The sequence below is a fragment of the Rhizobium sp. CECT 9324 genome (assembly GCF_918741265.1).
In the GTDB taxonomy this organism is placed as follows: domain Bacteria; phylum Pseudomonadota; class Alphaproteobacteria; order Rhizobiales; family Rhizobiaceae; genus Allorhizobium.
In genome coordinates this window covers 774,462-1,225,003 of sequence record NZ_CAKKMZ010000001.1, presented here as the reverse complement: position 1 = coordinate 1,225,003, position 450,542 = coordinate 774,462, and the positions used below count along the sequence as shown (strand labels likewise).

The following is a 450,542-nucleotide window of genomic DNA, read 5'->3' as shown; positions in this document are numbered from 1 at the left end:
CTAACCTGGCGATCGTCCCCTGCTTGCATTAGCGATGAATGCCGAGATGACGCTCATTGCGCCATGCGGACTGCCGCCTGCAGCTGGTTCATCGCGATGAAGAACGGCGCTGCAGGCATAGACATCCTGCCGGGAGTATCAAGCCGCCCTTGCGGCCACGGCGCGACCGCCGCGCTCTGCCTCGATGCGGAATTGCTGCAGCAAATCGCGCAGCGCGTCGGTCTGGCCCGACAGGTCCTGCGTTGCGGCTGTGGCTTCCTCGACCATGGCGGCGTTCTGCTGGGTCATCTGGTCCATGCGCGATACCGCACCATTGACCTCCTGCAGGGCGCCGGACTGTTCGCGGCTGGTTTCGGCGATCTTTTCGACATGTTCGCTGATGGCGGAAATCTGGCTGCCGATGCGCGCCAGGACCTCACCGGTCTGCTGCACATGGGTGGCACCGATTGCGACTTCCTGAGCCGAACGATTGATCAGCCCCTTGATTTCCTTGGCGGCACCGGCCGAACGCTGGGCCAGTTCACGCACTTCCTGGGCGACGACGGCAAAACCCTTGCCGGCTTCGCCAGCACGGGCGGCTTCGACGCCGGCATTTAGCGCCAGAAGGTTGGTCTGGAAGGCAATCTCGTCGATCACGCCGATGATGCTGGAGATCTGGCCCGAAGCTTCCTCGATCCGGCCCATGGCCGAAATCGCACTGCCGACAACAACTGCTGATTCATCGGCATTCTTCTTGGCATCGCGCACCACGCCATTGACGCGCTCGGCACGCTCTGAGGCAGACCTGACGGCGACGGTAATCTCGTCGACGGCAGCCGCCGTCTCCTCGAGCGAAGCCGCCTGCTGTTCGGTGCGGCGGGCAAGATCGACGGCGGATTGCGCCATCTGCCGTCCGTTGTTCTGGATCATGTCCACATTGCCGGCGATCTGGCGCATGGTGTCGCGCAGGCGGGCCAGCGACAGATTAAAATCGGTGCGCAGCGTTTCGAGGCGACCGTGGAAGCGGTCCTCGATCTCGAAGGAAATGTCGCCATTGGCGAGGCGTTCCAGCGCTTGGGCAAGCTTGGTCACGGCATGATCGATCTCGGCATCCAGCGCCTGCTTGTCGGCATCGTTGCGGCGGCGCTCGGCTTCGGCTTGCTGTTGTTCAAGCTGACGTTCCGTCTCCATCTCGATCTTGGTGTGGGCGTTGGACTTGAACACACCCAAGGCACGCGCCATCGCGCCAATTTCATCGCCGCGCTTGTCGCCGATGATGCCGGCGTCCAGGTCGCCTTCTGCAAGACGCTGCATGGTGGCCGTGATGCGCGCGATCGGTCTCTGCAGAGTCAGCACTAGTGCGACGCCGCCGAAGATGGCGACAACGACGCCGGCCACCATGGTCGAGATCGACAGGCGGTTGGCTTCCTGGCTTTCCGTGCCCGCCACATCCTTCTGCAGATCGGCAAAGGCAGTCAGCGACGCCCAGATCGTATCCATGGTCTTGCTGGCTTCGGCATAACTTGCGATGCGGTCGGCGCTGGATTTGACCAGCGCCTCGCTATCGGTTGTCAGGCCCGCCAGGTGCGGGGTGATTGCAGCGGCAAGGCTCTCGTAAAATGCCTTGTCGGCGATGCTGCCGCCGAGTACGGCAAGATTGTCGCTGACCAGTTTGATCTGGCGCAGCAGCGGATCGCGGGCCTTGTCATCCTTGGCCATCAGGAAGGCGGCAGTGATCAGGCGCAGATCATAGACATCGGCAATCAGCATGCGGCTGCCCGACAGGATGTCGGCCGCCTGCACCGCGCTGGTTTCGACCGCAGCAAAGCGGCTGACGGCGAGCGCATTCTTCTCCGCGGCACTGGCGCGCAAGATGGCCTCATAGCCACGGAATTTCGCCATGACCGGCCCGATGGCACGACCCGCCTCCAGGCTCGTATCACCCGTGGCAAGCTTTTCCTTCAATTCGGCAATGGTTGCCTGCAGCGTCTTGCCCAGGTCCTTGTGCTGCGGCGGCAATGCTGTCGCAATCTTGCGCTGGGTCTTGACGAGTTCGGGCAGCGCCTTCTGCAAAACCGGGAACTGCGCTTCCGGCAGGCCGGCGGAGAAATACTCCTTGGTGAGCGTGGCCATGAAATTGGCGGCAGCGGTCAGGCGATCGGCCTCGCGCAGTGCGCTCTTCGCATCGTTTTCACCCGAGACCACCGCGCGCTGCAATTTCTGCGCTTCGTCGGAGACACGGATCTGCTGGGCCATCAGGCTTTTCAGATGTTCATTGATGCCGGTTGCGAGCTGAACTTCTGCCTGGTGCAATTGCCACAGGCTGTCGATCTTCTGGTTGATCGCACCGGTACCGGCAATCGCTTCGTCGAGGAAGTTGCGGCCGACACCATCCGCACCGATTTCCGTGACGTTGACCTGCAGCGTAGCCTGCTGGGCCGACAGTTCGGCAAGAACGGCCGCGCGCGTTTCCTCCGATGTTTCGCTGAGGAAGCGGGCCATGGTTGCGTTGACGTTTCTGAAGCCATTGAGCGACCGCATGGTGCCGTTCGAGATCTCCATGCGCTGCTGCAACATGCCGGAGGCATAAAGGCCCATCAGCCCGACGGCCGTGATCGACAGCACAAATGGCAGGACGAAGGCCATGACCTTGGTCGATATGGAAAAACGCGACAAAATACGATCGATCAACTGGTGTCCTCCAAGCAATTGCGACGCTTGCGCGCCGACTCCTCCCTGCCTGCAATCCATCGCTGCACAGCACATCCCAGCGCGCAGCGATTTTTCGGCAAGTCTCCCACGATGAGCGTGCAACAAAAGTATCAAGACGAAGTTAAATGAGGATCTGCCGCTGATGCAGCCGCGCGCGCATGTTTGCGGGCCACAGCTGCGCAGATGCACCAGTGGGACCGCATGTCTCGATATCGGCAAAAAGCGGTCGAGATCCGGCGCCCGCGCAGGACCATCCCACCCGGGCCGAACCTTATCTTGCTGGAGACGTGATCAGTGGATCAGACAGATGGCAAGCGCTGCGAGCGCGCTTGCTGCGTAGGCGCTGAGAATGGCGATATGGAGCAGCCTGTCGCGGTCGGCATTTTGCGTGCGGGCAATGGCAATGGCGCGGGGCTTGCGGTCATGTCTGTTCATCAGCGCTGTCCTCATAGTAGGCCACTCGTCAGGAAGCATGCCTCTTCAGGCTCGCCGGCCCGACCTCATGTCACGGATCCCAGAGGGGGCACCGCACCGGCATTCGTTCAGGATGGCGGACGCATGTTAACAAGTGCTGAATTATCAGGCGAAGCTTGCGCGGACCGTTGGAAAAGACCGCGTGGCGGCCACCGGCCGATTGAAGTGCGGTCAGAGGCTCTCGCCGGCGGCAAATCCGGACGCCCAGGCCCATTGGAAATTGTAGCCGCCGAGCCAGCCGGTCACATCGACACACTCGCCGATGAAATAGAGACCGGGTACGGTCTTGGCCATCATCGTCCGGCTATCGAGATGGCGGGTATCGACGCCGCCGAGCGTCACTTCCGCAGTCCGATAGCCTTCCGATCCGGCAGGCTTGATCACCCAGCGCCGGAGATGCTGCTCGACCGATGCCAGCGCCTTGTCGGTCTGGTCGGCCAGCGGCCTGTCGAGCTTGAGGCTGTCTGCGATGTATTGCGCCAAGCGCTTCGGCAGGTGCTGGGCAAGCACGGTCTGGACCGCCTGGCGGCCGTTTTCACGTTTGGCCTTTTTCAGTCCTTCGAGCACCGCCACATCCGGCTCGAGCGACAGGATGATCTCGTCGCCCTCGCGCCAGTAGCTGGAGATCTGCAGGATGGCGGGGCCCGAGAGACCGCGATGGGTAAACAGCATGGCCTCGCGAAAGCCGGTCTTGCCATGACGGACTTCGGCATCGACGGCGACGCCGGCGAGTTCGGCCAGATCGGCGAGCAGGTTCGGCTCCAGCGTCAGCGGCACCAAAGCCGGCCTTGTCTCGGTGACGGTCAGGCCGAACTGCTCGGCAATGCGATAGGCAAAGCCGGTCGCGCCCATTTTCGGGATCGACTTGCCGCCGCAGGCGACAATCAGCGACCTGGCCGCAATCGTGCCTTCGGATGTCTGCAGGCGAAAGCCGTCGATGCCGTGTTCGACCGTGTCGATCGTCGTCGAGAGCTTCAGGTCGACATGGGCGGCCCGCATCTCTTCCAGCAGCATGCGGATGATGTCCTTGGCACTGTCGTCGCAGAATAACTGGCCCAGGGTCTTTTCGTGCCAGGCGATCCCATGGCGATCGACCAAGGCGATGAAGTCCTGCGGCGTATAGCGGGCCAGCGCCGACTTGGCGAAATGCGGGTTTTCCGAGAGATAGTTCTTCGGCCCGGCATGACTATTGGTGAAATTGCAGCGGCCGCCGCCGGAGATGCGGATCTTTTCGCCCGGCGCCTTTGCGTGGTCGAGGATCACGACGGAGCGGCCGCGCCTGCCGGCTGTCATTGCCGCCATCATGCCGGCCGCGCCTGCGCCAAGGATGGCGACCTCATACTGCTTGGCCATGCCCGGCTCCCGATCCGCGTTCATCGCCTGTCTTTTCGATCGGGCCGTCAAAGTCAACGGTCCCCCCTCGCCAATTGGCAAAGTCTGGTTATGATGGTTCCATCAAACAACCCGAACCGGTGAGACATGCCTCCTAAAAAGACAATGCTGAGACCCCAAGGCGCGGCAAAGAAAAAGGCGAGCATCCCCCCGGACCCCAGATCGATGCGTGGCGTGAGCACCTGGAAGGAAGCGGCCGGCTGGCTGCGTGCGCGCGGCATCGAGGATATCGAATGCATCACGCCCGACCTTGCCGGCGTGCCGCGCGGCAAGATGATGCCTTCCTCCAAGTTCACCTCGAACACGTCTCTGGCCCTGCCATCGGCACTCTATCGCCATACGATTTCCGGCGAATATCCGGAAGAGACGGGCAACTTCCGCTATGAGCCCCGCGACAGCGACCTGAAGCTGGTGCCCGACCTCTCGACGCTTTCCGTCGTTCCATGGGAGACCGATCCGACCGCGCAGGTGATCTGCGACATCGTCGGCTCGACCGGCGAGGACGTGCCCTATACGCCGCGCAACGTGCTGAAAAACGTGGTGCGCATGTATGCGGACCGCGGCTGGAAACCGGTCGTGGCACCGGAAATCGAATTCTATCTCGTTGCCACCAATGACGACCCGGACTATCCGCTGCATCCGCCGAAGGGCCGCTCCGGTCGCGCCATCGTCAGCGGCCAGGGCTATTCGATCGCCGGCATCAACGAATTCGACGAACTGATCGACGATATCTATCACTTCTCGGAAAAGCAGGGTCTGGAGATCGACACGCTGATCCACGAAGAGGGTCCGGCGCAGCTCGAAATCAACCTGCGCCACGGCGATCCGATCGAGCTTGCCGACCAGGTTTTCCTGTTCAAGCGCACGATCCGCGAAGCTGCCCTCAAGCACGGCATCTATGCGACGTTCATGGCCAAGCCGATGCAGGGCCAGGCCGGATCGGCGATGCATATCCACCAATCGGTGGTCGATATCGAGACCGGCAAGAACGTCTTTTCCAATCCCGACGGCTCACCGTCGAAGGAATTCTTCCACTTCATCGGCGGCATGCAGAGCTTCGTGCCCAAGGCGCTGGTGATGATGGCGCCTTATGTGAACTCCTATCGCCGCCTGACGCCCGACATGTCGGCGCCGGTCAACAATGCCTGGGGTTATGACAACCGCACCACGGCCTTCCGCGTTCCGGTGTCCGATGCTGCTGCCCGGCGTATTGAAAACCGCCTGCCCGGCTCCGACTGCAATCCTTATCTGGCGCTCGCCGCCTCGCTCGGCTGCGGTCTGCTCGGCATCCTGAAAGAAGTCGAACCGACGGCTGCATCGGAAGGCACCGCCAACGAGGGTTCGGTCGATCTGCCGCGCGGCCTGCTGGAGGCGGTGTCGCAGCTGGAATCGGACGATGCCCTGGCAGAAGTCCTGAGCGCCGAGTTCATCGGGCTCTATGCCGGCGTCAAGCGTGGCGAGTTCGAGACCTTCATGCAAGTGATCAGCCCGTGGGAACGCGAATTCCTTCTCCTGAACGTCTGAGGAGCGCGTTTCATGGCATGGCAAAGTCCTATCGCACCCGGCCTGTCCTGGTACCAGGCGAGTGCCGGGGAGCGGCCGGAATATCCGACGCTTGACGGCTCGGTCAGCGCAGACGTCGCCATTGTCGGCGGCGGCTATACAGGGCTGCAGGCGGCCTATCATCTGGCGACGCGCGGCGTCTCGGTCGTGCTGATCGAAGGCCATCGCTTCGGCGACGGCGCATCGGGCCGCAATGGTGGCCAGCTCGGCACCGGCCAGCGCGCATGGCCGGACGAACTGGAGGAAGAGCTCGGCTACGAACGCTCCAAGGCGCTGTTCGACATGGCGGAAAACGCCAAGCAGCATCTGCTCGGCTTTGCCGACACCCATGGCATCGACATGGAATACATGCCGGGGCAGATGAATGTGTCGCACAAGAAAAGCTACGGCGACGACTATCGGCGCTCCGCCGAGATCCTGGCGACCCGCTACAACTATCCGCATGTCAGCTTCATGGACCAGGCCGAGACCGCCGAACGGCTGGGATCGCAACGCTATTTCTGCGGCGTGCGCGACACCGGCACCGGCCATATCCATCCGCTCAAGCTGTTGATCGGGCTGGCGCGCGTGGCGGCAGGATCCGGGGCGCGCATCCACGAAATGACACCGGCCACGGCGATCCGCCAGAATGGCGGCAAGACGCTGATCGATACGCCCCGCGGCACGATTACCGCCGACAAGGTGCTGATCGCGACCAATGCCTATATCGGCAATCTGGAACCGGTGACGGCAGCCCGGGTGATGCCGATCCGTTCGTTCATCGGCGCGACCGTGCCGCTCGACAAGTTCCCGGATGTGATCCCCGGCTCGGAAGCCGTCGCCGACAGCCGTTTCGTCGTGCGCTATTTTCGCAAGAGCCAGGACGGGCGCCTGCTGTTCGGCGGCCGCGAGGCCTATACGTCGGACAGCCCGCGTGACATTTCCACCCATATCCGGCGCCAGATCGCCGAGATCTACCCGTCTCTCAAGGATATCGAGATGACCCATGCCTGGGGCGGCTCGGTCGGCATCACGCTGCCGCGCAAGCCCTTTGCCCGCGAGGTCATGCCGGGCGTCACGTCGATCGGCGGATTTTCCGGCCATGGCGTGATGTTGTCAAACTATTCAGGCAAGATGTACGCCGATTCGATTGCCGGAAATTCGAGTGAACTGGACCTGCTCAAGCAACTCAAGATCCCGCCCTTCCCCGGTGGTGCACGGCTCAGAAGCCCGCTTCTGTTCCTGGCGCTGACTTGGTATGCGCTGCGGGACAGGTTCTGAAATCCGGCTGCGGCATTGCGCTGCAGCAGAGATTTTCATTCGGGCTCTGGCTTTTTTAAATCGATTAGATTACAAACCTAGCCACGAATTTCGAGTGAGAGACGCCGTATGAGCAGCCAGATCATCCCCGTTGAACCTTTTGACTATGTCGTCTTCGGCGGCACCGGCGACCTTGCCGAACGAAAGCTGTTGCCGGCGCTCTATCATCGCCAGCTGGCCGGCCAGTTGACCGAGCCGACCCGGATCATCGGGGCCTCGCGCACGGCCATGACCGACGACGAATATCGTCAGTACACGCTCGCCGCGTTGAAGGAACATCTGAAGGCTGAGGAACTCGACGAGGCTGAGCTGGCTAAATTTCTCGCTCGTATCTTCTATGTCGCGGTCGATGCCAAGTCCGATCAGGGCTGGAGCCAGCTGAAGACCCTGCTCGACACCGGCAAGGATATCGTTCGCGCCTTTTACCTCGCCGTGTCGCCATCGATCTTTGGCGATATTGCCGACAAGATCCGCGATCACAAGCTGATCACCAAATCGACCCGGATCGTGGTTGAAAAGCCGATCGGTCGCGACCTCGCCTCCGCCCAGGCGCTGAATGACACGGTCGGCAAGGTGTTCAAGGAAGAGCAGATCTTCCGTATCGACCACTATCTCGGCAAGGAAACCGTGCAGAACCTGATGGCGCTGCGTTTTGCCAACGCGCTCTACGAGCCGCTGTGGAACTCCGCCCATATCGATCACGTGCAGATCACGGTCGCCGAATCCGTCGGCCTGGAAGGTCGCGTCACCTATTACGACAAGGCCGGCGCGCTGCGCGACATGGTGCAGAACCATATCCTGCAGCTGCTCTGCCTCGTGGCCATGGAAGCTCCCTCCTCGCTCGACGCCGAAGCGGTGCGCGACGAGAAGCTGAAGGTTCTGCGCTCGCTGAAGCCGATCACCGGCGCCAATGTCGAGAAGCAGACGGTGCGCGGCCAGTACCGCGCCGGCGCGTCTGCCGGCGGCGCCGTCAACGGCTATCAGGAAGAACTGGGTGCCGCCTCCGACACGGAAACCTTCGTGGCGATCAAGACAGAGATCAACAACTGGCGCTGGGCCGGCGTACCGTTCTACCTGCGCACCGGCAAACGTCTTGCCAACCGCATGTCGGAAATCGTCATCGCCTTCAAGCCGATCCCGCATTCGATCTTCGGCGAAAGCGCCGGTCGCATCGAAGCCAACAAGCTGGTCATTCGCCTGCAGCCGGACGAAGGCGTCAAGCAGTGGCTGATGATCAAGGATCCGGGTCCGGGCGGCATGCGCCTGCGCCACGTATCGCTCGACATGAGCTTTGCCCAGGCTTTCGAAGTGCGCAATCCCGACGCCTATGAACGCCTGCTGATGGACGTCATCCGTTCGAACCAGACGCTGTTCATGCGCCGCGACGAAGTCGAGGCGGCGTGGAACTGGGTCGATCCGATCCTGAAAGCCTGGGAAGAAATCGGCCAGAAGGCGCAGGGCTATACGTCCGGCACCTGGGGTCCAAGCCAGGCCATCGCGCTGATCGAGCGCGACGGTCGCACCTGGCACGAAAACGACTAAGGCCGGGGATCGCGATGGCGCATCACATGCATACATTCGAGACCGGAGCGGCGCTGGCGGAGGCATTGGCCACGCGCGTTACCTCGGCGCTGGCCGCAGCGATTGCAGCCAAGGGAGAGGCGACGCTCGCCGTTTCCGGCGGCTCGACACCGAAGGCCTTTTTCGAGGCTCTGTCAGCGTGCAAGCTCGACTGGTCGAAGGTCAAGATCACCCTGGTCGACGAACGCTTCGTGCCGGCAGACAATGCACGGTCGAACCATCTTCTGGTCTCGACACATCTGCTGAAGAATGAAGCGGCATCGGCCGAATTCGTGCCGCTCTATCGTCCGGAAGCAACGATCGAGGAAGCGGCCACGACGGCATCCGGGATCGTTCCCGGGATGACCGAGCCTTTCGACGTTGCCATTCTCGGCATGGGGACTGACGGGCACACCGCCTCGTTCTTCCCGGGTGGCGATCATCTGGCGGCGGCGCTCGACCTTTCCAAGCCGCGCCGGGTGATGACCATGGAAGCGCCGGGCGCCGGCGAGGCACGGCTGACGCTGTCGTTCTCAGCGCTGCAGGATGCGGGCCTTCTGGTCGTGCATATCGAAGGCGCTGAAAAGAAAACCGTGCTGGACAAGGCATTGTCCGGCACCGACGAGGGCGACATGCCGATCCGGGCCGTTCTTGAACGGGCCCAGACGACACCCGACATCTATTGGGCGCCCTGAGAGGCTTGCCCTGCCCTGCCGGTTGAGGAGACCGGCAGGGGCCCTATAACGACAAGACGATGACCGTTCGGGCCTGTCGAGGCCCCCGCACGATGCGTGCCCAAGGCGCTCGTGCCCAGTTGAGGAGCAACATCCGATGAGTGCAGATCGCCGTATCGAAGCCATTACCAAGCGCATTGTCGAACGGTCGAAACCGACCCGCGAGCTCTATCTGGAGCGCACACGCCGCGCGATCACCAAGGGCGTGCACCGCTCGACACTGTCGTGCGGCAACCTCGCGCATGGCTTTGCCGTCTGTTCCCCCGGGGACAAGGCGGCGCTTGCCGGCGACATCGTCCCCAATCTCGGCATCATCACGTCCTATAATGACATGCTGTCGGCGCATCAGCCGTTCGAGACCTATCCGGCGCAGATCCGCAAGGCGGCCGCCGAAGTCGGCGGCGTGGCCCAGGTAGCCGGCGGCGTGCCGGCCATGTGCGATGGCGTGACCCAGGGGCAGCCCGGCATGGAACTGTCGCTGTTTTCGCGCGACGCGATCGCCATGTCCGCCGGCATCGGCCTCAGCCACAACATGTTCGATTCCACCGTCTATCTCGGCGTCTGCGACAAGATCGTACCCGGCCTGATGATCGCGGCACTCACCTTCGGCCATCTGCCGGCGGTCTTCGTGCCGGCCGGTCCGATGACCACCGGCCTGCCGAACGACGAGAAGTCGCGTATCCGCCAGCTCTATGCCGAAGGCAAGGTCGGCCGCGAGGAACTGCTGGAAGCCGAATCCAAGTCCTATCATGGCCCCGGCACCTGCACCTTCTACGGCACCGCCAATTCCAACCAGATGCTGATGGAGATCATGGGCTTCCACCTGCCCGGCGCTTCCTTCATCAATCCGGGCACGCCGCTGCGCGACGCGCTGACCCGGGAAGCGACGAAGCGGGCGCTGGCGATCACCGCGCTCGGCAACGAGTTCACGCCGGCCGGCGAGATGATCGACGAGCGTTCGATCGTCAATGGCGTGGTCGGCCTGCACGCGACCGGCGGCTCGACCAATCACACGATGCATCTGCTCGCCATGGCGCGGGCGGGCGGCATCAAGCTGACCTGGGAAGACATTTCCGAGCTTTCCGACATCGTGCCGCTGCTCGCCCGCGTCTATCCGAACGGGCTTGCCGACGTGAACCATTTCCACGCTGCCGGCGGCATGGGTTTCCTGATCAAGCAATTGCTGAAGGCGGGCTTTGTGCATGACGATGTGCGCACGGTCTATGGCCAGGGCCTCACCGCCTATGCCATTGATCCGAAACTGGCCGAAGACGGCACCGTCAGGCGCGAACCTTCGGCGGAACAGAGTGCCGACCCGAAGGTGCTGACGACGTTCGACAAGCCTTTCCAGTCCAACGGCGGGCTGAAGATGCTGACCGGCTCGCTCGGCAAGGCGGTGATCAAGATCTCCGCCGTCAAGCCGGAGCGCCATGTCATCGAGGCCCCGGCGATCGTGTTCAACGACCAGCAGGAACTGCAGGAGGCTTTCAAGGCCGGCAAGCTCGAGCGCGATTTCATCGCGGTCGTGCGCTTCCAGGGACCGCGCGCCAACGGAATGCCGGAACTGCACCGCCTGACCCCGCCGCTCGGCGTGCTGCAGGATCGCGGCTTCAAGGTGGCACTGGTCACCGATGGCCGCATGTCGGGCGCATCGGGCAAGGTGCCGGCAGCCATCCATGTGACACCGGAAGCCGTCGATGGCGGCCCGATTGCCAAGATCAAGGACGGCGACATCATTCGTCTCGACGCGATCGCCGGCACATTGGAAGTGCTGGTGAATGCCGGCGAGTTTGCCGCCCGCGAAGCGGCGACGGCCAATCTGGACGAGAATGAATACGGCATGGGCCGCGAGCTGTTTGCCAGCTTCCGCCGCATTGCCGGTCCGGCCGACCAGGGCGCCAGCGTCCTGTTTTAATCCCGGCCTGCGCACCACACCCAGAGCAACGAGCCATCAGACCCCTGACGACGGGGCATGATGGCTCGTGCATGACTGCGACTTTTGTCGGATGCACCATCCGAGGCGCACAGATTTAACGAATTCGAAACTGCTAATTTTATATGTTTTTCAGGAGAAAGCGACGAATCAAAACATACATAACGATAGAAACAGATGTGATGTCGTTCTGCCGCTTGTCTACTTTCACGCAGTCTCGCTGCGTGAAGGATCATCAAAGGCTCTCTGGCAAAGAAGGACCAGGAACACATGTTTGGAAAGTCGCAGAACACTCGCTCACAGCTCGAATCGCTCGAGGTGATTACCGCCAACATCATGATCGCCGACGAGAACCTCAATATCCGCTACATGAATGCGGCCGTAAAGGATCTCCTGCGCGAGGCGGAAAGCGATCTGAAGAAGGAATTGCCGCGCTTCGAATTCAGCAAGCTCATCGGCAGCAATATCGACATCTTCCACAAGAACCCCTCCCATCAGCGCAATATGCTGGCGAGCCTGAATGCGCAGCACAAGGCGACGATCTGGGTCGGTCAGCGCGCCTTCGACCTGATCGTCACGCCGCTGAAGGACGGCTCGAAGAGGACCGGCTTCGTCGTGGAATGGGCGAATGCCAAGGAGCGACTTCAGAACATCGACTTCCAGAACCAGATCGCAGCCATCAGCCGCGTTCAGGCGATCATCGAATTCACGCCCGAGGGTGAGATCGTCTCGGCCAACGACAATTTCCTCAACGCCCTCGGCTACCGTATCGATGAGATCCGCGGCAAACATCACAGCATGCTGGTCGATGCCGACTACAGTCGCACCAACGACTATCAGGAATTCTGGAAGCAGCTTCGTGCCGGCAAATATCAGGCTGCAGAGTTCACACGTTTCGGCAAAGGCGGCAAGAAGGTCGTCATCAATGCCTCCTACAATCCGATCCTCGATGATCGCGGCCGGGTGACCAAGGTCGTCAAATTCGCGACCGACGTTACCGAGCGCGTACTGGCCGTCGACACGATCGGCGAGTCGCTGCGCAAAATGGCCGGTGGCGATGTCAGCTTCACGCTTGACAGGGCCTTCGCGCCAGATTTCGAGCCGCTGCGCACCAATCTAAACGAAGCTTTGAACCAGCTCGGCTCGACGCTCGGCGCCGTGGCGAAATCGACCGACCAGATCGACAGTGGTACCCGCGAAATCAGCCACAGCGCCCAGGATCTTTCCAAGCGGACCGAACAGCAGGCAGCATCACTCGAAGAGACGGCTGCAGCCCTCGACCAGATCACGGTGAACGTCAACAATGCCTCCAAGCGTGCCGATGAGGCGCGACACTCAACACAGATGGCCGATACGAGTGCGACCCGCTCCGGCCAGATCGTCGCGGAGGCCGTTGGCGCCATGGCGCGGATCGAGCAATCGTCGAACCAGATCTCCAACATCATTGGGGTTATCGACGAGATTGCCTTCCAGACCAACCTGCTGGCGCTCAACGCCGGTGTCGAGGCGGCGCGCGCCGGGGAGGCCGGCAAGGGTTTCGCCGTCGTCGCCCAGGAAGTGCGCGAATTGGCCCAGCGTTCCGCCCAAGCGGCAAAGGAGATCAAGGAACTGATCCGCAATTCGTCCGAAGAGGTGAAGAACGGTGTCAAGCTCGTCAGCGAAACCGGGGAAGCCCTGAAGACCATTCAGGAGAATATCGTCTCGGTCAACGACCACATGCAGGCGATCGCGAGCTCGGCACGCGAACAGGCAACAGGGCTTTCCGAAGTCAACTCTGCCGTCAACCAGATGGATCAAGTGACCCAGCAGAACGCCGCCATGGTCGAGGAATCGAATGCGGCCAGCGCCACGCTTGCCCATGAAACGGAACGTCTGCGGCAGTTCATCGCCCGCTTCTCGCTCGGCCATCACTATGCCGGCAACACTGCCAAAGGCTCAGGTACCCCCGTCAGACATGTGTCTTCAGCTTCGTCCGGACCACGTCCGGCAGCGCGACCGATGGCAACCCACGGCAATGCGGCCCTGAAGCAGGATGACTGGCAGGAATTCTGATCGCCTCGCCCGACCCCGATCAATAAAAAGGCCGGCTGTCTCAGCCGGCCTTATTTGTTCAGATCCTGGGCACCTTGGCGAAGCCCTTGCCGAGGATCGGGCCTGTCGGCCTGCCCGTCGGCGAGCCCCCCAGCGGCTCGACGGTGATCTCGTAAAGCTGCTCTTCCTGAGGTCCCGGCAGGCCGGGTCCATCTATCATGACGGTTCGCCAGCCATCCAGAACGCCGAGCGAGACCGGACCCATGTCCTTCGACGGCAGCGTCCAGACCTGCAGTGAGCGATCGTCCGGCACATCGACGTCAACCAGCGGCGTGACCCTGGCAGCATCATTGCCGAAATCCTCGATCATCACCACCGGCTGGCCGGCATCGTTCATCAGGATGGCGATCACCTGCGGATCAGGACGGTTGCTCAGGGTATAGGCGAGGCCGGCGATGAGGAGGACCGCGGCTGCGGTCGCCGACAATGCCATGCGTCTCCAGCGGCCGAGTGCACCGATTGCATTGTCATTCGCCGGTTGGACGGGAGGCTCCGCGGCGCGTCCGCTCTGTTCCATCTGCGCGGTCACCGGCAATTGCTCCGGCGTTCGCAACTGGCCTTCTATGCGCGCCCAGAGATCGGGGGACAGGCTTGATGGCTCGCCAGCCAGATCGAGTTCGACGAAGCGGTCGCGGGCGAGACCGACGGCCCTTTGCAAAGCCGCATCGCCTTCCATCGCCGTTTCGAAAACGGCACGATCGGTGTCATCCATCAGGCCGAGCACATAGGCGTCGGCGCGTTCATCGATGTTCAACGGCTCGGTCATGCCATGCACTCCCGCAATGCCAGAAGCGAGCGGCGGATCCAGGCCTTTGCGGTTCCGAGCGGCAGTTTCAGCCGGCCGGCGATCTCGCCATGACTATAGCCCGAGACATAAGCCATCAGGACGGTCTTGCGGCGCAAGGCATCGAGGCGCGACAGGCAGGCGCGCAGGCGGCTCGACTGGTCGAGATCGTCGAACAGATCGGCAAACAGGCCATCCTGCGCCTCGTCCTGCAGCCGTTCCAAGCTTTCCGTATCGGTCAGTTCTTCGCGCCGTCCGTCGCGGATGGCATTGAGCGACCGGCTCCTGACCACGGCATAAAGCCAGCCACGGGCGGATCCACGTTCCGGGCTGTACTGCCCAGCCTTCTGCCAGATCTGCAGGAAGGCTTCCTGCACGATCTCCTCGGCCAGATCGTGGCGGCGCAGGATGCGCTCGGCAATCGTGACCATACGCGCAGCTTCGCTGTGATAAATCACGGCAAGTCCCTTGCGGTCCCCGGCGGCACAGGCCTTCAGCGCCGCTTCCAGCCGCTGTTGCGGATCCTCCATCCGAACTCCTTCTTGTCGTCTCGTCAAAGCGTAGCGGCGCGGCAGGCGATTGCAAGGCCTGTTGCCTACGCCATGATGCCGACGATCCGTATCCCCGATCAATCGCATGTGTTCATCCCTTCTACGCATGAGACACGGCAGCAGACGATTTGGATGCAGAAAAAAATTCGAATTCACTGCATCCAAACTGCATCGCCCCGGTGTCTATGGTTCAGGAGGCGCCATTCCGGCGTGTTCCGGATCAATTCATTCGGGAGAAGACCATGAAGACCTTGAGCATCCTCACCCTGACCGCCGCCACCGCACTGACCGCATTTTCGGCGCATGCCGCCCCTGCCCTCGGCCTTGCCGGCGACAAGACACTCGTGATGTTCGACACCGACAAGCCGGATGCCACCAAGACGATGGACGTGACGGGTGTGACGAAACTGGTCGGCCTCGACTTTCGCCCAGGCACCAAGACCATTGTCGGCGTGACGGCAGACAGCGTCATCGTGACGATCGATCCTGCGACCGGCGCGGCCACTGAAGTTGCCAAGATGGACAAGCCGCTGACAATCGGCGATGCGCCGGTCGTGGTCAACTTCAACCCCGCCGCCGACCGCCTGCGCTACATGACCGGCACCACGAACTATCGGGTTCATCCGGACACCGGTGCGGTCACCGTCGACGGCAATCTCGCCTTTGAAGAGGGCGACATGCACAAGGGCGAAGCCCCGAACACGGTGGCGGCTGCCTATACCAATTCGATGGGCAAGCCTGAAAAGACGGCGATGTACAATATCGATGCGACGATCGGCGCGCTGATCCAGCAGACCAAGCCGAATGACGGCACGCTGAAGGCGATCGGCAAGCTGGGCATCGAAGGCATGCCGAAGACCTATGCCTTCGACATTCAGGCAACCGGAGAAGGCAAGAACACCGCCTGGCTGGTCGCCGACAATAGCCTCTACACGGTCAATCTGGAAACAGGCGCCGCCACCAAGGCCGGTATGCTTGCCGGGGTCGATATGCCGGTGCGCGCGATCACCGTGATGCCGGCGATGTAAAACCGGACACAGCAATCCCTCGCCCTGCTGGGGGGGCGAGGGTCAGGGTGAGGGGCACGAGTTCAGCGCGTCCCGAGTTCGACGCTTGTCCCTCACCCGCCTCCCCTTTGCGATTGACCCTTCTCCCCGATGCGGGAGAAGGGTCTTTGCATTGGTTCAGCCGCGGATGAAGCCCAGGACATCGGCATTGAACTTGTCTGCCTGTGTCTGGGCCAGACCATGCTGACCACCTTCATAGACCTTGAAGGTCGAACCCTTGACCAGCTTGGCGGCCTTTTCAGCTGTTGCCTTGATCGGCACGATCTGGTCGTCGTCGCCGTGGATGATCAGGGTCGGCTTGTCGATCGCCTTCAGGTCGTCGGTATAGTCGACTTCCGAGAATTCCCGGATGCAATCGTACTGGCCCTTGATGCCACCGGCGAGACCCTGCAGGCGGAAGCTTTCGCGGAAGCCTTCATTGACGGTGACACCCTCGCGGTTGAAGCCGTAGAAGGGCAGCGTCAGGTCATAGTAGAACTGCGACCGGTTGTTTGCCGTGCCGGCGCGGATGCTGTCGAACACTTCCATCGGCACGCCTTCCGGATTGGCTTCCGTCTTCAGCATCAGCGGCGGAACGGCGCCGACCAGGACAACCTTGGCGACACGGGCCGAGCCGTGGCGACCGATATAGTGGGCCACTTCGCCGCCGCCGGTCGAATGACCGATCATGACGATGTCCTTGAGGTCGAGCTTCTCGATCAGTTCGGCCAGATCATCGGCATACTGGTCCATGTTGTTGCCATTCCAGGGCTGGTCGGAACGACCGTGGCCGCGGCGATCATGGGCGATGACCCGGTAACCCTGCAGGCCGAAATACAGCATCTGCGCATCCCAGGCGTCCGACGACAGCGGCCAGCCATGCGAGAAGAGGACAGGCTGGCCGTCTCTGGAGCCCCAGTCCTTGTAGAAGATATTCGTGCCGTCCTTGGTGGTGATGCTGCTCATGATCAAATCTCCTGGGTTGCTAGAGGCGAATGAAGGGGTTGCGAATGCCGGGGCATTCACCAAAGCGAGGGCTGCGAATGCCGTTCCGGCCACCAGCGCGTCCCTGCGGGTCAGCGAGAGTGCAGTTGAATTTCGGTCCGACATTGGGCTCTCCTGTTTAATTGTGTGCGATTTGTTTGTGCGCAGTAGATATCGCGCAGATTCGCACCGCTGTCAATTGCCATCAATTAAATAGTGCACAATTTTTCTTACCGGCTGGATGCCGCATGGCAGCGCGACAACCAGCACTGTGCCATGCCCTCACTCGCCATCAGGCTTGCCACCAACAAAAATGCCCCCGACCGGAATGGTCGAGGGCATGGATGGTCTGGACGAAGGCGGAAAAAACTAGAGCATCGCCATGTATTTCGGCAGTTCTCGCATGCTCGGAACGACAACCAGTGTCTTCACATTGCCGCGCTTGAAAGCGTTGAGGAAGCGATTGTAGTCCTCGAACACGACACAGCCGGAACTGTCGCCGCGTCGGCGCAGCAGGTAGGTATGGGTCAAGAAGCCGTCGCGATTGTACATTCTGGAATCGCCGACCGGGGTCATGCGGATCGCCTCGATGCCGTGGAAGCGGGATTCACGCATGCGCAGGCTGTAGACATTCGGCGGGGTCGGCCCCTGGTTCTTCATATGGACAAATTTCGGCTTGTCGCGCATGTGGCCGCGTCCGGAATGGGCCTCGAGCTTTTCACCGTTCGGCATGTGAACGACGGCTTCGTCGATGACATAGACCGCGATGCGGCTGCCGGCACCCGGGAGTTTTGATTTGCGGCTGAACAGACCACCGGCACCATCATCGGTGGTGATTGGGTTGTCCGGCTTGGCATAGGCCAGCATGCTGGCCAGCGTTTTCGTCTTTTTCGGCTTCGGCGGCGCGGCCGGCGTTTCGGTGGTCAAAGGCTCGACCAGCACAGCCTTGGGCTTCGGCTTGGAGCCCGGCATCGGACCGTCATCCGGCAGGGCATCGTGGTCCATGTCCGGTTCGGACAGCAATTCGACGAAAGGTTCCTCGCGCGGATCGGCCTCGGCAACAACTTCAGAGGCCGTCGACGGGGCGGCATAACCGAGCGCCATTGTCGCCGCTGTGCTGGCTGCCACGGGAATGGAGGCGGTCATCACCGGATCCACGTCGTCTGCGGCGGTACGACGCTCATGCGCGGCCGTGGCAAGACCAGCCTGCTGGCGGGTCGCTTCCGCCTCGACCAGCGCGTCCCGCAGGACAGCCATGGCCTGCGGATCGGTGAAGCTCTCGATCCGGGCAAGCAGCAGACGATCGGATTTGTCGATTTCGGCGAGCCGCATGGCGGCGGGCAACATCAGCAGGCCGAGATGATCGGTCGCGGCGATCGCTTCGGCAAAACGGGCGCGCATCTTTTCGAGCGCGGCATGCTGCATGCTGGCCGTGGTGATCGGGCGTGGGGCCAAAGGCTGGGCAAGCGCCAGTGTCGGTCGCGGCAGCGAATGGCCAGAAAGGGTCGGCGCTTCGACGGCCGAACTAGACAGGCCCTTGACGATTGCAAGAGTGGCCATGGCCCAGAAGCCGCAAGCAAGACCAATGCCCATGATGGTCGGCATGCTGGAGCCGCGCTTCTTGGTGCGCGACTTCGTCTTTACAACGGCAGACACATTGCCACCGGACACAAACTTGGTCGAGGACGCCATACTGATACTCGCTACCGGACTCACATGGCATCAATACGGCGATGCCAACACTCTTACAGGCCCGACAGATCGGAGATCCCGTTCTGTCGGATGCCCTAAAGAATGAAGAAGTTTGGTAACCAAGAGGTTTACGCGTCGATAATTCTTGTCACATGGCGGGATGAAATCAGCTTCCTCCCGCCATCGGTACCGGCATACCTCACTATGCCGAAGCCGCCCCGTCGGCAAAACGTCAGACGGAGCGCGTCAGGCCACCGTCGACCTTGATGTTCTGGCCGGTGATGTATCCCGCGCCGGAAGAGGCCAGGAAGGCAACCGTTGCAGCCACTTCCTCGCTGGTACCATATCGTTTCATCGGCACCCCGTCGCGGCGCTCTTCGGTCGCCGGCAAACTGTCGATCCAGCCTGGAAGCACGTTGTTCATCCGGATGTTTTCCGCCGCATAGGTATCGGCAAAGATCTTGGTGAAGGCGGCAAGCCCCGCACGGGCAACGGCCGAGGTCGGGAACATGGCGCTCGGCTCAAACGCCCAGGCTGTCGAGATGTTGATGATCACGCCCGATTTCTGCGCCTGCATGATCGGCGTGACCAACCGGGTCGGGCGGATGACATTCAGCAGATAGACATCGATGCCCTTGTGCCAGTCCTCGTCGGTGATTTCGAGGATCTGCGCGCGTGGACCGTGACCGGCGCTGTTAACCAAAACATCGACCCGGCCCCAGGTGGACATGGTGCTGTCGACCAGGCGCTTGAGGTCGTCGCTCGACTGGTTGGAGCCGGTGACGCCGATGCCGCCGAGCTCCTGCGCCAACGCCTCGCCCTTGCCGGACGACGACAGGATCGCAACCTTGAAACCGTCTGCGGCCAGCCGCCTTGCGGCGGCTGCTCCCATCCCGCTTCCACCCGCAGTAACGATGGCAACCTTCTGTTCGGACATGACTATCTCTCCCTTTGTCTGGCCGGGAGGATCATGAGCTTTGCACTGGATGTCCAGTCAGAAAAAATGAAGGCCGGTGCAGCTTGCGCCACACCGGCCTTCAATCACGAAATGGAATGCGAGCTTACCAGCTGCGTACGTCGAGCACGCGGTCCCTGTGGGCCGGATGGGTGGAGAAGACGAAGATGCGGTCGAGTTCCTTCTGGGTCAGCAGACGCAGGAAGCGGATCTCGGCGGTATTGTTGGAAAACGTCTTCAAGAGGATGCTGCCGATCTTGTTGATGCGTGCATCCGGAATATCGAAGTAGAATTGCTTGGGAAGATTGACCTGCGTGATCAGCGAAATGATCGCCCCGCTCATCGAGATCCGGACGACGTCGCAACGGCGCGCGGCCATATGCGTCATGCCGTTCTCGGTATATTCGAGACGTCCCGCGTTCATCGTGTCTTCCATGCGGTACCGGTTTTCCCGGTCGTACATGAAGGATTCTTCCTTTTTCAGAAAATGAGAGCTACCTGGCGCAGCCATTGTTCCTGTCCCTGTTTTTTGCCGTTCTTATGAGCAAAAAGCTAGCAGTGACAGTTTAACAGTCGGTATTTCCAAAGCCCCATTCCTGGGTGAATACAGGCCCTGTCGCAACTACGGCTAACAGGGCCTTACCAGTTTGATGGCAACATTTAGCCCTTATCGACGGTAGGCCTGGCCTGCTGCATCGAAAAGATGCAGCTTCGTCTTGTCGGCGGAGAAGCGCAGCTTCGTGCCCTTCTTCACATCAACGATACCCGGCAGCTTGACGACGATCGGTGCATCTTCGGCCGGACCCTGGACGTAGAGCATCGTCACTTCGCCGAGCGCCTCGACGATATCGACAAGTCCCTCGAAGAGATAATCGTCACCGGTGGCAATCGCGATGTCTTCCGGGCGAACGCCGAAGCTTGCGGCCTTGCCCTTTTCGGATGCCTCAGTCGCGATGTCGACGGCGACCGTGCTGCCATCCTTGAGCTTCAGGGTGGTCGTCGGTCCCGCTTCAACAATGGTGGCCGGCATGATGTTCATCGCCGGCGAGCCGATGAACTGGGCGACAAAAAGATTGGCCGGGCGCTCATAGAGTTCGAGCGGCGGGCCGACCTGCTCGATGCGGCCGGCCGACAACACGACGATCCGGTCGGCCAGCGTCATCGCCTCGACCTGATCATGGGTGACGTAGATCATCGTCGTGTCCGGCATGCTGTCGTTGAGCTTGGCGATCTCGATGCGGGTGGCGACACGCAGGGCCGCATCCAGGTTCGACAGCGGCTCGTCGAAGAGGAAGACCTTCGGGTCGCGGCAGATGGCACGGCCGATGGCGACGCGCTGGCGCTGGCCACCGGACAGGGCTTTCGGCAGGCGATCGAGATACGGTCCGAGCTGCAGGATGTCGCCCGCCGCGCGCACGCGTCGGTCGATCTCTTCCTTGCTCTCGCCGGCAATGCGCATGCCGAAGGCCATGTTGTCGTAGACGGTCATATGCGGGTAGAGCGCATAGGACTGGAAGACCATGGCGATGCCGCGCTTGGAGGGCGGGATATCGTTGACGCGCTGGCCGTCGATCAGCATTTCACCGCTGGTTATGTCCTCAAGGCCGGCAATCATGCGCAGAAGCGTTGATTTCCCGCAGCCCGACGGCCCGACAAAGACGATGAACTCGCCCTGCTTGATGTCGAGATCGATCCCGTGCAGAACCTTGACCTGCCCGTATGCCTTGCGAATGTCCTTGAGAACCAAGCCCGTCATTGTCTTCCTCCCCTTTTAGACATGACGCGCGAAATACGCGCCCCATGCCGGCAATTCTACGTGGTTGCCGTTCATCTCACTTGTGAAACCATGGTCTTCGAGCGCCACCCATTCGCCGGCCGGAAGCGCAATTGCGCTTGCTTGCGGGCTCATGTTGAACAGGCAGAGCAGCGTCTCGTTGCCGAAGGATCGTGTGTAGGCCAGCTGCGTTTCGCCGGCCGCGTGGAATTCGATATCGCCCTTGGCAAAGGCCGGGTGCTTGCGGCGGAAGGCCAGAAAGCGACGGTAATGTTCGAGAACCGTCTCCTCCTTGCCGATTTGCGTGTTCACAGAGCGCAGCACATGCTCCACCGGGATCGGCAACCAGGTCTTGGCGGCTGTCGAGAAACCGGCCTGGGCCGCATGATTGTCCCAGACCATCGGCGTGCGGCAGCCGTCGCGACCCTTGAATTCCGGCCAGAACTGGATGCCATAAGGATCCTGCAGGTCTTCGAAGGCAATGTCGGCCTCGGTCAGGCCAAGCTCTTCGCCCTGATAGATGCAGACCGAGCCGCGCTGGGTCAGCAACAGCGCCGACATCATCTTGGCATAGGTGTCGCGGTCGAGCACGTCAGCACCCCAGCGGCTGATGTGGCGAACGACGTCGTGGTTGGAGAATGCCCAGCAGGCCCAGCCTTCCGGGGCTGCGGCGGCAAAATTGATCTGCGTCTGCTTGACCACATCCGGCGTCAGCGGTTCCGGAGCCAGGAATTCGAAGGCGTAGCACATCTGCATCTTGTCATCGCCGGAGGTGTATTCGCCGACGATCTCGAGACCACGCTGGCTGTCGCCGACCTCGCCGACCGCGGCAATTGCCGGATATTCGTCGAGCAGCGCGCGGAAACGCTTGAGGAAGGCGATATTTTCCGGGCGGTTCTTGTCGTAGAGATGCTCCTGGAAATTATACGGGTTGACCGCCGGTGCCGTCGAGGCATTGCGGCGTTCCGGTGCCAGCGCCGGGTTGTCGCGCAGTTCCTTGTCGTGGAAGTAGAAATTGATCGTGTCGAGGCGGAAGCCATCGACGCCGCGCTCGAGCCAGAATCGGGTGGCCGCGAGCAGCGCGTCCTGGACTTCCGGATTGTGCAGGTTCATGTCCGGCTGCGAGGTCAGGAAGTTGTGCATGTAATATTGCATGCGGGTCGGATCCCACTGCCATGCGGAACCGCCGAAGATCGACAGCCAGTTGTTCGGCGGCGTTCCATCCGGTTTCGAATCCGACCAGACATACCAGTCCGACTTCGGATTGACGCGGCTCGAGCGGCTTTCGACAAACCACGGATGCTGATCCGACGAGTGCGACATGACGAGGTCGATCATGACGCGAATGCCCAGGCGATGGGCCTCGGCGATCAGTCCGTCGAAATCGGTAAGCGAGCCGAACATCGGATCGACGTCGACATAGTTCGACACGTCATAGCCGAAGTCCTTCATCGGCGAGGCGAAGAAGGGCGAGATCCAGATCGCATCGGCACCCAGTTCGGCAATGTGGTGCAGCCGCGCAGTGATGCCCTTGAGGTCACCGATGCCGTCGCCGTTGCTGTCCTGGTAGGAGCGCGGATAGATCTGGTAGATCACCGCGCCACGCCACCAGTCCTTGTCGGCGGTCAGCATCGATTGCGTCGTAGAGCTCATGTTCAGTCCTTGTTGCATGTCAGTGAAGAGATTGCGCGCTCAGCCACCCTTGACCGAGCCAGCGAGCAGACCCCGGACGAGGTAGCGCTGCAGGGCGAAGAAGACGCAGAGAGGAACAATGATGGTGATGAAGGCGGATGCCGTCAGGATCTCCCAATTGCCACCACGCGAGCCGAGCAGGTTGACGAGGCGACCGGTCAGAACCAGTTCGTTGTCGCCGGACCCGAGGAAGACCATGGCGATCAGCAGGTCGTTCCAGGTCCAGAGGAACTGGAAGATGGCAAACGAGGCCAGTGCCGGATAAGACAGCGGCAGGACGATCTTGATGAAGATCTCGAAATCGGAGGCGCCGTCGACACGGGCGGATTCCATGATCTCGCGCGGCAGGCCGGCGATATAGTTGCGCAGCAGATAGATGGCGAGCGGCAGGCCGAAGCCCATATGCGCCAGCCAGATGCCGACATAACCCTTGGCCGGGACGCCGAAGAAGGCGCCAACACCGTTATACATCTTGAGGAGCGGGATCAGCGACATCTGCAGCGGCACGACGAGCAGGCCGACGATGACCGCAAGCAGGATGGAGCGGCCCGGGAACTTCATCCAGGCCAGCGCATAAGCGGCAAAGGCCGCCACCAGGATCGGGATGATGGTGGAGGGAATGGCAACTGTGAGCGAATTGATGAAGGACTGGCCGATGCCTTCGGAATTGAGCACCGTCTGGTAGTTTTCCAGCGTGAAGCGCGGCGGCACGGCCGAGGTGAAGAAGATGCGGTCCCCGCGGGAGCCTTCAAACGCCTTGGGCGATTCCAGGCGGAAATCGCCGTTTTCCTGCAGCGTCAGCTTGCTGCCGTCATTGCGCTCGGCAACGGCGCCCGGTTCGAAATCGGCCGGCTTGTTGATGTTGACGCCGAAGGCGCTGACGGTTCCGCCCTTGCCGTCGAAGACATTGCCGGCAATGACGAACTGGCCGTTTTCCTCGACCTGGGCGCTGGCTGGCGGCGCCCGATAGATGGCGTTCTGGCTGGACGTGGTCAGCGCCGTCCACCAGCCGGAGGCAACGATCTGGTCCTTGTCGCGCAGGGACGAGATCAGCAGGCCGGCGGTCGGCAGGGTCCAGAGCGCGACCAGCAGCAGGACGGTGAGATTGACGACGATCGTCAGCGGCGAAAGCTTGGTGGCGTGCATCTCAGTGTCCTTCCATTTCCCGGCGGGCATTGCGGATGTTCCAGATCATGATCGGCACGACCATGATCATGATGACGACAGCGATGGCGGCACCCTTGCCGAAATCGCCGCCGCCGCGGAACATCCAGTCGAACATCAGGTTGGCGAGAACCTGTGTCTGCCATTGGCCGTTGGTCATCGCCAGAACGATGTCGAAGACCTTGAGGACGAGGATGGTGATGGTGGTCCAGACGACTGCGATCGTGTTCCAGATCTGCGGCACCTTGATCTTCATGAAGATCTGCCAGGGATTGGCGCCATCGATGATCGCGGCCTCGATGGTTTCCTCCGGAATGCCGCGCAGAGCGGCCGACAAGAGAACCATGGCGAAACCCGTCTGGATCCAGATCAGGATGACCATCAGGAAAATGTTGTTCCAGAACGGCAGCGCGATCCAGATCTGCGGATCGCCGCCAAAGGCAACGACGATGGCGTTCAGGATGCCGATCTGCTCGGAACCGGCGTCGCGGTAGTCATAGACGAATTTCCAGATGACCGAGGCGCCGACAAAGGAGATCGCCATCGGCATGAAGATCAGCGACTTGGCGATGTTGCCCCACCAGATACGGTCGGTCATGGCCGCGATGATCAGGCCGAACAGCGTCGCTGCGGCCGGCACGACAATCAGCCAGAGCAGATTGTTGTAGATCGACTGGCGGAATTCGCCATCCTGCAGCATCCAGCGGAAATTGGCGAGGCCGACATAGTTCTCGCCGGAGCGGTCGAGAAACGCATAGACCACCGAAGAAAACAGGGGATAGACCAGATAGACCGCCAATGAGATCAGGGCTGGCCCGAGAAACAGCCAGGGGCGGATCAGCGCCGCCTTGCGCAGGTTCTCGGATGCGCGGGTCGTGTCGGCGATGCGCGACGGAAAAATCATGTCGAGCAGCAGGTTGGACCCATAGAAGTAGCCTATGGCTGCCGCGACACCGATCACGATCGTCAACAATGCAAAGAATAGCTGTTCCACTTGCGTTCCCTCCCTTTACGGGGTCCTCCCTCGCCAAACATATGGCGCCGGACCGCAGGCATTTTTGTATCTGACGCCGGGCCCGTTTTCCACGAGCCCGGCGGTGCTCTCTCTCCGGAGAGACTTACTTCAGGGCGTCCCAGGCCTTCTGGATCTCGCCGGTCACATCTTCCGCCGACTTGCCACCGGAATAGTCCACCATGCCGGTCCAGAAGGCACCGGCGCCGATCTTGCCGGGCATCAGGTCGGAGCCGTCGAAGCGGAACGTGGTGGCATTCAGCAGAATGTCACCCTGCTTGGCCATCGGGGCATTGGCATAGGTTTCCTTGTTGGCACCCTTGAACGGGGTGAGGAAGCTCGACTGCGCCATCCAGGTCTCATGCGCGATCGGGGTCTTGAGGAACTCGATGAAGGCGCGGGCAGCCGGGCTGTCCTTGGCGATCATGGCAAGCGTACCGGCACCGAGGACCGGATTGCCGAGGTCGGCCTTGGATGCATAAGGCGGCATGTAGAAGAAGTCGGCATCTTCGCCGACAACCGTGCCCTCAGGGAAGAAGGACGGGATGAACGAAGCCTGATGGTGCAGGTAGCATTTCGGCGGCGCCCCGAAGAGACCCTTGGGGCTGTCGCGGAAGTCGGTCGAGGCCACGGCCTTGGCGCCACCATCGACAAATTTGTCATTGCGGGCGAAGAAGCCGAATTCCTCGATCGCGCCGATCACGGCCGGATCGTTGAACTTCACTTCGTTGGTGACCCACTTGTCGTAGACATCAGCGGTCTGCGTGCGCAACATCATGTCTTCCACCCAGTCGGTGGCCGGCCAGCCGGTCGCGCCGCCGGAGCCGAGCCCGATGCACCATGGGGTACCGCCGTCAGCCGCGATCTTTTCGGTCAGCGCCTTCAGATCTTCCATTGTCTTGGGAACTTCGTAGCCGGCGTCCTCGAAGTTTTCCGGCACATACCAGACCAGCGACTTCACGTCGATCTTATAGGGAAGCGCGTAGAGGGCGGCTGCGCCGTCCTTGCCCTTGTAGGTCGAGAGATCAACCCAGGACTGTCCGGCGGAATAATTCTCCAGGAGCCAGTTCTTCGTCTCGTCGCCGAGCGGCGTCAGGTGGCCCTTCGATGCAAGGTCGGCAATCAGGCCGGGCTGCGGCAGAATGGCGACGTTCGGCGGGCTGCCGGCCTGGGTGTCGATGACGATCTGCTGTTCGTAGTTTTCCGACGAGGAATACTGAACATCAACACCCGTGGCTTCTTCGAAATAGGCGAAGATGCTCTCGAACAGAGCCTGGTCTTCGCCGCGCCATGGGCCAAAGATCGTCAGCGTCTGACCCTTGAGATCATTGGCCTTCTTGAACTCTTCAAAGCTCGCCCAATTGAATTTCGCGTCCTCGCCCGGCTTGAACTTCAACTCGGCGGCGGACGTCATACCCGTGGTCAGCGCAGCGGCAGCGACCGTGATCAAAAACAGTTTCTTCATGTGATATACCTCCCATCACATATGGACGGCCAAACGTCCATTGGCTCGAAAGCCCCTTCCTCAAAGCGCTTTGGCCTACAAGTCATCCCACTCCGATCCCGTGGGAGTCAAGAGCTATCGTGAGATTGCCGTAAATAGTCGCATTGCACATCCTAAAATGGTGCAGTGCGCTCAAATATGGCAAGTTCACCCTTGTCGTCCGGGCAAAAACTGCGGCATAGTCGAAGCGCTTTGAGGCGCCGGCTTGAGGAGATGCTGGCGGCTCTTCGGCAATGGGAGAGGAATTGCCTGCCGTGAATCTGAAAGAACTGTCGCTCATGCTCGGCCTGTCGCAAACGACGATCAGCCGGGCCATCAACGGTTATCCCGAGGTGAACGAGGAAACGCGCCAGCGTGTGTTGAAGGCGGCCAAGGAGACCGGCTACAGACCCAACCGCGCCGCACAGCGCCTGGCCACGGGCAAGGCCGGCTCGATCGGCCTGATCATGCCCGTTTCGCCCGATCATGCCTCCGATATCCACTTTGCCGAGTTCCAGGGCGGTTTGGCCGAGGTGGCGATCGAACATGACTTTCACTTCGTCATCATGCCAGCGCGCGTCGAAGACGAACAGGAAGCGATCCGCTGGCTGGTGGCCAGCGGCAGCGTCGACGGCTACTATCTCGCCTATATGCGCGAAAACGATCCACGCATCGCCATGGCGCAATCCCTGTCCCTGCCGTTCATCGTGCATGGACGCTCTGGCGGGCGCGCCGAGGACTACGCCTATCTCGACGTCGACAACGAGGGCGCCTTCTACGATGCGGCACGTTTCCTGCTGCAGCTTGGCCACAGGCGTTTCGCGCTGCTGAACGGCCCGGCCGATCTGGACTTTGCGTTCCGTCGTAGACGGGGCACGGAAAAGGCTCTCGCCGAACACGGACTGATCCTGGATCCAGACCATATCCGCAACACCTTCATGGGCGATGAGCAGGGCTATCGCGGGATGAAGGAGATCCTGAGCGGGCCGCAGCGCCCGTCAGCCGTGCTCTGCGCCAGCACGGTGCTGGCGCTCGGTGCCGTCAGGGCACTCAATGAAGCTCGCCTGAAACTCGGCGTCGATGTATCGCTGATTGCCCATGACGACGAATTGCCGTTGCTGAAGCCGGAAAATTTCAGCGTCCCGCTGACAACGACACGTTCATCGCTGCGTCAGGCCGGCAAACGTGTTGCCGAGCGGCTGATTGCCATGATCCATACAGGCACAGACATGCAGAAGACGCAGCAGGAGCTGTGGAAGGTCGACCTGGTCGTCAGGTCATCGACGGGTCCGGCGCCGGCGAAAGACTGATCGCCGGTCGGCTCCCAGTTTAGAAGCTCGGGGCTACCTCGCCCGCTGCGCGATAGGCTGCAATCACAGTATTTGCCATCAGCATGGCAATGGTCATCGGACCGACACCGCCCGGAACAGGCGAGATCGCAGCAGCCACCGGCTTGCAATCAGCAAAGGCGACATCACCGACGAGACGGAACTTGCCCTCGCCGCGCTCAGGGGCCGCGACCCGATTGATGCCGACATCGATGATCGTCGCGCCCGGCTTGACCCAATCGGCCTTGACCATTTCCGGGCGGCCGACTGCAGCGACCAGGATATCGGCCTCGCGTGCCAAAGCCGGTAGGTCGCGGCTCTTCGAATGACCGATCGTCACCGTGGCATTGGCGGCCAGAAGAAGCTGGGCCATCGGCTTGCCGAACAGGTTGGAGCGGCCGATGACCAGTGCATTGAGGCCGGAGAGGTCATTGCCATGGACCTGGCGCACCAGGATCATTGCACCGGCCGGGGTGCAGGAGACGAGGCCAGTTTTCGTATCGCCGATCGCCAGCTTGCCGGCGTTGACGACATGCAGGCCATCGACATCCTTCTCAGGCAGGATCGACTGGATCACCGGATCGGAGTTCAGCGGCTTTGGCAGTGGGAGCTGGACAAGGATGCCATCGATGGAGGGATCGGCGTTGAGCGACGCCACAAGCGCCATCAGCTCGTCCTGAGATGTGGTTTCCGGCAACGTGTGCTGCACGGAATTGAAGCCGCATTGCTTGGCCATCTTGCTCTTGGCACCGACATAGGCGTGGCTTGCCGGATCGTTGCCGACAATCACCACGGCAAGGCCCGGCTTGCGGTGGCCACGCTTTTCGAGGGTTGCTGCTGCAGAGGTTACCGCCTCGACCACCGATGCGGCCGCTGCCTTTCCATCAATCACCGTCGTCACTGTCTCTCGCCCTCGCCTCACGTTTCGACAAGCTAGCGTCATCGACCCGGCGCCGTTTGCCTGTCTCCGTCCTATGCTGTCAAATTGCGGCATTTTGCAAGAGATGTGGCGGTGAGATGCGAGCACAACATGGAAAAGAGGAGTGGCAATCCGCATTGCCACTCCTCTCGTCATTCTTTGAATGCACCCAGATCAGGGTCGCTCAGTGGCCTGAACCGGCCGCCGGCTCCTCGGTCTTCTCGCCCTCGACGATCACTGTGGCGTCCAGCGGCCCGCGGCTATCACCATCGGCTGCCTTGCGCGCGACTTCCTTGGAAACGTAATCAAGCTGTTCGATCAGCACCTGGCTGACAAAGCCCTCTCCGAGATGGGCGTTCATGTCGGTCTTGATCTTTTCGCGGAAGACGGCGACATCAAATCCCTTGGTATTGGCAAGGTCGACCATCTTGTTGCCGATCAGCAGCGTGAACAGCTCGTCGGTCATCAGCTCGGTCATCGGCAGTTCGACGCCGGTGATCTTTGCCTTGTCCATCATGAATGAGACGCGGGTGAGGAAGTAGCCCGATACACCGCCATCGGTGATGACGGGAATGGTGATCGGCTCGCCTTTCACCAATTCAAGCGGCGCCTTCTGATCTTCCTCGCTGGGGCCAGCCGGAGCCGTCGCCAGGCTAATGGCGCCGTAGACGGCGCCCAGCGTGACGATACAGACCCACAAACCAACAGCCAGTAACTTTCCCATCAGAACTCGCTATGCAGAAGGAATTGTTCCTGAGAGTAAGTGCCATCGCCGTCGGCTTCGCGTACAGCGTTCTTGAGCAGATCGGCAACGGCCCGCACAGCGTTCATGTGCGCTTCGACGCGGCGCACGTTGAGCGCCAGCTTCTTCTTAAGCGAATGCATCTGCTCAACGTAGTTGACGGCGATCTCGCGCGGGTCGGTCTCTCTGAACAGCATGGTCAGTTCATAGAGGCAACGGCTCTTATGGGCATTGGACACTTTGAAATCGAAGTCGCGGTCTTTGCCGATGCGCTCGTTTTCATTGTCGATAATGCGTTCCAGACGCCCCAGAACCGTCTTTACACGGTACTCGCTCGAAACAACTTCCATGATGTCACCTCAAAACTATTCTAATTATTATTGTGCAGACTTGGATTCGGCCGAGGCGCCGAGCGTGCGCCTCTCAAGATCTGTCACCCAGCTCAAGGCCCGGCTTCGATCCGCTTCGTCCGTCTTGGCATTGGCGGTGTCCTGGCCGCGAGTGCGGGCAAGCGCTTCATCGTACATCTGCTGGGCGATGCCGATGCCACCGGAATCCGCAATCACCGAACCCATCTGTTCGGCCATCATGCTCTTCCACATCTCGCCGGCATTGCCCTTGCCGTAGACTTCTTCGCTATCGTCCGGCAGCATCGACTGGACGAAATTGGTCAGGTAGACCGCTTCGAAATCGCGATAGATCTTCGGCGGTTCGCTGCTCTCGGCCTTTTCCGTAGCGGCTGCGCGCGTATCGGCGGCGCTGGCCTTGTTCAGGATCTCGACGGCGTTTCCGAATCCAGCGCCCTTTTCGGCCAGGCTGGTTGCCAGGAAGTTCGCCCGGTTTGTCTTGAGCTTTTCCTGTGCTGCAGCAACTTGCGATGGATCAGCGGCGCGGACAACGTCCAGCACGAGATCGCTCGGAGGGGAAATGGCCACGGTGACATCCTCGATATGTGTTCGGGGCGATTATCACTCGTGAAGCTTGCTGGAGGCTGGTGTGGCGAACTGCAAATCGATCAGATCATAGATGGAATTGTCGTCGGCTTCGCGATCCTCGTGTTCGCGCGCCTCCTTCATGTTCTCTTCCAGACGATCGCCCTTGGCCCGTTCGCGCATGACCTTCATCTCCTGGACCTGTTGCAGACCGTGGAGTTGCTTGTCCGTGCTGGACAGCCGATCGAAACGATCGGCATAGTTCTGGGCAAACAGCCGATGCAGGGGCTCAAGAGAGCCGATGGCGTCCATCACGGCGTCCATCGACACCGAATTCTCCTCGATGCGCTTTGCCGTTGTGCTCAAGTCGCTTTCCGCCATGCGCTCCATGTGACGCTGCACGGCGACGAGGCGTTTCAGTTTTTCGGATTGCTTTTTCGGTCCCATTTCAGTGGTCCTCTGGCGCGACCTAGAAGTCGAAGATCATCGGGAAAGACTGGGCAAACTGCATGACCATCGCCGCGATGGAGAAATAGACCAGAAGCAGCCCGCCAATCAGCAGGTAAGGCGTGGAAATGTAGAAGATCGGGATCTGCGGGGCCAGCTTGTTGACCAGACCAACGCCCACGTTGAACATCAGACCGAAGATGATGAACGGGCTCGCCAGCCGCAGCATCAGCATGAATGTCTTGGACAGGGTGTCACTCAGCGTGATCAGCATCTTCTGGGTATCGGGAAAGCCGCCCAGCGGCATGACCGAATAGGATTCCACCAGAGCGCGGAAGACCACATGGTGGAAATCCAGCATGAACAGGAGCAGCAAGCCGCCAAAACTGATCAGATTGGTCAACTGGTTTTCGCTGGTGTCTTCGAGAACGTCGGCTGCACCCGGTGAGTTGAAGCCGATCGCCATCGAGGTGGCGGATCCGGCAAATTGCAGACCAAGCACGTAAAGCCTGGGGACCAGGCCATACATCGAGCCGATCAGCACTTCCGCGACAATCAGCTGGATATAGGTGTAGCCGCCGCCCGCGACGCGCGGATAGACCGTATCGAAAAGGATCGGCAGCAGCGCCAGGGATACCGATACGGAGAGGAACACCCGAATCGTCATCGAAATGCGTGCGGAGGAGAAACCCGGCAAGGTCATCATGCAGGCACCGATGCGGCAGAAGACCGCAAACAGTGCCAGAACGGTCCCTTCCGGGTCTGTTATCATGAAATGGAGCCCAGGATCTTAATCTCGATGCCCTTGGCCAATTCGACGTGAGACAGAACCGGCAGCGTGGCAAACAAGCGTTCGATGATCATGCGGACATAGGAGCGTGTTTCCGGCGAGGTGACAAGCACGAAAGGCAGGCCACGGTCCATAAAGTCGCGGATAACCTGGCTCGCCTGCTCGCTGAACTCTTCGAGGCTGCGCGGATCGATGTCGAATTCGACGACTTCGCCCTTGGCGTCGCGCTTGAGCGCCTGGTGGAAGACGAGGTCCCATTTGCTGCCGAGGCGCAGGACGCGCAGGACACCATTGTCGGTCAGGTCGCCGCAGAGCTGCTGGGCCATGCGCACCCGCACATGCTCGACGATCTGTTCGGTCTTGCGCACATGCGGCGCCAGTTCGGCCACGGCTTCGAGGATCAGGTGCAGGTTGCGGATCGAGACGCGTTCGGCGAGCAAAAGCTTCAGGACCGCCTGCAGGCCAGAATAGGACATGTGCGACGAGCAGATCTCGTCGGCCAGCTTCTTGTATTCCGGATCGAGGCGATCGATGAGGATCTTAACGTCCTTGTAGGACAGAAGCTGCGGCAGGTTGTTGCGGATGACTTCGCTGACATGGGTGAGCACGACCGAGACATTGTCGATCGGATGGAAGCCTTCGCGTTTCAGTTCTTCTGTAAAGGTTTCCAAGACGGAGACCGCCGGCATGCCGAAAGCGGGTTCGCGAATCTCGTCGCCGGGCACCTTCGGCTTGCGGCCAGATCCCGTCACGACGAGCACTTCACCGACGCGGAGCGCATTCGACGCAATCGTCGTGCCGTGGATGCGGATCTGATAGGACTTGTCCGGGATGGCGATGTCGTCGGTCACCTTGATTTCCGGCACGACGAAACCGTATTGGCTGGCGAACTTCTTGCGCATCTTGCCGACGCGGAACGCCAGTTCCTGATGGGCGCCGAGCAGGCGGGTCGAGACCAACTTGCCGAGCGCCAGTTCGATCTCGGCAGTCTTCAGGACCGACTTGACCGAATCCTTCTCGGCTTCCTTGTTCTGGATGACCTTCTTTTCTTCCTGGTCGCGCTTGACCTTGTTCTCAGCCTCGAGCTGGCGCGGGATGAACCAGGCACCGAATGCCATCAGACCGCCCAGCGCCATGAATGGGACCAGCGGCAGGCCGGGAACGAGCGCCAAGGCACACATCAGCGCCGCTGCGACCGACAAGGCGCGCGGGTAGCCGCTCAGCTGGTTGATGACCGCCTGGTCGGTCGAACCGGGCGTGCCGCCGCGCGAGACGAGCAGGCCGGCGGCCAGCGAAACGATCAGGGCGGGAACCTGCGAAACGATACCGTCGCCAACCGAGAGCTTGACGAAGACGTCGGCCGCTTCGCCGATTTCCATGCCGTGGCGGAAATAGCCGATGATGATGCCGCCGAAAACGTTGATGCCGGTGATGATCAGACCGGCAATCGCGTCACCGCGGACGAATTTCGAGGCACCGTCCATGGCGCCGAAGAAGGAGCTTTCCTGCTCCAACTCCTTGCGGCGATGCTGGGCTTCCTTCTCGTCGATGATGCCGGCGGACAGGTCGGCGTCGATCGACATCTGCTTGCCGGGGATGGCATCGAGGGTGAAACGCGCGCCGACTTCGGCGATACGCGTGGCACCCTTGGTGATGACGATGAAGTTGACCGTGATCAGGATCATGAAGACGATCAGACCGATGACGAAGTCACCGCCCATGACGAGCGTGGAGAAGCCTTCGATAACGCCGCCGGCCGCCCCGTGTCCCTCATGGCCATGCGACAGGATTACACGCGTCGTCGCGATATTGAGCGACAGGCGGATCATGGTCGCGATCAGCAGGATGGTCGGGAACGAGGAGAAGTCGAGCGGTCGCTGGATCCACAAGGACACCATCAGGATCAGCACCGAAAAGGCGATCGAGAAGGCCAGGCCCATGTCGATGAGGAATGGCGGTATCGGCAGGAAAAGAATGCCGAGGATGAGAACGATGCCAAGTGCAAACCCGATATCGCGCCCGTTCGGACTGACCTTCGGAATTACGAGAGCAGGAGGTTGCGCCATGTTCGTTCCATCTCTTCATGAGAAGTCACCCAGAAGCCAAGGCTTCGGGCAGTATCCCGATCAGCCATAGAGGGCGAAGCTTGCGCGAGGATGGCAACAGCACTGCCAGCGCGTCATGCGCACCGATCAGAAGCCCGACTGGACGCGGGAAAACACCATGTTGGCAAACAGGGAAATCTGCGCGCCGGCAAACGGCGCCGTAATACCGATGGTGATCAGGATCGCCAGGATTTTCGGCACGAAGGTCAGGGTCATTTCCTGAACCTGGGTCAGAGCCTGAACCAGTGCGATCAGCACGCCGACAATCATGCCGGCAGCAACGGCAGGCCCCGATGCCATCAGGATGGTCCAGATGGCGGCCTGCATAATGTCGAGCGCGTCAGCCTCATTCATGAGACGGGGTCCTTCCGGAGCGGCGAATCATGCCCTCCACTCCGGAAGGCTTAGCACTTTAGGTATCGGACGTCTCTGTATCGGTATCAGTATCCGGATCCGGATCCGCCGCAGGCGGCTCTCCAACGCGGACACCGACCGTAATCGGGATCTCGTCGCCATCGGTGGTTGTCGCCACCATCGTGTCGGAATAGACACGAACGGATTCAATCACGCCAGTCGTCTTCTCGTCGGCACTGGTGATGGTCTTGCCGATGTAATTCGAGGCGTTGGTCAGCGCGTTGCCGGTGATCAGGGTCTCGAGGTTCGAATTCGTCTGGATCGTCTGTTCGACCTGCGAGAAGGTGGCCAACTGCGAGATCTGCTCGCTGGCATCCATCGGATCCGTCGGGTCCTGGTTCTGCATCTGCGCGATCAGAAGCTTCAGAAAGCTTTCATAATCCAGCGATGCGGAGGCCGAGGCGCTGTCGGCAGAGTTGTTCGTCGTGGTCTTTGCGGTACTCGTGGTGGTGCCAACTGCATCTACCGCCATGGCGCAATCTCCTTGCGAATCTGCTCGATCGTGGCCGGGCTCATTTCATCGCTGGTCAAGATCCGGTCCTCGACCGCATAAAGCGAGCGGATCGCCTTCAGTGCATCGAAGGCTCGTCCGGACGAGACCATCGCATCGACGCGCTTGAGTTCGGCCAGAATTTCTTCGTTCTGGAAGCAGTTCAGCAGCATGATGATCGACTTGCGGAACATCGCCATCGACTGTTCGCGGCCTTCCGGATTGATCAACATCATCTGCGCGATGAAATAGAGCTGCCGCAGGGGCGTTGTGGCCTGGTCGGGCTGCAGGACGTGATTTTCCAGGAGGAAGGTCACGTCGTTGAGGAACTCCAGAGCAACCTTGCGGTCGACGCGAAGAACCGCTCCATTGATAAAGATCCGTTCGCCCGACTTGAGCGAAATGCGCAAAGTGCTCTTCATTTAAGTCCATCCCTGATGATGGTTGTCACGTCTATGATGCCCTGGAAATTGTCTGACTGGCGCTTCCGGATCCGGTCGCATTCCTTCAAAATCCAAATAGCGATGGAAATCAGATTGGCGCGAATTTCGACAGCAAGCTGATTTTCAGGGTGCTGGAGATCTTCAATGAAGCGGACCCAGACCCGTCGTGTGTAGTAAAGCGCTTCAATAGCCTCGCGCGAATAGCTGGCCTTCAGTGAAGCCGCCCGCAGCAAATCAATCGTCCGATCGAGGGCCTGACGCTCGCGATCTTTCGCGTCGGCCACCCCATCTTCCATGATTTCGGCGTATGAAAACTGGTACATTCATTTGCCCTTCAGTTTTACTCAGTCCCTTTGATCATCAAAGGTAGTTTACGAGACTCAGTGCCTGGATCTTTGCCGTCAGCGTGTAGGACGCTTCAACCATTGCCAGCAGGCTGTTGACTTTCGTCGATGCTTCGTAGGCATCGACCTCGATCTTGCTGGACAGGCTGGTCTCGATGATGTCGACCTGGATCTGCAAAGACGAATCCGCCTTCTCGATTCGGTTCTCCGAAAGGCCAAGCTCCGATCTGGTTTTGTTGATGCCGCTGATCGCCTTGCCGGTATAGTCAATGGCCGAATTGATCGCCACGGTGACCGCATCGGCGGGCGCACCCATGTTCATCAGTTCCTGGGTAATGACACCGGCGAGCGCGAAGTAGCGGAAGCCGTCTTCATTGGCAGATGCCGAGGTGTTCACCGTTTCGGACTGGGTGATCCGGCTTGTCATCACTTCATCGGAGGCACTGGACCAGTCTGTGGTCCAGTCGGCGCCGGAATACATCGGCTCCAGGACATTACCGATAAAGTCTTGCATGCTCGGCGCACCACCGGAGGCGACGATGGTCGCCGTGCCGGCCGTATCGGTTGGCGCAAAACCGAAATAGCTGGTGAAAGCATTGTCGAATGCCGCCTTGGCCGCCGAGGTTTCGTCGTACTTGGCGAGTGGCTGCACATCAGTATTGATGCCGGAAAACAGAAACTCGCCGTTGATCGAGGAATTGGCCATGTCGGACATGGTGTCGAGCGAGCTCTTGACGGTGCCGATCGTCGTGCCAATCGTGTCGGTATTGGTCGAACCCGAGATGGTGATCAACGACTGGTTCATTTCCTCGGCAGCCTTGGCAATCTGGTTCAAGGCTTCCTGAGAGGCCGATAGCCGCTGGGTCGCGATGCTGTTGTTGCTGAGGATCGAGGACAGGCGCAGGCTTTCGCGGTTGAGATCTACCACCGTCGACGTCTTGCTGCCCAGCTCGGCACCGATATCGGCGAAGTATCCGGTGCTGACCTCCTGCTGCGCCTGCAGAAGTTCGGTCTGCGCCTGCCGGATGGTCAAACGCATCGACGTCTGTATGGAGAGATTGGATACGTTTGAAGTCGACATTCAGGATTACCCCGCCATCTGCAGCACGGCTTCCAGCATCTCGTCAATTGTCGAGACAAGCTTGGCTGCAGCTTTGTAGGACTGCTCAACATCGAGCAGCAGAGAAAGTTCTTCGTCGAGGCTGACCGCCGTCTTCGACGAATATGTCTGGTAGGTGCGCTCATAAAGCGCGCTCTTGTTGTCTCCAGCCGAGGTGGCCGTCGAACGATATTCTTCAAGCCAGCCGATGGAGTCGCTGGCGAAAGACAGCAGGCTGCTCGTCGTGGTCAGATCGGCGTCCGCAGAGAATTCACGGTCGGCCGACATGGCGTCGACATAGGTGTTGATCAGGTCGGTGTAACCCGAAGCCCCGGCGGTGTTGTGGACATAGTCGGTGCCGTTGATGCCACCGTCGCGGATCAGCGTCGGATCACCGCCGGCATCGGATCGCACAGCGTCGTTGACCCTGATCTTCGCAGCCAGTCCAGGCTCCACTGTGCCGGATGTCAACGTCGTGCCACCAGACCAGGTAAACAGGCCCGGCGCGTCCGGCTGACCGCCCGAGGGATCGGTTTCGGCAAAGGCTTCGATCAGCCCGCGGGCAACCTCATCAAGCTGCACCTGGAACGTCGGTGCAATGACATCGCGCAGCTGAACCAGCGCGCTGAGAGTGCCCTGCCCGTCGGTATTGCCGCCAACACCGGCCCGCACCGGCGTACCGTCGATATAGATCGAATTCCCGGTAACCGATGCATCGTAATTGTATTTGCGGTCGAACGTGACTTCGCGCGGATCGGTCTCGAACAGCGTGGTGCCGTCCGACGTGTAGAGCACCATGTCGCTGTTGTCGCGCATGTTGATGCTGACACCGACGATGCCGGAAATCTCCTTGACCAGCGTGTCGCGCCGATCGAGGTAATCACTGGCTTCACCACCCGTCGCCGTCAGACGAACAACCGCGTCATTGACCGTCTTGAATTCAGCGAGAAGTTTGTTCAGGCTCTCGACCTGTTCGGCAATCTGGGCATCGGTATCGGCGCGCAGCTGCTGGGTCGACGCTGTTGCATTGTTCAGCGAATTGGCAACGTCGATCGCGTCGGTGACCACGGTGGATGCGAGTGCATATTCACCGGGGGCAGCCGCAAAGGACTGGAGGCTGCTCTGAAGATTGGCGAGATAGGTTGACGTCGACAGTTCGTAGTCGTTGCCACCCAGCGCGCTGGAGATTGTTTCGAGACCTTCCAGCAGGGTGCTTTGCGAGCTCTGCTGCGATGTCGCGCTGGAGAACTGGCGCAGCAGTGCCATCTGCTGCGACCGCTCATTTTGCACCATCGTCGCACCGTAAACGGTGGTGGTGACGACGGCCTGGCGCCTTACATAGTTCTCGTTTCCATCATTGGCGATGTTCGTCGTGAGCACGGAGGTCTGTTGCCCCGTGTTCCGGAAGATTCCCTGAGCAGTGCCAAGCGATGATGCAAGCGACATAAGGCTACCCTAACTTTTTCGGTCTATCTCTTCAGGTTGACCAGGACTTCCATCAATTCGGAGCCGGTCTGGAATACCTTGGAGTTTGCAGTGTAGTTGCGCTGGGACTCGATCATCGCGGTGAGCTCTTCAGCCACGTCGACGTTGGAGTCTTCCAGAGCGCCGGAGATGATGCTGCCGAAGCCGCTCGAGCCGGCATAGCCCATGACCACCACACCCGAGTCGTTGGACTGGGTGTAAAGGTTTCCGGCAACCGGATTGAGGTTGTCGGGGCTCTGAACGCTGGCGAGCGCCACGCGGAACGTGGGCACGAGGTCACCGTTTTCGTAGGCGACGGAAACCACACCGGTGTCGTCGATTTCGTAACCCTTCACCTTGGATGCGGCGTTACCGTCGACCTTACCATTCTGCACGGAGAACTCGGACGCCAGCTGCGTCGTACCAGCAGCGCTGAGCGTGATGGCAGGGATCGTGGCACCATCGATATCCGCAACAGGATCGAGCACAAACTCGGCCGGATCCGGATTAATCAAGTTGCCATCGCTGTCGAACTCCATTGCTGCACCGGCCAGAAGCACATCGCCGGTTTCAGGAATGACAGCATCGACCGTCCAGTTGTTGTCGCTGTCTTTCGTGTAGGTAAATTCGACAAGACGGCTCGTGCCCTGGCTGTCGAAGACCTTCAGCGAGGTCGTCTTGACGTAGCCATCGGCCTCGAAGTTCGGCAGATTGACCGAGAGCGCCCCACTCGTGGAGGCAACTGCGGAAATGCCGGAACCAGACAGGTTCACTTCTGTCAGGCCGTCAAAACCGTTGACGACGATCGTCGGATCGGCGGCAGAATCATATTCATAACCCATCAGCGTATAGCCGGCGGAGTTCTGCAAACTACCGTCGTCCTGCAAGGTGAACGCACCGGCGCGGGTCAGGTATTCGACGCCGTCTTCACCCGATACGATGAAGAAGCCGTCGCCATTGATAGCAAGGTCCGTGGAGGATGTGGTGTAGCTGAAGGTGCCCTGGCTGGAGATCGAATAACGGACGTCCGTTTCGACACCACCGGAATTGTACTGGCCTGCAGAGCTTGGCAAAATCATGGATGAAAATTGTGTCGACGACTTCTTGTAGCCGACAGTGCTGGAATTCGCGATGTTGTCGGCGACGGTGCCGAGGCGGTTCGCCTGGGCATTCATCCCGGACACGCCGGTTCGCATTGTTCCGTAAAGGCTCATATTAAAATCCTCGCTTCGGTAGTCAGTACGGAGACTAGGGGATGGGCCTTGCGTGAGGCTGTATGACAGTTCGGTGATCGGTCGAATTCATCCGATCAGCCGTCCCCACGCAGGGAACCGCATGCTGCCCGATCAGCTCCAGTCGATGCAGTAGCCAAGGAAGCGCTTGGAATCGACCGGGTCGAAATCGAGCTTCTTACGAAGCTTCTTGCGAAGCTTGGAGATGTGACTTTCGACGACGTTCTCTTCGACTTCCTCGTCGAAGATGCCGTAGATGGCGTTGAAGATCTGGGTCTTCGAAACGCGTCGTCCGCGATTTGCGACCAAGTATTCCAGGATGCGACGTTCGCGCCGCGGCAGAGGAAAGACATCGCCGGAAATTTCCGGATCGCGCCCATCGGAGAAGACCCGGATCGGACCGATTTCGGTAAAGTTGGAAATTGCCTTCAGACGCCGGCGAATGGCCGCCGCCCGTGCCAGGATCTCGCGAGGATGGACCGGCTTGCGCACGACGTCGTCGACGCCGCAATCAAACAGGGCCAAGGTCGCCTCCAGGGATGGCTGATCGCTGACTGCGATCACCGGCGCCTGGGTTCTATCCCGGATTGCCCGCGGCAGTTCCAAGGTGCTATCGCCCTGACCGAGCAGAAAAGCCTCAACTGCCGCAATGTCGGAATCAGCCGCCGTAGTGACCCATTCCCCGAATTCCGCCGGATCAAATCCGGTGGATGGAATACCTTCCCGTCCAAATAGAGAAGTGTACCCGTCTTTCACGAGCTCGCGCTCATCAACCACGACGATCATTCAGCCGCCTCCGAATCAGTGTGGTGTTTCGATGCACTATGGGTACGAATCGGGGGATTCAGGGACAACTGGCGAAAGTTAATGATAGATATTAATAATTGATTAACGAATTGGTGCCGATTTGATCTATATATAGTGGGTACAGCGACTTCTCTGCACTATTTTTTAGTGGAAAAGTTAACGCAAGCTTCGCACAAGCTCTTGCTTTGCCCCATTTGTCCGCAGTCTCGCCACAATTGGCAAATCGGCACTAGTGTGGCTGTCAAACAATCAAAGGTTGCTATGCACCACAAAATTGACGCGCGTTGGTCGTCCAGGTTCCATAGCCTGTGGCAACCAGATTGGCGATAACGCGACAGACATAGCGCTTTTGCGCCGGGTCATTGTTGGGCCCGGCGTGATATCGGGCGACTGCCATAGTCCAGGTTTCGTGGCGATTGTGCAGCTTGCTGAGAAAGCGGGCGGCATATTCGACGTTCTTCCGGGGGTCGAACATGGCTTGAACAGAGGTGAACTGGTCGCCGTGGAAGTGCTGGTTTATCTGCATGCAGCCCACGTCGATCAGCTTGGCCCCCTGTCCGCGCGCCGCCTGGAAAGCGCCGAGCGCCTCGCTCATGTCTTGCGAATAAATCGCCCGCCCCTCGACGTTCATCGCGTAAGGCTGCAGCGATCCCTTGCGCCCGGTCTCGGTCAGGCCAACGGAATAAAGGATGCCCTCAGGCACCCCATACTTCGCCGCAGCGGCGCTGATTTCACGCTCGCAGACGCCAGCGGTTGCCGCTGCACTAGATGTAAATGAGATCAGGACGAGCGCTGTCGTCGGCAATAGCCTGGTTGCCAGCTGGCTGAAGCGTCCTGTCATCCGTCATCCTCACCCTGTCACCCGATGCGTCGCCGCGTGTCTGCCGATCGCCGCCGGCTTGCCGCCCCGACTGATCCGAGGCCTGCTGGCCCGCCTGCCCGTTCTGCTGGCCATTGCCATTGTTCTGGCTGTCTGCGCTGCGTTCCGCGGGCGCGACCTGGATGTTGATCTGCACCTGGTCGATGGTCAGCCCCTGCGCGCGCAAGGCCTTCAGGATCTCGTCCTGATCCTTGGTCAGCTTCTGCAGCGCCGCATGGTTTTCGACGGTCAATTGAACCGAAAGCTCTTCGCCCGTCAGCTTCAGCGTCGCGGTGACGCTGCCAAGCTCGATCGGGCTCATCTGGATCTTCAGCGTGTTGACGACCTTGCCCTGGCTCGACTGCGTGGCAGCATTGGCCAGTTCCGAGCCGGGCGACATCGCGCTGACCCACTCGCTGTCGCCAACCATCGCCGCGGTAATCGAAGCGGCATTGTTGCTCGATACCGGCGCCAGGAAGCGGCGCGCATCGATGACGGTAACCGTTTCGACGGTCGTCGATGCGGGCTCATTGTCTTCCCGCACGGTCTGAGCGGCTTCGCTCCTCAGGGTTACGGGTTGGCCCTTGCCGTCGGCGCGCACAAAACGGAATGCCTGGTCACCAGCCTCGGTGCCGGTCTCAGCTCCGGCATCCTCGGTTGAGACGCCGAGGGCTGATACGGCATCGACGCCATGATCGCCATTGGTCTTGCCTTCTACCGCCTCATGGCCATCGGGCTGGCCCTTGATCTGCTCGGCAGCAGTTCCACTGGTCAGGAGCGACAGGACATCGCCGAGATCGGGGCTCTTGCCGTCCACCAGCGCGCCTTCGTCGGTCTTGACAACATCCGCATCCACGTCGGTGGTTTTCTCCCCGCTGGTGGCGGTGGGTTTCTGGCCTCCGGTCTGCGCTTGCGCTGCAAGCTGGCGCGGGTCGACGGAAGCAGTCTTGCCGTCGGTGGCGTCGTGCTCCTTCACCTTGCCTTTGATCTTGTCCTTGCCCTCGACAGGCACCTGCTCGGTCGCGGCGTTCTCCGCCTCCGCCGTCACGGGCTTCAGCAAACTCGCCTGAGTAAGGTCGATAATCGGACGCTTGGTTCTGCCGGTTTCCTCCGATGCGGCATCGGGATGCTCGCTGCCGGCATCTGGCTCACCGCTGACTCCGCTATCGTTTGCGTCGCCATGGTCCTGGCGCCCCGAACTGGACAACGCTTCGGAAAAGCCGCCGTCGCCGGATTTGTCAGATCGACCAGCCGACGCCGCATGCGAGGCCACTGTATCCGTCGTGGGGATCCTGGGGGCTGTATACGCGTCCAACATGGTCAGGGGCCTTCCTGCTTGAGGAGATCATCGATCGCATCCAGCTTGGTGCGTCCGGAATCAACAAAGGTACGAACCGCCGGATCGAGGTTGGCGGCATTGGTCTCGGCAGCTTCAGCGGAAACCGGTTGAGGCTGCGGCACGGAGGCAGGGGTCGGTGGCGCCGTCGGATCCTGCAAGTCTGAATCAGCATCGACTGAGGCCATCGCCCCTGTATCCGCATCAGTTGTATTAGCGTTGGCTTGCGTCAGGCTTTCACGCACAGGCTCGGGTTTGCGCAAGACTTCCTTTGCGACGGCTTCTGCTGCCCGGCGCAGCGCGAGATCCTTCGGCGAGAGCGATTCCGCCGGAATGTCCATGATTGCCTGCATGGCGTCATCGACTTTATCCGTTGAAAGATTGACAAGGCCGCCGTAGAGGTTCGCGAGCGCGTCGGCACCTTCAGCCGTTCCTGACAAGGCCCTCGCCTGATCTGCAGCCATCTTGGTCAGGTCCTTACGTCCAGCGATCGCGGCTTTACGGGCAATGCGTAGATAGACCTCACGGCGGCGATCATTGTCCATGTATCCAAGCGTCGCTTCGATATCTTCCTGCTTGATGACGTCATAATGCTCGACGACCAGTTGGACGAAGAGATCGGCAAACTGGCTGGCATAGGGAGAATAGAGATAACGCCGGGCATAGCGATTGGCGTAGCCTCCTGCCTTGTCGACAATCTTTGCGTCAACGGCAACCGCCAGCGATCGCCGCAGGGCGGCTTCCTCGACGATCGTGCCGGGTGCTGTCAGTCGGGCCCAGTCATAGAATTTGAGCGCCTCGACGGGATCGCGCGTGATCGTCACGTTGCCTGCAACCAAAGCCAGATACGGCGCCAGATCGGTATTGCGATATTCCTTGCTGATCTCGCCGAGAGACTTGGCAATCAGGGTGCCCTTGCCGCTCAGATACTTGCGCAGGCTATCGGCAATGCGGTTGTCGAAATTGCCGTTGATGTCACGCGCTACCAGGAATTCCAGCGTCGCCGGATTGCCACCGCTCATCGCGTAGATCAGGGCGGCATCGACATTGCGCGGATCATCGAAGATCACCTGATCGGCGCTGCGCAAGCGCTCGTCGATGGTTCCAAGCATGAAGCGCTGCATTTCGGCGGCCGAATGATCGCCCAGGACCACGGTGTCCTGGACGAACTGCAGCGAGCGCAGCATCTGGAAAGGCTGGATGGTATCCATGTCGTTGGCCCGTGCGGACGCATTTCCCAGACCGACAAGCGCGGCGAATGCCAGGACCGAGATGGATACCCTGCGGAGCATCATTATCCCTGCTCCGCCTGAATCAGGATTTCGATGCGCCGGTTGGCGTCGGCCAGCGGATCATCCGGGACCTGCAGTCGGCGATCGGCAAAGCCGGACACCTGCTGGACGCGATCTTCCGTCAGGCCGCCGCGCAAAAGCATGTAATAGGCGCTATGCGCACGCGCCATCGAGAGGCGCCAGTTGTCGTTCTCGCTGCCCTTGAACTGGCGGCCGTCGGTATGGCCGCGAATAATGATCGATCCCGGCCGGCCCTGCAGCAGCTTGCCGATCTTTTCCATCGCCAGCACCATCTCGCGCTGGGGCACCGCCGAGCCGACGCTGAACATCGGTTGGTCGCTCTGGTCGCTGATCGAGACCAGAAGGCCGCCTTCGGCCGGGGTGACAATGAGACCTTCGGCGAGTTTGCCGGACACGCCGCCGATCTCGGCTTCGATCTGCGCCTTCAGCGTATCGGCCGAGGCCTGCTGGACCGCGAGCTCGGCTTCTGCCGTCATCGCGGACTTGCCGTCCTTTGGCTGTTCTGTCTTGCCGTCTTCCGGCTTGGCTTCCTTGGCAATGTCCGGGGCAATGTCCGGCTGCATCTGGGGCTTTTGCCCGGGCACGACCAGGGCGATCTGCTGGTCCGGTTCCGTCGGGTCTGCCGGTTCCTGCGGTGGCTGGATCTCAGCGGTCTGCGGCTCGGCCGGCGTCGTTGCATCGGTCGGCTTGCCGACCGGCGTGATGGCCGTCTGGACCTGCTGCGTCCAGAAGTCGGGATCGAAGGGGTCGCGATAGGCCTCGCCGCCCTGAGCACCGGTCGACGGGCCGGAATCAGCCGCACCACCCTCGCCCTTGGCGCTGACATTGGCCTGCTGGCCGACTTCCTGGGCGATTTCGGCCAGAACGGAATAGGGGTTTTCGAAGAAATCAGCTTCAGAATAGTTGGCCTGGTCACCGGAGGTGGCCGTCTGGTCTTCACCAGTCGCAGCGGCTGCCCCGACGGTCTGCTCGTCGGCCTCGACTTTCGAGCGCTCCTGCTTCTGCTCGCCCTCGGCCTGATCGACGGGCTTCTTCAAACCTTTTTCGGTCGGCTTCTCATCCGACAGCTTGATCGGGTTGAAATAGCTGGCAACGGAGGCCTTGGTCTCTTCGTTTGCGGCGTTGACCAGCCACATGACGAGAAAGAATGCCATCATCGCCGTCATGAAGTCGGCATAGGCGATTTTCCAGGCACCACCATGGGCGCCATCGTGATCGCCGCCGCCATGGCGCTTGATGATGATGATCTCGTTCTTGCCGTGATGGTGATTTTCGTCGCTCATCCGATCACCTTCCTGAGGCTTGCCGTAAAGGCCGATATGCGCGTGACCAGCGCCGCCTCAGCAAACTCGGCGGAAAGATCGAGGTCATCCGCCTCGACATGATGCATAAGGCCGAGATGCTCCGGCATCTGGGCAGACAGCATTGCGAACAGCGCCTTGGGGCCGCGTAGCTCAATGACGCCCGCCTCGCCGGCACTGATTGCCGTTTTCAACAGATGCGCGAGATCGGCGACGGCCTTTTCTGCCACCGCATCGGAAAACAGCGGCGCAAGAGCCACGGCCACCTGATCGCTGATGGCAAGCGAAAGCTCGTTGATGATGGCAGGCAGCTTCTCCGAAAGAGCCTTGGTCAGTTCGTCGCGATGCCGGGCTTCCAGCTCGGCAATCGCCTGCGAATGGGCAACCTCCATTGCCTGGCGATCCACTTCCAAACGACTTTCGGCGGCCTTTTCGCCTGCCTCGTGCCCTTCGGCATAGGCCTCGCGGCGCTCTGCGTCGACATCGATCGGCTCAGGTTCCGGTAGGGCCGGGAAATCCATGTCGAACGGATCCGGCTCGGACACGTCAAAACGCGCCGACAGTGACGGCGCCGGCGCAGGGGGCGCGGAAAAATCCTTCAAAAGGCGGGTCAGCGGCATGCTCATCGGCGGTCGCCTCCATCGGCGAGGACGACCGGTCCGGATGAACGGTCACTGATCTCAAGCAGATTAAATTCCATAAATGTCCGAACGCGCAGCATCATCACTTCCAATGTCGAGATCACCTTCGGATCGAGCCGGTCGCGGGCGCATGTGTCCACGGGTGCTTTGGCCGAAGCTAGGGTTTCAAACTTGCGCGAGGATGAATGCGACGGACCGCGCCGGAATGATCGCGCGGTCCAAAAGGTGACTGCCGTATTGATGGCGGATCTGGCCATGCTGCGGAGGCTTGCGTTTACTCGCGGAACAGGGTGAGCAGCTTTTCTGCGCTGCTGTTGGCGATTGAAAGCGCCTGGATGCCAAGCTGCTGCTGGGTCTGCAGGGCTTTCAGACGGGTCGATTCCTCGTTCATGTCGGCATCGACCAGACGGCCGACACCCTTGTCGATCACGTCCATCAGGTTGGAGACGAAATTGTCCTGCATTTCGATGCGGCTGGTGATCGCGCCCAGCGTTGCGGCAGCGTCGGTCAACTGGCTGATCAGATCGTCGACGACGCTGATCATGTCATCCAACGTTTCCGTGTCGGTGTCATTGTCAATCTCGATCGGATCACCGGTCGGCGGCACGACGGAACCGACGTCGAGAAGATAATATTCGCGCGCCGTACCCGTCGGGTCCGGAACGAGGGTGTCGGCGTCAATCGCCTTGGTCAGGAAGCCGCGGCCTGCGTATTCGGTATCGATCAGGACGGAATCCGCGGTGTCGAAGTCCAGCGTCGTCACCTGAACGCTGCCGTCGGCGCCGCGCACAAAGGAGGAGACAACCTGTTTGGTGCCCAGTTCGTTGACATTCGTATTGTAGAGCCAGTTCTCACCGGAGAATGATGCCGACTGCGCCGCCGAAACCAGCTGGTTCTTCAGCTGTTTCATTTCTTCGTTGATCTTTTCCTTGTCGACGCCCGGCTCGCTTGCGGCGACCAGCTTGGCCTTGATCGACGACATGACTTCGATGACGTTGTCGAGCGCCGTGTAAGCGGTATCCACCGTGGCGGCACCCAGACCCAGCGCGTCCGAGACCGTCGACAATGCAGCATTGTCGGAGCGCATGGTGGTGGCAATCGACCAATAGCCGGCATTGTCCGAAGCTGTCTCGACCCGATAGCCCGAGGAAACGCGGCTTTGCGTCGTTTCCAGATTGGTATCGATCGATCGCAGAGTCTGCAGGGCCGCCATTGCGGCAGCGTTGGTCATGATGCTGGTCATTGAGGTGCCCTTAATCGTCAATCCAAAAGGCCGGAAGCATACCGGTGGCAACGGAGGGGCATCATGCAGACCAGCATTCCGCCGGTCCCCGCAACCATTAACAAATCGTTAACGGCGCCAGTTAACAAACGCATGCGCCATTTGGCAAGGTCGGAAATCTGCTTGGAGGGAAAACCGCATAAATCGGCCAGCTTCACGCAAGGCACGAAAAAACCGCACCCATTTCTGGGTGCGGTTCATACCGAATACATCCGACTTGTCAGCTCGGGACGAAGTCGCCCCTAGCCAAGGCGCCCTTACTGACGGAAGAGAGTCAGGATGCTTTCGGAAGCGGTGTTGGCAATCGACAGCGACTGGATGGCGAGCTGCTGCTGGGTCTGCAGGGCCTTCAGGCGGGTTGATTCCTCGTTCATGTCTGCGTCAACGAGACGACCGATACCGGAGTCGATCGAGTCGGTGAGCGTGCTCACGAAATCTTCCTGGAGTTCGATGCGCATGGAGATCGAGCCGAGTTCAGCGGCCGCGCTCGTCATGCTCTGCAAGGCACTTTCGATGAGATCCAGCGATTCCTGCATGTTCGCGGCCATGTCAGCCGGATCGAAGGCATTGAGATCGAGCGTATCAACGGACACATCGCCAACACCGGTAAATGCCGAGACGGTTCCAAGGATACCCGTTGTGTATTCGATATTGCCGGCACCGTCGCCGCCGAACAAAAGGTTGCCATCAGCGGCGTCGCTCAGCACGTATTCTGTCGTCTTGACCGTCACCGCGCCGCTGGAATCGCGGACAAATCCGGACACGACCGTCTTGGTGGCGGCATCGCCGGCAATCCAGTTTTCGCCACTGAAGCTTGCCGATTCGGAGATCGAACGGAGCTGCTCCTTGAGCTGGTCGATTTCTTCCTGGATCTTGGACTTGTCGACACCTTCTTCGGTTGCCGCCACGACCTTGGCCTTAATTTCCTTGACGACTTCGATGGCGCTTTCCATCGCGGCGTAGGACGTATCAACCTTGGCGCCGCCAAGGCCGAGTGCATCCTGCACAGCCGAGAGTGCCATATTGTCAGATCGCATGGTGGTGGCGATCGACCAGTAGGCGGCGTTGTCGGACGCCGTGCCGACACGGAGACCTGACGATACACGCGCCTGGGTGTCTTCCATGCTGGAATCAATAGTGCGAAGGGTCTGGAGTGCAGTCATAGCTGCATTGTTTGTCAAAATGCTGGTCACTTGCGCGTCCCCTAAAAATGGCTAGTTTCTGGGACATCCCGGTCCGTCCGGGAACGATGGCGTCGCCTAATGCAATTAACCACTTCTTCGTTTTGGTTAATCCATCGTTACTTGACCTTCATGTAAACCGGACATGGTTAATGCATGGTTAACGCAATTTGACGATGTAAAAAAAAGCCGCCCCGGAGGGCGGCTTTCCAAAATTGCGATCTTGCTGTTGACCGAAAGCCTAGGCTTAACGGAAGAGCGAGAGGATGACTTCCGAAGAAGAATTGGCGATCGAGAGCGACTGGATAGCCAGCTGCTGCTGCGTCTGAAGCGCCTTCAGGCGGGTCGATTCCTCATTCATGTCTGCGTCAACCAGACGGCCGATACCGCTATCGAGCGAGTCAGAGAGAGAACCGACAAAATCTTCCTGCAGTTCGATGCGGGTGGAGATCGAACCGAGTTCTGCAGCAGCGCTCGTCATGGAAGCCAGGGCTTCATCAACAAGCGTCAGAGCTTCGGCCATTTCCGTGCCGTCGAATGTGCTGATGTCGAGTTCGTATACGGATACGCCGATCGTCGCGCCGCCTGCAGTGCCGAGGACACCGGTCGTGTCGTCGATGCCGCCTGCGCCGTCGCCACCGAACAGCAGTGTGCCGTCAGCTGCAGCGTCGAGCGTGTAGGTGGTGGTCTTCACAGAAACCGCATTGTTGGCATCACGTACGAAGCCAGAAACGACGGTCACGTCGGCAGCGTCGCCGGCAATCCAGTTCTCGCCGCTGAATGCAGCGGATTCTGCGATCGACATCAGCTGTTCCTGCAGCTGCGAAATTTCTTCCTGAACCTTGGCCTTGTCGACGCCTTCTTCGGTCGCCGTTACCAGCTTGGCCTTGATTTCCTTCACGACGTCGATGGCGGCGTCCATACCGGCATAGGCAGTATCGACCTTGGAAGCGCCGAGGCCGAGGGCGTCGGAGACAGCCGAGAGGGCCATGTTGTCGGATTTCATGGTCGTTGCGATCGACCAGTAAGCTGCGTTGTCAGACGCTTCACCAACGCGTTCGCCGGAGGAAACGCGCGACTGGGTTTCTTCCATGCCGCTGCTGATGCTGCGCAGGGTGCTGAGTGCCGACATTGCGGCGACGTTCGTCAAAATGCTCGTCATAGGTGTGTGCCCCTTAATGGCTGAATAGGAAGGGCATTCCGGTATCACCGGTAGGTGCGCACAGCGTCATGCCTGCTAACCGGCTGAATTTAATTGGTTAGCTCGCCCCTTCGATGGGTTCAGATAAACCCATGTTGGTTAACGAAGGCCTAAGGGGATCCGCCAGCTCAATGGTTAGCGTAAAAAAAATGCAATCTTCGCGTGCACGCGCGCGTAACAAAAAATGCTTAATAAAACGAAAAGGCCGCGTCTGTTTCCAGACGCGACCTTCGCAGCCACTTACCCGGTTCAGCCTCCGGATGTTGAAGCTTTCCCTTCGCGCGCCTCTGGTCAGCCACCAAGGCATATCGGCGTCGGGATAGTCTAGCCGGCCCTTACGGGCCAGCTCGTTCTTGCGATTAACGGAAGAGCGACAGGATGTTCTGCGAGTCGCTGTTGGCGATCGACAGAGCCTGGATCGCCAGCTGCTGCTGGGTCTGCAGGGCCTTGAGGCGGGTCGATTCTTCGTTCATGTCGGCGTCGACGAGACGGCCGATGCCGGTTTCGATTGCGTCGGACAGCTTGTCAGCAAATTCAGACTGCAGATCGATGCGGCTGGACAGCGAGCCGAGCGTTGCGCCGGCGCTGACCATGCTTGTCAGAGCGGTTTCAACGTCGGTGAGCAGGTTGTCGAGCGTTGCAGAGTCGGTGTCGTTGTCGATTTCGAAGCCGACAATGCTCGACGACGAGGCAGTGCCGTTGGCACCCAGGATGCCGGTTGCTTCGTCGATAACGCCGGCGGCGTCAGCGCTGAACAGCATGTTGGTGTCGTCCAGCGTGATCGTGCTCGACTTGACCGTGACCGTGTTGTCGGCAGCGCGGACAAAGCCGGTGATGACAGTCACGTCGCCACCTTCATTCGCCAGCCAATTCTGGCCGTTGAACGAAGCGGATTCAGCGATCGAGGTCAGCTGATCCTGGAGCTGCGAGATTTCTTCCTGGATCTTTTCCTTGTCGACACCCTGTTCCTTGGCGGCGACGAGCTTTGCCTTGATTTCCGTCACGACGTCGATGGCGGCGTCCATACCGGCATAGGCAGTATCAACCTTGGCGGCACCGAGGCCGAGCGCGTCAGAGACGGCGCCGAGAGCCATGTTGTCGGACTTCATCGTCGTGGAGATCGACCAGTACGCAGCGTTGTCCGAAGCAGATGCAACGCTCTTGCCTGTGGAGATCGCGTTCTGGGTGGATTCCATGTTGGCGGAGATCGAACGCAGCGTCGAAAGTGCAGACATAGCGTTGGTGTTGGTCAGAATGCTGGCCATGTTATTTGTCCCTTAAAACAAGATACTAATGGGGACATACCGGACTGGAAATTACCGGCTACGACAGTTCGGCATCATGCCATTCGGTAGCGAATTTTTCGTCTACCAGACCCTTCGTGTGAGGACCAAACTGACCGTCAAATATTGCCAACAGCTTAACATATTAGGGACTGCTAAGCCCGGTTAAATCTATGGTAAACAGGGGAGTAAGCGAATTGGTAAAGATTTTATCGCGCGTCAGGCAAACGAGCGTACCAGGCTGCCAACCAGCAGGTTCCAACCATCGATCAAGACAAAAAACAGGATCTTGAACGGCAGCGAAATCGAGGTGGGCGGCAGCATCATCATGCCCATGGCCATGGTGATCGTGGCGACCACCATATCGATGACGAGGAAAGGCAGAACGATCAGAAACCCGATTTCGAAACCGCGGCGGATCTCCGACAGCATGAAGGCCGGAACGAGCACGCGGTAGTCGACCTTCTCGTCGGTCACCGTGCTCTGGCCGCGCTCGTTGGCGATGTCGACAAACAGCCGCAGATCCTTGTCGCGGGTATTGGCAGTCATGAATGTGCGGAAGGGTTCGGCGATCAAGGCCACGGCCTCGGCTTCGTTGATCTGGTTTGCCAGCAGCGGCTGGACGCCGGTGCGCCATGACTGATCCATGGTCGGCGCCATGACATAGAAGGTCATGAACAGAGCCATGCTGGTCAAGATCATGTTGGAGGGGGTTGTCGCAAGCCCCATGCCCGAGCGCAGGATCGAGAAGGCGATCAGGAAGCGCGGGAAGCTGGTGACCATGATCAGGATGCCAGGGGCAACCGACAGGACGGTCAGAAGGCCAAAAGTGCGGATAATCCATGCCGCCACCGATCCATCGATCGGCGTGTTGAAGATCTCCGTCGGAAACTGCTGCGCGTGAGCAAGTTCCGGCGCCATCATCATGACAGCGGCAATAAGCAAGAATCGAATCATTCGATGACAAACGTCCTGAACATCACCTTCGATACGCGCCCTTCGGAGCGAAGGTCAACACGCTCCTGGATGTCATCCTTGAGATATTGAAAGCCGCGCGGCCCTTCGACCTGCTGCAGCGAGACCGTTCTCAGATAGGCCATGATATCCTGATGCACATCCTCGGCAATCTTCACGTCGGGCGCACCGTTGAAAAGCAAGGCCAATTCCACCCGGATCCAGTTTTCGGACGGATAGGCCAGGTTGGTGGTGATTGCTTCCAGTTGAACGATGCCATTGGCTTCGGTGGCGATCTTGGGAAGCCCTTCTTCCTTCTTGGCCTCGCCATGGGCTGCCGGGGCAGCCTCAGCCGCCTTGGCCGCCTCCTCGGACAGCTTGACCTGCGGCGCCAGCATATTGCCGATGACCCAGCCACCGCCGCCGCCGACGGCGGTGAGCACGACCAGCGGCACCACCAGCATCATGAGGCCGGACTTCTTCTTGCCTGTCGGCTCTTCGCTTTGTTCCATCGGATCTGCCGTTCCTGCTCTGCCTTGCGTTCGCGCCGTCAGAACGGCGAGAACAGATCGACCACCTGCTGCCCGACGGGCGGCTGCTGCACTTCGGTCAGGCGGCCGCGGCCACCGTAGGAGATGCGAGCCTCGGCGATGCGCTCGTAGGAAATCGTGTTGTCGGCATCGACATCCTGCGGCCGCACGATACCCGCGACGTTGAGAATGCGAATCTCGTGGTTGACGCGCACTTCCTGCGAGCCGCTGATCAGGAGATTGCCGTTTTCGAGGATGCCGGTGACGACGGCTGCAACCAGCAGGGTCAACTTCTCCGAGCGTTCGGTCGAGCCCTTGCCCTGGGTGCTGGTATCAGAGCCTGAGCTCAGGTCTCCGGTGGTTGCCGGGATCTCGTTGCCGAACAGATCGACCGCCGTCGACCACGAGAGGCCGCTTGAATTGGTGCGGCTTCGATCGGTTTCGTTCTCGAACGATGCCTTGTCGTTGATCTGGATATTGACCGTCAGGATGTCGCCGACATTCAATGCGCGGGCATCCTTGAAAAGGGCAGACTGGCTGTCGCTCCACAGCGAATAACCGCTGGCGGTCGCCTGCGGCTGCTTGGGATACAGCGCCATCTGCGGCGTCTGGCTGAAGCGCAGGCCGGATCCGATCGGACTCATCGCCGGTGCGTTACCGATTTCCTTGACGGTCTGGCTCTGGCAGCCGGCAAGAAACAGAACAGCCAGCAATGCCGGTGAACGCTTGATCATGATGGATCCTTCGATGTAGTGGAATCACCGGCACTCGACATGATCGCGGCGACCTTGGCTGCCTTGTCCGGCTGCATTTCCGTCAGAATGAGGCTCGACTGGCGTGGCGGCAGCTTCATGATGATCGCGGCAGCGAGAATGACATCCGTTTCCTCAAGCTGCGGTGCCGCCGCATCCGGCGCCATTTTCTTGTAGATCTCGATCAACTGCCCTTCGGCCTGCTTCATGAACGCATTGCGGCGCCCCAACCAGTCCTCGTATTCGGCCCTCCGGGTCTCGAGCACGGCGATCCGGCTGTCGACATCGGCCTGAAGCTTTTCGAGTTCCTGCTTCTGCAGCAGGTAGCGCTGGTCACGAGCTGCATCGGCAATTCCGGTGCAGAACTGCTGGATCTCGGCGTCGCTCGGGTTGACGGCCTGTTGCTGGCCAACCGCATTGTCGGCAAAGGCCGGCAGACAGGCGATGGCACCAATGATCAAGCCATTGCGCAGGATCGGCGGCAGCGAGGGAAAATGCCTGGACTGTGTCATTGCAGGACAAGCTCCGCTTGCAGGGCGCCGGCGGACTTGATGCCCTGGAGTATGGCGATAATACCGTCAGGCTTGACGCCGATGCTGTTGAGGCCGCTGACAAGCGTCCTGAGATCGGGACCATCAACGATCACGACCTTGTCGCCGGTCTTCTGGGTTATGATATCGGTCTGTTCCTGAACTGCCGTTTCGCCGCGGGAAAACGGCTCGGGCTGGATGACCTGCGGCGTCTCGGTGACCTGAACCGTCAGGGTGCCGTAGCTCACCGCGACGCGCGAGACACGAACCTCGGCGCCGATGACGATCGTGCCCGTGCGCTCGTTGATCACGACCTTGGCCGGCGAGTCTGTCGCGACCACCAGATTTTCGACATCCGCCATCAGACGGGCGAGATCGGCCGTGCGTGGCTTCTGGACCACCACCTCCTGGCTGTCGCGCGCCTCGGCGATCGGAGCACCGTAATTGGCGGCGGCATAGGCGTTGATGGTATCGGCGATGCGCAGCGACGTGGTGAAGTCGGGATTGCGCAGCTGCAGCACCAGGTTGACCGAATCCTTGAACTTGGACGGCAATTCGCGCTCGATGATGGCGCCGCCCGGCACACGGCCTGAGGTGGTGATGCCTTCCTGTACCGACGCCGCGTCGCCTTGCGCGTTGAAGCCGGACACGATGACGGAGCCCTGGGCAACGGCATAGATCTGGCCGTCGGCGCCGGTGAGCGATGTCATGATCAGCGTACCGCCGCGCAGCGAAGTTGAATCGCCGAGTGAGCTGACATTGGCATCGATCCGACTGCCGGGGCTGGAAAACGGCGGCAGGTTGGCCGTGACCATGACGGCAGCAACGTTCTTGGCATTGGACTGGCCGCCCTGGGTGGAAATGCCCAAATTCTGCAACATGGCGCGCATCGACTGATCCGTGAACGGTGACGAACGCAGGCTGTCGCCGGTGCCCTGCAGGCCGACGATCAGACCATAGCCGATCAGCTGGTTGTCACGCCCGGACTGCAGCGATGCGATATCCTTGATGCGCGAATTCGCGGCCTGGAGCGGCTGAAGCGGCGCCAGAACCAGGGCCAACGCGCAAAGCGCAATCCGCGATGATGCAAACAGTTTCATTTCGCCATCACCTGTACTGTCCCATCGGCCATGACCGTGCCGGTGACGATCGCGCCGGAATCGATGTTGCGGACCTTGATCACCTCGCCGACCGTGGCATCGACCATGGGGGTGCCAGCGGCGCTGATCACCATGTTGCCAATGGCAAAGGTCAGCCGAATGCTGGCGCCGCGCTTGATGGCGAAGGCCTCCCGCAGGCCGCTGGTCGGAATGGTGCGGCCGGGCAGAAGCGTGCGCTTCGATACCATGCCGACGACTTCCGCCTTGGTGCGGGCATAGCCGCCGCTCAGGTTGGGATTGGTCACCTCGACTTCATTGACCTGCGCGGACGAGATGGTCTCGCCGGGATAAATAATCTGGGTGGGAACGACGGCGGTTCCCTGCGCGAGCGCTGCACAGGCGCCGAAGCCAATGACGGACGCTGCGGCGAGTGCCGCAGCCCGAATTGCATTCCCGATTTTCCGGCGAAACCTCATGTTTGCCTCCAGTTGCCTTACTTCAGGTTCTTGCTGACGATCTGAGCCATCTCGTCGGCGGTCTGAATGACCTTGGAATTCATCTCATAGGCACGCTGTGCCGAGATCATGTCTGTGATTTCCTTGACGGAATCGACGTTGGACGATTCCAGGTAACCCTGCTTGATATAGCCGAAGCCCGGATCTTCCGGGACGCCGACGATGGCTTCGCCCGAGGCTGCCGTCTCGGCCACAAGGTTGTCTCCGAGCGGCTTCAGGCCAGCTTCGTTGACAAAGTTTGCGATGGTCAGCTGGCCGAGGTCGGTATAGTCGGCATCGTTGCCGATACGCGCCTGGACCTGGCCTGTGCGGCTGATGACGACTTCGCTGGCATCCTGCGGAATGGTGATCTGCGGGGTAACGAGATAACCGTCGATGGTGACCAGCTGACCTTCGGCATTCATGTTGAACGCGCCAGAGCGGCTGTAGAGGGTCGTGCCATCGGGCGATTCGACCTGGAACCAGCCGCGGCCGACGAGCGACATATCGAGTTCGTTGCCGGTCTGGGTCAGTTCGCCCTGGGTATGAATGTTGCGGACTGCGGCCGTCTGCACGCCGAGACCGATATTGGCGCCTTCCGGCACGATCGCCTGGTTCGCACGGTTCGGCACGCCCTGGGCGCGCTCGGTCTGGTAGAGAAGATCGGTGAATTCAGCACGTGCCCGCTTGAAGCCGGTGGTGTTGATATTGGCGATGTTGTTGGCGATGACTTCCAGATTCGTCTGCTGGGCGTCCATACCTGTTGCTGCAATCGCAAGAGCTCTCATGTGTCCGTTCCCTGCTTACTAAATCTGCATCTTCGTGATTTCGAGATAGGCGCTGACAATCTTGTCGCGGAACGCGATCGCCGTCTGGAGCGACTGCTCGGCCGACATCACGGCATCCACCACTTCGCGGGTATTTGCCTTGCCGGTCAGGCCGTCGAAGGAGGCCTGTTCGGCTTTCTGCAGATTGCCGACCGCGTCGGTCGCCATGCTGTTGAGGGTCGAGAGAAACGTCTCGCCGGTCGACATGCCCGGCGTCAGGCCAGCCGTTGCGACCCCTTTGGTCGACAGGTCGAAGGTGGACAGTTCGGTGGTCAGGGAATCCAGACCCATCGACTTGGAAAATGCGCTTACGCCGGAAATGGAATCGATCATTGCGAAGCCTTCAGAAGTGAAATGGTCTGGCCAATCATGTCGCGCGTCTGCTTGATGGTCTGCAGATTGGCTTCATAGGTTCGGTTGGTTTCGCGCATGTCGCCCATTTCGATCAGGACATTGACATTGGGCATCTTGACGATGCCGCGCTCATCGGCGGCAGGATTACCCGGATCGTATTCCTCGATGAAATCGGACTTGTCGAAACCGAGCTTTTCAACTTCGATCAACTGAGCCCCGGACACCTTGTCGAGTTCGCTGCCGAAGGTAATGGTCTTGCGTCGGTAGGGATCGGCGCCGGGCGTATCGCCGGTCGAGCGCGCGTTGGCGATGTTTTCCGAGACGATGCGCATGCGGGTGGACTGGGCTTCCAGGCCGCTGCCCGCGATCTTCATCGCTGCCTTCAAGGGATCAATCATTAGCGTTTCACCGTCATCAACATCATGCGATGGAAGGAGCTCATCAGCGAGGTGTTCAGCTCATGCTGCCCCCTGATTTCGCCGGTTTTGGTCAATTCCTCAGAAATAGAAACGGAGTTGCCCGATTCCTGGATGCCGATCTCGTCGTTGAGCTCCGACTCCTCGATATCGATATTGTCGTCGCTGATATCATTCGACGCCATGTGACCGGGCTGGGTCACGGCCATGTGCTGAACCATCGCCGTGTTGTCCAGCACGGAGCTGAACGGGGTGATGTCCTTAGCCAGGTATTTGGGTGTGCTGGCATTGGCGATATTGCCTGCCACCACCTGCTGGCGCACCGAAAGCCATTCGGCCTGTCGGGAAGCCAGCTCGAACAACTGGATTGGGTTCATGGGCGTTACTCCGTCTTTTACCCCTCGGAGCCTAGGCCAGTAATCTTGCGTGGGACTTGCCCCGCCCAGATAAGTTTAGTTGTTCTGATATATATCGCCCTTGGAGGTCACGATGACCCATTTTCCGTCCCGCTGTTCGAGGGTGGCCACTCGGCTGTTGTCGGGCAGGATCGAGCCGACGCGGACCATGAACATGGTGCCGCCATCCTCGATCAGCGCACGCCCATTGGCGACATGCAGCAAACGGAAACCGCTCTGGCCGGGAAACGGCTGGGCCGCGGGCAGATCCATGCCCTGCGGACGCTCCTTGCCGAGCGTCGGTACCGTCGCGGTGACGATCTGATCGACAGCCGGGAGATTGTTGCCGTCTCCGCTGTTTTCATCATCGTTGTCGACCAGTGCCAGCGGCGACACGCTGAACACATTGCGGCCTGGTCCCTCGGGCAGATCACGAGTGCTCTGCCAGTCTGCGACGCGCACGCCGAATTTTTCCTCGTTGAAGAAGACATACCAGGGAAAGAAGGCGGCAGCGCAGGCCAGAGCCACGCCGGTGGCCGCAAGCATGCGGTCAACGGTCAAGACGCGCTTGCGGAGCACAGCAGGCCTGACGGGTGCTACGGGTTCATCGGCATCAAGGTCAGTCATCGTCATCCCCTCTGTCTCGCTCCGCCCTGCGCGCCGCTGGCCGCTGCTTTCAATGCACCTGCAAGATCCGCATAGGCATCGTTGGAGGCCTTGTCGCCGGGCGACTGTTTCAAAATTTCATAGATGACCGGCACCTGCTTGATCGCCATGTCGAGATCGGGATCACTGCCGTTGCGGTAGCCACCGATCAGGCGCAGGTCACGTGTTTCTTCGAAGCGGTGGATCAGCGCCTTCAGGCGCGATACCAGCTTTTCCTGTTCGCCCGTCCAGGCCTTGCGTGCCAATCGGGAAATCGAGGTCAGCGGATTGATCGGCGGATAGCGGCCTTCGTCGGCAAGACTGCGGTCGAGCACGATATGGCCGTCGAGAATACCGCGAACCGAGTCGGCGATTGGGTCATTGTGGTTGTCGCCGTCGACCAGAATCGAGATGATCGCGGTAATCGTGCCGGCACCTTCGGCGCCCGGCCCTGCGCGTTCCAGAAGACGCGGCAGTTCGGTGAAGACGGAGGCCGGGTAACCGCGGGCGATCGGCGGCTCGCCGGCCGCGGTCGCGACTTCGCGGATCGCGTGGGCAAAACGAGTGATGCTGTCGGCGATGAACAGGACATTCTCGCCCTTGTCGCGGAAATGTTCGGCAATGGTCATGGCGGTCAGCGGCGCCATCTTGCGCAACATCGGGCTTTCATCGCTGGTTGCGACCACAGCGATCGACTTCGCCATGTTGTCGCCGAGCGTATCCTCGATGAATTCGCGCACTTCACGGCCACGTTCACCGACCAGAGCAATGACAACCTTGTCGAAGGCATCGGCCCTGGCGAGCATCGACAACAGCGTGGATTTGCCGACACCGGAGCCGGCAAAGATGCCGAGACGCTGGCCGAGGCAGAGCGGCGAAAAGATGTCGACCGCCCGGACGCCGGTGCGAAACCCCTGGTCGACGCGCCTGCGGGTCATGGACGGCGGCGCCGTGGTGGAAATCGGCCGGCGCTCATGGCCGGGCGTCATGCCGGGTCCATTGTCGATCGGATCACCCAAGGCATTGATGGTGCGGCCGCACCAGCTGTCATCCGGCGCAATCCGGAAAGCACCCTTGCGGATCACCACGTCATGAATGCCGATCGGTTCACCCGGCTCGATCGGGCAGATATAGGCGATATCCGGCTCGACGCGAACGACTTCGCCAAGGTGCACGCCGGTGGCCGACCTGTGGGCGACAAATTCACCCAGCCGAACATGGCGCGACAAACCCGTCACCGTATAATGGCCAGCCGCAATCGTCCGGACATGGCCGCCATGCGTCACCGAATGCTCGGGCTTGGCATAGCGTGTTGCCAGTGCGGACAGCTGGCTGAGCTTGGGTGAAAAGACGAAGGCTTCATTCTCAGGCTGGGCCATAATATTCCAATCTCAGGATCAGGCGCCGCCGCCGAGAATCTTGATCGCTTCACTCATCGAGCTCTCGCTGCCGCTGATCAGCGCGCTGACGCTCTCGAAGGCGCGGTTGACCTGGATAAGCTGGGTCATTTCACCGATACCATTGACGTTCGAATTTTCGACATAACCCTGCATGATCGAGACTTCCGGATTGTCGACGACCGCCTGCGGCGCGTCCACGGTGGTCACGCCGCTGTTTTCATAACGCAGGAAGCCATTGCGCACGTCAGCGGTAAACACGCCGAGCTTCGCCACCTGGCGTCCGTCCTGCATGATGGCGCCATCGGCACCGACTTCCGGCGGTCCGCCGGCACGGTTGAGCTGGATCGGCGCGCCGCCAGCGTCGAGGACCGAGAACCCCTTGGTCGAGACCAGCTCGCCCGTGTCTTTCATGGTGAACCGACCGTCACGCGTCAAAACCTGGCCAATCGGCGTATCGATGGCAAACCAGGCATCGCCCTTGATGGCGAAGTCGAGAACATTGCCGGTCTGCGCCAACTCGCCGGTCTTGGTCGACAGATAGTCGTTGCCCTGCGACACGAAAGCGATCTTCGCATTCAAATCGTTGCCGGTCTTGCTCAACACCTCGTCGAACTTCACCTCGGTCGAGCGAAAGCCGACCGTGTTCACGTTGGCCATGTTGTCGGCGATGGTGGTCAGACGACGCTCAAGCGCGATCTGCGAGGATAGCGAGACGTAGATTCCGGATTGCATGTCATTTGCCTCCGAGCATCAGAGAAAAAAAGAACGCCATGGGCTCAACCTGACATGGGCCGAACCGGACACGAAAAGGGGCAGGCAATCTCCGGGCGCCGCCAAAATTCTCGTCCAGCGCCAGAGACTTGTCCGGCAGATGAGGCGCAATGCGCTCAGGTCGACCGGGAGGCTGGCTGGTCATATGAAAACGACAATCTCGACTGCGCGGACCACGGGATGCTTGCGTCCGTCAGCGCTCTTCTTGCGGCAAATGGCTTGTGCGAAGCTGTCTGGCTATCGGCCGCTGCAAAAATGGTCGCACACGGCGTGCCCTGCCCGTTTTGATTCAGCCTCACGCAAGGCACGGGCCGTATCGCTGAACCTGATAAATAACGTTCAGGTGCGGGCAAGGTACGGGCAAAATGAATATCATTATCGGATTTGTAATTACGATTGGCTGCGTGCTCGGCGGATTCATGGCCATGGGCGGCCACCTGGACGTTCTGGTGCAGCCGTTCGAGCTGGTGATCATCGGCGGCGCCGGCGTCGGCGGCTTCATTATGGCTAACCCGATGAAAGTGGTGAAGGATTCCGGCAAGGCGATCGGCGAGGCCTTCAAGCACGCCGTGCCGAAGGAACGCGCCTATCTCGACGTTCTGGGCGTTCTGTACTCGCTGATGCGCGACCTGCGCACCAAGTCGCGCAACGAGATCGAAGCCCATATCGACAATCCGGAAGAATCCAGCATCTTCACCGCAGCGCCCAACCTGCTGAAGAACAAGGAACTGACCTCCTTCATCTGCGACTATGTCCGCCTGATCATCATCGGCAACGCCCGTAGCCATGAAATCGAGGCGCTGATGGACGAAGAGATCAACACCATTCTCTATGACAAGATGAAGCCGTATCACGCCATCACCGCGATGGGCGACAGCTTCCCGGCCATCGGTATCGTTGCCGCGGTTCTCGGGGTTATCAAGGCGATGAGCAAGATCAACGAGTCGCCGGAAGTTCTCGGCGGCCTGATCGGCGCCGCACTGGTCGGCACCATGCTCGGCATCTTCCTGTCCTACTGCCTGTGCAACCCGATCATTTCGCAGATCAAGATGGTCCGCACCAAGCAGCACCGCCTGTACATCATCGTCAAGCAGACCCTGCTTGCCTACATGAACGGCTCGGTTCCGCAGGTGGCACTCGAATACGGCCGAAAGACAATCTCCTCCTATGAGCGCCCATCGATCGACGCTGTGGAGCAGGAAATGATGAACCCCGGCGGCGGCGGTGAAAGCAAGGCGGCGTGATCATGAGCGAACCAGACAGACAGAGCACATCCTTACCAGCCATGGACCGGGCGCTGCTTGCGCGTCTCACCGGCGGCCTGGGCGACACGAAATCGCTGCAGCGTCTCTGTGCCGACTTCGGCCATCTGTATATCGAGTTCCTGCCTGATGTGTTCCACAGCGAAACCGGGCTGAACATCGAGGTTCACTATAACGGCCTCGAAAGCGGGCTGATGAACGATCTTGTCGCCGATCTTGGCGACAATGTTGCACTGGTCGATACGCAGTTGCGCAACTGGTCGCCGAATTTCGTCATGGCCTGCGGCAACAGCTTCATCATCACGCTGATGGAGAACCTGCTGGGTGCTATTCCCGAGACGATACAGGAGCCGATTCAGAGGCCGCTGTCACAGATCGAGCTCGATCTGTCGACCATGGTGTTCGACAAGATCGGCAATGTGCTGCGCTCGGGCGTCAATGCCCAGGGCGGCTTCGAACCGTTGATCGAAAAAGCCCACAATGCCGAAGACCGGCCCAAGCCGGAAGACGACCACATCGACGAATATGCGGTCACGATCAAGATGGGCGTCACGCTTGGCACCGTCACGTCGGAGTTCTACCTGGTCGTCCCACAGAAGGCCCTTCTCAAAACGGTCGTCACCGTGCCGAAATCGATGAACCAGTCTTCACGCACGCGCAAGGAATGGCAGGAGCAGATTGGCGAGCAGGTTCGCCGCTCGCAGGTGACGCTGGAGGCCAGGATCCGCCTGGAAACACTGACACTCAACACCATTGCGCGGCTTGTTGCCGGCGATGTCATTCCCTTCCAGGACAAGGGCGATGTCATGGTCGATGTCAGCGCCAATGGCAAAGAGATGTATCGATGCGAATTCGGTCGTGCCGGCGACCGCTATACTGTGCGCGTCAAAGACAATGTGAGCAGCGAAGATGAAATTCTAAGACATTTGATGAGCTAGGCATTTTTGACCGGGGGCGACCCACGGCAGCTTGAGGCAAGTTTCAACAGGAATAATGAATCCATGGCTACGAAAAAGACCCCCAAGACGGAAGCAGACGCTCTGGCAATGCCGGGTTCCGATGCGGATTTCGACATGGCAGTCGATGACCTGCGCGGCGTCCTGAAAGCAGATGCCGAAGGCACGCTCCCCGACATCGGCTCCGATTTTGGCGTGGACCTCAACGATTTCGGCGGCTCCAGCGATCCGTTGGCCGCTTTCGAATCCGATTTCGGCGGATCGGCCGCGACCAGCGATCTGGGAACCGGAGATGCTTTCGGTACCGATGACGCCTTCGGCGACGACAGCTTCGGCGGTGATTCGTCTTTCGACAGCGCCCCTAGCAGCAGCCAGGCACCTGGCAGCGGCCTGAGCGCCAATATCGACCTGATCATGGACATCCCGATCGAAGTCCAGATCGTGCTCGGCTCCAGCCGCATGCAGGTTTCAGGGCTTATGAATCTCGAGGAAGGCGCCATTATCGCGCTCGACAAGAAGATCGGCGAGCCCGTCGAGATCATGGTGAACGGTCGGCGCATTGCGCGCGGCGAGATCACCGTGCTGGAAAATGACGACACCCGCTTCGGTGTAAAGCTGATCGAAGTGATGGCGACCAAGACATCCTGACCCCATGACCGGGCCAGAGAGGAAAGACCATGATGGACTTTGACGATTTTGGCGGCCCCTTAACCGGTAAACCGCTTTCCCAGGCCGACAAGGCAGCCGCCGTGCTGCTGGCCATGGGAAAGGGCGTGGCCGGCAAGCTGCTCAAATACTTCACCCAGGCGGAACTGCAGACGATCATCGCGTCGGCCCAGACGCTGCGCACCATTCCGCCGGATGAACTGACGGATCTGGTCAACGAATTCGAGGACCTGTTCACCGAAGGTGCAGGCCTCATGGACAATGCCAAGGCGATCGAGAGCATTCTCGAGGAAGGCCTGACGCCGGAAGAGGTCGATGGCCTTCTCGGCCGTCGCACGGCCTTCCAGGCCTATGAGGCATCGATCTGGGACCGCCTGCAGGATGCGGAGCCGGACTTCATCGCCAAGTTCCTCATGCGCGAACACCCGCAGACGGTTGCCTATATCCTGTCGATGTTGCCGTCATCCTTCGGTGCAAAGGTGCTGCTGAAACTGCCGGACAGCCGTCGCGCCGACATCATGAACCGTACCGTCAACCTGAAGAATGTCAGCCCGAAGGCGGCACAGATCATCGAAAACCGGGTCCATGACCTGATTGCCGAGATCGATGCAGACCGCAATTCGACAGGTTCGGCAAAGGTTGCCGAACTGATGAACGAGCTGGAAAAGACCGAAGTCGATACCTTGCTCACCTCGCTGGAATCGATCAGCAAGGAATCGGTCAACAAGGTTCGCCCGAAGATCTTCCTGTTCGAGGATCTGCTCGCCATGCCGCAGCGCAGCCGCGTCCTGCTGCTCAACGACATTTCCGCCGATATCCTCACGATGGCGCTTCGCGGCGCCAGCACCGAGATCAAGGAATGTGTGCTCGCATCGATCAGCCCGCGTTCACGCCGCATGATCGAATCGGACCTGCAATCCGGCACCACGGGGGTCAATCCCCGCGAGATCGCCATCGCCCGTCGCGCCGTCGCGCAGGAAGCGATTCGCCTCGCCAATGCCGGCCAGATCCAGCTCAAGGAGACGGAAGGCGAGAATCAGGCCGCCTGAGCCTGCGCCTCTGTTGAAAACCCGACTAATTGCCGCCCGCCGATTGAACCGCAATCGGCGGGCGGTTACGTTTTATCCGGGCGCGAGGAACGTAGCCTGCCGGCGGGCCTGAACGGCGCCGACTTCATCCAGCGAGCCCATGCGGCCCGCACCAGCCTGAAGGGCAACGGTCATGGCTGACGATGAAGACAAAGACAGCAAAACAGAAGACCCTACCGAGAAAAAGGTGCGCGACGCGCATGAGAAGGGCAACGTCCCGATATCACGCGAACTCGCGCTGTTTACCTCCACTCTGGGATTCTATTTCTACCTCGTCTTCTTCCTGCCTGGCGGAATTGGACGGCTTGGCGAAACGCTGAAAGATCTTTTCGATCGGCCTGACCAGTGGCGACTCGGCACGGCGACGGATGTGGTGTCGCTGTTTACCCATCTCGGCTGGGAAATCGGCGCGCTGCTTGCTCCGGCCTTCATCCTGTTCATGGTGCTCGGTGCCGGATCCAGCATTGTCCAGCATCTTCCCACATTCGTACTCGACCGAATCACGCCCCAGGCGAGCCGCATCTCGCTCGCAAAAGGCTGGACACGCATCTTCAGCGGTCCGGGCATGGTCGAATTCGGCAAGTCGCTGTTCAAGATCGTCATCGTCTCGGTGATCATGGTCTTTGCGCTGCGCAACGACTACTACGCGATGATCGATTCGATGTTCTCCGATCCTCAGACCATCTTCGTCAAATTCGCCGTCATCGTGAAAAAGATGCTGATCATCATCCTGCTCGCCACGGCATTGCTGGCGGCGGTCGACGTGTTCTGGACGCGGTACCACTGGTACGAGCAGCTGCGCATGAGCAAGCAGGAAATCAAGGACGAACACAAGCAATCCCAAGGTGACCCGGTGGTCAAGGCGCGCCAGCGCTCGATCGCCAGGGACCGCGCCCGCCGGCGCATGATTGCCAATGTGCCGCGCGCCACGCTGGTGATCACCAATCCGACGCATTTTGCCGTGGCGCTACGCTATGTGCGCGAGGAAAACGAAGCTCCGATCGTCGTCGCCAAGGGTCAGGATCTCGTTGCGCTGAAGATCCGAGAAATCGCCGGTGAGCACAATATCCCCATATTTGAAGATCCGCCCCTCGCCCGCTCCATGTTTGCGCAAGTCTCAGTGGATAGCGTGATCCCGTCGTTATTTTATAAGGCCGTCGCCGAACTCGTTCACCGAGTCTACGCGTCGAAGGCCCCCAAGAGACGGATCCGCTAGCCACTATGAAAAAGTGCTCTTACACCACCCAGCGTGAACGTATTGTGGCAGAAGCCATCAGCCCCGTCGCAAGTGAGATGCGCCTGCTCGACGCAGCCGATCTCATTTCGCTTTTACGCTTCGAACTTTACGGGAATATTGCAGATCTCGTTTCTTCGGCCGCGGAACTCTATTTTCATCCGGGCACCGTCAATTTCGGCTCTGGCGGCGAGTATCGGCTCGAATGGGGTGGTCCGCCGGAGATCGTCCTCGATCTCGAGATCAAGCCGCGCGATATTACGATCTATGCGCAGTTGACCCTGACCAACGAGACCGCAGGGCTCGAGATCAATCACATCGCGTTCCATGAAACGGCCGGCGACCCGGATGCGAACACACGCATGCTCGAGCAACGGCTGCGCGAAGCCCGCTTCGTCAAGGCACAGGCGACGCCGCTCTACGGCTGAAAGCTGCGGAAAAAATCAACGGCTCTAAGTGATATAGCCAAGGCGGATCGCCTTGGCGATTGCCTGTATGCGGTTGACCGAATCCAGCTTGATCGTCGCGGAGCCGAGATAGGCGTTGACGGTGTGGACAGACAGGCCCAGCCGTTCGGCAATCTCTTCACTGATACGTCCGTCGCCGGCGAGCTGCAGGCAGGCGATCTCGCGCTCGCTCAAAGTCTCCGATGTCATCGACTTGCGCTCATCGAGCGACAGGATATCGGTCATCACCTGATAGCATCGGCTGTGCACGGAAAGCACCAGCTCTCCCGGCAGATCGGCACCACCGGCTGTCGGAAACACGATGTAGCCGTTGCCCACGGCGCCCAGGCGCACCGGAAAGGCGATGCCGGAATATGGCAGGAGACGGGCATTCACCTGGGTGGTGAAGGGGGTAAAATCGGACGCTTCGATGAAGCTCGATTCGTCGTCCGCGCACCACATGAGCGGCAGGGTCGACGCCTCGATATGTCCGAGCAGAGTATCGCCATAGGCCGCCACGAAAGCCTCACGCCCGCTGCTCAGTCCTGAACTCCAGTTCTCGTATTCCGCATCGAGGCGACGCTTGTGCGGCAGGCTGGCGCCGGCGACACGGAAGGCGGCAAAGCCGCGGGCATTCAGCGAGCGCTGCAGCGCGACCAGCTTGGGAAAGATATCGGTGCGGGACGTAACAGGGCGCTGGCTAGACCAGGTCGCATCATCAAGAGTGGCACCGCCGGGTCTGTTTTGATGGCCCATTCCGCCCCCTTAGACGAGATTGTTTCTGACCGCATAGGCGATCGCTTCAGAACGTGTCTTGGTTGCCGTCTTGCGCATCACGCTGGTGATGTAGTTGTTGATCGTGTTGCGCGAGATGCCCAGGATCGTGGCTATCTCATCGCTGGTCTTGCCCTCGGCAATCCAGAAAAGGCATTCTAGCTCGCGCTCGGTCAGTTCGAAATCACGGTCGCTTTTCTGTCCCTTGCTGACCGACAGGCCGACAACATAGCCGATCAGCAGGCCCACTTCGCGCAATCGATCGGCCGAGAGAATGTAGTCCTGCGGAAAGAGCAGCATCAAGGCAAGGCGCGTGCGGCCGACATTCAGGGTGACCGAGCAATACTGGCGGCTGATGCCGTCCGGCACATGCGCGTCATCCGGCAGAAGATTGTATTTCGGCTGCAGAACCGACATGCATTTCTCAAGTTCGGTCGACTGCGAATATGTCGTGGCCAATTCGCTGTCCAGACGGCGGACCAGATCGAACGGCCAATCGGAGGCCACGACAAAATCGAGGCCGTCCTCCTGAACAAGGTCATAGCGGGCCAGGAGATAGTGCGAGACACCCAGATATTCGGTCAGCATGCGCAAGCAGTGGGCAAGATCACCAGCCTGCCCGGGCGCTGCGAGTCTGTGGATCAGGATTTCCCTCGAAGACGAGCCCTGCGGAGGCTCGGCATGTGCGGACGAGCGCACTCTGCTTCCTGATCCCTCCGTTGTCAGCTCGGCATCCATACAGTGTTGCCCCCTTCGAGGACGTGACATCCCAGCGAGAAGATACACAGGCGGTCATCACCGGCCGAAACCGACTCAACGCTTGCCTTCAACTCACGGACCTAACGAATCATGTTCATTTTAAAATATAAATAGTCAAAGATCACAACCAGTCGCGGTACATCCCCAATTAAAGAGAGGATCCCATTGCGGGCGCCGCGCTGTAATACTGCGACGCCGGGACCATAACGCAAAAAACCGCGCCTGTGGGCGCGGTTTGCGTTTGTGAGCCATTTTTCCTCAAGCTGCGTTGTCCACAGCCCATTTGCGGAGGATCTTGGCAGCGCGCTCCTCGGAGAGCTCCACCATGCGGGAGAGACGCCGCTCGGGGCCTTCCTTGACCCGACGGTTGAAGCCGCCATTCGGGTCGTCGTCGAGCGTGAGCAGGTCGTCGGTGCTGTCGAAGCCGAAGTCGGAACCGAAGCCGTCCATGAGCGAGCTGCCGGCACCCCCGCCGAGGGCGGGCGAGAAATCGGGCAGCTCGAGACCTGCCGCCTGCTCGCCGAGATCGCCGGTCAGGGCCGCCGCACCGCCACCACCGGCGCTGCGCACCATCGGACGGATGCCCATCCAGACGATCAGGAAGGCGACGGCGACGAACGCGAGCGAATTGATGATCCCGCCGACGTTGCGGCTGAGGATTTCCATGATGCCCGGTCCGCTGGCCGATTCCTCGAGCAGCTGGTTTTCGAGGAAGTCCATGGCGGTCAGCGTGACGACGTCGCCGCGGGCAGCATCAAGGCCGGAGGCCGAAGACACGATCTTCTGCATCTCGGCGAGATAGGCATCGATCTTCGCCTGGTCGACCGGTTCGCCGACCATCTTGGCAATGCGACCCTTGTTGACCACGACAGCCACCGAGATCTTCTCGAGCGTGTAGCTGTTGCGGACGGTGGCAACGGTCTTGCTGTTGATTTCGTAATTGGTCTGCTCTTCCTTCTTGTCCTGCTCGTCAGAGGATTCAGGACCGGCGCCGCCGCTTTCGGGGGCTGCCTGGGGAATGTTCTGCTCGACGGTCGCGGCCGTATCCGACTGGCGCTGCAGGGATTTCTGCGCTTCCTTGGTGACGCGCACCGAACGTTCGACGCGCGATTCCGGATCGTAGATCGTTTCCTGGATCTGCTGGCTGTCGGTGTTCAGCTGGGCCGTGACGCTGGAACGGAAATTGTCCATGCCGAGGAACGGCGCGAGCGCCTTGTCAATGTTCGATTCAATTTCCTGCTGAACCGACTGCACGACGCCGAGCGAGCGCGTTGCGGCGCCGCCTGTTTCGTCGCCGGATGCCAGAAGCTGGCCGGTCGAATCCAGAATCGTGACATCCTCGACGTCCAGACCCGGAACCGAGGATGCAACAAGATGGCGGATGGAGGCGGCGGATTTGCGGCCCGCATCGGAGGCCGCTCGAATCATGACGGATGCTGTCGGCTTCTGCTCGCCACGACGGAAATTGCCGACATCCGGCATGACGATATGCACGCGGGCAGCCGCGATGCCGCTGATCTGCTGGATGGTGCGTGCGACTTCACCCTCCAGAGCGCGGACACGCGTCACTTCCTGCATGAAGGAGGTGAGGCCCAGCGAGCCGACATTGTCGAAAAGCTCATAACCGGCATTGGCGCTGTTGGGCAGGCCGCGCTCGGCGAGCAGGAGACGGGCCTTGCTGGTCATGCCGACGGGAACACGAATGCTCGCGCCGTCGGTCCCGACTTCAAAGTTCAGCCCTGATTCGGCGAGCGCAATGCTGACCTGGTTCAGATCGACCGGTTCCAGGCCCACATAAAGCGTCTCGAAGGCCGGTTTGTTAACGTAAAGAGCACCAGCAATGATGATTGCGAATGAAACAAGGGCTACACCGCCCATGGCCAAAAGCTTCGTCTGGCCTAACGACCCGAAGTTTTTCAGCACCTGAAGTAATTGATTTAACAGATTCATTCTGTCTCGCACCATCATAAAGAAAGGTTTGAGGGCTTTTGCCCTTGGCGAGACCATAGAAAGCGAAACTTGTGCGAGAGTTTCGCGAGGCTGAAATGCCGAATTCATTTCGGCTTAGCCAGGAAAGAAGGATGCCTGACAAACAGGCGGCACGCTAGAAGAAGTCGAAGTCGCCAGCCGCCTTGCTCAGGGGTTGGGAATGGCCATGGCGCAAACCGGCACCCAGCGTCTTCTGCATTTCGGCAAGCTTGACGAGGCTGAGGGCCGTCGTCATGTCGATCATCCAGGCCGAGGGAATCGAACCGGTGATCGTATCGATGAATTCTGCCAGTCCACGCGTCTTCTGAACGGCGAGGTCGATGCCCTGCAGCACCTTGATGCTGTCAGAGGATTCCAGCACTTTCGAACCGCCCAGTTCCAAAAGTTGTGGCTCGACACGCTCGATCAGATAGGCAACGTCATGCAACTCGCTGACGATGCGCATGAGGATTTCCGGCAACGCTTCCTCGAGGCCCGCAACGTCGGCTTTGTTTTCGTTTTGCATCCGATTTCCAGTACTAGAAAAACTCGATTGAACTTTCCACCGGCTTCGACACAGGAGCCGGGCGCCTTTCCAGCGCAACCGTCTTTTGTGTTTCCGCGCCTGTGAGCGGATACTGTCTCGCGCGGCCGCTGATCGGCCAGAATTCCAGCTTGCGGCCGTGATCGCCCCCCGTGGAGGAACCGACAACCCTGATCCCTTCATCGCGCAGGAACTGGGTCGCAAAGGCTGCATTCTGCTCGCCGACATTGGAGAACGTCGCAATGGTCTTTGCGCCGCCGAAGATCTTGGCTTCCAACCGGTCCCTGCGGGCCCCCTTCTTCAGGAGGCCGTTGATCAGAAGCTCCATCAAATGGACCCCGTAGCGCGTGGCGTCACCACCGCCAGCACCGGGGACAGCAGAACCTGGAAGGAGGAAGTGGTTCATACCTCCAACTCCGGCATTCGGATCCCGAATACAGGCAGCCACGCACGAGCCGAGGATCGTCGACAAGACCACATTCGGGTCGTCGCTTACCTTCCACTCGCCCTGAATGATATGGACGCGTTTAGCTGCACTGTCCTCGACCATTTTATTTCAATGCTCCGAATACGGCTTCGATCGCTGCCTTCATCTTTTCGATGGTGAAAGGCTTGGCGAGAACGTTGTTGGCACCCAACTGAGCGGCCTTCTGCACCAGCGCACGGTCGCCCTGAGCGGTCAGGATGATGAAGGCTGCCTTCTTGGTGTTCGGATTGGTACGAACAGCCTGGAGAAGGCCAAGGCCATCCATGTTCGGCATGTTGAAGTCGGAGATGACCAGATGATGGGGCTGCTGCTCCATGACCTTCATTCCCTGTACACCGTCGCCGGCGGCCGTGATCTGCTTGAAGCCAAGCTGGGTCAGGGCATCCGACAGGAGGAGGCGGCTGGTGACCTGATCGTCGACGATCAGAACTTTGATTTTTTCGGCTATGGACATTATTCGATACCTTCTTTTCGGGCGGCAGTGAGTTTGAGGATCTCCTCCCCAATGGAACCAAGCGGCAGCTGATGTTCCACGGCGCCCAGTTCGTGGGCGACGCGGGGCATGCCATAGACCACGCAGGTCTTTTCGTTTTGACCGATGGTGCGGGCACCGGCGTGGCGCATCTTCAACAGGCCTGAGGCGCCATCGCGCCCCATCCCCGTCAGGATCACGCCAACGGCACTGCGTCCCGCGAGTTCGGCAACCGAATCAAACAGCACGTCGACGGATGGGCGGTGGCCATTGACCGGCGCACGTTCGACGAGGCGGCAGCACGGTGCCGAAGCGTTCGACACCTGCAGATGACGATCGCCGCCCGGAGCAAGATAGATCTTGCCGATTTCGAGCCTTGCACCGTCGGTTGCCTCCTCCACGACCGGGGCACAAAGCCTGTTCAGGCGTTCGGCAAAACTCTTGGTGAAGGTCGGCGGCATGTGCTGCGTGATGACCGTCGGCGGGCAATTGCGCGGAAACTTCTGCAGGACCGCGATCAGCGCCTCGACACCACCGGTCGAAGAGCCGATGGCGACGATCTTGCGACCAACGCGGAAATCGGCGACAGGGGCAGCCGCCAGCGGCTGCAGCTGTGGAGCCGGCGCATGACGGTGCTGCGAGCGGGCCGCGGCCTTGACCTTTTCCGCCAGCTCGCCGAACGGACGGGCGTCACCCGGGACGGGCTTTGCGACGCAATCGAAGGCGCCGATCTCAAGCGCCGCCAGCGTCGCTTCCGCACCGCGATGGGTCATGGTCGAGACCATGATGACCGGCATCGGACGCAGCTTCATGATTTTCTCGAGGAATTCGAGGCCATTCATGTTCGGCATCTCGATGTCGAGCGTCACGACATCCGGGTTCAACTGCTTGATGGCCGCGCGGGCCTCCATGGCGTCGCCGGCCTGGCCGACAACGCTGACATCCGGATCCTGGCTCAGCACAGCCGTGATCAGGCCGCGCATGGTCGGGCTGTCATCGACAACAAGAACGCGTGCGGGATTGCCCATTATTTGCGGCCTCCCTGCTTGCCGAGATAGCGATAGGTGGTGATGCCGATATTGTCGAAATCGTTCTTCGGATCGCCGGAGACACGCTCCGAATGGCCGATATAGAGGTGACCACCGACCGGCAGCAGCCCGGCGAAACGACCCCAGATCTTAACCTGGGTCGGCTCGTCGAAATAGATCACGACGTTGCGGCAGAAGATGACGTCGAAATTGCCCTTGAACGGCCACTGCGACATCAGGTTCAGCTCGTTGAAGGTGATGATGCGCTTCAGGCGGTCATCGACCTGGAACTTGCGGCGGCCGTTGATTTCGGTCTCCTTGAACCACTGCTTGCGCATGGCCGGAGAAACGGTTTCCAGCGCCTGCTCGTCATAGGCACCCTGACGGGCAATGGCGAGGATCTTGGGATCGATGTCGCTCGCCAGGATCTTGAAGTCATAGTCGGCGGCATTGGGAAATGCCTGAAGCACCGTCAGCGCGATCGAATACGGTTCCTGACCGTCCGAACTGGCCGCGGACCAGATGCGCACGCGACCACCGGCCTTGGCCCGGGCGATCAGTCCGGGAAGGACCTCGTCGCGCAGATGCTCGAAGTGGTGGTTCTCGCGGAAGAAGCGGGTGAAGTTCGTCGTCAGATGCGAGAGCATTTCGCGGCGTTCGCCAGCACCCTCTTGCGAGGCGACAAGCTGGCAATAGGCACGGAAGCCCGACAGGCCGAGATTGCGGATATGCTTGGACAATCGCGAATAGACCAGAGATGCCTTGGAATCATTCAGGGCAATACCGGCATCCGAATAGATCATCGCCGCGATCTCGTTCAGATCGCGACGGGTCAGCGGGTATTCGCCGCTGGCCAGGACCTCGTCGTCCGATTGCCTTGATGAACTCATTGCAAATGTCATGCAGCCTCGCTTTCGGCGTCGGTAAAGAGAGCACCAAGCTCGATCAAGCAGATCATCCGCTTGTCGATCGCGAGAATGCCGCGGGCATATTGGCGTTCGAGGTCGGAGGAGATCTCCGGCGTCGGTTGTATGTTGTCCTCAGTCACGGTCAGAATGTCGGAAACTGCCTCAACCAGCAGGCCGATCACTTTCGAGCGAACCTGCACCACGATGATCACATGGCGCGTACTGGGTTCGACCGGCTTCATGCCGAGGCGTCGGGACAGATCCATGATCGGCAGTACGGCGCCGCGCAGATTGATCACCCCCAGGACATGGCTGGGCGAATGTGGCAGCGGAGTCGCGGGGGTCCACCCGCGAATCTCGCGCACCGACATGATGTTCACGCAAAACTCCTGCTCGCCGATCCGAAAGGCGATGAGTTCACGATTTCCTTCTGCAAGGCTTCTGACCGCATACGACATGAGACTATCCTGCGACTGCTAGTGACATTTCCTGCTTGAGTGACTGGCCGCGCGAGGCGGCGACGACGGCATCCACGTCGAGGATCAGCGCCACACGTCCATCACCAAGGATGGTTGCTGCGGCAATGCCCGGAACATGGGTGTAGTTGGCTTCGAGCGACTTGATGACGACCTGGCGCTGACCCTGGATGGCATCGACCATCAGAGCGCGCTGTCCGCCGCCTTCCGATTCGACCAACAGTGCCACGCCTTCGACAGGATTGGCCTGGGTTCCGCGGAAGTTCAGGATCCGGCCGACATCCACCAGCGGGCAGAAGGAGTTGCGGATCGAGATCAGGCGCTGGTTGGCACCGAAGGAGTGGATGTTCTGCGCTTCCGGCTGCAGAGTTTCGACGATCGCCGTCAACGGGACGACGAGGGTCTGGCCGGCAACCGTGACGACCATACCGTCGAGAACGGCAAGCGTCAGCGGAAGGCTCATGGTGAAGGTCGAGCCAAGGCCCGGACGCGAGGTGATCGAGATACGGCCACCCAGTGCCTGGATCGAGCGCTTGACCACGTCCATGCCGACGCCGCGGCCGGAAATGTCGGAGATCTTGTCGGCGGTCGAGAAGCCGGGCGCGAAGATCAGGTTGTCGATCTCTTCGTCCGTCAGGTTGGCATCGGCCGCGATCAGTTCGTTATCGATCGCCTTCTGGCGGACACGCTCGCGGTTGATACCGGCACCGTCGTCGACCAGTTCGATGACGATACGGCCGGAGCGATGCTTCGCCGTCAGCTTGATCGTGCCTTCCGGCTCCTTGCCGGCGGCCGCACGCTTTTCGGGGCTCTCGATGCCGTGGTCGACGGCATTTCGGATCATGTGGGTCAAAGGCTCGGCGAGCTTGTCGATAACCGTCTTGTCGACTTCGGTGTTTTCACCTTCGGTGACGAGGCGGATCGACTTACCGACCATGTCGGCAACTTCGCGGACGATACGCGACATGCGCTGGAAGACCGGCTTCACCGGCTGCGCGCGGATCGCCATGACCGAATCCTGGATCTCGCGGGTGAGCTGCTGCAGCTCTTCGAGGCCCATGTTGACTGCGGACGTGCCGGTCGCATCGTTTTCAATGACGCTCTGGGAGAGCATCGCCTGGTTGATGACGAGCTCGCCGACCAGGTTGATCAGGCGGTCGACGCGGTCGAGATCGACGCGGATGGTCTGGCCGGCGGCGTTGTTGGCCTGGGCGGCGGCAGCAGCGGCAGCGGCTGCGGCGGCAGCCGCTGGCGATTCCTTCTTTTCCGCCTTGGCGGCGGCTAGCTTGCTGACCCGGGTCGCAGTTTCGGCAGCCTCGACAGCGGCGTTGACCGTTTCGGCAGCGACCATTTCCGGGCCGTCGTCGAGAGCCGACAGATCGAAGGGTACGGGGATCATCGGAAGCTCTTCGCCGGCTGGCTTGGCTTCCGCCTCGATCATCTTGATCTCGAGGTCACAGTCCCATTCGGCGAATTCGAACACGGTCCGAATGGCTTCTTCGCCCTTTTCCGGCTTGATCTGGATTTTCCAGGCGAAATAGGCTTCCTCGGGGTCCATATCATCGAGCGACGGCAGGCCGTCCATGATGCAATTGATGCTCATCTCGCCGACGCGCGAGAGATCGCGCAGCAGGAGAGCGGCTTCGTTGCCCTTGGAATACAGGTCGCGACGCGGCTTGAAGCTGACCTCGAAGGTCGACGGGGCGGCCGCTTCCTCTTCTTCTCCGAAACCATCGAAGGAGAAGGGAACAGGCTGGAAGCCATCGTCGGATGCAGCCGGTGCCTTGGCAACCGGGGCTGCAGGCGCCGGAGCCGAAGACGCTGCCGGCAGTTCGCCATGCGCCAGCGCCTCCAGTTCCTTAACCAGGCCGCTCGATCGGGATGCCTCGACGCTGCCGCCATCGCGGGCAGCATTGGTCAGGTCCGCCAGCACGTCGGCTGACTTGAGCATGACCTTCATCACTTCCGGGCCGGGTTCGAGCTTGTTGGAACGAACGCAATCAAGTGTCGTTTCAAAGACATGCGCAAAAGCTACCAGGTCGTCGAGACCGAAAGCACCTGCGCCGCCCTTGATCGAGTGAACCGCGCGGAACACGGCATTCACCGTCTCCGGGTCACGATCCCCGTCATTCATTTTCAGAAGACCGGATTCCAGTTCTGCAAGCTGCTCCTCGCATTCCTGGAAGAAGATCTCTTTGATTTCGTTCATATCCATAGGAGAAAATCCCGGCTTAGGCGGTTACACGCTCGATGGCATCGATCAGCTTGGTCGGATCGAACGGCTTGACGATCCATCCGGTTGCACCAGCCTGGCGCGCGCGGTTCTTCTTTTCCGCGTCGCTTTCCGTGGTCAGGACCAGGATCGGAATGGCGCGGTATTTCTCGTTCTTGCGAACGCCTTCGATAAAGCCGAAACCATCGAGACGCGGCATGTTGATGTCGGTGACGATGACGTCCGGATTGCAGTCTTCGAGGACTTCCAGACCTTCAATGCCGTCTTCGGCCTGAATGGTTTCAAAGCCGGCATTGTTGAGTGTGACCAGAAGCATGTTTCGGATGGTTCTGGAGTCATCCACGGTAAGCACTTTTTTCTTCATTGCCGGATCTCCTTAGCGAGCAGATGGTCGACGTTCACGCCAATCAGTTGAAGGGTCTTGAGAAAGGCCTCCGAGGCCTTCCCGAAAGAGAAGGGGTGCTTGTCAGCTTCCCAGGCCTTGGCCGCAGCCATGAGGACCTGGACACACTGTGCGCCGACGCGCTCGACGCCGGAGGCGTCGATGGTGAGCGGGGCACCGCGCAAGGAGAGGATGTTCGCCTTCAGATTGGACGCCTCGTTGAGGTCCAGCACTGCCGCGAGTTTCAAACTCTTCTGTTGGCCTTTCTTGACTGCCATCATTTCTTTCCTTGTTTCACGAAGCCGCAGCTATCGTGCCGGTCCAGCCGGTAACCGGTTGAGAAATTCCACTATTTGTTCGGACATTCGCCGCCTGAGCTTCCTGTGTAGCGCATGGTGGTAAACAATCCCCTCACCCTCCCAGCCCAGCGATCTGGACCGAAAAGCCGAAATCATCATCAAACGGTGCGTTGTCGAGGTTATCTCCGTCAGACGCGCGCGGACCGAGCAGCGAGGCGCTCACCGGCGAAGCGGCAAGACGCGGCGAGACCGGCTTTGACGGGCGGACCTGACGTTCGATATGGAATTCGCGGATCGTCTCGCCAAGTTCGAGGATGACCTTGTGCAGGTCGTCCGAGCTGTCGCTGGAGCGGCGGGCGAGATCGGCGGTTGAAGAGACATCGGCGCCGAGAGCGGCCACGATGCCGGAAAGGTCGGCGAGCCCGGTCGCCTGGGCATCCGTCTCGCTGGCGATTTCAGAAACGGTGCCGCTGATGCCGCCAACCTGCGTGACGATATCGGCAATGGCTCCTTGCGTCCTGGCGACCATGTCGACGCCGGCGACGACCTGGTTCTTGGTGGTCGCGACCAGTGTCTTGATTTCGCGCGCCGCATCGGCCGAGCGCTGGGCGAGTGCCCGCACTTCCTGGGCGACAACGGCAAAGCCGCGACCGCTGTCGCCGGCCCGAGCCGCCTCGATGCCGGCGTTGAGCGCCAGAAGATTGGTCTGGAAGGCAATTTCATCGATCGCACCGATGATATGGCCGATCTGCTCGGCGGAAGCCTCGATATCGGCCATGGCCGAAATCGCCTGGCCGACCACCTGGCCGCTGGCCTCGACCGACTGACGCGTGGCGGCCACCGAGGCTTCGGCCTTCTTCGTCTTGCCGGCGCTGCCGCGCACCTCGGATGTCAGGCTTTCCAGCGCACGGGACGCCTCGCCCAGCTGCTCGGACTGGGCATCGGCGCGCCCCGAACAGTCGCGTGCGGCAGCGACCATTGCATCGGTCGTGCCGCGGGCCTGCATCAACTTTTCCTCGGAAGACAGGAACGCGGTCTGGAGCTGTTCCAGCGCCTCATTCATGCGGCTTGCGAGGTCGCAATAGGCATCCGGTACATCCGCGCCGATGCGCACGGTCAGGTCGCGCTCCGCCAGGCCTTCGATAATGGGACCAAAAATCGCTTCAACCTCGGCACGATCGCGCTCGCGCTGGGCCGCCATGTCGCGGTGGTGCTTGACGCGCAGCTCGTTGAAACGCAGGGAAACGGCGATTTCGACATCGACCATGACCAGACGCACGAGCGCACCGGCAAGGTCGGTGACCTCGCGCTGGCGGCGGCGCGCCGAGGGCAGCAGACCGGAGCCGGCATTTTCGCTGATCACGGCCGTCAGCAGATGTTCGAGAACAACCGCGTGGCCGGCGATGTGCCACCGTGGGTCAAGGCCCATGCGGCTTTCGCTGTCGGAAAGAACCTTTACACGCTCGGCATAGAGCGCGTCGAAACGGGCATCCGTCAGCACATCCCAGTGCGAGGACAGGAGGTCATGGAAACGATCGTATTGACGCTCGCTGGAAAAGGCGCGCGACGCATCTGGAAATGTCTGGAGACGCTGGAAGAGATCGCGCAGCGCCGTCTTCACCTGCGGCGAGAGCAGGTGGCGGTTCTGGCGCAGCAATTCGCGGTGGCTGTCATCAAGGCCGGCAAAACGCAGGCGTTCGCCTAGGCTTCCCGCCTGCGCTCCCGTTGTCCGTTCCGTCGGATTGACCTGACTTGCCATAATGCCCGTATTGCTGCGATCTCGAACGAGATCGCCCCCTTCTGGGCAGGCCGATGGAGCGGGTGGCCGAAACGCGAATGCAAGGTGATGGAACCCCGTCTGGAGGTCCGTCCGCATTCATGGCGAGCCGTCTGTCGAACTGCCTGCATGATTTTTACAGACCGGGTCAAAACCGGTACGACGGGACGGCCTCATGCCCGAAGGAAACTTGGAAAAGTCCCACTCCGACGTGTCCAGCAATCATTATGGTTAATTCCTTGCCTGAAGGTTAATGAATGGTGCCCGCAGAACCGATTTCGCTAATATGCCAGCGAATTGCAGTGCGGCGCGTCGCGGTTGGGCAAATCCGTCGCGATCAGACGGTGCATCCGTCGCTCATGCCATCCGTCAGCAAAGCGACGCCCACCTGCGCCCATCTTGCGGGCGCGCAACTGTGAGCGGACCAGAGTGAACTGACGGTCAACGGTGTGACAGCGCCTGCTGCTCAAATCCCTGCTGAAGCCGGGAACCGATTGCCAACGATGGCGTTACTCTCATGTCTAATCTCGTCAATGAACGGACAGAGCGGAAGAACGGAGCGGCGTAGGCCAGCCGCTGGTGTCTTCCGCTGTTTTGGTCTTTTCCCGCGCCCTGCGGGACGGGTCTCAACGTCTGTTCGACATGACGGGAAAGCGGCGGAGAGCGGAGAGAACCATGCCCGACAGAGACGAATGGATTGCCCGCAGAGCTTATTCACACTGGGAAGCGGAGGGCCGTCCTGATGGCCGCGATGCAGATCACTGGCATGCGGCACTCATCGACTGGCAGATGTTACAAGACGCGGCGGATCGACTGAGCGACAACGCTGGGCGCCGCATCGCCGACGCCCGGACACCGATCTTGGCCCCGGCACAAGCGCTACCGGAACCGGGCGACCTTGCAAACGTCAAAGCACCGGCAAGATCCGGCAAGGTTCCGAAACGATGACGACGATGGGCGAAGCCGAGATCAGCGTCGCTTTCGGACGGGCGCAATTCGTTCAGCGCATGCGCGAACTGCAGCAGGCTGAAGGGCATTTCCGGCTCGCCATAGATGGCATCGCGCGCGTGCCGCTGCAGGTACTGGCCGTGGCATCGGAAATCTATCCACTGGTCAAGACGGGCGGTCTCGCCGATGTGACCGGCGCGCTTCCAAAGGCCTTGTCCCGCTTCGGCATCGAGACCCATACACTGGTTCCGGGTTATCCTTCCTTGCTGGCACTGGCGCGCCTGCATCCGCCGCTGATGGCGTTTGACGACTTGCTCGGTGAAGCCGCCATGCTGCGGCACCTTGAGATCGACGGGCTCAGCCTGTTCGTGCTTGATGCGCCGACACTCTTCGACCGTGAAGGCGGCCCCTATGTCGACCAGCACGGAACGGACCACCCGGACAACTGGAAACGCTTTGCCGTGCTGTCGCTCGCGGCGGCCGAGATCGCGGCTGGCGCCCTGCCCGGCTGGCGCCCCGATCTCGTGCATTGTCATGACTGGCAAGCGGCACTGACGCCGGTCTACATGCGTCATATCGGATCGACCGTGCCGGTGGTGCTCACCATCCACAACCTGGCCTTCCAGGGTCAATATTCATCGACCCTTCTGCCCTATATCGGCCTGCCGCCGGAGGCCTATTCCGTCGATGGGCTCGAATATTTCGGTGATATCAGCTATCTCAAGGGTGGCCTGATGATGGCCGATCACATCACGGCCGTCAGCCCGACCTATGCGCGCGAAATCCTGTCTCCGACCTTCGGCATGGGACTGGACGGCGTCCTCAACGCCAGGCTTGACCGGCTGCAGGGCATCGTCAACGGCATCGACAACGACGTCTGGAACCCGGCGACGGACAGCTATCTTCCATACCGCTATGACGCCAAGACGATCCGCAACAAGAAGCGCAACAAGGCGCTGCTGCTGGAGCGCTTTGGCCTCGAAGCTGGTGACGGCCCGCTGTTTTCAGCGGTGACCCGCCTGACCTGGCAGAAGGGCATGGACATGCTGGCGGAAGTCGCCGACGAGATCCTCTATCGCGGCGGTCGCCTGATCGTGCTTGGCCAGGGTGACCACGATATCGAGAACGCACTGAAATCCACTGCAGCGCGGTTTCCCGGCAGGATGGCCGTGTCGGTCGGCTATAACGAGCAGACGGCGCATCAAATTCATGGCGGTTCGGATGCGATCATCCAGCCCTCGCGTTTCGAGCCCTGCGGCCTGACGCAACTTTACGCGTTGCGCTACGGTTGTGTGCCGGTCGTATCGCGAACCGGCGGCCTGTCGGAGACGATCATAGATGCCAACGACGCGGCACTGACGGCGCGGGCGGCAACTGGCTTCCAGTTCCATCCCGTACGGCCGGAGGGGCTGCGTCATGCCTTGCGCCGCGCCGCTGATGCGTATGAGGATCGCCGCCAGTGGGCGCGGATGCAATTGCAGGCGATGCGTGCCGACTATTCCTGGGACCGTAGCGCCGAAAATTACGCCGACGTCTATGCGCGCCTGACGCGAGACCGCGCCCAGTCAGTCTTGTGATATATAGTTTCGGTAAGCAATTACTTACATTAACGACGCTGCACTAGATCCACGTCTCGCGCGGATGGTCGTCCTGCAGCGATTGCTCGCGAAGGGCAAGCGTTTGCTGAAGGGCAGCGATATCCTCGCTGTCTGCGACAACGGGCTCTTCTGCGATGGCTCTGAGAAAGGCCGGATCGATCGTGCCCCGTCCAAGCGCCAGCCGCAGGGCCTCGCGCTTCTGCCGCTCGGCGTCGAGCTGGGCCGACAATGCGAGGATCAGTCTGTCGCGCGGGTCGCTATGGCGGCGCCAGCGTGGCCTGCGGATTTGTTCAGACATCGTGCGGATCCCCTCTGCCCTGCTATTTCCAGCTCGCTGATGAAACTTTTGACCGCCTTCATTGTTCCCTGCATTGTGGCAGGCCACAGTTGATATCAAGGCAGAAAGGCCCAGAGAGATGCAAACCGACAATTCCATGATCGACGGACAAAGCATCGAGGGGCGATTGAACGCCCATCGCGAGATCCTGATCTGCCTGCTCACCTCGGCCTTGCTGCGACCTGACAGCACGCTCGAGTTGCTGCGCAGCCTGGAGGAGGAAGTATTGATCCGGGATGGTGCCGAAGATCCCGGCCTGACGCCATCGGCGGGGATCGCCAGGGCTGGCGAAAAAAGCGACGAAATCCGCCAGATCCTAGACGCCGCAAGGGCCCGGGCCGACGCACTCACCCGTCAGGCGCAAGCAGGGCGGTGATGGTGATAGAAAGTCAGGCCTTGCACGGCAACGGCCGACGGCTCAAGTCTTCGTACTGCTGACAAACGCCTCGAGCGGCGCCACCAGTGACCAGCGCAGGCCTTCTGGATTGAAGTCCATGCTGACCTTGCCGCCGAAGGCGCTTGCGGCATGCCGCTCGACCACGGTCGATCCGAAGCCGCGTCGACTGGGTTCGATGACGCGTGGGCCGTTCAGCTCCGTCCAGGTCACCTCCAGCATCGGTTGCTCGGATTGCGCATCCTGGATCGTCCATTCGACCGCAATTCGGCCCTCGAACACGGAAAGTGCGCCATATTTCACCGAATTGGTGGCGAGCTCATGGAAAACCAGGCCGAGGTTTTGGACGGCGTTGGCATTGGCCAGCAGGTCCGGTCCGCGGCGCGCGACGCGCTCAGTCGAACCGACAACGGTCATGAGTTGCAGCTCGACCAGTGTCGACAGGTGAATGCCACCCCATTGCTGCTTGGCCAGGGCCTCGATCGATTGCGCCAGGCCTGCAAGGCGTCCGCTGACCGCACGCTGGAACTCTTCGACGCTGTCGGTTCCACGGGCGAGCTGACGCATCATCGCCTGGACCAGCGACAGAATGTTCTTCGTCCGGTGCACCAGTTCCTGGAGGATGAAATGCGTGCGCTCCTCGGCCTGGGCTCGGTCGAATGACGCATTGGACAGCGCTATCGCCACCTGATTGGCCTCGACGATCTTGGTGCGCTCGGGCGAGACGATGTCGCCATGGCCAATGCGCTCGGCCATGGCGGCGATCTTGCGAATGGACGACCGCAACTGATGCGCCGCTGTCAGGACGACGCACAGGCTCAACGCCAGAAATACCATGCTGCCGATCAGCAGATTCTTCCAGATGGTGACGAAGGAACCCTGGACGCTGGATACCGGCCCCCAGATCGCAACGCGCCAGGGCCAGTCGGCAACCTTGGAATAACCGAGCAGATATTGCACGCCGTCCCGGTAGATGATGACGCTGTTGCTGGAGCCAAACATCAGATCCAGCGCGCTTTGGTCGAACTGTTCGCCGGACGGGCGGTTGTCGGGTCCGCTCGACACGATCACCCTGCCATCGCTGTCCAGCAGACCGGTGGTCCAGCCTGGAGGCAGGTTGTCCCGGGACAGCAGGCTGGCGAGGCTGGCCGCGTCCTGGGTGAGCACCACCGCGGCCGCACCGCTGGGGTCGCCTTGCGGCAGAGGCATGGTGAGATTGACCACCCAGCGCTTGCTGGTTGCACCATAAAACACTCTGGACAGTTCGGTTTTTCCCGACAGCATTGCCGATTGCAGCGAGCCGATGTTGGACATCTTCGGAAGGGCCGAACCAAAGGCGATCCGCGTGTTGAGAAGCTGTGCGCCGTCGGCCCTGACGAGCAGAACATACAGCGAGCTGCCTTTCAGGCTTTCCGCCACCCGGCGATGAAAGGCGGCCAGATTGCCTTGCTGCAGTTCGGCCGAGTTGCTGACGAGGGCGAGTGTCGTCTCCATATCGGAAATCTTGCGCTCGACATTGCCGCTCACCGTCTGCGCATCCTGCGCCGTCTCACGCTTCAGGGCCTGGAACTGGCCACGCTCGAGCTCAAGCAGCAGAAAGACCACGAATACGAGCAGGGGCAAGGTCGAAAGCGCCGCCATCATCGCCAGATAGGTGCCGATCGTTGCCGTCGGAAAAAGCCGCGCCAAGTATCTGGTCAACACCTTCATGATCCGAGTTTCTCCGCCGCCATACCCGGCAATCCGCTCCGTGGGCGATGCACGGGGACCAATTTAAATCGAAACAGAGCGAACCTTAAGCCGCGCACGGCGTTAGACCAGTTGAAGCAAGAAGGATCAATACGATGGTGTTCAAGCCGCAACGCTTTCACGACGACATACCAGTCGCCGAAATCGACCACCCCAGCGAGGCCAATCTTGAGATCGCGGTCGCCAAGGCACTTGCGATCACACAAGGGCTGGATGCCAGCGAGTTGACGGTCGTTTCCAGGGGGCGGGAAATTGTCCTTGCTGGCCACGTCGCATCGAGATCCGAAATCGATCGGGCCGTCGACGTCATCCTCTCCGTGCCCGGCGTCAGCAAAGTCACGGTTCAAGTTGCGAGCGACGAAGCGCTGTGACCTCCGGCGCCGCGTCCACGCACGAAACCACGGCAGCGCGAGCTGTCGTGGTTTTGTTTTCCGTAGATCGCGCCCAGACTGACCCTGCCTCACCCACATACCATCACGATCTAGACTTAGACTGCTATTTCCGACCGCCTACACCGGCTGACGTGCCGCGCTGTTCAAAAGCCTGAGACATCGCGCCGATTTCCAGCATACCGCCCTTCAGATCCTGCTGGCGGAAGATGAACGTCCGACGCTTGCCGGTCTGCCGTTCAGTATGGGCTTTAGCCGCTTCGACGGCCAGACGATAGCTTGGATAGGCGGCCGACTGTATGCCGTCGGACACGAATACCCAGCCGTTCGCCTGGGGAACAATATCACAATACACCTGGGCCATGGCAAACTCCTCCTCATGTCCTGCCGAAACGCGCGAGGGTGGCGCAGGGTTCCGACGCTGAGCGCATATTTTTCGATATTAAAACTGGATGCGACGATCGGTGGATACTGCGCGGTCTGCCCGCCTTCTCCGCGTCGTCATCGATGATCATCGGCTCGGACAACCCGTCTTGCCGAGACCCTCCGATCGGAACTGGCCGGAACTGGCGGGAACCAAAAGCGACCGTTGGGGATTGCCCCTTTGTCGCCCGTTCGGCCCAGCCAACAAACGACAGTCGCCATTGTCTCACCGGTCGTTGTCCGGCTTGCAATGGAAAGCACAGGAGAATGAGATGAACACCATGCGTGTCAACGCCATGTCGAAGCCGCCCGGTCCAGGCGACCTGCCGCCGGCAAAGCCCGTTCCCGGCCCCGCGCCGGGGTGGTTGCCCGACGTACCGGTTGAGGAACCGGAGCCGGATCTCTTGCCGGACGAATGGCCCAACCCCAATCCCGACGAGACCCGCAACCCGCCCGTGGTCGAGCCCGGCAGAGGCATATAGGGAGCAACGAAGGGCGCGCGACAGACACCGCGGCATGGCGATCGCCATGCCGCAATTGCTACAATCGGCTTCAGACCACGGCCCGATACCCGACGGCTATGCCGGCCGGCATTGGGGCCTCAACTTGCGCCGCGGCCCGACCAGCGGTGCCACAGTTCCTCGCTGCCATGGAAGACGTTGAGATCGATCTTTTCCTTGACCCCATGCGACAGGCCGGAGCCGGAATACTGCCAGAAGATCCACTTGCGGCCCGGATAGACCTTGGACGGATGCTGGGCGACAGCGCGCAGCCAGAAGGGATAATCGAGGAAGGCGTTGCGCAGGTTGTCCTTGTAGAAATCCGGTGCTGTGTAGATGACCGGTCGCTGGCCGTAGTGGCGCTCGAGCTTGTCCATGAAGACCTGCATCTTCTCACGCACCGTTTCCGGCGACAGGCGGCGCTTGCAGCTGGATTCACCATTGTATTCGACGTCGATCACCGGCGGCAGGGCATCGGGATCACGTGGCACGTTGCGGATGAACCAGTCCGCTTGCTCACCCGCGGTGCGGCACCAGTAGAAGAAGTGATAGGCGCCGCGTTTCAGGCCGGCATCGTCAGAGCGCTTCCAGTTCTTCTTGAACATCGGGTCGAGGTGATCGCCGCCGTCGGTGGCCTTGATATAGACGAAGTTCGCCCCCTGGCTGCGCAGCTTTGCCCAATCGATCTCGCCCTGCCAGCGCGACACGTCGACCCCATGGACAGGATAGTCACGCGGTTTGGTCTTGCCGAAATTGATCGGCTTGGCATCCTTGAAGCGGTGGCTGTAGATACGGGACCGCCCGGCGCTGCCACTTCGTGCGCGCGGCGCATCCTGCAGATCCTGCGGGATCGGCGGAACGACGGGTGCCAGCATGGCAACCGGCCGCTCGTTTGGCAGCGGCATGCCCGCGGTCATGCCGCTCGGCGTCATCGTGCTTGTCGCCATGGCGGCACCACCGGGGACCGGCCCGGCCCAGGCGAGCGCATCCTGATGGGGTTGACTGGTTTCGACGGCTGCCGGCGGCACGATCGACGCTGTGACATCCGACAGCGGCACAGGGCCCTGCTGCTGCGGCACAGCCGCTACGGCCGCAGCCTGAGGCAGCGGCCTCGAGCCGATGGTCAGGACGTCATCAGGCCCGGACGAGCGGCATCCGGCAAGGACAAGGCAGCCGATCAGGATCGACGAGACAAGCTTCAAACGCATGACACAGGTACTCAACACTCAAGGCCGGCAACCCCGAAAACCGGGCCTGCCGGGAACACGGACACCAATTGCTAACAGAGTTTTACCGGGAAATGCTGAATGCAATCTTTACGAAGTGGCAGGATGTTGCCCGCGGCCGGCGCGCACCGAGAGGCCGCGGCAACCCGGTTATGCGTGCAGCGCGGCCAAAAGCCAGGAAACTGCCCGGTCGCTGGCCACAGTCCTCCGTGCCTTGAGGGGCAGAAGAACATTGTATCGCCCTTCGGCCTTGGACGTTTGATCATCAAGGGCGACCAGGGTTCCGTCGTCAAGAAATGTCTGGACGAGCGTGCCCCAGCCCAGCGCTACACCTTGGCCGGTACGGGCCGCGAAGATCGTTTCGGTATAATGGCTGAACCGCAGCGACGGCTTGTGCGCAAACGATGCCCCGATTTGCCCCAGCCACTGCGACCAGGAAAACCACAAGGGATCGGAACTGTGCGTTTCGATAAACTCGTCTGACGGAGAAAGAGGTCCGGGCTGCCTTCGCCTGAGGTAATCCGGCGAACAGACGGGCGTGATGTAATCCTCTCTCGAAGCGATCACGGTGCCGTCGTTAAACGGCGGCACGCCATAACGAATGGCGATATTGATCTCGCCGCCGTCGAGATCGATCTTTTCGTCCTGGGATACCACCCGCACCTGGATACCCGGGTTCTGAGAGCGAAAGTCGGCCAGACGCGGAAGCAGCCAAAAAGACGAGAACGCGACCGTTGCCCCGATCGTGACAACGTCCTGACCGGTGGCTTTGATATTGTCGACCGTGTCGGCGATATTGGCGAAGCTTTGCGCCAGCGATGCGCCGAGGATCAAACAGGCCGGCGTCGGTTCAATGGCGCGATGCTTGCGCAGGAACATCGGCTGGCCCAGTTCCGCCTCAAGCAAGGCAATTTGCCTGCTGACGGCTGCCTGTGTGACGCCGAGTTCCGCCGCCGCTGCCGTGAAGCTCTTCCTGCGCAAAACAGCTTCCACCATGAGCAATGCCGTCAGCGATGGTAGTCGTCTTCGAAACTGCATGCTCGCCTAACTCATCCATAACTTTTCGTTATGCCAACGTAAGAATTAATGCCGTTGAACGGGCTGCATGGCAAGAGCACTCTCGCTGCAAAGCAAAGGGGATCTTCATGCTGAACACGTTTGCGTCTTCGATCTCGTCACTTCTGGACGCACGCGCCGACGGGCACGCACTGCCCGCGGGTCTTTATATTCGCTCGGACGTGTTCGATGCCGACATGGACGTGTTCTTCCGTCAGCACTGGATCTGTATCGGTCTGGAATGTGACGTGCCCGAGCCTGGGGATGCCGCCGTTGTCGACATCGGAAAAACCAGCCTCATCCTGTTGCGCGACGATGACGGCGAGATCCGCGTCATGCACAATGTCTGTCGCCACAGGGGGTCGCGCCTCCTTGATCCCGGCAAGACAATCGTTTCGAAACTGGTCTGTCCCTATCACACCTGGACCTACGAACTGAGCGGCGAGTTGAGCTATGCGCCACATATGGGCAAGAGCTTCGACAAGGAATGTCGCAGCTTGAAGTCGGTTGCCTTCAAATCCATCAGCGGCCTGATCTATGTCTGCCTCGCCGACAATCCACCGGAGGACATTGCCCACCTCACGCAGGCAACGGCTGAGCGCCTGGCCCCCTACGATATCCGCAATGCGAAAGTCGCTTTTGAATCGGACGTGATCGAGCACGGCAACTGGAAGCTGACGATCGAGAACAATCGGGAGTGTTATCACTGTTCGGCGAACCATCCCGAGCTATGCGTTTCTTTCGTCGACCTGGATTTCGGATTTGACCCCGAGACCCTCAGTCCGGAAGACAGAGCCCAGGCAGAGGAGCATCTTGCCCTCTATGCGGAGCGGACCCGCCAGTGGGAAGCGGACGGCTATCCTTCCGCCGCCGTCGAACGGCTTGCTGACTGCGAGACCAATTTCAGGACACAGCGGCTGATCATTTCCGGCGCGGGCGAATCCCAGACGCCCGATGCCACGGCCGCGTCGAATAAGCTCCTGGGAACGATGACGCGCAAGGATCTCGGCGATACCCACCTGTGGGGTATCAATAGCTGGAACCACTTCATGGGTGATCATGCGGTCGTGGCAATCGTCATCCCGCTTTCGGCCGACAAGACGCTGGTGCGCACCAAGTGGCTTGTCCACAAGGACGCGGTCGAGGGTGTAGACTACGATCTTGAGAAACTGACGAACGTCTGGCTGGCGACGACCGAACAGGACGCCGACTTGGTGGCGCGCTCCCATGCCGGCGTCGAGGACCCGGCCTATGTTCCGGGACCCTATTCTCCGTTTTCGGAAACCAACCTCGACAAATTCGCCACCTGGTACATCGATCGGATGCGCGCTCATGGATACTAAGAGCGCATTTCCGGCAATGAAACCCATCGAGAAAACCGAATTCTGGAACAGGGATCTGGACGAGGATCTCGTTTGCATCGACGTTCACCCGGAAACGCATGACGTGAAAACCTTCACGTTCGTTTCGACGCACGGCAAACGATTTGACTTCAAAGCCGGGCAGTATTTTCTCTTCGACCTCAAGGTGGACCAAGAGCCCGAAAGCCGCTGCTACAGCATCTCATCCTCGCCCCAGCGCACCAATGCGTTTTCCGTCACCGTGAAGCGCGTGCCGGGCGGAAAGATTTCCAACTGGTTTCACGACAATGTCGTGGCCGGCTTTGAAGTGAAGGGCAACGGCCCTCTCGGACATTTCATTCGACCGGACGCCAGGAAGCTTCTTCTTCTGTCGGGCGGGTCAGGCATCACCCCCGTGATGTCGATCGTGCGTGAACTCGCAGATACGTACGAGCCAATCGACGTCGTATTCATGCATGCGGCACGAAGCCCCAGGGATCTGATTTTTCGCGACGATCTTATTCGGCTCGCCACCCGGGAAAAAGGATTGCGTCTGCACTTCCTGCCAGAGATGACCGCGGGCGAAGCCCATTGGCCCGGTCTCACCGGACGCATCTCGCCAGACTACATGAAGCTGGCGGTGCCCGATCTTAGCGAGCGAACGGTGATGTGCTGCGGCCCGGCGCCGTTCATGGCGGCGGCGCGCGCAATCGTTGCAGAACTCGGGGTTCCTGCGTGCAACTACATCGAAGAAAGCTTTGACGCCGCCGTCATCGACGATATCGATCTCCCCGTTGCCCAAGAGGCCGCAACACGAATGTTTGCCGTGGACTTTGCCAAGCAAGGCCGCAAAATCGATGTTTCTGGCGAGCAGACCGTGCTGTCCTGTGCCAAAAAAGCGGGGGTGAAACTCCCCTCCTCCTGTTCAAACGGCGTGTGTGGCACGTGCAAGTCAAAACTGGTTTCCGGAACCGTCGACATGAACCACAATGGCGGGATACGCCAGCGTGAGATTGACGCCGGGCTGTTCCTGCCCTGTTGCTCCAAACCGCTGAGTGACCTCGTCATCGATCGATAAAGCCAGAACCATCCCTGCCACGCGTCATTGTACCGTTCACGCGATCTCCCCGGCACACGAGGTTCAGCGAAGCCCTGACGGGCTTCGCTTCAAGCCATGTCACATATCCTTGACGAGGCGCAGGGCGTCGTAGATTGCCGCATGCGTGTTGCGGGCGGCGACCGCGTCGCCAATCCGGAACAGCTGATAGGATCCCGCGGGATTGCGCTCGGTGGTTTGCGGCGCACCGGCCAGCAATGCGTCGTAGGAGACTTCCCCGAGGTTTTTCGAGCCGGGCTTCAGTTCGAAATAGAGGTCGTCCAGCGGAATGGTGCCGTGATTGACGACAATCTGGTCAAATGTCCGCTGCTTCGCCACGCCGCCGTAGTCGCTGCCGACATGGGCGACAATCTGGTTGCCGCTCTTTTCCGCCTCTACCAGCCGATAGGTCACGGTAAAGGTGACGTCGAGCTTCTGCAGCGAGCGCATATAGGGAACGAGGTTCATCGCCATGACTTCGGGCGCAAACGAGCGGTCGGGTGTCATGATCTCGACCTTTGCGCCGGTCTTGGCGATAAACTCCGCCGCCTGCAAACCGGCATGGTCACCGGCGTCATCGAAGACGAGTACGTTGGTGCCGGGTTTCACATCGCCTGAGATGATGTCCCAGGAGGAGACGACAAGCTCGTTGCCCTTCGACAGAACATCCGTATGCGGCAGTCCGCCGGTGGCAATGATGACCACATCCGGCGCTTCCGCCGCGATCATATCGGCATCCGCCCAGCTGTTGAAATGAAAGGTGACGCCGAGCTTTTCGCACTGGCTCATGCGCCAGTCGATGATGCTGATCATTTCGCGGCGGCGCTCGCTCTGGGCTGTGAGACGGATCTGGCCGCCCGGATTGTTGGCCGCTTCGAAGACCACGACGGCATGGCCGCGCTCGCCCGCGACGCGGGCGGCTTCCAGACCGGCCGGTCCTGCGCCGACGATGACCACCTTCTTGGCGATGTCGGCCTTGTCGATCTGATGCGGCATGGTCTGCTCGCGACCGGTTGCTGCATTGTGAATACAGAACGCCATGCCGCCTTGATAAATGCGGTCGAGACAGTAATTGGCGCCGACGCAGGGACGGATATCTTCCTCGCGCTTCTCGATGATCTTTCGGACGATATGCGGATCGGTCATATGGGCCCGCGTCATGCCAACCATATCGACCTTGCCGGAGGCAATGGCATAACGCGCCGTGGCCACGTCCGGAATCTTTGCCGCATGAAACGTCGGAAACTGCGTTGCGGCGCGGATCTCCCCGGCAAAATCCAGGTGCGGCGCGTTGGCCATACCCTGGATCGGAATGAGGTCGGTGAGACCCGGGTCCGTGTCGATGTGACCGCGGACAACATTGAGATAGTCGATCAGGCCGCTGTCGCGCAGGCGCCGTGAAATTTCAATGCCCTCGCCGGCCCCCGTACCGCCGGGAAGACATTCGTCGGCCGTGTAGCGAACGCCGAGGATGAAATCGTCGCCGACCCGCTGCCGCATCGCCTTGAACACGTCGAAACAGAAGCGCATGCGGTTGTCGAGATCACCGCCGTAGGGGCCGTCGAGCTCGTTGGTGAGTGGCGAGGTGAACTGGTCGATCAGGTGGCCGTAGGCTTCCAGCTCGACGCCGTCCATGCCGCCGGCCTTCATGCGCTCGGCGGCATCGGCAAAATCCTTGATGATGCGCTCGATGTCCCAATCTTCCAGCTTCTTGGGAAAGGCGCGGTGTGATGCTTCGCGTTGATGCGAGGGTGCGACGACCGGCAGCCAATCACCCTTGTCCCAGCGTGTACGCCGGCCCAGATGGGTCAACTGGATCATGATCGCCGCGCCCTCTTCGTGCACGGCGTCGGTCATTTCCTTAATCCAGGGAACGATCTCGTCCTTATAGGCGAGCAGATTGTTGAAGACGGGCGGACTGTCCTTAGACACCGCGGCAGAGCCTGCCGTCATGGTCAATGCCACGCCGCCCTTTGCCCGTTCGACCGTGTAGGCGCGGTAGCGCTCCTTCGGCATGCCATCTTCGGGGTAAGCCGGCTCATGCGACGTGACGATGATGCGGTTTCGAAGGGTCAGATGCTTCAGTTGATAGGGCTGAAGGAGGGGATCGTTCGACATGCGAAGGGCTCCTGTTTATGGCTTCACGCCACAGGCTAAGGGTGAATGTACATATGTGTCAACTTTAAAAACACTGTCGTACTATAACTCGACATAGATGTACCTTTTGCTTGAGTTGCCGCGTCAATTTTGTTAGGAGTTCGGCATGGAACAGGGAGCAAGTGACAGCGGTTGGCGTGGATCCCAGGAGGGCTGGCTCGAAGCCGCCCATGAACTGCTGCTTCTGTCCGGTGTCGATTCGGTGAAGATCCTGCCGCTTGCCAAGCGGCTCGGCCTTTCGCGGACGAGTTTCTACTGGTTTTTCAAGGACAGAGAAGAACTGCTGGACACGCTGGTCGCGCGCTGGAGGGACAAAAATACCGGCAATCTCGTGAAGCAGTCCGAGGCTTACGCCGAGTCACTGGCGGAGGCGATGTTGAATGTCTTCGACTGCTGGCTGAACAAGGATCTCTTCGATTCCCAGCTCGAATTCGCCATTCGCAGCTGGGCGCTCCAATCAGCCGAGATCAAGGTGGAGGTTGAGCTTGCCGACAAGGCGAGGATGGAAGCCCTGGGCCGGATGTTTGTCCGGTTTGGCTATGACGAGGCCGCAGCCGATGTTCGGGCCAGGACGACCTATCTCGTACAGATCGGTTACATCTCGATGCAGTCCACCGAGGACGTCGCGCTGCGCATGAAGCGAATTCCCGAATATATCGCGATCTATACCGGCCAAAACCCGCAACAAAGGGAACTCGATCGCTTTTATGCGCGGCACGGCTACAAAGGGGAGTAGGACGAGGTGGACGGTGGCAAGGACTTGCGCATCGGCGTGATCGGCGCCGCTGGCTGGCTCGGCGGCGCCCTTGTCGGTGCGGCGCTCGATGCCGGGATTGTGCACCCTCAAAACCTCGCACTCTCCTTTCGCAGCATGAAGCCTGAGCGTTTCCGGGAAGCGTTCTGGACAGACGACAATCAGACCCTCGCAGACCGTTCGGATGTTATCCTTGTCTGCGTCCGGCCGGGCGACTGGCGCACCCTCAAGGTCAATGCGAAAGGCAAGCTTCTCATTTCGGTCATGGCCGGCATCCCGCTGGGCGTGCTGCGTGATCATCATCAGACTGATCGCGTGGTCCGCTCTCTCCCCAATGCAGCCGCCGAAGTCGGCCGATCCTACACGCCCTGGGTTCCGACCGCGACGGTCAGTGAAGCAGACCGCGCCATTGTCCGCACCCTGTTCGGCGCCTGCGGCCTTCAGGACGAGCTGACATGTGAGAGTGATATCGACTATTTCACCGGACTTTCCGGCGCCGGTCCCGCGTTCCCGGCGCTCCTTGCCGATGCCATGATGCAGGACGCTGTTTCGCACGGCATTCCGGCCGAAATCGCCCGACGTTGCGTCAATGCCGTGATCGTCGGCGCCGGGCGCCTGCTGGAGAAGCGGGACGCCTGTCCGTCCGAAACGCTGAAAACATTCCTCGCATATCAGGGCACCACGGCAGCAGCGATCGAAGCCATGCGCGTGGCGGGCTTCGAAGCGTCGATCGCCCGCGGCCTGACAGCGGCATTCGCCGCTTCGGCCAAGTTGGGCGACGCTGGCTAGCGCGGGGAAGCGGGCTTCGTCGGCGTCGCTGCACGCGCGTTTTCATCCACGCTGGGGCGCTCGTTCGGACCTTTCGCGATCACTGTGGTGCCTCGCCCGGCCGGCATCGCGCAGACCGCGAAAAGCCACTTTCTGCATGCGACACCGGAAAACGCAGCAGACCCCTATGCCGCGGCGATCCTGCTCGATGCGAGGGTTTTGTTGCGACCCTCGGCTTTCGCCTGGAGCAGCGCCGCATCGGCCCGCGTGATCAGCGTTCCTGTCGAGCCTTCATTGGGAGATCCTGCCACGCCCAGCGACACGGTGACGATGCCCAGCATCTTGCCCGCATGCGAGAGTGCGGCGCTACTGACCTTCTGTCGCACGTTTTCCGCGACGGCAATCGCTTCGTCTTCCGTGCGGCCGGGAAGCAGAATTGTGAACTCCTCCCCGCCAAACCGGAACGCACGGCCATCGGGTTCGATCGTGTCGCGAAGGATCTGCCCGACATACTGCATGACCACGTCGCCGGCATCATGTCCAAATTCGTCGTTGAACCGCTTGAAGAAGTCGATGTCGATCATCAGGCAGGCAAGCATCTCGTTCGATGCCGCAGCCTGCGCCAGGGTCTCGTCAAGGAACCGGCGATTGAACAAACCGGTGAGAGGATCCCGGACGGACAATGCGATCAGCTTGTCGCGCAATTGAAGGTTTGCGATGGCCAGGCCGACGTTTTCGGCAATCAGTTCCAGATACAGACGTGACCGGTTTACGCCGGACCACTCCGCGCCGTCCCCCTCCAGGTACAAAAGGCCGATCATCTCGCCCTGGGCTGTCAGCGGGACGCAGAGCGTTGCCGCATTGCCGCCGTGCAGATGCTGGCACGGCACATCACTCTCGCCCGAACCGCTGGCATGCGGGCGGACCCTGCGCAGCCCCCAGCAGGCGGAGGCCGGAAATGTCTCGGACGCATCAACAGGCTCCAGCCATGCCGCCGCGCGCGCGAGCGTCGCCCTCATCTCGTCGAGGAAGTAGAGCCCACCCGCGATGCCGGGGAAGATCTGCGGCGCATAGCGGGCAACGACATCGGCGAGCTCAACCTGGTTCTGGCAGGCCTGCAGGCGATGCATCATCTGAAGGATCAGGTCCTTCGTGTCCTGGTCCGCCCTGCGCTCGGCATCAAGACGCTCCCGCTCGATGCCATTGATGCGAAAGATCTCGATGGCATCGTTCATGTCACCAATCTCGTCCCGCCGCCGGTCGACGGGGATTTCGACGGTGTAGTCCTGCCTTGCCAGTCTGCCGACCACGCCGACCATGCGCATCAAGGGCATCGTCACACGCCGCCGCAGGACGAAATACAACACGCCAGGAAAAGCGCGGCGGTCACGGCGAGCATGATCTTGGCGAGGAAGCTCCAGACGTCGCTGCGCGATCGTGATGTTTCCAATTGCGCTTGGGTCCGCGCGGCGATCAGGTCGCGAAAATGGAAAACCTCTGCGAGCAATGTTTCGTGGAGTCTTGCATGATCCGGCCCGAACACCAGGCGTTGCGCGTCACCCCTGTCGCCGTTCTGAAAGGTCTCGACCGCGGCGGTCTCGATCTTGGCCAGTTCCTCCACGACCTTGTCGATCTTTTCCAGCGCTTCGGCCTCGGCCGGCTTCAACCCCTGCGATACCAGCTTGAGCGCTGCGGCTTCCCGTCGCCGTTCCGATTTTTCCTCGGCGTGAAACGCCTGCAGGTTGCGCTCTTCGCCGCGCATTACATACAGCCTCGCCTCGTCGGTTCTCACCTCCGCGCCCAGGGCCAGTTCCTCCGCCAGGCTGTCCAGCACCAGATGCTCCTCGACAGCGGCACGTTCGTCAATCGCCGCAGACGACGACATGATGAAGGCCGTACCCGACAGAGCCGTCAGAACGACCGTAATGCCGTAGGCCCAGTTTGTGATGGTGCTTATTCTCATGCGCCCAGCATAGCAGTCTCTGCTTGAAGGATGCTTAAAGGGATCGATCGAGGAACGTCGACTGTCATCGGCCTCTGATGCCGGACGACGCCAGGGTCATGGGCCTGCTGCTGGCGGCCCTGCCCCGAAGCATTGCACGGCTAGTATTTGCGCCCTCGGCCCGAGCCCGATGTATGTCGCGATTCCTTGGCCGAGTCGGAAAAACCCGGAGGCTTGCTTTTCACCCAGGCGACAAATTTCTGCACGGCAGGGTCCTCAAGGATCGCCTCGATCGTGCAGAACGTCTTGGCGAGTTGAGAATCGGTGAATATCGCATGGATCTGATCGTGGCATACACGATGCAGGCGAACGGTCGTCTTGCCGCCCTTGCTCTTCGGGACGAGATGGTGCTTGTCCATCTGATCATCCGGGATCACGCGCTCGCAGATCGGGCAAAACACCGGCTCCGGCGTCTCGTCCTCTGCAACCAATTCCTGTCTGTGCTTGCGGGCCATCTGTACTTGTTCGATCTTTCTGTTTGCTGGCCTTGCGTCAAAATCGCTGTGACCAATCCATGCCAGTACCGATGCCGGGGAACGCGGCTCGGTGGTCCAGCAGCAATGCTCCCGGGCATCGACCGGGAGTGGTCCAATGGCCAATTCCGGTTTCGAAAACAGAAGCTACCGCTCTCGGGTCCCGGATACGGTTGAGAGTATCGATGCTTTGGCCATCCTCAGTCAACAGAGGCTTGCCCTAATTCTCCGGCAGTTTGCGTTGGTTTCCCGCGTCATACATCTGAATATCGCCGCGCATGCGACCGTGCCATCGATCGATGAAGGCCCGGGTAGCGTCGGCGTCAAGATGAGCACGGAGCGCCGATTGATCCGACCACCGTTCCGCAATGAGCAGGCGCCCGGTCTGCGGGTCGGCCACTGCAGCGTCGTAGGAAATATTTCCGGGACGCTGCCGCGTGGCGACCGCAAGCCCCTGAAGATCGATGAGAAATTGCGGAAGATCGGTGGGATCGACGTGCACGTATCCGGTTACGATGAGCATGGTGGTTCCATCCTGGGTTCGGGTTTGGGTTTGGCCCGGCCACCGACTTGATGTTGACCGGGACCCGGATGATCATTCTGCGATGAGAACCACCTTGCCCTGAACTCCGCCCCGGGAGGCGCGCTCATGGGCCGCCGACGCTTGCGCCAGCGGAAAGGTGCTGTCGATCGCAATGCGAAGGGTGCCATTGTCGAGCAATCGACCGGCCTCTGCCAGTTGCCGGCCGTTCGATCGAACCTGTGTCGAGGACACCACAATCCCGCGCCCGGCAGCGTCATCGTGAGCGACAAAGCCCAGGGGGTTGACCAGAAACAGCGCTCCGCCCGGCTTGATGATGCTCAAGAAGCGCTCCATGTTGGTGCCGCCGACGGCATCGATCACGAGGTCCATATCCTGCACGACCTCTTCGGCCGCCGCCCTGCCGTAGTCGATGAACTGATCCGCGCCCAGATCGCGCAGAAGCGCCTCGTGCCGTCCGGAAGCAACAGCGATCACACGCGCGCCTTTCCACTTCGCGACCTGAACTGCCAGGTGGCCGACGCCCCCTCCGGCTCCATTGACCAGCACCGTCCTGCCTTCAAGCGGGACCGGTGCATGGGGAAACGGCTGAAAAGGGTTCCTCTCGTCATGGCCAAGATCGACCAGAAACTGCCAGGCCGTCAGCAACGACATGGGTGCGCCCGCTGCCTGGACGTGGTCGATCCCTTGCGGCTTCAGGGCCAGATCCGATGCGGGGACGCTGACATAGTCGGCATAGGCGCTGCTGCCTTTCATCAGATCCTGCGGAAAGCGCACCATCGCATAGACCGCGTCACCGACACGGAAACCCGCTGCGCCCGTGCCGAGCGCGGCCACGACACCAGAAACATCTGTGCCCGGGATCAGGGGAAAGCTTGGATCAGGCCGCCATTCGGGCGGGAGCGCCCGATAGCCGTCACGCAGATAGAGATCCGGCGGATTGAGACCTGCCGCATGCACGCGGACAAGGACCTCGCCACGCGCCGCGACCGGTCGCGGCGCATCCCGATAGAGCAGGACCTCGGGGCCACCAAATTCCTGCAGCTGCACTGCCTTCATCATCTCCGTCATTCTCAACCTCGCTGTCGCCGTTTGTTGTCGACAGCAGATAGGACTTACCAACTAGGTTGATAATGCCGCGTGCGTTCGCTTTAATAGTGCCATGAAGGAACAAATTGGATTTGAACGGCTGACCGGCCTTATCGCGTTCGCCAAAGCGGGCTCTCTCGGCAGCTACACTGCCGCCGCCCGGGCGCTCTCCGTCTCGCCTTCGGCGATCAGTAAGAGCGTGCAGCGGCTTGAACAGCGGCTTGGTGTCTCGCTCTTCATGCGCACGACGCGCTCGCTGGCGCTGACCGCCGAGGGACGCGACCTGCATGAGCGGGCGCTGCGGCTGCTGCGGGATGCCGAGGAGATCGAGCAGGTGGCAAAGTCGGCACGTGCCGAGCCCGCCGGCACATTGCGGATCGCCACATCCTTGCCGATCGGGCTTCATGTGATCGCGCCAGCACTTGGTCCGTTTCGGCAGCTGCACCCGAAAGTGACGATCGATCTCAGGCTGAGCGATCATATGGTGGATCTCATCGAAGACGGCGTCGATCTGGCCGTTCGGATCGGCGACCTTGCGGACACGCGCCTTCTGTCGCGTCGACTGTCGCCCCATCGGCTCTGCTGCTATGCTTCCCCGGCGTATCTGGCCAAACACGGTAGCCCGCAACATCCCGATGAACTGGAGGCGCATGAAACGGTCAATCTGCGCTACCAGAACACCGGCCAGCTCTTCCGCTGGCCGTTCCATACAGGCGACCGTGACATCGAGATCCTGCCGTCCTCCGGCATCATCGTCGACGCAAGCGAGGCGGTGATCGCCTCGGTCGCTGCGGGCGCAGGCATCGGCATGCTCACGAGCTTCATGGCCGCCCCTCGGGTCGAACGCGGCGAACTGATCCCCGTCCTCTCCGATTTTGCCGTGGAGCGCCACAATATCACGGCGGTCTGGCCCGAAAGTCGCCGCACCAATCCTGCTGTCCGCGCCTTTTTGAAGGAGCTTGTCAGATTGTTCTAGTTTTCGACCAGCGCGATTGAAAAGGTTGGTCCAGAGACCCGCAGGACATCGATCGTTCCCGCACAAGCATGACCAAAGTGCATGCCAAGCATTTGATGTATTGAGTAATTGAATGGTTCTGGGCGCAGTTAACTGCGAAGCCGTCTCAGCCTTTAGTTCCCTGATATCGGGCGATTTACAGGGAAAACACGGCGACTGGGAGGCACTAAATGACCATTGAAATTCCCTTGGATTTTCTGGCTGGAAGTATCCTACCGCCGCCGACAATGAAACCTGCGACGGGACATGCCGCAAGCGAGATATCCAGAATTGCGCGAGCGGAAAGACAGCTTCATATCTGCGCAACCGGTCCATTGACCAATATCGCACTCGCCCTGCTCCTAGACCCTGAACTTTCGCAATTTGTGAGTGCAATCACCATCATGGGTGGGGCAGCTTTTTGCCCGGGCAACACGACGCCACTGGCTGAATTCAACTTTGCTGTCGATCCGCATGCCGCAGCCATCGTATTCGATAGCGGCATCCCGATCACTATGCTTGGCCTCGACTTGACCCGACAGGCCGTCGTGACCGAGGACATGATCTGCAAAGCCCAAGGAACCGGTACGGCCGCAGCGGACGAAGCGGCGCATCTTCTTAGCAACTATGGTGCCAAAGACCCCTGCCTGCATGACCCCAGCGCTATAGCCTGGATGCTCAGCCCCGAGATTTTCACTACAGTCGAAGGACGTGTATCCATCTGCACTGATAACGGTCCCGCAGCTGGCCAGGTTGTCGCCGCTATCAGTGATAGACATCTTGCTGGACGGAACCGCAACTGCACAATCGTGACCGGGGTAGATGCAGAAGCATTTCGTGAGCTTTTCCTGGACGCACTGCGTTAAGAAATTGCACGTTACTGACGAGGCCTAAACAGTTCGAGACGCTGACGGCCGATCGTGACAACCGCTATCTGATGATCGCCAGCACGATCGTGCATGCTCATCAGCAGGCGGCATACGGAAAAGGGGTGCCAAGGATCAGGCGCTGGGGCGTTGCCGAGGCGGAATGACCACCAGGATGCACATGCTGGCTGATGCCCTGGCGGAAACCAGGTCAGAAGTCCCGCACGCGGAAGAAACGAGCAGAAGCGGCAGACTGTCTCGATGCCGGTATGCCATGGTCCATACAACGCACGAAACTTTCCGCGGCGGGGATGGAGCCGCAAGTGGAAATGACCTAGGGGCAAACTGCCTGATAGGCGCGCTTGAAATAGACAAGCGCCTCCTGCCGGTCGCTGGCGCAGACATCGATGACCTGGCACATCAGGATGATATGGGTGCCAACTTCAACTGTCTCGGTCACCGTGCAGTCGAAGGAGACGAGTGCGTCCTCGAGCAGGGGTGCGCCGGACTTGCCGCAAGTCCAGCGGGCTGCCGCAAAACGATCGGCCATCGGCGTCTTGCCGCCGAATAGCGCCGACACCGCTTCATGGCCGGGCGCCAGGGCATTCACCGAGACGACCCTGTTTTCCAGCACGGCGGGTGCCGCCGAACTGTTGCGATTGAGGCAGACCAGCAAAGTCGGCGGATCATCGGTGACGCTGGTCACTGCCGTCGCGGTGAAGCCGGCAAGGCCGGCCGGACCATCGGAGGCAATGACATTCACGGCTGCAGCAAACGAGGCCATACCGTCGCGATAGGTTTCCCGCGTCACCGGCACTAGAACGGATCCGATCGCTGAAGGTTCGGCATGGGGTCTTGTCATCATCGTCATGGAATTCCTCCGTGTCGGGCTGCTTGCAGCAGAAGGGGACGGCGGGCACGGATGCCCGCCGTCGAGGCTCAGAATTCGCGCAATGTGTCGCGCAACAATTCGTGCTTGTAGCTGGTGCGGGCAAGGCCGCGCTTCTGCAGCGCCGGCACGAGGCCGTCTGCCACTTCCGCCAGATAACGGCGGCTGACGCGCAATACCGGCGTCGTGATCAGGAATCCGTCGCCGCCGACCTCCGCCATCACCTCGCCCATGCGCTCCGCCACCTGATCCGGCGTGCCGATCAGCTCGACGGAAGACACAAGGCCGCCACCGCCATCGACGACCAGTTCACGCAGCGTCTTGCCGCTTCCCCATTGCTGGAACTTGTCGAGCGTACCGGATTCACCATTGGTCACCAGTTTTTCCGGCAGAGGCTGGTCGAGTTCGAACTGGGCAAAGTCGATCTCTGTGATGGCCGACAGCGACGACAGGGTGTCGATGATGAAATGCTCGGACGACAGCTGGCGTTTGTATTTTTCCCGGGCCTCGAACTCTGTTTCGCCGAGCGTCGGCGTGATGCAGAACAGAACCTTGATCTCGTCGGGATCACGGCCGATCTTTTCCGCCCGCAGACGGATATCGTCTCGGAATGCCTTCATTTCCTTGACGCCAGAAGCAACCGAGATGATCGAATCCGCATGGCGGGCGGCAAAGTCACGGCCGCGCGGCGAGGCACCCGCCTGCACATAGAGCGGCTTCTGCTGCGGCGACGGCACCGTATTGAGCGGGCCGCGCACCTGGTAATGCTTGCCGGAATGGTCGATTGTGCGGACCTTGGACGGATCGACATAAATGCCGTTTTCGCGATCCAGCACAACGGCGTCGGCATCCCAGCTGGCAAATAGCTTGTTGACCACCTCGAGGTATTCGTCCGCCATCTCGTAGCGCGTCTCGCGCAGCGGCAGCTTGTCCATGTTGAAATTCTTCGCCGCCAGATCCTCGGCACTGGTGACAATGTTCCAGCCGAAGCGACCACGGGTCAGGCTGTCGATCGTCGAGCAAAGACGGGCGAGCAGGAAGGGCGGATAGGCCATGGTCGACATGGTGGCAACGACGCCGAGCCTGGATGTCGCCATGCCCATGGCGGTGGCAAGCGGCGCCGGATCATGCTTGGGCACCATCATCGCGTTCTTCAGGGCGATATCGCGCGAGCCGCCATAGGTCTGCGGCACCATCAGCTTGTCCTCGATCATGATATAATCGAAGCAGGCGCGTTCGAGGGTCTGGGCCATCTCGATATAGAAACGCCCATCCCACGGGCTCCCGCCCTGACCGAAGGGCTCGCGCCATTCGTCGGGGGTGAAATTCATGAACCAGGCGAGATGCATCGGTTTGGTCGCCATGGGGAACTCCTCTTGATCAGCGATATTGGTGCAGGGGGGTAACGGTCGCGCGGCTCAGCTCGAAGCGGGCCGAGTCGCGCACGATCCGGGGTTTGGCCTCGAAATCGGAAATGATGCCGGCGCCAAAACGCTCCGGCGCATGCGGATCCTTGCGGTGTTTGTCGATGGCGATGACGCGGGTGCCAAGCTCGAAGGCCTCGCCCATGTCATGGGTGACCATGACGATGGTCATCTGCCGCTCGTTCCACAATTCGCGGATCAGCACATGCATGCTCTTGCGCGTCACCGGATCGAGCGCCCCGAAGGGCTCGTCGAGCAGCAAAACCTTGGGCTGCATGATCAGCGCCTGGGCGATGGCGAGCCGCTGCTGCATGCCGCCGGACAATTGCTGCGGATATTTGCTCGCCGCGTCCTTCAGCCCAACGCGCTCGAGAAGCGCCATGGCCCGATCACGCAAGAGCTTGCGGCGCGCACCAAACAGGGTGCCGAGAAAGGCCGACCCCCGCCACTGCGGACCGAGCATGACATTGCCAAGCACGGTCTTGTGCGGAAACACCGAATAACGCTGGAAGACGACGCCGCGATCATCGGTCGGCTCACCGGCAATCGGCTGGCCGTCGAGCAGGATCTGCCCTCGGGTCGGCACCTCCTGGCTGAGCAGCAGCCGCAAAAGTGTGGTCTTGCCGACGCCACTCGGGCCGACGATGGACAAGAATTCGTGGTCCTTCAGCGTGAGGCTGACATTTTCGAGGATGATGGCATCGCCATATTCCTTCCAGACCTTGTCGATGACGATCTCGACCATGTCAGCCCTCCTTCAACACGGACCAGGGGAAGAGAAAGGCAGAGAGGCGGCGCAAGGCGAGATCAACGAGGAAGGCAAGTAGCGTGATCCAGATGACGTAGGGCAGGATGATATCCATCGCGAGATAGCGACGGACGAGGAAGATGCGGTAGCCGAGCCCGCCTTCCGCCGTGATCGCTTCTGCCGCGATGACGAAAAGCCAGGTGGCGCCGAGCGACAGGCGCACGGCATTGATCAGGCCCGGCAGGATCTGCGGCAACACGACATGGATCAGCATGTGCCAGGAAGAGCCGCCGAGCGTCTGGGCCTTGATGATCTGCTCGCGCGGCAGCGCCTCGACCCTCAGCACCACATCGCGCATCAGGAAGGGTGCCACTCCAAAGACGATCAGCACGATCTTGGAGACTTCCCCCAAGCCAAAGAGGATGAAAAGGATCGGCAACATGGCGAGCGGTGGCACGAGCGAGATCGCTGCCAGCACCGGATCGAAGGCGGCGCGCAGTTGCGGGATGAAGCCGATCGGGGCACCGAGCACGAGTCCGAGCAGAGCCGAGATCCCCAGGCCGACGAACAGACGCCAGAGGCTGAGATAGGTGTCGAACCAGAAGAGCAGCGCGCCACTGGCTCGGTCCTGCTCGAACATCATCCGGTTCATGGCGGAGACAAAGGAAGAAAGCGCCGGCATCAGCTTGTCGGTCGGATTGACCGCAAGCCGCGCCTCGGAGGCCAGCACATAGGCGAGCAGGATGAGAATGAATGGCAGGATGCCAAGGAAGAGGCGCTGGCCGCGGGAAGGAGGGTAGTTGATGATGCGTTTCATGAAACCGTCCCCCTTCCCTTCTGTTCTCGTTCAGAGCCCGCCTTCTGCGCCGAGTTTGGCGTAGGAGGCGTCGATGCGCAGTTTCACATTGGCGGGATCGCCCAGCACGGTGCCGTCGGCGAGTTGGATGCCGATAGCATCGACGGAGGTCGCCCCCTGGCCGAACAAGCCACGATCGAATGAGAATTTGCGAACATCGTCCATGATCGTGCCGGTCTTGGCGTCCGTCAGGAACGCATTGGCTTCCGCCGGGGTATAGAAGAAGAAGGTCGTATCGATCTGGGTCTTCAGGCCGGCCTGATCGGTTCCGAGCGCGCTTGCCATGTATTCGTTGACGGGCTTTGCCGTATCGCCCCCGGCCTTGATGGCGGCGAGCGCTTCATACCAGGCGCCGGTCAGCGCCTTGCCGAAGGCCGGGTTGTCCTTCAACACGTCCGTATTGCCGATGAACACGTCCATGATCTCGCCAGGGATCTGCGAGCTGTCGAACAACACCTTCGTTTCCGGTGAGCCTGATATCATGTCGGCCGTCATCGGCTTCCAGGCCGCGGCATTCTGGATATCGGTATTCGACAGATAGGCGGCGGCAATGTCTGCGTCGGAGATGTTGACGGTCTTGACCTCACCCACACCGCTCAAGCCGTTCATCACAAGCGCGCGGTTGAGAAGGTAGTGCGAGACGCTGTATTCGACGAGATAGACGTCCTTGCCCTTGAGATCGGCGACCGAGGCGGCCGATTTGGACATCAGCACGTCGTTGCCGTTGGAATAGTCGGTGATCAGGAAAATCGAGGTGTCCACCCCGCCTGCCGCCGGCATGGTCAGTGCATCCATGCCAGCGACGCCGACCGCGTCCAGGTCGCCGGAAATGAACTGGTTGATCGAGCCGACATAGTCGTTGACCGCCATCATCTCGATCTCGATGCCGTATTTGTCGGCCCATTTTTTGAGGATGCCGCTTTCCTTCATGTAGCCCATCGGCATGAAGCCGACATAGATGGAATAGCCGACCTTAAATGTGGTCTTGGGCGCCGCAAACGCGGATGTGGACAGCGTCACACATACGATCAGAAGCAGGAGGGCGGACTGAGCGAAGGCACGAAAAATACGTTTCATCGGCTTGTCTCCAGGACTTTTCTTTCTGAGGATTGCCAATAACTAAGCAAGTGTTTAATAAGCTCGCAAGCGCAAAAATGATAAAGATCAAATATTAGGCAAAGAAAATCAGAAGCTTAGATTGATGTTTGCTTTTTGGGCTAAGATTTTGCTGCAATGCACATTCGCTGACCAGCAATTCTGCCCTGAGCGCGCATCGCATTCGGTCGATAGGGAAACAGCACCGGCACTAAAGCCCGGCGGCGGTTGATCCGCAGAAGGAAATCAGGGAATGGAGGCCAAAGTTGCGCGGCAAAGACTGGACCCGGCAAAACGTGCCGAGCTGATCCTCGACGCGGCACTCGGCCTGTTCGGCACTTCGCATTTCAGCATCGTCACCATGCGCGACATCGCGGTTGCTTGCGACGTCAATGTCGCCCTGCTCTACCACTACTTCAAAAGCAAGGATCACCTGATCCAGAGCGTGCTTGCCCAGGCGATCGGTCAAATCATCTCCGATTTCGAAATGCGCCGCGCGCAGCCTAGCGATGATTTCCTCGGCGAGATCGGCATATGGTTCGAAACCCATGCCCTGATGGCGCCGACGATGATGACGCGCATGGTCAAGCTGATGGCCGACTATGCGGCGCAGACCAAGAAAGACCCGCAACTCGACGCCGTGGTGCAGAGCTTCTATCGCTTCGAGTCCGAACTGATCATCAGCACCCTGCAAGCCGGCATCGACAGCGGTCGTTATGCTGCGGTCGATACAATCAAGCTCGCCCGTATCGTCGGGCTGCATCTCGACGGTATTTTCCATGGCGCTGAAAGCCGCGGTGAAAACCGGATTGCCGCCGATATCGGCGATCTGCGCGACCTGCTGGAACAGCAGCTAAAGCGTTAAGACCGGCTGAAATCAGCCGTTGCCATCGATCCGCGAAAACGCGGCAAGAACCGTGCGTGTGGATCGGCATCCAACTTTGGCCCCGGTTACTTCCGCCCTAGGTCATTGAACTCACAGAAGAAGTATCTCGCTGGGTGGGGTCATTGCCTGACCGGGTCAGTTCTCAGTGGAAATCAACAATCCTATGTATGATTTGCCTCGAGCGCCGCTGTCCCACACCATAATCCTGCATGGCTCATGATCTGGAGAAGGACATTGAAATGGCAGCGAAAAGACACAGGACGGGAAAGATCGTCACGAAGCCCTCTAATGGAGCAATCCGCCTAGCTCAGTGAATAGAATTCACAAAATTCATAATAGGTGATAGATTTTCGCCGACGGTGATGGATTCTCACGAAGGGATCTAGATCAGGTGACCCAGTTTCGCGGGAGTACAGATGGGTGAATGGCCTACGCAGAGTGTGAATGACTTTCACGGGCGACCCTTGCCTGAGCGCGGCGAACCGGCGGGTTATGCTGCTATCATCGCCGCCTTCGACCTGATCTTGCCCGCACCATCCCGAATGGCCGCGATTGCGGAACGGCACCATCCGGTCTCGACAGAAGCGTGGCTGATGCAAACGCCGCGCTACCGCCCGGAACCGGAACTCCGCTCACATCTGGTTTTCGCATTCAGATACGAAGGCATTGACCTTCAGGTCTTGTCCGCTCTCTTCCAAATCGTTGCTCCTGAAGAGATCGAGGCCATCATACGCCTGACTCCGACCGGTGCCTTTGCCCGCCGCCTCTGGTTTCTGTACGAATGGCTGACAAGCCGACAGCTCAATCTTCCCGATCCTGGTAAAGTGCGGATGGTGCCGATCCTCGACCCGGACCAGCAATATTGTCTCACCGAGGGTGATCCGTCACCTCGACACAAGGTATTGAATAACCTTCCCGGCACACCTGCATTTTGTCCGCTAGTGTGGAAAACAGCAGACCTCTCCGCGTTCTCGCAACAGGCACTTGGGACGCAGGCGCGTGAGGCGATGGGGCGCGTTCGTCAGGATCTGGTCGCGCGCGTTGCTGCATTTATCCTGCTCAACGACTCAAAATCCTCATTTGCCATAGAAGGGGAACAACCGTCCGGGCAAAGAGCGGCGCGTTGGGGCCAGGCCATATCGCAGGCGGGTGTCCGACCGCTCAGTCTCGTAGAGCTCGACCGTCTTCAACGGATCGTCATCGGGGACGCCCGCTTCGTGCGCCTCGGCCTTCGTGATGAGGGTGGATTCGTCGGCGTCCATGACCGCGACACCAACATGCCTATTCCCGATCACGTCAGCGCCCGGCACGAGGATCTTGATAGCCTGGTCGGCGGACTGATTGCATTTTCGGAGCGCGCGACGCGGGGAACGATGGATCCGGTGGTGGCCGCAGCCTGCCTGGCATTTGGGTTTGTTTACATCCACCCGTATGTGGATGGGAATGGCCGCCTACACCGCTGGCTAATCCACCACGCGCTTGCCGCCGCATCCTACAGCCCACCAGGTCTCGTTTTCCCCGTCAGCGCAGTCATTCTGCGGAACATCGAACGCTACAGAGCCGTGCTGGAATCGAGGTCGGCGTCTCTCCTGCCGTTCATCGAATGGCGTCCGACGGCTGCTGGCAACATTGAGGTCCTGAACGACACCGCGCCATTCTACCGATACTTCGACGCCACGGCACATGCGGCCTTTCTCTACGAATGCGTCGAACAGACTGTGAAACACGACCTGCCGCAAGAACTTCGCTTCCTGCAAGCTTTTGATCTCTTCGCCGCGGGGCTTCAGGAGATCATCGATATGCCCATGGCCCAAGCCGAATTGCTGCACAAGTTTCTCAACCAGAATAACGGTCGCCTCTCACAGAGAGCGCGCACAAAGGAGTTTGCCGCTTTAGACGATACCGAGGTCGAGCAAATCGAGACGCTCTACGCTAACTCATTCGAGCAAAACGGTCGGTGATGCTGGCGGCACATCAAAATTGGATCTGCCGGAGAGCGTGTTTAGGTCGATGTCGCTAATGTAAATGTGCTGACTGTCCAAATTCAGCAGAATTCGCCCATCTTTCCGTTTCGCGTTCACCCACCACAGTCGTTGCAATCAATTGATTGCAAACACCTTTTCGCTTCCTGACCGGATCACAGCGAAATGGAAAATGATGTGCACGGTATCCCCCTCGAACTCCTGGCGGCTTGCGCCGTGTCAGCTTCTGGATTGGCTCTCAGGCCACAAATCCATGCCGTTCCCCAACCTCAACAATCTTGGCATCTGAAATCCTGGCCGAATCCTCACTGTCAGGGGTGATGTTGGCGAGCTTGCCGCCAAAGCCCAGGTTCTTTCCGCTCATGCCGCTGCCCTTGCATCGATGACAAGATTGACCAATTCCTCGGCTAGCCGGAACGCGTTATCCCGAGCTGCCGGCAAGCCATTGACGTCGCCGGGGTCAAGCTCATTCAGATCACGCTGACAGAAGAACATGGCCTTGTCTGAAGAAATCCATCTGCTCGCAAGACACAACCGCCGCATTCTTCGACGACACGGTGGATACATTTCTGGACAATTATGGGGTGTACATCAACAAGCGGAGCGTCTCTCTCCCGGCGGGACTGGATCTTCTGGAGGGGCTTTCCAGAGCGCTCAATGTGACAACGCCCCTTACCGTGAGTAAGTGACCCCACTCCTCCCACGGAGAAGATAGATTTGGTCCACGCGACAGGTCGTTTTGCTCTCTCCTAAATGCGTTCCATAGGAAACAAGTGTGCCGGTGGCACGCATACCCGACTGCCGCCAGAACTGTCGATGCCTGCGATAGACAACCCTCAGCTACGTCATAGTTGGTTGCAAAACAGCAGGCGCAGGCTCTGGTTGGTGAACTCTTTCAGCACCCCGGTGATAGGGCTTTCGGAAATGCCGCTCAAGCTTTGCTCCGATGGCAGATATCGTCCAGCAAAGCGCGAAATAAACGATCAGTATGGACCCGTAAATCAGATAGGCCGGGCTTCCCCCACGCGCGATTGTCGTCTGCTCAATCAAGATCTGCGCAGATCGCAGCAATTCGTTGACCCCGAGGACGGCGCCGAGTGAGCTCGCTTGCAGAAGACTGGTTACCAGACTGACATAAGGCGGCAAAATGATCGGCATCGCCTGGGGAACTATGACCAGAGCAAGCCCCTTCCAGCCGCGCAGTCCGAATGACGCTGCAGCCTCACGCTGACCGTGTGGCACCGAGAGTAGGCCGGCGCGAATGATATGCGCGCCGTTCGCCCCACCCCAGACCGACACGCTCAGCGCGCTGGACCAGAATGGATTGAGCGAAACCCCTGCATGCGGCAGCAGGAAGTATGTCATCAGCACCGTCACCATCAAAGGAATGTCACGAAGGCACTCGACCAGACCGTAGACCGGTCGTCTCAGCCAGGCGGATCTGGCAGAAAGGCCGGTCGCAAATATCACCGCAAAAAGCGTGCCACCTGCGATCATCACCAAGGAGAGAAGCAATGTGTTGAGAAGGCCGTCCAAAAGAAACGTTTTGAATTCCAGAAGCAGCATCGTTTATCTCCCGCCGAATGGTCGGCTGAGGCGTCTCTCAACCATGTAGCCGAGACCGGAGATGGTGAAGACGCAGATCAGATAGATAACGCATATCGACGCGAACATTTCGATTGCTCGAAAGTCGTATGCGATGCGGTCGACAGCAACAAAAGTCAGCTCCACCAGGCCAATTGCCTGCAGGTAAGCCGAATTCTTTACGGTTGCGACAATTGTGTTCATCGCGGATGGGAGCGCAGATCGCATGGCCAAAGGCAGTATGACAAACACCGAGTGCTGCCAGCGGCGCAGTCCGAGGGAGGCGGACGCATCATGCATTCCCCTGCCGACAGCCGCGAGCCCGGCGCGAAAGTTCTCGATTTGAAACGCACTCGCCCAGGTCGTCAGCGCAATGACGCCGGACCAGAAAATGCTGAAGCGCAAACCGAGGCTCGGAAGGCCGTAGAAAATGAAAAAAATCTGCACGAGGTAGGGTGTGCCGCGGATGAACTCGACATAGGCAGTCACAATGTATTCCAGCGGCTTGATTCCGCTTGTCCGGAGAACCGCGCCCAGCACCCCGATCAAACACGACAGCAGGATCGCCATTAGGCTGACGGTCAGCGTCATTTTGAGGCCAGACATAAGATCTGGCAGGGCCTCGAAAATATAGGTGAAATCCATGACCCTCATCCTGTTCCGAAATTGAGATGAACGTGAGGTCCTGGCAGCCAAGGCCGCCAGGACAGATCATTCATTTTACTGTGCGGCTGGCGGATCGGTTTCGAACGATGTCAGCATTTCTGCAGCGACGATAGGATCCGTGACAAAGGCCGGCACGGTCTTCGAGTAGAATTTCTCGTCCTTCAGTTTCTTCAGGACGGCGTTCACGAAGGCCTTCAGTTCTTCTTCACCCTTGCGGATTCCGACACCGTTGAAGCCCAGATCGACGGGCTCTTCCAGCGTCCGGAATTCGGGGTAGTTGGCAGCGAGTGTCGCGATGGTGATGGCATCGCCCACATATCCGTCGGCGCGTCCCTGCTGCAGGGCCTGCAGGTTGTCTGCATTGGTGTTGAGCTGCACGAACTCCAGGCTCGGAATGCGCTCTTTCAGCCATTTCAGCTGCGATCCACCCTTGATGATGAGCATCGACTTGCCGTCGAGATCGGCCAGTTTCTGCACCTTGCTGTCTTTGGGTACGATCACCCGGCTGCTGCCCCAGTAGTAGATGTCGGAATAGTCGATCACCTGTTCACGCGACGGCGTTTTGCCAAGCGTGGCGATGATAAGGTCGATCTTTCCGCCTGTAAGCGACGGAATGCGGGCATCGGTCGCCACGCAGCTCAGTTCGGCTTTGTCCGCAGCCCCGAAAGCGGCCACGCCTATCTGCTTTGCCAGCTCGATTTCGATGCCGGCTGGTTTTCCGTCGGTGCCGGAAGCGCCGAAGGGCGGAGAATCACATTTCACACCGATACGGATGACGCCGGCTTGCTTGATCGCCTCTGGCAGAGCCTGGGCGGCAACGGGCAGAGCTTGGAGCGAAAATGCGGCGAAAGCGATGGCTGTCAGGCGGAGCATGCTGATGGATTTGGTCATGGCTTTGTTCCCTTGGTTTCTATCTTCTTTGCCGAACGTTGACCGCCCGTCTGCTTCTTGCCGCAGAAACCTGCCTGCGGAGGCTCATCCGGCTAGTGCAGGATCTGATTGAGAAATGCTCTTGTCCTTCCCTCCTGCGGATTGCTGAAGAATTCCTCCGGAGGCGCCGTCTCGACGATGCGTCCGGCATCCATGAACACGACCCTGTCGGCGACCTGCCGTGCAAATCCCATTTCATGCGTCACGCACACCATCGTCATGCCGTCGCTGGCCAGCTGCGCCATCGTATCCAGAACCTCGCGGACGAGTTCCGGGTCGAGCGCCGATGTCGGCTCATCGAAAAGCATGATCTTGGGGTTCATGCAGAGAGAACGGGCAATGGCAGCGCGCTGCTGCTGTCCACCGGACAACTGACTTGGATAGAAATGGGCCTTGTCCGGGATTCGCACCCGCTCAAGATAGGCGAGTGCCACAGCCTCTGCGTCCTTGCGCGAGACGCCCTTCACCCAGCGCGGCGCAAGCGTGCAATTTTCAAGCACTGTCAGATGTGGGTACAGATTGAAGTTCTGGAACACCATTCCGACGTCCTGCCGGACGAGGTCGATGCTCTTTTTGTTGTCCGTCAATTCCGTGCCGTTGACGACGATCCGGCCCTTCTGGTGTTTCTCCAGATAGTTGATGCATCGGATCATCGTCGACTTGCCCGACCCCGAAGGTCCGCAGACGACCACCTTTTCACCGCGATTGACGGTCAGGTTGATGTCGTACAGGACCTGTAAGGTGGAGAACCACTTATCGACACTGGACAATTCTACGACGACTTCGGTCTGTGTCATTCCCAAATATCCTCTCCTTGCATCAACCATCAATCCGATCGGACCGTCCCGAACTACGATGCCAGAGCCTCGGTGGCCTGCGCGAAACGGGCAGGTCTGAATCTTTCCAGCAACGGGCTCATCTCCCCGTTGGCAATTTCACGGGCGATGAGTTCACCGGTGATCAGACCCAGCGTCGCACCGCTGTGGCTGAAAGCGACGAAATAGCCGGGAATGCCATCGAGCGCGCCAATGACGGACTCACCATCTCCCGGCACTGGTTTCGGTCCGCAATGATAGCTTTCCAGTTCCAGCGTCGGATTGCCCTCGAGCACGTTGGAAGCTTCCGAAAGCAGGCGGTGCAGCGTGTCTTGCTTGACTTCGTATGTTCCGTCGGAGCTGCGGTTGAGTTCTTCTTCCGACCAGGCGGAATCGCAGACGATTGCGCCGTCGGGCGTCGGGCGCAGCGCCACATTCGGCGTATTGAGCACTGCGCGCACCGCGTATTTAAATGGCTTCGACTTGACGAGAAGCCCGATGGGGGTTCCATCGGCGATCACATGCCCCGCCTGCTTTGCCATCGCCGGCACGGCCGCACCCGTCGCGACAAGCACAGCATCGGATTCGATACTCATCCCATTGGCGCAGGAGACGCCTGTTGCCCGACCGCCCTTGATGTCGACGGTCGCCTTGCCGGCCTGTGTGATGACCTGACCGCCAAGTGCCTTCAATTCCCGCACCAGAATGTCAATGAGCGACGGAAGATCGACCCAGCCTTCCCCGGGATTGAATATCGCGCCCTGAGGCGAAATCGCGGCCGCATTGATCCCTGGCGTCACCTTGGCCACGTCGCCTGGTTCAAGGAGCAGGCAGTCGTAGCCGATCGACCGTTCATGGGCGAAGGCTTCGGCGATCTGGTTCGCGGGATCGTCAGCGTCCCATGTTAGGCCTCCCTCGAAACGGAGCCATGAAGCGCCTTCATTACGGCTTGCCAATGTCCGATACCGATCAATTCCAATCACGCGCAGGCGATGATATTCGGCGGAACGGAACCGCGCCGAATTGAGCCAGGCCAAAGACCGCCCGGATGCCTCGCTGGAGAACGCACCTTCGGTCACCAGGGTGACATGCGCCCCCAACCGCGCAAGATGCACCGCCGAAGACACACCGAAAATGCCGCCGCCAATGATGGCGATCCGTTGCCTAGATTGCGAGATTGTCACTGCGTTTTCCTTCATCGGTTGCTGTTATCAAAGGCCGGTCATTCGTTGCGTCCGGGCCGCCCGGCTTTTCCCATTGCCCCGACTTCTGGGAACGGAAGAACGCATCGATGACCTGCATGTTTTTCACGGAGTCCGACAAATCGGACACAAGTGGTCCGTTACCGAACACCGCGCGGGCAAAGGCGTCGCCCTGTTTTTTGTACTGGTCGGCCGCCGGGAACCGGATCGTCTCACGTCCGCCGCCCGAGAGGTCGCGCCCATCGTCGATGCAGATGGACGTTTCCGCATCGGCGGCCGGATTGAATGGAAGCGCGATTGAAATGCGGCCGGATGTGCCCAGGATCTCGACGCGCTGGCACGGCGACAACTGGGTCGCACAGGTGAAGGCCAACTGCCGATGCCTCGGAAACTCCGCCAGTCCGCTTGTCAGCCGATCCGTGGCCAGATCCGGATCCATATCGAACAGGCCAATCACACGCTCTGGTTCGGCGCCAAATACGTAGCGAGCCGTGTTAATGGCATAACAGCCGATGTCGTACAGTCCACCACCGCCGAGATCCGCCTGGTTGCGGATGTTTTGAGGATCCGTCAGGAAATAGGTAAAGATCGCCTGCATCGCACGCACCTGCCCGATGCGGCCGCTCCTTACGATCGTACGAACGGCTTCCCATTGAGGGTGGAAGCGCACCATGAAGCCTTCCAGGACAATTCGCCCCGTCCGCTTCTGTACGGCCAAGATATCGAGGGTCTCCTGGGCATTCATGGCCGCAGGCTTTTCGATCAGAACGTGCTTGCCGGCTTCCAGTGCGCGGATCGTCCAGATTGCGTGCAGGTGGTTGGGAAGTGGATTGTAGACGGCATCAACCTCGGGATCCCGAAGCAATTCCTCATAGGAACCGTAAGACCTGGGGATGCCCAGATCCATGGCCGCCTTTGCCGCAAGCACAGCATCGCGAGAGGCGATGGCAACAACCTCGGTGAGCTCACCCGACTTCATTGCCGGGATGACATGGTTCCTGGCAATCCCAGCGGTGCTCAGTACGCCCCAGCGAAGCTTTCCCGTTGCAGCCAATGTGCTTCCCTCACCTCCAAAAATTCATGACGCGACTATCAGTCGCGGCATGAGACCGGTATCATTCGTATTTGAGACCGGTCTCACGTGTCAACGCGTGATTTTCTTGACGCCCAATTTTTCTGAACCTATGTGATGGAGTCATGACGAAAAAACTTTCAAAACGGCTTGTGACCATTTCAGACGTCGCGCTCAGTGCTGGCGTTTCGAAAGCGACCGCTGCACGGGTTCTGGGCAGTTACGGCACGGCCAGCCCGGAGGTGAAAGACAGAGTTCGTGATGCCGCAAAAGAGCTCGGCTATCAGGCCAACGAGCTTGCGCGCAGCATGACGACCGGCCGATCGAAAACCATCGGAGTTATCGTCGGCGACATTGAAAACCAGTATTTCGGACAGGCGGTTAGAGGTATCAGCGACGCGGCGCGCAGCGCAGGATTCGACGTCATCCTGGCAAATTCCGGCGAAGATGCCGGTAAAGAGAAAGCCGCGGTGCGCGTTCTCCTCGGCAAGCGGGTCGATGGACTTATCATCACCCCGGCCTCGGTCTTCGAAACCCAGCATATTCAGGACATCCAGCGCGCAGGCCGCCCTTTGGTCCTTCTGGACAGAACCATTCCCGGCTTTAACGTGGACGCCGTGGTGACCGATGACCGACGGGCTGCAGAAGCGGCGACAAATGCGTTAATCGCGGCTGGCCATCGTCGCATTGCCTACATCTCCGCCACAGAATCGGAAGATCCCGTCTACCAGGGCCCACACCAGATCAATCTGAGCACCGTCATGGAACGCATCGAAGGTTTCGTTGCCGCAAGCCATGCAGCCGGCATAAACCATCCCGAGCGATACATTCGCTTGGGCGCTGGTCGCGGTGGAATGGGCGACAAGGTGATCGCAGACTTGCTGATGGAGCATGAACGGCCAACAGCGATATTGGCGTCGGATAACGTCGTCGCACTCGAAGTGTTCAAGACCCTGCGCAGACTTGGAATGTCAATTCCGGGAGACCTCTCATTGATTGCGTTTCACGACGCAGACTGGACGAGCGTCACCAGCCCGCCGATTACCGTCATTGCACAACCGGTCTACGATCTCGGTTTTGAGAGCACGCAAATCCTGGTCAAGCGCATCATGGGCATGGGTGACGCCCCCCGCAGTCGTGTTTTTGCAACCAATCTCATCACGCGCCAGTCCGTGGCTGCACCGCCGGGGATGTAGCATATGATGGTTGTTGGGTTTCAGCAGATTTGGCCCACTTTTCCGTTTCGCGTTCACCCACCAAATTCGTTTCAATCAATTGCCTGCAAACACCCTTTCTCTTCCTGACCAGATCACCGCGAAATGGAAAAGCGGCTTGAACTTACGCGACAACCAACAGCCGCTTTTCGAACCTGTCACTGAAGCCATGGCACGCGCTCCGAAACATGATGCCGCAACCCTGTGCGCCAATAGCCAGGGCATGTCGTTGACCCTATAACGGGTACATCACGAACTAGAGCAGGTTCAAAGGCACACTTGAGGCCGAGGGCGTCACCCAACCCGGATTGACGCTGAAGGGACTGCGTCACACGATTGCGACAATCTGGCAGAGATGGGCAAGGACTACGGGACGATCGCCCTGGTGCTCGGCCACGCTACGGAGGCCATGGCAAAACTCTATTCCAGACGCGCCAACATGACGATGCGCACCACGGCCGCGGTGACTGAATTTGAAGCGGAGTTCAACAAACGAAAAACGAAAGTTGTCAAACCACGAAAAAGAATTTCAGGAAATGTGCAAAAATCCAAGCACTGTAAGGGCTTGGAATGGTGCCCGGAGGCGGATTTGAACCACCGACACGCGGATTTTCAATCCGCTGCTCTACCAACTGAGCTATCCGGGCATCTCGGCTTTTTTCAAAGCCTGCCGGTTTCTGGTCGAAACCGCCGGGGTATTTCCCCGGGAGCGAGCGGGGTTATAACATCTTGTTCGGCCATGTCCAGCGTGTTGCGGCACTTTTTTGAAGAAGATGTGAAAAACGCGGAAACTTCAATTCAAACAATGGGATCGCGACAGCGATCCGGGCGGTTCAATCGGCATCAGCGGTATTCGTCGTCGTCGGCCTTGGATTCGTCCTCGGCCACCGGAATGGCATAGGAGCCTTTCAGCCAGCGCGACAGGTCGAGATTGCGGCAGCGGTCGGAGCAGAAGGGATAGTGTTCCCGAACGGACAGACGCTTGCATTCCGGACATGGCAGCGCCTTGCGCAGCGGCGCGACCTTGGCCATGCGCGGGCTTTCGTCATCGCTCATGGATCAACCCTCCGTCCAGCCGGTATGCACGTCGTAACCCTCGCCTGCCAGCATCTGCACGGTCTCGAACAGCGGCAGGCCGACGACATTGGTGTAGGAGCCGACAAGTTTCTGCACGAAGGTGCCGGCAATGCCCTGGATGGCATAGGCACCGGCCTTGCCGCGCCATTGGCCAGAGGCAAGATAACATTCGATGTCATAGCCGGAAAGCCGCTTGAAACGCACCTTGGTCTCGACGATCTTCTGGCGCAGGCGGCCGTCGGGCGCGATCAGGCAGACGCCGGTGAACACCCAGTGGCTGCGGCCGGACAGCAGATGCAGCGCCGAGGAGGCCTCTTCCAGGTATTCCGCCTTGGGCAGAATGCGCCGGCCGACGGCCACGACCGTATCGGCGGCGAGGATGTAGCCATCCTTCCAGGCGACATCCTGGCGGATCGCCTCATAGGCGGCCTTTGCCTTGTCGGCCGAAAGCCTTCGGGCCAGCGATCGCGGATGCTCGGATTTCTGCGGGGTCTCGTCGAGATCCATCGGCATCAGGCGTGCGGGCTCTACGCCGGCCTGTTTCAGCAGGTCGACACGGCGCGGCGACCCGGAGGCCAGTATCAGCTTCTGTCTCAGTTCCATGGCCCCTCGCGACCGACCGTCACGCCTTACTTGAAGCGGTAGGTGATACGGCCCTTGGTCAGGTCATAGGGTGTCATTTCGACCAGCACCTTGTCGCCGGCGAGAACACGGATACGGTTCTTGCGCATGCGGCCGGCGGTGTGGGCGATGATCTCGTGCTCGTTTTCGAGCTTCACCCGGAACGTTGCGTTCGGCAGGAGTTCCGTGACGACGCCGGGAAATTCGAGGACTTCTTCTTTAGCCATTGAGCGGTTGTCTTCCTTGAGTTTAGCATGGGGGCAGACGCCCCCTTAAAAATGTGCGCGGAAACTACACAATCGCCGGGGCTTTGTGAACCTAGTCGATCAGGCTTTTGGAATTTGTTTCGCGCGGCCGTTGAGGGCTTTTAGTGCGATCGGCCGGCAAAGGGAAGCCATGCTTTGCGCTTTGCGTGACGACGCCAACCGCGCAGGTCATCGAAGGGCCTTATCGGACCCTGGCGCCGCCCGCATCAGCCGGCGACGAAGCGGTCGATGATATGGCGTTTCAGCCGGTCGCGTACATCGCGGTAGGCGTCGAGGATCTGCTCGCGCGTGCCCGTTGTTCCGGTCGGATCCGGCGTCGGCCAGTAGACGACCTCCACCGCGCTTGAGCGGGTCAGCTCCAGGGCTGCATGATGGGCCTCGGGAGAGAGCGTCACCACAAGGTCGAAATAGTCGTCTTCCAGGTCTTCCAGCGTCTGCGGCTGGCGGCGACCGAGGCTCAGGCCCTCTTCTTCAAGCACGGCATCGACAAAACCATCGCGCTCGCCGCGCTTGACGCCGGCCGAGGCGATGTAGATGCCGGACGGCAGAAGCGCACGGGCCAGCGCTTCGGCGATCGGCGAGCGAATGGCATTCATGCCGCAGACAAAGAGAACGGCACCCGGGCGGCGATGCTGGCTCTGTTCCGACGGGTTCGGCAAATCGGACCTGTCCGACTCTACTGGCGTGTGCGCCGCCATGCCGTCAGCCACGCCAGTAGAGCACGCAGACCAGCGTGAACAGCCGCCGCGCGGTGTCGAAATCGATCTTGATCTTGCCGGACAGGCGATCCATCAGCGTCTGCGAGCCATCGTTGTGGATGCCGCGGCGGCCCATGTCGATCGCCTCGATCTGCGACGGCGTCGAGGAGCGGATCGCCTCGTAATAGCTCTCGCAGATCATGAAATAGTCCTTGATGATCCGGCGAAACGGCGTCAGCGACAGGATATGGGTGGCGACATCGGCGCCGGCCTCGGTCTTGATCGACAGGACCAGCTTGCTGTCGACCAGCGACAGGAACAGCTTGTAGGGACCGCCGGCATGGCCGGCCGGCGCGAACGAATTCTCCTCGATCAGGTCGAAGATCGCCACGGCCCGCTCATGCTCGACATCCGGCGTCGACCGGCCGATGGTCTCGTCCAGCACGACATCGCAGAGCCGGAAGACGCCGTCGGCCATGGCTTACCCTTCGAGATTGAGGCGGATGGCCACCGATCGCGCATGGGCGTCGAGGCCTTCCGATTGGGCGAGGGCAATGGCCGCCGGTGCCAGCTGGCGCAGCTGTTCGGCGCCGAGCCTCAGGATCGAGGTGCGCTTGACATAGTCGAGCACCGAAAGACCCGAGGAGAAGCGGGCGGATCGGGCGGTCGGCAGGACATGGTTCGATCCGCCAACATAATCGCCGATCACTTCTGGCGTATGGCGGCCGACAAAGATCGCACCGGCATTGCGGATGGCCTTGATCAGCGGTTCGGGATCGGCGACTGCCAGTTCCAGATGTTCGGCGGCAATGCGGTTGGCGAGCGGCACGGCGGCGGCAATGCTGTCGACCTTGATCACCGCGCCGAAGTCGCGCCAGCTGGCGGCCGCCGTCTCGGCGCGGCTCAGCGACTTCAGCTGCCGTTCGACGGCGTCTTCCACCGCCTTGCCGAATGCGGCATCGTCGGTCATCAGGATCGACTGGGCGCCCGGATCATGTTCGGCCTGGGCGAGAAGGTCGGCGGCCAGCCAGTCGGGATTGTTGTCGCTGTCGGCGATCACCAGCACTTCGGAAGGGCCGGCGATCATGTCGATGCCGACGGTGCCAAAGACCTGGCGCTTGGCGGCGGCCACATAGGCATTGCCCGGGCCGACGATCTTGGCGACCGGCGCGATCGTCTCGGTGCCATAGGCAAGCGCTGCCACCGCCTGGGCGCCGCCGATGCGGTATATTTCAGTGACGCCGGCAATCTCAGCGGCCGCCAGCACCGTCGGGTTGATCCTGCCACCGGAGGCGGGCACGACCATGACGACACGCGGCACGCCGGCGACCTTGGCCGGCAGGGCATTCATCAGCACCGAGCTCGGGTAGCTGGCGGTGCCGCCCGGAACATAAAGGCCGACGGCATCGATCGCCGTCCAGCGCGAGCCGAGGCCGACGCCGATCGCGTCCTCGTAGATATCGTCCTTCGGCATCTGGCGGGCGTGATGACGCTCGATGCGTTCGGCGGCAAGCTTCAGCGCGTCGATCAGCTCGGGCGCGATGCTGGCGGTGGCTTCCGCGATCTCGGCCGCGGTGACGCGCATCGCCACTTGCGTAAAATCGATGCCGTCGAATTTCAGCGAATAGTCGGTAAGCGCCGCATCACCGCGGGCGCGCACGTCATCGATGATCCTGCGCACCACGTCGTTGACGTCGTCGGAGACTTCGCGCTTGGTCGTCAGAAAGGCGGCAAAACGCGCTTCGAAATCGCCCGATGCCTGATCCAGCCAGATTGCCACGTCCCCACTCTTCCTTCTCACATATCTTTTGCGGCCCGCGGATCCATTCCATCCGACGCCCCGCCCGTCAAAACCTTCAGTCGGCCTTGTGGTCCGGCAAGGATGCCGTTCCCCAGGCGCCGCCGATATCGGTCAGCTGTGCCTCGATGCATTCGACCTCGAGCGCGATCATGCCTGAACCCGACAGGACCAGTTCGATGACGCCGTCGGGCCCCTCGCCCTTGGCAACGAAGCGGATGGCGAGCAGCGACAGAACCTCGTCGGCACCCTTGCGGTCAAAGCCGATCGAGCGCACGGCCGAGACGCGCTTGAAGCCGAGCACCGCCCGGTGGCGCTCATAGCTCTTGTCCGGGCCGCTCTTCGCACGGTCTGCCTTTTCCCAGACGAACCGGTTGACCGTCAGCGAAAACAGGCCGGGACGCGGTGCAAAGGACAGATCGCCGGCCTTGAAGACCGCATCCTGCATATGGGCGGAGATGATCGAGAGATCATCCGTATCAAGCGCCAGAAGCTTCAAATCCGTCATGTTACCCTGCCCGTGTCAACGGCCGTCCCAGGCGGCGGATCTTAACGACCGCGTCCATCCTGCGACTGCCTCACATCCTTTTGACATAGGTTGCCGCTTGTCCAGTGGCAACCGGACAATGGGGCAAAAAGACTTGGGGGCCGATCAATCGCTAATGCGTTCGACCACGGCGCCGCAACGGGTGAGTTTTTCTTCCAGGCGCTCGAAGCCGCGGTCGAGGTGATAGACGCGGCTGACCATGGTTTCGCCTTCTGCCGCAAGGCCCGCGATGACCAGCGAGACCGAGGCGCGCAGGTCGGTCGCCATGACCGGGGCGCCGCGCAGGCGCGTCACGCCCTCGATGCGCGCCGTCTGGCCCGACAGGGTGATCTTGGCGCCGAGGCGGGCGAGTTCCTGTACATGCATGAAGCGGTTCTCGAAGATCGTCTCGGTGACATGCGAAACGCCCTGGGCGCGGGTCATCAGGCCCATGAATTGCGCCTGCAGGTCGGTCGGGAAGCCGGGGAAAGGCTCGGTGACGATGTCGACCGGGCGGATGGCATTGCCGTGGCCGATGACGCGGATGCCGTTGTCGACGGCAATCAGTTCGGCGCCGGCGCGGCGGATCGCTTCGACGGCGGTGTCGAGCAGCGTGATGTCGGTGCCGGCCAAAGTCACGTCACCGCCGGTCATGGCAACGGCCATGGCATAGGTGCCGGTCTCGATGCGGTCCGGCAGGACCCGGTGGCGGGCGCCCGACAGGCTGGTGACGCCTTCGATGGTGATGGTCGAGGTGCCGGCGCCCGAAATCTTGGCGCCCATGGCGATCAGGCAATTGGCGAGATCGACGACTTCCGGCTCGCGCGCGGCATTGCCGATCACGGTCGTGCCGCGGGCAAGCGACGCCGCCATCAGCATGACATGGGTGGCGCCGACCGAGACCTTGGGGAAGGTGTAGTTGGCACCGATCAGGCCGCCCTTGGGCGCCGTCGCATTGATATAGCCGCTGTCGATCTCAAGCTCGGCGCCGAGCGCTGCCAAGCCTTCGAGGAAGAGGTCGACCGGACGCGTGCCGATGGCGCAACCGCCCGGCAGCGAGACGCGGGCTCTGCCTTCGCGGGCGAGCAGTGGTCCGATGACCCAGAAGCTGGCGCGCATTTTCGAGACCAGCTCGTAAGGTGCCGTGGTCTCGGCGATCGTGCGGCAGGTGAAATGCACGGTGCGCGAATAGGAGCCGTCCTGGTGCTCGCGGCGGCCGTTGACCGAGACGTCGACGCCATGATTGCCGAGGATCCGCAGGAGCAGCTCGACATCGGCCAGATGCGGCACGTTTTCGAGCGTCAGCGTGTCGCTGGTCAACAGCGAGGCGATCATCAGCGGCAGGGCCGCATTCTTGGCGCCGGAAATCGGGATGATCCCGTTGAGCTCATTGCCACCGACAATCCTGATGCGATCCATGTAAGCCTACGATACGGGCAGAGCCCGCCTTTCCTGAACAATAAGGGATGACGCCAGATGGCGAAGGATGGGTGTTTAGACGAAAAGCCGCAGCGGTTCAATTCGCCGCATGCACTCGCCTTTAATCAGCAGGTTTGGACGAATTTGCGGCAGGCAGGCCATCGGTATCATCGGCCTCACCGGCGCGGCGGGCGCGCTGCTGCTGCTTGCGGCGCTGGAGATTTTCCTTGAGCTTCTTGGCGGCGCGCAGACGGCGATGATCGGCCTCGGTCAGTTGCTGCGGCTTTGCCGCGTTTTCCGCAGCCCCTTGCGGGGTTTTCACCGCCGTTGTGGAAAAGCCTTGGTTTTCCGGGTTTTTCTGATCATCGTTCATGGCGCCCTGATAGCGAAAAAGCTGATGCCTGACCAGAGACTTCGCAAGGAGACCGGTGCAAAACACAAATCTTCAAGGCCTATTTCGATTTGCGGCTTGCACTCGCCATCAAGCTATGGCAATAGGCCCCTCGTTCCGAGGCGACGACAATCCGCTTCGCCGGATGCTGCTATAGCTCAGGGGTAGAGCACTCCCTTGGTAAGGGAGAGGCCGAGAGTTCAAATCTCTCTAGCAGCACCATTTTTCTCCCGTTGAAAAAATTGAAGCTCTTGCAATGCTAGAGCCCTCCCGCTGCGCTATTCCTGTGGAGGCCGCATGATGGTGCTCTCCCCGGAACTGAAGCTATTGGCTAGCAGGCGGGCAATCACGGCCGACGACTGAGAATACGTGGATAGCGGGCCGTCAGTCCGCGGGCAGTTGGCGTGGCTGGCTTTCAGAAGGCCACGAAGGGGATCTTCGCGAGATCGTCATAAAGGCGATGGAGCGCAACCCGGAAGCTTAAGCGCAAGCCCGCCGCGAAATCGGCGGACTTCGTTTTGTAAGCAAACACCCACAGCGAATTGATGCGCCCCGCTAGTGCATGTATCGTGAATAATCTCCAGGACTCAAGGATCAGCATGAGCGGAAAATTCTGGCGCAATTTGTTCTATAGTATCGCGGTCATTCTGATCGCAGTCTTTATCTATCTATTGCTGAATGAAAGACACGGTCAGTTTTTGGCATTGCTAGCCGCGTTCATTTGCTTGGTCGCTGCCCGGTTTGACGATCTCGCGAAATTCAAGCTCTCTAAGGACGGCCTTGAAGGCGAAATGAGGGAAGTGATCGATGAAGCCCGCGCCACGCTCGCGCAGTTGCACTTACTCGCCGAAGAGCAGTCACGGTTCATGCTATGGTCTATGCAGTCCAATGGCCGATGGGGCGGCATGAAGATAGAGAGCCAGGACCGTATGCGTGCTTCGGTTGTTTCCACTCTGAAAACTCTTGGCGTTACCGAACAAAAAATCGAAGACGTGGTCTCTGTGGAGTATCCTTTTATCGATTTCGACTACGCGAGCTACGTGACGCGGAAGCTGGGTAACGGCCTCAACGAGGACGCGCACAAGGCATGGAATGAGTTCTTTTCATCAGAGAGGCGGAAAGGTATCGGGTTTCAGCCGTCGCCGGATGAGCTGGAGACCTTCCTCGCTTCGTTGGACTTAGTCAGTGATGACGTGAAGCAGCGCCTTGAGGACTATCGCTACTTCAAGAAGGTGCGGAAACATCGCCGTCCTGAAGAGTGGCAAAACAGCCGCTCATGATAATGCCAATGTCTGTTCAATATTAGGGAGAACTGTATATGGCTGAGTCAGCAGACCTTTCGACCGCGATTGCGACAGAGCTTGCCAAGCAAATTCCCATCAAGGACGCCTACAACGATGCGCTCAAACCGGGTGCAAAGCAGGTCGGCATGTTGGTTGAAGACCTCACTAAGGTCATCCTGCTTGGCCTCGCGCCAGTCCAATTCGTCGCAGCGCTTCAAGACCGTTACCGCGTGTTTCTGGACACATCGGTTCGCCGCGTGCCCGAAGTTGACCGTGTTATACCCGCGCAGCAGATTCTCGGCCCCGTCCTTGAGGGCATCAAGTATGAACCAGAGGACAGCCCAATATCCGAAATGTTCTCGCAGCTTCTTAGCTCAAGCATGGACAAGAGCCGCGTGCAAAACGCGCACCCTGCTTTCTCGCAAATCGTCCGGCAGCTATCGCAAGATGAGGCGACACTTCTCAATTCGATGTGGCAACTGTTGAAAGAAGAATCTCGATCTTATCGCCAACAGTTCACTCAAGCCTTTGACGGCAAGACAGCAACGTTCAGCAACGCCGAAATGGAACTCGATGAAGTGCCACGGCACATTCTTGTCTTCCCAGAGAATGTCGAATTTTACGGACAGCACCTGCACGCACTCGGCATCACGGCATTTTTCGATAGCGCCAAGCAAGAACCTCTATGGGACGACGGCACTACTGGGAACGACGTAATCGACTACGGCAGAGCACAGACAGGCGTCCGTGTTTTCAAAGAGCTACGATTCACTGATGTGGGACGCAAATTCATGGCCGCAGTGAGCCCGCCGACGTGATCGTAACCACAACAAATTTCAGTCCGTCAAAATTCTACGAAGTCGCTCATAACTAATTAATTTCATTTATCTAACGTCGATTTCAAATCTCTCTAAAAGTACATTTCTTAAAATTCCCCAAGTTCTGTCGAGTGAACCGGCTCACCATACCGGAAAACTCTTCCTTATCTTGCCTCTGGCGATGCTCTCCCCACCCGCCCGAGGAACTTTGCGCCACCCACTCCGTTTTCTCCCGATGAAAAGCACCGATCAAAACGCCAAAGCCGGAATGGTGACCTTTGTCGTCGTCCTCTCCGTCATAGCGGCCGTCCTTGTTTCGGCCTATCTCCTGCTGCGCCCGCCGGGCGAGGTCAGCAACGGGCCTGCGTCGCCGCATGCGATCGACCAATCCCCCAGCCAGTGAGGTCCAAACGCAAAAACGCCCGCGTCATCAGCGGGCGTCGTGCAGGCAGGCATAGGCTGTTGTGGCGGCTTAGCGGGCGAATGCGCCGCGGGCAACGCGTTCGATGTCGGCGCGGCTGATGCCGACGTCGCTGAGTTCGCGGGCGCTCATGCGGCCGAGTTCTGCGACGGTCTTGCGGTACTTGCGCCAGTTGTTGAAAGAGCGTGCTACGTTCATGATAATCCCCTTTCCGGAGGCTGTATTGACGTCAGCAACCTCTTTTCCGGTCCCGGCGTCGTTTCGATGATGTGCATATAAGCGCTTGCTGCGACTTACGAAATACACAAGCTTTCACGGCACCTATGCATTTTACGCATTGCTGAAGCTTGAGCTATTCATCTGCTGTTAACCGTCGTCATCGCGGCCCGGACGGCGTGTCCGGCTGCCGGCGTCTGGTGCGGCGGCGCGGCGTGTTCAGGCGCATCCGCCATCGGCGGATCGCGGCCGGGGGCGCTTGTCACGGCCTGCCCGCGAGGTGACTTCACGGTTCACGGCCTGTAAGAGATGTGCGGCGCCGTCCGTGACAGCGGGCCGCAGCCGACACCTTTCCTCTCGCGCAGGATCAGCCATGACCAACCCGTCTTCAGTCCCCTTCGACCCGCAGCATCTGGCGGCCCAGTTCAGCGCAGCCCAGATCAACGAAGCGACGGCGCGCATTCCGGCCGCCGAACTCGGCGTGCCTTCCAGCGTCGCCGAGGCCATGGCCGTGCAGGAGATCACCTCGTCGGCGCTGCCTTCCGAGCCGCTCGGCTACAAGGTGGCGCGCTCGCCCGACGGTATTCCGGTTGTCGGCCGCCTGTGGCCGCTGGCGCTTGATGGCGACCAGACAGTCGCCGAATTTCCCTGGCGCGCGGGCGTGAAGATCGAGGTGGAAATCGCGGTGACGCTGGCCTCCGCCCTGCCGCCGCGCGCCGAAGGCTATAGCATTGACGAGATCCGGGCTGCGATCGGGGGCGTGCATCTCGGCGTCGAGATCCTCGACAGCCGCATCGCCGAAGGCGGCAAGGCGCCCTATCTGCTGTTTCTCGCCGACCGGCTGGGCAATGGCGGCTATGCGCTCGGGCCGAGCGTGCCGGAGAGCCTGCTTGATCTCAATGGCGAAAAGCAGCTGCTCGTGCGCCTTGGCGAGACGACGATCTACGCGGCCGAAGCCCGCCATCCGACCGGCAATGTGATGGACTGGCTGAGCGGCTGGGCATCGAACAGCGACCGGCCGGCCGGCTCGCTTTCGGCCGGCGAGATCATCACCACCGGCAGCCTGTGCGGCGCGCCCGAAGCGGCAGAACCCGGCCTGCTGACGGTCGAGCTCGAGGGTGGATATACGATGGCCGTTCGCCTGACGGCGTAATCAGGAACAGCGGCACCGGACAGCGATGTCGCGTCGCGGTCCCTGCGGGGCCTGCAAGGCCGGGCGGATCAGAAGCCGCCGGCCACCAGGCGGCGGCGCAGGCCGTCGATGTCGGGGGCGACGAGGTCGTCGAGGCGGCGTTCCCAGGCGAGCGCGGTTTCGACGATGACCTCCAGATCGTCATGGCGCGGAACCCAGCCGAGCCGGTCTCTGGCGAGCGTCGCATCGGCCACGACCAGCGGCGCATCGCCCGGCCGGCGCGGGCCGTATTCGACGGCGATCGGCTGGCCACTGACCTCTTGCACCGCGCGCAGGATATCGAGCACGGAATAACCCCGGCCATAGCCGCAATTGGCAATCAGCGGCTCGCCGCCATCGCGCAGATAGGCAAGCGCCCGCAGATGCGCGTCGACCAGATCGTTGATATGGATGAAGTCGCGCACGCCGGTGCCGTCGGGCGTCGGATAGTCGGTGCCGAAGACCGAGACCGACTTGCGCTTGCCAAGCGCCGCCTCGCAGGCAACCTTCAGCAGATGGGTGGCGCCGGCTGCCGAATTGCCCGCCCGGCCCTTCACATCGGCGCCTGCGACGTTGAAATACCGCAGCGCGACATAACGCAGGTCATGGGCGCGCGCCGTGTCGCGCAGCATCAATTCGCTCATCAGCTTCGACTGGCCATAGGGCGAGCCCGGACGCAAGGCGGCGTCTTCCCGGATCGGCAGCGGCTGATCCGGCTGGCCATAGACGGCAGCCGTGGACGAGAAGATCACCTTGTCGATACCCGCCTTGACGGCCGCGCTCAGCAGCCTGTGGGTATTGCCGGTGTTGTTTTCGTAATAGCCGAGCGGATCGGACACTGATTCCGGCACGACGATCGAGCCGGCGAAATGGATGATCGCCTCGATCCGGTTTTCGGCAAAGACCTGCTTGAGCACGCCCGGTTCGCCGATGTCACCGAGATAGAAACGCGCCTGCGGCGCCACAGCCCAGCGGAACCCCGTCGACAGCCGGTCGACGACGACGACCTCCTCGCCGGCATCCAGCAGTGCCCAGACCATATGGCTGCCGATATAACCGGCGCCACCGGTGACCAAGATCGCCATGATTGTCTTCCCGAGTGTTCTTCTTGGGCAGAGCTAATCACGGCGACATTGTCGAATGTTTATCCGCGCTGTCTAAGCCGCTGATTTTGCCGGTTTAAATGGCAACATGCTTAAATGTTTCCCGGTAAAATCGTTCAAATTTTACCGATATTGCCGAGAGCGCGGATCGCTGCGCTCAAAGCGCCAGGATATAGCGGCTCAGGCGGTCGGCGGCTTCCTCGATCTGTCTGGCATTGCGCAGGAAGCAGGCGCGCAGGAAGGCCTCGCCGCCGGCACCGAAGGCGGTGCCCGGCGCCAGGCCGACACCGGTCTGGTCGACGATGTCGAAGGCTGCCTTTCGGCTGTCGGTGATGCCGTCGATCTTGAGAAAAGCGTAGAGCGCGCCCTCGGGCTTCAGCGTCTCGACCCGGTTGGTGGCAATCAGCCGATCGCAGAGAATGTCGCGCGCCTGGGTGGCGCGGGCGATGTTTTCGGCAACAAATCCGTCGCCCTGGTCGAGTGCGGCGATCGCACCGCGCTGCATGAACGCGGCTACGCCCGAGGTCGAATACTGGATCAGGTTTTCCAGCACATGGCCGATTTCCGGCGGCGCAACGATCCAGCCGACGCGCCAGCCGGTCATCGACCAGTTCTTCGAAAAGGAATTGGCAAACAGAACCCGGTCGCCCTCTTCCATCACGTCGAGGAAGGACGGCGCCCGCGCGCCTTCGCCGTAATAATAGAGCGCATAGATCTCGTCGGCGAGGATCCAGATGCCGTGGCGGCGGGCGACTTCGAGAACCTTTTTCAGGTCTTCCTTCGTCGCCGTCCAGCCGGTCGGGTTCGACGGCGTATTGATGAACAGCGCCTTGGTCTTCGGCGTGATCATCGCCTCGAGCCTGTCGAAATCGAGCGACCAGCGGCCGTCGGCAAAGGTCAGCGGCAGGCCGACGGCCTTGGTCCCGGCGATTTCGATCGCCGAGACGATGTTCGGCCAGGTCGGCGACAGATAGACCATCTCGTCGCCCGGCGAGGTCAGTGCCTGGACGCAGAGCACGATCGCCTGCATGCCGGAACCCGTCGCATAGAAATGATCGGCCGGCAGGTCGACGGCGAAATGGCGGCTGTAATAGTTGGCCAGCGCCTGGCGCAGTTCCGGCACGCCGCGCTGCCAGGTGTAGAAGGTCTCGCCGCCAAGCAGCGCATCGCTGGCCGCCTTGCTGATAAAGTCCGGCGTCGGCAGATCGCCCTCGCCGACCCAGAGCGGCAGAAGGTTGTCGCGGGTGCGGGCATGGTTGACCAGTTCGACAATGCCGCTCTCCGGGGCGGCAAGTGCACGGGCGCTAAGGTCATTCAAAAACGGCATGAATCGGCGTCTCCAGGGATCAGTGGACCTGATCTAGCCGATCGGCGGGCAAAAATCCCATGACAATGATTGAGCAAGGGATCGATTCAGGTGATGGATCGCCGTGCCCTCTTGCAGAATTGGCCACGGCGCAAACGGCATCAGGGCTTCTTCAGGAGGTCGCGGATCTCGGTGAGCAGCTGGATGTCGGCCGGCGGCGGCGCGTCTTCGGCCGCCTGCTTTTCCTGCTTCTCCAGCGACTTGCGCAGCGTGTTCACGCCCTTGACCATCAGGAAGATGATCCAGGCGAGAATGACGAAATTGATCACCACGGTGATGAAATTGCCGTAGGCGAAAACGGCCCCCTGCTCGCGGGCTGCGGCCAGCGACGTCGCCGTGACCTTGTCGCTCAGCGCCAGGAAATAGTTGGAGAAGTCGAAGCCACCGAAAACCACACCGACGACCGGCATGACGATGTCCTGGACCAGCGAGTTGACGATCAGGCCGAAGGCACCGCCGATGATCACACCGACGGCGAGGTCCATCACATTGCCCCGGGCAATGAATGTCTTGAATTCGTTCAGCATACCGCTCTCCTTTTGTGCTGCGCTGAGCCAACCGCCGGCGCGCGGCGATCCCTTCGCAATGGTTAAAGAAAGATTTTCCATTCGGGAATGGTAAATTTCGATTTGGTCAATCTGATCTTCGACTTAAGGCCAAGTTGAAGGCGATTTCAAAAACGATCGACTTCCCCTAGAGTTCCAGGCGGGTGCCGTTCAGGAGGAAAAAGTGCTCCCAGGCTGGATTATCGTAGCTTCGGCTCTCGGCTATCTGCTGTTTCTGTTCGCCGTGGCCAGCTACGGCGACCGCAGATCGCGTGTCAGCGGCGTGCCTGCAGGCGGCAGGCCAGCCGTCTATGCGCTGAGCCTTGCGGTCTATTGCACGTCCTGGACCTATTTCGGCGGCGTCGGTCTTGCGGCCGAGCGCGGGCTGGAATTCATGGGCATCTATATCGGCCCGATCCTGATGTATACGCTCGGCATGCCGGTGCTCAGGCGCATCGTCGAACTCGCCAAGACCGAAAAGATCACCTCCGGCGCCGACTTCGTCGCGGCCCGCTACGGCAAGAACCCGATCGTCGGCATGCTGGTGACGGTGATCTACCTGGTCGGCATCATCCCCTATATCGCCCTGCAGCTGAAAGCGGTCTCCAGTTCGGTCGCCACCGTCATGGATCCCAGCGCCTACGGCATCGGCACCGGCAATCTCTATTTCATCGACCTGCCGCTGATCGTCGCCTTCATGCTGGCCTGTTTCGCGGTGGTCTTCGGCACGCGCCACACCGATGCGACCGAACACCAGGACGGGCTGATCCTGGCGATCGCGATGGAATCGGTGGTCAAGCTGGTCGCCTTCTGGACGCTCGGCATCTTCGTGCTGTTCTTCATCTTCGACGGGCCGGCCGATCTCTGGCACAAGGCGCAAAACAGCGAAGCCGTCATGGCCGCCCTCTCCTACCAGACGCCGCCGGCGCGCTGGATCCTGCTGATCGCGCTGTCGGCCTTTGCCATCATCATGCTGCCGCGCCAGTTCCATGTGACCGTGGTGGAAAACCGCACGCCGCGCGAACTCAGGCTCGCCGGCATTCTGATGCCGATCTATCTGATCGCCATCAACATCTTCGTGCTGCCGGCGGCCATCGGCGGCATCATGACCTTCGGCGGCACCGGCGATGCCGATCTCTATGTGCTGTCGCTGCCCCTGAATGCCGGCGCAAGCCTCGTCTCGCTGCTGACCTTCATTGGCGGCTTTTCCGCAGCAACCGCCATGGTCATAGTTGCCTCGGTAGCGCTGGCCATCATGATCTCGAACGACATGGTGCTGCCGATCTTCCTGCGCCAGAAGCTGCTCGAGCGGCCAAGCCAGCGGGCGGACTTTGCCAAGACGCTCCTGCATATCCGCCGCACGGCGATCTTCGGCGTGATGCTGCTCGGTTATGTCTATTATCGCTCGGCCGACAATACGACCGGCCTTGCCTCGATCGGGCTTCTCTCGTTCACCGCGATCGCGCAGATCGCACCGGCGATGTTCGGCGGGCTGATCTGGCGGCGGGCCAATGCGCGCGGCGCGATCGCCGGCCTCGCCTCCGGCTTTTTCGTCTGGGCCTATCTTCTGTTCCTGCCCAGCCTTGGCGCCATCGACCATTCCTGGATCGCATCGGCCGTGCTCGGTTTCCTGCTGCCCGGCCTGCAGATGTTCGAGCCGGCCTTTGCCGATTCGATGGTCAATGCCACGCTGTTCAGCCTCGCGGTCAATACGGCGGCCTTCATCATCGGCTCGCTCAGCCGCAATCCGCGGCCGGTGGAACGCATCCAGTCCGATATCTTCGTCAAGCGTCATGCGCGCTCGCATTTTGCCACGCGCGGCTGGAAAACCAGCGTCGCAGTCGGCGACCTGAAGGCGGCGATTGCGCGTTATCTCGGCAATGAGCGCATGGAGCGCTCGTTTCGCACCTATGAACAAACGGCCGGCCGCAAGCTGGCAGATGACAGCCCGGCCGACATGGCCTTCATCCATTTCTCCGAACAACTGCTCGGCAGCGCCATCGGCTCGTCCTCGGCCCGACTCGTCCTGTCGCTGATCCTGCAGAAGGCAGAGGACACGTCAGCCGACACGGTCTGGCTGCTCGACCAGGCGTCGGAAGCGCTGCAATACAATCAGGACATGCTGCAGACGGCGCTGTCGCAGATGGAGCAGGGCATCGCCGTCTTCGATGCCTCCGACCGCCTGACGATCTGGAACCGGCGCTTCCGCAGCCTGCTCGACCTGCCCGAACATGTCGGCCAGGTCGGCTTTCCGCTCACCGACATCATCGCGATCCTGGCGCAGCGTGGCGACGTGGCACCAACCGGGCAGGCGGCCGTGGTGCAAAACTTCCACCAGTTCGACAATCCCTTCCGCGTCATCCTGTCCGGCGGCGAACGTATCCTCGAAGTGCGCTGCAATCTGATGCCGGACAAGGGCATCGTTGCGACCTTCACCGATATCACCGCGCAGGTCGAAGCCGACCGGGCGCTGAAACAGGCTAACGAAACGCTGGAACAGCGCGTCAGCGAACGCACCGCCGAACTGACGCGGGTCAATCACGCGCTGGCCGAAGCACGGGCTGCGGCTGACGACGCCAATATCGGCAAGACGCGCTTCTTTGCCGCTGCCGGTCATGACATTCTCCAGCCGCTCAATGCGGCCCGGCTTTATTCCTCATCGCTGGTCGAGCGCCTCGGCGCGTCCGACAACAGCGCGCTGGTGCGCAATATCGATTCCGCGCTGGAATCGGTCGAAAGCATCCTCGGCGCCGTTCTCGACATCTCGCGTCTGGACACCGGCGCGATGAAGCCGCGTTTCTCCACCGTGGCGCTGAACGGCCTGCTGGAGCGCATCGAAACCGATTTCGCCCCGATGGCGCGGGAAAAGAACCTGAAACTGGTGGTCAGGCCGACCAAGCTTGCGGTTCGTTCCGATCCCACGCTGCTGCGCCGTCTGGTGCAGAACCTCGTCTCCAATGCGATCAAGTATACACCGGCCGGCCGCGTCGTGGTCGCCGCGCGGCTGCAGGGCGACAAGGTCGTGATCCAGGTCACCGACAGCGGCATCGGCATCCCGGCGTCGAAATTCCGCACCGTGTTCAAGGAGTTCGCCCGACTGGAGGAGGGCATGCGCACAGCGTCCGGTCTGGGTCTCGGCCTGTCGATCGTCGATCGCATCGCCCGCGTGCTGCATCATCCGGTGGAACTGACCTCCAAGCCCGGCCGGGGTACGACCTTCCGCGTCGTCATGCCGCTCGAAATCGCCAAGCCGGTGAGCGCCAGCGTCGTGCCGCTTTCGGCTGCCGAGAGATCGAACCTGACCCTTCAGGGTTTCCGCGTCCTGTGCATCGACAATGAACCGAAGATCCTCGAAGGCATGGCGCTATTGGTTTCCGGCTGGGGCTGCAGCGTGCAATGCGCCGGTTCCATCCAGGAAATGGACACCCTGATCTCCAGCCAAACAATTCCGCCGGATCTGGTCATTGCCGACTATCATCTCGGTGATGGCAGCGGCATTGGCGCGATCCTCAGGCTCAGGGCACTCTACCAGATGGAATTGCCGGCACTGCTGATCACCGCCGACCGCACGGCGGAAGTCCGCGCCGAAGCCGAGCGCCATTCGATCACCCTGCAGCACAAGCCCGTCAAGCCGGCGGCGCTGCGCGCCTTCATCACCCAGGTCTATTCGCAAAAGCGGGCGGCGGCAGAATAAGCTACACCTTGCTCGACGGTAGAGCCCCACGGCTTTCGCTCATCGATCCCAGGCATCACTGCCAGGACGACAGCGCCCTCAGCGTCGGCGTTTTCTTGAACACATGGCCGTCCATCCGCGCCAGCAGCCGGTCGAGCAGACTGACGGCTTCGACGACTGCCGGACCCTTGTTCAGCATCACGCATTCGGCCCTGGCGGCCATGGCCGCATCGGTCATTTCACCGCGGGTCGGTATGCCCTGCTTAACCATGTCTTCCAGCACCTGCGTCGCCCAGATGCACGGCACCGAGGCCGCCTCGCAGATCCACAGGATCTCCTCCTGCATCTCGGCCAGCCGTTCAAAGCCGATCTCGGCCGCCAGATCGCCGCGCGCGATCATCACGCCGAAGGGCCCACGCTTTCGGGCACGAACGATCAGCGCCGGCAGATTGCTGACCGCCTGCGGCTGCTCGATCTTGGCAATCAACCCGAGCGTGCGGCCAGTCTGGCCATGCTGTTCCAGCACGCTGTCGAGAAGATCGATATCCTCCGGCTCGCTGACGAAGGAGTAGCCGATGATATCGGCAAGCACGATCACCGTGGCCAGATCCGTCTCGTCCTTGGTGGTCAGCGGCGAAAGCCCGAGCGACGTATCGGGCAGGTTGATGCCCTTTTCCGGCTTCAGCTTGGTGCCGCCGGCCTTTGTCTTGCGCACGAGCACCACCGCCTCGCCGTCGGACAGGCTTTCGACCACCGCTTCCAGTTTTCCGTCGTCGTAGCGAAGCCTGTCGCCGATGCGCAGCCGCGTGACGATCTGCGGCAGGGAGACACCCGCGGAAAAACGGGCGGTTTCGCAAACCCGCGGCTTGCCTTGCGCCACCAGTCGCACCCGATCGCCGACCTGCAGGCGCGCCTTCTTTTCCGGCAAAAGCACGTCGGCCGTGCGGATCTTCGGCCCGGCGATATCCATCAGCACCGCGATGTCGCGGCCGACGACCTTGGCGGCCGCCCTGACGAAGCCGGCCATGCGCGTCCAGGCCTTGACGTCATCATGGGCGCAATTGATCCGCGCGACATCCATGCCGGCGCGGGCGAGATCGAGGATCAGGTCCGGCCCATCGGCCGCCTCGCTCGGCAGGGTGACCATGATGCGTGTGCGACGGCTGTCCGGTTCCGGCCCCATCAGGGCTTGCGCTGCGTCCGCGAGACGCAGTTCGCCGGCAAAATACTCCGTTTCCGTCGGCGGATCGACCGGTGTGTCGCGGCCGGCAAGGGCGGCAAGCGCTGCGATCACCGCATCGAGCGTTGCCAGCACGCGTCCCTCCAGGCGACCGAGCGAGGACAGTCCGAGGGCCATCAGGCGACGCTGCAGCGGCCGGATATCGTGCTGGCGCAGCAACAGATAGTGAACCAGGTTGACGACGGCGGGATCAGTCGCTGTCTCTCCGCCACTCAGCATGGCGACCCGTTCCGGCGCGTCATCGAGGATCTGCGCACGCAATACCGTCAACTCGTCCAGCAGGACGCTGGCGCGCATGGCGGGAGACTGAATGTCCTGGCTGTTCATGATCGTGCCTCGCGACAGGGGTTGTCGCGACCTACGCTACATCGGCAATCCTGACAGCCAGATGACGTGGGTCAATCTCTTCGCCTTCCTCTTCGCCTTCCGGCCAATGGCGTCCGTCCCCGAAGCTATCTATGGTGGCAATCTGCCTCTGGAGAGCAGAGGGGCAAGATCACGGCCGGGAGGGCCATCGACTGCATGAAGATCGCATTGCTGTCCGATATCCATGGCAATCGCCAGGCCTATGAGGCGGTGATCGCCGATGCGCTTTCCCGTGGTGCGGCGCGTTTCGTCATTCTCGGCGATATCGTCGGCTACGGCGGCGACCCGCGGTGGTGCGTCGACCGGACGATCGCGCTTGCGGCGGAAGGTGCCGTGGTCATTCGCGGCAATCACGACCAGGCGATCGTCGATCCCGGCTATTCGATGACCTCGGCCGCCGGCATCGCCATCGACTGGACACGCATGACGCTGGAGCCGCGCCAGCGCGCCTATCTCGCTGGCCTGCCGATGGCGGTCGAGGAAGAGGACCGGTTCTATGTGCATGCCGACGGCTCGGCACCCGGCCGCTTTCGTTATGTCACCGATGCGACGACAGCACTTGCGCATTTCGATGGCTGCACGCCGCGCCTCAGCTTTTGCGGCCATGTGCATCGTCCCTGCCTCTATGGCTGCAGTCAGGGCGGCAAGGTCACGGTGTTCACCCCGACATCCGAGATCGGCATTCCGCTCACTGCGCCGCGGCGCTGGCTTGCAGTCATCGGCTCGGTCGGCCAACCGCGCGACGGCAATCCGGCAGCGGCCTACGGGCTCTATGACACCGATCTCGGCGAACTGTCGTTCCGCAGGACCGCCTATGACATCGACGCGGCAGCCACCGCCATCCGTGCCGCCTCGCTGCCGGAAAGCCTGGCGACCCGGCTTTTCCAGGGACGTTAGGGACAAGGGATAGGGATAGGGATAGGGATAGGGATAGGGATAGGGATAGCATGCCGAAGGGACGTCTGAAGGAAGGCGATATCATCGACGGATTTGCCATCGGCACGCTTGCCCATACCGGCGGCATGGCGAAGCTCTATCACGTCAGCCATGCCGACCACCCCGGCCCATTGCTGATGAAAGTGCCGGAAATGGGCAGCGGCACCGATCCGGCGATGATCGTCGGCTTCGAGATGGAGCAGATGATCCTGCCCCGGATCAGCGGCGCGCATGTGCCGCGCTTCGTCGCCAATGGCGACTTTGCCCGTGTGCCCTATATCGTCTTCGAGCAATTGCCGGGCAAATCGCTCTATCCCGAACTCGACCGCCTGCCCCGGCCGCAGCCGGAGGTAATCGAGGTGGCAACAAAGGTGGCCACAGCGCTTGCCGACCTGCATCGGCAGAAGGTGGTGCATCTCGACATCAAGCCGTCCAACATCCTGTTTCGCGACACCGGCGAAGCGGTGCTGGTCGACTATGGGCTTGCCCGCCATCTCGAGCTTCCCGACCTGATGGACGAGGAATTCCGCCTGCCCTATGGCACGGCGCCCTATATGGCGCCGGAACAGATCCTCGGCGTGCGGAGCGATTTTCGCTCCGATCTGTTTGCCCTCGGGGTGATGATGTATTTCTTCTCCACCGGCCGGCGGCCGTTTGGCGATCCGCAGCGGATGAAGGGCCTGAAGAAACGGCTGTGGTGGGATCCGCCGCCGCCGCGCGAACTCAATCCGATGGTGTCCAAGGCCTTCCAGGAGGTGATCCTGCGCTGCCTGGAAATCGATCCGGCGCGGCGTTACCAGACGGCGGCCCAGCTGGCGCTCGATCTCGGCGACCTATTCCATGTGCGGCTGACGGCGCGGGCGGAAAAGCTTGAGCGCGATCCCTGGAGCGTGCGGCTGAAGCGGCGGATCAATCCGGACCCGATCGAGCTGATCCGACCGCAGGGTGCGGCGGCGATCCTCGCCAGCGCACCGATCGTGCTGGTGGCGATCGATCTCGGCGCGGCGTCGCGGGATCTCGCCGAGGCCTTGCGCGCGACCGTCAGCCAGATCACCCGCGACCGGCCGCATGCCCGCATCGCTTGCCTGAACGTGCTGAAGATCGCCCGTATCGCGCTCGACAGCGATCTCGATGCCGAGGGCAACAACAAACATGTGATGCGGCTGGTGGAGCTGAAACACTGGGCCGCAGCCCTCGGCGCGCCGGACGGCGACATCACCTATCACGTCATCGAGTCCGTCTCGACGGCCCAGGCGATCCTGACCTTTGCCCGCGACAACAATGTCGACCACATCGTCATGGGCGCCCGGCCCAACTCGACCCTGCGCACGCTGATGGGCAGCGTGTCGAGTGAAGTCGCCGGCTCCGCCCCCTGTTCGGTCACCGTGGTCCGGGTGCGCGGCGCGGCCGTAACCGGTTCGCCGCAGGCGGATGAAGCGAGCGACCATGACGGTGTGGAACTCGGCAACGCAGGCCATGACCACGTGGCGGATGCCTGACGGCGACGGTCATTCGTCAGTACCCACTTACAATAGGCGCTACAACCGCAGAGCCCAGACCGTCGCATGGGCGACAACACCCGGCTCTGCCGCCAGCCTGAGCGCCTGCACCGGCTCGAAGCCGGCAATGCGCTTGGTGCCGGCATGACGCCCCCCATCGGCGAAGACCTCCAGCGAACCGTAGTCGACAAAGACGCGGAACTGCTTGGCCTTCACCGCCTTGGCGAGATAACGCGGGCCGGCGAGGCCGCTATTGCTGCCGGCGCCCGCCCCGCCGGTTTCCTGCAGGATTTCCAGCCCTTCGGCATGCTGGGTCACCGCCAGGCGCATATCCGGATGGTCAAGTTCGAGGTGGAATGCCGCCCCCGGCTCGTTCAGTTCAAAGACGATCTCGGCGGCTCCATGCGGCAATGCCACCGTCTGGCCGGCGGCGAGCCTCGTGCGGTCAAGCATGCGCGAGCGCAGGCTCTCAGTTGCCCCGATCGGCGGCGTCAGGAGTTCGCCACCCTCCAGCAGCAAGGTGCGCGGCAGGCTCATGGCGCTGGGGAAATCGATCGTCGGACCGGTATCGGCCCAGTTGCCGAGCCAGCCGATGCCCACCGGGCTGCCGGCATCGACAAAGGCCTGGAAGGCATAGTTGTCGGTGCCGAAATCCAGTTCGCGGCCGAATTCCTTGGTGAACGTCTGGCCATCGAACCAGCCGACATCGACCATCGACAGGTTGCGACGACCGGTGTCCTTGTCCTCGCCATTCATCAGGCCATAAATCAGCGCCCAGCGGGTAGCCGGATCGCGTGCGTCGCCACCCAGCGGCAGCAGGCAGGGGCATTCGAGCGCCGATGTGGCAAAGCGCGTCTCGGTATAGAGCTTGCCGAGATAGACCCAGCCGCCAGCCGCCGTCTGGTCTTCCGTCTCATACAGCAGAATCACACCGCCGCTGTCGCTCTGGCTGCCGAGCAACATCTTCCAGCGTCCATCCGGGCCACGAAAGACATAGGGATCGCGGAAATCGAAGGTCAGCCCCTCGCCGTCCGGCCGGCGCGGAAGAAGCACTTCGGCAGCACCGGCGCTGAACAGATCGGCCGAGGTCGCCGACATCTGGATCTCCTGCTCGGGCACCCGGTCGGCGATCTTTTCGGTGAAGAAGACGCGGATCCCCGGTCCGTTCGGCAGCGCGATCGCCGAGCCGGAAAAGGCGCCGCCGCGCTTGTCGGGCCGGACGGACAACTCCTCCGACGGAAACAGGAAGACCGGCATATGCCGCCAGCGCAGATAGTCGGACGAGACCGCATGGCCCCAATGCATGTTGTTCCAGATCCGGCCATGCGAATAGTGCTGGTAGAACAGATGCGGCCTGCCGCCGAAACGGCCAAAACCGTTCGGATCGTTCATCCAGCCAAACGGTGGGCGGAAGTGATAACTTTCCGGCAGGTCCGGTGGCTGATTGGCCGGGTTGGTGTGCAAAACCGTGATCCCGGTCTCCAGCACATCGCTTGGCGTGAACCAGTAGGCGACCGACACAGAGGTGACCGCCGGATCGTAGATCAGTTCGATCGAGCCGCCGCCGAAGACGTGATAGATGCGGAAGGAATGTTCCTCGGCATTGACCGCCTGGACCTCGCCGAACTTGCCATTGGCGCTGTGGAAGGAAACCGAGCCGGGCTCGTCCGGCGAGATCGCCTTCAGCCAGAGATGCAATGTCGCGTTGACCGGAAGCTCCGCCTCGATGACGCGATTTTCCACCGCCGTCTCCCCTGATCCTGCCATGTCCATAGTCTCCCAAGTCATATTCCGCCGAGCAAGGCTCTGGCCAGCCGCACGGTTGCGGACCGCGCGCGAGATGGAACAACGACGATGCCCCCCGGCCTGTTCCTTCGGGTTGTTCGGGCTGTTGCGTCAGCTTGTTCCCTTTGCCGCATGTCATCAAGCCTTCATCGCAACGTCATCGCGCTTTCATCCGAAGCCTCTAACGGAAAAGAGCAATTCCGGACCTGGAGCGACTGCCAATGCGTCTTGCCGTTTCGATTCTAGCAGCCTTTGTCGGCCTGTTGCCGCAATCGGCGCTGAATGCTCCCTTCCCCACGGCCACCGCTCCTGCCAGCACTGTTTCCACCGCGGGGTCCGGCCGAAGCGCGCTGATCCACCAGCGTCTGACCGAGGCCAATCAGTGGCGCGACCATATCATGGTCGTCGCGCATCGCGCCGGCTGGAAGGAAGACGGCGTGCCGGTTCGGGCGGAAAACTCGTTTGCGGCGATCGACCATGCCGTCGAGATCGGCGTCGAGATGGTCGAAATGGATGTGCGGCGCAGCCAGGACGGCGTCCTGGTGGTGATGCATGACGCAACGCTGGAGCGCACGACCAGCTGTTCCGGCGCGGTTGAAGACATGCCGCTGCCAACGCTTCGAACCTGTCGGCTGGTCGTCGAAGGTCAGCGACGACTGACGGATGAGAGCGTCTTCACCCTGGAAGACGCTATGCGCCATGCGAGAGGCCGGATCCTGATCAATATCGACAACAAGCTCGAGCCCGAAGCCCTGGTCGAGGTGGCCGAACTGGCGCGACGGCTGGAGATGGCGGATGGCATTCTTCTGAAAATGGCCGTTTGGAACGCCGAGCGGCTGCAGCTTGCCCGCGACATTCGCCGGGCGATCGGCCCCGAGATCGCCTTCATGCCGATCCTGGCCGACGATGCGGTGAAAGAAGCCGACTTCATCGACCGCACCGAAGCCTCGCTGTCGGCGCCGGCGGCCGAACTCATCCATTGGTACCGCGATGCCGCTCAGCCGCTGACCACCGATGGCGGAGCACTTTTGTCGGCGCGGGCGCGGGCAGCGGCGATCCGCAACGACACGCATCTCTGGGTCAATACCTATCCGATCACCGACCGGCCGGAGGGCATGGTCGCCGGCGGACGCGGTGATTATCTGGCGATGGCCAGCGGCCGGCCGGAGGATGTCTACGGCTTTTTCATCGACCGCGGCGTGACGATCATCCAGACGGACGAACCGGCAGCCCTGATCGGCTGGCTCGATGCGCAAGGGCTGCGACGTAGTTACGACCTGACCAATTGAGGTCCGATGTGAATTCTGATGCCGGGCGGATCGACCGCCCGGCACTGCTCTGCATCAGCCGAGCTGTCAGGGCTTTGTGGTAGCCACGCGCGCAGCCTTGTCGTCGGCATCGACCTGGCGGGCAAAATAGCTTGCCAGCAGCGCGCCGGAAATATTGTGCCAGACGCTGAAGATGGCGCTGGGCACGGCGGCCAGCGGCGAGAAATAGGCATTGGCAAGCGCGGCGCCGAGACCGCTGTTCTGCATGCCGACTTCAATGGCGATCGCCTTGCGCTTGGCAAGCGACAGGCCGCAGGCTCTGGCGGCGAAGAAGCCGAGCAGGTAACCCAGACCGTTGTGCAGCACGACGACGGCGAAGATCATCAGGCCGGACTGCACGATGGCGCCCTTGCTGGCGCCAACCACGGCTGCGACGATCAGCACGATGCCCAGCACGCTGACCAGCGGCAATGCAGGAACGGCGGCGCGCACCACGGTCGGTGCCAGCTTCTGCAGGGCGAAGCCCAGCGCCAGCGGCAGGAGCACGACCTTCACGATGCTGATGAACATCGCCATGGCATCGACGGGCAGGAACTGGCTGGCAAACAGCCAGACGAGAAACGGCGTGACAATCGGGGCTGCCAGCGTGGTGACGCTGGTGCAGGCGACCGACAGCGCCACATCGCCCTTGCTCAGATAGGTCATGACATTCGACGAGGTGCCGCCCGGGCAGCAGCCGACCAGGATGACGCCGGCGGCGACTTCCGGCGGCATGGGGATGAGCATGGTCAGCAGCACGGCCAGAAGCGGCATGACGATAAACTGCGCCGCGACGCCGATCGCCACGTCGAACGGCCGCTTGACCACTTCGCGAAAGTCATCAACCGAAATGGTCAATCCCATGCCGAACATGATGATGGCCAGAAGTGTGACGATCCATGGCACGATCTGCTTGAACACGTCCGGGAAAAAGAAGCCGAGCACGGCGAAAAGGATGACCCAGACGGCAAATGTCTTGCCGACAAAACTGGAGAATGTTGCGAGTGATTTCATGATTGTCTCCCGATAAATGCGTGATCGCGGGTTTATGTCGGCATTGCGTTCTGTCAAGTCGGACGGGCCGTCGATCGGTACCCTGCGCGTGAGGAACAGCGCGGCAATTGCGTTTTCCGCATCATTTGTCGCGATTTGCCCGGCAGTGCCCGCTTGGCGCAGGGTTTTCCTGCGCTGCCGCGACGCTTTGTCGGGCATTGCGAGTGAGGTCGTCGCGAAGCGGGGCAAGGCGTGAATGCGGTAGCTGAGCTCGGGACCGCCCGATCTGATTACTTCACCCGGCCTTCGACCCTAAAGAATAGAGTGCCGCCAGTGACGGACATCGAGCCTTGCAATACGGGCGGTGGCCACACCGGTTTCTCGAGCAGACAGGGGCCACAAAGACAGGAGATTGCCGGATCCCGCGCGCGAATGGAGAGCTTGCGCCTGGATCCTCGGGTCACAGTGGAAGACAACGTTTGCCCTTCAAACCGCCCAAAAACCCATTCTCAGGGGGATGACTTTTTCAAATCCCCCAATGTTTTCAATAAAACGCACCTCATTTCATCCCCCTCGTTTTGAGCTATGCCATACTCTCCCCGTTCCGCTTTCGGATACACCGGGGATTGCGAGCCCGGCGAAGCGGAACCGGCGCCGGAGGGCGCGGCTGTCGCTGGCCAGACCCTCCGGGCCGGATGCAACGGTCTCCCTCCGGTGGCGGGATCGTGGATGGTCAAGACCTCGGATGGTTTGAGCCAGCCTCGATCCCAACGGCCATCGGGCGTGCCTCAGGGGCACACAAACAAGGCGCCGGATCCGGTCAAACGGGTTTGGTGACAAAGACGGCGGGAGCTCAGGCGTTAATGCCAAGGCTCCCCGGGCGAGGGTCAGGTCGGGATGTGCGCACATCCGCCGAGAACCTGAAACCTCCCGGGCACCCGGCCAGGACGTCTCGATGAGACGTTTTGAACCCGCGCCCGGTTGACGACGAGACGCCAAGTTTCGTCGTGCAGAGCCGCCTTGCCAGAGAGACGCATGCAACCGGCAAAAATCGCCGAACGGGGCGCCGGAAGGAGCCATATAAATTATTCAACAGGTTGCTTCTGGCGCCCTGTCCGAGACTGCCACCATCCCCGGAGGAGAAATTCCGACCGGTGGTTTGGCGTGGGGTTTTTGAAGGTTTGAAGGATGCGAATGGAGGATGGTGGTGGGTGGAAAATCCGAAACGTCGGTCTAGCGACAACCTCAACGGCATCTGTCAGTGGCGGTCGTCAGCCGCAGCCGTCAGTGCCAGTTCACCCCCCTCTGTCGGCTCCGCCGACATCTCCCCCTCACGGGGGGAGATCACCGAGACCTGGGTGCAAGGGAGAGGATAGTGACCTTGGTGCAAGGGCGACAAAACATGGACAGTCAGAAATACCTCGTCGCACCGGCCTCATTTGCACAAGCTATCCGGTTGGCCGAGCGGCCAGCCCCTTGCCGATCTCCCTCCTTGTGGGGGAGATGCCCGGCAGGGCAGAGGGGGGTATTGCCAGGCCACAGCGGCATCGCCGAGAACAGAGCCAACCGCAAAAAAGGCGGCCGAAGCCGCCTTTTTCGTTCGCCATCGCGATGACCTCAGGCAGCCTTGGCGGCCTCGCCATAGGGATCGAACCGGCCGTAGAAGGTATCGCCCTTGGCGGCCATGTCGACGAGCAGCGGCGTCGGGGCGAAATGCGGGCCGTAATCCTTTGCCAGGCGTTCGCAAAGACTTACGAAAGTCTTGACGCCCATGCCGTCGATATAGGACAGCGCACCACCGGTATAAGGCGCAAAGCCGAAGCCGAGGATCGAGCCGACATCGGCCTCACGCGGATCCGTCACGATGCCTTCCTCGACGGTCCGGGCCGCTTCGAGCGCGATCGTCACCAGGAAGCGCTGCTGCAGTGTCTTGACGTCGACATCTTCCGGCTTCTGCTGCGGATGGAGATCCTTCAGGCCCGGCCAGATATGCTTCTTAGCGGGTTTCGCCGGATAATCGTAGAAGCCCTTGCCGTTCTTGCGGCCGAAGCGCTCTTCCTTTTCGACCATGCGGGCAACCAGCTCCATGTGGCGCGGATCGACGGCCTTGTCGCCGAGATCGGCGACCGTGGCCTTCAGGATCTTGTAGGACAGATCGATCGCCACTTCGTCGTTGAGCGCCAACGGCCCGACCGGCATGCCGGCGAACTTCGCGGCATTCTCGATCATGACCGGCGGCACGCCCTCGATCAGCATGTTGTAGCTTTCCGCCATATAGCGCAACACGCAGCGATTGACGAAGAAGCCGCGGGTGTCGTTGACGACGATCGGGGTCTTCTTGATCGCGGCGACGTAGTCGAGTGCGACCGCGAGCGCCTTGTCGCCGGTGTCCTTGCCGAGGATGACTTCGGTCAGCATCATCTTCTCGACCGGCGAGAAGAAGTGGATGCCGATGAAATCGACCGGACGCTTGGCGTTTTTGGCGAGACCGGTGATCGGCAGGGTCGAGGTGTTGGAGGCGAAGATCGCACCCTCGGGCAGAACGGCCTCGACCTTTTCGATCACGGCCTTCTTCACGTCGCGATCCTCGAAGACGGCCTCGATGACCAGATCGGCATCGGCGAGCGTGCCGTAATCGTCGGACGGCGTGATCAGCGACAGGAGCTTCTCGCCCTCGTCCTTGGTCAGCCGTCCCTTGCCGATGGCGCCGGCAACGAGGCCTTCCGAATGGGTCTTGCCCTTGCCGGCTGCCTCCATGTCGCGGTCGATCAGCACGACGTTGATGCCGGCTGCGGCCGTCACATAGGCGATCGAGGCGCCCATGAAGCCGGCGCCGACGACGCCGACCTTGGCGATCTTCGACTTCGGCTGGCCAGCGGGACGACGGGCGCCCTTGTTCAGTTCCTGCATCGAGACGAACAGCGAGCGGATCATCGAGAAGGCTTCGGTCGTCTGGACGATCTCGGTGAAATAACGCTGCTCGATCCTGAGGCCCGTGTCGAACGGCACCTGCAGGCCCTCATAGACGCTCTTCAGGATGGCCAGCGCTGCCGGATAATTGCCGGCGGTCTCGCGGCGCAGGATGGCAGACGCTGCCGGCCAGAGCTGGGCTGCCGCTGGCGTCCAGATGCCGCCGCCGGGAACCTTGAAGCCCTTTTCGTCCCAAGGGGCGACCGGCTTCAGTCCATCCTTGATCATCTGCTTGGCGGCCGGGATCAACTGGTCCGGCTCGACGACCTGGTGAACCAGACCCATGGCCTTGGCGCGGGCGGCCGTCAGGCTCGACCCTGTGGTCATCATCTGCAAGGCGTCCTGGGTATTGGCGAGACGCGCCACGCGCTGGGTGCCGCCGGCGCCGGGGAAGATGCCGACCTTGACCTCGGGCAGCGCCAGCTTGACCGACTTGGCATTGGACGCGACGCGGCCGTGGCAGGCGAGCGACAGCTCAAACGCGCCACCCATGCAGGTGCCGTTGATCGCCGAGACCCATGGCTTGCCATTGGTCTCGATCTTGCGCCACAGCCAGGTCATGCGGCCGGCGGCGTCAAACAGCTTCTTGACGGCACCGGCCGGGTCCTTCGCCTTTTCCTCTTCGAGCATGGAGAACATGCCCTTGATCATGGTGAGATCGGCACCACCGGAGAAGGACGACTTGCCCGAGGTGAAGACGACGCCCTTGACGTTCGCATCGGCAACGGTCTGGTCGAGGATCTTCTCGATTTCGTCCATCACCTCGACGGTGAAGACATTCATCGACTTGTCGGGCATGTCCCAGGTGACGAGGGCAATGCCGTCGGCATCGGTATCAACGGTGAAGTTCTTGTAGGTGCTCATGATGGGATTCCTCTTCCCTTGAATTTCGTTGGCAGCCGTGAGCCGCCCCTCATCCGCCTGCCGGCACCTTCTCCCCGCAAGCGGGGCGAAGGGACAAGCCGCAACGCTTCCGATCTCCCTCGCCCCGTTTACGGGGAGAGGGTGCGCCGAGCGAAGCGGAGGCGGGGTGAGGGGCTTTCATTTGGAGCCTCAAACCCGTTCGATGATCGTCGCCGTGCCCATGCCGGCGCCGATGCAAAGCGTGACGAGCGCGGTGTTGAGATCGCGGCGTTCCAGTTCGTCGAGCACGGTGCCGAGGATCATTGCGCCGGTGGCGCCGAGCGGATGGCCCATGGCAATCGCGCCGCCGTTGACGTTCATCACGTCGTGGCTGACGTTGAAGGCCTGCATGAAGCGCAGCACGACGGCGGCAAAGGCCTCGTTCAGCTCGAACAGATCGATGTCGGCGATTGTCATGCCGGAACGCTTCAACAGCTTTTCGGTGACGTCGACCGGGCCGGTCAGCATCAGGGCCGGATCGGAGCCGATATTGGTGAAGGCGCGGATGCGAGCGCGGGGCTTCAAGCCCATGCTCTCGCCGCCGGCCTTGGAGCCGACCAGGACGGCTGCGGCGCCGTCGACGATGCCGGACGAATTGCCGGCGTGGTGGACATAGTTGATCTTCTCGATTTCCGGATGGGCCTGGATGGCGACGGCATCGAAACCGCCCATTTCGCCGGGCATCTGGAAGGACGGGTTGAGGCCGGCCAGCGACTGCATGTCGGTGCTCGGGCGCATGTGTTCGTCACGATCGAGGATGACGAGGCCGCTGCCATCCTTCACCGGGATGACGGACCGGTCAAAGTAGCCCTTTTCCCAGGAATTGGCGGAGCGCTTCTGGCTCTCGACGGCATAGGCGTCGACGTCGTCACGGGAGAAACCATACTTCGTGGCGATCAGGTCGGCAGACACGCCCTGCGGCATGAAATAGCCGGGGAAATTGACCGAGGGGTCCATGTACCAAGCGCCGCCGGACATGCCCATGCCGACGCGCGACATGCTCTCGACGCCGCCGGCGATGACGATGTCGTCGGAACCGGCCATGACCTTGCCGGCGGCAAGGTTGACCGCGTCGAGGCCGGAGGCGCAGAAGCGCGAGATCTGGATACCGGGGGCGGAGAAGGCATAACCGGCCTCGAAGGCGGCGGCCTTGGGGATGACGGCGCCGGCTTCCATGACCGGATCGACGCAGCCGAAGATGATGTCGCCGACGGTTGATGTGTCGAGGCCGTTGCGGTCGCGCAAGGCCTCCAGCGTGCGGGCGGCAAGCCTGGGCGTCGGCACTTCGTGCAGCGATCCATCCTTCTTGCCACGGCCGCGCGGGGTACGCACGTGATCGTAGATATAGGCTTCAGTCATTGTTTCTCTCCCTTTGGGCGATTGAACGCCTCGAAAAGCTTTTTGGCCACATATTTGGCCACACACGAGTGGCCCCTCATCCGCCTGCCGGCATCTTCTCCCCGCAAGCGGGGAGAAGATCGGGTGCGGCAGCGTCAGCGACTCACTACTACCGTTTGCGCGGGGCACGTCCCCTCGCCCCGCTTGCGGGGAGAGGGCTAGGGTGAGGGGCCATACTCCAGAAGAGCGTGTCGCCCCCTCATCCGGCCTACGGCCACCTTCTCCCCCGCTGGGGAGAAGGGAAAATCAAAACGCTTCGGCGGCCATTTCCATCAGGCTGTCGGCGCCGGCTTCGATGCGGGTCTTGCGCAGCGCCGTCTCCGGCATGATCTTTTCCATGTAGAAGCGGCCGGTGAGCAGCTTGTTCCTGTAGAATTCGGCATCACCCGTGCCGGCGGCAAGGGCGGTGTTGGCGGCCTTCGCCATCTTGGCCCACATATAGCCAAGAACCACGACACCGAAGAGATGCATGTAGTCGGTCGAACCGGCACCGGCATTGTCGGGCTTGGCCATGGCATTCTGCATGAACCACATGGTTGCGGCCTGCAGGTCGTTCAAGCCCTTCTTCAGGCTCTTGGTGTAGGAGGACAGGCTCTCATCGGCACGGTTTTCCTCGCAGAAATCGCCGATTTCCTTGAACAGGGCCATGACGGCGCGGCCGCCGTTCATGCCGAGCTTGCGGCCGACGAGATCGAGCGCCTGGATGCCGTTGGCGCCTTCGTAGATCATCGCGATGCGGGCATCGCGGACATACTGGCTCATGCCGTGTTCCTCGATATAGCCGTGGCCGCCGAAGACCTGCTGGGCCATGACCGCGTGGTCGAAGCCCTTGTCGGTCAGCACGCCCTTCAGGATCGGCGTCATCAGGCCGAGGATGTCGTCCGCCGTCTGCTTCTCAGTCGCATCGCCCGAGCGGTGGGCGATATCGGACTTCAGAGCGGTCCACAGGGTGAAGGCGCGGCCGGCTTCGTTGAACGACTTGATGGTCAACAACGTGCGGCGGATGTCGGGATGCACGATCAGCGGATCGGCCTTCTTTTCCGGCGCCTTGACGCCGGACAGCGAGCGGCCCTGGATGCGTTCGCGGGCATAGTTGGCGGCATTCTGGTAGGCGATTTCGGCGATCGACAGGCCTTGCAGGCCAACGCCGAGGCGGGCCTCGTTCATCATGACGAACATGGCCGACAGGCCCTTGTTTTCTGCGCCGATCAGATAGCCGGTCGCCTCGTCGTAGTTCATCACGCAGGTGGAATTGCCGTGGATGCCCATCTTGTGTTCGATAGCGCCGCAGGTGGCGGCATTGCGGGCACCGACCGAGCCATCGTCACCGACCATGAATTTCGGCACGATGAACAGCGAGATGCCCTTGGTGCCTTCCGGTGCGCCCTCGATGCGGGCGAGCACGAGATGGATGATGTTGTCGGTCATGCCGTGCTCGCCGGCCGAGATGAAGATCTTCTGGCCAGAAATCTTGTAGGAGCCGTCCGCCTGCGGAACCGCCTTGGTGCGCAGCAGGCCGAGATCGGTGCCGCAATGCGGTTCGGTGAGGTTCATGGTGCCGGACCAGGTGCCCTCGACCATCTTCGGTAGATAGGTCTGCTTCTGTTCGTCGGAACCATGGACGAGGATGGCGGCGATCGCGCCCTGGGTCAGGCCCGGATACATCATCAACGCCATATTGGCGGACGACATGTATTCGCCGACGGCGACATGCAACGTGTAGGGCAGGCCCTGGCCGCCGAATTCCGGCGGGACGGCGAGGCCGAGCCAACCGCTCTGGCAATAGGCGTCATAGGCTTCCTTGAAACCCTTGGGCACGGAGACCGTGGCGTCGTCGTGGCGGGTGCAGCCTTCCTGGTCGCCGGAAAGATTGAGCGGGAAGAGCTGCTCCTCGGCCAGCTTGGCGGCCTCGCCGACAATCGCCTCGACCATATCGGGGGTCGCATCCTCGAAACCCGGCAGATTGTTGTACCGGTCGAAACCGAGCACGTCGTTCAGGATGAAAAGCGTATCGTTTACGGGGGCCTTGTAGACAGGCATCGGGTATCTTCCTCCAAAGACATGGTTCCGAGATTATCGGACTGGTTCTAGCTTATACAAATAATTGACGTGCGCGTAAACGTCAAAATTATCGGGTACCCAAATTTTGCCACTGGCGACAGGCGCCCTTCCCCGCACCACGCCGGCAATCCGCAGACAAATCCCGTTCCGACACACGGCACCGGAGCACAGGCTGGCAGGTGCTGCTTGCGCGGGGCATTTCAGCGAAAGTTAAAGTTTTTTAGGACCGGGTTAACGGCTTCTTTACCATGTTTCATGAAAGGTTGCTTTTGAAAGCTGGCGATCCGCGCGCCTTTCATATCGTCCCTGGCACGTCCTTCGGAAGCAACCGGACCGACAGGTGGGAGGCGAGCAAGATGCCGGATCAAAGGCCTGACAGCGGCAGACGCAGCCGAGCGGAGTAACCGTCGGCCATCATCGAAGCGAGCAGAACCATGAACGGATCTCGATCACCCTCTCAACGTCCCGGCGGCACATCTTCGCTGGACGCGCTGAGTCGTACCATCGAAGGTCTCGAGGCACGGATCGATGGCCTGATGGGGCAAAACGGCCGCAACCGTCCCGCCGACGAGATGCCGCGTGCACACGAGCCTGCAGCCGGACCGCAGCGCGATTTTCGCGACCCTCTGACGGAAATCCGCGAACGCCAGCGCCTCCTTGAAGAGAGCCGCAACCGCGTGCCGGAGCGTATAGCCGAGCGCAGCGCCTATCGAAACGATCCGGCGCCCCTGACCGCGTCCCCGACACCGAGCCGCGACCCCCTGCCTGTATTGCGCGAGCCGGTGCGGGAACCGCTGCCGCCTTTGCGTGATCCACTTCCGTCGCTGCGCGAGCCGCTTCCAGCGCTGCGCGAGCGAGGGGCAGACCGTTTTACCACACGCGGCGATCGGCGGGCCGACAGCGGCAGCCATGACATTACCGAAGCTTTGATGAGCCTGCGCCAGGAGCTGAAGCAGGACATTGCCGAGAGCATGGCGCGCGAGATTTCCGGCCTGCGCCACGAGATGCGCAGCCTTCGCACACTGGCCGAGGAAAGCCGGCCGAGCGAGGACATGCGTCTCGACATCGCCAAGCTTGCCGACAGCATCCACCAGCTTGACGCCGCCAAGGCTCCGGGTGCCGACGGGTTGCAGGCGGAATTCAATGAACTGCGCTCGTTGATGGACGGCCTTGCCCGCGAGGATTCCGTTGTGCGCATGGAGCGTCGCTGGAGCGATGTCGAGGTCCGTCTCGGCGAACTCGACACATCGGCCATGCGCGATGAAATCATCCGGCTGGCCGACCGTCTCGACGATATCAAGGCGCATCTCGGCACGATGGGCGACACGCGCGCCATTCGGGCGCTCGAGGAAAAGCTGATCACCGTTGCCTCCGCGCTCGAGCATATCGGGGCGCATATCGACCCCAACGAACGCATGGTGATGGAACAGTTTGCTGGCATCGACATGCGGCTCGACGAGATCACAAGGGCAATTGCCGCCGGCAGCCGCAGCACGGCCAGCACCGACACGGCCACCCTGCACCGGCTGGAAGACCGGCTGGCCGGCCTTGCCCGGCAGATCGAAGTCTTGAACGACAGCCGCGACCCGCAGACGGACGCTTCTGAAGAACTGGCCCAACGGCTGGAACTGTTGACGCAGCGCATCGAACAGCTGTCGACCAGCCAGAGCACCGCGCCACTGGAAGACCGTCTCGACCAACTCTCCTACATGCTGGAGAAAACACAGAAGCCGGTACCGGCTCCGGAACTCACGGGCTATCTCGCCGATATCTCGCGCAAGATCGACGCACTGGACAACGGTTCGGTGAACGATCGGCTGGCCGACAGGCTGGAAGTGCTGGCGCGGCGGATCGAGGAACTCGACCTGCCGGTTGCCGCAACCGCGCAGATCGACGACAGCGCATTCCGCGACCTGGAAGACCGGTTGAACGCCGTCGTCTACCGGCTCGAAGAAACAAGCGCATCTGCACCGGCTGGCGACAGCGCCAGCCTGCGCGGCCTCGAAGAACAGATCGCGCATCTGTCGATGCTGATCAGCCAGCCATCAAGCGATCCGGAAGTCGCAGGTCGGATCTCGGCCCTGGAAGACTATGTCGCAACCAGCGACGAATATATCATCGAGGCGGCCCGCCAGGCCGCCGAGACGGTGATGGCAAATTTTGCCCATCGCGGACCGTCTTCCACTGCGAGCCCGGCCGACCTCAGCGCACTGACAGCGCTTTCGGACCACCTGCGGCAGCTCGAAGACTTCTCGCGCAATTCGGAGGAGCGGACCCACCGCACCTTCGAGGCGCTGCATGGCACGCTTGTGCAGATCGCCGGTCGTCTCGACGAATTGCAGGACGGCGTCCACAAGCCCGAACCAGCCCTCTTTGCCCAGGCGCCGATCACCCAGCACCAGCCGCAGGACCGACGCCCGGAACCCGCGACACGCGAGCCGGTCATGGCCCCCATGGCCGCCCAAACCGAGACATACGCCGCCGACGCGCATCCGATCGATGCCGAACTCCAGGCGGCAGCCGATGCCTTTGCCGAAACGATGACCGCGCTGCCGGTGATCGAAGCGGCGCGAAACGAGAAGAAGCCGGCCAAGCCGAGCCTGCTGGCCGGACTGGGCAAGAAACTGCTGCCCGCGAAGAAGGAGCCGAAGCCCACGGAGGCCCGGCAGATGATCGACCCGGCACCGTCGATCGACCCGGTCGACATCGTGGCTGCGGATGAAGACAACGAACTGCTGGAGCCAGGCTCCGGTGCGCCGGACGTACGCAAGATCCTGGAGCGGGTTCGCGCCAGCCAGCAGGCTCCGCGCAACGATGCCGCCGGCAAGGACGGCAATGATCGGACCGACTACATTGCCGCCGCCCGCCGCGCCGCCCAGGCGGCCGCGATGGAGATGGACCGTGCCCAGAAGACGGCTCCGGCCGCCCGGGCGGTCGCCGGTCTGAAGGCGAAGACGAGCGACACCCAGAAGACCTCCCTTTTCGGTCGCTACCGCCGGCCGATCCTGATGGCCGTGGGCGCGATCCTGCTGGCCGCCATGGCGATGCCGCTGGTCAACACGCTGATGCGCGACGACAACAGCAGCCAGCCGGCGCCGATCGAGGCACCAGCAGCGGACGAAAACAGCCAGATCGAACAGGCGCCCGCGACTACAGACACCGCGGCGATCGAAGCCGCGCCGACGATCGATACAAGCGCTGCACCGACCGAGGCGGCCATGGCAGTGCCAAGCCTCGACGCCCTGGAGCCCGCGGAAGACACACCGATCGAAGAGGCCGCGACGGCGAGCGACGTGATTGTACCGGACGCGGACGCCGCCACGCCAATGATCGGCGACATGCCTGCTGCGGCCGAACCGACCGCGGCGCTGATGGCGCCGACGGAGACAGCACAGCCCCTGACTACAGAGGCTCAGACACCTCCCGCGCAGACCCTGGACAGCAATCCGGCACCGGTTGCGGAAAGCGCGACGCCTGCACCGACGCCGGTTGACGCCAAGGCGGCCGCAATTGTGGTTCCGGCGGCGATCACACCGCCGTCGCTGTCGATTGCCGCCAAGGACGGCGATCCGGTGGCGCTGTTCGAGATCGGCGCGCGCTATACCGATGGTCGCGGCGTGACCAGCGATTTTGCCGAAGCGGCCAAATGGTACCAGCTTTCGGCTGATCGCGGCTTCGTGCCGGCACAATATCGACTTGCCAATCTTTATGAAAAAGGCACCGGCGTGCCGCGCGATATCGTGGCGGCCAAGCGCTACTACGAGATGGCGGCCAATGCCGGCAATGCCAGCGCCATGCACAATCTCGCCGTGCTCTTTGCGTCCGGCGCGGACGGCGCGCAGGATTATGCCAAGGCGGTGGAGTGGTTCGAGAAGGCTGCCGAATTCGGCATTTCCGACAGCCAGTTCAACCTGGCCATCCTCTATGCACGCGGCAATGGCGTGAAGCAGGATCTGACCGCTTCCTACAAGTGGTTCGCCGTGGCGGCCGCGGGGGGCGACAAGGACGCCGCGCAGAAACGCGACGAGGTGGCCAATGCGATGAAGCCGGACGAGCTGGAGCGCGCCCGCGCCGCAGTGGACCTGTGGAAGGCAAAGCCGCTGGATGCCGATGCCAATTCGGTCAACACGCCGGATGAATGGGCCGGCAAGGGCCTGAAAACGGCCAGCGTCGACATGAAGAAGGCGATCTTCAACATCCAGGCCATTCTCAACAAGAACGGCTTCGACGCCGGCAAGCCGGACGGCGTGATGGGTGCGAAGACCGTGACGGCGATCAAGGCCTTCCAGACGTCGATGGGAGAACAGCCGACCGGTCAGGTTTCGGATAAACTGGTGAATGCGCTGCTCGCACGCAACAAATGACCGCTCTGTCATAAAAGGCGGAGAATCAGGGCTTAAGGGTGGCTGCAGAATTGACTTGCGGCCCCCGGGGGCGCAAGAAAAGACAAGCTTGGGATCAAATCCAATCAAGGACTTGCGCCCGTTTTAGACAATATGTGAACGGGCCGCGATCCGGCCTCCAGAGATCCGCGCCGAGAGCGCGGATAGTCGCATTTGAGGTCAGCGCGTGACGATCTATCTGCCGATCGCCGAATTATCGGTGAACATCTTCATCATCCTCGGCATGGGCGCGGCTGTCGGGTTTCTCTCAGGCATGTTCGGCGTCGGCGGCGGCTTTCTGATCACGCCGCTGTTGATCTTCTACAACATTCCGCCGGTGGTCGCGGTTGCGACCGGGGCCAACCAGGTGGTTGCCTCCTCGGTGTCCGGTGCCATCACCCATTTCAGGCGCGGTACGCTCGACATGAAGCTCGGCTTCGTGCTTCTGGCTGGCGGCCTTGTCGGCGCGACCATCGGTGTCGTGATCTTCTCCTGGCTGAGACGCCTCGGTCAGCTCGACCTGATCATCTCGCTGCTCTACGTGGTCTTCCTCGGCACGGTCGGCGGGCTGATGCTGGTCGAAAGCCTGCGCGCCATGCGCCGCGCCGCGCGCAACGAAACGATCTCGCTGAAGCGGCCGGGACAGCACAACTGGGTGCATCGCCTGCCGTTCAAGATGCGGTTCAAGAAGTCGAAGATCTATCTCAGCGTCATCCCGCTGATCGCGCTCGGCTTTGCCATCGGCATCCTGACCTCGATCATGGGTGTCGGCGGCGGCTTCATCATGGTGCCGGCGATGATCTATCTCTTGCGTATCCCGACCAATGTGGTCGTCGGCACGTCGCTGTTCCAGATCATCTTCACCACGGCCTATACGACCATCGTGCAGGCCGCGACGAATTTTTCGGTCGATATCGTGCTGGCCTTCGTGCTGATGGTGGCCGGCGTGATCGGGGCGCAATACGGCGTGCGGGTCGGGCAGAAGCTGCGCGGCGAACAATTGCGCGCGCTGCTCGGCTTGCTGGTTCTGGCCGTCGGCGTGCGCCTGGCGATCGAACTGGTGCTGACGCCGGATGACATCTATTCGCTGGCGATCGGGGGCTGAGATGTTGAAGACGCTGATCGCCGCCGCGTGTTTTTCCTTCTGCCTTGCCAGCGCGCTTCCGGCCGCGGCGCAAAATCCGCTGGCCACCGAGATCATCGGGCAGGAAACGCTCGATATCGGTACGTCGACCAGCGAAATCGCCATTACGTCCGACTTTTCCGGCGCCGACCTGACGATTTTCGGGGCGCTGGCCAATGCCGACCAGTTGCTGCTGGCGATCGGGCAGTATGACGTGGTGGTGACGCTGGAGGGACCGCGCGACTGGACGACCGTGCGGCGCAAGGAACGGCTGTTCGGCATCTGGGTCAACCGGACCTCGATGACCTTCGAACAGATGCCGACCTCCTATTCGCTGGCGAGCACGCGGCCAGTGAGCGAGATTGCCGCCGCGGGCAAACTGACACAGCTCGGCATAGGCATCGAGCATCTGGCGCTGACCCCGACGGGCTACCTGAGCAATGCCGCCAATCTCGGCGAATTCCGCGATGCGTTCCGGCGACTGAAGCAGACCGCAGGGCTCTACCAGGGGGATACGAACGGCGTGCGCTTCGTCTCGTCCAGCCTGTTCAAGGCGACGTTGCGGCTGCCGGCGAACATTCCGGACGGGGTGCATATGGTGCATGCCTATCTGTTCAAGTCGGGCGAGTTCATCACCGAGCGGGAACTGCCGCTGCGGGTGATCAAGACCGGGCTCGAGGACGCAATCACGCAGGCCGCCCACCAGCAGCCGCTGTTCTACGGCCTGTTTGCCGTGACGCTGGCGCTGCTCACCGGCTGGCTGGCCAGCCTGATCTTCCGCAAGGATTGATGACCGCTCAGCCGAGCAGGTTGCCGAAACGCACCGAATATATCCGGTCGCGGCCGAGCAGGTGGGCGATCAGGTCGGCGCGGGAAAACAGGCCGGTAAAGGCCTTGTGGCGCAGATCGAGACCGCCGGTCAGGACGCCGAAGGCCGGCATCAGCAGGCGGTTGCCGTCGGTGGCAAAACACGGGCGGCGCACGGATTTTTCCCGGCGGCGGACGGTGGCGCAGGGGTGCAGATGGCCGGCGATCTCGCCGGCGCCATGGGCAAGCGACGGTTCGTGGCGGAAGGTCAGGCCCGACAGGGCGATCTCGTCGGCGGACATTCCCGGCAGATCGGTGGTGCCGTCCGGGTCATGGTTGCCGTTGATCCAGATCCACTCGCGGCCGCGCGCCATGGCGGCGATCATCTCGCGGAACGGCAGCGGCATCAGGGCGGACCCTGCCCGATCATGGAAATTGTCGCCGAGACTGATGACGGTCTTCGGCTGGTAGCGGGCGATCACCGCATCGAGCAGCTTGAGCGTGGCGAGCGTGTCATAGGGCGGCAGCAGCTGGCCACGACGGGCAAAGGCGGCACCCTTTTCCAGATGCAGGTCGGAGACGACGAGCAGGTCGAGATCGGGGAAATATAGCGCACCCGACAGATCGGCAAAGCCAAGCTGTCCGGCGATCACCAGGCTTGCGCGCCTTGCGTCATCCTCTTGCTCACCGATCGCCCGTGCCAGTCTGTTCATTGCGCCCTTCTAGCGTTTTTCAGTGCGGATGCCAGCCCTGTTCAGGCCAATCCAGTTCACGCCAACCCAGTTCACGACAGGGCTTCCGCCATCAGATCCTCGGCGGCAAAGGCCAGCAGGTGTTCCTGGGCATCGCCGGCGACCGGCTCCTTGCCGATCTCCATCATCACGGGTACCGCCAGCGGCGAGATCTGCTCCAGGCGCTTGTGCAGGATATGTCCCTTGATTCGTTTTAGCATATCGGCAAGCCGGGCGATGTCCAAAAGTCCGGCGGCGGCATCCTGTCGCGTCGCTTGCATCAGGATATGGTCCGGCTCGTGGGTGCGCAGCACGTCGTAGATCAGGTCGGCGGAGACCGTCACCTGGCGGCCGGACTTTTCCTTGCCGGGATGGCGCTTGTCGATCAGGCCGGCGATGACGGCACAGGTGCGGAAGGTGCGCTTGAGCATCCAGCTTTCGTTGAGCCAGGCTTCGAGATCGTCACCGAGCATATCCTCGTCGAAGAGTTCGGAAAGGCTCAGCGCCTTGCGGGCGATCATCGAGCCCATGTCCTCCAGGCCCCAGATTGCCAGCGCATAGTCTGTCGCGACGAAGCCAAGCGGCTTGGTGCTCCTGCGTTCCAGCCGCCTCGTGAGCAGCATGCCGAGCGTCTGGTGGGCAAGCCTGCCCTCGAAGGCATAGATGACCATGTAGAAGCGCTCCCCGCGCGGGAAAGTCTCGATCAACAGGTCGCCGCGCTTCGGCAGGACGGATTTCTCCTGCTGCAACGCCAGCCAGTCGCGCACCTGATCCGGCAGGTTGGCGCGGCGGGCGGGATCGTCGAGCATGGCGCGGACCTGGTCGGCGAGATAGGTCGACAGCGGGAACTTGCCACCGGCATAGGCGGGGATCTTCGGGTCCTGGGAAAAGGCATTGGAGACAAGGCATTCATTGTCGCGGATGCCTTCGAAACGCAGAACCTTGCCGGCGAAGAGGAAGGTGTCACCCGGCGTCAACTGTTCGAAGAAATACTCCTCGACCTTGCCGAGCGTCATGCCGCCGCGGCCGATCGAGCCCAGGTGGTTGCGTTTGACGAGGCGGACATTGAGCATCGGCATCTCAACGATGGTGCCGAGGTTGAGGCGGTATTGCTGGGCGACGGCCGGATTGGAGACGCGCCAGGTGCCATCGACCGTCAGGCGGATGCGGGCGTAACGCTCATAGGTCTTCAGCGCATAACCGCCGGTGGCGACAAACTCGACGATGCGGGCGAAGGTTTCGCGCGGCAGGGCGGCATAGGGAAGCGCGCTCACGACCTCTTCATAGAGTTCGTTTTCGACAAAAGGGGCCGCACAGGCCATGCCGAGCACATGCTGGGCGAGCACATCGAGCGAGCCCTCGCCGACTGGCGGGGTGTCCTGGGCGCCGATGTAATTGGCGTCAAGCGCCGCCTGGCATTCCATGACCTCGAACCGGTTGGCCGGAACCAGGATGGCGCGCGACGGCTCGTCCATGCGGTGATTGGCGCGGCCGATGCGCTGGGCGAGCCGCGAGGCACCCTTGGGCGCACCGACATGCACGACGAGATCGACATCGCCCCAGTCGATGCCGAGATCAAGCGTCGAGGTGGCGACGACGGCACGCAGCTTGTTTTCGGCCATGGCGGCCTCGACCCTGCGGCGCTGGGACACGTCGAGCGAGCCGTGATGCAGCGCGATCGGCAGGTTGTCGTCATTGACGGTCCAGAGTTCCTGAAACAGCATTTCGGCCTGGGAGCGGGTGTTGACGAAAAGCAGCGTCGTCTGGAAATCCTTCAGCACCTTGTAGAGATCGGGGATGGCATAGCGGGCGGAGTGACCGGACCAGGGGATGCGCTCCTCCGTGTCCAGGATGGTGATGTTCGGCCTGGCGCCGCCATCGACGGTGATCACACCGGACTCCGCGGTTGCATGCAGCGGCTGGGCGACCAGCCAGCGGCGCAGGTCGAGTGGTTCGGCGACGGTGGCCGACAGGCCGATGGTCTGGAGATCGGGGGCAAGCCGGCGCAGGCGGGCGAGACCGAGCGACAGGAGATGACCGCGCTTGGAGGTGACCAGCGAATGCAGTTCATCGAAGATAACGTAGCGCAGGTCCTTGAAGAACCGTCCGGCATCGGCATGGGAAATCAACAGCGCCAGCTGCTCGGGCGTGGTCAGGAGAATGTCGGGCGGGTTGAGCTTCTGGCGCTGGCGCTTGGCCTGCGGCGTATCGCCGGTGCGGTTTTCGATCGAAATGGCCAGCCCCATCTCGGTCACCGGCTTCATCAGGTTGCGCTCGATATCGACGGCGAGCGCCTTCAAAGGCGAGATGTAGAGCGTGTGAATGCCGGTGAAGGCGGATCCTGGCGGCAGCTTGCCGCGCTCGGTCAGCTCGGTCAGCGCCGGCAGGAAACCGGCGAGCGTCTTGCCGGCACCTGTCGGCGCAATCAGCAGCAGGCTTTCGCCCGATCGTGCGCGGCGGAGCAATTCCAGCTGATGGGCGCGCGGCTGCCAGCCCTTTTCGCCGAACCAGCGATGGAAGGGGGCAGGCAGAAAAATCTCGGCGGCCTGATTCATCAACACTCTCTCAACCTAGCGCAGTGGCGGCGAAAAAGAAGCGTCCTTGACACTTGCAATAATCACGGATAAATTATATCCACGATAAGGGGCAGGCACATGAAACTCAGTGACGGCATAGAACAGGCGATCCACTGCATGACGATGCTGGCCAGCCTTGAAGAGGGCAGCACGCTTTCGGCAGCAGCCCTTGCGGAGTTTCACGGCGTATCGCCGAGCTATCTGCTGAAACATCTGCAGGCACTGTCGGCTGGGGGGCTGGTTGCCACCGTTCCCGGCCCGAAGGGCGGCTACCGCCTCGGGCGAACGGCCGCCGCGATCACGCTTCTCGACATCGTTATCGCAGTGGAGGGTCCGCAACCGGCCTTTCGCTGCAACGAGATCCGCCAGCGGGGACCCAATCCCCTCCCCGCGCGGTACTTCGACAAACCGTGTGGGATTGCCGCTGCGATGCTCGCGGCCGAGAGGGCCTATCGGGCCGAACTGAAGAAAACCAGCATCGCGGATCTGATCGCAGATCTGACTGAGGCAGACGATGGAGGCATTGCCGCGCGCGGTTGTGCCTTCCTGGAAATCAACGAACGCAAAGCCGCACGCTAAGGCTTGCCCATCCTCGAAAGGAACCATCATGCATCCCCGTCTCGATATGCAGAAGGCGGCACCGGCCGCCTTCAAGGCTGTGCTCGGCCTGGAAAACTACGTCCAGTCCAGCGGCCTTGCCCGCTCGGAAATCCACCTGATCAAGCTGCGTGCCTCGATCATCAATGGCTGTGCCTTCTGCGTCGACATGCATATCAAGGAATCCCGCCATGACGGGCTGTCCGAACAGTGGTCCAACATGATGTCGGTGTGGCGGGAATCGCCGGTGTACTCGGCCCGCGAACGCGCCCTGCTCGGCTGGGTCGATGCGGTGACGAACCTTGCCGGCACCGGCGCACCCGACGCTGACTTCGAGGCCCTGAAGGCGAATTTCAGCGAAACCGAAATCGCCAATATCACGGTGGCGATCGGTGCCATCAATGTGTGGAACCGGCTCGCCGTCGGCTTCCGCTTCCAGCATCCGATCGACAAGCCGCGCGCAGCGGCCTGAGAACGGTCCCGAGAGACACAATAGATTGGAAGGCGGTGCAATTTCTGCGCCGCCTTGCCTCGTTTGCAGACCGACTGGCGATCAGGCCGCCAGGTCCAGCACGATACGGCCGTCGATCTGGCCCTTTTCCATGCGCTTGAAGATGTCGTTGATGTTCTCGAGCTTGTCCCAGGAGAAATGCGAGGCCACCTTGCCCTCGCCGGCAAACTGCAGGCTTTCCTCAAGATCCTGGCGGGTGCCGACGATCGAGCCGCGCACGGTGATGCGCTTCAGCACCGTCTCGAAGACCGGCAGCGAGATGAAGCCCGGCGGCAGGCCGACCAGCGCCATCGTGCCCTTGGAGCGCAGGAAGCCATAGGCCTGCTCCATTGCCTTCGGCGACACAGCGGTGACCAGCGCGCCATGCACGCCGCCGGTTGCCTTCTGCACCTGTTCGATCGCATCTTCGGCCGTGCCATTGACGACGATATCGGCACCCAAGTCCTTGGCGAGCTTCAGCTTGTCATCAAAAATGTCGGCGGCGACGACATGCATGCCCATCGCCTTGGCATATTGCACGGCCATGTGGCCGAGACCGCCGATGCCGGAAATGACGACCCATTCGCCGGGGCGGACTTCGGTTTCCTTGAGGCCCTTGTAGACGGTGACGCCGGCGCAGAGGATCGGGGCGGCCGCGCCGAATTCGAGATTGTCCGGCAGGCGGCCGACGAAATCGGGATCGGCCAGACCATATTGGGCAAAGGTGCCGTTGACCGAATAGCCGGTGTTCTGCTGGCTGCCGCACAGGGTTTCCCAGCCGGTGCGGCAGGGATTGCAGCAACCGCAGGCCGTGTGCAGCCATGGCACGCCGACGCGGTCGCCTTCCTTGATGCGGGAGACGCCGGCGCCGAGCTTGGCGACATAACCCGTGCCTTCGTGGCCGGGGATGAAGGGCGGGTTGGGCTTGACCGGCCAATCGCCGTTGGCGGCGTGCAGGTCGGTATGGCAGACGCCAGTTGCCTCGTATTTCACCAGGATCTGGCCCGGACCGGGTTCGGGGATGGGGTGTTCTTCAATCACCAGCGGCTTGCCGAACGCACGCACCACCGCAGCTTTCATTGTCGATGCCATCATATCCTCCAGTCAAATTTGACGATTGCCCCATTGCATGGGCACCACCCCGCGGGATCGCCCGGCGGGTATGACAGGAGACTATGCGCGTATGGAGGGAACGCGATTGATCAGTGTCAATCTGTCGGCAATTTCATCGGAATGACATGAAACAGTCTTGAGCCAAGGTGGCGGGGGAGATCCCCCCCGCCGGCAAGCTCAGGCGAGGTTCTTCTTGAGGAACTCGACGGTGCGCGACCAGGCGAGATCGGCGGCGGCCTTGTCGTAGCGGGCCGACGAGGTGTCGTTGTTGAAGGCGTGGTTGACGCCGTCATAGACGAACAGCTCATAGGTCTTGCCATTGGCATCGAGCGCTGCCTTGTAGGCGTCGATGCCGGCATTGATACGCTCGTCGAGCCCGCCATAATGCAACATCAGCGGCGCCTTGATCGCCGGCACGTCCTCGGCCGGCGCCTGGGCACCGTAATAGGCGACGCCTGCGCCGAGCTCCGGCGAGGCAACCGCCATGCGATTGACCATGCCGCCGCCCCAGCAGAAACCGATCGCGCCGACCTTGCCATTGGTCTTTTCATGGGAGGCCAGGAACACGCGGGTCGCCTCGCCATTGGCAACGGTTGCCACCATGTCGAGACCAGAGAACATTTCGCGCGCCTGATCCTCGTTTTCCGGGGTGCCGCCGAGCGGCGACAGGAAGTCCGGGGCGAGCGCGACGAAGCCTTCGAGCGCCATGCGCCGGGCGACATCGCGGATATGCGGATTGAGGCCGCGGTTTTCATGGATGACGATAACGGCCGGGAGCCTGTCGGTCGCACCCTTCGGCATCACGAGATAGCCCTTCATCTCGCCGCCGGCACCCGGATAGGTGATGTCCTGCGCTTCGAGGCGGTCGTCGGCTTCCGGAACGATGGTGGCATTGGCCTGGTTGGCGGCCAGCAGCGGCATGATGGCGGCGGCGGCCGCACCGGTGCCGGCAAGCCGGGTCAGCTTTTCCATGAAGCCACGACGATCGAGTGTCAGATGGGTGTATTCATCATAGGCGTTGATCATCGCCTGGGTAATCTTCGGCTTGTCCATGTTCTTCTCCCATGTTGAATTCAACATCGGGAAAGATAGGCGCAGCCGCCGCCAAGCCCAGACAAAACTGCGTTACCGCAGGATCACGAAAACGCCATCCACGCCACAAGCCAGACCCAGAGGGCAAACAGCGTCGCAAAGCCCAGGCCGAACAGCGGCCGGCGCAGCTGCAGACGGTTGCCGAAGACATGCACATAGGCATGGGCGTAACGGGCCGCGACGAAGAACCAGGCGAGCGCGACGGCGACCAGATTGTCGGCCTGGGTGATGTAGAGGAGGACGCAGACGGCGTAAAACAGGATCGGCAGTTCGAACTGGTTGGCGATCGATTTGTTGACCACGCGGCTTTCCTCGGGCTCGGCCAGGTTCTCGCGAAAGGCGATGCGCTCCACCTTGCCGGAGCGAACAACGTCGCTGCGACGCAGGACCAGCAGGCCGTAAAGGCAGAAGACGAGGAAGGCATGGGCGACCAAAGGCCAGAACATTTCAAAACCGGTCATGGCAAAGTCCTTGTTCAAATCACTCTCATGAAAAAGCCCGAGGTCGTTGCCGACTTCGGGCCTGTGCTCTGTCTAACGGATTTCAGCGATCACGCACCGCCCGGGTAGTTCGGGCTTTCGCGTGTGATCGTCACGCCATGCGGATGGCTTTCGCGCAGGCCGGCGCCGGAGATACGCACGAAGGTCGCCTTGTCCTGGAAATCCTTGATGTCCTTGCCGCCGACATAACCCATTGCTGCCTTCAGGCCGCCGGCGAGCTGGTGCAGCACGGCCGAGACCGGACCCTTGTAGGGAACCTGGCCTTCGATGCCTTCCGGCACGAGCTTCAGCGTGTCGCGCACTTCGGCCTGGAAGTAACGATCGGCCGAGCCGCGCGCCATGGCGCCGACAGAACCCATGCCGCGATAGGCTTTGAAGGAACGGCCCTGGTAGAGATAGACTTCGCCCGGGCTTTCGTCGGTGCCGGCCAGAAGCGAGCCGACCATGACGGCCGAGGCGCCTGCGGCAATCGCCTTGGCCACATCGCCGGAGAACTTGATGCCGCCGTCGGCGATGACCGGGATGCCGTGCTTGTTGGCTTCCTCGACCGCCGCCATTACGGCTGCGAGCTGCGGAACGCCGACGCCGGCGACGATGCGGGTGGTGCAGATCGAGCCCGGGCCGATACCGACCTTGATGCAATCGGCGCCGCTGTCGATCAGCGCACGCGTGCCCTCGCTGGTCGCGACATTGCCGGCGATGATGCGGATGGCGTTCGACATCTTCTTCACTTCGGCGACCGCGTCGAGCACCTTCTGGCTATGGCCGTGTGCGGTATCGACGACAATCACGTCGACGCCGGCCTCGATCAGGCGCTCGGCGCGTTCGCGGCCATCGTCACCGGTGGAGATGGCGGCTGCGACGCGCAGGCGGCCCTGGGCATCCTTGGCGGCATGCGGGTTGAGCTGCGACTTCTCGATGTCCTTGACGGTGATCAGGCCGACGCAACGACCTTCGTTGTCGACCACGACCAGCTTTTCGATGCGATGGGTGTGCAGCAGGCGCTTGGCCTCCTGCTGCTCGACGCCATCCCTGACGGTGATCAGGTTCTGGTGGGTCATCAGCTCATGGATCTTCTGGGCCGGATCGGAGGCGAAACGCACGTCGCGATTGGTCAGGATGCCGACCAGGCGGCCCGGGCGACCACCGTTCTCGACGACCGGAATGCCGGAAATGCCATGCGACTTCATCAGCGACAGGGCTTCGGCGAGCGTTGCGTCGGGGCCAATCGTCACCGGGTTGACGACCATGCCGCTCTCGAACTTCTTGACCTGGCGTACTTCCTCGGCCTGCTCGATCGGTGTCAGGTTGCGATGGATGACGCCCATGCCGCCCGACTGGGCCATGGCGATCGCCAGACGGCTCTCGGTGACGGTGTCCATGGCCGACGACAGGATCGGCAGCGCGAGATCGATGTCTTTTGCGATGCGGGTGGCGATATTGGTCTGGCCCGGCATGATTTCCGAATGGCCGGGCTGCAGCAGCACATCGTCAAAGGTAAGCGCTTCTGCGCCGGTTGCCGAAATCACGATCCGTGCCATTGCCATTTCCTTCGTTTGGTAAAAAGCCGGAAGCTCCGGGACGAAATATACGTCCGGCTGCTCCTGCAAAAACTGCTTGGAAGTTGGCGAGGGCTGGTAACACGTTCATGACAGGAAGGGAATAGCAAAATGGATTTCAGCCGCAGGGGCCTTATTTCTGCGCTCGGGGCGGATAAATCTCGCGTTTAACGAGAATTAAATCATGCTAATGAAGAGATCCTCAAGTCTTCTCCGCTAGAAGAGCCTGGATCGCGCCGAAAACGGCCGGCACCAGAAAAAAAGCAAAATCAAAACGGGGACGTGTCACATGACGGCAATCAGAAAACGCGCAGTTGCGCTTGAGAACCAATTTGCCCGCGATCAGGAACTCCTGTTCAAGACCGAAGCGCGCCGCAATGCGCTTGTCGGCCTTTGGGCGGCATCGCTGATCGGGACCGGCAATGGCGAAGCCTATGCCAAGGAACTGGCCATGACGGCAGTCGAAGGCCAGCACAAGGTGCTGGAGCGCCTGCGCCATGATTTCGATGCAGCAGGTGTCGCAGTGCTCGATACCGACATTCAGGACCGCATGGTCTCGATGCTGCGCACCGCAGCCGACGATCTCTACAACGGCCGGTAAACCGCGCTTTCGCGACGATCAGGGGCCCGCACGGCGATCGCGCGCCTGCAGGCCCTTTTTCACGGTCGCGATCGGGGCCGATCAGATATCGAACTGATAGGCCTTGGGCACGAAGCGATAGCCCTGGTCGACCTTTTCGACATAACCGACGGCCGGGAACGGCATATGATAGCCGAGGAAGGCAAGCTTGTCGGTCGCCAGCATGTCGAAGACCTTCTTGCGGCTGGCAGCGGCAGCAGTCTTGTCCATGTCGAACCGCACTTCCCAATCCGGACGCTGCAGCGACAGGACGAAGTGGTTTGCCGTGTCGGCGGTGAGCACCAGCTGGCGGCCTTCCGATTCCACGCTGTAGATCATGTGGCCGGGCGAATGGCCAAAGGCGGCCATGCCAGTGATGCCGGATACGACTTCGCCGCCATCGCCGATGAAGGTCATCTTGTCGGCCAGAGGCTTCACATTGGCGAGCACACCCTTATGGCCGCCTTCGGCCGGCGTGCCGGCGCGGGCCGGATCAACCCAGAAATCGTATTCTGCCTGACCGGTCACATAACGGGCGTTCGGGAAAGCAGGAGCGCCACCTTCCATCAGGCCGCCGATGTGGTCGCCATGCAGATGGGTGAGCACGACGATGGTGACGTCCTCGCGCTTGTAGCCGGCCGCCGTCAGGCCTTCCAGCAAACGACCGTTGCCATTGGCGCGGCCACCTTCGCCGAAGCCGGTATCGAACAGGATGACATCCGATCCGGTGTTGATCAGGGTCGGCGAGAAGCTGTTGACGAACTTGTCGGCGGGCAGGAAATTGGCTTCGAGCAGCGCGCCGACCACTTCCGGGGTCTGGTTCGTGCCGAAAATTTCCTGCGGATTGTCAGAGGGGCGTGCGCCATCCTTGACCACGACGACCTCGAACTTGCCGACGTTGAAGCGGTGGGTCTCGGGCGGCATGGCATGGTTGATATCCATGGAGGTGTCGGCTCCGGTCTGCGCCCTTGCGGCGGTCATGATCATCGGCGATGCCAGAGCGACGCCTGCACCACCCAGCAACATTCTTCTCTTTAGAGAAATCATCGAAAACTCCCTCGTTGAAAAATTCCTCCGCCCGGCACGCCGAGCACTCGTGGCGAGATAGGCTTTCCCGCGCCATAGGAAAGTCGCCTCACACCATCGTGATCCGGAGGGGACATGGCACAGGGAACATTTGATGCACGCGGCGCATCTCCGACGAGATCAAACTTCCTGTTGCACAGGCGCAGGAGACGATATCGCCGCCGTCGTGAATAGGATAGAAGACGCACCGCACGCTCTTGCCCGCCGCATTCCCCAGGACATTCCCCAGGACATCTCGATGAACCGCATCACGCCGCTGATCCTTGCCGTCGCGCTCTTCATGGAGCAGATGGATTCCACCGTGATCGCGACGGCGCTGCCGACCATTGCCGCCGATCTCCATGTCGGCCCCATCACGCTGAAACTGGCGCTGACCGCCTATATGGTGGCGCTGGCGATCTTCATCCCGATCAGCGGCTGGATGGCGGATCGCTTCGGCGCCAAGCGCATCTTCCGCGCGGCGATCGTGGTCTTCATGCTGGGCTCCGTATTCTGCGCCATCTCCGGCTCCCTGACCACGTTCGTTGCGGCGCGGTTCCTGCAGGGCATGGGCGGAGCGATGATGACGCCGGTGGGACGCCTCGTGCTGTTGCGCACGACGAAACGCAGCGACCTGGTCTCGGCGATGGCGCTCTTGACCATTCCCGGCCTGCTCGGCCCGATCACCGGACCGCCGGTCGGCGGTTTCATCACCACCTTCTTCAGCTGGCACTGGATCTTCCTGATCAACATCCCGATCGGGCTTGCCGGCCTCTGGCTCTCCAGCATCTACCTGCCCGAGATCGATCCGGTGGCCACCGCACCGATCGACTGGAAGGGGTTTGCGCTCACCTCTATCGCAGCGTCCGGGCTCGTCTTCGGCCTGTCGGTGATGAGCCTGCCGGGCTTGCCGATCACCGTCGGCATCGGGGCCGCGGTCACCGGGTTGCTGTGCCTGGTGCTTTATGTGCCGCATGCGCGCCGGCACAAGGCGCCGCTGCTCGATCTCAGCCTGTTTGCCAATCGCAGCTTCCGCGCCTCGATTATCGGCGGCACGGCATTCCGGCTGGCAGCAGGTGCAACGCCATTCCTGCTGCCGCTGATGCTGCAGCTGGGTTTCGGGATGACGGCATTCGAATCGGGCATGACGACGTTCATTGCCGCGGTCGGCGCGATCACCACCAAGTTCGTGGCGCGACGCGCCTTTGCGGCCGCCGGTTTTCGCAACATCCTGATCGCCGCCGGCCTTGGCGGCACATTGACCACGGTCGCCAATTCCTTCTTCACGCCGTCAACGCCGATCGCCGTGATCATGGCCTTCCTGTTGATCGGCGGCTTTTTCCGGTCTTTCTTCTTCACCGGGGTCAACACGCTCGGCTATGCCGAGATCGACGACCGGTATGCAAGCCAGGCCACATCGCTGACATCGGTGCTGCAGCAGATCAGCCTGGCGCTCGGCGTGGCCGTTGCGGCGGCCATTCTCGAAACCAGCACGACGCTGTCCGGCGGCACATTGTCACTTGGTGATTTCCACGTCGCCTTCGCGGTCGTGGCCGGGCTTTCCGTCTTCGCGATCATCCCGTTTTTCGGGCTGCCGCGCGATGTCGGATCAGCGGTCTCGGGCTATCGCCGATCGGCAGAGACGGACACCATAGCCGTGAAGTGAAAGCCGCAGTCCGCTCAGGGCTTTTCGCAAACAGCCGAGAGCTTGTTGCCGTCGGGATCGCGGACATAGCAGGCATAAAAGCTGGCATGATAGGGCCTGAGACCGGGCGCGCCTTCATCGGTGCCGCCATTCGCAATCGCTGCAGCATAAAACGCATCGACCGCGTCGCGGCTCGGCGCATCCAGCGCCGTCATTGCGCCATTGCCGAACGTCGCCTCTTTGCCGTTGACCGGCGTCAGAACCCAGAGGCGGCAGCGCCTGTCGGCTTCGGCTTCGGCGTCACCTTCGGGGGCGTAGCCGAGCTCATCGTCCTCGGTCACGCGGCGCGTCACCGACAGCGGTGCCAGGACGGCATCATAGAAGATCTGCGAGCGGGCGAGATCGGTGGAGCCGAGGGTGATGTACAGCAGCATTTGGTCTTTTCGTCCTGTATGTGTCCTGATCCGGCTCGACGCCTGGTGCGCCAGTGCTGGTGCGCCAGTTCTGGTGCGTCAGTCCTGGTTCTCGTCGGCCGGCACATCCTCGCGCGGATCGTAGGCGAACCCGCCATCGTCTTCGGCACGCTCGAGATTGCGGGCGCCAAGACCGACGCGCTTGCCCTTGAAATCCTTGGCAAGCAGAAACATCTCGACCGATTCCGAGCGCGACGACGGCGGCTTGATATGCAGGACCTGGCGGAAGTTCTGCTTGAGCATGTTCAGCAGGTCTTTTTCCGTGCCACCCTGGAAGGTCTTGGCAAGGAAGTGGCCACCTTCACCAAGCACTTCGACGGCAAAATAGGCTGCGACCTCGCACAGATGCATGGTGCGCAGATGGTCGGTCCTCTGGTGACCGGTGGTCGGCGCCGCCATGTCGGAAATGACCAGATCCGGCGTGCCGCCGACGGCTTCCATCAACTGGCGCGGCGCGTCGTCATCGAGAAAGTCGAGTTGCAGGATCTTGACGCCCGGAAGCGGCGCCATCTCGAGGAAGTCGATCGCCGCGACGCGGATATCATCGTCGGTCGAATCGGTGACCTTGGCGGCGATCTGCGACCAGCTGCCCGGTGCCGCGCCGAGATCGATGATGCGCCGGGCACCCTTGAGGATCTGGTGCTTCTCGTCGATCTCGAGCAGCTTGAACGCCGCGCGGGCACGGTAGCCCTCGAGCTTGGCGCGCTGCACATACGGATCATTGATATGGCGTTCGAGCCAGCGTCTGGACGAGGCCTTCAGCTTGCCCTTCTTGACCTTCTGGCCGAGTTTGCGGCCGGTGCGATTGCCGCCGATCGGTGGCTTGCTCATGGCTCAGCGCTCCCTGAAATGTGGTGGGCGACGATTGCGGCCGCGGCGCCAGACGCCATCATCCGCCATCATGTCGGTCAAAAGGCCCTCACGCAGGCCGCGATCGGCAACCCGCATGCGGGTGGACGGCCAGCGACGGCGAATGGCCTCGAGAATGGCACAGCCGGCCAGGACCAGATCGGCGCGATCCGGACCGATGCAGGGATTGGCGGCACGGCCGGCAAAATCCCAGGACAGAAGCTTGGCTTGCATGGCCGTGACTTCGTCATCCGACAGCCAGACGCCGTCGACCTTGCGACGATCGTAGCGCGGCAGGTCGAGATGCACACCGGCCAGCGTGGTGACCGTACCGGAGGTGCCGATCAGGTGGAAATCTTCGGGCGCGCCGCCGGGACCGAGCGGCACAGGCGGGCAATCGAAATGCGACAGCATGCCGGCGACTTCCGAGGTCATCGCCTCGAAGACCTCCGGCGTGACATCGCGGCCGCCATGACGCTCGGACAAGGTCACGACGCCGACCGGCAGCGAGGTCCAGTGGGTGATGTGATTGGCCAGCCGGCTGGAGCGGTTTTCATTGATGCGGATGACCGCGATCTCCGACGAACCACCGCCGATATCGAACAGCACGACGGAGCGTGCTTCACGGCCGACCAGCGACGAACAACCGGACACCGCAAGCCGCGCCTCGGTTTCGCGGTTGATGATCTCGAGGTCCAGCCCGGTCTCGACGGTGACACGGGCGAGAAACTCCTCGCCGTTTTCGGCAGCCCGGCAGGCTTCGGTGGCGATCAGCCGCATGCGGCGGATTTCGCGGCCGGCGAGCTTGGTGGCGCAGATGCGCAGGGCCTCGACGGCACGGTCCATGGCATCCTGTGACAGGCGACCGGTGGCCGCCAGCCCCTCCCCGAGACGGACGATGCGCGAAAAGGCATCGACGACGCGGAACTGGCCGGGTCGGGTCGGCTGGGCAATCAGCAGGCGGCAATTGTTGGTGCCGAGGTCGAGCGCCGCATAGAGGTCGTCATGCGAACCCTCCGGGGCGGTTGAGCGCGGGCGATCCGTCTGCGACCGATCGGGGGCGTGACCGGCTTGTGCCGGGCGCGGCGCCTGACCGGCAGGCTGCGGCTCGCTCTCCGGCGCGCGCGCCCGGGTGCCAGCAGCATGCCCGCCGGACGGGGTAGCCTTGCCTGACGGGTTAGCCTTGCCGGCCGGCGGCTGCGAGCCGGCGAGCGGCCGGACCTGACCGGGGCGATTTTGGCCCGGCCTGCCCTGGCGGGCAGCGGCCTGACCGTTGCGCCGATTGCGTCGGCGCTTGCGGCCAGGGGCCTGCTCGCCTGCCGCTTGGGCCCCTGCTTGACCCGCTGTGTTGCTGGCGGTTTGGCGCGTTTCACCCTGAGCGGATGGAGCCGAACCCTGCGAATACACGGCGGCCGCGGCGGCATTGTCGGTGCGCGCCGATCCCTGGCCGGAACCCTGTGGTGATGCAGATGAGGAGGAACCGTGCGACGTCAAAGTCTGAGAGGGCGTATTTTTCGGCGGCACGGGGCCGCTCTGCACGCCTGACGCATCCGACGTTACCGCAGAGGCGGACGCCGCCTTGCCACGACGACGACGCTTTCGCTTGCGGATGGGACCATCCGCAACCACTGATTCGGAACGTCGAACCGAGACCTGCTCACCAGCTGATCCTGCCAAAGTCGAAAGTTCCGCGCCGGCTTGCGCCGCCGCCGTCTTTCTTCCCTTGCCGCGCCGGCGGGAATTACCGCCCTTGCGCTTGCTCGTCGACGCCCCCTCGCTTTTCGGCTTTCCGCCGCGGTCGGGGTCTGTCACTGCGTTTTCCACTGCACCGCGCAAGGTGTCTCAATCGACGCATGCCGCTGGTGTCACATCCATTTCGTTGGCGCCAGCATACCAGCGCAAAACCCTCAAGCCAAACGGTTTTTCTGATCGCCCCGGGCCTGCCGCTTTGCTGGCCGGCATGCCTTGTGCCGTCGGCAAAGCTTCGCCCCTAAACAATCGGCAGCATTCTCGATTTTTTTTCGCGTCAGGTATTTGCAATCGTCCACCTTTTGGTTATAAGCCCGCCTCACCGACGGGCGCACGATCTTCGCACCCGACCCCTGCTGGGGAATAGTTCAACGGTAGAACGACGGACTCTGACTCCGTTAATCTTGGTTCGAATCCAGGTTCCCCAGCCAATCTCCCTAAAAGTCCTGAAATTTGAATTCGCTAGCGTGATACGATCGCCCATCGATCCGGACGTCCGGTCATGGCGATTGGCGCTTATGCACTATGCCTCACTGCGATCGGGGGTGTCGCGGTCATGGGCGTATTGTCTCATTCGTGGAAATGGCGGCAACCAAGATTCTCGGCGCGTGGTCCATAGTTCGTAGGTCGGCAGCAATTGGTCGGGGGCATCAAGGGAGCCGAGGTTGACTTCGATCTCGTCGGCCGAGCAGGAGAACACGGAGGAGCCGCAGCGCTGGCAGAAATGGCGTCCGGCGTATTCGCCTGTCTCACCCTCGATCGTGACAGCCGCTTCAGGGAAGATCGCCGAGGCGTGAAACAGGGCGCCGTGATGTTTGCGGCAATGGAGGCAATGACACAGCCCGACCCGATAGGGCTGTCCCGAGGCGACGATTTTGACATTGCCGCATAAACAACTGCCGGTGAACCGGTGCATGAACGCCCTCCTTCATCTTCCAACATCGTTGTCATCTTCAGCCTGCTGCCGGAAACTTTACGACGACCGATGATGTCCACGCAATTGGCGCGGTGGGCTGCGGGTTCGTTTGCGATGACGGGATGGAGATATTGACCATCCTACCCACCATTGGCGCATATCCCATTGGCAGACCCATGCGATCCGCGGGTGCGCCCTGATTTCAACCGCGAGCTCGCTGGAGTTTTTGCTCCGGGAATTGTCGGGGGGCGTCACAGGTATCTCGTCAGGCACCTCACTAGACACCTCTTGGGGACCTCTGTTGCGGAGATCGAAAATTCTCTGTCGACAAAAAGAATACAAGACTGTATATCTAGTTTCAAGGTGACGCTCCGACAGGCGGGGCGGACCAGATCCCGCTTCGGCGCACAGAGGAATTCGACAATGAAGGCAACGATTTTTTCCGGTGTAGTTCCGGCACTGATGACGCCCTGCAAGGCTGATCGCAGTCCCGACTTCGATGCGCTGGTGCGCAAGGCCAAGCAGCTGATCGGCGACGGCATGTCGGCAGTGGTCTATTGCGGCTCGATGGGCGACTGGCCGCTTTTGACCGATGCGCAGCGCATGGAAGGCGTCGAGCGGCTGGTTCAGGCCGGCATTCCGGTGATCGTCGGTACCGGCGCCGTCAACACGGCTTCTGCCGTCGCACATGCGGCCCATGCGCAGAAGGTCGGCGCGCAGGGCCTGATGGTCATCCCGCGCGTGTTGTCACGCGGTTCGTCGGTGACGGCGCAGAAGGCGCATTTCAAGGCGATCCTTGCGGCAGCTCCCGATCTGGCGGCCGTCATCTACAACAGCCCGTATTACGGTTTTGCCACGCGCGCCGACCTGTTCTTCGCGCTGCGCGCCGAACATGCGAACCTCGTCGGCTTCAAGGAATTCGGCGGACCGGCCGACATGCGCTATGCGGCCGAGCACATCACCAATCATGACGACAGCGTTTCGCTGATGATCGGCGTCGATACGGCCGTCTTCCACGGCTATGTCAATTGCGGTGCGACCGGCGCGATCACCGGCATCGGCAATGTCCTGCCCAAGGAAGTGCTGCATCTGTGCAACCTGTCGCAGGCTGCTGCGGCCGGCGATGCCGAGGCGCGCCAGCGGGCGCTGGAACTGGAACAGGCGCTGGCCGTGCTGTCGTCCTTCGACGAAGGGGCCGACCTGGTTCTCTACTTCAAGCACATGATGGTGTTGAAGGGTGACGCGGAATACACGCTGCATTTCAACGAGAGCGATGCGCTGACGGCAAGCCAGCGTGGCTATGTCGAAGCGCAGTTCACGCTGTTCAACACCTGGTATGGCGAATGGAGCAAGCTTTCGGGCGCCGTTGCCAAATACAAGGCCTGATCGATGTGTAAGGCCTGATCGAAGCGGGCCTAAGTGACAAGATCCGAAGCGACAAGGCCCTCCGCTTGGAGGGCCTGAGTGTGCCCTGCCTAAGCGCACAACGTCGATCGCTCGAACCGATGCCAATTATGGATTGGGCAGAGGCCGGGTGAGGACGAAGGCGGCACAGGCGATCAGGATCGCGCCGATCGCCAGTTTCAGCCAGAGTTGCGGCGGGCCGACGAACCAGACGATGAGATAGCTCGCGCTCATCAGCGAGACCGAGGCGATCTTCGCCGGCTTGGAAATCGCGCCCTGGCGACGCCAGTCGATCAGCGGCTGGCCATAACGCGGGTGCTCCAGCAACCACCGCTCGAAGCGCGGCGACGAGCGGGCAAACAGCGCGGCGGCGAGGATCATGAACGGGGTGGTCGGCAGAATGGGCAGGAAAACACCGATGATGCCGATCGCAACCAGCAGCCAGGCTGCGGCGAGTGTCAGAAGACGCATCAGGGACCTTTCCTTAAAAGTTGACTGATGCGGTCATATACCGGCAGCAGCACTGACGGAAATAGGCAACGTTCGCCGTTTCGCCAAGGATTTTGCGGATTTCGGCGGATGCGACCATTTTTCGTTTGCGCCGCAACCGTGGCAATTGCATCCTTGTATACATCTTGCCCTCAGGGAAATGAAACATACCATGTCCAAGGTTACCATCGTGCTTGGCGCCGGCATTATCGGCGTGTCCACCGCAATTCATCTGGCGCGTCGCGGGCGCGCGGTGGTTCTGGTGGACCGGCGCGATCCGGGCGAGGAAACCTCGTTCGGCAATGCCGGGCTGATCCAGCGCGAGGGGGTTGTGCCTTATGCCTTCCCGCAGGATCTCGGACTGCTGCTGCGCTACGGGCTGAACAACCGGATCGACGCGCATTATCATGGCAGTGCGCTGGCGAAACTCGTGCCGTTCCTGGCGCGCTACTGGTGGCATTCGAACAAGCCAAGACATGAAGTAATTGCGCGTGCCTATGCGCCGCTGATCGAGAACTCGATCTCGGAGCATCAGGTTTTGATCGAGGCTGCCAATGCCGGGCAGTTCATCCGCAAGGATGGCTGGATGGAGCTGTTCCGCACGAATGCCAAGCGCGACGGCGAAGTGGCGGAGGCCGAGCGGCTCGGGCGCGAATACGGCATCAGCTTCAAGAGCCTGTCGCGCGAGGAACTGGCCAAGGAAGAGCCGCATCTTTCGGGCGATTTCATCGGCGCGTTGAAATGGAACGACCCGTGGTCAGTGACCAATCCGCATGGATTGACGGCCGCCTATCTCGCCTATTTCCAGTCGCTCGGGGGCCGTTTCGTCAAGGGCGACGCGAGCACGCTCGAGCCGGGTGCTGGCGGTCGCGGCTGGAAGGTCAGGACCGATGAGGGCATGGTCGAGGGCGAAGAGGTGGTGCTGGCCGTCGGTCCCTGGGCACAGGAGATGACCGCGAAACTCGGCTACCGCTTCCCGCTCGGGGTCAAGCGTGGCTATCACATGCATTATGCGCCAGCCGGCAATGCGGTCTTGAACAACTGGGCAATGGATGGCGAACGCGGCTATTTCCTTGCGCCGATGGAAAAGGGCATCCGCCTGACGACCGGTGCGGAATTTGCCGATCGCGATGCGCCGAAATCGCCGGTGCAACTGGAGCGGGCCGAAAAGGTGGCGCGCGAGATCTTCCCGCTCGGTGAGCGGCTGGATGCCGAACCGTGGATGGGTGCCCGCCCCTGCACGCCGGACATGATGCCGGTGATCGGCAAGGCGCCGCGCCATGATGGCCTGTGGTTTGCCTTCGGCCATGCCCATCACGGCCTGACGCTGGGTCCTGTCACGGGCCGCCTGATTGCGGAGATGATGGACGGCGAAAAGCCCTTCCTCGACACAACGGCCTGGCGTCCGGAACGGTTCAATCCATGAGGTGAATTGGCGCATAGCAGCCCGTTGTTCCCTGCGGGCTGGCCTTTTCCGCGCCGGGATGGTATCTGGGAATTGGTCATATGACCAATTTGTCGCTTCACTGAGCGGCTGACCGGAGAAAAACCGGCCTCGACAAGAGGCCAGCGGTCGAGGGGAAAATCGAGAGGCAGCCGAGGCATGGTGCGGTTTCTGATCTATAACGCGAAAAGCGTCTACCGTTAGCGGCACGTCCCGCTGGCGTGGCGACACGTGTTACATATCAAGCAGACCATCTATCCAAACGGTGCCCTATGGACATTGCCGAGCAGGCGCGAGAATTTTTCGCGCAAAACCCCGATATTGAAGTTCTTGAAGCCTTTGTCATCGACGTGAACGGCGTGCCGCGCGGCAAATGGATCCCGCGCGAACGGGCGATCGATGTCTTGACCAATGGCATGGCGATGCCACGCTCGGTCTATGCACTCGATGTCTGGGGCCGCGACGTCAATGCCGCCGGCCTTGCCGAAGGCACGGGCGATCCGGACGGGATCTGCTTTCCGGTGCCCGGCTCGCTGTCACGCGTGACCTGGCTGTCGCGCCCGACGGCCCAGGTTCTGCTGCAGATGCGGACGACGGAGGGCGATGCCTTCTACGCCGATCCGCGCCAGGTGCTGGCCAATGTGCTGGAGCGCTACAAACGCGAGAAGCTGACGCCGGTCGTTGCCACCGAACTCGAATTCTACCTGATCGACCCGGTGCGTTCGGCACTCGATCCGGTGCGTCCACCGAACACGCGCGACGGGCGCTGGCATACCGGCCAGACGCAGGTGCTGTCGATTTCCGAACTGCAGGATTTCGAAGAGGTGTTCCACGGCATTTCCAATGCGGCGCGCGCCCAAGGGGTGCCAGCGGATACGACGCTGCGGGAAAACGGTCCCGGCCAGTATGAAATCAATCTCAACCATGTACCGGATGCGCTGGCGGCGGCCGATTATGCCGTGCTTTTGAAGCGCATCGTCAAGGGCGTGGCGCGCGCCAATGATCTTGATGCCACCTTCATGGCCAAGCCTTATGGCATGCAGGCCGGCAGCGGCATGCATGTGCATTTCTCGGTTCTCGACGAGAGCGGCCGCAACATCTTTGTCGGCGAGAATGGCCCGGCCGATACCTTGCTGCATTCGGTCGGCGGGCTGCTGGAAGCGATGGGCGAGAGCATGGCTGTGTTTGCGCCGCACCAGAATTCCTATCGCCGCCTGCGGCCTTCCGAACATGCGCCGACCTATGCCTCCTGGGGCTTCGACAACCGCTCGGCGGCCGTGCGCGTGATTACCGCGTCGAAGCCGGCGACCCGAATCGAGCACCGCGTCGCCGGGTCCGACACCAATCCCTATCTGGTGCTGGCGATGATCCTGTCGGCAGCACTCGCCGGCATGAAGGAGAAGACGCCGCCGGGTGGCGCAATCTCCGGCGACGATCACGCGATCAGCCATGAGCCGCTGCCGACCAACTGGGATTACGCGATCCAGCGCTTTGCCAAGTCGAGTTTCGCCTATGCGGCGCTCGGGCCGAAATATCGCGGGCTCTACACGGCCTGCAAGCAGCAGGAACTGTCGGAGTTTTCCCAGCGTGTGACAGACGTCGAATATGACGCCTATATCCGGACCGTGTGAGGTGAATGCCATGACGAAGTCTATCGGAGCCAATCCCGGCCATGCGGCCACCTATTATGCGGCGTCCGCCCGCGACAAGCGCATTCGACCGAGCCTCGGCGGTGAACTGAATGCCGATATCTGCATCATCGGCGCCGGCTTCACCGGGATCTCGGCGGCCTTGCAACTGGCCGAGACCGGCTATTCGGTTGTCGTGGTCGAGGCCGACCGCATCGGCTTTGGCGCGTCCGGCCGCAATGGCGGCCAGATCGTCAACGGCTATAGCCGCGATCTCGATACCATCGCCAGGCGCTACGGACCTGATCGCGCGGCCCGGCTCGGCGAGATGTCGCTCGAGGGCGGCAGGATCATTCGCGAACGGGTGGCGAAATACGGTATCGAATGCGATCTCGTCGATGGCGGCTTCTTTGCCGCCTTTACCGACAAACAGGTGCGCGAGATGGCCGAGGTGCGCGCCACCTGGCGGAAGCATGGTCATGACGGACTGGACATGGTGTCGAAGGCCGAGGTGTCGAAATATGTGAAGGCCGATCGTTATGTCGGCGGCATGATCGACAGGCATGGCGGCCATATCCATCCGCTCGATCTGGTGCTCGGCGAGGCAGCCGCCGTGGAAAGTCTCGGCGGCAAGATCTTTGAAAACTCCAAGGTGATCGAACTCCACACCGGCGCACAGCCCTATGTACGCACCGAGCGCGGCATGGTTCGGGCGAAATTCGTGCTGGTCTGCGGCAATGCCTATATGAGCGGGCTGGCGCCTAAGATTACCGAGAAGATGATGCCGGTGTCCTCCCAGGTGATGGCGACGGAACCGCTCGATGCCAAGCTGATCGAGGACTTGCTGCCGGCCAATTACTGCGTCGAGGATGCCAATTACGTGCTCGATTATTACCGCCGCACGGCCGACAACCGGCTGCTCTATGGCGGCGGCATCGGCTATGGCGGCCAGGACCCCGCCAATCTCACCGGCGTCATTCGTCCGAACATGCTGAAGACCTTTCCGCAGCTGAAGGACGTGAAGATCGACTATGCCTGGAGCGGCAATTTCGCGCTGACGCTGACCCGGATTCCGCATATGGGCAAGCTGTCGGACACGGTCTATTTTTCGCACGGCGACAGTGGCCATGGGGTGACGACGACGCATCTGCTCGGCAAGATCCTCGGCGAAGCGATCAACGGCCAGGCCAGTCGCTTCGACGTCTGGTCATCGCTGCAGGCCTATCCCTTCCCGGGCGGCCGGATGTTGCGCGTGCCGCTCACCGCGCTCGGCGCCTGGTGGTACGGGCTTCGTGACAAGCTTGGCGTTTGAGGAGAGCAGGATGAGCCGTATCGTTACCGTCGCCGCAACGCAGATGGCCTGCAGCTGGGACATTCCCGGCAATATCGCCCGGGCCGAAAAACTGGTGCGCGAGGCTGCCGCCAAGGGCGCGCAGATCGTGTTGACCCAGGAATTGTTCGAGGCGCCGTATTTCTGCCAGGACCAGATGGCCGAGTTCTTCAATCTGGCAAAACCGCTCGAGGGCAATCCGCTGGTCGGGCATTTTTCCCGGCTTGCGGCGGAGCTTGGCGTTGTCATCCCGGTCAGCTTCTTCGAAAAAGCCGGTCCCGCCTTCTTCAACAGCGTGGCGATCATCGATGCGGATGGCGCCGTTCTCGGCCTTTACCGCAAGAGCCATATTCCAGACGGCCCAGGCTATACCGAGAAATACTATTTTTCGCCCGGCGATACCGGCTTCAAGGTCTGGCGGACGCGGCATGCGAAGATCGGTGTCGGTATCTGCTGGGACCAGTGGTTCCCCGAGGCGGCGCGGTCCATGGCGCTGCAGGGGGCCGAACTTCTGTTCTATCCAACGGCGATCGGCTCGGAGCCACAGGACCCGACGATCGACAGCGCGGCACATTGGCAACGCGTGATGCAAGGGCATGCCGCGGCCAACCTGATGCCGGTGATCGCCTCCAACCGGATCGGGACCGAACCCGGCCGCAAGGGCACGGAGCTGACCTTCTACGGCTCGTCCTTCATCGCCGACCAGACCGGGAGCAAAGTTGCCGAAGCCGGGCGCACTGAAGAAACCGTTCTGACGGCACGGTTCGATCTCGACGGCATTGCAAAGCAGCGTGCGGCCTGGGGACTGTTCAGGGATCGCCGACCGGAGCTTTACGGGCGTATGCTGACACTCGACGGCACTGTGTAAGCTAAGATCAGCGCGGCCGTGCGTCATAGGTCTGTTGAGCCGCCAGCACGGCATCCATGTGCTTTTCCGCCCAATGGGCCATGGCGGCCACCGTTTCCGTCAGCGTGCGGCCGAGCGGGGTCAGGGCGTATTCCACCGTCACCGGCACCGTCGCAAAGACGGTACGCGTCACCATGCCATCGCGCTCCAATCGTTTGAGCGTCTGCGACAGGACCTTCTGCGATACACCTTTGATATCGCGCCGCAGGTGATTGAACCGCACAGGCTCGCCCTCCAGCCGATCGAGGATCAGCAGTGCCCATTTGTCGGCGACGCGGGCCAGGACCTGGCGTGTCGGGCAGTTCTCTTCATAGACGTCGTAAGGTTGCAGCATGACTGTCTCTGTGTCGTTCGGGCGGTTTCCTCAAGGAAACCATGTCACCCGAAAGTGCCTTCTTTTCCGATTTCTGAATGTGGGTATATATCCGATAGGAAGATAGTTTCCAATAGATACCTACTCAATCATTCGAGGAATGAACGACATGTCGAACAAGATCCTGATTCTCGGTGCGACCGGCAATGTGGGCGCCCCGCTGGTGAAGGCGCTCATCGCCAAGGGCGAAAAGGTCAAGGCCGCCTCGCGCGCGGGCAAGCCCGTCGATAGCGCGGAAGGTGTTGTGTTCAGCTACACCGATTCCGCCACTTTCGGCCCGGCGCTCGAAGGCGTCGATCGCGCCTATATCATGCTGGCGTCGGGCAATGTCGATTCGATAGCCCTGCTGACGCCGGTGCTTGAGGCTGCCTATGAGCGCAAGGTGAAGGTGGTATTTCAGAGTGCTTTGGGCGTCGATGCCGACGACAGCATTCCCTATCGCCAGGTCGAGATCGCCATCGAAAAATCCGGCGTGCCTTACGTTATCCTGCGGCCGAACTGGTTCTCCGACAACTTCCATACGTACTGGAAGGCCGGCATCGATCACGGCCAGATCGCGGTTCCGGCCGGCGACGGCAAGTCGAGCTTCATCGATGCGCGCGACATTGCCGAGAGTGCCGCCGCAGCCCTGACGACGAACACGTTCGACGGACGGGCATTCAATCTCACTGGTCCGGAGGCGCTGAGCTACGCCGAGGCGGCGGCGATCATTGCCCGGACGATCGGCAAGCCTGTCGGCTACAGCGCAATCAGCGATGAGGCCTTCATCGCCATGCTGACCGGCGTCGGCGTTCCGGCCGATTATGCCGGCTTCCTCGCCTCGATTTTCTATCCGGTTCGTGAAGGCTGGACGGCAGCTGTGACCACGGATGTCGAGACGCTGACCGGCAAGGCGCCGCGCTCGGTCGAGACCTATGCCAAGGATCATATCGCTGCCCTGAACGGCTGAGATGTGAAACGGGCCTCGCCCTCTTTCGTCAGAGAGAGGGCGCAAGCCCGCGGATGGCGTCTTCGACAATGTCTTCGACGCTTTGGTCGATGCTGACGGTCGTCACACCGGGCTCGCCGGTCGGAACCTCCAGCGTCGCCAACTGGCTGTCGAGCAGGGCAACCGGCATGAAGTGGCCGGTGCGGGCGCCCATGCGCGATAGCAAGAGGGCATGACTGCCTTCGAGATAGACGAAATGGAGCTGCCCCCCCGCTTCCCGGCGCAGGAGGTCGCGGTAGCTCTGCTTCAGGGCGGAGCAGGACACGACGATGCCCGCGCCTGCACTTTGCGCTGCCGCGATATCCTGGCCGATCCGGGTCAGCCACGGCCAACGGTCATCGTCGGTCAACGGCGTGCCCTTGGCCATCTTTTCGACATTGGCCGGCGGATGCAGCGCATCGCCTTCGGCGAAACCCAGACCCAGTCGTTTTGCAAGCAGCGCACCGACAGAAGATTTGCCACAGCCGCTGACACCCATGACGATGACGGCCAATGGCGCGGTATTGGTTTGACCAGTCATTTTTTCTCCTGCGTGCTTCGCCTGATTTGTGCGCGCCGGACGATAGGCAGGCTCAGGCAAAATGCAATCCCGCAGCGGGTTCGCTCGCATCTTTACGATCGGCACGAATGGATGCGGCAATCTTCTCGGCGATCATGATCACCGGAGCATTGGTGTTGCCGCCAATCAGGCGCGGCATTATCGACGCGTCGACCACCCTGAGCCCCTCCACGCCGTTCACCTTGAGCGCGGGATCGACGACCGCGGCCATATCCGACCCCATGCGGCAGGTCCCGACGGGGTGATAGATGGTGTCGGCGCGGGCGCGGATGGCCTCTTCGAGATCGTCGTCGGTGCTGCCTGACGGATAGAGTTCGCGACCGCGGTAGCGAGCGAGCGCCGGCGCCTCCATGATTTGCCGCATCAGCCGGGCGCCTGCCTTCAGCGTCTCCATGTCGCAAGGGTCGGAAAGGAAGGCCGGATCGATGACCGGGGCATCCGTGGGATTGGTGCTTGCCAGCCGGATCGTGCCGCGTGAATGCGGCCTGAGCACGCAGACATGACAGGAATAGCCATGGCCCCAGTGCATTTTCCGGGCATGGTCATCGACCATGGCAACGACAAAATGCAGCTGAATGTCCGGACGGTTCAGGGATGGGTCCGTCTTGAGGAAGCCGCCGGATTCGGCAAAGGTTGAACGCAGATGGCCTGTGCCATGGCGGCTCCATTCGTTGGCGGCCGTGAGCATGTCGCGGGCGCCGGCAAGGCCGAGGCCGATCATGTCGGTGTCGGCAGACCTGTAGATCTGGGTATAGTCCAGATGGTCCTGCAGGTTTGCACCGACCTCCGGCCGGTCGACCACGACCGGGATCCCATGGGCGCGCAGATGGTCGGCCGGACCGATGCCCGAGAGCATGAGCAGGTGCGGCGACTGCAGGGCCCCGGCAGAGATCAATACCTCGCGCGCTGCACCAACGACGATCTCCGTGCGGCCTTTGCGATAGGCGACACCCACAGCCCGGCCACGTTCGACGATGATCCGGCTCGCCTGGGCACTACTGATGACCTTCAGGTTCGGGCGATCAAGGTGGTCATGCAGATAGGCGGCGGCAGACGAACAGCGTTCACCCTTTTTCGGGCCTCGCCAGAATTGCGTCGCCTGATAGAGCCCGAGCCCTTCCTGCACCGGGCCATTGAAATCCTCGTTCGGTCGGTATCCGCATTGCTCGCCGGCCTTGATGAAGGCCTGGTTGATCGGACGGGCCCAATTGGCATCGCTGACCTGCAGGGGACCGCCACGGCCATGCCAGGGGTCGGCGCCCCGGACATTGTCCTCGGCTTTCAGGAACCAGGGCAGGACATCGGCAAAGGACCAGCCTTTTGCGCCAAGTGCGGCCCATTCGTCGTAGTCACTGCGATGTCCACGGGTGTAGAGCATGGCATTGATCAGGCTCGAGCCACCCAGCCCGCGTCCGCGCGGCTGATAGCCGATCCGATTGTTCAGCGCCTTCTGCGGAGTGGTTGAAAAGGCCCAATTGCCGCCCTTCACATATCCGGGCACGATCGCGGCCGCACCGGACGGTACCCGCATCAGCAGATTGCGACCAAGGCCGCCTGCTTCCAGCAGGCAGACGCGGATATCAGGATCCTCGCTCAGCCGTGCAGCCAGAACAGCTCCGGCAGAACCGCCGCCGACGATGACATAGTCAAACATGAAAGCCACCTCCTCCCAGAGGGCAAGGCGGCCTTGCTTCGGTCGCCCGCATGGAAGACTCCCCCTTCCATTTACGTAAACGTAGCTTCATGTGACGCGGGTCACAAGTGTGACCCTATAGGGAATTTGATGGTATTTAGATCGCCGGATCGGGGCGCGCTCACTCGCCAATGGCGACAGCGCTAGACGCATGACGAACAGCGCCAGCGCGGCGGCGGTTTTCTCCGCCTCTTGTCGCTCACGTTACCGTAGTGCGATGTAGCGGTCCGAACGGTGATTGACAGTGAGGAAGAGGTTCAGGACGACAGCACCCAGTACCGAATAGGCAACCACCATGGGGCTGACGACGGCAAAGGCCGTCGCCATGACGCAGAGGTCGAAGGCGAGCTGGACAAGGCCGGCGCGGATGCCGAAACGGTCCTGGATATAGACGGCGAGAATGCCGAGGCCGCCAAGGCTGGCGCGGTGTCGATAAAGCGCCAGAAGGCCGAAGCCGAGGAGAAGGCCACCGAGGACTGCCGCCCAGACCGGGGCGATGCTCTCGATCACCAGGAAGCGGCTTTCGATTTCGACGAGGAACGATGTCAGGCCGACGGCGAGGAAGGTCTTGATGGTGAAATCGACGCCGACGCGGCGCAGCGACAGGATGTAGAAAGGCAGGTTGAGGACGAAGAACAGCAGGCCGAAGCTCATGCCGGTCCAGTAATGCAGGACGAAGGCAAGGCCGGCCATGCCTCCGGTGAGCAGCCCGACCTTGGCAAGAAGATAGAGACCCAGCGCCGCGATCATGCTGCCGGCGATCAGGCCCTGCAGATCTTCGGCCACGGTGTGACGCGTCGGATTGGAATTCCAGATACCCAGCATGCTCGTGATCTGCGCCATCAACCGTCTCCGCGAAAAGGGGCCTCCCAAGCGCCAAGATGACCTGAGAAACGCCTGTTCACAAGGGTGATGGGTCAGGAATACTGACCTATTGAGAAGATCGCAAGAAAACGGTCGTTCAGGGCTTGTTCATCGCAAGAAACAGAATGCCGAAGACCGGTTTTCCGCCATCCATGCGAATGGTGGTGTGCTCGTGTTTGACGACGTCGAAGCCGTTTTGCGAGAGACGCTGGCGCACATGGGCTTCGGAATGGGCATAGCGCATCGACGGCTGAAGCGCGAAGCCCTCGTCCATGGCTGCGTCTTCGACGGAAAAGGCAAACAGCGCACCGGGTTGCGACAGGTTTGCGGCCAGTGAAAAAGCATTGGCGAGATCGCCGAGATACATCAGCACATCGGCGGCCGAAACCAGATCGGCACGGTGGCTGGCCAATCCGCCGGCGAGGAGGCCAGAGGCTTCCGGGTCGAGAGAAAGATCGGCGCGTGCCAGCAGGTCGTAGAGGTTCTTCTCTTCTGCCCGAGCAAGCATGTTGGCGGACAGGTCGAAGCCTTCGAGACGGGTCGCATGCTGGCGGATCTCGGCGCCGAACAGGCCCGTGCCGCAGCCGAGATCGACGGCGCAGGCGAAGGGGCCTGTCCGTGGACTGGAGGCAACCAGCGCCGCGAGTTTGCCCGGGACCGAATAATCCAGCCGCTCGACCAGGGCCGTGTCGAAGCGATCGGCATAATCGTCGAACAGAGCCTCGACATAGCGGCTGGGCGGCGTGTCGGGCATTTTTTCCGCACCGAGCAAAGCGAGCTTCAACTGCGCGCCGAAAATATCCTCGGGATCAAGCGACAGAACCGAGCGTAAGGCAGCGATCGCCTTGTCCGGCTGGCCGGATTTTTCGGCATAATCGGCAAGGCGCACCAGTCCGGCCGGCCAGACAGGCGCCAATTCCAGCGCCTGCTCCATCAATTCGACGGCCGCCGCAGGATCGCCACTTTCTGCCAGCATGCGGGCATAGTCGGCGCGACGGTCGGCAATCACGTCGCCGGAGGAAAACTGGGTCGGATGCATGGCTGTCCCTCAAGGCCTTTCAGGATGAGGAAGGCGCGCGGTCTTGACCGACGGCCGGAAAAAACTCAAGTGCTAAATGGAAGGCGAAGCAGGTCTTCGCCTCAAGGCATGCTTGCGAGGGCCGGTGGGTCCTCCCATATCAGAGCAAACAGGAGCGCCCTATGTCGGATAGCGTCAACAGATTTCTCGGCGATACGCCAGGCCGCACGATCGTCAAGCTGATCGTGGTGTCGCTGATCGTCGGCTTCGTCATGGCCGTGTTCGGGCTCGATCCGCTCGACCTGATCCAGGGCGTGAAATATTTCATCCTCGACCTCTGGCATACCGGCTTTGCCGCCCTTGGCCGGGTGGGCGACTATCTTCTGATCGGCGCGACCATCGTCATTCCGGTGTTCATCATTCTGCGCCTGTTTGCCTCGCGGAAGTGACATGAACGAGCGGACCCTGCATCTGCCGCGCCGTCGGCTTCTCCTCTTGGCCGGTGGCGGCCTGGCGCTTTCGATCGCCGGCTGCCGTACCACCGACGTGCTGACACCGGGCGACGCCCAGGCGCGGGCCGAGACCGAGGGGGCGCTGGAACTGGTCAACGACCTGCGCGACGCAAAAGGGCTTTCGCCGCTGGTGCGGGCCAAGGAGGCGGAAGTGGCGGCCATCGGCCAGGCCAAGCGCATGGCGCGCGCCGGCAAGATGACCCATCTGATCGGTTTCAACGATAGCTTCCTGGAGCGGATGAAGGGCAGCAATGTGCCGCTGCCGGCTGCGGAAAACATTGCGACGGGCCAGGATACGGTCGGGCGCGCGGTGCAGGCCTGGATCGATTCGAAGAAGCACCTGGAGAACATGCTCGGATCCTATCGTGGGCTGGGCGTGGCGGTTGCCTTCGATGCCTCTTCCGCAAACCGACCGTATTGGGCCATGGTGCTGTCGGCCTGAGCGATTCCCGCCTTGCCACCAGAGGGCTTCGGGGGATGGACCAGGGCATGGATCGAGATCGGGTCGCAGAACCCTTGCGCATCATAGAAGTCACACATCGCTCCGTGCTGGCGATTGCCGTGCCGATGACGCTGGGCTTCCTGACCACGCCGCTGCTCGGCCTGACCGACACCGCCGTGATCGGCCGCACAGGAACGGCAGCAAGCCTTGCCGGCCTTGCCATTGCCGCCGCCCTTTTCGATCTGCTGTTTGCCAGCCTCAATTTCCTGCGCGCATCGACAACCGCACTGGTCGCACAGGCGCAAGGTCGCCGGGACGACACCGAGGTATTTGCCGTCTTCTGGCGATCAATGGCGCTTTCGGTCGGTATCGGGCTGCTGATCCTGGCCCTCTCGCCGCTGATCATCTCTGGCGGACTGGCGCTGATGGGGGCGGAGGGCGAGGTGGCGCTGGCAGCGTCCACCTATATCGCCATTCGCATTCTGGCCGGACCGCTGACACTGTCGAACTTCACCTTGCTCGGCTTCGTGCTGGGGCGCGGCATGGGCTCGGTGGGACTGGCGCTGCAGATCCTTTTGAACGGTGTCAATATCATCATGTCGATCACGCTCGGCATCACCTTCGGCTGGGGCATTGCAGGCGTTGCCTGGGGCACAGTGATCGGCGAGGCGGTGGCCGCTGTCGCGGGCCTCTGTTTTGTCTTCTGGCGTTATGGCGGCGCAGCCTGGCCCCGGCTGGCGATGCTGACCGACAGGACCAGGCTTTCGCATCTCTTTCAGCTGAACCGCGACATCCTGATCCGGACCTTCTCGCTGATCACCGCCTTTACCGTGATGACCCGGGTTGGCGTGAGTTTCGGGCCGGTGACGCTGGCGGCAAACGCCGTGCTGATGAATTTCTTCATGATCGCCAGCTTCTATCTCGACGGCATAGCGACGGCAGCCGAGCAGATCACCGGCCAGACGGTCGGCGCCAGATCGCGCGCAGGCTTCGAAAAGGCGGTCAAGCTGACCGGGATCTGGTCGCTGGGGCTGGCGCTCGCCAGCCTCGCCTTCTTCCTGATCTTCGGCGCGGCGATCATCGGCTTCATCACCACGGCAGAAGACGTGCGGGCCATGGCCTCGACCTACCTGCCCTATGCCGCGCTGACGGCCCTGACCGGGGCGCTTGCCTTCCAGATGGACGGCGTCTTCATCGGCGCGACATGGTCGAACGAGATGCGCAACATGATGATCGTGGCGCTCGCAGGCTATCTGCTGACGGTGGCGATCCTCGTGCCAATGGCCGGCAATCACGGGCTCTGGGTCGCGCTCAACGTGTTTCTGGCGCTGCGTGGCCTGTTGCTGCTGTCACGGCTGAAGATGAAGATCGATCAGACCTTTGCCGAGAGCCAGTAATCGAGGCGGCTGTCGCGCAGCTCGCGGATATTGCCAACCTCTTCGCGGTCGATGAGTCCAGACAGACCACGGACGATCCTTGCCGGCAGGCCGGGGCCTTCATAGACCATGCAGGAATAGAGCTGAACGAGATCGGCACCGGCGCGGATCTTTTCCAGCGCGGTCTCGGCTGACGACACACCGCCAACGCCGATGATTGCCAGATCGCGGCCGACGCGCTTGCGCATGCGGGCAAGTACTGCGGTGGACTTGTCGAACAGCGGCTTGCCGGACAGGCCGCCCGCCTCCTTGGCGACGACCGGATCGGAGAGGCCATCGCGGGCGAGCGTGGTGTTGGAGACGATCAGGCCATCGAGATCATGGGCAAGCGCCACTTCGGCGATGTCGTCCATGCCCTCTTCCGTCAGATCGGGAGCGATCTTGAGGAAGACCGGAATGCGGCGGCCGGCGCGTAGCGCCTCCTCCTGGCGCGCGGCAAGCACGGCCGACAACAGGGCGGCCAGGCTTTCGCGCGCCTGAAGATCACGCAGGCCCGGCGTGTTGGGCGAGGAAATGTTGGCGGTAAAATAGCTGGCGACCGGATAAAAGCGGCGGATGCCGGCAACATAGTCGGCGATGCGGTCTTCGGCATCCTTGTTGGCGCCGATATTGACGCCGACAAGACCGGATTTGCCGGAACGGGCAGACAGGCGGGCATAGGCGGCGTCATGGCCTTCATTGTTGAAGCCGAGGCGGTTGATCACGGCCATGTCGTCGACCAGCCGGAAGATGCGCGGCTTGGGATTGCCCGATTGCGGCTTCGGGGTCAGCGTGCCGATCTCGGCGAAACCGAAGCCGAGCGACAAGAGCGCATCCGGCACTTCGGCATTCTTGTCGTAGCCTGCGGCCATGCCGAGCGGATTGGCGAAGGAGAGGCCGGCAACCGTCTGGGCGAGGCGCGGATCGGGGCTGATGCGGCAGGACGGAAGGAGGCCGGATTTCAGCGCGGCGACCGACATGCCATGGGCGGTTTCGGCGTCAAAGAGGAAGAGGCCGCGGCGGGCGAGAGAGGCGAAATCGAGCATCACTGGGTATCCCTGGAAGAGGCGTTCTTGAAGGCGTCGGGAAAAAGATGGGCACCGTCCGGCCCAAGCGGCAGCGGCTTTTCCCAGGCGACAGCATCGAACGGCAAAGCGGCGTAAAGATGAGGGAAGAGTGCGCCGTTGCGGGACGGCTCCCATTTCAGGGCGTCTGCCAGCGCTGCCGTTTCGACGGCGACCAGCAAAAGGCCGGATTGGCCGGCGAAATGGAGCCTTGCGGTCTCGACCGCCTGGGCGGCCGTGGAGAAATGGATATAGCCATCGGCGAGATCGATTGCCGCTCCCCTGAACTGGCCGTCGGGACGCGCCGCCTGCCATAATTCCTGCGGGACGATCTTGTATATGGTCTTTTCCATCGTCGCTCCTGGGGTTCCTGTGTTCCGCTGCGATGTTTGGCAGCGGTTTGCCGCAAAGCGGCGTCCTTGTCCACGCCTGTGGCCAATTGCACGACAAGAGGAGGAATAAAGACATGGTGGAAATGCTATCCAGGAGCCTTGTTGCCGCGATGCTGGCGCTGTCGAGCCTGCCGGCTGTCGCCCAGTATGCATCGACCGATCGCTACAGCCTGGAAAAATCCGAGACCGGCTTTGTCCGTCTCGACCGGCAGACGGGAACCGTGACGCTGTGCAAGGAAATCGACGGCAGCTTGACCTGCCGCATGGCGGCAGACGAGCGGGCGGCTTATGATGAGGATCTGGCACGGCTGGAAAAGCGGGTCGATCTCTTGGAAAAACAGGTGGCGGCGGGTGTGCCTGCCGCTTCAGCCAAGGAAGACCTGCCGAGCGATGCCGAAATCGACCGGTCGATCGGCATCATGGAACGGTTCATGCGAGCCTTCTTCGGCCTGGTGCAGGAATTCAGACGTGACGAAGAGCAGATACCGCCGAGCAAGACCTGACGCCGTGCATACACACTGATAGCGGCTGCTGCCTTGCCTATTGGCATTGTCTAGTGGCGCAGCAAGCGCTAAAAGAAGACACGCGCATTGCGCGATAGCTGACACAGCTCTTGGGAGGGAGCTTTGACATGGCTGCATCCACTTTCATTATTGCCGATGACCATCCACTGTTTCGCGGCGCCCTGCGCCAGGCCGTGACCGGCATCGACGGCACCCAGACGATCATCGAGGCCGGCGATTTCGAAGCCGCCCGGGCTGCGGCGACAGCCAATCCGGACGCCGACCTGATGCTGCTGGATCTGGCCATGCCGGGCGTCAGCGGCTTTTCCGGCCTGATGGCACTGCGCGCCGAATTCGCCAGCCTGCCGCTGGTGATCGTCTCGGCCAGCGACGATCCTGTCACCGTGCGCCGCGCGCTCGAACTGGGGGCCTCCGGCTTCATTTCCAAATCCTCCGGCATCGACGATATCCGCGCGGCGATCCAATGTGTGCTGGAAGGCGATATCTGGACGCCGAAGAGCTATCAGGGCGGACAGGAGACCGATCCGGACGTTGCCGATCTGATCAGCCGGCTGAGGACGCTGACGCCGCAGCAGAGCCGGGTGCTCGGCATGCTCGGCGAAGGGCTGCTGAACAAACAGATCGCCTATGAACTCGGCGTATCGGAAGCAACGATCAAGGCGCATGTCTCGGCGATCCTGCTGAAGCTCAAGGTGGACAGCCGCACCCAGGCTGTCATCCAGCTCGGCAAGATCAACATGGCGATGGTCGCCTGATCGGCGCGATTTGATCCAAGGATTTTATTCCTTTTTGCTTTACTAAGATGGGGTCCTGATTTATTGTTCCAGCCGAATTGGCCGGGGGCAGAATGCGTGCTGCCTTGCCGGCCCTGGAGCAGGCGCGATCATGCTTTCGCACGACAGCATATGGGCCGCGATTGACCGTCTCGCCGAGCGGCATTCGCTGACGCCTTCAGGGCTTGCACGCAGGGCGGGCCTCGACCCGACGTCGTTCAACAAATCGAAACGTGTGGCCGCCGACGGCCGGATGCGCTGGCCATCGACGGAATCGATTTCCAAGGTGCTGGATGCGACCGGCGCAAGCCTCGACCAGTTCATGAGTTACGTGTCACCGGAGACTGGCCGCAATTCCATTCCGAACGGCCTGTTTCCTCCACAGGCGAGCTCCATTCCGCTGCTCGGCATGGCACAGGCGGGTGCCGGCGGCTTTTTCGACGATGGCGGTTTTCCGGCAGGCCAGGGCTGGGATCTGGTGGAGTTCCCCTCCCCGCCCGGTCGCGGCACCGGTGTCTATGCGCTCGAGGTGCAGGGCGACAGCATGAAACCGCTCTACCGCGACGGAGATATCCTGATCGTCGAACCGGGCGCGCAGGTGCGCCGCGGCGACCGCGTGGTGGTCAAGACCCGCGAGGGCGAGGTCATGGCCAAGATCATGGCCCGGCAAAGCGCCAAAACCATCGACTTGCAATCCCTGAACCCGGAGCATCCGCCACGCAGCCTCGACATGAACGATGTCGAATGGGTCGCGCGGATCATCTGGGCCAGCCAGTAGGAAAACGCACCTATGCGTCGAAACGCAATGACCTTCGCCGTCGGCCTGGCCGGACTGCTGATATGGGGATTCCTGGTTGCCTCTGCCGGCCAGACGCTGCGTGATGAACCGGTCGACTATGACGTCGAAGACATGGATGTGCCGGATCCTTCGGAACTGGGCCTGCCCGAGGTCGAGACAATCGTCGAACCGCAGGTCGAGAGCCGTACCGTCAGGCCGATCGCACCGGAGGTCTTTGCCTCGCCTGCTATTGCCAACGCCGAAAACCTCGAACGTATCGCGCCCCGAGAACCGCTCGGCGAAAAACGCGTTCCGGCCAGGCCGCAAGTGGTGCTGCTGCCACGGCCGGTATCGCTGCAGGCGGGCATCGTTGCCTTCGGCGACGATCAGCGCGTTCGGCTGGCCGATCTTGAGGCAACGGCGCTTGAGCGTACATGTTCGGCAGCGGCGGACGGGGAATGGCCATGCGGCATGGTGGCGCGCACCCAACAGCGGCAATTGCTGCGCAACCGGTCGCTGGCCTGCGAAACAAGCGACGAACACTGGGTGGGCGAAATCGTGACGCGCTGCTGGGTCGGCACGATGGATGTCTCGACCTGGCTTGCCCGGCATGGCTGGGCGGAGGCGCGTGCAGGCTCGGGGCTTGCCGGGCTCACCGAACAGGCGCGCGCCGACGGCATAGGATTGTTTGGCAGTTCGGTGCGATAAAAAACAAGCCGGCCGCGGATCCGCAAGCACGGCGGCGGTCTCAGGCGCAATCGTCTACGTCGCCTTGAAAGCGGCCACCACAGTCCCCATTCTTGGCGAAATCAATCAGGATCCTGACTTCATGCAAAACCACGTCACTTCCGAAGAAGCGCTCATCTTTGTCATGGTGATGGCTTCAGCCGTCGACAATGCCATGGCGGAAAAGGAGCTGCGCCGGATCGGCCAGTTGATCGACATTCTTCCGGTCTTCACCGCGTTCGACAAGGATCGACTGATCGAGGTTTCGCAGCGTTGCGCCGAGATCCTGAATGGGGCCGAAGGGCTGGATATCGCGCTCGAGATCATTCGCGACGCCTTGCCGGAGCGGCTGTACGAGACGGCCTATGCGCTCGCCGTGGAGATCGCCGCCGTGGATCTTGCTATCCGGACGGAAGAAATACGGCTGCTCGAACTGCTGCGCAGCCGCCTCAAGCTCGACAAGCTGGTATGCGCGTCACTGGAGCGCAGCGCGGCGGTGCGGTATCGCGCGATCTGACGACAGTCGGCTGATTTCAGCGGCCCGATTTCGCCCGAGATCAATATAGGCCCGAGGGGAAATAGCGCAGATAGATTTCCTCCAGCCGGCCATTGCGCGACAGGGCTGCCAGGGCGCTGTCGAGCGCGGTTGCCAGCGTGCCGCCCTGTGGGCCAAGCATGATGGTCATGCCCTCACCGAGAAATTTCTCCGAGAGATAGGGCCCGTCAAACAGCCTGCAGCAATTGGCGGCAGCCGGGCTTTGCGTCCAGAAGGATAGCTGAAGGGCATCGGCGAAGGCGGCATCGACCTTGCGATCCTTGAGCGCCGCAAGCAGCGTCTCGCGGGTTTCGAAGGTCACGGGCTTGATGTCGGGAAAGAACGCTTTCAGCATCATCTCATGCGCCGTTCCGGCGATCACGCCCACCGGACGATCGAACAGGGCCGCGGCATCGCCTCCCGGCAACTGCGTCTCGCGATGCCGAATGAAGCGAGCCGGCAAAAGCATGTAGGGCCGGCTGAAGACGAAGCGCTGGCGCAAAGCGGCGGTGACCGCAACGCCGGCCAGAACCGCATCCCCCTGCCCCGCCTCAAGCGCATCCTGCAACTGTGCGTAGGGAAGCGCCTGGATCTGGCACTTCGTCTCCATGCCGAGTTCGGCGCACAGGGCCCGGGCAAGATCGATATGGAAACCGGCAAGACGGCCGGTCTGGTCGGTGAAATTGAAGGGCGGAAAATCCGTGGTGGTCAGGAAACGCAGGCGCAGGATCTCACTGACGTCCGGCCGCGCCAGCCGTTCGCGAGCATCGAAAAGCACAGGCAGATCGCCCGCCGCATCGATCTGAGCTTGTCCGGCAAGCCCCTGTGCCTGGGCGGGTGCTGCCAGCAAGACGAACACCAGCAGGGAAAATCGACAGAGCCGGGAACACAACCCGTATAAATCTAGGGATGTAACTTCTGCGCGTATCCGTATCATCACATACCGGGGTCATTGGGGACGTCATCTGGGGTCGATGACGTGTATCAGGTTGATGTGGACGAGGGAATATGGGTTTGCGCGGCTTGCCGCGCACCGATTGCCAGACACGGTCCATTCAGAGCGAGGCGCAGTCAGCGCGGCGCGGGCGAAGCGATATGCAGCGCTTCGGCATGAAGCGCTTCTGCTGAAGACACTCGGCATCTCCAAGCCGCTGATTGCCCGTATGGCGCAGCGCGCTGCCATGGTCGACACCACGATCGAGGCGGAACTGCTCGCCTCCGGCGCAGTGGACGAAGAAGCCTATTACGGCGGCCTGGCCCGCATGGCCGGACTGGCCTTTCTGCCAGACCTCCCGGCGGAGCGGATCTCCGACTGCACCGCACTGGACAGCCAATTGAAGGAGCCGACCATCGTGCGGCTGCATTCCAATGCCCGGCCGCCGGTGATCGCGATCGCGCCGAAGATCACGCATATCGAAGGCCTGGCAGCACGGGTCCGGCGCAGCGCCGAGGCCGGCGAGGCGCTGGTGATCACAACGCCATCGGCCATTCGCAAGGCCGTGTGGAAGGCGGGTGAAGAGCGACGCGGCCGGGTGGCGGTCCAGCAGCTGTTCCAGAACACGCAGCCCCTGTCGGCCCGCACCGTTGTGACCGGCGACCAGGGCTTTTCAGCCGGCCTGGTCATCGGCTGGCTGCTGATGCTGCTGTTTTTAGTGCCGCAATTCATGCTGACCACCCTACATGTGATCCTGTCCTCCTTTCATTTTGGAGCGCTGATCCTGCGGTTCGCCGTGCTGCTGCACAGCAGCCGACGCAAGACTGACGACCACATGCTGCTCGAAAGCGCCGACACGGCATTGCCAATCTATACGGTGATGGTGGCGATCTATCGCGAGGCAGCGGTGGTGCCGCAATTGATCCGGGCGCTGGAGGATATCGACTGGCCGCGAACTCGGCTCGATATCAAGCTCGTCTGCGAGGCGGATGACCGCGAAACGCTCGACGCGATCGCCATGGCGCGACCGGCGCCGCATATCGAGGTTGTGGAAGTGCCCGCTATGCAGCCGCGCACCAAGCCCAAGGCACTGACCTATGCGCTGGCCGGGGCGCGGGGCGAATTCGTCACGATCTACGATGCCGAGGACAGGCCGCATCCGCAGCAGTTGCGGGAAGCCTATCACCGTTTCCGCCTGAGCTCGGGCAAGCTTGCCTGCCTGCAATCACCGTTGGTGATCGCCAACGGGGCTGACAGCTGGCTGAGCGCGATCTTCGCGCTGGAATATGCGGCCCTGTTTCGCCGCCTGCTGCCGGCACTCGGCTTCTACCGCATGCCGCTGCCGCTCGGCGGCACGTCGAACCATTTCCGCACGGCAGTGCTGACCGGCGCCGGTGGTTGGGATCCGTTCAACGTCACCGAGGATGCCGATCTCGGCATGCGACTGAACAGGATGGGCTACGCGGTGTCCACCCTGACACTGCCGACACTGGAAGATGCGCCGACGCGGTTTCCCGTGTGGCTCGGACAAAGGACGCGCTGGTACAAGGGCTGGCTGCAAACCTGGCTGGTGCTGATGCGCAATCCGACCCGGACGATGCGGGAGATGCGGCCGCTGCCCTTTCTGGTCTTCCAGCTCTTGATCGGCGGCATGCTGATCTCGTCGCTCAGCCACCCGGCCCTGCTCAGCTTCATCGCCGTCTCGGCGCTGTCGATGCTGCAATCGCCGACACCCGACAGCTCGACCTTCACTGTGGTCATGCTGGTGATCGACATGCTCAACATATTCGGCAGCTACGCCGTGTTTTATGTCACCGGCTCGGTGCCGATGAGCCAGCGCGAGAAAAAACAGCCTGGGACGCTGCTGGCTGTATATTCCCGTCTACTGGATGGCGATCTCGCTCGCGGCCTGGAAAGCGGTCATCGAACTCCGCCTGAAGCCGTTCTACTGGAGCAAGACGCCGCATCTGCCGTCACGGGTCGCTGTCGCGAGTGACCGGATCGGCGGACATGACGCGGTTTTGGCGACGTGATCAGCTTGCGCATCGACGGGCGGGTCAATGCGTTGCACCGGAACCGACAGGTTCAGGCCTGCGCGGTGTCCGCCAGCCACTCCCGGGCGACATCGATATCGGCGGTGGCGATCGCGTGGCCCGCCGGGATGACACGATGGGTCACCTCGGCACCGGCCGAGCGCAACTGCTCTGCGAGCGGCAGCGCAAGGTCGCCGTAGGGATCATCGTTCCCGGCGACGATCAGCACGCGACTGCCGGACAGGTCGACGTCCGGCGTTTGCTCCAGCACCCGCATGGGGCGCAGAAGGACGGCCGTGGTCGCCATGCCCGGGTGAAGCAGCATGGCGGCGGCCAGCATATTGGCGCCATTCGAATAACCGACAAAGGCGAGCTTCTGCGTGTCGAGACCATAGGCAGGCACCGCGTCGTCAACAAAGGCGGACAAGGCTTCGGCTTCCGAGCGGATATCCTTCTGGTCGAAGGTAAGCTCGGAGAAACGTCGGAAGAAGCGGGCGACGCCTTCTTCGGTGGAGCGGCCGCGCAGACCGATCAGAAGCGCATCCGGGCCAAGCTTGCGGCCGAGGGGCAGCAGATCGGCCTCGTTGCCGCCCGTGCCATGCAAGAGGATCAACGTCGATCCGTCGGCCGTCTCCGGCTCGTGAACACGATGGATGAAGGGCAGATCGCGATAGATGAAACGTGGTTCGCCGGGCAGGCCGAATTGCGGCAGCATCGGCGTGATGTCGTCAGCTGCCAGCTTGAAATGCGCGGGGATGAACAGCTGTTCGCCGAGACGGTCGATCGGTTCGTCAATGTCGAAACCGGGACCATCGCTGGCCAGTTCGATCAGGCTGCCGGCGGGTTCGCGCACATACAGCGAATAGAAATATTTGCGGTCATGCACATTGATATTGCTATGGCCTTCGGCGACCAGCCTGCCAGCCTGCCGGTCGACATCGGCCTGATCGGGCAAACGCAGCGCAATGTGATCGATCATGCCCGTACCGGGAATGGCCGGCCAGAAGCCCGTGGCATCGCGGATATCGATGATCTGGCCTGAGCCGGAGATCAGACGGGTGACGGCGCCGTCGCTGCCGCTTTCGGCGAAATCGCCGTGGCGGATCAGAAAACCTGAGGTATGCGCCGGATGCTCCGACAGCAGCGTGGCGCCGCGCAGGCCGATGATGGCTTCATCCGCAGAAATGCCGGGGGCAAGCCAGGGTTTGCCGAGGATCAGGCCACTGACACCTACCAGCTTGACGATGATGCCGTCGGGATCGGTCAGGCGCAGCACCGGCTCGCCGAATTCGAGCGACGGACCCGACGCCTTGATGCCGAACTGCAGCGCCCGTGTCAGCCAGAAGCCGATGGCCGACGGCTCGATGGCAAAGGAGATCTCGCTGGGCGCGCCATGGCCGACTCGTCCGGGCGCTCCGTCCTCCCAGGCAAGGAACGAGACCAGCGAGCCGGCACTGGCCGTCGCATCGCCGTAGAACAGATGAAGCTGGGCCGCATCCTCGAAACCGCCGGTGCGTTTGACCAGCCGAAGCCCAAGAAAGCCGAGATAAAAATCGACATTCGCCTGGATCTTGCGGGTGATGGCGGTGATGTGGTGCAGGCCGCTGGTCATGGTTTCTCTCTTCGTGTCTCCATGACGTTGCATACATCAAAAAATGCAGACAGTGGAACGACTGATGCCATGGACAAAGGGTGACACAGCGTCGAGCAGAAATATGAGGGAGAGCGGACTGGAGCGGGTGAAGGGAATCGAACCCTCGTATTCAGCTTGGGAAGCTGCTGCTCTACCATTGAGCTACACCCGCGACAGGGGGAGGAATCCAACAGATCGCCGGCGCTGTCAAGCGCCGGTCTCTGGGAAACGGTGCGGCCTTACGGCAGGCGGAAGTGTTTCGAGAGCTTGAGCCCCTGCGCCTGGTAGTTGGAACCGAGGCCCGTGCCGTAGAGGCCTTCGGGGCGTTCCTGCATGTGTTCATAGACCAGGCGGCCGATGACCTGGCCGTGCTCGAGGATGAAGGGGACCTCGTGGCTGCGCACTTCGAGAACCGCGCGGCTGCCGGAGCCGCCGGCGGGCGCATGGCCGAAGCCGGGATCGAAGAAGCCAGCATAGTGGACGCGGAACTCGCCGACCAGGGGGTCGTAGGGCGTCATTTCGGCGGCATAGAGCGGCGGCACATGCACGGCTTCGTTCGACACGAGGATGTAGAACTCGTCCGGATCGAGGATCAGTTCGTCGGCGCCACGGCTGTAGAGCGGTTCCCAGAAATCGAGGACTTCATGGGCGCCCTTCAGATCGACGTCGATGACCGAGGTATGGTGCTTGCCGCGATAGCCGATCAGGCCCTGCGGGCCGGAGCCCTTGAGGTCGATCGACAGGGCAATGCCGCCGCCCGAGACATTCGGCATGTCGCTGGCGACCAGCGTGTCGGCTCTGTGCAGGTCGAGCAGTTCGCTTTCTCCGAGCAGGGCATGGCCGACGCGGAAACGGATCTGCGACAGGCGCGAGCCGCGACGGACGATGATCGGGAAGGTACGCGGCGAGATTTCGAGATAGAGCGGTCCCATGTAGCCGGCCGGCACCTTGTCGAATTCCTGGGCATAATCGACCATGACGCGGGTGAAGATATCGAGGCGGCCGGTCGAACTCTTCGGATTGGCCGAGGCCGAGATCTCGGCCGGCAGGTCGAGGCTTTCCATCAGAGGCACGATATAGACGCAGCCGGTCTCCAGCACGGCACCGTTTTCCAGATCGATCTCGTGCAGGGTCAGGCGTTCGAGCTTGTCGGCCACGGTATGGCCACGGCCCGGCATGAAGCTGGCGCGCACACGGATCGCCTTGCCGCCGAGGCGCAGATCCAGACTTGCCGGCTGGATCTGATCGTGATCCAGCATGACCTCGCTTTTCAGCCGCTCGGTGCCAAACAGCGTGCCGATGGCGCGATCCGACAATATCCCGGGTTTACTGCTCATTTTCTCTATCCTGTTTGGGGCCGACAAAACCAAACCCCGGGAATTGACGCAAGTCCAGCTTCGGCGTATGGCAAGCTTATCCCGTGGTGATTTGGCCGGTCGGCTTGCAGCCACGTTAAACAAATGGCTAAATAGACCGGGTTACTTGTAAACCGGTCCGTCTTCGCGACCGGTTTTTTTGTGTTTGAAAAGGCACTGACATGAGCAAGAACTGGCGCCCGGCAACCCAACTCGTCCATGGTGGCACACTGCGCTCGCAGTATGGCGAAACCTCGGAAGCGATCTATCTCACCCAGGGCTTCGTCTATGACAGCTCGGAAGCGGCCGAAGCCCGCTTCAAGGGCGAGACCGACGGTTTCATCTATGCGCGCTACGGCAGCCCGACCAATGACATGTTCGAAAAGCGCATGTGCATGCTGGAAGGCGCCGAAGACGCGCGCGCCACGGCATCGGGCATGGCGGCCGTTTCCGCAGCCATTCTCTGCCAGGTCAAGGCCGGCGACCATATCGTTGCCGCGCGCGCCCTGTTCGGCTCCTGCCGCTACATCATCGAGACACTGGCGCCGCGCTACGGCGTCGAGTTCACGCTGGTCGATGGCCGCGATCTCGCCAATTGGGAAGCGGCGATCCGTCCCAATACCAAGGTGATGTTCCTCGAAAGCCCGACCAATCCGACGCTGGAAGTGGTCGACATTGCCGGCGTTGCCAAACTGGCCAACCAGATCGGCGCCAAGCTGATCGTCGACAATGTGTTTGCCACGCCGCTGTTCCAGAAGCCGCTCGAACTCGGCGCGCATATCGTCGTCTATTCGGCGACCAAACATATCGACGGCCAGGGACGCTGCCTCGGTGGCGTGGTTCTGTCCGACAAGGAATGGATCACCGAGAATCTGCAGGACTATTTCCGCCATACCGGTCCTGCCATGTCGCCGTTCAACGCCTGGACGCTTTTGAAGGGCATCGAGACCCTTCCGCTGCGCGTCAAGCAGCAGACCAGCAATGCGGCCGCGATCGCCGATTTCCTCGCCGAGCAGGGCGCGATCGCCAAAGTGATCTATCCCGGTCGCGCCGACCATCCGCAGGCCGACCTTGTCGCCAAGCAGATGAGCGGCGGCTCGACGCTGGTGTGCTTCGAGATGAAGGGTGGCAAGGACGCGGCCTTCAAGCTGCAGAACGCCCTGGATATCGTCAAGATCTCCAACAATCTCGGCGATGCCAAGAGCCTGATCACCCATCCGGCAACGACGACGCACAAGAACCTGAGCGATGAGGCCCGTGCCGAACTCGGAATGTCAGGCGGCACCGTGCGTCTGTCCTGCGGCATCGAGGACACCACCGACCTGCTCGAGGATTTCGCTCAGGCCCTTAAGGGGATTTGAGACCTGCCGCGATGGCCTCGCCCCCAAGCAGGTGGGGACGTCGAACCGAAACCAAAAAAAGTCCGGCCACGCGCGCGCGCGTGACCGGGCACTTGCCCTTGACGCGGTGATATAGGCTAATATGCAATCGGCTTATTAATTCGCTCCGGACAGCAGGACCTTGCGCTGCCTTCCACGAAGACTAGTTTAATGTTGGCAATGAAGCATTCAGAAGGTTCAGGCATGTATCGCGCTCTGACACGGGACATCGAAGTCAGCGTCGAGCCTTATTATCTGGAGGAGCAGTCCGATCCGGATGACAGCCGTTATGTTTGGGGCTACCGCATCGTCATTGCCAATCACTCCGGAAAGTCCGTGCGGCTGACACATCGCTACTGGCATATCACCGACCAGAACGGCCAGGTGGACGAAGTCAGCGGCCCCGGAGTCGTGGGCGAACAACCCCGCCTCAGCCCGGGCGATACCTATGAATATTCCTCCGGCTGTCCGCTCGACACACCGTCGGGCATGATGCATGGCACTTACCGGATGGAAACCGACGACGGGGAAGCCTTTGACGTGGACATCCCTGCCTTTTCGCTCGACAGTCCCGGCATGAGCCGTACGCTCAACTGAGCGCTCGACCGCCGCGCCATGTTTGGCAACGACGGCCGCCGATTGCCTACACTTCCTTCAGACGTTCGCCGCCGTCGAGGCTGCCGATCAGGGTCGCGCTGGCCTGATTGAGGCCGACAACGTCGACGCCAATGCCATGCGCCCTGAAGCGCTGGACGACGCGATCAAGGGCAGCCACTGCGGTGATGTCCCAGAAATGCGCGTCCGACACGTCGATCACCGCCGTCATGCCGGTGGCATCCTCGATGTCGAAGGCGTCGATGAAGACATCGGCGGAGGCGAAGAAGATCTGACCGGAGACGCGGTAGGTCAGGCGATTGGCCGCGGTATCAGCTTGCTCTTCGACCTTCAGCAGGCGCGCGACCTTGAAGGTGAAGAAGACGCCGCTCAACAGCACGCCGACGAAGACACCAAGCGCCAGGTTGGCGGTGAACACCGTGACGACGACGGTCGCGACCATGACGGTGCTCGACATCTTCGGATGGATGACGACGGCGCGCAGCGACGACCAGTCGAAGGTGTCGATCGAAACCATGACCATGATGGCAACCAATGCCGCGACCGGCACTTGCGACACCCACGGCTTCAGCAGCACCATCAGCACCAACAGGAAAGCGCCGGCGAACAGCGTCGACAGGCGGCCACGGCCGCCATATTTCACATTGCTCACCGTCTGACCGATCATGCCGCAACCGGCGATACCGCCAAACAGGCTGGCTGCCGTGTTGGCAATGCCGAGGCCGGCGCATTCGCGGTTCTTCAAACTCGGCGTGTCGGTGAGGTCGTCGACGACGCTCGCCGTCATCATCGATTCCAGCAGGCCGACCATGGCGATGGCAAGCGCCGGGCCGGCGATGATCGACAGTGTTTCCAGCGTCAACGGTACAGACGGCCAGCCAAAGGCCGGGAGGGAATCCGGCAGCTTGCCGAGATCGGCGATGGTCATCACCGGCAGATCAAAGGTCACGGCCGCTGCAGTCAGTACGAGAATGCAGATCAGTGGCGAGGGAATGGCCGTCGTGATGCGTGGTACGAGATAGATGATGGCAAGGCCTGCCGCCAACATCGAATAGGCGATCCAGTCGCCGTGGATGATATGCGGCAGTTGCGCCGCAAAGATCAGGATGGCGAGCGCATTGACGAAGCCAGTGCGCACCGATTTCGACACGAAACGCATCAATACGCCGAGGCGCAGCAGGCCGAAAAGGATCTGGAAGAGACCGGCCAGCAGTCCGGCAGCGAGCAGATATTGCAGCCCATGCGCATGGACCAGCGGCGCGACGACAAGCGCAACGGAGCCGGCAGCGGCCGAAATCATCGCCGGGCGGCCGCCGGTAAAGGCAATGACGATGCCGATGACGAAGGAGGCAAACAGGCCGACTTGCGGATCGACGCCCGCAACGAAGGAAAAGGCGATGACCTCGGGGATCAGCGCGAAGGTGGCGACGGCGCCGGCGAGCATTTCGCGCATGGGATTGGCGGACCACTCGCGGCGGTAGGAAGACAGATTTGACATGGGATTCCACAGGTAAAGGCAACTGGCCGAGAGATATCGGGCCAAGGGGAGGGTTGCGTTGCTGTGTTGTCTGGCGGATTGGCGGCCAGAAGAGCCACCCGGAGTTTCACCGGGTCCTTGCGAATGCAAGGCTTGTAGCGCGGGAATGGCGGGATGACAAGATTGGCCGTAACTGACCCTGCGCCGGCTCATTCGGGTTCAGCCATAGCTTCGTATGATGACAGACAAGCGGACACAGGCATCAACGCCAGCAAGCCTCAATCAACTTCCCAGTAAGGCGGACTGCCGAAAGTCTGTCTGAGATGGCTGACGATCGCAGTGATCTTGGCGGACGGGCTCTTGCCCTGCGGATAGGCGAGATAGATGAATTCCGGCTCCGGCCTATGGTCGATCCTGATCTCCTGTAGCAGGCCATCCCGGATCGCCGGACTGGCTATGAAGGGTGGAAGCATGGCTATGCCGAGGCCGGCGATGGCGGCGTCGCGCAGCATGTCACCATTGTTCATGCCCAGCGCCAGCGTGGCGCGCACGATCTCGACGCCGGCCTCTGTCTGGAAGCGCCAGTCTGCGATGCCGCGATTGGTGTAGAAAAGCCCCCTATGGCTTTCCAGGTCGCGCAGGGTTTTCGGCGTGCCGTGGCTTTCCAGATAGGCCGCGGATGCACACAGCATGCGACGGCTGGGCGCGAGTTTCCAGGCGACGAGGCGTGAATCCATGATGGGGCCATGGCGGATGATCGCATCATAGCCGGCGGAGAAGGCATCGACGCGGCGATCGTCGATATCCAGCGTCAATTCGAGTTCCGGATGCTGGGCGAGAAATGGATAGAGTGAAGGCCCCAGGTGCATGCGGCCGAAGGTGACGGGTGCTGCAATGCGCACCGGTCCGGCAAGCGTGCCCCGTCGCTCCGACATGTCGGCGGTCGCCTCCTCGATCTCGCGACTGATGCGACGGGCGCGCTCCAGAAACGACGTGCCGTCCTCGGTCAGGGAGAGCTTGCGCGTCGTGCGATGCAGAAGCACTCCGCCCAAGGTCTTTTCCAGCTCGGAAAGCCTGTCGCTGACCACCGATTTCGACAGACGCAGCCGTCTTGCGGCTTCGCTGATCGACCCCTCCTCGACAATCGCGACAAAGGCCAGGATGCATTCCGTCTTGATCATTGTTCGGTATTTCCGGATTCCAGTTCCAACACCTGGAGACTAATCCGAACGATGCGGAAATGCCATCTTCTGGTCATCGAAACCGGCGGCAAAACGTCGCCGACATATCCAGGAGAACTGAGATGACACGCTTGAACAACAAAGTCGCAATCGTTACCGGCGCAAGCTCCGGCATTGGCCGCGCAACCGCCCGGCTTTTTGCCGCCGAGGGTGCAAAGGTCGTGGTCGGCGCACGCCGACAGGCCGAGCTTGACAGCCTTGTGGCCGAGATCGAGGCGCTCGGCGGAACGGCGGTCGCCATTGCCGGCGATGTGCGCTCGGAGGACTACCACAAGCTTCTCGTTGCCACAGCCGTCGAACGCTTCGGCAAACTCGACATCGCCTTCAACAACGCCGGCACGCTGGGCGAAGCCGGACCGAGCACCGGTGTTTCGGAAGCCGGATTTACCGATACGCTGGCGATTAACCTTACGGCCTCGTTCCTGGCCGCCAAACACCAGGTCGGCGCGATGGAAAACAACGGCGGCGGTTCGATCATCTTCACCTCGACCTTCGTTGGCTACAGCTTTGCCTTCCCCGGCGTTGCAGCCTATGCTGCCAGCAAATCGGGGCTGATCGGCCTGACCCAGGCGCTGGCCGCCGAATACGGCCCGAAGAATGTGCGGATCAATGCGATCCTGCCCGGTGCCGTCGATACGGACATGTATCGCGACATGAATGACACGGCTGAAAAGCAGGCCTTTATTACCGGATTGCATGCATTGAAGCGGGTGGCCACGCCCGAGGAACTGGCCCGCTCTGTTGTCTATCTCGCATCCGACGATTCCAGCTTTGTAACCGGCACGGCTTCGCTCGTCGATGGCGGGGCCTCGATCACACGCAGTTGAGCAGCATCAGGGGCGACGATCGAACCCGCCGCCCATTGCGCCTTCGATCATCCGGCTGGGCACGCGCCAAAGTCAGGCACGACAGCCTGCCGGGTGGACAATGATTGTTCGGTATTACCGGAATGCAGCTCCGCCTTCGGGCGGCTAATCCGAACGCCGAGCCAATGGTATATCAACATTGCCAAGGGAGAAGAAAGCGACGGCCAAACGACCGTCCTCCCAACAAACAGGAGAAGTGCCATGCTGAAATTGATTGCCGCTTTTGCAGCCATACTGTCTGCGACGCCTTCTTTCGCCGAGATGCCGGACTTTCCAGCATCGTTCAAGACCCAGGACATTACAACGAATGGCGCCACGATCCACGTCCGCGTCGGCGGCAAGGGACCGGCCGCCGTGCTGCTGCACGGCTACGGTGAAACCGGCGACATGTGGGCGCCGATGGCCGCCGATCTTGCGCGCGACCATACGGTGATCGTTCCGGATCTGCGCGGGCTCGGCCTCTCGTCGAAACCCGGGGCAGGCTTCGACAAGATGACCCAGGCCGAAGACGTCGCAGGCGTGCTGGATGCGCTCGATATCGACCGCGCCGACCTGGTCACCCATGACATCGGCAACATGGTCGGATTTGCGTTTGCCGCCCGGCATCCGGACCGTGTGACACGTTTTGTCCTGATTGACGCTCCGGTCCCGGGGGTTGGCCCGTGGGAAGAGGTCCTGAAGAACCCGCTGCTGTGGCATTTCCGCTTCGGTGGTCCGGATATGGAAAGGCTCGTGGCCGGACGCGAGCGCATTTATCTCGACCGTTTCTGGAACGAGTTTTCGGCAACGCCGGATCGCTTTACCGAAGAATCCCGTGCGCATTATGCGAAGCTCTATGCGTTGCCGGGCGCCATGCATTCCGGCTTCGCCCAGTTTGCCGCCTTCGACCAGGATGCAATCGACAACAAGGCTATTCTTGCCAAGAACGGCAAGCTTGCCATGCCGGTGCTGGCGATCGGTGGCGAAAAGTCATTCGGCCCGATGATGGCGACGGTGATGCGTGCCGCGGCAACCGATGTGACCGAGGGGGTGATACCGGATTCAGGCCACTGGATCATGGAGGAAAACCCCTCTGCCACGACCACCATGGTGCGCGCATTCCTGGAGGCCGGGCGCTGAACGCATACCGCACCGCCTCGGAGAAACATCAGGGCTCACGTTAGCCGTCCGTGACGTGCTTTACACACAGGCAGACCAGAGGCCGGGACATCCCCGGCCTCTCTTCCATTCGTCACCCATCCATCAAGCGGCAGCGACTTCCGCCGGTTCATAGTGATAGCTGCTGGAGCAGAACTCGCAGCTGACGGTGATCTTGCCGTCCTCGGTGCTGGCTTCGATCTCCTCGGCTGAGAAGCCTTGCAACACGCCCTTGATCTTGTCGCGCGAGCAGCTGCAGCGGTCGTAGACGGCGTGCGGGGCGTAGGCGCGAACGCCACGCTCGTGGAACAGCCGAAACAGCAAGCGCTCGATACCGACCTGCGGGTCGGTGAGTTCATCGGCATCGATCGTATCGACCAACATGCGGGCTTCTTCCCAGGCGTCGTCATGCGAAATCTCGAAATCGCGTTCGTCGCCATCGCCTCCGTGCAGATCCGGCATTCGCATACGTTCCGGCGCCTCGGGCAGGAACTGCGCGATCAGGCCGCCTGCCCGCCAGGTGCGGCGCGGCTTGCCGTTCTCGTCGCGGTCGAAGAGTTCGGCGGCGCCCAGGCGCACGCGCGTCGGGATCTGTTCCGACTGGCGGAAATAGACACCGGCGATATCCTCGAGCGACGAGCCGTCGAGCGGCACGATGCCCTGGTAAGGCTGCATGAAGGCGCCCTGATCAATGGTGAAGGCGAGCACACCATTGCCGAGCAGTTGTTCCGGCGAGGTCCGGCCGGCAGCCACCGCTTCAGCCAGCGCTTCCTCGTTGAAGCGGGCATAAGCGCGGACGCTTTCCGGGGTCGAGAAGTCCGCGACCAGCAGATCCACCGGGCCGTCTCCCTTGGTCTGGACGGTGAACTTGCCATCGAACTTCAGCGATGTACCGATCAACACCGTCAACACGATCGCCTCCGCCAGCAGGCGGGCAACGGGCTGCGGATAGGAATGGCGATCAAGGATGGAATTGATCAGCGGGCCGACCTGAACGGCGCGGCCGCGCACATCCAGACCTTCGACTTGGAAAGGCACGACACGATCATCACCGGCGAAACCGAATTCGCCGAGCTCGGCTTGTTTATTCGACATGAATGGTCTCCTGGCGCCCGGCGGCGCAAAAAAGCAGAGCCGATACGGCCCTATGAGAAAGCGCTCAGATGGTATCGCCGCCGTCAAAGGTCAAGCGGGGCAGCATGGCCCCGTCTCAAGGGCCTTAGATGGCGCCGAGGCACCACGCGAGAATGGACTTTTGCGCATGCAGGCGGTTTTCCGCCTCGTCGAAGACGACCGACTGCGGACCGTCGATGACCTCATCCGTCACTTCTTCGCCGCGATGGGCGGGAAGGCAATGCAGGAACAGAGCCTCGCTGTTGGCCTTCTTCATCAGCGCCGCATTGACCTGGAAGGGCTGGAAGACATTGTGGCCACGCGCCTTGTGTTCCTGGTTCATCGAGATCCAGGTGTCGGTGATGACCGCATCGACACCTTCGACGGCGCGATCGGCATCATGGCACAGCATGATCTCGCCGCCATTGTTGCGCGCCCAGTTGAGGATCTTGTCGTCCGGCTCGGAGCCGAGCGGCACGGCCATGTTCATCTTGTAGCCGAAACGGGCAGCGCCTTCGACCAGCGAGTGAAGGACATTGTTGCCGTCGCCGGTCCAGGCGAGCGTCTTGCCGGCGATCGGGCCGCGATGTTCCTCGATGGTCAGGATATCGGCCATGATCTGGCAAGGATGGGTGAGATCCGTCAGTGCGTTGATCACAGGCACAGTGGCATGTTCGGCCATTTCCAGCAGGCGGGAATGATCGGTGGTGCGGATCATGATCGCATCAACGTAACGCGACAGGACCTTGGCGGTGTCGCCGATGGTCTCGGCGCGGCCGAGCTGCATCTCGGTACCCGACAGGAACAGCGTCTCGCCGCCGAGCTGGCGCATGCCGACATCGAAGGAAACGCGGGTACGGGTAGACGGCTTCTCGAAGATCATCGCCAGCATCTTGCCGGCCAGCGGCTTGTCGGCCGTGCCGGCCTTGGTTGCCTGCTTGCGGCTGCGCGCATCGTCCATCATGGAGCGAAGGTCGACGGCGGAGACCGCGGAAAGATCGAGGAAATGCTTTGGAGATGCCATAAATGTCTACCTGTCCCTGCGCATATTAAGCGATTGCTGCGGCCTTTTCGCGGACCTTCTCTGCCGCAAGCTCGATGCGACGCAGGCCGTCGCGTGCTTCCTCAGCCGTCGTGACGAGCGGTGGCAGAAGACGGATGACATTGTCGCCTGCCGGCACGCCGAGAAGATGCTGGTCGCGCATGGCCATCAGCAGGTCGGTATTCGGTCCCTTGGCCTTGATGCCGAGCATCAGGCCTTCGCCGCGGATTTCCGCGATGACATCGGGGAAACGATCCTGCAGCGAGGCAAGCCCCTGGCGGAAGACGAGTGCGACATCACGCACCTGATCGAGGAAACCATCGGCCAGCACGACATCGAGCACGGCATTTCCGACCGCCATGGCGAGCGGATTGCCGCCATAGGTAGAGCCATGGGTGCCGGCTTTCATGCCATAGGCCGCCTCTTCGGTGGCGAGGCAGGCGCCAAGCGGAAAGCCGCCGCCGATGCCCTTGGCAACTGCCATGATGTCCGGCGTGATGCCGGCCCATTCATGGGCGAAGAACTTACCGGTCCGGCCAACGCCCGACTGCACTTCATCGAGGATCAGCAGCAGATCATGCTCGTCACAAATGGCGCGCAGCTCGCGCAGCATCTCGACGGGGATGGCGCGGATGCCGCCCTCGCCCTGAACCGGCTCGACAAGAATGGCAGCCGTCGCATCGGAGATGGTCGCCTTCACGGCATCGATATCGCCGAAAGGAACCTGGTCGAAACCCGGAGCCTTGGGTCCGAAGCCCTCGAGATATTTTTCCTGGCCGCCGGCGGCGATCGTCGCGATGGTTCGGCCGTGGAAGGCGCCTTCCATGGTGATGATGTGGAATTTCTCCGGGTGGCCCTTGGTGAAATGATAGCGGCGCGCGGTCTTGATCGCACATTCCAGCGCTTCGGCACCGGAATTGGTGAAGAAGACACGATCAGCAAAGGTGGCTTCGGTCAGGCGCCGGCCGAGCATTTCCTGGCCAGGCACATCATAGAGATTGGAGACGTGCCAGAGCTTTTCGGCTTGCGCCTTCAACGCTTCGACCAGATGCGGATGGGCATGGCCGAGAGAGTTGACGGCAACGCCGGCGGCAAAATCCAGGTAGCGTTCTCCGCTCTCGGTAACAAGCCAGACGCCCTCGCCTCGCTCGAAACGCAGTGGCGCCCGATTGTAGGTCTGATAAAGCGGCGTCGCTTTGGTCATGGCTATCATCATCCTTGATTGGCGGCGTTCAGCGGCGACAGAACAGCCGTGGGCAGGTCAAAAATTAAAAATGCCGCCTTGCGGCGGCGGGGGCACTATCGGCATTTAACCCAGCAATGTCAACGAAACTTACTGGAAAATGAGGGCTTCCGGGCATTTGCCGCGACCACCGGACGCCATGGCGCCGGGTCCATTTGTGAGTGTTGCAGACTTGACTCACTCGGGAAGCAAGTTGGGGAAAACCGGGAAATCGATTCCAGATGATTCTCCCGACTCTTGTCACAGAGTCACCCGACCAGTAGGTTAACATTCAATAAATTGAGCAATGCGGCGGAAATAGTCACCGACAGTAACGAGGCGGTTTTTGTTTCGAATTCGTTCGAAGCAACGGTGAGGGATTCTGCCATCACACACGCGAGCGGCGGAGAATTACAGCATGAACTGGACTGATGAACGCGTTGAGAGACTAAAGCGCCTGTGGGCCGAAGGCTTGAGCGCGAGCCAGATCGCAGCGCAACTAGGCGGCGTCAGCCGCAATGCGGTTATCGGCAAGGTACACCGGCTGAACCTGCCAGGTCGCGCCAAGGCCGGCGGAAGCACATCTGCAACCCGCGCCGCCAAGCGTCCGGCACCGGCAACGCAGCGTCCAGCGGCATTCCAGGGCCGCACCGCAACGACGACCCGCACGGTAACCCGCGCGGCTGGCGGCAACATGCTGAAAGAAGAGGTCGAAGTCGATATCTTCGAAGAAGTCGAAGTCTCGCGTCCGTCGAATGTCGTGGTGCCGATTTCGCGTCGCCTGGCCTTGACCGAACTGACCGAGCGCACATGCAAGTGGCCGATCGGCGATCCGATGAAGGACGATTTCCACTTCTGCGGTTGCGAAATCAACGATGCCTCACCGTATTGCGGCTACCATGCCAAGATGGCCTACCAGCCGGTGAGCGAGCGGCGTCGGGCGGCCCGCTAAGGGCCGACGGCAAACGCCAGATACAAAAAAAAACGGGCCGCTGGGCCCGTTTTTTTTATTGCGCGCTGTACCCTGCCGAGGGTTCAGACTTCCATGGAATAGCCCGCACCGCGGACGGTGCGGATGACATCCTGCATGTTGGAAAAGTTCAACGCCTTGCGCAAGCGCCCGACATGCACATCGACCGTGCGTTCGTCGACATAGATGTCATGGCCCCAGACGCCGTCGAGCAACTGCGAGCGTGAAAAAACCCGACTGGGCGAAGCCATGAGAAACTCGAGCAGCCGGAATTCCGTCGGCCCGAGGCGCACTTCGCGGCTCTTGCGATGGACACGGTGGGTCTCACGATCCAGTTCGATATCACCGCAACGCAGCACGCTCGACAGAACCTCGGGCTTAGCACGGCGCAACATCGCCTTCACACGCGCCATCAGTTCCGGCGTCGAGAACGGCTTGACGACATAATCGTCGGCACCAGTCGCCAGGCCCCGGACGCGCTCGCTCTCTTCGCCACGCGCCGTCAGCATGATGATCGGCAGCCGCTCGGTTTCCGGGCGCATGCGCAGGCGCCGGCACAATTCGATGCCTGAAACGCCCGGCAGCATCCAGTCGAGGATCAGCAGGTCCGGCACGCGCTCCTGGAGACGAAGCTCGGCTTCGTCACCACGCAGAATGGTCTCGACCTCGTAGCCTTCGGCTTCGAGATTGTAGCGGAGGAGGACGCTCAACGCCTCCTCATCCTCTACGACAGCTATTTTCGGCAGCATGGAAGGCAAAACCCCATTTGTGACGGCTTACTCGTTGATCGCGCCGACGGAGGACGTCAGGTCTTCCTTCGGACGCTCGCCCTCGGGCTGGGCACCGGTCGTCATGTAGTAGATTGTCTCGGCGATGTTGGTCGCGTGGTCACCGATACGCTCGATGTTCTTGGCGCAGAAGAGAAGATGCGTGCAGCTGGTAATGTTGCGCGGATCTTCCATCATGTAGGTCAAGAGCTCGCGGAACAGCGAGGTGTACATGGAGTCGATCTCTTCATCGCGGTCGCGGATCGATTTTGCCTTTTCCGCCGAACGGGTGGTGTAGACGTCGAGCACTTCCTTGAGCTGGGCAAGCGCCAGGTCGGAGAGATGTTCGATGCCGCGGGCGAGCTTGCGAGGGATGCCCGAGCTCTGAACCGCCATGACGCGCTTGCAATTGCTCTTGCCGAGATCGCCGACACGCTCGAGATCGCTGGCGATGCGCAGCGCGCCGATGATTTCGCGAAGGTCGGCGGCGACCGGCTGACGGCGGGCGATCATGACGATCGCCTTGTCGCCGATTTCGCGTTCGGTGGCATCCATGATCACGTCGTCGGAAATGACCTTCTGGGCGAGTGCGCCATCGGTATTGACCAGCGCACGGACGCTTTCGGCGACCATCTGTTCCGCCATGCCGCCCATCTCGGAGATGCGGCGCATCAAGTATTTCAGCTCGTCGTCAAAGGCCGACAAAATATGGGAAGAAGACATGTTTTAGCTTCCTGATAAGAGAAACGACTGCAAGGGGAACAGCGGATCAGCCGAAGCGACCCATGATGTAGTCCTGCGTGCGCTGATCGTCTGGATTGGTGAACATCTTGTCCGTATCGTTCTCTTCCACCAGATTGCCCAGGTGGAACATGGCCGTGCGCTGCGAGACGCGGGCAGCCTGCTGCATCGAGTGCGTGACGATGACGATGGTGAAGTTGGTCCGCAGTTCGTGGATGAGTTCTTCAACCTTGGCCGTCGCGATCGGATCGAGCGCCGAACAGGGCTCGTCCATCAGGATGACTTCGGGGCTGACCGCAACCGCACGGGCAATGCACAGGCGCTGCTGCTGACCGCCGGACAGGCCAGTACCTGGGCTGTCGAGACGATCCTTGACCTCGTTCCAGAGGCCGGCCTTCTGCAGGGCAGACGTCACCAGTTCGTCAAGATCAGCCTTGGAACGCGCCAGGCCGTGGATACGCGGGCCATAGGCAACGTTTTCATAGATCGACTTGGGGAACGGGTTCGGCTTCTGGAACACCATGCCGACCTTGGCGCGCAACTGCACCGGGTCAACCTTGGGATCGTAGATGTTTTCGCCGTCGATCGAGATATGCCCTTCGACACGGCAGCTCGCGATCGTGTCGTTCATGCGGTTGATGCAGCGCAGGAAAGTCGACTTGCCGCAGCCGGACGGGCCGATGAAGGCGGTCACGGTGCGCGGGCGGATTTCGATATTCACATCGATGATGGCGTGCTTGTCGCCATAATAGACCTGAACGTCGCGGGCGGAAATCTTGGTTTCGTTCATGGTGGAAGCCTTCGTCGGCGTCGTTGTTATGTTGCTCGTGGACATGTTGTTCATCTCTACGCTCCTTTTACCAACGACGCTCGAAGCGGCGGCGAAGAATGATTGCAATTAGGTTCATCATGATCAGAAAAACCAGCAGAACGATGATCGCACCGGATGCACGCTCGACAAAGGCCGGGTCGCCGCGCTGGGTCCAGTTATAGACCTGAACAGGCAGGGCTGAGGCCGGGTTGAACAGACCTTCCGGAGGACCGGCAGGAAACTCGCGGACAAATGCCACCATGCCTATGAGCAGCAGCGGTGCGGTTTCGCCGAGTGCACGGGCAAGGCCAATGATCGTGCCGGTCAGAATGCCGGGCATCGCCAGAGGCAGAACGTGGTGGAAGATGGACTGCATCTTGGAGGCGCCGACGCCAAGGGCGGCGTCGCGGATCGACGGCGGCACGGCCTTGAAGGCAGCGCGGGTGGCGATGATGATCGTCGGCAGCGTCATCAGGGTCAGCACCAGACCACCCACGATCGGAGCCGACTGAGGAAGGCCGAAGAAATTGATCAGCACCGCGAGGCCGAGAATACCGAACACGATCGAAGGCACCGCAGCCAGGTTGGCAATATTGACCTCGATCAGGTCGGTAAAGTGGTTCTGCGGGGCGAATTCTTCGAGATAGATCGATGCCGCGACGCCCAGAGGAAGCGACAGGCAAACGACAATCAGCATCATGTAGACGGAGCCGATGATGGCAATGCCCAAGCCAGCCGCTTCCGGACGCGTATCGGACGCATCCGGCGCGGTAAAGAAGGCCCAGTTGAAGCGTGTCGTCAGGATGCCGGCTTCCTTGAGCTTGTCCGCCAGCATGAGCTGTTCGGGTGAGGTATTGCGATCGAGGGCCGCGCTTTCCATGGTCACGCGGCCCTTGTAGAAGCCGTCGATGCGACCGGCCGCCAGAAAGTCGAAGGAGTGCGTGCCTCCGATGACCGAAGGATCGGCCAGAACAAACCGACGCAGATCGGCCGGTGCCTCCTTGGAAATCAGCTCGGCAGCAGCCTTTGCATTCATGGTGTCGACGGCGATGCCCTTGGCCGCCATCACGTCGCTGAGTGCCTGCTCGATCAGCGGCACATAAGCGAATGTCGAGGCCTTGGCGATGTTTTCCGGGTTCCGGTCGCCGGCCTTGTCCAGGCGAGCGGGGTCCAGATAGACATCGAGCGAGATGTAGGTCTGGCGGAAGGCCGATGCGCCATTCGACAGGATCGACACAAGCAGGCCAACAAGAGCCAGCATGCCGATGCATACGGCGATCTTGCCCATCAGGCGGAACCGTACCTCTGCAGCATTGCGGCGGCGGGTGCGATCATCGGGGGCAAGCAGCGACTTGCCTTGCGGCGGAACGGCGGTGTTGCTGAACACGGAGATGTCGGTCATTCGTACTGCTCCCGGTATTTGCGCACGATATAGAGGGCCATCACGTTCAGCCCGAGCGTGATCACGAAGAGGGTCAAGCCGAGAGCAAAGGCCACCAGCGTTTCAGGACTTGAAAATTCCGTGTCGCCGGTCAACTGGCTGACGATCTTCACGGTGACGGTCGTCATGGCTTCGAATGGATTGAGATCGAGTTTGGCAGCGGCACCCGCACCCAGCACCACGATCATGGTTTCGCCGATCGCGCGGCTGGCGGCGAGCAACACAGCACCGACGATGCCGGGAAGTGCCGCCGGCAGGACGACCAGCTTGATGGTTTCCGACTGCGTCGCGCCGAGGCCGTAGGAACCGTCGCGCAGGGCCTGCGGAACGGCGTTGATGATGTCATCCGACAGAGAACTGACGAAGGGGATGATCATGATACCCATGACCAGACCGGCCGTCAGAACCGAGGAGGAAGAGGTGCCAAGGCCGAGCGGCTCGGCAAACCAGTCGCGCAGGAACGGGCCAACCGTAACCAGTGCGAACAGACCATAGACGATGGTCGGGATGCCGGCGAGAACCTCGATGGCCGGCTTGACGATGCTGCGTGTCCGCGGGCCTGCATACTCGGAGAGGAAGACGGCAATCATCAGGCCGAGCGGCACGGCGACGATCAGCGAAATGACCGACACATACATGGTGCCCCACAGCAAGGGCAGAATACCGAGATCGGAGCCGCCGCGGAACTGCGGGTTCCAGACCGTGGAGAAGAAGAAATCCTGCCATGGATACATCTTGAAGAAGCTGATCGTCTCGAAGACCAGCGAGCCGACGATGCCCACCGTGGTCAGAATGGCGACGAGGGACGACGCCATCAGCACCCATTTGACAAAACCTTCGGTCAGATTGCGGGCGCGCTGTTCCGGGCGAATGCTGCGATAGGCAAGCGGGCCCATGATCAGGGCCAGCGCCAGGACCGCGATGGTCATGACCATATTGCTGGTCCTGGCGCTTTGCCGATAAGCCTTGGCGGCCTCGAAGACCTCAACCGGAACATCGCCACCCAGCGCGACACCGACTTCCGCAAGACGGGCGCGGATATTGTTGAAATCGATACGTCCGTCGTCGAGTTCACCCTCGCCGACCCCACCCTTTGCGATGACCGCATTCAATCCGCCGGCAATTCGGCGCACATCGGACATGACGAGGCTGTGCGCGCCACCTTCCGGCACCACACTTTGCGGGATCATGTCGCTGATGCGCCCTTCGATGAAGGTCGGTTGCAGCGAAAGCCACAGGATCATCAGAAACAGGGCTGGTACGGCAGTGAACAGCGCAACCATCTGGCCGTAATAGCCAGGAAGGGAGTGCAGCTTGGCGCTGCCGGGCGCCCAAAGAGACAAAGCGCGCTGCCTGCCGACAACAAAGCCAAGCGCCGCAAGTCCCAGTATAACAAGGATAATGATGCCCACACTCATTTCGCCCACATCCCCTGAAAATCTCACATCGTCAAAAAACAATGAAAACCGGCGGCGCAAATATTGCGCCGCCGGACGTGGCCGAAATTACTTCGTCAGCGGACCCATCGGGGTACGGTTCTTGACCATTTCCTGGGTCTTGGCCAGTTCCGGGTCAGAAACCAGGCCATAGGCAGCCAGCGGGCCGTTCGGGCCGGCCATGTCGTCGGATACGAAGAACTCGACGTATTCCTGCAGGCCCGGGATCACATCAAGGTGTGCGTTCTTGACGTAGAAGTAGAGCGGACGCGAAACCGGATATTCGCCCTTGGCGATCGTCTCAACCGAAGGCACGATGCCAGCCATGGTGCCGACGCGGAGCTTGTCGGTGTTGTTCTGGTAGAACGACAGACCAAAGACGCCGATGGCGTTCTTGTTGGCGGCAACGCGAGCCAGCGTCTCGGTGTAGTCGCCGTCGATGTCCGTCGAAATGCCGTCGGTGCGGAGAGCCATGCAGGCCTTTGCAGCTTCAGCCTTGTCGTTGTTCTTGGCAGCGAGATGGGCGTCATAGGCGCCATCTTCCTTGCAGCCGTCAACGATGACCTTCTCGTTGAACACTTCGCGGGTTCCGTGCTTGGTGCCCGGAATGAAAGCGAGGATCGGCTGAGCCGGCAGGTCGGCGCGGATTTCGTTCCAGGCCTTGTAAGGGTTGGCGATCAGCTTGCCGTCCTTGAGGACTTCAGCAGCGAGGGCGTTGTGCCAATCAGCCTGGGTGAAGGCGTATTCAGGGCCCGAGATGTCCGAGGCGAACACGATGCCGTCGTAGCCGATACGAACTTCCTGGATATCCTTGACGCCGTTGGTGGCGCAGAGGTCGATATCGCTCTGGCTGATGCGCGACGAGGAGTTCGCGATGTCGATGGTGTTCTCGCCCACGCCTTCGCAGAGCTTCTTGCGGCCGGCGCCCGAACCACCAGATTCAACGACCGGAGTACCGAAATCGGTATTTTCGCCAAAGGCTTCAGCGACGATCGAAGCATAAGGAAGGACGGTCGAAGAACCAGCGATCTGGATCTGGTCGCGAGCAACGGCGGCGCCGGTGAAGGCAACAGAAGCAACGAGTGCTGCTGCAGCAATTTTCAAAACGTTCATAATGGATTCTCCCGTTGATGGGCTCGTGTAAAGGTGCGGCCGCAAACCAAGTTCATTGCCACAACCAAACGGCGCCCTGTTCTTAGCCGGACTAACCTCATCCTTTTATGTCAGATCGATGAAACATTTGTGACAATATAAGCCATTGAAAATAATATATATTCCTCAATTTGGCTTTAGCCGCGTAGGGTTTTATGTCAAAAGCGCACGGTAAAGTCCGTGCCCTTGCCCAATTCAGACTTCACGATGAGGCGCGCGCGGTGACGGGTAAGGATATGCTTGACGATTGCAAGCCCGAGACCCGTGCCCTTCTTGGAGCGACTGTCTTCCACGCTGACACGGTAAAAACGTTCGGTCAGGCGCGGAACATGCTCGGCGGGAATGCCCGGTCCGTGATCGCGGACGCTGACTTCGGTTGAGCCGCCGGGCTCGCGTCGAACCGCAACATCGATGAACTGGCCGTCCTGGCCATATTTGCACGCATTCTCGATCAGGTTCTCGAACACCTGAACAAGTTCATCGCGATCACCGAGGACCTCGACCCTGCCCTCGGGCACATCGAGCCTGATCTCGACATTCAGGTCACTTGCGAGCGGCGCCAGCGAATCCCGGACATGGCCGAGCACGGGAACGAGATCCACCATGTGATCAGGGGCAAGGTGGGCCTTCAGTTCGAGCCGTGACAGCGACAGCAGATCATCGACCAGACGGCTCATGCGATTGGCCTGGTCGAGCATGATCGAGAGGAACCGTTCCTTCGCCTTGGCATCATCCTTGGCCGGACCCTGCATGGTCTCGATGAAGCCTCGCAGGGAAGCAAGCGGTGTGCGCAACTCATGGCTGGCATTGGCGACGAAATCGCTGCGCATCTGATCCAGGCGGCGAAGATCCGAGATGTCCTTGAAGGACAGAAGAAAGAAACGTCCATTGGCCGCCGCATCGCCAGCTGCCATACCGGACGGGGCAACCGGCGCGATACGCACAACATACACCCGCTCAGACGGCAGCCGTTCGGAATGCTCGATCTGGTTGGGTTCGCCGGTCGCGATGGTTTCGCGTATCATGTCGAGAATGCCCGGCGATCTCCAGCGGGCAGAAATATGCGCGCCGGCCGCCAGTATGCCAAAAACCTTTTCCGCCGCCCGGTTCTGCGCCAGAAGTTCGGCCTCCGCGCCGATGACAAAGATCGGCAAATCCAGGGCATCAATCGTCGCGCCGATCTGTGGTGCGGGATCGGTGGACAACCGTTCGCCCTCAGCAGGCCCCGCGATCGTGACAAGGTCCTCACCAGAGGAGCGCCTCAGCAACAGCATCACACAAAACACGATGAAGAGCACAATTGCGAAGGCAGCATTGGCACCGGCCAGATAGGCCGCCAGCGCGATCGCGAGCGAGGCTAGAATATAAAACGAGCCGGACAAGATATGCCGCATCGCGCGGCTCAGGCCACCGGTGTCATCGTCTTCAGTCACGCGCAGAAGGCCTCGCCATTCGATCATTCCATTCTGATAGCCATGATTCATGACAGAAGTTTCGGTGCCCGGCTATCGGCGCTTTCGATTTATCCCCGCACCCGCGCATCCGTCCAACCAGCAAAGGCTTGAATTCACGCTCGCCATGGGCTCACTATGGGTGAACGCGGGGCCATAGCCGCGGTTAGCCGGAGAGGACCCCATGGACACACAGACAGAAAGCCGCGCCACAACATTGAAAATCGGCGGCGCAGAGCGGGTGTTCGATATCTATGCCGTGGCGCTTCCCAAGTGGATCGATGACAATGCGCTACAGTCCGGTGGCTTCCCCTATGACAAGAAACTGGACGAGGACACGTTCGAGAAGGAACTGGAGCGGCTGCAGATCGAACTGGTCAAGGTGCAGTTCTGGATGCAGAAAACCGGCAAACGGGTGATGGCGCTGTTCGAAGGACGCGATGCCGCTGGAAAGGGTGGTGCGATCCATTCGACGCTTGCCTATATGAACCCGCGCTCTGCCCGGGTCGTGGCGCTGACCAAGCCGACTGAGACGGAGCGCGGCCAGTGGTATTTCCAGCGTTATGTCTACCATTTCCCGACGGCTGGCGAATATGTGCTGTTCGACCGCTCCTGGTATAACCGCGCTGGCGTGGAGCCGGTCATGGGCTTTTGTACGCCTGAGCAATACGAGGATTTCTTCAAACAGGCGACGCGCTTCGAAAAGCTGATCGTCCAGGAGGGCATCTTCTTCTTCAAATTCTGGCTGGATATCGGCCGTGAGATGCAGTTGAAGCGTTTCCATGACCGCCGGCATGATCCGCTGAAGGTGTGGAAACTGTCGCCGATGGATATCGCGGCACTGAACAAGTGGGACGACTACACCGCAAAGCGCAACCGCATGCTGAAGGAGACCCATTCCGACCATTCACCATGGACGGTCGTGCATGCCAATGACAAGCGGCGCGCCCGACTGAACATCATCCGCCATATGTTGATGTCGATCGACTATGAGGGCAAGGATGAAGAGAAAATCGGCAAGCTCGACAAAAAGATCATCGGCAAGGGGCCGGATTTTCTGAAATGACCCCTGGATTATGCGATCTGGATCGATCCGGTCGCAATCGTCTCGCTGCCGTGACTCGATCCGCGCGGCGTCACTGGCCTGGAAGGATGCGCACTGCGTAGAGATTGACACCCCGGCCGCCGCCGGACAGGTCGGCATTGACGATCAGCCGACCGGCATTTGCAGGTGCCATGCCACTGTCGAAGCTCACCTGGAACAGAGCGTCGAGCTTTTGCGGATTGATGGTGAAGCGGTGGCGCGGGCAGGTGCCCAGACGCGAAAAATCGCAATCGACGGAGATCTGCACCGGTTTGTCGTCTGCCGACTGCAACGTGAGCGCGATCGTCGAGGTCCGCCCGGCCAGTTCGCGCAGGACTTCGGTGGGGACCGTGATTTCGATCGCACCATCCGCATCGCCGCTGCGTGAGCCAAGGCGAACCGCCGATCCGTCGCTGGCCGTCACGACATCGACCATGCCATTGGCACGCGGGCGGATGGCGGCAATCTGCTGCGGCTCGAATACATCGATCCAGTCATCGGAAAAGCCGCCGCGGGTATCGATGGCCTGTGGGCCCTGGGGGACCTGCGGCGCGGTTTCCGTTCCGTTGAAATCCTCTTCCTCGGCGCGTGGCGGTGGATTGGGCACGCTGGTGTCGCGCTCGGCATCGGTCAAAAGCAGATCGGAGGAATAGACCCACCAGGCCGCCATGCCGACGCTGGACAGCAGGATGACAAGAATGAACAGGCGCGAGAAAAAGCCGCGGCGGCGGCGCGGCTTGCGCAGCGGCACTTCGGAGCGCATGTCCGGCATCGGCCCATCGGCATCGGACAACTGCTCGCGCTCGTCACGGGGCGATGCATGAATATCTTCGTCGAACACCGGATCACGATCAATGCCGTTTCCATTCGCACGGCCGGTATCGGCGACCGGATCATCCGCCGCAAACGCGGGCTCTGCACGCCTTGCCTGCGCTGCCGTCGACGTCTGTGCTTCCGTCGATGTCTGCACTGGGGCTGCGGCCTGTAGCGGCGTTGATGTCTGCGTGTAGGTCGGCTGGCCGGCGGAGCGTGATGGCGTCGAGACACCATCGGGCGGCGCCACGGTCATGTCGAGACGCGCACGCTCCTCGATCTCGATCTCATGGATCAGCGTTTCCAGCTTGCGACGCTGGTAATTGACTGTTTCGATATCATTGATGTTCTGCTTGCGCAGGCCGCTTTCCAGCGCCTGACGTGCAGACTGGTAGATGCGCGCCCGCGTTTCGGCACTTGTTCGATCCGAACGTTCCAGGGCACTCCTGATGGCTGTTTCCAATCCGTTCACTGGCCGCCATACTCCTCTGGGGATCGCCCCTGCCACATCTTTTTACCGGTATCGATTCGGTAACCGCTGGCTTTTTGCTGTGCAAGCCCAGAAAGCCGAACTTGCCGACAATAAACACAGGAATGCGACCGATGCGAGACTTTCGGCCGGGCGGCGCTCTTGGGCAAGCGCGCCATTGTTGAATGTCGGTGGCCAGCGGACTGTGATCGGAACGCCGTGGATCCCGCTCCTTGCCCAGCCGGTCCGCTTCCCTTGGCCTCGGTCATCTGCTAATCAATTGACGTTTTCGTAAACGTAACTTCATGGGAGGTGAAGTGATGGCACTGCCGTCGATCCTGAAAGACAATCTGAGGCTTCCCGTCGTCGCCTCGCCGCTGTTCATCATATCAAACCCCCAATTGACGCTTGCCCAGTGCAAGGCCGGCATTGTCGGCGCCTTTCCGGCGCTGAATGCACGCCCCGAAGCGCAGCTCGACGAATGGCTGGCCGAGATCACCGAAGAGTTGGCCGCCCATGACGCGAAAAACCCTGACCGTAAGGCGGCCCCGTTTGCCGTCAACCAGATCGTGCACATGTCGAACAAGCGGCTCGAGCATGATCTGACGATGTGCGTCAAATACAAAGTGCCGATCGTCATTTCCTCGCTGGGCGCGGTCCCGGAGGTCAACGCCGCCGTGCACAGCTATGGCGGCATCGTGCTGCACGACGTGATCAACAACCGGCATGCGAATTCGGCGATCCGTAAGGGTGCCGACGGGCTGATTGCCGTTGCCACCGGCGCTGGCGGTCACGCGGGTACGCTCTCGCCGTTTGCCCTGGTTCAGGAAATCCGCGAATGGTTCGACGGTCCGCTGCTTCTTGCCGGCGCAATCGCCAATGGCGGCGCGGTGCTGGCCGCCCAGGCGATGGGGGCCGACATGGCCTATATCGGCTCGCCGTTCATCGCGACCAACGAAGCCCGCGCCTCCGACGCCTACAAGCAGGCGATCGTCGATGCCAAGGCCAATGACATTGTCTATTCCAACTACTTCACAGGTATTCACGGCAACTACCTGAAGCCCTCCATTGCCGCGGCCGGCCTCGATCCCGACAACCTGCCGGAAGCCGATCCCTCGAAGATGGACTTCGACAAGGCCACCACCGGCGCCAAGGCCTGGAAGGATATCTGGGGCTGCGGCCAGGGCATCGGCGCGGTCAAGGCGATCGAACCCGTGGCTGTGCTCGTCGATCGGCTGGAGCGTGAATATTTGAGTGCAAAAAAGGCGATATGCGGCTGAGAGCCGTACTGCTAGCCCGTCCTCCCGCGACAATTGCGGGAGGAAGGCCTGTCGTACTGCGCTGAATTGTCGTGCATTTGAGCTGCTGCCAGTTCCTGTGCGACCAGCGCCCGGCACCATTTAACGAACGGCACGCGCCTGATATGAGCACCTATGCTCGCGTCATTTTTTGCACAACGGACGGAAATCCGGCTTGAAATCATGGGGCAATGCCTGTATCAGCCGCATCACCAAACGCGGACGGGCCTTGCCTCTTCGCCGCGTGCCGCTTTAGCTCAGGTGGTAGAGCACATCATTCGTAATGATGGGGTCGCAGGTTCGAGTCCTGCAAGCGGCACCATTTTTCAAAATTCCCGTCCATCCAAGAATACACGCCGACTCAATAAGCTCTAGCCGCGGGCGGAATTTTGTGTCAGTGGACGCGGCGAGCGCGAGTGCCGTAATTCTAGTACGGGCTCGGGTGGGTTGATTGACGTCTCTCCCGCTGCAGCGAGATTACGCTGCCGTTCATTGTCCCCGACATCCCCTACCCTTGCATCCAAGACCAAGCACAAAAAAGGCCCCGCGAACGGGGCCTCTGGTGGATCTGATCGCGCGTGGCTTACATCCAGTATGGCGGAACGCCGTAGTAGTCGTAGACCGAGCGACCGTTGTTCTTGTACCAGTCGCTATCGTCATCGCGGTAACGCGGCGCGCCTTCGACCTGTTCCTTGGTCATATCCAGACGATAGCCGTCGAGCTCTTCGTCATAGCGCAGCTTTTCCCACGGCAGCGGATAATAATCGTCACCGATACCCCAGAAGCCGCCGAAGCTCAGCACGGCATAGGCGACGCGGCCACCGCGCTTTTCCAGGATGATGCGCTGGATCGAACCGATGCGTTTGCCATCGGCGCCGTAGACTGCGGTGCCTTCGACCTTGTCGCTGGCGATCAGCGTGGGCGTATCCTTTACATAGGGATCGCTGCCCTGCGCGGCCTGATTCTGATTCAACATTGGGTTACCTCCATTGTCGTTGTTGATGACAATGTAACGGCTCGGCGCCCGGATGGTTCCGCCTCACGTGGCGCCCGGACGAGCGCGCGGGAGATTTATTGACGTTTACGTCAAGGTTATATAAGTTCGCAGGGCTTGCACTGATCCGGCGAAAGCATAAGCTTTACGGGCCCTGAGGAGGAGTTCGTGCCGGAACAGGCGCGCAGGCAAAAATGACATTCGGGAGGAATACATGTCGGAAACCTTGAGCCGCCACAGCGGTCGCGCCGCCGAGAAAATCTGGCTCGACTCCTATCCGTCGTCGGTGCCTGCCGACATTGCCCCGCATGCCCATGCCTCGCTTGGCGCGCTTTTCGAAGCGAGTTGCGCCAAATACAGCGACCGGCTGGCATTTTCGAGCATGGGTCGCGGCATGACGTTCCGGGAACTCGAGGCGCAGTCGCGCAAGGTCGGTGCCTGGCTACAATCCAAGGGGCTGCAGAAGGGTGACCGCGTTGCCGTGATGACGCCGAACATCCTGCAGAACCCAGTCATGGTCTACGGCATCCTGCGCGCCGGCATGATCGTGGTGAACGTCAACCCGCTTTATACGCCGCGCGAACTGGAACACCAGCTGAAGGACAGCGGTTCGAAGGCGATCCTGGTGCTGGAAAACTTCGCCCATACCGTCGAGCAGGTCGTGGCACGGACGGACGTCAAACATGTGATCGTCTGCGCCATGGGCGACATGCTGGGGCTGAAGGGGCATATCGTCAATCTCGTCGTGCGCAAGGTGAAGAAGCTCGTGCCGGCCTGGTCTCTTCCCGGCCATATGGGCTTCAAGGCGATGCTCGCCGAGGGCGCGCGGCAGACATTGAAGCCGGTCGACGTGGTGTCCAGCGACGTGGCCTTCCTGCAATATACCGGCGGCACGACAGGGGTTTCCAAGGGCGCGACGCTGACCCATGCCAATCTCCTGGCGAACAAGCAGCAGATCGCCCTGTGGCTTGAGGCGGCCTTCGCCGACAAGGGGCGACCGGAAGTGCTCAACTTCGTTTGCGCGCTGCCGCTCTATCATATCTTCGCGCTGACGGTGAATTCGCTGATGGGCGTGGCGCTTGGCGGCCACAACCTGCTGATTGCCAATCCGCGCGACATTCCCGGCTTCGTCAAGGAGTTGCAGGGTTTCAAGGCGCATATCTTCCCCGGGCTGAATACGCTGTTCAACGCGATGATGAACAATCCGGACTTCAAGAACCTCGACTTCTCGTCGCTGATGCTGGTTCTGGGTGGCGGCATGGCGGTGCAGCGGCCGGTGGCCGAGCGCTGGCTGCAGATGACCGGTCGACCGATCACCGAGGGTTACGGCCTGTCGGAAACGTCGCCGGTGGCAACCGTCAACCGGCTCGACAGCAAGGAATTCAGCGGCATGATCGGCCTGCCCCTGCCTTCGACGGATATCGAGATCCGCGACGAGGATGGCCAGGCGCTGCCGATCGGCGAAGTCGGCGAGATCTGCATCCGCGGACCGCAGGTGATGGCCGGCTACTGGCAACGCCCGGAAGAGACCGCCAAGGTGATGACTGAGGACGGCTTCTTCCGTTCCGGCGACATGGGCTTCATGGACGAGCGCGGCTACTCAAAGATCGTTGACCGCAAGAAGGACATGATCCTGGTTTCCGGCTTCAACGTTTATCCGAACGAGATCGAGGAAGTGGCGGCCATGCATGCGGGCGTGCTGGAATGCGCCGCCGTCGGCGTGGCGGATGAACATTCCGGCGAGGCGGTGAAGCTCTTCGTGGTGAAGAAGGATCCGGCGCTGACGATCGACGAACTGAAAGCCCATTGCGCGGCAAACCTGACCAATTACAAGCGGCCGCGGTTCATCGAATTCCGCACCGAGCTGCCGAAGACCAATGTCGGCAAGATCCTGCGGCGTGAGCTGCGCGACCAGAAATAAATCGATTGAAATGCGGCGGGATCAGGGTCTTCACCGACTTGATCCCGTCGTGTGCTGCGCATAATGTCCGGCCATCGTTTTCGAAACGGGGACCCGTCCATGCAAGCCATCATCGATCAGCTGACCAGCACCGTCGCCGCAACCCATGCAGACGACCTCAGGGCGGCATTCGCTGCCGACAGCGCACGTTTCAGCCGGTTTAGCATCGCGACCGACGACCTGCTGATGGATTATTCCAAATGCGCGGTGAATGACGAAGTGATGGCGCTGCTCGAGCAGCTATGCAGCGACGGCGGCGTGGCCGAGAAGCGCGAGGCCATGTTCTCCGGCGAGGCGATCAACTTTACCGAAGGCCGCGCGGTGCTGCACACGGCGCTGCGCAACCGCTCGAACCGGCCGGTCATGGTCGACGGCCGGGATGTCATGGCTGACGTCAACGGCGTGCTTGCGGCCATGGGCGCGTTTGCCGAGGGTGTTCGTGCGGGCACGATCAAGGGTGCGACCGGCAAGGCGATCACGGATGTGGTCAATATCGGCATTGGCGGTTCGGATCTCGGTCCGGTGATGGCGACGCTTGCGCTTGCGCCGTTCCATGACGGCCCCAAACTGCATTTCGTTTCCAATATCGATGGCGCGCATATCGCCGATACGCTGAAGCAGCTTTCGGCGGAGACGACGCTGTTCATCGTCGCCTCGAAAACCTTCACGACGATCGAAACCATGACCAATGCGCAGACGGCGCGGGCCTTCATTGCCGAAACGCTCGGCGAGGCCTCGGTCGGGCATCACTTTGCCGCCGTCTCGACGGCGCTCGACAAGGTATCAGCCTTCGGCATCGACGCGGCACGCGTCTTCGGATTCTGGGACTGGGTCGGCGGACGCTACTCGATCTGGTCGGCGATCGGCCTGCCGCTGATGATCGCGATCGGGTCTGAAAATTTCGGTAAATTCCTCGACGGCGCCCATGCGATGGACGAGCATTTCCGCACAGCACCCTTCCGCGAAAACCTGCCGATGCTGCTCGGCGCACTTGGCGTGTTTCATCGCAATGTGCTGGGCTACCAGACCCGCGCGATCCTGCCCTATGACCAGCGCTTGTCGCGCTTTCCCGCCTATCTGCAGCAGCTCGACATGGAATCGAACGGCAAGAGCGTCACGATCGACGGCAAGCCGGTTGCCGGCGCGTCCGGTCCCGTCGTCTGGGGCGAACCGGGCACCAATGGCCAGCACGCCTTCTACCAGCTGATCCACCAGGGCACGAGCGTGATCCCGGCCGAGTTCATGATCGCCGCCAACGGCTTCGAACCGGAGCTTCGGCACCAGCACGAGCTGCTGATCGCCAATTGCCTGGCGCAATCGGAAGCGCTGATGAAGGGTCGCACGCTGGCCGAGGCCAAGGGCCAGCTGACCGCCAAGGGTGTTTCGGACACGGATGCCGATTTTCTCGCACCGCACCGGGTGTTTTCCGGCAACCGGCCGTCGATCACCTTTGTCTATGACCAACTGACGCCGTTTGCGCTCGGCCGCCTGATCGCCCTCTACGAACACCGCGTCTTCGTCGAGGGCGTGCTGTTCCGGATCAACTCGTTCGACCAGTGGGGCGTGGAGCTCGGCAAGGAACTGGCGACCGGGTTGTTGCCGGTGGTGCAGGGCAAGGTGGCGGCGACCGGGCACGACAGCTCGACGGAAGGGCTGGTTGGGGCGCTGGCTGGGCGGAGGCAGGGGTAATCCCTGCTTACCCTTTCCCGAAAGTCGGCGGACGCGCCGAAGAGTTTTTTGCGCCAAGGGCGTGACTGAGATCCACACGGCTCTCCCTCCTTCGCCAGAGGCGGGACTGCGTACCAGGCACTATTGATCAACATTCTTCGGCGGATCAGACCAGAGTTAGTAGTGGCGTCAAATGCCTGAGGGTGTTGCGCTGCCCTCGACTACGCGAATTGCATCGACAAAGATACCCACACCTGTTCCAACTCCTTTTATTGCGAGGACGTTGCCAGGTTTCAGCGAGATACGAAACCAATCAGGTAGCTCACATATGCGATCGTTGGCGAATGGCATATCCCGAAGATAGACCGCAGATCGGCATCCCGCCTCCATGCCGGTGCGGTCTACCGTGTAGAAATGTTCTGTCTTCGCGCCAAGCGTCACTGTGATCGACAGGGGCACCAGATCTGTAATGAAGGCATAACCTGTCAAAAAACCCGCTACTGGAATGAGTCCTAATCCAATCTTCTTGCGTACTTCTCTTGAAAGGTACCCTGGCCGGGACAAATAAAAGTCCACGAACTTATAAAGCTTGGTGTGGGGTGGGGTGGGGTGGGGTTTTCGAAAGTTTCCAACTACCCCAGGACGCACAAGCAGCAATAAAGATGCCCAACCAGATTGCGTAGTATTTGCTCCCCACCGCCCACTCTGGGGACGGCAAAAATTCATGTCCAAACACGTTGAGATCCACTTGCTTCTATATCGCCACACGATACATCGCAGTCGGATCGATACCACTAGAGGCTGCAGACAAGGTTACGGATTTTCAAACCTTTCGGTGAACAGCTGTAAGGATCTTCCTCAGAACCCGATCTCCGCCGCCGTCGGCGGATTGGCCCCGGCCCTCGACACAGTGACAGCCGCCGCCTTGGCACCAACCGTCAGTGCCTCGCGAACCGCCTCTTCCGACAGCGTCGCAACCTTCTCCTTGGTCAGCAGGTCCTGACGCTTCAGCGAAGCGAGGATGCCGGCGTCAAACGTATCGCCAGCACCGACGGTATCGACCACCTCGACCTTGTTGGACGGGACCGAGACCTTGAAGTTGGCGGTGTAGCCGGTCGCGCCCTCGGCGCCCTTGGTCAGCACCACGAGCTTGGCGCCGCGCGTCAGCCAGTAGGCGGCGCGTTCGTCCTGGGTGCCCGGCAGGTCGAACCAGTCGAGGTCTTCGTCGGAGAATTTCAGGATGTCGGACATGTCAGCCATGCGGGCGATGCGGGCCTGGTGGGCCGCCTTGTCCTTGATGAAGCCGGGGCGGATGTTCGGGTCGAGGGAGATCACACGGGTCTTGTGCTCGCGCGTCATCAGCGCCTCGTAGGTCGAGCCGCAGGGTTCCGGGATCAGGCTGATCGCGCCGAAATGCAGTGCCTCGCAGCTGTCGTCCAGCGTCGGCAGATCGGCTTCGGTGATCATCCGGCCGGCCGTGTTTTCATCGTAGAAGGCATAGGATGCCTGGCCATTTGTGAGCTTGACCAGCGCGATCGTGCAGGGGCGCGAGAGCGTGGCGCAGTAGCTGAAATCGACGCCGGAGGATTTCAGCGTGTCGCGCAAAATGTCGCCTAGCATGTCGTCGGACAGGCCGGTGAAGAAGCCCGTCTCGATGCCGAGACGGCCGAGCGCGATTGCCGTGTTGAAGATCGCGCCGCCGGCATAGGGCGAAAACGCCCGTTCGCCGAGCGTGGTTTCGCGTGGCAACATGTCGATCAGCGCTTCGCCGCAACACAGGATCATCTCGAGCTCCTCCCAGACTTCCGTTTCAATCGATTTAAACCAAGTCGCGCCTGATTTCTAGTGCGATTGCGAGCAATTGCTCAGGCGAGCGACGAAACCCCACCATTGCGGCCCGACCAGGCCAGCGGCGCATCGAGAAAGGCCTCGACTTCCGAGAGGGTTTGTTCATCGAACAGTTTCTGCTCGCGGGCGACTGCCAGAACATTGCGCCACGTGGCGATGTAGTGGAGCTTGACCTTGCCGTCTTCGAAGCGCTGTTCGGCCTCGGGGAAAATGCCATAGAAGAACAGTGCGATGCCGTGGTCGACGATGCCACCTGCGGCACGAACGGCCTCGATGAACTTGAACATGCTGCCGCCGGCGGTCGTCAGGTCCTCGATGACGAGGACGCGCGAGCCTTCCGGCATGTTGCCTTCAATCTGGGCATTGCGGCCATGGCCCTTGGGGGCTTTCCGGACATAGATCATCGGCAGTCCGAGGCGATCAGCCAGGAGGGCGGCAAAGGGAATGCCGGCCGTCTCGCCGCCGGCGATGCAGTCGAATTGCTCGAAGCCGGCATTGCGCATCAGGGTGGCGGCGGCAAAATCCATTACCGCGGAGCGCACGCGCGGATAGGACAGAAGTTTGCGGCAATCGATGTAGACGGGGCTGCGCATGCCGGAGGAAAGCTTGTAGGGATCGCTGGCGTTGAAGTGCACCGCCTTGATTTCCCAAAGCATCTTGGCGACGAGTTCAGCCATGACGGCAGGATCGGTGAATGTGGTCTGGGTCATCCGGCGCTCCTTGATATGCGGTTCCTGCGCCCATAGCAGGAAGAGGCAGGCGAGGCCAGATGGTTGCCTTGCCTGTCTGCGTCAAAACGATCGATAGCGTTCCGCCGATGGAACAATACGGCTTCGCTCGGGTTAATCCGCCGCAGGCCTGTTTGGCGCGGCAACCGCCATCTTCGGCGGGGATTGTCGCGCCGAAAATCGCCACCGACATTGTCTCGGAGTTTGTGTTCGAGACTTTCAAAACCAGGAGACGAAGACATAATGAACGCCACACTCGCCATCCAGCCGATTATAGCCTTGATCGCAGGCATCCTGATCCTGGTCATGCCACGACTGCTCAACTATGTCGTGGCGATCTATCTGATCCTTGTCGGCATTACCGGCCTCTGGCCGCAGCTCGTCACACTCTGACGTGTCATCCCCCCACCATCAATTGGGGAGCGGGGGGATGGATCTGCATCACTACTTGGCTTCTGCGGCGGTTTCCGCCTTCTGGCACAAGGTGATGCGGTTGCTGAACGGGTCGGTCAGGTGCAGTTCGCGACCCCAGGGTGCCTCGGACAGGCCGGGCTTGAGAAAGCGGTAGGCTCGTGCGGTGATCTGCTTGTGGATCGCCGCGACGTCAGTCACCCAGACGAAGATACGGGCACCGGGACTGGCGTCGCCGGAATGTTCGCTCAGATGCAGAACGAGGCTGTCCCGCGACACCTGAAGGTAGAGTGGAAGGTCCTCGCCGAAACGATGCTCCCAATCGACCGTCATTCCGAGATAGTCGCAATAGAACTCCCGCGCCTTGGCGACATCGAAAATCCTGAAGATCGGAATGGGCGCCGCGATTTGCGCAGCGGTAGGCGTTGGCCGCCCCGCGTCGACGGCCAGTTTTGCCGCCAGAATATTCCAGTTTTCGAAGCCGAATTGTTCGGCCACGAGTTCGAGCGCTTCACTGTGGGAGATTGTCAGGCCGCGTTCCGTCAAACGCTGACGGAGCGATTTGGCCATGATCTTTGCATCGCGAAAATCACGCATGTTTCATCCTCTGCAAGAGACGAATGGAGCTATCAGCGCCCGCGTTGCTGACCCCTTCGTCATCTGGCTACCGGGATCCGGTGGATGAGACAGGTTGGGATGCATTCACCATGGCGTTTCCGCTGCGGGCGGCAGGCTGCATCCGGCCCGACCGCAAACTAGCCGGGCACGATCTGGCTGACAAGCGCCAGAGCGTCATCCGTGCCTCAGGCGACGTCCCAATGCAGCGGGAACATGGGGTCGAACACGGTTACCGTGCCGGCACCGGTTTCGATTTTTGCCGGGAAATCGACCGGCTCGTCGCGACGAACGAGCGTGATCGTCTCCTCGTTGGCGGGCAATCCATACCAGGCGGGGCCGTTGAGCGAGGCGAAGGCTTCCAGCCTGTCGAGCGCATCATCCTGTTCGAAGACATGGGCCAGGCAGCTCATCGTGTTGATCGAGGTGTAGATGCCGGCGCAGCCGCAGCCGCATTCCTTCAGCGGATCGATGTGCGGGGCCGAATCCGTGCCGAGGAAGAAGCGGCGATCGCCGGAGGTTGCCGCTGCGCGCAGCGCCAGGCGATGGCTCTCGCGCTTGGCGACCGGCAGGCAGTAATAATGCGGGCGGATGCCGCCAACGAGGATGGCGTTGCGATTGATGATCAGGTGATGGGTGGTGATCGAGCCAGCAAGATTGGCGTCGGCCGACTTGATGTAGTCGATGCCATCGGATGTCGTGACATGTTCCATCGTCACCTTGAGTTCCGGCAGGCGCTTGCGCAGCGGATCGAGAACGGTGTCGATGAAGACCTTCTCGCGGTCGAAGATATCAACCTCCGGCGTGGTCACTTCACCATGAACGCAGAGCGGCAGACCGATCTTCGCCATGCGCTCGAGCGCCGGCATTGCCTTTTCGAAATCACGCACGCCGCCATGGGAATTGGTCGTGGCACCGGCGGGATAGAGCTTGACCGCCGTGATCAGCCCGCTTGTCTTGCCTTCTTCCAGATCATCCGGATTGGTGCCCTCGGTGAGATAGAGGGTCATCAGCGGTTCGAATGTGTCGCCGGCCGGGATCGCCTTGACGATACGCTCGCGATAGGCGCGGGCATCTGCCGTGGTGACAACCGGTGGCACGAGATTGGGCATGATGATGGCACGGGCAAAATGCCGGCTGGTATCGCCGATCACGCCTTCCATCATGGCGCCGTCGCGCAGATGCAGGTGCCAATCGTCAGGGCGGCGGATAGTCAGTGAGCGCATGAACGTGCCTCCGGCATCGATAACGTGGACGAGCAGAACTTGCCGCCCTTAGCACGTTCGAAGACACGATCAAAGGTTCTCAAGCCACCCGATGATCGCCGGATGCGAGTGCCAGGCGTTCCGCCTCCTCGGCCTGTTCCCGCCTGTCCTGTTCCATGATCGCCTGGATGCGCGGCAGCGCCCGCTCGAAGGCGGCAACACAATCCGGATCGAACTGGGTGCCGGCGCGGCCGAGAATATGCTCGGCAGTACGCTCGAAGCTCCAGGCTGGCTTATACGGACGCTCGGTCGTCAGCGCATCGAAATTGTCGGCGATGCAGACGATACGGCCCGAGATCGGAATGGCCGAACCGGTGATCCGGTTCGGATAGCCCTGGCCGTCCCAGCGTTCATGGTGGCTGGCGGCAATTTCCGAGGCAAGCTGCAGGAGGGACGAATGCGCCTGGCCGAGAATGTCACTGCCGATCTGGGCATGTGCCTGCATCTGCCGGTATTCCGCCTCGGTCAGGCGACCCTGCTTCAGGAGCACGGTATCGGGCATGGCAACCTTGCCGATGTCGTGCATCGGGGCGGCCAGGCGGATGTCGTGGCAGACCTGTGGTGGCAGTCCCAGCTCGACCGCGATCGCTTCGGAATAAGCGGCGACGCGCAGGGTGTGGCGGGCGGTATCCGGATCCTTGTAGCCGGCTGCGAGCGTCAGGCGGTGGATGATTTCCTGTTCGCGCTCGCGCAGTTCGCCGACGGCACGCTCGACCTCGCGGCGCAACCATTCGGCCTGGTCGGCAAGCTGGCGACGGGCACGAGCCAGGCTGACGATGTTCTGCACCCGGGCATTGAACTCGATAGGATTGACCGGCTTAGTCAAAAAATCGATCGCCCCGGCATTCAGTGCCGCCATGCGGGTGGTCATGTCCTTGTCGCCGGTGACGAAAATGACAGGCACCTGGGCATATTTTTCGAAGCGCACGATCTCGGTATAAAGCTCCACGCCGTTGTAGACCGGCATCTGGTAATCGATGATCGCGATGTCGAAATCGAGCTCCGGCAAAGCCGAGAGAACGGCATCCGGGCTGGAATAGGTCAAGGCCTCACAATTATCGAGCTTGCCGACGAGCTTCGTCAGAAGCTTCAGGTTTGTTGCATTGTCGTCAACCAACAAAATACGCATGAACGCCTCCGTGCCTTTCAGGCTACCAATTTAAATTTTAGGGCGAGGATTTCTTCGCCCAGCAATTCGACTTGTGCTGGCGATGGCGGATGACCCCGCAGGGCATTCGCCTTCACCGCGATTTCATTCAGCCCGACATTCACTGCCGCGCCCTTGATCGTGTGCAGAACACGATCGATCTTTTCCGGATCCGGCTTCTGCAGAGCCTTGTTCAGATCATCCAGAAGCGATGTCGCATCATCAAAGAAGGATTCAACCAATTCCTGGAAAACTTCCTCACCCAGAGCGTCGACCAGTTCGGCATGGCGTGCCTCGTCGAGCCCTTCGATGCCGAGGCCGGGCATGGCCGTCAGCGGCATAACCTCAATAATGTCCGGCTGGGGCAGACCCGGCGCCTCGGCCGCGACGTCCAGAGCTTCACCAAGCTGCATTTCTTCGGCGGGGGTCGTTGCGTCGGCAATCATCTTGCGCAACCTTTCAAGGGTGACAGGTTTCGATTCAAAACCGGACATGCCTGCATCCAGGCAACGACGACGGTCGTCATCCGAAGCGTTGGCGGTCATCGCGATGATCGGCGTCTCGACAGAGGGACCGCGCTCGGCGATGATCCGTCGGGTCGCCTCGATGCCGTCCATGACCGGCATCTGCATGTCCATCAACACAAGGTCGAACTTCTGCTGGCGGGCGATGGCGACCGCTTCCGCACCGTCATTGGCAACCTCGACGTCCTGGCCGAGCCTTGCCAGAAAGCGTGTGGCGACGATCTGATTGACCCTGTTGTCTTCGACGAGCAGAATTTTCAGGCGTGGCAGTTCGTCCTCGCTGTGGCGTGCCGCCGTCAGCTTCTTGACGTCTTCGCGGCTCACGGGAACGACCGCCAACTCGAACCAGAAAATGCTGCCGACACCCACTGTGCTGCTCATGCCGAGCTCGCCACCCAGTTTTTCGACAATCTGCTTGCAGATGGTCAGACCAAGGCCGGTGCCCCCGTAGCGACGGCTGATCGAAGCATCGACCTGCGAGAAAGGTTTGAACAGCTTGTCGAGGCCAGACTCGTCGATGCCGATACCGGTATCCTCGACTTCAAAACGGATCATCAGCTTGCCATCACGATAGAATTCGCGCAGGCGCAGCGTGACCGTACCGTCATGGGTGAATTTCACCGCATTGGACAAGAGGTTGAGCAGTACCTGGCGTAGGCGCGTCGGATCCGTTCTGACAAACAGGCTGTTGAGCGATTCCGGCAGGTCGAGAATCACGGTGTTCTTGTGATCCTCGGCGCGCCCCCGAATGATGCTGACAGTGCTTTGGGCCAGACCACAGACATCAAATGCCCGCTGCTCCAGTTCGAGCTTGCCGTGTTCAATCTTGGAGAAATCGAGGATCTCGTTGATGACCTCCAACAGAGCCTCGCCTGAGGACCGAATGGTCTTGATGCTCTCAAGTGTGTCTTCAGGCAGTTCCGAAAGCTCCAGCAATTCGGACATGCCGAGGATCGCATTGAGCGGCGTGCGGATTTCATGGCCCATTGTCGCCATGAACTGCGATTTTGCACGGTTTCCGGCATCAGCCCCTTCATAGGCTTCAGACAACTGGCTGGCCATGGCCTCAAGGTCTCGGCTGGTTTCGCGCACCGATCTCAGCTGGCGGTTCAGCGTCACCACCAGGAATATGACGGACGCCATCAGCAGACCGAGCATGACTGTCGAGGTCCGCTCCAGGCCTAGAATAAGATCGCGGCTATCGGCACGCTCATGGCTGAGCCGGGCATTGGTATAAATCAGCAGTTCTTCCGACATCGGTGCCAGAGCAGCAAGAGCCTTGGCAAGCTCGTCGATCTCCTGCGACGTGGGGAGCCTGCCAGCAGCATAACGGTCGAGCAGTGGCTGCTGGGCACGCACTGCATCGGCAATGTCGGCAATGCGGTTGCGGATCTGTTGATCGTCGGCAAAATAACTGCCGAAATTGGCCTCCTGAACAACGGCGACGCGCGAATACAGGATGTCATAGCGCAGTGCGAGCTCATTATAGACCTTGTCGGTCGCGGGCTGACGGTGAAGGTCGGCCAGGCTATCGTCCAATGCCCTGATTTCGCGGTCCAACTGATAGACAGACCACATTGCATTTTCCCGCACACCGTCTTCCATGATCCGGTACTGGCGGGCGATATCGACAAAAAGCACGATCAGCACAAACAGCAAGACAGCGCACAGGATCTGCAGGATGAAGGCAACGCCCCCCTCACCGGCCACCTGTTTGGCTATCGCGCGCTGGTTGATCACTTGGCGACCTCTATTTCCTTGATCTGCCAGACAGAGCGGGAGAAATACTTCTCGTTGTAGAGGCCCGGATCGAGGTCAAACGGATACACCAGCATCAACGGACCTTTTTCGCGCACCGACATGCGTTGCCCGTCAAGATGAGTCGCCAGGATGGTCGCGATCTCCGCGTCAAACATCGGAACTTCAGACGAATAGTTGTTCAGTGCGCGCACCGTCAATGTGGTGCCGGACGCGCCGGCTTCCTTGAGTACGGCACTGAGCAACGGACCTTCGAACGTCACCTGCCCCGTCGTCCATGGGGTTTCTACGATCGCCTTCCGGCTCTGCAGCTTTTCCAGCATGGCGGCGTCAAAAGCTGCAACGTCGCCGATATTGGTGTTGCTGACTGACCCGGTGATGGTCAGGATGATCGGGCCCGTGGGGGCGTCCAGGGCGCGAGCACCCGCGGCGGACATGCCTGTAGCCAGCAATGCGACGAAAATGCGCTTCATGGCTCTTTCCTCAGATCCAGACCCGGCTCACGCCGATTTCGAGAGTTCTGTATTGCCGCCAAGATGGTCGGCAAGGAGCTGGCGGAAGGTTACGGCTTCCACAGGCTTGGTCAGGAAATCGGTCACACCGTTGGCCTTGGCGCTTTCGCGCAGACGCGGCTCCGTGTCAGCCGTCACCATGATCACGGGCACGTCGGCGTAGCGATCCATCAGGCGGACAGCCTTGACGAACTGCAATCCCGAAAGACCCGGGAGCATGTGATCGACGATCAGCATGGAAAAGGCATGACTGTGGCACAGAGCCAATGCGGACGCGCCGTCCGGTTCGACCAGAATTTCCTCGTCGGTCACCTTCTTCGCCAGATGCTTGAGGATCATCGCGTTGGTCGGGTTGTCTTCAACGATCAGTATTGTCATTTCACACTCCCCTTCCGACACCGATTCAAAGCGAGCCATCCCGTTGGCTATGTCCGCCACGACATGGGTGTCAGCGTTAATCTTTCATGGAGGAGTTGTATCAAGAGGAGGCTGAAATTCGCTGAAGCAAATAGATACAAGTTTAGCGATCGGTGATTTAATTAGAACTTAAGGATTTACACAGATAAAATCCAGCTAAGTCGTTGTCATATCTAGAATAAATCGATATTGAAATCAGCGGTCCGGCTATGCTGCAGGACAAGGCGTCCATTGGGAAGATCATTTCCGCCAACCTTGACGGCGATTTCGTCGGGCGCCATGCCGAAACCCTTCCAGCGCTCGACGAGCCGCCGCTCCAATTCGTTAATGGTTGGCGATACCATGACAGTGAAATCGAACAGTGGCGCGAGCAGGCTCCAGGGTTTTTGATCCAGCAAGAGGTAGTTGCCTTCTGCCAAAATGATGCGATCGTCCGGCGAAATGCAGCGGGCAGCGGCAATGGCAAGCTCCCGACTGCGGTCGAATACCGGAACCAGCACTTCGCCGCCGTCGCGGACTGCGTGCAGGATATCACCCAGACCGCGGACATCGAAGGTTTCCGGTGCGCCTTTGCGGGACAGCAGGCCTCGATCCTGCAAAATCGCATTGTCGAGATGAAAGCCATCCATCGGCAGGATCGTAGCGGCATGGCCGCGGGCGACAAGCAGCTCGTGGAGATGATCGGCGAGCGTCGATTTTCCGGCGCCCGGCGGTCCGGCAATGGCGACGATGAAACGGGCGCTGGACTGCGCCCGTTTCTCGATTTCAGCAACAAGGGTCTCCAGTTGCAGGCTCATGCGGCAATGCCCGTCACCGGCGCTTCGCGGGCACCGGTCATGAAGGCGACGGCATCCGACATCGTGTAATCCTTCGGATTGATCACGCAGAGGCGCTTGCCGAGACGATGGACATGGATACGGTCCGCCACCTCGAAGACATGCGGCATGTTGTGCGAAATCAGAACGATCGGCATGCCGCGGGAGCGTACGTCGAGGATCAGCTCCAGCACCTTGCGGCTCTCCTTGACGCCGAGGGCAGCCGTCGGTTCATCGAGAATGATGACCTTGGAACCGAAGGCTGCAGCGCGCGCGACCGCCACGCCCTGACGCTGGCCACCCGACAGGGTTTCCACCGCCTGGTTGATGTTCTGGATGGTCATCAGCCCCAGTTCGGACAGCTTTTCGCGGGCGATCTTCTCCATCGCGGTGCGATCAAGCGCACGGAAGACCGAGCCCATGATGCCCGGTTTGCGGATCTCCCGTCCGAGAAACATGTTATCGGCAATCGACAGCGCCGGCGACAAGGCGAGGTTCTGGTAGACGGTTTCGATGCCGGCCTTGCGCGCCTCGATTGGCGAGCGGAACTGCACCGGCGTGCCATCCAGCCGGATCTCGCCTTCATCAGGATGTACGGCACCGGATATCGCCTTGATCAGCGACGATTTGCCGGCGCCGTTATCGCCGATGACGGCAAGGATTTCGCCCGGATAGAGGTCGAAATCGGCATTGTCGAGCGCCGTCACGCGACCATAGCGCTTCACAAGCCCGCGGGCGGTGAGAATTGGTTCCCGGGTCATCAGCCTGCTACCTTTCTGATCCACTGGTCGATTGCAACGGCGGAGATAATCAGGACGCCGATCAGGAAGTATGTCCATTGCGGGTCGGTGCCGATCAGGCGCAGGCCGAGCTGGAAGACGCCTACGATCAATGCGCCGAAGAGCATGCCGAGAATGGAGCCGCGTCCGCCGAAGAGCGAGATGCCGCCGATCACGACAGCCGTGATGGATTCGATGTTGGCGAACTGGCCAGCCGTCGGCGACACCGAGCCAATGCGGCCGATCAGGGCCCAGCCGGCGAGCGCACAGATCAGACCCGACAGGGTGTAGACCGAAACCAGCATACGCTTGACGTTGACGCCCGCTAGTTCCGCGGCTTCCGGATCGTCGCCGACCGCGTAGACATGGCGGCCCCAGGCCGTGTGATTGAGCACATACCAGAGCACGGCGACGAGCAGGACCATCGCGATGACGCCGTAGGTCAGAACTGCACCGCCCATGCGGACGTTCTCGCCGAAGAATTTCAGGATCGGCGCGCTGGCCTCGATATCCTGGGCTCGGATCGTTTCATTGGCGGAATAGAGAAAATTGGTCGCCAGCACGATCTGCCACATGCCGAGCGTGACGATAAAAGGCGGCAGCTTCATGCGGGCTACAAGCACGCCATTGATGAAACCGCAGGCGGCTCCGACAGCAAAGCCACAGAGCACGGCAAGAGATGGCGGCAGGCCATAGCGAAAGGCAAACTGACCCATAACGACTGACGACAGAACCATGATCGCACCCACCGACAGGTCAATGCCCGCCGTCAGGATTACCAGGGTCTGGGCCGCGCCAACGATGCCGACGATTGCGACCTGCTGCAGGATCAGCGTGAGCGTGAAGGCTGAGAAGAACTTTCCACCGAGAATGGCGCCGAAGGCTGCAAGCGACAGGACCAGAACGATCAACGCAACCGCTGCCGGGCTGGAATGCAAGAAGTGCTGGAAATGCTCGAGAGCGCTGCGTTCCTGGCGCTCGAACGAGGCGACCTTGGTCGAACTCTCGGTCAGGACCTTCTCGAAGTCCTGGGCGGTCCGTGTTTCGGGATTGGCCGGCTGCATGGGTTATCCTCCCTGCCGTTATGGATTTCTCTCTACACGAAGGACACGCCCGGCCTACGGTCGCCTGAGTTGGGCCACCGCGTGGGCCGGGCGCTTCGCACCTTGGCTGACGGGAGGCTTTCTCCCGTCAGGACTTCGCCGTCAGGCTCAGTCTTTGGAGATCAGCCCCAGCACTTGTCCGTGCCGGCCTTGGTGTCGATCGACTCGACGCCGGTTGCAGGCTTGTCGGTGACCAGTGCCACGCCGGTATCGAAGAAGTTCTTGCCTTCGGTTGCCGCCGGCTTTTCACCGGTGTCGGCGAACTTCTTGATCGCTTCGATGCCGAGCGATGCCATCAGCAGCGGATACTGCTGCGAGGTCGCACCGATGACGCCCTCAGCAACATTCTTCACGCCCGGGCAACCACCGTCGACGGAGACGATCAGCACGTCCTTTTCCTTGCCGACGGCCTTCAGCGCTTCATAAGCGCCAGCGGCTGCCGGTTCGTTGATGGTGTGCACGACGTTGATGGTCGGATCCTTCTGGAGAAGGTTTTCCATGGCGGTACGACCGCCTTCTTCATTGCCGTTGGTGATGTCGTGGCCAACGATGCGCGCATCGGTTTCATCGCCGATCTTGTTGATGTCGACGGTGTCGATGCCAAAGCCCTTCATGAAGCCCTGATTGCGCAGGACGTCGACCGACGGCTGCGACGGTGTCAGGTTAAGGAAGGCGATCTTGGCGTCCTTTGCGGCATCGCCGAGGGTGGCGGCGGCCCATTTGCCGATCAGTTCGCCGGCGAGCAGGTTGTCGGTCGCGAAGGTCATGTCGGCTGCATCGATCGGCTCGAGCGGCGTATCAAGGGCGATGACCAGCAGGCCGGCGTCGCGCGCCTTCTGGACCGCCGGAACGATGCCCTTCGTATCGGACGCGGTCAGCAGGATGCCCTTGGCACCGTCGGCGATGCAGGTTTCGATCGCTGCAACCTGGCTTTCCGAGTCACCATCAATTTTGCCGGCATAGGTCTTCAAGGTCACGCCGAGTTCGGTCGCCTTGGCGGTCGCGCCTTCCTTCATCTTGACGAAGAATGGATTGGTATCCGTCTTGGTGATCAGGCATGCCGATACATCTGCGGCCTGCACAGGCATGGCGAATACAACGCCAAGAGCAAGGGTCGACAGAGCAGCAGTAAGCAGAGATTTCTTCATAATTTCCTCCCGAAAGTGTTCGACCAGCTCCTCTGGTCGTCGCATGTCGGCCGGGCCGATGATTACCAGCCCGGTTCGGCGCCACCCGGCACCGCTCCTCCACACCGCTATTTAGAACATCAGAACATTTTCGCTGTCAATAAATAAATCCAATTGAATTATTAAATCGCTGTGACATTCTGCCAAGGCTGCCTTACTAAGGGAGCGGTCGGGAGGAGCGGCCTCAAGTGTCACAGAATGATCAAGCACAGCTGGCGGAACAGACGCCCAGGGTGAGTGCCGGCGGCGGCTCGAACCAGGTGCGCGTGCGCGCCTACAACGAGCGGCTGGTGCTGTCCCTCGTGCGGCAGAACCGCGGGTACTCCAAGGCTGATATCGCCCGGATGACCGGACTGTCGGCCCAGACCGTGTCGGTCATCATGCGCTCGCTGGAAAATGACAGGCTGCTTTTGCGCGGCGAACCGGTACGTGGCCGCGTCGGCCAGCCTTCCATTCCCATGTATCTCAATCCGGAAGCGGTATTTTCGTTCGGGGTAAAGATCGGCCGGCGCAGCGCGGACCTGGTGCTGATGGATTTCATTGGCCAGATTCGCATGCAGAAACATCGCACCTATCGCTATCCGCATCCCGACCATCTGCTGCCCTTCATCTGCGAGGGCATCGCAGAGATGGAAGCGGCCATGAGCGCGGAACACCGGGTCCGGATCGCCGGCATCGGCATTGCGGCCCCCTTCGAATTGTGGAACTGGGCGGAAGAAGTCGGCGCGCCGGAGGGGGCGATGGAGATCTGGCGCACTGTCGACCTGCAGGCCGAGGTGGCCAGCCGAATGAGCCATCCGGTCTATCTGCGCAACGATGCGACCAGCGCCTGCGGAGCAGAGCTTGTCTTCGGCGCAGGCTCCCAGCATCCGGATTTCGTGTATTTCTACATCGGCTCCTTCATCGGCGGCGGCATCGTGGTCAATTCCTCGCTGTTTGTCGGGCGCACCGGCACTGCGGGCGCAATCGGTCCCCTGCCCGTGCGCGACAAACACGGGCAAACCCGACAGCTACTCGACATTGCTTCGATCTTCGTGCTGGAAAACCTGCTGCGCGAGCGCGGGATCGATCCGCAGCCGCTCTGGTATGCGGCCGAGGAATGGATCGATTTCGGTGAACCGCTGGAAATCTGGATCCAGGATACGGCAGCAGCCCTGGCGCAGGCCGTCATCGCTGCCGTCTCGATCATCGACTTTTCTGCCGCCATCATCGATGGCGGTTTCCCGGACTGGGTGCGCAGCCGCCTGGTGACGGCAACCGTCGAAGCGGTCAACCGCCTCGACCTGCAAGGCGTCGTCATCCCCGAGATCATCGAAGGCGCAGTCGGCGCCCAGGCGCGCGCCATCGGTGGTGCCAGCCTGCCGATCTTCGCCCGCTACCTCATCGACCAAACCGTGTTGTTCAAGGAAATAGAACATGCTGAAGGGAATTGATCCGCTTCTGAGCCCCGAGCTTCTGGCGACGCTGCGCGCCATGGGTCATGGCGACGAGATTGCCATTGTCGATGGCAACTATCCGGCGCTGGAACATGGGCGCCGGCTGGTCCGACTCGACGGTCACCACATCGTCCCGGTGCTGAATGCGGTGTTGAGCGTCATGCCGATCGACGACTTTGTGCCCGAGGCGATATTCCGTTCCACCGTTGGCGGCAAGCCCGAGCAGATCGAGCCGGTGCACGAGGAAATCATCGCCTGCTGCGCCCGCCACGAGGCAAAAATCGCGGTCACGCCGCTGGTTGGCGCCGACTTCTACAACCGGGTTAAGGCGGCCCATACAATTGTACAGACCGGCGAACCGCGTCTCTATGCCAATGTGATCCTGCGCAAGGGCGTGATCTATCCCTGATCGGGGCTCAAGGTTTAGCCTTCCAGCGCCCGGGAGATGCGCTTCGACAGTTCGAGCGGGTTCTTCAGCACGATGGCACGACTTGTGCGTTCGACAAGCTGCTCGCGGGCCAGGCGTGACATTTCCCGCGACACGGTTTCGCGGCTGGCGCCGATATGCTCGGCCAGTTCAGCATGGACCAGCGGCGGCGAGATGATGCGCTCACGCCCGCCATCGGTTCGCAGGCGAGACAGGCGCAGCAGCGTGTTGTAGAGCCGATGCTTGGTGTCGAGGAACGACAGCTCCGACAAGCGCTCGTTCATCGAGCGAACGCGCTTCGACAGCAGTTGCAGAAGCGACAGCGCAACGTCCGGGCGCTGCCTCAGGATGTCATGGAACACTGCATAGGGGATCACGGTCACAAGTGCTTCGCTGACGGCCATCAGGCTTGCCGAACGGCTAAGGTCGTCGATGGCCGCCAATTCCCCGAGAATATCGCCGCGCCGGAAGGTTCCAAGGATCGCTTCCTTGCCGACCGAAAAGCGCAGAACCGCCCGGACTTCGCCCGTCTGGACGATGAAGACATCCTTGGATGAATCTTCAAAATCGACGAGGCTTTCACCGGCACACAGAGCGCGCGTGTGACACCGGGACAGCCACTCCCGATCTTCTTCAAGAGTTAAGCCGGCAAACACGGCACTTCCGCGAAGTGTCGAAGGCATTGCCGGAAATGGCAACAGACTTGATCCTAAAGCAACTCGTTCTTTCATTTAGAAATTACTTGCCAATCTGAGATTTACACATATCGATCCTACATATTCGGTGGCATCGGCAGATAGCAAGATGGGGAAAAACAAGACCCTTACGATTAGCCTACCAACTTGCATCGCAATTTAACGAAATCAGCAATGCCATGGTGATTAGCCCCAATTCTCAACGCTCCGCACCTCATCCGATTGAACCGGAAGACGGCCCCCAGACGTCGGTGAGTGCAAATCCACGCTCGAAAGGATCGAAGGGATCGAGTGCGACCTGATGCAGGCCAAAGGTGAAGCCGCGACCACTGATCGTCGGGATGACCGCAGGGCGGCCCGCGACCTCTGTGACGCCCGCAAGGCCGACCTCGAATTCGGATCCGATGATCGATCGTGACGTCATCACGTCGCCGACCTTGGCAAGGCCGCGGGCGTGAAGCGTTGCCAGGTTTGCCGAATTGCCGGTTCCGCAGGGCGAGCGGTCCACACGTCCCGGCCACATCGTCGTGCAGGTGCGGATGGCACCATCGGGATCGACATCGCGGAACATGACATAGGCGACGCCGGAAATGGCGGAGATCTCGGGATGCACCACCGGAATCTTGCGATTGATTTCTTCCTTCAGGATCATGCCCGCCTCGACCAGTGCGCGAGCATTGGCCTTTTCGATGGTCAGGCCAACCTGACCGACATCTACCAGCGCATAGAATATGCCGCCATAGCTGAGGTCAAAGGTGATGCGGCCCCATTGCTCGGTTTCGAGCGCGACATCGAGTTCGTGGACGAAGGAAGGCACCATAGTGAGCTTGACGCGCTCGCAGCGGCCATCGCGGCAGGTCGCCGTCGCCTTGACGAGGCCTGCCGCCGTTTCCAGCATCACGATGGTCTCAGGCTCCTGCATCTCGACGATACCAGCCTCCAACAGAGCCGTGGTCACGCAGATGGAATTCGAACCGGAACTGGCATGCGCCTGATCCGGCTGCAGGATGACAAAGGCGGCATCGGCGGCAGGATTTTTCGGCGGCAGAAGCAGATTGACCGAGCCGATCGGCGCGCCGCGTGGTTCCAGCACGAGCATGCGGCGCAGTTCTTCACCCTTGGGGTCAGAGTTGAGCCATGCCAACTGATCCGCGACAGTTTCACCCGGAATCTTCGGCACACCACCAATCGCCACCTTGCCGATTTCACCTTCGGCGTGAACGTCGAGCAGCTGTATCGTCCGCTTCCATCTCATCTGCATTTCCCCTTAACCAAGCCACCGCATGCTGCCGAACGCAAAGAAAGGCCCAAGACGCTCTCCGCTGTGCAGCCACAAGACTTTCCACAGTATGACGGATCGCGAATCTCGCCCTGCAACGTTTCCGGAAACTGATATATTAGATGGTCAAATGAGACCATGAAAATTTTGAACCGTGTCGATGCATCAAATTTTGCGGCAACGACAACCGACATCCGTCTCAAATGTGAAGCGCCGGTCGTCAGCCACACCTAGCCATGACAACCAGGCCGTTGGCCGGGTCCGTCTCGATCGTCACGCGATCTTCTCTGAAATCTTGCGTTACCATCTGGCCCGGCTCGATCTGGCGAACGGCCTTCGAGTTCGTCAGTTGCATTGCCTCCGGGTCCGAGGGTTTCGGCTTGCCGACGAGGCTCTGGGCGGCTTCCGCATTGCACGGACCTTTGGTCGGCGCTGTCGAGAGCGTATCGGCGCTGCATGACGTTAGCGCTGAAATCAGTCCCGCAGCAAGAACCAGGTTGAACACGGGTGGCTTGAACATTGCGATCCTACCGAGAGTTGAGAAGGGGCTTCCTGGCGTCTGCCTTGTCGCTGAGCCTTGCCCTGATCCAGGTAGGATACAACAAAACCGCCGCCCGGGAAGCATTCGCGCCACTTCGCACCAAGCCTACTGAAACGTCCGTCTCGTGGGAGCACTCGTGGAAAAATCGGCGAAACGATCGCGAGAAACCTCAGCATCCGAATGTGAATGAATCACGACTGAGCGCCTTTTGCGGTGGACGCCGGTGATCTGAACTGAATGCTACGGCTTGGGACCGCAACTATCGAGAAGCTTTCTTATGGCGGTCACGCCCTTGGCGGTATCTGACCACGTCTGTCGCCAGATCAGAAGCCCGACCGAACACGTGGTTGCGATCATGAACGGTATCGGCCCCAGAAACCAGAACGCTGCGGCCACGGTGAAGTAGTATGACCGAACCCCGACGCTGAATGACCGAAGTGCCGGATTGAGCACAAGCGTCAGGGCGTTTGTCCACGCCGTGATGTCCCTGTCCTCCTCACGGGAGGGGCTGGCTCCGATGGCGGCCAGGCAGTAGTTGATCTGACGCACAGCCCAAATGAAATCGGACAGGCCTCGCATCAAGGTCGCCATGATCAACAGGACCTTGCATTGAAAGAACCAAACCGGGTCTTGTGCGGCAAACTTGGCGATCAGGCCCGCACCCGTTCCGTAATCTGGCTCCATGAACAGCGCGCTGCTCATACCAACGATTACAATGAGGTTCGCCGATCCGAAAAAAGATGCGGAGTTGATCGTGTGGCCGAGGATAGCGGCGTCACCGATGAAATTGTTGTCGCGGGTCAGAACCTCGCGCATCCATGCGGCCCGGATACGCACCATATCGACGAGAAGACTGTCCAGCTTCTTCGGCCACCCAGCTGCCATCAAGGGCTCTATCGTCATCCAGATGACGAGGAAATATGCGATCGAAGCTATATTGAGAATATCCATAATGTCCCGACCCGCGTGCCCCTGTCATCGAGACCTTACTGTCACGGCCCCTCCACACTCAACTACAAACCTGATGCAGATCTGATTTCCATGCGTTAGAGTGCTGATGCGACTTTGCGTAAATAGTCGCGCTAACTTAATTAGCTGATTTTAATATTCAAAGGTCTCCAGCGTTGGCATCAATGCCGGTTTCCGTATTGCACCGAAATGAATTGCGCGAGCAACGTCGCTTGTGCGTCCCGAATAGCAAGAAACGTCTCATCCGTTCGTCGGATTTTCCGGTATTTTATTTGGCAATTGCCAAGTGTGTCTTACAGTGAAGCATAAGAGCGATGCACACTACCCCGACGTGTAGTGGCGCGACGTGAACAAAGACCATTGGGATTGGTGTCGCTGGAGTGGCGCGATTGGAAGAGGAACTGTATTTCGCACCGTTCTCGATCGTGCCTGCCAGGCGAAGCCTGTTGCGGGACGCAACAATCGTGCCCCTGGGAAGCCGGGCTATCGACATCCTGCTATTCCTGGTCGCCCATCCGGGCGAGCTCAAGACCAACCAGGAAATCGTAAAGCATGTGTGGCCAGACACGTTCGTCGACGATGCCAACCTGCGGGTGCACATGTCTGCATTGAGGAAGGCTCTGGGAGACACGAAGTCCGAACCTCACTTCATCGCCAACATTCCGGGGCGCGGCTATACCTTCATCGCGCCGATGGAGCGCCGATCACAGCCTCCGCCAATCAAGCCTGCATTTGCCCCGGGACCACGCGACGGAGATGCCTTGCGGATATTTGGCCGCGATCAAAGCATCGAGACGATCCTGTCACAGTTGGAAAAAAGCCGACTGGTCACTGTCACAGGCCCAGGCGGGATTGGAAAGTCCACTGTCGCCAGAGCGGTCGCCAGCAAATCGTCCAACAGTCTGAAGGTCGTGCGTGTCGAGCTCTCAGACGTTGCGTCAGGCGATCTCCTGCCGACGGTTGTCGCATCCGCTCTCGGCGTCAAATCGCGCGCCGACGATATGCTGGAAACGATATGCAAGACGCTTGAAGCAATGCCGACCCTGGTCGTTCTCGACGGATGCGAACACCTGATCGAGGATGCGACGAAATTCGTCGAAGGGGTCCTGCAGCGAACGCCGTCGGTCAGGTTCCTGGCCACAAGCCGCGAACCGCTCAGGGGAAGCGGCGAGCGTGTTCACCGTCTCCTGCCCCTCGATACGCCGACAAGCGACGTCAGCCCGGACGAGGCGCTCAGGTTTCCGGCCGTGCAACTGTTCGTGGAGCGGGCCGATGCGTGTCTGGGCGGCTATAAGCTCACCGACGAAGATGCCCCCATCGTCATCGACATCTGCACGCGGCTTGATGGGATCGCGCTCGCCATCGAACTTGCTGCAGGCCGTCTCGAATCGATGGGCGTTGCGTCGCTCGGCAAATCCCTCAACGATTGCTTCAAGATTCTTACCCGAGGACGGCGGACTGCGCTGCCCAGGCACCAGACGCTTCGCGCGGCTCTGGACTGGAGCTACATGCTGCTGAACCCTATGGAACAGCGCGCGCTGGCCGAACTCTCGGTCTTCAGAGGACGTTTTTCCACCAGCGGAGCAGAAGCCGTGCTCACCGGCGATGCCGACGATCTTCTGGCCGCGCTTGTTGCCAAATCGCTGGTCGTCGTTGAGATGGGCGCAACCGATCAGTCGTATCGCTTGCTCGACACCACACGTATCTATGCCTCGATGAAGCTCGCCGAATCAGGCGCTTTCGATCAGGTGATGGCCCGGTTCGGGACCTATCTTTGGGAGCTTTTCGAGGGATCCGCATCGGCGATGCATACCAATGCCACCGCCGAGGTAACGTGCGAATTTGGCTATCTCCTACCCAGTCTCCGAGCCTATCTCGACTGGGCGCTTCTCGGCAATGGTGAGAGGCTCCAGGGCGCGAGAGTTACAGTCGCCGCCTTGCCGCTGTTTTTCAAACTATCCCTGTTCGACGAGTGCATTGCTGCGGTCACGTCATCGATCGCCTATCTCGATGCAAACCCCGACATCGACGAAGCAAGCAGAATGAAACTCTACGCGGCCCTGGGATGGCCACAACTGATCGCCGCCGATGCCCCGGGTCGAGGTGTCGAGGCCTGGACGGCGTCGGCACGCATCGCCGAGAAACTTGGGGATGTCGATCATCAGCTCCGATCCATCTGGGGGCTTTGGGTCGACGCCTTGAACCGAGCGGAGCCGAATACCGCATTCGGTTTGACACTTCGATTCGCAGAGATGGCGGCCCGGTCACCGGATCCCGCCGACATTGTCATAGGCCACCGTATGAAGGGCGCGACCCTTCATTGGCTGGGCCGCCATGCCGAAGCCGCTGATTGCCTCAGCGCCATGCTTCTCGAATACGAGGGGCTTCCATCGGCCGGACACGCGATCCGCTTTCAGTTTGACCAGCGGGTAACTGCGAGGATCGTGCTTTCACGGTGCAAGTGGTTCCTCGGACGCGAGCAGGAGGCCATGGCCGATGTGGTGTCCACGCTCGACTATGCTGAGAGCATCGGACACTACGCCTCCCTTACCAATGCCTTGGCGGAAGCGGCCTGCCCGCTTGCACTTATGTCCGGCAACGATGCGTTGGCGGCCCACTATGTCGCCATGCTCAGAAATCACACGAAGGCGACCATGCTCGATGTTTGGCGCACCTATGCGGAATGTTTCGAGGCAGAGCTTGTGCGGCGGGACGGCGACAATCAGGCATGCCTCCGTCAGCTTCGACACGGCCTGCAATCCCTGCGCAAAGCGGGCTTTATCCTGTTCGAGACGATGTTCGTCGCAACGGAGGCGCGCGCGCTGTCCGGACTGGGTCGCAATTCCGAGGCCATTGCGGTACTCGATCACTCCCTGAAAAAGAGCAGTGCCTCAGGAGAGGCGTGGTACCTTCCCGAACTTCACCGGGCAAAGGCAAACATACAGCTCGAAATGTTGGACCTGGCGAGTGCGAAACTCAGCCTCGACGTGGCGGGGCGCACGGCGGTTGACTCAGGGGCCATCGCATTGGCCCGGCTTGTCGAACGCGACTTGGCTTGACCTCGCATCGTGGCGACACAGCCCGGGAAACGCGTTTACACAGATTTACAACTCTAAACTCGCTTCCTGCCCTGCCAGAGGGCATCGTCTGTGCGAAGAGGAGCGCGTCATGGAAGGCAGCCAGCCGATCCGTTTACTGGTCATTCTTTCGACGGACGAAACGGGCGATCCATCGGCTGGCGCGGTCACACTGGGACGCATCGCGTCACCCTATTATCTTTTCAAGGACGACGGCGCAGAGGTTGTGCTGGCCACGTTGACCGGCGGTCATCCCAATCTTCCCGACTTCAGAGACGCGGAGCCGCAGGAACCGAGTGTGCGCCGGTTGCTTCTCGACAGGGCAGCCCGAGACGATCTCGCCGATACTTTGGCTGCCAGCCAGATCGTCTCCGAAGACTTCGATGCGGCGCTTTGTCTGGGCTTTGCCGGCACGTTGCGGGAGAGCGACAGCGATGGCGTGGCTGCCATCCTCATCTCACTTCTGGAGAGCGGAAAGCCGGTAGCCATCATATTTGGCAGCAGTGTCGCGGCGGCCCCCTATCCCGAAGGCGACGGCCTCTTGATGTTCGGCGTGTCTGACGATGCACCAATCCTGGCCGCGCATGCATTGCTGGCGATCGTGAAAGAACGCCGCAATCGAATTGTTTGAGCATTTGCCAGCCGCGGCTCCGTTTGCATCGATTTACGACGCTTTACTCGCCAACCGAACGCGCCTCAGGCAACCTCATGCCATCGAACGCCAATCCAGGAGGATGCCATGACTGAACGCACATTCGCCCTCGCATCGGGGATAACCCGACGTGATGTCATGCTGGCCGGGGGGATTGCGGTCGCCGCCATGGCACTTCCAAGACAGGGCTCAGCCGCCACACACTCTTCTACCAACCCATCGGAGAACCAGATCATGTCATTCGTCAAAACGCAGGACGGCACGGAAATCTACTACAAGGACTGGGGTCCGAAGGACGCGCAGCCGATCGTCTTTCACCATGGCTGGCCACTCAGCGCCGACGATTGGGACGGCCAGATGATGTATTTCCTGGAAAAAGGCTATCGCGTCATCGCCCACGACCGCCGAGGCCACGGCCGCTCAACCCAGACCTGGACTGGAAACGAGATGGACACCTATGCCGCCGACGTCGCGGTGCTGACCGATGCGCTCGATCTCAAGGACGCAGTCCATATCGGCCATTCGACAGGCGGCGGCGAAGTGGCTCACTATGTTGCCCGTGCAAAGCCTGGCCGTGTCAGCAAGGCCATTCTCATCGGCGCTGTCCCGCCGATCATGGTGAAGTCGGACAAGAACCCGGGCGGCCTGCCTATTGAAGTCTTCGACGGTTTCCGCGCCGCATTGGTCGCCAACCGCGCGCAGTTCTTCCTCGACGTCCCGGCCGGCCCGTTCTACGGCTACAACAGGCCCGGTGCGAAAGTCAGCCAGGGCGTTATCGAAAACTGGTGGCGGCAGGGAATGGCAGGCGGTGCGAAGGCGCATTACGACTGCATCAAGGCCTTCTCGGAAACCGATTTCACTGACGACCTGAAGGCCATAACCGTGCCGACGCTCGTGATGCACGGTGACGACGACCAGATCGTTCCTTATGCGGACTCGGCCCCGCTGTCGGTGAAACTTCTGAAAAACGGTACGCTCAAGACCTATGCCGGGCTTCCCCACGGGCTGTGCACGACACATCCCGAGATCGTCAATCCCGATCTTCTCGCGTTCATCAAGAGCTAGTCGCTGATCTGCAAAAACGGTGGCGCATTGCAGACGGTGCGCCACGTCCGGAAAACACAGGGGAACAACATGATTATCGTCTTTGCACTTTTGATCGGTGTCGTCGCAGGATTGCGCGCGATGACAGCCCCGGCGGCCATCGCATGGGCCGCAAGCCTGGGATGGCTCGATCTCTCCCAGACGCCGCTAGCCTTCCTGGGATACAGATGGGCACCTTGGATATTGAGTGTGCTGGCGATCGGTGAGTTGATCACCGACCAGCTGCCGAGCACGCCGTCGCGCAAGGTGCCGGTCCAGTTCGTCACACGCATTGTCACAGGCGGCCTGTCGGGCGCGGCGATCGGAGCGACGAGCGGATCGCTTGTGCTGGGACTGGTCGCCGGTGTTGTCGGCGCGGTTATCGGCACCTATGGCGGTGCGGCAGTCCGTGCCAGACTGGCGGCCTCCTTCGGACGTGACCTTCCAGCGGCACTCATCGAAGACGTAGCCGCTGTCGGCGGAGCACTCCTGATTGTTATGGCCGTGTCATGAGCGAGTTCGACGCGATCTTCATCGGCGCAGGACAGGCCGGACCGTTTCTCGCAGCCCGCATGGCTTCGGCCGGACGCAAGGTGGCGCTGGTCGAGCGAAAATATCTCGGCGGCACCTGCGTCAATGCCGGATGCATGCCGACGAAGACGCTCATTGCCAGTGCGAGAGCGGCACATGTCGCCCGCGGCGCTTCAGACCATGGCGTCATGATCAATGGTGAGATCGCGATCGACATGACAATCGTGCATGGGCGCGCCGAGAAGGTCACACTCAATGCTCGGCATGGCCTTGAGACCTGGTTCGATGGCCTCGACACCATGAAGGTGATCTACGCACAGGGGCGGTTCGAGGACCCCAACACGATCGTGGCGAACGGTGAGCGGCTTGTTGCACCCCAGATATTCGTCAATGTCGGAGCACGCCCCTCCATTCCCGACTATCCAGGGCTTGCAGACGTTCCATATCTGACAAGCACGTCGATCATCCAACTGACCGAAGTCCCCCGCCATCTGGTCGTGATCGGCGGAAGCTATATCGGGCTGGAATTTGCACAGATGTACCGGCGCTTCGGAGCGCAGGTCACGGTCGTCGAGCGTGGGCCTTATCTTGCCTCCCGTGAAGACGAGGACATTTCCGATGCGATTGCCGGCATCATGCATGCGGAAGGCATCACCGTGCAGACGCGCGCAACGGGACTATCGTTCTGCAAAGCCGCAGATGACATAGAGGTCACGACGAACAACGGGACCATCATCGCCAGCCACGTTCTCGTAGCCACAGGCCGACGACCCAATACCGATGATCTGGGACTTGATAGAGCCGGCGTGAAAACGGATGACAAAGGCTTCATCGTCGTCGACGACCGTCTTTCCACCAATGTGCCCGGCATCTGGGCGCTGGGCGACTGCAACGGACAGGGCGCATTCACGCACACGTCCTACAACGATTTCGAGATCGTCGCCGCCAACTTGCTTGACGGAGCCGACCGCAAGCTCAGCGATCGCATTCCTGCCTACGCCCTCTACATCGACCCGCCGCTCGGGCGGGTCGGCATGACGGAGCGCCAGGCGAGAGCATCCGGACGGCCGATCCTTGTTTCTACCAGACCCATGAACCGTGTCGGCCGCGCCATCGAAAAGGGCGAGACGCAAGGGTTCATGAAGATCGTGGCGGATGCCGGAACGCAGCAGATACTCGGGGCGGCTTTTCTCGGTATCGAGGGCGACGAGGCAATTCACGGCATCATCGACGCGATGAATGCGCGCACGCCGTATCCGCACCTGCAATGGTCGGTGCCTATCCATCCGACCGTGTCGGAACTCGTGCCCACGCTTATCGGAGACCTCCGAGCAGCCTCCTGAGCTGAACCCGGAAAGTGAAGTGCGTACCCCTGCCGGCTAGGTTTTGTCCTGCAGGCCACTGGTGAGGAAGGACAAGCTTCCTGTCGTCAATCCCGCAACAAGGCTTCCACGAGCGGCACCCGCCGCGCGGATGGCAGCGCATTGGATGAAGGAAAGTACCATGAGCAAGAAAGCATTGATCGTCGTCGATATCCAGAACGACTACTTCCCTGGTGGGAAATGGACATTGTTCGGCGTGGAAGCCGCGGCCCGCAACGCGGCGCGCCTGATAGCGGAGGCAAGGTCTGCAGGCGACCTAGTCGTTCACATCCGGCACGAGTTTCCGACTGCCGATGCGCCGTTCTTCCAACCCGGCTCGCAGGGTGCGGCGCTGCATCCGAGCGTGATCAATCTCGATACCGAGCATGTGGTGCTAAAGCACCACATCAACTCGTACCGGGACACCGATCTCAAGCAACACCTCGACGCTAACGGCATCGACGCGGTCGTTGTCTGCGGCAACATGAGCCACATGTGCGTCGATGCCATCACCCGCGCTTCGGCAGACTTCGGTTATCCCGTCACCGTGGTCCACGACGCATGCGCCTCCCGCGACCTCGAATTCAACGGCGTGACCGTGCCTGCCCATCTTGCCCACGCTGCCTTCATGGCGGCGCTCGGCTTCGCCTATGCGCGCATGCAGTCGACCGACGAATATCTCGGATCGGCAGCGAAAGCGGCCTGACGCTTGCGGACGGCAACGTCTGCCGTCCGACCATCTCCACCGAAGCAAACAGAGGGCCGCAGAGAAGAAAACTGATGTCGGCGCAACCGCAACAGACGCTGTGAGGGTGTCTTAGCGACCATAGAGATCATTGTCGCGCAAGCGGCGCAACAGGAGAAGGCACATGTCAAAGGGTACTGCACTGATCACCGGAGCGTCGTCGGGCATCGGCGCTGTCTACGCGGAAAAGCTGGCCGGACGCGGCTACGATCTCGTGATTGTTGCCCGTGACGTAGAGAGGCTCAGCGCTCTGTCGAAACGGCTGTCGCAGGCGCATGGGGTCGCCATCACACCTCTACCCGCCGACCTCGCCAAAGCAGTCGACCTCTCCAGGGTGCTGGCAAGCCTGCAAGAGAACAGCTCTGTCCGTCTCCTGGTCAACTGCGCCGGGATAGGGCCAAAGGTCGCGGTTCTGGCGTCAGAGGTCGAAGGCCTCTTGGACATGGTGCACTTGAACGTCGATGTCCTGCACGCTTTGACTATCACGGCGGCCAAGGTCTTCGCCGACCGCGGCGAAGGCGCAATCATCAACATCGCCTCAGTCGTCGCGCTGATGCCAGAACACTTTCACGCGACCTATGTTGCCAGCAAGGCTTTCGTACTGGCTTTGACGCAGGCTCTGGAGGTCGAACTCAAGCCCAAGGGCGTCCAGATACAGGCCGTGCTACCGGGCTTTACCCGCACGGAAATCTTCGACCGCGCCGGGATCGACATCGAGGTGATCCCGCAGGACATGATGATGGAAGCATCCGAGATGGTGGAGGCAGCGCTTGCCGGTTTCGACCAGGGGGAGCTTGTGACAATTCCCTCCCTCGCCGACGTGCGCCTCTGGGAGAGGCTGAACGAAGCCCGAGGAAACCTCGCTCCCCATCTCTCTCTCAGGCATGCTGCCGCACGGTATGCGGTCGGTTCAACAGCATGACCCAACACGAAAATCTTATGGGCAACGTCTCGTGCCGGGACGCCGAGCCTCGCGCGATCCGAGCCTCAGACAACCACGGTCGAAGACCGGAGCAAACGCCTGACGGATCGTGTCGGCACGGACCTTAAGCCATGCCCGGCGCGACACATTTCGGATAAATATCTCGCCCGCACCAGCATCATGACGGGCAACGCAATCGCGAAATTCGAGAGTGTTCTGGAAACAGATTTTGCAGAAAAATTCTGCAAAATGGAGTGCTTCAAATGAAGCTAAGTAGTGGCGCACCCGAAGAGATTCGAACTCCTGACCCCCAGATTCGTAGTCTGGTGCTCTATCCAGCTGAGCTACGGGTGCTTGCCTCACCGACTGTTCGTCGGCGTGTGGCGATCCTCTAAAGCGGACTGCGGAGGATTGCAAGCGCCTTTGCGAAAAAAGAGTCATTTTGCCGTCACGAACGAAAACCGAAGCGTTCAGGCGCGGGCACGCCAATCGTTCAGAGACACTGGCCTGTCGGGGATCTCGACGCGAAACAGCGTGCCGGGACCTGGCTTTTCCACAAGTGCGATTGTTCCACCGTGGGCAATCACCAGTTCGCGGGCAATGGCAAGGCCGAGCCCCGTACCACCCGATCGCGCCGAACCACGGAACGCGGCAAAGAGATTCTCGCGCGCCTTGCGTGGCATGCCAGGGCCGGTATCGTCTACGGTTATGGCGACAACCGCACCCGTGCGCTGCGCGGAGACCGTGATTCGGCGAGGATAGTCCGGATCTTCCGGAACATAGGTTGCCAACGCCTGGATAGCGTTGCGGCAGATATTGTGGATGACTCGAAACAACTGCTCGCTGTCGGCGTCGACTTCGATATCGGCCGCAACCGCCTCGATGAATTCGATGCCGCTGTCGGGGCCGATGTTGAGAAGATCGCGCACTTCCTGGCACAGGTCTGCGAGGCGGAAGAGGCGTCGGCGCGGATCAGCCTCCGAGGTCTGGCCGTAGGCCAGCACCTCGTTCGTATAGCCGACGGCACGATCGATGGTACGCAGCAACTTCGGTGCGAAACTCTTGACCAGAGGGTCATCGACGTCGACGAGGCGGTCGGACATCAGCTGTGCGGACGCCAGGATATTGCGCATGTCGTGATTGATCTTCGACACAGCCAGGCCCAGGTCGGCAAGATTCTTCTGCTGCTTCAGTGTCTTTTGCAGCTGGCCCTGCATGCGCGCCAAATGACGACCGGCGACCGCAATCTCGTCATTGCCGTCGCCGGCAAACCAGACACGGGTCGGATCCTCTGGATTCTCGGCAAAGGATTGCATGTTGCTGGTCAGGCGACGAACCGGCACGATCATCATGCGATTGATCGCCAGATACATCAGGATGGCCGTGATTACGGAGATGAACAGCGAGACGATCAGGATGTTATGCGCATAGGCAAGCATGGCCTTGCGCAAAGCCTTCTCCTCCATCACCAACTCGATGACCATGTCACTTTCGCCGACCGGACCATAGACACGCAGCAAACGGTCGCCACCCAGCAACAGCGTGTAGAAGGCATCGCGGATCGATTGAAGCTCGCCGTAATTGGCAAGATCGAACTGTGCGTCGACCTCCTTGGGCATCTCGGTGACGGCCAGCAGCCGCGATGTGCCGTCTTTACGCAGAACGATCGCCTTGGTGCCCGTGGTCATCAGGGTGTCGTCCTGCACTTGGCGCGGAAGCTCAAGCGGCTGTAGACCGTCGATGACGACGCCGGCGGCAGCCGCCGTGTTCAACCTGTCCTGCAGCCAGCGCAGGCGCATGGTGGCGACGGAAGGGGCAAAGATCAGGATTTCCGCCAGCATGACGAAGGCAATGGTGAGCCAGAGCAGCTTGCCGGAAAGACCCCGAATACGGCGCGGCATCGGATAGACCTCACCAAGGTCGGACTGCGCATCGCTGTCCTGCCGATCAAGCATCCGTATCATCTCCTGTGGCACGGCCGGGTCGCACCGTTGGGGTTGCCGGTCATGATTTAAGCCATTTTAGTGCAGCGCGAAAGACTTGGCGGCTAAAAGGACCAAGTGACGCGACCATTTTGCCACCACTGCTCGGCCCTAACGCCCCGGCATGACAATCGCCTTCACGAGGCGGCGTGCCGGTCTTTACGCCCGATTGACTCTGTGGCCCTTCGACATTATAAGCCGCGCACGTTCGGAAACCCGCCCCGGCGGCGGTTAGCCGTGCGATTGCACCAACGCTTTTGCATACAATGCAAAATCCAAGAAGGGCCGCACACCGCGGTATTAAATAAATGAAGCGTACTTACCAGCCTTCCAAGCTTGTTCGCAAGCGCCGCCACGGTTTCCGTGCGCGTATGGCCACCGCAGGCGGCCGCAAAGTTCTGAACGCTCGCCGCGGTCGCGGTCGCGCTAAGCTGTCGGCCTAACGGCCAGACGCCCGACGAGATTGACGGGCTCATGACAGACACAGAACAGAAGAACACTGTCGGGCGGCTGAAAAGCCGCCCCCAGTTCCTCGCCGCCAGAAACGGCGAAAAGCGCAAGGGTCGCCTCATCCTTCTGGAGGTTCTCGACCGAAAAGACAGCGCACCGGCCCGCGTCGGCTTCACCGTCACCAAGAAACATGGCAATGCAGTCGAGCGCAATCGTATGCGCCGCAGGCTAAAAGAGGCCGTGCGACTGAAGGCAGCGTTTGCAATGCAGCCGGGACACGACTATGTCATTGTCGCCCGGCGCGAGGTGCTGAACGCGCCGTTTGATCAGCTTGCAGCGCAACTGACCAACCGCATAGCCAACAGCCAGACGACTAACTTACGGTCTCCGAAGGCCGGTTCCAGGAAAGAATGATGCAAAACAACCGCAATTATTTTGTCGCGATTGCCTTATCCGTCGTGATCGTGCTGGCCTGGCAGTTCTTCTACATGAACCCCCGGATCGAGGCGCAGCGCCAGGCCGAGGAAGCGCGCATCGCCATTGAGCAAAGCCAGGCCGCGACACAATCTCCGGCAGCGACCACGGCCGCCGGTTCGGTTGACGGCGCCCTGCCTGCAGGTGCTGCCGCAGTCTCTCCGGAAGCTAGCCGCGATGCCGCCATTGCAAAATCCGCGCGCGTTGCCATCGACACGCCAGACCTGATCGGCTCGATCAACCTGACAGGCGCCCGCCTCGATGACCTGCGCCTGAAGCAGTATCACGAGACCGTCGACAACAGCAGCCCGATCGTCACGCTGTTCAGCCCGGCCGAGACCGCCGACGCCTATTTTGCCGAACTCGGCTATATCGCTGGCGAAAATGCCGGCAGTGCGCCTGGCCCGACCACCGTCTGGACTGCGGCTGAAGGCGCGACACTCACCCAGGCAACGCCGGTCACCCTGACCTATACCAACGACGCCGGCCTGACCTTCAGCCGGACGATCTCGGTTGACGAACATTACATGTTCACCATCGAGGATACCGTGGCCAATGCAGGTACGACCGCGGCCAGCGTGGCGCCCTATGGTCGCCTGACGCGCTACAACAAGCCGACCACGCCGTCGGTCTTCGTTCTGCATGAAGGCTTCCTTGGCGTTCTTGGCGCTGAAGGCAGCCTGCTGGAACACAAATACAGCGACATCGAAGAAGAAGCCGTCACCAATGAAAAAGCGACCGGCGGCTGGCTCGGCATCACCGACAAGTATTGGGCCTCGTCGCTGATCCCGGCGCAGACCATCCCCTACGAATCGCGCTTCTCGCATTTCACCGATGGTCAGCCGCGCTTCCAGGCCGACTACAAGGGCGATGCCGTCAGCGTACCGCCAGGCCAGAGCACAACCGTCAAGCAGATGGTGTTTGCCGGTGCCAAGCAGGTCCCGGTCATCGAGAGCTACGAGCAGAACCTCAACATCCCGAAGTTCAATCTGATGATCGACTGGGGCTGGTTCTACTTCATCACCAAGCCGATGTTCAAACTGATGGATTACTTCTATCAGCTCGTCGGCAATTTCGGCGTGGCCATCCTGCTGACGACCATCGTCGTCAAGCTGCTGTTCTTCCCGCTGGCCAACAAGCAATATGCATCGATGGCCAACATGAAGCGCGTGCAGCCGAAGCTCGAAGAGCTGAAGGTCAAGCATGCCGACGACAAGATGGCGCTGCAGCAGGCGATGATGCAGCTCTACAAGACCGAGAAGATCAACCCGGTTGCCGGCTGCTGGCCGGTGCTGTTGCAGATTCCGGTGTTCTTCGCGCTCTACAAGGTCATTTACGTGACCATCGAAATGCGCCATGCGCCGTTCTTCGGCTGGATCCAGGATCTGTCCGCGCCGGACCCGACGAGTTTCGTCAACCTGTTCGGCCTGCTTCCCTTCGAGGCGCCGACCTTCCTGCATCTTGGTATCTGGCCGATCATCATGGGCGTTACCATGTGGGCACAGATGCGCATGAACCCGACGCCTCCGGATCCAACCCAGGCGATGCTGTTCAACTGGATGCCACTGATCTTCACGTTCATGCTCGGCAGCTTCCCGGCCGGTCTCGTGATCTACTGGGCCTGGAACAACACGCTTTCGGTCCTGCAGCAGTCGATCATCATGAAGCGCCACGGCGTCGAGATCGAACTGTTCAAGACGATCCGCAATGTATTCAGGCGAAAGCCGGCCGAAACCAAATGACGATAGCAAGCCCCGGTCGCTCCGGGGCTTTCTTTTATGTTCGACACTCTGCGAGCCCCCCATGACCGCAAGCTCTTCATCCCTCTCCACTGCCCGCCCCTGGCTCGGTATTGCCCTGGTGCTGGGCTCCGCCACGGCTTGGAGCTACGGCGGCGCGATCCAGCGTTTCATCGGCGTGAGCGACAGCTGGGCCATCGTCTTCTGGCGCTGCCTGTTTGGTGGACTTTTTCTGCTGAGCTTCATGCTCATCCGCGACAGGATTGCTGGAACCGTTCAGCTGTTTCGGGCGATGGGATGGCCAGGGCTGATGATTGCGATTGGTTTTGCCGCTGTATCGACCTGCTTCGTGCTGGCTGTGAGCATGACGCCGGTGGCCAATGTCGTGCTGTTCATGGCGGCCATTCCGCTGTTTGCCGCACTGCTCGCCCGCGTTTTGCTCGGTGAAGCAATCACGGCCGTGACCTGGGGGGCAATCGCCGCCGTCATCGTCGGCGTGGCGATCATGGTCTCGGCCTCGATCGGAGAAGGCGGCTCTCTGCTCGGCCTTGGCCTTGCAGCCTCGATCCCGGTGATTTTTGCCTGCATGACAGTGCTGACACGCCGCCATCCGGGTATTCGCATGACGCCGGCAGCCTGCCTCGGATGTTTCCTGGCCTCGGCGATAGCCGTGCCGCAGGTCGGCGGTTTTGCCGTCGGCACCTCCGATCTTGCTCTGCTGTTTGCCTTCGGCGCGCTCAATCTTGGCCTCGGCATGGCGATGTATGTGACCGGCGCCCGGCTGATCCCGTCCGCGCTTGCCGCTCTGCTCGGGACTGCCGAAATGATCCTCGCGCCGGTCTGGATGGTGCTGCTGCACAATGAAGTGCCTTCTGCGCGGACGATGATCGGCGGAAGCATCGTGCTTGCCGCCCTTTTCACCTATCTAATCGGCCATATGCGCCGCGAACCGGGGCCGCGCGTGCCGACTGCGTCTTGACTTTGCCAGTCAAAACCCGGATTTCACAGGGCATACGAAAGGCGATCCCATGACAAACAACAATCAAAAAGCCGATCAGCCTCTGTTTGGCCGCCCGTGGATCTTCATCCGCGGTGTTCCTGCGATGAAATTCCTTCCGCCGGAAGGCCCGCTGGAAGTGGCCTTTGCCGGCCGCTCGAATGTCGGCAAGTCTTCGCTGATCAATGCACTGGTCGGCCAGAAGGCACTGGCCCGCACATCCAACACCCCCGGCCGTACGCAGGAACTGAACTATTTCGTGCCGGACGGCTATTCCGGCGCTGCCGACGACATGCCGCCGATGGCGCTAGTCGATATGCCAGGCTACGGCTACGCGCAGGCGCCGAAGGAACAGGTCGATGCCTGGACCAGGCTGGTCTTTGACTATCTTCGCGGACGCGCGACGCTGAAACGCGTCTATGTGCTGATCGATTCCCGCCACGGCATCAAGAAGAACGACGACGAGGTTCTGTCGCTGCTGGATAAGGCCGCGATATCCTATCAGATCGTTCTGACAAAGACGGACAAGATCAAGGAAGCCGGTGTTCCGCGGCTGATTGCCGAGACGCTCGAGAAAATCAAGAAACATCCGGCCGCATTTCCGGAAGTGCTGTCGACCTCATCGGAAAAAGGCAACGGTCTCGACGAATTGCGCGCGGCAATCGCCGAGACCGTCGGCCGGAAATCCTGACGCAAAGATCCCCGGCAAAAGGTAAGAAGGGGCCGGCAACGGCTCCTTTTTGTTACATCTTCGGCAGGATGACCGCGTCGACGACGTGAATCACGCCGTTCGACTGCTTGACGTCGGCGATGGTCACGGTCGAGACGCCACCGTTTTCATCGGTCAGCGTGATCTTGCCATCGGTTGCCTTGGCCTTGAGCACGCAGCCGCCAACCGTCTTGACGTCATGGGTGCCGCCATCATCGGCAATCATCTTGCCGATGGCATCCGACATCGCACTCGCTGCCACGACGTGGCAGGTCAGGACCTTTGTCAGTTGCGCCTTGTTCTCCGGCTTCAGAAGTGTGTCGACCGTGCCGGCCGGCAGCTTGGCGAAGGCGTCGTTGGTCGGGGCAAACACGGTGAACGGGCCGGCGCCCGAGAGCGTCTCGACCAGGCCTGCGGCCTTGACCGCAGCGACGAGCGTGGTGTGGTCCTTGGAATTGACGGCGTTCTCGACGATGTTCTTGTCTTCAAACATGGCCGCACCGCCGACCATCGGATTTGCAGCATAGGCGCCAGCCGTGCCGGCAAGCAGGGCAACGGTGACGGCGAGCGGGCGAAGAGTGGTCTTGAACATTTCGGTTTCCTCTGTCCTGGTGTTCTCAATCCGGGCGGTTCTTGCCGCCGGATGGCGTTGTTCTTCCCTCTTGGGGAACACAACAAAGGACGGAGGGGATCAAATTTTAGTTTCAGCGAACCCGGAAGAATTTGCAAAACAGCGGCAGCCCATTTGATTGGCTCATGTTTTTATTGCGAAATTTCTCCGGCAGCCACGATCGGACCAGTCGCCTTGCCCGTCGGCGAACCGCCGAAGGGCTCAACGCTGACGGCAAGCACGACGCCATCCGCCAGACGCGTGCGCATCGTTTCCGGGATCAGGATCTCGCCCTGGCCGGTCTGCGGCAAGACGCCCAGCGAAATTGGGGGCTGTTCACCTTCGACCAGCCAGAGCTCAAGGGATTTCTCATTCGCTCCGCCAGTGGCGACCGGTGTCATGGCCAAGTGACCGGACGCACCGTCATAGTGGGCGATCAGGCTGATGGCACTATCCTTGCCAGCGAGCTCAGCCGTCATCTGTTGTGACGGCCTTGGTCGTAGTTCGCTTGCCCAATCCAGACCGAACACAAAGGCAAGAGTACCGATCGCAGCGACGCTCAGGGCCCGCCAGACGGGCAATGAATTCCAGATGCCTTCAATAAGGTTGCTCGATGCGCGCGGTGCACCGGGTCCGAAAATTCTTCGTTCGATTTCCGCGAAGGTGACATCCGGCGGCGTCTCTTCATCGTAGTCGACATTGAAATGCGCAAGGTTGGCTTCCCACCGGCGGACGATGGCGGCGAACGGCCGATCGTGACGCAGACGCACTTCCACCTGCTGGCGCTCTGACAGGTTCAGGACGCCCAGGACATATTCCCCCGCGAGCACTTCGTCGCGCGATCGGTCACCCTTGCTCTGGTCGGGCGTTGCCATCCATGCACTCTCTCAGTTTCAACAGGCTGCGCCGCAGCCACGTACGCATCGTATTCAATGGAACTGCAAAGCTTTCTGCAAGCTCCTGATAGGACATTCCGTCCACATAGGCTTGGCGCACGGCTTTCGCGCGGTCAGGATCCAATGCTTCCAGACAGCTGTCAATGCGTGCGCCTTCCGAACGCAGGACTGCATGGCTCTCGGGATCCAGTCCGAGGTCCGGCAATTCCGCCGCCGCATCCAGACTATCGCCGTGCGGCTTTCGCGCGCGCAGCCGATCGATGCAATGGTACCTGGCGACCGCAGCCAGCCAGGCCGATGCATTTGCGCCATCGCCGGTGTAGCTGCCAGCCTTCTGCCAAACTTTAACGAAGACATCCTGCAACGCCTCTTCAGCGTCATTCCTATCTTTCAAGATACGGATGCAGATTGCAAAAAGTTTCGCCGCATAGCGTTTGTAGATCAAGGAAAATGCGGCCCGGTCGTGTAGTGCCACCCGGCCCAGCAATTCGGCGATATCATCGCGTTCCATGAATTTCCCACCCAACTTCGACGCGCCATATAGCGCGCGCACCGGCCGCGGCAATGCGCAGCCACAAAGAAGCGTGTCATCACACTCTTATATTGCAGGGCAATCATTCCATCCCGGCCCGACTTGCGCTAAAAGGCCGCGATCCAAAAAGAGGTTTTCCCGATGACGGCTTCCGAGAGTGAGATGCAGGCAAGACTGCTGGTGCAGGCCCTTCCCTTCATGCAGCGTTATGAAAACAAGACAATCGTCGTCAAATACGGCGGCCATGCCATGGGCAATCCGGAACTGGGCAAGGCTTTTGCTGCCGATATCGCGCTTTTGAAGCAGTCGGGGGTCAACCCGATCGTCGTGCATGGCGGTGGCCCGCAGATCGGCGCCATGCTCGCCAAGATGGGCATCGAATCGCGCTTCGAGAACGGCCTGCGCGTGACCGACCAGAAGACGGTCGAAATCGTCGAGATGGTTCTTGCCGGTTCGATCAACAAGGAAATCGTCGCTCTGATCAACCAGACCGGCGAATGGGCGATCGGCCTCTGCGGCAAGGACGGCAACATGGTTTTTGCCGAAAAGGCGCAGAAGAAGGTTCGCGATCCCGACAGCAATATCGAGCGCGTCCTCGATCTCGGCTTTGTCGGCGAAGTGGTCGAAGTCGACCGCACGCTTCTCGACCTGCTCGCCCGCTCGGAAATGATCCCGGTCATCGCACCGGTGGCGCCTGGCCGCGACGGCGCGACCTATAACATCAATGCCGACACCTTTGCCGGTGCGATCGCCGGCGCGCTGAATGCCTCGCGCCTGCTGTTCCTCACCGACGTCCCTGGCGTGCTCGACAAGAACGGCACACTGATCAAGGAACTGTCGGTCGCCCAGGCCCATGCCTTGATCAAGGACGGTACGATTTCCGGTGGTATGATCCCCAAGGTCGAGACCTGCATCGAGGCCATCAAGGCCGGCGTGCAGGGCGTGGTCATCCTGAACGGCAAGACGGCGCATTCCGTGCTGCTCGAACTGTTCACCGAAGCCGGTGCCGGCACACTGCTCGTTCCGTAGGTCTCAGGCGACCAGAAGCAGGAGAACGCCGGCGACGATCAGAACGCAGCCGGCGATCTCCAGACGGTTGATCTTCTCCTTGAAGACCAGGACCGAGGACGCGAAGGTGAAGAGCATTTCCACCTGTGCGACGGCCTTGACGACAGCGACCTGCTGCAAGGTCATGGCGATGAACCAGCCGAATGATGCGGTTGCACCGACAAAGCCGACCAGAACGCTGGTTTTCCAGGCCGCACGGATACGCGACAATTCCTGCGGCTCGCGCCAAACCATCCAGGCCAGCATGGTGAGCGTCTGGATGACAATGACGACCGCCAACGTGAAGCTCGCCTGCATGATCGAATCGGGTGCGGGCAGGCTGGGTTCGAGCGAGAGCGATGCGGCGCGGTAGGAAATCCCGGACATGCCGAAAAAGAAGCCTGAAGTCAGACCGATGATCGCGGTGCGGCTGCCGAGCGAGGTGACCAGCGACTTCAAGGTCAGTTCGGTACGGGCGACGGAAACCAGCATCACGCCGACGATCGACACGCCGATTGCGCCGACCACCGGAAGCCTGACCGTTTCGCCGAACAGGGTCAGCGCGATCAATGCTGCCTGGGCGGGTTCGGTGCGCGAATAGGCTGTACCCACCGCGAAGTTGCGGAACGAAAACAGATGAACAAGCAGGAAAGTCGCAGCGATCTGGGCCAAGGCTCCGAGCATGGCCCAGACAGCGAAATGGCCGTCCGGCGCCGGCATCGGACGATCGAAGGCAAGATGCAGCAAGCCGAGATAGAGAAAAGCGAATGGCAGGCCAAAGCCGAAGCGCACGAAGGTTGCCCCCGTCGTGCCCATCTTGCCCTTGAGATGTTTCTGAAGTGCCGACCGCATGTTCTGCAGGAAGGCGCTGCCGAAGGTGATGATTGCCCAGAATTCCATCAAGCGGCGTTAACACAGTCCCATGTGGTACGCCAAGGGCGCGCAGCTATTGCGTGAGGGGTAGTTTCCTTTCTGCCTCTTGCATGGCAGAGATAGGTCCATGAACACACCTGCAAAACTCCCCTCGCCCGCTGATTTCGCCCATGTCCGCGACTGGGTCTTCGACCTCGACAACACGCTCTATCCGCATCATGTCGATCTCTTCGCGCAGATCGACAGGAACATGGCGGCATTTGTCGCCGAACTGCTGCAACTGGAGCCGGCCGAGGCCAAGCTGCTGCAGAAGCGGTACTATCATGAGCATGGCACGACGCTGGCAGGCCTGATGCTGCATCACAATGTGGATCCCAACGCGTTTCTGGAGCGCGCCCATGCGATCGATTATTCGGCGCTGCTGCCGGATGTCGCACTCGGCGAGGCCATCAAGCAATTGCCGGGTCGCAAGTTCATCTTCACCAATGGAACCGTCGCGCATGCGCAGGCTGCCGCCCGGGCGCTCGGCATTCTCGACCATTTCGACGACATCTTCGACATCGTGGCGGCGGACTACCAGCCGAAGCCCGCAGGTGCGACCTATGACAAGTTTGCCAGCCTGAACCGCATCGATACGCAAAAGGCGGCAATGTTCGAGGACCTGCCACGCAATCTCCTGGTGCCGAAGGCTTTGGGGATGAAAACGGTGCTTCTGGTGCCGCGCAATCTCGGTACGGCAATATTGGAGACCTGGGAACGGGTCGAGCATGTCGATCCCGACAGCGTCGACTATATCACGGACGATCTGGCCGGCTTCCTGGAGCGGCTGCAGCCGATCACCGGCTAAGAAAGTCGAAGCTTACCAAAGTTTCATCCATGTTACCGATGTTTAAGTAGGATGGCTTGCATCGCGCCGATAGGGTTTCCTGACTGAAACAGGACCCCGAAAGGACCACAAGATGACAAGTAAGTTCTTCACTTTAGCAGCCGTCGCCGGCTCATTGCTGATCGGAACCTCGGCCAGCGCCGTACTTGCACAGGATCGCGATGGTCGTCGCGGACCTCCGGGCGGCCGTGAAGTTATGTTCGTCCGGATGTTGCAGCAGTTCGACACCAACAAGGACGGCAAGATTACCAAGGACGAGGCCAAAGCCTCAGGCGAAACCCTGTTTGTCTCGATCGATGCCGACAAGGATGGTTCGATTACGCCGGGCGAATTCCGCAAGCACCGCGAAACGATGCGTGAACAGCTCAAGGCCGAACTCAAGGAAAGCGCCGTGGCGGATGAAGACGATGCCGACGAGGTTGCGCCGCCGCCGCCAGGTGGACCTGGCGACGAACAGGCCCAGGACGACAGCCGCGGGCCGGACGGCAAGCCGCATCACGGCAAACACCATGACGGCAAGCGCCATGGCGGTCGCGACATGGCCGACCGTGACGGACCCCGCGGACCTGGTGATCGCGGACCGGGCCGGATGATCCGTGTTGCCGATACCGACCAGAACGGTCAGATCAACCAGGCCGAGGCCATGACGATGATCGACAAGATGTTCGAACGGGCCGACCGCAACAAGGATGGCGTCATTTCGGTCGACGACATGCCCAAGCGTCCGATGTGGATGATGCGCTAAGCTGCAGAAATAGCGAAACTCCGGCGGCCCCTTATGGGGCCGCTTCTTCGTTCAGGTCGTAAAAATCCGCAACGATGCGCCAGGCATCCTCCGCCGTCTCGGCAAATTGCAGGAGGTTCAAATCCTCCGGGGCAATGGTGCCGAATTCTGCCAGCCCGTCGAAATTGATCATGCTATGCCAGAAATTCTTGGAAAACAGGATCAGCGGGATCGGCGCCATGCGCTTTGTCTGGATCAGCGTTACAGCCTCGAAGAATTCGTCCAGCGTGCCGAAACCACCTGGAAAGATTGCAATCGCCTTTGCCCGCATGAGGAAGTGCATCTTGCGGATGGCAAAATAGTGGAAGTTGAAGCTGAGTTCCGGCGTGACATAGGGATTGGGAGCCTGCTCGTGCGGCAGCACGATGTTTAGCCCGACAGACGGGGCGCCCACTTCGGATGCGCCGCGATTGCCGGCTTCCATGACACCCGGTCCACCGCCGGTGACCACGACATATTCCTGATAGGCACTGCGGGCGGAATGCTCCGAACACAGGCGAGCGAACTTTCGTGCTTCGTCGTAGTATACGGAAGCCGCTTCGAGGTTCTGCTTCTGCAATTCGTTGCGCGCCGCCCAGGCACTTTGGCCGGGTGCCGGAATACGGGCACCGCCAAACATCACAACGGTCGACTTGATGTTGCGCTCGGTGAGGATCATCTCCGTCTTCAGCAATTCCAGCTGCAGCCGGATCGGTCGAAGTTCCTCGCGGCAGAGGAAATCATTGTCGGCATAGGCGAGCCGGTAGGAGGGTGATTCCGATTGCGGGGTGCGGGGCACAACCTCCGCGCTGCGACGATCGGTCGTGCTGTCCTTGAGCGGATCCCAGACCCCATCGTTGCGCCGATGCCGGCCATTCTTTAGCTTTGCCATTCCATATCCTTCCATGCAGAAACGTAGGGCGTTTCCGGCTGTTTCCAACCGCCGTTGAATGCGGTAGAGCAATTCGCCAGTTTCCGATCGATCCCGATCGTTTCCGTCGCCAAGATTAGCCAAGGAAGTTTAAGGAATTCAGATGAGCGCACTCGATCTCACCAGTCTCGAACACGTCATTGACGCGGCTTTCGACAACCGCGACACCGTATCGACCGGTACCAAAGGCGAGATCCGTGACGCCGTGGACGAGGCGCTCAACCTGCTCGACAGCGGCAAGGCGCGTGTTGCCACCCGTGGCGAGGACGGCAACTGGACGGTTCACCAGTGGCTGAAGAAAGCCGTGCTCCTGTCCTTCCGCCTTAACGACATGGATGTGGTCAAGGGTGGTCCGGGTGCCTCGACCTGGTGGGACAAGGTACCATCGAAGTTCGAAGGCTGGGGCGAGAGCGAATTCCGCGCTGCCGGTTTCCGCGCCGTTCCGAACGCGGTCGTGCGCCGCTCGGCCTATATCGCGCCGAACGCCATCCTGATGCCGTCCTTCGTCAATCTCGGCGCCTATGTCGGCGAAGGCACGATGGTCGACACCTGGGCCACCGTCGGCTCCTGCGCCCAGATCGGCCGCCATGTGCATCTGTCGGGCGGCGTCGGCATCGGCGGCGTGCTGGAGCCGATGCAGGCAGGACCAACGATCATCGAGGACAATTGCTTCATCGGTGCCCGTTCGGAAGTTGTCGAAGGCTGCATCGTGCGTGAAGGCTCGGTGCTCGGCATGGGCGTATTCATCGGCAAGTCGACCAAGATCGTCGATCGCGCCACCGGCGAAGTCACCTATGGCGAAGTTCCGCCGTATTCGGTCGTGGTCGCAGGTTCGATGGGCAGCGGCAATGTCATGCCCAACGGCGTGGTTGCCCCGAACCTCTACTGCGCCGTGATCGTCAAGCGTGTCGATGCCAAGACACGGTCGAAGACCGGCATCAACGAACTGCTGCGCGACTAAGCGCCATCACCCGCCGGGACGCCAAGTCCCGGCGTCTTCTTTCCGGCGCCCCGCGACACTTGCGCGTCGCTGTGGCGGATGACAGCGTTTCATGCATGGGCTAAGTCTAGGCCATGCTCTTCCCGCGCCGGTGCGCCACCATTACTCATTGGTCATCATGATCGCTACAAATCCCGTCGATGTCCTGCAGGCCCTGATCCGCTGCCCGTCTGTCACGCCTGCAGAGGGTGGCGCGCTCGGCGTCATCGAAACACTGCTGAAGCCGCTCGGTTTTCATGTGGATCGCATGGTGCATTCGGATACCGGCACGCCCGACATCGAAAATCTCTATGCCCGGACCGGCGCGAGCGGGCCGCATCTGATGTTTGCCGGCCATAGCGACGTCGTGCCGGTAGGCCAGACCACCGACTGGACGCATGGTCCCTTCGCTGGCGAGATTGCCGACGGTATGCTTTATGGCCGCGGTGCCGTCGACATGAAGGGCGGAATTGCCTGCTTCATCGCGGCCTATGCCCGCCTGCTCGAAGAAAACGGCGCGCCACAGGGCTCGGTCTCACTGCTGATCACCGGTGACGAGGAAGGTCCGGCGGTCAATGGGACGACAAAGCTGTTGCAATGGGCGGCTGAGCGCGGCGAGCGCTGGGATGCCTGCCTGGTCGGCGAACCGACCAATCCGAACCAGTTGGGCGAGATGATCAAGATCGGCCGGCGCGGATCGGTATCGGGCACCGTCACCGTGCGCGGCGTGCAGGGACATGCCGCCTATCCGCATCTGGCAGACAATCCGGTGCGCGGCGCGCTGCGCTTTGCCGAAAGCCTGATGACGCCGGCCTTCGACGAAGGCTCGGACAATTTCCAGCCGTCCAATCTGGAAGTGACAACCATCGATGTCGGCAATCCGGCAACCAATGTCATTCCGGCGTCGGCAAGTTTCAGGTTCAACATCCGCTTCAACGACCACTGGACGGCCGAAACGGTCCAGGCCGAAATCCTGCGCCGGCTGGATGCTGCAGCGACAGATTCGACACTTCGTCCGGGTCGCGGGCCGATGGCTTACGAAATGGCATGGTCGGAGCGACCGAGCCATGTTTTTCTGACACGCAGCAACAGTCTGATCGCTTCGCTGTCGAGCGCCATCGAAACGGTGACCGGGCGCACGCCGACGCTGTCGACGACCGGCGGGACATCGGATGCCCGCTTTATCAAGGACTACTGCCCGGTGGTGGAATTCGGACTTGTAGGGCAGACCATGCACATGGTCGACGAGCGTGTCGCTGTCGGCGATCTCGAGACTCTGACGACAATCTACAAGACCTTCATCGAACAATGGTTCGCTCATGCCGACACTTAAAGAGGTCGAGTTCTATCTGATGGGGCTCTGGTTGCTGTTCAAGAGGGACGCGGCCGGCTTCACCTATCTCGATCTCTCGGACCGCGGCGCCCTGCGATCCTTTTGGGCGATCGGCTGGGCCCTGCCCGCCATCGTTGTGTCGTTCATCTGGTGGCGGATGTTGTTTTCCGGCACACTGCCGGAAGGCGCAAGCGTTGGCGGCCTCTTCTATTTCCGGCTGATGATGGTTGAAGCGATGAACTGGGTTCTGCCCATCATCCTGGTCGGCATATTGTGCTGGATGATCGGTATCGGGGAAAAATTCGCCCCCATCGTGGTGGTGGCCAATTGGCTTTCACTGCCGGTTTCGTTTTCCTATGCCGTGCTTGTCCTCCTGATGATGCTGATTCCAGCCCTGAGCGGATTGATCGCCCTGCTGTGGTTCCTGCTGATGCTGACCCTGATCGTGGTGCTTTTTCGCATCCTCCAGATGATCATCGGCGATCACATTCTGAGCGTGGCAACAGTGACCATGGTGCTTCTCGTGCCCTCCATGCTGATTGCCGAGATGCTGGAACGTTATCTCGGGGTCTATCCCGGCTGAGGCTCATATCGACGTCTGGTTGACGCGTTTCGACAGTTCGGCTGCCGTTTCGACCCTTTCCGAATAGCGTTCGACCAGATAGTCGGAGCGCTCACGCAACAACAGCGTAAACTTGACCAGTTCCTCCATCACATCAACAACCCGCTCATAGTAGGCGGACGGCTTCATTCGGCCATCGGCATCAAATTCCGTGAAAGCTTTCGGAACAGAGGATTGGTTCGGAATGGTGAACATGCGCATCCATCGGCCGAGCACGCGCATCTGGTTGAGACTGTTGAAACTCTGAGATCCACCGCTCACCTGCATCAAGGCAAGCGTACGCCCCTGCGTCGGACGCACCGCGCCCATGGACAGCGGCAACCAGTCGATCTGGGTCTTCATAAGGCCGGTCATCGCGCCATGGCGCTCCGGCGAGGACCAGACCTGTCCCTCCGACCAAAGCGACAGTTCGCGTAGTTCCTGCACCTTGGGATGTGCTGGTTCAACGGCATCGGCAAGCGGCAATCCGCTCGGATCGAAGAACCTGACCTCGCAGCCAAAACGCTTCAGGATGCGCCCCGCTTCCTCAGCCAGAAGCCTTGAATAGGAGACCTTGCGCAGCGAGCCATAGAGAATGAGGATGCGCGGCGGATGAGTCATGCGTTCCGGCTGATGCAGGCGAAGGTCATCGACCAGGCGGAATTGTGCATCATCGATGCTAGGCGTGTCGTGGCCCGCGCGCCGCGTCTCCTCGCTCATCGGGCAACACCGACAGACTGAACGACTTTGCCATCCAGCGTGTTGCGCGACGTGCCGCAGGCAGGGTTGTGATCGTTGGTCACTGGCATAATTCTCTCCATATTTCCGGAATTACAGAAATATGGATATTTTATTTGACGCTGGATGACAAGGCCGAGATACACCATACGATAAGCAGACGCATCACTCGTCGCCCGGATAGTCGACCTTCATGAAGAACAAGCCGTCGGGCGGGGCCACTGGTCCACAGGCGGATCGATCACGGGCATTCAATGCAGCCCGAACGTCAGCCGGCGACATCTTGCCCTCGCCGGCAAGCTTGAGCGTGCCGGCAAAGGAACGGATCTGATTGTGCAAGAAACTCTGGGCCGTTGCCCGGATCTCGATCAGATCACCCGTCCGGCTGACATCAAGGCGATCCAGCGTGCGCATCGGGCTCTTGGCCTGGCAATGGGTCGAGCGAAAGGTGGTGAAGTCGTGATGACCGACCAGTTGCTGGGCAGCCTCATGCATGGCGAGATGATCGAGCGGCTTGGGGACCCACCACGCACGCTGCGCTTCCAGGGCCAGTCGTGCGGGCCGTGAAATGATTCGGTAAAGATAATGACGGCGCAGGGCCGAGAAACGGGCATCGAAATCATCCGGAGCAGCCCGGACCTCGATGACGGCGACGCTTTCTCCAGCCATTCCAAGATGAGCGTTCAACGCGTTGCGCAGCTTAGCCGGCACCCAATCGCGCGACAGATCGGCATGCACGACCTGCCCCATGGCATGGACACCGGAATCGGTGCGGCCGGCGCCACGGATCACCACCGTCTCGCCGCTCAAGGCAAGAATGGCTTTTTCCAACGCGCCCTGAACCGAAGGTCCATTGTCCTGGCGCTGCCAGCCAACATAGGGGGTGCCATCGTATTCGACGCACAAGCGAAAACGCGGCATCAGGCGATCACCGTGCCCGGCGGCAATGGCGTTCCGCGGAGGAAATCCTCGGCGGAAAGCGGCTTTCCACCGGCCTTCTGCAGGCGGACCAGCCGGACGGCGCCAGAACCGCAGGCGACGGCCAGATGTTCGTCAAGTACTGTGCCCGGTGCAGTACCCGCGCTCCCGGTGTCAGACACTTCGGATGCAAGCAGCTTGACGCGCTCCGGCTTGCCGTTGATCAAAATCTCGGTCCAGGCGCCGGGAAACGGCGCGAGCCCGCGGATATGATTGTGAACCTCTGCCGCTGATCTCGATAAATCGACACGGGTTTCGCCCTTGTCGATCTTGGCGGCGTAAAGCACGCCCTCTTCCGGCTGCGCGACTGTTGTCAACGTGCCGGCTTCGAGTGCCGCCATGGCATCGACCATGGTCGCGGCGCCAACAGCACTCAGGCGATCGTGCAATTCACCGGCCGTCATATTCGGCTCGATGTCGACCACTTTCGTGCGTCCGACAGGGCCGGTGTCGAGCCCCTTGTCCATCTTCATCACCATCATGCCGGTCTGTCGATCGCCGGCCATGATTGCCCGCTGGATCGGAGCGGCCCCCCGCCAGCGCGGCAAAAGCGAAGCATGACCATTGTAGGCGCCGAGCCGCGTGCCATTCAGAATTGCCTCCGGCAGCAGCAGGCCATAGGCAACGACCACGGCGACATCGGCCTTCAGGGCAGCGAAATGGTCACGGTCGGCAGGGTCGCGGAAGTTGGCCGGATGGAAGACAGGCAGGCCGAGTTCCTCGGCCGCCTGGTGGACCGGAGATTTCTGCAGATCGAGACCACGGCGGCCACCGGGACGCGGCGGCTGGGTGTAGACGGCTGCGATCTCGTGGCCGGCCTCGGCCAGCGCCTTGAGGGTCGCTACGGAAAAATCCGGCGTGCCCATGAAGATGATGCGAAGTGACATGGCGTCTCGCCTTCATAACCGGAAGAAGCGCGCGCCCGCAAAGGGCGCGGCGGGATCAAAGCTTCGACTTGGAGGCCTTGGTGAATTTCTTGATCACCATCTCGCGCTTCAGGCGGGAAATGTGGTCGATGAACAGCACACCGTTGAGATGGTCGATTTCATGCTGCAGGCAGGTTGCCAGCAGGCCGTCGGCCTCGGTCAGAGTTTCGCGGCCCTCACGGTCGAGGGACTTCACCGTGATTGAGGCAGGTCGCTCAACCTCGGCATAATAGTCGGGTATCGAGAGGCAACCCTCTTCATAGACCGAGTACTCGTCGGATGAACGGACAATCTCCGGATTGATGAAAACAAGCGGCTCGCGCTCGTCGCCTTCCTTGGAGATATCGATGACCAACATGCGACGCGCGACGCCGACCTGGATGGCGGCAAGGCCGATACCTGGCGCCTCATACATGGTTTCAAGCATGTCTTCGGCCAGCTTGCGGATATCGGCATGCACCCGTTCAATGGGCTGGGATACCTGACGCAGCAGGGGATCGGGGAGGATGATGAGAGGCTTTATCGTCATGGGCCTCCCTTAGCGCAAGATCGAAACGGAGGAAATCGAAAAACGCACGATTTCGCTCCGTTTTCTGTGTCTCAAGCGGCTCGGTGGCCAGATCTCAGGGAAGAAGTACGGGGCTTTGCCGCAGAATGCTCGGTCGAACGGGTGCGAATATGGCTCAGCAACTCGACCAGCCCGGCCACTTCGGCGCGAAGACGGCGTGTTTCTTCGGAGGTCCGCTCGACCATATCGCTGTTTTCATGGGTCAGATGATCCATGTTGCGGGTCGCCTGATTAACCTCGTTCAGGCCCATAGCCTGGTCCTTGGCGGCGGTCGCAATGTCGGAGACAAACGCATTGATCGCATCAATACGGGTGATGATGTCGGTCAAGGCATCACCGGTGCCCGAGACGAGGCTGACACCCTCCTTGACCTGATTGGAGCTCTGCGAGATCAGCTGTTTGATGGCCTTGGCAGCATCGGCGCTGCGCTGGGCAAGCTGACGGACTTCCTGCGCCACGACAGCAAAACCCTTGCCGGCTTCACCGGCACGGGCTGCCTCGACGCCGGCATTCAGCGCCAGAAGGTTGGTCTGGAAGGCAATCTCGTCGATGACGCCAATGATCTTGGAGATTTCCGTCGAGGATTTTTCAATCGCACCCATGGCGGACACGGCACGCGAAACGACGTCTCCGGAAGATTGTGCCTGGTGTTGGGTTTCGCGAACAGTCATTGAAGCGCGTTCCGCATTGGCGGCCGTCTGGCTGACGCTCACCGAGAGCTGCTGCAGAGCCGTCGAGCTTTGCTGGACGCCGGTTGCCTGTCTGGCTGTGCGGTTGGCCAATTCGCCCGAGGCATGGGCGATGGTCTCGGTGCCATCGAGGATCTCATCCGATGCGCGGCGGATCGCGGCAAACGATGCATTCAGACGGTCGACCGTGTCATTGTAGAAGCCGGCCATTTCCTTGAAATTCTGCGGCAGGTCGCTGGTCATGCGGGCTTCGAAATCGCCCTGTGCCAGCGCCTCCAGGCCTTTGCGCAAATGCTCCATGGCGATGGCCTGGTCTGCTTCGAAACGTTGCCGTTCCTCCTCAAGCTGCACGCGTCGTGCATCCAGTTCCTGCAGATAGACGGAGATCGAATAGTCCATGTCCAGCATCGCTGCCTTGACCACAGCTTTGAGCTTGTCGGCCAGGGCGTGGGCATGCTGCTTGCCGAACGGGAAAGGCCAGTGCTTGACCAGGATGCCGGCGGCGAGTTCGCCGACCAGCATGGAGTAGCCACCGATATACCAGCGCGGCTCAAGGCCGATGCGCGCATGCGTCTTGCCGACGGATGTTACGCCTTTGACATAGTCCGCGTCGAAGCCACCCTTGGCCAACTTGTCCCAATGGGCCATCTGGGCATTCTTGGCGGAAGCCATGTGCGACTTGCCGCTGAAGAAGCCGGAGAGTTTCGCCGTGCGCCCGATCTTGGCGTAAAATTTATCCAGCGCGCCGCCGATGGTGTCGTTGATGGTCGGGCGCAACTCGCTGAGCGTCGCCCGGGTCTTGTCATCGATTTCGAGAAAGTCGAGGCGTTCGGTCAGGTCGGCGTTTGGATTCTGGGTCATGATTCCATCAGGAGGCGTTGGATGTGCCGGTGGTCCCGGATTGTCGTTACACCTACCATGGTTATCCTAAACAGAGACTAAACGACCGCGCCGAGACTTGACCTCAGCCCGCCCGCCGGTATGCGGCCTGGTCACGATCGCGGCTGCCAACGTGACCGCCACTGTGCGTCTTGAAGCCCTCAAGCGCGGCAACCAGTCTTTGCGCCTCGTCGCTCAGCGTCACGGTCTGGGCCGAGGTTTCCTCGACCATCGCCGCGTTGCGCTGGGTGATCTGGTCCATTGAACTGATCGAGGTATTGACCTCGCGCAGGCCGCCGGACTGGTCGGCTGCGGCCGATGCGATCTTGGAGACGATGTCGTTGATCTCGCCGATACGAATGATGATCTTCTCCAATGCCTCGCCGGCATTGTTGACCAGGCCGACGCCGGTCTGCACCTGGCTAGAGCTCTGCGAGATCAGACCCTTGATTTCCCGGGCCGCACTTGCGCAGCGCTGGGCAAGCTCACGGACTTCCTGGGCAACGACCGCAAAACCACGCCCCGCTTCGCCGGCGCGGGCCGCTTCTACACCCGCATTCAGGGCGAGGAGATTGGTCTGGAAGGCAATCTCGTCGATGACGCCGATGATCTTGGAAATGCCATCGGATGACTTCTCGATGGCGCCCATGGCTTCGACCGCACGCGACACGACTTCTTCGGATACGCGCGCTTCCGTCAGCGCAACACCGACGACCATTGAGGCCTTCTGGGCGCCATCCGCTGTCAGCGTGACGTTCTGGGTCAGATCGTGAAGTGCTGCCGTGCTCTCTTCGAGGCCGGCTGCCTGCTGTTCGGTGCGCTGCGCCAGATCATTGGTGGCGGAAGAAATGGCGAAGGTCGAACGAGATATCTCTTCGGCTGCGCCGCGAACCGTGCTGATCGTCGCCTGCAGCGAAGCGACCGAGCTGTTGTAGTCCTTGGCCATCTCGACAAAGTTTGCCGGCATATCATCGCTCAGACGGGCTGCCAGATCGCCCGAGGCGAGCTTGGTCAAGACGCTGCGAAGCGCCGCCAGGGCGACGGCCTGCTCGGCCTCCGCCTTCAGCCGGGCTTCTTCCGCCTGTTTGCGCTCGGCGGCGAGAATATCGAGATAGACGGAGATCGAATAGTCCATGTCGAGAAGCGCTGCCTTGACGATGACCGAAATCTCGTCGGCCATCTGTGGCGCATTCTGCCTGCCGAAGCGGCTTGGCCAACGATCTCGTGCTACCGCATGGACCAGTTGCTCGAGCAGAAGCGCATAGCCGCCGATATACCAGCGCGGCTCCAGGCCGATGCGGGCATGGGCCTTGCCGACCATGGTGACGCCCTGCACATAGGTTTCATTGTAATCGGCGTTGGCGACGATACCCCAATGCTGTTCCTGACGTCCCTTTGCACTGCGAATGTGGTCCTCGCCCTTGAAGAAGGCAGCCGTCTCTGGCGTCTTGCGAACCTGAGCGTAGAACACATCCAGGGCGGCACCGACATTCTTGCGAATCACGGGCCCAAGGCGACGCAATGTGTCGCGTGCCTTGTCGTCCAGACCGAGGAATTTAAGCCGTGCCTTCAGGACTACATTGTCTTCGTTCGACGTCATGATGTTTCTGCGCTCTCGTCTTGGTTTCATCAGCGAGTGCTGATGTATTTACTTCAAGAGATGCTTAAATGGTAAACTTTTGGTTGCCGAGAAAACGCTGTTTTAGAGCATTTCGGTTGCGCCCTGTTGAAATGAACGGAAAACAGCCATTTCGGTTTTATCGAATTGCGCTTCATCAAATCTGGCTGCAAAAATTATTTTCGACGTGGTTGTCGAGACGGCAGGGTTTGGGCGAATGTTCACTCTTTGATCTATTCCGGCAGAACGAATCTGCTAGACTGGACTGATGAACGCATTCCAGTTTCCGGCGGTGACCATCGGCTCAGTCACCCTTTCGCCCATGGTGCTGGCTGGCTTCGCGCTGGCGCTGATTGCCATTCCTTTCGTGTTGCTGGGGTGGGCCGTCTGGCGCTCCGGGCGCGCGCGACTGTGGCAACAGGCGGAAACCCTGCGACGGGAGCAGGCGGCGGAAGCCCGGCTCGGCGAGTTGCTCAAGGCGCAGGCCGAAATGCAAGGGCGGCTGGCAACCATGGCCGACGTGTTCGGCAGTCGCCAGGCAGAACTCAATCAATCGATCAGCCAACGGCTGGATGGCATGACGCATCGTCTTGGCACGACAATCACCGAGCAGACGAAATCGACGCATGACAATCTGCGAAGCCTGCAGGAACGGCTCGCCGTGATCGATGCGGCGCAAAACAACATTCAGTCGCTGGCGAAGGACGTGGTCGGGCTGCAGGCCATCCTGTCGAACAAGCAGACCCGCGGCGCCTTTGGCCAGTCGCGCATGGAGACTATCGTTGCCGACGGGTTGCCAATGGGCGCGTTTACCTTCCAGGCCACGCTATCTAACGGCATGCGGCCGGACTGCACGATCCGCATGCCGAACAATTCGCCGCCACTGGTGATCGATGCCAAGTTTCCCCTGGAGGCCTGGAACGCGATCCGCGACGGTGAGACGCCGGAGCAGAAGAAGATCGCGAGCCAACAGTTCCGCCGCGATCTGGAGGTGCACATCCGCGACATTTCGGAAAAATACCTGATTGCCGGCGAGACCCAGGAGATGGCCTTCCTGTTCGTGCCATCGGAATCGATCTTCGCCGAAATTCACGAGAATTTCGAGAACGTCGTGCAGAGGGCCCACAAGCAGCGCGTTGTTATCGTCTCGCCGTCGCTGCTGATGCTATCGATCCAGGTGATCCAGGCCGTCTTGAAGGACCAGCGCATGCGCGAGCAGGCCCACCTGATCCAGGGCGAAGTGATCCGGCTGATGGAGGACCTCAACCGGCTGGATGATCGAACACGCAAGCTGCAAGGCCATTTCCTCGCGGCGCAAAAGGACGTCGACCAGATCCTGACATCCTCCGACAAGCTCGCGCGACGCGGGGCGAAGATCGAGGCGATGGAATTCGAGATACCCGGCGGGCGGATCGAGGAAGAAGAGACGCCTGCGAAGGCGGTCGAGAGCCGGACCGGCTTGCTCAAGCTCAGGGTTGTTGACGAGGACTGATCGCCTGGTTCAAAAGAGCGTAGAAAAAGAGAGGCTACGCGCATGATCACCGTTTTCGGCTCCATCAACATGGATCTGGTTGCTAACACGCCGCGGCTGCCGAAGCCCGGCGAGACGGTATCCGGCACCGGCTTTGCGACAGCTGCCGGCGGCAAGGGTGCGAACCAGGCGCTTGCCGCACGGCGCGCCGGTGCCAGCGTGCGCATGGTCGGGGCTGTCGGCCCGGACGCGTTTGCCGGTCCGGCACTCGACCTTCTCGACAAGGCGGGAACCGACCTTTCCGGCGTTCGCCACGAAGACGGCCCGACGGGTACGGCATTGATCCTGGTCGGCGGCGATGGGGAGAACATGATTGCCGTCGTGCCGGGCGCCAATGGCCTTGTCGACGTTGCCCAGGCAGAAGCAGCCGTTTCGGCTCTTTCCTCCACGGACCTCTTGATGCTTCAACTCGAGGTTCCGGCTGACGCTGTCGAAGCGGCGCTGAAGGCTGCCAGGGCACGCGGCGTGCGCACAGTCCTCAATACCGCACCTTTGACACCAGAAGCGGCAGCACTGGCGGCGCTTGCCGATATCGTCATTGCCAACGAGACGGAATTCGAATTGTTGACCGGCACGGCGCAACTGGCGGCGGATGCCCGAGAAGCACTGATGCTCGACATGCATCGCAAGTCGAAACAGACGCTGATCGTCACGCTTGGCGGTGACGGTGTGGTCGCCGCATACGAGGGCGCACTGCATCGTGCGAAGGGATTGAAGATCGAGCCAGTGGATACTGTCGGCGCTGGCGATACATTCTGCGGCTATCTCGCCGCGAGCCTGGATCAGGGGTTGGATTTTGACGCTGCCTTGCGTCGTGCAGCCGTCGCGGGTTCGCTCGCCTGCCTGAAAGCGGGTGCTCAGCCCTCCATTCCCACGGCCGAGGATGTCGCAGCCAGGACATGAAATGTCTTGGGCGTCAAATCTTCAAGAATTTACCATGAAACCTCCTGGTTTCCGGGCGTTTCCAGATAAGTTTTTACTCAAAGTTTAGAGATTGGGATTCATCTTCCGGGACGACGCCGGGCGGTGATCGAAATGGCCCGGAGACTGAACCCCTCCTGCTCCATGACGGGGCATCTCCTTGCCTTGCGAGCGCATCATGCGCATCCGATGCATTAATCCTCCATGTGACCGTGAGGACCTAATGTCCATTTTCAGAATGAAATCCCTGGCAGCCAAACTTATTCTCGTCACCGGCGTCGCCATTGCCGTCGTGCTATTTGTATCGAACCTGTTCCTCATCTCGCAGACCCGCAATCGCGTCGAGACGCTGACGATGGATCAGGCCAATGCCGAAGCCAAAGCCATTGCGACAGACGTTGGCGCCGCCGTCGGCGAACTTGCCGGCGCTGCCCGTTCGATGGCCGGTGTCATCGGCCGCGGCCAGGACGGCAAATATGTCGACCGAAAGGCCGTGGTCGACATGCTGAAAGCCAATGTCGAGCAGAACGCCTTTGCCTTCGGAAGCTGGTTTGCCGAAGAGCCCAATGCCTTTGACGGACAGTCGCCGAGCATGGCGGGCAAGCCTGAATTCGGCTCATCGAAAGACGGAACATTCAATCCGTACTGGACGAAGAGCAAGGATGGCGGCTTCACCTTCTCGACCTTCGATTCCGATTATGTCGCGCCTTGGTATTCGCTGGCGGCCAAGAGCCTGAAGGGCGCGATCTCCCCGCCCTATGCCGAATCGACGACGGGTGAAAATACGGCAATGACCTCGATTGCTTATCCTGTCACCGTTGGCGGCAAGCTGATCGGCGTCAGCGGCGTGGACATCTCGCTGAAGGCCATGTCGGACAAGCTGAACAAGTTGCAGCCGTTCGGATCCGGCCGTGTCACCCTGCTTTCGCAGGCGGGCAAATGGATTGTCGCGCCGACGCCGGATCTGCAGATGAAGGATTATGACGGAACGGGTGCTGACCTGGTGAAATCCGCCATCACGTCGCTCGCCGGTGGCGTCATCAAGGGCCTGGATGAAGGCAACGGCACGTTCGACCGCGTCGTCTACCCCTTTGCACTGCCGGACGTGAACACCAATTGGGTCGTTCTCGTCGACGTACCGCATGCCGCGATCAACGCGCCGCTGGAGGCCCAGACCTACATGATGGTCATCGGAGGACTGATCGTTCTCGGTGCCGTGATGTTCGCCCTCTACTGCGCGGTTCGCGCCTTCGTCCAGACACCGCTTGGCGGGCTGGTGGCCAGCGTTCAGACACTGAGTGCCGGGCAATATTCCGAACCGGTTTCCGGTCAGGACAGCAAGGACGAAATCGGTCTTGTGGCACAGGCGCTCGAAGGTTTCCGCCATCGTCTCGCCGAGAGCCATACGCTGGCGGAACAAGCCGAAGCGCAGCGTGGCGCTGCCGAAGGCGAGCGTCGGCGTTCCGAGCAGGAACGCAACCAGTCGGCCTCCGTGCAGCAGCACGTGGTCTCTGCCCTCGGCAACGGTCTGGCACAGTTGTCCCAGGGCAACCTGACCTACCGTATCGGGGACGACTTCCCCGCTGACTATGAAGCGCTCAAACGTGACTTCAACGACGCACTTGCCAGCCTCGAGCAGGCGATTGCCTCGGTCAATGTCAGCGTCGTCAATATCGGCGCCGGCAGCAGCGAGATCTCGGAAAGTGCCGCAGACCTCTCCAAGCGGACCGAGCAGCAGGCTGCCAGCCTTGAAGAAACGGCAGCCGCACTCAACGAATTGACCGAGCAGGTCCATTCGAGCGCCGACAATGCCGGTATCGCTGCGAACACCGTGAGTGTTGCCGTGCAAGATGCGGAGAAGTCGGGTGAAGTGGTCCAGCGGGCGGTGACCTCCATGCAGGGCATCGCACAGTCGTCGCAGGAGATCTCGCGCATCATCGGCGTCATCGATGAGATCGCCTTCCAGACCAACCTGCTGGCGCTCAACGCCGGCGTGGAAGCGGCCCGTGCAGGCGAAGCCGGCAAGGGCTTTGCGGTCGTCGCCCAGGAAGTGCGCGAACTGGCACAACGTTCGGCCAATGCCGCGAAGGAAATCAAAACGCTGATCAATGCTTCCGGTGCCCAGGTCCGCGACGGTGTCGAACTGGTCGGCCAGGCCGGCGAAACGCTGCAAAAGATTTCCGATCAGGTCATGCAGATCAACAGCCTGATCCTGCAGATCTCGGCGTCCGCCAGCGAGCAGGCCTCCGGCCTCAAGGAAGTCAACTCGGCGGTCAACCAGATGGACCAGGTGACCCAGCAGAACGCGGCCATGGTCGAAGAAACGACAGCGGCCAGCATGACCCTGCGCAGCGAGGCGGAAAACCTCAAAGGTCTGGTTTCCAGGTTTACCGTCGGCGGACAGCGGAACCCTGTGCATGCCCTCCAGGCAGCCGCCCAGACGATGCGTGCGCCCGCCCGTCCGACGGGGTCCCATGCCAGAACACCGGTCGCAAGCTACCAGCCGCCTCAGAAGAAGGCCGCGGCCGGCGGCTCGCGTGGCGGCGACGACTGGGAAGAGTTCTGAGCCGAGAAGGTAAACCTGGGACTAGATGTGACGAAGGCCGCCGGTATCCCGGCGGCCTCTTTTTTTTCATCGGTAGCAACCGCTCAGAGGCGGGCAAAACGTTCGACAAGCAGGTCGAAGAAACCGTCCGCGTCGACATCGCGCATAACCTGGGCATTGGCTGCGCGCGCCGACACACCCCACCAATCAACCACGGTCATGCCCATGGTGAGCTCGGAACCGAGCTCGATCTCGACATTGCAATGACGACCACCGAACAGTTCCGGCTTGAGCAGATAGGCAATCACCGTCGGATCATGCAGCGGGCCGCCGTCCGAGCCATATTTCTCCTCGTCGAAACGCTCGAAGAATTCCAGCCAGCCAACCATGGCCTTGGCAACCGGCGTGCCGATCTCTGCAATACGGGCCACACGGGTCTTCCTGGTCAGGAGCTGGTGGGTGACATCAAGCGGCATCATCACAACGGGGATCCCGGCTGCAAACACGGCCGCCGCCGCATGGGGATCAACATAGATATTGAACTCAGCTGCCGGAGTGATGTTGCCACCTTCAAAGAAGCCGCCGCCCATCATGACAAGCTCGCGGATGCGCGGGGCTATGTCCGGCGCCTTCTGCAGAGCCAGACCGATATTGGTCAGCGCGCCCAGGGTACACAGCGTCACGGTGCCGGCCTCTTCGCGGCGTAGCGTCTCAATAATGAAGTCGACGGCGTGCTGGTCCTGTAACGGCATGGTCGGCTCCGGCAAATCCGCGCCGTCCAGGCCCGTCTTGCCGTGCACATGCTCTGCCGTCACCAGCTTGCGCACCATTGGTCGGTCGGCGCCGGCAAAGACGGACATATCCGGGCGACCACAGAGTTCACAGACGATCCGGGCATTGCGGCTGGTTAAGGTGAGCGGCACGTTTCCGGCGACCGTGGTGATGCCAAGCACATCAAGTTCGGCTGGGCTGGCAAAGGCGAGCATGAGGGCAGCGGCATCGTCCTGACCTGGGTCAGTATCGATGATGATCTTGCGGGGGTGATTCATATAAAAGCAATCCTGATAACGACTGCGCGAGCGATGGAACCGCTGTCCGGTTTTGTCAAGCGCCGGTCGCCTTGCGATGACGCACCGAGCCACCCATATGTCTGTCATACCGGGCCTGGTCGCCCGGCCGAAAGCGCAATCGAGGATGGAATGTCAAGGAGCAGACTACCGGGCGAAGGTTTCATCGTCAGCTTCGACCTCAGCGAAGCCGGATTCGCGCGGCGTCCTCGCGGCGGCGACAGCTATCCTCCCTATGATATCGAGCGGTTGCAGGCCGCATCCGGGCCTGAGCGCTTGCGAATTACGCTGGCCGTTGCCGGTTTTTCCGAAGAGGAACTGGACGTCAGCGTCGAAGCAAAGCAGTTGATCGTGCGCGGCAAGCAGATCGATCGAGACGAGCCATCCTACCTTTTCCGAGGCATAGCAGCCCGACAATTCCAGCGGATCTTTGCCCTTGACGACGGGTTGGAGGTGACCGGGGCCAGCCTTCGCAACGGGCTTCTTTCGATTGAGCTCATCCGGCCGGAGGCAGCGCAGGTGGTGAGAAAAATTAACATTTCAGCATCACTATGAGGTATCGGCCTGATTTGCCGCATCTCCCTCATTCGTGGAGCCTCGGAATGTTACTGAAAGAAGCCAACGCCCGGATCACCATGTCAGAATTCGCCCATCTGGGTGCTGGCGAAGTGGGTTATATCCGAAAGATGAAATCCGACGAGGTTTCGCGCTGCTTTCCAGAAGCCCCCGACATCGACCCTACGCTTGACCTCTGGGCACTCTTTGCTGCAGACGGTACGCCGATCCTGCTCACCGACAATCGTTCCAGCACGTTTTTCAAGGCGGCAGAAGACGATCTAAAGACCGTTTCGCTGCACTGATACGCTGGTCTGCGGCACCGCAACACCAGCACGCACTAGAGACGCCGACGCTTGCAGATGCGTCGGCCCCACGTGGAAACGCCAATCGAGCGCTACGCGCTCAAATCTTCCTGAAGGTCAGATAGGCCGAAGAGCGGCCTTCACGGCGGGCTTTGGCCTCGTAACGCGTTCCCGGCCAGCCGTCATAAGGCGTCAGCCAGTCCGTGGCATTGCGTGCGGTCCACTCGAAGCCGCCATGCGCCTTGCAGTGCTGCAGCGTCCAGTTGACATAGGTGTCGATGTCGGAGGCAAAGCAGAACGTTGCGCCCGGCTTCAGCACCTTGTGAAAACGCTGCAGGTTGACCTCTGATACGAAACGCCGCTTCCAGTGCTTCTTCTTCGGCCATGGGTCGGGATAGAGCAGATCGATCTGGTCGACGCATTCCGCCGGCATCCAGTCGAGCAACTGGGTCGCATCGTCATCGTGGACGCGAATGTTGTTCAAGTCTTCGGCTTCGACCACAGCCAACAACTTGGCCATGGAGTTGACGAACGGTTCGACGCCGATGAAGCCGGTCGTTGGATTGGTCCGCGCACGGTGAACCAGATGTTCGCCTCCGCCGAAACCGATCTCAAGGCGAACCCTGTCGACGGCAAGCGGGAACAGGGACTTGATATCGGCTGGCGCCACGGATGCGAGATCGACCTTCAGCGCCGGCAGGAGAGTCCCCATGCGCTCGACCTGCTGGTCGCGCAGAGGTTTGCCTTTGCGTCGACCGAAGAAAGCCTCGGTCGACCGTGTCTTGCGTTCCGCATCCGTCATTCAATCAAGCCTTAAGAGCATCCTTGAGCGGCTTGACCAGATCGAGCTTCTCCCAGGAGAAGGAACCATCGCGGCCAGCCTTGCGGCCGAAATGGCCATAGGCGGACGTCTTAGCATAAACAGGCTTGTTCAGGTCAAGGTGACGGCGGATGCCGGTCGGCGAAAGATCCATGACCTTGCGGATCGCGGCTTCCACCTGATCCTCGGTGACATCCTTGCCGGTGCCATGCAGGTCGACATAGATCGACAGCGGCTGGGCAACGCCGATCGCGTAGGAGATCTGGATCGTGCAGTTGTCAGCGATGCCGGCAGCGACGACGTTCTTGGCGAGATAGCGAGCGGCATAAGCGGCAGAACGGTCAACCTTGGTCGTGTCCTTGCCGGAGAAAGCGCCGCCGCCATGAGGCGCCGCGCCGCCGTAGGTGTCGACAATGATCTTGCGTCCAGTGAGGCCTGCGTCACCGTCCGGTCCACCGATGACGAACTTGCCGGTCGGGTTGATGTACCAGTTGCAATCGTCCGCGATCTTCAGTTCGCCGAGCGCTTCGCGGATGTAAGGCTCGACAACCTCGCGAACCTTCTTCGAATCCCAGCTCTCGTCGAGATGCTGGGTGGACAGGACGATCGACACAGCTTCCGAAGGCTTGCCGTCGACGTAGCGAACAGTGACCTGGCTCTTGGCGTCCGGGCCAAGCTTGCCGGCATCGCCTTCGCCCTTCTTGCGGGCGGTTGCGAGGAGTTGCAGGATCTTGTGCGAATAATAGATCGGAGCCGGCATGAGATCCGGTGTTTCCTTGCAGGCATAGCCAAACATGATGCCCTGGTCGCCGGCGCCTTCGGCACCCTGCTGGTCGGCAGCCTTGTCAACGCCTTGGGCAATGTCGGCCGACTGTGCATGGAGCAGCACGTCAATCTTGACATTTTTCCAGTGGAAACGGTCCTGCTCGTAGCCAATGTCCTTGATGGCCTTGCGCGCAGCACTCTTGAACTTCGACGGATTCACGGCCGGGTCGCCATAGGCATCCTTGGCGATATTGCCGTCCTTGTCCTTCTTCAGCAGGCTGTCCGGCAGGCGAACTTCACCGGCGATGACAACACGATTGGTGGTCGCCAGCGTTTCGCAGGCGATGCGCACCGACCAGGGATCGACGCCCGTCTTTGCCGCTTCCCGATATACGAGATCGACGATTTCGTCAGAGATGCGGTCACAGACCTTGTCCGGATGACCTTCGGATACGGATTCGCTGGTAAAGAGATAATTGGCGCGCATCGGGATTCCCCTCAAAGAATGGATGGTGGCATCGTTACTCAGTTCAAGTTCCAAAAACAAGAACACAACCACATAAATATATCTTTATGTGGGCATAATTTTCTTTAAATCTGGGCAAAAAAAAGCGGCCCATCGGCCGCTCTCTTTGACTGAAATCAGACTGTTCACTCCGTATCGGCTTCCGCCGCCAGTGCCTTGACCAGATCGACGATCTTACGACGGACCTTGGGGTCGCCAATTTTCACGAAAGCGCGGTTCAGCTGCAGCCCTTCCGACGAAGAGAGGAAATCGACAACATAATTCGAGCTGGAGGCCTCTGCCATGCCGGATGCCGTCACACTGTTTTCGCCCGGTGCGTCCTCGAAGAAGAAGGAAACCGGCACATTCAGTATGTTTGAGATGTTCTGGAGACGGCTGGCACCAACGCGATTGGTGCCCTTTTCGTACTTCTGGATCTGCTGAAAAGTGATGCCGAGGCTTTCACCCAGCTTCTCCTGGCTCATACCCAGCATTGTTCGACGAAGACGGATCCGACTTCCTACATGGATGTCGATCGGGTTCGGCTTCTTCTTGTTCTCGATCATAGTGTGGTCCTGACAATTGTTGGCGATCCGACCATATTCCCATACCCCCAAGTACCCAAAACGATACGTTGCACTCGCCGTCCAGGAGCTTTCAGCATACTTGCAGACTTACGGTCACGACTACTATGCAATTTTAGGGGTTTTTGGTCAATTCTTTCCCCTAATAAAACCCATGCGAGAAATCAGGGCCCACAAAGCAAGAGATCCGAAAACCAACCAAAAGTTTAGGTTGTGGCGCCACGATGCCGATATCGGCACATTGTCCACACTCAGGGTTGTATCAACGGCACCTTCGGCACCGAGAGAAAGACCGTCGACGATCCGCCCCAAGGGGTCGATGATGGCTGAAATGCCGTTGTTGGCGTCACGGACCACAGAAACACCCATTTCCACCGCGCGGATTCGCGCCTGGAGAAAGTGCTGATAGGGGCCTGGCGTCTTTCCGAACCAGGCATCATTGGTGATGTTCAATATCGCCTTGGCACCCCCCAGTCCCGGCGCGATCTCGCCCGGGAAAATGATCTCGTAGCAGATCAGCGGATAGAGCCCGAGCCCGGAGGGCAAAGTCAGAACCGTGCGGCTGACGGCCGGCGAGAAGCCGCCGGGTAGGCTGATCAATTCCTCGATGCCGAACTGACGCAACAATGTCTCGAACGGAACGTATTCTCCGAACGGTGTCAGATGCACCTTGTCGGATGCACCGAGGATCTGGCCCTTATCATCGATCATGTAGACCGAGTTATAATAGCGCGGCGGCAGGCCAGCGCCCTGGACTTCGGAGCGCACGGCTCCGGCCAGCAACACCTGCCCCTCCTGCAACACATCGGCGATGCGCACCAGGGCGTCGGGATTCTCCGTCAGGATGAACGGCACGGAGGTCTCCGGCCAGACGATCACATCCGGCCGCGGCTTTCCTTCCGCGGGCGGGGCGGCAGTGAGGGCCAGGTGTTTTTCGAAGATCTCAACCCGATCGGTGTTTTCGAGTTTCTGTGACTGGTCGATCGCCGGCTGCACAAGGCGCACTGTCACCGGCTTGTCCATCAGGGGCAGCGACGGCGCCAGATAAAGACGATAGGCCCCGAACCCCAGATGCGCGCCGACAAGGCCAACAGCCAGAACGATGCCGGGCACAAGGCCCTTGCGCGTTCCCAGCAGCGCGGGTGTGGCAAAGACAAAGACAGCAAGCGCCGACACGCCAAATGTGCCAAGCACATGGACCGATTGCATCATCAAGGAGTTCGGCATGGCACCGTAGCCGATGGCATTCCAGGGAAAGCCGGTGGCAACGACGCTCCGCAGCCATTCGGCAAAGCCGAAGCCAGCTGCAAGGGCCGCAATGCGGCCGACCCCATCGGACCAGAGAAGGCGTGCGATTGCGGTTGCGAGACCGTAGAAGATCGCCAGCACCGCCGGCAGGCCGAAGATCGCCAGAGGCAGAGCCCAGGCGAACTCATCCGCCTCCAGAAGCAGCGCATTGCCAAGCCACCAGAGGCCGGCGACAAAATAGCCGAAACCGAAAAGCCAGCCGAGCGTGAAAGCGGAGCGCAGGCCGAGCGAATTGTTGCGCTCCGGATTGCCGGTGGTGCCGTCGATCAACCAGACCAGCAGCGTGAAAGACACGAACATCGCAGCAAAGAAGCCGATCGGCGGAAGAGCCAGTGCGGCAATCGCACCGGCAAGGACAGCAAGTGCCGCGCGCCTTACGCCCCACAGGAGTAAGACTCCACCCGCTAGCCGTTCCATGCGCATCCCCTCTGAGCGAATCATTGTCGCGCAGTGTTCCAAAATTCGGAGGGAATGTCCCGCATTCCGCGGGACATAGTTTGGCCTTCGCGGATCGGCGCGTGATCAGGGCGCTGCGCTATTGTCCGCCACGGGGCGTTCGGCGTTGTCTGCCGGCTTTCTGCCGCGCGCCGACTTCGGCTCGACAGCGGATTCCCCCTCACCCTTGGCCGTGCGGCGGCGTGCGGCGGCACGCTTGCGGACGATGCGTACACGCTTGATCCGGCGCGGATCGGCATCGAGAATATGGAACTCGAAACCGGCAAGGGCCTGAACAACTTCACCGCGCGCCGGAATGCGCCCCAGGGCCGAAAATATGAGGCCACCCAGTGTGTCAACGTCTTCCAGCCGGTCCCGAATATCAAAATCCGGCCCGATCGCCTCTGCGATCTCTTCCAGCTCGACACGGGCGTCGGTCACCAGCACGTCGTCGGAAATACGGGTGAACATGACTTCTTCATCGTCGTGTTCGTCCTCGACGTCGCCGATCACCATTTCGACAATGTCCTCATGGCTGACCAGGCCGTCCGTGCCACCATACTCGTCGATGACCAGCGCCATCTGGGTGCGGGCCGCCTGCATACGGCTCATCAGGTCGGAGGCAAGCATCGAGGGCGGCACGAACAGGATCGACCGGATGATGCCTGCTTCGGCAACCGTCTTGCTGAGATCGATACGCGCCAAGTCGAAATCGACTTTCGGCTTTGCCTTGTCGCTTCTGCCATCAGCCTTTTCCGCCTTGTCGGTATTTCCCGCAGCCGTGCGGGCAGCCGCAATGCGGCGACGGTTCCTCGCCTGCTTGGTGACGTAGGACAGAAGATCGCGGATGTGGATCATGCCTCGAGGATCGTCGAGCGTGTCGGCATAAACCGGCATACGCGACCGACCTGAAACCTCGAAGATGGTCATCAACTCGCCAATGGTGACATTGTGGTCCACCGCCTCGATGTCGACGCGCGGCACCATGATATCTTCGACACGCACCTCGCGGAAGCGGAGGATGTTGTGCAGCATCGCGCGTTCTTCAGCGGTGAACGCTTCCCCCAGCGTCGCATCTGCCTTCAGCGCGTCGGTCAGGTCCTCGCGCAGGCTTGTCGAAGTCGACGGCCTCAGCAGCCGGGCAATGCGTGTCCAAAAAGAGGTGGATTGTCGGGGCGAGCTTTCCGCTCGCGAAGGACTACTGCCGTCATCGGAGGAAGAACCCTCCGAACCCTCATTGGCCTCTGGGGCCGTTCTCGTCGCAAAATCGCTCATTGTTCCAAACTATCAGATCGGGTCTTGTCCCGCATAGGGGTCAGATAGGCCAAGTTCGTTCAAAATGCGAGTCTCAAGCGCTTCCATTTGTTCGGCGTCTTTCGTCTCGATGTGATCGTAGCCGAAAAGGTGCAGGAATCCGTGGACCATCAGATGGGTCAAATGATCCTCGAAGCTCTTCTCCAGCTCGACCGCTTCACGCTCGACGGTCTCGCGGGCGATAATGATATCGCCCAGCATCGGGCCTGGCATCTTGCCCGGCGTGACCGGAAAAGCGGGAAAGGACAGGACATTGGTCGGCTTGTCCTTGCCGCGCCATTCTGCATTGATCTCGCGGATCATCGCGTCATCACCGAACACGAGTGAAAGCTCGGCTGGCTGCGGCGGAAAGGGCTGGCCTTCCTTGTCGCGAAGATAGGTGCCTGCGAGCCCGAGAACGCGCATGGCCAATGCCTCCAGCGCGTCCTCTTCAGCCCAACCCTCCGCCTCAATGGCGATCTGTATATCCAATTGCTGCATCGTCCGTGTGGCAGACCTCAATGGCCGGTCTACTCGCTTTCTTCTGCAACAACATACTTCGCGTCATAGGCTCGAACAATCCGGCCAACCAGGGGATGGCGGACGACGTCGGTATCCTTGAAGCGAACGATCGAGACACCCTCGACTTCCTTGAGGATCTGCAAGGCTTCGACCAGTCCCGAGGTCACGCCGCGCGGCAAGTCGATCTGGCTCGGGTCGCCGGTGATGATCATGCGGCCGTTTTCGCCGAGACGGGTGAGGAACATCTTCATCTGCATCGATGTGGTGTTCTGCGCCTCATCGAGGATGATGGCGGCATTGGCAAGCGTACGGCCGCGCATGAAGGCAAGGGGGGCGATTTCGATGACGCCAGCGGTGATGGCGCGCTCAACCTTGTCGCCGGGGATCATGTCGTACAGCGCATCGTAGAGGGGCCGCAGATAGGGATCGACCTTCTCCTTCAGATCGCCCGGGAGGAAGCCGAGACGTTCGCCGGCTTCGACCGCCGGACGGGTCAGGACAATGCGATCAACAAGACCGCGCTCCAGCAATTGGGCCGCATGGGCGACCGCGAGATAGGTCTTGCCGGTGCCGGCCGGGCCGACGCCGAAGACCATTTCAGAGCGATCCAGCGCACGCATATAGGCGTCCTGGGTTGGCGTGCGAGCAGCGATGGTCTTCTTGCGTGTCGAAATCTGCGCCATCGACAGCTTGGCCTTGCGCTCCAGTGTCGGCAGGCTCAACTGATCGTCAGCGGCAACCGCCATGCGGATGGCGCCTTCGACGTCGGACAATTCGACCGAGCCGCCGCTCTGCAGACGGGCATAGAGGAAATCGAGCGCCCGGCGGGCCTGATTGGTTGCTAGCAGGTCACCGGAAATCGAAACTGAATTGCCGCGGGCACGAGCTTCGATCTGCAGACGCTGTTCGAGAAGTTTGAGATGCTGGTCGAATTGACCAAAGAGCTCACTCGCAAGCCGGTTGTTCTCGAACGTCAAGATGAAGTGATTGGCGTCGGTCGCAGTAGTACGGACATTGCGCGAGGGTGAGGAAATCACTTCTGTTGCGTTCAAGCGTTCAGGCTCCTGTGTCGATCAGGTTCAGGCCCTCACTCTAACCCTCTGCCACCTCGGCAAACAAGCTGTTTGGGCCGGCTGCGGTGATTCGTACCTGTATAATGTCACCGATTTTCGAAGACATTGCATCAACATTCACAGACTGCAGCCATGGCGAGCGACCGATTAATTGTCCGGGCATGCGCCCCGGCTTTTCCAGCAGCAGATCCATGGTACGCCCGATCATCGATCGGGAAAAGGCCTGCTGCTGTTCGAGCAGCAATTCCTGCAGCCGAGCGAGGCGTTCCGTCTTGACGTCTTCCGGGACATGATCCGGCAAATCGGCACCGGGCGTGCCCGGCCGCGTCGAATACTTGAACGAATAGGCCTGGGCATAATTCACCTGCCTTACCAGGTTCATCGTGTCTTCGAAATCCTGATCCGTCTCGCCTGGGAAGCCGACGATGAAATCGCCCGACAGGGCAATATCGGGTCGCACCGCGCGAATGCGCTCGATCAGCGCGATGTATTCCGACGCCTTGTGGCGACGGTTCATCGCCTTCAGGATCCTGTCCGAACCCGCCTGGACCGGCAGATGCAGATAGGGCATCAGCATGCGCAGGTCGCGATGGGCATCGATCAGCCGATCATCCATGTCGCGCGGATGGCTGGTGGTGTAGCGCAGGCGCGCAAGACCCGGTGTTTCGGCCAGACGGTACAGCAGATCACCGAGGCCGATTGCCCTGCCCTCTTCATCTTCGCCATGCCAGGCATTGACGTTCTGGCCAAGCAGGGTCAGTTCGCGCACGCCGGTATCGACAAGCTTGCGGGCCTCGGTGAGAAGCTGGGCAAGTGGGCGTGAGACCTCAGAGCCGCGGGTATACGGCACGACACAGAAGGTACAGAACTTGTCGCAGCCTTCCTGCACGGTCAGAAACGCCGTCACGTTACGCGGCTTGCCGGGCACTTTAACGGGAGCCGGCAGGTGTTCAAACTTGTCCTCCAGGGCATATTCCGTATCGACCACACGCTCACCGGCGCGGGCGCGGTGCAGAGCCTGCGGCAGGCGGTGGTAGGTTTGCGGGCCGATGACGACATCGACGGACGGCTCGCGACGGGAGATCTCCTCGCCCTCGGCCTGGGCGACGCAACCGGCCACGCCGATCATGAATTCACGACCTTCGGCCGCACGCGCCTTCTTCGTTTCGCGCAGACGACCCAGGGCCGAATAGACCTTTTCCGCTGCCTTTTCACGGATATGACAGGTATTGAGCAGAACGAGATCGGCGTCTTCCATAACCTCGGTCGAGACATAGCCGTCGGCTGCAAGCGCATCCGCCATGCGCCCGCTGTCATAGACATTCATCTGACAGCCATAGGTCTTGATGAAGACCTTGCGCGCATTGGCGCCGGGCTGCTGGTTTGCGGGAATGATCGCTGTGTCCTGGGTCATGGCCGCTATTTAGTGGTTTTCGCGGCGCGATTAAACCGAAAAATCAAAATACTCCGTCAGCGCTTGTGCCGGCCACGCAGATGGGCGAGCAACATGGCACGCAGGCGCGTCTCGATCTGCGCGGCCAGGTGCTTGCGGCTATCGCCCCTGGCGAATTTCACGCTCTCTCCAAAAGTTACATCGACATCGATTGCGCCGGCTTTCAGGACGCCGAGAAGCGATTCTCTAAGACCCGTATCGCCCGGCCAACCGGCGATCGGGCGGTGATAGCGGCCCATCGGCATGCCCTGAACACGGGTATAGGCAATGGCCACCGGCTGCACATGAACCCCGCCCTCCCCTTGTTCGGGCAAGGCGGCGGCGGCTGCACCAAACAGCGAGGATTTCACGTTGAGAACGCGATTGCCGTCGGACGTCGTGCCCTCGGGAAACAAGACCACGATCTCGCCATCGGCCATGCGCCCGGCGATTTCGTTGACCTGATCGCCGGTGCGTCGCTTTTCCTCGCGGGCGATGAAGATCGTGTTCTGCAGCTTTGCCAGGGCGCCGAAGAGCGGCCAGGAGGCGACCTCCGTCTTTGCGATGAAGGTGACGTCGGCGAGTGAGCCGAGTACGAGAATGTCTTTCCAGGATGCATGATTGGCGGCGATCATCAGAGGCCGGTTCGGATCGAGCTGCCCGTGGACATGAACGCGAATGCCCAGCGCGCGCAATGTTGCCCTGTGCCAGAACCCTGGCAGGCTGCGGCGCAATCGCCATTTGAAACGAAGTGCCAGAAGCTGGATCGGGATCACCAGCAACGAGGCAGCAATCAGCACGATGAATGCCAGGATGATACGCAGCCAGTTGATCATGCGAGCCACATTTCGCCTGAGGGCATGGGCCTATTTCTCGTCCTGCGCGAGCGGAATGCCGTAGAGTTCCAGACGATGGCCGACGAGGCGAAAGCCGTGTTCACGGGCAATACGCTCCTGCAGGGCCTCGATTTCCGGCGAATGAAACTCGACCACCACACCAGTCTTCAGGTCGATCAGGTGATCGTGATGCTCGTCCGGCACGGTTTCGTAGCGCGAACGGCCGTCACGGAAATCATGGCGTTCGATAATGCCGGCATCCTCGAACAGCTTGACCGTGCGATAAACCGTCGAGATGGAGATCTTGGCATCCACCTTGGAGGAGCGACGATACAGTTCCTCCACGTCCGGATGATCGTCCGATTCCTCAAGGATCCGGGCAATCACACGACGCTGTTCGGTCATGCGCATGCCACGTTCGGCACAAAGCGCTTCCAGCGATTTGATGGCGTCGGTCATGAGCCCAGGATATCCGCAAGTTCGGTTGGTCTATCCGACGGACTACCGAAGATCGCGACGCATGACAAGCGCGGAGGACCGACGGCCAAATTCATCTGTGTAGTATGCCGGCCGTTCGCCGGCCTTTTCAAAGCCGAGCTTGCGGTAAAGGCCAAGCGCCGCAGCATTGCCGTCATCGACCTCGAGAAACATGGCCTCGCCACCGCGATTGCGGGCTTCCCGCATGGCGGCCTGCATCAGACGCCAGCCCAGGCCGAACCGCGCCATCTTGTCATTAACGGCTATCGTCAGGATCTCGGCTTCCCCCGCCACTTCGCGCGCCAGTACGAAGCCTGCCAGCGGCGCCTTGAAAATCAGCGTATTTGTCTGCCAGGCCACGAAGCCGAAGGAGTTCGGCTGGAGCAGCAGGCTCAGGAATTCACCGTCTCCCCAAGCCTTTGCAAAGCGCTGAGAATGCAGCGCCGCCACCGCCGCGCAATGCTCGGATGCCATGGGCACGAGTTCGAATTCAGGCTGACGGTAAAACAGTGTATCGCGCATTCTCGAGGCTCTGCATTGTGAGGCATACCAACATGAACACGTTCATGCTGAGCACCCATGTTCGTTGTGTCGATGCATATCCGCAGACCTTTACCCTCGTGTGGGCAATAGGCGTCAGGCTCTGGAGACCGCAAAACCGGTCTGCGGCTTGGCATCGGGTCCGCGCAAATAAAGCGGCTTCGGCTTGCCCTGAGCTTTCGCCCTTGCGCCGAGCGCTGCCACGATCTCAATCGGAAAGTGATCCGGCTCGGTTTGAGCCGCTCTGTCAGCCAGCAGGGCCATCGCAGAACCGACCACTGTCACCGTATCGGGTGTCGCCTGAGCCAGGAAATCATCAAGCGCAAGCACGCGGGGTTCATCGCTTGGCTCGCCATTTTCGAATGTCTGCGCATAGATTTCTTCCCTGTGCGCATTCATCGCGGCCAATACCGTCCGGGAAGATTTCGATGAAGATTTCAGTGCAGGCAGATTACCAAGGACCGACAGCGTAGACACACCGACACATTCGATGCCAAGCGCCAGCGCCAGACCGCGGGCGGCGGCCACGCCTACGCGAATTCCGGTAAAAGAGCCCGGCCCAACCGTGACCGCAACACGCTCTATTTCGGACAGCGTCAGACCGGCTTTGCCCAGCGCCTCGTCGATCATCGCGATCAGGCGTTCTGCATGGCCGCGCCCGATCGTCTCGGAAACGCTGCCAAGCACACGGCCTGTGGCACCATCATAGACAGCGACCGCGCAATCCACGCCTGCCGTATCGATCGCCAGAACAATCATGCTCACTCCGGACAGGCGGCTCAGACCGCCTCGACTTCCTGCACTTCCGGCACGAAGTGACGCAGAAGGTTCTGGACGCCATGCTTCAGGGTCGCCGTGGACGATGGGCACCCGGCACAGGAACCCTTCATGTTGAGGAACACGGTACCGTTCTTGAAGCCGCGGAACGTGATGTCGCCACCGTCCTGGGCAACCGCGGGACGCACACGGGTTTCGAGCAGTTCCTTGATGGTCGCGACAATTGTTTCATCGCCGGCTTCAAAGAACTCTTCGTCGCCATCGGCATCATTGGCAACGGCCGCCGAGCCCATGACCGGCGCGCCGCTCATGAAATGCTCCATGATGGTGCCGAGGATCGCCGGCTTCAGATGCTGCCATTCCGGTCCTTCCTTGCTGACGGTGACGAAGTCGTAGCCGAAGAAGACGCCGGTCACGCCCGGTATCTGGAAAATGCGGGCAGCAAGCGGCGAAACGCCGGCGCTGTCGGCATCGCGGAACTCGGCCGTACCGCTTTCCATGACAACCTTGCCCGGCAAAAACTTCAGCGTTGCAGGATTGGGAGTGGCTTCGGTCTGGATGAACATGATGGTCTCCACGCGGTGCGACCACCGCTAAAGTTTAGAATTCTTCAAAAGAAAATAAGCGCATTGCCCGCACCATTCAAGTGGCAAGGGCAGCCTCAGGTCAGCACAATGCGTCGATTTCTTCATCGGTCAGCGAATCGGGCAGGACCGTGACCGGGATCGGGAATGCGGCACCGCGCCCTGCAATCATCGATACCAGCGGTCCGGGGCCTTCCTTCGTCGAGCCCGCAGCCAGCACGAGAATGGCGATATCGCGGTCCTCATCGATCAGACTGTTGATCTCGGTATAGGCGCCGCCTTCGCGAATGACGATTTCCGGCTCGATGCCGATCGTCTCGCGCACCGTCTGGGCCGACTTGGCCATGATCGATTCGGCCTCTTCCCGAGCCTCGGCCCGCATGATTTCCTCGACGCCCAGCCATTGCTGGAAATCGCCTTCCGGGATCACATAGATCAGCACAAGCCCGCCGTTGGAGTTCTTGGCGCGCTTTCCGGCATAATGGACTGCGCGGGAGCATTCCGGGGTATTATCAATCACCGCCATGAACTTGCGGCGGTGACCTTCAAGACGTGACAGGCGTGTTGATACCATAAAGAACCCCGCCTCCGGATCATGAACATTCAAGGACATGACGGCTGGTTCCGGACGACCCAGCCGAAATTCCGTCAGACCTTAACGCACGAAACCGATGATGTCGCGGACTTCGTTCATCGTCTTTTCGGCACGCTCTCGCGCCCTTGCTCCGCCGTCGCGCAGCACCGAATCGATATAGGAAGGATCCGCCATCAGACGACGCATTTCTGCATTGATCGGCGCCAGAACCTCAATCGAGAGGTCGACCAGGGCCGGTTTGAACACCGAGAACTGCTGGCCACCGAATTCGCCGAGAACCTCCGCCTTGGTCTTGTCGGCGAGGGCTGCAAATATGCCAACCAGGTTGTCGGCTTCCGGACGGCCCTTCAGGCCGTCGACTTCGCTCGGAAGCGCATCCGGATCTGTCTTGGCCTTGCGGATCTTGCGCGAAATCGCGTCCGCATCATCCATCAGGTTGATGCGTGACAGGTCCGACGGATCGGACTTCGACATCTTCTTGGTGCCGTCCTTGAGGCTCATGACGCGCGGCGCCGGACCATCGATCAGCGGCTCGACCATGGGGAAATAGGCATGGACCGGCTCTTCGCCGACGGTGATGTCGATGCCGAGGCCGGTCGGGCGGATCTTGTCCATGAAGTCGATGTTGAACTTCATGGCGATGTCGCGGGTCAGTTCCAGATGTTGCTTCTGGTCTTCGCCGACAGGCACATGGGTGGCGCGGTAGACGAGAATGTCGGCCGCCATCAGGCTCGGATAGGCATAGAGACCAAGCGAGGCCTGCTCGCGATCCTTGCCGGCCTTGTCCTTGAACTGGGTCATGCGGTTCATCCAGCCAAGGCGGGCGACGCAATTGAAGATCCAGGCCAGTTCAGCATGCTGCGGCACCTGCGACTGGTTGAAGACGATATGCTGCTTCGGGTCGATGCCGGCGGCCAGGAAGGCTGCGGTAATGGAACGGATCTGGCTCGGCATGTCATCATGGACAAGCTGCGCGGTCAGCGCATGCAGGTCGACGACGCAGTACATGCAGTCGTTGTTTTCCTGTAGCGCCACGAACTTGCGGATCGCGCCGAGATAGTTGCCGAGATGGAGATTGCCGGTCGGCTGAACGCCGGAAAAAACCAGCGGCTTGAACTCACCCATGATTGTCCTCAACAGGCTGGTGGAGGGCCCGATCTTTCGATCGCGTGTTTGATCGGCTTATGCACGGCAGATGGCCGGCAATCAAGCTCTCACTTTTGCGGGCAAGCTCTCACTTTTGCGGGGTGGGCTCGATCAGATCCCAGAGATTGCCGTAGAGATCGGCAAAGACCGCAACCGTGCCATAGACCTCATGACGCGGCTCCTCGCGGAACTCAACGCCATGCGCCAGCATGCGGGAATGGTCGCGGGCAAAATCATCGGTTCTCAGAAAGAAACCAACGCGGCCACCGGCCTGATTGCCGATCGCCGCTTTCTGAGCCTCGCCCTCCGCCTTGGCCAACAGAATGCCGGCCCCGTCGCCGCCGGGCGGCTTGACCACGAGCCAGCGCTTGCCTTCCGGCTGCAGGCTATCTTCCACGCAGTCAAAACCGAGACCGTCGCAATAGAAGCCCTTCGCCCGGTCGTAGTCATCAACCAGAAGCGAGATCAAAAACAGGGAACGGGCGGTCATGGCTACTCCTCGGCTCAGATGCGCAAACCGTCTTAGGCTGGCCGGCGCCTTCAACGCAAGATCTCGCCCTCCCAGGCGAATCACTACCTTCGACCATGTAAAGGCAAATGCGCTTCAAATTTGACACAATTTTAGAAATAAAAAACCAAGCGGCACAGTCTTGATAGTCTTACTTGAAACTTATTTTCCGGAGAGTCATCATGCGCGTGTTTTCATGCCTCGTTTTTGGCTGTTTTTTGACGTTCACTCTGCATTCAACGGCAAGTGCAGTAGACGCCAAAAAACGGCACTTCTTCATGCCGAAGAATGACTATAGCAATACTTACACTCTGCAACGCATCAGCGTCCGCGCGAGCTGTTTTCCGACCAAGCTGCGGGCTATCCTTGCCCATATCGCAAGACAGACGGGGGGGCAGCCGATGGTCACATCCGGGCACCGGCCGCGGTCGGGCCGATCTCAACACAGTCGCTGCTATGCCGCCGATATCCGTGTGCCCGGCGTGCCGGAGCGCAAAATACTGGCGGCGGCCGCAAGCGCACCCGGCATTGGCGGCATCGGGCGTTACTGCAATGGCATGGTGCATGTGGATATCGGCCCAAAACGCCGATGGGTGCACTGTTAGAGCTGGACCAAGATTTCAAGCCTTGGGCTTGCGCTTGATGTTGCGCCGGATCATGCCGAAGTCCGCGCCCCCGATCAGGAAGGCTGTGGCGAAATAGACCGGCATTGCGATGACAATCAGCAAGGCCAAGGTCGAGACCTGCTCGACCAGCGAACTGGACGGCATCAGTGAACTACTCCAGCGATCCGATAGGTAAACCAACGCCCCTGCCATGACAGCGGACGCCAGGATCAGGCGCAGCGTACGCGTGATCAACGCCCATTCGAAGACCAGATGGCCGCGCCACAGCAGAACCGAAAACAGCAGGACCGTATTGGTCCAGCCCGCAGCCGCTTCGGCAATCGCAATGCCACTTTCCTCGAAAAGGGGGAAAAGCGTGATGGCAAGGCCGGTATTCAGCGCCACCGAGATCATGGTGAAGCGCATCGGTGTCTTCGTATCCTCGCGGGCATAATAACCCGGCTGCAGCGCCTTGATCAGCACGAAACCCGGCAGGCCTATGCCATAGATGGCAAGGATGCCAGCGACGACCGCGGTGTTCTGCTCGGTGAAGGCGCCGCGCTCGTAGAGCACGCGGATGATTTCGTCGGACAGGACCCAGATCGCGGCAGCGGCCGGCAGCGTCAGGAAGAGAACGAATTCGATCGAGCGGTTCTGCAGGTTGCCGGCCTCTTTCATGAAGCCACCTTTGAGCGCACGCGCAAGTTCTGGCAGCAGCACGATGCCCACGGCAACGCCTACAACCCCCAGCGGCAACTGGTAGATGCGGTCGGCATATTGAAGGGCGGAAATCGCGCCTTCCTTGCCCGAGGCGATCGCCTGGCCGATCAACTGGTTGATCTGGGTAATGCCGCCCGTGACGGCCGCCGGAATGGCCAGAACCAGAAGGCGCTTGACGTTTGGCGTATAACGCGGCCGGCGAAAGCCGATCTTGATCCCGGCATGGCGGACACCGAGATAGACCACGGCAAGCTGCAGGAGACCTGCGGCCAACACAGACCAGGACAAATACCAGGCGGTCAGCGACGGATCGGACCCCGTCCAGAGCGCCCAGCCAAGGGCTCCCATCATCAGGATGTTGAGAAAGATCGGCGCGATAGCGGCTGCAAAGAAATGGTGCAGCGAATTGAGCATGCCGCTCATCATGGCGGTCAGCGACATGCACATGAGGTAGGGGAACATGACGATCGCCAGACGCACCGTCAGCGAGAATTTTTCGGTGTCGTCGACAAAGCCGGGCGCAATCACCCATTCGACCAAGAGCGGCATCGACAGTTGCATGCCGATGGTGATGACCAGCAGAACCGAAAACAGAACGCCGAACACCTCTTCCGAGAACCGCTTGGCGCCATCGATGCCATTTGCCTCGATCTCCTTGGCAAACAGCGGCACAAAGGCTGCGTTGAAGGCACCCTCGGCAAAGAGGCGACGAAACAGATTGGGGAAGCGAAAGGCGGCATAAAACACGTCGGCGATCGGGCCGGTGCCCAGCGCCGCCGCCATCAGCGTTTCACGGGCGAAGCCGAAGATACGGCTTCCCAGCGTCGCGCCGCCGACGGTCATGAATTTCTTGACGAGGCTCATTCAGGCCCGGGCTTTCTTCTGGATCACAGGGCTGCGTTGTGCCGGCGCAGCGTTGGCCGAAGACTGTGGCGCTTCCTTGTCACGCGGCTCCTCGGCCCCTTCCACCATCACCGTCTTCAAACGGTTGACGATATTGGCCTGACGATTTTCGTTGGTGACCTTCTGGCCGACCAGATCCATCACATAGAACGTGTCGATGACCTTCTCACCGAAGGTGGTGATGCGCGCCGAATGAATATCCAACGAAAGGTCCGCGAGAGCCGCAGTGATTTCCGCCAGGAACCCAATCCGGTCGAGGCATTCGACTTCGATGACGGTGAACTTGTTGGACAGGGTGTTGGAAATGCGCACATCCGGCTGGACGGGAAAGGTCTTGTTCTTCTTCTTGCCCTTCGAGCGGGTGGCAATGACTTCCGGCAGGCGCTTGCGGCCCGACAGCACGTCCTCGATCATCTTGCCGATGGTCGCGGCGCGGCGCATTTCATCCTCGTCGATCGGGAATTCCCGGTTGATCAGGATGGTATCGAGCGCGCGGCCGTCTGATGTCGTGAAGATCTGCGCGTCGGCAATGTTGGCGCCGGCCGCCGCGCAGGCGCCGGCGATGATCGACAGCAAACGCGGATGGTCGGGCGACAGCACGGTAATTTCGGTGATGGCATGGAAAGAATGGGTCCGTACCATCGTCGAGAGCGCCTGCCCCGCCTTGTCCGCCTGGCGGATGAAGCGGGTGTGGCGAACCTGGTCCTCCAGATCCACGGACAGAAGATAAGGCTCGTAGTGGAGCTTGGTATAGGTCTTCTGGTCCTTCTGGCTCCAGCCTTCCAGCGCCTTGGTCAACTGTTCGGCGGCGTGCTTGGCGCGCTCCTTGCGCGAGACCTGGCTGAAACCACCGGACAGCAGCAACTCGGTCTCGTAATAGAGCGTGCGCAGCAGCTGGCCCTTCCAACCGTTCCAGACGCCCGGACCGACGGCGCGGATATCGCAGATGGTCAACACCAGCAGCATTTTCAGACGGTCGAGCGACTGCACTTTTTCGGCAAAGTCGGTGATGGTCTTGCGGTCGTGCAGGTCGCGCGTCTGGGCGACCATCGACATCAGCAGATGCTGGTCGATCAGCCAGGCGACCATTTCGGTCTGCTTGGGCGACAGGCCGAGACGCGGGCAGAGCTTGCGCGCCACCTTTGCGCCGGCCACGGAATGATCTTCCTGGCGTCCCTTGGCAATATCGTGCAGTAGCACCGCGACATAGAGGGTCTGGCGGTCCTCGATCTCCGGCATCAGCTTGTTGGCGAGCGGATGGATCTCCTCCGCCTTGCCCTTGTCGATCTCCGACAGGACTTCCAGCGTGCGGATCAGATGTTCGTCGACGGTGTAGTGATGATACATGTTGAACTGCATCATCGAGACGATCTTGCCGAATTCCGGAATGAAGCGGCCAAGCACGCCGGCCTCGTTCATCCGGCGCAGGATGAAGCCCGGATCGCGACGCGACGTCAGTATCGCCAGAAACAACCGGTTGGACTCTTCGCTCTCGCGGAATTCATTGTCGATCATCGACAGCGACCGGGTCACTGCCTTCAAGGCATCCGGATGGAATTCGAGACCATTGATATCGGCCACATGGAATAGGCGCATGATCGACATCGGGTCACGCTTGAAGACGCCCGGATCGGCCAGAGCGATGCGGCCGCGGTCGTCGATGAACTCGGCAGCGCCAGCGATCTTGCGCGGACGGTTGGCGAAACGACCGATCATGCCGCCGATGCCGGGTATGGCCTTGGCCTGCTGATCCTCCAGTGCTGCGGAGAAGATCCGCGTCAGATCGCCAACATCCTTGGCGACGAGGAAGTAGTGTTTCATGAAGCGTTCGACGGCAGACAGGCCAGGCCGAGCCTGATAGCCCAGGCTTTTGGCAATTTCCGGCTGAATGTCGAAATAGAGGCGCTCTTCGGGCTTGCCGGTCAGGTAATGCATGTGGCAGCGCACGGCCCAGAGGAAATCATCCGCCTTTTGAAAGAGGCGCCATTCGTGGCGCGACAGGACGCCGAGACGGACGAGTTCGCCGGTATCGCGCACATGATAATTGTATTTGGCAATCCAGAAGAGTGTCTGGAGATCACGAAGGCCGCCCTTGCCTTCCTTGACGTTCGGCTCGACGAGATAGCGGCTGTCGCCTGCCTTGCGGTGGCGCTCGTCTCGTTCAGCCAGCTTGGCGGCAATGAATTCGGGGGCGGTGTTGGTGGTCACCTCCTGGTCGAAGCGTTGCTGCAGTTCCGTGACCAGTGCCTCGTTGCCGCAGACGAAGCGGGTTTCGAGGATGGCCGTCCGGATGGTCATGTCGGTCTTCGACAGCCGGATGCTCTCTTCAACCGTACGGGTCGCATGGCCAACCTTGAAGCCGATGTCCCAGAGCAGATAGAGGACGAACTCGACCGCCTTGTGCATCGCTGGCGTCGTCTTGGCCGGCATCAGGAACAGCAGATCGATATCGGAGCCCGGCGCCAGTGTGCCACGGCCATAGCCGCCGACAGCCGCAACAGCGACGCCATCCGTATCCTTGGGATAGACATGGGTCGCAGCGATCCTGAAAATCACCGAGATCAACTGGTCCTGGATCCAGGAAATATTGTTGGCGCATTTCATGCCGCTGCCATCAGCAAATAGCTGGAGCCGTGCCACTTCGCGTGCGTCGGCGTTTGCCTTTTTCAGGATCGGCAGCAACTTGGCGCGGACCTCGAGCAGATTTCCGGAATGCGAGCGGGCAACAGCTTCACAGGACGCGATCAGGGCGTTGACGTCGAGCAGATCTTCAAATGCAATTTCAGCTTTTGCCATGTGTCGGGCATGCTTTCTGGCTGTCCGGATCATCGCTCCGGTTCGGATGGCGCTATAACGCCTTTCCGGCGTGTTTGACAGGCACCTTACCTCTCAAGACTTGCCAAGTTGTTTCTTGAGATCATAGAGCGCATCCAGTGCCTGACGAGGCGTGAGGTCGTCAAGATCAAGTGACTTCAAGGCTTCCTCTACCTTGGAGGGACCGGCCTTGCGGGCATCCTCGCGGCGCACGGCCACCTGGAACAGCGGCAGATCGTCGATCAGTTGGGCTGCCGGGTTCTTGCGATCGGTATCTTCGAGCTTGGCCAGCACGTCGCGGGCACGCGCGACAACGGCTGCCGGAAGACCGGCGAGACGTGCGACCTGAATGCCGTAGGAGCGGTCTGCAGCACCCGGGCCGACCTCATGCAGGAAGATGACGTCGCCGTCCCATTCCTTGACCCGCATCGTCACATTAGACATGCGCGCCAGCTTTTCCGACAGGGCCGTCAACTCGTGGAAATGCGTGGCAAACAGCGAGCGGCAGAGATTGACCTCATGCAGATGCTCGACCGCCGCCCAGGCGATCGAGAGACCATCGAAGGTTGCCGTGCCGCGACCGATCTCGTCGAGGATCACCAGTGAGCGATCGGTCGCCTGGTTGAGGATCGCCGCCGTCTCGACCATTTCGACCATGAAGGTCGAGCGGCCGCGGGCGAGATCGTCGGATGCGCCGACCCGCGAGAACAGCCGATCGACCACGCCGATATGGGCAGCCCCGGCTGGCACGAAGGAGCCCATCTGGGCCATGATGGCAATCAGCGCATTCTGACGCAGGAAGGTCGATTTACCGCCCATATTGGGGCCGGTGAGCAACCAGATTGCACCGTTGCCACCGGATTTTTCCGGCGAAAGATCACAATCATTGGCGATGAAGGGACTGGCGGCCTGGCGGCGCAGTGCCTGCTCGACGACCGGATGGCGACCCGCGGTGATCTGGAACATGCGGCTGTCATCGACGATCGGGCGGCAATAGCCCTGCTCCTCGGCCAAGGATGCGAGGCCGGCCGCGACATCGATGATGTCGAGTGCGCGGGCGGCGGCCTTGATCGGCTCGGCAGCGGCCACGACATCGGCAACCATGCGGCCGAAAGCTTCAAGTTCAATCGCCAGCGCCTGGCCGGCAGCATTGGCGATGCGGCTTTCGAGATCGGCGAGTTCCGTCGTGGTGAAGCGCATGGCATTTGCCATGGTCTGGCGATGGATGAAGCGGGCTTTGCCCTCATCGTTATCGGTCATCGGACCGGCATTGCCGGCGGTGACCTCGATGAAGTAACCCAGCACATTGTTGTGCTTGATCTTCAGCGACTTGATACCGGTTTCCTCGGCATATTGCAGCTGCAGGCTGGCAATGACGCGGCGCGACTGGTCGCGCAGCGCACGTATCTCGTCGAGTTCCGCAACAGCCCCCTCGCGGAGGAAGCCTCCGTCGCGCTTGAGCAGCGGCAGCTCATCGGCCAGAAGGGCCGACAGCGATTGGCCGAGACCTTGCGGCAATGCATTGAGATCAGCCAGGGCGTCAGACAGTTCCTCCGGCAAACGCGCCGGAGCCAGCAGGGCCGCAACGTCGGCAGCTGCAGCCAGACCGTTGACGATGCCGCCGAGATCGCGCGGACCGCCGCGGTCGAGCGCCAGGCGCGACAGGGCACGCGGCATGTCGGGCACGCGTTTTAGCGCATCGCGCAGGCGATCGATCAACAGGTTTTCGGTCAGAAGGAATGCAACCGAATCCTGTCGTGCGGCAATCGCCTCTGGATCGGTCAGCGGCGACATCAGCCGTTCGGCCAGCAGACGAGCGCCGCCGCCGGTCACCGTGCGATCAATCGCCTTCAGCAGCGAACCGTTGCGTTCGCCCGACAGCGTCTTCACCAGCTCGAGATTGGCGCGGGTGGCCGGATCGATGAACAGGGTCGAGGCGGCGTTCTGCCGTTCGGGCAGGCCGAGCGGCGGGCGCTCGGAAATCTGGGTCTTTTCGACATAAGCGACGGCTGCGGCGGCAGCAGCAATCTCCGCGCGGGAGAAGCTGCCGAAGCCATCCAGTGTGCTCACGCCGAAATAGCGGGCGATCCGGCCTTCGGCACTGGCGCTGTCGAACAGAACGCCGGGCTGCGGCACGACGACACGACCGAGCACGTCGAAGGCGGGTTTCAGCTCCTCGTCATGAAACAGCGTATCCGGCACGATCAGCTCGCGCGGCTCTATGCGCAGGATATCGGCGAGCAGGCGGGTCTCTGTCGTTTCCGCCAGGCGAAAGATGCCCGTCGAGATATCGATCCAGGCAATCGCCAACTGCGGAGCGCTGCCGCCGCGAATGCGGGCCAGCGCCATCAGATAGTTGGATTCGAATGGCGACAGCAGCTTTTCTTCAGTAATCGTTCCGGGGGTCACCAGACGCACGACATCGCGCTTGACGACGGATTTCGAGCCGCGCTTCTTGGCTTCGGCCGGATCCTCGATCTGCTCACAGACGGCAACCCGGAAGCCAAGCATGATCAGCTTCTGCAGATAATCATCGGCCGCATGAACCGGCACACCGCACATGGGGATGTCATGGCCGAGATGCTGGCCGCGCTTGGTCAGCGTGATGCCGAGTGCGCGGGAGGCGTCGACGGCATCCTCGAAGAACAGCTCGTAGAAATCACCCATGCGATAGAACAGCAGACTGCCGGGATTGGCGGCCTTGATCTCGATATATTGCTCCATCATCGGCGTGGCGGACGCGCGGCTTTCCTCAGAGGCAAGCGTTGCCACGTTCAGGACCTCGTTGTGGGTGGATGAATAGATCGTCACTGGCCAATGTTTTCTTGATGATAAAGTCGTGCAACACTAACGACCTGCGCTGCAGAAAAACAACATGATGGGCCGACGACAACGAAGCTGCCCACAACAAGCTGAGGGGAAACATGCCGATCGACAAGAAAACAGTTCGCACGCGCGTCTCGGTCACCGAACAGGAAGCGCTCGATTTCCATTCGCAGGGACGCCCCGGCAAACTGGAAATCACGCCGACAAAGGCGATGGCTACGCAGCGCGACCTGTCGCTGGCCTATTCGCCCGGCGTTGCCGTTCCGGTCAAGGCGATCGCGGCAGATCCGGCGACGGCCTATGACTATACGACGCGTGGCAATATGGTCGCCGTCATTTCGAACGGCACCGCCATTCTCGGCTTGGGCAATCTTGGCGCGCTGGCTTCCAAGCCGGTGATGGAAGGCAAGGCCGTGTTGTTCAAGCGCTTTGCCGACGTCGATTCGATCGACCTTGAGGTCGACACGGAAAATGTCGACGAGTTCATCAACTGCGTGCGGTATCTCGGCCCGTCCTTCGGTGGCATCAATCTCGAAGACATCAAAGCACCCGACTGCTTCATCATCGAAAGCCGGCTGCGCGAACTGATGGACATCCCGGTTTTCCATGACGACCAGCATGGCACGGCGATCATTGCAGCCGCCGGCCTGATCAATGCACTGGAGTTGACCGGCCGCGACTTCAAGACGACCAAGCTCGTTTGCAATGGCGCAGGTGCCGCAGCCATTGCCTGTATCGAACTGATCAAGGCGATGGGCTTCAACAGCGACAACATCATCCTCTGCGATACCAAGGGCGTGATCTATCAGGGTCGCATCGAGGGCATGAACCAGTGGAAATCGGCGCATGCGGTCAGGACCGATCGCCGGACACTGAGGGAAGCGATGGAAGGTGCCGACGTCGTTCTCGGCCTTTCGCAGAAAGGCGCCTTCTCGTCAGACATGATCGCCTCGATGGCGCCGAACCCGATCATCTTCGCCATGGCCAATCCTGACCCGGAAATTACACCGGAAGAGGTCGCCGAAATCCGCGACGATGCAATCATGGCAACCGGCCGGTCGGACTATCCAAACCAGGTGAACAATGTTCTCGGCTTTCCCTATATCTTCCGCGGGGCGCTCGACGTGCGCGCCAGCCAGATCAACGATGCGATGAAGATCGCAGCCGTTCGGGCGCTTGCCGACCTGGCACGCGAGGATGTGCCGGACGACGTGGCCGCCGCCTATCAGGGGCAGCGACCGCGATTTGGGCCGCAATACATCATTCCAGTGCCCTTTGATCCACGACTGATTTCGGCCATTCCGGTGGCCGTCGCGCGGGCTGCCATGGAAACCGGGGTTGCCCGCAAGGCGATCGAGGATCTTGGCGCCTATGCGCATGAGCTGTCTGCCCGCCGCGACCCCATCGCGGCCGCCACCCAGCGGATCTACGAGCATGTGCGCAGCCATCCCAAGCGCGTCGTCTTTGCCGAGGGCGAGGAAGAACAGGTGATGCGCGCGGCCATCGCCTTTGCCAACCAGGGGCTGGGCACCGCCATCCTGCTTGGTCGCGACGAACCGCTGAAGGCAACGGCCGAGCGGGCCGGCATCGATCTCGACCGTCCTGGCATCGAACTGGTCAATGCCCGTGTCTCGACAAGGGTCGAGGCGTATACCGAATATCTCTACGCCCGCCTGCAGCGAAAGGGCTACCTGCACCGTGACGCCCAGCGCCTCGTCAACACCGACCGCAATCACTTTGCCGCCTGCATGGTGGCCCTTGGCGACGCCGATGCGATGGTCACGGGGACGACGCGCAATTATTCGACGGCTCTGGAAGACGTACGCCGCTGCATCGACACAGCGGCGGGCCACCGGGTTATCGGTATCTCTCTGGCGCTGGCGCGCGGACGCACGATCCTGGTTGCCGACACGGCCGTGCATGACATGCCGACCGCCGAGGAACTGGCCGATATCGCCGAAGAGGCTGCCGGTGTTGCCCGGCGCCTGGGGCTTGAGCCACGCGTTGCACTGCTGGCCTATTCGACCTTCGGTCATCCGACCGGCGAACGTTCCGAACGCCTGCGCGAAGCGGTCAAGATCCTCGACAACCGCCATGTCGACTTCGAATACGACGGCGAGATGGGCGCAGACGTGGCGCTCAACAGCCATAGGATGGAACAATATCCGTTCTGCCGCCTGTCGGGCACGGCGAACGTGCTGGTGATGCCCGCCATTCATTCGGCGGCGATCTCAACCAAGATGCTGCAGGAACTGGGCGGCCTGACCGTGATGGGTCCGCTGCTGGTCGGGTTGGAGAAATCGGTGCAGATCGCACAGATCGGCGCAAAGGACAGCGACATTGTCAACATGGCGGCGATCGCCGCCTACAATGCGGACGCCTGAGCGAGAACGGGAGCGGCCTCTTCCAGCCGCTCCATGTCCTCATCCAACTCCGCGCGCATCCAGCGCTTGAACTTGTCCACCTTATCGCTGCGGCGCGCCGTTTCCGCGACGACGAAATAATGGGCAAACCCGGTTTTGACCGGGGGACCGAATGGCGCGACCAGTTGTCCATGCTGTAGTTGGTGAGAGGCCAGCGTCTGCCATGCCAGCATGACGCCTTGCCCGGCCATTGCTGCGTCAAGGCACAAGGAGGCCTCGCTGTAGACATGACGGGCATGAACTTCCGATCCCGCAAGGCCCACCGCAGACAGCCAGACGTCCCAGGTAAACATGGCTCGGCCATCGATGATCTTCGGCCGCGCCAGCAGATCGGCGGGCGTCAGCAGCCCTTCGGCCATGGCCGGTGTGCAGACCGGAAAGATGCGCTGCTCCAGAATGAGCTCAGAGCGGCAGCCGACCCAGTTGCCTTTTCCCACCCGGATACAGAGATCGACATCGGAGAATGTCGGGTCTTTCAAACGATCCGTCGCATCGATCCTGAGGCTGATATCGGGAAAACGTTCGGAAAAGGCACTGATGCGGTGAACCAGCCATCGGGCGGCAAAGACCGGCGCGACTGAAATCGTCAAAACCTTGTCATCGCTGCGCTGCGCCAGCGCCACGGCACCAGACAGATGGCGCAATCCCTCTGAAAGGCGCGCAAGGATGTCGGAGGCCGTGTCGAATGCCACCATACCGCGGTGTGTGCGCTCGAACAGCTGGCGCCCCAATTGCTGTTCGGTCTTGATCACCTGCTGGCTGACGGCACCGATTGAAACGCCAAGCTCCTGAGCCGCAGACTGCAGAGAGCCCAACCGGCTGACAGCTTCCACCGCGCGCAGACCGTTCAGGTGAACCTGATTGAGATTTTTCATATAGAAAATCTAGAGCCGAACGCTCGAAATCTCAATTGAAAACAGCGCCACCTTGCAGAAATTAGGGACTGAGACTTTCTCACGGCCTGACGCTCGGTCAGAAAGGCGATATGATGTTCAAGTTTTTCTGGAATAGGAGAGCGCGATCGCAGCCGCCAGTCGGTTCGCCTTGGCGCCACAATCCACTGGGTCATCCGCAAGTCATCGCCATGCATGAGAGGGAACTGGCCGATCTGCCAATTCCACCCGAGATCTCGCCGCCGGACAACACGAAAAGCAGAGCAGAGCCGCCTCCAACAGAGGCAATTAAGCTGCGATGACGCAATGTCTAGCTGGCGAAACGGCCGGCGTCGGCGCCGTAATAATTGACGTAGCGGCCGGATATGCTGGCGATGGGCAGGATGATCAGCACGTCCGTGGTGTTGAACGCGTGGTCGACAACGGCACCGTTGCTGACCATGGCACCCAGGCGAAGATAACCTTTGATGAGGGGCGGCATAGCGGAGAGCGCGCGCCGTGCATTGATGGCCTCGGACGGCATGAGGTCCATTTCGCGGTAAAGCTCGGGACGGGCGCTGACCGCCCATTCACCCTTGGCGACCGCATTCTGATGCAGGAAGGACAAAGCCAGCGCGTGTTCTTCCGGGCGTATGCCAGGGAAAGAGCCACAGCCGAACATTCCATCGACCCGGTGCTGCAGTGCGTAGGCCCAGCAGCCCTGCCATAGAAGTTCAACCGTGCGCTTGGTGCGGTACTCGGGGAGGACGCAGGAGCGACCCAACTCCATGAAGCGCTTTTCCGGATGGCGGTCGAGCAATGCGCCGACGGCAAATTCGGCTCCGGAATAGAAGCCGCCGTGTGCGCGCGCCACCTCATGGCGTAGCAGACGGTAGGTGCCGACAATCTGATCCTCGGCATCGCCTTCGATCGACCGGTCCAGGACCAGCAGGTGATCGCAAAGCGCATCCCACGCGTCGATCTCACGACCTCTACGCGCACCTTCCGGACTAACCTGGGCCTTCATTTCCTCAACAAAGACACGGTAGCGGACGGCCTGAGCCGCATCGATCTCACGCTCTGAGCGCGCAAGGCGCGTTTCCAGGGAACCAATACGCCCAAGGAGCCCAGTATTCAGCGTAGCCAGACCAGTGGCGGGCGCGCGTTGCGGCTCAAGCAGTGATCCGTGATCGATTAGTTCTACGCTCATCGCGATAAAATCCGGCTTCTTTTCCCGCGTCATAAACCACGAATCTGCGACAGGAAAGTGACAGGTCCGCAGGCCAACCGGACCCGTTCAATACTGACTTGGCTTGCCTCTGCGGTGGGTCATGATCTCGTCGACCACGATGCAAAGCGCACCAAGCGTGATGAAGCTATCGGCCAGATTGAAGACCGCGAAGGACCAAGTCTGGGTGTAGAAAAGAATGTAGTCAACGACGTGGCCATAGACGAAACGATCGACCAGATTGCCAAGCGCACCAGCGATGATCATGGCAAAACCGAGATGGGCGAAATGCTGATCGGGGCCAGTCTTGCGCCAAAGCCAGAGCACGAAGGCAACGATCAGCAGGCGAAGCCCGACGATGAACCAGCCGTCGGCGTCCGACAGCATGGAGAAAGCGACGCCGAGATTGTGGGTACGATAGAGCCCGAGATAAGGGACGACCGGCACCAGTTCGTGCATCGGCAGATAGATCTCGACAGCATACTTGATCGCCTGATCGAGGATCAGAGCGACGACAATGAAAATCGCAACCGGTAGCGGTCGATTGAATACAGCCAGCATTGCTTATTTGGCCCCATCGAGCTTGAGCAGGTGACGGCGGACCTCAAACAGCATGACGCCGGTGGCAACCGCCAGATTGAGCGAATCCGCCATGCCGACCTGCGGGATACGGGCCAGCGCATCGGCGGCCTCGGCGAGCTCGTCCGGCAGGCCCGACTGTTCGTTGCCCATCATCAGGATGACCGGCTTCGAGCGATAATCGATCGTGCGATAATCGACGGCGCCAGCGAGGTGGGTGGCGACGAGGCGGGCGCCGGAACCCTTTTTCCATTTGAGAAATTCCGCCGGCGTCGCCTTGATCAGCGGCACTGCGAACAGCGAGCCCATGGTGGCGCGAACGGTTTCCAGCGAAAAGGGATCGGTGCAATCGCCAACGAGGATGACGCCGGAAGCGCCGGCGGCATCGGCGGTGCGGATGATCGTCCCGAGATTGCCGGGATCTCTGACACGGTCGAGGGCAACCCAGGTCTGGCCATCCGAAGGCGAAACGTCTCTCAGAGAGGCCCAACGCTGCTCGAAGACCGCCGATACCATTTGCGGATTGTCGCGCCGGGTGATCGCCGACATGACCTTTTCGCTGACTTCGAGTACAAGGCCGCCGGCGGCGATCGTGCGGGCGGCCACCTTTTCAACCAGCGGCTTTCCCTTGCCGGCCTTGGCATAGACCAGGGTGCGGATCGTCCAACCGAGTTCTAGCGCATCGATGACCAGCTTCAGGCCCTCAGCCAGGAACGTCCGGCTCTCGTCGCGGCTCTTCTTCTGCGACAGTGCCTTGATGTCCTTGACGATCGGATTGGCGAGGCTTGTAACTTCCTTCACCTGGCCGACGCGGCGCACGCCTTCCTGTCTGAAATCATCGGTCATTTCGGTACCCAGCGACTGAAGAGTGAGGTTGAAAGCGCGCGCCCCGGGGTCTTGCCGTCAAGGCCGGCTTCGCGGATGACCAGTTCGCCGGATTCCACCAGCCCACGCTTACCGCGCATGGTCTCGCGCATCAATTCATGGATCGAATAGAAGCTGGCACGGATCGAATAGGCGGTCAGCACGAGGCCATGCGCTTTTGGCGACAGCAGCTCGCGGCAGATATCGAGCATGACAGGCAGATGCTCGAACAACTGCCAGACTTCGCCATTCGGCCCGCGGCCAAACTTCGGCGGGTCGGTCAAGATGATGTCATATTGGTTGCCCCGACGCTCCTCGCGCAGGATGAACTTCATCGCATCCTCGCAGATCCAGCGGATCGGCGCCTTGTCGAGACGGCTGAGTGACTGGTTTTCCCGCGCCCAGCCGATTGCCTTCTTCGATGCGTCGACATGGGTGACTTCGGCGCCGGCTGCCGCGGCGACAAGCGAGGCAACGCCGGTATAGCCAAACAGGTTGAGTACCTTCAATGGACGTCCAGCCTGCTCGACCTGGCTCTTCATCCAGGCCCAATGGGCAATCTGCTCGGGAAAGACACCGACATGGCGGAAAGCGGTGAACCGGCCATGGAAATCGACATCCAGCAGCGCCATTGGCCAGGTTTCACCCAGGGCCTCGCTCGGAAACCGCCAGCGGCCCATGCCGTCTTCGTCCGTATCACCGGTGAAGATTGCGTTTGCATTGTCCCAGACATGTGCAGGCAGCGTCTTTGGCCAAAGTGCCTGGGCTTCCGGGCGGACGATACGATAGGGGCCATACTGCTCGAGCTTCAGGCCATCGCCGCTGTCGATCAGATGAAAATCGCCGGCACCAGCCGATTCCAGGATCAGCGGCACGCGTTCAGCAGGGCGGTCACCGCTGCGCACCATCAACGGGCGCGCCGGTTCAGTCGCAACGGTTTCGACCTGTGCATCGCGGGCCTTGTGTCCGCCGTGTGCCTGAGATGACGGTTTTGCCGTGCCCGGCCGGTGTTCCTCGCGCGGCGGTTGGCGAACGGCGTCAGCAGCTGACGGCTGCGTCTTGAAAGGTCGACTGCTCGACCTGACACCCGGCTTGGCGCTCGATTTGGCGCCCAGTTTGGCGCTCTGTCCCTGATCGGCTTTGGGATTGGTGCCTGACGGCGGTTTGCCACCGGGGCGGCGTTCCTTGTTCTTCACGTCATCTATCCGTGGGTGCGTGCTCTTGTGGCGCTGCCCATATCATTCCACCAGAGGAGCGGAAAGCGATTTTGCCGAGAATTGGGCGAAGTTGGCCGTGAAACGCCTACTTCGATGCGATTGACGGCAAGGAACTGCCGGCAATCTGCTCGGCGCGGGTCTTGTGGCGATCGGCTTCCGCCTGCCAGCGCTGCGCAGACCGGCTCTCGTTGCGGGCGCGCTTGCGATATTTGCCCTGCGAGAACCACGTGACGACGGCACCGATCACGACGCCGAAAATGACAGCCAGGATCAGCAACATGAAAAGGGGCGCAGACAGGGAAAGCGCCTGATCTGCCGGATTGAACGGGTTCAGCGCCAGGCTGACCGACTGGCGGTTGGCAACGGCCAGAACGATCAACAGAATGCCAAGCGGGATGAAGACCACTAGACTGAACAGCTTCCGGATCATGGCGGCACTCCCTGCGATTTGTCCGCCGTGTCAGGACACGGCGCCTAAGCCACCCAAGTTAATCACCGGGCCGGCGTTTTCAATCCGGCAACATGATCAATCGTCGTCTTCGTCGCCCATTCCGGGGTTCAGGCGCTCGCGCAGCTCCTTGCCAGTCTTGAAGAAAGGCACCCATTTTTCCTCGACGAAAACAGTTTCGCCCGTGCGCGGGTTGCGGCCGGAACGCGAGGGACGGTTTTTGACGGAAAATGCACCAAAGCCGCGGAGTTCAACGCGGTTGCCGCCTGCCAGCGCGTCTGTGATCTCATCCAGCACGGCATTGACGATATTTTCGACATCCCGGTGATAGAGATGCGGATTGCGGGCCGCGACAATCTGCACAAGTTCCGATTTAATCACGCGCGCTCCCCCTGAATTTCTCAAATGCTCTGATCGCCGCTAACGTTGCCAAACCAAAAAAGCCTAGTCAAGGAACAACTTAACCGCACATGGCAGCAATCGCGAAGGCTATGACAGAAATCACATATGCGGCCAAACCGCTACCGCCAATTTTGGCTTCGACCTCTTGCGGTCGCAAATTGGCCCCATCACCATGCAAACTTGTATTTGGCGTGCGAAAATCCATATTGGCAATCACGGATTTAAATGCGAAACGTCGGCTTCGGGCGAAGTCATCGACGCGATGTACGCTCTATCACACGGGTTTTCTTCATGTTGCAACGGACAGACGATAGTGCGCAGGCCTCCGGGCACTCGCCTGGTGCGAAAGCCTATCGCAACGCGGTCAGCCACTCCGGAAGAGTGCGCAGACTGAAGATACTGCTGCCCGTCGGAGCGGCCCTCATCTCCTTCATCTTCATCGGCGTATCCATTGTTCGCGCCTATCTGCCGGAAAATATCGAGATTGCCTCTGCCAAGATCGAGAATGGCAAGGTCGTGATGGAGAAACCGGCAATTTCCGGGCGCAACGCCGATGGCGTCAGTTATTCCATGCGCGCCGAGCGGGCACTGCAGGACATCAAGAACCCGAACATCATTGCTCTTGAAACGATCGCCGCTGCCGTGCCGGTCAATGACAAGATCATTGCACGCGTCCAGGCAATCGGTGGCATTTTTGACCGTGGATCCGAGTTTCTCAATCTCGACAAACCATTCACGCTCAATCTCAACAGTGGCCTCGATGCCCAGTTCCAATCGGCACGCCTCGATATCAAAGGCGGCACGATGCAAACCTCCGATCCCGTTGCAATCCAGACCAAGGGCGCTTCGATTGTTGCGAAGTCGCTCAATATAACGGATAAGGGGCGAACAATCACATTCGCTGGCGATGTGCGGGTCAATATCGAGCCGTCAGCGCTTCGAAACAACGGGTCAATGGAAGCCGCCAAACCATGATTTCTAGCCGCTCCCCGAAGCTTTCCATCGCTGGCCATCTGATGCTGCTGGGCCTCATGTCCTGCATATCGACTTCCGCCTTCGGCCAGGCGACGAGCAGCCAGATGGATGGCATGAAGCTTTCCAACGATCAGCCGATCCAGATCGAAAGCGATGCGCTGGAAATCCGCGAGCAGGAGAAGAAGGCGTTCTTCACCGGCAATGTCAAAGTCGTGCAGGGCGCAACGACCTTGCAGGCTGGCGCGATGACGGTTTTTTATCGCGGCGAAGGTGCAAGTGTCACCCAGGGCAATGCCGACATCGAAAAGATCGATGTCATGGAAAAGGTCTTCCTGTCGTCCGGCACGCAGCAGGCCACGGCGGATAAGGGCTTCTTCGACATGACGAAGCAAGTGTTCGTGCTTGAGGGCGACCGCGTGGTCCTGTCGGAAGGCCAGAATGTATTCGTGGGCTGCAAGCTGACCGTGCAGATGACGTCCGGCCAGGCCAAGCTCGACAGCTGCGGTGGACGTGTACAGATCCAGCTCGACCCTAAATCGCAGAAAAAGCAGTGACGGGATCGGTCTGAACGTGCAAATCCCATTTTTCTCCAAGAAAGCCGGCGGTTCCGCGGAAGCTGCGCCGGGTAGCCCTGTACTGAAGGGCGACAAGTCACGCTACGAGGGCACACTGATCGCCCACGGCCTGACCAAGACATACAATACCCGACGCGTCGTGAACGGTGCATCCCTTGTGGTGCGCCGGGGCGAGGCTGTCGGCCTGCTCGGACCCAACGGTGCCGGCAAGACTACCTGTTTCTACATGATTACCGGGCTGGTGCCGGTTGATGCCGGCACGATCACGATCAATGGCAATGACGTCACGTCGATGCCGATGTATCGACGCGCGCGGCTGGGTGTCGGCTATCTTCCCCAGGAAGCCTCGATTTTCCGTGGCCTGTCGGTCGAGGACAATATCCGGGCCGTGCTTGAAGTGCATGAAAGCGATCGCCGCAAGCGCGAGGCGAAACTCGACGAACTGCTGCACGAATTCCATATCGAGAAGCTGCGCAAATCGGCAGCCGTCGCCCTTTCCGGTGGCGAACGGCGTCGCCTCGAAATTGCGCGCGCTCTGGCAACTGACCCAACCTTCATGCTGCTTGACGAGCCGTTTGCCGGCGTCGATCCGATTTCGGTCTCAGACATTCAAAATCTTGTGCGGCACTTGACGGCACGCGGCATTGGCGTTCTGATTACGGACCATAATGTGCGCGAAACGCTCGGGCTGATTGATCGGGCCTATATCATCCATGCTGGCGAGGTTTTGACCCATGGGCGGGCAAACGATATCGTCAACAATGCCGATGTCCGTCGCCTTTACCTGGGCGACAAGTTCAGCCTCTAAGGCCCAGATCCAATAAAACTCCTCCGCATCCCCTCCCGCGACTTGACCAAACTAAAATAAAAAGCAATTTTTGGGCCAAGTGGATTTTGCCCGTCATGAAAGACGGGAATTATCGGGGGATGTAGGGAGTTTAGCGTCGACCATGGCCTTATCCGCCAATCTTTTCCTGCGACAGAGCCAGTCTCTGGTGATGACACCGCAGTTGATGCAGTCCATCCAACTGCTGCAAATGACGCATATCGAACTGATGCAGTTCATCTCCCAGGAAATCGAGCGCAACCCCCTGCTTGAAATGGTGGCAGATGATGGCGATTTGGGCGGCGATAGTGCCGATCCGACAGACCGCCCGCTGGTCTCCGCGGACAACAATCATACCCATGACGACGCGCCCGCCACCCCGTCCCTCGATAGCGACTGGTATGAGGAGAATGGCAATGCCAGCCTGAACGATCGGCTCGATGCCAATTTCGACAATGCCTATTCCGACGAAGGATCGGCTGTCAGGCCCGATGCGCCGGAACTGCTCAGCCAGTGGAAGTCGATGCCCGGCAATTCCGGCGAGACCGGCGAGGGCTTCGACCTTGACGACTTCGTGGCCGGTCAGATCAGTCTGCGCGACCATCTCAACCAGCAGATTCCCTTTGCGCTGAACAACGATGCCGACCGCCTCGTTGCCGCCGTTCTGGTCGATCATCTGGATGAAGCCGGCTATCTGCGCGCTGACCTCACTGATGTGGCGTCGCGACTGGGACGCGACCTGCATGCGATCGAACAGGTGCTGGAGACACTGCAGACATTGGAGCCGGCCGGTGTGTTCGCCCGGACCCTCAGCGAATGCCTCGCCATACAGTTGCGCCAGCGGGATCGGTACGACCCGGCAATGGCGGGCCTGGTCGAAAATCTCGAACTTCTGGCCAAACGGGATTTCAGCACGCTGAAAAAAATCTGTGGCGTCGACGAGGAAGATCTCATCGACATGCTGGCCGAGATCCGCAAACTCAATCCGAAGCCGGGCAGCAATTTCGAGCATAGCGCGACGGAATCGGTGACCCCTGATATCGTGGTGCGACCCGATCCACTTGGCGGTTGGAAGGTCGAACTCAATCCCGACGCCCTGCCCCGCGTCCTGGTCAACCAGAATTACATGGCAGCCGTGGGACGACAGACTGGCAACAAGGAGAGCGGCGACCATGCCTTCATGTCGGAATGCATGCAGAGCGCCAACTGGCTGACACGCAGCCTCGACCAGCGCGCGAAAACCATCATGAAGGTGGCGGTCGAGATCGTCAGGCAGCAGTCGGCCTTCCTCGAGCAGGGCGTCGACTATCTCAGGCCGCTCAACCTGAAGATCGTCGCCGATGCGATCAAGATGCATGAATCGACGGTGAGCCGCGTCACGACCAACAAATACATGATGACTCCGCGCGGGCTCTTCGAGCTGAAATATTTCTTCAGCGTATCGATTGCATCCGCCGAGGGCGGCGACACCCACTCCGCCGAAGCGGTTCGCCATCGCATTCGCATGATGATCGCACAGGAAAGCACGGAGGCCGTCCTGTCCGATGACGATATTGTGCACACGTTGAAAAAGAGCGGCGTCGATCTTGCCCGAAGAACGGTGGCAAAATATCGCGAGTCCATGAATATCCCATCCTCCGTGCAGCGACGCAGAGAGAAGCGCGCAATGGCAAAAATTCCCGCAATCTAGGGGCTTCATAAGGCGAAAGTTACCTGAATCTTAACGGCGCATTGACTTTCGACGGGATGGAAGCTAGAAGCCCGCCGCAATCGGTAGCGCATACTCTTGCTTGAAACTTATCACCAGCACACGCCCATCGAACGTGGCACAGATTCATCGGATCGTTCGAAAAGCTTGGACGCGGACGTGGCTTGGCGTAAAATGGTCTTCGCAAACCAACGATAGGTTTGCAAACCAACGATAAGAAGGGAAACTCCATGAGTGTGCGTGTATCCGGCAAGCAAATGGAAATCGGCGAGTCGTTCCGTCAGCGGATCGAAGAGCGGATTGAAGATGCGGTGACCAAATACTTCGACGGAGGCTATTCAAGCCAGATCGTCGTGACGAAGTCGCAATCGCGGTATGCCGCAGATTGCCTCGTTCATCTCGACGCAGGCGCCAACCTTCACGCCGCAGGCGAGGCGAACGATCCTCAGTTGGCTTTCGATACGGCTTTCGAGCGTATTGAAAAGCGCCTGCGACGCTACAAGCGCAGGCTGAAGGATCACCATGCCGTCGGCGTTGCGGGCACGTCCATCGAAGTCGCATACACCGTCATGGATTCGGTTCCGGACGATCACGAAGACGAGGTGCCGGAAGATTATGCACCCACGATCGTAGCCGAAAGCACCAAGAAGCTGAGGACCATGTCGGTCGCCTCGGCAGTTATGGCGCTGGACATGACCGACGAACCAGTTCTCCTGTTCAGAAGTCCGGGAACCGCAGAAGTAAACATCGTATACCGTCGCAATGATGGTAATATTGGGTGGATCGATTCCGCCAACATCAAAGGCTGAAGAAGCACAGCGGCGGGCGGTTTGCCAGTGAGGCACTCGCCCGCCGTCTCGTATCTCCAGCATGAAGGAAGTTGATATGGCCTTGGCAGATTTGCTGCAACAGGATGCTGTCGTACCCGCCCTCAGGGTGAACTCGAAGAAGCAACTGCTTCAGGAACTTGCGGCAAAAGCCTCGAAGTTGACCGATATTCCCGAACGGGAAATATTCGACGTCATCTTGCAGCGAGAGCGCCTCGGCTCTACCGGGGTTGGAAATGGCATCGCCATTCCGCACGGAAAGCTCAACCGCATCACGCAGATCACCGGCGTCTTCGCTCGGCTTGACACGCCGGTGGATTTTGAGGCGCTGGATGACCAGCCGGTCGATCTGGTGTTTCTTCTGCTCGCCCCGGAAGGGGCCGGTGCAGACCATCTCAAGGCTTTGTCACGCATTGCCCGCGTCCTGCGCGATCAGGATCTGGTGGCAAAGTTGCGCGCGACCGATTCCGCGTCGGCGATCTTCACCTTCCTCAATCAGGAACATGCGTCAAACGCGGCCTGAAGCAATCAGTCACAGACATAAAAAAAGCGCCCGCGATGGGCGCTTTTTTGTTTCATGCATGGCTTGAGGCTCAGGCCTTGCCGGCAGCGTCTGCCGTCGCGTCGATCTTTGGGCCACCCTTGGCGACACCAACCATGGCCGGGCGCAGCACGCGATCACCGATGGCGTAACCGGCCTGGACGACCTGGACCACGGTGCTGTTGGGCACATCCGGGTTCGGCACTTCAAACATCGCCTGATGGAAATTGGGGTCGAATTTCTGACCGACCGGCTCGATCTTGCGAATGCCGTGACGCTCCATCGTCGCCAGCATGCCACGCTCGGTCATTTCCACACCCTCGATCAAGGCAGCAAGACCAGCGTCCGCCGTCGTGCGCGCTTCTTCCGGCAGGGCTTCGATCGCGCGGCGCAGGTTGTCGGAGACCGACAGCATGTCGCGGGCAAAGCCCGTCACAGCGTAGGACTTGGCGTCCTTGATTTCGCGGTCCGTTCTGCGGCGAAGATTGTCCATTTCAGCAGCCAACCGCAGGAAGCGATCCCGCAGATCCGCATTTTCTGCTTTCAGAGCATCCAGAGGATCTACCTCCGCTTCGTTTTCGACCACGATCTGCTCTTCCGCTGACTCCGGCATGGATGCTTCAGCCACTGTGTCAGGTCCGTTCTTGTTGGTCTCATCGGTCATGACGATCTCCGAATTATTGTGTTTGTTCGAATTCTGGGTTTCGAAGTTGAGCCCGATATCAGGGTTTGTCGTGAAAAAATCAAGGCGTGGAAGGGAAAGAAGCGCTTATCGGCCAGAACGCGCCAGGCGCGCCATGAGTTGGGCGGTGTAGTCCACCATCGGCACGATGCGGGAATAGTTCAGTCGCGTTGGGCCAATTACGCCAACCGCCCCGACAATCCGGTCTTCGCCATCCCGGTAGGGCGCAACGATCAGCGAAGAACCGGACAGGGAGAACAGCTTGTTCTCCGAGCCGATGAAAATGCGCACGCCCGGTCCGGTTTCGGCCAGGTCGAGAATCTCGATCAGGCTTTCCTTGCGTTCCAGATCATCAAAAAGCAGACGAAGACGATCGACATCTTCGGATCCTGCAAGACCTTCCAGCAGATTGGCACGCCCGCGCACGATCAAGCGTGTCGGCTTCTGGTCGCCAAGACCCCCCGACCAGACGGCCAGACCACGCTCGACCAGATCCTGAGACAGGGCATCCAGTTCGCCGGCAACCTGCGTCTTCAGTTTTTCCAGTTGACCGCGCAATTCTGTCAGCGTTTGGCCGGCAAGGTTGGCATTCAGAAAATTGGCCGCTTCGGTGAGTTGGGATGCGGTAATGCCCGCAGGAAGCTCAATGATGCGGTTTTCAACCTGATTGTGTTCACCCACCAGGACAGCCAACGCCTTGGTCGGCTCCAGCCGGATGAATTCAACATGCTTGAGGATCGGATCGTTCTTGGATGAGATCACCAAGCCGGCGCCACGCGACAGTCCGGAAAGCATGCGGCTGGCCTCTGTCAGCATGCTCTCCATCGGCTGATCGGCGCTGGGTGGCCTGATCTGACGCTCGATGGTTCCACGCTCTTCGTCAGACAGGTCGCCAACCTGCATGAACGCATCGACAAAGAAACGCAATCCGAGCTGGGTCGGCAGGCGTCCTGCGCTGATATGCGGCGCATAGATCAGGCCAAGCCCCTCCAGATCGCTCATCACGTTGCGCACGGAGGCCGGGGAGAGGGACATGGGCAGCAGGCGTGACAAATTGCGCGATCCGAGCGGATCGCCGGAATCCAGATAAGTTTCGACAATACGCCGAAAAACCTCTCTGGAACGATCGTCCAGCGAGGCAGACATGTCGGTGATTGTATTCGTCGGTGCACCCATTCTCAGAGCAAGCACTGTCTGCTGTGTTTCATGAAACGAAATATAGTCACTATGACAACGATCACAAAGGCCAAATCCGAAAGAGGATACGGCTTTTCCGCGAGATCCAGGCTTTTCATTGCAAAAGCTGATTGCGCCACATGCCGGACGACAGAACTGTTTCCATTTGATCGGGAAAAGCTCTAGAAGGCGTCAGACAATCTAGGAGATCGCAATGCGGCCATCAGGCAGAAAAACCGACCAAATGCGCAAGGTTTCGTTCGAGCGCAATTTTTCCAAGCATGCGGAAGGCTCCTGCCTCGTCAAGTTCGGCGACACCCATGTTCTGTGCACGGCAAGCCTTGAAGAAAAGACGCCGCCATGGCTGCGCAATTCCGGCAAGGGCTGGGTGACCGCTGAATACGGCATGCTGCCGCGCGCCACCGGTGACCGGATGAAACGCGAAGCCGCCTCTGGAAAGCAAAGTGGCCGCACACAGGAAATCCAGCGCCTGATCGGTCGCTCGCTGCGCGCCATCGTCGATCTCGAAGCGCTGGGTGAACGCCAGATCTCGATCGACTGTGATGTCATCCAGGCCGACGGCGGCACACGCACCGCATCGATCACCGGTGCCTTCATCGCGCTCCACGACTGCCTGAAGTGGATGGAAACCCGCAACATGATCAAGGTCGAGAAGGTGCTGAAGGACCATATCGCGGCAATTTCATGCGGGATCTTTGCCAGCCAACCGGTGATCGATCTCGATTATCTGGAAGATTCGGCGGCCGAAACGGATGCGAACTTCGTCATGACCGGTTCCGGCGGTATCGTCGAAATCCAGGGCACGGCCGAAGGCAAGCCGTTCAGCCAGGACGAGTTCCTCACCCTGCTCGGCCTCGCCCGCAATGGTATCGATGAACTGGTCGCGTTGCAGAAGCAGGCGCTCGCTTAAACCACAAGACAGGAAAGGTTCGGCAGGTGTCTCAATCCTTGCAAGGCGTGCTGGAAGCGGCGCTTTATGCCAGCGACCTCGACGCTGCCGAGCATTTCTACGAAACAATCCTGGGGCTCGAAAAAATCGCGCGCCAGGGCAACCGCCACATCTTCTTCCGCTGTGGCCAAACGGTATTGCTGATCTTCAACCCGACGGAAACGGTCCAGCCAGCGCCTGCCGGCACCTTGCCTGTGCCGAGCCATGGCGCAACCGGCGCAGGCCACCTGTGCTTCAAAGTGCCCGGGGAAGAGATTGCTGTCGTTTTGGCGCGATTGCAGCAGGCCGGCGTTAAGATCGAATCCGATTTTCGCTGGCCAAGTGGCGCCCGTTCCATCTATTTCCGCGATCCTGCGGGCAATAGCCTGGAATGCGCCGAACCGAAACTCTGGAATCTGGACTGATCATTTATGCGCAAGCTCGACACCCGCACCATCGTCGTGGCCAGCCACAATGCCGGCAAGATCGCGGAAATCGCCGATCTGATCGGCCCCTTCGGCTTTTCCGCCAAATCTGCGGCCGAACTGAAATTTGCAGAACCCGACGAAACCGGCACGACGTTCGAGGAAAATGCCGCGATCAAGGCGCTGGCCTCGGCCAAGGCTTCCGGCCTGCCGTCGCTGTCGGACGACAGCGGCCTTGTCATCGACGCGCTTGATGGGGCACCCGGCGTTTACACCGCCAACTGGGCCGAGCGCGAGGACGGTAGCCGCGATTTTGCCATGGCTATGCATAAGGTCGAAACCGCGCTTGCGGAACGTGGCGCCACTGAGCCGTCCCAGCGAAGCGCCCGCTTCGTCTCCGTGCTTTGCCTTGCCTGGCCCGATGGCCATACCGAATTCTTCCGCGGCGAGATCGAGGGCGTCATTGCCGGGCCACCGCGCGGCAGCGCGGGTTTCGGCTATGATCCGATCTTCCAGCCGGAGGGTCACACGCGGACCTTCGGCGAGATGTCGTCTGACGAAAAACACGGCTGGAAGCCCGGCGATCCGCAGGCGCTGTCGCACCGTGCGCGCGCCTTCAAGCTTTTTGTCGAAACCTGCCTGGAGGCCTGACCCGCTCATGACCGAAGCCTTCACGCTTCTGCCCGATACCGGCGAACCGGGCTTCGGCATCTATGTGCACTGGCCGTTCTGCGCGGCCAAATGCCCTTATTGCGACTTCAACAGTCATGTCCGGCATCAGCCGGTGGATCAGGCCCGTTTCGTCTCTGCGTTCCTGCGGGAAATGAAGGCGATGCGCGAGCTATCGGGCCCCAAGACCGTGACCAGCATCTTCATGGGTGGCGGCACACCGTCGCTGATGGAGCCATCGACGGTTGCGGCGATCCTGGATGGCATTGCCGGCGCCTGGCATGTGCCCAACGGCATCGAAGTGACGATGGAAGCCAATCCGTCCAGCGTCGAAGCGACACGTTTCCGCGGTTATCGCGCGGCCGGCGTCAATCGCGTGTCTCTCGGCGTCCAGGCGCTCAATGATGCAGACCTGAAATTCCTTGGCCGCCTGCATGACGTCGAGGATGCGCTGCGCGCCATTCGTCTGGCGCGCGAGATCTTCCCGCGCATGTCGTTCGACCTGATCTATGCCCGTCCGAAGCAGACGGTCGAGGCCTGGGAGCGCGAGTTGAAGGAAGCGATGTCCTATGCCGTCGATCACCTGTCGCTCTACCAGTTGACCATTGAGGAAGGCACTGCCTTTTTCGGCCTGCACAAGGCTGGCAAGTTGATCGTTCCGGACGAGGAACATGCGGCCGTCCTCTATGAGGCGACGCAGGAGATCACGGAACGCGAAGGCATGCCCGCCTATGAAGTGTCGAACCATGCCCGTCCGGGCGCTGAAAGCCGCCACAACCTGACCTATTGGCGCTACGGCGACTATGCCGGCATTGGCCCCGGCGCGCATGGCCGCTTGACCCGTGGACGGTCCAAGATTGCAACGGCGACCGAAAAACACCCGGAAACCTGGCTCACGGCCGTCGAGCAGCGGGGCCATGGCATGGTCGACCAGGAACTGCTGGACAACGAGGCCCAGGCGGACGAGCTTCTGCTGATGGGACTGCGTCTGCGTGAAGGGGTGGATCTCGCCCGCTGGCAGCAACTCTCCGGCCGCGATCCCGATCCGGCACGCGAGCAGTTTTTACTGGAACAAGGCTTTATCGAACGGCTCGGCAATTCGCGGCTGCGCTGCACACCGCCGGGCATGCTGATCCTTGATGCCGTGGTCGCTGATCTCGCCTGTTGATTGCAGGCGAGACAATGCAATCCGGGGATCGGTCTGCATTCCCTCTGTAGCGCTGAAATTCTTCACTCCCAGCCGCTGACAGCCGCCAAAAAAAGAGGCCGGCATTTGCGCCGGCCTTGGTTCCTCATGCATTATTCTCATTGATGAGCCGCTTGAGCAGCTCGATCTCGTGGCTCAGCTTGGTATCCTCGCTGACCAGATCCTCGATCTTGCGCACGGCATGCAGAACCGTCGTGTGATCGCGACCACCGAAGCGACGACCGATTTCCGGGAAAGACCGCGGCGTCAGGGTCTTCGACAGATACATGGCGATCTGGCGCGGCTTGACGATGACACGCGTGCGGCGGTTCGACACCAGTTCCTGACGCGAAACATTGTAATGGCGCGCGACAATGCGCTGAATGTCTTCGATGCGGACGCGCTTCTGCTCGCCGGCACCCACAAGATGGGCCAGCAGTTCATCGACACGTTCGATGGACAGGTTCGGCTCGAAGGAACGGCGGAACACCAGCTGGTTGAAGGCGCCTTCCAGATCGCGGCCGCTGCTGGTGATGTTGCGGGCAACATGTTCCAGAAGGTCTGCCGGAATTTCAAGCGCGCCATCATCCTTGCGGGCTGCGTCCAGACGGCTCTTCAGCATGTCCAGGCGCATGTCGTAGTCGGGCGCTTCCATCTCGATGGCGACGCCACCCTGAAGGCGCGAACGCACGCGCGGGTCGAGCGATTCCAGTTCCCATGGTGCACGGTCTGCCGCCACGACGACCTGCTTGGCGCTGTCGAGCAGCATGTTGAGCAGATGGCAGAATTCGTGCTGGATCATCTTGCCCTGCAGGAACTGCATGTCGTCGATGATCAGGAGATCGATGTTGCGCAGCGAGTCCTTCAGCGTCAGGGCATCGTTGTCGCGGATGGCGGTTGCGAAACGCCACATGAAATACTCCGCGGTCAGATAGACGACGCGCGGGGCACGCGGGCTGTGCACGGCGGCATTGGCAATCGCCTGCAGCAGGTGTGTCTTGCCGAGACCAACGGAGGAATGAATGAAGAGCGGGTTGAAGCGCACGGCGCCAGCGCCAGCTTCGGCAATCGTCTTGGCTGCGGCAAGCGCGACGCGGTTCGACGCACCTTCGACAAAGCCGTCAAAGGTATATCGCGAGTCGAGCGGTGAGCCGAAAAGCGGGGTTGCGGTCCCAACGCGCGCCGAATTGGTCGCCGGGGCCTGCGCTGCGGCAATCTGACCAGCGGTCTGGGGGCCGGATTTGCGGCCTGTCGCCGGTTGGGTGTTATCAGCGGGAACCTGACGTTCATCAACGATCGGACCACGGACAGCGCGACTTGCGCTGCGCACCATGATCTCCACCTTGAGAATGTTAGGATCTTCAGCCTGGAAGATCGAGCTGATCAGATCGAGATATCGGTTGTTGATCCAGGACTTTAGAAATGTTGTCGGCACGGTCAACCGCACGACGCTTTTCGATGCAGAATGGAGTTTGAGGCGCCCAAACCAGCTCGCGTAGACGTCAGGTCCAACCTGTGCCTTGAGGCGGAGGCTGAAACGCTCGAAAAGAGCATTGTGCTTCATTTCGGCATTCTCTCCTGCTCCATCGGAGCACGCGGCACTCAGCGCCGAATGTGCGTGGTCCCCATTTACCAACGCACCGGCCGTCATTGAATTAATATGCATTTTGCCGCCTTCCAAAATCATTTCAGGTGTCGGGCGTCTTATCTCCGCCCGGCAGCCGCTTTATCTCGCGCCAAGACGCAATCGTCTCGGCAATCCCCATGATCGAGCCGGAAACTCAGCCAATGGCCGTGCTCCGACAAAACGCCGCCCCCTCAAACAGCGTTTTCAGTTTCCAGGCCTGCTTTCCATCCTCGACATGAAAAGCCCGCCCGCATTCGCTCGTCCCGAAGCCACTCAAGACGCAATAAGGTAGGGCGCGGAAACGATGTCGTTTCCGATGCAATACCAATCAGTTTATGGGATAACGGAATAGATCCATCCCGCTCCAGCAAGGGCTGGTAAATCATCGCAGCTTTTGCCGTTCAGATCGCCCTTCCGGGCTCGTCCCAAGCCCCTTGCTTGACCTCATTAAGGCAGGATCAAATGGCAATATCAACCGTGAATTTTCCGCAAAAATGATCGTCGGCCATTGACTCTGCGTCCATCGTTTTTGCGTCACATTCCCCCGCAAAAGAATCGCTTTTGAATCAAGGGGATTCGAAAATGGCTGTGCGTTTGAGCGTTTGACGAGCGGAAAAATAAAAATTCGCTTGACTCAGATTGAGCCGAACCTGCCCTTGGGTAAAGCGTCACCTCAATAGGGCACCTCCAGTAAGCACTTGAAATTATTATTTTTTTTCTGTCACCCGACTGATACACTCCCGTCAAACAGCAATCGCTAAATCAACTGATGCCATAACCGCAATGGGAAAACACAAAAAGCCCGGCGCAATGCCAGGCTCTTCGAAATTCGTCGAAACTATGTCTTAAATTAGGCCGAGAGGGCCTTCACACGCGAGGCAAGACGCGAGATCTTGCGCGATGCGGTGTTGGCGTGAACAACGCCCTTGGTGGCTGCGCGCTGCAGTTCCGGCTGAGCCGCCTGAAGGGCATCCTTGGCCAGAGTTGCGTCGCCCGATGCGATCGCTTCTTCAACCTTGCGGATGAAACCACGGACCCGCGAACGGCGAGCCTTGTTGACTGCAGTTTGGCGAGCGATCTTGCGGGTCGCCTTCTTCGCCGAAGTTGTATTGGCCATGATGCCTCTCTTCGAATTCAAACCAAACCCCACCCTCGCCGCGTCGGGTCATTGCGACCTGCCAATTCAGCAAATGGGGAGCTATTTCGGAAAAGCCCAGCGGCTTTCCCAACCGTGGGCGGGCATATAGCGGGAAAGCGCGATTGCGTCAACGCGGATTCTGAATGAATCGCGCCTGCCCTTCATCTTGTTAGCGATTCCGGAACCCCGGTTTGCGCTTCTCGACGAATGCGGCCATGCCTTCCTTCTGGTCTTCGGTGGCGAAGAGCGAATGAAACAGGCGTCGTTCAAAGCGCAATCCCTCGCCGAGGGTCTGTTCGAAAGCCCGATTGACCGCCTCCTTGGCCATCATGACCGCCGGCAGCGAGAAGGAGGCGATCCTGGCCGCCGCCTCGATCGCCTCGTTCAGAAGACGCTCAGGCTCAACGACACGGGCAACGAGGCCGGCACTCTCCGCTTCCACCGCATCCATCATGCGACCCGTCAGGCAAAGGTCCATCGCCTTGGCCTTTCCAACAGCACGGGTCAGGCGCTGGGAGCCGCCCATGCCCGGGATGATGCCGAGCGTAATTTCGGGCTGGCCGAACTTCGCCGTCTTCGAGGCGATGATGAAGTCGCACATCATGGCAAGCTCGCAGCCGCCGCCGAGAGCGAAGCCGGAGACGGCCGCGATCAGCGGCTTGCGAAAGCCGGCAATATCGTCCCACGTGCCGATGAAGTCGCCCGTGTAGGCATCAACGAACGAGAGTGACTGCATCTCCTTGATATCGGCACCGGCAGCAAACGCCTTTTCGGAGCCGGTCAAGACGGCGGCACCGATCTCGGCATCGGCCTGCAATTGCTCAAAGACCTGCCGCAGTTCGCGCGCCACGGTCGAGTTGAGCGCATTCAGTGCCTGCGGCCGGTTCAACGTGACGATCGCCACGCGGTCGCGCCGCTCGATCAAAATGGTCTCGAAGGACATTCCTCACTCCCTTTATGATGTTCCGTGGTGTTACTTCTGGCAGCGCTGACAATAGAAGGTCGAGCGGCCGGATTGTACTATCCTTTCGACGGTACCGCCGCAGTCGGCCGTGAGGCAGGCATGGCCTTCGCGGTCGTATGCACGGAAGCTGTGCTGGAAATAGCCAAGCGTGCCGTCCGTCTGTATATGGTCGCGCAAGGACGACCCGCCAGCCAGGATGGCGTCGGCGATGACCTCGCGGATACTGTCGGCCAGAAGGCCGAGTTCCGGCTTCGGCCTGCCCGCCTTGGTGACCAGTGTGGACACTTTGCGGGTTGGCGACAGGTGAGAGCGCCACAGAGCTTCGCAGACATAGATGTTTCCCAGACCTGCGATCACCTTCTGGTCGAGCAGCGCGCTCTTCAGCGGCTGGCTGCGACCATTGAAACGGCTGGCCAGATAGTCGGCAGACAGAAGATTGCCGACCGGCTCGGGACCGAGGTCGCGAAAAGCCGGATAAACATCCAGCTCCGCCCGGGACGCGAGATCCATGAAGCCGAACCGGCGTGGGTCATTGTAGATGACGCGCATGGTTCCTTCCGGCCGCTGCAGATGAAAGATGACATGATCGTGCTTTTCATCCTTGCTTCTTTCATGGTGAAAGTCGCCGGGTACCTCTTCAGCAACCGCCGTTTCGATGCGGAACGATCCCGACATGCCGAGGTGGGCGATCACGGTCGTACCGTCCTCCAGGTCGATCAGCAGATATTTCGCCCGGCGGGACAGAGCGGTGATATGGCGGCCCTCGACCCTTGCGGCGAAATCACGCGGCAAGGGGAAGCGCAGATCGGCTCTTCTGAGCTCAAGGCGCTGTAATACCGCGCCTTCCATGGTCGGGCTCAATCCACGCCTGACTGTCTCTACCTCTGGCAATTCCGGCATTAGCGCCCATCTTTCTGTTTGAACCGCATTCTTTAAGGTCTATAGACCAGCCTATGGGGCTGATATAGCGCAGATAGCGCGTGCCGGCCGTTTTCGCTATGGTCCAGCGACCTGTCGCCAAGTGGAGTGAACCGATGACTGCAAGCCGCATTTCCGCCGATGGCGGCATGGAAACCTCCTACGGTTTCCGCCAGGTCGACGAGCAGGAAAAGCAGGGCCTGGTCAACGATGTCTTCCACAAGGTTGCCAAGCGCTACGACATCATGAACGACGTGATGTCGGCCGGGCTGCACCGCGTCTGGAAAGACGCGATGATTGCAGCACTCAATCCGCGTAAGGATCCCGACTACAAGGTGCTCGATGTTGCCGGCGGCACGGGCGATATCGCATTTCGCATCGTCGAGGCATCGAAGCGGCTGGCGCATGCGACTGTGCTCGACATCAACGGTTCGATGCTTGGTGTCGGCGCGGAACGCGCTGAAAAGAAGGGGCTTTCCGACAAGCTCACCTTCGTCGAGGCCAATGCCGAAAGCCTGCCTTTCGACGACAATACGTTCGACGCCTATACGATCGCATTCGGCATCCGCAATGTTCCGCGCATCGACGTTGCCCTGTCGGAAGCCTTCCGCGTACTGAAACGCGGCGGACGGCTGCTGGTGCTGGAATTTTCCGAAGTGGACCTGCCGCTGCTCGACCGGGTCTATGATGCGTGGTCGTTCAATGCGATCCCTAAATTCGGCAAGATGATCACCGGAGACGCGGAACCCTATCAGTATCTCGTGGAGTCGATCCGCAAGTTCCCGAACCAGAATGATTTCGCCAAGATGGTCAGCACGGCAGGCTTCTCGAACGTCAAGTTCACCAATTACACCGGCGGCATCGCCGCCCTGCATTCCGGCTGGAAAATCTGACATTCATGAGCACGATCGGCGCATATTTCCGCCTCGCGCGGGTTGGCTGGGTGCTTGTTCGGGAGGGGGTCGTTGCCGCCCTTCCGTCTGAAGGACTGCCTCCACTCGCCAGCTTCGGCAAGGCACTGCTGGGGCCGCTTGCCCGGAGGCGTGCCAAACAGGCAGAGCGCTCCGACAGGCTTGCCCGTGCTGTCGCACGTCTCGGACCATCCTATGTGAAGATCGGCCAGTTTCTAGCGACCCGACCGGATGTCGTCGGGGCCGAGTTTGCAGAGGATCTGTCAGGTCTGCAGGATCGGATGGAATTCTTTCCGACCGCGGATGCCAAATCGACGATCCAGGGGGCTCTCGGTCGCACGATCGGGGATCTCTACATCCGCTTCGATGAGCCGATCGCTGCCGCCTCGATCGCGCAGGTGCATCCAGCCGAGGTCATGACGCCAGACGGGCCCCGCAAGGTTGCCGTGAAAGTCATCCGGCCTGGCGTACGCAAACGCTTTGCGGACGATCTCGAGGCCATGTATCTCGTTGCCCGTCTGCAGGAGCAATTTCTGCCGCATACGAAGCGTCTTCGCCCGGTCGAGGTGACCCGCACGCTGGAACAGACGACCAAGGTCGAAATGGACCTTCGGCTTGAAGCGGCGGCGCTGTCGGAAATTGCCGAAAACACCCAGAAAGACCCGGGCTTCCGCGTACCAAAGGTCGATTGGGAACGGACCGGCCGCGACGTCGTCACCATGGAGTGGATCGACGGCATCAAGATGTCGGACGTGGCGGCGCTACAGGCGTCGGGGCTCGACCTCAATCTTCTCGCCGATACGCTGATCCAGTCCTTCCTGCGCCACACACTGCGCGACGGCTTCTTCCACGCCGACATGCATCCCGGCAATCTGTTCGTCGACGCGGACGGGATGATTGTCGCCGTCGACATGGGCATCGCCGGACGGCTTGGAAAGAAGGAAAGGCGTTTTCTCGCCGAAATCCTCTACGGCTTCATCACCCGCGACTACTTGCGCGTGGCTGAGGTGCATTTCGAGGCGGGCTACGTGCCCTCCCATCACAATGTCGCAAGCTTTGCCCAGGCGATCCGGGCGATCGGCGAGCCGATCCACGGGCAGCCTGCCGAGACCATTTCGATGGGCAAGCTTTTGACGCTGCTGTTCGAGATCACCGAAATCTTCGACATGGAAACGCGCCCCGAACTGGTGATGCTGCAGAAAACCATGGTGGTGGTCGAAGGTGTGGCCCGCATCCTCAATCCGCAGTTCAATATGTGGAAGGCGGCAGACCCGGTGGTTTCACAGTGGATTCGAGACAACCTTGGCCCGAAACGCATTGCAACCGACCTGAAGGATGGCGCCAAGGCGGCCATGCGACTGGCCGAAGCGCTGCCCGAGATTGCGACGAAGACCGAGAAATTCCACGCCGAAATCATGCGCATGAGTGAGGAAGGCCTGCGCTTTGATCCGCAGACTGCAGAGGCGATCGGCAAAGCGGAGGCACGGCACACGCGCGACGGGCGGCTAGCCTTGTGGGTCATCGCGGTATCGCTTGTGGCCATTGCGGTGCAGCTCTCCTGAGGCATTTATAGATCCATCAAGTTTTTTTGTTTAATCGGTGGAACAAGAGGCCGGGCTTCGCGTTTAGTCGATAATTATGCCCATTTGTTTCCTCAGGAGTTTCATGTCCGCCACTCACGCCGGATTCGTCCGGTCCACCGTTCTTTTCATGCTGATCGGCACCGGCATCCTTCTCGGCATCGTTTTTGCCACGTTCGGTTTGGTTGAAAAAACCAGCGCGACGTTCGACTACATTATTGTCGAACGCGATATCCGGCGGACATCAGCCGATCTGATTCAGAACCTGATCGATGCTGAAACCGGCCAGCGCGGCTATATCCTGACGCAGGACGATAGCTTTCTTGCACCCTACGACCAGGCTTTGAGCGGGATGAACAGCAATCTCGAACTGTTGTCGCAACGGGTTCGCGGGCGTCCTATCAAGCAGGAGCAAATGCCGGAACTGGAACGGCTGGTGCAGAGCAAGCTCAGCGAAATGGCGCGGACCATCGAGCTCGTCAAGTCAGGCCAGCGTGATGCAGCCATCCGGCTGGTGCAGACAGAAGTCGGTCGAGAGGTGATGGACCAGATCCGTGCCATTGTTGACGAATTCAAGCAGAAGTCGGACAGCAATGTCGATCAGGGCGTTCGCGATCAGGTTGAAGCGACAACGCAGTTGCAATGGATTACCGTGGGTGGTGGCATCGCCATTCTCGCCGTGATGGGCGGTGCAATGGTGATCGTCTACCAGCACGTACGCGAACTTCTGAAAGCTCGGCGCGAAGTTGAGCACCTGAATGCCGGTCTGGAGGCCCGCGTTTCCGAGCGCACCGAGGACCTCATGCAGGCAAACCAGGAAATCCAGCGCTTTGCCTATATTGTCACCCATGACCTCAGGGCGCCTCTGGTCAACATCATGGGCTTCACGGCCGAACTGGATACGTCGCTCAAATCGCTGCAAGCCTATGTGCTCGCCGACGGAACATCCGTGTCGGAGGAAATGATCCGCGATGCGCGTCTGGCCGCCTCGGAGGATCTGCCGGAGGCAATCGGCTTCATTCGTTCGTCGACCAAGAAGATGGACGGACTGATCAACGCGATCCTGAAGATTTCGCGCGATGGTCGGCGGCAGTTGAAGCCGGAGCCAGTCGAACTGAAGACCATGCTGGAAACCATTGCGGCAAGTCTTCACCACCAGATCAGCGAGGGCGACGGGCAGGTGTCCCTTGACGTCAAAGCGGCGAACTTGGTGACCGACCGCCTGTCTGTCGAGCAGATCCTTGGTAACCTTTTCGACAATGCCATCAAGTATAAGCACCCGGAGCGGCCGCTTGAACTTGCGGTCCGTACCGTGCCGGAAGGCAGGCATATGGTGCGGATCGAGGTTCAGGATAACGGCCGCGGCATTGCAGAGCAGGATCAGGAACGTGTGTTCGAGCTTTTTCGTCGCGCGGGCCAGCAGGACAAGACCGGCGAAGGCATCGGTCTTGCCCATGTCCGGTCTCTGGCCCGGAACCTTGGCGGGGAAATCACTGTTTCTTCGCGCCTGGGTGAAGGGTCGACTTTTGTTCTGCGACTGCCATCTGATCTTTCACGCTTGGTACGGAGTTGACGATGAAAGCGGTGGGTAAAGAAGTCACGATCGTGATGGTCGAAGATGACGAGGGTCACGCCCGTCTGATCGAAAAGAATGTGCGACGGGCCGGGGTGAACAACGACATCGTGCCGTTTACCAATGGCACCGATGCCCTTGATTTCATTCTGGGAAAAGATCGTAGCGGCAAGGTTTCGGAAGACCGTTACCTGCTGATCCTTCTCGACCTCAACCTGCCTGATATGTCCGGCACAGACATTCTGGAAAAAGTAAAATCCAATCCGCATACGCGACGGTTGCCCGTTGTCATCCTCACCACGACGGATGACGAACGCGAAATACAGCGGTGCTACGACCTTGGGGCCAATGTCTATATCACCAAACCTGTCGATTACGACAATTTCGCCAACGCCATCCGTCAGCTCGGACTTTTCTTCTCGGTCATGCAGATCCCTTGAACCTGGTGTTATGACGATGAGCTTCCGCGTCCTCTATATCGACGACGACGCAGCCATCGTCCGGCTGGTGCAGAAGTCGCTTGGTCGCTTGGGTCATGAAGTGGCCCATGCCGAAACGGCTGATGACGCGCTGACCCTGCTCCAAGACGGCAATTTCGACGCAATCGTGCTCGACCACTATCTGCGCCAGACCACCGGCCATGAAGTCATGGCGCATTTGCGCGCGCAGGGTTTCCATATGCCGGTTGTCTATGTGACCGGATCGAACGAGGCGCAGATCGCCATCGAGGCGATCAAGGCGGGCGCCGCCGACTATGTCATCAAGTCGGTCAGCGACGATTTCCTGCCGCTGCTTGCCAGCGCCATCGAGCAATCGGTGTCGAATGCCCAGTTGCGCGCAGCAAAGGAACGTGCCGATGAGGAAATCCGGCTCGGCAAGGAGCGGGCAGAGGCCCTGCTCGCGGAGGTCAACCATCGCGTGGCAAACTCCCTGGCGCTGGTCGCAAGCCTGCTCCGGCTGCAGATTTCAAGTGCCAAGAGCGAGGAGGTGAAGGCGGAACTAGCGGAAACCCAGGCCCGAATCTCCGCAATCGCCGGCATGCATCGCAGCCTTTACACCTCCGAGGACGTCAGCCGGGTCGAACTCGACCGATACCTCGGCCGCCTGACGGCCGAATTGTTCAACACGCTGCATAGCCTTGAGAAACCCGTCCGGCTGCTGCTCGATGCCGACCCGATTTCGCTGACGGCGGACAAGGCTGTCTCGGTCGGCATGATCGTCACGGAACTTGTCACCAATGCCTTCAAATATGCCTATCCTCATGGCGGTGGTGGCGACATCCGCGTGCATCTGAAACGGCTGTCTAACACGGAGGCGCTGCTGCGGGTTGAAGATGACGGAATCGGCATCGATCCAGCCAGCGCGCCCACAGGTACCGGGCTCGGCAGCCGGATCGTCAAGTCCATGGCATCGACACTAGGTGCCGGCCTGCACTATCTGGACGGTGTGACAGGCACGGTGGCCGAGGTGCCGCTTCAACTGGATCCGACGAGCTGATCCTCGCGGTATTTACCACAATAATCTGCCGACATTTGCCTCGTCGGTGAATTGCGATAGGGTCGCGCCGACAGAAACGGGACCCTTTGCATGACCCTGGACGGCACGCGCATTCTCCTGATCATTGCCGGCGGCATTGCTGCCTACAAGAGCCTGGATCTCATCCGCAGGCTGCGCGAACGCGGCGCGGTGGTGCGGCCGGTCATGACCCGAGCCGCCCAGGAGTTCGTCACGCCACTGGCTGTCGGCGCACTCTCGTCCGGCCATGTCTACACGGAGCTGTTTTCCCGAGAAGACGAACAGGATGTCGGCCATATCCGACTGGCGCGGGACTGCGATCTTGTGCTCGTCGCACCTGCGACCGCCGACCTGATGGCCAAGATGGCGCATGGTATGGCCGACGATCTCGCGTCGACCGTGCTCCTGGCCAGTGACCGCCCAATCCTGATCGCGCCGGCAATGAACCCTAAAATGTGGGCCGCAGCCGCCACGCAGCGCAATCTGGCAGTGCTCAAAAATGACGGCGTGGATGTGGTCGGTCCGCTCGAAGGCGAAATGGCGGAAAGCGGCGAGCGTGGCCTTGGCCGTATGGCCGAACCGCTCGATATTGTCGCTGCCGTCGAAAACCTTCTGTCGCGACCGAAGCCACTCGCGGGCCGGAAGGCGGTGGTGACATCAGGCCCGACGCATGAGCCGATCGATCCGGTGCGCTACATTGCCAATCGCTCTTCCGGCAAACAGGGCCATGCGATCGCAGCGGCCCTTGCGAGGCTCGGCGCGGATGTCACCCTCGTCTCCGGACCGGTAAGCATTCCCGACCCAGCTGGCGTAAATACCCAACATGTCGAGCGGGCCGAGGAAATGCGTGACGCCGTGATTGCAAGTCTTCCTGCCGACATCGCCGTCATGGTCGCCGCCGTCGCCGACTGGCGCGTCGTGAGTTCCTCCGGCCAGAAAATCAAGAAGCAGCCTGGAGAGGCGCCGCCTCCCCTGCAGCTTGCCGAAAACCCGGATATCCTCAAGACGATCGGCCATCACGCGCAGAGACCGCAACTGGTGGTCGGTTTCGCGGCCGAAACCCAGAACGTGGAGGAAAACGGTCGCGCCAAGCTTGAGCGCAAGGGTGCCGATCTGATTGTCGCCAACGATGTCTCACCTGAAACCGGCATCATGGGCGGAGATCGCAACAGCGTGCGGCTGATCTCGAAGACCGGTGTGGAAGCGTGGCCGGACCTGTCGAAGGACGAGGTCGCCGAGCGGTTGGCGCTCTGGATCGCGACGCAGATTGGTGGAGCAAAACCATGAGCCTTTTCAGCCGCACCGGATTTCGGCACTTCGTCGAGGCGATGCCCGGCACCTCGCTGATCGATCAATGGGAATCAACTGTTGCCAAGGTTGGAGACAAGGTATTCGGCCTGATCACCGATGCGGAAAACCGGCTGACATTCAAAGTCACCGAAGAGAGCTTCGAGATCCTGACCGCGCTGGAAGGAATCGAGCAGGCTCCCTATTTCGCCAAGCGTAAATGGGTCTCTGTTTCACCGGTATCGACTTTGACCGCAGAGGAGGCCGCAGAGTATCTGCGTCGTTCCTATGGCCTGGTCAGCGCAGGCATGACACGCAAGCTGCGCATCGAACTGGGTATTCCCCTTTAACTGGCGATCAACCGCTGATTTGGTTGCCGAGACGCGATCAGAGCGCCATTGCCGGCACCCGTGCCGGTTCAGGCAAACGCGCGTCGTCGGCGGACGGGCGGAACTCGACCGCATCGAGACCTTTTTCACTGAGGATCACCGCGCTACTGGCCGGAATCTCGACCCATTTGTCGGTCTCGTCGGTGAGCGGCTCGGAGACGAGACAGTAACCGCCCTTGTCGCCCATCGGGGCTGCATAGAGCGTCGGCGCGAAAGCGTCGGTCGAATAACGCACGGCATAGAGCGTCCGGCCGTCGGAGAAGGCCGCCGTGAAGCGTACACGCGCTTCGCCGGTCATGTGCATGCTCATGCGCTCGACAAAGCCCACGGCCTCGCTCATGGCGGCAATCGGCCTTTCTTTCAGGCCAAACTGCAGGGCAAGCAGAAAAAGCAGCTCGGAATCGGTGGTGCCGACACGGGCGTGGAAATGTTCGTCATCGAGCATGGTTTCCATCGGCCGGCGGATACGATCGAAATGATCGATCTGGCCGTTGTGCATGAAGGACCAGTTGCCGTTAACGAAGGGATGACAGTTGTCGCGGCGGGTCGTGCCGTGGGTGGCTGCGCGGACATGCGCCAGAAACAGCGGCGACCGGATCTGGCTGGCAAGGCTCTTCAGGTTGCAATCGGACCAGGCGGGAAGCACATCGCGGAAACGGCCAGGCTCCGGGCGGTCGCCGTACCAGGCGATGCCGAAGCCATCCGCATTGGTGGCTGTCTTGGCGCGGGTGGCGCAATGGGATTGCTCAATCAACGAATGCGCCGGTGAGGTGACCAGTTCTTCAAGGTAGATCGCTTCGCCGCGATAGGCTGCCCAACGACACATGCGTTTTCACAACTCCTGCAAGCTGCCGATCCGGTGTCTGCGCGCTTTCCGTCAGTGTTCAACCGATTGGCTAATGATTTGTAAACGTCGCGACATTGATGACAGAATTTTGACGATTGCCGCAATCACTTTCTGCACTGCACAATTGAGTTTTGTGAGCGGCCGCCTGTTTTTCGAACCTCGGCGAATATTGTGAACACCGCGTTCCCGGCGCCCGCCTTCGGCTTTGGCGAAGTTCGGCTATATTGGTGTCAACCGCGTACACGCTCAAAGGAGCATCCGATGTCGATCCGACCCGTCAAGCATGAAAGCCGCGCCACGCCCACCATGGAAGGTGCCGGGGTAAAGTTGCACCGCGTCTTCGGCTTCGGCGATCCGTCGATGACCGACCCCTTTCTGATGATGGACGATTTCCGCAACGACAGTCCGTCCGATTATATTCGCGGCTTCCCCTGGCACCCGCATCGCGGCATCGAAACCATCACCTATGTGCTGGCCGGCACGGTCGAGCATGGCGACAGCCTGGGCAATCGCGGCCTGCTCGGCGCGGGCGACCTGCAGTGGATGACCGCCGGCAGCGGCATCATGCATCAGGAAATGCCCAAGGGCGACTTTGCCGGCCGCATGCACGGCTTCCAGCTCTGGGCCAATCTGCCCTCGTCGTTGAAAATGACCGCGCCGCGCTACCAGGACATCAAGTCCGCCGACATTCCCGTCGTGGTCGATGATGACGGCACCGCGGTCCGGGTGATTTCCGGCGACTTCTGGGGCAAGGCCGGTCCCGTCGATGGCATTGCAGCCGAGCCGGTCTATCTCGACATTTCAGTGCCGCCCGGCAAACGCAAGACCATTCCGGTCGACACCTACCGTTCAGCCTTCGCCTATATCTTTGCAGGCTCCGGCAGTTTTCGCGACGCGTCCTCGCCATTCGGGGTGAAGGTCGAGAAGGAATACATGGGCGAGGAGCTCAATATCAGAGACCTCTCGGGCAATCGCACATTGGTGGTGTTCGACACCGGCGACGAAATTACGGTCCAGGCCGGGGAACAGGGCATCCGATTCCTTCTGGTCACCGGCAAGCCGATCAAGGAGCCTGTCGCCTGGCACGGTCCGATCGTGATGAACACGCGCGAGGAATTGATGCAGGCCATGCAGGAATTGCAGAATGGAACTTTTATCAAGGTCGATCATTAATCACACAGCCGCAAGGCTTAGGTAGTCAAGTTCCCCTTGCCCGGCGGCCCCCTCCGCCGGGTTTTCTTTTTGTGGGAGATGGACGATGCTCATCACCGGCAGTTGCCACTGCGGCGCCATCCGCTACGAAGCCGACGTCGATCCTCAAGAGGTCGGCATCTGTCACTGCGTCGATTGCCAGCGGCTGACGGGTGGTGCCTACCGGGTCAGCGTCGGCGTCGAACCGCATAATTTCCGCGTCCTTGCCGGTACCGCACGGCGGTATCGCAAGGTCGCGGATAGCGGCAGGCCGAGCGACCAGTTTTTCTGCGATACCTGTGGCTCACCCCTCTGGCGGGTCGACGCTACCGGCAGCAGTATCGCCATTCGTCTCGGCACGGTCGATCAACGTCAGGCGTTGACACCCAACCATCAGAGCTGGACAGGATCGGCTTTGCAATGGGTGAGCGACATCCGCGATATTCCCGCATCATCCGGGGAATAGGGGCCCAATCGCGCTATTGCCAGAGCGCGTGAAAGTGGTGAACCGGGCCATGGCCAGAACCGACCGACAACGTCCCCGACAAACGGACAGCTTCAGCCAGCCAGTCCTTAGCGACCGCGACGGCATCATACGGCGAGAGCCCCTTGGCAAGTTCGGCAGCAATCGCGCTCGACAGCGAGCAGCCTGTACCATGGGTGTTCTTCGTTTCAATGCGCGGCGCTTCGAACCAGTGGACGCTCTCACCCAGGACCAGGAGATCGGGGCTGTCGGCGGCGGCAAGATGTCCACCCTTCAACAGCACAGCTGCCGCGCCACCCACAGCCAGCCGCACCGCCTGCGATTCCATCACGCGGCGGTTCTCGGCCTCGGCTTCACCGAGCAAAGCCGCCGCTTCCGGCAGATTGGGAGTGAGCAGCGTTGCCAGCGGCAAAAGCTCATCCCGCAATACCGCAACAGCCTCTGGGTCCAGCAGTGAGGCGCCGCCCTTGGCGATCATCACCGGGTCCAGCACGACAGGAATTCCGCGATGCGGCCTGAGCGCGCCCGCAATTGCACTGGCAATGCCCGCGTTGGCAATCATGCCGATTTTCACCGCATCGACCCGGACATCGGCAAAAACCATCCGGATCTGCTCGGCGACAAAACCGGGATCCAGCGCCTGCACAGCCGAAACCCCTTGGGTGTTCTGTGCCGTCAACGCCGTGATCGCCGCCATGCCGTAACAGCCACGCGCCGAAAATGTCTTCAGGTCGGCCTGGATCCCGGCACCTCCCGACGGATCGGATCCGGCAATCGACAGGACGTTTGCGATAGAAGTGGAACTGGTTTTCACGGACACCCCTTTTTAAGCGGGGCAGTTGGTGGGACGGATCGCGAAGTCAATCCTGAAATCGTCCCGAGCAACTCCCTCCGCCAGCATTATCTGGTTCAGGTTCAAAGGGTGCTTCTCAGTCCATCTCTCGACGAACGCCCCTGTCTCTCAATTATGATGTTCTAGACCAAGGCCGTGCTGCTGTCATGTGAAACGCCGGATGCCCCGCGAAGCGCACCGAACCATTTGCGGCAACAGTCAAAAATAGCTACGTGCGTAATCTGCCTGTTCCCACATCTCAAGGATTTCGCGATTGACCTCCGCCCAGAACACCGTCTTTGACAAACGTTACAACGGCTTCCTGTTCGACATGGACGGGACGTTGCTCAACTCCATTGCGGCCGCCGAACGAGTCTGGGGGAAATGGGCGGCACGGCACGGGCTCGACGTTGCGGCCTTCCTGCCGACAATGCATGGCAAGCGCGGCATCGACACGATCCGCGGGCTCGCCCTGCCCGGTGTCGATGCGGTCGCGGAAGCCCTGGAAATCGAGCGCGGCGAAATCGAGGATGTCGAAGGCGTTGTGGCCATCCCCGGTGCAATCGACTTCCTCAACGGCCTGCCTCCCGCGCGCTGGGCGATCGTCACATCTGCCCCGGCCCTTCTGGCCCGGGCACGCATCGAGGCCGCCGGCCTGCCACAACCGCCGACGATCATCACCGCCGAGGATGTCAAGATCGGCAAGCCCAATCCCGCCGGCTATCTGCTCGGCGCAAGCCATCTCGGCGTCGATCCTGCCCGCTGCCTGGTGTTTGAAGATGTCATGGCCGGCGTCTTGGCGGGCGAGGCTGCGGGCTCAGATGTCATGGTGGTCACAGCGACCCACAGTCATGCCATGGAAACAAGGCATCCGAGCCTGGCCAGCTACGAAAACGTGCGGGTCCATGTCGACGCCGATGGCGGCATGCAGATCGTGCGGGCGGGCTGACGGGGCGCATCAGCGGGAAGCCTGGAAGCGCCCCGCGCCGAAGTTCACGGAATATCACGCCGCCTTGGCGACGTGATATTCCTTGATCGCGACCATCTTGATCGCCGGATAACGCTCAGCTTCGTAGCGCAGCGAAAACGCGTCCTGCGCCATGAACACCGGATCTCCGTCCAGGTCGCGGCAGATATCGCCACGGCGCTGGGTCATGAACTTGTCGAGTTCGGCAGGCTGATCGGAGGAAATCCAGCGGCAGACCGAGAAACGCGACATCTCGAAGGAGACCGGCAGCGTGTATTCGCCAGCCAGTCGCTCCTTCAGAACGTCGAGCTGTAGAGCGCCGACGACACCGACGATCGCGGGCGAGCCGTCTTCCGGGGAAAACAGCTGCACGACGCCTTCTTCGGCCATCTGCTGCAGGGCTTCCTTCAGCTTCTTCGCCTTCATCGCATCTTCGAGGCGCACGCGGCGCAGGATTTCCGGCGAAAAATTCGGCACGCCCTGGAAGACAAGGTTCTCGCCTTCGGTCAGCGTGTCGCCGATGCGCAAGGTCCCGTGGTTCGGAATGCCGACCACGTCGCCGGCATAGGCCGTGTCGGCGAGCTGGCGCTGCGAGGCGAAGAAGAACTGCGGCGCCGTCAGGCCCATCTGCTTGCCGGTGCGGGCCAGCCGCGCCTTCATGCCACGCTCGAGCTTGCCGGAGCAGATACGGGCAAAAGCGATACGGTCGCGGTGGTTCGGATCCATATTGGCCTGAATCTTGAAGACGAAGGCCGTCATCTTGTCTTCGGCGGCATGCACGGTGCGTATGTCAGCCACCTGGTCGCGCGGCGGCGGGGCGAAATCGCCGAGCGCATTGATCAGGTCGCGCACGCCGAAATTCTTCAGCGCCGAGCCGAAGAAGACCGGGGTCATGTGGCCCTCGAGGAAGGCCTGCCTGTCGAACGGGCGGCAGGCTTCCTGGGCAAGCTCCAATTCTTCGATGAAGGCGGCGCGCTCGTTTTCCGGGAGTTGCTCGGCAACATTGGCCGGGCTGTTGACCGGCAGGCCTTCAACCTGTTTGTCGGACCCGCGGAAGGTGTTTTCCACCAGATTGTAGGAACCGCTGAACGTCTTGGAGCGGCCGACAGGCCAGGTGATCGGTGCTGTGTCGAGCGCCAGCTTTTCCTCGACCTCATCGAGGATCTCGAAGGGGTCGCGGCTCTCTCGGTCCATCTTGTTGATGAAGGTGATGATCGGGATGTCGCGCATGCGGCAGACCTCGAACAGCTTGAGCGTGCGCGGCTCGATGCCCTTGGCCGCGTCGATGACCATGACGGCGGCGTCGACGGCGGTCAGCGTGCGATAGGTATCGTCGGCAAAGTCTTCGTGACCCGGCGTATCGAGAATATTGAAGACTTTGTCATTGTATTCGAAGGTCATCACCGAGGTCACGACCGAAATGCCGCGCTCGCGCTCGATCTTCATCCAGTCCGATCGGGTCTGGATACGATCCTTCTTCGCCTTGACCTCGCCCGCAAGCTGGATGGCGCCGCCGAACAGCAGCAGCTTTTCGGTGAGCGTGGTCTTACCTGCGTCCGGGTGAGCGATAATCGCGAATGTGCGGCGGCGGGAGACCGCCTCTGCGAGCGTTTCGGCCATGGTGTGAATCCTGTGGAGTTGGGCGCTATCTAGCGTCTAAACCCCCGCATTGCAATTGACCTCGGCCCGGCTAGGGGAAACTAGTGGGGCATGACAGCACATCACGACATCCGCCCGACGCTCAATCTGCTTCGTCTGCCCCATGCGGAGGGCATCGACCTGCCAGCCTATGAGACACGCGGCGCCGCCGGCATGGATCTGCGTGCAGCCGTTGCAGATGACGCGCCGATGGTGCTTTCACCCGGCAAGCGGGCCCTGGTGCCCACAGGCCTCATCTTCGAAATCCCGGACGGTTACGAGGCGCAAATCCGCCCGCGCTCCGGCCTTGCCTTCAAGAACGGCATCACCTGCCTCAACACGCCCGGCACGATCGACAGCGATTATCGCGGCGAAGTGAAGGTGCTGCTGATCAATCTCGGCGACGAGGATTTCACCATCAGCCGCGGCATGCGCATTGCGCAGATGGTGATTGCGCCGGTCACGCAGGCACGGATTGCCGAAGTCAGCGAGACATCCGGCACCCAGCGTGGCACCGGCGGCTTCGGCTCGACCGGCGTTTGAGGACAAGACCGTGCCGGGCACTCTCACATTCCGGCAGGATTATTTCGGCGATCCGGTCGCTTTCCGCGGACTGGTCGCTCTGCTGCAGGACATTTTCGGTATCGACATCGGATTGCAGAACCGTCTTGGCGGCCCTGATCCATCCTCCATGCCGTTCGGCTATTTCGATGACCCGGACCGTTGTGTCGCCAATTTTTCCGCCTTTTCCATGCCGTTGGTCATCGGCGGGCGCACCGTCAAAGCGGCTGGCTACCAATCGGGTGCCGTTCGGCCAGACTTTCGGGGACAAGGCCTGTACCGAGACCTGATGCGCCGGGCATTTTCCTGGGCCGATGCAGCGGGATTTGAGGCGGGCATCCTGTTGACGGACAAGCCGGACCTCTACGCACGTTATGGTTTTCACGTCGTGCCGCAATTCCAGTTTTGCGGCAAAGTGCCGACGTCCGACATAGCGCGCACCGACGCCCGCGAGCTCGACCTGACACGGCCCGAGGATCTGGCGCTCGTCCAGCGCATACTCTGCGAACGGCAACCTGTTTCAAACCTTTTCGCGGTTGCCCGGCAATCCGAGATGTTTCTGCTGAATGCCTGCTTCGACCCCGGCATCCGCCTCAGTTTCCTGCCTGCCTTGAACGCGGTCATCGCCTGGAAAATGACCGATGACAACACTTTACAGCTGCTCGACATCGGCGCCCGGCACATCCCGCCGCTTGCCGAGATCACGACCGCGCTCGGCCTTCCGGCGAAAGAGGTCGCAGTCTTGTTTCCACCCGATCGCCTGAACTGGAAGGGTGAACCGCAAATCTATGAGGGCTCCTGCGCCCTGATGATCAAAGGGTTCGAACTTTCCACGCTTCCGCGGCCGGTGATGCTGTCGCCGATGGCCGAATTCTGAAACTTACTCAAGAATTGGCGAAAGATGGCGCTTCGGCAGCGCGGCCCGCCATGCGTTGGCAAATGCCGCATGCCGACAATGGCTTGATGATCAGCGCTGCGCCTCGGTCGCCATGCGGATGGCGAGCCCGGCCAGCACCGTGCCCATCAGCCAGCGCTGGGCGATCATCCAGAGCGGACGGCCGGCGAGAAACAGGGCGATAGAACCGGCCATCACCGCGATCATCGCATTAACCGAGACGCTGATAACGATCTGGGTCGCGCCCAGCATGACCGACTGCAGAAAGACGCTGCCAAGGGACGGATCGATAAACTGCGGCAGCAAGGACAGATACAGCACAGCCACCTTCGGATTGAGCAGGCTGGTGACGAGCCCCATGGCAAACAGCTTGCGCGGTCCATCCTTCGGTAGGTCGCGCACCTGGAAGGGCGACCGGCCGCCGGGGCGCACGGTCTGCCAGGCCATCCAGACCAGATAGGCAGCACCGGCCAGTTTCAGCGCGTCATAGGCAAACGGTATGGCCATCAGCAGGACGGTAATGCCGAGCGCCGACATCAGCATGTAGAACAGGAAACCAAGGGCCACGCCGCCAAGGGAGACAAGACCGGCTGCGGGTCCCTGGCAGATCGAGCGCGAGACCAGATAGATCATGTTCGGACCGGGTGTCAGCACCATGCCAAGGCAGATCAAGGCGAAGGCAAGAAGCGTCGGCAAAGTCGGCATGATGCGGCTCCGTGATCATCGTATTCGATATAGGCCCGGTTGCGCCGACACGGCAACGGGGCATCGCGTCACCGTTGCAAGTCTCGATCGGTAGCGCTAGTGATCCGTTTTATGCATTCGGAACCGGCGCGGTTTCGGGAAGCAAAAATCTAGATTCTGGCCGAGCAACGACATGGATCGGAAGTGGGTTTGGATCGACGTTCCGGCCGCTTGGTACGGCCTCGCCGCGGATGGTATCAATTGCTCCGCGCGGACGATTGAAAATACGGAGGACTGCCCATGACGCTGACGACCGTTCTGGCTTATTGTGGCGCGCTGTTTATCGCTGCAGCCATTCCTGGACCTGGCATGACCGCCATCGTCGCGCGGGCGCTGGGCTCCGGTTTTCGCCCGACCTTTTTCATGGGTCTCGGCCTGATCCTCGGCGATCTCGTCTATCTGACCGCCGTGATCCTCGGGCTCGCGCTGGTCGCCAAAACTTTTGCCACAGCATTTCTGGTGATCAAGATCGCAGGCGCGATGTATCTGGTCTATATCGCCTGGAAGCTCTGGACTGCCGGTCTGCTGCCCCAGTCCATCGAGGCACAGCGCTCGACCCATGTTGGCCTCTCCTTCCTGGCCGGGCTGCTGGTCACCCTCGGAAACCCGAAAACCATGCTGTTCTACATTGCCCTGGTGCCGACGCTGCTCCCGCTTGCTGCTATCGGGATCGCGGATTACGCGTTGCTGGTCGGCCTGACCTTCGTCGTGCTGATGGCCGTTCTCATTCCCTATATCCTGCTCGCATCCCAGGCGCGCACGCTGCTGAAGCGGCCCTCGGCGCTGAAGACACTCAACCGCTCGGCGGCAGGCATTCTCGCCGGTACAGCCGCTTACATCGCCACGCGCAGCGCCTAAAACAGGGATTGCGCAACAGCAACCGCGGCAGGTCATTTTTTCCAACATCGATCGAGACTTAGACCGGAGGTTCTGGCAGTTCTGCGTGTTTCGGCCTATCGTTCTCTCCAACAAGCATTTTCTGCAGGGAGCGACACATGACGAATGCCAAGAAGCCCGGCCGCGGCCGTATCTACAATTCGATCACCGACACGATCGGCGACACGCCGATCGTCCGCCTCGACAAGCTCGCCCGGGAGAAGGGCGTCAAGGCCAACCTTCTAGCCAAGCTTGAGTTTTTCAACCCGATCGCCTCGGTCAAGGACCGTATCGGCGTCGCGATGATCGAGAGCCTTGAAGCCCAAGGCAAGATCACGCCCGGCAAGACGACCCTGATCGAGCCGACGTCTGGCAATACCGGCATTGCGCTGGCCTTTGCCGCCGCCGCCAAGGGTTATCGGCTGATCCTCACCATGCCCGAGACCATGTCGATCGAACGCCGCAAGATGCTGGCACTGCTTGGTGCCGAACTGGTCCTGACCGAAGGGCCGAAGGGCATGAAGGGCGCCATCGCCAAGGCGCAGGAACTGGCCGAGGCCACGCCCGATTCGATCATTCCGCAACAGTTTGAAAACCCGGCCAATCCGGAGATCCACCGCAAGACCACCGCCGAGGAAATCTGGAACGACACCGATGGCGCCATCGACATCCTGGTATCCGGCATCGGCACCGGTGGCACGATCACCGGCACCGGCCAGGTGCTGAAGGCAAGGAAGCCAGGCGTGAAGGTCATCGCGGTCGAACCGGCCGACAGCCCCGTGCTCTCCGGCGGCGCGCCCGGCCCGCACAAGATCCAGGGCATCGGCGCCGGCTTCGCACCCGCCATCCTCGACACCACGATCTATGACGAGATCGTCACCATCACCAATGACGAGTCCTTCGAGACTGCCCGTCTTGTCGCCCGCCTCGAGGGCGTTCCGGTCGGCATTTCATCCGGCGCCGCATTGGCCGCTGCGATCAAGGTCGGCAGCCGTGCGGAAAATGCCGGAAAGACGATCGTGGTGATCATCCCGTCTTTCGCAGAACGTTATCTCTCCACCGCACTGTTTGCCGGCCTCGGCGAGTGATGGCGACCTGATATCTCGGCGCCCCAATCAGGCGCCGGGACAATCCGCCCCACCGCCGCCACCGACACCCTTCTAGGCTGCCGCCGACGACGCCAGTCTCTCCGACGCGATGCGGTAGGAAATCGCCTCGGCGAGATGGATGCGGCCGAGCATGGTTGCGCCATCGAGGTCGGCCAGCGTACGCGCCACTTTCAAGACCCGGTGATAGCCGCGGGCCGAAAAGCGGAACTTGTCGGCCGCATCCCGTAGCAATTGCAGGGCGGCCGGATCCGGTTCGGCCAGCGTTTCGATCAAGGCTGTCGAACAACGGGCGTTTGTGCTGGTCGGCAGGCCAAGATCCCCGAAACGTTGCCGCTGGCGATCTCTTGCAGCGGCCACACGTTTGGCCACATCGGCACTGCTTTCGGCCGGACGCGGGCGAATGAGGTCGGTGGCAGCCACGGCCGGTACGTCGATGCGAATATCGATGCGGTCCATCAAGGGACCGGAGATGCGGCCCTGATAATCACTCTGGCAGCGCGGCCCCCGGGCGCAAGTGTGACCGGGTTCGCCGGCCATGCCGCAGCGGCATGGGTTCATCGCCGCGACCAGCTGGAAATCCGACGGATAGGTCACCCGGTGATTGGCACGGGCGATGATGCACTCGCCGGTCTCCAGCGGCTGGCGCAGGGCATCGAGGACCGGCGGGGTAAATTCCGGCAGTTCGTCCAGAAAAAGTACGCCATGATGGGCGAGAGAGGCCTCGCCCGGCCGCGCGCGCATCCCGCCGCCGACCAGGGCCGCCATGGTGGCGGAATGATGCGGTGTGCGGAAAGGCCGGCGGTCCGAAAGCTTGCCGCCGGAAAGCTGGCCGGCGATCGAATGGATCATCGACACTTCCAGCAATTCGGCAGCCGACAACGGCGGCAGGATCGAGGGTAGACGTGCTGCCAGCATGGATTTTCCGGAACCGGGCGGACCGACCATTAGAAGATTGTGCCCGCCGGCGGCGGCGACCTCGAGCGCACGCTTGGCGCTTTCCTGCCCCTTGATATCGGCGAGATCCGGCAGATTGGCCGGCAGGCTGCGGATCGCTGGTTCCGGCCGCGTGAGGATCTGGTTGCCGCGAAAATGATTGGCAAGCGCGATCAGGCTGCGCGGCGCGAGAATGTCGATCTCGCTTCCGGCCCAGGCTGCCTCTCCGCCGCTTTCGGACGGGCAGATCAGCCCTTTTCCCAGCGCGTTGGCGCTGATTGCCGCCGGCAGGGCGCCGGCAATCGGAGCAATCGTGCCGTCGAGGTTGAGTTCGCCGATGACGAGATAACCCGAAAGGGCATCGCCCGGGATCGCCCCCAGCGCCGCCATCAGGCCAAGCGCAATGGGCAGGTCGAAATGCGAGCCCTCCTTGGGCAGATCGGCGGGCGCCAGATTGACCGTCACCTTCTTCGGCGGCAGCGCGAGACCGGAGGCATGCAGTGCCGCCTGAACCCGCTCCCTGCTTTCGGCAACGGCCTTGTCTGGCAGACCGACAATCTGCATGCCCATCTTTCCAGGCGCCACCATCACCTGAACATCGACGGGTACGCCTTCTATGCCATGAAATGCAACCGTACTGACACGCGCCACCATTGCCCGCCCTCGCCGTTCCGATTTATCCCGGCCAATACAAACACAACTTCATATTGCGTGTACCGACGGGAACAATCTCGCATAAGGGGTGGCAAAACACAAGAACATTTGCAGAACATAGACGCGCATAGGTAGACGCCCGGTTGCAGCCGGTTGAGTGACGAGAACGAATTGTGAACTACTGGCGCGATTCCAGAGGCTTAGGCGCGCTTCTTCTCGATCGCATCCCACAGCAGCGCCGCGATATCGGCACCGCCGAAACGCTTGACCTCGCGAATACCGGTCGGCGACGTGACGTTGATTTCGGTCATGTAGTCGCCGATCACATCGATCCCGACCAGAAGGAAACCACGTTCGCGCAGGGCGGGACCGATGCGTGCGCAGATTTCCCGTTCGCGGGCGGTCAGTTCCGTCGGCTCGGGCTTGCCGCCGGCATGCATGTTGGAACGGGCATCGTGTTCGGCCGGAACGCGATTGATCGCACCCACAGGCTCGCCATCGACGAGGATAATGCGCTTGTCACCCTTGCGCACGGCCGGCAGGTAGCCCTGGGCGATAAAGGGCTCGCGGAACATCTGGCCGAACATTTCCATCAGCGAGGAGAAATTGCGGTCGTCGCGGGTCGAGTGGAAGACGCCGGCACCACCATTGCCATAGAGCGGCTTCAGAATGATATCGCCCATTTCGGCACGGAAGCGGGCAATCTCTTCCGGATCACGGGTGATCAGGGTCGGCGGCATCAGGTCGGCGAATTCGGTGACGAAGATCTTTTCCGGCGAATTGCGCACCCAGGCCGGGTCGTTGACAACAAGCGTCTTCGGATGGATGCGCTCAAGCAGGTGCGTCGCGGTGATATAGGCCATGTCGAAGGGCGGATCCTGGCGCAGCAGCACCACGTCCATGCTCGAGAGATCCACGCGCTCCGGTGCGCCGAGGGTGTAGTGATCACCCTTGACGTCGCGCAGTTCCATCGGCTCGACGGTGGCGAAGATCTTGCCGTCGCGCATGCTGAGGCGATCTGGCGTGTAGTGAAAGAGCTTGTAGCCACGGGCCTGCGCCTCGAGGCTCATGGCAAAGGTCGAGTCGCCCGCGATACCGATCCCGGAAACATGGTCCATCTGGACCGCGACATTGGTGATTTTTGCCATGACTGCATCCCCGTTGAAAAGCATGGCAGATTTAGGCTGCGCCGGGCACGATGGCAACGGCGCAGCGCTTGAATTCTGCTCAACGTCGGATCAGCTTACAGAGCCCAGTATTTGCCGGATCGCAGCGCATTGCGCATCCGGTACAGGATTGCCAGTGGCTCGGGGAAAGGCTTGCGGAGGAAGGCGATCTTGCGCACATAGCTGTCAATGCGCCAGGTTGCCCAGGTGCCGCCGCGGAAATAGGCGATATCGCCGGCCCTCAGGGTGCGGCTCGATCCGTCCGCGCCGGTGACATGCACCTCGCCTTCCTGGATCACCACCGTCTCGTCCCAGCTGAAAAACCAGCGGAATTCGCCGGCGGTGCAGTCCCAGACAGCCGTCGAACTTGCCTCGTCGGCACTGGTCGAATGCTGGCCGACACGGGCGACCGGAGCCCCATCGATGATCCAGTCCGGATTGATCGGCGATAGGTTCAGTTCGACCTGGTCGCCACTTGCGGCCACGACCGGCGGCACCTCGTCGGACTGACGGCGCGGTGCGGCGAGCATAACGGCGGCCATTCCGGCGACCATGAGCTTTAAAGGCATTGTAATCCCCCAACAAATTCGATGGGAGCTTAATGCAGGCGTCTCTAAGATTGGGTTCGCCGGATCGCTAGACTTTTAACGACCCGGCGAATTTCAGGTCAAGCCAGGGCCGGTTCCGCGACAGAACGATCCGCATGTTGTTCGGCAATCGCTGGTGCCGCCGCCAGGCGCTTGCCGTTTTCAGCCGAGAAGAAATGCAGCTTGGACGGTGCGATCTTCAAAGGCAGGCGGTCGCTCATCAGCGCGTGCGAGGCAACGACTGCGGTCACCGGCTGTCCACCGACCAGACCATGCACAAGCCGCTGCGCGCCCAGTTCCTCGACATAGTCGACGACGAGCGTCAGCGTGGTGTCACCTTCCCCTGCTTCGGTCAGGTCTTCCGCGCGCATGCCGATCCGCACAGGACCATCGGCGATCCCCTGGGGCTCGGTCGGCAGCTCCACGTCGCCGATACGCAGGCGTCCGCCTTCGATCATGCCGTCGACGAGGTTCATCGCAGGTGAGCCGATGAAACTGGCGACAAAGGTCGAGGCCGGGCGGTTGTAGACCTCCAGTGGCGTGCCGATCTGCTCGATCATACCGCCATTCAGCACGACGAGACGGTCGGCCAAGGTCATCGCTTCGAGCTGGTCATGCGTGACATAGATCGCCGTGGTCTTCAGCCGGCGCTGCAACTTGCGGATTTCGCCGCGCATCGAGACACGCAGTTTGGCATCGAGATTGGAGAGCGGCTCATCGAAGAGAAAGACGGCCGGCTTGCGGACGATGGCGCGGCCCATCGCGACACGCTGGCGCTGGCCACCCGATAGCGCACGCGGCTTGCGGGTCAGATAGGGTTCGATCTCCAGCATGCGGGCGGCTTCCGCCACGCGGACGGCGATCTCCGCCTTTGGCGTGCCACGGTTCTTCAGGCCGTAGGCGAGGTTGTCGTAGACGGTCATATGCGGGTAAAGCGCATAGTTCTGGAAGACCATGGCGATGTCGCGGTCAGCCGGCTCGACCTGGTTGACGACGCGGTCGCCGATCGAAACCGTTCCTTCCGAGATCTCCTCAAGGCCGGCGACCATGCGCAGCAGCGTGGATTTGCCGCAGCCGGAGGGGCCGACGAGCACGATGAATTCGCCGTCCTCGATCTGGATGTCGACGCCGTTCACAGCCTTGGCGCCGCCGTCGTAGATTTTCGAGACCTGGTTGATATCGATGGAAGCCATTGGGCAATCCTCTCTTACTTGTCTGTTTCGGTGAGGCCCTTGATGAACCAGCTCTGGAACACCACCACCACGAACACGGGAGGCAGCATGGCGAGCACGGCCATGGCAAAGGCTTCGTTGTAATCGGGAATCTGCGAGCCGACCCAGACCTGCAGGATCTGCTTGATGCCGCGCATCAGGTTGTAGAAGCCCTCATCGGTGGTCATCAGCATCGGCCAGAGATACTGGTTCCAGCCATAGACGAACATGATGATGAAGACGGCGGCGATCATGGTGCGCGACAGCGGCACCAGAACGTCGATGAAAAATTTCACCGGTCCGGCACCGTCGATGCGGGCTGCCTCCAGCAGTTCATCGGGCACAGACTTGAAGAACTGGCGGAAGAAGAAGGTGCCGGTGGCCGACGCCAGAAGCGGCAGGATCAGGCCCTGATAGCTGTTGAGCAGGCCGAGATCGCTCATCACCTTGTAGGACGGCATGATGCGGACTTCGAGCGGCAGCAGCAGCGTGGTGAAGATCAGCCAGAAGGCAAACGTGGCAAAGCGGAAGCGGAAATAGACAATGGCATAGGCGGCCAGCATCGACAGCACGATCTTGCCGATGGCAAAGCCCAAGCCCAGGATCAGCGAGTTCATCGCCATGGTCAGGCCCGTCACCTGCCCGGTGAAGCCGCCGCTCTTGAAGAGCACCTTGTCATAGGTCGTGGTGAAATCATCGCCGATGTTGAGCATCAGGCCGCTGGAATGGATTTCCGCGGCCGAATGGGTCGAGGTGGTGAAGGCAACAACAAGCGGCCCGAGCATGAAGATCACGCCGCAGATGAGAATGAGGTGATCGAAGAACCTGGTGCGATACATGACGTGATCCTCAACCGTAGTGAACGCGACGTTCGATGAAGCGGAACTGGATCAGCGTCAGGACAAGGACGATGATCATCAGGATGACCGACTGGGCCGAGGACGAGCCAAGGTCGTTGCCGCGGAAGCCATCGAGATAGACCTTGTAGACCAGCGTGATCGGATTGTTGGCCGGTTTGTCCTTCACGATGACATCGATGATGCCGAAGGTGTCGAACAGCGAATAGGTCATGTTGATGACCAGCAGGAAGAAGGCCGTCGGCGTCAGCAGCGGCAGGATGACCGTCCAGAAGCGGCGCGTGCCGGACTTGCAATCGATGGCAGCCGCCTCGCGGATCGAGGCCGGGATGCCCTGCAGGCCGGAGAGGAAAAAAATGAAATTATAGGGGATCTGGTTCCAGACGGCGACCATGATCATGGCAAACGCTGTGTCGTAATAATTGATGCCGACCTTCATGTCCCAGCCGAAAAAGGCAACCAAACGCACGAATGGGCCAATGTGCTGGTCGAACATCATCATGCCGATCAGGCCGGCAACCGGCGGAGCGATCGCATAGACCGCAATCAGCAACGTCTTGTACGACGACTGGCCGCGGATCACGGCATCGGCCTTCAGCGCCAGCAGCATGCCGAAGGACAGGGCGAGAAACGTGACGATCAGGCTGTAGGCGACCGTGAAGCGGGCGATCTTCTGATATTCGGGCGAGGACAGCGCATCAGTATAGTTCGATAGGCCGACAAAGCTCGAGCCGAAACCGAAGGGGTCCTCGATATAAAAGGACGAGGTGATTGCCTGGGCCGACGGCCAGTAGAAGAAGATGGCAATGATCACGAACTGCGGCAGCAGCAGGAGATACGGCAGATAGCGGGAGTTAAACTGGACGCGCTTCATCGGAGCCCTTTCAACGCAAGTCCCGGGGGCTCATCGCCCCCGGGCTCATTCATGCGACAGTGATGATCAGCCAGCCGTCTTGGCGAAGCGGGCGAGCAGTTCGTCGGCTTCCTTCTTGATGGTTTCCATCGCGTCCTTCGGCGTGGTTTCGCCAGCGAAGATGCGGTTGTATTCACGCTCCATCACCGAGCGGATCTGCGGGTAGAAACCGAGGCGATAGCCCTTGTCCCACTCGGCGCCCGGCAGCGACAGCTGCTGGATACCAACTTCGGCAGCCGGCTTTTCCTTGTAGTAGCCTTCAGACTTGGCAAGCTCGTAGGCTGCCTTGGTGATGGCGACGTAGCCGGTGGCCTGGTGGTAGAACTTCTGGACATCGGTCGAGGTCAGGAAGTTGAAGAAAGACGCTGTGCACTTGTTCTCTTCAGCCGACTTGCCGGCCATCGCGAAGAGGGCAGCGCCGCCGATGAAGGAATGCACACCCGCACCCTCGATCGAGTTCCAGTAAGGCAGGAAGGTTGCCGAGAAGGGCATGGTGGCCGTCTTCTGCAGGCCGCCAAAGGAGCCGGACGAACCAATCCAGAGAGCGGCCTTGCCTTCTTCGAAGACCTTCTGGTTGTCGTTCCAGGCAGCGCCGTAATAGCCGAACAGGCCCTGATCGTACCAGGCCTTGAGCTTGTCATACATCATGACATGGCGCTCGTCGGTGACGTTGATCGTCGTGTCGACGACGCTGTCATAGCCGTTGTTGTTCGAGGCGAACTGGATGTTGTTGCGCGAGAAGAAGTTCTCGGTGAACTGCCAGGTCAGCTGCGACTGGACGAGCGGCAGGTAGCCGGCCTCTTTCAGCTTCGGAGCGATGGCTTCGAATTCTTCCCAGGTCTTCGGGGCTTCGACGCCGGCCTTCTTCAGGGCCTCGTCGTTGATGTACATGATCGGCGCCGACGAGTTGAAAGGCATGCCGACGAACTTGCCGTCCGAGTCAGCGTAGAAGTAACGTACGCCCTCGATGAAGGCTTCGCGGTCAAAGGCAAAGCCGTTGTCCTTGAGGAGGTCTTCAGCCGGAATGGTCGCGCCCTTGGCATTGATGATGGTGGCCGCACCTGCGTCGAAGACCTGCAGGATGTTCGGCTGTTCGCCAGACCGGAAGGCGGCGATGCCGGATGCCAGGGCTTCCTCATAGGAGCCCTTCGATACGGGGGTGATGGCGCATTCGGCCTGGGCCGCGTTGAACTTCTGGGCGAGTTCGTTGATCACTTCGCCGTTGCGACCGCCCATACCGTGCCACCAGGTAATATCGGTAGCGGCAAGCGTCGTCGATGCGGACATGGATACGGCCAGTGCGGCCAGGCAAATCTTCTTGATCATGTGTCAATCCTCTCCACCGGTTGATTGGGGTGAGGCCTGCATTATGCGCGCTGCATGACACGCCCTTGAAGCTTTCGTGACAGTGCTGTCACAATCAATGGGTTTCGCTCTTCCCATGTCGAAAGCAAAACGAAGCTAAAACGAATCCGGAAAATGACGGGGCCAGCGCCATGGCTGGACCACGATGATATCATATCGATATGACAGGTTTGCCGCGTCCGGCTGGTGCCGCAGCCATTGATCGCCCGCCGCACGAATTCGGCCTTGGCTTGTGAACCCGACTGCGTCTACACCGGCCATCAGCTCGCGGCGCGCCTTCACCTCGACAAAGGCAACAAGGTCGCCCCGCCTTGCGACGATATCGATTTCACCGACCTTGGTGCGGTAACGGAACGCCATCAGACGATAGCCGCGCGTTAGCAGATAAAGGGCGGCGAGATATTCAGAGAAACGGCCATGCCGTTCGGCGCGGATCCGGCTGGCGTCTCCGCGGCCGGATTTCACGCAGCACCCCGAAGCTCGAGCAAGCGCTGGTACAGTTCCTTGCGCGGAAGGCCGGTCAGCTTGGCGGCCTCGGTGGCTGCCTTGGCGGTCGGCATGGTGGCCGAAAGTTCCGTGAGCAAGCTGTCCACGTCGGCGGCATCGGGCGCCGCATCCGGTGCTGGCGGACCGATGACCAGGACGATTTCGCCCTTGACAGTGCGCTCGGCAAACTCTTTTGCCAGTTCGCCGAGAGGCGCGCGGCGGAATTCCTCGAAGGTCTTGGTCAGTTCGCGGCAGACCGAGGCCGGCCGCGCCTCACCCAGCTCTTCGGCCGCCGCCGCCAGCGTGTCCGCGATGCGATGGGGTGATTCAAAGAAGATCAGCGTTGCCGGGATCTTGGAGAGCGCATTCAGTCGATCGCGGCGCGCCTTGTCCTTGGTCGGGAGGAAACCGGCAAAAAGGAAAGCATCGTTGGGAAGACCGGACCCGACCAATGCGGCCAGCGGCGCGGATGCGCCGGGAATCGGCACGACCCGGTGACCGGCATCGATGGCCAGCTGGCCAAGGCGGTAGCCCGGGTCTGAGACCAGCGGCGTGCCGGCATCCGAGACCAGTGCCACGGATTTTCCGGCTTCAAGCGCTGCCAGAAGACGGGCGCCCGCTTCATCGGCATTGTATTCGTGATAGGCATAAGGGCGATTTTCGATGCCGTAGCGATCCAGCAGGACCCGCGTGACGCGAGTGTCCTCGCAGGCCAGGACGTCGGCACCGGCGAGCGTTTCAAGCGCTCTCAGGGTAATGTCGCTCAGGTTTCCGATCGGGGTTGCGACCAGGTAAAGTGCGGGCTCGAGCGGCCGCGCGTTCACCAGCGTATCGTTGACGCGGTAGCGCTTTGCAGCTGCAATCGGGGCGGTGGAATTGTCATGGCTTGTCATTGCGCCTTTATCCTCCAGCCACGCATTGCGAGCAAGGGCAGTGGCGGGCGCGGCGGCAATAAACCATTCCAGCATTTCGTTTGCCGTTGCCCAAGTGGAAAACTGCCAAGCCTCTTGCTTTTGTGCTTCTTTTCCTGCCATTTTGCCCGTCCACATCGCCCGGCCCGGGGACAGGCCGGCCTCAATTCGATCCGGGCAACCGGATGACGACATGTCGAAAGCGGTAGCGTCCATGCGTATTACACTTGAACGGTCTAATCTCCTGAAATCGCTGAACCATGTGCATCGCGTGGTCGAGCGTCGCAATACGATCCCGATCCTGTCGAACGTTCTCCTGAAGGCCGAGGGCGCTACCCTCGACATGAAGGCGACCGACCTTGACCTCGAGATCACCGAAGGCACGCCGGCGATGGTCGAGCAGGCTGGAGCGACCACAGTCCCGGCACATCTTCTCTATGACATCGTCCGTAAACTTCCGGATGGGTCCGAGGTCCTCCTCGCGACCAATCCGGATGGCTCGACCATGACGGTTGCCTCCGGTCGCTCAAAGTTCTCGCTGCAGTGCCTGCCGCAGTCGGATTTCCCGGACCTGACGGCCGGCAGTTTCAGCCATTCGTTCAAGATCAAGGCATCCGACTTCAAGATGCTGATCGACCGGACCCAGTTCGCGATCTCGACCGAAGAGACCCGTTATTACCTGAACGGCATCTTCCTGCACACGATCGAAGCGGGCGGCGCATTGAAGCTGCGTGCCGTCGCGACCGATGGCCACCGCCTGGCGCGGGCCGATGTCGATGCTCCCTCGGGTTCCGAAGGCATGCCGGGCATCATCATTCCCCGCAAGACGGTCGGCGAACTGCAGAAGCTGATGGATAATCCGGAACTGATCATCACGATGGAGATCTCGGATTCGAAGATCCGCCTGACGATCGGCTCGATCGTGCTGACTTCGAAGCTGATCGATGGCACGTTTCCCGATTACCAGCGCGTCATTCCGACGGCGAACGACAAGGAAATGCGCATCGATTGCCAGAGCTTTGCCCAGGCCGTCGACCGTGTTTCGACGATTTCGTCCGAGCGCGGCCGCGCCGTGAAGCTTGCGCTTTCCGACGGGCAGCTTTTGTTGACCGTCAACAATCCGGATTCCGGCAGCGCGACGGAGGAAGTCGCCGTCGGTTATGACAATGACGCGATGGAGATCGGCTTCAACGCCAAATATCTTCTCGATATCACTGCGCAATTGTCAGGCGACGATGCGATCTTCCTGTTGGCGGATGCCGGTTCGCCAACCCTGATCCGCGATACAGCTGCCGGCGACGCATTGTATGTGCTGATGCCGATGCGCGTTTAACCAGACCTTGCGAATTTTGCCTGAGCGCGGCATCTGACCTTGTAATTGCGACAATTTGGTCCGAAATTGTTCCAAGCGATTTGCATGATGCAAATTTGAAAACAGGGATACGGCGATGGCTTTGCGTTTGAAGCAGCGGTTCGAGAAGAAATTCGACGAAGAGATTCGTTTCTTCAAGGGCATGATGCAGGGCCCCAAGCAGGTTGGCGCCATCGTGCCGACCTCGTCCGTCACGGCCCGCAAGATGGCCAGCATCGTCAACCCGCATTCCGGACTGCCAGTGTTGGAACTCGGCCCCGGCACCGGTGTCATCACCAAGGCGATCCTTGCGCGCGGCGTGCCGCCGGAGAAGCTTGTCTCCGTCGAATATTCCGAAGACTTCTACCATCACCTGGTTCAAGGCTATCCGGGAGTGAATTTCGTTCAGGGCGACGCTTTTGACCTGAAAACGACACTCGGCGAACTCGCCGACCAGACTTTCGACAGTGTGGTGTCTGCCGTGCCGCTCTTGAACTTCCCGATGGAGACACGCATTCGCCTGCTGGAAGACCTGCTCGATCGCATCCCGGCGGGGCGACCGGTCGTGCAGATCTCCTACGGCCCGATGTCGCCGATCGTCGCCAAGCCGCACAGCTATCACATCCAGCATTTCGATTTCATCGTGCGCAATATCCCGCCCGCACAGCTCTGGATCTACCGCCGGGGCTGAGGCCGGTGTTCGGGCTCTATATCACCCATCCGCAGGTGAAGATCGATCCCCTGGTCCCCGTTCCGCAATGGGGGCTGTCGGATCTTGGGCGCCAGAGGGCCGAGCAAACGGCACAGCGCCCCTGGGTCCGCAGCCTGAAACGCATCATTTCCAGCAATGAAGTGAAGGCGGTCGAGACGGCAGAGATTCTGGCCTCCGCGGCGGGAACCGGCGTCGAGCGCGTCGAAGCCATGCACGAAAACGATCGATCGGCGACCGGCTTTCTGCAGCCGGCCGCTTTCGAAGCCGCTGCCGACTGGTTCTTTGCCCATCCCGAGGAGAGTTTTCGTGGCTGGGAGCGCGCCATCGATGCACAGCGGCGGATCGTCGAAGCGGTCTCCGTGATCCTTTCCGATCACGACCCGCGCCAGCCAATCGCCTTTGTCGGCCATGGCGGCGTCGGAACGCTGCTGAAATGCCAATTCTCCGGGCTGCCGATTGCCCGAAGTTCCGACCAACCTGGCGGTGGCGGCAATCTCTTTGCCTTCACGCTTGGTGATCGGCGCCTCACCAGCGACTGGACCGCCATGGAAGACTGGCGGCCGTAGCCATCGGACGCATCCCGAACATACTATTCGCAGAGATCGCGCAGGGCATGTCCGCGCCTGATCTCGACGGTCCGGGCATTGGGAAGGTTGATATAGCCGTCCTGGCGCAGCTTGGCGAAGGCCCTCGAAACGGTCTCGATCGTCATTCCGAGATAGTCGGCAATATCGATGCGCGACATCGGAAGCTCGGTATGCTCCAGATCACCCTGACGGCTGGAGATATCGAGCAGGAAACTGATGATGCGCTCCAGCGCGGTCTGGCGGCCGACGACGAGCAGATGCTCCTGGGCACGGACCATTTCATTGAGCACCAGCGACAGCAACTCATGCGATGTTTCGGCACTTTCGTATTGATTGAAGGCGCGAAGCCCGGTCTCAGTGATCGCTTCAGCGAAAAAGCCATGCGTCAAACCCGGCTCAAAGCCAAACGTCTCGCCGGCCAGATGAAACGCGATGATCTGGCGACGACCATCGGTCAGCAGCCGACAGATACGCACCGCTCCGTAGGCGACCTTGTAGAAGGTGCCGGCCTTGTCTCCGGGGCCATAGATTTCTTCGTCAGCGGCAAAATTGATGATCAACTGCGGCTTGGCAAAACCAGTGACGGCTGCGGGAAATTGCGAACCGAATTTCGGTGCGGAAAGAGCAATGGTTGCGGCGTTGAAACTGGCGTGCATCTCAGTTCTCCTCGGTTCAGTGCATGGACAATGCAGCAGCCGAGGTCCGGTGGAAATTCGGTTATGACACTACGGGTTTTTACTTAGCGCCATTCATTTCCGAGTGGCCAACGAGGACGCGGGCAGACAAAAGGCGCGAACCAGCGCCAGGATGTCGCCGCCTTGGGAGGGCTTGTAGATCACCTGAGCGCCGGCAACGTCGACCGGTGAACCAAGCCCATCGGCCAGAAAGATAATCGGTGCATGCAGCCCTGACATGTCGATCGAGGGTCCCGGAAGGGCCTGCTCATCGATGATGAAGCAGGCAAAGCAGTTGTTGTCTCTGGTCGCCCTGTCCCAATCCTTATCCGAAAAGATTTCAGACACGAAACCTTCCGTTGACAAGGCAAACGCCAGCGACTGCCTGAGGGCATGGTCGGCTGACAGAATGGCAATGGGTTTGGCGGCAGGCAAGGTCGTTTCTCACGTCTCGACGGTCGATCCGCCAAGCGACATGACTAGACCTCCTGCTGTCGCGACACCTTGCGCCAGATCAAGAGTTTGGCAATCACCTGCACGGTCATTGTGGGCCGAAACCCGCCGACATCGCCATGCGAACCAGTTGCGGCAGGCTCTTTGCCTTCATCTTGGTCATGACATTCGCCCGATGAACCTCCACCGTGCGCGGACTGATATCGAGATCATAGGCAATGGTCTTGTTGGGCAGTCCGGCGACAACCGCCGACAGCACCTGCCTTTCGCGCTCGCTCAGGGTAACGACACGGTCGCGGATCTCGTCGATCGTCTCGCCATCATCCGCACTACCGGCGAGCTGGATCGCTGCACGCTTGATCGCGTCGATGATGACCGTATCCTCGAAAGGCTTTTCAATGAAATCTGAGGCGCCGGCCTTCATCGCCTCGACGGCCATGGGAATGTCGCCATGGCCGGTGATGACGATGGAGGGGACCTTCAATTTCATCGCTGCGAGCCGGCGCACGAGATCGATACCGCTCATTTCCGGCATTCTGAGATCAGTGATCAAAACCGCGTTGCGGGCATTGGGTGCAAATTCCGCAAAGGCTGCCGCCGTCTCATGAATGCGGACAGCGAAACCGTTCATCGTGAGCAGGAATGCCAGCGACTTGCGGACAGGTTCTTCGTCATCGACAATATGGACGGTGAAGTCAGCGATCTGCATTGGCAATGCCCTCATTAAAAGACGGGAGCGTGAAGCGGAAACTTGCGCCTCCTGAAGCATTTTTCGACACGGTCATCTCCCCACCATGCGCTTCAACGATACGTTTTGAGATCGACAGGCCAATACCCATACCGCCGGCCTTTGTCGTGACAAACGGCTTGAACAGGTCCTGGGCGATCTCGTCGGAGATTCCGGGGCCTGTGTCATTAACTTCCACGGCAATTTCGCTCTCGCTCTCCAGGCGCGTTCGAACGGTCAATTCGCGATAAGGGGAATCCCGCATCGCCTCGATTGCGTTTCGCATCAGGTTGATCAGGATCTGCTGGATCTGGATGCGGTCGATCATCGCCACGTCGGCGCCGGAGCCAAAGTCGAAGACCGTCCTCACGCCTTTCTCCTTCGAGCCTGCAAGTGCCAGTGCACCGGATTCCTCGATCACCTGGCGAATGTTCTCCGGTGTCTTGTCCGTCTCGCCCTTGGTGACGAATTCGCGCAAGTGTTTGATGATCTGGCCTGCCCGAAGTGACTGTTCGGCAGTCGCCTCCAGAGCTTCCCGCACCATCACGGTCTTCGGATCGCCGGCATCCTGCAGCAACCGGATACAGCCATGCACATAGTTCGCGATTGCCGATAGTGGCTGGTTCAGTTCATGCGCGAGGGTGGACGCCATTTCACCCATTTCATTCAACCGGGCGAGCCGGGCCAGTTCACCCTGGGTCTCGTGCAGCCGCGCGGCTGTCTCTTCGCGTTCGGTCAAATCGCGAATGAAGCCGGTAAAGAATGTCTGCCCGCCGGAATGCATTTCGCCAACCGCAAGCTTCATCGGAAATGTCGAACCGTCCTTGCGACGCCCGACAACCACGCGATCGACGCCAATGATCCGCTTTTCTCCTGTATCGAGATAGCGGGCGATATAGCCATCATGTTCGCGTCGGTACGGTTCGGGCATCAGTATCCTGAGATTTTGCCCGACAACCTCGTCTTCCGAATAGCCGAATTGCCGGACCGCAGCGGCATTGAATGAGACGATAGTGCCATCACGTGTACTGACAACCGTCGCGTCTAGGACCGTGTCGAGGATCGAGCGAAGATGGGCCTCGCGTGAGGCCAATGTCGCCTCCGCTGCCCGGATGACCCGGCGCACCGATTGCAGCATTTCCCCGACAATACCGATCGCAATGCCGACAAAGACGAAGATCGACAGAGGCACAAGGGCGGTCATGGCTGTATGGCCAATTATCGAGGCCGCAGCGAGCGAGGACAGTACAAGCGCAAGCAGGGTGGGCTTGAGACCGCCCACAGCGGCGACCAGCAGGATTGCCGGTATGAAAATTATGAATGGCGCATTGTCGTCAAGCACCCCCTCCAGCGCCAGTCGGATCGCGAAGGCCAGGGCGACCGCGAGGATAGCCAGAATATAGGGATAGGCCGTGGGCAGTCGCCGTCTTACCAGGGCATTGACCGTCCGCATCGAAACCATATCTGCAAACATGAACTGCACATCCAACTATGGAAATTGATCGCAATCTCTAGCACGGAGGAGAAGATCGTCGATGGCTTCACGCACCGACGAGCCTGTGCTCTTGTGGATTGTCAATTCATCCTAGCAGGTGGCCGCCTTTTTCCAAACCTGAAGTAGCAATTTCAACCGGTTCCACCTTCTCAGCGAGATCCTGTGCACCACCGTGTCACGATGACCGCGTCCTGAGATATGTGCTGGGAGAATGTCCCAGCATGCGCCGAAACATGGTGGTGAAGGCTGCGATGTTTTCATAGCCGGCATCGAGGGCGACATTGGTCACAGGCTCCCCAGCAGCGAGCTTCGGCAGGGATGCAAACAGGCAGGCCTGCTGCCGCCAGGTGACGAAACTGACACCGGTTTGAGACCGAAACAGGCGGGTGAACGAACGCCGGCTCATGCTCATGTCAGCGGCCCAATCATCAATACCGGCGTTGGCGGCAGGCACTTTGAGAAAACGACGGCAAAGCCTTGCCAATCGTGGATCGTCTGGGAAAGGCAAGCCGAGAGGCCGCTCTGGCAAATGGCTTATCTCGTCCAGAAGCAGGTCCATGATCAGACGTTGCCGCCGCGTCGAATGCGGTCTCAGATTGCCCATCACCAGTTCTTCCATCAGGCTTTTCGCGAGACCGGTGATTTCGACCACCTTAGGCCCGCTTGCCCCGGCAACGGAAGGATCGACATAGATGGAATGCATGTCGACTTCGCTGAACATTTCCGTTGCATGCTCGAGGCCCGCAGGGATGATCAGGCCGTGCCCCGGTGGGATCATCCACCGTCCATCGGTGGTGTTGACCAAGACGACACCACGGCGGGCGCACCAGAGCTGGGTTTTCGTGTGAGAATGCAGGGGGACGCGAAAACCAGCAGGATACAGCCTGCCGAGCGCCACAACAGGTTCCGCCGCATCGTCGATCAGATCAAGGCTCTGCGCGTGCTCATTATCCAGTATAGTCGAGACATCGCTGAGATCAGTACGACGCATTTGGCCCACTCTCGAAAGAACAAGACCACAGCACAAAAGCAGGCCAGAGGCAATCTCTGTAACACACGGCCCTGGCAATGCCTAACTGACCCGGCTGACCCGGCGACCAAGAGGATATGGATATGGCAAGCGTAACGGCAACCGGCGGACATGACGCGCAACGAACCGCCTATTCCATCATTGTCGCTGCCAGTTTCTGCCACATGCTGAACGACATCATGCAGTCGCTGCTGACCTCGCTCTATCCTTTGCTCAAGGCCAATTATGCCCTCGATTTTGTGCAGATCGGCCTGCTGACCTTCGCGTTCCAGGTGACGGCATCGCTGCTGCAGCCGGCCGTCGGCGTGGTGACCGATCGCTGGCCCATGCCATTTTCGCTCCCGGCCGCCATGTTGTCGACCTGCGCCGGCCTGTTCACCCTCGCCTATGCGCATGAATTCTACGTGCTGATCATCGGCGCATGCCTGATCGGGATCGGCTCGGCGATCTTCCATCCCGAAGCCTCGCGCGTCGCACGCCTCGCGTCCGGCGGGCGGCATGGCTTTGCCCAGTCGCTGTTTCAGGTTGGCGGCAATACGGGAACGGCAATCGGGCCTCTTTTGGCTGCCTTCATCGTCATTCCGCGCGGACAGACGAGCCTCAGCGGGTTTACCGTGATCGCGCTCGTCGGCTTTGCCGTGCTGTCCTGGGTCAGCGTCTGGTACACGCGTCATCGCCGCAGCACGGCCGGCCGCGCGCCCGCCAGCCGCGCCTTGCCGCTGCCGCGCAACAAGGTCATGATGACGCTTGTCGTCCTTGTCGTGCTGACGGCAACGAAGAATGCCTATCTGGCCAGCCTGTCGAGCTATTTCACCTTCTTCACCATCGAGAAATTCGGCGTCTCGGTTCAGGATGCCCAGTTGCTGCTGTTCCTGTTCCTCGGCGCCTCGGCGGCTGGCGTCTTTCTCGGTGGTCCGATCGGCGACCGGTTCGGCGCGCGTATCGTGATCTGGTTCTCGATCCTCGGCGTCATCCCCTTCGCCCTGCTGCTGCCCTATGCCAACCTGTTCTGGACCTCCGTGCTGGTTGTGCTGATCGGCTTCATCTTCTCGTCCGCCTTCTCGGCCATCGTGGTCTTTGCCCAGGAACTGGTGCCCGGCCGTGTCGGCCTGATCGCCGGGATGTTCTTCGGTTTTGCCTTCGGTTTCGGCGGCATCGGGGCCGCCGTGCTCGGCGTCTTTGCGGATCGCGAGGGCATCGAATTCGTCTATCGGATCTGCTCCTACCTGCCGCTTCTGGGCCTGCTGACCATCCTGCTGCCGCGACTGCCTGGCCACCGCTGACAGTCGCGCCAGCCAGGCGCGTCCTTTTGCAATTTGAAGACGGATGTCCTCCGAGTGACGATTTCCATCCTTGCGCGGCCATGACAGGTTGCTGACAGCTTCATGTGGTGCATAGTGTTCACCATCATCCGTGGAGGCGGATGAGTGGAACGGTTCGGGAGGAACCCCTTTGCACACGCACAGCCTTTGACGGCGATTGCTGCGTGTTGCCCCAGTCTCTCCCGATGAGTTTTAAACGCGTCAAAGACGCGACAACGGAGGACACCACCTTGAAGAAACTGTTTCTCGCATCGCTGATCGCCGGCGCCATGTCGCTGCCGGCATTCGCTGCCGACTACACCATCATCGCACCCGCCAATCCCGGCGGCGGCTGGGACCAGACGGCCCGCTCCATCCAGACCGTTATGCAGCAGGAAGGCATTTCCGGCAACGTGCAGGTCCAGAACGTTCCTGGCGCCGGCGGCACGATCGGTCTAGCCCAGTTTGCCAGCCAGGCGGCCGGCAATCCGAACTCCCTGATCGTCGGCGGCTATGTCATGGTCGGCGCCATCCTGACCAACAAGTCGCCCGTCACCCTGAAGGACGTCACCCCGATCGCGCGCCTGACCGGCGAATACGAGGCGATCGTCGTTCCGGCTTCCTCCCCCTTCCAGACCATGGGCGACCTCGTCGAAGCGTTGAAAAAGGATCCGGGTGCGGTTTCCTGGGGCGGCGGCTCGGCCGGCGGCACGGACCATATCGCTGTTGGCCTGATCGCCAAGGCGGCTGGCGTTGATCCGACCAAGATCAACTACATCGCGTTTTCAGGCGGCGGCGAAGCGCTTGCGGCCATTCTCGGCAGCCAGGTTTCGGCCGGCATTTCCGGTTACGGCGAGTTCGAATCCCAGGTGAAGTCCGGCACGCTGCGCCTGCTTGCCATCTCCAGCGCCGAGCGCCTGCCGAATGTCGACGGCCCGACCCTGAAAGAATCCGGCCTCGACGTCGTGGTTGAAAACTGGCGTATGATTGCCGCGGCTCCGGGTCTTTCGGAAGAACAGAAGGCAGCTGTTTCGGCCGACATCGAAAAGCTGGTCAAGTCGGCCGGCTGGCAGGAGACGCTGAAGACCAAGGGCTGGCAGGACACCTACCTGGCAGGCTCCGCCTTTGATGAACAGCTGGCCAAGGATGTTGCCGCCACGGAAACCGTCCTGAAAGACATCGGATTGGTGAAATGAGCGGGAGCAACCTCCCCGAAACCTCGCCGCGCCGCCCCGATGGGGCGGCGCTTGGCGTGGCAGCCGTTCTGGCGCTAATCGCGGGCGTTATCCTTTGGGATGCCGCGCATCTGGCAGCGCTGACCGCCTATTCGCCGGTCGGACCGGCCACGGTTCCCTATGTCGTCGCCTTCGGCCTGCTCGGGCTTGCCGTCTGGACGGTCTTTGCCGCGCTGCGTCGGGACTTTCCCGAACGCGAACACCAGGAAATCGGCCCGGTCATCTGGATCATCGGTGGATTGGCGGCGCAGATGCTGCTGCTCAAGACAGCCGGTTTTTCGATCGCAACGGGACTGCTGTTTGCCGCCACCGCCTATGCCTTCGGGCGGCGCAAGCTCTGGGTTTCGATACCCGTCGGTATCGTGCTGTCCTTTTTCGTCTGGCTGATCTTCGCCCGGCTGCTGCAGCTCTCGCTGCCGGCCGGACCGATCGAACGCCTGTTTCTCTGAGGGTCGACTGCCATGAGCACCTTTGAATTCCTCCTGCAGGGACTGGTGATCGCGTTTCAGCCGATCAACCTGTTCTATGCCCTGATCGGCGTGACGCTCGGCACTGCGGTCGGCGTGCTTCCAGGCATCGGCCCTGCCCTCACCGTCGCGTTACTGCTACCGGTGACCTACAAGCTCGACCCCGCTGGCTCGCTGATCATGTTTGCCGGCATCTACTACGGCGGCATGTATGGCGGTTCGACGACCTCGATCCTGCTCAACACGCCGGGCGAAAGCGCCTCGATCGTGACGGCGCTCGAGGGCAACAAGATGGCGCGCGCCGGGCGCGGCGGGCCGGCGCTGGCGACAGCCGCCATAGGCTCGTTCGTTGCCGGCCTGATCGCCACCATCGGCCTTGCCTTCATCGCGCCCTATATCGTCAAGCTGGCGCTGGTTTTCGGACCCCGCGAATATTTCGCACTGATGGTGCTCGCCTTCATCACCGTCTCGTCGGCCTTCGGCGACAGCACCCTGCGCGGCCTGACGTCGCTGTTCATCGGCTTTGCGCTTGCGATGATCGGCATCGACCAGTTGACCGGCCAGACCCGCCTCAGCTTCGGTGTTCCCGATCTGCTCGACGGCATCGAGGTCACGACGCTGGCCGTTGCGATGTTCGCCATCGGCGAGACGCTCTTCATCGCAGCACAAGGCAACCGCGGACCCGAAACGATCGAGGCCGTCAAAGGCTCGCTGTGGATGACCAAGGCCGACTGGGCACGCTCGTGGAAGCCGTGGCTTCGTGGTACCTTTATCGGCTTTCCGATCGGTGCCATGCCGGCCGGCGGCGCAGAGATCGGCACATTCCTGTCCTACGCGGCCGAAAAACGCCTGACCAAACATCCGGAAGAGTTCGGCAACGGTGCCATCGAAGGTGTGGCCGGTCCCGAGGCTGCCAACAATGCATCGGCTGCCGGTACGCTGGTGCCGCTGCTGACGCTCGGCCTGCCGACAACGGCCACGGCCGCGATCATGCTCGCCGGCTTCCAGCAGTATGGCCTGCAGCCCGGGCCCCTGCTGTTCGTCACCAATCCACAGCTGGTCTGGGGCCTTATCGCCAGCCTGTTGATCGCCAATTTCATGCTGCTGGTGCTCAATCTGCCGCTGATCGGACTCTGGGTTCGCCTGCTGACGATCCCCAAGCCCTGGCTCTATGCCGGAATCCTGCTGTTTGCCACGCTCGGCACGATCGGCGCCAACCCATCGGTCTTCGAGCTCGGCATGCTGCTGGCCTTCGGCGTCATGGGCTACATCATGCGGGTGTTCGGCTATCCGATCGCGCCGGTCGTGGTCGGTCTGATCCTTGGACCGCTGGCCGAGCAGCAGCTGCGCCGGGCTCTGGCCATCAGCCAGGGTGACTGGACAGTGCTGGTCACTTCGCCGATTGCCGCCGTCCTGCTGGCGATTGCCGCAGCGGCCCTGATCGTACCGCTGGTGCTGCGGGCACGCGGTCGCGGCCAGGTTCTTGCACAGCTGGCGGCCAACGAAGACTAAGCTAAAACCTATGCAAATTTTGAACAGTGATGAGGCCGGACGCAAGTCCGGCCTCATTGTTTTGCATAGCTGACCTGATCTATTGTGCATTGCAAAACAAGGACCGAGGGACCACTTTATGCCTGTCTAATGAACGAGAAAGAGAGTTACTCCCATGTCCATCCGCAACAGCAAGCATTCGAATTTCTTCGGTCGCGCTTTTGCTATGCTCGGCGCTGCCTCTGCCGCCGCCGCTGCCGTCGAAGGCCACCGCCGCCCGCATGACCGCGATCTGCGCACGCTCGGTATCGAGCCCGCTACTTTTCCTGGCGCGTTCAAGCGCTAAAGCCGACTGCGCCTGATCGCAGTTATTGAAATGATGAAAACAGAGATGCCAAAAAATTGTTTGGCATCTTGGCGGGCGGCAGGCATCGCCTGACGCCAGATGCCTCAACGGCTGATTTTCCGGATCCCATCCGGCGCCTGATGCCCATCTCCGCGAGGACAAGGCTTCATTCCCTGCACAGGTATCGCCTACCACTCTCTGGTCCACATGGTGTGATCGACGCACGAGCGCGGATCTCACCACCCATGGCCGCGCTCCTTGCCGCGGGCTGTCACTTCTTCTAGCTTCGTCGCAAATGATCGAAACAGACAGGGAGAGACCCGTGGTCAAACTGGTTGGAATATCCGGCAGCCTTCGTCGAGGTTCGTTCAACACTGCGCTCCTGAATGCGGCAATTGCCAATCAGGGCGAAGGCTGCAGCCTTGTGGCGGGCAGCATTCGCGGCATTCCCCTCTATGACGGCGATCTGGAGGCCTCAGAGGGTATTCCGGCAGCGGTCGAGGACTTGAAGACCCTGATCGCATCGGCCGACGGCGTCATCCTGTTTACCCCCGAATACAACAACTCGATTCCCGGCGTGTTCAAGAATGCGATCGACTGGCTGTCGCGCCCCTCGAACGACATCGCCAAAGTGTTCGGCGGCAGGCCCTTCGCCATTGCCGGCGCCTCGCCTGGCAATTTCGGCACCCAACTCAGCCAGAATGCCTGGCTCACCGTGCTGCATACGCTCGGCGCGCGCACCTTTTCCGAAAAACGCCTGATGGTGCCAAAGGCGGGCAGCGTGTTTGACGGAGACGGCCAGCTGATCGACGCGGCAATCGCCAAGCGGCTGGCGGATTTTGTCGCGGCATTTGCAGCATTTGCTGGTGCCAACGCCGCAGCAAACTGAGCAAAGCGGCCATGCGCCGGATCCACCTGCGGATCAGGCGCTGCGGCTCGCGATGATTTCGATGATGAAGAAGATGCCATGTCCGGTGAGAATGCTGGACGGCATGGCATCGCCGAACAATAGGCTCTCGCCTGTGCCGAGCGCTATCGATCCGGCACCCTCCCCCAGACTGGCTTGTCCTGTCAGGCAGAAAACAATGACGGGATTCTCCCTGGCCGGCATTGCCACGCTGCCGTCGAGGTGAAGCCTTTCGACGCCGTGATCGAACCGGCCGCGCCGGGTCATGACATTGAGATCGGTAATCGCGCTGTCGACCAATGTCGCGCTGACCTGTTCGTCAGCCGGAAAAGCGTAGGGCGTGCTGTCGACCACCAGCTCCTGCTTGGTGCCGTCGGCACGGTGCAGGGTGAGCCCGTCGCCCGACAGTACCGACAATGTGCGCTCGATCTCCGGAAACAGCGAGAACGGGCCATCGGTCGCAACGGTCGCCATGCTGATCCGCCAGTCGAAATCGCCGATGCCGGCATCTGGCGGAAAAACGGCGATCTCGATCGTTTCACCCAGACCGTTTTTCCATGGCATGCGGCGATAGTCGGACGGTTTCAGCAGGACGGGTGACGGCATTGCGATTCCTCTCGGATGGAGATGGCGCCGCCGTTGCGGCGCCACTATTCATTCACTCAATTGCCGAGGATGCCCGGCAGCCGCAGGCCCTTTTCCTTGGCGCAATCGAGTGCGATCTCGTAGCCCGCATCGGCGTGGCGCATGACACCGGTCGCCGGGTCGTTCCACAGCACCCGCTCAAGCCGCTTTGCCGCATCGTCGGAGCCATCAGCGCAGATCACCACGCCGGAATGCTGGGAAAAGCCCATGCCGACCCCGCCACCGTGATGCAGCGAGACCCAGGTGGCGCCCGAGGCCGTGTTCAGCAGGGCGTTCAGCAGCGGCCAGTCGGAGACGGCATCAGAACCGTCCTTCATCGCTTCCGTCTCGCGGTTCGGCGAGGCAACCGAGCCCGAATCCAAATGGTCACGACCGATGACGACCGGGGCGCTCAGTTCACCACTCTTGACCATCTCGTTGAAGGCGAGCGCCAGGCGATGGCGATCGCCGAGACCGACCCAGCAGATGCGCGCCGGCAGGCCCTGGAAGGCGATGCGCTCGCGCGCCATGTCCAGCCAGTTGTGCAGATGCGTGTTGCCGGGCGTCAGTTCCTTGACCTTGGCATCGGTCTTGTAGATGTCTTCCGGATCGCCGGACAGCGCCGCCCAGCGGAACGGGCCGATGCCGCGGCAAAACAGCGGGCGGATATAGGCCGGCACAAAGCCCGGGAAGGCAAAGGCATTTTCGAGACCTTCTTCCTTGGCGACCTGGCGGATATTGTTGCCATAGTCGAGCGTCGGCACGCCCGCATCCCAGAAGGCGACCATGGCTTCGACATGGCTCTTCATAGAGGCGCGCGCGGCAACTTCTACGGCCTTCGGATCGCTTTCGCGCTTAGCCTTGTGTTCGGCCACCGTCCAGCCGATCGGCAGATAGCCATTGAGCGGATCATGGGCAGACGTCTGGTCGGTGACGATGTCGGGACGCGGGCCACCGGCCTGCATACGCTTGACCAGTTCCGGGAAGACCTCTGCGGCATTGCCAAGCAGGCCGACGGACTTGGCTTCACCGGCCTTGGTCCACCGGTCGATCATTGCCAGTGCTTCGTCGAGCGTCTTTGCCTTTTCATCGACGTAACGGGTGCGCAGGCGGAAATCGATGCGGGTCTCGTCGCTTTCGACGGCGAGGCAGCAGGCGCCGGCCATGACGGCGGCAAGCGGCTGGGCGCCGCCCATGCCGCCAAGGCCACCGGTCAGGATCCACTTGCCCGTGAGGTTGCCACCGTAATGCTGGCGACCCGCTTCGACGAAGGTCTCATAGGTACCCTGAACGATGCCCTGAGTGCCGATATAGATCCACGAACCGGCAGTCATCTGGCCGTACATGGCGAGACCCTTCTTATCCAGTTCATTGAAATGATCCCAGGTCGCCCAATGCGGCACGAGGTTGGAGTTGGCAATCAGAACGCGCGGTGCATCCTTGTGGGTGCGGAACACGCCAACCGGCTTGCCGGACTGCACGACGAGGGTCTCTTCCTCGGTCAGTGTCTTCAGCGTCGCGACGATGCGGTCAAAATCCTCCCAGGTGCGAGCGGCACGGCCGATGCCACCATAGACCACCAGTTCATGCGGATTTTCCGCGACATCGGGATCGAGATTGTTCATCAGCATGCGCAGAGGCGCTTCGGTCATCCAGCTCTTCGCGTTGAGCTCGGTTCCGCGCGGCGAACGCACGTCGCGGATGTTGTGGCGTGGATTGGTCATCTCAGTTCCCCTTGGTCTTCAGTTGATCCGCAACGGCTTCGATGCGTGCCAGGATCTGGCTCAGGTGAATGCGCAGCCGCCCGGCCTTCTCTTCGTCATAGGCAAAGGGCGGCTCTTCGGTGGCGAGGTGTGATGTTTGCGATAGCTCCATCTGGATCGCATGAATGCCATCGAGCGGCTGCCCGTAGTGGCGGACGGTCCAGCCACCCTTGAAGCGACCGTTGAGGATCGCCGTGTAGTCTTTGGCTGCGCGCGCAACATCCACTGCGGCAGCCTCGATGCGAGGATCGCAGGTGCGGCCCATGTCCGTGCCGATATTCAAGTCCGGCAAACGACCTTCGAAGAGGAAGGGTATATGCGAGCGGATCGAGTGGCAGTCGTAGAGAACAACCACGCCGTGGATCGCCTTGACCCGTTCGATCTCGGCCGACAGGGCAGCGTGATAGGGCGCGTGGAAGGTTTTCAACCGATGCTCCACATCGGATGCTGACGGCTCTTCGCCTTCGGCCCAGATCGGCGCCCCGTCGAAATCCGTCCCCGGCACAAGTCCGGTGGTATTCTGACCGGGGTATAGGCTGGTTCCGGCCGGATCGCGATTGGCGTCGATGACATAACGATGGAAGGTGGCGCGCACCGTCGTGACATTGGGAAGGAGACCGGCATAGAGTTGATGGATATGCCAGTCGGTATCGGCCAGCATGCGGCCGTTGTCGTTCAGGCGGGCCCAGATATCGGGCGGCACCTCTGTTCCAGTGTGCGGAAATGCGAGAATGACGGGCGAATTGCCCTGGGCGACTTCAAATTTCATATCCGCGACTCCACCATCTGCCAGAAACCAAACACATTCACGCTCATCCCTCCAATCCCGGCAGCAAGGCATCCGAGACGCTTGCCACCAGCGATCCATCCGCCACCAAAGCACTGGCCGCAGCGAGATCCGGCGCCATGAAGCGATCTTCGTCGAGCGTCGCGACCACCGTGCGCAGCGTGGCGATCGCCTTCTGCAGTTCCGGGCTGGTCGTCAGCGGCGCGCGGAAGTCGATGCCCTGCGCTGCCGTCAGAGCCTCGATGCCGATGATCGAGAACAGGTTCTCCGTCATCTGCAGCAGGCGGCGCGCGCCATGGCAGGCCATAGACACATGGTCTTCCTGATTGGCCGATGTCGGGGTCGAATCGACCGAAGCCGGATGCGACATCTGCTTGTTTTCGCTCATCAGCGCAGCCGAGGTGACTTCGGCGATCATCAGGCCCGAGTTAAGGCCCGGCTTCTTGGCGAGAAACGCCGGTAGGCCATAGGACAGAGCCGGATCGACCAGAAGCGCTACGCGTCGCTGGGCAATCGCGCCGATCTCGCAGACGGCGATGGCGATCTGGTCGGCGGCAAAGGCGACAGGTTCGGCGTGGAAATTACCGCCGGACACAACGCTGTTGTCGGAGAGGACCAGCGGATTGTCGGTCACCGCATTGGCTTCGATTTCCAGCGTGCGGCCAGCCATGCGCAGCAGATCGAGGCAGGCGCCATCGACCTGTGGCTGGCAGCGGATGCAGTAGGGGTCCTGCACACGTTCATCGCCCTGCAGATGGCTTTCGCGGATCACAGATCCTACGAGCAGGCCGCGGAGGGAAGCAGCGGTGTCGATCTGGCCCTTGTGACCGCGCAGCGTATGAATATCGGCGGTGAAAGGCGCGGAAGAGCCCATCGCCGCGTCGGTCGACAACGCGCCGGTGATCAGGGCCGCCTGGGCCGCGCGATGGGCGCGGAAAAGGCCCGCCAGTGCCAGTGCCGTCGAGGCCTGCGTGCCGTTGATCAGTGCCAGCCCCTCCTTGGCGGCCAGCACGACCGGGGTCAGACCGGCCCGCTCAAGTGCCACACGGCCGGGCAGACGCTCACCCTCAAAGAAGGCTTCCGCCTCGCCCATCATCACGGCGGCCATATGGGCCAGCGGCGCCAGATCCCCCGATGCTCCAACCGAGCCCTTTTCCGGGATCAGCGGGGTGACGCCCTTGTCCAGCATACCTTCGATCAACCGCACCAGTTCGAGCCGCACACCGGACGCGCCGCGACCGAGCGAGATCAACTTCAGCGCCATGATCAGGCGGACGATCGCGTCCGGCATCGGTTGCCCGACGCCGCAGCAATGCGACAGGATCAGATTGCGCTGCAGCGTTGCCGTGTCGGCCGCGTCGATCTTGATCGAGGCGAGCTTGCCGAAGCCGGTATTGATGCCGTAGACGGCTTCGTTGCCAGCGGCGATTTCGGCAATGCGGGCGGCCGCGCGTTCGATGCCGGCATCGAAGCTGCGGTCGAGCACCACGCTTTCGCTGTTCCAGTAAATATCGGCGAGCTCGGCCAGCGATACCTGGCCTGGATGAAGCGTGATGGTCATGGGTGATGTCCTCCGGTAATTTTCCCGTTCCAGATCCGCTGATGCAGCGGATTGAAACCGATGCGATAGACCAGCTCAGCCGGGCTCTCGATGGTCCAGATGGCGAGATCTGCCTGCTTGCCGGTCTCGATCGTGCCGAGCGTATCGAGGCGTCCGAGCGCGCGCGCTGCTTCGCGAGTGACGCCCGCCAGGCATTCCTCGACCGTCAGGTGAAACAGCGTCGCACCCATATTCATGGTCAAGAGCAGCGAGGTCAGTGGCGAGGTACCGGGATTGCAATCGGTCGCAAGCGCCATCTTCGTTGCATGCTTGCGGAAAAGCTCAACCGGCGGCTTCTTCGTTTCGCGGATGAAATAATAGGCGCCGGGCAGCAGCACCGCGACCGTGCCGGCCCTCGTCATGGCCGCCGCGCCTTCATCATCGGTATATTCCAGATGATCGGCCGAGAGCGCACCATAGTCTGCTGCAAGCATTGCGCCATGCAGGTTGGACAACTGGTCGGCATGCAGCTTGACCGGCAGGCCCAGGGCCTTGGCTGCATCGAAAACCACGCGCATCTCGTCAACCGAGAAGGCGATGCCCTCGCAGAAGCCATCGACGGCGTCGACCAGACCTTGCGCATGGGCTGCTTCCAGACCGGGCAGGACCACGTCGCGAATGAAATCGCCGTTGCGGCCCTTGTAGTCGGGCGGTGTCGCGTGAGCGCCGAGATAGGTGGTCGTCAGGTTGACCGGACGCTGCGACGCCAGGCTCCGCGCCGCCCGCAGCATCTTCAATTCGTCCTCGACCGTCAGGCCATAGCCGGACTTCACCTCGACCGTCGTCACGCCTTCCGCCATCAAGGTATCGAGGCGCGGCAGGGTCTGGGCAACCAGATCCGCTTCGCTTGCGTCACGAACCTGGCGCACGGACGAGACGATGCCGCCGCCGGCCCGGGCGATTTCTTCGTAGGTTGCGCCGGCCAGCCGCATCTCGAATTCGCGCGCACGGTTGCCGGCATGGACCAGATGCGTGTGGCAGTCGATCAGGCCCGGCGTGATCCACCGGTCTTCGCAGTCGATGACCGTGGCACCACTGGTCGCCGGCAAGCCCTTTTCATCACCGACATAAGCTATCCGACCGTTTTCGATCAGGATCACGCCGTTGTCGATGATGCCGAGGCCAGACAGCGAAGGCGCCAGCGTCGCCAGCCGAGCATTGCGCAGAAGCGTCTTCATCAAACGTTCCCTTCCTGTGAGACGGGCATGGCGGCGATCATTGCGCGCACCTTGGCAACCTCGACATTAAGTGGCCGGTCGTCGCGGTAGAAAGGGACCGTCTCTCGGACCTTACCATAAAGCGCTGCAGTCCGAGACGCCTTGTCCGCCGGGCCAGCCTGCAAGTCATAGGCCTGGGCTGCTGCCATGACTTCGACGGCGAGGATGGTCTGCAGATTGCCGAGGATTGCGAGGGCCTTGTCGGCGGCCGGCGTCGCATGGGTCAGGATATCCTCCTGCAAACCCGAGGTGATGCCGCCGTCGAGGCTTGCGGGCGCTGCAAGACGCCGGTTTTCAGCGACGAGTGCGGCGGCCGTATACTGGATGATCATGAAGCCGGAGGCGACGCCGCTTCCCGCGGCGAGAAAGGCCGGCAGGCCGCTGACCAGCGGATTGACCAGCCGGTCGATCCGCCGTTCCGAAATCGCTGCGAGTTCCGCGGCAGCGGTTGCAAGGCTGTCCATGGCAAGACCGAGGGCCGCCCCCACCGCATGGGCCTGCGAATGCACTTCGGGCGCTTCCGGCGAGCCGGCGACGACCGGATTGTCGGTGACGCTCGCCAGTTCACGATCGACGACGTCTGCGACATGCACCAAGGCATCGCGCACGGCGCCGTGGATCTGCGGCACGGCGCGCAGGCTCAACGGATCCTGCGTGCGGCTTCCAGCTGATTGCGCCAGAAGCGCGCTGCCGGCAAGCCAATGGCGCAGATTGCGGCCGACCTCTTGCAGTCCGGGCGAGTGGCGCAGTGCCAGCGGCATTTCCGCGAAGGGATCGGCCTGTGCGCCCAGGTTCTCATAGCTCATCGCAGCGGCAGCATCGGCCCAACCGGCCAGATGCGACAGACGCGACACGGCCAAGGCGCCAAGCCCGGTGGCGCAGGGCGTGCCGTTGACGAGGCAGAGACCTTCCTTGGCCTGCAGGACGAGCGGCGCTAGGCCAAGCCGGTCGAGTGCTTCGCGCCCGCCGATCAGCGCGCCGCCATGGCGGCATTCTCCCTCACCGATCAGCACGAGGCCGATGGCCGCGGCATGGGTCAGATAGCCAACCGAGCCCTTGGACGGAATAACGGGCAGCATGTCGCCGTTGAGGAGCGCCAGCAGTGTCTCGACCACGGGCAGGCTGACACCGGAATAGCCATGAGCGAAGTTGGCGATCTGCGCAGCCATCACGGCGCGCGTCTCCGCCTTGCCGAGCGGCTCGCCGACCCCGCAGGCATGGCTGAGGATGATGTTTCGGGACAGGGATTGCTGGTCCGCGCGGCTGATGATCACATCGCACAGCGCACCGACGCCGGTATTGATGCCGTAGCCGCGGATTTCGCGCTCAACCAATGCGTCGACGATGCTCCGTGCCGTTTCGATGCGACTCCACGCGGCCTGCGAAAGCGCGAGCGGTGCGCCAGCAGCAACCGAGGCGATGTCGTTCCAGCGCAATGCTCCATCGAGAACGATATCGTCAGCCATGATGCGCCACCTCCGCGCCGGCGCGGCGCTGTACGAAACGGGCAACATAATCGTCCGCCGGCGTGTTGAGGATCTGGCTCGGCGTGCCCACCTGCACCAAGCGGCCATCTTTCAGGATCGCGATCTCGGCACCGATCCGCAGCGCTTCGTCGAGATCGTGGGTGATGAAGACGATCGTCTTCGACAGGTTCTTCTCCAGCTGCAGCAGCTGGTCCTGCATATCGCTCCGGATCAGCGGATCGAGCGCCGAAAATGCCTCGTCCATCAGGATCACGTCGGTGTCGGCGGCCAGCGCACGCGCGAGGCCGACGCGCTGCTTCATGCCGCCGGAAAGCTGGTGTGGATACTTGTTCTCGTAGCCGAGCAGGCCAACGGTTTCGATCCATTTCATGCCGATGGGATGGGCATCTGCTTTGCTGAGTCCACGGACACGCTGGCCGTAGACAACATTCTGCATCACGGTGCGATGCGGCATCAGGCCGAAGCTCTGGAACACCATGCTGACGCGCCGGGTGCGGAATTCGCGCAGATCGCGTGCACCCAGTTCAAGCACGTTGCCGCCATCGACAAGGATCTCGCCACTGGTCGGCTCGATCAGCCGGTTGATATGGCGCACAAGCGTCGACTTGCCCGATCCGGACAGGCCCATGATGACAAAGATACGGGATGCCCCGATTTTCAGGCTGATATCGTTCAGACCGACGCTACATCCGGTGCGCTCGAGGATCTGACCCTTCTCAGCACCCCCGCGCGCCATCACGAGCGCTTCCTGGGCGTTACGGCCGAAGATCTTGTAGACATTGCGGATTTCAATCTCAGCCATTCTGGCCATCCTCCTGGCTGGAGCGGCCGAAGCCCTGGGTGATACGATCGAGCACGATGGCGAGGATGACGATACCGAGGCCCGCTTCCAATCCCTTGCCGACATCCAGAGTCTGGATGCCGTTCAAAACCTGTTCGCCGAGGCCGCGGGCGCCGATCATCGAGGCGACCACGACCATTGAAAGCGCCATCATGATCGTCTGGTTGAGACCAGCCATGATCGTCGGCGTGGCGAGCGGCAATTCGACACCGAACAGGATCTGGCGCGGGCTGCCGCCGAAAGCCGTGGCCGCCTCCACAACTTCCCCATCGACCTGGCGGATGCCGAGATCGGTCAAGCGGATCAGCGGCGGAACGGCATAGACGATTGTTGCCAGCACGGCCGGGACCTTGCCAAGACCGAACAGCATGATCGCGGGAATAAGGTAGACAAAGCTCGGCATGGTCTGCATCACATCGAGAACAGGGAGTGTAATGCTGCGCATCAGGCGGCTCTTGGCCAGCCAGATACCGACTGGCACCCCGATCGCCACCGAAATCAGCGTCGCCATCAGCATTAGCGCCAGTGTCTGCATGGCCAGATCCCAGAGACCCAGAGCGCCGATGGCAAACAGCAGGACGGCAACGGTCGCGACAAGCAACGGCTTGCGCGTCGCCTGCCAGGTCAGTGCCATGAAGGCAAGAATCATCAGCCACCATGGCAGACCGCGAACGATCCATTCGATGAACAGGATAGCCTGCAGGATGGTCTGCGAGATCGCCTTGAAGACGAAGCCGTAATTGACCACCAGCGCCTGGACCGCATCGTTGATCGGCCCGCGAATGGAGATATGAAAGGCGTCAGGAAACATCGCTCAGGTCCTTGGAATGGCGGTCAGTAAATGGAGCTCTGGCCATGCTGCCACCCCGGCATCGGGGTCGCAGACGAGGCCGCGCGCGGAAACGCGCGACCCCTTCAGACTCACTTCAGCGAAGCTTCGATCTTGGCCTTGGCATCGGCGGAAACCCATGCACCCCAGACGTCGCCCTTGGTCTTGAGGAATTCGTTTGCGGCCGCAACCGCATCAGCCTTCTGGTCGACCATGTAGGCGAGGCTCGCATTGACCTCTTCCAGCGGGAAGGTTGCCTTGGCGAGAATGTCGATGATCTCCGGCGCTTCCTTGGCAAAGGTGCTGTTGACCCCATAGGCAACCTCGACTGCCGGGAAGGCGCAACCGGCTTCACGCTTGCCGGTGGCGCTTGTCAGTTCCTTCCAGCAGGCTTCATCGTATGCCGGCTCTTCAAGCTGGACCAGCTTGAACTTGCCCATTACGGCGGTCGGGCTCCAGTAGTAGAACAGCACCGGTTCGCCCTGCAGATAGGCCGAACTGATCGCTGCATCCAATGCCGTGCCTGTGCCTGGGCGGAAGTTCACATAGGTGTCCATCAGCTTGTAAGATTCGAGCTTGGCGGTATTGACGCCTTCGCAGGTCCAGCCCGACGGGCAATTGAGGAAGCGGCCCTTGGACGGCTCTTCCGGATCCTTGAACAGTTCAACGAATTTCGGATCGGAAAGCTGCGAAACGCTCTTCAGATCCGGGGCTGCGGCCTTGATGCCGCGCGCTTCGTCGCCCTTGACGAGATATTCGGGCACGAACCAGCCTTCGGACGCGCCGACAAATGTCTTGCCGACCGAGGTTACCTTGCCGGCTGCGGCAGCATTGTTCCAGACGTCGGAACGGCCGATCCATTCCTCGGCAAAGATCTGCACGTCATTGTTGGCGGTTGCCTGCTCGAGCGTCACCGAATTGCCGGGGATCGAATCCACCTTGCAGTCATAACCCTTGGAAAGGATCGACTTCATTACCTCGGTGATCAGCGCGCCGCTTTCCCAATCAATGCCGGCAAAGGTGACGGTCTTGCCGTCGGTGCAATACGAAGCGGCATTGGCACCCATGGCCGAACCGCCCAGCATCAAAGCCGTCGCGAGAAGTGTGTATTTGAGTTTGGTCGTCAGCATGGAAATTCCCCCTTTTTTTGATTTGCTGATGAATGAAATTCGGTCGATCTTCTAACCGAGCCTCTGAAGAACTTTGCGGAAGTCACGATCAATCGCTTCCTCGTCGCGATGATGTCCGCCGCGAACGACCCACTGACCGGCCACCATCACGTCACGCACGGCATCGTTGCCGGTTGCAAACAGCCAGCGACCGAGAATCTGATCACCGGTGGCGGTCCCGATGAACGGATTGTTGCCATCGAGAACCACCAGATCTGCGCGCGCGCCGATGCGAATCCCGCCTGAACGCAGACCTGCCGCCTGCGCGCCACCCTTGAGAGCGGCGTCAAAAAGCGTTCGACCGACGGAAGCGCCCGGGCCGCTTGCCAAACGATTGCGGCGGCGGTCGCGCAGTCTCTGGCCATATTCGAGCAAGCGCAATTCTTCCGCCACCGTCGTGGCGATATGACTGTCGGTGCCGATGCCGAAGACGCCAGCGTGGCTGACAAAATCCGTTGCCGGGAAAATGCCGTCGCCGAGATTGGCTTCGGTTGCCGGGCAAAGGCCTGCCACCGCGCCCGAACGCGCCAGCCGCGCCGTCTCATCGGCGGTCATGTGGGTCGCATGGATGGCGCACCAACGCTCACTCACCGGCATCTCGTCGAGAAGGTATTCGACCGGGCGACGCCCACTCCAGGCGAGGCAGTCCTCGACCTCACGCTCCTGCTCGGCGACATGGATATGGATCGGGCCGCCGGTGGTTTCGGCTGCGAGGATCGCCCGCATTTCATCCGGCGTCGCTGCCCGCAGCGAATGAATCGCCAGCCCGAGCGTCGCCCCCATGGCATCGCAATCGGGCCGCAATGCTTCGAGCAAGGCGAGATACTCGTCGACGCCATGAATGAAGGGACGCTGTCCCTCGCCCGGCTCTGTTCCGCCAAAACCGGCATGGGCATAAAACACCGGCAGATGGGTCAGGCCGATGCCAGCCCCTTGCGCGGCGCGCAGAATCCGCATCGAGGTTTCGGCCGGGTTCGCGTAGCGACGGCCGCCCGCAGCATGATGGAAATAATGGAATTCGACAATGTGTCCGAAGCCACCTTTGAGAAGTTCACTATACAACTTTGTTGCGACAATCTCGATATCATCCGGCGACATCCGGCCAACCAGCCGATACATGGCGTCGCGCCAGGTCCAGAAACTGTCGTCGGTAGACCCGGCCAGCTCCGCCAGTCCGGCCATGGCACGCTGAAAAGCGTGGGAGTGCAGGTTTTGCAGGGCGGGAACGACGGGATCGGCAATCTCTGCGATGTGCGACACCGCATCGGACTTTGTCTCGAGACCCGCAATCGTGCCGTCGGCGGCAATGGTCACGACAATGTCGGACGCCCAGCCTTGCGGCAGCAATATCTGTTTGCAGAGGAGCTTCTGGGAAGCCATCATTTGCGTAACCTTGCCAAGTTGTATAGGGAACATGGCAGAGTTTTTTCGAAGCGGCAAGTGGCCGCGCAAAAACTTTGTGCTTTAATTCCGGTGCGTATTTTGTATGCACATCACGGGTCTACCGGGAGAAACCAAGCATGTCCGATATTGAGCAGACCGTTCAGGCTGCAGGTCTGCGCGAAATTCCGCTCTACGAGCGCTTGAAGGCAGACATCAAGACACGGATCGAAACCGGCGAATGGCCGGCACATCACCGCGTTCCTTCGGAAAACGAACTGGCGGAAACCCTCAATGTCAGCCGGATGACAGCCAATCGAGCCTTGCGCGAACTGGCGAGCGAAGGTGTAATCGTTCGGGTCCAGGGCCGTGGGTCTTTCGTTGCGACCAAAAAGCGAAGTGCTGCGTTCATGGGCGTTCGCAACATCGCCGACGAGATCACCGAACGCGGCTCCGTCCATACCGCACAGGTCATCCTCGCCCAGACGGAGGTCTGCGGTCATGAACTTGCCGAGGCGATGAATATCGAAGTCGGGTTATCGGCGTTTCACTCCGTCATCCTGCATCACGAGGACGAGGTGCCGATCCAGCTCGAGGATCGCTTCGTCAATCCCGCCGTGGCGCCCGACTACCTGGCGCAGGACTTCCAGTCGATCACGCCCAACGCCTATCTGACACGTATCGCACCGATCTCGCATACGGAGCAGTTTGTCGAAGCGGTGCTGCCGCAGCCGTGGGAATGCAAGCATTTGTCGATTGCGCGCTCGGAGCCCTGCCTGCTGATCCGGCGGCGCACATGGTCGGCGGAGCGGATCGTCACCTCGGTGCGCCTTCTCTATCCGGGCAGTCGCTACCGGTTGGTCAGCAGTTCATGACCCGCTGAATTCACCCGCGCGCCAAAACACGCGCGATCATGCCGAGACTGCGCAGCTCGCTTTGCGGACCGGGATTTGTTCCCGCCCGACCGCCTGCAACTCCTTGGCCAGCCAATCGACAAAGACGCGGACCTTGTTGCTCAGATGCCGGGTCTGCGGATAAACGACATAGAGCGGCAGCGGATCGCGCCGCCACTCGGTCAGCACGGGAACGAGTTCCCCTTTTTCGGCCGCGGCGCTGACCATGAATTCCGGTGCCTGGATCACGCCCATGCCGGAAATGGCCGCGTTGACATAGGAGCGGCTATCATTGATCGAAACGATATAATTGGGCGAAATCTCAAGCGCCTCGCCCTGTCGCTCGAAGTCCATCGGCATGACCCGCCCTGACTGGGCATTGAGGTAGCCGACGCAGAAATGCTCCGATTCCAGCTCCTTCGGATGCTTCGGCTCACCGAAATTCTCGATGTAGAATGGCGCGGCGTAAGTCTGCATCTCCAGTTCGCCGACCTTGCGCGCAACCAGCGAAAGGTCGGTCGGCGTCCCAGCCCTCAACGCGCAATCGACGTTTTCGGCGATGTAGTCGACCAGCCTGTCACCGACACCGATATCGAGCCGGATATCGGGATAACGCATGTAGAAATCGCAGATCGCAGGCATCACGACGAGATCGGCAAAAACGCCTGCCATTTCAACGCGCAAGCGTCCCGACGGCTGGGTCTGTGCGCTGGAAAAACTGCCGTCCAGTTCCTCCAGTTCACTGAGCAATTGCGTGGCGCGTTCATAATAGAGGGCGCCCTCTGTCGTCACCATGACCCGACGTGTGGTGCGGTTGAGCAAGGTGGTGCGCAAATGCGCCTCCAGGCCCTGGATCAGGTTGGTCACGGAGGTCTTCGGCATGCTCAGGCTGCTTGCCGCGCGGGTGAAATTGCCAGTCTCCACCACCCGGACGAAAACTCGCATGGCCGATAGCTGATCCATGACCCCTCCTTGTGCGTCGCACCATTATCCTTGAATTCGGAATAGTATTATCACAATCGGCATGCTTGTGCATATTAATCGGGATAATAATATTGTTCCCAAGTGATGACCAGCCGTCGCCACCTTTTATGGGGTGCCGCCAAAGGTAATTCAATGAAAGCGCAGTGGGAAAACATAGCCCTGAACGGGCCGTCGGCTTCGCCGTTGAGCGTGCGTATCTACCAGGGTGCGTCCGTGACGAAGTCGTCACCGTTGGTGCTCTACCTGCGTGGCGGCGCGTTCCTCGGGTCTGAGCTCGACGACCGTGAACGCCCCGTTGCCCGGGCGCTGGCTGACACCGGCGCCTTCGTGGTCGAAGCGGATTACAGCCGCCAGTCGCGCAACGCCTTTCCGCATGTGCTGGACTGCGCATTCAACGCATTGAACTGCCTGAACAGCCGGCGAAAGAAATCCGGCTACGGCAAATCGCTGCTTCTCGTGGTTGGCGAAGAGGCCGGCGGCAATGTAGCGGCCGGGGTTGCCCTGAAGGCACGGGATCTCATTCCCGGCGAACTCGACGGACAAATCCTGTTGTCGCCGATGATCGATCCGCTGATGACCACGGCATCGTTTCGCGAAGCAGACAGGATCGGCATGCGGCAGCGCTGGTCTGACGGCTGGAGCCGCTATCTGTCGCTGGCTGGGAATTTCTCCCATCCCTACGCGGCGCTTTGCCAATGCACCCGGCTTGCCGGCGTCGCGCCGGCGCTGGTGCTGACGGCGGACAACGATCCGCTTCGCGACGAGGCAATCGCCTATGCGACGCGGCTGAAAAAGGCAGGCGTGCCTGTCACGCGACACAGTTTCCCGGCGTCTTCCGGATGGACGGGCATATACGGCGACGAAAGCGGTGACTGGCTCAAGCCCTTGTGTCGCCAGTTCGAAGATTTCGTCGCCGACCTGAAACATTGAAATGTGCATTTAAAACAACATGACGGGCTCGATTTCGAGCCAAGGAGACCAAGATGACGTCGAAGAAGCTACGCTGGGCCCTGTGGGGCGCCGGCCTCAGTGTTGCCGTGTCCCTGACAGGCGCTGTGTTTCACTTCAATCCGCCGAACGTGGCCAATGCCGCCTCGACAGATGCCGCCGCCGCTGCGCCCGCGATCCCGGTCACTGTGACCGCCGTCGAGCCGCGCAAGGTGACAATCTGGCAGGAGTTTTCCGGCCGTCTGGAAGCCGTCGACCGGGTCCAGCTTCGGTCGCGGGTGGCGGGTGCTGTGCAGTCCGTACACTTTCGCGAAGGCAGCATGGTCAAGGCCGGAGACCGGCTGATCACCATCGATCCCGCGCCTTATGCAGCCCTGGTTGCCCAGGCGGAAGGTCAGGTCGCCTCGGCCCAGGCCCGTGTCGATCTGGCTCTGACCGAGCTTGACCGCGGCAAGACCCTGTCGTCGCGCAATACCATTTCGCAGAGCGATCTGGCCCAGCGCGAAAGCACCCACAAGGAGGCGCTTGCCGCCCTCCAGTCGGCGACGGCCCAGCTCAAGTCTGCGCAGCTTAATCTCGACTACACCGAAATCCGCGCGCCGATCAACGGACGCGTCGGCAAGCTCGAAATCACACCCGGCAATCTGGTCGCCGAAGGCTCCGGCTCGACGCCGTTGACGACCCTGGTGTCGTCCGACCCGATCTATGCGAGCTTCGATGCGGGCGAGGAACTGGTCAGCCGGGCGCTCGCCAGCCTGCCGGTCGAAAACGGCCTGCCGGCCATTGAGCGCATTCCGGTGGAAATCGGCACGCTGGCCGACGAAGGAACGCCGATCCACGGCAAGTTGCAACTCGTTGATAACGAGGTCAATGCGGCCAGCGGTACGATCCGTGTCCGCGCCGTCTTCGACAATCCCGAGGGTCGTCTGATCCCAGGCCAGTTCGTGCGGGTACGCATGGGTCAGCCGGAAAGCGACAACCAGCTTCTGATCAGCGAAAAGGCAATCGGCACCGACCAGGACAAGAAATTCGTCTTCGTCGTCGATGCGAACAACACGGTTGCCTATCGGCAGGTGGTGCTCGGCCTCTCGGTCGACGGCATGCGCATCGTCGAAAAGGGCCTGAATGCCGGCGACCGGATCGTTGTCAACGGACTGCAGCGCATCCGCCCCGGCGCGGTTGTCGATCCGCAGGCCGAAGCCAAGGTCGCCAACAACTGATTGACGGCCGGCAGCCCCGCGCCGCCGGCCCTTCGTGATCCACCGCCATCCTCCCCGCAGCCACCCCGCTGCGGGACAGGTTTTTCTCGCCTCTTGTTCATCCCCAGAGAGAGGGTTTTGACATGAATATCTCCAGGTTCTTTATCGACCGGCCGGTCTTTGCCGGCGTGCTGTCGATCCTGATCATGGTCGCAGGTCTGATCGGAATGCGATCCCTGCCGATCTCCGAATATCCCGACGTCGTTCCGCCATCTATCGTGGTGCGTGCCGTCTATCCGGGTGCAAACCCGACCGTGATTGCAGAAACGGTGGCGACCCCGCTCGAAGAGCAGGTCAACGGCGTCGAGGACATGCTCTACATGTCCAGCCAGGCGACATCGGACGGCGTGCTGACGCTGACCGTGACGTTCAAGCTCGGCACCGATGCCGACAAGGCGCAACAATTGGTGCAGAACCGCGTCTCCCAGGCGGAACCGCGCCTGCCGGCGGAAGTGCGTGCCCTCGGCGTGACCACGGTCAAGAGTTCGCCGGACTTCATCATGGTGGTCAACCTGGTCTCCACGGTGGACGACTACGACATCACCTATCTGCGCAACTATGCGACGCTGAACGTAAAAGACAGGCTTGCCCGTATCCAGGGTGTCGGCCAGGTTCAGGTCTTCGGTGCCGGCGACTACTCGATGCGTGTGTGGATCGATCCGCAGAAGGCGGCCGAACATTCGCTCGCCGCCAGCGACATCACCGACGCCATCCGCGGCCAGAACGTCCAGGCCGCAGCCGGCATCATCGGCGCCTCGCCAAGCCTGCCGGGCGTCGACCTGCAGCTCAACGTCAATGCGCAGGGCCGTCTGCAGACGCCTGAGGAATTCGGCAACATCATCGTCAAGAGCGGTGCAAACGGCGAAATCACCCGCCTGCGCGACGTTGCCCGCATCGAGCTTGGCGCTGCAGACTACACGCTGCGCTCGCTGCTGGACGGCCAGCCGGCGGTCGCAGTCGCCGTGCTTCAGGCCCCCGGCTCGAACGCGATCGAGATCGCCGACAATGTCCGGGCGACCATGGACGAGTTGCAACTCGCCATGCCGACAGGGGTGAAATACGAGATTGCCTATGACACCACCAAGTTCGTGCGGGCTTCGATCGAAAAGGTCGTCGACACGCTGCTTGAGGCCGTGGCGCTCGTCGTTCTCGTCGTCATCATATTCCTGCAAACCTGGCGCGCATCGATCATTCCGCTGATCGCCGTACCCGTCTCGATCATCGGCACATTCGCCGTGATGTATGCCTTCGGCTTCTCGATCAACGCATTGACGCTGTTCGGGCTGGTGCTCGCCATCGGCATCGTGGTCGATGACGCGATCGTCGTCGTCGAAAACGTCGAGCGCAACATCGAAAACGGCCTCAGTCCACGCGATGCGACCTACAAGGCAATGAAGGAAGTTTCCGGCCCGATCATCGCGATCGCGCTGGTGCTGGTCGCCGTCTTTGTGCCACTTGCCTTCATCTCCGGCCTTTCCGGCCAGTTCTACCGGCAGTTCGCCCTGACGATCGCCATCTCGACGGTCATCTCGGCGATCAACTCGCTGACCCTGTCGCCGGCGCTGGCTGCCCTTCTGTTGAAGGACCATCACGCACCGAAGGATTGGCTGACCCGGTTCATGGACCGGATCTTCGGCTGGTTCTTCCGCGGCTTCAACCGGGCCTTCGGCGCGGCATCGAACAGCTATGCCCGCGGCGTCGGCGGTCTGCTGTCGCGCAAGTCGCTGGTGATGATCGTCTATCTCGGACTGGTGGCACTCACCTATACAACGTTCAGCGCTGTTCCCGGCGGCTTCGTGCCGGCGCAGGACAAGCAGTATCTGATCGGCTTTGCCCAGCTGCCGGACGGCGCCACCCTCGACCGCACGGAAGAGGTGATCAAGAAAATGAGCGACATCGCGCTGGAACAGCCCGGCGTCGCCCATGCCATCGCCTTCCCAGGCCTGTCGATCAACGGCTTCACCATCGGCTCGAATGCCGGCATCGTGTTCGCCGTTCTCGACGATTTCGAGGAGCGTACATCGCCGGAACTTTCGGGCGGCGCCATCGCCATGGCGCTGAACCAGAAATATGCCGGCATCCAGGATGCCTTCATCGCCATGTTCCCGCCGCCGCCGGTCAACGGCCTCGGCTCGACGGGCGGTTTCAAGCTGCAGATCGAGGACCGCGCCGGTCTCGGCAATCTCGCCCTCGATGAGGCCACCAAGGCCTTTATCGCCAAGGCCTACCAGACACCGGAACTCGCCGGCATCTTCTCGAGCTACCAGATCAACGTGCCGCAGCTCTATGCCGATCTCGATCGCGCCAAGGCCGAGCAGCTCGGCGTCTCGGTCTCGGATGTCTTCGAAACACTGCAGATCTATCTCGGCTCGCTCTATGTCAACGACTTCAACGCCTTTGGCCGTACCTACAGCGTGCGCGTCCAGGCGGATGCCAAGTTCCGCGCCAAGGCCGAGGATATCAGCCAGTTGAAGGTGCGCTCGCAGTCGGGCCAGATGATCCCGCTGTCGGCACTGCTAAAGGTCGATGCCACGACCGGACCGGAACGCACAACACGCTACAACGGCTTCCTGTCTGCCGATATCAACGGCGGCCCGGCACCGGGCTTCTCGTCGGGCCAGGCACAGGCGGCGATCGAAAAGATCGCCGACGAAACGCTGCCTGCCGGGATCGATTTCGAATGGACGGATCTCACCTACCAGCAGATCCTCGCCGGCAATTCCAGCATCGTTGTCTTCCCGCTGGCCTTGCTACTCGTCTATCTGGTGCTGGCTGCCCAGTATGAAAGCCTGACGCTACCGATCGCGATCATCATGATCGTGCCGATGGGCGTGCTTGCTGCATTGACCGGTGTGTGGCTGACGGGGGGAGACAACAATATCTTCACCCAGATCGGTCTGGTGGTGCTTGTCGGACTATCGGCGAAGAATGCGATCCTGATCGTCGAATTCGCCCGCGAACTCGAGTTCGAAGGTCGGACGCCGGTCCGGGCAGCGATCGAGGCCAGCAAGTTGCGCCTGCGCCCGATCCTGATGACGTCGATGGCCTTCATCATGGGTGTCGTGCCGCTGGTCGTGTCCACCGGCGCGGGTGCGGAAATGCGCTCGGCCATGGGTGTCGCGGTGTTCTCCGGCATGATCGGCGTGACCTTCTTCGGCATCTTCATGACGCCGGTCTTCTATGTCCTGCTGCGCAGGCTCGCCGGCAACCGGCCGCTGGTCCAGCATGACCGGGAACCGGCCAACAGCCAGACGGCCACAGGCGTTGAACATTCCGTCGCTGCGGAATGACATAAAGCCACCTTGCAAGCCGATGACATGGGCGGGATCTTCCCGCCCATGTCCGTTTTCAGATCCTGCGCGTCCGGCTTGCCACATCCATCGACTGCACCGATGAAAGCCGTCTCTTCTCTCTTGCAGATCTTTCCGTGCCGTGCGACTGGACGGCCATGGAGATCTGACAGGAGTAAGCCCCTTGAGCGCACGTGACCGTCTCATCGTCGGACTGGACGTCCCCACCATAACCGAGGCCGAGGCCATCGTCGCCCAACTCGGGGACAGCGTTTCCTTCTACAAGATCGGCTACCAGCTGGTCTTTGCCGGCGGCCTGGAATTTGCCCGCGACCTTGCCCAGAGCGGCAAGAAGATCTTCCTCGACATGAAGCTGCTCGACATCGACAACACGGTCGCCTCCGGCGTCGAAAACATCGCCAAGATGGGCATGTCGATGCTGACTTTGCATGCCTATCCGAAGGCGATGCGTGCTGCCGTCGAAGCAGCCAAAGGTTCGGATCTATGCCTGCTCGGCGTCACGGTGCTGACCTCGATGGACGAACAGGACCTGGTCGATGCCGGCTACGAATATGATCCGCATACGCTGGTGCTGAAGCGCGCCGAGCAGGCGCGCGCCGCCGGCATGGGCGGCATCGTCTGTTCGGCGGAAGAATCCGCCGCCGTGCGTTCGATCATCGGCCCGGATATGGCGCTGGTGACACCGGGTATCCGGCCTGCCGGCGCCGACAAGGGCGACCAGAAGCGGGTGATGACGCCCGCCGATGCACTCAAAGCCGGCTCGAGCCATCTCGTCGTCGGCCGCCCGATCGTCAAGGCAGCCGACCCGAAGGCGGCGGCTCTGGCGATCCTTGCGGAAATGGACGCGGCGCTTCAAGCCGCTCGCTGACACTGGGTTCATTCACGAAAGGGAGAGAAGAGCATGGCCAAGGGATACTGGATTGCGCATGTCACCGTTCGGGACGCCGAGCGCTACAAGGACTATGTCGCCGCGGCAAAGCCGGCGTTTGAGAAATACGGCGCAAACTTCCTCGCGCGTGGCGGTGATGTCACCGAGCTCGAGGGCAATGTCCGGCCGCGCAACGTGATCATCGAGTTTCCGTCGCACCAGGCGGCGGTCGATTGCTACAATTCACCGGAATACCAGATTGCCGCCAAAATCCGCCAGGACGTGGCCGATGCGGACATGATGGTCGTCGAGGGTATCTGAGGCTGTTTGTCTCGCCCGCACGGGCCTGATCAGCCCTTTCGCTGCGGCTGCGATTCGGCTAAGACAAGCCACAATCCATGGGCGTCTTGCGCGCCGATGCCGTTCAATCGCAGTTCAAATGCAGTCCAGATTCAGTCCAGGGGAGCCCACCATGACCTTGTCGAACCTTCCGCCGCTCGTCACCGTCTTCGGAGGCTCGGGCTTCGTGGGGCGGCATGTCGTTCGGGCTCTGGCACGTCGCGGCTACCGTATTCGTGTTGCCGTCCGCCGTCCCGATCTTGCCGGCTTCCTGCAGCCGCTCGGCAATGTCGGCCAGATATCCTTCGTCCAGGCGAACCTCCGCTATCGCGGATCGATAGACAAGGCCGTGCAGGGCGCCGATCATGTGGTCAACTGCGTCGGCATCCTGTTTGAAAACGGCCGCAACAGCTTCGACGCCGTACAGGAATTCGGCGCCCGTGCCGTCGCTGAAGCCGCGCGTGCAGCCGGTGCCCGCCTGACGCATATCTCTGCCATCGGTGCCGATGCGCAGTCTTCGTCCATCTACGCCTCGACCAAGGGTCGTGCGGAAGCCGCGATCCAGTCGACCCTCCCCGATGCGACGATCCTGCGGCCGTCGATCGTGTTTGGACCGGAAGACAGCTTCTTCAACAAGTTCGCCGCCATGGCCCGCATCTCGCCTTTCCTGCCGCTGGTGGGCGGCGGCAAGACGAAGTTTCAGCCGGTGTATGTCGAAGATGTCGCCGAAGCCGTTGCGCTCTCTGTCGACGGCAAGATTGCCTCCGGCAAGATCTACGAACTCGGCGGGCGCGACGTGCTGACCTTCAAGCAGTGTCTGCAGACCATGCTCGAGGTGATCGGCCGCAAGCGTGCGCTCGTGCCCATGCCGTTTAGCATTGCCTCGATGATCGGCAGCATTGCCTCCGCCATTCCGCTGATCACGCCGCCATTGACCAGCGACCAGGTCACGCTGCTGAAGCGCGACAACGTCGTGTCGGACGGTGCCAAGGCCGAAGGCCGTACCCTCGAAGGCATGGGGATCCAGCCGGTCAAGGTCGCCTCCATCCTGCCGACCTATCTGGTGCATTTCCGCCCGCACGGCCAGTTCACCGGTTCCGGCAAGGCCGCCTGAGGGCGGCCCGACGCAGGTCAACTGTTTCGACGTTGCACAAATGACGCAGTCGCGGAAACACCTGCGTTAACCGCGGATAAAGCAAGATCCTCTATTGATGCCTCCGACGGCAATGCGTAAAGACTCGGCCCCAACGGCAGGGCGAGAATGAACGCTAGCCCAAGTCTTTTACACCTCATGAGGCATTTTATGGGCAAGTCCATCGCACTGTTCTTTGCGTGTGCGGCATTGGTGATCATCGCCGGTTCGTTCCTCGCACCTTCGACAGTGGCAGCACGCAAGGGCAATTGCTCCCCGGCCTATGGCGTCGATCCGTGCAGCACGAGCTCGATCACGGCGTCCGAATAAGACACAACAAAAAGGGCCACCCAATCAGGTGGCCATTTTTGTATCGTGCGGTCGGACTTGAGCTTAACGGCTGAGTAGCAGACCGACCAACCCTATGGTCCCGATCACGATCCGCCACCAGGCGAACGGCGCATAACCACGCTTCGAGACAAAATCCAGCAAAGACCTGACCACCAGCAGCGCCGTGAAAAACGCCGCCACGAAGCCGATCGCGATGATCGTGCCGTCGTCGAAACTCAGCGCGTCGCGGTTCTTGTAGAGATCGAGCGCAAAGGCGCCGGCCATAGTCGGCATGGCCAGAAAGAACGAAAACTCGGCCGCGGAACGCTTGTCCGCCCCGAGCAATAGCGCACCCACGATGGTCGCGCCGGACCGCGAGGTGCCGGGGATCATCGCAACACACTGGCAAAAACCGATCTTCAACGCCAGCGACAGCGGATATTGCGTGACGTCGGTATATTTCGGCGTCAAAGGCTGGCGATCGATCCACAAAAGCACGAACCCGCCGAGGATCAGCACGACACAGATCAGCATCGGCGTCTCGAACAGCACGGTCTTAATGAAATCATGCGCCAGCGCGCCGATGACGGCGGCCGGCAGGAAGCCGATCAGCACCGCCATCACGAAACGACGGCTTTCAGGGCTGGACGGCAGCGACAGCGCAATGCCGAGCAGCTTGGTAAAATAGACACTGAGGATCGCCAGGATCGCACCCAGCTGGATCAGCACGGCGAAGGTATTGCCCGGTGATTCGAAACCGAGGAAATGGCCGGCGAGAAGAACATGAGCCGTCGAGGAAACGGGAATGAATTCCGTCAGACCCTCGATAAGGCCGAGCACGAGGGCGCTGATGATGGATTGGTCTTCCATGGAAACTCTTTCAGGGCGGGATGGCGAAGCGATTTGCTTGTATTGCGGTAACCAAGCTCCTATAGCTTGGAAGCCGAGGTCATGACCAGTCGCCTCTCGCACGGGCGTACCGGCAGGCGAAATTCCAAGAATTCGAGTAACAATGCCGACCCTCTACCACCACTCCATGTCCACATCGTCGCGGTTCATCCGTCTGGTGCTCTCCGAATACGGCTTCCAGGTCGATCTCGTCGAAGAACAGACATGGGAGAAGCGTCGGGAATTTCTGGCCTTCAATCCATCCGGCACTCTGCCCGTCTATGTTGACGACAATATGCGCGCGCTCTGCGGCCCAATGGTGATTTCGGAATTCCTCGACGAGACCCATGGCGTGTTGAAGCGCGACCGGCGGTTGCTGGCCGAAGATCCGTTCCAGCGGGCGGAAATCCGCCGGCTGACCGAGTGGTTCCTGCAGAAGATGGAGCAGGATGTCACCAAGCCGCTGGTCCGCGAACGGGTTTACAAGCTGATCATCCCGAACGGCCTTGGCGGCGGCGCCCCGGATTCCAAGATCCTGCGCACCGCACGCGGCAATATTCGCCAGCACATGAAATATCTGAGCTGGCTTGCCGGATCACGGCAATGGCTGGCGGGCGAACGGCTGAGCTATGCCGATCTCGCGGCGGCCTCTGCCGTGTCTGTGCTCGATTATCTCGGCGAGATCGAATGGGTGGAATTCCCGGTTGCCAAGGAATGGTACCAGCGGCTGAAATCGCGTCCGTCCTTCCGCCCGCTGCTGACCGAGCGCCTGCGCGGCCTCACACCCGTGTCGCATTACGCCGATCTCGATTTCTGACGGATCCGGCCATGGACGAGCCGCAGAGCGATCCGAAGGTCATCAAGCGGCGGACCGATCTCACCGGCTTCCTGCGCAAGGAGGCCGCGGCCCAGGGCTTCGATCTCTGTCGCATCACGCTGCCCGACGCCATTCCACAGGCACCGGAACGTCTCCAGCACTTCGTCGACGCCGGACGCCATGGCACGATGGCCTGGATGGAAGAGACGATCGAACGCCGCGGCGATCCGCGTGTACTCTGGTCCGACGTGCGCTCCATCGTGATGTTCGGGATGAACTACGGTCCCGACGAAGATCCCCGCGCGTTGCAGGCGCTGCCGGACAAGGCTGCCATTTCCGTCTATGCCCGCAATCGCGACTATCATGACGTCATCAAGGGCCGCCTGAAGGAGATCGCCACACGTTTTGCCGCCAGAGCCGGCGCCGACGTCAAGGTCTTCGTCGATACGGCCCCGGTAATGGAAAAGCCGCTGGCTGCCGCAGCCGGCCTCGGCTGGCAGGGCAAACACACCAATCTGGTCAGCCGCGAATTCGGATCCTGGCTGTTTCTCGGCAGCCTGTTCACCACCGCAGAGCTTGAGATCGATGAGGGCGAGCGCGACCATTGCGGCTCCTGCCGGGCCTGTCTCGACGCCTGCCCGACCGACGCCTTTCCGGCGCCCTACCAGATCGACGCCCGGCGCTGCATTTCCTATCTGACGATCGAGCACAAGGGCGTCATCGACGCGGCGCTCCGGCCGGCTTTCGGCAACCGGATCTATGGCTGCGACGACTGTCTGGCGGCCTGTCCGTGGAACAAGTTCGCGGCCGAAGCGCGCGAGATGAAGCTCAAGGCCCGCGAGGACCTGAAGGCGCCGGACATTGCCTTCTTCCTGACGCTGGACGACAGCCGGTTTCGCACCTATTTCAGCGGTTCACCGGTGAAACGCATCGGTCGAGACCGTTTCGTGCGCAACGTGCTGATCGCGGCCGGCAATTCCGGTTCGGCAGCCCTTGTTCCGTCCTGCGAAAGCCTGCTGGACGATGGATCCGCCGACGTGCGCGGCATGGCTGTCTGGGCGCTGGCGCGGCTGGCTTTGCCCGATCGTTTCGCCGCGCTGCGCCGGGAGCATTTGCCCCGGGAAGCCGACGACACGGTCCGGGCTGAATGGATGATGGAGACCTGATAGATGCGCATGATGATTTTCGGAGCCGGGTATTCGGGCAAGGCGATCGGCCGTCAGATGGCCGCTCAGGACATCTGGGTCGGCGGCACGAGCCGTAGCGCCGACAAGGCCGAGGCGCTTCGGGGAGCCGGGCTTCAACCCTATATCTATGATGGACAGGTTCTCTCCGACGAACTCATGCAGGTCCTGGCCGGCGTCACCCATCTGGTCCAGTCGATCGCGCCCGGCCGTGATGGCGATCCGTTGATCAGTCTATTTGGTGAAAACGGTTTGCGCGCCGCCATGCCCAAACTTGAATGGCTCTGCTATCTCTCCACCGTCGGCGTCTACGGCGATCACGACGGCGCCTGGGTCAACGAGGAGACGGCACTCAAGCCGGTCTCCGTGCGATCGGTCGAGCGCGTCGAAGCCGAAACGGCATGGACGGCTCTGGCGCAGCGCGACGGCCTGCCGCTTGCGATCCTGCGGCTATCGGGCATCTATGGCCCCGGCCGCAACACCTTCATCAACCTCGAACAGGGAACCGCGCGGCGGCTGGTGAAGAAGGACCAGGTGTTCAATCGCATCCGCGTCGAGGACATCGCATCAGCTACAGCGTTTCTGGCCGGTCCCCGGACAGCCGGCGTCTTCAATGTCACGGACGACATGCCGAGCCCGCCACAGGATGTTGTCACCGAGGCAGCCCGACTGATGGGGATCGAAGCACCGGCCGAGCAGCCGTTCGAAACCGCAGAGCTCACCCCGATGGCGCGTTCCTTCTATGGCGAGAACAAGCGGGTTTCCAACGCCAAGATCAAGGCGCTCGGATTTGATTTCCACTTCCCGAACTACTACCAGTCCCTGCAGGATCTACTGTCCTCGGGCCGCTGGAACAAACCGGCCTGACAGTCGTTTTACCGGGTCAGGCTGCAGCTGGATCGCTCCCGGCTGCCCCTACAGATTGGGCCTTCACCACCAGACAGCCACAATTAGGGCGGCAAATGTGACGATCCGAATGAATTTTTCTTCGTTTATTTTGTGATCGCACATCTCCGGGCGACTCGAGGAATAAGATTCCTCCGTTCCAACTGGATTCAATAGGTTTTTTCTTCCCGTTTAGACTTCATTAAGGTGAATATTTTCTGCGAATCAATCACGCATGTGACGTCATGTAACATTACGTGATCACGCAAGGGCACGTTTTTGCCACTTTTCACCCCGCTTAGCCGTTTCCAAGCAATAATCTGCTCGTGTCAACGACTAGGGAAATGAAACTTGACGAATAACCGGCGCTCTATTTTCACCATTGCAACTATAGCTGCACTCTGTGCTTTCGCGCCGATCAGTGCAGAAGCTGCATCGTCCTGTGGCGGCGCATCCTGGTATGCCCTGCACTCCAAGACAGCTTCCGGTGAACGTATGAACCCGTCGCAGATGACCGCCGCGCACAAGAGCCTGCGCTTCGGCACCAAGATCAAGGTGACCAATCGCAACAATGGCAAGAGCGTTGTGGTTCGCGTCAACGACCGTGGCCCGTTCATCCGCGGCCGCGTGCTCGACCTGTCGAAGGCCGCCGCCCAGAACATCGGCATGATCCGTTCCGGCCACGCCAAGGTCTGTTACGAAATTATCCGCTAAGCCTAACTTTGGACAAGGGTAACGGCGAATTGCCGGATCGCGGGCCAAAGCGCTTGCTCTTCCTCCGGTTCGCCGCTACCACGCTCTCTTCTTTTAGAGGAGAATGAATATGCGCTTGGGCGGCCGTCTTGCCGGTGCGATCGAAGTTTTGAGCGATATCGAAACCCGTCGCCGTCCTGTTGCCGACGCCCTGAAGGATTGGGGTCTGTCGCATCGCTTTGCCGGTTCCGGTGACCGGGCTGCCATCGGCAACATTGTCTATGACGCCCTGCGCATGAAACTCTCCCATGCCTTCCTGATGGATGACGACAGCGCGCACGCGCTCGGCTGGGCCGTACTGCTGCGCCAATGGGGCTACACAGCCGAGCAATTGGCGTCCGAATTCGATGGCGACAATTTCGCACCCGCTCCATTGAGCGAAGCCCAGGCCCGGGCTTTTGCCAGCCGCAATCTCACCGACGCTCCGCCACATGTGCAGGGCGACATTCCCGATTGGGTCGAACCGGCGTTCGAAACAGCCTTCGGAGACGACTGGCTGACCGAAGCCCAGGCGCTGGCCACCCGCCCGACACTCGACCTTCGTGTCAATACCTTGAAGGCCCATCGCGACAAGGTGCTGAAGGCGCTGGATCGTGCCAATGCCGTCGCCTCACCGATCGCGCGCTTCGGCATGCGGGTGCCAGCCGGCGAAGGTCCGTCGCGACTTCCCAATGTGACGGCCGAACTCAGCTTCCAGAAGGGCTGGTTCGAAGTCCAGGATGAAGGATCGCAGATCGTCGCCGATCTGGTCGATGCGCGCGAAGGCGATCAGGTTCTCGACTTCTGCGCCGGCGGTGGCGGCAAGACGCTCGCCATGGCGGCCGCGATGAACAACAAGGGGCAGGTGCATGCCTATGATTCCGATCGTAAGCGCCTGGCACCGATCATCGAGCGACTGAAGCGTGCCGGCACGCATAATGTGCAGGTGCATGATGCGCTGAAAAGCCTGAGCACCCTGAAGGAAAAATTCGACCGCGTTCTGGTCGATGCGCCCTGCACCGGCACCGGTACCTGGCGTCGGCGGCCGGACACCAAGTGGCGCCTGACACAGCGCAATCTCGAGGAACGAGTCACACAGCAGCAGGATGCTCTGACCGAAGCCTCGGCCTATGTGAAGCCGGGTGGATCGCTGTTCTATGTGACCTGTTCCGTGCTGCCGGCCGAAAATGACGCCCAGGTTCGTGCATTCTGCGAGACCAACCCGCAATTCGAAATCGTTTCTGCGTTGGAAGACTGGAAGCGACTGTTCGGCGACAAGGCTCCGAAGCCGCCGCGCTCGGCCGATGGTCGCACCATCACGCTCAGCCCCGCCAGCATGGACACCGACGGCTTCTTCTTCTGCCGGATGCGCCGCAAGACGGATGCCGTTTGACGGGCGTCAATTTCAGTCGACCATTGTTATAGTCGACTGTTTGACACCAGTTTCGTTTTCGGCCAAGACATGGCGTCCGTTTTATCGAGAGGGCGCCTCGGCGTCGAAGGAGAACCCCATGATCCGGAAATCCATCATCGGCGCGTCTGTCGCGCTTCTGGTCGCTTCCGCCGCCATCTTTACCGGTCCGGCATTTGCCGCGCCGGCCCCGGCCGATGTGCTCAAGCACTATAGCGTGCTCGCCCATGCCAAATTCGAGGATGCCCTGACCACGGCCAAAGCCCTGGATGTCGCGATCGACGCGCTGATTGCAACGCCCAGCGACGAAACGCTCAAGGCTGCACGCGCCGCCTGGATCAAGGCCCGCGTGCCGTATCAGCAGACCGAAGTCTATCGTTTCGGCAACACGATCGTTGACGACTGGGAGGGCAAGGTCAACGCCTGGCCGCTCGATGAAGGCCTGATCGACTATGTCGATGCCGGCTACGGCACGGAAAGCGACGGCAATGCGCTCTACGTCGCCAATGTCATCGCCAACCCGAAGATCAAGATCAACGGCGCCGATGTCGATGCGAGCACCATCACTCCGGAACTGATTGCCGATACCCTGCATGAAGCCGGCGAAGTCGAGGCGAATGTCGCCAGCGGCTACCATGCCATCGAATTCCTGCTGTGGGGCCAGGATCTGAACGGCACCGGCCCGGGCGCCGGCAACCGATCCTACACCGATTTCGACACCAAGGCCTGCACCAACGGCAATTGCGATCGTCGCGCAGCCTATCTGAAGTCGGCTTCGACCTTGCTGGTCAATGACCTGCAGGACATGGTCACCGCATGGGCGCCGGACGGTGAAGCGACGAAGTCGGTGCTGGCCGACGAAAAGGCCGGCCTCTCAACGATCCTCACCGGCATGGGCTCGCTGTCCTATGGCGAACTGGCCGGCGAGCGCATGAAGCTCGGCGTTCTGTTGCATGACCCGGAAGAAGAGCATGATTGCTTCTCCGACAACACGCATGCCTCGCATCTGAACGACGCCATCGGCATCGCATCTGCCTATACCGGCGAATATACCCGCGTCGACGGCACAAAGCTAACCGGGCCGTCGCTGTCGGAACTGGTGGTTGCCAAGGATGCGGCGCTCGATGCCGAAATGAAGGGCAAACTCGACAAGACGCTGGCTGCCATGAACGCCATGGCCAAGCGCGCTGAAACCGTCGAAGCCTATGACCAGATGATCGGCGAAGGCAATGCCGAGGGCAATGCCACGGTACAGGCGGCCATCGACGGCCTGATCGACCAGACCCAGACCATCCAGCGCGTCATTGCGTCGCTGGATCTCGGCGCGATCGCGCTTGAAGGTTCCGACAGCCTGGATAATCCTAACGCCGTCTTCCAATAAGCAAAAAGGCGGGCCGCCCGATGAACATCCGGCGGCCCGATCCTCGCATGAACAAGTTTTTCCGCCTCGCGCGGGGCCATATTTCCGCCTGCACGGCAATCGTTTCCTTCGCGGTCGTGCTTGGCTTTGTGCTTTCCCCCTCCCGGGCCGATAACCAGCCGAACCGTCCCGATCTCACTGAAAAGGATCGGGCGCGGGTCGCGAAGGTGACTGCACCGACGACCAACTTCGAAGCGGCCGAAGCCTTCGAAGCGATGGCAGCGGGTGCCGCAACATCACGGCATTCGCCCAATGCCGATGCCTTTTCGCAGTTTTCCGAAAACATCACCTTTGCCGAAGAGCAGGATTTCAAGCTCGGCAATGCCCTCTTCCGCAAGCTCTGGGTGTCGTCGCCCTCCTCCACCCAGGCGTCCGACGGGCTCGGCCCGCTGTTCAATGCCCGCGCCTGCCAGAGCTGCCACCTGAAGGACGGGCGCGGCCATCCGCCCGAGGCCGACAGGGATGCGACCTCGATGTTCCTGCGACTGGCCCGCCCGGCCGCCACGCCCGAAGAGCAGGCGCGGCTCGATGCGCTTGATATCGTCAGCTTCCCCGACCCGGTCTATGGTGCGCAGCTACAGGATCAGGCCGTGCCCGGCCTTGCCGCGGAAGGCCGGATGGTCATTTCCTATGAGGAAAATACCGTAACGTTGGCAGGCGGGCAGACCGTCTCACTGCGCAAGCCTCATTACTCCGTCGCCGACCTTGCCTATGGTCCACTGGACCCGCACACGACGCTGTCGCCGCGCATCGCCAATCCGATGACAGGCCTCGGCCTGATCGAGGCTATCGCACCCGAAGATATCCGTTCACACGCCGATCCCGACGATAGCGACACGGACGGCATTTCCGGCCGCGCGGCACGGGCACGCGACCATCGCACCGGCGAGGTCGTGCTCGGCCGCTTCGGCTTGAAGGCGCAGAACGGCTCTGTGCGGGACCAGAGTGCCAGCGCCTTTGCCGGCGATATCGGTATTTCCACGCCGGACACGGCCAAGCATTGGGGCGATTGCACGGCGCTGCAAACCGCCTGCACGTCTCTGCCAACCGGCGTGCAGCCCCGGCTCGGCGACACGGAAGCGCCCGATCCGGTGCTCGCGCTGGTGACCTTCTACGCCGAAAACCTTGCCCCGCCGATCCGGCGCGATGTCTCAAGCCCTGACGTTCTGCGCGGCAAGCAGTTGTTTTATCAAAGCGGCTGCATTGCCTGCCACACGCCGAAATACGTGACGCGCCGCGATGCCGGCAACAAGGCCCAGGCCTTCCAGCTGATCTGGCCCTATTCCGATTTCCTGCTGCATGACATGGGCGATGGCCTTGCCGATGGTCAGCCGGTTGGCGATGCCAGCGGACAGGAGTGGCGCACGCCGCCGCTCTGGGGTATCGGTCTCACCCAGACCGTCAGCGGGCATACGTTCTTCCTGCATGACGGGCGGGCGCGAAACCTGACCGAAGCCATCCTCTGGCATGGCGGCGAAGCACAAAATGCCCGCGATGCCTTTGCAGCCCAGGCGCCGGACGACCGGAAGGCGCTGATCACATTCCTGGAGTCTCTCTGATGCGTTTTGCCCTGGCGAGCCTGATCCTTGCCCTGTCGATTTCCTCCGGTGCGATGGCACAGGAAAGCAATGCCGGCCCGGCCGTGCTGAATACCGCACTGGTGCCAAGCGTGATGACGCGGGCGGTCGATGATTTCATTCGCCCCGGCTATCACCGGTTCCATGCGACGGCAGGGAGGCTCAACGCGAACATGGAAGCACTGTGCGCCACGCCGTCGGCCGCCTCCGTCGACGCTGCCCACGGCGCTTTCAACGACACGATCGATGCCTGGTCACGGATCGAGATCGTTCGCGTCGGCCCGGTGATCGAGGACAACCGATTCGAGCGTGTGCTGTTCTTTCCCGACCGCAAGAGCACCGGTCTGAAACAGGTTCAGGCGGCGCTTGCCAAACCGGATGACAGCGTCACGCAGATGGCGACGCTGAAGGACAAGAGCGTCGCCATGCAGGGCCTGGGCGCGCTGGAATTTGTGCTGTTCGGAACGGGGCATGAGGTTCTGAGCAGTGATCAAGGCAACTATCGCTGCCGCTATGGCGCGGCAATTGCCGCCAATCTCGAACGGCTCGGCGGCGAACTTTCGGCGGCGTGGGATGCACCTGATGGCGTCCAGGCCGCCTGGGAAAAACCGGGAGCTGACAATCCGTTGTTCCGCGACGAAAAGGAAGCCGCCAACGCGCTGCTCGGTATCCTGGTGCATGCGGCAGAGACGATCCGCGACCAGCGCCTGGAGAGCTTCTACAAGGGCGACGCAAAAAAAGCCCTGCCGCGGCAGGCGATCTATTGGCGCTCGGGCAATAGCTTCCGCTCGATCGCCGGCAATCTCGAAGGCGTGCGTGACCTGATGAAGGCATCGGGCATGGTCGATCTGCTCGCCGAAGACAGCCGCTCCACCGTCAGTTCGATCGATTTTGTCGCCCGCTCGCTGCTGCGCGTGGTGAACGATATCCAGCCGGATGTCGAAGAGGCGCTTGCCGATCCGGCGGAAACGGCCAAGCTCGACTTCCTGTTGCTCAACAGCCGCGACCTGATCCTGCGCCTCAATAATGACTTGGGCGGCGGCATCGGCCTTGCCGCCGGCTTCTCGTTTTCCGACGGAGACTGAGATGATCGGCAGCGCCCTGATCGACCGGCGATCCTTCATCCGGGCAGCGGGGCTCGCCTTTGTGGCCGGCCTTGCGCCGCGCTCCGCCTTTGCGCTGTCGCGGGCTGATGCCGTCTATGCCTCCGGCCTGAAGCGCGCTGACGGCCGCTTTGCCATCGGACTTGTCAGCGAAACTGGCGAACTGATCGACGAAATCGCCCTGCCCGGTCGCGTGCATGGCCTCTGCCACAGCAAGGCAACGGGTCTCTCCGTCGCCTTTGCCCGCCGTCCCGGCACATTTGCCGTCGTCTTCGACAGCCAAAGCCAGATCGAACCCCGGATCATCCACGCACCGGACGAGCGGCACTATTTTGGCCACGGCGCCTTTTCGCCGGACGGCCGGCTGTTTTATGCCAGCGAAAACGACTTTGCCGCCAATCGGGGCATGATCGGGATCTACGATACGCGGTCAGAGTTTGCCCGCATCGGGGAGATCCCCGCGCATGGCATCGGCACGCATGACATGACGGTGACCGACGACGGATCGATGCTGGTGATCGCCAATGGCGGTATCGAAACCCATCCGGATTTCGGCCGCACCAAGCTCAATCTCGATCACATGGAACCGTCGCTGGTGCTGGCGGATGCAAGGACCGGCACCCTGATCGAGAAGCATACACTGCCGGCCGAACTCTCTCGATTGTCGACCCGTCATCTCGATATCGCAGCCGATGGCAGGATCTGGTTTGCCTGCCAGTATGAGGGACCGCGCACCGACCGGCCGCCGCTGGTCGGCCATTTTGGCAAGGGCGAAGGCCTATCGCTCATCCATCTGCCGGAGGATACGACCGACCGGCTCGGCAATTATGTCGGGGCGATTGCGGTCAACCGGAGTGAGGGCCTTGTCGGCATTGCCTCGCCGAAAAACGGCCTATGGGCTGTGCTCGATGGAAGCGACGGACGCCTGCTGTCGGAAACGATCCTGACCGACGCTGCCGGCATTGCCGCATCTCCCGCAAGCTTTGCCGTTTCCTCCTATCGCGGTGATTTCCTCGGCACGCAGAGCCCGGTCGCCTTCGACCAGCACATTACCCGCCTCTGACTCCTTGAGTTCCGGCGCCACTGTTCTAAGTTGAGATCATGCGCATCATCTTGACCTATGGCCTTTTCATCTTCGTCGTCGTCGGTGCCGGGCTTCTCTCCGGCCTCACCAATATGCCCGGCGAGTGGTATCAGACGCTCGAAAAGCCATTCTTCAATCCGCCGCCCTGGATCTTCGGGCCGGTCTGGACCCTGCTCTATGTGCTGATCGCTATTGCCGGCGCGCGGATCTGGCTAAAGGCACCGCGGTCGGCTGCCATGCAGCTGTGGTTCGCCCAGATCGCGCTCAACATGCTGTGGTCGCCATCGTTCTTCGGTCTGGAAAAGCCGGGCCTGGCGCTGGTGGTGATCGTGATGCTTTTGGCGACGACCGTCGTCTTCATGCGCAAGGCAGAGCCGATCGACAGGCCATCGATGCTGCTTTTCATCCCCTATCTCGCCTGGGTGAGCTTCGCGACGCTTCTCAACGCCAGCATTTTCCTGCTGAACTGAATTTGCCGCGGCGGCGCTTGCCTGTGTCAACCGCGCATGGCAATTTCGCCGCTGCGAAGGGGCAGGCAGCATGACAGACATTGACAGCGATACGGTAGACGCACGGATCCGGGCCAGTTTCGCCCGGCAGGGCGCGATGGAAACGCTCGGGGCCGAGCTGACACGCATCAGCCAGGCCGTGGTGGAGATCGAGCTGGCCTTCGATCCGAAACTGACCCAGCAGCATGGCTTCCTGCATGCCGGCGTGATTTCCGCCGCCCTCGACACGGCCTGCAGCTACGCAGCCTACACCGTGATCGAGCCCGATGCCTCGCTCCTGACCATCGAATTCAAGGTCAACCTGATGTCGCCTGGGCGCGGCGACCGGTTTCTGTTTCGCGGCGAGATCACCAAGCCCGGCTCCAATATCATCGTTGCCGATGGGCGCGGTTATGCGCTGACCGACGGCCCTGCCAAACTGATCGCCTCGATGACCAGCACGATGATGGTCATCCGCGGTCGCGAGGGTATTTCCGGATGAGATACGAACAAAGATCGATTTCCGGAAAATCGGTGCTCTTTGTCATGGCGGCCGACGCCGAGTATGGCGTCTTCCTGCGCACCCGGATCACGCCGCTGATGACCGGCGTCGGACCTGTCGAGGCGGCCGTCGTGCTGACCCGCGAACTGACCCGCCTCGAGCACGCAGCAGACCTGCCCGATCTCGTCGTATCGCTCGGTTCCGCCGGTTCGGCAAAGCTGACGCAGGCCGAAGTCTATCAGGTGTCCGCCGTCTCCTACCGCGACATGGATGCCTCGGCCTTTGGCTTCGAGAAGGGCAAGACACCCTTTCTCGACCTGCCTGTCTCCGTCGACCTGCCGCTGCGCATCCCCGGCATCCCGGCCGCCAGCCTGTCGACCGGCGCCAATGTCGTCTCGGGTGCCGCCTATCAGGCGATCGACGCCGACATGGTCGACATGGAGAGTTTTGCCGTGATGCGCGCCTGCCATGCCTTCAACCTGCCGCTGATCGGCCTGCGCGGCATTTCCGACGGCCGCAACGACGTCAATCACATCGATGATTGGACGCAGTATCTGCATCTGATCGACAAGAAGCTGGCGCTGGCCGTCGATGGCCTGCAGTCGGCGCTGGAAGACGGCGTCTTCTGGTTCTGATAACCCTTATCAAAAATTCAGGCGCAGCCGGCATTCTGCGGTTGAAAGACCGGCCACTTTTCTTTAAAGGCTCGGCATGACCCAGACAGCACATCCCGACAGCGTTCTCATCATCGATTTCGGCAGCCAGGTGACGCAGCTGATAGCGCGACGCGTTCGCGAATCCGGCGTCTACTGCGAAATCGTCCCTTTCCAGACTTCGGAAGAAGGCTTCAAGCGGCTGAAGCCGAAAGCGGTCATCCTGTCGGGAAGCCCCGCTTCGACGCTGGACGAGGGCAGCCCTCGCACCCCGGATGTGATCTTCGACAGCGGCGTTCCGGTCTTCGGCATCTGCTACGGCCAGCAAACGATTTGCGCCCAGCTCGGCGGCAAGGTCGAAGGTGGCCATCACCGTGAATTCGGTCGCGCCTTCCTGGAAATCGAAAAGGATTGCGGTCTGTTCGAAGGCCTCTGGTCCGTCGGCTCGCGTCACCAGGTGTGGATGTCACATGGCGACCGCGTCACCGCGATCCCGCCGGGCTTCGAAGTCGTCGCGACCTCGCCCAATGCACCCTTTGCCTTCATCGCCAACGAGGCGAAGAAATATTACGCCGTGCAGTTCCACCCGGAAGTGGTGCACACGCCGGATGGCGCCAAGCTGATCCAGAACTTCGTGCACAATGTTGCCGGCCTCAAGGGCGACTGGACGATGCACGCCTACCGCGCCAAGGCGGTGCAGGCGATCCGCGACCAGGTCGGGACCAAGCGTGTCATCTGCGCGCTGTCGGGCGGCGTGGACTCTTCGGTTGCAGCGCTTCTGATCCATGAAGCGGTCGGCGACCAGTTGACCTGCATCCTGGTCGACCACGGCCTGATGCGCAAGAACGAGGCAGCCGACGTCGTTGCCATGTTCAAGGAACACTACAACCTGCACCTGATCCATGTGGATGCCGTCGATCGTTTCGTCGGCGAGCTGGAAGGTGTCAGCGACCCGGAAACCAAGCGCAAGATCATCGGCCGCCTGTTCATCGAGACCTTCGAGGATGAAGCGAAGAAGCTGGGCGGCGCCGATTTCCTCGGCCAGGGCACGCTCTATCCGGACGTGATCGAAAGCGTGTCGTTCACCGGCGGCCCGTCGGTGACGATCAAGAGCCACCACAATGTCGGCGGCCTTCCCGATCGCATGAACATGCAGCTCGTCGAACCCTTGCGCGAACTGTTCAAGGACGAGGTGCGCGTGCTTGGCCGCGAACTCGGCCTGCCGGATAGTTTCATCGGCCGTCACCCGTTCCCGGGTCCCGGCCTCGCCATCCGCTGCCCGGGTGGCATCACCCGCGAAAAGCTCGACATCCTGCGCGAGGCGGACGCCATCTATCTCGACGAAATCCGCAAGGCCGGTCTCTACGACGCGATCTGGCAGGCCTTTGCCGTGCTGCTGCCGGTGCAGACCGTCGGCGTCATGGGCGACGGCCGCACCTACGAATTCGTCTGCGCGCTGCGCGCCGTGACCTCCGTCGACGGCATGACCGCCGACTTCTACCACTACGACATGGAATTCCTCGGCCGCGCCGCGACCCGCATCATCAATGAAGTCCGCGGCATCAACCGCGTGGTGTATGACGTGACGTCGAAGCCGCCTGGGACGATCGAGTGGGAGTGACGGGGCGTCGTTTCGGATACAGCCGGACACTCCTTCGCAGATTTGGCGGAATATATGTTTCGATCGGCGATGACGGTTCGGAATAGATCCGAACACACATCAATCGCTTTCAATGCCAACTGATTGCTAGCCTTGTGCGAACGGCCCTGGCTTTGCGTCAAGGCCGTTTGCACAATTGCCAAAAGCAATCACCGCAAGCAATGTATGCCGCGGTTAATTACATTTGCGGTGTCAGGACGATCCGGCCGTTCAGATCGCGGCTCTCCATCCGTTCGTGAGCGGTCACGGCCTCGCTGAAGGGGAGTAGATCGACCGGAATGTCGCACAGTCCTGAGGCTACCGCCTTCAAGGCTGCCTCGAGACCTGGCCGGGTAGCTTGTGGGTGCGACGGCAGAAAGGCTCCCGCATTGAATCCGGCCACGGTCATGCTGCCTAGCCAGAGGTCGTTCGTCTTGACAGCATGGGTCCAGTCACCGCTGGCATTGCCGGCGACGATCAGACGGCTGCCCGGCTTCATCAGTGCGAAGCTCTGGCGGCGCACGGCACCGCCGACAGGATCGATGATGACATCGAACTTTTCACCCTCGAGCGCACCGGGCAATTCGGCGGAATCGACGATCCGATCGTAGGGCAGTTTCGTGTTTGCCGCTGCTTCCAGCCTGCCTGAACGGACCGTGCCAACGACACGTGACGCGCCGAGCTGCCTTGCGATACAAGCGAATGCGGAGGAGAAGCCGCCAAGGGCGCCTTGCACCAGCACGCTCTCTCCCTCGACGAGCTTGGCAACCAGAGTAAGCGCGACATGGGCCATCGCGGCGTTGGGTATCATCGCGACAGCGAGAGCAGGATCGACATGGGAGCCCTCGATCGACACAACGCCCTGCACGGGCGCGATATACACGGAGGCATACCCGCCGGTGCCAGCGCCGGCCGACATAGAGACGACCTTCTCGCCGATCGCAAAGCCGGTCACCCCATCGCCGAGCGCTCGCACCGTCCCGGCCACTTCCAGGCCGGGAACGAATGGCGGCTGCGCCATGCCGGGCACATCCTTGAACTGCCCCTGGCGAAACAGGAGGTCGACGTGACCAACCGCCGCGTGCGTGACGTCGATCGCGATCTGGCCCGGTCCCGGGCTCGGATCGGGCAGATCGACGATCGTCAGGACGCTCGGACTGCCGAACTGGGTGGCTTGGATAGCTTTCATGGAACAGCTCCTTTTATGACTGAGTAGACACTCATTATATGGTGAAAAATTAGCGCAATGCCTGCCAAAGGGCCTCGAATCCAGCGTCGCGGACACCTTCCGCATGGCCGGGGTCGTGGATGATGAAATCGATCGTTGCGCCTGCCATCGTTTCGACAAGCGCTCCGACATAGGCCAGAGGTGCATCCCGCAACGCGCCGGCCGATCGTGCGCGGTGTACGATTGCGACGGCCGGGCCTGCGACGACTGCCACCGCCTTGCGGCTGGCTTCGGTGATCTGGTCTGACACCCCGAGTTGGGCTAAGGCTCGCCGCTTCGACGGATTGGAAACGCCCCAGTCCGTCCAACGCGCCCACAGATGATGCAATTGCCCGCGAACATCGCCGTCGCCAGGCATCGCTTCCAGGATGGCTTCAGAGAGGTCCGTCTTCAACTCGACATAGAGTTCATTGAGCAAAGCGGATTTCGTTCCGAAGTAGGTGAACACCGATCCGTGCGGCACCTGAGCGACCTTGGCGATTTCGGCCGTCGCCGCACCAAGACCGTGTTCGGCAACCAACGTCATCGCCGCCGTCAGGATCGCATCACGTTTTTCTTCGCTTTTAGGTCGCGCCATTTGCCATCATCCTCGCTCAAAAGATGACTGATCACTCACGCATCGTCAAGAGTGGTGATCATCTTTCGCGGATTGCTCATTCCGGCGACGCGATTCTGCGTTTCGAAAGGATGGGGGCCCGTTCGCTGGGGCACCATCTTCGGCCTGGCGCGCCTTCCCCATTGTGATGCGGTCGCGTGTGGGTTGGTTAGGGGGTTGTCGAAGTGCCTTGCCCTGCACCGGCAATGTCATGCGAAATGGCTTGGAGCCGCTGCTGCAGCCGTGACGTGACAAAATCGAGGAAGGCGCGCAATTTCAACGGCTGCTGCTGATGCGCGGCGTGGACGAGGTGGACCGGCATCGGCGGGGGGGCGTGATCCACCAATATCGGCAAGAGCGACCCCGCCCTGACGCTTGCCGCTGCCTGATATGAAAGCACGCGGGCGATGCCAACACCCGAGACTGCACCGCTCACGACGCCATCCGCGGTGTTGACCGAGAAGCGAGGATTGATCGTCACTTGCTGCTGGGTATTCCCGTCCGTGAACGGCCATTCCCGGTAGCGCTGCAGTCCTTCAAACGCGATGCAGTCGTGGTGGGCCAGAGCATCGGGCGTCTCCGGCTTGCCTCGCCGTTCAAGATAATCCGGGCTTGCGCAGACGACCCATCGGATCTCGCCGACCTTGCGCGCCACCAGCGAGCTGTCCGGCAGGCGGCCGATCCTGACCGCGACATCGACGTGCGTTTCGATGAGATCGATGGTGCTGTCGGACAGCACAAGCCGCACTGTCACCTCAGGATAGGCGCCGAGAAAATCGTGGACGATCGGCGCGACATGGAGTGCGCCGAATGCGATCGGCGCGGTCACCAGCAATTCGCCGCGCGGCGCACGATATTCACCCGAGGCGGCGCGCTCCGCCTCCGACAGTTCCTCAAGTACCCTTCGCGCCGATGCGACATAGGCCGTGCCAGCTTCCGTAAGCAGGAGCTTCCGGCTTGTACGGACGACGAGCTGCGATCCGAGAAACGTTTCGAGGTCGGAAACGCGTCGGCTGACGGTGGGAAGGGGAACGTTGAGAGATCGGGACGCTGCGGACAGGCTCCCCCCATCGACGGCCGCGACCAGCGTGCGCATTGCCTCGAACCTGTCCATCGTCCCCTCTCGTTTTACGGAAGTTAGGCTTTCGCACTTAACATCTGCCTACCGGATACGGAAGGGGGTACTTCAATCCTGCAACAGCAAGACAACCCGTTCAGGAGAAAAGCACATGTCACGAATTCCAACTCACGCCACCGAACAGACCCCCGAAAAATCACAAGCCCTGCTGGCGGCCGTGCAAAAGCAACTCGGCACCGTGCCGAACCTGTTTCGTATCGTCGCCAACAGCCCGGCGGCCCTGGAAGGCTATCTCGGCCTCTCTGGCGCCCTCGGCAAAGGCGCGCTTGCTGCACCAACCCGTGAACGGATCGCGCTCGCGGTTGCCGAGGTGAATGGTTGTGGCTACTGCCTGTCCGCCCACACCTATATCGCCCGCAACCTCGCCAAGCTCGACGACGCAGAAATCACGGCCAACCGAAATGGCGCCTCCAACGATGTCAAGGCGGATGTAGCCGTGCGCTTCGCCGTCAAGCTGGCCCGCGGGCGCGGACAGGCGACCGACGCCGATATCCGGGCGCTCAAGGACTCGGGATACTCCGATGCGGAGATCGTCGAGATCATCGCCCATGTCGCGCTCAACACCTTCACCAACTACGTCAATGAAGCGCTGAAGACCGAAATCGACTTCCCGGTCGTGACCGTGCGCACCGCCGCCGCCGCCTGATCCTTCCCACACGTCCAGTACCAAACGATGCGGGCGCGCAGCCGCGCCTGCAAACCCTTCGGCACACCTTCAAATCAAGGAGATTTCCATGACCGTCCGTTTCAACACCGTCGATGTCGATGGCCTCAAGCTGTTCTACCGCGAGGCCGGCGATGTGAGCCGCCCCACCGTGCTGCTGCTGCATGGTTTCCCGAGCGCCAGCCACATGTTCCGCGACCTGATCCCCGAACTGGCCGACACCTACCATGTCGTTGCCCCGGACCTGCCCGGCTTCGGCATGACCGAACAGCCGTCCCGCGACCAATTCGGCTATAACTTCGAGAACATCACACACGTTGTCGACCGCTTTACCGAGGTGCTCGGTCTCGACAAGTTCGCCATCTACGTGTTCGACTATGGTGCCCCCGTCGGCTTCCGGCTGGCGGTCAAGCATCCCGAGCGGATCACCGCGATCGTCACCCAGAACGGCAACACCTATGTCGAAGGCGTGTCGGATGCTTTCGCGCCGGTCATGGCCTATTGGAGCGAGCCGACCCAGGCCAACCGTGACGCGCTGCGCGGCTTCCTGGCGCCAGAGACGACCCTCTTCCAGTATACGCACGGCGTAGAAGATCCGAGCAAAGTCTCGCCCGACGGCCGCAATCTCGACGATTTCTACCTGGCCCGCCCCGGCAACGACGAAATCCAGCTCGACCTGCTGCTCGATTACCAGACCAACGTCGCGCTCTACGACACCATCCAGGCCTACCTGCGCGCGCATCAGCCGCCCGTGCTGGCCGTCTGGGGCAAGAACGACCCGTTCTTCATTCCGCCGGGCGCCGAGGCGTTCAAGCGCGACGTGCCGGCGGCGGACGTTCGCTTCGTCGACAGCGGACACTTCGCGCTCGAAACCCATGCCGTCGAGATCGGCGCCGCGATGCGTGCGTTTCTCGCCAAGCATATCGGCTGACCCGCTTGTCTGGGCGTGTCTCCCACCGCGCCCAGATTTTCAATCAGCAGGCGGCCTTGTCCGTCTGACACTTCGGAGACAGACAATGATTTGCGCTCGTAACGCTGTTTGCGACTTCCACCACAAGCTTTCCAAAGGCGACGCGCGGGGCGCACTCGGCCTCGCCGAGGCTCGCGTCTAATGGAGCGCGTGGCGATCATCACTGGCGCCAGTCGCGGTATCGGCCGCGCGACGGCCGCCCGATTGGCTCGCGACTTCAGCGCTTTGGCGCTGGTGGCACGAACCCGGGAGACCTTGGAGGAGACGGCTGAAACGGTCCGGGCCGCAGGAGCAAAACCGCTTCTTCTGGTTCATGACCTGCGCCAGCCGGATGCGGCTGGAGCGGTCGTCGCAGCGACGCTCGAGCACTTCGGTAGGATCGATGCCGTCGCCTGCATCGCCGGCGCTGTTCCACAAGCCGACATGTTTGCACTGACCGACGAACAATGGGACGACGGATTTGCGCTCAAATTCCACTCCGCCCGGCGTTTGACGCTTGCCGCATGGGATGCGCTCAAGGCCACGCATGGTTCGGTCGCGATCACGTCGGGTACGTCAGCCTATACGCCAAAGGCATCGGTCGCCGCCGTCGGGACGATCAATGCGGCGATCCTGGCGCTTGCAAAGGCCTTTGCCGATCGGGGCATCGAGGACGGGGTGCAGGTCAACACGATCCTGCCCGGATCGGTCATGACCGACCGCCGCCTGACGATGCTTCAGTTCTATGCCGATAAGCACAGTCTCTCACTCGATGCGGCAATCGATCGGTTCGCGGCCGAGGTGGGTATTGCCCGCTACGGGCAACCCGAAGACATCGCCAACGCGATCGCCTTCCTCTTTTCGGCCGAAAGCCACTGGATCACTGGCACGGCACTTCGCGTCGACGGCGGCGAAACGAAGGTACTTTGACCTTGCGGGTGAGTGCCGGACGGCGAGGCCGGCCCTCCTGGCTTGGCTGATATTCCCAAAAGGCTCGCTGGCGGTGATCGTCGATGCCGTTCAGGCATTGGCAGAGTGGGTCGTCGAGAACGCACCGCGCATGGATGTGGCACGCGAGGTTATCGCAAGCGTCGCGCGGAAGGCTGATCCTTGGCTGACGCCATGATGATCCGCCATTACACATGTCGCTTCCGTAAAGCGATAGGAAGGGTTACGAAGTCGTGCACTTCTGGCGAATAGCGGAAAGTTTTACATGGATATCGAAGGAGATAATCATGAAGAACAGTCATTTCATAAAGAACCCCGACGCTCTGGCAGCCCTCTCGCCGGAGCAGTACCGAGTGACACAGGAGAACGGCACCGAGCGGCCGTTCGTGAACGCGTATTGGGACAACAAGGAGGCCGGAATCTACGTGGACGTCGTTTCCGGCGAGCCGCTCTTCGCATCGGTGAACAAGTTCGAGAGCCGCTCTGGCTGGCCGAGCTTCACCAGGCCGATCGAAGGCGCGACGATCGTCGAACATGGCGACCACAGCCATGGAATGCGTCGGACCGAGGTTCGGTCCGGCGGCGGCGACAGTCATCTCGGCCACCTCTTTCCGGACGGTCCGGCAGCGGAGGGCGGGATGCGTTACTGCATCAACTCAGCGTCGCTGCGCTTCATTCATCTCAATGATCTCGAGGCCGAAGGCTACGGTGAATACCGGCGGCTGTTCGAGAACGAAAGGAAGGCTTGAACCATGACAGACACAACACAACGCGCCGTCCTCGCAGGCGGCTGTTTCTGGGGCATGCAGGATCTGATCCGCAAGCAACCGGGTGTGGTCGACACACGTGTCGGCTATTCGGGCGGCGACGTGCGCAACGCCACCTACCGCAACCATGGCACCCATGCCGAGGCGATCGAGATCATCTTCGATCCCGATCTGACAAGCTATCGGCAGATCCTCGAATTCTTTTTCCAGATACACGATCCGACGACGAAAGACCGCCAGGGCAACGATCGAGGCGCCAGCTATCGTTCCGCGATCTTCTACACAGACGACGCTCAAAGGACGGAGGCTGAAGAGACGATCGCCGATGTGGAGGCGTCGGGGCTCTGGCCCGGCAAGGTCGTGACCGAGGTCTCGCCCTTGGGGGATTTCTGGGAGGCCGAGCCCGAGCATCAGGATTATCTGGAGCGTATCCCGCACGGCTATACCTGCCACTTCATCCGGCCCGGCTGGAAGCTGCCGCGCCGCGTCGATGCAGCCTGAGACCTAAGACGACGCTGGATTGGGGAACGAGACAGCGCCGGGAGTCCGCAATGGGGCTTCCGGCGCTTCGTTGCGATATTCGACCACCGTCCGCAGGTCGTCGTGAGAGTCGCCGTGAGAAAATCACGACAGCGCGCAGGCGCCGGGGCGACCGGCTGACTTCTCTTGTTACGCCCGGATCGCGCCGGTGGGGCCAAACCGCTCCGTCCGGACGTTGCCCGCCTTATGGCCCATCGCAACGAGATGCTCGGCAATCGTTTCGACGAATGCCGTTGGCCCGCATACGTAGACATCGGGGTTTCCCGCGGGGGTGAATTGCCGGCGCGTCAACATCATGCGGTCGATCCTGCCTCGCTCTCCGGTCCACCCCGATGGAGCATTGCGGGTCAGCGTGTGGGTGAGCGTGAAATGGGCGCCCTGTGCGGCAAGCCGATCAAGTTCGCTGCGATAGATGATCTGTTCGATACCCCTCGATGAATAGAGCAGTCGGGCGCGTTGCTCGGCGCCGGCTGCGGCGCGCGACCGCAGCATCGACATCAGCGGCACGATGCCCGAGCCGCCGGCGATCAGAAGTAATCCATAGTCATGTGCGGCAGACCAGGCGAAATAGCCTCCGATCGGTCCGCGGATCTCGATCTGGTCACCGACGCGCAACTCCTCATGGAGAAAGCCCGAGACCTCTCCATCGGGCACGGCATCGACGGTCAGTTCGACAAGCGGCCCCGAACCGGCGCCGGACGCAATCGAATAGCTGCGCTGCGCGACATAGCCGTCCTCGGCGGTGAGGCGCAGGTCGACATGCTGCCCGCCAAGATGCCCGGGCCAGGCTGGCACATCGAAGCTGATCGTCTTGACCGTCGCCGTCTCGTTTCGGATCGCCATGACCGTGGCAACGCGCCATTGCGCGGATGCCGTTGCGAGGTCGATCATTGGTCACCTGTATAGCGCTGCTCGCGCCAGGGATCGCCGCGGAGATGGTAGCCTTGCGATTCCCAGAAGCCGGGTGAGTCTGCCTCGCGAAAGGCCAGGCGCCGCACCCACTTTGCACTCTTCCAGAAATAGAGGTGCGGCACGAGCAGGCGGGCTGGACCGCCATGAGAGGGGAGGAGCGGCAGATCGTCAAAATGGGTCGCAATCATCGCACGCGCCTCGATCAAATCCGCGACGAGCAGATTGGTCGTGTAGCCCCCGTCGCAATGCGCCATGAGGAAGCCGGTCGGCGTGGCATCCAGCCCGGCGGCGCGCAAGAGGTCGTCGATAGTGACCCCGCGCCAGCGTGTGTCGAACTTCGACCATTTGGTGACACAGTGAATGTCGGACGTGATTTCGGTTTGTGGCAGAGCCTCGAACTGCTCCCAGTTCCACTTGCCCAGCATCGAGCCGCCGTGTTGAAGCGCAAGGCTCCAGCGATCGAGGGACGTGTGCTGCGTTGGTCCGGCGGCCAGCACCGGAAACTCCGGCGTCAGGAACTGGCCAGGCGGTAATCGCAGGCGATCAGCGTCTCGGCCGCGGCGCTTGCCCTTGAAGCCTCTCGTCACAAGCATTGTTTGTCCCTCATAGCTGAGACGTTGGAAAACCCTGGTTCTGCTGGTTTGGGAAGCCCGATCGGTTGGGTCTCCAACTCGTCAGCAATCGATACCACCTTCCAAAAAGCATCGTCAGTCTTTAACAGTGGAACTGTGACTTCCGCTTTATGGCAGCTTGCGCCATTGTATGGAGCAACTTCGGTCATGGGTTTGGACCAAACCTGCTCGTAAAGCTCTTCCCGAGAAACTGTCTCCCCCCAACCCCTGTCGTCCATGCAACGGCTCGATCCCATCCCGGCGATCCAGGATCGAGGTGGGTGCAGTGATTTTGCCGGGTTTGACGGTACTTTATCGGCGCGTCGGCTTCCACGTTGCAGTCTATGTCTGGTCAAATCCACGCATTGTGGTGCATTCCTGACCTTCGATCTCAACCTCATCAAAACCGCCCGGGCGGCAGGTCATGATAGCGTGCGCGAAGCCTGAAAAGCACATGCCATCAACCGGACATAGCTTCCTCTTTCCTCGCTCTAGAAACCAAGCGACTGCTGTGCAGGCTCCGCTGGTGCCAGCTTCACACCTTCGAGCTCCAACATTCTTGCCTTCGATTGAGACCCGCCCGGCGCTGAGAAGCCGCCGAGCTTGCCGCCTGCGGCCAGCACCCGGTGACACGGAATGATCAGCGCGACAGGGTTCTTCGCCATGGCCTGGCCAACCTCGCGGGCGGCCTCCGGCCCAAGCCCCAGAGCCTTGGCAAGGGCGCCGTAGGTCGTCGTATGCCCCCAGCCAATCTTGCGCGCGGCGGCGTAAATGTCCCTGAAGACATCATCCTGGCCGCCGAGATCGAGTGTGACATCGGAAAAATCGACGGCGTCGCCAGCAAAATATCGCTTCACCGCCTCGATGGTCTTGGCAACGTTCGGTGGCGGCACGGCGCGGCCTGACGACGACACACGCCGCAACAGCAGCCTCTCGGTCTCCGCCTCGTCTTTCGTCGGCAATTGGAAGCGCGCGATGCCGGACGCGCTCCAGGCGATGCCGCAGAAGCCGCCAGCCGTTTCGAAGATACAATGAGAGTGTCTAGCCTGGCTCATTTTTCTTGCCGCTTACCTTTGTCGTTGAGACCAAAATCCTCCGCTCTGTCCAGTATTTCAACCCGATTCTTGCGAAGACTGGCCGCAATCGACAGACGCATCGGGCCGATCCGGCACCATTTGCCCACGCAGGCGGTTTGCGCGCTTGAACCGGCTCGCATCGGCCTGCACAACGGCTTGCATGGGCAGGCCGGGTTCGCATAAAGCTCGTTCCAGCACAGTTTGGAGTGGTCAGCGTGGAAATATCGGAAATCATCATCGCCGGCGATACGCCGGGTCTCGAATGGCGCCTGCCGGTGCTGCGTTTCGAAGGCAGCAAACCGGAGGCGCCGACAGTCTACATGCAGGCAGCCCTGCATGCCAATGAGCTTCCAGGGACGGCCGTGCTGCATTTCCTCTGCCAGACGCTGCGCGAGGCCGAAGCACAAGGCCGGATCGCCGGCACGATCGTCATTGTGCCGCAGGCCAACCCGATTGGTGCGTCACAATCGCATTTCGGCGAATTACAAGGCCGTTTCGAACTCGGCACGCGCACCAATTTCAACCGCGACTTCCCGCTGATCTCGCTGCGCGACCGTGACACCCTGGTGGAAGACTTGACCCGCTATCCGGCAACCGAACAGTTGAAGCGCCGGTTGCTGCATATGGCACTCGGCGCCGATCTGGTGCTCGACCTGCATTGCGACGACGAATCGCTGCAATATGCCTATATCGACGACGCCTTCTGGCCGGAAGCGAGCGATCTGGCTGCCGCACTCGACATGGATGCCGTCTTCCTCTCCGATGGCGAAAGCTCGGCTTTCGAAGAAGCCGTCGGCTATGCCTGGAAATATGAAGTCCCCGGCGAAAAACGAAAGACACTGCCCGGCAAACTCGCCGTCACCCTCGAATTGCGCGGCCTGCGCGACGTCTATGCCGATGTGGCCCGCAAGGATGCGGACGGCATCTGGGCATTTCTGGCCGCCCGTGGCGTGGTCGTCGATGCAAATGTCTCACTGCCGGCCTTTGTCGGTCCCGCCGTGCCGCTCGACAATATCGAGATGGTCCGCAGCCCTGCAGCCGGAACCGTGCTCTTCCACCGCGATATCGGCGATCCGGTTGTCGAAGGTGACCTGCTGGCGACCATCGTCACGCGCCCGGGCCAGCCCGATGGCAGCGTGGAAATCCGTGCACCTCAGGCAGGCCTGATCGTGACGCGCATCTCCGACCGGCTGGTGCGTCGTCGCGCCGACCTGATGAAAATTGCCTGTGACCAGCCGAGCCGCACATTGCGCAAGGCGGGAGCCCTTGAGGATTGACCATGACCGCAACGATCTACGGTATCAAGAACTGCGACACGATGAAGAAAGCCCGCCAATGGCTGGACGATCACGGTGTCGCCTACGCTTTCCACGACTACAAGACATCAGGCATCGATCGTGGCCACCTCGAAACCTGGACCGAGACATCCGGCTGGGAAACGGTACTTAACCGCGCCGGCACGACCTTCAAGAAACTGCCCGATGAAGCCAAGGCGGATCTCGACCGGGAGAAGGCGATCGCGTTGATGCTGGCACAGCCGTCGATGATCAAGCGGCCGGTGCTGGAGATCGACGGCAAGCTGCTGATCGGCTTCAAGCCGGAGGTCTACGCGGCAGAACTTGGGAAATAGCGATGTCGAAGACCACGCGCGCCACCCAGGCGCTGGCCAAGGTCGGTATCAGCTTCACCGTTCATACCTATGACTACGATCCCAATGCCGAGCGCATCGGCATGCAGGCGGCAGACGCGCTGGGCGAAGATCCGGCGCGCGTGCTGAAAACGCTGATGGCCGAGCTTGATGGCAAGCCGGTCTGCGTCGTCCTTCCCTCCGACAAGGAAGTCAGCATGAAGAAGCTTGCTGCCGCCTTCGGCGGCAAGTCGGCAGCGATGATGAAACCGGCGCTGGCCGAAAAGCTTACCGGCTTTGTGGTCGGCGGCATCAGCCCGTTCGGCCAGAAGAAACAGGTGCCGACCGCGATCGAGATTGCTGCCCTTTCCGAGCCGCATGTGTACATCAATGGCGGCCAGCGCGGGCTGCAGGTGCGGCTCGATCCGACGGATGCTTTGACCACGCTGGGCGCGATTGCGGCATCAATCACCGCTTGATGCAAAGCAGCCGGTTTTCACGACGCTGAGCTTCATTTTCGCCGCAAAGCCCTCTAAGTCTAGTGCCATCCCAATGACAGAGAATGGCAGATCCCGATGACAGTAGCGCCCGACTTCACCCATGCCGTCGATCCGGTCAAGCTCGAGAAGCTTGGCGAAGTGGCCGTCAAGGTTGGCCTTCAGTTGCAGGCAGGCCAGGACCTTGTGATCACCGCGCCGATCGCAGCCCTGCCCTTGGTGCGCCATATCACCAAACACGCCTATCTGGCCGGTGCCGGCATCGTCACCACCTTCTATTCCGACGAGGAAACGACCCTTTCCCGTTACGCGCATGGCGCGGACGAGAGCTTCGACAGGGCATCCGGCTGGCTCTACGAGGGCATGGCCAAGGCCTATGCCAATGGCGCGGCGCGGCTGGCGGTCGCAGGCGACAATCCGATGCTTTTGTCGGGCCAGGATCCGGCCAAGGTGGCACGGGCTAACAAGGCCAATTCCATCGCCTATAAGCCGGCGCTCGAATATATCTCGAATTTCGACATCAACTGGAACATCTGCTCCTATCCCAACCCGTCCTGGGCCAAGCTGGTATTCCCGGACGTGCCGGTCGAGATTGCCGTCGCCAAACTCGCCGATGCGATCTTTGCCGCCTCGCGGGTCGATCAGCCCGATCCGGTCGCCGCCTGGAAAACGCACAATGGCGAACTGGCCAAGCGTTCCGGCTGGCTGAATGGCCAGCGCTTCGCGGCCCTGCATTTCACCGGCCCGGGCACGGATCTCACCGTTGGCCTTGCCGATGGCCACGAATGGCATGGCGGCGCATCTGTTGCCAAGAACGGCGTCACCTGCAATCCGAACATCCCGACGGAAGAGGTCTTCACCACGCCGCATGCGCTGAAGGTCGAGGGCCATGTCTCGTCGACCAAGCCGCTCTCCCATCAGGGAACGCTGATCGACAATATCCAGGTGCGCTTCGAAGCCGGCCGGATCGTCGAGGCAAAGGCCACCAAGGGCGAGGAAGTGCTCAACAAGGTGCTCGATACCGACGAGGGCGCACGCCGTCTCGGCGAGGTCGCGCTGGTGCCGCATTCGTCACCGATCTCGGCGTCCGGCATCCTGTTCTACAACACGCTGTTCGACGAGAATGCCTCCTGCCACATTGCGCTTGGCCAGTGCTATTCGAAATGTTTCCTCGATGGCGCCACGCTCAGCCAGGATCAGATCAAGGCACAGGGCGGCAATGCCTCGCTCATCCACATCGACTGGATGATCGGCTCGGACAAGGTGGATATCGATGGCGTGAGAGCGGATGGCTCGAAGGTGCCGGTCATGCGCAAGGGCGAATGGGCCTGATCATTCAAGAGAAATGCCGGCGGTCTGCCGCCGGCAACCCATGTCAGCGTCCTGCGGATATCAGCGGTAGTAGACGATCTTGCCGCCATTGGCCGCGGTCTGCACCCAGATCACGTTTTTCGCGGCAATCTCGCGCAATTCCAGCGCATCGCGCAGACCGGCATCGGCCGCCACCTCGGCCTGCGCAGCGCGGACGCGAACCGGATGCGGTTTCATGACGAAAAACGGCACGGTGCCATCCGTGTCACGCCACGACGGACCAACCTTCACAGCGGTGACATTGTCGTTGTAGCTCCTGCCGAACAGGATCCTCGACAGCTCGGATTGTTCTGCCAGAGCCGGCGCAGCACCGATCGTTGCAGCCAGAAGGCCGGCCAGGACCGCAGCATTCATCATTTTCATAGTCAACTCTCCATGACGTAACAGAGGCATCGCGGACGGGGCATGACGCAATCTGCCACGCTTTGCTGCCATAGTCAGGTTGAAATGGGAATTGCGTTACCGGTTTGTAAGGCCAGCGCCGCTCACAATCCGATGAGCGGCCGACGAGCGGCCGATGAGCGGCTGACGGGGCGGAAAATCTACGCCAGCACCGGAATACGGAAAAGGCCGGCAATCGCCGGCCTTGAACAGTTTCGCTGTCGCAAGATATCAAAGCTCGTCCTGCGGACCGTGCCTCAGGACTGTCTTGCCTTGCGATTGGCGTAACGCCTGTCGCGCTCCGCCTTGCGGGCGGCTTCGTCTTCGACGACGCGGGAAATGCGGCTGGCTTCAGCGGCTTCGCGTGCTTCGGCTTCGGCATTCGCAGCCGCGGCGATGGCCGCTTCCCGCTCGGCGGCCTCAGCCTTGAGACGGTCGCGTTCTTCGTTCTTCAGGCGCTCGCGTTCAACGCGGCGGGCTTCGCGGGCTTCGGCGACGGCCATGCGCTCGGCCTGTTTGGCCTCGAGGTTCGGCTGTGCGGCTTCCTTGGCGGCACGATAGGCCTCAAGCAGGGCAGCCTTTGCCTCGGCAGCCGTGCTGCGACGATCGGAAAGTTCGGTGTTTTTTATATTTCTCAATTCTCTAATCCAGTTGAGATGCCATGCCGGCCAAGGTCAGGCCTTTCTGGCACGTTTCGTAACGGGGCTCGCTGCCGGCTTATTGCTGTCTTGCAATTCCTTGGCAAGACGGGCCTCGCGTAGCCTCAGGGTCTTTTCTTCGCGCGCAGACACGATTGTGTCCAGTTCTTCGAACGCGCGCTCGCGGGCGAAAAATTGCGACTGGGTTTTGCCAAAGGCAATTTCTGCCTGCTGACGCGGTTTGCTGAAGTTTTCTGTCATGCTCATCCTCCTCTGGGGTGCTCGGGTCGGCGAGCGGCAATAAAAAAGGCCAGGCAATGTGCCTGACCTCGGTTGGATCTTGCTCTCGACAGTGCCAGTACATCCGTGGTCAAGGGAAAGCAGATACCGAATTAAGCAGCCTGAAGGTTGCAGGCCGACATCTTGCCCGACTTGTTGTCGCGCTCCATGTCGTAGCCGATCTTCTGGCCTTCGACGATTTCGCGCATGCCAGCACGTTCGACAGCCGAGATGTGGACGAATGCGTCCGGGCCGCCATTGTCAGGCTGAATGAAGCCGAAGCCCTTGGTGGAGTTAAACCATTTTACTGTGCCAGTGGTCATGATGAACCCTTTCATAGCATAAGAGATACCACAACGCCGATGCGCTGCGGATGATGATAGCGATTTTTGAAAGGAAGGTTCGTTCAGGGCGCGGTTGCTAAATGCGCGGTAACCAAAGCTCAGCAAGCAAATATCGATAAGCACTACATAAAGACATTGCCACGGAATGTCAACCTTTGGTTTTTCTGTTTCGCCGCACCGACCCTCGCAAAGCCCCTAAATTCCTTGCATTTTTGCAGGATCGTGATTTTTACAGTGACCAAAATACAACTTAAAAATGCATGTCGAAACTCAGAGACGGGCGAAACTGGATCGCACGCGATCGAGAAATTTCACGCGTTTTTCGACGGTCGCCCTGTCCATGTCGTGCAGCGACAACATCGCGAAATCCAAGCCGTTTGAACAGAAGGATGCAACCCCGCGACTGAGGATGCGCCGGACCGGATTGCCCATGTAGAGGTGCACGATCCACCATGGCGAGCCCGTCGTTGTTACCACCCGGAATGTCCGGATATTGGTTAGCAAGGGTATCAGCCGTCCGCCGCCTGGATCGTGCCTGAATGCCACGCCCGGCACAAAAACCCGGTCGATGAAGCCCTTCATGATCGCCGGCAGATTGAACCACCATTGCGGGAAGACGAGCACGAGCCCATCCGCTGCCTGTAGCCGCGCAACCCAAGGCGCAACCACAGACGCATCGTATTGCCCGCCCATGTAACTTGCGCGTTCTGTCGCCGTCAGACGCGGGTCGAAATCCTCGCCATAGAGATCCAGGAGGTCAACCATATGCCCGTTTGATTCCAGGGTCTGCTGGACCGTGCGTGCCGCAGAGGCTGCAAAACTGTCTGGAAGTGGGTGCGCCAGAACGACCAGGAAGTGCCGGATCGCCATCAGAACAGGCTGCCCTGACCGACGGGAGGCTCCGCTTTCCTTGCCGGCTTGGCCGCCGACGGCGATTTGGACGACGTCGCCTGCGGCTCGGCGTCTGGTGCGGCAGCGCCCTCGCCGACCAACGCCGAGACGCGGCCATCGGCAAATTCGATTGCGACCGGCTGTGAGGTTGCCAGTGCGGCCGCCCGCGAGATCGGCCGGTCGCTGCCATCGCGGATCACGGCATAGCCACGCTGGAGGACGTTCTTGTAGGACAGCGACTGCAAGACGCGGTCCTGTGCGACCACCAGCGAGCGGGCCCGGCGCAGATCGTGAACCACGGCGCTATCGGCTCGACGGCCGAGGCTCTCCAACCGGTCCTTCGACCGTGCGATCAGACCCTGGAGCCGGGACGGCACGGCGGTCAGCGTCGCATCGAAGCGACCCAGCCGCGCCTTGTTGCGCTCGATCAGCCGTTCGATCACGCGTTCGGCCCGCGTCGCCTGCTCGCCCAGCCTCTGCCGGCGCTCGACAAGGCGGCGCGCCAGCATATCAGGCGAGAGCTTGGCCGCGGCGCGCTCGAAACTGCGTCGCTTGTTCATGGTGTTGAGCTCGAGACTGCGGCCGAGACCACTCGACGCCTCGTCGAAGCGGCGGCGCGGCAGCGCCAGCAACTGGTCGAGCGACGGCAAGGCACGGGCCAGCGCGCGAAGGCCCTGGCTGCGGTAGTCCATCTGGCGGTTGATCGCGCCCGAAAGACGGGCAGCGAGTGTCGCGATCTGGGCTTCCAGATCGGCTTTCACCGGCACAGCCATTTCGGCCGCCCCTGTCGGGGTCGGGGCGCGCACATCCGCGGCATAGTCGATCAGTGTCCAGTCGGTCTCGTGGCCGACGGCCGAGATCAGCGGGATGTCGCTTGCGGCCGCGGCACGAACCACGGCCTCGTCATTGAAACTCCAGAGATCTTCCAGGCTGCCGCCACCGCGCGCGACGATCAGCACGTCCGGCCGCGCGACCGGCCCAGCGGGTTCGATCGCATTGAAGCCTTTGATGGCATTGGCGACCTCGTCGCCCGACCCCTCACCCTGGACCTTGACCGGCCAGACGATGACATGGACCGGGAAGCGATCGGAAATGCGATGCAGGATATCGCGGATCACGGCGCCGGTCGGCGAGGTAATCACGCCGATCACCCTGGGCATGAAGGGCAGCAATTGTTTTGTCGCCGGGTCGAAAAGACCTTCGGCCGTGAAGCGCCGCTTGCGCTCCTCAATCAGCGCCATCAGCGCGCCGGCGCCGGCCGGCTCCATCTGCTCGATGACGATCTGATATTTCGACGAGCCGGGGAATGTGGTGATGCGGCCGGTGGCAATGACTTCCATGCCCTCCTCCGGCCGATATTTCAGCTTCGGAAACGAGCCTTTCCAGATCACCGCATCGATGCGTGACTTGTCGTCCTTCAGGGAAAAATAGGCATGGCCGGACGAATGCTGGCCGCGAAAACCGGAGATCTCGCCGCGCACCCGGACATGGTCGAAGGCGGTCTCGACCGTGCGCTTGATCGAGCCCGAGAGTTCCGAAACGGTAAACTCGGTCAGGTTGCTCGGCGAATCGTCAGCGAAGAAATTGCTCATGCATCCTGAATATCGCAAAAGCCAACGAAGATCAGCCTCAGGCTTGCGGTCCTCAGCAGATTTCATCGTCGTTCGCCGATACTGTCGCGATCAGGGGAGAACGACCCGGTAGATCGTCAGACCCGACTGCGGATCCTGCGACAATGGCTGCAGGTAGTCGGGAACCCGGCCTGCTTCGAGCGCTGCATAAAGCCCATCCGGCTTCATCCTTGCGATCTTCTCGGTCTGCACATTGGTCGGGCAGAAGGCGACGATGGTCGATTGCGAGCCGCGCAGGAAGGCGGCGGCTTCCTCCGGCTCGGCAAGGCCGATATGCAGTTCGGTCAGCATGCCGCCCTGATTGCGGTGATAGGGGCCACTCAGCACACGGTGCGGGGTCAGCCGGAGAATGTCGGCGCCATAGTCGGACGGCGCCACCACCGTGCCTGCCGGCAGGTCGTTCAGCTGGGCCAGTGCCGGCAGTGTCTCGCAGGCTGCCCCCGCATCGGCCTGAGCCGCTGGTGTCGCCGCAACCAGCGAACGCATCCGGTTCGAGATCCCCATCGTTCCCTCGACAATGAAGACGCCACTCAATATCCAGACGCTCGGCACCGAGATCAGCGTGACCACAACGAAGAAGAAGCCGGCGCCGATATTGTCCGGTTCGGCATTGGAGTTGCGCCGAAGCTCGGAGATCAGCAGGGCGACCGGCAAAATGGCGAGCAGGTTTGCGAAGGTCGCGCCACGCACCTGGATCAGCGCAATGGCAAAACTCATCAGCAACAAGGCAGACAGAATGGCATGGCTGCGCACATCATCGCCCCGGATCATCCGGAACAGGCAGACAGCCAAGGCAAAGACCGGCACGGCATAGAAGCCGCCGAAGCTCGACGGCTCGACTTCCAGCCAGCGCCAGAAGGACTGGGCCTCCAGAACGCCATCGAGCCACATTGTCTGCAGCAGCGGATCCAGCTCGTTCAGCGGGTTCTGCAGGCATTGCGGTGCGACGGCAAGCGCTGCCAGCCCGACAAGCACACCGATGACGAGGAGAGCTGCGCCGCGTCCTGCAAGACCAAGCCGAGACGGCAGAAATGTTGCGGCGAGCAGCGCACCGGTGCCGACAGCAATGATGGCATAGTAGCCGATCGAGAGACTGTCGCAGGTGACGAGAGCATAATGGACAGGCGGGACGGTCGCCAGGAAAAGCGCGGAGATCGAGAGCAGCAGCGATAGCGAAAACGCGCGCGCTGCGGTCTGCATCTCCAAGCCTTCCACAGCCCACAGCAGGGCGACCACGGCACAGACCACGGCAATCAGCGGCGTGGTTTCGGCACCAATGGCAATCGCCAGGGCACAGGCGAGACCCGCAACGGCAAAGCTCAAGGCCCGGCGTGCAGGGTCGAGCAGGCAGGCGGCGATCGTTGCAATCAGCACCAGCTGAACGTTGTGGTGGTCGATTGCGCCCGGCAGGAACCGGTTGCTGGTGATGACGAAGATGGCGGCAAGGATCAGCGCGATATGCATGACCACCGCATCGCCGAGCCTGCGCGCCGCAATGGCGACGGCTGCCAGCAGAGGGATGACCAACAAAAAAGGCCAGACAAGAAGGGCCAGCGCTTCGGCGCGCTCGGTTGGCAGCGCGAGCGAAAATAGCTTGATCAGCGCTGCAATCGGCAGGTCGATGATCCGCGACCAGTGCATCAACGTGCCGCCGGGCAGGCCGAGCCTGTATTGCGTGAGATCGAACCAGGACTGGCCAGCCAGGAGATCGCGGACCTGGACGAGGCGCATCACATCATCATTGTCGATACCGACATAGTCGCGTGCACCCGGCAGGTTGAGCAGCGCCAGAAGGCAGATCGTCAGCCCCGAATACAGGGCAATAGCGACCGGGAGGCGCTGCAGGCGACGTCGGGAAAGAGAGGCCGGTGACGTGGAGGCTGCTGCCGTCAATCTGATGTTCCTCAGCAGGGCGGCATTTCGCCACCGGTATGCAAAATAATCCAGGACCAATGTCTGGCGAAACCTAGCCTTAACCTTCTCAAGAAATAGTAAAGCCGCATGCGGTCAGGACGGCTGCACGAGCTTTCAACAGGTGCATTTTCGATGAGTGGTTCGGCCTCCGCCTATCCCGACATTGCCGTCTTGCTGCCCTGCTACAACGAGGCGGCGACGATCGGTGACGTCGTGCGCGACTTCCGCACCGCGCTGCCGCAGGCCCGCATCTTCGTCTATGACAACAATTCGACCGACGGCACCGCGCTGACTGCCATGCTGGCCGGCGCGACCGTCGTTCGTGAGCGCCGTCAGGGCAAGGGCCATGTGGTGCGCCGGATGTTCTGCGACATCGAGGCCGATATCTATGTGATGGCCGATGGTGACGGCACCTATGCGCCGCATGACGCAGAAGAACTGATCCGCACGCTGATCACCGAGCGGGCCGACATGGTGGTCGGCACCCGCCGAGGCGTGCATGACGATGCCGGTCGCCAGGGCCATGCCTTCGGCAATCGGCTGTTCAACACGCTCTACCGCCTGCTGTTCGGCAATGACTTCACCGACATCCTGTCCGGCTACCGCGCCTTTTCGCGCCGCTACGTGAAAAGTTTCCCGGCCGTGTCCGGCGGCTTCGAGATCGAAACGGAAATGTCGGTGCATGCATCGCGGCTGAAACTGCCGGTCTGCGAGCTGGAACTGGACTATGGCCGCCGGCCGGAAGGCTCGCATTCCAAACTCTCGACCTTCAAGGATGGGGCAAAGATCCTCTGGATGTTTGCCATGCTGATGAAGGAAACCCGGCCGTTTGCGTTCTTCGGCCTGATCAGTGCTGGCCTGATGGGCATGAGCCTCGGCTTCATGGCGCCGGTTCTCTACGAATTCTTCACCACCGGCCTGGTGTCGCGCATGCCGACCTGGATTGCCGCCATGGCGCTGATGATGATGTCCTTCTTCAGTTTCACGGCCGCGCTGATCCTCGATTCGCTTGCCCGTTCGCGGGCCGAACATTTGCGCATCCACTACATGAACCTGCCTGCGCTGAAACGGGCTGAAGACGAGCAGAAACCGGTGAACAAGCCGACGACTGCCAAAGCCGCTGCGCCAGCCAAGCGCGCCTCGAAAGCCGCATGAAAAAATTCATCCGCTTCGTCATCGTCGGCGCAACGGGCTTTCTCGTCGATGCCGGCACGCTCTGGCTGCTTTTGAGCTTTTCGCCGCTCGGCCCACTCAGCGCGCGCGTGATCGCGATTGCGCTCGCGATGACCGCCACCTGGCTGCTCAACCGCAGCTTCACCTTCGGCGCCTCGAAGCGCTCGATGGTGGTCGAAGGCTTCCGCTACGGCGTGATCGCGGTGATCACCTCGCTGGTCAATTACGGCATCTATGCCGGGCTCTTGATAATGGCACCGCTGCTCAGCCCCTATGCGGCGTTGGTCTTTGCCTCCATCGCCGCCATGCTGTTCAGCTTCTTCGGCTATTCGCGCTTCGTCTTCCGGCGATAGCCTTTATCAGTAGCCGGCTAACGTCAGACGGTTGCCCAACCGTCCTTGCTCGCGGCACGATAGATCGCGTCGATGAAACGCTGGTTCGCCTTGGAATTTTCCAGCGTGACCACCTCACCCGTGGTGCCGGCGACAGCACGGGCAAAGGCTTCGGCCTCGAGCTTGTACTGGCGGCTGTCGGGGAAGCGGAAGATCTGCGAGCCGTCGTGGCTGCGATTGGTGAGTTCGACCTCTTCCGCACCCCAGCGATCGGCGTTGAACGGCGACTTGACCTCGATGAAACCGTCCGTGCCATGGAAGACCATCAGCTGGCGGTTGGCCATCTGGGTCGAGATGTAGAAATTCAGCTCGAAATCGCCGAAATCGGCCTTCACGCTCGAATAGATGTCGGTGCCGAATTCCGGATCACGCACAACCGTCGCCTGGATACGCTGCGGCTCCTTGCCGGTGGCAAAGCGCGTGGTGATCGTCGGATAGACGCCGATATCCGGCAAGGCGCCGCCGCCGAGTTCGGGAATATTGCGCATATTGCCCGGATCACGGTTGAAATAGGTGAACGAACCCTGGACCATTTTCAACTGACCGATGGCGCCCGCCGCCAGCAGTTCGCGGACCTTGTGCCAGACCGGCGTGTAGGTGACCATGAAGGCTTCGGAGACGATAACCTTGTTGCGATCGCGGGCTTCGATGATCGCATCGATCTCGTCAGCCTTCAGGGCGATCGGCTTTTCGCAGAGCACATGTTTGCCGGCATTGGCCGCCTTGATCGCCCATTCGACATGCTGCGAGGTCGGCAGCGGAATGTAGACGGCATCGATCGTGTCGGAAGCCAGCATTTCCTCGTAGGAGCCGAAGGCATGTGGCACGGAAAAGCGGTCGGCCATGGCGCGGGCCTTTGCCAGGTCGCGACTGGCGATCGCCGTGACCACGGCATTTTCCGCGTCCTGGATGGCCGGCACCACAAGTTCGCGGCCGATCTTGGCCGTCGACATAATTCCGAAACGCAACATGATTTCCTCCCTGAAAAGAACGGCCGGACACTAGGCGAGGTTCGCGCCGCGCGCAATCCGGCTCGCAGCACGTGTGGCTTCATCGCTGGGCTCCAGCTTGGCCGAAAATGTCCTCTCTTCGTCCGTCTGTCTGCTTTTTCTGCTCTCCAGACTGGATAAATTCGGCTATCGTTGAAATCACCGGAGAGCCTGAAATGTCCGCAGAGAAAACCGCACTGATCGTTGTCGATGCCCAGGAGTCCTTTCGCCAGTGTGCATTCTGGACGACTGACGATCTTGCCGCCTATGTCGAGAAACAGCAGGCGCTGATCGACGGCGCCAAGGTTGCCGGCATCCCGGTCGTGCAGATCTTCCATGTCGACAGCGATGCGCCGTTCACGCTCGACAGCGGCTTCGTCACGACGCTTGCCGAACTGGAACTCACCCCGGACGTGACATTCCACAAGAACGTGCATTCGGCCCTGGTCGGCACCGGTCTCGAAGACTGGTTGAAGGCCAACGGGTTCACGCGCCTGATCATGTCCGGCATCCGCACCGAACAGTGCTGCGAAACCACTACTCGCCACGCGGCAGACACAGGCTACGACGTCGATTTCGTCAGCGAAGCGATGCTGACCTTTACCATGACACACGCTTCGGGCGTCAGCTTCTCGCCGGCCGACATCCGTATGCGCACCGAGCTGGTGCTGGCCGGCCGCTTTGCCCGCATCGCCTCCGTCGAAGAGGCACTCGGCACGGCAAGGAAGGCCGCTTGAACACACTGCACGCCCCCACTGTGCCGGAGGTCATCCCGGTCTATATCCTGGTTCCGCCGGAGGCCCTGCTGATCGATGTCGCAGGGCCGCTGGAAGTGCTGCGCTATGCCAATGCCGAGCAGAATGCGGTTCACTTCGATTACCGCTATGTCTCGACATATGTCCGACAGCAGACCTCGATCGGGCTGATGCTGGACGGGCTGGAGCCGCTGCCAGAGAGCCTGCCGGCCGGTGCCATGCTGGTTGTCTCCGGCAGCCTTGCCGTCGGCAAACAGGCGCTTGCCGAGAATGCCGAACTCGTCGGTCTCAGCACATGGCTGCGCCGGGTCGTCACCGCGCAGACACGGCTGGTGACGATCTGCTCCGGTGCGCTGCTGGCCGGTGCCGCCGGCCTGATGGAAGGCCATGCCTGCACCACCCATGCCGAATGCATCGACGAATTGAAGGCGCTCGCGCCGACCGCCAGCGTCTTGGAAAACCGTCTCTATGTGGAAGATCGCAACCGCTTCTCCAGCGCCGGCATTTCGACCGGCATAGACCTGATGCTGCATGTCGTAGCAAAGCTGACATCGGCCCAGGTGGCGCTGGCAGTCGCGCGCAAGATGGTGATCTATCTGCGCCGCAGCGGTTCCGACCCGCAGCTTTCGCCCTGGCTGTCCGGCCGCAACCATATCCATCCGGCGATCCACCGGATGCAGGATGCCGTGATGGCCGATCCGGCGCGCGACTGGAGCCTCGGCGAGCTGTCGCATCTGGCAGCGCTCAGCGAACGACACATGACCCGGCTGTTTCGCGAGCATACCGGCCTGTCGGTCACCGCCTATATCAACACGATCCGGGTGGCGCTGGCGCATGACCTGTTGTCGCAAAGCCGGTTCGACATGGAAAGCGTCGCCGAGCGGGCCGGGTTTTCCTCGACACGGCATTTGCGGCGGGTGTGGTCGGAGCACCACGCTGCACCGCCCAGCCAGTTTCGCCGCGACCGGCGACAGGACAATTGAGGAAGTACGCATGGTTTTGACCCATTCACCAATTTGAATGGTGCATCACGAAGCCGATTGCTACCGTCCGGTGCAACAGTCCATCGAAAGGATCATGCCATGCAGAAGCGCGCCCTCGGCCGCACCGGTCTTTCCATCGCGCCCGTCGTCTTCGGCGGCAATGTCTTCGGCTGGACGGCCGACGAGGCGACCTCGTTCGCGCTGCTCGATGCCTTCTTCGACGCCGGCTACAACACGATCGACACGGCCGATGTCTATTCCGCCTGGGTCGATGGCCATGTCGGCGGCGAAAGCGAAACGATTATCGGCAAATGGCTGAAACGCAGCGGCATGTCCCGCGACAAGGCGATCATCGTCACCAAGGTCGGCTTCGACAACAATGGCCGCGAGACCGGCCTTGGCAAGACCTGGATCGCCGACGCGGTCGAAGCATCGCTGAAGCGCCTGCAGACCGACTATGTCGATCTCTATCTGGCCCACAAGCCGGATGAAAAGACCCCGATCGAGGAAACGCTGGAAGCCTTCGGCACGCTGATCAAGGCCGGCAAGGTGCGCGCCATCGGCTGCTCCAACTATGATGGCAGCCAGTTGCAGGCAGCGCTCGATACCTCTGCGAAAAACAGCCTGCCGCGCTTCGACGTGGTGCAGCCGGAATACAATCTCTACACCCGCGACCGTTTCGAGGGACCACTTGCCGATCTGTGCATTTCTGAAGATATCGGCGTGATCAGCTATTATGCGCTCGCCGCCGGCTTCCTCACTGGCAAATACCGCAAGCCGGAAGACACCGAAGGTGTCGCCCGTTCCTACCGGGTCGGCAACTACCTGAACGACAAGGGCCTGAAGATCCTCGCCGCACTCGACAAGATCGCTGCCGAGACCGGAGCCACGCCGGCAACCATCGCCATTGCCTGGGTCGCCGCCCGTCCCGGCATCACCGCACCGATCGCGTCAGCCACCAGCCTTCGCCAGCTCGACAGCCTGATCGCCGCCGGAAAGCTCCAGCTCTCGGATCAGCAGATGGCGCTGCTCAACGCGGCGGGTGCCTGACCATGACCCTTGTCATTCGCGATGCGACTGCGGCCGACGAGGCCGCATGGCGCAAGCTCTGGGCCGGCTACCTGACCTTCTACAATGTCGATCTTGACCCCGAGATCACCGACCACACCTGGGCCCGTATCCTCGATCCAGCCTCGCGCGTTAGCATGCGTGTCGCCGAGGTCGATGGGGAGCTGGCCGGCTTTGCCATCCACCATTTCCACGACAGCACCTGGGTCAAGACACCGGACTGTTATCTGGAAGACCTGTTCCTCGACGCCCGCTTTCGCGGCCAGGGCATCGGCCGCGCGCTGATCGACGACCTGATCGCGCTTGCCAAAACCAAGGGGTGGTCGCGGCTCTACTGGCATACCAACCACGACAACGCGACGGCCCGGACACTCTATGACAGCTATGCGAAGGAAGATGGGCATGTGCGCTATCGACTGAAACTCGGCTGATCAGCGCGAATAGCGGAAGAAGTCGACGAAAGCCCTTAGCGCCGGGCGCATCTGGCGGCGCGAGGTGTAGTAGATGTAGAAACCGTCGAAGGGTGGCGACCAGTCGGTCAAGACCGGCACAAGCCGCCCTTCGCGGATATCCCGGTCCACCCGCTCATCGAACAGGAAAGCCAGGCCGACACCATCGAGGGCCGCGATGCGGGACAGCCGCTGGTCGGACACGATCAAGGGACCGGAGACGTCGACGGCCAGATCCTTGCCATTCTGTTCCAGTTCCCAGCGATAGATCCGCCCGCTGCTGAAGCGGCGGCGGATGCAGCGATGTCGGATCAGGTCCTGCGGCGTCAGCGGCACGCCGTGTTCGGCGATATAGGCGGGCGATCCGACGATCACGCCGCGCTGCGGCCCGCTCGCCTTGACCGCGATCATGTCGGCTTCCAGATGTTCGCCGAGCCTCAGACCCGCATCGAACCCTTCGGCAACAATGTCCTCGAAGCGGTCATTGGTGACGATGTCGAGTTCGATCCGCGGATAGGCCCTCAGGAACGCCCCCAGTCGCGGCGCGATCAGGTCTTCTGCGGCCAGCATCGGCATGGTGAGGCGCAACGGCCCGGCCGGCTCGCCTCTATCCTCAGCCAGGGCCGCCAGCGCCGTATCGATATCGGCAAGCGCCGGTGCCAGCGTCTCCAGCAGCCGCCTGCCTTCCTCCGTCGGTGCGACGCTGCGGGTGGTGCGGGCGAGCAGGCGCACACCGAGGCTCGCCTCCAGCGAAGCCACCGCATGGCTGACCGCCGAGGGCGCAATGGCAAGCTCTGCGGCCGCCTTGCGGAAGCTGCGGGTCTCGGCGACGGTGGCGAGCACCGCCAGTTGCGAAAGCTGGATCCTGTTCATTGCTCTATCTGATAGAACAAGCTGCGCAAATTTACAGCCATTATCCTATTCAATCCTGGTGGTATTCTGGGACTATCATCAGCGCTTCCGGCGCGCTCTTCCGCGAAAGGCCAAACACCATGAAAACAAGACAGCTCGGCTCCCTCTCCGTTTCCGCCCTCGGCCTCGGCTGTATGGGCATGACGCATGGCTATACCCAGACCGGTGACGAAGCCGGATCGCTGGCGACGCTGGCACGCGCGGTCGAGCTCGGCGTGACGCTGTTCGACACGGCCGAGATCTACGGACCGTTCAACAACGAGATTCTGGTCGGGAAGGGCTTGAGGCCCTATCGCGACCAGATCCAGATCGCCACCAAGTTCGGCTTCAGGATCAATGCCGAGAACCCCAATGATGCCAGCGCCGGCGGCACGGATTCGCGACCCGAACATGTCAAGGCGGTCGCCGAAGCCTCGCTGAAGCGGCTGGGCGTCGAGGTCATCGACCTTTTCTACCAGCACCGCGTCGATCCAAACGTGCCGATCGAAGACACGGTCGGGGCGATGGCCGATCTGGTGCGCGAGGGCAAGGTCAGGGCGCTTGGCCTGTCGGAGGCGAGTGCCGCGACGCTACGCCGGGCGCATGCGACCCATCCGATCGCCGCCATCCAGAGCGAATATTCGCTGTGGACCCGCGATCCGGAGGAAAATGGCGTGCTCGACACCTGCCGCGAACTCGGCATCGGCTTCGTGCCGTTTTCGCCGCTCGGCCGCGGCGTGCTGACCGGCGCGCTGAAGTCGCTCGACGGCATGGCCGCCAACGACTTCCGCCTGTCGCTGCCGCGCTTCAGCCAGGAGAATTTCGACGCCAATCTGGCACTGATCACGGCGCTGGAACAGATGGCCGCCGACAAGGGTGTTAGGCCCGGCCAGCTGGCGCTTGCCTGGGTGCTGGCGCAGGGCGATTTCATCGTGCCGATCCCCGGCACCACCAAGATCGCCAATCTGGAGAAGAATGTCGCGGCCGCCGATATCGTGCTGTCGCCAGAAGACGTCGCAGCACTTGGCGATCTTCTGTCGCCAACCAAGGTGGCGGGTGCCCGTTATCCCGAGCGCATGGCGCAGATGGCGAACAAATAGCGCGAAGCCGTCAGGCGAAGTAGTCAGGCGTATCCGTCAGGCGCTGTCGGCGACGCTTTGTCGGTAGGCTGATGGCGTCGTGCCGGTCATCGTCTTGAACACCCGCGTCATGTGGCTCTGGCTGCTGAAACCGCAGGCGGACGCGATCTGGGCAATCGGATCAGCGTCCGCCAGCAGCGCCTTGGCGCGGGCAAGCCGCCGATGCTGAACCCAGCCATGGGGCGAGACGCCGCAGCTCGCCCGGAACATGCGCTGCAGGTGGAATTCGCTGAGGCCGGCAATCGCAGCGAGGTCAGCCAAGCTGATGTGCTGGTCGAGATGCGCCTCGATATAGTCGGTGATCCGCCGGCGAACGGCGGGTGAGAGGCCGCTCTTGATGGCGAGCGGGCGCGCACCGCCATAGCGTGGATCGACAAACAGGCTGGCGAAGGCCGCCGACATCGCCTCGTCGGCAAGCAGCCTGTCGCCCGCCTGCGTGGCGTCCGCCACCCGGCTCAGCGCCTGGGCCAGCGCCGGGGCATGGTCGAAGGTCGCCTCGGGCATCACCATCAGCCGGCAGTCGCGGTCGAAAGTCTCGGTAAAGGCCCGTCGCAGCTCTTCGTCCGGCACATAGAGATGGACGAACTCGAAGGCATCGGTGATTTCCCATTCCGACGAGGCGCCCTGCGGCATGATACAGAGCGCGCCCGGCCAGCCATTCAGCGCGGCGCCGTCGAGCCGGCGGGTGCCGGCGCCTCCTTGCAGATAGAGACTGAATGTGTGGCCATCCGGCCGCTCATAACTCATCCGGTCATCCGCATTGCGCCAGATCGCCGCCGCACAGCCGGAACCAAGCGCAAGTGTACTCACCGCCTGCGCACGCGGCGAGGCGGAGAGGAAGCTGAAGATGGACTGGTGCTCGAGCAGCATGAACGACCCTGGAAACAGGCTTTCACCTTAGCGCAATCTCCAGCCCGCGCCATCCGCCAACTCCGGGACATGGCAGCGCGGCCGCACTTCACCGCAAGATTCTGCAAGAACCCACGCAGGGCCAGCGCTATCTGATGCGCCATCACAGTGAGGGCCGCATGACCAATATCATCCTGTTCATTTCAACCGTCATCATCTGGGGCACGACCTGGATCGCCATTGCAATGCAGGTCGGGCCTGTGCCGGTGCTGGTGTCGGTGTTCTACCGCTTCGCCACCGCCGCGCTGATTTTCATCGTGGTGCTGGCCGTGATGGGCAGGCTCAAGGTTCCCACCCTGAAACATCAACCCTTCATCCTGGCCCAGGCGCTCTGCCTGTTCAGCTGCAACTTCATCTGCTTCTACAATGCCGCAAGCTATGTGCCGTCGGGGCTGATCTCGGTGATCTTCTCGCTGGCGACGATCTATAACGCCATCAATGCCCGTCTGTTCTTCGGCGATCAAATCACCGGCCGCACGCTGGTTGCGGCGGCATTGGGCGCTTCCGGTCTCCTGCTGCTGTTCGGGCCGGATATCCTCGTGCATTTCGATGTCGACACCTGGAAGGGCGTCGGCCTGTCGGCGCTCGGCACGCTGTTCTTCTCGCTCGGCAACATGGTCTCCCGCCGCAACAGCGCCGCCGGCATCCAGCCCGCCACCGCCAATGCCTGGGGGATGACTTACGGCGCGATCGTGCTTTTGCTCCTGATTGCCGTAACCGGCACGCCAGTGATTGCACCGCCCGATAGCCGCTACCTGCTCGCCATGCTCTATCTCGCGGCAATCGGCTCGGTGGTCGGTTTCACCACCTATCTGATGCTAGTCGCACGCATCGGCTCATCCAGGGCCGCCTATACCACCGTGCTCTTCCCGGTCGTCGCGCTGTCGCTGTCGACGCTCTACGAGGGTTATCACTGGACCCTGCTCGGGGTTCTCGGCCTCGCGCTGACGCTTGCCGGCAATGTGGTGATCTTTGCCAGGCCTGCAGCGCGGCCGACGGTCCCGGTTGCAAACCCGGCCGCGGCCGGCGCCCCTTTGCGCTGAACGCAGGCGACAGAGCGCCCTTACAACTTCGGGGTCAGCATTTCGAAGCGGTCTCGGATCGTCGAGCAGGTATCGCCGCCAAGCCTTGCGATGGCATCGATGCCGGCCGGATCGACATGCAGGCGATCATCGACGAGGCCGTCCTGATAGTGGGCAAACAGGATTTCGCCCAGGATGATCTGCCGCGACTTGCCGAGTTCGAGACTGACATGGCGACGGCATTCGAAGGCAGCCGGCGCTTCCTTGATCCACGGTGAGGCGACGTTTGTGCCGGGCATGGCGGTCAGCCCCGCCTGTTCCAGTTCATTGACGCCGCGCGGATGTTTCGCAGCACAGGCATGCATGGCCTCGGCAATGGCGAACGAGACGATGTTGACGGTAAACACTTCCGTCATGCGGATGTTCTCGCCGGTATGCTTGAACGACATGTCGGGATTGTTTTCGACGCCAAGCGCAAGGATCGGCGGGTCGGCCGACAGGCAATTGAAGAAGCTGAACGGAGCCGCGTTGATGCGGCCTTCCGTGTCCACCGTCGTCACCAGCGCGATCGGCCGCGGGATGATCGTGCCGATCATAAGCTTGTACTTGTCGCGCGCCGACAGCGTGGTGAAATCGAAACCTGCAGACATGCACTTCCCCGTTCCCAGCGTCCGCGATCCATCGGACAGTCGCCCCAAATGAACAAGGGCGGCAAAGCCGCCCCTGGATGAACCGTGGGATCAGGCGCGCAGACTGCCGCCCGTGGTTTTTTCGACATTGCCGACGATCTTCTTCGTCAGCGCATCGAAATCCTCATCCGTCAGGGTCTTGTCGGATGGCTGGATCAGCACTTCGATGGCCACCGACTTCTTGCCCTCGCCAACGGACGCGCCTTCGAAGACATCGAAGACATTGACGCCGGTGATCAGCTTGCGGTCGGCGCTGGTGGCGGCCTTGATGATCGCACCCGCCTCGACCGATTTCTCGACGACAAAGGCGAAGTCGCGCTTGACCATCTGGAAGGGCGAAAGCTCCAGCGCCGGCTTTGTGCGGGTCGCCTTCTTCTTCGGTTCCGGCAAGGCATCGACAAAGACCTCGAAGCCGCAGAGCGCGCCCGATACATCGAGCGCTTCCAGCGTCTTCGGATGGAATTCACCGAAATAGCCGAGGATCACCTTGGGGCCAGCCTTGATCGTGCCGGAACGGCCGGGATGGTACCATTCCGGTCCGCCCTGCTCGATCTGGACATTGCCCATCGGCAGGCCGCAGGCTTCCAGAACCGCCAGCGCATCGGCCTTGGCGTCATAGACGTCGACCGGCTTGCCGCCGCCCTTGGTGGCATTCGACCAGGACCGGCCGGCGCCGGCGAGCGAGGCCGTGCCGCGGCGGATACCGCCGGCGACGCGACGCTGGCCGTCCGGCGTATCTGCCTCATAGGTGCCGGACACTTCAAAGATCGCCACATCGCCAAAACCGCGGTCGGCATTGCGCTGGGCCGCCGTCAGTAGGCCGGGCAGCAGCGAAGGCCGCATGTCCGACATGTCGGCCGCGATCGGGTTGACCAGCTTCAGCGACGGCTTGCCGCCACCGAACAGCTTGGCATGTTCCGCCGAAATGAACGACCAGGTGACCGCTTCCATCATGCCGCGTGCGGCCAGCGCGCGCTTGGCGGTGCGGGTGCGGATCTGCAGCGTCGTCAGGATCTTGCCATTGACCGCACCCATCGACGGCAGCGGTTCCGGCTTGATGTTGTCGACACCGAACATGCGCATGACTTCTTCGACCAGATCGGCCTTGCCGTCGACATCCGGACGCCAGGACGGGACCGAAACCGAGACGCGTTCACCGGAGCCGGAGACCTCGAAACCGAGGCCGGTCAGGATGGCGCGGGCTTCGTCATTGGATACGTTCAGGCCGGTCAGGCGCTTGACCTCCGCAAACGGGAACTCGACAACCTTCTTTTGATGGCCCTTGTAGCCGGCTACCTTTGCCGCCGCCGCCGTGCCGCCGCACATGTCGAGCACCAGTTCGGTGGTGCGCTCGAGACCGGGAACCATGTATTCCGGATCGACGCCGCGCTCGAAACGGTAGCGGGCATCAGTGATGATGCCATGGCCACGGCCGGTCTTGGCGATGTTGATCGGATCCCAGAGCGCCGATTCGATCAGCACATTGGTGGTGTTCTCGTCGCAACCCGAATGTTCGCCACCCATGATGCCGCCGATCGATTCGACGCCATTGTCATCGGCGATCACCACATTGGCCGGATTGAGCTTGTAGGTGCGTGTGTCAAGCGCCAGCACTTCCTCGCCAACCTGGGCGCGACGTACGGTCAGCACACCCTTGACCTTGTCGGCGTCGAAGACATGCATCGGACGACCCTGGTCGAAGGTCATGTAGTTGGTGACATCGACCAGCGCGGAGATCGGGCGAAGGCCGATGGCGAGCAGACGGGCCTGCATCCATTTCGGGCTCGGGCCGTTCTTGACGCCGCGCACCAGCCGATAGGCAAAGCCCGGGCAGAGGCGTTCGTCGTCAAGCACGATCTTGACCTCGTGCGGCGTGTCGCCCTCGACGGCGAAACTCGGCGCCTTCGGCTGCTTCAGCGTGCCGAGGCCGGAGGCAGCCAGATCACGGGCAATGCCGAAGATCGATGTGCAGTCCGGACGGTTCGGCGTCAGATTGATCTCGATGACCGGATCATCCAGCCCGGCATAGGAGGCGAAGGACGTGCCAACCGGCGCATCCTCGGGCAGGTCGATGATGCCGTCGTGATTGTCGGACATGTTGAGCTCCTTTTCGGAGCACATCATGCCATGGCTTTCGACGCCGCGGATCGTGCCGACGGCGAGCGTCACGTCGATGCCCGGCACATAGGTGCCCGGACGGGCAAGCGCACCGACCATGCCGGCGCGCGCATTCGGCGCACCACAGACGATCTGCACCGGCTTGCCGTCACCGGCATCGACCGTCAACACCTTCAGCCGGTCGGCTTCCGGGTGCTTTTCCGCCGTCAGGATCCTGGCGATGATGAAAGGCTTGTAGGCCGCCTTGTCATCGACATGCTCGACTTCGAGCCCGATCGCCGTCAAGCGTTCGCAGATCTGGTCGAGGCTCGCGTCGGTATCGAGATGATCTTTCAGCCAGGAGAGTGTGAATTTCATTGTCTCGTTTCCACCTGAATCTTGTCCGAAACGTCCGGCGATCGCGCGCCTGGCGCCTTTTCGCCGAGAAGCAGGCTGATGACCGAGATATCGAGTTCGATGTCGGGCCAGTGCATGCTTTTCGGCATGAAGTCTATGTTGTTGCGTTCCACCGGCATCGCGTCCTGAAGCTGCGGATACCACCAGACCGGAACACTGACGATACGACCGTCCGTCAGTTCCACATGCAGCAGGTCGTCGCCGCAAAGCGCATCGACCGGCCGCATGTTATCAAGATGCTCAATCACGTCTCATTCGCCTTCAATTCTCACCGGACGGGGAGGCTTTCGCCCCGCCTGTCCGTCCCACCCCCAGCCGGGGGCGGTCATCAATTCTTGCCGCTCAGTTGCTCAGCCTGCTCAGTTGCTCAGGCCGCCAAACAGCGTCGGCACGTCGAGCGGACGGAAGCCGTAGTGGCTCATCCAGCGGACGTCGGCGTTGAAGAAGTCGCGCAGGTCCGGCATGCCGTATTTCAGCATGGCGATGCGGTCGAGGCCCATGCCCCAGGCAAAGCCCTGGTATTCGTCCGGATCGAGACCGCCTGATCGCAGCACGTTCGGATGCACCATGCCGCAACCGAGGATTTCCATCCAGTCGGTGCCTTCGCCGAACTTGACGATCGGCCCGCTTGAGCGGTCGCACTGGATATCGACCTCGAAGGACGGTTCGGTGAACGGGAAGAAGGACGGGCGGAAGCGCATCACGACATTGTCGACCTCGAAGAAGGTCTTGCAGAACTCTTCGAGGATCCAGCGCATGTTGGCGACATTGGCCGTCTTGTCGATCACCAGGCCCTCGACCTGGTGGAACATCGGCGAATGGGTGGCGTCCGAGTCCTGGCGATAGGTCTTGCCCGGAATGACGATGCGGATCGGCGGCTTCTGCGCCTCCATGGTGCGGATCTGCACCGGCGAGGTATGGGTGCGCAGCACCTTGCGCTCGCCGTTCTCGTCGGGCTGGAGGAAGAAGGTGTCGTGCATTTCGCGGGCCGGATGACCTTCGGGGAAATTCAGCGCGGTGAAGTTGTAGTAGTCGGTCTCGATATCCGGACCTTCGGCGATCGAGAAACCCATGTCGGCGAAGATCGCGGTGATCTCGTCGACGATCTGGCTGATCGGGTGGATCCGGCCGCGTTCGGCAGGCGAGGAGCGCACCGGCAGCGACACGTCCAGCGTCTCGGCCTTCAGGCGCGCATTGATCGCGGCATCCTTGAGATCGGCTTTGCGGGCGGTCAGTTGTTCGGTGACTTCATTCTTCAGCGCGTTGATCGCCGCGCCCCGGGTCTGGCGCTCTTCCGGCGTCATGGCACCGAGCGTCTTCAGCAGTTCGGAAACCGAACCCTTCTTGCCCATGGCCGCCACGCGCACCGCCTCGATCGCCGGTTCATCCGCGGCGGCGGCGATATCGGCGAGAAGCTGGGTCTTCAAACTGTCGAGATCGGACATTTTCCGTTTCCTGCCCTTCATGTCGCGCCGTGATACCGTCACGGCCTAACGGTCAAAGAAAAACCCGCGCCAGCAGTCCCAGCGCGGGTTTCCCAATACTTGAAATTCAGTCGGGAAGCGCTGGCTTACTTGACCGCGCTTTCAAACTCGTTGGTCGTGCCGGCTTCCTTGAGGTAGGCGAGCGACTTCTTCGAAACGTCAACGAGCTTCGCGAAGGCTGCCGGCTCATGGATGGCCATGTCGGACAGGACCTTGCGGTCGACTTCGATGCCAGCCTTGTTCAGGCCGTCGATGAAGCGGCCATACGTCAAGCCGAATTCGCGCACAGCCGCGTTGATACGCTGGATCCACAGAGCGCGGAAGTTGCGCTTGTTGACCTTGCGGTCGCGGTAGGCGAATGCCTTCGAACGATCCACGGCAGCCTTGGCGGCGCGGATGGTGTTCTTGCGGCGGCCGTAGAAGCCCTTGGCTGCCTTGAATACTTTGTTGTGCTTGGCGCGGGAAGTTACGCCACGTTTTACGCGTGCCATGTCATGATCTCCTTATTGATCCAAAAGTGCCGGGTCTCAGAGACCGTTTGGCAGGTAGTTCTTGATGACCTTCTTGCCATCTGGTTCAGCCAGAACCATCGTGCCGCGTGCGTCACGAATGAACTTGTTGGACCGCTTGATCATGCCGTGGCGCTTGCCAGCAGCTGCTGCACGGACCTTGCCGGTTGCCGTGATCTTGAACCGCTTTTTGGCGGAGGACTTCGTCTTCATCTTGGGCATTTTGCTACTCCATTGTTCTTGTATCGAAACAGGCAGACGAATGCCCGTTTTCAAGCATAAAGAACGGCCACGGCATGCCCTGCCGGACCGTTCGGACGGGGGCTTATAACCGCAGGACCAAAAAAGCGCAACGGGGGCGGGCAGGAATCTTCAAAAGCCGTGTCATCCGCCGTTGTGTGGGACGCCCAGCGACACCTTCAGACCCCCCATCGATGACCGGCTGAAGCGCATGGATCCGCCATAAGCCTCCAGCACATCCTGCGAAATCGCCAGGCCGAGGCCGGAGCCGGGATCCTTGTCGTCGAGATGCACGCCACGCCCGGCAATGCCCGACAGCGCTTCCTCGACAACACCCTCGCCGTCATCCTCGACATCGATCAGCAGATGTTCGTCCTCGATGCGACCGGTCACCTGGATGACGGTTGCGGCAAACCGCGTGGCATTGTCCAGCACATTGCCGAGCGCCTCGGCCAGGTCCGCGGGGTCCATGTCGACGGTCAGGGCCTCATCGACTTCAATGCGCCAGTCGATCCCGCGATGCTCCGTCACCGGTTTCAGCACCGACACCAGCTTGCCGACCAGCGCCGCCAGTTCGGTGACCGCCATCTGCTCGACGCCGAGCCGTGCCGACTGCAATTGCCGGTCGGCGCGCTGGCGGATCAGGTCGATCTGCTGGCGGGCGAGATCACGCTGGGCTCCGGCCAAATTGTCGGCCAGTTGCAAAAGCACGGTGAGCGGTGTCTTCAGGCCATGGGCCAGGTCGCTCGCCCTTGCGCGCGCCCGCTCGATCGCCGTTTCACGCTCGCGCAGCAGATGATTGAGTTCGCCGACAAGAGGACGAAGCTCCCGCGGCCCGCCTTCCTTCACCGCCCGGCTCAAGCCGGAGCGCACCAGCGCGACATCGGACTGAAGGCTGGCGAGCGGCGCCAGGCCAATGCCGATCTGCAGGAAGGCCGCCGCGACCAGCACCGCCGCCGTCAGCGCCAGCATGAAGGCGATGGCGCTGTGATAATCGAGCAGGGCATCGTCCATCACCGAGCGATCGAAGGCTGCCAGCAGGGTGAAATTGCGCGAGCCGTCCGGCTCCTCCACCAGAATGCGGCGGCTATGGACCAAAAGTTCGGCACCGTCCGGCCCTTCGGTGGCGCTGAAGCCATAATCACCGGGAACAAGCGCTGCGACCGGTATTTCCAGGTCCCAGAGCGAGCGCGAGCGGAAGACCTCGCCGCGCTCCGAGACGATCTGCCAATACAGCCCGCTGCCCGGCAGGTCGAAACGCGGATCAGCCGGCTTTCGCACCAGTACGGCCTTGGCGTTTTTCAACTCAAGGCCCGCGGCCAACTGGTCGATCACCGCGGCCATGTCGGTGCGATACCGTTCGGCGACATAGTCGGAAAAAATGCGGCTGAGGCCGAAGCCGACCAGCAACAGGATGAGGACCACGGCCACCATGGCTCCGATGACGAGACGAAGCCGCAGCGACTGCATCATGGCTTGTCATCCAGCAGCACATAACCAAAACCACGGCGTGTCTCGATCGCATCGGCATCGGTCTTGCGGCGAATGCGGGCGATCATCGCCTCGACGGCATTCTTGGCCTGGTCATCGTCGCGGCCCTGTACATGGCGGGCGATCTGCAAAGGATCGAAGACGCGGCCCGGCTCGGCGATCATCAGGGCCAGAAGGCGAAATTCCAGCGGCGTCAATTCCAGCGCCTGTCCGTCATAGGTCACCCGCCGGGCCAGGTCGTCGAGTACGAACCGGCCGGCCGTCACCACCGATTTCGGCCGGCCGCCGGCGCGACGCAACAGGGCGCGCAGCCGCGCGATCAGTTCCTCGCTGCGAAACGGCTTGGGCAGATAGTCGTCGGCACCGGCATCGAAGCCGTCAACCCGCTCCATCCATGAACCGCGCGCCGTCAGCACCAGGATCGGGGTGTCGAGACCAGCCGCGCGCCAGCGCTTGAGAATGGACAGGCCATCCATGCCCGGCAGGCCGAGATCGAGAATGATGGCGTTGTAGTCTCCCGTCTCGCCTTCGGCCCACACCTCGGGTCCGCTGGTCAGGTGCTCGACGATGAAACCTTCGGCCTCCAGCTTGGTGCGCGTGTGTTCGGCAATGCCCAGATCATCTTCGGCGAGCAGGAGACGCATGCATCACCACCCAAATGCCGAGAGCTTGCGGCCCGTCTCGGCATTCAGCCTCAGGCTGCGCACGCTGCCCTTGGCACTCTCGACCTTGAGGGCATAATAAGGCGTGCGGGCCTCGAGGTTGAGATCGACCGATATCACCCGTCCCGCCTTCATCTCGTCGACCTTGTCGAGGATCTGGCGCAGCGACAGGATGCGCCCCTGGCGGACCGCATCGCGGGCCCGGACATGATCGGCATCACGATTGCGGCCCTTCGAGCCGCTGCCGGAATTGTCGTCATCGTCGTCGCTGTCGTCATCCCTGTCATCGCTGTTGCCATGTCCTGAATTGTCCGAATCGTCGCCGGAGTCATTGTCGGAATCGTCGCTGCCGCCTGACCCGCGTCCACTGCTGTCACTGCCGCTATCGCTGTCGCTGTCGTCATCAGCCCAAGCGGGGTCGGTCCGTGCCAGCACGGCCAAACCCGTGGGCAGGGTCAGCAGGAGGTGAAGGAATGCGCGACGATCCATGGGCTTTCTGGAGATTTCCTTGCTCTTTTGGCGCTGGCTTGAATGCAGGATTGAGCCGGATGCAGGACAAGCCTGGATCCAGGACCGCGACTGCTTGAGCCTAGCGCGTGTCGGCCGGTGTTGCCACCAGCAAAAACGGGTTCCCCGCCCGGGGGCGCCGGGCGGGGCGAAACGGCGAAAGGGGTTGCCCGGGCGGATGGGCTTCGCGCGTTTCGATGCCGGTCAACTGGCGGGGATGACCGTCACCTTGGTGAGCGTGCCCTTGGGCGCGCGAAGCTTGATCTCGGTTTGGCCGTGTTCCAGCTCGACCTCGTAGCGCAGGCGGTTGCCATTCTGGTCGACGGCCATCATCGTGCCATTGCGAAGGCCATTGAGCTGGGCGTCACTGACGACGAGGCGCACATCATCGCGGCCCCGACCACGGCCCCGGTCGGCGCTGTCGTCATCGTCCCTGTCGTCATTGTCGTCGCTGCTGTGATGACGGCCATGATCGTCGTCACGATCATCATCGCGACTGTCGTCATCGCCACCACGGCGACCGCTGCGGTCATCATCACGATCGTCATCGCTGTCGCGGTCGCTGCCGCCACGGCTGGAACTGCTGTCGTCGGACCCATCCCGGCCGCTATCATCGGAGCCATCATCATCGCCACCGCGGGCTTCGGCGACCGAGACGATCATCGAGGCATAGGGCGAAGGAAGCACGGCGCCGAGTACGGGCAGGATCGTCAAGGCGACGATGGCGGTGCTGGATACCAGCAGGGCTCTACGCAAAAGACAGGTCATTGTTATTCTCCGTGTTGCACATCCATCGTTTGGATGACTGCAGTGTGCATCACGGCGCCTGACAGGATGCCCGCACGGCTTGTCAGCAAGCTGTCAGAAAAGGGGCGACTTCTGGCCGGCCGGGCCGGCTGCCGAAACAGCGGCCATGAAAAAAGCCGCCCGGTGGGCGGCTGATTTCGGCGTTTTGTGTTCAGGCAATCACTTCGGGGCCAGAACCATCATCATCTGGCGGCCTTCGAGCTTCGGCTCGGCTTCGACCTTGGCAATCGCCACGGTGTCTTCCTTGACCTGAAGCAGAAGCTTCATGCCGAGTTCCTGGTGGGCCATTTCACGGCCGCGGAACTTCAGGGTCACCTTGACCTTGTCGCCCTCTTCAAAGAATCGGTTCATGGCCTTCATCTTCACCTCATAGTCATGGGTGTCGATGTTGGGGCGCATCTTGATTTCCTTGACCTCAACGATCTTCTGCTTCTTGCGCGCTTCAGCTGCCTTCTTCTGGTTGGCATATTTCAGCTTGCCGAGATCGAGGATCTTGCAGACCGGAGGCTCCGCATTCGGGGAAATCTCGACCAGATCCAGTCCGGCCTCTTCCGCCATTCGAAGCGCTTGATCCGTCGCCACGACGCCGAGGTTCTGGCCCTCGTCATCAATCAACTGGACTTTAGGAACGCGAATTTCTCGATTGGAGCGCGGCCCATCCTTTACGGGGGCATCGGTTTTGAACGGTCTGCGGATGGTCGTATTCTCCTTGAATTATTTCCGTGCACTGCAAAGTCTAGACAAAGTCTGGCGACGCGATGCGCGCCGAAGGCCTATGTGGCGAATACAGCGGCAGTGTCAATACCATGGTCCGGACAGAAAATCACCTGTTGTCCGTCACTTCCTGAATGTGTTTTACAGCAAATCAGCAAAAAGGAGCCGCTCCATGTCCGAAATCTCCAACACACTCGTCGAAAAAGCCATCTCGGTTGGTCCCACAGGCGACGAACGCGAGATCGCGACCATCCTTCGGCCCGCCACAAGCCCTGTCGAAAAGCCAGCATTGGTCTGGCTCGGCGGCTATCGGTCCGACATGGCCGGCACCAAGGCAATTGAGATGGACATGTTCGCCGCCGAACACGGACTTCAGGCAATCCGCTTCGACTATTCCGGGCACGGCCTGTCGGGCGGCGAATTTCGCCAGGGTACGATCTCGCGCTGGACGGAAGAGGCGCTGGCGGTGATTTCGGCGTCTGCCGCCAAACGGGTGATCCTGGTTGGCTCATCGATGGGCGGCTGGATTGCGCTCAGGGTCATCCAGGAAGCCCGCCGTCTCGGCCTGCCCTTCGAGGTTGCCGGCTTGGTGCTGATCGCGCCGGCGCCCGATTTCACCGTCGACCTGATCGAGCCGCATCTGTCGGAGGCGGAAAAACAATCGCTGGCCGAGCGCGGCTATTTCGAGGAACCGTCCGAATACAGCCCCGAGCCGAATATCTTCACCCGCGCCCTGATCGAGGACGGTCGGTCAAACCGCGTCCTGACCGGGATGATCGAGACCGGCTGCCCGGTGCATATCCTGCAGGGCATGAAGGATCCGGACGTGCCGTACAAGCATGCGCTGAAGCTGATGGAATTCCTGCCGGCAGACGATGTCGTCCTGACCCTCGTGCGCGATGGCGACCACCGCCTGTCGCGGCCAGAGGATATTGCGCGGATGAAGGCAGCAATTGCCGCCATGATCTGACGATTGATCTCGATAATTTTCCGGAACCTTCGGCCCCCATCCTGGTTAGATGTGTCGCATTTTAACCATACTCACGGAATTGCGTCGGCTTGCCCGCCGGCGCGATTGACTCACACCCCCTGAAAATCTTAACTTTTCGTTAACGATACAGGGGACAGTTTCATGATGAACGGTTCGCGCGCCATCAAGGCGCTGCTCATCGCGGTGGCGGTTATGGCACCGGCTGATTTCGGCTATGGCGCGCCGAAGCCCCTCAATTCCATGATCACCGGCAGCGTCACCTCGCAGCCGATCGGTCACTACGAATTCTGCAAGGCCAATCCCGCGGAATGCGCCGTGCGCAGCCGTCCGGCCTCCGTGCCCAAGGTCACCGATCATGGCTGGAGCGTCATCAGCGAGATCAATGCCACGGTCAATCATTCGATCACACCGATGACCGACCTCGAAATCTACGGCCGCGACGAAGTCTGGGTCTACCCGACCGATGTCGGCGATTGCGAGGATTTCGTCCTGTTGAAGCGCCGCAAGCTGATGTCTGCCGGGTTTTCGGCCGCCGACCTGTTGATCACCGTTGTCCGCAAGCCGGACGGCGAAGGTCATGCCGTTCTGACCGTGCGCACCCAGTCGGGCGATTTCATCCTCGACAACCTCAATGACCAGGTGAAGCTGTGGAGCGAAACGCGCTACACCTACCTGAAGCGCCAGGCGAGCTACGACACCGGCCGCTGGGTCACGATCGAAAATGGCAGTGCAGACGTCCTGGTTGGCGCGCTGCGCTAAGCAGTGGCCCTAGCGGCTTTGCAACCGCTCCGTTTCGGCACCCGGCTTTGATCTGACCAGCGCCAGCATGGCGACGGTCGAGATGGTCGCAACAAGCACAAGACAGCCGAGCGCTGCGGCCGGGCCCAGTCTTTCATTCAGCCATATGATCGAAAACGGCGCTGCAGCCGACAATACCATGCGGATGCCGGAAAGAGCGCCGGTGCGACGGCCGTAGCCGTCGGGACCGAAATAGTGCAGCGGCAGCATGCCGCGCACGATCGAGGTCAGTCCCTGTCCGATCCCGTAGACAACGGCAAAGGCAAAAATGGCGATCGGCCAGGGCTCGACCACGGTGAGACACAAAAGCACCATGGCAAGCGTGATTGCAACGGCGGCGATGATCGCCGTCAGTGGTGGCGAAAAAAGGCTGCGGCGGACATATTCGACCAGCCGGGCCCCGACCTGCGACGGGCCGATGAAACTTGCGGCAAAGGTGGCCGTGCCGGCGGCAAAGCCGAGATCGCCGAGCAGGACCAGCAGGGCAGCACCGATCGCCGACATGACAAAACCGCCACCGGCAAAGCTGATCGCCATCAAGACCATCGGCCGCCGGTCCGTGGCCGCCGACCGATCCGCCGGCCGTTGGCCCATATCCGGACTGACGGTCTTCGTCTCGTGAGTATTTTCCGGAAGCCGCTTCGGCCCGACCATCCTTATACCGCCCTGAACACCCTTCGGCATCGCGAGATGGATCGGCAAGGCGATCAAAAGGTTCATCGCGGCCAGCACGAGATAGACATCGCGCCAGCTCATCCATGTCAGGAGCCATTGCAACAGCGGCCAGAAGATCGTCGAGGCAAAACCGGCAATCAACGTCACCAGGGTGATTTCGGCGCGCGCCTGCCGGCCATATCGCTGGGCCAAGGCGGCAAAGCCTGCGTCATACTGCACGGCGATCGCGACGAATTCGGCAGCCAGCGCGATCGCGGCAAACTGCCAGGCGTTCTGCATCTGGGCGAGCAGCACCAGCGACAGCGCGGCCAGCAGCGAACCGAGGCTCATCACCAGCCGCGCGCCGAAGCGGTCGATCTGGCGACCGACGATCGGGGCCGATACGGCACCGGCCAGCAGACCCAGCGAAAAAATGGCAAAGACAAAACTTTCGTCCCAGCCGAATTCGCCGGCAATCTCCGGCGCCAGAACGGAAAATGAGTAGTAGAGCGTCCCGTAACCGATGGTCATGGAGACGCCCAGACCGATGGTCGCGGGAGACAGTTTCATGCGAACCCGGTTAGTTCAGTTGGATGGCAGCCAGATGACAACCTGGCGGCCCCGACGTCAACCTCCACATCAACCTTGGGCCTTATCCATGCCCGATCAGCACACCGGCTGCCAGCACCAGTGAACCACCGAGCACGACCTGCATGGCGGCCCGCCAGAACGGTGTTTCCATATAGCGGTTCTGGATGAAGGCAATCGCCCAGAGCTCGAAGAACACCACCACTGCCGCCGTGACCGTCGCCGTCCAGAAATGCGGAATGAGATAGGGCAGCGCATGACCAAGGCCGCCCAGCGTCGTCATGATGCCTGACGCGAGGCCGCGCTTGATCGGCGAGCCACGGCCAGACAGCTTGCCGTCATCGTGCGCGGCTTCGGTGAAGCCCATCGAGATGCCGGCGCCGACCGAGGCGGACAGGCCGACCAGGAAAGTCTGCCAGGTGTCGCCGGTGGCAAAGGCTGCGGCAAAGATCGGCGCCAAGGTCGAGACCGAGCCGTCCATCAGCCCGGCCAGGCCCGGCTGGACATAGGTCAGGATGAACTGACGGCGCACCGTATCGTCCTCGTCGACCTTTGCATCGCCGGAGACATGTTTTTCCTCCAGCATGGCGGCAGTCTCTTCATGACCTTGTTCCGCCAGCGCCAGATCGCCGAGCAGCTTGCGGATCCCGGCATCCGATGTGCGCTGCATGGCGGTATGGTAGAAACGGGCTGCCCCCTCCTCCATGCGTTCCGCTTCGGCACGGATCTGCGCCAGCGTCTGGCTCTTGCGCAGCCAATCCGGCTTTCGATCGTAGAAACCACGGACATGTTCCCGGCGGATCAGCGGAATGCGTTCGCCAAAGCGCTCGCGATGCATGGCGATCAGCATGTTGCGATGACTGTGCTCGACCTCGGCCATATCCTCGAAGACCTTGGCCGATTGCGGAAAATCGGCGCGCAACTGGTCGGCATAGGCCAGATAGATCCGCGCATCGTCTTCTTCGGACGAAATCGCCAGGCCGAGGATCTCCTGCTCGCTCAGGCTGTCGAAGGGCCGCTTGGCCGATGCGAAGGCAGAGAATTTCATCACCGCTATCCTTTTTAGAATTATTCTAAATAATTAGCGCGGCGCCCCTGCGAGGTCAAGTCGCAGGGGCGCCGGTTTGACCAAAGCCCCAAGATCGGTGAAACAGAGGCGGCAAGACGCCGGGCAGACGGCGCTTACGGAGCGCCGCATGGACTGTTGACTGCAGGCGCGGACAAGGAGATCAGGCATGACGGAATTGAGCGGCCGCGCCGCAAATCGGGCCGATATCATTGCGCGGGCGGAAGCCGAGATGACGCGTATGGGTGTCGACCAGGCGTTCATCGACCGGCTTGTCGACACGTTCTACGGCCGCATCCAGCAACATCCCAATCTCGGGCCCGTTTTTGAGGCCCGCCTGTCCGGACGTTGGCCGGAGCACATGGTCAAGATGAAGTCCTTCTGGTCCTCGATCGCCTTCAAGACCGGCGCCTATGGCGGCAAGCCGGTCCAGGCACATCACGGCGTCGAAGGCATGGCGGAAGAGTTGTTCGGTCAGTGGCTGCACCTGTTTGCCCTGACGCTGCGCGATATCGGCGCATCGCCTGCGGCAGGCGACTGGTTCATCAACAGTGCGGAACGCATTGCAAGAAGCCTGGTGCTGTCGTTGTTCTACAATCCGGCGCTGGATGATCCGAACCGTCAGCCGCAGCCGCCTGCCAACTGATTGCGCAAAAACGGCAATTTACGCAAGAAGCGGGATATTATGGTCACCTTTCGGACAATATTATTCGGCTTTTGGCTTGCACCCAAAGTCACGCACCTTTAGACCGCAGCCGGGAGCTGGGGGCTATCGAAACATTCAAGGCAAGAGATCAATGAACCGCCGTCAATTCATCACGCAGGCCGGCGTTGCCGGCATGGGCGCAGCCGCGCTCGCCGCTCCGGCCATCGCCCAGGAAAATCCAACGATTACCTGGCGCATGACCTCGTCCTTCCCCAAAAGCCTCGACATCATCTTTGGCGCCGCCACCGATATTGCCGAAAGCGTATCGAAGGCCACCGACGGCAAGTTCCAGATCCAGGTGTTTGCGGCCGGCGAGATCGTCCCGCCGCTGCAGGCGGCCGACGCAGTGACCGCCGGCACGGTCGAGATGGCCCATACCTGCTGCTATTACTATATCGGCAAGGATCCGGCCTTTGCGCTCGGCACCGCCATTCCATTCGGCCTCAATGCACGCATGACCAATGCCTGGTTCACGGCGGGCGGCGGCAATGCCCTGCTCAACGAATTCCTCGCCGGCCACAAGCTCTACGCGCTGCCGGCCGGCAATACCGGCGCCCAGATGGGTGGCTGGTATCGCAAGGAAATCAAGACCATCGACGACCTCAAGGGTCTGAAGATGCGCATCGCCGGCCTCGCCGGCGATGTGATGGCCAAGGTCGGCGTCACGCCGCAGCAGATCGCCGGCTCGGATGTCTATCCGGCGCTCGAAAAGGGCACGATCGATGCCACCGAATTCGTCGGTCCCTATGACGACCTGAAGCTCGGCTTCTACAAGGTCGCGCCTTATTACTACTATCCCGCATGGTGGGAAGGCGGCCCGACCGTGCATGCCTTCTTCAACCTCGACAAGTTCAAGGAACTGCCGGAAAGCTACCAGAGCATCCTCACCGATGCCTGCGCTGCCGCCAACGCCCGCATGCTCGCCCGCTACGACGCATCGAATGCCAAAGCGCTTCGCGAACTCGTTGCCAATGGCACCCAGCTGCGCGCCTTCTCCTCGGAAATCCTCGATGTCTGCCACGCAGCAGCCAAGGAGACCTATGCCGAGATCAGCGCCAAGAACGAGAACTTCAAGAAGCTGTTCGACAGCCAGCAGGCGTTCAAGCTGGATGCCTATCTCTGGGCTCAGATCGCCGACTACAGCTTCGACACCTATCAGATGATCCAGCAGCGCCAGGGCAATCTCTAGGCCCCGACTGCCGTATTGACGCTTGCGACGGCCCGCCCAAAGCGGGCCGTCTGCGTTTAGCGGACGCCGTCGAGGAAATCCGCGATCCGGCCGGCGACTTCATCATGCACTGCCCGCCGATCGACGCCCGCTGCATCGCGGAACAGGTCCGGCGACAATTGCGTTCCGACTTTCGAGCCTTCCGGCAGGAAGGTGTAATGGCCTATTCCGTCCGTGATGATCTCCAGTGCGCTGCCGGGAATGCGACCGAGCAGCCAGTCGCAGCACTCGGCCGGCGGCGCCACGTCATCGGCATCGCCGCCGATGACAAAGACCGGGCGATACATGGCTGCAAGGCTCTCCACATCAAAGCCGAGCACAGAGCGCCCCGGCGCGATGGCAATCGCGCTTCGAAACCGCGGATCGGAAAAATCAGCGCGCCGGCGCGCCCAGGATGTGCGGAAAACCGGATTGGCCTGCAGCTTGGGTAATTGATCGGCGAGATCGGGAAACTCGCGGGGACCTCGGACCGGGCTCTTGACCGGATTGTCCGGTTCGAACTGCGAATAGGCGACACGGGCGCCGACGAGTTGCAGCGCGGTATAACCGCCGGCGGAGAAGCCCGTGACATGGGCGCGGTCGTCGATCGTCCCACCCAGTGCCCGGCGCCAGGCTGGATCGTCCAGCAGCGCGATCAGATCGGCTGCGCGTTCCCACAGGCACAGGAACCCCTCGGCCCGGTAGCGCTCGCTGCCGGTATGACCATGATGATCGACAGCAAGGGCGACATATCCGCGCTCCGCCAGCCGATGCGCCAGCCAAGCCATGGCGGACGCACTCGCACCACTGCCATGCGACAGCAGTACCAGCGGAAGCGATCTTTCGCTCACAGCGATCGGCGCGTCCCGCGCCACAGGCTCCTGCCTGAACCACGACGCTGCGGTCGGAACCTCGGCTTTCGCGCCCTTTGCGGCGGGATACCAGACCGTCCAGGACAGCGGCCTGATGCCGGACGCATCCCAGTTCTGCCGGGTCGCATCGAAGCTCTGGCCTTCCCTGTAGCCGACCGTCATGCCTCACCTTCGCGGAGGAAGTCATTCGAGTAGAAGAGGCTGCGACGCTGCGTTGCGGTCATCCTGTCGTCAGCCCTCCAGGCCCTTCAGCACATTGGCGACATTGAGCCCGATTTCCGGCACGCCATAGCCGCCCTCCATCAGGGTCAGGACGGGTATGCCGGTCTTGGCGATCATCTCGCCCATGCGGATATAGTCCGGTGTCTTCAGCTTGAAGAAGCTGATCGGGTCTTGCTCGAATGTGTCGACACCCAAGGAGACGACAATGACCTCGGCGCCATAGGCGGTGATGCGTTTCAGCGCGTCGGCCAGTGCCGCCGACCAAGCGTCGAATGGCGTGCCCGATGGCAGTGGATAATTGGCGTTCAGCCCCTCGCCCGGACCTTCGCCGGTCTCGTCGGCGTAACCGAGGAAATAAGGAAAGGCATCGGCCGGTTCGCCATGCAATGAGGCAAAAAAGATATCGTCGCGGCGATAGGTGATGTCCTGCGTGCCATTGCCATGGTGGAAATCGACATCGAGGATGGCGACCTTGCGGGCACCGAGATCGAGCAGCCGCTGGGCGGCGACCGCAGCGTTGTTGATGAAGCAGTAACCGCCGAACAGATCGAAGCCCGCATGATGTCCGGGCGGGCGGCAGAGCGAGAAGGCAAAGCGGTTGCCGGCGTTCAGCCAGTCGGCTCCTGACAGCGCGACATCCATCGAGGCAATCGCCGCCTCATAGGTGCCACCGGAAATCGCGGTCTCGGCGGAATTGGCATAGTAGCCGAGCGCACCGTCGATATGGTTGGGCACCCGGGCGATCTGGCTGCGCCGACAGGGAAACGAGGTCGCGATCGCCTCGCCCTGAAAGCCGGCCGCCTGCCACCGCGCCCAGCAGGTAGCGAGAAAATCGAGATAGCCGGCGTCATGCACTTTCAGCGCCGTGTCCAGCCCGTGTTCGGCAGGCGCCTCGACATCGGTGAAACCTGCCTCCTTGACGGCTGCAAGAATCCATTCGGCCCTGAACGGCCCCTCGAACGGCTTGACCAGCAGGCCACCATGCAACTCTGTCCTTGCATCGCGAAGTCTGTGTTTTTCCGAGTAAAAGACGCGCATTCCCGTTCCCCACCTGGCGGACCATCGTCCGCTCTTTCATTATTCTCAACCTAGCGTCAGCCCCTTCGGATCGGCAAGGGACGTGCGGATATTTCCGATCGTCGGACCAGAAATTGTCGCAAGGCGCAGCACGAGCCGACGGTCGCCCAAATTGCCGGCATGCGGCACAAGGCCAGCCCGGAGACTGGATCGTGATCAAGGACGTGCTCGATCGCGATCTTGGGCGTCCCGGACACCGATCCGGCGTGAAACATCCTTCTTCTCCAACGCGAACGAGGTTCCCATGCGTTCCATCCTTACAAACCCTGGCCTTGCGGTCCCTACCCTTGCCATGCTCACCCTTGCGCTCGTCGGCAGCACCGCCTTTGCCGACCAGCCTGTCGGCGTTCAAACGCTCGCCATCACAGCCCCTGCCCGCGAAAGACCGCTCGCCGTCACCGTCTGGTATCCGGCAGCATCCGGCGGTCACCGCATGTCTGTCGGCGACAACCGCATCTTCGAGGGCACCGAGGTGCTGCGCGACGCCCTGCCTGCCACGGGCGGGTTTCCGCTCATTCTCCTGTCGCACGGTTCCGGCTCGCGCGCCCTCGGCATGGCCTGGATCGCAACGGCGCTCGCCGAGGCAGGCTTTGTCGTTGCCGGTCCCGATCATCCCGGCACGACAAGCGGCGATTCCACCCCCGAAGCGACACCGAAAATCTGGGAGCGAACGGCCGATCTCTCCGCCGTGCTCGACAGCGTCACCAGCGATCCGATATGGCGCGGCGTGGTCGATCCGGCCAAGGTGGGCGTGCTCGGCTTTTCGCTGGGCGGCACGGCGGCGATGGAAATCGCCGGTGCAACGGCAAGTCTCGACGCTTACGTCGCCTATTGCGACAGCTATCCCGCGATGATGGACTGCCGCTGGTTCAAAGGCGGGCGCGGCTTCGTCGATGACGAAGAAATCAAGGTGCCGCCGCTCGACCTGCGCAGCGTGGATCGTCAGCGCTTCGAACAGTCCAACCGCGATCCACGTTTCAAAGCGGCCGTTCTGGTCGATCCGGGCCTTGCGACCGCCTTCACGCGGGCCAGCCTCGCCGCGATCGACATTCCGCTCGCCTTCGTCAATCTCGGCAGCGCCGGCCAGATACCCGTTGCCGTGCTGTCCGATGCGCTGGCAACCAAAATTGCCGGCGCGACCTATGAACAGATCGAGAAGGCCGACCATTTCAGCTTCCTGCCACTCTGCAAGCCGGGGTCCGCTGCCATGCTGAAGCAGATCGGCGAACCGGATCCGATCTGCGACGAGAGCCCGCAGCGGTCGCGCGCCGATATCCATGCAGAAGTCGCCGATCACATCGGGCAAGCCTTTGCACGCATGCTGAAGGACGGGGCCGAGTGACGACCCGCAAGAGGCATGGCGGCCCGGGCGGTCGTCATGCGTTTCAATATCCCCGCTTAGACACTTGACGTTTTCAATCTCTGCGCCTATTTGGAAACGAACGTTTCCTATTTGATTGGCACAGCCGATGACCGCTTCTGAAACCGCCGCCCGTTCTCCCGGACGCCCGCGCGAATTCGACATGACTGTCGCGCTCGACGCGGCAATCCGGATATTTTCGGAAAAGGGCTATCACGGCACCTCGATCAGCGAATTGAAGGCGGCCATGGGCCTGACCGCCGGCAGTATCTACAAGGCGTTTCGCGACAAGCGCGATGTGTTCATCGCCGCCTATGATCGCTACAAGCAGGTCCGCGCCGATCTGCTCGACGAGGCATTGGCCTCGGCCTGCAACGGTCGCGAAAAGGTGTCGCGCGTGGTCGGGTTCTACGCCATGGCCGCCTGTGGCGAGACCGGCCGGCGCGGCTGCCTGGCGATCGGGGCCGCCGTCGAACTGACCCTGTCGGATCCGGCGATCGCCGATCGCGTCAGCCTGCATAACGAGCGGCTTGTCGTGCGGCTCGAGGGTTTCATCCGCGAAGGCCAGGCCGATGGCTCGATCCGTGCCGACCTTGCGCCTGCCCCGACGGCGCTTGCGCTGTTTTCCTATCTCCAGGGCATTCGCATCGCCGGCAAGACGGCCGCACTGGAAACCCAGACGCTCGCCTCGGCCGAAGCCGTGCTCAGACTGCTCGACTGACCGGCACGCCAAAACCTGCCGACGCCCCCATCCGACACTCCAAGTCGCCGCCCATTCACGCCCCTGCCTTTTCCTCCCAAGGACCCGTTCGATGAGCCTCAAAACATCCCCCGTTCCCCCGCTTGCGCCGACTGGCCAACCCTCTGCTCAAACCACTGATCAAACCATTGGCCAATCCACTGGCCAACCCATCGGCCTGTCTGCTGGCATGACCTTCATGATGGCCGCCGCCTGCGGTCTGATTGCCGCCAATCTCTATTACTCGCAGCCGCTCGCAGGTCCCATCGCCGCCGCCATCGGCCTGCCGGTCGAAGCCACCGGCCTGATCGTCACCCTGACCCAGATCGGCTACGGCATCGGCCTTTTGCTGCTGGTTCCGCTGGGCGATCTGGTCGAGAACCGCCGGCTGATCGTCGGCATGATCGGCCTCGTCACGCTTGCCCTGATCGCCGCCGGGTTTTCAACCACGCCCGGCCCGTTTCTCGCCGCCTCGCTGGCCATCGGACTGGGCTCGGTTGCCGTGCAGATGATCGTGCCCTTTGCCGCCAACCTGGCGCCCGACGCGGTGCGCGGACGCGTCGTCGGCAATGTCATGAGCGGGCTGATGCTCGGGATCATGATGGCGCGACCGGTCGCAAGCGTGATTGCGCACCTCTTCTCCTGGCACACCATGTTCTATCTCTCGGCGGTGGTCATGGTCGCCTTGGCCGGGCTGCTCTGGACGCGGCTGCCGCGCCGGGCACCTGCGGCGAAACTCAGCTATCTGCAACTGATCGGATCGATGGGTCGGCTGCTTGCCAGCCAGCCGGTGCTGCAGCGCCGCGCCGCCTATCAGGCCTTCCAGTTCGCGGCCTTCAGCCTGTTCTGGACGGTGACGCCGCTTTATCTCGCAGGTCCCGCCTTCGGCCTGTCTCAGGGCGGGATCGCGCTGTTTGCGCTTGCCGGTGTCGCCGGCGCCATCGCCTCGCCGATTGCCGGACGGCTTGCCGACCGGGGTCTCGTGCGTCCGGCCACCGCGTTTGGCCTGGCGAGCGTCGCCGTCGCCTTCCTGCTCACCCATATCGCAGCGGAGGGATCCAGCCTCGCGCTGGCGCTCCTGACATTCGCCGCCATCCTGCTCGATTTCGGCGTGACCATGACGCTGGTCACCGGACAGCGCTCGATCTACGAACTCGGCGCCGACCTGCGCAGCCGCCTGAACGGGCTGTTCATGGCGATCTTCTTTTCCGGCGGCGCCATCGGCTCGGCCCTCGGCGCCTGGGCCTTTGCCGCGGGTGCATGGTCGCTCGCCTCGCTGATCGGCCTTGCCTTGCCGGTTCTGGCGCTCGCCGTCTTCGTCACGGAGAAGCGCAAAGCATAAGCTCTCTAAGGGCTGAAACAGAAAAGGGCGATTACCGCCGGTCCATGACCGTGGAAATCGCCCTTGCCCCGGCCCCCGCCGTATGACTTATTCGATCAGATTGATCTGCTGGGTTTCACCGCCGGAGCAGGTATAGCAGCAGTCCGTGCAGGTTTCGCCATTGTCCGGACCCGTGCCCCAATAGGAGGCGCGGTCGCCGGAAATCCAGGCGCCGTAGCAGATCTTCTCACCCTCTTCGCAGGCCAGCGATATGCTTTTCGCCTCACCGTCATCGAGGTAATAGACTTCGCCATCGCCCGGCCAGACATGGTCGCGGTCCTGGCTGTAGAGTTCGACCTCAACCGCATTCGGATGGTCGTTCTGCATCACGAAGGTGACATCGGCGGCCAGAGCCGGCGCCGCGACCAGGGCTACGAGCGCCAGCACACCAAGCCGCAACGCGCGGCCCTTTGACAAAAGCATGTTTTGATCCCCCAACTAAAAATTCCGTCCGCAGCAATAGCATAAGGCCCGATGCCGGAAAGGGGATCGCGGCGCAGCAAGGGTGGCAATTTTTGGTACACGCCGCTCAAGATGTGCTCAACTCAGGCGCTTGTCGAAGCCAGGTTTCTTGCAGAAGCCAGGTTCTTGTAGAAGATCGTGGTGTCGCAGAAGCGGCCATCGGGAAACAGCGCATAGGCCGGTATGACGCCGGTTCTTTGCCAGCCGAGCTTCTCATAGATTCCTTCCGCCGGTTCGCCGCTCGCGGTGTCGAGCACCAGAAGCGTGCGCCCGGCCCCGACGGCACCATTTTCGGCAGCCGCCATCAGCCGACGGGCGAGACCCAGACCGCGCGCGCTTCGATGCACCAGCAGTTTCATCAGGTCGGCGCGATGCGGCTGGTTCGGCTTGCTGGCAAAGCCGATCTGCACCGTACCCCGCACTTTGCCCTCGACTTCGGCCACATAGAGCAGCACCTCACCGCGACCGACGGCGGCAGCAACGCCCTGCCAGAAGGGCACGCCGTCGGACGGCGCAAAGGGCGACATGAAGCCGAGCGATGCGCCGCCTTCGATGCAATCGGCCAGCACCTCACAAAGATCGGGCAAAACCCGGAGCGTTTCGGTTTCGTCGAGCAGGCGGATATCAGACATGGTGGTTTCCAAGGTTTTGGTCAGTTGAACATTTTGGTCAGTTGAACATGGCGTGACAGGATCAGGAGCCGAGGTTGATCACCACGGCATAACGGGCCGCAACGGTGCCGGGATTGCGGTAGCCATGCACGTCAGCGACATTCATGAACAGGCAATCGCCGGCCGACAGGTGATGCACCTCCTCCCCGACCGTCATGACGATCTCGCCGTCGAAAACCCAGACGTGCTGGGTCTGGTTGCGACGGGTCAGCCTGCCGGGGAAACGAACCTCGGCACCGGCCGGAAACTCGACCTCGATGATATCGACGGCACTGCCGCTGCCGGCACCAGTCCCCGTCGGCGACGAGACCGCGCGACGCAGATAGCCACTGTCGGGATCGCGCCAGACCGGCTGATCGGCCCGGCGCGCCAAGGGGCTGGCCTTTCTGGTCTTGGTGTCGAAAAACACCGACAGCGAAACGCCGAGCGCCGAACAAAGCCTCGCCAGCAGCGCCGCCGTCGGGCTCGCTTCGGCGCGTTCGACGCGCGAGATCATCGCCCGGCTGACGCCGGACAGGTCGGCCAACGCATCCAGCGTCAGACCACGCTCCGCCCGCAGCGCCCTGAGGCGCTCGGCCACCGTCTTTTCAAACTCATCACCACCTGATTCCATTATGTAAGAATTATAGTATCGCATCATGGAGTCAAGACCATCGTGCCATTCGCAAACGTGACCGGCATAGTGGGGAACAATACCCGCCGTCCGGGCTTAGATCTGCGTCAGACAACCATCACCCAGGAGGAACCGCGATGATTTCCGCTGACCAGATCCGCGAACACATGGACGTAATTGCCGTCGATGGTTCGCA

Annotated in this window: 445 protein-coding genes, 6 tRNA genes, 1 pseudogene, 2 riboswitches and 1 other annotated feature (1 of these 455 only partly in view); of the genes and pseudogenes, 179 read left to right on the top strand and 273 right to left on the bottom strand. The window is 61.0% G+C overall.

Features of this window, described 5'->3' with window-relative positions:
• Window positions 1-138: 138 nt before the first annotated feature.
• The 3 genes from LQ231_RS05870 to LQ231_RS05860 form a co-directional block, all read right to left on the bottom strand.
• Window positions 139-2,730, bottom strand: coding sequence for a methyl-accepting chemotaxis protein (locus tag LQ231_RS05870; protein WP_230170622.1), 2,592 nt, complete (start codon window positions 2,728-2,730; stop codon window positions 139-141).
• A gap of 252 nt (window positions 2,731-2,982) precedes the next feature.
• Window positions 2,983-3,126, bottom strand: coding sequence for a hypothetical protein (locus LQ231_RS05865; RefSeq protein ID WP_162742564.1), 144 nt, complete (start codon window positions 3,124-3,126; stop codon window positions 2,983-2,985).
• A gap of 210 nt (window positions 3,127-3,336) precedes the next feature.
• Window positions 3,337-4,518: an NAD(P)/FAD-dependent oxidoreductase gene (locus LQ231_RS05860; RefSeq protein WP_230170621.1), complete on the bottom strand. Its 1,182-nt coding sequence runs from the start codon at window positions 4,516-4,518 to the stop codon at window positions 3,337-3,339.
• A 126-nt stretch (window positions 4,519-4,644) separates the two neighbouring features.
• Here LQ231_RS05860 and LQ231_RS05855 point away from each other — a divergent pair, with 126 nt between their 5' ends.
• The 6 genes from LQ231_RS05855 to LQ231_RS05830 all read left to right on the top strand — a co-directional run bounded on the left by LQ231_RS05855 (window position 4,645) and on the right by LQ231_RS05830 (window position 13,698).
• On the top strand, window positions 4,645-6,081 hold the full coding sequence (locus LQ231_RS05855) for a glutamine synthetase family protein (RefSeq protein ID WP_113140351.1): 1,437 nt from the start codon (window positions 4,645-4,647) through the stop codon (window positions 6,079-6,081).
• Between the two features lie 12 nt (window positions 6,082-6,093).
• Window positions 6,094-7,380: an FAD-binding oxidoreductase gene (locus tag LQ231_RS05850; RefSeq protein ID WP_230170620.1), complete on the top strand. Its 1,287-nt coding sequence runs from the start codon at window positions 6,094-6,096 to the stop codon at window positions 7,378-7,380.
• A gap of 108 nt (window positions 7,381-7,488) precedes the next feature.
• Entirely contained in the window at window positions 7,489-8,961 is a 1,473-nt protein-coding gene (gene zwf / locus LQ231_RS05845) for a glucose-6-phosphate dehydrogenase (protein ID WP_230170619.1), read from the top strand.
• A gap of 14 nt (window positions 8,962-8,975) precedes the next feature.
• Window positions 8,976-9,674: a 6-phosphogluconolactonase gene (gene pgl, locus LQ231_RS05840; RefSeq protein ID WP_230170618.1), complete on the top strand. Its 699-nt coding sequence runs from the start codon at window positions 8,976-8,978 to the stop codon at window positions 9,672-9,674.
• Between the two features lie 136 nt (window positions 9,675-9,810).
• Window positions 9,811-11,628: a phosphogluconate dehydratase gene (gene edd / locus LQ231_RS05835; RefSeq protein WP_230170617.1), complete on the top strand. Its 1,818-nt coding sequence runs from the start codon at window positions 9,811-9,813 to the stop codon at window positions 11,626-11,628.
• A 288-nt stretch (window positions 11,629-11,916) separates the two neighbouring features.
• On the top strand, window positions 11,917-13,698 hold the full coding sequence (locus LQ231_RS05830; protein ID WP_113140346.1) for a PAS domain-containing methyl-accepting chemotaxis protein: 1,782 nt from the start codon (window positions 11,917-11,919) through the stop codon (window positions 13,696-13,698).
• A gap of 58 nt (window positions 13,699-13,756) precedes the next feature.
• Here the strand turns inward: LQ231_RS05830 and LQ231_RS05825 are convergent, their stop codons facing one another.
• Together LQ231_RS05825 and LQ231_RS05820 are read right to left on the bottom strand one after the other, a co-directional pair.
• Entirely contained in the window at window positions 13,757-14,503 is a 747-nt protein-coding gene (locus LQ231_RS05825; RefSeq protein WP_230170616.1) for an anti-sigma factor, read from the bottom strand.
• Window positions 14,500-15,051 (bottom strand): sigma-70 family RNA polymerase sigma factor, encoded by a 552-nt coding sequence (locus LQ231_RS05820; protein ID WP_230170615.1) that lies wholly within the window; start codon window positions 15,049-15,051, stop codon window positions 14,500-14,502. The genes LQ231_RS05825 and LQ231_RS05820 overlap by 4 nt, the downstream gene beginning before the upstream one ends.
• Window positions 15,052-15,314: 263 nt before the next feature.
• Here LQ231_RS05820 and LQ231_RS05815 point away from each other — a divergent pair, with 263 nt between their 5' ends.
• On the top strand, window positions 15,315-16,100 hold the full coding sequence (locus LQ231_RS05815) for a DUF4394 domain-containing protein (RefSeq protein ID WP_113140343.1): 786 nt from the start codon (window positions 15,315-15,317) through the stop codon (window positions 16,098-16,100).
• A 156-nt stretch (window positions 16,101-16,256) separates the two neighbouring features.
• Here the strand turns inward: LQ231_RS05815 and LQ231_RS05810 are convergent, their stop codons facing one another.
• From LQ231_RS05810 to LQ231_RS05770, 9 genes are all read right to left on the bottom strand, one after another.
• Entirely contained in the window at window positions 16,257-17,084 is an 828-nt protein-coding gene (locus LQ231_RS05810; RefSeq protein WP_230170614.1) for an alpha/beta hydrolase, read from the bottom strand.
• Window positions 17,085-17,471: 387 nt separating this feature from the next.
• A complete protein-coding gene (locus LQ231_RS05805; protein ID WP_230170613.1) occupies window positions 17,472-18,794 on the bottom strand; it encodes a DUF2778 domain-containing protein in 1,323 nt (440 codons plus the stop codon).
• Window positions 18,795-19,026: 232 nt separating this feature from the next.
• Window positions 19,027-19,731 carry an SDR family oxidoreductase gene (locus LQ231_RS05800; RefSeq protein WP_230170612.1) on the bottom strand — a complete coding sequence of 235 codons (705 nt, stop codon included), beginning with the start codon at window positions 19,729-19,731 and terminating at the stop codon, window positions 19,027-19,029.
• 124 nt (window positions 19,732-19,855) lie between these two features.
• Window positions 19,856-20,260 (bottom strand): hypothetical protein, encoded by a 405-nt coding sequence (locus LQ231_RS05795; protein WP_113140339.1) that lies wholly within the window; start codon window positions 20,258-20,260, stop codon window positions 19,856-19,858.
• A gap of 156 nt (window positions 20,261-20,416) precedes the next feature.
• Window positions 20,417-21,505 carry a sn-glycerol-3-phosphate ABC transporter ATP-binding protein UgpC gene (ugpC, locus tag LQ231_RS05790; protein ID WP_113140338.1) on the bottom strand — a complete coding sequence of 363 codons (1,089 nt, stop codon included), beginning with the start codon at window positions 21,503-21,505 and terminating at the stop codon, window positions 20,417-20,419.
• A 15-nt stretch (window positions 21,506-21,520) separates the two neighbouring features.
• Window positions 21,521-23,176, bottom strand: a complete 1,656-nt coding sequence (locus tag LQ231_RS05785; protein WP_230170611.1) for an alpha-glucosidase family protein — start codon at window positions 23,174-23,176, stop codon at window positions 21,521-21,523.
• Between the two features lie 39 nt (window positions 23,177-23,215).
• Complete coding sequence (locus LQ231_RS05780; RefSeq protein WP_230170610.1) at window positions 23,216-24,361, bottom strand: carbohydrate ABC transporter permease; 1,146 nt, start codon at window positions 24,359-24,361, stop codon at window positions 23,216-23,218.
• A gap of 1 nt (window position 24,362) precedes the next feature.
• Window positions 24,363-25,373, bottom strand: coding sequence for a sugar ABC transporter permease (locus tag LQ231_RS05775; protein WP_007597161.1), 1,011 nt, complete (start codon window positions 25,371-25,373; stop codon window positions 24,363-24,365).
• Window positions 25,374-25,497: 124 nt separating this feature from the next.
• The gene (locus LQ231_RS05770) at window positions 25,498-26,856 is read right to left on the bottom strand and encodes an ABC transporter substrate-binding protein (RefSeq protein ID WP_230170609.1); all 1,359 of its coding nucleotides are present in this window, start codon (window positions 26,854-26,856) and stop codon (window positions 25,498-25,500) included.
• Window positions 26,857-27,149: 293 nt separating this feature from the next.
• Between LQ231_RS05770 and LQ231_RS05765 the strand changes: the two genes are divergently transcribed.
• On the top strand, window positions 27,150-28,184 hold the full coding sequence (locus tag LQ231_RS05765; RefSeq protein ID WP_230170608.1) for a substrate-binding domain-containing protein: 1,035 nt from the start codon (window positions 27,150-27,152) through the stop codon (window positions 28,182-28,184).
• 19 nt (window positions 28,185-28,203) lie between these two features.
• On the opposite strand, the gene folD is transcribed toward LQ231_RS05765, so the two are convergent.
• The 38 genes from folD to flgF all read right to left on the bottom strand — a co-directional run bounded on the left by folD (window position 28,204) and on the right by flgF (window position 59,956).
• The gene (gene folD / locus LQ231_RS05760) at window positions 28,204-29,103 is read right to left on the bottom strand and encodes a bifunctional methylenetetrahydrofolate dehydrogenase/methenyltetrahydrofolate cyclohydrolase FolD (protein WP_230170607.1); all 900 of its coding nucleotides are present in this window, start codon (window positions 29,101-29,103) and stop codon (window positions 28,204-28,206) included.
• Between the two features lie 202 nt (window positions 29,104-29,305).
• On the bottom strand, window positions 29,306-29,845 hold the full coding sequence (locus LQ231_RS05755) for a flagellar basal body-associated FliL family protein (RefSeq protein WP_113140333.1): 540 nt from the start codon (window positions 29,843-29,845) through the stop codon (window positions 29,306-29,308).
• On the bottom strand, window positions 29,845-30,213 hold the full coding sequence (locus LQ231_RS05750) for a hypothetical protein (protein WP_113140332.1): 369 nt from the start codon (window positions 30,211-30,213) through the stop codon (window positions 29,845-29,847). The genes LQ231_RS05755 and LQ231_RS05750 overlap by 1 nt, the downstream gene beginning before the upstream one ends.
• A 27-nt stretch (window positions 30,214-30,240) precedes the next feature.
• Window positions 30,241-30,798 (bottom strand): rod-binding protein, encoded by a 558-nt coding sequence (locus LQ231_RS05745; protein ID WP_230170606.1) that lies wholly within the window; start codon window positions 30,796-30,798, stop codon window positions 30,241-30,243.
• A 33-nt stretch (window positions 30,799-30,831) separates the two neighbouring features.
• On the bottom strand, window positions 30,832-31,242 hold the full coding sequence (locus LQ231_RS05740; RefSeq protein ID WP_113140330.1) for a hypothetical protein: 411 nt from the start codon (window positions 31,240-31,242) through the stop codon (window positions 30,832-30,834).
• 22 nt (window positions 31,243-31,264) lie between these two features.
• The gene (gene fliR, locus LQ231_RS05735; RefSeq protein ID WP_230170605.1) at window positions 31,265-32,014 is read right to left on the bottom strand and encodes a flagellar biosynthetic protein FliR; all 750 of its coding nucleotides are present in this window, start codon (window positions 32,012-32,014) and stop codon (window positions 31,265-31,267) included.
• Window positions 32,011-34,098, bottom strand: a complete 2,088-nt coding sequence (gene flhA / locus LQ231_RS05730; RefSeq protein ID WP_113140328.1) for a flagellar biosynthesis protein FlhA — start codon at window positions 34,096-34,098, stop codon at window positions 32,011-32,013. Before flhA ends, fliR begins: the two co-directional genes overlap by 4 nt.
• Window positions 34,099-34,224: 126 nt before the next feature.
• Window positions 34,225-34,491, bottom strand: a complete 267-nt coding sequence (fliQ, locus tag LQ231_RS05725; protein ID WP_113140327.1) for a flagellar biosynthesis protein FliQ — start codon at window positions 34,489-34,491, stop codon at window positions 34,225-34,227.
• A gap of 58 nt (window positions 34,492-34,549) precedes the next feature.
• Entirely contained in the window at window positions 34,550-35,023 is a 474-nt protein-coding gene (gene flgD, locus LQ231_RS05720) for a flagellar hook assembly protein FlgD (protein WP_113140326.1), read from the bottom strand.
• On the bottom strand, window positions 35,014-35,463 hold the full coding sequence (gene flbT, locus LQ231_RS05715) for a flagellar biosynthesis repressor FlbT (protein WP_113140325.1): 450 nt from the start codon (window positions 35,461-35,463) through the stop codon (window positions 35,014-35,016). The genes flgD and flbT overlap by 10 nt, the downstream gene beginning before the upstream one ends.
• On the bottom strand, window positions 35,460-35,807 hold the full coding sequence (gene flaF, locus LQ231_RS05710; RefSeq protein WP_113140324.1) for a flagellar biosynthesis regulator FlaF: 348 nt from the start codon (window positions 35,805-35,807) through the stop codon (window positions 35,460-35,462). Before flaF ends, flbT begins: the two co-directional genes overlap by 4 nt.
• Window positions 35,808-35,844: 37 nt before the next feature.
• Entirely contained in the window at window positions 35,845-36,909 is a 1,065-nt protein-coding gene (locus LQ231_RS05705) for a flagellar hook-associated family protein (RefSeq protein ID WP_230170604.1), read from the bottom strand.
• A gap of 6 nt (window positions 36,910-36,915) precedes the next feature.
• Complete coding sequence (flgK, locus tag LQ231_RS05700; RefSeq protein WP_113140322.1) at window positions 36,916-38,373, bottom strand: flagellar hook-associated protein FlgK; 1,458 nt, start codon at window positions 38,371-38,373, stop codon at window positions 36,916-36,918.
• 23 nt (window positions 38,374-38,396) lie between these two features.
• On the bottom strand, window positions 38,397-39,605 hold the full coding sequence (locus LQ231_RS05695) for a flagellar hook protein FlgE (protein WP_230170603.1): 1,209 nt from the start codon (window positions 39,603-39,605) through the stop codon (window positions 38,397-38,399).
• A gap of 132 nt (window positions 39,606-39,737) precedes the next feature.
• Window positions 39,738-40,409: a winged helix-turn-helix domain-containing protein gene (locus tag LQ231_RS05690; protein WP_113140320.1), complete on the bottom strand. Its 672-nt coding sequence runs from the start codon at window positions 40,407-40,409 to the stop codon at window positions 39,738-39,740.
• A 280-nt stretch (window positions 40,410-40,689) separates the two neighbouring features.
• Window positions 40,690-41,271 carry a lytic transglycosylase domain-containing protein gene (locus tag LQ231_RS05685; protein ID WP_230170602.1) on the bottom strand — a complete coding sequence of 194 codons (582 nt, stop codon included), beginning with the start codon at window positions 41,269-41,271 and terminating at the stop codon, window positions 40,690-40,692.
• Complete coding sequence (locus tag LQ231_RS05680; protein WP_230170601.1) at window positions 41,195-42,607, bottom strand: flagellar hook-length control protein FliK; 1,413 nt, start codon at window positions 42,605-42,607, stop codon at window positions 41,195-41,197. The genes LQ231_RS05685 and LQ231_RS05680 overlap by 77 nt, the downstream gene beginning before the upstream one ends.
• Window positions 42,608-42,609: 2 nt before the next feature.
• Entirely contained in the window at window positions 42,610-43,920 is a 1,311-nt protein-coding gene (gene motC, locus LQ231_RS05675) for a chemotaxis protein MotC (protein ID WP_230170600.1), read from the bottom strand.
• Window positions 43,920-45,221, bottom strand: a complete 1,302-nt coding sequence (locus LQ231_RS05670; RefSeq protein ID WP_230170599.1) for a MotB family protein — start codon at window positions 45,219-45,221, stop codon at window positions 43,920-43,922. Before LQ231_RS05670 ends, motC begins: the two co-directional genes overlap by 1 nt.
• Window positions 45,218-45,865 carry a GTPase gene (locus LQ231_RS05665; protein ID WP_230170598.1) on the bottom strand — a complete coding sequence of 216 codons (648 nt, stop codon included), beginning with the start codon at window positions 45,863-45,865 and terminating at the stop codon, window positions 45,218-45,220. The genes LQ231_RS05670 and LQ231_RS05665 overlap by 4 nt, the downstream gene beginning before the upstream one ends.
• Window positions 45,862-46,137, bottom strand: coding sequence for a hypothetical protein (locus LQ231_RS05660; RefSeq protein WP_230170597.1), 276 nt, complete (start codon window positions 46,135-46,137; stop codon window positions 45,862-45,864). The genes LQ231_RS05665 and LQ231_RS05660 overlap by 4 nt, the downstream gene beginning before the upstream one ends.
• A 17-nt stretch (window positions 46,138-46,154) precedes the next feature.
• Window positions 46,155-47,123: a flagellin gene (locus LQ231_RS05655; RefSeq protein ID WP_230170596.1), complete on the bottom strand. Its 969-nt coding sequence runs from the start codon at window positions 47,121-47,123 to the stop codon at window positions 46,155-46,157.
• A 296-nt stretch (window positions 47,124-47,419) separates the two neighbouring features.
• Window positions 47,420-48,355: a flagellin gene (locus LQ231_RS05650; protein ID WP_113140313.1), complete on the bottom strand. Its 936-nt coding sequence runs from the start codon at window positions 48,353-48,355 to the stop codon at window positions 47,420-47,422.
• 235 nt (window positions 48,356-48,590) lie between these two features.
• Window positions 48,591-49,505, bottom strand: a complete 915-nt coding sequence (locus tag LQ231_RS05645; protein WP_113140312.1) for a flagellin — start codon at window positions 49,503-49,505, stop codon at window positions 48,591-48,593.
• Between the two features lie 398 nt (window positions 49,506-49,903).
• Entirely contained in the window at window positions 49,904-50,809 is a 906-nt protein-coding gene (locus LQ231_RS05640; protein ID WP_007597115.1) for a flagellin, read from the bottom strand.
• 237 nt (window positions 50,810-51,046) lie between these two features.
• Entirely contained in the window at window positions 51,047-51,784 is a 738-nt protein-coding gene (gene fliP / locus LQ231_RS05635) for a flagellar type III secretion system pore protein FliP (protein ID WP_113140311.1), read from the bottom strand.
• On the bottom strand, window positions 51,781-52,293 hold the full coding sequence (locus LQ231_RS05630; RefSeq protein ID WP_113140310.1) for a flagellar basal body-associated FliL family protein: 513 nt from the start codon (window positions 52,291-52,293) through the stop codon (window positions 51,781-51,783). Before LQ231_RS05630 ends, fliP begins: the two co-directional genes overlap by 4 nt.
• A gap of 38 nt (window positions 52,294-52,331) precedes the next feature.
• The gene (flgH, locus tag LQ231_RS05625; RefSeq protein ID WP_113140309.1) at window positions 52,332-53,045 is read right to left on the bottom strand and encodes a flagellar basal body L-ring protein FlgH; all 714 of its coding nucleotides are present in this window, start codon (window positions 53,043-53,045) and stop codon (window positions 52,332-52,334) included.
• Window positions 53,042-53,575 (bottom strand): MotE family protein, encoded by a 534-nt coding sequence (locus LQ231_RS05620; protein WP_230170595.1) that lies wholly within the window; start codon window positions 53,573-53,575, stop codon window positions 53,042-53,044. Before LQ231_RS05620 ends, flgH begins: the two co-directional genes overlap by 4 nt.
• Complete coding sequence (locus LQ231_RS05615; RefSeq protein WP_230170594.1) at window positions 53,572-54,693, bottom strand: flagellar basal body P-ring protein FlgI; 1,122 nt, start codon at window positions 54,691-54,693, stop codon at window positions 53,572-53,574. The genes LQ231_RS05620 and LQ231_RS05615 overlap by 4 nt, the downstream gene beginning before the upstream one ends.
• Window positions 54,690-55,169 carry a flagellar basal body P-ring formation chaperone FlgA gene (gene flgA, locus LQ231_RS05610; RefSeq protein WP_113140306.1) on the bottom strand — a complete coding sequence of 160 codons (480 nt, stop codon included), beginning with the start codon at window positions 55,167-55,169 and terminating at the stop codon, window positions 54,690-54,692. The genes LQ231_RS05615 and flgA overlap by 4 nt, the downstream gene beginning before the upstream one ends.
• Window positions 55,170-55,186: 17 nt before the next feature.
• Window positions 55,187-55,975, bottom strand: a complete 789-nt coding sequence (gene flgG, locus LQ231_RS05605; RefSeq protein WP_113140305.1) for a flagellar basal-body rod protein FlgG — start codon at window positions 55,973-55,975, stop codon at window positions 55,187-55,189.
• An 18-nt stretch (window positions 55,976-55,993) separates the two neighbouring features.
• A complete protein-coding gene (locus tag LQ231_RS05600) occupies window positions 55,994-56,347 on the bottom strand; it encodes a flagellar hook-basal body complex protein FliE (RefSeq protein ID WP_113140304.1) in 354 nt (117 codons plus the stop codon).
• Window positions 56,344-56,763, bottom strand: a complete 420-nt coding sequence (gene flgC, locus LQ231_RS05595; protein ID WP_113140701.1) for a flagellar basal body rod protein FlgC — start codon at window positions 56,761-56,763, stop codon at window positions 56,344-56,346. The genes LQ231_RS05600 and flgC overlap by 4 nt, the downstream gene beginning before the upstream one ends.
• Window positions 56,764-56,765: 2 nt before the next feature.
• On the bottom strand, window positions 56,766-57,161 hold the full coding sequence (gene flgB, locus LQ231_RS05590) for a flagellar basal body rod protein FlgB (protein ID WP_113140303.1): 396 nt from the start codon (window positions 57,159-57,161) through the stop codon (window positions 56,766-56,768).
• Between the two features lie 75 nt (window positions 57,162-57,236).
• Window positions 57,237-57,806 (bottom strand): flagellar protein, encoded by a 570-nt coding sequence (locus tag LQ231_RS05585; RefSeq protein WP_113140700.1) that lies wholly within the window; start codon window positions 57,804-57,806, stop codon window positions 57,237-57,239.
• Between the two features lie 2 nt (window positions 57,807-57,808).
• Window positions 57,809-59,203 carry a flagellar protein export ATPase FliI gene (gene fliI, locus LQ231_RS05580; protein WP_113140302.1) on the bottom strand — a complete coding sequence of 465 codons (1,395 nt, stop codon included), beginning with the start codon at window positions 59,201-59,203 and terminating at the stop codon, window positions 57,809-57,811.
• 18 nt (window positions 59,204-59,221) lie between these two features.
• Window positions 59,222-59,956 carry a flagellar basal-body rod protein FlgF gene (flgF, locus tag LQ231_RS05575; protein ID WP_113140301.1) on the bottom strand — a complete coding sequence of 245 codons (735 nt, stop codon included), beginning with the start codon at window positions 59,954-59,956 and terminating at the stop codon, window positions 59,222-59,224.
• 404 nt (window positions 59,957-60,360) lie between these two features.
• On the opposite strand from flgF, the gene motA reads away from it, so the two are divergent.
• From motA to LQ231_RS05545, 6 genes are all read left to right on the top strand, one after another.
• On the top strand, window positions 60,361-61,239 hold the full coding sequence (gene motA / locus LQ231_RS05570; RefSeq protein WP_113140300.1) for a flagellar motor stator protein MotA: 879 nt from the start codon (window positions 60,361-60,363) through the stop codon (window positions 61,237-61,239).
• Between the two features lie 2 nt (window positions 61,240-61,241).
• The gene (locus tag LQ231_RS05565; RefSeq protein ID WP_113140299.1) at window positions 61,242-62,195 is read left to right on the top strand and encodes a FliM/FliN family flagellar motor switch protein; all 954 of its coding nucleotides are present in this window, start codon (window positions 61,242-61,244) and stop codon (window positions 62,193-62,195) included.
• Between the two features lie 63 nt (window positions 62,196-62,258).
• Complete coding sequence (gene fliN, locus LQ231_RS05560) at window positions 62,259-62,861, top strand: flagellar motor switch protein FliN (RefSeq protein WP_230170593.1); 603 nt, start codon at window positions 62,259-62,261, stop codon at window positions 62,859-62,861.
• Between the two features lie 29 nt (window positions 62,862-62,890).
• The gene (fliG, locus tag LQ231_RS05555) at window positions 62,891-63,928 is read left to right on the top strand and encodes a flagellar motor switch protein FliG (protein WP_113140297.1); all 1,038 of its coding nucleotides are present in this window, start codon (window positions 62,891-62,893) and stop codon (window positions 63,926-63,928) included.
• A 172-nt stretch (window positions 63,929-64,100) separates the two neighbouring features.
• On the top strand, window positions 64,101-65,183 hold the full coding sequence (gene flhB, locus LQ231_RS05550) for a flagellar biosynthesis protein FlhB (protein WP_113140296.1): 1,083 nt from the start codon (window positions 64,101-64,103) through the stop codon (window positions 65,181-65,183).
• A 5-nt stretch (window positions 65,184-65,188) separates the two neighbouring features.
• Window positions 65,189-65,629, top strand: coding sequence for a hypothetical protein (locus tag LQ231_RS05545; RefSeq protein WP_113140295.1), 441 nt, complete (start codon window positions 65,189-65,191; stop codon window positions 65,627-65,629).
• A 24-nt stretch (window positions 65,630-65,653) separates the two neighbouring features.
• Here LQ231_RS05545 and LQ231_RS05540 read toward each other — a convergent pair whose 3' ends face one another.
• From LQ231_RS05540 to LQ231_RS05480, 13 genes are all read right to left on the bottom strand, one after another.
• Window positions 65,654-66,403, bottom strand: coding sequence for a helix-turn-helix transcriptional regulator (locus LQ231_RS05540; protein WP_230170592.1), 750 nt, complete (start codon window positions 66,401-66,403; stop codon window positions 65,654-65,656).
• 9 nt (window positions 66,404-66,412) lie between these two features.
• Window positions 66,413-67,120: a helix-turn-helix transcriptional regulator gene (locus LQ231_RS05535; RefSeq protein WP_230170591.1), complete on the bottom strand. Its 708-nt coding sequence runs from the start codon at window positions 67,118-67,120 to the stop codon at window positions 66,413-66,415.
• Window positions 67,121-67,438: 318 nt separating this feature from the next.
• A complete protein-coding gene (fliF, locus tag LQ231_RS05530) occupies window positions 67,439-69,130 on the bottom strand; it encodes a flagellar basal-body MS-ring/collar protein FliF (RefSeq protein WP_162742563.1) in 1,692 nt (563 codons plus the stop codon).
• A gap of 154 nt (window positions 69,131-69,284) precedes the next feature.
• Window positions 69,285-69,674, bottom strand: coding sequence for a hypothetical protein (locus LQ231_RS05525; protein ID WP_007604203.1), 390 nt, complete (start codon window positions 69,672-69,674; stop codon window positions 69,285-69,287).
• A gap of 13 nt (window positions 69,675-69,687) precedes the next feature.
• The gene (cheD, locus tag LQ231_RS05520) at window positions 69,688-70,242 is read right to left on the bottom strand and encodes a chemoreceptor glutamine deamidase CheD (protein WP_113140293.1); all 555 of its coding nucleotides are present in this window, start codon (window positions 70,240-70,242) and stop codon (window positions 69,688-69,690) included.
• Window position 70,243: 1 nt separating this feature from the next.
• Window positions 70,244-70,633: a response regulator gene (locus LQ231_RS05515; protein ID WP_007604199.1), complete on the bottom strand. Its 390-nt coding sequence runs from the start codon at window positions 70,631-70,633 to the stop codon at window positions 70,244-70,246.
• Entirely contained in the window at window positions 70,633-71,679 is a 1,047-nt protein-coding gene (cheB, locus tag LQ231_RS05510; RefSeq protein WP_113140292.1) for a protein-glutamate O-methylesterase CheB, read from the bottom strand. Before cheB ends, LQ231_RS05515 begins: the two co-directional genes overlap by 1 nt.
• On the bottom strand, window positions 71,679-72,581 hold the full coding sequence (gene cheR / locus LQ231_RS05505; protein WP_230170590.1) for a protein-glutamate O-methyltransferase: 903 nt from the start codon (window positions 72,579-72,581) through the stop codon (window positions 71,679-71,681). The genes cheB and cheR overlap by 1 nt, the downstream gene beginning before the upstream one ends.
• Window positions 72,578-73,045 carry a chemotaxis protein CheW gene (locus tag LQ231_RS05500; protein ID WP_230170589.1) on the bottom strand — a complete coding sequence of 156 codons (468 nt, stop codon included), beginning with the start codon at window positions 73,043-73,045 and terminating at the stop codon, window positions 72,578-72,580. The genes cheR and LQ231_RS05500 overlap by 4 nt, the downstream gene beginning before the upstream one ends.
• Window positions 73,046-73,049: 4 nt before the next feature.
• Window positions 73,050-75,278 (bottom strand): chemotaxis protein CheA, encoded by a 2,229-nt coding sequence (locus LQ231_RS05495; RefSeq protein ID WP_113140289.1) that lies wholly within the window; start codon window positions 75,276-75,278, stop codon window positions 73,050-73,052.
• A 16-nt stretch (window positions 75,279-75,294) separates the two neighbouring features.
• Window positions 75,295-75,660 carry a chemotaxis response regulator CheY1 gene (gene cheY1 / locus LQ231_RS05490; protein WP_007604188.1) on the bottom strand — a complete coding sequence of 122 codons (366 nt, stop codon included), beginning with the start codon at window positions 75,658-75,660 and terminating at the stop codon, window positions 75,295-75,297.
• The gene (locus tag LQ231_RS05485; protein ID WP_007604187.1) at window positions 75,657-75,956 is read right to left on the bottom strand and encodes an STAS domain-containing protein; all 300 of its coding nucleotides are present in this window, start codon (window positions 75,954-75,956) and stop codon (window positions 75,657-75,659) included. Before LQ231_RS05485 ends, cheY1 begins: the two co-directional genes overlap by 4 nt.
• Window positions 75,957-76,089: 133 nt before the next feature.
• Complete coding sequence (locus LQ231_RS05480; RefSeq protein ID WP_230170588.1) at window positions 76,090-77,736, bottom strand: globin-coupled sensor protein; 1,647 nt, start codon at window positions 77,734-77,736, stop codon at window positions 76,090-76,092.
• A 693-nt stretch (window positions 77,737-78,429) separates the two neighbouring features.
• Between LQ231_RS05480 and LQ231_RS05475 the strand changes: the two genes are divergently transcribed.
• Window positions 78,430-78,702: a DUF2934 domain-containing protein gene (locus LQ231_RS05475; protein ID WP_230170587.1), complete on the top strand. Its 273-nt coding sequence runs from the start codon at window positions 78,430-78,432 to the stop codon at window positions 78,700-78,702.
• A 125-nt stretch (window positions 78,703-78,827) separates the two neighbouring features.
• On the top strand, window positions 78,828-80,279 hold the full coding sequence (glgA, locus tag LQ231_RS05470) for a glycogen synthase GlgA (RefSeq protein ID WP_230173249.1): 1,452 nt from the start codon (window positions 78,828-78,830) through the stop codon (window positions 80,277-80,279).
• 43 nt (window positions 80,280-80,322) lie between these two features.
• Here glgA and LQ231_RS05465 read toward each other — a convergent pair whose 3' ends face one another.
• A complete protein-coding gene (locus LQ231_RS05465; RefSeq protein WP_113140286.1) occupies window positions 80,323-80,598 on the bottom strand; it encodes a hypothetical protein in 276 nt (91 codons plus the stop codon).
• Between the two features lie 118 nt (window positions 80,599-80,716).
• Here LQ231_RS05465 and LQ231_RS05460 point away from each other — a divergent pair, with 118 nt between their 5' ends.
• Window positions 80,717-81,013: a hypothetical protein gene (locus LQ231_RS05460; RefSeq protein ID WP_230170586.1), complete on the top strand. Its 297-nt coding sequence runs from the start codon at window positions 80,717-80,719 to the stop codon at window positions 81,011-81,013.
• Window positions 81,014-81,055: 42 nt separating this feature from the next.
• On the opposite strand, the gene LQ231_RS05455 is transcribed toward LQ231_RS05460, so the two are convergent.
• Window positions 81,056-82,741 (bottom strand): sensor histidine kinase, encoded by a 1,686-nt coding sequence (locus tag LQ231_RS05455; RefSeq protein ID WP_230170585.1) that lies wholly within the window; start codon window positions 82,739-82,741, stop codon window positions 81,056-81,058.
• A gap of 134 nt (window positions 82,742-82,875) precedes the next feature.
• Here LQ231_RS05455 and LQ231_RS05450 point away from each other — a divergent pair, with 134 nt between their 5' ends.
• On the top strand, window positions 82,876-83,151 hold the full coding sequence (locus LQ231_RS05450; RefSeq protein ID WP_230170584.1) for a BON domain-containing protein: 276 nt from the start codon (window positions 82,876-82,878) through the stop codon (window positions 83,149-83,151).
• A 124-nt stretch (window positions 83,152-83,275) separates the two neighbouring features.
• Here LQ231_RS05450 and LQ231_RS05445 read toward each other — a convergent pair whose 3' ends face one another.
• Window positions 83,276-83,533, bottom strand: a complete 258-nt coding sequence (locus LQ231_RS05445; RefSeq protein WP_113140282.1) for a hypothetical protein — start codon at window positions 83,531-83,533, stop codon at window positions 83,276-83,278.
• A gap of 355 nt (window positions 83,534-83,888) precedes the next feature.
• Between LQ231_RS05445 and LQ231_RS05440 the strand changes: the two genes are divergently transcribed.
• Window positions 83,889-84,074, top strand: coding sequence for a hypothetical protein (locus tag LQ231_RS05440; RefSeq protein ID WP_230173248.1), 186 nt, complete (start codon window positions 83,889-83,891; stop codon window positions 84,072-84,074).
• A gap of 119 nt (window positions 84,075-84,193) precedes the next feature.
• Here LQ231_RS05440 and LQ231_RS05435 read toward each other — a convergent pair whose 3' ends face one another.
• Both LQ231_RS05435 and LQ231_RS05430 read right to left on the bottom strand, forming a co-directional pair.
• Complete coding sequence (locus LQ231_RS05435; RefSeq protein WP_230170583.1) at window positions 84,194-85,300, bottom strand: GH25 family lysozyme; 1,107 nt, start codon at window positions 85,298-85,300, stop codon at window positions 84,194-84,196.
• A gap of 168 nt (window positions 85,301-85,468) precedes the next feature.
• Window positions 85,469-86,356, bottom strand: a complete 888-nt coding sequence (locus tag LQ231_RS05430) for a LysR substrate-binding domain-containing protein (RefSeq protein ID WP_113140280.1) — start codon at window positions 86,354-86,356, stop codon at window positions 85,469-85,471.
• A gap of 107 nt (window positions 86,357-86,463) precedes the next feature.
• On the opposite strand from LQ231_RS05430, the gene LQ231_RS05425 reads away from it, so the two are divergent.
• A complete protein-coding gene (locus tag LQ231_RS05425; RefSeq protein ID WP_113140279.1) occupies window positions 86,464-87,717 on the top strand; it encodes an aromatic ring-hydroxylating dioxygenase subunit alpha in 1,254 nt (417 codons plus the stop codon).
• Window positions 87,707-88,792, top strand: coding sequence for a hybrid-cluster NAD(P)-dependent oxidoreductase (locus LQ231_RS05420; RefSeq protein WP_230170582.1), 1,086 nt, complete (start codon window positions 87,707-87,709; stop codon window positions 88,790-88,792). Before LQ231_RS05425 ends, LQ231_RS05420 begins: the two co-directional genes overlap by 11 nt.
• 99 nt (window positions 88,793-88,891) lie before the next feature.
• Here LQ231_RS05420 and LQ231_RS05415 read toward each other — a convergent pair whose 3' ends face one another.
• Window positions 88,892-90,928, bottom strand: coding sequence for an NADH:flavin oxidoreductase (locus tag LQ231_RS05415; protein ID WP_230170581.1), 2,037 nt, complete (start codon window positions 90,926-90,928; stop codon window positions 88,892-88,894).
• Window positions 90,929-91,073: 145 nt separating this feature from the next.
• Here LQ231_RS05415 and LQ231_RS05410 point away from each other — a divergent pair, with 145 nt between their 5' ends.
• Complete coding sequence (locus tag LQ231_RS05410) at window positions 91,074-91,703, top strand: TetR/AcrR family transcriptional regulator (RefSeq protein ID WP_113140276.1); 630 nt, start codon at window positions 91,074-91,076, stop codon at window positions 91,701-91,703.
• 6 nt (window positions 91,704-91,709) lie between these two features.
• Window positions 91,710-92,510 carry a pyrroline-5-carboxylate reductase dimerization domain-containing protein gene (locus LQ231_RS05405; RefSeq protein WP_230170580.1) on the top strand — a complete coding sequence of 267 codons (801 nt, stop codon included), beginning with the start codon at window positions 91,710-91,712 and terminating at the stop codon, window positions 92,508-92,510.
• Between the two features lie 164 nt (window positions 92,511-92,674).
• On the opposite strand, the gene LQ231_RS27270 is transcribed toward LQ231_RS05405, so the two are convergent.
• From LQ231_RS27270 to LQ231_RS05385, 5 genes are all read right to left on the bottom strand, one after another.
• On the bottom strand, window positions 92,675-93,823 hold the full coding sequence (locus LQ231_RS27270; protein WP_356635110.1) for a diguanylate cyclase: 1,149 nt from the start codon (window positions 93,821-93,823) through the stop codon (window positions 92,675-92,677).
• Window positions 93,824-93,825: 2 nt separating this feature from the next.
• On the bottom strand, window positions 93,826-94,452 hold the full coding sequence (locus LQ231_RS27265) for a hypothetical protein (protein WP_356635107.1): 627 nt from the start codon (window positions 94,450-94,452) through the stop codon (window positions 93,826-93,828).
• 140 nt (window positions 94,453-94,592) lie between these two features.
• Window positions 94,593-94,946, bottom strand: a complete 354-nt coding sequence (locus tag LQ231_RS05395) for an HNH endonuclease signature motif containing protein (protein WP_230170579.1) — start codon at window positions 94,944-94,946, stop codon at window positions 94,593-94,595.
• Between the two features lie 238 nt (window positions 94,947-95,184).
• Window positions 95,185-95,487 carry a putative quinol monooxygenase gene (locus tag LQ231_RS05390; RefSeq protein WP_230170578.1) on the bottom strand — a complete coding sequence of 101 codons (303 nt, stop codon included), beginning with the start codon at window positions 95,485-95,487 and terminating at the stop codon, window positions 95,185-95,187.
• 72 nt (window positions 95,488-95,559) lie between these two features.
• Window positions 95,560-96,576 (bottom strand): NADP-dependent oxidoreductase, encoded by a 1,017-nt coding sequence (locus tag LQ231_RS05385; RefSeq protein ID WP_230170577.1) that lies wholly within the window; start codon window positions 96,574-96,576, stop codon window positions 95,560-95,562.
• Between the two features lie 91 nt (window positions 96,577-96,667).
• On the opposite strand from LQ231_RS05385, the gene LQ231_RS05380 reads away from it, so the two are divergent.
• The 3 genes and pseudogenes from LQ231_RS05380 to LQ231_RS05370 form a co-directional block, all read left to right on the top strand.
• Window positions 96,668-97,570, top strand: a complete 903-nt coding sequence (locus LQ231_RS05380; protein ID WP_230170576.1) for a LysR family transcriptional regulator — start codon at window positions 96,668-96,670, stop codon at window positions 97,568-97,570.
• A 209-nt stretch (window positions 97,571-97,779) separates the two neighbouring features.
• Complete coding sequence (locus LQ231_RS05375) at window positions 97,780-98,454, top strand: nucleoside hydrolase (RefSeq protein WP_230170575.1); 675 nt, start codon at window positions 97,780-97,782, stop codon at window positions 98,452-98,454.
• Window positions 98,455-98,480: 26 nt separating this feature from the next.
• Window positions 98,481-98,650: pseudogene (locus tag LQ231_RS05370) on the top strand (IS5/IS1182 family transposase); the annotation flags it as partial.
• A 138-nt stretch (window positions 98,651-98,788) separates the two neighbouring features.
• On the opposite strand, the gene LQ231_RS05365 reads toward LQ231_RS05370, so the two are convergent.
• The 5 genes from LQ231_RS05365 to LQ231_RS05345 all read right to left on the bottom strand — a co-directional run bounded on the left by LQ231_RS05365 (window position 98,789) and on the right by LQ231_RS05345 (window position 103,448).
• Entirely contained in the window at window positions 98,789-99,325 is a 537-nt protein-coding gene (locus LQ231_RS05365) for a flavin reductase (protein WP_113140269.1), read from the bottom strand.
• A 68-nt stretch (window positions 99,326-99,393) separates the two neighbouring features.
• Window positions 99,394-100,707, bottom strand: coding sequence for an NtaA/DmoA family FMN-dependent monooxygenase (locus LQ231_RS05360; RefSeq protein ID WP_113140268.1), 1,314 nt, complete (start codon window positions 100,705-100,707; stop codon window positions 99,394-99,396).
• A 16-nt stretch (window positions 100,708-100,723) separates the two neighbouring features.
• Window positions 100,724-101,512 (bottom strand): ABC transporter ATP-binding protein, encoded by a 789-nt coding sequence (locus LQ231_RS05355; protein ID WP_230170574.1) that lies wholly within the window; start codon window positions 101,510-101,512, stop codon window positions 100,724-100,726.
• A 1-nt stretch (window position 101,513) separates the two neighbouring features.
• Window positions 101,514-102,332: an ABC transporter permease subunit gene (locus tag LQ231_RS05350; protein ID WP_230170573.1), complete on the bottom strand. Its 819-nt coding sequence runs from the start codon at window positions 102,330-102,332 to the stop codon at window positions 101,514-101,516.
• A 30-nt stretch (window positions 102,333-102,362) separates the two neighbouring features.
• Complete coding sequence (locus tag LQ231_RS05345; protein ID WP_230170572.1) at window positions 102,363-103,448, bottom strand: putative urea ABC transporter substrate-binding protein; 1,086 nt, start codon at window positions 103,446-103,448, stop codon at window positions 102,363-102,365.
• A gap of 271 nt (window positions 103,449-103,719) precedes the next feature.
• On the opposite strand from LQ231_RS05345, the gene LQ231_RS05340 reads away from it, so the two are divergent.
• The gene (locus tag LQ231_RS05340) at window positions 103,720-104,331 is read left to right on the top strand and encodes a TetR/AcrR family transcriptional regulator (RefSeq protein WP_230170571.1); all 612 of its coding nucleotides are present in this window, start codon (window positions 103,720-103,722) and stop codon (window positions 104,329-104,331) included.
• Window positions 104,332-104,768: 437 nt separating this feature from the next.
• Entirely contained in the window at window positions 104,769-106,313 is a 1,545-nt protein-coding gene (locus LQ231_RS05335) for a Fic family protein (protein ID WP_230170570.1), read from the top strand.
• A gap of 259 nt (window positions 106,314-106,572) precedes the next feature.
• Here LQ231_RS05335 and LQ231_RS27190 read toward each other — a convergent pair whose 3' ends face one another.
• The 7 genes from LQ231_RS27190 to LQ231_RS05305 all read right to left on the bottom strand — a co-directional run bounded on the left by LQ231_RS27190 (window position 106,573) and on the right by LQ231_RS05305 (window position 112,585).
• Window positions 106,573-106,698, bottom strand: coding sequence for a hypothetical protein (locus tag LQ231_RS27190; RefSeq protein ID WP_290371344.1), 126 nt, complete (start codon window positions 106,696-106,698; stop codon window positions 106,573-106,575).
• A gap of 476 nt (window positions 106,699-107,174) precedes the next feature.
• On the bottom strand, window positions 107,175-107,900 hold the full coding sequence (locus LQ231_RS05330; RefSeq protein ID WP_230170569.1) for an amino acid ABC transporter permease: 726 nt from the start codon (window positions 107,898-107,900) through the stop codon (window positions 107,175-107,177).
• A gap of 3 nt (window positions 107,901-107,903) precedes the next feature.
• Window positions 107,904-108,563, bottom strand: a complete 660-nt coding sequence (locus LQ231_RS05325) for an amino acid ABC transporter permease (protein ID WP_230170568.1) — start codon at window positions 108,561-108,563, stop codon at window positions 107,904-107,906.
• Between the two features lie 75 nt (window positions 108,564-108,638).
• Window positions 108,639-109,475 (bottom strand): transporter substrate-binding domain-containing protein, encoded by an 837-nt coding sequence (locus LQ231_RS05320; RefSeq protein WP_230170567.1) that lies wholly within the window; start codon window positions 109,473-109,475, stop codon window positions 108,639-108,641.
• 92 nt (window positions 109,476-109,567) lie between these two features.
• Window positions 109,568-110,341: an amino acid ABC transporter ATP-binding protein gene (locus LQ231_RS05315; RefSeq protein WP_230170566.1), complete on the bottom strand. Its 774-nt coding sequence runs from the start codon at window positions 110,339-110,341 to the stop codon at window positions 109,568-109,570.
• 23 nt (window positions 110,342-110,364) lie between these two features.
• A complete protein-coding gene (locus LQ231_RS05310) occupies window positions 110,365-111,528 on the bottom strand; it encodes an FAD-binding oxidoreductase (protein WP_230170565.1) in 1,164 nt (387 codons plus the stop codon).
• A complete protein-coding gene (locus LQ231_RS05305; protein WP_290371343.1) occupies window positions 111,494-112,585 on the bottom strand; it encodes a Gfo/Idh/MocA family oxidoreductase in 1,092 nt (363 codons plus the stop codon). The genes LQ231_RS05310 and LQ231_RS05305 overlap by 35 nt, the downstream gene beginning before the upstream one ends.
• Before the next feature lie 143 nt (window positions 112,586-112,728).
• Here LQ231_RS05305 and LQ231_RS05300 point away from each other — a divergent pair, with 143 nt between their 5' ends.
• Both LQ231_RS05300 and LQ231_RS05295 read left to right on the top strand, forming a co-directional pair.
• Complete coding sequence (locus tag LQ231_RS05300; RefSeq protein WP_230170564.1) at window positions 112,729-113,799, top strand: LacI family DNA-binding transcriptional regulator; 1,071 nt, start codon at window positions 112,729-112,731, stop codon at window positions 113,797-113,799.
• Window positions 113,800-113,809: 10 nt separating this feature from the next.
• Window positions 113,810-114,058 carry a hypothetical protein gene (locus LQ231_RS05295; RefSeq protein WP_230170563.1) on the top strand — a complete coding sequence of 83 codons (249 nt, stop codon included), beginning with the start codon at window positions 113,810-113,812 and terminating at the stop codon, window positions 114,056-114,058.
• A gap of 330 nt (window positions 114,059-114,388) precedes the next feature.
• Here the strand turns inward: LQ231_RS05295 and LQ231_RS05290 are convergent.
• From LQ231_RS05290 to LQ231_RS05245, 10 genes are all read right to left on the bottom strand, one after another.
• Window positions 114,389-114,464 (bottom strand) — tRNA-Phe (locus LQ231_RS05290).
• A 196-nt stretch (window positions 114,465-114,660) separates the two neighbouring features.
• On the bottom strand, window positions 114,661-114,873 hold the full coding sequence (yacG, locus tag LQ231_RS05285; RefSeq protein ID WP_230170562.1) for a DNA gyrase inhibitor YacG: 213 nt from the start codon (window positions 114,871-114,873) through the stop codon (window positions 114,661-114,663).
• 3 nt (window positions 114,874-114,876) lie between these two features.
• Window positions 114,877-115,497, bottom strand: coding sequence for a Maf-like protein (locus tag LQ231_RS05280; RefSeq protein ID WP_230170561.1), 621 nt, complete (start codon window positions 115,495-115,497; stop codon window positions 114,877-114,879).
• Window positions 115,498-115,523: 26 nt separating this feature from the next.
• On the bottom strand, window positions 115,524-115,742 hold the full coding sequence (gene infA / locus LQ231_RS05275; protein ID WP_004435948.1) for a translation initiation factor IF-1: 219 nt from the start codon (window positions 115,740-115,742) through the stop codon (window positions 115,524-115,526).
• 245 nt (window positions 115,743-115,987) lie between these two features.
• Entirely contained in the window at window positions 115,988-116,440 is a 453-nt protein-coding gene (locus LQ231_RS05270; RefSeq protein ID WP_290371373.1) for a low molecular weight phosphatase family protein, read from the bottom strand.
• A 43-nt stretch (window positions 116,441-116,483) separates the two neighbouring features.
• Window positions 116,484-116,957: a UPF0262 family protein gene (locus tag LQ231_RS05265; protein WP_113140252.1), complete on the bottom strand. Its 474-nt coding sequence runs from the start codon at window positions 116,955-116,957 to the stop codon at window positions 116,484-116,486.
• Window positions 116,958-116,960: 3 nt separating this feature from the next.
• Window positions 116,961-118,259, bottom strand: coding sequence for a histidinol dehydrogenase (gene hisD / locus LQ231_RS05260; RefSeq protein ID WP_230170560.1), 1,299 nt, complete (start codon window positions 118,257-118,259; stop codon window positions 116,961-116,963).
• A gap of 76 nt (window positions 118,260-118,335) precedes the next feature.
• Window positions 118,336-118,785 carry a DUF2948 family protein gene (locus tag LQ231_RS05255; RefSeq protein WP_230170559.1) on the bottom strand — a complete coding sequence of 150 codons (450 nt, stop codon included), beginning with the start codon at window positions 118,783-118,785 and terminating at the stop codon, window positions 118,336-118,338.
• 144 nt (window positions 118,786-118,929) lie between these two features.
• Entirely contained in the window at window positions 118,930-120,222 is a 1,293-nt protein-coding gene (murA, locus tag LQ231_RS05250; protein WP_230170558.1) for a UDP-N-acetylglucosamine 1-carboxyvinyltransferase, read from the bottom strand.
• A gap of 121 nt (window positions 120,223-120,343) precedes the next feature.
• Complete coding sequence (locus tag LQ231_RS05245) at window positions 120,344-120,595, bottom strand: hypothetical protein (protein ID WP_230170557.1); 252 nt, start codon at window positions 120,593-120,595, stop codon at window positions 120,344-120,346.
• Window positions 120,596-120,760: 165 nt separating this feature from the next.
• On the opposite strand from LQ231_RS05245, the gene LQ231_RS05240 reads away from it, so the two are divergent.
• Window positions 120,761-120,835 (top strand) — tRNA-Thr (locus tag LQ231_RS05240).
• A 193-nt stretch (window positions 120,836-121,028) separates the two neighbouring features.
• Here the strand turns inward: LQ231_RS05240 and LQ231_RS05235 are convergent.
• Window positions 121,029-121,214 (bottom strand): hypothetical protein, encoded by a 186-nt coding sequence (locus tag LQ231_RS05235; protein WP_230170556.1) that lies wholly within the window; start codon window positions 121,212-121,214, stop codon window positions 121,029-121,031.
• Between LQ231_RS05235 and LQ231_RS05230 the strand changes: the two genes are divergently transcribed.
• From LQ231_RS05230 to LQ231_RS05220, 3 genes are all read left to right on the top strand, one after another.
• Window positions 121,213-121,893, top strand: coding sequence for a hypothetical protein (locus LQ231_RS05230; RefSeq protein WP_230170555.1), 681 nt, complete (start codon window positions 121,213-121,215; stop codon window positions 121,891-121,893). The two genes, LQ231_RS05235 and LQ231_RS05230, sit on opposite strands and share 2 nt — an antisense overlap.
• 38 nt (window positions 121,894-121,931) lie before the next feature.
• Window positions 121,932-122,714 carry an Abi-alpha family protein gene (locus LQ231_RS05225; protein WP_230170554.1) on the top strand — a complete coding sequence of 261 codons (783 nt, stop codon included), beginning with the start codon at window positions 121,932-121,934 and terminating at the stop codon, window positions 122,712-122,714.
• A gap of 235 nt (window positions 122,715-122,949) precedes the next feature.
• Window positions 122,950-123,117, top strand: coding sequence for a hypothetical protein (locus tag LQ231_RS05220; protein WP_230170553.1), 168 nt, complete (start codon window positions 122,950-122,952; stop codon window positions 123,115-123,117).
• Window positions 123,118-123,186: 69 nt separating this feature from the next.
• On the opposite strand, the gene LQ231_RS05215 is transcribed toward LQ231_RS05220, so the two are convergent.
• A complete protein-coding gene (locus tag LQ231_RS05215) occupies window positions 123,187-123,333 on the bottom strand; it encodes a DUF1127 domain-containing protein (protein ID WP_007604572.1) in 147 nt (48 codons plus the stop codon).
• A gap of 391 nt (window positions 123,334-123,724) precedes the next feature.
• Between LQ231_RS05215 and LQ231_RS05210 the strand changes: the two genes are divergently transcribed.
• Window positions 123,725-124,504, top strand: a complete 780-nt coding sequence (locus LQ231_RS05210; RefSeq protein ID WP_230170552.1) for a fumarylacetoacetate hydrolase family protein — start codon at window positions 123,725-123,727, stop codon at window positions 124,502-124,504.
• A gap of 68 nt (window positions 124,505-124,572) precedes the next feature.
• Here the strand turns inward: LQ231_RS05210 and galE are convergent, their stop codons facing one another.
• The 3 genes from galE to mscL form a co-directional block, all read right to left on the bottom strand.
• Window positions 124,573-125,607: a UDP-glucose 4-epimerase GalE gene (gene galE / locus LQ231_RS05205; protein ID WP_230170551.1), complete on the bottom strand. Its 1,035-nt coding sequence runs from the start codon at window positions 125,605-125,607 to the stop codon at window positions 124,573-124,575.
• 175 nt (window positions 125,608-125,782) lie between these two features.
• Window positions 125,783-126,952 carry a pyridoxal phosphate-dependent aminotransferase gene (locus tag LQ231_RS05200; RefSeq protein WP_230170550.1) on the bottom strand — a complete coding sequence of 390 codons (1,170 nt, stop codon included), beginning with the start codon at window positions 126,950-126,952 and terminating at the stop codon, window positions 125,783-125,785.
• Window positions 126,953-127,092: 140 nt separating this feature from the next.
• Window positions 127,093-127,518 carry a large conductance mechanosensitive channel protein MscL gene (gene mscL / locus LQ231_RS05195; protein ID WP_007604551.1) on the bottom strand — a complete coding sequence of 142 codons (426 nt, stop codon included), beginning with the start codon at window positions 127,516-127,518 and terminating at the stop codon, window positions 127,093-127,095.
• A gap of 202 nt (window positions 127,519-127,720) precedes the next feature.
• On the opposite strand from mscL, the gene LQ231_RS05190 reads away from it, so the two are divergent.
• Window positions 127,721-131,230: a PAS domain-containing hybrid sensor histidine kinase/response regulator gene (locus tag LQ231_RS05190; RefSeq protein ID WP_230170549.1), complete on the top strand. Its 3,510-nt coding sequence runs from the start codon at window positions 127,721-127,723 to the stop codon at window positions 131,228-131,230.
• A gap of 55 nt (window positions 131,231-131,285) precedes the next feature.
• On the opposite strand, the gene LQ231_RS05185 is transcribed toward LQ231_RS05190, so the two are convergent.
• Entirely contained in the window at window positions 131,286-132,776 is a 1,491-nt protein-coding gene (locus LQ231_RS05185) for a pyruvate kinase (protein ID WP_230170548.1), read from the bottom strand.
• A 195-nt stretch (window positions 132,777-132,971) separates the two neighbouring features.
• Here LQ231_RS05185 and LQ231_RS05180 point away from each other — a divergent pair, with 195 nt between their 5' ends.
• Window positions 132,972-133,712, top strand: a complete 741-nt coding sequence (locus tag LQ231_RS05180) for a metallophosphoesterase family protein (protein WP_230170547.1) — start codon at window positions 132,972-132,974, stop codon at window positions 133,710-133,712.
• A gap of 50 nt (window positions 133,713-133,762) precedes the next feature.
• Window positions 133,763-135,250 (top strand): bifunctional serine/threonine-protein kinase/universal stress protein, encoded by a 1,488-nt coding sequence (locus LQ231_RS05175; RefSeq protein WP_230170546.1) that lies wholly within the window; start codon window positions 133,763-133,765, stop codon window positions 135,248-135,250.
• A gap of 39 nt (window positions 135,251-135,289) precedes the next feature.
• Here the strand turns inward: LQ231_RS05175 and LQ231_RS05170 are convergent, their stop codons facing one another.
• Window positions 135,290-137,017, bottom strand: a complete 1,728-nt coding sequence (locus LQ231_RS05170) for a GH32 C-terminal domain-containing protein (RefSeq protein WP_113140239.1) — start codon at window positions 137,015-137,017, stop codon at window positions 135,290-135,292.
• Window positions 137,018-137,256: 239 nt separating this feature from the next.
• On the opposite strand from LQ231_RS05170, the gene LQ231_RS05165 reads away from it, so the two are divergent.
• Complete coding sequence (locus LQ231_RS05165) at window positions 137,257-138,324, top strand: glycerophosphodiester phosphodiesterase family protein (protein ID WP_230170545.1); 1,068 nt, start codon at window positions 137,257-137,259, stop codon at window positions 138,322-138,324.
• Between the two features lie 66 nt (window positions 138,325-138,390).
• Here LQ231_RS05165 and LQ231_RS05160 read toward each other — a convergent pair whose 3' ends face one another.
• From LQ231_RS05160 to LQ231_RS05145, 4 genes are all read right to left on the bottom strand, one after another.
• Window positions 138,391-139,356: a bile acid:sodium symporter family protein gene (locus tag LQ231_RS05160; RefSeq protein WP_230170544.1), complete on the bottom strand. Its 966-nt coding sequence runs from the start codon at window positions 139,354-139,356 to the stop codon at window positions 138,391-138,393.
• Window positions 139,357-140,952: 1,596 nt separating this feature from the next.
• A complete protein-coding gene (locus tag LQ231_RS05155) occupies window positions 140,953-143,169 on the bottom strand; it encodes an FAD-dependent oxidoreductase (protein ID WP_230170543.1) in 2,217 nt (738 codons plus the stop codon).
• A 189-nt stretch (window positions 143,170-143,358) separates the two neighbouring features.
• Window positions 143,359-144,567, bottom strand: coding sequence for an acetyl-CoA C-acetyltransferase (locus LQ231_RS05150; RefSeq protein WP_230170542.1), 1,209 nt, complete (start codon window positions 144,565-144,567; stop codon window positions 143,359-143,361).
• A gap of 285 nt (window positions 144,568-144,852) precedes the next feature.
• Window positions 144,853-146,646 (bottom strand): acyl-CoA dehydrogenase C-terminal domain-containing protein, encoded by a 1,794-nt coding sequence (locus LQ231_RS05145; protein WP_230170541.1) that lies wholly within the window; start codon window positions 146,644-146,646, stop codon window positions 144,853-144,855.
• 455 nt (window positions 146,647-147,101) lie between these two features.
• On the opposite strand from LQ231_RS05145, the gene LQ231_RS05140 reads away from it, so the two are divergent.
• The 3 genes from LQ231_RS05140 (at window position 147,102) to LQ231_RS05130 (ending at window position 152,962) form a co-directional block, all read left to right on the top strand.
• A complete protein-coding gene (locus LQ231_RS05140; RefSeq protein ID WP_230170540.1) occupies window positions 147,102-151,031 on the top strand; it encodes a peptidoglycan-binding protein in 3,930 nt (1,309 codons plus the stop codon).
• Window positions 151,032-151,236: 205 nt separating this feature from the next.
• Window positions 151,237-152,154 (top strand): sulfite exporter TauE/SafE family protein, encoded by a 918-nt coding sequence (locus LQ231_RS05135; protein ID WP_113143203.1) that lies wholly within the window; start codon window positions 151,237-151,239, stop codon window positions 152,152-152,154.
• Window position 152,155: 1 nt separating this feature from the next.
• Window positions 152,156-152,962, top strand: a complete 807-nt coding sequence (locus tag LQ231_RS05130; protein ID WP_230170539.1) for a TIGR02186 family protein — start codon at window positions 152,156-152,158, stop codon at window positions 152,960-152,962.
• 7 nt (window positions 152,963-152,969) lie between these two features.
• Here LQ231_RS05130 and pdeM read toward each other — a convergent pair whose 3' ends face one another.
• Together pdeM and LQ231_RS05120 are read right to left on the bottom strand one after the other, a co-directional pair.
• Window positions 152,970-153,692 carry a ligase-associated DNA damage response endonuclease PdeM gene (gene pdeM / locus LQ231_RS05125; protein WP_113143201.1) on the bottom strand — a complete coding sequence of 241 codons (723 nt, stop codon included), beginning with the start codon at window positions 153,690-153,692 and terminating at the stop codon, window positions 152,970-152,972.
• Window positions 153,693-153,763: 71 nt separating this feature from the next.
• Window positions 153,764-156,265: a ligase-associated DNA damage response DEXH box helicase gene (locus LQ231_RS05120; RefSeq protein WP_230170538.1), complete on the bottom strand. Its 2,502-nt coding sequence runs from the start codon at window positions 156,263-156,265 to the stop codon at window positions 153,764-153,766.
• Window positions 156,266-156,364: 99 nt separating this feature from the next.
• Between LQ231_RS05120 and LQ231_RS05115 the strand changes: the two genes are divergently transcribed.
• Together LQ231_RS05115 and LQ231_RS05110 are read left to right on the top strand one after the other, a co-directional pair.
• Window positions 156,365-156,865, top strand: a complete 501-nt coding sequence (locus LQ231_RS05115; RefSeq protein WP_113143199.1) for an Rrf2 family transcriptional regulator — start codon at window positions 156,365-156,367, stop codon at window positions 156,863-156,865.
• 28 nt (window positions 156,866-156,893) lie between these two features.
• Window positions 156,894-157,355: a carboxymuconolactone decarboxylase family protein gene (locus LQ231_RS05110; protein ID WP_230170537.1), complete on the top strand. Its 462-nt coding sequence runs from the start codon at window positions 156,894-156,896 to the stop codon at window positions 157,353-157,355.
• Between the two features lie 81 nt (window positions 157,356-157,436).
• Here LQ231_RS05110 and adhP read toward each other — a convergent pair whose 3' ends face one another.
• The 4 genes from adhP to guaB form a co-directional block, all read right to left on the bottom strand.
• On the bottom strand, window positions 157,437-158,465 hold the full coding sequence (gene adhP, locus LQ231_RS05105; RefSeq protein WP_113143197.1) for an alcohol dehydrogenase AdhP: 1,029 nt from the start codon (window positions 158,463-158,465) through the stop codon (window positions 157,437-157,439).
• 198 nt (window positions 158,466-158,663) lie between these two features.
• The gene (locus LQ231_RS05100; RefSeq protein WP_230170536.1) at window positions 158,664-159,539 is read right to left on the bottom strand and encodes a dienelactone hydrolase family protein; all 876 of its coding nucleotides are present in this window, start codon (window positions 159,537-159,539) and stop codon (window positions 158,664-158,666) included.
• Window positions 159,540-159,622: 83 nt separating this feature from the next.
• Window positions 159,623-160,039 carry an MAPEG family protein gene (locus LQ231_RS05095; protein WP_230170535.1) on the bottom strand — a complete coding sequence of 139 codons (417 nt, stop codon included), beginning with the start codon at window positions 160,037-160,039 and terminating at the stop codon, window positions 159,623-159,625.
• An 89-nt stretch (window positions 160,040-160,128) separates the two neighbouring features.
• Entirely contained in the window at window positions 160,129-161,619 is a 1,491-nt protein-coding gene (gene guaB / locus LQ231_RS05090; protein ID WP_230170534.1) for an IMP dehydrogenase, read from the bottom strand.
• Window positions 161,620-161,926: 307 nt separating this feature from the next.
• Between guaB and LQ231_RS05085 the strand changes: the two genes are divergently transcribed.
• Window positions 161,927-162,238, top strand: coding sequence for an ATPase inhibitor subunit zeta (locus LQ231_RS05085; RefSeq protein ID WP_230170533.1), 312 nt, complete (start codon window positions 161,927-161,929; stop codon window positions 162,236-162,238).
• Between the two features lie 81 nt (window positions 162,239-162,319).
• Here LQ231_RS05085 and LQ231_RS05080 read toward each other — a convergent pair whose 3' ends face one another.
• Window positions 162,320-163,303, bottom strand: a complete 984-nt coding sequence (locus tag LQ231_RS05080; protein ID WP_230170532.1) for an MBL fold metallo-hydrolase — start codon at window positions 163,301-163,303, stop codon at window positions 162,320-162,322.
• A gap of 277 nt (window positions 163,304-163,580) precedes the next feature.
• Between LQ231_RS05080 and LQ231_RS05075 the strand changes: the two genes are divergently transcribed.
• Window positions 163,581-164,987 carry a DHA2 family efflux MFS transporter permease subunit gene (locus LQ231_RS05075; RefSeq protein ID WP_230170531.1) on the top strand — a complete coding sequence of 469 codons (1,407 nt, stop codon included), beginning with the start codon at window positions 163,581-163,583 and terminating at the stop codon, window positions 164,985-164,987.
• 14 nt (window positions 164,988-165,001) lie between these two features.
• Here the strand turns inward: LQ231_RS05075 and LQ231_RS05070 are convergent, their stop codons facing one another.
• The 3 genes from LQ231_RS05070 to LQ231_RS05060 all read right to left on the bottom strand — a co-directional run bounded on the left by LQ231_RS05070 (window position 165,002) and on the right by LQ231_RS05060 (window position 168,100).
• Window positions 165,002-165,400, bottom strand: a complete 399-nt coding sequence (locus LQ231_RS05070; RefSeq protein ID WP_230170530.1) for a VOC family protein — start codon at window positions 165,398-165,400, stop codon at window positions 165,002-165,004.
• Between the two features lie 78 nt (window positions 165,401-165,478).
• A complete protein-coding gene (locus LQ231_RS05065; protein WP_230170529.1) occupies window positions 165,479-166,270 on the bottom strand; it encodes an RlmE family RNA methyltransferase in 792 nt (263 codons plus the stop codon).
• Between the two features lie 3 nt (window positions 166,271-166,273).
• The gene (locus LQ231_RS05060; protein WP_230170528.1) at window positions 166,274-168,100 is read right to left on the bottom strand and encodes a Ppx/GppA phosphatase family protein; all 1,827 of its coding nucleotides are present in this window, start codon (window positions 168,098-168,100) and stop codon (window positions 166,274-166,276) included.
• Between the two features lie 294 nt (window positions 168,101-168,394).
• On the opposite strand from LQ231_RS05060, the gene LQ231_RS05055 reads away from it, so the two are divergent.
• Window positions 168,395-168,468: transfer RNA gene (locus tag LQ231_RS05055), tRNA-Gln, on the top strand.
• 92 nt (window positions 168,469-168,560) lie between these two features.
• On the opposite strand, the gene LQ231_RS05050 is transcribed toward LQ231_RS05055, so the two are convergent.
• Window positions 168,561-168,953 carry a GFA family protein gene (locus LQ231_RS05050; protein WP_230170527.1) on the bottom strand — a complete coding sequence of 131 codons (393 nt, stop codon included), beginning with the start codon at window positions 168,951-168,953 and terminating at the stop codon, window positions 168,561-168,563.
• A gap of 423 nt (window positions 168,954-169,376) precedes the next feature.
• Between LQ231_RS05050 and LQ231_RS05045 the strand changes: the two genes are divergently transcribed.
• Window positions 169,377-170,339, top strand: a complete 963-nt coding sequence (locus LQ231_RS05045) for a dihydrodipicolinate synthase family protein (RefSeq protein ID WP_230170526.1) — start codon at window positions 169,377-169,379, stop codon at window positions 170,337-170,339.
• Between the two features lie 126 nt (window positions 170,340-170,465).
• On the opposite strand, the gene LQ231_RS05040 is transcribed toward LQ231_RS05045, so the two are convergent.
• On the bottom strand, window positions 170,466-170,828 hold the full coding sequence (locus LQ231_RS05040) for a YbaN family protein (protein WP_230170525.1): 363 nt from the start codon (window positions 170,826-170,828) through the stop codon (window positions 170,466-170,468).
• 190 nt (window positions 170,829-171,018) lie between these two features.
• Here LQ231_RS05040 and LQ231_RS05035 point away from each other — a divergent pair, with 190 nt between their 5' ends.
• The 4 genes from LQ231_RS05035 to aguB all read left to right on the top strand — a co-directional run bounded on the left by LQ231_RS05035 (window position 171,019) and on the right by aguB (window position 176,116).
• The gene (locus tag LQ231_RS05035; protein ID WP_113143186.1) at window positions 171,019-172,272 is read left to right on the top strand and encodes an FAD-binding oxidoreductase; all 1,254 of its coding nucleotides are present in this window, start codon (window positions 171,019-171,021) and stop codon (window positions 172,270-172,272) included.
• A gap of 290 nt (window positions 172,273-172,562) precedes the next feature.
• Window positions 172,563-173,921, top strand: a complete 1,359-nt coding sequence (locus tag LQ231_RS05030; protein WP_230170524.1) for a glutamine synthetase family protein — start codon at window positions 172,563-172,565, stop codon at window positions 173,919-173,921.
• Between the two features lie 10 nt (window positions 173,922-173,931).
• Entirely contained in the window at window positions 173,932-175,230 is a 1,299-nt protein-coding gene (locus LQ231_RS05025) for an FAD-binding oxidoreductase (RefSeq protein WP_162742715.1), read from the top strand.
• A gap of 10 nt (window positions 175,231-175,240) precedes the next feature.
• Window positions 175,241-176,116, top strand: coding sequence for an N-carbamoylputrescine amidase (gene aguB, locus LQ231_RS05020; protein WP_230170523.1), 876 nt, complete (start codon window positions 175,241-175,243; stop codon window positions 176,114-176,116).
• Between the two features lie 7 nt (window positions 176,117-176,123).
• Here the strand turns inward: aguB and LQ231_RS05015 are convergent, their stop codons facing one another.
• Complete coding sequence (locus tag LQ231_RS05015) at window positions 176,124-176,489, bottom strand: helix-turn-helix domain-containing protein (protein WP_230170522.1); 366 nt, start codon at window positions 176,487-176,489, stop codon at window positions 176,124-176,126.
• Window positions 176,490-176,637: 148 nt separating this feature from the next.
• Between LQ231_RS05015 and LQ231_RS05010 the strand changes: the two genes are divergently transcribed.
• Complete coding sequence (locus LQ231_RS05010; RefSeq protein ID WP_230170521.1) at window positions 176,638-177,477, top strand: SDR family oxidoreductase; 840 nt, start codon at window positions 176,638-176,640, stop codon at window positions 177,475-177,477.
• 28 nt (window positions 177,478-177,505) lie between these two features.
• On the opposite strand, the gene LQ231_RS05005 is transcribed toward LQ231_RS05010, so the two are convergent.
• The 4 genes from LQ231_RS05005 to LQ231_RS04990 form a co-directional block, all read right to left on the bottom strand.
• Window positions 177,506-178,036, bottom strand: a complete 531-nt coding sequence (locus tag LQ231_RS05005) for a gluconokinase (protein WP_230170520.1) — start codon at window positions 178,034-178,036, stop codon at window positions 177,506-177,508.
• Window positions 178,037-178,088: 52 nt separating this feature from the next.
• Complete coding sequence (locus LQ231_RS05000) at window positions 178,089-179,729, bottom strand: GMC family oxidoreductase N-terminal domain-containing protein (RefSeq protein WP_230170519.1); 1,641 nt, start codon at window positions 179,727-179,729, stop codon at window positions 178,089-178,091.
• Between the two features lie 243 nt (window positions 179,730-179,972).
• The gene (locus LQ231_RS04995) at window positions 179,973-180,611 is read right to left on the bottom strand and encodes a YitT family protein (protein ID WP_230170518.1); all 639 of its coding nucleotides are present in this window, start codon (window positions 180,609-180,611) and stop codon (window positions 179,973-179,975) included.
• Between the two features lie 118 nt (window positions 180,612-180,729).
• The gene (locus LQ231_RS04990; RefSeq protein WP_230170517.1) at window positions 180,730-181,671 is read right to left on the bottom strand and encodes a methyltransferase domain-containing protein; all 942 of its coding nucleotides are present in this window, start codon (window positions 181,669-181,671) and stop codon (window positions 180,730-180,732) included.
• A gap of 161 nt (window positions 181,672-181,832) precedes the next feature.
• Here LQ231_RS04990 and LQ231_RS04985 point away from each other — a divergent pair, with 161 nt between their 5' ends.
• The 3 genes from LQ231_RS04985 to LQ231_RS04975 are packed head-to-tail and all read left to right on the top strand — an operon-like array spanning window position 181,833 to window position 184,001.
• Window positions 181,833-182,099, top strand: coding sequence for a DUF6460 domain-containing protein (locus LQ231_RS04985; RefSeq protein WP_113143176.1), 267 nt, complete (start codon window positions 181,833-181,835; stop codon window positions 182,097-182,099).
• Window position 182,100: 1 nt separating this feature from the next.
• Window positions 182,101-182,604 (top strand): CAP domain-containing protein, encoded by a 504-nt coding sequence (locus LQ231_RS04980; RefSeq protein ID WP_230170516.1) that lies wholly within the window; start codon window positions 182,101-182,103, stop codon window positions 182,602-182,604.
• A gap of 47 nt (window positions 182,605-182,651) precedes the next feature.
• Window positions 182,652-184,001, top strand: coding sequence for an MATE family efflux transporter (locus LQ231_RS04975; protein WP_230170515.1), 1,350 nt, complete (start codon window positions 182,652-182,654; stop codon window positions 183,999-184,001).
• Here LQ231_RS04975 and LQ231_RS04970 read toward each other — a convergent pair.
• Both LQ231_RS04970 and LQ231_RS04965 read right to left on the bottom strand, forming a co-directional pair.
• Window positions 183,977-185,065 carry a quinone-dependent dihydroorotate dehydrogenase gene (locus LQ231_RS04970; protein WP_230170514.1) on the bottom strand — a complete coding sequence of 363 codons (1,089 nt, stop codon included), beginning with the start codon at window positions 185,063-185,065 and terminating at the stop codon, window positions 183,977-183,979. The two genes, LQ231_RS04975 and LQ231_RS04970, sit on opposite strands and share 25 nt — an antisense overlap.
• Entirely contained in the window at window positions 185,065-185,436 is a 372-nt protein-coding gene (locus LQ231_RS04965; protein ID WP_230170513.1) for a DUF952 domain-containing protein, read from the bottom strand. Before LQ231_RS04965 ends, LQ231_RS04970 begins: the two co-directional genes overlap by 1 nt.
• Window positions 185,437-185,549: 113 nt before the next feature.
• Between LQ231_RS04965 and LQ231_RS04960 the strand changes: the two genes are divergently transcribed.
• The 5 genes from LQ231_RS04960 to LQ231_RS04940 all read left to right on the top strand — a co-directional run bounded on the left by LQ231_RS04960 (window position 185,550) and on the right by LQ231_RS04940 (window position 188,793).
• Complete coding sequence (locus LQ231_RS04960; protein WP_230170512.1) at window positions 185,550-185,978, top strand: hypothetical protein; 429 nt, start codon at window positions 185,550-185,552, stop codon at window positions 185,976-185,978.
• 128 nt (window positions 185,979-186,106) lie between these two features.
• The gene (locus LQ231_RS04955; protein ID WP_113143170.1) at window positions 186,107-186,754 is read left to right on the top strand and encodes a response regulator transcription factor; all 648 of its coding nucleotides are present in this window, start codon (window positions 186,107-186,109) and stop codon (window positions 186,752-186,754) included.
• A 130-nt stretch (window positions 186,755-186,884) separates the two neighbouring features.
• Complete coding sequence (locus LQ231_RS04950) at window positions 186,885-187,550, top strand: helix-turn-helix transcriptional regulator (RefSeq protein ID WP_230170511.1); 666 nt, start codon at window positions 186,885-186,887, stop codon at window positions 187,548-187,550.
• Window positions 187,551-187,562: 12 nt separating this feature from the next.
• Entirely contained in the window at window positions 187,563-188,258 is a 696-nt protein-coding gene (locus LQ231_RS04945) for a hypothetical protein (RefSeq protein WP_230170510.1), read from the top strand.
• Window positions 188,259-188,379: 121 nt separating this feature from the next.
• Window positions 188,380-188,793, top strand: coding sequence for a tellurite resistance TerB family protein (locus LQ231_RS04940; protein WP_230170509.1), 414 nt, complete (start codon window positions 188,380-188,382; stop codon window positions 188,791-188,793).
• Window positions 188,794-188,833: 40 nt separating this feature from the next.
• On the opposite strand, the gene LQ231_RS04935 is transcribed toward LQ231_RS04940, so the two are convergent.
• Window positions 188,834-189,670, bottom strand: coding sequence for a transporter substrate-binding domain-containing protein (locus LQ231_RS04935; protein ID WP_230170508.1), 837 nt, complete (start codon window positions 189,668-189,670; stop codon window positions 188,834-188,836).
• 178 nt (window positions 189,671-189,848) lie between these two features.
• Here LQ231_RS04935 and LQ231_RS04930 point away from each other — a divergent pair, with 178 nt between their 5' ends.
• The gene (locus tag LQ231_RS04930; RefSeq protein ID WP_230170507.1) at window positions 189,849-191,741 is read left to right on the top strand and encodes a glycosyltransferase; all 1,893 of its coding nucleotides are present in this window, start codon (window positions 189,849-189,851) and stop codon (window positions 191,739-191,741) included.
• Window positions 191,742-191,830: 89 nt separating this feature from the next.
• Here LQ231_RS04930 and LQ231_RS04925 read toward each other — a convergent pair whose 3' ends face one another.
• The 3 genes from LQ231_RS04925 to LQ231_RS04915 all read right to left on the bottom strand — a co-directional run bounded on the left by LQ231_RS04925 (window position 191,831) and on the right by LQ231_RS04915 (window position 194,748).
• A complete protein-coding gene (locus LQ231_RS04925) occupies window positions 191,831-193,390 on the bottom strand; it encodes a VOC family protein (RefSeq protein WP_230170506.1) in 1,560 nt (519 codons plus the stop codon).
• A 119-nt stretch (window positions 193,391-193,509) separates the two neighbouring features.
• Window positions 193,510-193,583, bottom strand: a tRNA-Gly gene (locus tag LQ231_RS04920).
• A gap of 67 nt (window positions 193,584-193,650) precedes the next feature.
• Entirely contained in the window at window positions 193,651-194,748 is a 1,098-nt protein-coding gene (locus LQ231_RS04915) for a 2'-deoxycytidine 5'-triphosphate deaminase (RefSeq protein WP_230170505.1), read from the bottom strand.
• Between the two features lie 73 nt (window positions 194,749-194,821).
• Window positions 194,822-194,900, top strand: a riboswitch (SAM riboswitch).
• A 48-nt stretch (window positions 194,901-194,948) separates the two neighbouring features.
• Here LQ231_RS04915 and LQ231_RS04910 point away from each other — a divergent pair.
• Both LQ231_RS04910 and apaG read left to right on the top strand, forming a co-directional pair.
• A complete protein-coding gene (locus tag LQ231_RS04910; RefSeq protein ID WP_230170504.1) occupies window positions 194,949-196,127 on the top strand; it encodes an O-succinylhomoserine sulfhydrylase in 1,179 nt (392 codons plus the stop codon).
• A gap of 222 nt (window positions 196,128-196,349) precedes the next feature.
• On the top strand, window positions 196,350-196,742 hold the full coding sequence (apaG, locus tag LQ231_RS04905; RefSeq protein WP_007607817.1) for a Co2+/Mg2+ efflux protein ApaG: 393 nt from the start codon (window positions 196,350-196,352) through the stop codon (window positions 196,740-196,742).
• A gap of 46 nt (window positions 196,743-196,788) precedes the next feature.
• On the opposite strand, the gene LQ231_RS04900 is transcribed toward apaG, so the two are convergent.
• Both LQ231_RS04900 and LQ231_RS04895 read right to left on the bottom strand, forming a co-directional pair.
• A complete protein-coding gene (locus tag LQ231_RS04900) occupies window positions 196,789-198,258 on the bottom strand; it encodes a SulP family inorganic anion transporter (protein WP_230170503.1) in 1,470 nt (489 codons plus the stop codon).
• A 64-nt stretch (window positions 198,259-198,322) separates the two neighbouring features.
• Window positions 198,323-198,378 (bottom strand) — a sequence feature (sul1 is cis-regulatory element that is thought to sense ions involved in sulfur or methionine metabolism; They are found in Alphaproteobacteria).
• A 137-nt stretch (window positions 198,379-198,515) separates the two neighbouring features.
• Window positions 198,516-199,418: a LysR family transcriptional regulator gene (locus LQ231_RS04895; protein WP_230170502.1), complete on the bottom strand. Its 903-nt coding sequence runs from the start codon at window positions 199,416-199,418 to the stop codon at window positions 198,516-198,518.
• Window positions 199,419-199,540: 122 nt separating this feature from the next.
• Here LQ231_RS04895 and LQ231_RS04890 point away from each other — a divergent pair, with 122 nt between their 5' ends.
• Together LQ231_RS04890 and LQ231_RS04885 are read left to right on the top strand one after the other, a co-directional pair.
• Window positions 199,541-200,305: an SDR family oxidoreductase gene (locus tag LQ231_RS04890; protein ID WP_230170501.1), complete on the top strand. Its 765-nt coding sequence runs from the start codon at window positions 199,541-199,543 to the stop codon at window positions 200,303-200,305.
• Window positions 200,306-200,545: 240 nt separating this feature from the next.
• A complete protein-coding gene (locus tag LQ231_RS04885) occupies window positions 200,546-201,463 on the top strand; it encodes an alpha/beta hydrolase (RefSeq protein WP_113143160.1) in 918 nt (305 codons plus the stop codon).
• A gap of 123 nt (window positions 201,464-201,586) precedes the next feature.
• Here LQ231_RS04885 and LQ231_RS04880 read toward each other — a convergent pair whose 3' ends face one another.
• The 3 genes from LQ231_RS04880 to LQ231_RS04870 form a co-directional block, all read right to left on the bottom strand.
• On the bottom strand, window positions 201,587-202,576 hold the full coding sequence (locus LQ231_RS04880; protein WP_230170500.1) for an Hsp33 family molecular chaperone: 990 nt from the start codon (window positions 202,574-202,576) through the stop codon (window positions 201,587-201,589).
• Between the two features lie 124 nt (window positions 202,577-202,700).
• Window positions 202,701-203,618: an ornithine carbamoyltransferase gene (argF, locus tag LQ231_RS04875; RefSeq protein ID WP_113143158.1), complete on the bottom strand. Its 918-nt coding sequence runs from the start codon at window positions 203,616-203,618 to the stop codon at window positions 202,701-202,703.
• A gap of 25 nt (window positions 203,619-203,643) precedes the next feature.
• The gene (locus LQ231_RS04870) at window positions 203,644-204,840 is read right to left on the bottom strand and encodes an aspartate aminotransferase family protein (RefSeq protein WP_230170499.1); all 1,197 of its coding nucleotides are present in this window, start codon (window positions 204,838-204,840) and stop codon (window positions 203,644-203,646) included.
• A gap of 436 nt (window positions 204,841-205,276) precedes the next feature.
• Between LQ231_RS04870 and LQ231_RS04865 the strand changes: the two genes are divergently transcribed.
• The gene (locus tag LQ231_RS04865; protein ID WP_113143156.1) at window positions 205,277-205,810 is read left to right on the top strand and encodes a GcrA family cell cycle regulator; all 534 of its coding nucleotides are present in this window, start codon (window positions 205,277-205,279) and stop codon (window positions 205,808-205,810) included.
• Between the two features lie 83 nt (window positions 205,811-205,893).
• Here the strand turns inward: LQ231_RS04865 and phoB are convergent, their stop codons facing one another.
• The 7 genes from phoB to phoR all read right to left on the bottom strand — a co-directional run bounded on the left by phoB (window position 205,894) and on the right by phoR (window position 213,570).
• The gene (gene phoB / locus LQ231_RS04860; protein WP_113143155.1) at window positions 205,894-206,577 is read right to left on the bottom strand and encodes a phosphate regulon transcriptional regulator PhoB; all 684 of its coding nucleotides are present in this window, start codon (window positions 206,575-206,577) and stop codon (window positions 205,894-205,896) included.
• A gap of 27 nt (window positions 206,578-206,604) precedes the next feature.
• Window positions 206,605-207,318 carry a phosphate signaling complex protein PhoU gene (gene phoU / locus LQ231_RS04855; protein WP_113143154.1) on the bottom strand — a complete coding sequence of 238 codons (714 nt, stop codon included), beginning with the start codon at window positions 207,316-207,318 and terminating at the stop codon, window positions 206,605-206,607.
• A 46-nt stretch (window positions 207,319-207,364) separates the two neighbouring features.
• Window positions 207,365-208,126, bottom strand: a complete 762-nt coding sequence (pstB, locus tag LQ231_RS04850; RefSeq protein WP_230173245.1) for a phosphate ABC transporter ATP-binding protein PstB — start codon at window positions 208,124-208,126, stop codon at window positions 207,365-207,367.
• 67 nt (window positions 208,127-208,193) lie between these two features.
• On the bottom strand, window positions 208,194-209,549 hold the full coding sequence (pstA, locus tag LQ231_RS04845) for a phosphate ABC transporter permease PstA (RefSeq protein WP_230170498.1): 1,356 nt from the start codon (window positions 209,547-209,549) through the stop codon (window positions 208,194-208,196).
• A complete protein-coding gene (gene pstC / locus LQ231_RS04840) occupies window positions 209,546-211,006 on the bottom strand; it encodes a phosphate ABC transporter permease subunit PstC (RefSeq protein ID WP_230170497.1) in 1,461 nt (486 codons plus the stop codon). Before pstC ends, pstA begins: the two co-directional genes overlap by 4 nt.
• Window positions 211,007-211,093: 87 nt before the next feature.
• Entirely contained in the window at window positions 211,094-212,137 is a 1,044-nt protein-coding gene (locus tag LQ231_RS04835; protein WP_113143150.1) for a substrate-binding domain-containing protein, read from the bottom strand.
• Window positions 212,138-212,334: 197 nt separating this feature from the next.
• On the bottom strand, window positions 212,335-213,570 hold the full coding sequence (gene phoR, locus LQ231_RS04830; protein ID WP_113143223.1) for a phosphate regulon sensor histidine kinase PhoR: 1,236 nt from the start codon (window positions 213,568-213,570) through the stop codon (window positions 212,335-212,337).
• A 241-nt stretch (window positions 213,571-213,811) separates the two neighbouring features.
• Here phoR and ppk2 point away from each other — a divergent pair, with 241 nt between their 5' ends.
• The gene (gene ppk2, locus LQ231_RS04825; protein ID WP_230170496.1) at window positions 213,812-214,693 is read left to right on the top strand and encodes a polyphosphate kinase 2; all 882 of its coding nucleotides are present in this window, start codon (window positions 213,812-213,814) and stop codon (window positions 214,691-214,693) included.
• 70 nt (window positions 214,694-214,763) lie between these two features.
• On the opposite strand, the gene LQ231_RS04820 is transcribed toward ppk2, so the two are convergent.
• Window positions 214,764-215,996, bottom strand: coding sequence for a hypothetical protein (locus tag LQ231_RS04820; RefSeq protein ID WP_230170495.1), 1,233 nt, complete (start codon window positions 215,994-215,996; stop codon window positions 214,764-214,766).
• 317 nt (window positions 215,997-216,313) lie between these two features.
• Here LQ231_RS04820 and LQ231_RS04815 point away from each other — a divergent pair, with 317 nt between their 5' ends.
• Both LQ231_RS04815 and LQ231_RS04810 read left to right on the top strand, forming a co-directional pair.
• Window positions 216,314-217,273, top strand: a complete 960-nt coding sequence (locus LQ231_RS04815; protein ID WP_230170494.1) for a nitronate monooxygenase family protein — start codon at window positions 216,314-216,316, stop codon at window positions 217,271-217,273.
• A 264-nt stretch (window positions 217,274-217,537) separates the two neighbouring features.
• Window positions 217,538-217,613 (top strand) — tRNA-Thr (locus LQ231_RS04810).
• A 261-nt stretch (window positions 217,614-217,874) separates the two neighbouring features.
• Here LQ231_RS04810 and LQ231_RS04805 read toward each other — a convergent pair.
• Window positions 217,875-218,267: a PRC-barrel domain-containing protein gene (locus tag LQ231_RS04805; protein WP_230170493.1), complete on the bottom strand. Its 393-nt coding sequence runs from the start codon at window positions 218,265-218,267 to the stop codon at window positions 217,875-217,877.
• Window positions 218,268-218,499: 232 nt separating this feature from the next.
• On the opposite strand from LQ231_RS04805, the gene LQ231_RS04800 reads away from it, so the two are divergent.
• Window positions 218,500-220,206: a long-chain fatty acid--CoA ligase gene (locus LQ231_RS04800; RefSeq protein ID WP_230170492.1), complete on the top strand. Its 1,707-nt coding sequence runs from the start codon at window positions 218,500-218,502 to the stop codon at window positions 220,204-220,206.
• Window positions 220,207-220,305: 99 nt separating this feature from the next.
• On the top strand, window positions 220,306-221,934 hold the full coding sequence (pgi, locus tag LQ231_RS04795) for a glucose-6-phosphate isomerase (RefSeq protein ID WP_230170491.1): 1,629 nt from the start codon (window positions 220,306-220,308) through the stop codon (window positions 221,932-221,934).
• A gap of 168 nt (window positions 221,935-222,102) precedes the next feature.
• On the opposite strand, the gene LQ231_RS04790 is transcribed toward pgi, so the two are convergent.
• The 3 genes from LQ231_RS04790 to LQ231_RS04780 form a co-directional block, all read right to left on the bottom strand.
• The gene (locus LQ231_RS04790) at window positions 222,103-222,402 is read right to left on the bottom strand and encodes a hypothetical protein (protein WP_230170490.1); all 300 of its coding nucleotides are present in this window, start codon (window positions 222,400-222,402) and stop codon (window positions 222,103-222,105) included.
• Window positions 222,403-222,771: 369 nt separating this feature from the next.
• On the bottom strand, window positions 222,772-223,698 hold the full coding sequence (locus LQ231_RS04785) for a carbohydrate kinase (protein WP_230170489.1): 927 nt from the start codon (window positions 223,696-223,698) through the stop codon (window positions 222,772-222,774).
• An 80-nt stretch (window positions 223,699-223,778) separates the two neighbouring features.
• A complete protein-coding gene (locus LQ231_RS04780) occupies window positions 223,779-224,471 on the bottom strand; it encodes an orotate phosphoribosyltransferase (RefSeq protein ID WP_230170488.1) in 693 nt (230 codons plus the stop codon).
• A 258-nt stretch (window positions 224,472-224,729) separates the two neighbouring features.
• Between LQ231_RS04780 and LQ231_RS04775 the strand changes: the two genes are divergently transcribed.
• Window positions 224,730-224,882 (top strand): DUF3096 domain-containing protein, encoded by a 153-nt coding sequence (locus LQ231_RS04775; protein ID WP_113143222.1) that lies wholly within the window; start codon window positions 224,730-224,732, stop codon window positions 224,880-224,882.
• Between the two features lie 51 nt (window positions 224,883-224,933).
• Here the strand turns inward: LQ231_RS04775 and LQ231_RS04770 are convergent, their stop codons facing one another.
• From LQ231_RS04770 to LQ231_RS04725, 10 genes are all read right to left on the bottom strand, one after another.
• Window positions 224,934-225,497: a glyoxalase superfamily protein gene (locus LQ231_RS04770; protein WP_230170487.1), complete on the bottom strand. Its 564-nt coding sequence runs from the start codon at window positions 225,495-225,497 to the stop codon at window positions 224,934-224,936.
• 206 nt (window positions 225,498-225,703) lie between these two features.
• Window positions 225,704-226,741, bottom strand: coding sequence for a dihydroorotase (gene pyrC / locus LQ231_RS04765; protein ID WP_230170486.1), 1,038 nt, complete (start codon window positions 226,739-226,741; stop codon window positions 225,704-225,706).
• A 79-nt stretch (window positions 226,742-226,820) separates the two neighbouring features.
• On the bottom strand, window positions 226,821-227,909 hold the full coding sequence (locus tag LQ231_RS04760) for an HD domain-containing phosphohydrolase (protein ID WP_113143137.1): 1,089 nt from the start codon (window positions 227,907-227,909) through the stop codon (window positions 226,821-226,823).
• A 17-nt stretch (window positions 227,910-227,926) separates the two neighbouring features.
• Window positions 227,927-230,191 (bottom strand): ATP-binding protein, encoded by a 2,265-nt coding sequence (locus LQ231_RS04755; protein WP_230170485.1) that lies wholly within the window; start codon window positions 230,189-230,191, stop codon window positions 227,927-227,929.
• The gene (locus LQ231_RS04750) at window positions 230,188-230,682 is read right to left on the bottom strand and encodes a molybdopterin-dependent oxidoreductase (protein ID WP_230170484.1); all 495 of its coding nucleotides are present in this window, start codon (window positions 230,680-230,682) and stop codon (window positions 230,188-230,190) included. The genes LQ231_RS04755 and LQ231_RS04750 overlap by 4 nt, the downstream gene beginning before the upstream one ends.
• Window positions 230,683-230,709: 27 nt before the next feature.
• Window positions 230,710-231,099 carry a response regulator gene (locus LQ231_RS04745; RefSeq protein ID WP_230170483.1) on the bottom strand — a complete coding sequence of 130 codons (390 nt, stop codon included), beginning with the start codon at window positions 231,097-231,099 and terminating at the stop codon, window positions 230,710-230,712.
• Between the two features lie 212 nt (window positions 231,100-231,311).
• Window positions 231,312-231,935: a nucleoside triphosphate hydrolase gene (locus LQ231_RS04740; RefSeq protein ID WP_230170482.1), complete on the bottom strand. Its 624-nt coding sequence runs from the start codon at window positions 231,933-231,935 to the stop codon at window positions 231,312-231,314.
• Window positions 231,932-232,714 (bottom strand): ATP-binding cassette domain-containing protein, encoded by a 783-nt coding sequence (locus LQ231_RS04735; protein ID WP_113143133.1) that lies wholly within the window; start codon window positions 232,712-232,714, stop codon window positions 231,932-231,934. Before LQ231_RS04735 ends, LQ231_RS04740 begins: the two co-directional genes overlap by 4 nt.
• Window positions 232,714-233,796: an ABC transporter permease gene (locus tag LQ231_RS04730; protein ID WP_113143132.1), complete on the bottom strand. Its 1,083-nt coding sequence runs from the start codon at window positions 233,794-233,796 to the stop codon at window positions 232,714-232,716. Before LQ231_RS04730 ends, LQ231_RS04735 begins: the two co-directional genes overlap by 1 nt.
• 161 nt (window positions 233,797-233,957) lie before the next feature.
• Entirely contained in the window at window positions 233,958-234,983 is a 1,026-nt protein-coding gene (locus tag LQ231_RS04725; RefSeq protein WP_230170481.1) for a sugar ABC transporter substrate-binding protein, read from the bottom strand.
• A gap of 227 nt (window positions 234,984-235,210) precedes the next feature.
• On the opposite strand from LQ231_RS04725, the gene LQ231_RS04720 reads away from it, so the two are divergent.
• Together LQ231_RS04720 and LQ231_RS04715 are read left to right on the top strand one after the other, a co-directional pair.
• Window positions 235,211-236,455, top strand: coding sequence for an ROK family transcriptional regulator (locus tag LQ231_RS04720; RefSeq protein ID WP_230170480.1), 1,245 nt, complete (start codon window positions 235,211-235,213; stop codon window positions 236,453-236,455).
• On the top strand, window positions 236,439-236,867 hold the full coding sequence (locus LQ231_RS04715; RefSeq protein ID WP_230170479.1) for an RbsD/FucU family protein: 429 nt from the start codon (window positions 236,439-236,441) through the stop codon (window positions 236,865-236,867). Before LQ231_RS04720 ends, LQ231_RS04715 begins: the two co-directional genes overlap by 17 nt.
• 14 nt (window positions 236,868-236,881) lie before the next feature.
• On the opposite strand, the gene LQ231_RS04710 is transcribed toward LQ231_RS04715, so the two are convergent.
• The 4 genes from LQ231_RS04710 to LQ231_RS04695 all read right to left on the bottom strand — a co-directional run bounded on the left by LQ231_RS04710 (window position 236,882) and on the right by LQ231_RS04695 (window position 240,351).
• The gene (locus LQ231_RS04710) at window positions 236,882-237,583 is read right to left on the bottom strand and encodes a Crp/Fnr family transcriptional regulator (RefSeq protein WP_230170478.1); all 702 of its coding nucleotides are present in this window, start codon (window positions 237,581-237,583) and stop codon (window positions 236,882-236,884) included.
• Window positions 237,584-237,794: 211 nt separating this feature from the next.
• Window positions 237,795-238,835: a proline racemase family protein gene (locus tag LQ231_RS04705; protein WP_230170477.1), complete on the bottom strand. Its 1,041-nt coding sequence runs from the start codon at window positions 238,833-238,835 to the stop codon at window positions 237,795-237,797.
• 244 nt (window positions 238,836-239,079) lie between these two features.
• Window positions 239,080-239,379 carry an I78 family peptidase inhibitor gene (locus LQ231_RS04700; protein ID WP_230170476.1) on the bottom strand — a complete coding sequence of 100 codons (300 nt, stop codon included), beginning with the start codon at window positions 239,377-239,379 and terminating at the stop codon, window positions 239,080-239,082.
• A 261-nt stretch (window positions 239,380-239,640) separates the two neighbouring features.
• Window positions 239,641-240,351: a DUF599 family protein gene (locus LQ231_RS04695; RefSeq protein ID WP_113143125.1), complete on the bottom strand. Its 711-nt coding sequence runs from the start codon at window positions 240,349-240,351 to the stop codon at window positions 239,641-239,643.
• Between the two features lie 407 nt (window positions 240,352-240,758).
• Here LQ231_RS04695 and LQ231_RS04690 point away from each other — a divergent pair, with 407 nt between their 5' ends.
• From LQ231_RS04690 to LQ231_RS04660, 7 genes are all read left to right on the top strand, one after another.
• Window positions 240,759-243,428 (top strand): winged helix-turn-helix domain-containing protein, encoded by a 2,670-nt coding sequence (locus LQ231_RS04690; RefSeq protein WP_230170475.1) that lies wholly within the window; start codon window positions 240,759-240,761, stop codon window positions 243,426-243,428.
• 109 nt (window positions 243,429-243,537) lie between these two features.
• Complete coding sequence (locus LQ231_RS04685) at window positions 243,538-244,077, top strand: transporter (RefSeq protein ID WP_230170474.1); 540 nt, start codon at window positions 243,538-243,540, stop codon at window positions 244,075-244,077.
• Between the two features lie 255 nt (window positions 244,078-244,332).
• Complete coding sequence (locus LQ231_RS04680) at window positions 244,333-245,163, top strand: alpha/beta hydrolase (RefSeq protein ID WP_162742717.1); 831 nt, start codon at window positions 244,333-244,335, stop codon at window positions 245,161-245,163.
• Between the two features lie 69 nt (window positions 245,164-245,232).
• Window positions 245,233-245,694, top strand: a complete 462-nt coding sequence (locus LQ231_RS04675) for a DUF4126 family protein (RefSeq protein WP_230170473.1) — start codon at window positions 245,233-245,235, stop codon at window positions 245,692-245,694.
• A complete protein-coding gene (locus tag LQ231_RS04670) occupies window positions 245,691-247,055 on the top strand; it encodes an FAD-containing oxidoreductase (protein ID WP_230170472.1) in 1,365 nt (454 codons plus the stop codon). Before LQ231_RS04675 ends, LQ231_RS04670 begins: the two co-directional genes overlap by 4 nt.
• A gap of 160 nt (window positions 247,056-247,215) precedes the next feature.
• Complete coding sequence (locus LQ231_RS04665) at window positions 247,216-247,779, top strand: cysteine hydrolase family protein (protein WP_230170471.1); 564 nt, start codon at window positions 247,216-247,218, stop codon at window positions 247,777-247,779.
• Between the two features lie 163 nt (window positions 247,780-247,942).
• Window positions 247,943-248,740 (top strand): SDR family oxidoreductase, encoded by a 798-nt coding sequence (locus LQ231_RS04660; RefSeq protein ID WP_230170470.1) that lies wholly within the window; start codon window positions 247,943-247,945, stop codon window positions 248,738-248,740.
• A 277-nt stretch (window positions 248,741-249,017) separates the two neighbouring features.
• Here the strand turns inward: LQ231_RS04660 and LQ231_RS04655 are convergent.
• Window positions 249,018-249,094, bottom strand: a tRNA-Arg gene (locus tag LQ231_RS04655).
• A gap of 116 nt (window positions 249,095-249,210) precedes the next feature.
• Window positions 249,211-250,641, bottom strand: coding sequence for a HAMP domain-containing sensor histidine kinase (locus LQ231_RS04650; RefSeq protein WP_230173243.1), 1,431 nt, complete (start codon window positions 250,639-250,641; stop codon window positions 249,211-249,213).
• 389 nt (window positions 250,642-251,030) lie between these two features.
• Between LQ231_RS04650 and rpmH the strand changes: the two genes are divergently transcribed.
• From rpmH to yihA, 5 genes are all read left to right on the top strand, one after another.
• Window positions 251,031-251,165 (top strand): 50S ribosomal protein L34, encoded by a 135-nt coding sequence (rpmH, locus tag LQ231_RS04645; protein WP_113143117.1) that lies wholly within the window; start codon window positions 251,031-251,033, stop codon window positions 251,163-251,165.
• Between the two features lie 31 nt (window positions 251,166-251,196).
• Entirely contained in the window at window positions 251,197-251,586 is a 390-nt protein-coding gene (gene rnpA / locus LQ231_RS04640) for a ribonuclease P protein component (RefSeq protein WP_113143116.1), read from the top strand.
• Entirely contained in the window at window positions 251,586-253,388 is a 1,803-nt protein-coding gene (gene yidC / locus LQ231_RS04635; protein WP_230173242.1) for a membrane protein insertase YidC, read from the top strand. Before rnpA ends, yidC begins: the two co-directional genes overlap by 1 nt.
• 61 nt (window positions 253,389-253,449) lie before the next feature.
• Window positions 253,450-254,364, top strand: a complete 915-nt coding sequence (locus tag LQ231_RS04630) for a DMT family transporter (RefSeq protein WP_113143114.1) — start codon at window positions 253,450-253,452, stop codon at window positions 254,362-254,364.
• Between the two features lie 49 nt (window positions 254,365-254,413).
• Entirely contained in the window at window positions 254,414-255,073 is a 660-nt protein-coding gene (yihA, locus tag LQ231_RS04625; protein WP_113143113.1) for a ribosome biogenesis GTP-binding protein YihA/YsxC, read from the top strand.
• Between the two features lie 52 nt (window positions 255,074-255,125).
• On the opposite strand, the gene LQ231_RS04620 is transcribed toward yihA, so the two are convergent.
• From LQ231_RS04620 to LQ231_RS04610, 3 genes are all read right to left on the bottom strand, one after another.
• Window positions 255,126-255,683, bottom strand: a complete 558-nt coding sequence (locus LQ231_RS04620) for a fasciclin domain-containing protein (protein WP_230170469.1) — start codon at window positions 255,681-255,683, stop codon at window positions 255,126-255,128.
• A gap of 170 nt (window positions 255,684-255,853) precedes the next feature.
• A complete protein-coding gene (locus LQ231_RS04615) occupies window positions 255,854-256,576 on the bottom strand; it encodes an anti-sigma factor (protein WP_230170468.1) in 723 nt (240 codons plus the stop codon).
• Window positions 256,548-257,108, bottom strand: coding sequence for a sigma-70 family RNA polymerase sigma factor (locus LQ231_RS04610; RefSeq protein WP_230170467.1), 561 nt, complete (start codon window positions 257,106-257,108; stop codon window positions 256,548-256,550). Before LQ231_RS04610 ends, LQ231_RS04615 begins: the two co-directional genes overlap by 29 nt.
• A 162-nt stretch (window positions 257,109-257,270) precedes the next feature.
• Between LQ231_RS04610 and argB the strand changes: the two genes are divergently transcribed.
• Window positions 257,271-258,158 carry an acetylglutamate kinase gene (gene argB / locus LQ231_RS04605; protein WP_230170466.1) on the top strand — a complete coding sequence of 296 codons (888 nt, stop codon included), beginning with the start codon at window positions 257,271-257,273 and terminating at the stop codon, window positions 258,156-258,158.
• Window positions 258,159-258,161: 3 nt separating this feature from the next.
• Here argB and LQ231_RS04600 read toward each other — a convergent pair whose 3' ends face one another.
• The gene (locus tag LQ231_RS04600; RefSeq protein WP_230170465.1) at window positions 258,162-259,076 is read right to left on the bottom strand and encodes an EamA family transporter; all 915 of its coding nucleotides are present in this window, start codon (window positions 259,074-259,076) and stop codon (window positions 258,162-258,164) included.
• A gap of 100 nt (window positions 259,077-259,176) precedes the next feature.
• On the opposite strand from LQ231_RS04600, the gene LQ231_RS04595 reads away from it, so the two are divergent.
• Window positions 259,177-259,896 carry a pyrimidine 5'-nucleotidase gene (locus LQ231_RS04595; protein ID WP_113143107.1) on the top strand — a complete coding sequence of 240 codons (720 nt, stop codon included), beginning with the start codon at window positions 259,177-259,179 and terminating at the stop codon, window positions 259,894-259,896.
• Between the two features lie 112 nt (window positions 259,897-260,008).
• Window positions 260,009-260,680 carry a calcium-binding protein gene (locus tag LQ231_RS04590; protein ID WP_230170464.1) on the top strand — a complete coding sequence of 224 codons (672 nt, stop codon included), beginning with the start codon at window positions 260,009-260,011 and terminating at the stop codon, window positions 260,678-260,680.
• Window positions 260,681-260,711: 31 nt separating this feature from the next.
• On the opposite strand, the gene LQ231_RS04585 is transcribed toward LQ231_RS04590, so the two are convergent.
• Window positions 260,712-261,590, bottom strand: a complete 879-nt coding sequence (locus LQ231_RS04585; RefSeq protein WP_162742713.1) for an LOG family protein — start codon at window positions 261,588-261,590, stop codon at window positions 260,712-260,714.
• Between the two features lie 142 nt (window positions 261,591-261,732).
• On the opposite strand from LQ231_RS04585, the gene dapD reads away from it, so the two are divergent.
• The 3 genes from dapD (at window position 261,733) to LQ231_RS04570 (ending at window position 264,524) form a co-directional block, all read left to right on the top strand.
• The gene (gene dapD / locus LQ231_RS04580; protein WP_230170463.1) at window positions 261,733-262,590 is read left to right on the top strand and encodes a 2,3,4,5-tetrahydropyridine-2,6-dicarboxylate N-succinyltransferase; all 858 of its coding nucleotides are present in this window, start codon (window positions 261,733-261,735) and stop codon (window positions 262,588-262,590) included.
• A gap of 157 nt (window positions 262,591-262,747) precedes the next feature.
• The gene (dapE, locus tag LQ231_RS04575) at window positions 262,748-263,941 is read left to right on the top strand and encodes a succinyl-diaminopimelate desuccinylase (protein WP_230170462.1); all 1,194 of its coding nucleotides are present in this window, start codon (window positions 262,748-262,750) and stop codon (window positions 263,939-263,941) included.
• On the top strand, window positions 263,928-264,524 hold the full coding sequence (locus LQ231_RS04570; RefSeq protein WP_230170461.1) for a hypothetical protein: 597 nt from the start codon (window positions 263,928-263,930) through the stop codon (window positions 264,522-264,524). Before dapE ends, LQ231_RS04570 begins: the two co-directional genes overlap by 14 nt.
• A 3-nt stretch (window positions 264,525-264,527) precedes the next feature.
• Here LQ231_RS04570 and arsH read toward each other — a convergent pair whose 3' ends face one another.
• The 6 genes from arsH to LQ231_RS04540 all read right to left on the bottom strand — a co-directional run bounded on the left by arsH (window position 264,528) and on the right by LQ231_RS04540 (window position 270,920).
• Window positions 264,528-265,262, bottom strand: a complete 735-nt coding sequence (arsH, locus tag LQ231_RS04565; RefSeq protein ID WP_230170460.1) for an arsenical resistance protein ArsH — start codon at window positions 265,260-265,262, stop codon at window positions 264,528-264,530.
• Between the two features lie 183 nt (window positions 265,263-265,445).
• A complete protein-coding gene (gene truA / locus LQ231_RS04560) occupies window positions 265,446-266,201 on the bottom strand; it encodes a tRNA pseudouridine(38-40) synthase TruA (protein ID WP_230170459.1) in 756 nt (251 codons plus the stop codon).
• Window positions 266,201-267,145 (bottom strand): methionyl-tRNA formyltransferase, encoded by a 945-nt coding sequence (gene fmt, locus LQ231_RS04555; RefSeq protein WP_230170458.1) that lies wholly within the window; start codon window positions 267,143-267,145, stop codon window positions 266,201-266,203. The genes truA and fmt overlap by 1 nt, the downstream gene beginning before the upstream one ends.
• Before the next feature lie 55 nt (window positions 267,146-267,200).
• A complete protein-coding gene (gene def, locus LQ231_RS04550) occupies window positions 267,201-267,713 on the bottom strand; it encodes a peptide deformylase (protein ID WP_230170457.1) in 513 nt (170 codons plus the stop codon).
• 71 nt (window positions 267,714-267,784) lie between these two features.
• A complete protein-coding gene (locus LQ231_RS04545) occupies window positions 267,785-269,302 on the bottom strand; it encodes a globin-coupled sensor protein (RefSeq protein ID WP_230170456.1) in 1,518 nt (505 codons plus the stop codon).
• 103 nt (window positions 269,303-269,405) lie between these two features.
• Entirely contained in the window at window positions 269,406-270,920 is a 1,515-nt protein-coding gene (locus LQ231_RS04540) for a globin-coupled sensor protein (protein ID WP_230170455.1), read from the bottom strand.
• Window positions 270,921-271,206: 286 nt separating this feature from the next.
• Between LQ231_RS04540 and LQ231_RS04535 the strand changes: the two genes are divergently transcribed.
• The 3 genes from LQ231_RS04535 to LQ231_RS04525 all read left to right on the top strand — a co-directional run bounded on the left by LQ231_RS04535 (window position 271,207) and on the right by LQ231_RS04525 (window position 275,956).
• On the top strand, window positions 271,207-272,430 hold the full coding sequence (locus LQ231_RS04535; RefSeq protein ID WP_230170454.1) for a DNA recombination protein RmuC: 1,224 nt from the start codon (window positions 271,207-271,209) through the stop codon (window positions 272,428-272,430).
• Window positions 272,431-272,472: 42 nt separating this feature from the next.
• Entirely contained in the window at window positions 272,473-273,372 is a 900-nt protein-coding gene (locus LQ231_RS04530) for a ribokinase (RefSeq protein ID WP_230170453.1), read from the top strand.
• Between the two features lie 241 nt (window positions 273,373-273,613).
• On the top strand, window positions 273,614-275,956 hold the full coding sequence (locus LQ231_RS04525) for a methyl-accepting chemotaxis protein (protein WP_230170452.1): 2,343 nt from the start codon (window positions 273,614-273,616) through the stop codon (window positions 275,954-275,956).
• A gap of 83 nt (window positions 275,957-276,039) precedes the next feature.
• On the opposite strand, the gene LQ231_RS04520 is transcribed toward LQ231_RS04525, so the two are convergent.
• Entirely contained in the window at window positions 276,040-276,984 is a 945-nt protein-coding gene (locus tag LQ231_RS04520; RefSeq protein ID WP_230170451.1) for a nucleoside hydrolase, read from the bottom strand.
• A gap of 150 nt (window positions 276,985-277,134) precedes the next feature.
• Here LQ231_RS04520 and LQ231_RS04515 point away from each other — a divergent pair, with 150 nt between their 5' ends.
• On the top strand, window positions 277,135-277,557 hold the full coding sequence (locus LQ231_RS04515) for an Hsp20 family protein (RefSeq protein ID WP_230170450.1): 423 nt from the start codon (window positions 277,135-277,137) through the stop codon (window positions 277,555-277,557).
• 47 nt (window positions 277,558-277,604) lie between these two features.
• The gene (locus LQ231_RS04510; protein ID WP_113143093.1) at window positions 277,605-277,862 is read left to right on the top strand and encodes a DUF1150 family protein; all 258 of its coding nucleotides are present in this window, start codon (window positions 277,605-277,607) and stop codon (window positions 277,860-277,862) included.
• Between the two features lie 100 nt (window positions 277,863-277,962).
• Here the strand turns inward: LQ231_RS04510 and trmB are convergent, their stop codons facing one another.
• The 16 genes from trmB to LQ231_RS04430 form a co-directional block, all read right to left on the bottom strand.
• Window positions 277,963-278,664 (bottom strand): tRNA (guanosine(46)-N7)-methyltransferase TrmB, encoded by a 702-nt coding sequence (trmB, locus tag LQ231_RS04505; RefSeq protein WP_230170449.1) that lies wholly within the window; start codon window positions 278,662-278,664, stop codon window positions 277,963-277,965.
• Between the two features lie 4 nt (window positions 278,665-278,668).
• Window positions 278,669-279,934, bottom strand: a complete 1,266-nt coding sequence (metK, locus tag LQ231_RS04500; RefSeq protein WP_113143091.1) for a methionine adenosyltransferase — start codon at window positions 279,932-279,934, stop codon at window positions 278,669-278,671.
• A 164-nt stretch (window positions 279,935-280,098) separates the two neighbouring features.
• Complete coding sequence (locus LQ231_RS04495; RefSeq protein ID WP_007602517.1) at window positions 280,099-280,518, bottom strand: helix-turn-helix domain-containing protein; 420 nt, start codon at window positions 280,516-280,518, stop codon at window positions 280,099-280,101.
• Between the two features lie 147 nt (window positions 280,519-280,665).
• Complete coding sequence (lnt, locus tag LQ231_RS04490; protein ID WP_230170448.1) at window positions 280,666-282,261, bottom strand: apolipoprotein N-acyltransferase; 1,596 nt, start codon at window positions 282,259-282,261, stop codon at window positions 280,666-280,668.
• Between the two features lie 105 nt (window positions 282,262-282,366).
• On the bottom strand, window positions 282,367-283,554 hold the full coding sequence (locus LQ231_RS04485) for a hemolysin family protein (protein ID WP_230170447.1): 1,188 nt from the start codon (window positions 283,552-283,554) through the stop codon (window positions 282,367-282,369).
• 12 nt (window positions 283,555-283,566) lie between these two features.
• Window positions 283,567-284,073, bottom strand: coding sequence for an rRNA maturation RNase YbeY (gene ybeY / locus LQ231_RS04480; RefSeq protein WP_230170446.1), 507 nt, complete (start codon window positions 284,071-284,073; stop codon window positions 283,567-283,569).
• Window positions 284,074-284,102: 29 nt separating this feature from the next.
• A complete protein-coding gene (locus tag LQ231_RS04475) occupies window positions 284,103-285,146 on the bottom strand; it encodes a PhoH family protein (RefSeq protein ID WP_113143088.1) in 1,044 nt (347 codons plus the stop codon).
• Window positions 285,147-285,186: 40 nt separating this feature from the next.
• A complete protein-coding gene (gene miaB / locus LQ231_RS04470) occupies window positions 285,187-286,581 on the bottom strand; it encodes a tRNA (N6-isopentenyl adenosine(37)-C2)-methylthiotransferase MiaB (protein ID WP_230170445.1) in 1,395 nt (464 codons plus the stop codon).
• A 56-nt stretch (window positions 286,582-286,637) separates the two neighbouring features.
• Window positions 286,638-287,435 (bottom strand): 1-acyl-sn-glycerol-3-phosphate acyltransferase, encoded by a 798-nt coding sequence (locus tag LQ231_RS04465; RefSeq protein ID WP_230170444.1) that lies wholly within the window; start codon window positions 287,433-287,435, stop codon window positions 286,638-286,640.
• 30 nt (window positions 287,436-287,465) lie between these two features.
• Window positions 287,466-287,894, bottom strand: a complete 429-nt coding sequence (locus LQ231_RS04460) for a Fur family transcriptional regulator (protein WP_113143085.1) — start codon at window positions 287,892-287,894, stop codon at window positions 287,466-287,468.
• A gap of 42 nt (window positions 287,895-287,936) precedes the next feature.
• The gene (locus tag LQ231_RS04455) at window positions 287,937-288,434 is read right to left on the bottom strand and encodes an N-acetyltransferase (RefSeq protein ID WP_230170443.1); all 498 of its coding nucleotides are present in this window, start codon (window positions 288,432-288,434) and stop codon (window positions 287,937-287,939) included.
• Window positions 288,435-288,548: 114 nt separating this feature from the next.
• Complete coding sequence (gene tsaB / locus LQ231_RS04450; RefSeq protein ID WP_230170442.1) at window positions 288,549-289,211, bottom strand: tRNA (adenosine(37)-N6)-threonylcarbamoyltransferase complex dimerization subunit type 1 TsaB; 663 nt, start codon at window positions 289,209-289,211, stop codon at window positions 288,549-288,551.
• Between the two features lie 20 nt (window positions 289,212-289,231).
• Complete coding sequence (locus LQ231_RS04445) at window positions 289,232-289,795, bottom strand: NifU family protein (RefSeq protein ID WP_113143082.1); 564 nt, start codon at window positions 289,793-289,795, stop codon at window positions 289,232-289,234.
• A gap of 100 nt (window positions 289,796-289,895) precedes the next feature.
• A complete protein-coding gene (locus LQ231_RS04440) occupies window positions 289,896-290,387 on the bottom strand; it encodes a universal stress protein (protein WP_230173241.1) in 492 nt (163 codons plus the stop codon).
• 81 nt (window positions 290,388-290,468) lie between these two features.
• The gene (gene trpS, locus LQ231_RS04435) at window positions 290,469-291,533 is read right to left on the bottom strand and encodes a tryptophan--tRNA ligase (RefSeq protein WP_230170441.1); all 1,065 of its coding nucleotides are present in this window, start codon (window positions 291,531-291,533) and stop codon (window positions 290,469-290,471) included.
• A gap of 109 nt (window positions 291,534-291,642) precedes the next feature.
• Window positions 291,643-292,044 carry a VOC family protein gene (locus LQ231_RS04430; protein WP_230170440.1) on the bottom strand — a complete coding sequence of 134 codons (402 nt, stop codon included), beginning with the start codon at window positions 292,042-292,044 and terminating at the stop codon, window positions 291,643-291,645.
• Between the two features lie 200 nt (window positions 292,045-292,244).
• Here LQ231_RS04430 and LQ231_RS04425 point away from each other — a divergent pair, with 200 nt between their 5' ends.
• On the top strand, window positions 292,245-292,667 hold the full coding sequence (locus LQ231_RS04425; RefSeq protein WP_230170439.1) for a DUF882 domain-containing protein: 423 nt from the start codon (window positions 292,245-292,247) through the stop codon (window positions 292,665-292,667).
• Window positions 292,668-292,682: 15 nt separating this feature from the next.
• Here LQ231_RS04425 and murJ read toward each other — a convergent pair whose 3' ends face one another.
• The 3 genes from murJ to mutS are packed head-to-tail and all read right to left on the bottom strand — an operon-like array spanning window position 292,683 to window position 299,831.
• Complete coding sequence (gene murJ / locus LQ231_RS04420) at window positions 292,683-294,251, bottom strand: murein biosynthesis integral membrane protein MurJ (protein ID WP_230170438.1); 1,569 nt, start codon at window positions 294,249-294,251, stop codon at window positions 292,683-292,685.
• On the bottom strand, window positions 294,252-297,119 hold the full coding sequence (locus tag LQ231_RS04415; protein WP_290371342.1) for a [protein-PII] uridylyltransferase: 2,868 nt from the start codon (window positions 297,117-297,119) through the stop codon (window positions 294,252-294,254).
• A 60-nt stretch (window positions 297,120-297,179) separates the two neighbouring features.
• Window positions 297,180-299,831 carry a DNA mismatch repair protein MutS gene (mutS, locus tag LQ231_RS04410; RefSeq protein ID WP_230173240.1) on the bottom strand — a complete coding sequence of 884 codons (2,652 nt, stop codon included), beginning with the start codon at window positions 299,829-299,831 and terminating at the stop codon, window positions 297,180-297,182.
• Between the two features lie 197 nt (window positions 299,832-300,028).
• Here mutS and LQ231_RS04405 point away from each other — a divergent pair, with 197 nt between their 5' ends.
• Complete coding sequence (locus tag LQ231_RS04405; protein ID WP_230170436.1) at window positions 300,029-302,314, top strand: NADP-dependent malic enzyme; 2,286 nt, start codon at window positions 300,029-300,031, stop codon at window positions 302,312-302,314.
• Here the strand turns inward: LQ231_RS04405 and LQ231_RS04400 are convergent.
• From LQ231_RS04400 to LQ231_RS04370, 7 genes are all read right to left on the bottom strand, one after another.
• Window positions 302,296-303,228, bottom strand: a complete 933-nt coding sequence (locus tag LQ231_RS04400) for a LysR substrate-binding domain-containing protein (RefSeq protein WP_230170435.1) — start codon at window positions 303,226-303,228, stop codon at window positions 302,296-302,298. The genes LQ231_RS04405 and LQ231_RS04400 overlap by 19 nt on opposite strands.
• Before the next feature lie 328 nt (window positions 303,229-303,556).
• Complete coding sequence (locus LQ231_RS04395; protein ID WP_113143214.1) at window positions 303,557-304,435, bottom strand: GNAT family N-acetyltransferase; 879 nt, start codon at window positions 304,433-304,435, stop codon at window positions 303,557-303,559.
• An 87-nt stretch (window positions 304,436-304,522) separates the two neighbouring features.
• The gene (lspA, locus tag LQ231_RS04390; RefSeq protein WP_230170434.1) at window positions 304,523-305,014 is read right to left on the bottom strand and encodes a signal peptidase II; all 492 of its coding nucleotides are present in this window, start codon (window positions 305,012-305,014) and stop codon (window positions 304,523-304,525) included.
• Window positions 305,015-305,017: 3 nt separating this feature from the next.
• Entirely contained in the window at window positions 305,018-305,878 is an 861-nt protein-coding gene (locus LQ231_RS04385) for an RNA methyltransferase (RefSeq protein ID WP_230170433.1), read from the bottom strand.
• The gene (locus LQ231_RS04380; protein WP_230170432.1) at window positions 305,875-307,092 is read right to left on the bottom strand and encodes a class I SAM-dependent rRNA methyltransferase; all 1,218 of its coding nucleotides are present in this window, start codon (window positions 307,090-307,092) and stop codon (window positions 305,875-305,877) included. The genes LQ231_RS04385 and LQ231_RS04380 overlap by 4 nt, the downstream gene beginning before the upstream one ends.
• Window positions 307,093-307,198: 106 nt before the next feature.
• On the bottom strand, window positions 307,199-307,543 hold the full coding sequence (locus tag LQ231_RS04375) for a LapA family protein (protein WP_113143070.1): 345 nt from the start codon (window positions 307,541-307,543) through the stop codon (window positions 307,199-307,201).
• 96 nt (window positions 307,544-307,639) lie between these two features.
• Window positions 307,640-307,942 carry an integration host factor subunit beta gene (locus LQ231_RS04370; protein ID WP_113143069.1) on the bottom strand — a complete coding sequence of 101 codons (303 nt, stop codon included), beginning with the start codon at window positions 307,940-307,942 and terminating at the stop codon, window positions 307,640-307,642.
• A gap of 312 nt (window positions 307,943-308,254) precedes the next feature.
• Between LQ231_RS04370 and lptC the strand changes: the two genes are divergently transcribed.
• The 6 genes from lptC to ptsN all read left to right on the top strand — a co-directional run bounded on the left by lptC (window position 308,255) and on the right by ptsN (window position 313,397).
• Window positions 308,255-308,938, top strand: a complete 684-nt coding sequence (lptC, locus tag LQ231_RS04365) for an LPS export ABC transporter periplasmic protein LptC (protein WP_113143068.1) — start codon at window positions 308,255-308,257, stop codon at window positions 308,936-308,938.
• The gene (locus tag LQ231_RS04360; protein ID WP_230170431.1) at window positions 308,935-309,492 is read left to right on the top strand and encodes an LptA/OstA family protein; all 558 of its coding nucleotides are present in this window, start codon (window positions 308,935-308,937) and stop codon (window positions 309,490-309,492) included. Before lptC ends, LQ231_RS04360 begins: the two co-directional genes overlap by 4 nt.
• An 82-nt stretch (window positions 309,493-309,574) precedes the next feature.
• The gene (gene lptB / locus LQ231_RS04355) at window positions 309,575-310,321 is read left to right on the top strand and encodes an LPS export ABC transporter ATP-binding protein (RefSeq protein WP_113143213.1); all 747 of its coding nucleotides are present in this window, start codon (window positions 309,575-309,577) and stop codon (window positions 310,319-310,321) included.
• A 142-nt stretch (window positions 310,322-310,463) separates the two neighbouring features.
• On the top strand, window positions 310,464-312,029 hold the full coding sequence (rpoN, locus tag LQ231_RS04350; protein ID WP_230170430.1) for an RNA polymerase factor sigma-54: 1,566 nt from the start codon (window positions 310,464-310,466) through the stop codon (window positions 312,027-312,029).
• Between the two features lie 248 nt (window positions 312,030-312,277).
• A complete protein-coding gene (gene raiA / locus LQ231_RS04345; RefSeq protein ID WP_113143065.1) occupies window positions 312,278-312,856 on the top strand; it encodes a ribosome-associated translation inhibitor RaiA in 579 nt (192 codons plus the stop codon).
• A 76-nt stretch (window positions 312,857-312,932) separates the two neighbouring features.
• On the top strand, window positions 312,933-313,397 hold the full coding sequence (gene ptsN / locus LQ231_RS04340) for a PTS IIA-like nitrogen regulatory protein PtsN (RefSeq protein ID WP_113143064.1): 465 nt from the start codon (window positions 312,933-312,935) through the stop codon (window positions 313,395-313,397).
• Between the two features lie 70 nt (window positions 313,398-313,467).
• Here the strand turns inward: ptsN and grpE are convergent, their stop codons facing one another.
• Complete coding sequence (gene grpE, locus LQ231_RS04335) at window positions 313,468-314,136, bottom strand: nucleotide exchange factor GrpE (protein ID WP_290371372.1); 669 nt, start codon at window positions 314,134-314,136, stop codon at window positions 313,468-313,470.
• A gap of 48 nt (window positions 314,137-314,184) precedes the next feature.
• On the bottom strand, window positions 314,185-315,273 hold the full coding sequence (gene hrcA / locus LQ231_RS04330) for a heat-inducible transcriptional repressor HrcA (protein ID WP_113143062.1): 1,089 nt from the start codon (window positions 315,271-315,273) through the stop codon (window positions 314,185-314,187).
• 214 nt (window positions 315,274-315,487) lie between these two features.
• Between hrcA and rph the strand changes: the two genes are divergently transcribed.
• Genes rph through hemW form a run of 4 tightly spaced genes read left to right on the top strand, consistent with a single transcriptional unit; the run spans window position 315,488 to window position 318,484 of the window.
• Window positions 315,488-316,204, top strand: a complete 717-nt coding sequence (gene rph, locus LQ231_RS04325; protein ID WP_007602438.1) for a ribonuclease PH — start codon at window positions 315,488-315,490, stop codon at window positions 316,202-316,204.
• A 26-nt stretch (window positions 316,205-316,230) separates the two neighbouring features.
• The gene (locus tag LQ231_RS04320; RefSeq protein ID WP_230170428.1) at window positions 316,231-316,647 is read left to right on the top strand and encodes a VOC family protein; all 417 of its coding nucleotides are present in this window, start codon (window positions 316,231-316,233) and stop codon (window positions 316,645-316,647) included.
• A gap of 6 nt (window positions 316,648-316,653) precedes the next feature.
• Complete coding sequence (gene rdgB, locus LQ231_RS04315; RefSeq protein WP_230170427.1) at window positions 316,654-317,298, top strand: RdgB/HAM1 family non-canonical purine NTP pyrophosphatase; 645 nt, start codon at window positions 316,654-316,656, stop codon at window positions 317,296-317,298.
• 7 nt (window positions 317,299-317,305) lie between these two features.
• On the top strand, window positions 317,306-318,484 hold the full coding sequence (hemW, locus tag LQ231_RS04310) for a radical SAM family heme chaperone HemW (protein ID WP_230170426.1): 1,179 nt from the start codon (window positions 317,306-317,308) through the stop codon (window positions 318,482-318,484).
• A gap of 124 nt (window positions 318,485-318,608) precedes the next feature.
• Here the strand turns inward: hemW and dnaA are convergent, their stop codons facing one another.
• The 4 genes from dnaA to mutM form a co-directional block, all read right to left on the bottom strand.
• Window positions 318,609-320,168 carry a chromosomal replication initiator protein DnaA gene (gene dnaA, locus LQ231_RS04305; RefSeq protein WP_230170425.1) on the bottom strand — a complete coding sequence of 520 codons (1,560 nt, stop codon included), beginning with the start codon at window positions 320,166-320,168 and terminating at the stop codon, window positions 318,609-318,611.
• A gap of 811 nt (window positions 320,169-320,979) precedes the next feature.
• Window positions 320,980-321,246 (bottom strand): 30S ribosomal protein S20, encoded by a 267-nt coding sequence (gene rpsT / locus LQ231_RS04300; protein ID WP_007602428.1) that lies wholly within the window; start codon window positions 321,244-321,246, stop codon window positions 320,980-320,982.
• Window positions 321,247-321,436: 190 nt separating this feature from the next.
• Entirely contained in the window at window positions 321,437-322,210 is a 774-nt protein-coding gene (locus LQ231_RS04295) for an enoyl-CoA hydratase (RefSeq protein ID WP_230170424.1), read from the bottom strand.
• Window positions 322,211-322,240: 30 nt separating this feature from the next.
• On the bottom strand, window positions 322,241-323,131 hold the full coding sequence (gene mutM / locus LQ231_RS04290; RefSeq protein WP_230170423.1) for a bifunctional DNA-formamidopyrimidine glycosylase/DNA-(apurinic or apyrimidinic site) lyase: 891 nt from the start codon (window positions 323,129-323,131) through the stop codon (window positions 322,241-322,243).
• A 134-nt stretch (window positions 323,132-323,265) separates the two neighbouring features.
• Here mutM and ubiE point away from each other — a divergent pair, with 134 nt between their 5' ends.
• From ubiE to LQ231_RS04255, 7 genes are all read left to right on the top strand, one after another.
• Entirely contained in the window at window positions 323,266-324,042 is a 777-nt protein-coding gene (gene ubiE, locus LQ231_RS04285) for a bifunctional demethylmenaquinone methyltransferase/2-methoxy-6-polyprenyl-1,4-benzoquinol methylase UbiE (RefSeq protein ID WP_230170422.1), read from the top strand.
• A 5-nt stretch (window positions 324,043-324,047) separates the two neighbouring features.
• The gene (gene ubiB, locus LQ231_RS04280) at window positions 324,048-325,622 is read left to right on the top strand and encodes a 2-polyprenylphenol 6-hydroxylase (protein WP_230170421.1); all 1,575 of its coding nucleotides are present in this window, start codon (window positions 324,048-324,050) and stop codon (window positions 325,620-325,622) included.
• A gap of 103 nt (window positions 325,623-325,725) precedes the next feature.
• Complete coding sequence (locus LQ231_RS04275; protein ID WP_230170420.1) at window positions 325,726-327,213, top strand: CHASE3 domain-containing protein; 1,488 nt, start codon at window positions 325,726-325,728, stop codon at window positions 327,211-327,213.
• A 2-nt stretch (window positions 327,214-327,215) separates the two neighbouring features.
• On the top strand, window positions 327,216-327,653 hold the full coding sequence (locus LQ231_RS04270) for a response regulator (RefSeq protein WP_113143052.1): 438 nt from the start codon (window positions 327,216-327,218) through the stop codon (window positions 327,651-327,653).
• Between the two features lie 16 nt (window positions 327,654-327,669).
• The gene (locus tag LQ231_RS04265; RefSeq protein ID WP_230170419.1) at window positions 327,670-328,710 is read left to right on the top strand and encodes a histidine kinase dimerization/phosphoacceptor domain -containing protein; all 1,041 of its coding nucleotides are present in this window, start codon (window positions 327,670-327,672) and stop codon (window positions 328,708-328,710) included.
• A 90-nt stretch (window positions 328,711-328,800) separates the two neighbouring features.
• Complete coding sequence (gene coaBC, locus LQ231_RS04260; RefSeq protein WP_230170418.1) at window positions 328,801-330,015, top strand: bifunctional phosphopantothenoylcysteine decarboxylase/phosphopantothenate--cysteine ligase CoaBC; 1,215 nt, start codon at window positions 328,801-328,803, stop codon at window positions 330,013-330,015.
• Complete coding sequence (locus tag LQ231_RS04255) at window positions 330,012-330,365, top strand: MmcQ/YjbR family DNA-binding protein (RefSeq protein WP_230170417.1); 354 nt, start codon at window positions 330,012-330,014, stop codon at window positions 330,363-330,365. The genes coaBC and LQ231_RS04255 overlap by 4 nt, the downstream gene beginning before the upstream one ends.
• A 37-nt stretch (window positions 330,366-330,402) precedes the next feature.
• Here LQ231_RS04255 and LQ231_RS04250 read toward each other — a convergent pair whose 3' ends face one another.
• The gene (locus LQ231_RS04250) at window positions 330,403-331,230 is read right to left on the bottom strand and encodes a class II glutamine amidotransferase (protein WP_113143048.1); all 828 of its coding nucleotides are present in this window, start codon (window positions 331,228-331,230) and stop codon (window positions 330,403-330,405) included.
• 282 nt (window positions 331,231-331,512) lie between these two features.
• On the opposite strand from LQ231_RS04250, the gene LQ231_RS04245 reads away from it, so the two are divergent.
• Both LQ231_RS04245 and LQ231_RS04240 read left to right on the top strand, forming a co-directional pair.
• The gene (locus tag LQ231_RS04245; RefSeq protein WP_230170416.1) at window positions 331,513-332,424 is read left to right on the top strand and encodes a pirin family protein; all 912 of its coding nucleotides are present in this window, start codon (window positions 331,513-331,515) and stop codon (window positions 332,422-332,424) included.
• 85 nt (window positions 332,425-332,509) lie between these two features.
• The gene (locus tag LQ231_RS04240; RefSeq protein WP_230170415.1) at window positions 332,510-332,908 is read left to right on the top strand and encodes a GFA family protein; all 399 of its coding nucleotides are present in this window, start codon (window positions 332,510-332,512) and stop codon (window positions 332,906-332,908) included.
• 13 nt (window positions 332,909-332,921) lie between these two features.
• Here the strand turns inward: LQ231_RS04240 and thiD are convergent, their stop codons facing one another.
• Window positions 332,922-333,740, bottom strand: coding sequence for a bifunctional hydroxymethylpyrimidine kinase/phosphomethylpyrimidine kinase (thiD, locus tag LQ231_RS04235; RefSeq protein WP_230170414.1), 819 nt, complete (start codon window positions 333,738-333,740; stop codon window positions 332,922-332,924).
• 55 nt (window positions 333,741-333,795) lie between these two features.
• Window positions 333,796-333,892: riboswitch (TPP riboswitch) on the bottom strand.
• 140 nt (window positions 333,893-334,032) lie between these two features.
• Here thiD and LQ231_RS04230 point away from each other — a divergent pair.
• Window positions 334,033-334,707, top strand: a complete 675-nt coding sequence (locus LQ231_RS04230; protein WP_230170413.1) for an HAD-IA family hydrolase — start codon at window positions 334,033-334,035, stop codon at window positions 334,705-334,707.
• A gap of 54 nt (window positions 334,708-334,761) precedes the next feature.
• Here LQ231_RS04230 and LQ231_RS04225 read toward each other — a convergent pair whose 3' ends face one another.
• The gene (locus tag LQ231_RS04225; protein ID WP_113143044.1) at window positions 334,762-336,345 is read right to left on the bottom strand and encodes a peptide chain release factor 3; all 1,584 of its coding nucleotides are present in this window, start codon (window positions 336,343-336,345) and stop codon (window positions 334,762-334,764) included.
• 90 nt (window positions 336,346-336,435) lie between these two features.
• Here LQ231_RS04225 and dut point away from each other — a divergent pair, with 90 nt between their 5' ends.
• Both dut and LQ231_RS04215 read left to right on the top strand, forming a co-directional pair.
• Window positions 336,436-336,906 carry a dUTP diphosphatase gene (dut, locus tag LQ231_RS04220; RefSeq protein WP_230170412.1) on the top strand — a complete coding sequence of 157 codons (471 nt, stop codon included), beginning with the start codon at window positions 336,436-336,438 and terminating at the stop codon, window positions 336,904-336,906.
• A 10-nt stretch (window positions 336,907-336,916) separates the two neighbouring features.
• Window positions 336,917-337,801 carry a GNAT family N-acetyltransferase gene (locus LQ231_RS04215; protein ID WP_230170411.1) on the top strand — a complete coding sequence of 295 codons (885 nt, stop codon included), beginning with the start codon at window positions 336,917-336,919 and terminating at the stop codon, window positions 337,799-337,801.
• A 90-nt stretch (window positions 337,802-337,891) separates the two neighbouring features.
• On the opposite strand, the gene LQ231_RS04210 is transcribed toward LQ231_RS04215, so the two are convergent.
• Window positions 337,892-338,524, bottom strand: a complete 633-nt coding sequence (locus LQ231_RS04210) for a LysE family translocator (RefSeq protein WP_230170410.1) — start codon at window positions 338,522-338,524, stop codon at window positions 337,892-337,894.
• Window positions 338,525-338,803: 279 nt separating this feature from the next.
• On the opposite strand from LQ231_RS04210, the gene LQ231_RS04205 reads away from it, so the two are divergent.
• Both LQ231_RS04205 and cysK read left to right on the top strand, forming a co-directional pair.
• Window positions 338,804-339,421 carry a LysE family translocator gene (locus LQ231_RS04205; RefSeq protein ID WP_230170409.1) on the top strand — a complete coding sequence of 206 codons (618 nt, stop codon included), beginning with the start codon at window positions 338,804-338,806 and terminating at the stop codon, window positions 339,419-339,421.
• Window positions 339,422-339,558: 137 nt separating this feature from the next.
• Entirely contained in the window at window positions 339,559-340,527 is a 969-nt protein-coding gene (gene cysK, locus LQ231_RS04200) for a cysteine synthase A (protein WP_113143040.1), read from the top strand.
• A gap of 72 nt (window positions 340,528-340,599) precedes the next feature.
• Here cysK and LQ231_RS04195 read toward each other — a convergent pair whose 3' ends face one another.
• The 9 genes from LQ231_RS04195 to rsmI all read right to left on the bottom strand — a co-directional run bounded on the left by LQ231_RS04195 (window position 340,600) and on the right by rsmI (window position 349,613).
• Window positions 340,600-342,135 (bottom strand): YifB family Mg chelatase-like AAA ATPase, encoded by a 1,536-nt coding sequence (locus LQ231_RS04195; protein ID WP_230170408.1) that lies wholly within the window; start codon window positions 342,133-342,135, stop codon window positions 340,600-340,602.
• 200 nt (window positions 342,136-342,335) lie between these two features.
• A complete protein-coding gene (gshB, locus tag LQ231_RS04190) occupies window positions 342,336-343,283 on the bottom strand; it encodes a glutathione synthase (protein ID WP_230170407.1) in 948 nt (315 codons plus the stop codon).
• Between the two features lie 95 nt (window positions 343,284-343,378).
• Entirely contained in the window at window positions 343,379-343,870 is a 492-nt protein-coding gene (locus LQ231_RS04185; protein ID WP_230170406.1) for a cupin domain-containing protein, read from the bottom strand.
• Window positions 343,871-343,968: 98 nt separating this feature from the next.
• On the bottom strand, window positions 343,969-345,081 hold the full coding sequence (locus LQ231_RS04180; RefSeq protein ID WP_230170405.1) for a sn-glycerol-3-phosphate import ATP-binding protein UgpC: 1,113 nt from the start codon (window positions 345,079-345,081) through the stop codon (window positions 343,969-343,971).
• A gap of 14 nt (window positions 345,082-345,095) precedes the next feature.
• A complete protein-coding gene (locus LQ231_RS04175) occupies window positions 345,096-345,938 on the bottom strand; it encodes an ABC transporter permease subunit (RefSeq protein WP_230170404.1) in 843 nt (280 codons plus the stop codon).
• A 10-nt stretch (window positions 345,939-345,948) separates the two neighbouring features.
• On the bottom strand, window positions 345,949-346,830 hold the full coding sequence (locus tag LQ231_RS04170) for an ABC transporter permease subunit (protein ID WP_113139525.1): 882 nt from the start codon (window positions 346,828-346,830) through the stop codon (window positions 345,949-345,951).
• 66 nt (window positions 346,831-346,896) lie between these two features.
• Window positions 346,897-348,195, bottom strand: a complete 1,299-nt coding sequence (locus LQ231_RS04165) for an extracellular solute-binding protein (protein WP_230170403.1) — start codon at window positions 348,193-348,195, stop codon at window positions 346,897-346,899.
• A gap of 135 nt (window positions 348,196-348,330) precedes the next feature.
• The gene (locus tag LQ231_RS04160; RefSeq protein WP_230170402.1) at window positions 348,331-348,699 is read right to left on the bottom strand and encodes a YraN family protein; all 369 of its coding nucleotides are present in this window, start codon (window positions 348,697-348,699) and stop codon (window positions 348,331-348,333) included.
• Window positions 348,696-349,613, bottom strand: coding sequence for a 16S rRNA (cytidine(1402)-2'-O)-methyltransferase (rsmI, locus tag LQ231_RS04155; protein WP_230170401.1), 918 nt, complete (start codon window positions 349,611-349,613; stop codon window positions 348,696-348,698). Before rsmI ends, LQ231_RS04160 begins: the two co-directional genes overlap by 4 nt.
• A 232-nt stretch (window positions 349,614-349,845) precedes the next feature.
• Here rsmI and dnaN point away from each other — a divergent pair, with 232 nt between their 5' ends.
• From dnaN to LQ231_RS04140, 3 genes are all read left to right on the top strand, one after another.
• The gene (dnaN, locus tag LQ231_RS04150) at window positions 349,846-350,964 is read left to right on the top strand and encodes a DNA polymerase III subunit beta (protein WP_113139644.1); all 1,119 of its coding nucleotides are present in this window, start codon (window positions 349,846-349,848) and stop codon (window positions 350,962-350,964) included.
• A gap of 115 nt (window positions 350,965-351,079) precedes the next feature.
• Entirely contained in the window at window positions 351,080-351,673 is a 594-nt protein-coding gene (gene pmtA, locus LQ231_RS04145; RefSeq protein WP_230170400.1) for a phospholipid N-methyltransferase PmtA, read from the top strand.
• Window positions 351,674-351,678: 5 nt separating this feature from the next.
• On the top strand, window positions 351,679-352,260 hold the full coding sequence (locus LQ231_RS04140; RefSeq protein ID WP_230170399.1) for a histidine phosphatase family protein: 582 nt from the start codon (window positions 351,679-351,681) through the stop codon (window positions 352,258-352,260).
• A gap of 23 nt (window positions 352,261-352,283) precedes the next feature.
• On the opposite strand, the gene LQ231_RS04135 is transcribed toward LQ231_RS04140, so the two are convergent.
• From LQ231_RS04135 to LQ231_RS04115, 5 genes are all read right to left on the bottom strand, one after another.
• On the bottom strand, window positions 352,284-352,937 hold the full coding sequence (locus LQ231_RS04135; RefSeq protein ID WP_230170398.1) for a helix-turn-helix domain-containing protein: 654 nt from the start codon (window positions 352,935-352,937) through the stop codon (window positions 352,284-352,286).
• Window positions 352,938-353,030: 93 nt separating this feature from the next.
• Complete coding sequence (locus tag LQ231_RS04130; RefSeq protein ID WP_230170397.1) at window positions 353,031-353,303, bottom strand: hypothetical protein; 273 nt, start codon at window positions 353,301-353,303, stop codon at window positions 353,031-353,033.
• 193 nt (window positions 353,304-353,496) lie between these two features.
• Window positions 353,497-354,111, bottom strand: coding sequence for a response regulator FixJ (gene fixJ / locus LQ231_RS04125; protein WP_162742540.1), 615 nt, complete (start codon window positions 354,109-354,111; stop codon window positions 353,497-353,499).
• Complete coding sequence (locus LQ231_RS04120) at window positions 354,104-355,597, bottom strand: PAS domain-containing sensor histidine kinase (protein WP_230173239.1); 1,494 nt, start codon at window positions 355,595-355,597, stop codon at window positions 354,104-354,106. The genes fixJ and LQ231_RS04120 overlap by 8 nt, the downstream gene beginning before the upstream one ends.
• Window positions 355,598-355,805: 208 nt before the next feature.
• Window positions 355,806-356,621 (bottom strand): helix-turn-helix transcriptional regulator, encoded by an 816-nt coding sequence (locus LQ231_RS04115; RefSeq protein WP_230170396.1) that lies wholly within the window; start codon window positions 356,619-356,621, stop codon window positions 355,806-355,808.
• A gap of 122 nt (window positions 356,622-356,743) precedes the next feature.
• Here LQ231_RS04115 and LQ231_RS04110 point away from each other — a divergent pair, with 122 nt between their 5' ends.
• From LQ231_RS04110 to LQ231_RS04085, 6 genes are all read left to right on the top strand, one after another.
• Window positions 356,744-357,943 (top strand): MFS transporter, encoded by a 1,200-nt coding sequence (locus LQ231_RS04110; protein WP_230170395.1) that lies wholly within the window; start codon window positions 356,744-356,746, stop codon window positions 357,941-357,943.
• A 269-nt stretch (window positions 357,944-358,212) separates the two neighbouring features.
• Entirely contained in the window at window positions 358,213-359,157 is a 945-nt protein-coding gene (locus LQ231_RS04105) for a tripartite tricarboxylate transporter substrate binding protein (RefSeq protein WP_113139645.1), read from the top strand.
• The gene (locus LQ231_RS04100) at window positions 359,154-359,645 is read left to right on the top strand and encodes a tripartite tricarboxylate transporter TctB family protein (RefSeq protein ID WP_230170394.1); all 492 of its coding nucleotides are present in this window, start codon (window positions 359,154-359,156) and stop codon (window positions 359,643-359,645) included. The genes LQ231_RS04105 and LQ231_RS04100 overlap by 4 nt, the downstream gene beginning before the upstream one ends.
• A 12-nt stretch (window positions 359,646-359,657) precedes the next feature.
• Window positions 359,658-361,175 (top strand): tripartite tricarboxylate transporter permease, encoded by a 1,518-nt coding sequence (locus LQ231_RS04095; RefSeq protein WP_230170393.1) that lies wholly within the window; start codon window positions 359,658-359,660, stop codon window positions 361,173-361,175.
• A gap of 154 nt (window positions 361,176-361,329) precedes the next feature.
• Complete coding sequence (locus LQ231_RS04090) at window positions 361,330-361,500, top strand: hypothetical protein (protein WP_230170392.1); 171 nt, start codon at window positions 361,330-361,332, stop codon at window positions 361,498-361,500.
• A gap of 322 nt (window positions 361,501-361,822) precedes the next feature.
• Entirely contained in the window at window positions 361,823-362,389 is a 567-nt protein-coding gene (locus LQ231_RS04085) for an NADPH-dependent FMN reductase (RefSeq protein WP_230170391.1), read from the top strand.
• Between the two features lie 33 nt (window positions 362,390-362,422).
• Here the strand turns inward: LQ231_RS04085 and LQ231_RS04080 are convergent, their stop codons facing one another.
• The 10 genes from LQ231_RS04080 to hutF all read right to left on the bottom strand — a co-directional run bounded on the left by LQ231_RS04080 (window position 362,423) and on the right by hutF (window position 374,107).
• The gene (locus LQ231_RS04080; RefSeq protein ID WP_230170390.1) at window positions 362,423-363,013 is read right to left on the bottom strand and encodes a HutD family protein; all 591 of its coding nucleotides are present in this window, start codon (window positions 363,011-363,013) and stop codon (window positions 362,423-362,425) included.
• Between the two features lie 56 nt (window positions 363,014-363,069).
• Window positions 363,070-364,755: a urocanate hydratase gene (gene hutU, locus LQ231_RS04075; protein WP_230170389.1), complete on the bottom strand. Its 1,686-nt coding sequence runs from the start codon at window positions 364,753-364,755 to the stop codon at window positions 363,070-363,072.
• A 1-nt stretch (window position 364,756) separates the two neighbouring features.
• Window positions 364,757-365,563 (bottom strand): N-formylglutamate deformylase, encoded by an 807-nt coding sequence (gene hutG / locus LQ231_RS04070; protein ID WP_230170388.1) that lies wholly within the window; start codon window positions 365,561-365,563, stop codon window positions 364,757-364,759.
• A 43-nt stretch (window positions 365,564-365,606) separates the two neighbouring features.
• Complete coding sequence (gene hutH / locus LQ231_RS04065; protein ID WP_230170387.1) at window positions 365,607-367,142, bottom strand: histidine ammonia-lyase; 1,536 nt, start codon at window positions 367,140-367,142, stop codon at window positions 365,607-365,609.
• Window positions 367,139-368,359, bottom strand: coding sequence for an imidazolonepropionase (gene hutI / locus LQ231_RS04060; protein WP_230170386.1), 1,221 nt, complete (start codon window positions 368,357-368,359; stop codon window positions 367,139-367,141). The genes hutH (LQ231_RS04065) and hutI overlap by 4 nt, the downstream gene beginning before the upstream one ends.
• A complete protein-coding gene (gene hutH, locus LQ231_RS04055) occupies window positions 368,359-369,864 on the bottom strand; it encodes a histidine ammonia-lyase (RefSeq protein WP_230170385.1) in 1,506 nt (501 codons plus the stop codon). The genes hutI and hutH (LQ231_RS04055) overlap by 1 nt, the downstream gene beginning before the upstream one ends.
• Window positions 369,857-370,687, bottom strand: coding sequence for a glycine betaine/L-proline ABC transporter ATP-binding protein (locus LQ231_RS04050; protein WP_230170384.1), 831 nt, complete (start codon window positions 370,685-370,687; stop codon window positions 369,857-369,859). Before LQ231_RS04050 ends, hutH (LQ231_RS04055) begins: the two co-directional genes overlap by 8 nt.
• A complete protein-coding gene (locus LQ231_RS04045) occupies window positions 370,680-371,537 on the bottom strand; it encodes a proline/glycine betaine ABC transporter permease (protein ID WP_113139546.1) in 858 nt (285 codons plus the stop codon). Before LQ231_RS04045 ends, LQ231_RS04050 begins: the two co-directional genes overlap by 8 nt.
• A gap of 110 nt (window positions 371,538-371,647) precedes the next feature.
• A complete protein-coding gene (locus LQ231_RS04040; protein WP_230170383.1) occupies window positions 371,648-372,685 on the bottom strand; it encodes an ABC transporter substrate-binding protein in 1,038 nt (345 codons plus the stop codon).
• A 51-nt stretch (window positions 372,686-372,736) separates the two neighbouring features.
• Window positions 372,737-374,107 (bottom strand): formimidoylglutamate deiminase, encoded by a 1,371-nt coding sequence (gene hutF / locus LQ231_RS04035; protein ID WP_230170382.1) that lies wholly within the window; start codon window positions 374,105-374,107, stop codon window positions 372,737-372,739.
• Window positions 374,108-374,244: 137 nt separating this feature from the next.
• On the opposite strand from hutF, the gene hutC reads away from it, so the two are divergent.
• A complete protein-coding gene (hutC, locus tag LQ231_RS04030; protein ID WP_113139549.1) occupies window positions 374,245-374,979 on the top strand; it encodes a histidine utilization repressor in 735 nt (244 codons plus the stop codon).
• A 36-nt stretch (window positions 374,980-375,015) separates the two neighbouring features.
• Here the strand turns inward: hutC and LQ231_RS04025 are convergent, their stop codons facing one another.
• Window positions 375,016-375,960 (bottom strand): LysR family transcriptional regulator, encoded by a 945-nt coding sequence (locus tag LQ231_RS04025; protein WP_113139550.1) that lies wholly within the window; start codon window positions 375,958-375,960, stop codon window positions 375,016-375,018.
• 153 nt (window positions 375,961-376,113) lie between these two features.
• On the opposite strand from LQ231_RS04025, the gene LQ231_RS04020 reads away from it, so the two are divergent.
• From LQ231_RS04020 to LQ231_RS03990, 7 genes are all read left to right on the top strand, one after another.
• A complete protein-coding gene (locus LQ231_RS04020; RefSeq protein ID WP_113139551.1) occupies window positions 376,114-376,911 on the top strand; it encodes an alpha/beta hydrolase in 798 nt (265 codons plus the stop codon).
• Window positions 376,912-376,964: 53 nt separating this feature from the next.
• On the top strand, window positions 376,965-378,149 hold the full coding sequence (locus LQ231_RS04015) for an efflux RND transporter periplasmic adaptor subunit (RefSeq protein ID WP_230170381.1): 1,185 nt from the start codon (window positions 376,965-376,967) through the stop codon (window positions 378,147-378,149).
• Between the two features lie 122 nt (window positions 378,150-378,271).
• Complete coding sequence (locus tag LQ231_RS04010; RefSeq protein WP_230170380.1) at window positions 378,272-381,478, top strand: multidrug efflux RND transporter permease subunit; 3,207 nt, start codon at window positions 378,272-378,274, stop codon at window positions 381,476-381,478.
• A gap of 184 nt (window positions 381,479-381,662) precedes the next feature.
• Window positions 381,663-382,367 (top strand): orotidine-5'-phosphate decarboxylase, encoded by a 705-nt coding sequence (gene pyrF, locus LQ231_RS04005; protein ID WP_230170379.1) that lies wholly within the window; start codon window positions 381,663-381,665, stop codon window positions 382,365-382,367.
• Window positions 382,368-382,400: 33 nt separating this feature from the next.
• Window positions 382,401-382,688, top strand: coding sequence for a DUF1330 domain-containing protein (locus LQ231_RS04000; protein ID WP_230170378.1), 288 nt, complete (start codon window positions 382,401-382,403; stop codon window positions 382,686-382,688).
• A gap of 151 nt (window positions 382,689-382,839) precedes the next feature.
• Window positions 382,840-383,820, top strand: a complete 981-nt coding sequence (locus tag LQ231_RS03995) for a complex I NDUFA9 subunit family protein (RefSeq protein WP_230170377.1) — start codon at window positions 382,840-382,842, stop codon at window positions 383,818-383,820.
• 189 nt (window positions 383,821-384,009) lie between these two features.
• Window positions 384,010-384,168 (top strand): hypothetical protein, encoded by a 159-nt coding sequence (locus LQ231_RS03990; RefSeq protein ID WP_007598698.1) that lies wholly within the window; start codon window positions 384,010-384,012, stop codon window positions 384,166-384,168.
• A 63-nt stretch (window positions 384,169-384,231) separates the two neighbouring features.
• Here LQ231_RS03990 and LQ231_RS03985 read toward each other — a convergent pair whose 3' ends face one another.
• A complete protein-coding gene (locus LQ231_RS03985; protein WP_230170376.1) occupies window positions 384,232-385,038 on the bottom strand; it encodes an undecaprenyl-diphosphate phosphatase in 807 nt (268 codons plus the stop codon).
• A gap of 142 nt (window positions 385,039-385,180) precedes the next feature.
• Here LQ231_RS03985 and LQ231_RS03980 point away from each other — a divergent pair, with 142 nt between their 5' ends.
• The 13 genes from LQ231_RS03980 to guaA all read left to right on the top strand — a co-directional run bounded on the left by LQ231_RS03980 (window position 385,181) and on the right by guaA (window position 398,533).
• Window positions 385,181-385,873 carry a glutathione S-transferase family protein gene (locus tag LQ231_RS03980; protein ID WP_113139558.1) on the top strand — a complete coding sequence of 231 codons (693 nt, stop codon included), beginning with the start codon at window positions 385,181-385,183 and terminating at the stop codon, window positions 385,871-385,873.
• A gap of 11 nt (window positions 385,874-385,884) precedes the next feature.
• Window positions 385,885-387,039 (top strand): tRNA epoxyqueuosine(34) reductase QueG, encoded by a 1,155-nt coding sequence (queG, locus tag LQ231_RS03975; RefSeq protein ID WP_230170375.1) that lies wholly within the window; start codon window positions 385,885-385,887, stop codon window positions 387,037-387,039.
• 3 nt (window positions 387,040-387,042) lie between these two features.
• Complete coding sequence (locus tag LQ231_RS03970; RefSeq protein WP_230170374.1) at window positions 387,043-387,924, top strand: SDR family oxidoreductase; 882 nt, start codon at window positions 387,043-387,045, stop codon at window positions 387,922-387,924.
• Between the two features lie 369 nt (window positions 387,925-388,293).
• Window positions 388,294-388,656, top strand: coding sequence for a septal ring lytic transglycosylase RlpA family protein (locus LQ231_RS03965; protein ID WP_113139561.1), 363 nt, complete (start codon window positions 388,294-388,296; stop codon window positions 388,654-388,656).
• Between the two features lie 109 nt (window positions 388,657-388,765).
• On the top strand, window positions 388,766-390,067 hold the full coding sequence (locus LQ231_RS03960) for an RsmB/NOP family class I SAM-dependent RNA methyltransferase (protein ID WP_230170373.1): 1,302 nt from the start codon (window positions 388,766-388,768) through the stop codon (window positions 390,065-390,067).
• A gap of 118 nt (window positions 390,068-390,185) precedes the next feature.
• Window positions 390,186-391,466 carry an imelysin family protein gene (locus LQ231_RS03955; protein WP_230170372.1) on the top strand — a complete coding sequence of 427 codons (1,281 nt, stop codon included), beginning with the start codon at window positions 390,186-390,188 and terminating at the stop codon, window positions 391,464-391,466.
• Between the two features lie 47 nt (window positions 391,467-391,513).
• Window positions 391,514-393,064 (top strand): di-heme oxidoredictase family protein, encoded by a 1,551-nt coding sequence (locus LQ231_RS03950; protein WP_230170371.1) that lies wholly within the window; start codon window positions 391,514-391,516, stop codon window positions 393,062-393,064.
• A complete protein-coding gene (locus LQ231_RS03945) occupies window positions 393,064-394,167 on the top strand; it encodes an imelysin family protein (protein WP_230170370.1) in 1,104 nt (367 codons plus the stop codon). The genes LQ231_RS03950 and LQ231_RS03945 overlap by 1 nt, the downstream gene beginning before the upstream one ends.
• A gap of 1 nt (window position 394,168) precedes the next feature.
• Window positions 394,169-395,248, top strand: coding sequence for a DUF1513 domain-containing protein (locus tag LQ231_RS03940; protein ID WP_230170369.1), 1,080 nt, complete (start codon window positions 394,169-394,171; stop codon window positions 395,246-395,248).
• A 38-nt stretch (window positions 395,249-395,286) separates the two neighbouring features.
• The gene (locus LQ231_RS03935; protein WP_230170368.1) at window positions 395,287-395,739 is read left to right on the top strand and encodes a TspO/MBR family protein; all 453 of its coding nucleotides are present in this window, start codon (window positions 395,287-395,289) and stop codon (window positions 395,737-395,739) included.
• A gap of 70 nt (window positions 395,740-395,809) precedes the next feature.
• Complete coding sequence (locus tag LQ231_RS03930; RefSeq protein ID WP_230170367.1) at window positions 395,810-396,259, top strand: PaaI family thioesterase; 450 nt, start codon at window positions 395,810-395,812, stop codon at window positions 396,257-396,259.
• Window positions 396,256-396,894, top strand: a complete 639-nt coding sequence (locus tag LQ231_RS03925; protein ID WP_007605494.1) for a 5'-methylthioadenosine/S-adenosylhomocysteine nucleosidase — start codon at window positions 396,256-396,258, stop codon at window positions 396,892-396,894. The genes LQ231_RS03930 and LQ231_RS03925 overlap by 4 nt, the downstream gene beginning before the upstream one ends.
• Window positions 396,895-396,970: 76 nt before the next feature.
• Entirely contained in the window at window positions 396,971-398,533 is a 1,563-nt protein-coding gene (gene guaA / locus LQ231_RS03920) for a glutamine-hydrolyzing GMP synthase (protein ID WP_230170366.1), read from the top strand.
• A 217-nt stretch (window positions 398,534-398,750) separates the two neighbouring features.
• Here guaA and LQ231_RS03915 read toward each other — a convergent pair whose 3' ends face one another.
• The 3 genes from LQ231_RS03915 to LQ231_RS03905 all read right to left on the bottom strand — a co-directional run bounded on the left by LQ231_RS03915 (window position 398,751) and on the right by LQ231_RS03905 (window position 401,488).
• Window positions 398,751-399,740 (bottom strand): zinc-binding dehydrogenase, encoded by a 990-nt coding sequence (locus LQ231_RS03915; protein WP_230170365.1) that lies wholly within the window; start codon window positions 399,738-399,740, stop codon window positions 398,751-398,753.
• A gap of 49 nt (window positions 399,741-399,789) precedes the next feature.
• Window positions 399,790-400,356 (bottom strand): TetR/AcrR family transcriptional regulator, encoded by a 567-nt coding sequence (locus LQ231_RS03910; protein WP_230170364.1) that lies wholly within the window; start codon window positions 400,354-400,356, stop codon window positions 399,790-399,792.
• A 187-nt stretch (window positions 400,357-400,543) separates the two neighbouring features.
• Window positions 400,544-401,488, bottom strand: a complete 945-nt coding sequence (locus LQ231_RS03905) for a LysR family transcriptional regulator (protein WP_230170363.1) — start codon at window positions 401,486-401,488, stop codon at window positions 400,544-400,546.
• A gap of 115 nt (window positions 401,489-401,603) precedes the next feature.
• On the opposite strand from LQ231_RS03905, the gene LQ231_RS03900 reads away from it, so the two are divergent.
• The 5 genes from LQ231_RS03900 (at window position 401,604) to msrA (ending at window position 405,341) form a co-directional block, all read left to right on the top strand.
• Entirely contained in the window at window positions 401,604-402,158 is a 555-nt protein-coding gene (locus tag LQ231_RS03900; protein ID WP_230170362.1) for a peroxidase-related enzyme, read from the top strand.
• An 88-nt stretch (window positions 402,159-402,246) separates the two neighbouring features.
• Window positions 402,247-403,107: an alpha/beta hydrolase gene (locus LQ231_RS03895; protein WP_230170361.1), complete on the top strand. Its 861-nt coding sequence runs from the start codon at window positions 402,247-402,249 to the stop codon at window positions 403,105-403,107.
• Between the two features lie 180 nt (window positions 403,108-403,287).
• Window positions 403,288-404,055: an SDR family oxidoreductase gene (locus LQ231_RS03890; RefSeq protein WP_230170360.1), complete on the top strand. Its 768-nt coding sequence runs from the start codon at window positions 403,288-403,290 to the stop codon at window positions 404,053-404,055.
• Between the two features lie 305 nt (window positions 404,056-404,360).
• Window positions 404,361-404,822 (top strand): peptide-methionine (R)-S-oxide reductase MsrB, encoded by a 462-nt coding sequence (msrB, locus tag LQ231_RS03885; RefSeq protein WP_230170359.1) that lies wholly within the window; start codon window positions 404,361-404,363, stop codon window positions 404,820-404,822.
• Between the two features lie 3 nt (window positions 404,823-404,825).
• Entirely contained in the window at window positions 404,826-405,341 is a 516-nt protein-coding gene (gene msrA, locus LQ231_RS03880) for a peptide-methionine (S)-S-oxide reductase MsrA (RefSeq protein WP_230170358.1), read from the top strand.
• A 168-nt stretch (window positions 405,342-405,509) separates the two neighbouring features.
• Here the strand turns inward: msrA and LQ231_RS03875 are convergent, their stop codons facing one another.
• The 3 genes from LQ231_RS03875 to LQ231_RS03865 all read right to left on the bottom strand — a co-directional run bounded on the left by LQ231_RS03875 (window position 405,510) and on the right by LQ231_RS03865 (window position 407,958).
• The gene (locus tag LQ231_RS03875; RefSeq protein ID WP_230170357.1) at window positions 405,510-406,271 is read right to left on the bottom strand and encodes a ferredoxin reductase; all 762 of its coding nucleotides are present in this window, start codon (window positions 406,269-406,271) and stop codon (window positions 405,510-405,512) included.
• Window positions 406,268-406,885: a sulfite oxidase-like oxidoreductase gene (locus LQ231_RS03870; RefSeq protein ID WP_230170356.1), complete on the bottom strand. Its 618-nt coding sequence runs from the start codon at window positions 406,883-406,885 to the stop codon at window positions 406,268-406,270. The genes LQ231_RS03875 and LQ231_RS03870 overlap by 4 nt, the downstream gene beginning before the upstream one ends.
• A gap of 509 nt (window positions 406,886-407,394) precedes the next feature.
• Window positions 407,395-407,958, bottom strand: a complete 564-nt coding sequence (locus tag LQ231_RS03865; protein ID WP_230170355.1) for a methylated-DNA--[protein]-cysteine S-methyltransferase — start codon at window positions 407,956-407,958, stop codon at window positions 407,395-407,397.
• 236 nt (window positions 407,959-408,194) lie between these two features.
• On the opposite strand from LQ231_RS03865, the gene LQ231_RS03860 reads away from it, so the two are divergent.
• The 4 genes from LQ231_RS03860 (at window position 408,195) to LQ231_RS03845 (ending at window position 411,435) form a co-directional block, all read left to right on the top strand.
• Entirely contained in the window at window positions 408,195-409,256 is a 1,062-nt protein-coding gene (locus tag LQ231_RS03860; protein WP_230170354.1) for a succinylglutamate desuccinylase/aspartoacylase family protein, read from the top strand.
• Window positions 409,257-409,258: 2 nt separating this feature from the next.
• Entirely contained in the window at window positions 409,259-409,609 is a 351-nt protein-coding gene (locus LQ231_RS03855) for an ArsC family reductase (RefSeq protein WP_230170353.1), read from the top strand.
• Window positions 409,610-409,611: 2 nt separating this feature from the next.
• On the top strand, window positions 409,612-410,085 hold the full coding sequence (gene ybaK, locus LQ231_RS03850) for a Cys-tRNA(Pro) deacylase (RefSeq protein ID WP_230170352.1): 474 nt from the start codon (window positions 409,612-409,614) through the stop codon (window positions 410,083-410,085).
• A 96-nt stretch (window positions 410,086-410,181) separates the two neighbouring features.
• Window positions 410,182-411,435 carry an aminopeptidase gene (locus LQ231_RS03845; RefSeq protein ID WP_230170351.1) on the top strand — a complete coding sequence of 418 codons (1,254 nt, stop codon included), beginning with the start codon at window positions 410,182-410,184 and terminating at the stop codon, window positions 411,433-411,435.
• 60 nt (window positions 411,436-411,495) lie between these two features.
• Here the strand turns inward: LQ231_RS03845 and LQ231_RS03840 are convergent, their stop codons facing one another.
• From LQ231_RS03840 to LQ231_RS03810, 7 genes are all read right to left on the bottom strand, one after another.
• On the bottom strand, window positions 411,496-411,837 hold the full coding sequence (locus LQ231_RS03840; RefSeq protein WP_230170350.1) for a hypothetical protein: 342 nt from the start codon (window positions 411,835-411,837) through the stop codon (window positions 411,496-411,498).
• A gap of 275 nt (window positions 411,838-412,112) precedes the next feature.
• Complete coding sequence (locus tag LQ231_RS03835) at window positions 412,113-412,493, bottom strand: DUF6481 family protein (protein WP_113139592.1); 381 nt, start codon at window positions 412,491-412,493, stop codon at window positions 412,113-412,115.
• Between the two features lie 36 nt (window positions 412,494-412,529).
• A complete protein-coding gene (locus LQ231_RS03830; RefSeq protein WP_113139593.1) occupies window positions 412,530-412,754 on the bottom strand; it encodes a hypothetical protein in 225 nt (74 codons plus the stop codon).
• Between the two features lie 131 nt (window positions 412,755-412,885).
• On the bottom strand, window positions 412,886-413,095 hold the full coding sequence (locus LQ231_RS03825) for a cold-shock protein (RefSeq protein ID WP_007605510.1): 210 nt from the start codon (window positions 413,093-413,095) through the stop codon (window positions 412,886-412,888).
• Window positions 413,096-413,386: 291 nt separating this feature from the next.
• The gene (locus tag LQ231_RS03820) at window positions 413,387-413,986 is read right to left on the bottom strand and encodes an NAD(P)H-dependent oxidoreductase (RefSeq protein WP_230170349.1); all 600 of its coding nucleotides are present in this window, start codon (window positions 413,984-413,986) and stop codon (window positions 413,387-413,389) included.
• Window positions 413,986-415,599, bottom strand: coding sequence for an exodeoxyribonuclease VII large subunit (gene xseA / locus LQ231_RS03815; protein WP_230170348.1), 1,614 nt, complete (start codon window positions 415,597-415,599; stop codon window positions 413,986-413,988). Before xseA ends, LQ231_RS03820 begins: the two co-directional genes overlap by 1 nt.
• 90 nt (window positions 415,600-415,689) lie before the next feature.
• A complete protein-coding gene (locus tag LQ231_RS03810) occupies window positions 415,690-417,531 on the bottom strand; it encodes a hypothetical protein (RefSeq protein WP_230170347.1) in 1,842 nt (613 codons plus the stop codon).
• A 153-nt stretch (window positions 417,532-417,684) separates the two neighbouring features.
• Between LQ231_RS03810 and LQ231_RS03805 the strand changes: the two genes are divergently transcribed.
• Window positions 417,685-418,707, top strand: a complete 1,023-nt coding sequence (locus LQ231_RS03805; RefSeq protein ID WP_230170346.1) for a glycosyltransferase — start codon at window positions 417,685-417,687, stop codon at window positions 418,705-418,707.
• Window positions 418,704-419,078 carry a GtrA family protein gene (locus LQ231_RS03800; RefSeq protein ID WP_230170345.1) on the top strand — a complete coding sequence of 125 codons (375 nt, stop codon included), beginning with the start codon at window positions 418,704-418,706 and terminating at the stop codon, window positions 419,076-419,078. The genes LQ231_RS03805 and LQ231_RS03800 overlap by 4 nt, the downstream gene beginning before the upstream one ends.
• 23 nt (window positions 419,079-419,101) lie before the next feature.
• Here LQ231_RS03800 and LQ231_RS03795 read toward each other — a convergent pair whose 3' ends face one another.
• Window positions 419,102-420,088: a Gfo/Idh/MocA family oxidoreductase gene (locus LQ231_RS03795; RefSeq protein WP_230170344.1), complete on the bottom strand. Its 987-nt coding sequence runs from the start codon at window positions 420,086-420,088 to the stop codon at window positions 419,102-419,104.
• A 194-nt stretch (window positions 420,089-420,282) separates the two neighbouring features.
• On the opposite strand from LQ231_RS03795, the gene LQ231_RS03790 reads away from it, so the two are divergent.
• The 4 genes from LQ231_RS03790 to LQ231_RS03775 all read left to right on the top strand — a co-directional run bounded on the left by LQ231_RS03790 (window position 420,283) and on the right by LQ231_RS03775 (window position 423,343).
• Entirely contained in the window at window positions 420,283-420,843 is a 561-nt protein-coding gene (locus LQ231_RS03790; RefSeq protein WP_230170343.1) for an isochorismatase family protein, read from the top strand.
• Entirely contained in the window at window positions 420,840-421,844 is a 1,005-nt protein-coding gene (locus tag LQ231_RS03785; protein ID WP_230170342.1) for a helix-turn-helix domain-containing protein, read from the top strand. The genes LQ231_RS03790 and LQ231_RS03785 overlap by 4 nt, the downstream gene beginning before the upstream one ends.
• 99 nt (window positions 421,845-421,943) lie before the next feature.
• Window positions 421,944-422,894, top strand: a complete 951-nt coding sequence (locus LQ231_RS03780; RefSeq protein ID WP_230170341.1) for an aldo/keto reductase — start codon at window positions 421,944-421,946, stop codon at window positions 422,892-422,894.
• Window positions 422,895-422,896: 2 nt separating this feature from the next.
• Entirely contained in the window at window positions 422,897-423,343 is a 447-nt protein-coding gene (locus LQ231_RS03775) for a GNAT family N-acetyltransferase (RefSeq protein ID WP_230170340.1), read from the top strand.
• Here LQ231_RS03775 and LQ231_RS03770 read toward each other — a convergent pair whose 3' ends face one another.
• On the bottom strand, window positions 423,344-424,234 hold the full coding sequence (locus tag LQ231_RS03770) for a LysR family transcriptional regulator (RefSeq protein WP_230170339.1): 891 nt from the start codon (window positions 424,232-424,234) through the stop codon (window positions 423,344-423,346).
• 119 nt (window positions 424,235-424,353) lie between these two features.
• Between LQ231_RS03770 and LQ231_RS03765 the strand changes: the two genes are divergently transcribed.
• Window positions 424,354-425,352 carry an aldo/keto reductase gene (locus tag LQ231_RS03765; RefSeq protein ID WP_230170338.1) on the top strand — a complete coding sequence of 333 codons (999 nt, stop codon included), beginning with the start codon at window positions 424,354-424,356 and terminating at the stop codon, window positions 425,350-425,352.
• A 36-nt stretch (window positions 425,353-425,388) separates the two neighbouring features.
• Here the strand turns inward: LQ231_RS03765 and LQ231_RS03760 are convergent, their stop codons facing one another.
• Complete coding sequence (locus LQ231_RS03760; RefSeq protein ID WP_230173238.1) at window positions 425,389-426,138, bottom strand: AraC family transcriptional regulator; 750 nt, start codon at window positions 426,136-426,138, stop codon at window positions 425,389-425,391.
• 281 nt (window positions 426,139-426,419) lie between these two features.
• Between LQ231_RS03760 and LQ231_RS03755 the strand changes: the two genes are divergently transcribed.
• Complete coding sequence (locus LQ231_RS03755; protein WP_230170337.1) at window positions 426,420-427,343, top strand: DMT family transporter; 924 nt, start codon at window positions 426,420-426,422, stop codon at window positions 427,341-427,343.
• Between the two features lie 20 nt (window positions 427,344-427,363).
• Here the strand turns inward: LQ231_RS03755 and LQ231_RS03750 are convergent, their stop codons facing one another.
• The 11 genes from LQ231_RS03750 to infC all read right to left on the bottom strand — a co-directional run bounded on the left by LQ231_RS03750 (window position 427,364) and on the right by infC (window position 436,921).
• Window positions 427,364-427,972 carry a flavin reductase family protein gene (locus LQ231_RS03750; RefSeq protein WP_230170336.1) on the bottom strand — a complete coding sequence of 203 codons (609 nt, stop codon included), beginning with the start codon at window positions 427,970-427,972 and terminating at the stop codon, window positions 427,364-427,366.
• Between the two features lie 90 nt (window positions 427,973-428,062).
• Window positions 428,063-430,486 carry a phenylalanine--tRNA ligase subunit beta gene (pheT, locus tag LQ231_RS03745; RefSeq protein WP_230170335.1) on the bottom strand — a complete coding sequence of 808 codons (2,424 nt, stop codon included), beginning with the start codon at window positions 430,484-430,486 and terminating at the stop codon, window positions 428,063-428,065.
• A complete protein-coding gene (locus LQ231_RS03740) occupies window positions 430,483-430,773 on the bottom strand; it encodes a DUF2442 domain-containing protein (RefSeq protein WP_230170334.1) in 291 nt (96 codons plus the stop codon). The genes pheT and LQ231_RS03740 overlap by 4 nt, the downstream gene beginning before the upstream one ends.
• Window positions 430,774-430,884: 111 nt before the next feature.
• Window positions 430,885-431,970, bottom strand: coding sequence for a phenylalanine--tRNA ligase subunit alpha (gene pheS, locus LQ231_RS03735; protein ID WP_230170333.1), 1,086 nt, complete (start codon window positions 431,968-431,970; stop codon window positions 430,885-430,887).
• 125 nt (window positions 431,971-432,095) lie between these two features.
• A complete protein-coding gene (gene rplT / locus LQ231_RS03730) occupies window positions 432,096-432,500 on the bottom strand; it encodes a 50S ribosomal protein L20 (protein ID WP_113139608.1) in 405 nt (134 codons plus the stop codon).
• Between the two features lie 36 nt (window positions 432,501-432,536).
• Window positions 432,537-432,740 (bottom strand): 50S ribosomal protein L35, encoded by a 204-nt coding sequence (rpmI, locus tag LQ231_RS03725; protein WP_025425550.1) that lies wholly within the window; start codon window positions 432,738-432,740, stop codon window positions 432,537-432,539.
• A gap of 162 nt (window positions 432,741-432,902) precedes the next feature.
• Window positions 432,903-434,231 carry a HAMP domain-containing sensor histidine kinase gene (locus LQ231_RS03720; RefSeq protein WP_230170332.1) on the bottom strand — a complete coding sequence of 443 codons (1,329 nt, stop codon included), beginning with the start codon at window positions 434,229-434,231 and terminating at the stop codon, window positions 432,903-432,905.
• The gene (locus tag LQ231_RS03715; protein WP_113139610.1) at window positions 434,228-434,893 is read right to left on the bottom strand and encodes a response regulator transcription factor; all 666 of its coding nucleotides are present in this window, start codon (window positions 434,891-434,893) and stop codon (window positions 434,228-434,230) included. The genes LQ231_RS03720 and LQ231_RS03715 overlap by 4 nt, the downstream gene beginning before the upstream one ends.
• Window positions 434,894-434,896: 3 nt before the next feature.
• The gene (locus tag LQ231_RS03710) at window positions 434,897-435,400 is read right to left on the bottom strand and encodes a hypothetical protein (protein ID WP_230170331.1); all 504 of its coding nucleotides are present in this window, start codon (window positions 435,398-435,400) and stop codon (window positions 434,897-434,899) included.
• A 222-nt stretch (window positions 435,401-435,622) separates the two neighbouring features.
• Complete coding sequence (locus LQ231_RS03705; protein WP_230170330.1) at window positions 435,623-436,186, bottom strand: hypothetical protein; 564 nt, start codon at window positions 436,184-436,186, stop codon at window positions 435,623-435,625.
• A 198-nt stretch (window positions 436,187-436,384) separates the two neighbouring features.
• Window positions 436,385-436,921 carry a translation initiation factor IF-3 gene (gene infC, locus LQ231_RS03700; protein WP_081593159.1) on the bottom strand — a complete coding sequence of 179 codons (537 nt, stop codon included), beginning with the start codon at window positions 436,919-436,921 and terminating at the stop codon, window positions 436,385-436,387.
• A gap of 190 nt (window positions 436,922-437,111) precedes the next feature.
• On the opposite strand from infC, the gene LQ231_RS03695 reads away from it, so the two are divergent.
• Both LQ231_RS03695 and LQ231_RS03690 read left to right on the top strand, forming a co-directional pair.
• Window positions 437,112-437,909 carry an alpha/beta hydrolase gene (locus LQ231_RS03695; protein ID WP_230170329.1) on the top strand — a complete coding sequence of 266 codons (798 nt, stop codon included), beginning with the start codon at window positions 437,112-437,114 and terminating at the stop codon, window positions 437,907-437,909.
• Between the two features lie 162 nt (window positions 437,910-438,071).
• Window positions 438,072-438,689 (top strand): transglutaminase-like cysteine peptidase, encoded by a 618-nt coding sequence (locus LQ231_RS03690; RefSeq protein WP_230170328.1) that lies wholly within the window; start codon window positions 438,072-438,074, stop codon window positions 438,687-438,689.
• 9 nt (window positions 438,690-438,698) lie between these two features.
• Here the strand turns inward: LQ231_RS03690 and LQ231_RS03685 are convergent, their stop codons facing one another.
• Together LQ231_RS03685 and mbfA are read right to left on the bottom strand one after the other, a co-directional pair.
• Complete coding sequence (locus tag LQ231_RS03685) at window positions 438,699-439,952, bottom strand: MFS transporter (protein WP_230170327.1); 1,254 nt, start codon at window positions 439,950-439,952, stop codon at window positions 438,699-438,701.
• 82 nt (window positions 439,953-440,034) lie between these two features.
• Window positions 440,035-441,018, bottom strand: coding sequence for an iron exporter MbfA (gene mbfA / locus LQ231_RS03680; protein ID WP_230170326.1), 984 nt, complete (start codon window positions 441,016-441,018; stop codon window positions 440,035-440,037).
• 187 nt (window positions 441,019-441,205) lie between these two features.
• On the opposite strand from mbfA, the gene LQ231_RS03675 reads away from it, so the two are divergent.
• Both LQ231_RS03675 and LQ231_RS03670 read left to right on the top strand, forming a co-directional pair.
• Window positions 441,206-441,682, top strand: a complete 477-nt coding sequence (locus tag LQ231_RS03675; RefSeq protein WP_230170325.1) for a truncated hemoglobin — start codon at window positions 441,206-441,208, stop codon at window positions 441,680-441,682.
• A gap of 151 nt (window positions 441,683-441,833) precedes the next feature.
• On the top strand, window positions 441,834-442,931 hold the full coding sequence (locus LQ231_RS03670; protein WP_230170324.1) for a TRAP transporter substrate-binding protein: 1,098 nt from the start codon (window positions 441,834-441,836) through the stop codon (window positions 442,929-442,931).
• Window positions 442,932-442,987: 56 nt separating this feature from the next.
• Here the strand turns inward: LQ231_RS03670 and LQ231_RS03665 are convergent, their stop codons facing one another.
• On the bottom strand, window positions 442,988-443,983 hold the full coding sequence (locus LQ231_RS03665; protein ID WP_230170323.1) for an alpha/beta hydrolase: 996 nt from the start codon (window positions 443,981-443,983) through the stop codon (window positions 442,988-442,990).
• 69 nt (window positions 443,984-444,052) lie between these two features.
• Window positions 444,053-445,081 (bottom strand): histone deacetylase family protein, encoded by a 1,029-nt coding sequence (locus LQ231_RS03660; RefSeq protein ID WP_230170322.1) that lies wholly within the window; start codon window positions 445,079-445,081, stop codon window positions 444,053-444,055.
• Window positions 445,082-445,364: 283 nt separating this feature from the next.
• On the opposite strand from LQ231_RS03660, the gene LQ231_RS03655 reads away from it, so the two are divergent.
• The 3 genes from LQ231_RS03655 to LQ231_RS03645 all read left to right on the top strand — a co-directional run bounded on the left by LQ231_RS03655 (window position 445,365) and on the right by LQ231_RS03645 (window position 448,561).
• Window positions 445,365-446,462: an alpha/beta fold hydrolase gene (locus tag LQ231_RS03655; RefSeq protein ID WP_230170321.1), complete on the top strand. Its 1,098-nt coding sequence runs from the start codon at window positions 445,365-445,367 to the stop codon at window positions 446,460-446,462.
• A gap of 127 nt (window positions 446,463-446,589) precedes the next feature.
• Entirely contained in the window at window positions 446,590-447,201 is a 612-nt protein-coding gene (locus LQ231_RS03650) for a TetR/AcrR family transcriptional regulator (RefSeq protein ID WP_230170320.1), read from the top strand.
• Between the two features lie 208 nt (window positions 447,202-447,409).
• Entirely contained in the window at window positions 447,410-448,561 is a 1,152-nt protein-coding gene (locus LQ231_RS03645) for an MFS transporter (RefSeq protein ID WP_230173237.1), read from the top strand.
• Window positions 448,562-448,648: 87 nt separating this feature from the next.
• On the opposite strand, the gene LQ231_RS03640 is transcribed toward LQ231_RS03645, so the two are convergent.
• The 3 genes from LQ231_RS03640 to LQ231_RS03630 form a co-directional block, all read right to left on the bottom strand.
• Window positions 448,649-449,023, bottom strand: a complete 375-nt coding sequence (locus tag LQ231_RS03640; RefSeq protein ID WP_230170319.1) for a hypothetical protein — start codon at window positions 449,021-449,023, stop codon at window positions 448,649-448,651.
• 122 nt (window positions 449,024-449,145) lie between these two features.
• Entirely contained in the window at window positions 449,146-449,694 is a 549-nt protein-coding gene (locus LQ231_RS03635) for a GNAT family N-acetyltransferase (RefSeq protein WP_230170318.1), read from the bottom strand.
• A gap of 61 nt (window positions 449,695-449,755) precedes the next feature.
• Window positions 449,756-450,346, bottom strand: coding sequence for an XRE family transcriptional regulator (locus tag LQ231_RS03630; RefSeq protein WP_230170317.1), 591 nt, complete (start codon window positions 450,344-450,346; stop codon window positions 449,756-449,758).
• 137 nt (window positions 450,347-450,483) lie between these two features.
• On the opposite strand from LQ231_RS03630, the gene LQ231_RS03625 reads away from it, so the two are divergent.
• Window positions 450,484-450,542, top strand: the start of a protein-coding gene (locus LQ231_RS03625) for a DUF2171 domain-containing protein (RefSeq protein WP_230170316.1). The gene runs 175 nt beyond the window's last position; the window shows 59 of its 234 coding nt (coding positions 1-59); the start codon lies at window positions 450,484-450,486; its stop codon lies beyond the right edge, outside the window.

Bases quoted from the DNA above. Each gene is read 5' to 3' on its own strand.
- LQ231_RS05155 (WP_230170543.1), bottom strand. From the start codon at position 143,169: ATGAGCACCTACAAGAACTTCACCGTTGATACCGATGCCGACGGCATT.
- LQ231_RS04095 (WP_230170393.1), top strand. From the start codon at position 359,658: ATGAGCACCTTTGAATTCCTCCTGCAGGGACTGGTGATCGCGTTTCAG.
- coaBC (WP_230170418.1), top strand. From the start codon at position 328,801: ATGACCCTGGACGGCACGCGCATTCTCCTGATCATTGCCGGCGGCATT.
- LQ231_RS05215 (WP_007604572.1), bottom strand. From the start codon at position 123,333: ATGAACGTAGCACGCTCTTTCAACAACTGGCGCAAGTACCGCAAGACC.
- LQ231_RS03795 (WP_230170344.1), bottom strand. From the start codon at position 420,088: ATGTTGCGTTTCGGAATTATGTCGACGGCCAAGATCGGCCGCGAACTT.
- LQ231_RS04745 (WP_230170483.1), bottom strand. From the start codon at position 231,099: ATGACAATACTGATCGTTGAAGACAACCCGACCAACGCGATGATCCTC.
- fliQ (WP_113140327.1), bottom strand. From the start codon at position 34,491: ATGAATGAGGCTGACGCGCTCGACATTATGCAGGCCGCCATCTGGACC.
- motC (WP_230170600.1), bottom strand. From the start codon at position 43,920: ATGATGCTCCGCAGGGTATCCATCTCGGTCCTGGCATTCGCCGCGCTT.
- LQ231_RS03985 (WP_230170376.1), bottom strand. From the start codon at position 385,038: ATGGAAGACCAATCCATCATCAGCGCCCTCGTGCTCGGCCTTATCGAG.
- murA (WP_230170558.1), bottom strand. From the start codon at position 120,222: ATGGATCGCATCAGGATTGTCGGTGGCAATGAGCTCAACGGGATCATC.
- fliG (WP_113140297.1), top strand. From the start codon at position 62,891: ATGATGGACTTTGACGATTTTGGCGGCCCCTTAACCGGTAAACCGCTT.
- LQ231_RS05780 (WP_230170610.1), bottom strand. From the start codon at position 24,361: ATGCACGCCACCAAGCTTTCGCCGCTGACGATCGTCGTCAATCTCACC.
- LQ231_RS04210 (WP_230170410.1), bottom strand. From the start codon at position 338,524: ATGCCGACTTTGCCGACGCTTCTTGCCTTCGCCTTGATCTGCCTTGGC.
- phoR (WP_113143223.1), bottom strand. From the start codon at position 213,570: ATGCGGCATATCTTGTCCGGCTCGTTTTATATTCTAGCCTCGCTCGCG.
- LQ231_RS05390 (WP_230170578.1), bottom strand. From the start codon at position 95,487: ATGCTCATCGTAACCGGATACGTGCACGTCGATCCCACCGATCTTCCG.
- LQ231_RS03845 (WP_230170351.1), top strand. From the start codon at position 410,182: ATGACAGTAGCGCCCGACTTCACCCATGCCGTCGATCCGGTCAAGCTC.
- LQ231_RS04510 (WP_113143093.1), top strand. From the start codon at position 277,605: ATGTTACTGAAAGAAGCCAACGCCCGGATCACCATGTCAGAATTCGCC.
- LQ231_RS05225 (WP_230170554.1), top strand. From the start codon at position 121,932: ATGGCTGAGTCAGCAGACCTTTCGACCGCGATTGCGACAGAGCTTGCC.
- LQ231_RS04185 (WP_230170406.1), bottom strand. From the start codon at position 343,870: ATGCCTTTAAAGCTCATGGTCGCCGGAATGGCCGCCGTTATGCTCGCC.
- LQ231_RS05085 (WP_230170533.1), top strand. From the start codon at position 161,927: ATGACGGCAATCAGAAAACGCGCAGTTGCGCTTGAGAACCAATTTGCC.
- LQ231_RS05430 (WP_113140280.1), bottom strand. From the start codon at position 86,356: ATGCAGTTTCGAAGACGACTACCATCGCTGACGGCATTGCTCATGGTG.
- pdeM (WP_113143201.1), bottom strand. From the start codon at position 153,692: ATGAACAGACTGGCACGGGCGATCGGTGAGCAAGAGGATGACGCAAGG.
- LQ231_RS04630 (WP_113143114.1), top strand. From the start codon at position 253,450: ATGACCGCAAGCTCTTCATCCCTCTCCACTGCCCGCCCCTGGCTCGGT.
- LQ231_RS03995 (WP_230170377.1), top strand. From the start codon at position 382,840: ATGACCTTGTCGAACCTTCCGCCGCTCGTCACCGTCTTCGGAGGCTCG.
- LQ231_RS04430 (WP_230170440.1), bottom strand. From the start codon at position 292,044: ATGACCGCCCGTTCCCTGTTTTTGATCTCGCTTCTGGTTGATGACTAC.
- LQ231_RS05850 (WP_230170620.1), top strand. From the start codon at position 6,094: ATGGCATGGCAAAGTCCTATCGCACCCGGCCTGTCCTGGTACCAGGCG.
- LQ231_RS04395 (WP_113143214.1), bottom strand. From the start codon at position 304,435: ATGAGCGTAGAACTAATCGATCACGGATCACTGCTTGAGCCGCAACGC.
- LQ231_RS05795 (WP_113140339.1), bottom strand. From the start codon at position 20,260: ATGGCTGCGCCAGGTAGCTCTCATTTTCTGAAAAAGGAAGAATCCTTC.
- LQ231_RS04195 (WP_230170408.1), bottom strand. From the start codon at position 342,135: ATGGTGGCGCGTGTCAGTACGGTTGCATTTCATGGCATAGAAGGCGTA.
- motA (WP_113140300.1), top strand. From the start codon at position 60,361: ATGAATATCATTATCGGATTTGTAATTACGATTGGCTGCGTGCTCGGC.
- LQ231_RS05145 (WP_230170541.1), bottom strand. From the start codon at position 146,646: ATGCCTGTCTACAAGGCCCCCGTAAACGATACGCTTTTCATCCTGAAC.
- msrA (WP_230170358.1), top strand. From the start codon at position 404,826: ATGACAGACACAACACAACGCGCCGTCCTCGCAGGCGGCTGTTTCTGG.
- LQ231_RS05110 (WP_230170537.1), top strand. From the start codon at position 156,894: ATGCATCCCCGTCTCGATATGCAGAAGGCGGCACCGGCCGCCTTCAAG.
- cheR (WP_230170590.1), bottom strand. From the start codon at position 72,581: ATGACATTTGCAATGAGTTCATCAAGGCAATCGGACGACGAGGTCCTG.
- flgA (WP_113140306.1), bottom strand. From the start codon at position 55,169: ATGAGGTTTCGCCGGAAAATCGGGAATGCAATTCGGGCTGCGGCACTC.
- pyrC (WP_230170486.1), bottom strand. From the start codon at position 226,741: ATGCGCTCACTGACTATCCGCCGCCCTGACGATTGGCACCTGCATCTG.
- LQ231_RS05030 (WP_230170524.1), top strand. From the start codon at position 172,563: ATGGACATTGCCGAGCAGGCGCGAGAATTTTTCGCGCAAAACCCCGAT.
- LQ231_RS04265 (WP_230170419.1), top strand. From the start codon at position 327,670: ATGAGCTTCCGCGTCCTCTATATCGACGACGACGCAGCCATCGTCCGG.
- LQ231_RS05615 (WP_230170594.1), bottom strand. From the start codon at position 54,693: ATGAAACTGTTTGCATCATCGCGGATTGCGCTTTGCGCGTTGGCCCTG.
- fliR (WP_230170605.1), bottom strand. From the start codon at position 32,014: ATGATAACAGACCCGGAAGGGACCGTTCTGGCACTGTTTGCGGTCTTC.
- LQ231_RS03690 (WP_230170328.1), top strand. From the start codon at position 438,072: ATGATGAACGGTTCGCGCGCCATCAAGGCGCTGCTCATCGCGGTGGCG.
- LQ231_RS04770 (WP_230170487.1), bottom strand. From the start codon at position 225,497: ATGCGTGATTTTCGCGATGCAAAGATCATGGCCAAATCGCTCCGTCAG.
- LQ231_RS05365 (WP_113140269.1), bottom strand. From the start codon at position 99,325: ATGACGATGATGACAAGACCCCATGCCGAACCTTCAGCGATCGGATCC.
- LQ231_RS04800 (WP_230170492.1), top strand. From the start codon at position 218,500: ATGTCGGAAACCTTGAGCCGCCACAGCGGTCGCGCCGCCGAGAAAATC.
- aguB (WP_230170523.1), top strand. From the start codon at position 175,241: ATGAGCCGTATCGTTACCGTCGCCGCAACGCAGATGGCCTGCAGCTGG.
- LQ231_RS05100 (WP_230170536.1), bottom strand. From the start codon at position 159,539: ATGGACAAGCCGAAGATTACCCAGGCGATGATCAACGCCTATGATGAA.
- LQ231_RS05335 (WP_230170570.1), top strand. From the start codon at position 104,769: ATGGGTGAATGGCCTACGCAGAGTGTGAATGACTTTCACGGGCGACCC.
- LQ231_RS05705 (WP_230170604.1), bottom strand. From the start codon at position 36,909: ATGTCGACTTCAAACGTATCCAATCTCTCCATACAGACGTCGATGCGT.
- LQ231_RS04295 (WP_230170424.1), bottom strand. From the start codon at position 322,210: ATGTCCTTCGAGACCATTTTGATCGAGCGGCGCGACCGCGTGGCGATC.
- LQ231_RS03775 (WP_230170340.1), top strand. From the start codon at position 422,897: ATGACCCTTGTCATTCGCGATGCGACTGCGGCCGACGAGGCCGCATGG.
- LQ231_RS05620 (WP_230170595.1), bottom strand. From the start codon at position 53,575: ATGACACAGTCCAGGCATTTTCCCTCGCTGCCGCCGATCCTGCGCAAT.
- LQ231_RS04175 (WP_230170404.1), bottom strand. From the start codon at position 345,938: ATGTATCGCACCAGGTTCTTCGATCACCTCATTCTCATCTGCGGCGTG.
- LQ231_RS05245 (WP_230170557.1), bottom strand. From the start codon at position 120,595: ATGAACGATGATCAGAAAAACCCGGAAAACCAAGGCTTTTCCACAACG.
- mutS (WP_230173240.1), bottom strand. From the start codon at position 299,831: ATGATGGAGCAATATATCGAGATCAAGGCCGCCAATCCCGGCAGTCTG.
- fliF (WP_162742563.1), bottom strand. From the start codon at position 69,130: ATGAATCTGTTAAATCAATTACTTCAGGTGCTGAAAAACTTCGGGTCG.
- LQ231_RS04495 (WP_007602517.1), bottom strand. From the start codon at position 280,518: ATGATCGAGAACAAGAAGAAGCCGAACCCGATCGACATCCATGTAGGA.
- LQ231_RS05540 (WP_230170592.1), bottom strand. From the start codon at position 66,403: ATGGGCCATCAAAACAGACCCGGCGGTGCCACTCTTGATGATGCGACC.
- LQ231_RS03935 (WP_230170368.1), top strand. From the start codon at position 395,287: ATGCGCATCATCTTGACCTATGGCCTTTTCATCTTCGTCGTCGTCGGT.
- LQ231_RS04100 (WP_230170394.1), top strand. From the start codon at position 359,154: ATGAGCGGGAGCAACCTCCCCGAAACCTCGCCGCGCCGCCCCGATGGG.
- LQ231_RS04990 (WP_230170517.1), bottom strand. From the start codon at position 181,671: ATGCATCCGACCCAGTTTTCCTCCGGCGACGTGATTGCCGACCGTCGC.
- LQ231_RS05680 (WP_230170601.1), bottom strand. From the start codon at position 42,607: ATGTTGGACGCGTATACAGCCCCCAGGATCCCCACGACGGATACAGTG.
- LQ231_RS05280 (WP_230170561.1), bottom strand. From the start codon at position 115,497: ATGGAACTGAGACAGAAGCTGATACTGGCCTCCGGGTCGCCGCGCCGT.
- LQ231_RS04440 (WP_230173241.1), bottom strand. From the start codon at position 290,387: ATGGTATCAACACGCCTGTCACGTCTTGAAGGTCACCGCCGCAAGTTC.
- phoB (WP_113143155.1), bottom strand. From the start codon at position 206,577: ATGCTGCCGAAAATAGCTGTCGTAGAGGATGAGGAGGCGTTGAGCGTC.
- LQ231_RS05220 (WP_230170553.1), top strand. From the start codon at position 122,950: ATGAAAAGCACCGATCAAAACGCCAAAGCCGGAATGGTGACCTTTGTC.
- LQ231_RS03890 (WP_230170360.1), top strand. From the start codon at position 403,288: ATGGAGCGCGTGGCGATCATCACTGGCGCCAGTCGCGGTATCGGCCGC.
- LQ231_RS04400 (WP_230170435.1), bottom strand. From the start codon at position 303,228: ATGAAAAATCTCAATCAGGTTCACCTGAACGGTCTGCGCGCGGTGGAA.
- LQ231_RS03945 (WP_230170370.1), top strand. From the start codon at position 393,064: ATGCGTTTTGCCCTGGCGAGCCTGATCCTTGCCCTGTCGATTTCCTCC.
- rplT (WP_113139608.1), bottom strand. From the start codon at position 432,500: ATGGCACGCGTAAAACGTGGCGTAACTTCCCGCGCCAAGCACAACAAA.
- queG (WP_230170375.1), top strand. From the start codon at position 385,885: ATGGACGAGCCGCAGAGCGATCCGAAGGTCATCAAGCGGCGGACCGAT.
- fmt (WP_230170458.1), bottom strand. From the start codon at position 267,145: ATGTCACTTCGCATCATCTTCATGGGCACGCCGGATTTTTCCGTAGCG.
- LQ231_RS05450 (WP_230170584.1), top strand. From the start codon at position 82,876: ATGGTGTTCAAGCCGCAACGCTTTCACGACGACATACCAGTCGCCGAA.
- LQ231_RS27265 (WP_356635107.1), bottom strand. From the start codon at position 94,452: ATGAGAATAAGCACCATCACAAACTGGGCCTACGGCATTACGGTCGTT.
- LQ231_RS05415 (WP_230170581.1), bottom strand. From the start codon at position 90,928: ATGTCGAACGATCCCCTCCTTCAGCCCTATCAACTGAAGCATCTGACC.
- LQ231_RS05855 (WP_113140351.1), top strand. From the start codon at position 4,645: ATGCCTCCTAAAAAGACAATGCTGAGACCCCAAGGCGCGGCAAAGAAA.
- hutU (WP_230170389.1), bottom strand. From the start codon at position 364,755: ATGACCAATCCACGCCACAACATCCGCGACGTGCGTTCGCCGCGCGGA.
- LQ231_RS05825 (WP_230170616.1), bottom strand. From the start codon at position 14,503: ATGACCGAGCCGTTGAACATCGATGAACGCGCCGACGCCTATGTGCTC.
- zwf (WP_230170619.1), top strand. From the start codon at position 7,489: ATGAGCAGCCAGATCATCCCCGTTGAACCTTTTGACTATGTCGTCTTC.
- LQ231_RS05120 (WP_230170538.1), bottom strand. From the start codon at position 156,265: ATGAATCAGGCCGCCGAGATTTTTCTGCCTGCCCCCTTCCATCGCTGG.
- LQ231_RS05045 (WP_230170526.1), top strand. From the start codon at position 169,377: ATGAAGGCAACGATTTTTTCCGGTGTAGTTCCGGCACTGATGACGCCC.
- LQ231_RS05130 (WP_230170539.1), top strand. From the start codon at position 152,156: ATGTTGAAGACGCTGATCGCCGCCGCGTGTTTTTCCTTCTGCCTTGCC.
- LQ231_RS03750 (WP_230170336.1), bottom strand. From the start codon at position 427,972: ATGTCTGCAGGTTTCGATTTCACCACGCTGTCGGCGCGCGACAAGTAC.
- LQ231_RS04120 (WP_230173239.1), bottom strand. From the start codon at position 355,597: ATGGTTTCGATGCGGACGGTCAATGCCCTGGTAAGACGGCGACTGCCC.
- LQ231_RS05545 (WP_113140295.1), top strand. From the start codon at position 65,189: ATGAAAAAGTGCTCTTACACCACCCAGCGTGAACGTATTGTGGCAGAA.
- LQ231_RS03800 (WP_230170345.1), top strand. From the start codon at position 418,704: ATGAAAAAATTCATCCGCTTCGTCATCGTCGGCGCAACGGGCTTTCTC.
- LQ231_RS04180 (WP_230170405.1), bottom strand. From the start codon at position 345,081: ATGGCTTCCATCGATATCAACCAGGTCTCGAAAATCTACGACGGCGGC.
- xseA (WP_230170348.1), bottom strand. From the start codon at position 415,599: ATGAGCAATTTCTTCGCTGACGATTCGCCGAGCAACCTGACCGAGTTT.
- LQ231_RS04970 (WP_230170514.1), bottom strand. From the start codon at position 185,065: ATGCTCGATTTCGCCTCTCTCGCCCGCCGCGGCCTCTTCCTCTTTGAC.
- ubiB (WP_230170421.1), top strand. From the start codon at position 324,048: ATGAGCACGATCGGCGCATATTTCCGCCTCGCGCGGGTTGGCTGGGTG.
- LQ231_RS04530 (WP_230170453.1), top strand. From the start codon at position 272,473: ATGATCACCGTTTTCGGCTCCATCAACATGGATCTGGTTGCTAACACG.
- rdgB (WP_230170427.1), top strand. From the start codon at position 316,654: ATGCGCAAGCTCGACACCCGCACCATCGTCGTGGCCAGCCACAATGCC.
- LQ231_RS03715 (WP_113139610.1), bottom strand. From the start codon at position 434,893: ATGCGTCTCCTGCTCGCCGAAGATGATCTGGGCATTGCCGAACACACG.
- LQ231_RS04535 (WP_230170454.1), top strand. From the start codon at position 271,207: ATGAACGCATTCCAGTTTCCGGCGGTGACCATCGGCTCAGTCACCCTT.
- LQ231_RS05210 (WP_230170552.1), top strand. From the start codon at position 123,725: ATGACCAACCCGTCTTCAGTCCCCTTCGACCCGCAGCATCTGGCGGCC.
- LQ231_RS05355 (WP_230170574.1), bottom strand. From the start codon at position 101,512: ATGGTCGAGATCGTCATCGACAAGGTCTGGAAGGAATATGGCGATGCC.
- flgK (WP_113140322.1), bottom strand. From the start codon at position 38,373: ATGTCGCTTGCATCATCGCTTGGCACTGCTCAGGGAATCTTCCGGAAC.
- LQ231_RS05425 (WP_113140279.1), top strand. From the start codon at position 86,464: ATGCTGAACACGTTTGCGTCTTCGATCTCGTCACTTCTGGACGCACGC.
- LQ231_RS03760 (WP_230173238.1), bottom strand. From the start codon at position 426,138: ATGAGTTATGAGCGGCCGGATGGCCACACATTCAGTCTCTATCTGCAA.
- LQ231_RS05200 (WP_230170550.1), bottom strand. From the start codon at position 126,952: ATGCCGTTTTTGAATGACCTTAGCGCCCGTGCACTTGCCGCCCCGGAG.
- LQ231_RS04515 (WP_230170450.1), top strand. From the start codon at position 277,135: ATGTCAAGGAGCAGACTACCGGGCGAAGGTTTCATCGTCAGCTTCGAC.
- LQ231_RS05070 (WP_230170530.1), bottom strand. From the start codon at position 165,400: ATGCTGCTGTACATCACCCTCGGCTCCACCGATCTCGCCCGCTCGCAG.
- LQ231_RS04240 (WP_230170415.1), top strand. From the start codon at position 332,510: ATGCTCATCACCGGCAGTTGCCACTGCGGCGCCATCCGCTACGAAGCC.
- LQ231_RS04760 (WP_113143137.1), bottom strand. From the start codon at position 227,909: ATGCGTATTTTGTTGGTTGACGACAATGCAACAAACCTGAAGCTTCTG.
- LQ231_RS04995 (WP_230170518.1), bottom strand. From the start codon at position 180,611: ATGGCGCAGATCACGAGCATGCTGGGTATCTGGAATTCCAATCCGACG.
- LQ231_RS04585 (WP_162742713.1), bottom strand. From the start codon at position 261,590: ATGGCAAAGCTAAAGAATGGCCGGCATCGGCGCAACGATGGGGTCTGG.
- LQ231_RS04835 (WP_113143150.1), bottom strand. From the start codon at position 212,137: ATGAACGTTTTGAAAATTGCTGCAGCAGCACTCGTTGCTTCTGTTGCC.
- LQ231_RS03790 (WP_230170343.1), top strand. From the start codon at position 420,283: ATGTCCGCAGAGAAAACCGCACTGATCGTTGTCGATGCCCAGGAGTCC.
- LQ231_RS03955 (WP_230170372.1), top strand. From the start codon at position 390,186: ATGATCCGGAAATCCATCATCGGCGCGTCTGTCGCGCTTCTGGTCGCT.
- hutF (WP_230170382.1), bottom strand. From the start codon at position 374,107: ATGATGGCTTCCCAGAAGCTCCTCTGCAAACAGATATTGCTGCCGCAA.
- LQ231_RS03980 (WP_113139558.1), top strand. From the start codon at position 385,181: ATGCCGACCCTCTACCACCACTCCATGTCCACATCGTCGCGGTTCATC.
- LQ231_RS04735 (WP_113143133.1), bottom strand. From the start codon at position 232,714: ATGACCCGGGAACCAATTCTCACCGCCCGCGGGCTTGTGAAGCGCTAT.
- cysK (WP_113143040.1), top strand. From the start codon at position 339,559: ATGACGAATGCCAAGAAGCCCGGCCGCGGCCGTATCTACAATTCGATC.
- LQ231_RS04870 (WP_230170499.1), bottom strand. From the start codon at position 204,840: ATGACCAAAGCGACGCCGCTTTATCAGACCTACAATCGGGCGCCACTG.
- LQ231_RS05350 (WP_230170573.1), bottom strand. From the start codon at position 102,332: ATGAAACGCATCATCAACTACCCTCCTTCCCGCGGCCAGCGCCTCTTC.
- LQ231_RS04590 (WP_230170464.1), top strand. From the start codon at position 260,009: ATGACAAGTAAGTTCTTCACTTTAGCAGCCGTCGCCGGCTCATTGCTG.
- LQ231_RS03960 (WP_230170373.1), top strand. From the start codon at position 388,766: ATGCGCTTGGGCGGCCGTCTTGCCGGTGCGATCGAAGTTTTGAGCGAT.
- LQ231_RS05435 (WP_230170583.1), bottom strand. From the start codon at position 85,300: ATGCGTTTGAAGCTTGTCTCGTCGATCCTGATCGGCTGCCTTGTCCTT.
- dapD (WP_230170463.1), top strand. From the start codon at position 261,733: ATGAGCGCACTCGATCTCACCAGTCTCGAACACGTCATTGACGCGGCT.
- rnpA (WP_113143116.1), top strand. From the start codon at position 251,197: ATGACAGACACAGAACAGAAGAACACTGTCGGGCGGCTGAAAAGCCGC.
- LQ231_RS04925 (WP_230170506.1), bottom strand. From the start codon at position 193,390: ATGACCAGCGGCCTGCACCACATCACCGCCATCACCCGCAAGATCCAG.
- LQ231_RS04110 (WP_230170395.1), top strand. From the start codon at position 356,744: ATGGCAAGCGTAACGGCAACCGGCGGACATGACGCGCAACGAACCGCC.
- flgD (WP_113140326.1), bottom strand. From the start codon at position 35,023: ATGGCGGTAGATGCAGTTGGCACCACCACGAGTACCGCAAAGACCACG.
- rpsT (WP_007602428.1), bottom strand. From the start codon at position 321,246: ATGGCCAATACAACTTCGGCGAAGAAGGCGACCCGCAAGATCGCTCGC.
- hutI (WP_230170386.1), bottom strand. From the start codon at position 368,359: ATGAAGACGCTTCTGCGCAATGCTCGGCTGGCGACGCTGGCGCCTTCG.
- LQ231_RS04595 (WP_113143107.1), top strand. From the start codon at position 259,177: ATGAACACACCTGCAAAACTCCCCTCGCCCGCTGATTTCGCCCATGTC.
- LQ231_RS05645 (WP_113140312.1), bottom strand. From the start codon at position 49,505: ATGACGAGCATTTTGACGAACGTCGCCGCAATGTCGGCACTCAGCACC.
- LQ231_RS05480 (WP_230170588.1), bottom strand. From the start codon at position 77,736: ATGGCAAGTCAGGTCAATCCGACGGAACGGACAACGGGAGCGCAGGCG.
- LQ231_RS03900 (WP_230170362.1), top strand. From the start codon at position 401,604: ATGTCACGAATTCCAACTCACGCCACCGAACAGACCCCCGAAAAATCA.
- LQ231_RS04985 (WP_113143176.1), top strand. From the start codon at position 181,833: ATGTCGGATAGCGTCAACAGATTTCTCGGCGATACGCCAGGCCGCACG.
- LQ231_RS05815 (WP_113140343.1), top strand. From the start codon at position 15,315: ATGAAGACCTTGAGCATCCTCACCCTGACCGCCGCCACCGCACTGACC.
- LQ231_RS04045 (WP_113139546.1), bottom strand. From the start codon at position 371,537: ATGTTTCCTGACGCCTTTCATATCTCCATTCGCGGGCCGATCAACGAT.
- LQ231_RS04620 (WP_230170469.1), bottom strand. From the start codon at position 255,683: ATGTTCAAGACCACTCTTCGCCCGCTCGCCGTCACCGTTGCCCTGCTT.
- LQ231_RS05340 (WP_230170571.1), top strand. From the start codon at position 103,720: ATGGAGGCCAAAGTTGCGCGGCAAAGACTGGACCCGGCAAAACGTGCC.
- LQ231_RS05015 (WP_230170522.1), bottom strand. From the start codon at position 176,489: ATGCTGCAACCTTACGACGTCTATGAAGAGAACTGCCCGACACGCCAG.
- LQ231_RS05640 (WP_007597115.1), bottom strand. From the start codon at position 50,809: ATGGCCAGCATTCTGACCAACACCAACGCTATGTCTGCACTTTCGACG.
- LQ231_RS04570 (WP_230170461.1), top strand. From the start codon at position 263,928: ATGCCGACACTTAAAGAGGTCGAGTTCTATCTGATGGGGCTCTGGTTG.
- LQ231_RS04460 (WP_113143085.1), bottom strand. From the start codon at position 287,894: ATGACCGACGCCATCAAATCGCTGGAAGCGCTTTGTGCCGAACGTGGC.
- LQ231_RS05805 (WP_230170613.1), bottom strand. From the start codon at position 18,794: ATGGCGTCCTCGACCAAGTTTGTGTCCGGTGGCAATGTGTCTGCCGTT.
- LQ231_RS03645 (WP_230173237.1), top strand. From the start codon at position 447,410: ATGACCTTCATGATGGCCGCCGCCTGCGGTCTGATTGCCGCCAATCTC.
- LQ231_RS05315 (WP_230170566.1), bottom strand. From the start codon at position 110,341: ATGGTTGATGCAAGGAGAGGATATTTGGGAATGACACAGACCGAAGTC.
- LQ231_RS05445 (WP_113140282.1), bottom strand. From the start codon at position 83,533: ATGGCCCAGGTGTATTGTGATATTGTTCCCCAGGCGAACGGCTGGGTA.
- LQ231_RS04965 (WP_230170513.1), bottom strand. From the start codon at position 185,436: ATGGAAAAGACCATATACAAGATCGTCCCGCAGGAATTATGGCAGGCG.
- argB (WP_230170466.1), top strand. From the start codon at position 257,271: ATGACGGCTTCCGAGAGTGAGATGCAGGCAAGACTGCTGGTGCAGGCC.
- ptsN (WP_113143064.1), top strand. From the start codon at position 312,933: ATGGCCTTGGCAGATTTGCTGCAACAGGATGCTGTCGTACCCGCCCTC.
- dapE (WP_230170462.1), top strand. From the start codon at position 262,748: ATGATCGCTACAAATCCCGTCGATGTCCTGCAGGCCCTGATCCGCTGC.
- LQ231_RS04170 (WP_113139525.1), bottom strand. From the start codon at position 346,830: ATGAAGCGCGTCCAGTTTAACTCCCGCTATCTGCCGTATCTCCTGCTG.
- pheT (WP_230170335.1), bottom strand. From the start codon at position 430,486: ATGAAATTCACACTCTCCTGGCTGAAAGATCATCTCGATACCGACGCG.
- LQ231_RS05475 (WP_230170587.1), top strand. From the start codon at position 78,430: ATGCCCGACAGAGACGAATGGATTGCCCGCAGAGCTTATTCACACTGG.
- LQ231_RS05300 (WP_230170564.1), top strand. From the start codon at position 112,729: ATGACGAAAAAACTTTCAAAACGGCTTGTGACCATTTCAGACGTCGCG.
- flhA (WP_113140328.1), bottom strand. From the start codon at position 34,098: ATGGCGCAACCTCCTGCTCTCGTAATTCCGAAGGTCAGTCCGAACGGG.
- LQ231_RS04405 (WP_230170436.1), top strand. From the start codon at position 300,029: ATGCCGATCGACAAGAAAACAGTTCGCACGCGCGTCTCGGTCACCGAA.
- LQ231_RS04975 (WP_230170515.1), top strand. From the start codon at position 182,652: ATGGATCGAGATCGGGTCGCAGAACCCTTGCGCATCATAGAAGTCACA.
- infA (WP_004435948.1), bottom strand. From the start codon at position 115,742: ATGGCTAAAGAAGAAGTCCTCGAATTTCCCGGCGTCGTCACGGAACTC.
- LQ231_RS04360 (WP_230170431.1), top strand. From the start codon at position 308,935: ATGATTTCTAGCCGCTCCCCGAAGCTTTCCATCGCTGGCCATCTGATG.
- LQ231_RS05320 (WP_230170567.1), bottom strand. From the start codon at position 109,475: ATGACCAAATCCATCAGCATGCTCCGCCTGACAGCCATCGCTTTCGCC.
- LQ231_RS03660 (WP_230170322.1), bottom strand. From the start codon at position 445,081: ATGCGCGTCTTTTACTCGGAAAAACACAGACTTCGCGATGCAAGGACA.
- LQ231_RS05770 (WP_230170609.1), bottom strand. From the start codon at position 26,856: ATGAAGAAACTGTTTTTGATCACGGTCGCTGCCGCTGCGCTGACCACG.
- flaF (WP_113140324.1), bottom strand. From the start codon at position 35,807: ATGTACCAGTTTTCATACGCCGAAATCATGGAAGATGGGGTGGCCGAC.
- LQ231_RS04245 (WP_230170416.1), top strand. From the start codon at position 331,513: ATGTCGATCCGACCCGTCAAGCATGAAAGCCGCGCCACGCCCACCATG.
- LQ231_RS04600 (WP_230170465.1), bottom strand. From the start codon at position 259,076: ATGGAATTCTGGGCAATCATCACCTTCGGCAGCGCCTTCCTGCAGAAC.
- LQ231_RS05670 (WP_230170599.1), bottom strand. From the start codon at position 45,221: ATGAGCGACGAAAATCACCATCACGGCAAGAACGAGATCATCATCATC.
- LQ231_RS04700 (WP_230170476.1), bottom strand. From the start codon at position 239,379: ATGTTCAAGCCACCCGTGTTCAACCTGGTTCTTGCTGCGGGACTGATT.
- LQ231_RS05385 (WP_230170577.1), bottom strand. From the start codon at position 96,576: ATGACGGAGATGATGAAGGCAGTGCAGCTGCAGGAATTTGGTGGCCCC.
- LQ231_RS05440 (WP_230173248.1), top strand. From the start codon at position 83,889: ATGTCGAAGCCGCCCGGTCCAGGCGACCTGCCGCCGGCAAAGCCCGTT.
- LQ231_RS04135 (WP_230170398.1), bottom strand. From the start codon at position 352,937: ATGCACGCCAGTTTCAACGCCGCAACCATTGCTCTTTCCGCACCGAAA.
- LQ231_RS05750 (WP_113140332.1), bottom strand. From the start codon at position 30,213: ATGGAAGTTGTTTCGAGCGAGTACCGTGTAAAGACGGTTCTGGGGCGT.
- raiA (WP_113143065.1), top strand. From the start codon at position 312,278: ATGAGTGTGCGTGTATCCGGCAAGCAAATGGAAATCGGCGAGTCGTTC.
- pstA (WP_230170498.1), bottom strand. From the start codon at position 209,549: ATGACCGACATCTCCGTGTTCAGCAACACCGCCGTTCCGCCGCAAGGC.
- LQ231_RS04615 (WP_230170468.1), bottom strand. From the start codon at position 256,576: ATGGCAACGCCCGACCAGAGCAAGGGTGACCGATCGCGCGACGAAGTG.
- LQ231_RS03925 (WP_007605494.1), top strand. From the start codon at position 396,256: ATGAGATACGAACAAAGATCGATTTCCGGAAAATCGGTGCTCTTTGTC.
- LQ231_RS03685 (WP_230170327.1), bottom strand. From the start codon at position 439,952: ATGAAACTGTCTCCCGCGACCATCGGTCTGGGCGTCTCCATGACCATC.
- LQ231_RS05600 (WP_113140304.1), bottom strand. From the start codon at position 56,347: ATGATCGATTCCATTTCCGGCGTAAGCGCATTTTCCAAGTCGATGGGT.
- LQ231_RS04040 (WP_230170383.1), bottom strand. From the start codon at position 372,685: ATGCTGACGACCAAACTCAAATACACACTTCTCGCGACGGCTTTGATG.
- ybeY (WP_230170446.1), bottom strand. From the start codon at position 284,073: ATGCAGCAATTGGATATACAGATCGCCATTGAGGCGGAGGGTTGGGCT.
- LQ231_RS05755 (WP_113140333.1), bottom strand. From the start codon at position 29,845: ATGGGAAAGTTACTGGCTGTTGGTTTGTGGGTCTGTATCGTCACGCTG.
- hutH (WP_230170385.1), bottom strand. From the start codon at position 369,864: ATGGCTGACGATATCGTTCTCGATGGAGCATTGCGCTGGAACGACATC.
- lptC (WP_113143068.1), top strand. From the start codon at position 308,255: ATGTTGCAACGGACAGACGATAGTGCGCAGGCCTCCGGGCACTCGCCT.
- lnt (WP_230170448.1), bottom strand. From the start codon at position 282,261: ATGGAACGGCTAGCGGGTGGAGTCTTACTCCTGTGGGGCGTAAGGCGC.
- LQ231_RS03710 (WP_230170331.1), bottom strand. From the start codon at position 435,400: ATGGATCGTCGCGCATTCCTTCACCTCCTGCTGACCCTGCCCACGGGT.
- LQ231_RS05095 (WP_230170535.1), bottom strand. From the start codon at position 160,039: ATGACCGGTTTTGAAATGTTCTGGCCTTTGGTCGCCCATGCCTTCCTC.
- lspA (WP_230170434.1), bottom strand. From the start codon at position 305,014: ATGCTGGCTGTATTCAATCGACCGCTACCGGTTGCGATTTTCATTGTC.
- def (WP_230170457.1), bottom strand. From the start codon at position 267,713: ATGACGATAAAGCCTCTCATCATCCTCCCCGATCCCCTGCTGCGTCAG.
- LQ231_RS03910 (WP_230170364.1), bottom strand. From the start codon at position 400,356: ATGGCGCGACCTAAAAGCGAAGAAAAACGTGATGCGATCCTGACGGCG.
- LQ231_RS03990 (WP_007598698.1), top strand. From the start codon at position 384,010: ATGGGCAAGTCCATCGCACTGTTCTTTGCGTGTGCGGCATTGGTGATC.
- rpmH (WP_113143117.1), top strand. From the start codon at position 251,031: ATGAAGCGTACTTACCAGCCTTCCAAGCTTGTTCGCAAGCGCCGCCAC.
- LQ231_RS27270 (WP_356635110.1), bottom strand. From the start codon at position 93,823: ATGCCCTTGATGCGCATGGTCGGCGTGGTCGGCAGACTGGCAAGGCAG.
- arsH (WP_230170460.1), bottom strand. From the start codon at position 265,262: ATGAGCGAGGAGACGCGGCGCGCGGGCCACGACACGCCTAGCATCGAT.
- hutC (WP_113139549.1), top strand. From the start codon at position 374,245: ATGTCCGATATTGAGCAGACCGTTCAGGCTGCAGGTCTGCGCGAAATT.
- LQ231_RS05655 (WP_230170596.1), bottom strand. From the start codon at position 47,123: ATGACCAGCATCATGACCAACGCTGCCGCAATGGCGGCCCTGCAGACT.
- dnaN (WP_113139644.1), top strand. From the start codon at position 349,846: ATGCGTATTACACTTGAACGGTCTAATCTCCTGAAATCGCTGAACCAT.
- LQ231_RS04000 (WP_230170378.1), top strand. From the start codon at position 382,401: ATGGCCAAGGGATACTGGATTGCGCATGTCACCGTTCGGGACGCCGAG.
- LQ231_RS05465 (WP_113140286.1), bottom strand. From the start codon at position 80,598: ATGTCTGAACAAATCCGCAGGCCACGCTGGCGCCGCCATAGCGACCCG.
- LQ231_RS04270 (WP_113143052.1), top strand. From the start codon at position 327,216: ATGAAAGCGGTGGGTAAAGAAGTCACGATCGTGATGGTCGAAGATGAC.
- LQ231_RS05000 (WP_230170519.1), bottom strand. From the start codon at position 179,729: ATGTTTGACTATGTCATCGTCGGCGGCGGTTCTGCCGGAGCTGTTCTG.
- LQ231_RS03970 (WP_230170374.1), top strand. From the start codon at position 387,043: ATGCGCATGATGATTTTCGGAGCCGGGTATTCGGGCAAGGCGATCGGC.
- truA (WP_230170459.1), bottom strand. From the start codon at position 266,201: ATGCCGCGTTTTCGCTTGTGCGTCGAATACGATGGCACCCCCTATGTT.
- fliN (WP_230170593.1), top strand. From the start codon at position 62,259: ATGGCTACGAAAAAGACCCCCAAGACGGAAGCAGACGCTCTGGCAATG.
- cheB (WP_113140292.1), bottom strand. From the start codon at position 71,679: ATGGGCAATCCCGCACGCGTTCTTGTTGTCGATGACAGCCCGACCATG.
- LQ231_RS04455 (WP_230170443.1), bottom strand. From the start codon at position 288,434: ATGCGCGATACACTGTTTTACCGTCAGCCTGAATTCGAACTCGTGCCC.
- LQ231_RS05455 (WP_230170585.1), bottom strand. From the start codon at position 82,741: ATGAAGGTGTTGACCAGATACTTGGCGCGGCTTTTTCCGACGGCAACG.
- LQ231_RS04940 (WP_230170509.1), top strand. From the start codon at position 188,380: ATGCAAAACCACGTCACTTCCGAAGAAGCGCTCATCTTTGTCATGGTG.
- LQ231_RS04465 (WP_230170444.1), bottom strand. From the start codon at position 287,435: ATGATCAACTGGCTGCGTATCATCCTGGCATTCATCGTGCTGATTGCT.
- LQ231_RS03950 (WP_230170371.1), top strand. From the start codon at position 391,514: ATGAACAAGTTTTTCCGCCTCGCGCGGGGCCATATTTCCGCCTGCACG.
- LQ231_RS04225 (WP_113143044.1), bottom strand. From the start codon at position 336,345: ATGGCCGAAACGCTCGCAGAGGCGGTCTCCCGCCGCCGCACATTCGCG.
- LQ231_RS04250 (WP_113143048.1), bottom strand. From the start codon at position 331,230: ATGTGTCGTTGGGCAGCCTATCGCGGCGAAGCGATCTACCTTGAAGAA.
- LQ231_RS04730 (WP_113143132.1), bottom strand. From the start codon at position 233,796: ATGCAGCCGGCCAATCCCGAAACACGGACCGCCCAGGACTTCGAGAAG.
- LQ231_RS03720 (WP_230170332.1), bottom strand. From the start codon at position 434,231: ATGATGCAGTCGCTGCGGCTTCGTCTCGTCATCGGAGCCATGGTGGCC.
- LQ231_RS04750 (WP_230170484.1), bottom strand. From the start codon at position 230,682: ATGAAGCGCATTTTCGTCGCATTGCTGGCTACAGGCATGTCCGCCGCG.
- LQ231_RS04545 (WP_230170456.1), bottom strand. From the start codon at position 269,302: ATGACCCAGAATCCAAACGCCGACCTGACCGAACGCCTCGACTTTCTC.
- LQ231_RS05500 (WP_230170589.1), bottom strand. From the start codon at position 73,045: ATGTCGTATGCGGTCAGAAGCCTTGCAGAAGGAAATCGTGAACTCATC.
- hemW (WP_230170426.1), top strand. From the start codon at position 317,306: ATGACCGAAGCCTTCACGCTTCTGCCCGATACCGGCGAACCGGGCTTC.
- phoU (WP_113143154.1), bottom strand. From the start codon at position 207,318: ATGTCTTCTTCCCATATTTTGTCGGCCTTTGACGACGAGCTGAAATAC.
- LQ231_RS04865 (WP_113143156.1), top strand. From the start codon at position 205,277: ATGAACTGGACTGATGAACGCGTTGAGAGACTAAAGCGCCTGTGGGCC.
- LQ231_RS03805 (WP_230170346.1), top strand. From the start codon at position 417,685: ATGAGTGGTTCGGCCTCCGCCTATCCCGACATTGCCGTCTTGCTGCCC.
- LQ231_RS05380 (WP_230170576.1), top strand. From the start codon at position 96,668: ATGAAGGAACAAATTGGATTTGAACGGCTGACCGGCCTTATCGCGTTC.
- LQ231_RS05255 (WP_230170559.1), bottom strand. From the start codon at position 118,785: ATGACGGATTTGAAGCTTCTGGCGCTTGATACGGATGATCTCTCGATC.
- LQ231_RS04610 (WP_230170467.1), bottom strand. From the start codon at position 257,108: ATGGAACGCGATGATATCGCCGAATTGCTGGGCCGGGTGGCACTACAC.
- LQ231_RS04890 (WP_230170501.1), top strand. From the start codon at position 199,541: ATGACACGCTTGAACAACAAAGTCGCAATCGTTACCGGCGCAAGCTCC.
- LQ231_RS04015 (WP_230170381.1), top strand. From the start codon at position 376,965: ATGACGTCGAAGAAGCTACGCTGGGCCCTGTGGGGCGCCGGCCTCAGT.
- LQ231_RS03640 (WP_230170319.1), bottom strand. From the start codon at position 449,023: ATGCTTTTGTCAAAGGGCCGCGCGTTGCGGCTTGGTGTGCTGGCGCTC.
- LQ231_RS03705 (WP_230170330.1), bottom strand. From the start codon at position 436,186: ATGACCTGTCTTTTGCGTAGAGCCCTGCTGGTATCCAGCACCGCCATC.
- LQ231_RS04880 (WP_230170500.1), bottom strand. From the start codon at position 202,576: ATGTCGAATAAACAAGCCGAGCTCGGCGAATTCGGTTTCGCCGGTGAT.
- pmtA (WP_230170400.1), top strand. From the start codon at position 351,080: ATGGCTTTGCGTTTGAAGCAGCGGTTCGAGAAGAAATTCGACGAAGAG.
- dut (WP_230170412.1), top strand. From the start codon at position 336,436: ATGACAGCACATCACGACATCCGCCCGACGCTCAATCTGCTTCGTCTG.
- argF (WP_113143158.1), bottom strand. From the start codon at position 203,618: ATGGCATCTCCAAAGCATTTCCTCGATCTTTCCGCGGTCTCCGCCGTC.
- LQ231_RS04385 (WP_230170433.1), bottom strand. From the start codon at position 305,878: ATGACCGATGATTTCAGACAGGAAGGCGTGCGCCGCGTCGGCCAGGTG.
- LQ231_RS04540 (WP_230170455.1), bottom strand. From the start codon at position 270,920: ATGACGTCGAACGAAGACAATGTAGTCCTGAAGGCACGGCTTAAATTC.
- LQ231_RS05265 (WP_113140252.1), bottom strand. From the start codon at position 116,957: ATGGCCGACGGCGTCTTCCGGCTCTGCGATGTCGTGCTGGACGAGACC.
- LQ231_RS04680 (WP_162742717.1), top strand. From the start codon at position 244,333: ATGTCATTCGTCAAAACGCAGGACGGCACGGAAATCTACTACAAGGAC.
- LQ231_RS05175 (WP_230170546.1), top strand. From the start codon at position 133,763: ATGCCGAAGGGACGTCTGAAGGAAGGCGATATCATCGACGGATTTGCC.
- rpoN (WP_230170430.1), top strand. From the start codon at position 310,464: ATGGCCTTATCCGCCAATCTTTTCCTGCGACAGAGCCAGTCTCTGGTG.
- rph (WP_007602438.1), top strand. From the start codon at position 315,488: ATGCGGCCATCAGGCAGAAAAACCGACCAAATGCGCAAGGTTTCGTTC.
- LQ231_RS05585 (WP_113140700.1), bottom strand. From the start codon at position 57,806: ATGACTGACCTTGATGCCGATGAACCCGTAGCACCCGTCAGGCCTGCT.
- LQ231_RS04090 (WP_230170392.1), top strand. From the start codon at position 361,330: ATGTCCATCCGCAACAGCAAGCATTCGAATTTCTTCGGTCGCGCTTTT.
- LQ231_RS04020 (WP_113139551.1), top strand. From the start codon at position 376,114: ATGAAAGCGCAGTGGGAAAACATAGCCCTGAACGGGCCGTCGGCTTCG.
- LQ231_RS04525 (WP_230170452.1), top strand. From the start codon at position 273,614: ATGTCCATTTTCAGAATGAAATCCCTGGCAGCCAAACTTATTCTCGTC.
- edd (WP_230170617.1), top strand. From the start codon at position 9,811: ATGAGTGCAGATCGCCGTATCGAAGCCATTACCAAGCGCATTGTCGAA.
- LQ231_RS05310 (WP_230170565.1), bottom strand. From the start codon at position 111,528: ATGAAGGAAAACGCAGTGACAATCTCGCAATCTAGGCAACGGATCGCC.
- LQ231_RS04650 (WP_230173243.1), bottom strand. From the start codon at position 250,641: ATGCCGCGCCGTATTCGGGGTCTTTCCGGCAAGCTGCTCTGGCTCACC.
- LQ231_RS04205 (WP_230170409.1), top strand. From the start codon at position 338,804: ATGACGCTGACGACCGTTCTGGCTTATTGTGGCGCGCTGTTTATCGCT.
- flbT (WP_113140325.1), bottom strand. From the start codon at position 35,463: ATGAAGAGCACTTTGCGCATTTCGCTCAAGTCGGGCGAACGGATCTTT.
- LQ231_RS04915 (WP_230170505.1), bottom strand. From the start codon at position 194,748: ATGAGCAGTAAACCCGGGATATTGTCGGATCGCGCCATCGGCACGCTG.
- LQ231_RS05515 (WP_007604199.1), bottom strand. From the start codon at position 70,633: ATGTCCATAGCCGAAAAAATCAAAGTTCTGATCGTCGACGATCAGGTC.
- cheD (WP_113140293.1), bottom strand. From the start codon at position 70,242: ATGGTCGAGGACAGTGCAGCTAAACGCGTCCATATCATTCAGGGCGAG.
- flhB (WP_113140296.1), top strand. From the start codon at position 64,101: ATGGCTGACGATGAAGACAAAGACAGCAAAACAGAAGACCCTACCGAG.
- LQ231_RS03630 (WP_230170317.1), bottom strand. From the start codon at position 450,346: ATGGAATCAGGTGGTGATGAGTTTGAAAAGACGGTGGCCGAGCGCCTC.
- LQ231_RS05865 (WP_162742564.1), bottom strand. From the start codon at position 3,126: ATGAACAGACATGACCGCAAGCCCCGCGCCATTGCCATTGCCCGCACG.
- LQ231_RS05410 (WP_113140276.1), top strand. From the start codon at position 91,074: ATGGAACAGGGAGCAAGTGACAGCGGTTGGCGTGGATCCCAGGAGGGC.
- LQ231_RS04415 (WP_290371342.1), bottom strand. From the start codon at position 297,119: ATGATCCGGACAGCCAGAAAGCATGCCCGACACATGGCAAAAGCTGAA.
- pgl (WP_230170618.1), top strand. From the start codon at position 8,976: ATGGCGCATCACATGCATACATTCGAGACCGGAGCGGCGCTGGCGGAG.
- LQ231_RS03765 (WP_230170338.1), top strand. From the start codon at position 424,354: ATGAAAACAAGACAGCTCGGCTCCCTCTCCGTTTCCGCCCTCGGCCTC.
- LQ231_RS05140 (WP_230170540.1), top strand. From the start codon at position 147,102: ATGAACGGATCTCGATCACCCTCTCAACGTCCCGGCGGCACATCTTCG.
- LQ231_RS04725 (WP_230170481.1), bottom strand. From the start codon at position 234,983: ATGAAGAAATCTCTGCTTACTGCTGCTCTGTCGACCCTTGCTCTTGGC.
- LQ231_RS04900 (WP_230170503.1), bottom strand. From the start codon at position 198,258: ATGTCAAATCTGTCTTCCTACCGCCGCGAGTGGTCCGCCAATCCCATG.
- LQ231_RS04050 (WP_230170384.1), bottom strand. From the start codon at position 370,687: ATGGCTGAGATTGAAATCCGCAATGTCTACAAGATCTTCGGCCGTAAC.
- LQ231_RS03875 (WP_230170357.1), bottom strand. From the start codon at position 406,271: ATGATCGACCTCGCAACGGCATCCGCGCAATGGCGCGTTGCCACGGTC.
- LQ231_RS05870 (WP_230170622.1), bottom strand. From the start codon at position 2,730: ATGGATTGCAGGCAGGGAGGAGTCGGCGCGCAAGCGTCGCAATTGCTT.
- fliP (WP_113140311.1), bottom strand. From the start codon at position 51,784: ATGATTCGATTCTTGCTTATTGCCGCTGTCATGATGATGGCGCCGGAA.
- guaB (WP_230170534.1), bottom strand. From the start codon at position 161,619: ATGGCACGGATCGTGATTTCGGCAACCGGCGCAGAAGCGCTTACCTTT.
- LQ231_RS04960 (WP_230170512.1), top strand. From the start codon at position 185,550: ATGGTGGAAATGCTATCCAGGAGCCTTGTTGCCGCGATGCTGGCGCTG.
- LQ231_RS04715 (WP_230170479.1), top strand. From the start codon at position 236,439: ATGCTGAAGGGAATTGATCCGCTTCTGAGCCCCGAGCTTCTGGCGACG.
- LQ231_RS04675 (WP_230170473.1), top strand. From the start codon at position 245,233: ATGATTATCGTCTTTGCACTTTTGATCGGTGTCGTCGCAGGATTGCGC.
- LQ231_RS05740 (WP_113140330.1), bottom strand. From the start codon at position 31,242: ATGGGACCGAAAAAGCAATCCGAAAAACTGAAACGCCTCGTCGCCGTG.
- cheY1 (WP_007604188.1), bottom strand. From the start codon at position 75,660: ATGAAGAAAAAAGTGCTTACCGTGGATGACTCCAGAACCATCCGAAAC.
- LQ231_RS04010 (WP_230170380.1), top strand. From the start codon at position 378,272: ATGAATATCTCCAGGTTCTTTATCGACCGGCCGGTCTTTGCCGGCGTG.
- LQ231_RS03895 (WP_230170361.1), top strand. From the start codon at position 402,247: ATGACCGTCCGTTTCAACACCGTCGATGTCGATGGCCTCAAGCTGTTC.
- LQ231_RS27190 (WP_290371344.1), bottom strand. From the start codon at position 106,698: ATGAGCGGAAAGAACCTGGGCTTTGGCGGCAAGCTCGCCAACATCACC.
- pstC (WP_230170497.1), bottom strand. From the start codon at position 211,006: ATGAGTGTGGGCATCATTATCCTTGTTATACTGGGACTTGCGGCGCTT.
- mbfA (WP_230170326.1), bottom strand. From the start codon at position 441,018: ATGAAATTCTCTGCCTTCGCATCGGCCAAGCGGCCCTTCGACAGCCTG.
- LQ231_RS04670 (WP_230170472.1), top strand. From the start codon at position 245,691: ATGAGCGAGTTCGACGCGATCTTCATCGGCGCAGGACAGGCCGGACCG.
- LQ231_RS04275 (WP_230170420.1), top strand. From the start codon at position 325,726: ATGTCCGCCACTCACGCCGGATTCGTCCGGTCCACCGTTCTTTTCATG.
- LQ231_RS03940 (WP_230170369.1), top strand. From the start codon at position 394,169: ATGATCGGCAGCGCCCTGATCGACCGGCGATCCTTCATCCGGGCAGCG.
- LQ231_RS04895 (WP_230170502.1), bottom strand. From the start codon at position 199,418: ATGATCAAGACGGAATGCATCCTGGCCTTTGTCGCGATTGTCGAGGAG.
- LQ231_RS03865 (WP_230170355.1), bottom strand. From the start codon at position 407,958: ATGAGCCAGGCTAGACACTCTCATTGTATCTTCGAAACGGCTGGCGGC.
- LQ231_RS03755 (WP_230170337.1), top strand. From the start codon at position 426,420: ATGACCAATATCATCCTGTTCATTTCAACCGTCATCATCTGGGGCACG.
- LQ231_RS05525 (WP_007604203.1), bottom strand. From the start codon at position 69,674: ATGCAAAACGAAAACAAAGCCGACGTTGCGGGCCTCGAGGAAGCGTTG.
- LQ231_RS05360 (WP_113140268.1), bottom strand. From the start codon at position 100,707: ATGGCGACCAAACCGATGCATCTCGCCTGGTTCATGAATTTCACCCCC.
- LQ231_RS04165 (WP_230170403.1), bottom strand. From the start codon at position 348,195: ATGATCAAGAAGATTTGCCTGGCCGCACTGGCCGTATCCATGTCCGCA.
- LQ231_RS04815 (WP_230170494.1), top strand. From the start codon at position 216,314: ATGGCACTGCCGTCGATCCTGAAAGACAATCTGAGGCTTCCCGTCGTC.
- LQ231_RS05230 (WP_230170555.1), top strand. From the start codon at position 121,213: ATGAGCGGAAAATTCTGGCGCAATTTGTTCTATAGTATCGCGGTCATT.
- LQ231_RS03825 (WP_007605510.1), bottom strand. From the start codon at position 413,095: ATGACCACTGGCACAGTAAAATGGTTTAACTCCACCAAGGGCTTCGGC.
- yidC (WP_230173242.1), top strand. From the start codon at position 251,586: ATGCAAAACAACCGCAATTATTTTGTCGCGATTGCCTTATCCGTCGTG.
- LQ231_RS05565 (WP_113140299.1), top strand. From the start codon at position 61,242: ATGAGCGAACCAGACAGACAGAGCACATCCTTACCAGCCATGGACCGG.
- yihA (WP_113143113.1), top strand. From the start codon at position 254,414: ATGACAAACAACAATCAAAAAGCCGATCAGCCTCTGTTTGGCCGCCCG.
- fliI (WP_113140302.1), bottom strand. From the start codon at position 59,203: ATGGCCCAGCCTGAGAATGAAGCCTTCGTCTTTTCACCCAAGCTCAGC.
- ybaK (WP_230170352.1), top strand. From the start codon at position 409,612: ATGTCGAAGACCACGCGCGCCACCCAGGCGCTGGCCAAGGTCGGTATC.
- trpS (WP_230170441.1), bottom strand. From the start codon at position 291,533: ATGGGTGAGTTCAAGCCGCTGGTTTTTTCCGGCGTTCAGCCGACCGGC.
- msrB (WP_230170359.1), top strand. From the start codon at position 404,361: ATGAAGAACAGTCATTTCATAAAGAACCCCGACGCTCTGGCAGCCCTC.
- LQ231_RS03915 (WP_230170365.1), bottom strand. From the start codon at position 399,740: ATGAAAGCTATCCAAGCCACCCAGTTCGGCAGTCCGAGCGTCCTGACG.
- tsaB (WP_230170442.1), bottom strand. From the start codon at position 289,211: ATGATTGTTCTGGCGATCGATACGGCAGGCGTGGATTGCGCGGTCGCT.
- rpmI (WP_025425550.1), bottom strand. From the start codon at position 432,740: ATGCCCAAGATGAAGACGAAGTCCTCCGCCAAAAAGCGGTTCAAGATC.
- LQ231_RS04950 (WP_230170511.1), top strand. From the start codon at position 186,885: ATGCTTTCGCACGACAGCATATGGGCCGCGATTGACCGTCTCGCCGAG.
- mutM (WP_230170423.1), bottom strand. From the start codon at position 323,131: ATGCCGGAATTGCCAGAGGTAGAGACAGTCAGGCGTGGATTGAGCCCG.
- LQ231_RS05860 (WP_230170621.1), bottom strand. From the start codon at position 4,518: ATGGCCAAGCAGTATGAGGTCGCCATCCTTGGCGCAGGCGCGGCCGGC.
- hutG (WP_230170388.1), bottom strand. From the start codon at position 365,563: ATGAAATTTGAAGTCGCCCAGGGCAATTCGCCCGTCATTCTCGCATTT.
- LQ231_RS04955 (WP_113143170.1), top strand. From the start codon at position 186,107: ATGGCTGCATCCACTTTCATTATTGCCGATGACCATCCACTGTTTCGC.
- LQ231_RS05180 (WP_230170547.1), top strand. From the start codon at position 132,972: ATGAAGATCGCATTGCTGTCCGATATCCATGGCAATCGCCAGGCCTAT.
- LQ231_RS05495 (WP_113140289.1), bottom strand. From the start codon at position 75,278: ATGGATATGAACGAAATCAAAGAGATCTTCTTCCAGGAATGCGAGGAG.
- yacG (WP_230170562.1), bottom strand. From the start codon at position 114,873: ATGAGCGATGACGAAAGCCCGCGCATGGCCAAGGTCGCGCCGCTGCGC.
- LQ231_RS04910 (WP_230170504.1), top strand. From the start codon at position 194,949: ATGAGCAAGAACTGGCGCCCGGCAACCCAACTCGTCCATGGTGGCACA.
- LQ231_RS04780 (WP_230170488.1), bottom strand. From the start codon at position 224,471: ATGACCCAGACCACATTCACCGATCCTGCCGTCATGGCTGAACTCGTC.
- trmB (WP_230170449.1), bottom strand. From the start codon at position 278,664: ATGACGGATGCGGAACGCAAGACACGGTCGACCGAGGCTTTCTTCGGT.
- LQ231_RS05420 (WP_230170582.1), top strand. From the start codon at position 87,707: ATGGATACTAAGAGCGCATTTCCGGCAATGAAACCCATCGAGAAAACC.
- LQ231_RS03655 (WP_230170321.1), top strand. From the start codon at position 445,365: ATGCGTTCCATCCTTACAAACCCTGGCCTTGCGGTCCCTACCCTTGCC.
- metK (WP_113143091.1), bottom strand. From the start codon at position 279,934: ATGCGCGCCAATTATCTCTTTACCAGCGAATCCGTATCCGAAGGTCAT.
- LQ231_RS05035 (WP_113143186.1), top strand. From the start codon at position 171,019: ATGTCCAAGGTTACCATCGTGCTTGGCGCCGGCATTATCGGCGTGTCC.
- LQ231_RS04980 (WP_230170516.1), top strand. From the start codon at position 182,101: ATGAACGAGCGGACCCTGCATCTGCCGCGCCGTCGGCTTCTCCTCTTG.
- ubiE (WP_230170422.1), top strand. From the start codon at position 323,266: ATGACTGCAAGCCGCATTTCCGCCGATGGCGGCATGGAAACCTCCTAC.
- LQ231_RS04805 (WP_230170493.1), bottom strand. From the start codon at position 218,267: ATGTTGAATCAGAATCAGGCCGCGCAGGGCAGCGATCCCTATGTAAAG.
- flgB (WP_113140303.1), bottom strand. From the start codon at position 57,161: ATGAACCCAATCCAGTTGTTCGAGCTGGCTTCCCGACAGGCCGAATGG.
- LQ231_RS04740 (WP_230170482.1), bottom strand. From the start codon at position 231,935: ATGAGCCTGCAACTGGAGACCCTTGTTGCTGAAATCGAGAAACGGGCG.
- LQ231_RS03870 (WP_230170356.1), bottom strand. From the start codon at position 406,885: ATGCTTGTGACGAGAGGCTTCAAGGGCAAGCGCCGCGGCCGAGACGCT.
- LQ231_RS03635 (WP_230170318.1), bottom strand. From the start codon at position 449,694: ATGTCTGATATCCGCCTGCTCGACGAAACCGAAACGCTCCGGGTTTTG.
- LQ231_RS04425 (WP_230170439.1), top strand. From the start codon at position 292,245: ATGCGCGTGTTTTCATGCCTCGTTTTTGGCTGTTTTTTGACGTTCACT.
- LQ231_RS05695 (WP_230170603.1), bottom strand. From the start codon at position 39,605: ATGAGCCTTTACGGAACAATGCGAACCGGCGTGTCCGGGATGAATGCC.
- LQ231_RS05115 (WP_113143199.1), top strand. From the start codon at position 156,365: ATGAAACTCAGTGACGGCATAGAACAGGCGATCCACTGCATGACGATG.
- rsmI (WP_230170401.1), bottom strand. From the start codon at position 349,613: ATGACAAGCCATGACAATTCCACCGCCCCGATTGCAGCTGCAAAGCGC.
- LQ231_RS03830 (WP_113139593.1), bottom strand. From the start codon at position 412,754: ATGACAGAAAACTTCAGCAAACCGCGTCAGCAGGCAGAAATTGCCTTT.
- LQ231_RS05660 (WP_230170597.1), bottom strand. From the start codon at position 46,137: ATGGCCAGATCCGCCATCAATACGGCAGTCACCTTTTGGACCGCGCGA.
- LQ231_RS03905 (WP_230170363.1), bottom strand. From the start codon at position 401,488: ATGGACAGGTTCGAGGCAATGCGCACGCTGGTCGCGGCCGTCGATGGG.
- LQ231_RS05330 (WP_230170569.1), bottom strand. From the start codon at position 107,900: ATGCTGCTTCTGGAATTCAAAACGTTTCTTTTGGACGGCCTTCTCAAC.
- LQ231_RS04660 (WP_230170470.1), top strand. From the start codon at position 247,943: ATGTCAAAGGGTACTGCACTGATCACCGGAGCGTCGTCGGGCATCGGC.
- LQ231_RS05170 (WP_113140239.1), bottom strand. From the start codon at position 137,017: ATGGCAGGATCAGGGGAGACGGCGGTGGAAAATCGCGTCATCGAGGCG.
- LQ231_RS05065 (WP_230170529.1), bottom strand. From the start codon at position 166,270: ATGAGCAAGCCACCGATCGGCGGCAATCGCACCGGCCGCAAACTCGGC.
- LQ231_RS04885 (WP_113143160.1), top strand. From the start codon at position 200,546: ATGCTGAAATTGATTGCCGCTTTTGCAGCCATACTGTCTGCGACGCCT.
- LQ231_RS03665 (WP_230170323.1), bottom strand. From the start codon at position 443,983: ATGACGGTCGGCTACAGGGAAGGCCAGAGCTTCGATGCGACCCGGCAG.
- LQ231_RS05050 (WP_230170527.1), bottom strand. From the start codon at position 168,953: ATGCACCGGTTCACCGGCAGTTGTTTATGCGGCAATGTCAAAATCGTC.
- LQ231_RS05460 (WP_230170586.1), top strand. From the start codon at position 80,717: ATGCAAACCGACAATTCCATGATCGACGGACAAAGCATCGAGGGGCGA.
- LQ231_RS03820 (WP_230170349.1), bottom strand. From the start codon at position 413,986: ATGGCGATCCGGCACTTCCTGGTCGTTCTGGCGCACCCACTTCCAGAC.
- LQ231_RS05785 (WP_230170611.1), bottom strand. From the start codon at position 23,176: ATGAGCTCTACGACGCAATCGATGCTGACCGCCGACAAGGACTGGTGG.
- pheS (WP_230170333.1), bottom strand. From the start codon at position 431,970: ATGTCCGATCTCGACAGTTTGAAGACCCAGCTTCTCGCCGATATCGCC.
- LQ231_RS04255 (WP_230170417.1), top strand. From the start codon at position 330,012: ATGAGCCTTTTCAGCCGCACCGGATTTCGGCACTTCGTCGAGGCGATG.
- LQ231_RS04080 (WP_230170390.1), bottom strand. From the start codon at position 363,013: ATGCCGTCACCCGTCCTGCTGAAACCGTCCGACTATCGCCGCATGCCA.
- adhP (WP_113143197.1), bottom strand. From the start codon at position 158,465: ATGGCATCGACAATGAAAGCTGCGGTGGTGCGTGCGTTCGGCAAGCCG.
- LQ231_RS05830 (WP_113140346.1), top strand. From the start codon at position 11,917: ATGTTTGGAAAGTCGCAGAACACTCGCTCACAGCTCGAATCGCTCGAG.
- LQ231_RS05185 (WP_230170548.1), bottom strand. From the start codon at position 132,776: ATGAACAGCCAGGACATTCAGTCTCCCGCCATGCGCGCCAGCGTCCTG.
- LQ231_RS03840 (WP_230170350.1), bottom strand. From the start codon at position 411,837: ATGAAAATGATGAATGCTGCGGTCCTGGCCGGCCTTCTGGCTGCAACG.
- flgH (WP_113140309.1), bottom strand. From the start codon at position 53,045: ATGATCAAGCGTTCACCGGCATTGCTGGCTGTTCTGTTTCTTGCCGGC.
- flgG (WP_113140305.1), bottom strand. From the start codon at position 55,975: ATGAGAGCTCTTGCGATTGCAGCAACAGGTATGGACGCCCAGCAGACG.
- LQ231_RS04785 (WP_230170489.1), bottom strand. From the start codon at position 223,698: ATGATCCTGTGTTGCGGCGAAGCGCTGATCGACATGTTGCCACGCGAA.
- guaA (WP_230170366.1), top strand. From the start codon at position 396,971: ATGACCCAGACAGCACATCCCGACAGCGTTCTCATCATCGATTTCGGC.
- murJ (WP_230170438.1), bottom strand. From the start codon at position 294,251: ATGAGCCTCGTCAAGAAATTCATGACCGTCGGCGGCGCGACGCTGGGA.
- ppk2 (WP_230170496.1), top strand. From the start codon at position 213,812: ATGGACACACAGACAGAAAGCCGCGCCACAACATTGAAAATCGGCGGC.
- LQ231_RS04375 (WP_113143070.1), bottom strand. From the start codon at position 307,543: ATGATCCGGAAGCTGTTCAGTCTAGTGGTCTTCATCCCGCTTGGCATT.
- LQ231_RS03930 (WP_230170367.1), top strand. From the start codon at position 395,810: ATGACAGACATTGACAGCGATACGGTAGACGCACGGATCCGGGCCAGT.
- LQ231_RS05665 (WP_230170598.1), bottom strand. From the start codon at position 45,865: ATGAGCATGCCGCTGACCCGCCTTTTGAAGGATTTTTCCGCGCCCCCT.
- ugpC (WP_113140338.1), bottom strand. From the start codon at position 21,505: ATGACGGGCTTGGTTCTCAAGGACATTCGCAAGGCATACGGGCAGGTC.
- LQ231_RS03650 (WP_230170320.1), top strand. From the start codon at position 446,590: ATGACCGCTTCTGAAACCGCCGCCCGTTCTCCCGGACGCCCGCGCGAA.
- pgi (WP_230170491.1), top strand. From the start codon at position 220,306: ATGCAAGCCATCATCGATCAGCTGACCAGCACCGTCGCCGCAACCCAT.
- LQ231_RS04520 (WP_230170451.1), bottom strand. From the start codon at position 276,984: ATGAATCACCCCCGCAAGATCATCATCGATACTGACCCAGGTCAGGAC.
- pstB (WP_230173245.1), bottom strand. From the start codon at position 208,126: ATGAACGAAACCAAGATTTCCGCCCGCGACGTTCAGGTCTATTATGGC.
- LQ231_RS03855 (WP_230170353.1), top strand. From the start codon at position 409,259: ATGACCGCAACGATCTACGGTATCAAGAACTGCGACACGATGAAGAAA.
- LQ231_RS05160 (WP_230170544.1), bottom strand. From the start codon at position 139,356: ATGAAATCACTCGCAACATTCTCCAGTTTTGTCGGCAAGACATTTGCC.
- apaG (WP_007607817.1), top strand. From the start codon at position 196,350: ATGTATCGCGCTCTGACACGGGACATCGAAGTCAGCGTCGAGCCTTAT.
- LQ231_RS04025 (WP_113139550.1), bottom strand. From the start codon at position 375,960: ATGGATCAGCTATCGGCCATGCGAGTTTTCGTCCGGGTGGTGGAGACT.
- LQ231_RS05150 (WP_230170542.1), bottom strand. From the start codon at position 144,567: ATGACTGAAGCCTATATCTACGATCACGTGCGTACCCCGCGCGGCCGT.
- LQ231_RS05235 (WP_230170556.1), bottom strand. From the start codon at position 121,214: ATGCTGATCCTTGAGTCCTGGAGATTATTCACGATACATGCACTAGCG.
- mscL (WP_007604551.1), bottom strand. From the start codon at position 127,518: ATGCTGAACGAATTCAAGACATTCATTGCCCGGGGCAATGTGATGGAC.
- LQ231_RS03670 (WP_230170324.1), top strand. From the start codon at position 441,834: ATGAACCGCCGTCAATTCATCACGCAGGCCGGCGTTGCCGGCATGGGC.
- LQ231_RS05820 (WP_230170615.1), bottom strand. From the start codon at position 15,051: ATGGAGGATCCGCAACAGCGGCTGGAAGCGGCGCTGAAGGCCTGTGCC.
- LQ231_RS05040 (WP_230170525.1), bottom strand. From the start codon at position 170,828: ATGCGTCTTCTGACACTCGCCGCAGCCTGGCTGCTGGTTGCGATCGGC.
- hutH (WP_230170387.1), bottom strand. From the start codon at position 367,142: ATGACCATCACGCTTCATCCAGGCCAGGTATCGCTGGCCGAGCTCGCC.
- gshB (WP_230170407.1), bottom strand. From the start codon at position 343,283: ATGGCAAAAATCACCAATGTCGCGGTCCAGATGGACCATGTTTCCGGG.
- LQ231_RS04685 (WP_230170474.1), top strand. From the start codon at position 243,538: ATGGAAGGCAGCCAGCCGATCCGTTTACTGGTCATTCTTTCGACGGAC.
- hrcA (WP_113143062.1), bottom strand. From the start codon at position 315,273: ATGGGTGCACCGACGAATACAATCACCGACATGTCTGCCTCGCTGGAC.
- LQ231_RS04705 (WP_230170477.1), bottom strand. From the start codon at position 238,835: ATGAGATGGAAGCGGACGATACAGCTGCTCGACGTTCACGCCGAAGGT.
- LQ231_RS03780 (WP_230170341.1), top strand. From the start codon at position 421,944: ATGCAGAAGCGCGCCCTCGGCCGCACCGGTCTTTCCATCGCGCCCGTC.
- flgF (WP_113140301.1), bottom strand. From the start codon at position 59,956: ATGCAATCCGGAATCTACGTCTCGCTATCCTCGCAGATCGCGCTTGAG.
- LQ231_RS05630 (WP_113140310.1), bottom strand. From the start codon at position 52,293: ATGGAACAAAGCGAAGAGCCGACAGGCAAGAAGAAGTCCGGCCTCATG.
- miaB (WP_230170445.1), bottom strand. From the start codon at position 286,581: ATGACCCAGGACACAGCGATCATTCCCGCAAACCAGCAGCCCGGCGCC.
- LQ231_RS04695 (WP_113143125.1), bottom strand. From the start codon at position 240,351: ATGGATATTCTCAATATAGCTTCGATCGCATATTTCCTCGTCATCTGG.
- LQ231_RS05010 (WP_230170521.1), top strand. From the start codon at position 176,638: ATGTCGAACAAGATCCTGATTCTCGGTGCGACCGGCAATGTGGGCGCC.
- LQ231_RS04665 (WP_230170471.1), top strand. From the start codon at position 247,216: ATGAGCAAGAAAGCATTGATCGTCGTCGATATCCAGAACGACTACTTC.
- LQ231_RS05075 (WP_230170531.1), top strand. From the start codon at position 163,581: ATGAACCGCATCACGCCGCTGATCCTTGCCGTCGCGCTCTTCATGGAG.
- LQ231_RS05165 (WP_230170545.1), top strand. From the start codon at position 137,257: ATGCGTCTTGCCGTTTCGATTCTAGCAGCCTTTGTCGGCCTGTTGCCG.
- LQ231_RS05005 (WP_230170520.1), bottom strand. From the start codon at position 178,036: ATGACTGGTCAAACCAATACCGCGCCATTGGCCGTCATCGTCATGGGT.
- LQ231_RS05345 (WP_230170572.1), bottom strand. From the start codon at position 103,448: ATGAAACGTATTTTTCGTGCCTTCGCTCAGTCCGCCCTCCTGCTTCTG.
- LQ231_RS03675 (WP_230170325.1), top strand. From the start codon at position 441,206: ATGACGGAATTGAGCGGCCGCGCCGCAAATCGGGCCGATATCATTGCG.
- LQ231_RS04115 (WP_230170396.1), bottom strand. From the start codon at position 356,621: ATGCGTCGTACTGATCTCAGCGATGTCTCGACTATACTGGATAATGAG.
- LQ231_RS04945 (WP_230170510.1), top strand. From the start codon at position 187,563: ATGCGTCGAAACGCAATGACCTTCGCCGTCGGCCTGGCCGGACTGCTG.
- LQ231_RS05685 (WP_230170602.1), bottom strand. From the start codon at position 41,271: ATGACAGGACGCTTCAGCCAGCTGGCAACCAGGCTATTGCCGACGACA.
- LQ231_RS04485 (WP_230170447.1), bottom strand. From the start codon at position 283,554: ATGAGCGATTTTGCGACGAGAACGGCCCCAGAGGCCAATGAGGGTTCG.
- LQ231_RS05485 (WP_007604187.1), bottom strand. From the start codon at position 75,956: ATGGCAGTCAAGAAAGGCCAACAGAAGAGTTTGAAACTCGCGGCAGTG.
- dnaA (WP_230170425.1), bottom strand. From the start codon at position 320,168: ATGCATATTAATTCAATGACGGCCGGTGCGTTGGTAAATGGGGACCAC.
- LQ231_RS05025 (WP_162742715.1), top strand. From the start codon at position 173,932: ATGACGAAGTCTATCGGAGCCAATCCCGGCCATGCGGCCACCTATTAT.
- LQ231_RS04445 (WP_113143082.1), bottom strand. From the start codon at position 289,795: ATGTTCATCCAGACCGAAGCCACTCCCAATCCTGCAACGCTGAAGTTT.
- LQ231_RS05690 (WP_113140320.1), bottom strand. From the start codon at position 40,409: ATGATCGTCGTGGTTGATGAGCGCGAGCTCGTGAAAGACGGGTACACT.
- LQ231_RS05325 (WP_230170568.1), bottom strand. From the start codon at position 108,563: ATGGATTTCACCTATATTTTCGAGGCCCTGCCAGATCTTATGTCTGGC.
- LQ231_RS05800 (WP_230170612.1), bottom strand. From the start codon at position 19,731: ATGTCCGAACAGAAGGTTGCCATCGTTACTGCGGGTGGAAGCGGGATG.
- LQ231_RS05080 (WP_230170532.1), bottom strand. From the start codon at position 163,303: ATGATTTCTCTAAAGAGAAGAATGTTGCTGGGTGGTGCAGGCGTCGCT.
- LQ231_RS05375 (WP_230170575.1), top strand. From the start codon at position 97,780: ATGACCATTGAAATTCCCTTGGATTTTCTGGCTGGAAGTATCCTACCG.
- LQ231_RS03770 (WP_230170339.1), bottom strand. From the start codon at position 424,234: ATGAACAGGATCCAGCTTTCGCAACTGGCGGTGCTCGCCACCGTCGCC.
- galE (WP_230170551.1), bottom strand. From the start codon at position 125,607: ATGGCGATCTTGGTCACCGGTGGCGCCGGTTATATCGGCAGCCATATG.
- LQ231_RS05810 (WP_230170614.1), bottom strand. From the start codon at position 17,084: ATGAGCAGCATCACCACCAAGGACGGCACGAATATCTTCTACAAGGAC.
- LQ231_RS05395 (WP_230170579.1), bottom strand. From the start codon at position 94,946: ATGGCCCGCAAGCACAGACAGGAATTGGTTGCAGAGGACGAGACGCCG.
- LQ231_RS03695 (WP_230170329.1), top strand. From the start codon at position 437,112: ATGTCCGAAATCTCCAACACACTCGTCGAAAAAGCCATCTCGGTTGGT.